General features: G+C 42.9%; 368 protein-coding genes, 3 tRNA genes, 2 pseudogenes and 1 riboswitch (2 of these 374 running past the window's edge). Of the genes and pseudogenes, 193 read left to right on the top strand and 180 right to left on the bottom strand.

The window, feature by feature from the left end; translation table 11 throughout:
• Positions 1 to 170 carry the beginning of an ABC-F family ATP-binding cassette domain-containing protein gene (locus ACK4EX_RS00250; protein WP_409768491.1) on the bottom strand. 1,774 nt of this gene lie to the left of the window's left edge, so 170 of the gene's 1,944 nt are visible here — the first part of the coding sequence; the start codon lies at positions 168 to 170; the stop codon falls past the left edge of the window.
• A gap of 210 nt (positions 171 to 380) precedes the next feature.
• On the opposite strand from ACK4EX_RS00250, the gene ACK4EX_RS00255 reads away from it, so the two are divergent.
• Entirely contained in the window at positions 381 to 1,235 is an 855-nt protein-coding gene (locus tag ACK4EX_RS00255; RefSeq protein ID WP_409768494.1) for a hypothetical protein, read from the top strand.
• A gap of 5 nt (positions 1,236 to 1,240) precedes the next feature.
• Here the strand turns inward: ACK4EX_RS00255 and ACK4EX_RS00260 are convergent, their stop codons facing one another.
• The 5 genes from ACK4EX_RS00260 to ACK4EX_RS00280 are packed head-to-tail and all read right to left on the bottom strand — an operon-like array spanning position 1,241 to position 6,065.
• A complete protein-coding gene (locus ACK4EX_RS00260; protein ID WP_409768497.1) occupies positions 1,241 to 2,395 on the bottom strand; it encodes an ABC transporter ATP-binding protein in 1,155 nt (384 codons plus the stop codon).
• On the bottom strand, positions 2,376 to 3,155 hold the full coding sequence (locus tag ACK4EX_RS00265) for a hypothetical protein (RefSeq protein ID WP_409768499.1): 780 nt from the start codon (positions 3,153 to 3,155) through the stop codon (positions 2,376 to 2,378). The genes ACK4EX_RS00260 and ACK4EX_RS00265 overlap by 20 nt, the downstream gene beginning before the upstream one ends.
• Positions 3,133 to 3,882, bottom strand: a complete 750-nt coding sequence (locus ACK4EX_RS00270) for a sulfotransferase domain-containing protein (RefSeq protein WP_409768502.1) — start codon at positions 3,880 to 3,882, stop codon at positions 3,133 to 3,135. The genes ACK4EX_RS00265 and ACK4EX_RS00270 overlap by 23 nt, the downstream gene beginning before the upstream one ends.
• The gene (glmM, locus tag ACK4EX_RS00275) at positions 3,883 to 5,268 is read right to left on the bottom strand and encodes a phosphoglucosamine mutase (RefSeq protein ID WP_409768505.1); all 1,386 of its coding nucleotides are present in this window, start codon (positions 5,266 to 5,268) and stop codon (positions 3,883 to 3,885) included.
• Positions 5,259 to 6,065: a T9SS type A sorting domain-containing protein gene (locus ACK4EX_RS00280; protein WP_409768507.1), complete on the bottom strand. Its 807-nt coding sequence runs from the start codon at positions 6,063 to 6,065 to the stop codon at positions 5,259 to 5,261. The genes glmM and ACK4EX_RS00280 overlap by 10 nt, the downstream gene beginning before the upstream one ends.
• A 215-nt stretch (positions 6,066 to 6,280) precedes the next feature.
• On the opposite strand from ACK4EX_RS00280, the gene ACK4EX_RS00285 reads away from it, so the two are divergent.
• A complete protein-coding gene (locus tag ACK4EX_RS00285) occupies positions 6,281 to 6,979 on the top strand; it encodes a LiaF transmembrane domain-containing protein (protein ID WP_409768510.1) in 699 nt (232 codons plus the stop codon).
• A 308-nt stretch (positions 6,980 to 7,287) separates the two neighbouring features.
• Positions 7,288 to 8,550 carry a methionine adenosyltransferase gene (gene metK / locus ACK4EX_RS00290; protein WP_409768513.1) on the top strand — a complete coding sequence of 421 codons (1,263 nt, stop codon included), beginning with the start codon at positions 7,288 to 7,290 and terminating at the stop codon, positions 8,548 to 8,550.
• 68 nt (positions 8,551 to 8,618) lie between these two features.
• Here metK and ACK4EX_RS00295 read toward each other — a convergent pair whose 3' ends face one another.
• The 4 genes from ACK4EX_RS00295 to ACK4EX_RS00310 form a co-directional block, all read right to left on the bottom strand.
• Positions 8,619 to 9,689, bottom strand: a complete 1,071-nt coding sequence (locus tag ACK4EX_RS00295) for a hypothetical protein (protein ID WP_409768516.1) — start codon at positions 9,687 to 9,689, stop codon at positions 8,619 to 8,621.
• A 60-nt stretch (positions 9,690 to 9,749) separates the two neighbouring features.
• Complete coding sequence (gene rsmG, locus ACK4EX_RS00300; protein ID WP_409768518.1) at positions 9,750 to 10,391, bottom strand: 16S rRNA (guanine(527)-N(7))-methyltransferase RsmG; 642 nt, start codon at positions 10,389 to 10,391, stop codon at positions 9,750 to 9,752.
• Entirely contained in the window at positions 10,388 to 10,735 is a 348-nt protein-coding gene (locus tag ACK4EX_RS00305) for an ArsC/Spx/MgsR family protein (protein WP_409768520.1), read from the bottom strand. The genes rsmG and ACK4EX_RS00305 overlap by 4 nt, the downstream gene beginning before the upstream one ends.
• Before the next feature lie 112 nt (positions 10,736 to 10,847).
• Positions 10,848 to 14,246 carry a hypothetical protein gene (locus ACK4EX_RS00310; RefSeq protein WP_409768522.1) on the bottom strand — a complete coding sequence of 1,133 codons (3,399 nt, stop codon included), beginning with the start codon at positions 14,244 to 14,246 and terminating at the stop codon, positions 10,848 to 10,850.
• An 88-nt stretch (positions 14,247 to 14,334) separates the two neighbouring features.
• Between ACK4EX_RS00310 and ACK4EX_RS00315 the strand changes: the two genes are divergently transcribed.
• The 5 genes from ACK4EX_RS00315 to ACK4EX_RS00335 all read left to right on the top strand — a co-directional run bounded on the left by ACK4EX_RS00315 (position 14,335) and on the right by ACK4EX_RS00335 (position 19,183).
• Positions 14,335 to 15,099 (top strand): exodeoxyribonuclease III, encoded by a 765-nt coding sequence (locus ACK4EX_RS00315; RefSeq protein ID WP_409768524.1) that lies wholly within the window; start codon positions 14,335 to 14,337, stop codon positions 15,097 to 15,099.
• Positions 15,100 to 15,116: 17 nt separating this feature from the next.
• A complete protein-coding gene (locus ACK4EX_RS00320; RefSeq protein WP_409768527.1) occupies positions 15,117 to 16,526 on the top strand; it encodes a hybrid sensor histidine kinase/response regulator in 1,410 nt (469 codons plus the stop codon).
• 20 nt (positions 16,527 to 16,546) lie between these two features.
• The gene (locus ACK4EX_RS00325; RefSeq protein WP_409768529.1) at positions 16,547 to 17,269 is read left to right on the top strand and encodes a hypothetical protein; all 723 of its coding nucleotides are present in this window, start codon (positions 16,547 to 16,549) and stop codon (positions 17,267 to 17,269) included.
• A 61-nt stretch (positions 17,270 to 17,330) separates the two neighbouring features.
• On the top strand, positions 17,331 to 18,023 hold the full coding sequence (locus ACK4EX_RS00330; protein ID WP_409769399.1) for a sensor histidine kinase: 693 nt from the start codon (positions 17,331 to 17,333) through the stop codon (positions 18,021 to 18,023).
• A 2-nt stretch (positions 18,024 to 18,025) separates the two neighbouring features.
• Positions 18,026 to 19,183: a 3-hydroxyacyl-CoA dehydrogenase NAD-binding domain-containing protein gene (locus tag ACK4EX_RS00335; RefSeq protein WP_409768532.1), complete on the top strand. Its 1,158-nt coding sequence runs from the start codon at positions 18,026 to 18,028 to the stop codon at positions 19,181 to 19,183.
• Positions 19,184 to 19,193: 10 nt separating this feature from the next.
• On the opposite strand, the gene gldA is transcribed toward ACK4EX_RS00335, so the two are convergent.
• The 12 genes from gldA to ACK4EX_RS00395 all read right to left on the bottom strand — a co-directional run bounded on the left by gldA (position 19,194) and on the right by ACK4EX_RS00395 (position 36,284).
• On the bottom strand, positions 19,194 to 20,108 hold the full coding sequence (gene gldA / locus ACK4EX_RS00340; RefSeq protein WP_409768534.1) for a gliding motility-associated ABC transporter ATP-binding subunit GldA: 915 nt from the start codon (positions 20,106 to 20,108) through the stop codon (positions 19,194 to 19,196).
• Positions 20,109 to 20,125: 17 nt separating this feature from the next.
• Positions 20,126 to 20,356, bottom strand: a complete 231-nt coding sequence (xseB, locus tag ACK4EX_RS00345) for an exodeoxyribonuclease VII small subunit (RefSeq protein WP_409768537.1) — start codon at positions 20,354 to 20,356, stop codon at positions 20,126 to 20,128.
• An 11-nt stretch (positions 20,357 to 20,367) separates the two neighbouring features.
• Positions 20,368 to 27,642 (bottom strand): cell surface protein SprA, encoded by a 7,275-nt coding sequence (gene sprA / locus ACK4EX_RS00350; RefSeq protein ID WP_409768540.1) that lies wholly within the window; start codon positions 27,640 to 27,642, stop codon positions 20,368 to 20,370.
• Between the two features lie 6 nt (positions 27,643 to 27,648).
• Complete coding sequence (gene ruvA / locus ACK4EX_RS00355; protein WP_409768543.1) at positions 27,649 to 28,233, bottom strand: Holliday junction branch migration protein RuvA; 585 nt, start codon at positions 28,231 to 28,233, stop codon at positions 27,649 to 27,651.
• Positions 28,234 to 28,334: 101 nt separating this feature from the next.
• Positions 28,335 to 29,069, bottom strand: coding sequence for a hypothetical protein (locus tag ACK4EX_RS00360; RefSeq protein WP_409768547.1), 735 nt, complete (start codon positions 29,067 to 29,069; stop codon positions 28,335 to 28,337).
• 8 nt (positions 29,070 to 29,077) lie between these two features.
• Positions 29,078 to 30,847 (bottom strand): BatD family protein, encoded by a 1,770-nt coding sequence (locus ACK4EX_RS00365; RefSeq protein WP_409768550.1) that lies wholly within the window; start codon positions 30,845 to 30,847, stop codon positions 29,078 to 29,080.
• Positions 30,831 to 31,514, bottom strand: a complete 684-nt coding sequence (locus ACK4EX_RS00370; RefSeq protein WP_409768553.1) for a tetratricopeptide repeat protein — start codon at positions 31,512 to 31,514, stop codon at positions 30,831 to 30,833. The genes ACK4EX_RS00365 and ACK4EX_RS00370 overlap by 17 nt, the downstream gene beginning before the upstream one ends.
• Positions 31,511 to 32,527: a vWA domain-containing protein gene (locus ACK4EX_RS00375; RefSeq protein WP_409768556.1), complete on the bottom strand. Its 1,017-nt coding sequence runs from the start codon at positions 32,525 to 32,527 to the stop codon at positions 31,511 to 31,513. The genes ACK4EX_RS00370 and ACK4EX_RS00375 overlap by 4 nt, the downstream gene beginning before the upstream one ends.
• Entirely contained in the window at positions 32,524 to 33,513 is a 990-nt protein-coding gene (locus ACK4EX_RS00380) for a VWA domain-containing protein (RefSeq protein ID WP_409768558.1), read from the bottom strand. Before ACK4EX_RS00380 ends, ACK4EX_RS00375 begins: the two co-directional genes overlap by 4 nt.
• Before the next feature lie 9 nt (positions 33,514 to 33,522).
• Positions 33,523 to 34,422 (bottom strand): hypothetical protein, encoded by a 900-nt coding sequence (locus tag ACK4EX_RS00385; RefSeq protein WP_409768561.1) that lies wholly within the window; start codon positions 34,420 to 34,422, stop codon positions 33,523 to 33,525.
• Positions 34,419 to 35,282 (bottom strand): DUF58 domain-containing protein, encoded by an 864-nt coding sequence (locus tag ACK4EX_RS00390; RefSeq protein WP_409768563.1) that lies wholly within the window; start codon positions 35,280 to 35,282, stop codon positions 34,419 to 34,421. The genes ACK4EX_RS00385 and ACK4EX_RS00390 overlap by 4 nt, the downstream gene beginning before the upstream one ends.
• Positions 35,283 to 36,284, bottom strand: a complete 1,002-nt coding sequence (locus ACK4EX_RS00395) for an AAA family ATPase (RefSeq protein ID WP_409768566.1) — start codon at positions 36,282 to 36,284, stop codon at positions 35,283 to 35,285.
• Positions 36,285 to 36,498: 214 nt separating this feature from the next.
• On the opposite strand from ACK4EX_RS00395, the gene ACK4EX_RS00400 reads away from it, so the two are divergent.
• A complete protein-coding gene (locus ACK4EX_RS00400) occupies positions 36,499 to 38,871 on the top strand; it encodes a response regulator (RefSeq protein ID WP_409768569.1) in 2,373 nt (790 codons plus the stop codon).
• Here the strand turns inward: ACK4EX_RS00400 and ACK4EX_RS00405 are convergent.
• The 3 genes from ACK4EX_RS00405 to ACK4EX_RS00415 all read right to left on the bottom strand — a co-directional run bounded on the left by ACK4EX_RS00405 (position 38,864) and on the right by ACK4EX_RS00415 (position 50,708).
• A complete protein-coding gene (locus ACK4EX_RS00405; protein WP_409768572.1) occupies positions 38,864 to 39,787 on the bottom strand; it encodes a glycosyltransferase family 2 protein in 924 nt (307 codons plus the stop codon). The two genes, ACK4EX_RS00400 and ACK4EX_RS00405, sit on opposite strands and share 8 nt — an antisense overlap.
• 40 nt (positions 39,788 to 39,827) lie before the next feature.
• The gene (locus ACK4EX_RS00410; RefSeq protein ID WP_409768575.1) at positions 39,828 to 47,522 is read right to left on the bottom strand and encodes a fibronectin type III domain-containing protein; all 7,695 of its coding nucleotides are present in this window, start codon (positions 47,520 to 47,522) and stop codon (positions 39,828 to 39,830) included.
• A gap of 105 nt (positions 47,523 to 47,627) precedes the next feature.
• Positions 47,628 to 50,708 carry a TIM-barrel domain-containing protein gene (locus ACK4EX_RS00415; RefSeq protein ID WP_409768578.1) on the bottom strand — a complete coding sequence of 1,027 codons (3,081 nt, stop codon included), beginning with the start codon at positions 50,706 to 50,708 and terminating at the stop codon, positions 47,628 to 47,630.
• Between the two features lie 140 nt (positions 50,709 to 50,848).
• Here ACK4EX_RS00415 and ACK4EX_RS00420 point away from each other — a divergent pair, with 140 nt between their 5' ends.
• The 3 genes from ACK4EX_RS00420 to ACK4EX_RS00430 all read left to right on the top strand — a co-directional run bounded on the left by ACK4EX_RS00420 (position 50,849) and on the right by ACK4EX_RS00430 (position 53,133).
• On the top strand, positions 50,849 to 52,024 hold the full coding sequence (locus ACK4EX_RS00420) for an acetyl-CoA C-acyltransferase (RefSeq protein ID WP_409768581.1): 1,176 nt from the start codon (positions 50,849 to 50,851) through the stop codon (positions 52,022 to 52,024).
• A gap of 90 nt (positions 52,025 to 52,114) precedes the next feature.
• Positions 52,115 to 52,507: a TraR/DksA family transcriptional regulator gene (locus ACK4EX_RS00425; protein WP_409768584.1), complete on the top strand. Its 393-nt coding sequence runs from the start codon at positions 52,115 to 52,117 to the stop codon at positions 52,505 to 52,507.
• Positions 52,504 to 53,133, top strand: a complete 630-nt coding sequence (locus tag ACK4EX_RS00430; protein WP_409768587.1) for a lipoprotein signal peptidase — start codon at positions 52,504 to 52,506, stop codon at positions 53,131 to 53,133. Before ACK4EX_RS00425 ends, ACK4EX_RS00430 begins: the two co-directional genes overlap by 4 nt.
• Here ACK4EX_RS00430 and ACK4EX_RS00435 read toward each other — a convergent pair.
• On the bottom strand, positions 53,126 to 53,578 hold the full coding sequence (locus ACK4EX_RS00435) for a hypothetical protein (RefSeq protein ID WP_409768590.1): 453 nt from the start codon (positions 53,576 to 53,578) through the stop codon (positions 53,126 to 53,128). The genes ACK4EX_RS00430 and ACK4EX_RS00435 overlap by 8 nt on opposite strands.
• Positions 53,579 to 53,698: 120 nt before the next feature.
• Between ACK4EX_RS00435 and miaB the strand changes: the two genes are divergently transcribed.
• Genes miaB through der form a run of 7 tightly spaced genes read left to right on the top strand, consistent with a single transcriptional unit; the run spans position 53,699 to position 60,870 of the window.
• Positions 53,699 to 55,135, top strand: a complete 1,437-nt coding sequence (miaB, locus tag ACK4EX_RS00440; protein ID WP_409768593.1) for a tRNA (N6-isopentenyl adenosine(37)-C2)-methylthiotransferase MiaB — start codon at positions 53,699 to 53,701, stop codon at positions 55,133 to 55,135.
• A 1-nt stretch (position 55,136) separates the two neighbouring features.
• Positions 55,137 to 55,553 carry a hypothetical protein gene (locus ACK4EX_RS00445; protein ID WP_409768596.1) on the top strand — a complete coding sequence of 139 codons (417 nt, stop codon included), beginning with the start codon at positions 55,137 to 55,139 and terminating at the stop codon, positions 55,551 to 55,553.
• Positions 55,550 to 56,842 (top strand): sigma-54 interaction domain-containing protein, encoded by a 1,293-nt coding sequence (locus ACK4EX_RS00450; RefSeq protein WP_409768599.1) that lies wholly within the window; start codon positions 55,550 to 55,552, stop codon positions 56,840 to 56,842. Before ACK4EX_RS00445 ends, ACK4EX_RS00450 begins: the two co-directional genes overlap by 4 nt.
• Positions 56,839 to 57,333, top strand: a complete 495-nt coding sequence (gene lptE, locus ACK4EX_RS00455) for an LPS assembly lipoprotein LptE (RefSeq protein WP_409768602.1) — start codon at positions 56,839 to 56,841, stop codon at positions 57,331 to 57,333. The genes ACK4EX_RS00450 and lptE overlap by 4 nt, the downstream gene beginning before the upstream one ends.
• Position 57,334: 1 nt before the next feature.
• Positions 57,335 to 59,182: a hypothetical protein gene (locus ACK4EX_RS00460; protein ID WP_409768605.1), complete on the top strand. Its 1,848-nt coding sequence runs from the start codon at positions 57,335 to 57,337 to the stop codon at positions 59,180 to 59,182.
• A 2-nt stretch (positions 59,183 to 59,184) separates the two neighbouring features.
• Positions 59,185 to 59,514, top strand: a complete 330-nt coding sequence (secG, locus tag ACK4EX_RS00465; protein WP_409768608.1) for a preprotein translocase subunit SecG — start codon at positions 59,185 to 59,187, stop codon at positions 59,512 to 59,514.
• A 42-nt stretch (positions 59,515 to 59,556) separates the two neighbouring features.
• Positions 59,557 to 60,870 (top strand): ribosome biogenesis GTPase Der, encoded by a 1,314-nt coding sequence (gene der / locus ACK4EX_RS00470; RefSeq protein ID WP_409768611.1) that lies wholly within the window; start codon positions 59,557 to 59,559, stop codon positions 60,868 to 60,870.
• Between the two features lie 7 nt (positions 60,871 to 60,877).
• Here der and ACK4EX_RS00475 read toward each other — a convergent pair whose 3' ends face one another.
• Positions 60,878 to 62,473 (bottom strand): NADP-dependent glyceraldehyde-3-phosphate dehydrogenase, encoded by a 1,596-nt coding sequence (locus ACK4EX_RS00475; protein ID WP_409768615.1) that lies wholly within the window; start codon positions 62,471 to 62,473, stop codon positions 60,878 to 60,880.
• Between the two features lie 127 nt (positions 62,474 to 62,600).
• Between ACK4EX_RS00475 and ACK4EX_RS00480 the strand changes: the two genes are divergently transcribed.
• From ACK4EX_RS00480 to ACK4EX_RS00535, 12 genes and pseudogenes are all read left to right on the top strand, one after another.
• Positions 62,601 to 66,989: a fibronectin type III domain-containing protein gene (locus ACK4EX_RS00480; protein WP_409768618.1), complete on the top strand. Its 4,389-nt coding sequence runs from the start codon at positions 62,601 to 62,603 to the stop codon at positions 66,987 to 66,989.
• Positions 66,990 to 67,294: 305 nt separating this feature from the next.
• The gene (locus ACK4EX_RS00485) at positions 67,295 to 68,668 is read left to right on the top strand and encodes a pyridoxal phosphate-dependent decarboxylase family protein (RefSeq protein ID WP_409768621.1); all 1,374 of its coding nucleotides are present in this window, start codon (positions 67,295 to 67,297) and stop codon (positions 68,666 to 68,668) included.
• A 7-nt stretch (positions 68,669 to 68,675) separates the two neighbouring features.
• Positions 68,676 to 69,806, top strand: coding sequence for an MFS transporter (locus ACK4EX_RS00490; RefSeq protein ID WP_409768624.1), 1,131 nt, complete (start codon positions 68,676 to 68,678; stop codon positions 69,804 to 69,806).
• A gap of 82 nt (positions 69,807 to 69,888) precedes the next feature.
• Positions 69,889 to 71,394: a bifunctional phosphoribosylaminoimidazolecarboxamide formyltransferase/IMP cyclohydrolase gene (purH, locus tag ACK4EX_RS00495; protein ID WP_409768627.1), complete on the top strand. Its 1,506-nt coding sequence runs from the start codon at positions 69,889 to 69,891 to the stop codon at positions 71,392 to 71,394.
• A 25-nt stretch (positions 71,395 to 71,419) separates the two neighbouring features.
• Complete coding sequence (locus tag ACK4EX_RS00500; protein WP_409768630.1) at positions 71,420 to 72,445, top strand: rod shape-determining protein; 1,026 nt, start codon at positions 71,420 to 71,422, stop codon at positions 72,443 to 72,445.
• A gap of 54 nt (positions 72,446 to 72,499) precedes the next feature.
• Positions 72,500 to 73,333, top strand: a complete 834-nt coding sequence (mreC, locus tag ACK4EX_RS00505; protein WP_409768633.1) for a rod shape-determining protein MreC — start codon at positions 72,500 to 72,502, stop codon at positions 73,331 to 73,333.
• Positions 73,320 to 73,841, top strand: a complete 522-nt coding sequence (locus tag ACK4EX_RS00510; protein WP_409768636.1) for a hypothetical protein — start codon at positions 73,320 to 73,322, stop codon at positions 73,839 to 73,841. Before mreC ends, ACK4EX_RS00510 begins: the two co-directional genes overlap by 14 nt.
• Positions 73,838 to 75,694 carry a penicillin-binding protein 2 gene (mrdA, locus tag ACK4EX_RS00515; protein WP_409768639.1) on the top strand — a complete coding sequence of 619 codons (1,857 nt, stop codon included), beginning with the start codon at positions 73,838 to 73,840 and terminating at the stop codon, positions 75,692 to 75,694. Before ACK4EX_RS00510 ends, mrdA begins: the two co-directional genes overlap by 4 nt.
• Complete coding sequence (gene rodA, locus ACK4EX_RS00520; RefSeq protein ID WP_409768643.1) at positions 75,691 to 76,947, top strand: rod shape-determining protein RodA; 1,257 nt, start codon at positions 75,691 to 75,693, stop codon at positions 76,945 to 76,947. Before mrdA ends, rodA begins: the two co-directional genes overlap by 4 nt.
• A gap of 432 nt (positions 76,948 to 77,379) precedes the next feature.
• A pseudogene (locus tag ACK4EX_RS00525) lies at positions 77,380 to 78,391 on the top strand (3-oxoacyl-ACP synthase III family protein).
• Between the two features lie 99 nt (positions 78,392 to 78,490).
• Positions 78,491 to 79,141 carry a carboxypeptidase-like regulatory domain-containing protein gene (locus ACK4EX_RS00530; RefSeq protein WP_409768645.1) on the top strand — a complete coding sequence of 217 codons (651 nt, stop codon included), beginning with the start codon at positions 78,491 to 78,493 and terminating at the stop codon, positions 79,139 to 79,141.
• Between the two features lie 9 nt (positions 79,142 to 79,150).
• Positions 79,151 to 81,649 carry a TonB-dependent receptor plug domain-containing protein gene (locus tag ACK4EX_RS00535; protein ID WP_409768648.1) on the top strand — a complete coding sequence of 833 codons (2,499 nt, stop codon included), beginning with the start codon at positions 79,151 to 79,153 and terminating at the stop codon, positions 81,647 to 81,649.
• Between the two features lie 16 nt (positions 81,650 to 81,665).
• Here ACK4EX_RS00535 and ACK4EX_RS00540 read toward each other — a convergent pair whose 3' ends face one another.
• The 5 genes from ACK4EX_RS00540 to ACK4EX_RS00560 all read right to left on the bottom strand — a co-directional run bounded on the left by ACK4EX_RS00540 (position 81,666) and on the right by ACK4EX_RS00560 (position 86,210).
• A complete protein-coding gene (locus tag ACK4EX_RS00540; protein ID WP_409768651.1) occupies positions 81,666 to 82,559 on the bottom strand; it encodes a hypothetical protein in 894 nt (297 codons plus the stop codon).
• Positions 82,556 to 83,878, bottom strand: coding sequence for a polysaccharide deacetylase family protein (locus ACK4EX_RS00545; protein ID WP_409768654.1), 1,323 nt, complete (start codon positions 83,876 to 83,878; stop codon positions 82,556 to 82,558). The genes ACK4EX_RS00540 and ACK4EX_RS00545 overlap by 4 nt, the downstream gene beginning before the upstream one ends.
• A complete protein-coding gene (locus ACK4EX_RS00550) occupies positions 83,871 to 84,644 on the bottom strand; it encodes an ABC transporter ATP-binding protein (protein ID WP_409768657.1) in 774 nt (257 codons plus the stop codon). Before ACK4EX_RS00550 ends, ACK4EX_RS00545 begins: the two co-directional genes overlap by 8 nt.
• Positions 84,644 to 85,393 (bottom strand): MlaE family ABC transporter permease, encoded by a 750-nt coding sequence (locus ACK4EX_RS00555; RefSeq protein ID WP_409768660.1) that lies wholly within the window; start codon positions 85,391 to 85,393, stop codon positions 84,644 to 84,646. Before ACK4EX_RS00555 ends, ACK4EX_RS00550 begins: the two co-directional genes overlap by 1 nt.
• Before the next feature lie 100 nt (positions 85,394 to 85,493).
• Positions 85,494 to 86,210 carry a YebC/PmpR family DNA-binding transcriptional regulator gene (locus tag ACK4EX_RS00560; protein WP_409768663.1) on the bottom strand — a complete coding sequence of 239 codons (717 nt, stop codon included), beginning with the start codon at positions 86,208 to 86,210 and terminating at the stop codon, positions 85,494 to 85,496.
• Between the two features lie 241 nt (positions 86,211 to 86,451).
• Between ACK4EX_RS00560 and ACK4EX_RS00565 the strand changes: the two genes are divergently transcribed.
• Positions 86,452 to 87,120, top strand: a complete 669-nt coding sequence (locus tag ACK4EX_RS00565; RefSeq protein ID WP_409768666.1) for an outer membrane beta-barrel protein — start codon at positions 86,452 to 86,454, stop codon at positions 87,118 to 87,120.
• Between the two features lie 49 nt (positions 87,121 to 87,169).
• Here the strand turns inward: ACK4EX_RS00565 and ACK4EX_RS00570 are convergent, their stop codons facing one another.
• The 4 genes from ACK4EX_RS00570 to ACK4EX_RS00585 all read right to left on the bottom strand — a co-directional run bounded on the left by ACK4EX_RS00570 (position 87,170) and on the right by ACK4EX_RS00585 (position 95,220).
• On the bottom strand, positions 87,170 to 88,420 hold the full coding sequence (locus ACK4EX_RS00570) for an ABC transporter permease (protein WP_409768669.1): 1,251 nt from the start codon (positions 88,418 to 88,420) through the stop codon (positions 87,170 to 87,172).
• Positions 88,413 to 89,570: an ABC transporter permease gene (locus ACK4EX_RS00575; RefSeq protein WP_409768672.1), complete on the bottom strand. Its 1,158-nt coding sequence runs from the start codon at positions 89,568 to 89,570 to the stop codon at positions 88,413 to 88,415. Before ACK4EX_RS00575 ends, ACK4EX_RS00570 begins: the two co-directional genes overlap by 8 nt.
• 104 nt (positions 89,571 to 89,674) lie before the next feature.
• Positions 89,675 to 90,451, bottom strand: a complete 777-nt coding sequence (locus ACK4EX_RS00580; protein ID WP_409768675.1) for an outer membrane lipoprotein-sorting protein — start codon at positions 90,449 to 90,451, stop codon at positions 89,675 to 89,677.
• A gap of 131 nt (positions 90,452 to 90,582) precedes the next feature.
• Complete coding sequence (locus ACK4EX_RS00585; RefSeq protein WP_409768679.1) at positions 90,583 to 95,220, bottom strand: fibronectin type III domain-containing protein; 4,638 nt, start codon at positions 95,218 to 95,220, stop codon at positions 90,583 to 90,585.
• A 99-nt stretch (positions 95,221 to 95,319) separates the two neighbouring features.
• Here ACK4EX_RS00585 and ACK4EX_RS00590 point away from each other — a divergent pair, with 99 nt between their 5' ends.
• Positions 95,320 to 96,927, top strand: a complete 1,608-nt coding sequence (locus ACK4EX_RS00590; RefSeq protein WP_409768682.1) for an Ig-like domain-containing protein — start codon at positions 95,320 to 95,322, stop codon at positions 96,925 to 96,927.
• On the opposite strand, the gene rsgA is transcribed toward ACK4EX_RS00590, so the two are convergent.
• Positions 96,921 to 97,856, bottom strand: coding sequence for a ribosome small subunit-dependent GTPase A (gene rsgA / locus ACK4EX_RS00595; protein ID WP_409768685.1), 936 nt, complete (start codon positions 97,854 to 97,856; stop codon positions 96,921 to 96,923). The genes ACK4EX_RS00590 and rsgA overlap by 7 nt on opposite strands.
• A gap of 90 nt (positions 97,857 to 97,946) precedes the next feature.
• On the opposite strand from rsgA, the gene ACK4EX_RS00600 reads away from it, so the two are divergent.
• The 8 genes from ACK4EX_RS00600 to ACK4EX_RS00635 all read left to right on the top strand — a co-directional run bounded on the left by ACK4EX_RS00600 (position 97,947) and on the right by ACK4EX_RS00635 (position 107,066).
• Complete coding sequence (locus ACK4EX_RS00600; RefSeq protein ID WP_409768688.1) at positions 97,947 to 99,068, top strand: FIST signal transduction protein; 1,122 nt, start codon at positions 97,947 to 97,949, stop codon at positions 99,066 to 99,068.
• A gap of 2 nt (positions 99,069 to 99,070) precedes the next feature.
• Entirely contained in the window at positions 99,071 to 101,134 is a 2,064-nt protein-coding gene (locus tag ACK4EX_RS00605; RefSeq protein WP_409768691.1) for a PAS domain S-box protein, read from the top strand.
• A 39-nt stretch (positions 101,135 to 101,173) separates the two neighbouring features.
• Positions 101,174 to 101,581 carry a response regulator gene (locus ACK4EX_RS00610; RefSeq protein ID WP_245966135.1) on the top strand — a complete coding sequence of 136 codons (408 nt, stop codon included), beginning with the start codon at positions 101,174 to 101,176 and terminating at the stop codon, positions 101,579 to 101,581.
• Between the two features lie 5 nt (positions 101,582 to 101,586).
• Entirely contained in the window at positions 101,587 to 103,572 is a 1,986-nt protein-coding gene (locus ACK4EX_RS00615) for a response regulator (RefSeq protein WP_409768694.1), read from the top strand.
• On the top strand, positions 103,572 to 104,705 hold the full coding sequence (locus ACK4EX_RS00620) for a serine hydrolase domain-containing protein (protein WP_409768697.1): 1,134 nt from the start codon (positions 103,572 to 103,574) through the stop codon (positions 104,703 to 104,705). The genes ACK4EX_RS00615 and ACK4EX_RS00620 overlap by 1 nt, the downstream gene beginning before the upstream one ends.
• A 64-nt stretch (positions 104,706 to 104,769) precedes the next feature.
• Complete coding sequence (locus ACK4EX_RS00625; protein WP_409768700.1) at positions 104,770 to 105,642, top strand: DMT family transporter; 873 nt, start codon at positions 104,770 to 104,772, stop codon at positions 105,640 to 105,642.
• A gap of 68 nt (positions 105,643 to 105,710) precedes the next feature.
• Positions 105,711 to 106,436 carry a DUF481 domain-containing protein gene (locus ACK4EX_RS00630; protein WP_409768703.1) on the top strand — a complete coding sequence of 242 codons (726 nt, stop codon included), beginning with the start codon at positions 105,711 to 105,713 and terminating at the stop codon, positions 106,434 to 106,436.
• Between the two features lie 15 nt (positions 106,437 to 106,451).
• On the top strand, positions 106,452 to 107,066 hold the full coding sequence (locus ACK4EX_RS00635; RefSeq protein ID WP_409768706.1) for a hypothetical protein: 615 nt from the start codon (positions 106,452 to 106,454) through the stop codon (positions 107,064 to 107,066).
• A gap of 56 nt (positions 107,067 to 107,122) precedes the next feature.
• Here the strand turns inward: ACK4EX_RS00635 and ACK4EX_RS00640 are convergent, their stop codons facing one another.
• The 6 genes from ACK4EX_RS00640 to ACK4EX_RS00665 all read right to left on the bottom strand — a co-directional run bounded on the left by ACK4EX_RS00640 (position 107,123) and on the right by ACK4EX_RS00665 (position 114,312).
• A complete protein-coding gene (locus ACK4EX_RS00640; RefSeq protein WP_409768709.1) occupies positions 107,123 to 107,734 on the bottom strand; it encodes a fumarylacetoacetate hydrolase family protein in 612 nt (203 codons plus the stop codon).
• Positions 107,735 to 107,884: 150 nt separating this feature from the next.
• Complete coding sequence (locus ACK4EX_RS00645; protein WP_409768712.1) at positions 107,885 to 108,655, bottom strand: exonuclease domain-containing protein; 771 nt, start codon at positions 108,653 to 108,655, stop codon at positions 107,885 to 107,887.
• A 17-nt stretch (positions 108,656 to 108,672) separates the two neighbouring features.
• Positions 108,673 to 110,022: a dihydrolipoamide acetyltransferase family protein gene (locus ACK4EX_RS00650; protein WP_409768716.1), complete on the bottom strand. Its 1,350-nt coding sequence runs from the start codon at positions 110,020 to 110,022 to the stop codon at positions 108,673 to 108,675.
• 119 nt (positions 110,023 to 110,141) lie between these two features.
• Complete coding sequence (locus ACK4EX_RS00655; RefSeq protein WP_409768719.1) at positions 110,142 to 110,651, bottom strand: dihydrofolate reductase; 510 nt, start codon at positions 110,649 to 110,651, stop codon at positions 110,142 to 110,144.
• Between the two features lie 75 nt (positions 110,652 to 110,726).
• The gene (locus ACK4EX_RS00660; RefSeq protein WP_409768722.1) at positions 110,727 to 113,276 is read right to left on the bottom strand and encodes a ribonucleoside-diphosphate reductase subunit alpha; all 2,550 of its coding nucleotides are present in this window, start codon (positions 113,274 to 113,276) and stop codon (positions 110,727 to 110,729) included.
• A 25-nt stretch (positions 113,277 to 113,301) separates the two neighbouring features.
• Complete coding sequence (locus ACK4EX_RS00665) at positions 113,302 to 114,312, bottom strand: ribonucleotide-diphosphate reductase subunit beta (protein WP_409768725.1); 1,011 nt, start codon at positions 114,310 to 114,312, stop codon at positions 113,302 to 113,304.
• A 369-nt stretch (positions 114,313 to 114,681) separates the two neighbouring features.
• Between ACK4EX_RS00665 and gcvH the strand changes: the two genes are divergently transcribed.
• Both gcvH and ACK4EX_RS00675 read left to right on the top strand, forming a co-directional pair.
• Positions 114,682 to 115,062, top strand: coding sequence for a glycine cleavage system protein GcvH (gene gcvH / locus ACK4EX_RS00670; RefSeq protein WP_409768728.1), 381 nt, complete (start codon positions 114,682 to 114,684; stop codon positions 115,060 to 115,062).
• Between the two features lie 54 nt (positions 115,063 to 115,116).
• Complete coding sequence (locus ACK4EX_RS00675; protein ID WP_409768731.1) at positions 115,117 to 115,503, top strand: VanZ family protein; 387 nt, start codon at positions 115,117 to 115,119, stop codon at positions 115,501 to 115,503.
• Positions 115,504 to 115,957: 454 nt separating this feature from the next.
• Here ACK4EX_RS00675 and ACK4EX_RS00680 read toward each other — a convergent pair whose 3' ends face one another.
• From ACK4EX_RS00680 to lnt, 14 genes are all read right to left on the bottom strand, one after another.
• Positions 115,958 to 116,167: a hypothetical protein gene (locus tag ACK4EX_RS00680; protein WP_409768734.1), complete on the bottom strand. Its 210-nt coding sequence runs from the start codon at positions 116,165 to 116,167 to the stop codon at positions 115,958 to 115,960.
• 337 nt (positions 116,168 to 116,504) lie between these two features.
• Positions 116,505 to 117,950, bottom strand: a complete 1,446-nt coding sequence (locus ACK4EX_RS00685; protein WP_409768736.1) for a hypothetical protein — start codon at positions 117,948 to 117,950, stop codon at positions 116,505 to 116,507.
• Positions 117,951 to 118,034: 84 nt separating this feature from the next.
• Positions 118,035 to 118,847, bottom strand: a complete 813-nt coding sequence (locus ACK4EX_RS00690; protein WP_409768739.1) for an enoyl-ACP reductase — start codon at positions 118,845 to 118,847, stop codon at positions 118,035 to 118,037.
• An 86-nt stretch (positions 118,848 to 118,933) separates the two neighbouring features.
• Positions 118,934 to 119,887, bottom strand: coding sequence for an SIS domain-containing protein (locus ACK4EX_RS00695; protein ID WP_409768742.1), 954 nt, complete (start codon positions 119,885 to 119,887; stop codon positions 118,934 to 118,936).
• Positions 119,888 to 120,661: a 3-deoxy-8-phosphooctulonate synthase gene (gene kdsA / locus ACK4EX_RS00700; protein ID WP_409768745.1), complete on the bottom strand. Its 774-nt coding sequence runs from the start codon at positions 120,659 to 120,661 to the stop codon at positions 119,888 to 119,890.
• Positions 120,662 to 121,198, bottom strand: coding sequence for a KdsC family phosphatase (locus ACK4EX_RS00705; protein WP_409768748.1), 537 nt, complete (start codon positions 121,196 to 121,198; stop codon positions 120,662 to 120,664).
• A gap of 6 nt (positions 121,199 to 121,204) precedes the next feature.
• Positions 121,205 to 122,338 carry a P-loop NTPase gene (locus tag ACK4EX_RS00710; protein WP_409768751.1) on the bottom strand — a complete coding sequence of 378 codons (1,134 nt, stop codon included), beginning with the start codon at positions 122,336 to 122,338 and terminating at the stop codon, positions 121,205 to 121,207.
• Positions 122,339 to 122,472: 134 nt separating this feature from the next.
• Complete coding sequence (locus ACK4EX_RS00715; RefSeq protein ID WP_409768754.1) at positions 122,473 to 122,994, bottom strand: hypothetical protein; 522 nt, start codon at positions 122,992 to 122,994, stop codon at positions 122,473 to 122,475.
• A 49-nt stretch (positions 122,995 to 123,043) separates the two neighbouring features.
• Positions 123,044 to 123,979 carry a UDP-3-O-(3-hydroxymyristoyl)glucosamine N-acyltransferase gene (locus ACK4EX_RS00720; protein ID WP_409768757.1) on the bottom strand — a complete coding sequence of 312 codons (936 nt, stop codon included), beginning with the start codon at positions 123,977 to 123,979 and terminating at the stop codon, positions 123,044 to 123,046.
• A complete protein-coding gene (leuS, locus tag ACK4EX_RS00725; RefSeq protein ID WP_409768760.1) occupies positions 123,979 to 126,762 on the bottom strand; it encodes a leucine--tRNA ligase in 2,784 nt (927 codons plus the stop codon). Before leuS ends, ACK4EX_RS00720 begins: the two co-directional genes overlap by 1 nt.
• A gap of 62 nt (positions 126,763 to 126,824) precedes the next feature.
• A complete protein-coding gene (locus ACK4EX_RS00730) occupies positions 126,825 to 127,415 on the bottom strand; it encodes an NnrU family protein (RefSeq protein WP_409768763.1) in 591 nt (196 codons plus the stop codon).
• A 6-nt stretch (positions 127,416 to 127,421) separates the two neighbouring features.
• On the bottom strand, positions 127,422 to 127,808 hold the full coding sequence (locus tag ACK4EX_RS00735; RefSeq protein WP_409768766.1) for an ApaG domain: 387 nt from the start codon (positions 127,806 to 127,808) through the stop codon (positions 127,422 to 127,424).
• Positions 127,809 to 127,842: 34 nt separating this feature from the next.
• Positions 127,843 to 128,436, bottom strand: coding sequence for an LON peptidase substrate-binding domain-containing protein (locus ACK4EX_RS00740; protein WP_409768769.1), 594 nt, complete (start codon positions 128,434 to 128,436; stop codon positions 127,843 to 127,845).
• A gap of 54 nt (positions 128,437 to 128,490) precedes the next feature.
• The gene (gene lnt / locus ACK4EX_RS00745; protein ID WP_409768772.1) at positions 128,491 to 130,113 is read right to left on the bottom strand and encodes an apolipoprotein N-acyltransferase; all 1,623 of its coding nucleotides are present in this window, start codon (positions 130,111 to 130,113) and stop codon (positions 128,491 to 128,493) included.
• 242 nt (positions 130,114 to 130,355) lie between these two features.
• Between lnt and ACK4EX_RS00750 the strand changes: the two genes are divergently transcribed.
• The 5 genes from ACK4EX_RS00750 to ACK4EX_RS00770 all read left to right on the top strand — a co-directional run bounded on the left by ACK4EX_RS00750 (position 130,356) and on the right by ACK4EX_RS00770 (position 136,338).
• On the top strand, positions 130,356 to 130,976 hold the full coding sequence (locus ACK4EX_RS00750; RefSeq protein WP_409768775.1) for a hypothetical protein: 621 nt from the start codon (positions 130,356 to 130,358) through the stop codon (positions 130,974 to 130,976).
• A gap of 375 nt (positions 130,977 to 131,351) precedes the next feature.
• The gene (locus ACK4EX_RS00755) at positions 131,352 to 132,653 is read left to right on the top strand and encodes an ammonium transporter (RefSeq protein ID WP_409768778.1); all 1,302 of its coding nucleotides are present in this window, start codon (positions 131,352 to 131,354) and stop codon (positions 132,651 to 132,653) included.
• A gap of 222 nt (positions 132,654 to 132,875) precedes the next feature.
• Complete coding sequence (locus tag ACK4EX_RS00760) at positions 132,876 to 133,844, top strand: tryptophan 2,3-dioxygenase family protein (protein ID WP_409768781.1); 969 nt, start codon at positions 132,876 to 132,878, stop codon at positions 133,842 to 133,844.
• A 26-nt stretch (positions 133,845 to 133,870) separates the two neighbouring features.
• Complete coding sequence (locus ACK4EX_RS00765; RefSeq protein ID WP_409768784.1) at positions 133,871 to 135,166, top strand: M23 family metallopeptidase; 1,296 nt, start codon at positions 133,871 to 133,873, stop codon at positions 135,164 to 135,166.
• 125 nt (positions 135,167 to 135,291) lie between these two features.
• Positions 135,292 to 136,338, top strand: a complete 1,047-nt coding sequence (locus ACK4EX_RS00770; protein ID WP_409768787.1) for a rhodanese-related sulfurtransferase — start codon at positions 135,292 to 135,294, stop codon at positions 136,336 to 136,338.
• A gap of 160 nt (positions 136,339 to 136,498) precedes the next feature.
• On the opposite strand, the gene ACK4EX_RS00775 is transcribed toward ACK4EX_RS00770, so the two are convergent.
• Positions 136,499 to 137,020 carry a shikimate kinase gene (locus ACK4EX_RS00775; RefSeq protein WP_409768790.1) on the bottom strand — a complete coding sequence of 174 codons (522 nt, stop codon included), beginning with the start codon at positions 137,018 to 137,020 and terminating at the stop codon, positions 136,499 to 136,501.
• A gap of 155 nt (positions 137,021 to 137,175) precedes the next feature.
• Between ACK4EX_RS00775 and ACK4EX_RS00780 the strand changes: the two genes are divergently transcribed.
• The 6 genes from ACK4EX_RS00780 to ACK4EX_RS00805 are packed head-to-tail and all read left to right on the top strand — an operon-like array spanning position 137,176 to position 143,878.
• The gene (locus ACK4EX_RS00780; protein ID WP_409768793.1) at positions 137,176 to 138,471 is read left to right on the top strand and encodes a protein kinase domain-containing protein; all 1,296 of its coding nucleotides are present in this window, start codon (positions 137,176 to 137,178) and stop codon (positions 138,469 to 138,471) included.
• Position 138,472: 1 nt separating this feature from the next.
• Entirely contained in the window at positions 138,473 to 139,438 is a 966-nt protein-coding gene (locus tag ACK4EX_RS00785) for a VWA domain-containing protein (RefSeq protein WP_409768796.1), read from the top strand.
• A 2-nt stretch (positions 139,439 to 139,440) separates the two neighbouring features.
• Positions 139,441 to 140,193, top strand: a complete 753-nt coding sequence (locus ACK4EX_RS00790; RefSeq protein ID WP_409768799.1) for a MotA/TolQ/ExbB proton channel family protein — start codon at positions 139,441 to 139,443, stop codon at positions 140,191 to 140,193.
• Between the two features lie 4 nt (positions 140,194 to 140,197).
• Entirely contained in the window at positions 140,198 to 141,724 is a 1,527-nt protein-coding gene (locus ACK4EX_RS00795) for an FHA domain-containing protein (protein WP_409768802.1), read from the top strand.
• A 14-nt stretch (positions 141,725 to 141,738) separates the two neighbouring features.
• Entirely contained in the window at positions 141,739 to 143,085 is a 1,347-nt protein-coding gene (locus tag ACK4EX_RS00800; protein ID WP_409768805.1) for a Stp1/IreP family PP2C-type Ser/Thr phosphatase, read from the top strand.
• A 43-nt stretch (positions 143,086 to 143,128) separates the two neighbouring features.
• Positions 143,129 to 143,878 (top strand): FHA domain-containing protein, encoded by a 750-nt coding sequence (locus ACK4EX_RS00805; protein WP_409768808.1) that lies wholly within the window; start codon positions 143,129 to 143,131, stop codon positions 143,876 to 143,878.
• A 127-nt stretch (positions 143,879 to 144,005) separates the two neighbouring features.
• Here ACK4EX_RS00805 and ACK4EX_RS00810 read toward each other — a convergent pair whose 3' ends face one another.
• The 5 genes from ACK4EX_RS00810 to ACK4EX_RS00830 all read right to left on the bottom strand — a co-directional run bounded on the left by ACK4EX_RS00810 (position 144,006) and on the right by ACK4EX_RS00830 (position 152,684).
• Positions 144,006 to 145,325 (bottom strand): SusD/RagB family nutrient-binding outer membrane lipoprotein, encoded by a 1,320-nt coding sequence (locus tag ACK4EX_RS00810; RefSeq protein ID WP_409768811.1) that lies wholly within the window; start codon positions 145,323 to 145,325, stop codon positions 144,006 to 144,008.
• A gap of 19 nt (positions 145,326 to 145,344) precedes the next feature.
• Positions 145,345 to 148,536 carry a SusC/RagA family TonB-linked outer membrane protein gene (locus ACK4EX_RS00815; protein WP_409768814.1) on the bottom strand — a complete coding sequence of 1,064 codons (3,192 nt, stop codon included), beginning with the start codon at positions 148,534 to 148,536 and terminating at the stop codon, positions 145,345 to 145,347.
• Between the two features lie 206 nt (positions 148,537 to 148,742).
• Complete coding sequence (locus tag ACK4EX_RS00820; protein WP_409768817.1) at positions 148,743 to 150,173, bottom strand: O-antigen ligase family protein; 1,431 nt, start codon at positions 150,171 to 150,173, stop codon at positions 148,743 to 148,745.
• The gene (locus ACK4EX_RS00825) at positions 150,170 to 151,201 is read right to left on the bottom strand and encodes a hypothetical protein (protein ID WP_409768819.1); all 1,032 of its coding nucleotides are present in this window, start codon (positions 151,199 to 151,201) and stop codon (positions 150,170 to 150,172) included. Before ACK4EX_RS00825 ends, ACK4EX_RS00820 begins: the two co-directional genes overlap by 4 nt.
• A 58-nt stretch (positions 151,202 to 151,259) precedes the next feature.
• A complete protein-coding gene (locus ACK4EX_RS00830) occupies positions 151,260 to 152,684 on the bottom strand; it encodes an oligosaccharide flippase family protein (RefSeq protein ID WP_409768821.1) in 1,425 nt (474 codons plus the stop codon).
• A 141-nt stretch (positions 152,685 to 152,825) separates the two neighbouring features.
• On the opposite strand from ACK4EX_RS00830, the gene ACK4EX_RS00835 reads away from it, so the two are divergent.
• Both ACK4EX_RS00835 and ACK4EX_RS00840 read left to right on the top strand, forming a co-directional pair.
• On the top strand, positions 152,826 to 153,293 hold the full coding sequence (locus ACK4EX_RS00835; RefSeq protein ID WP_409768823.1) for a Fur family transcriptional regulator: 468 nt from the start codon (positions 152,826 to 152,828) through the stop codon (positions 153,291 to 153,293).
• A 30-nt stretch (positions 153,294 to 153,323) separates the two neighbouring features.
• Complete coding sequence (locus tag ACK4EX_RS00840; RefSeq protein WP_409768825.1) at positions 153,324 to 154,592, top strand: adenylosuccinate synthase; 1,269 nt, start codon at positions 153,324 to 153,326, stop codon at positions 154,590 to 154,592.
• Here ACK4EX_RS00840 and ACK4EX_RS00845 read toward each other — a convergent pair whose 3' ends face one another.
• Positions 154,593 to 155,189, bottom strand: coding sequence for a hypothetical protein (locus ACK4EX_RS00845; protein WP_409768827.1), 597 nt, complete (start codon positions 155,187 to 155,189; stop codon positions 154,593 to 154,595).
• Positions 155,190 to 155,246: 57 nt separating this feature from the next.
• Here ACK4EX_RS00845 and ACK4EX_RS00850 point away from each other — a divergent pair, with 57 nt between their 5' ends.
• From ACK4EX_RS00850 to ACK4EX_RS00870, 5 genes are all read left to right on the top strand, one after another.
• Positions 155,247 to 156,008 (top strand): hypothetical protein, encoded by a 762-nt coding sequence (locus ACK4EX_RS00850; protein ID WP_409768829.1) that lies wholly within the window; start codon positions 155,247 to 155,249, stop codon positions 156,006 to 156,008.
• Positions 156,005 to 156,661 carry an NUDIX hydrolase gene (locus ACK4EX_RS00855; protein ID WP_409768831.1) on the top strand — a complete coding sequence of 219 codons (657 nt, stop codon included), beginning with the start codon at positions 156,005 to 156,007 and terminating at the stop codon, positions 156,659 to 156,661. Before ACK4EX_RS00850 ends, ACK4EX_RS00855 begins: the two co-directional genes overlap by 4 nt.
• A 31-nt stretch (positions 156,662 to 156,692) precedes the next feature.
• Positions 156,693 to 157,460 carry a lysophospholipid acyltransferase family protein gene (locus ACK4EX_RS00860; RefSeq protein WP_409768833.1) on the top strand — a complete coding sequence of 256 codons (768 nt, stop codon included), beginning with the start codon at positions 156,693 to 156,695 and terminating at the stop codon, positions 157,458 to 157,460.
• Between the two features lie 133 nt (positions 157,461 to 157,593).
• Complete coding sequence (locus tag ACK4EX_RS00865; protein ID WP_409768835.1) at positions 157,594 to 158,364, top strand: hypothetical protein; 771 nt, start codon at positions 157,594 to 157,596, stop codon at positions 158,362 to 158,364.
• Positions 158,361 to 159,125: an MbnP family protein gene (locus ACK4EX_RS00870; protein WP_409768837.1), complete on the top strand. Its 765-nt coding sequence runs from the start codon at positions 158,361 to 158,363 to the stop codon at positions 159,123 to 159,125. Before ACK4EX_RS00865 ends, ACK4EX_RS00870 begins: the two co-directional genes overlap by 4 nt.
• Before the next feature lie 175 nt (positions 159,126 to 159,300).
• Here ACK4EX_RS00870 and ACK4EX_RS00875 read toward each other — a convergent pair whose 3' ends face one another.
• From ACK4EX_RS00875 to ACK4EX_RS00885, 3 genes are all read right to left on the bottom strand, one after another.
• Complete coding sequence (locus ACK4EX_RS00875; protein WP_409768839.1) at positions 159,301 to 159,633, bottom strand: hypothetical protein; 333 nt, start codon at positions 159,631 to 159,633, stop codon at positions 159,301 to 159,303.
• Positions 159,634 to 159,751: 118 nt separating this feature from the next.
• On the bottom strand, positions 159,752 to 160,357 hold the full coding sequence (locus tag ACK4EX_RS00880; RefSeq protein ID WP_409768841.1) for a DUF3667 domain-containing protein: 606 nt from the start codon (positions 160,355 to 160,357) through the stop codon (positions 159,752 to 159,754).
• 455 nt (positions 160,358 to 160,812) lie between these two features.
• A complete protein-coding gene (locus tag ACK4EX_RS00885; protein ID WP_409768843.1) occupies positions 160,813 to 161,835 on the bottom strand; it encodes a threonine aldolase family protein in 1,023 nt (340 codons plus the stop codon).
• 111 nt (positions 161,836 to 161,946) lie between these two features.
• Here ACK4EX_RS00885 and ACK4EX_RS00890 point away from each other — a divergent pair, with 111 nt between their 5' ends.
• Positions 161,947 to 163,332, top strand: coding sequence for an alpha-amylase family glycosyl hydrolase (locus ACK4EX_RS00890; protein WP_409768845.1), 1,386 nt, complete (start codon positions 161,947 to 161,949; stop codon positions 163,330 to 163,332).
• Here the strand turns inward: ACK4EX_RS00890 and ACK4EX_RS00895 are convergent.
• Together ACK4EX_RS00895 and ACK4EX_RS00900 are read right to left on the bottom strand one after the other, a co-directional pair.
• Complete coding sequence (locus tag ACK4EX_RS00895; RefSeq protein WP_409768847.1) at positions 163,329 to 165,491, bottom strand: endonuclease MutS2; 2,163 nt, start codon at positions 165,489 to 165,491, stop codon at positions 163,329 to 163,331. The two genes, ACK4EX_RS00890 and ACK4EX_RS00895, sit on opposite strands and share 4 nt — an antisense overlap.
• Before the next feature lie 124 nt (positions 165,492 to 165,615).
• The gene (locus ACK4EX_RS00900; protein WP_409768849.1) at positions 165,616 to 165,888 is read right to left on the bottom strand and encodes a hypothetical protein; all 273 of its coding nucleotides are present in this window, start codon (positions 165,886 to 165,888) and stop codon (positions 165,616 to 165,618) included.
• A gap of 46 nt (positions 165,889 to 165,934) precedes the next feature.
• On the opposite strand from ACK4EX_RS00900, the gene ACK4EX_RS00905 reads away from it, so the two are divergent.
• The 5 genes and pseudogenes from ACK4EX_RS00905 to radA all read left to right on the top strand — a co-directional run bounded on the left by ACK4EX_RS00905 (position 165,935) and on the right by radA (position 172,319).
• Positions 165,935 to 166,078, top strand: coding sequence for a hypothetical protein (locus ACK4EX_RS00905; RefSeq protein WP_409768851.1), 144 nt, complete (start codon positions 165,935 to 165,937; stop codon positions 166,076 to 166,078).
• Between the two features lie 572 nt (positions 166,079 to 166,650).
• Positions 166,651 to 167,538, top strand: a pseudogene (locus tag ACK4EX_RS00910) (LruC domain-containing protein); the annotation flags it as partial.
• A 179-nt stretch (positions 167,539 to 167,717) separates the two neighbouring features.
• The gene (locus ACK4EX_RS00915; RefSeq protein WP_409768853.1) at positions 167,718 to 170,306 is read left to right on the top strand and encodes a T9SS-dependent M36 family metallopeptidase; all 2,589 of its coding nucleotides are present in this window, start codon (positions 167,718 to 167,720) and stop codon (positions 170,304 to 170,306) included.
• Positions 170,307 to 170,608: 302 nt separating this feature from the next.
• Positions 170,609 to 170,968 carry a hypothetical protein gene (locus ACK4EX_RS00920; protein ID WP_124398105.1) on the top strand — a complete coding sequence of 120 codons (360 nt, stop codon included), beginning with the start codon at positions 170,609 to 170,611 and terminating at the stop codon, positions 170,966 to 170,968.
• Complete coding sequence (gene radA, locus ACK4EX_RS00925) at positions 170,955 to 172,319, top strand: DNA repair protein RadA (protein WP_409768855.1); 1,365 nt, start codon at positions 170,955 to 170,957, stop codon at positions 172,317 to 172,319. Before ACK4EX_RS00920 ends, radA begins: the two co-directional genes overlap by 14 nt.
• Positions 172,320 to 172,448: 129 nt before the next feature.
• Here radA and ACK4EX_RS00930 read toward each other — a convergent pair whose 3' ends face one another.
• The 10 genes from ACK4EX_RS00930 to ACK4EX_RS00975 form a co-directional block, all read right to left on the bottom strand.
• Complete coding sequence (locus tag ACK4EX_RS00930; protein ID WP_409768857.1) at positions 172,449 to 172,610, bottom strand: DUF4295 domain-containing protein; 162 nt, start codon at positions 172,608 to 172,610, stop codon at positions 172,449 to 172,451.
• A 12-nt stretch (positions 172,611 to 172,622) separates the two neighbouring features.
• Positions 172,623 to 172,805: a 50S ribosomal protein L33 gene (gene rpmG, locus ACK4EX_RS00935; protein WP_124398102.1), complete on the bottom strand. Its 183-nt coding sequence runs from the start codon at positions 172,803 to 172,805 to the stop codon at positions 172,623 to 172,625.
• Between the two features lie 6 nt (positions 172,806 to 172,811).
• The gene (rpmB, locus tag ACK4EX_RS00940) at positions 172,812 to 173,051 is read right to left on the bottom strand and encodes a 50S ribosomal protein L28 (RefSeq protein WP_409768860.1); all 240 of its coding nucleotides are present in this window, start codon (positions 173,049 to 173,051) and stop codon (positions 172,812 to 172,814) included.
• A 127-nt stretch (positions 173,052 to 173,178) separates the two neighbouring features.
• On the bottom strand, positions 173,179 to 174,330 hold the full coding sequence (gene paaE / locus ACK4EX_RS00945; RefSeq protein WP_409768862.1) for a 1,2-phenylacetyl-CoA epoxidase subunit PaaE: 1,152 nt from the start codon (positions 174,328 to 174,330) through the stop codon (positions 173,179 to 173,181).
• Between the two features lie 132 nt (positions 174,331 to 174,462).
• The gene (locus tag ACK4EX_RS00950; protein ID WP_409768864.1) at positions 174,463 to 174,600 is read right to left on the bottom strand and encodes a hypothetical protein; all 138 of its coding nucleotides are present in this window, start codon (positions 174,598 to 174,600) and stop codon (positions 174,463 to 174,465) included.
• A 9-nt stretch (positions 174,601 to 174,609) separates the two neighbouring features.
• Entirely contained in the window at positions 174,610 to 174,942 is a 333-nt protein-coding gene (locus ACK4EX_RS00955; RefSeq protein ID WP_409768865.1) for a YbjQ family protein, read from the bottom strand.
• A 3-nt stretch (positions 174,943 to 174,945) separates the two neighbouring features.
• On the bottom strand, positions 174,946 to 175,401 hold the full coding sequence (locus ACK4EX_RS00960) for a hypothetical protein (RefSeq protein ID WP_409768867.1): 456 nt from the start codon (positions 175,399 to 175,401) through the stop codon (positions 174,946 to 174,948).
• 3 nt (positions 175,402 to 175,404) lie between these two features.
• Positions 175,405 to 176,100 (bottom strand): hypothetical protein, encoded by a 696-nt coding sequence (locus ACK4EX_RS00965; protein ID WP_409768869.1) that lies wholly within the window; start codon positions 176,098 to 176,100, stop codon positions 175,405 to 175,407.
• A 134-nt stretch (positions 176,101 to 176,234) separates the two neighbouring features.
• Positions 176,235 to 177,056, bottom strand: coding sequence for a hypothetical protein (locus ACK4EX_RS00970; protein WP_409768871.1), 822 nt, complete (start codon positions 177,054 to 177,056; stop codon positions 176,235 to 176,237).
• On the bottom strand, positions 177,053 to 178,069 hold the full coding sequence (locus ACK4EX_RS00975; protein WP_409768873.1) for an NAD(P)H-dependent glycerol-3-phosphate dehydrogenase: 1,017 nt from the start codon (positions 178,067 to 178,069) through the stop codon (positions 177,053 to 177,055). Before ACK4EX_RS00975 ends, ACK4EX_RS00970 begins: the two co-directional genes overlap by 4 nt.
• Before the next feature lie 221 nt (positions 178,070 to 178,290).
• Positions 178,291 to 178,411, top strand: a riboswitch (SAM riboswitch).
• A gap of 104 nt (positions 178,412 to 178,515) precedes the next feature.
• Between ACK4EX_RS00975 and metH the strand changes: the two genes are divergently transcribed.
• From metH to ACK4EX_RS00990, 3 genes are read left to right on the top strand one after another with little or no spacing between them, the layout of a single operon-like run.
• The gene (gene metH / locus ACK4EX_RS00980; protein ID WP_409768875.1) at positions 178,516 to 182,220 is read left to right on the top strand and encodes a methionine synthase; all 3,705 of its coding nucleotides are present in this window, start codon (positions 178,516 to 178,518) and stop codon (positions 182,218 to 182,220) included.
• Positions 182,221 to 182,240: 20 nt separating this feature from the next.
• Complete coding sequence (metF, locus tag ACK4EX_RS00985) at positions 182,241 to 183,194, top strand: methylenetetrahydrofolate reductase [NAD(P)H] (RefSeq protein ID WP_409768877.1); 954 nt, start codon at positions 182,241 to 182,243, stop codon at positions 183,192 to 183,194.
• An 18-nt stretch (positions 183,195 to 183,212) separates the two neighbouring features.
• Complete coding sequence (locus tag ACK4EX_RS00990) at positions 183,213 to 183,419, top strand: hypothetical protein (RefSeq protein WP_409768879.1); 207 nt, start codon at positions 183,213 to 183,215, stop codon at positions 183,417 to 183,419.
• Between the two features lie 336 nt (positions 183,420 to 183,755).
• Here the strand turns inward: ACK4EX_RS00990 and ACK4EX_RS00995 are convergent, their stop codons facing one another.
• The 4 genes from ACK4EX_RS00995 to aroC form a co-directional block, all read right to left on the bottom strand.
• Positions 183,756 to 186,080 carry a gliding motility-associated C-terminal domain-containing protein gene (locus ACK4EX_RS00995; RefSeq protein WP_409768881.1) on the bottom strand — a complete coding sequence of 775 codons (2,325 nt, stop codon included), beginning with the start codon at positions 186,078 to 186,080 and terminating at the stop codon, positions 183,756 to 183,758.
• A gap of 573 nt (positions 186,081 to 186,653) precedes the next feature.
• Positions 186,654 to 189,464 carry an AsmA-like C-terminal region-containing protein gene (locus ACK4EX_RS01000; RefSeq protein WP_409768883.1) on the bottom strand — a complete coding sequence of 937 codons (2,811 nt, stop codon included), beginning with the start codon at positions 189,462 to 189,464 and terminating at the stop codon, positions 186,654 to 186,656.
• 15 nt (positions 189,465 to 189,479) lie between these two features.
• Positions 189,480 to 190,895: a dicarboxylate/amino acid:cation symporter gene (locus tag ACK4EX_RS01005; protein ID WP_409768885.1), complete on the bottom strand. Its 1,416-nt coding sequence runs from the start codon at positions 190,893 to 190,895 to the stop codon at positions 189,480 to 189,482.
• Positions 190,892 to 191,956 (bottom strand): chorismate synthase, encoded by a 1,065-nt coding sequence (aroC, locus tag ACK4EX_RS01010; RefSeq protein ID WP_409768887.1) that lies wholly within the window; start codon positions 191,954 to 191,956, stop codon positions 190,892 to 190,894. The genes ACK4EX_RS01005 and aroC overlap by 4 nt, the downstream gene beginning before the upstream one ends.
• A 287-nt stretch (positions 191,957 to 192,243) precedes the next feature.
• Between aroC and ACK4EX_RS01015 the strand changes: the two genes are divergently transcribed.
• From ACK4EX_RS01015 to rlmB, 7 genes are all read left to right on the top strand, one after another.
• Positions 192,244 to 192,411: a hypothetical protein gene (locus tag ACK4EX_RS01015; RefSeq protein ID WP_409768889.1), complete on the top strand. Its 168-nt coding sequence runs from the start codon at positions 192,244 to 192,246 to the stop codon at positions 192,409 to 192,411.
• 399 nt (positions 192,412 to 192,810) lie between these two features.
• Positions 192,811 to 193,938, top strand: coding sequence for a hypothetical protein (locus ACK4EX_RS01020; protein WP_409768891.1), 1,128 nt, complete (start codon positions 192,811 to 192,813; stop codon positions 193,936 to 193,938).
• 958 nt (positions 193,939 to 194,896) lie between these two features.
• The gene (locus tag ACK4EX_RS01025) at positions 194,897 to 196,021 is read left to right on the top strand and encodes a hypothetical protein (protein ID WP_409768893.1); all 1,125 of its coding nucleotides are present in this window, start codon (positions 194,897 to 194,899) and stop codon (positions 196,019 to 196,021) included.
• 47 nt (positions 196,022 to 196,068) lie between these two features.
• Positions 196,069 to 196,446: a hypothetical protein gene (locus tag ACK4EX_RS01030; protein WP_409768895.1), complete on the top strand. Its 378-nt coding sequence runs from the start codon at positions 196,069 to 196,071 to the stop codon at positions 196,444 to 196,446.
• 126 nt (positions 196,447 to 196,572) lie between these two features.
• Positions 196,573 to 196,773 (top strand): membrane or secreted protein, encoded by a 201-nt coding sequence (locus ACK4EX_RS01035; RefSeq protein WP_409769401.1) that lies wholly within the window; start codon positions 196,573 to 196,575, stop codon positions 196,771 to 196,773.
• Positions 196,746 to 198,116, top strand: a complete 1,371-nt coding sequence (locus ACK4EX_RS01040) for a GWxTD domain-containing protein (RefSeq protein ID WP_409768897.1) — start codon at positions 196,746 to 196,748, stop codon at positions 198,114 to 198,116. Before ACK4EX_RS01035 ends, ACK4EX_RS01040 begins: the two co-directional genes overlap by 28 nt.
• Positions 198,064 to 198,822, top strand: a complete 759-nt coding sequence (gene rlmB, locus ACK4EX_RS01045; RefSeq protein WP_409768899.1) for a 23S rRNA (guanosine(2251)-2'-O)-methyltransferase RlmB — start codon at positions 198,064 to 198,066, stop codon at positions 198,820 to 198,822. The genes ACK4EX_RS01040 and rlmB overlap by 53 nt, the downstream gene beginning before the upstream one ends.
• On the opposite strand, the gene ACK4EX_RS01050 is transcribed toward rlmB, so the two are convergent.
• Complete coding sequence (locus tag ACK4EX_RS01050; protein WP_409768901.1) at positions 198,819 to 199,937, bottom strand: cysteine desulfurase family protein; 1,119 nt, start codon at positions 199,935 to 199,937, stop codon at positions 198,819 to 198,821. The genes rlmB and ACK4EX_RS01050 overlap by 4 nt on opposite strands.
• Before the next feature lie 21 nt (positions 199,938 to 199,958).
• Positions 199,959 to 201,518 carry an aminotransferase class V-fold PLP-dependent enzyme gene (locus tag ACK4EX_RS01055; RefSeq protein ID WP_409768903.1) on the bottom strand — a complete coding sequence of 520 codons (1,560 nt, stop codon included), beginning with the start codon at positions 201,516 to 201,518 and terminating at the stop codon, positions 199,959 to 199,961.
• A 180-nt stretch (positions 201,519 to 201,698) separates the two neighbouring features.
• Here ACK4EX_RS01055 and lpdA point away from each other — a divergent pair, with 180 nt between their 5' ends.
• On the top strand, positions 201,699 to 203,090 hold the full coding sequence (gene lpdA, locus ACK4EX_RS01060; RefSeq protein WP_409768905.1) for a dihydrolipoyl dehydrogenase: 1,392 nt from the start codon (positions 201,699 to 201,701) through the stop codon (positions 203,088 to 203,090).
• Between the two features lie 105 nt (positions 203,091 to 203,195).
• Here lpdA and ACK4EX_RS01065 read toward each other — a convergent pair.
• The 3 genes from ACK4EX_RS01065 to ACK4EX_RS01075 form a co-directional block, all read right to left on the bottom strand.
• Positions 203,196 to 203,266, bottom strand: a tRNA-Gln gene (locus ACK4EX_RS01065).
• A gap of 68 nt (positions 203,267 to 203,334) precedes the next feature.
• Positions 203,335 to 204,765 carry a TonB-dependent receptor gene (locus ACK4EX_RS01070; protein WP_409768907.1) on the bottom strand — a complete coding sequence of 477 codons (1,431 nt, stop codon included), beginning with the start codon at positions 204,763 to 204,765 and terminating at the stop codon, positions 203,335 to 203,337.
• Positions 204,766 to 204,814: 49 nt separating this feature from the next.
• Positions 204,815 to 205,525, bottom strand: a complete 711-nt coding sequence (locus ACK4EX_RS01075; RefSeq protein ID WP_409768909.1) for a DUF2461 domain-containing protein — start codon at positions 205,523 to 205,525, stop codon at positions 204,815 to 204,817.
• An 85-nt stretch (positions 205,526 to 205,610) separates the two neighbouring features.
• Here ACK4EX_RS01075 and ACK4EX_RS01080 point away from each other — a divergent pair, with 85 nt between their 5' ends.
• Together ACK4EX_RS01080 and ACK4EX_RS01085 are read left to right on the top strand one after the other, a co-directional pair.
• Entirely contained in the window at positions 205,611 to 205,760 is a 150-nt protein-coding gene (locus ACK4EX_RS01080; protein ID WP_409768911.1) for a hypothetical protein, read from the top strand.
• Between the two features lie 79 nt (positions 205,761 to 205,839).
• The gene (locus tag ACK4EX_RS01085; protein ID WP_409768913.1) at positions 205,840 to 206,916 is read left to right on the top strand and encodes a TerC/Alx family metal homeostasis membrane protein; all 1,077 of its coding nucleotides are present in this window, start codon (positions 205,840 to 205,842) and stop codon (positions 206,914 to 206,916) included.
• 805 nt (positions 206,917 to 207,721) lie between these two features.
• On the opposite strand, the gene ACK4EX_RS01090 is transcribed toward ACK4EX_RS01085, so the two are convergent.
• Positions 207,722 to 211,027 (bottom strand): T9SS type A sorting domain-containing protein, encoded by a 3,306-nt coding sequence (locus tag ACK4EX_RS01090; protein WP_409768915.1) that lies wholly within the window; start codon positions 211,025 to 211,027, stop codon positions 207,722 to 207,724.
• Between the two features lie 24 nt (positions 211,028 to 211,051).
• Positions 211,052 to 211,825, bottom strand: coding sequence for a hypothetical protein (locus ACK4EX_RS01095; RefSeq protein ID WP_409768917.1), 774 nt, complete (start codon positions 211,823 to 211,825; stop codon positions 211,052 to 211,054).
• A 597-nt stretch (positions 211,826 to 212,422) separates the two neighbouring features.
• Here ACK4EX_RS01095 and clpB point away from each other — a divergent pair.
• Complete coding sequence (gene clpB / locus ACK4EX_RS01100) at positions 212,423 to 215,032, top strand: ATP-dependent chaperone ClpB (protein WP_409768919.1); 2,610 nt, start codon at positions 212,423 to 212,425, stop codon at positions 215,030 to 215,032.
• 57 nt (positions 215,033 to 215,089) lie between these two features.
• Here the strand turns inward: clpB and ACK4EX_RS01105 are convergent, their stop codons facing one another.
• Together ACK4EX_RS01105 and ACK4EX_RS01110 are read right to left on the bottom strand one after the other, a co-directional pair.
• Positions 215,090 to 215,602 carry a hypothetical protein gene (locus ACK4EX_RS01105; protein ID WP_409768921.1) on the bottom strand — a complete coding sequence of 171 codons (513 nt, stop codon included), beginning with the start codon at positions 215,600 to 215,602 and terminating at the stop codon, positions 215,090 to 215,092.
• The gene (locus ACK4EX_RS01110) at positions 215,599 to 216,243 is read right to left on the bottom strand and encodes a polysaccharide deacetylase family protein (protein WP_409768923.1); all 645 of its coding nucleotides are present in this window, start codon (positions 216,241 to 216,243) and stop codon (positions 215,599 to 215,601) included. The genes ACK4EX_RS01105 and ACK4EX_RS01110 overlap by 4 nt, the downstream gene beginning before the upstream one ends.
• An 89-nt stretch (positions 216,244 to 216,332) precedes the next feature.
• Here ACK4EX_RS01110 and ACK4EX_RS01115 point away from each other — a divergent pair, with 89 nt between their 5' ends.
• Positions 216,333 to 217,067, top strand: a complete 735-nt coding sequence (locus tag ACK4EX_RS01115) for a YdcF family protein (RefSeq protein WP_409768925.1) — start codon at positions 216,333 to 216,335, stop codon at positions 217,065 to 217,067.
• 3 nt (positions 217,068 to 217,070) lie between these two features.
• The gene (locus tag ACK4EX_RS01120) at positions 217,071 to 218,582 is read left to right on the top strand and encodes a M20/M25/M40 family metallo-hydrolase (RefSeq protein WP_409768927.1); all 1,512 of its coding nucleotides are present in this window, start codon (positions 217,071 to 217,073) and stop codon (positions 218,580 to 218,582) included.
• A 309-nt stretch (positions 218,583 to 218,891) separates the two neighbouring features.
• Here the strand turns inward: ACK4EX_RS01120 and ACK4EX_RS01125 are convergent, their stop codons facing one another.
• Positions 218,892 to 219,062: a PID-CTERM protein-sorting domain-containing protein gene (locus ACK4EX_RS01125; protein ID WP_409768929.1), complete on the bottom strand. Its 171-nt coding sequence runs from the start codon at positions 219,060 to 219,062 to the stop codon at positions 218,892 to 218,894.
• Between the two features lie 18 nt (positions 219,063 to 219,080).
• On the bottom strand, positions 219,081 to 225,059 hold the full coding sequence (locus ACK4EX_RS01130; protein ID WP_409768931.1) for a beta strand repeat-containing protein: 5,979 nt from the start codon (positions 225,057 to 225,059) through the stop codon (positions 219,081 to 219,083).
• A gap of 597 nt (positions 225,060 to 225,656) precedes the next feature.
• On the opposite strand from ACK4EX_RS01130, the gene ACK4EX_RS01135 reads away from it, so the two are divergent.
• The gene (locus ACK4EX_RS01135) at positions 225,657 to 226,613 is read left to right on the top strand and encodes an acetyl-CoA carboxylase carboxyltransferase subunit alpha (protein ID WP_409768933.1); all 957 of its coding nucleotides are present in this window, start codon (positions 225,657 to 225,659) and stop codon (positions 226,611 to 226,613) included.
• 8 nt (positions 226,614 to 226,621) lie between these two features.
• On the opposite strand, the gene ACK4EX_RS01140 is transcribed toward ACK4EX_RS01135, so the two are convergent.
• The 4 genes from ACK4EX_RS01140 to ACK4EX_RS01155 all read right to left on the bottom strand — a co-directional run bounded on the left by ACK4EX_RS01140 (position 226,622) and on the right by ACK4EX_RS01155 (position 232,663).
• Entirely contained in the window at positions 226,622 to 228,313 is a 1,692-nt protein-coding gene (locus ACK4EX_RS01140) for a sodium:solute symporter (RefSeq protein ID WP_409768935.1), read from the bottom strand.
• Between the two features lie 242 nt (positions 228,314 to 228,555).
• A complete protein-coding gene (hemB, locus tag ACK4EX_RS01145; RefSeq protein WP_409768937.1) occupies positions 228,556 to 229,527 on the bottom strand; it encodes a porphobilinogen synthase in 972 nt (323 codons plus the stop codon).
• A 4-nt stretch (positions 229,528 to 229,531) separates the two neighbouring features.
• Positions 229,532 to 230,635, bottom strand: coding sequence for a DUF1972 domain-containing protein (locus ACK4EX_RS01150; RefSeq protein ID WP_409768939.1), 1,104 nt, complete (start codon positions 230,633 to 230,635; stop codon positions 229,532 to 229,534).
• Between the two features lie 3 nt (positions 230,636 to 230,638).
• Positions 230,639 to 232,663 carry a dipeptidyl-peptidase 3 family protein gene (locus tag ACK4EX_RS01155; protein ID WP_409769403.1) on the bottom strand — a complete coding sequence of 675 codons (2,025 nt, stop codon included), beginning with the start codon at positions 232,661 to 232,663 and terminating at the stop codon, positions 230,639 to 230,641.
• Between the two features lie 585 nt (positions 232,664 to 233,248).
• Here ACK4EX_RS01155 and ACK4EX_RS01160 point away from each other — a divergent pair.
• Together ACK4EX_RS01160 and ACK4EX_RS01165 are read left to right on the top strand one after the other, a co-directional pair.
• Entirely contained in the window at positions 233,249 to 234,244 is a 996-nt protein-coding gene (locus ACK4EX_RS01160; protein ID WP_409768940.1) for a polyprenyl synthetase family protein, read from the top strand.
• A 10-nt stretch (positions 234,245 to 234,254) separates the two neighbouring features.
• On the top strand, positions 234,255 to 234,854 hold the full coding sequence (locus ACK4EX_RS01165; RefSeq protein WP_409768942.1) for a riboflavin synthase: 600 nt from the start codon (positions 234,255 to 234,257) through the stop codon (positions 234,852 to 234,854).
• Between the two features lie 29 nt (positions 234,855 to 234,883).
• On the opposite strand, the gene accC (ACK4EX_RS01170) is transcribed toward ACK4EX_RS01165, so the two are convergent.
• From accC (ACK4EX_RS01170) to ACK4EX_RS01185, 4 genes are all read right to left on the bottom strand, one after another.
• Positions 234,884 to 236,221 (bottom strand): acetyl-CoA carboxylase biotin carboxylase subunit, encoded by a 1,338-nt coding sequence (gene accC, locus ACK4EX_RS01170; RefSeq protein ID WP_124397958.1) that lies wholly within the window; start codon positions 236,219 to 236,221, stop codon positions 234,884 to 234,886.
• 40 nt (positions 236,222 to 236,261) lie between these two features.
• Positions 236,262 to 236,750 carry an acetyl-CoA carboxylase biotin carboxyl carrier protein gene (accB, locus tag ACK4EX_RS01175; protein WP_409768945.1) on the bottom strand — a complete coding sequence of 163 codons (489 nt, stop codon included), beginning with the start codon at positions 236,748 to 236,750 and terminating at the stop codon, positions 236,262 to 236,264.
• Between the two features lie 43 nt (positions 236,751 to 236,793).
• Positions 236,794 to 237,819: a beta-ketoacyl-ACP synthase III gene (locus ACK4EX_RS01180; protein ID WP_409768947.1), complete on the bottom strand. Its 1,026-nt coding sequence runs from the start codon at positions 237,817 to 237,819 to the stop codon at positions 236,794 to 236,796.
• 156 nt (positions 237,820 to 237,975) lie between these two features.
• Positions 237,976 to 238,512 (bottom strand): fasciclin domain-containing protein, encoded by a 537-nt coding sequence (locus tag ACK4EX_RS01185; RefSeq protein ID WP_409768949.1) that lies wholly within the window; start codon positions 238,510 to 238,512, stop codon positions 237,976 to 237,978.
• Positions 238,513 to 238,702: 190 nt separating this feature from the next.
• Here ACK4EX_RS01185 and ACK4EX_RS01190 point away from each other — a divergent pair, with 190 nt between their 5' ends.
• From ACK4EX_RS01190 to ACK4EX_RS01225, 8 genes are all read left to right on the top strand, one after another.
• Positions 238,703 to 239,368 carry a TetR/AcrR family transcriptional regulator gene (locus ACK4EX_RS01190; RefSeq protein WP_409768951.1) on the top strand — a complete coding sequence of 222 codons (666 nt, stop codon included), beginning with the start codon at positions 238,703 to 238,705 and terminating at the stop codon, positions 239,366 to 239,368.
• Positions 239,365 to 240,720 (top strand): TolC family protein, encoded by a 1,356-nt coding sequence (locus ACK4EX_RS01195; protein ID WP_409768952.1) that lies wholly within the window; start codon positions 239,365 to 239,367, stop codon positions 240,718 to 240,720. The genes ACK4EX_RS01190 and ACK4EX_RS01195 overlap by 4 nt, the downstream gene beginning before the upstream one ends.
• A gap of 5 nt (positions 240,721 to 240,725) precedes the next feature.
• Positions 240,726 to 241,892, top strand: a complete 1,167-nt coding sequence (locus tag ACK4EX_RS01200) for an efflux RND transporter periplasmic adaptor subunit (RefSeq protein WP_409768954.1) — start codon at positions 240,726 to 240,728, stop codon at positions 241,890 to 241,892.
• A gap of 5 nt (positions 241,893 to 241,897) precedes the next feature.
• Positions 241,898 to 245,359 (top strand): efflux RND transporter permease subunit, encoded by a 3,462-nt coding sequence (locus ACK4EX_RS01205; protein WP_409768956.1) that lies wholly within the window; start codon positions 241,898 to 241,900, stop codon positions 245,357 to 245,359.
• A gap of 219 nt (positions 245,360 to 245,578) precedes the next feature.
• Positions 245,579 to 246,892 (top strand): exo-beta-N-acetylmuramidase NamZ domain-containing protein, encoded by a 1,314-nt coding sequence (locus ACK4EX_RS01210; RefSeq protein ID WP_409768958.1) that lies wholly within the window; start codon positions 245,579 to 245,581, stop codon positions 246,890 to 246,892.
• An 11-nt stretch (positions 246,893 to 246,903) separates the two neighbouring features.
• Positions 246,904 to 247,767: an aminotransferase class IV gene (locus ACK4EX_RS01215; RefSeq protein WP_409768960.1), complete on the top strand. Its 864-nt coding sequence runs from the start codon at positions 246,904 to 246,906 to the stop codon at positions 247,765 to 247,767.
• Positions 247,768 to 247,775: 8 nt separating this feature from the next.
• On the top strand, positions 247,776 to 248,879 hold the full coding sequence (locus ACK4EX_RS01220) for a M14 family zinc carboxypeptidase (RefSeq protein WP_409768962.1): 1,104 nt from the start codon (positions 247,776 to 247,778) through the stop codon (positions 248,877 to 248,879).
• A complete protein-coding gene (locus ACK4EX_RS01225; protein ID WP_409768963.1) occupies positions 248,852 to 250,246 on the top strand; it encodes an NAD-dependent succinate-semialdehyde dehydrogenase in 1,395 nt (464 codons plus the stop codon). Before ACK4EX_RS01220 ends, ACK4EX_RS01225 begins: the two co-directional genes overlap by 28 nt.
• Before the next feature lie 9 nt (positions 250,247 to 250,255).
• On the opposite strand, the gene ACK4EX_RS01230 is transcribed toward ACK4EX_RS01225, so the two are convergent.
• Genes ACK4EX_RS01230 through smpB form a run of 3 tightly spaced genes read right to left on the bottom strand, consistent with a single transcriptional unit; the run spans position 250,256 to position 251,865 of the window.
• On the bottom strand, positions 250,256 to 250,627 hold the full coding sequence (locus ACK4EX_RS01230) for a hypothetical protein (protein WP_409768965.1): 372 nt from the start codon (positions 250,625 to 250,627) through the stop codon (positions 250,256 to 250,258).
• A complete protein-coding gene (locus ACK4EX_RS01235; protein ID WP_409768967.1) occupies positions 250,628 to 251,407 on the bottom strand; it encodes a glycosyltransferase family 2 protein in 780 nt (259 codons plus the stop codon).
• Entirely contained in the window at positions 251,404 to 251,865 is a 462-nt protein-coding gene (gene smpB, locus ACK4EX_RS01240) for an SsrA-binding protein SmpB (RefSeq protein WP_409768969.1), read from the bottom strand. The genes ACK4EX_RS01235 and smpB overlap by 4 nt, the downstream gene beginning before the upstream one ends.
• Positions 251,866 to 251,937: 72 nt before the next feature.
• Between smpB and ACK4EX_RS01245 the strand changes: the two genes are divergently transcribed.
• The 3 genes from ACK4EX_RS01245 (at position 251,938) to ACK4EX_RS01255 (ending at position 256,613) form a co-directional block, all read left to right on the top strand.
• On the top strand, positions 251,938 to 252,654 hold the full coding sequence (locus ACK4EX_RS01245; RefSeq protein WP_409768971.1) for a tRNA1(Val) (adenine(37)-N6)-methyltransferase: 717 nt from the start codon (positions 251,938 to 251,940) through the stop codon (positions 252,652 to 252,654).
• 135 nt (positions 252,655 to 252,789) lie between these two features.
• On the top strand, positions 252,790 to 253,887 hold the full coding sequence (locus tag ACK4EX_RS01250) for a chorismate mutase (protein WP_409768973.1): 1,098 nt from the start codon (positions 252,790 to 252,792) through the stop codon (positions 253,885 to 253,887).
• An 89-nt stretch (positions 253,888 to 253,976) separates the two neighbouring features.
• Complete coding sequence (locus tag ACK4EX_RS01255; RefSeq protein WP_409768975.1) at positions 253,977 to 256,613, top strand: DUF3352 domain-containing protein; 2,637 nt, start codon at positions 253,977 to 253,979, stop codon at positions 256,611 to 256,613.
• A 1-nt stretch (position 256,614) separates the two neighbouring features.
• Here ACK4EX_RS01255 and ACK4EX_RS01260 read toward each other — a convergent pair whose 3' ends face one another.
• From ACK4EX_RS01260 to ACK4EX_RS01270, 3 genes are all read right to left on the bottom strand, one after another.
• Positions 256,615 to 256,845 (bottom strand): 4a-hydroxytetrahydrobiopterin dehydratase, encoded by a 231-nt coding sequence (locus ACK4EX_RS01260; RefSeq protein WP_409768977.1) that lies wholly within the window; start codon positions 256,843 to 256,845, stop codon positions 256,615 to 256,617.
• 53 nt (positions 256,846 to 256,898) lie between these two features.
• On the bottom strand, positions 256,899 to 258,098 hold the full coding sequence (locus ACK4EX_RS01265; RefSeq protein WP_409768979.1) for an NAD(P)/FAD-dependent oxidoreductase: 1,200 nt from the start codon (positions 258,096 to 258,098) through the stop codon (positions 256,899 to 256,901).
• Positions 258,099 to 258,374: 276 nt separating this feature from the next.
• On the bottom strand, positions 258,375 to 260,564 hold the full coding sequence (locus tag ACK4EX_RS01270) for a glutamine synthetase III (RefSeq protein ID WP_409769405.1): 2,190 nt from the start codon (positions 260,562 to 260,564) through the stop codon (positions 258,375 to 258,377).
• 705 nt (positions 260,565 to 261,269) lie between these two features.
• Between ACK4EX_RS01270 and ACK4EX_RS01275 the strand changes: the two genes are divergently transcribed.
• The 7 genes from ACK4EX_RS01275 (at position 261,270) to typA (ending at position 274,693) form a co-directional block, all read left to right on the top strand.
• On the top strand, positions 261,270 to 261,767 hold the full coding sequence (locus tag ACK4EX_RS01275) for a SixA phosphatase family protein (RefSeq protein ID WP_409768981.1): 498 nt from the start codon (positions 261,270 to 261,272) through the stop codon (positions 261,765 to 261,767).
• Positions 261,768 to 261,776: 9 nt separating this feature from the next.
• Complete coding sequence (gene ppk1 / locus ACK4EX_RS01280; protein ID WP_409768983.1) at positions 261,777 to 263,876, top strand: polyphosphate kinase 1; 2,100 nt, start codon at positions 261,777 to 261,779, stop codon at positions 263,874 to 263,876.
• Between the two features lie 350 nt (positions 263,877 to 264,226).
• Positions 264,227 to 265,681 (top strand): glyceraldehyde-3-phosphate dehydrogenase, encoded by a 1,455-nt coding sequence (locus ACK4EX_RS01285; RefSeq protein ID WP_409768985.1) that lies wholly within the window; start codon positions 264,227 to 264,229, stop codon positions 265,679 to 265,681.
• Between the two features lie 249 nt (positions 265,682 to 265,930).
• Positions 265,931 to 268,597 (top strand): DNA gyrase/topoisomerase IV subunit A, encoded by a 2,667-nt coding sequence (locus ACK4EX_RS01290; protein WP_409768987.1) that lies wholly within the window; start codon positions 265,931 to 265,933, stop codon positions 268,595 to 268,597.
• 51 nt (positions 268,598 to 268,648) lie between these two features.
• Entirely contained in the window at positions 268,649 to 269,869 is a 1,221-nt protein-coding gene (locus ACK4EX_RS01295) for a GTP-binding protein (protein WP_409768989.1), read from the top strand.
• A gap of 144 nt (positions 269,870 to 270,013) precedes the next feature.
• Positions 270,014 to 272,332 carry a TonB-dependent receptor gene (locus ACK4EX_RS01300; protein WP_409768991.1) on the top strand — a complete coding sequence of 773 codons (2,319 nt, stop codon included), beginning with the start codon at positions 270,014 to 270,016 and terminating at the stop codon, positions 272,330 to 272,332.
• Positions 272,333 to 272,878: 546 nt separating this feature from the next.
• Entirely contained in the window at positions 272,879 to 274,693 is a 1,815-nt protein-coding gene (typA, locus tag ACK4EX_RS01305; RefSeq protein ID WP_409768992.1) for a translational GTPase TypA, read from the top strand.
• Positions 274,694 to 274,757: 64 nt separating this feature from the next.
• Here typA and purD read toward each other — a convergent pair whose 3' ends face one another.
• Together purD and ACK4EX_RS01315 are read right to left on the bottom strand one after the other, a co-directional pair.
• Positions 274,758 to 276,029 carry a phosphoribosylamine--glycine ligase gene (gene purD / locus ACK4EX_RS01310; protein ID WP_409768994.1) on the bottom strand — a complete coding sequence of 424 codons (1,272 nt, stop codon included), beginning with the start codon at positions 276,027 to 276,029 and terminating at the stop codon, positions 274,758 to 274,760.
• Positions 276,030 to 276,041: 12 nt separating this feature from the next.
• Complete coding sequence (locus tag ACK4EX_RS01315) at positions 276,042 to 276,557, bottom strand: acyl-CoA thioesterase (protein WP_409768995.1); 516 nt, start codon at positions 276,555 to 276,557, stop codon at positions 276,042 to 276,044.
• A gap of 175 nt (positions 276,558 to 276,732) precedes the next feature.
• Between ACK4EX_RS01315 and ACK4EX_RS01320 the strand changes: the two genes are divergently transcribed.
• From ACK4EX_RS01320 to ACK4EX_RS01335, 4 genes are all read left to right on the top strand, one after another.
• Positions 276,733 to 277,119, top strand: coding sequence for a hypothetical protein (locus ACK4EX_RS01320; protein ID WP_409768997.1), 387 nt, complete (start codon positions 276,733 to 276,735; stop codon positions 277,117 to 277,119).
• Positions 277,106 to 277,378, top strand: coding sequence for a PD-(D/E)XK nuclease domain-containing protein (locus tag ACK4EX_RS01325; protein WP_409768999.1), 273 nt, complete (start codon positions 277,106 to 277,108; stop codon positions 277,376 to 277,378). Before ACK4EX_RS01320 ends, ACK4EX_RS01325 begins: the two co-directional genes overlap by 14 nt.
• A 235-nt stretch (positions 277,379 to 277,613) precedes the next feature.
• Complete coding sequence (locus tag ACK4EX_RS01330) at positions 277,614 to 279,056, top strand: NADP-dependent isocitrate dehydrogenase (protein WP_409769001.1); 1,443 nt, start codon at positions 277,614 to 277,616, stop codon at positions 279,054 to 279,056.
• 116 nt (positions 279,057 to 279,172) lie between these two features.
• Positions 279,173 to 280,084 (top strand): AEC family transporter, encoded by a 912-nt coding sequence (locus ACK4EX_RS01335; RefSeq protein WP_409769003.1) that lies wholly within the window; start codon positions 279,173 to 279,175, stop codon positions 280,082 to 280,084.
• A 202-nt stretch (positions 280,085 to 280,286) separates the two neighbouring features.
• Here ACK4EX_RS01335 and pyk read toward each other — a convergent pair whose 3' ends face one another.
• The 11 genes from pyk to ACK4EX_RS01390 form a co-directional block, all read right to left on the bottom strand.
• Positions 280,287 to 281,708, bottom strand: coding sequence for a pyruvate kinase (gene pyk, locus ACK4EX_RS01340; protein WP_409769004.1), 1,422 nt, complete (start codon positions 281,706 to 281,708; stop codon positions 280,287 to 280,289).
• A gap of 60 nt (positions 281,709 to 281,768) precedes the next feature.
• Positions 281,769 to 282,251: an IPExxxVDY family protein gene (locus ACK4EX_RS01345; RefSeq protein ID WP_409769006.1), complete on the bottom strand. Its 483-nt coding sequence runs from the start codon at positions 282,249 to 282,251 to the stop codon at positions 281,769 to 281,771.
• Positions 282,248 to 282,979 (bottom strand): ribonuclease III, encoded by a 732-nt coding sequence (gene rnc / locus ACK4EX_RS01350; protein ID WP_409769008.1) that lies wholly within the window; start codon positions 282,977 to 282,979, stop codon positions 282,248 to 282,250. Before rnc ends, ACK4EX_RS01345 begins: the two co-directional genes overlap by 4 nt.
• Positions 282,979 to 284,235, bottom strand: coding sequence for a beta-ketoacyl-ACP synthase II (gene fabF, locus ACK4EX_RS01355; protein WP_409769010.1), 1,257 nt, complete (start codon positions 284,233 to 284,235; stop codon positions 282,979 to 282,981). Before fabF ends, rnc begins: the two co-directional genes overlap by 1 nt.
• Before the next feature lie 33 nt (positions 284,236 to 284,268).
• A complete protein-coding gene (locus ACK4EX_RS01360) occupies positions 284,269 to 284,508 on the bottom strand; it encodes an acyl carrier protein (RefSeq protein WP_124397907.1) in 240 nt (79 codons plus the stop codon).
• 104 nt (positions 284,509 to 284,612) lie between these two features.
• Complete coding sequence (locus ACK4EX_RS01365; protein ID WP_409769013.1) at positions 284,613 to 285,827, bottom strand: aspartate aminotransferase family protein; 1,215 nt, start codon at positions 285,825 to 285,827, stop codon at positions 284,613 to 284,615.
• A 4-nt stretch (positions 285,828 to 285,831) separates the two neighbouring features.
• Positions 285,832 to 287,190, bottom strand: coding sequence for a saccharopine dehydrogenase C-terminal domain-containing protein (locus ACK4EX_RS01370; protein WP_409769015.1), 1,359 nt, complete (start codon positions 287,188 to 287,190; stop codon positions 285,832 to 285,834).
• Positions 287,187 to 288,113, bottom strand: a complete 927-nt coding sequence (locus ACK4EX_RS01375) for a CPBP family intramembrane glutamic endopeptidase (RefSeq protein WP_409769017.1) — start codon at positions 288,111 to 288,113, stop codon at positions 287,187 to 287,189. The genes ACK4EX_RS01370 and ACK4EX_RS01375 overlap by 4 nt, the downstream gene beginning before the upstream one ends.
• A gap of 3 nt (positions 288,114 to 288,116) precedes the next feature.
• Complete coding sequence (gene recO / locus ACK4EX_RS01380; protein ID WP_409769019.1) at positions 288,117 to 288,833, bottom strand: DNA repair protein RecO; 717 nt, start codon at positions 288,831 to 288,833, stop codon at positions 288,117 to 288,119.
• 924 nt (positions 288,834 to 289,757) lie between these two features.
• Positions 289,758 to 292,175, bottom strand: coding sequence for a TonB-dependent receptor domain-containing protein (locus ACK4EX_RS01385; RefSeq protein ID WP_409769021.1), 2,418 nt, complete (start codon positions 292,173 to 292,175; stop codon positions 289,758 to 289,760).
• 212 nt (positions 292,176 to 292,387) lie between these two features.
• A complete protein-coding gene (locus tag ACK4EX_RS01390) occupies positions 292,388 to 292,966 on the bottom strand; it encodes a hypothetical protein (protein WP_409769022.1) in 579 nt (192 codons plus the stop codon).
• 135 nt (positions 292,967 to 293,101) lie between these two features.
• Between ACK4EX_RS01390 and ACK4EX_RS01395 the strand changes: the two genes are divergently transcribed.
• Entirely contained in the window at positions 293,102 to 293,815 is a 714-nt protein-coding gene (locus ACK4EX_RS01395) for an energy transducer TonB (protein ID WP_409769024.1), read from the top strand.
• A 61-nt stretch (positions 293,816 to 293,876) separates the two neighbouring features.
• Here the strand turns inward: ACK4EX_RS01395 and rlmN are convergent, their stop codons facing one another.
• Together rlmN and asnB are read right to left on the bottom strand one after the other, a co-directional pair.
• Positions 293,877 to 294,953 (bottom strand): 23S rRNA (adenine(2503)-C(2))-methyltransferase RlmN, encoded by a 1,077-nt coding sequence (gene rlmN, locus ACK4EX_RS01400; RefSeq protein WP_409769025.1) that lies wholly within the window; start codon positions 294,951 to 294,953, stop codon positions 293,877 to 293,879.
• Between the two features lie 101 nt (positions 294,954 to 295,054).
• Positions 295,055 to 296,872, bottom strand: coding sequence for an asparagine synthase (glutamine-hydrolyzing) (asnB, locus tag ACK4EX_RS01405; protein WP_409769027.1), 1,818 nt, complete (start codon positions 296,870 to 296,872; stop codon positions 295,055 to 295,057).
• Positions 296,873 to 297,110: 238 nt separating this feature from the next.
• Between asnB and ACK4EX_RS01410 the strand changes: the two genes are divergently transcribed.
• The 4 genes from ACK4EX_RS01410 (at position 297,111) to ACK4EX_RS01425 (ending at position 301,426) form a co-directional block, all read left to right on the top strand.
• Positions 297,111 to 298,436 carry a glycosyltransferase family 4 protein gene (locus ACK4EX_RS01410; RefSeq protein WP_409769029.1) on the top strand — a complete coding sequence of 442 codons (1,326 nt, stop codon included), beginning with the start codon at positions 297,111 to 297,113 and terminating at the stop codon, positions 298,434 to 298,436.
• Positions 298,433 to 299,527 carry a non-hydrolyzing UDP-N-acetylglucosamine 2-epimerase gene (wecB, locus tag ACK4EX_RS01415; RefSeq protein ID WP_409769031.1) on the top strand — a complete coding sequence of 365 codons (1,095 nt, stop codon included), beginning with the start codon at positions 298,433 to 298,435 and terminating at the stop codon, positions 299,525 to 299,527. The genes ACK4EX_RS01410 and wecB overlap by 4 nt, the downstream gene beginning before the upstream one ends.
• A 164-nt stretch (positions 299,528 to 299,691) precedes the next feature.
• Complete coding sequence (gene fabG, locus ACK4EX_RS01420) at positions 299,692 to 300,432, top strand: 3-oxoacyl-ACP reductase FabG (protein ID WP_409769033.1); 741 nt, start codon at positions 299,692 to 299,694, stop codon at positions 300,430 to 300,432.
• A 4-nt stretch (positions 300,433 to 300,436) separates the two neighbouring features.
• A complete protein-coding gene (locus tag ACK4EX_RS01425; protein ID WP_409769035.1) occupies positions 300,437 to 301,426 on the top strand; it encodes a 3-oxoacyl-ACP synthase III family protein in 990 nt (329 codons plus the stop codon).
• A gap of 308 nt (positions 301,427 to 301,734) precedes the next feature.
• On the opposite strand, the gene ACK4EX_RS01430 is transcribed toward ACK4EX_RS01425, so the two are convergent.
• From ACK4EX_RS01430 to ACK4EX_RS01445, 4 genes are read right to left on the bottom strand one after another with little or no spacing between them, the layout of a single operon-like run.
• Complete coding sequence (locus ACK4EX_RS01430) at positions 301,735 to 303,153, bottom strand: peptidoglycan DD-metalloendopeptidase family protein (RefSeq protein ID WP_409769037.1); 1,419 nt, start codon at positions 303,151 to 303,153, stop codon at positions 301,735 to 301,737.
• A complete protein-coding gene (locus ACK4EX_RS01435) occupies positions 303,128 to 303,895 on the bottom strand; it encodes a DUF4292 domain-containing protein (protein ID WP_409769039.1) in 768 nt (255 codons plus the stop codon). The genes ACK4EX_RS01430 and ACK4EX_RS01435 overlap by 26 nt, the downstream gene beginning before the upstream one ends.
• Positions 303,892 to 305,625, bottom strand: a complete 1,734-nt coding sequence (locus tag ACK4EX_RS01440; protein ID WP_409769041.1) for a tetratricopeptide repeat protein — start codon at positions 305,623 to 305,625, stop codon at positions 303,892 to 303,894. The genes ACK4EX_RS01435 and ACK4EX_RS01440 overlap by 4 nt, the downstream gene beginning before the upstream one ends.
• Positions 305,626 to 305,627: 2 nt before the next feature.
• Positions 305,628 to 306,632 carry a sugar phosphate nucleotidyltransferase gene (locus ACK4EX_RS01445; protein WP_409769043.1) on the bottom strand — a complete coding sequence of 335 codons (1,005 nt, stop codon included), beginning with the start codon at positions 306,630 to 306,632 and terminating at the stop codon, positions 305,628 to 305,630.
• A gap of 139 nt (positions 306,633 to 306,771) precedes the next feature.
• Here ACK4EX_RS01445 and ACK4EX_RS01450 point away from each other — a divergent pair, with 139 nt between their 5' ends.
• The 5 genes from ACK4EX_RS01450 to ACK4EX_RS01470 all read left to right on the top strand — a co-directional run bounded on the left by ACK4EX_RS01450 (position 306,772) and on the right by ACK4EX_RS01470 (position 310,233).
• Positions 306,772 to 308,079: an exonuclease domain-containing protein gene (locus tag ACK4EX_RS01450; RefSeq protein WP_409769045.1), complete on the top strand. Its 1,308-nt coding sequence runs from the start codon at positions 306,772 to 306,774 to the stop codon at positions 308,077 to 308,079.
• A gap of 79 nt (positions 308,080 to 308,158) precedes the next feature.
• Positions 308,159 to 308,758, top strand: a complete 600-nt coding sequence (locus ACK4EX_RS01455) for a LemA family protein (protein ID WP_409769047.1) — start codon at positions 308,159 to 308,161, stop codon at positions 308,756 to 308,758.
• Positions 308,759 to 308,764: 6 nt separating this feature from the next.
• Positions 308,765 to 309,199 carry a TPM domain-containing protein gene (locus ACK4EX_RS01460; protein WP_409769049.1) on the top strand — a complete coding sequence of 145 codons (435 nt, stop codon included), beginning with the start codon at positions 308,765 to 308,767 and terminating at the stop codon, positions 309,197 to 309,199.
• On the top strand, positions 309,192 to 309,941 hold the full coding sequence (locus tag ACK4EX_RS01465; RefSeq protein ID WP_409769051.1) for a TPM domain-containing protein: 750 nt from the start codon (positions 309,192 to 309,194) through the stop codon (positions 309,939 to 309,941). Before ACK4EX_RS01460 ends, ACK4EX_RS01465 begins: the two co-directional genes overlap by 8 nt.
• A gap of 169 nt (positions 309,942 to 310,110) precedes the next feature.
• Positions 310,111 to 310,233, top strand: coding sequence for a hypothetical protein (locus ACK4EX_RS01470; RefSeq protein ID WP_409769053.1), 123 nt, complete (start codon positions 310,111 to 310,113; stop codon positions 310,231 to 310,233).
• A gap of 250 nt (positions 310,234 to 310,483) precedes the next feature.
• Here ACK4EX_RS01470 and ACK4EX_RS01475 read toward each other — a convergent pair whose 3' ends face one another.
• On the bottom strand, positions 310,484 to 311,848 hold the full coding sequence (locus ACK4EX_RS01475; protein ID WP_409769055.1) for a M28 family peptidase: 1,365 nt from the start codon (positions 311,846 to 311,848) through the stop codon (positions 310,484 to 310,486).
• A 23-nt stretch (positions 311,849 to 311,871) separates the two neighbouring features.
• Complete coding sequence (locus ACK4EX_RS01480) at positions 311,872 to 313,578, bottom strand: M23 family metallopeptidase (protein WP_409769057.1); 1,707 nt, start codon at positions 313,576 to 313,578, stop codon at positions 311,872 to 311,874.
• A 172-nt stretch (positions 313,579 to 313,750) separates the two neighbouring features.
• On the opposite strand from ACK4EX_RS01480, the gene ACK4EX_RS01485 reads away from it, so the two are divergent.
• Both ACK4EX_RS01485 and ACK4EX_RS01490 read left to right on the top strand, forming a co-directional pair.
• Positions 313,751 to 314,566, top strand: coding sequence for a 2,3,4,5-tetrahydropyridine-2,6-dicarboxylate N-succinyltransferase (locus tag ACK4EX_RS01485; protein WP_409769059.1), 816 nt, complete (start codon positions 313,751 to 313,753; stop codon positions 314,564 to 314,566).
• Between the two features lie 34 nt (positions 314,567 to 314,600).
• Positions 314,601 to 315,974, top strand: a complete 1,374-nt coding sequence (locus tag ACK4EX_RS01490; protein WP_409769407.1) for a hydroxymethylglutaryl-CoA reductase, degradative — start codon at positions 314,601 to 314,603, stop codon at positions 315,972 to 315,974.
• Between the two features lie 84 nt (positions 315,975 to 316,058).
• On the opposite strand, the gene ACK4EX_RS01495 is transcribed toward ACK4EX_RS01490, so the two are convergent.
• On the bottom strand, positions 316,059 to 316,718 hold the full coding sequence (locus ACK4EX_RS01495) for a class I SAM-dependent methyltransferase (RefSeq protein WP_409769061.1): 660 nt from the start codon (positions 316,716 to 316,718) through the stop codon (positions 316,059 to 316,061).
• A gap of 420 nt (positions 316,719 to 317,138) precedes the next feature.
• Here ACK4EX_RS01495 and ACK4EX_RS01500 point away from each other — a divergent pair, with 420 nt between their 5' ends.
• Genes ACK4EX_RS01500 through ACK4EX_RS01520 form a run of 5 tightly spaced genes read left to right on the top strand, consistent with a single transcriptional unit; the run spans position 317,139 to position 322,758 of the window.
• Positions 317,139 to 318,539 (top strand): hypothetical protein, encoded by a 1,401-nt coding sequence (locus tag ACK4EX_RS01500; RefSeq protein WP_409769063.1) that lies wholly within the window; start codon positions 317,139 to 317,141, stop codon positions 318,537 to 318,539.
• Positions 318,496 to 319,815: a GDSL-type esterase/lipase family protein gene (locus tag ACK4EX_RS01505; protein ID WP_409769065.1), complete on the top strand. Its 1,320-nt coding sequence runs from the start codon at positions 318,496 to 318,498 to the stop codon at positions 319,813 to 319,815. The genes ACK4EX_RS01500 and ACK4EX_RS01505 overlap by 44 nt, the downstream gene beginning before the upstream one ends.
• Positions 319,796 to 321,454, top strand: a complete 1,659-nt coding sequence (locus ACK4EX_RS01510) for an MBOAT family O-acyltransferase (protein WP_409769066.1) — start codon at positions 319,796 to 319,798, stop codon at positions 321,452 to 321,454. The genes ACK4EX_RS01505 and ACK4EX_RS01510 overlap by 20 nt, the downstream gene beginning before the upstream one ends.
• Positions 321,455 to 321,464: 10 nt before the next feature.
• A complete protein-coding gene (locus tag ACK4EX_RS01515; protein WP_409769068.1) occupies positions 321,465 to 322,223 on the top strand; it encodes a sulfotransferase in 759 nt (252 codons plus the stop codon).
• Positions 322,216 to 322,758, top strand: coding sequence for a hypothetical protein (locus ACK4EX_RS01520; RefSeq protein WP_409769070.1), 543 nt, complete (start codon positions 322,216 to 322,218; stop codon positions 322,756 to 322,758). The genes ACK4EX_RS01515 and ACK4EX_RS01520 overlap by 8 nt, the downstream gene beginning before the upstream one ends.
• Before the next feature lie 57 nt (positions 322,759 to 322,815).
• Here ACK4EX_RS01520 and ACK4EX_RS01525 read toward each other — a convergent pair whose 3' ends face one another.
• Positions 322,816 to 323,709 carry an HAEPLYID family protein gene (locus tag ACK4EX_RS01525; protein ID WP_409769072.1) on the bottom strand — a complete coding sequence of 298 codons (894 nt, stop codon included), beginning with the start codon at positions 323,707 to 323,709 and terminating at the stop codon, positions 322,816 to 322,818.
• A 148-nt stretch (positions 323,710 to 323,857) separates the two neighbouring features.
• Here ACK4EX_RS01525 and ccoS point away from each other — a divergent pair, with 148 nt between their 5' ends.
• Genes ccoS through ACK4EX_RS01545 form a run of 4 tightly spaced genes read left to right on the top strand, consistent with a single transcriptional unit; the run spans position 323,858 to position 327,354 of the window.
• On the top strand, positions 323,858 to 324,046 hold the full coding sequence (ccoS, locus tag ACK4EX_RS01530) for a cbb3-type cytochrome oxidase assembly protein CcoS (protein WP_409769074.1): 189 nt from the start codon (positions 323,858 to 323,860) through the stop codon (positions 324,044 to 324,046).
• Positions 324,047 to 324,065: 19 nt separating this feature from the next.
• On the top strand, positions 324,066 to 326,210 hold the full coding sequence (ccoN, locus tag ACK4EX_RS01535; protein WP_409769076.1) for a cytochrome-c oxidase, cbb3-type subunit I: 2,145 nt from the start codon (positions 324,066 to 324,068) through the stop codon (positions 326,208 to 326,210).
• 6 nt (positions 326,211 to 326,216) lie between these two features.
• Positions 326,217 to 326,408: a CcoQ/FixQ family Cbb3-type cytochrome c oxidase assembly chaperone gene (locus ACK4EX_RS01540; protein WP_409769078.1), complete on the top strand. Its 192-nt coding sequence runs from the start codon at positions 326,217 to 326,219 to the stop codon at positions 326,406 to 326,408.
• Between the two features lie 4 nt (positions 326,409 to 326,412).
• Entirely contained in the window at positions 326,413 to 327,354 is a 942-nt protein-coding gene (locus ACK4EX_RS01545; RefSeq protein WP_409769080.1) for a cbb3-type cytochrome c oxidase N-terminal domain-containing protein, read from the top strand.
• 269 nt (positions 327,355 to 327,623) lie between these two features.
• Here ACK4EX_RS01545 and ACK4EX_RS01550 read toward each other — a convergent pair whose 3' ends face one another.
• Both ACK4EX_RS01550 and ACK4EX_RS01555 read right to left on the bottom strand, forming a co-directional pair.
• Positions 327,624 to 329,273 carry a putative ABC exporter domain-containing protein gene (locus ACK4EX_RS01550; protein ID WP_409769082.1) on the bottom strand — a complete coding sequence of 550 codons (1,650 nt, stop codon included), beginning with the start codon at positions 329,271 to 329,273 and terminating at the stop codon, positions 327,624 to 327,626.
• The gene (locus ACK4EX_RS01555) at positions 329,260 to 329,994 is read right to left on the bottom strand and encodes an ABC transporter ATP-binding protein (protein ID WP_409769084.1); all 735 of its coding nucleotides are present in this window, start codon (positions 329,992 to 329,994) and stop codon (positions 329,260 to 329,262) included. The genes ACK4EX_RS01550 and ACK4EX_RS01555 overlap by 14 nt, the downstream gene beginning before the upstream one ends.
• 371 nt (positions 329,995 to 330,365) lie before the next feature.
• On the opposite strand from ACK4EX_RS01555, the gene ACK4EX_RS01560 reads away from it, so the two are divergent.
• From ACK4EX_RS01560 to ACK4EX_RS01585, 6 genes are all read left to right on the top strand, one after another.
• The gene (locus ACK4EX_RS01560; protein WP_409769086.1) at positions 330,366 to 331,235 is read left to right on the top strand and encodes a hypothetical protein; all 870 of its coding nucleotides are present in this window, start codon (positions 330,366 to 330,368) and stop codon (positions 331,233 to 331,235) included.
• Between the two features lie 302 nt (positions 331,236 to 331,537).
• A tRNA-Gly gene (locus ACK4EX_RS01565) sits at positions 331,538 to 331,610 on the top strand.
• Positions 331,611 to 331,649: 39 nt separating this feature from the next.
• A tRNA-Leu gene (locus ACK4EX_RS01570) sits at positions 331,650 to 331,735 on the top strand.
• Complete coding sequence (rnpA, locus tag ACK4EX_RS01575; RefSeq protein WP_409769088.1) at positions 331,705 to 332,130, top strand: ribonuclease P protein component; 426 nt, start codon at positions 331,705 to 331,707, stop codon at positions 332,128 to 332,130. The genes ACK4EX_RS01570 and rnpA overlap by 31 nt, the downstream gene beginning before the upstream one ends.
• Complete coding sequence (locus ACK4EX_RS01580) at positions 332,127 to 333,758, top strand: S41 family peptidase (RefSeq protein ID WP_409769090.1); 1,632 nt, start codon at positions 332,127 to 332,129, stop codon at positions 333,756 to 333,758. Before rnpA ends, ACK4EX_RS01580 begins: the two co-directional genes overlap by 4 nt.
• Positions 333,758 to 334,996: an O-antigen ligase family protein gene (locus tag ACK4EX_RS01585; protein WP_409769092.1), complete on the top strand. Its 1,239-nt coding sequence runs from the start codon at positions 333,758 to 333,760 to the stop codon at positions 334,994 to 334,996. The genes ACK4EX_RS01580 and ACK4EX_RS01585 overlap by 1 nt, the downstream gene beginning before the upstream one ends.
• Here ACK4EX_RS01585 and hemW read toward each other — a convergent pair.
• On the bottom strand, positions 334,993 to 336,114 hold the full coding sequence (gene hemW, locus ACK4EX_RS01590; protein WP_409769094.1) for a radical SAM family heme chaperone HemW: 1,122 nt from the start codon (positions 336,112 to 336,114) through the stop codon (positions 334,993 to 334,995). The two genes, ACK4EX_RS01585 and hemW, sit on opposite strands and share 4 nt — an antisense overlap.
• A gap of 12 nt (positions 336,115 to 336,126) precedes the next feature.
• On the bottom strand, positions 336,127 to 337,320 hold the full coding sequence (locus tag ACK4EX_RS01595; RefSeq protein ID WP_409769096.1) for a porin: 1,194 nt from the start codon (positions 337,318 to 337,320) through the stop codon (positions 336,127 to 336,129).
• Positions 337,321 to 337,421: 101 nt separating this feature from the next.
• Between ACK4EX_RS01595 and ACK4EX_RS01600 the strand changes: the two genes are divergently transcribed.
• Positions 337,422 to 338,276, top strand: coding sequence for a hypothetical protein (locus tag ACK4EX_RS01600; RefSeq protein ID WP_409769098.1), 855 nt, complete (start codon positions 337,422 to 337,424; stop codon positions 338,274 to 338,276).
• 4 nt (positions 338,277 to 338,280) lie between these two features.
• On the top strand, positions 338,281 to 339,555 hold the full coding sequence (locus ACK4EX_RS01605; protein ID WP_409769100.1) for a sensor histidine kinase: 1,275 nt from the start codon (positions 338,281 to 338,283) through the stop codon (positions 339,553 to 339,555).
• On the opposite strand, the gene menB is transcribed toward ACK4EX_RS01605, so the two are convergent.
• The 18 genes from menB to ACK4EX_RS01695 all read right to left on the bottom strand — a co-directional run bounded on the left by menB (position 339,530) and on the right by ACK4EX_RS01695 (position 360,059).
• A complete protein-coding gene (gene menB, locus ACK4EX_RS01610) occupies positions 339,530 to 340,348 on the bottom strand; it encodes a 1,4-dihydroxy-2-naphthoyl-CoA synthase (RefSeq protein ID WP_409769102.1) in 819 nt (272 codons plus the stop codon). The two genes, ACK4EX_RS01605 and menB, sit on opposite strands and share 26 nt — an antisense overlap.
• A 29-nt stretch (positions 340,349 to 340,377) precedes the next feature.
• Positions 340,378 to 341,388, bottom strand: a complete 1,011-nt coding sequence (fbp, locus tag ACK4EX_RS01615; RefSeq protein ID WP_409769104.1) for a class 1 fructose-bisphosphatase — start codon at positions 341,386 to 341,388, stop codon at positions 340,378 to 340,380.
• Between the two features lie 93 nt (positions 341,389 to 341,481).
• Positions 341,482 to 342,855 carry a pyridoxal-phosphate dependent enzyme gene (locus ACK4EX_RS01620; RefSeq protein WP_409769106.1) on the bottom strand — a complete coding sequence of 458 codons (1,374 nt, stop codon included), beginning with the start codon at positions 342,853 to 342,855 and terminating at the stop codon, positions 341,482 to 341,484.
• 140 nt (positions 342,856 to 342,995) lie between these two features.
• Positions 342,996 to 343,775: a lysophospholipid acyltransferase family protein gene (locus ACK4EX_RS01625; RefSeq protein ID WP_409769108.1), complete on the bottom strand. Its 780-nt coding sequence runs from the start codon at positions 343,773 to 343,775 to the stop codon at positions 342,996 to 342,998.
• On the bottom strand, positions 343,759 to 344,487 hold the full coding sequence (locus ACK4EX_RS01630) for a DUF4197 domain-containing protein (RefSeq protein ID WP_409769110.1): 729 nt from the start codon (positions 344,485 to 344,487) through the stop codon (positions 343,759 to 343,761). The genes ACK4EX_RS01625 and ACK4EX_RS01630 overlap by 17 nt, the downstream gene beginning before the upstream one ends.
• Positions 344,484 to 346,235 carry an aspartate--tRNA ligase gene (gene aspS, locus ACK4EX_RS01635; protein WP_409769112.1) on the bottom strand — a complete coding sequence of 584 codons (1,752 nt, stop codon included), beginning with the start codon at positions 346,233 to 346,235 and terminating at the stop codon, positions 344,484 to 344,486. Before aspS ends, ACK4EX_RS01630 begins: the two co-directional genes overlap by 4 nt.
• 779 nt (positions 346,236 to 347,014) lie before the next feature.
• Entirely contained in the window at positions 347,015 to 350,290 is a 3,276-nt protein-coding gene (locus ACK4EX_RS01640; protein WP_409769114.1) for a VPS10 domain-containing protein, read from the bottom strand.
• Positions 350,291 to 350,446: 156 nt separating this feature from the next.
• Complete coding sequence (locus ACK4EX_RS01645; RefSeq protein WP_409769116.1) at positions 350,447 to 351,277, bottom strand: flagellar motor protein MotB; 831 nt, start codon at positions 351,275 to 351,277, stop codon at positions 350,447 to 350,449.
• Positions 351,278 to 351,425: 148 nt separating this feature from the next.
• Positions 351,426 to 352,289: an ATP synthase F1 subunit gamma gene (atpG, locus tag ACK4EX_RS01650; RefSeq protein WP_409769118.1), complete on the bottom strand. Its 864-nt coding sequence runs from the start codon at positions 352,287 to 352,289 to the stop codon at positions 351,426 to 351,428.
• Between the two features lie 27 nt (positions 352,290 to 352,316).
• Complete coding sequence (gene atpA / locus ACK4EX_RS01655) at positions 352,317 to 353,891, bottom strand: F0F1 ATP synthase subunit alpha (protein WP_409769120.1); 1,575 nt, start codon at positions 353,889 to 353,891, stop codon at positions 352,317 to 352,319.
• A 17-nt stretch (positions 353,892 to 353,908) separates the two neighbouring features.
• Positions 353,909 to 354,463, bottom strand: a complete 555-nt coding sequence (gene atpH, locus ACK4EX_RS01660; RefSeq protein ID WP_409769122.1) for an ATP synthase F1 subunit delta — start codon at positions 354,461 to 354,463, stop codon at positions 353,909 to 353,911.
• A 16-nt stretch (positions 354,464 to 354,479) separates the two neighbouring features.
• A complete protein-coding gene (locus tag ACK4EX_RS01665; RefSeq protein WP_409769124.1) occupies positions 354,480 to 355,001 on the bottom strand; it encodes a F0F1 ATP synthase subunit B in 522 nt (173 codons plus the stop codon).
• 41 nt (positions 355,002 to 355,042) lie between these two features.
• Positions 355,043 to 355,258, bottom strand: a complete 216-nt coding sequence (gene atpE / locus ACK4EX_RS01670; RefSeq protein WP_037357443.1) for an ATP synthase F0 subunit C — start codon at positions 355,256 to 355,258, stop codon at positions 355,043 to 355,045.
• A 33-nt stretch (positions 355,259 to 355,291) separates the two neighbouring features.
• A complete protein-coding gene (atpB, locus tag ACK4EX_RS01675; RefSeq protein ID WP_409769126.1) occupies positions 355,292 to 356,428 on the bottom strand; it encodes a F0F1 ATP synthase subunit A in 1,137 nt (378 codons plus the stop codon).
• 91 nt (positions 356,429 to 356,519) lie between these two features.
• A complete protein-coding gene (locus ACK4EX_RS01680; protein WP_409769128.1) occupies positions 356,520 to 356,888 on the bottom strand; it encodes a hypothetical protein in 369 nt (122 codons plus the stop codon).
• Positions 356,885 to 357,076 carry an AtpZ/AtpI family protein gene (locus ACK4EX_RS01685; RefSeq protein ID WP_409769130.1) on the bottom strand — a complete coding sequence of 64 codons (192 nt, stop codon included), beginning with the start codon at positions 357,074 to 357,076 and terminating at the stop codon, positions 356,885 to 356,887. Before ACK4EX_RS01685 ends, ACK4EX_RS01680 begins: the two co-directional genes overlap by 4 nt.
• Positions 357,073 to 357,456, bottom strand: coding sequence for a polymer-forming cytoskeletal protein (locus tag ACK4EX_RS01690; RefSeq protein ID WP_409769132.1), 384 nt, complete (start codon positions 357,454 to 357,456; stop codon positions 357,073 to 357,075). The genes ACK4EX_RS01685 and ACK4EX_RS01690 overlap by 4 nt, the downstream gene beginning before the upstream one ends.
• The gene (locus ACK4EX_RS01695) at positions 357,456 to 360,059 is read right to left on the bottom strand and encodes a tetratricopeptide repeat protein (protein WP_409769134.1); all 2,604 of its coding nucleotides are present in this window, start codon (positions 360,057 to 360,059) and stop codon (positions 357,456 to 357,458) included. Before ACK4EX_RS01695 ends, ACK4EX_RS01690 begins: the two co-directional genes overlap by 1 nt.
• 202 nt (positions 360,060 to 360,261) lie before the next feature.
• Here ACK4EX_RS01695 and ACK4EX_RS01700 point away from each other — a divergent pair, with 202 nt between their 5' ends.
• A complete protein-coding gene (locus tag ACK4EX_RS01700; protein WP_409769136.1) occupies positions 360,262 to 361,296 on the top strand; it encodes a ligase-associated DNA damage response exonuclease in 1,035 nt (344 codons plus the stop codon).
• Here the strand turns inward: ACK4EX_RS01700 and ACK4EX_RS01705 are convergent.
• From ACK4EX_RS01705 to ACK4EX_RS01715, 3 genes are read right to left on the bottom strand one after another with little or no spacing between them, the layout of a single operon-like run.
• Positions 361,268 to 362,026: a hypothetical protein gene (locus ACK4EX_RS01705; RefSeq protein WP_409769138.1), complete on the bottom strand. Its 759-nt coding sequence runs from the start codon at positions 362,024 to 362,026 to the stop codon at positions 361,268 to 361,270. The genes ACK4EX_RS01700 and ACK4EX_RS01705 overlap by 29 nt on opposite strands.
• Positions 362,023 to 362,640, bottom strand: a complete 618-nt coding sequence (gene yihA / locus ACK4EX_RS01710) for a ribosome biogenesis GTP-binding protein YihA/YsxC (RefSeq protein WP_409769140.1) — start codon at positions 362,638 to 362,640, stop codon at positions 362,023 to 362,025. Before yihA ends, ACK4EX_RS01705 begins: the two co-directional genes overlap by 4 nt.
• Positions 362,627 to 363,406, bottom strand: coding sequence for an alpha/beta fold hydrolase (locus ACK4EX_RS01715; protein ID WP_409769142.1), 780 nt, complete (start codon positions 363,404 to 363,406; stop codon positions 362,627 to 362,629). The genes yihA and ACK4EX_RS01715 overlap by 14 nt, the downstream gene beginning before the upstream one ends.
• Positions 363,407 to 363,580: 174 nt before the next feature.
• Between ACK4EX_RS01715 and hemA the strand changes: the two genes are divergently transcribed.
• The 7 genes from hemA (at position 363,581) to ACK4EX_RS01750 (ending at position 371,334) form a co-directional block, all read left to right on the top strand.
• Positions 363,581 to 364,798, top strand: coding sequence for a glutamyl-tRNA reductase (gene hemA / locus ACK4EX_RS01720; protein ID WP_409769144.1), 1,218 nt, complete (start codon positions 363,581 to 363,583; stop codon positions 364,796 to 364,798).
• Between the two features lie 673 nt (positions 364,799 to 365,471).
• On the top strand, positions 365,472 to 367,127 hold the full coding sequence (pgi, locus tag ACK4EX_RS01725; RefSeq protein ID WP_409769146.1) for a glucose-6-phosphate isomerase: 1,656 nt from the start codon (positions 365,472 to 365,474) through the stop codon (positions 367,125 to 367,127).
• A 63-nt stretch (positions 367,128 to 367,190) separates the two neighbouring features.
• Positions 367,191 to 367,814 carry an OmpH family outer membrane protein gene (locus ACK4EX_RS01730; RefSeq protein WP_409769148.1) on the top strand — a complete coding sequence of 208 codons (624 nt, stop codon included), beginning with the start codon at positions 367,191 to 367,193 and terminating at the stop codon, positions 367,812 to 367,814.
• A gap of 34 nt (positions 367,815 to 367,848) precedes the next feature.
• Complete coding sequence (locus ACK4EX_RS01735) at positions 367,849 to 368,256, top strand: hypothetical protein (RefSeq protein WP_409769150.1); 408 nt, start codon at positions 367,849 to 367,851, stop codon at positions 368,254 to 368,256.
• A gap of 96 nt (positions 368,257 to 368,352) precedes the next feature.
• Entirely contained in the window at positions 368,353 to 369,588 is a 1,236-nt protein-coding gene (gene lysA / locus ACK4EX_RS01740) for a diaminopimelate decarboxylase (protein WP_409769151.1), read from the top strand.
• A gap of 13 nt (positions 369,589 to 369,601) precedes the next feature.
• Positions 369,602 to 370,078 carry an N-acetyltransferase family protein gene (locus ACK4EX_RS01745; RefSeq protein WP_409769153.1) on the top strand — a complete coding sequence of 159 codons (477 nt, stop codon included), beginning with the start codon at positions 369,602 to 369,604 and terminating at the stop codon, positions 370,076 to 370,078.
• Positions 370,075 to 371,334: an aspartate kinase gene (locus tag ACK4EX_RS01750; RefSeq protein ID WP_409769155.1), complete on the top strand. Its 1,260-nt coding sequence runs from the start codon at positions 370,075 to 370,077 to the stop codon at positions 371,332 to 371,334. The genes ACK4EX_RS01745 and ACK4EX_RS01750 overlap by 4 nt, the downstream gene beginning before the upstream one ends.
• A gap of 1 nt (position 371,335) precedes the next feature.
• Here the strand turns inward: ACK4EX_RS01750 and ACK4EX_RS01755 are convergent, their stop codons facing one another.
• Positions 371,336 to 371,842: a hypothetical protein gene (locus tag ACK4EX_RS01755; protein WP_409769157.1), complete on the bottom strand. Its 507-nt coding sequence runs from the start codon at positions 371,840 to 371,842 to the stop codon at positions 371,336 to 371,338.
• A 140-nt stretch (positions 371,843 to 371,982) separates the two neighbouring features.
• Between ACK4EX_RS01755 and ACK4EX_RS01760 the strand changes: the two genes are divergently transcribed.
• The 4 genes from ACK4EX_RS01760 to ACK4EX_RS01775 all read left to right on the top strand — a co-directional run bounded on the left by ACK4EX_RS01760 (position 371,983) and on the right by ACK4EX_RS01775 (position 377,839).
• On the top strand, positions 371,983 to 373,080 hold the full coding sequence (locus ACK4EX_RS01760) for a Nif3-like dinuclear metal center hexameric protein (RefSeq protein WP_409769159.1): 1,098 nt from the start codon (positions 371,983 to 371,985) through the stop codon (positions 373,078 to 373,080).
• 6 nt (positions 373,081 to 373,086) lie between these two features.
• Positions 373,087 to 373,863 (top strand): zinc ribbon domain-containing protein, encoded by a 777-nt coding sequence (locus ACK4EX_RS01765; protein ID WP_409769161.1) that lies wholly within the window; start codon positions 373,087 to 373,089, stop codon positions 373,861 to 373,863.
• Positions 373,864 to 373,927: 64 nt separating this feature from the next.
• Complete coding sequence (locus ACK4EX_RS01770) at positions 373,928 to 375,373, top strand: tetratricopeptide repeat protein (protein WP_409769163.1); 1,446 nt, start codon at positions 373,928 to 373,930, stop codon at positions 375,371 to 375,373.
• 459 nt (positions 375,374 to 375,832) lie between these two features.
• Positions 375,833 to 377,839, top strand: coding sequence for a thiamine pyrophosphate-dependent enzyme (locus ACK4EX_RS01775; protein WP_409769164.1), 2,007 nt, complete (start codon positions 375,833 to 375,835; stop codon positions 377,837 to 377,839).
• Here the strand turns inward: ACK4EX_RS01775 and ACK4EX_RS01780 are convergent.
• The 4 genes from ACK4EX_RS01780 to ACK4EX_RS01795 form a co-directional block, all read right to left on the bottom strand.
• Positions 377,836 to 379,338, bottom strand: a complete 1,503-nt coding sequence (locus ACK4EX_RS01780; protein WP_409769165.1) for a glycosyltransferase family 2 protein — start codon at positions 379,336 to 379,338, stop codon at positions 377,836 to 377,838. The genes ACK4EX_RS01775 and ACK4EX_RS01780 overlap by 4 nt on opposite strands.
• A complete protein-coding gene (locus ACK4EX_RS01785) occupies positions 379,325 to 380,332 on the bottom strand; it encodes a hypothetical protein (RefSeq protein WP_409769167.1) in 1,008 nt (335 codons plus the stop codon). The genes ACK4EX_RS01780 and ACK4EX_RS01785 overlap by 14 nt, the downstream gene beginning before the upstream one ends.
• A gap of 98 nt (positions 380,333 to 380,430) precedes the next feature.
• Entirely contained in the window at positions 380,431 to 381,672 is a 1,242-nt protein-coding gene (locus ACK4EX_RS01790) for a YaiO family outer membrane beta-barrel protein (protein WP_409769169.1), read from the bottom strand.
• A 7-nt stretch (positions 381,673 to 381,679) separates the two neighbouring features.
• Positions 381,680 to 382,048, bottom strand: coding sequence for a response regulator transcription factor (locus ACK4EX_RS01795; protein WP_124397737.1), 369 nt, complete (start codon positions 382,046 to 382,048; stop codon positions 381,680 to 381,682).
• A gap of 160 nt (positions 382,049 to 382,208) precedes the next feature.
• Between ACK4EX_RS01795 and ACK4EX_RS01800 the strand changes: the two genes are divergently transcribed.
• The 7 genes from ACK4EX_RS01800 to ACK4EX_RS01830 all read left to right on the top strand — a co-directional run bounded on the left by ACK4EX_RS01800 (position 382,209) and on the right by ACK4EX_RS01830 (position 390,420).
• A complete protein-coding gene (locus ACK4EX_RS01800; RefSeq protein WP_409769171.1) occupies positions 382,209 to 382,886 on the top strand; it encodes an SIR2 family NAD-dependent protein deacylase in 678 nt (225 codons plus the stop codon).
• 110 nt (positions 382,887 to 382,996) lie between these two features.
• A complete protein-coding gene (locus tag ACK4EX_RS01805; protein WP_409769173.1) occupies positions 382,997 to 383,461 on the top strand; it encodes a hypothetical protein in 465 nt (154 codons plus the stop codon).
• An 8-nt stretch (positions 383,462 to 383,469) separates the two neighbouring features.
• Entirely contained in the window at positions 383,470 to 384,705 is a 1,236-nt protein-coding gene (gene nusA, locus ACK4EX_RS01810) for a transcription termination factor NusA (RefSeq protein ID WP_409769175.1), read from the top strand.
• A gap of 33 nt (positions 384,706 to 384,738) precedes the next feature.
• On the top strand, positions 384,739 to 387,786 hold the full coding sequence (infB, locus tag ACK4EX_RS01815; protein WP_409769177.1) for a translation initiation factor IF-2: 3,048 nt from the start codon (positions 384,739 to 384,741) through the stop codon (positions 387,784 to 387,786).
• A 7-nt stretch (positions 387,787 to 387,793) separates the two neighbouring features.
• Positions 387,794 to 388,810 (top strand): NAD-dependent epimerase/dehydratase family protein, encoded by a 1,017-nt coding sequence (locus ACK4EX_RS01820; RefSeq protein ID WP_409769178.1) that lies wholly within the window; start codon positions 387,794 to 387,796, stop codon positions 388,808 to 388,810.
• 53 nt (positions 388,811 to 388,863) lie between these two features.
• A complete protein-coding gene (locus ACK4EX_RS01825; RefSeq protein WP_409769180.1) occupies positions 388,864 to 389,805 on the top strand; it encodes an NAD-dependent epimerase/dehydratase family protein in 942 nt (313 codons plus the stop codon).
• 171 nt (positions 389,806 to 389,976) lie between these two features.
• Entirely contained in the window at positions 389,977 to 390,420 is a 444-nt protein-coding gene (locus tag ACK4EX_RS01830) for an Hsp20/alpha crystallin family protein (RefSeq protein ID WP_409769182.1), read from the top strand.
• Positions 390,421 to 390,475: 55 nt separating this feature from the next.
• On the opposite strand, the gene ACK4EX_RS01835 is transcribed toward ACK4EX_RS01830, so the two are convergent.
• From ACK4EX_RS01835 to ACK4EX_RS01845, 3 genes are all read right to left on the bottom strand, one after another.
• Positions 390,476 to 391,879 carry an OmpA family protein gene (locus tag ACK4EX_RS01835; RefSeq protein WP_409769184.1) on the bottom strand — a complete coding sequence of 468 codons (1,404 nt, stop codon included), beginning with the start codon at positions 391,877 to 391,879 and terminating at the stop codon, positions 390,476 to 390,478.
• Positions 391,880 to 392,084: 205 nt separating this feature from the next.
• Positions 392,085 to 393,086 (bottom strand): agmatinase family protein, encoded by a 1,002-nt coding sequence (locus tag ACK4EX_RS01840; protein ID WP_409769186.1) that lies wholly within the window; start codon positions 393,084 to 393,086, stop codon positions 392,085 to 392,087.
• 7 nt (positions 393,087 to 393,093) lie between these two features.
• Positions 393,094 to 395,679, bottom strand: a complete 2,586-nt coding sequence (locus ACK4EX_RS01845; protein ID WP_409769188.1) for a lamin tail domain-containing protein — start codon at positions 395,677 to 395,679, stop codon at positions 393,094 to 393,096.
• A 68-nt stretch (positions 395,680 to 395,747) separates the two neighbouring features.
• On the opposite strand from ACK4EX_RS01845, the gene ACK4EX_RS01850 reads away from it, so the two are divergent.
• Genes ACK4EX_RS01850 through ACK4EX_RS01860 form a run of 3 tightly spaced genes read left to right on the top strand, consistent with a single transcriptional unit; the run spans position 395,748 to position 399,015 of the window.
• Positions 395,748 to 396,359 carry a 4'-phosphopantetheinyl transferase family protein gene (locus ACK4EX_RS01850; RefSeq protein ID WP_409769190.1) on the top strand — a complete coding sequence of 204 codons (612 nt, stop codon included), beginning with the start codon at positions 395,748 to 395,750 and terminating at the stop codon, positions 396,357 to 396,359.
• Positions 396,356 to 398,332 (top strand): TonB-dependent receptor plug domain-containing protein, encoded by a 1,977-nt coding sequence (locus ACK4EX_RS01855; protein WP_409769192.1) that lies wholly within the window; start codon positions 396,356 to 396,358, stop codon positions 398,330 to 398,332. Before ACK4EX_RS01850 ends, ACK4EX_RS01855 begins: the two co-directional genes overlap by 4 nt.
• Positions 398,333 to 398,352: 20 nt before the next feature.
• The gene (locus tag ACK4EX_RS01860) at positions 398,353 to 399,015 is read left to right on the top strand and encodes a uroporphyrinogen-III synthase (protein WP_409769194.1); all 663 of its coding nucleotides are present in this window, start codon (positions 398,353 to 398,355) and stop codon (positions 399,013 to 399,015) included.
• A gap of 22 nt (positions 399,016 to 399,037) precedes the next feature.
• Here the strand turns inward: ACK4EX_RS01860 and ACK4EX_RS01865 are convergent, their stop codons facing one another.
• From ACK4EX_RS01865 to ACK4EX_RS01875, 3 genes are read right to left on the bottom strand one after another with little or no spacing between them, the layout of a single operon-like run.
• Positions 399,038 to 399,376: a response regulator gene (locus ACK4EX_RS01865; RefSeq protein WP_409769196.1), complete on the bottom strand. Its 339-nt coding sequence runs from the start codon at positions 399,374 to 399,376 to the stop codon at positions 399,038 to 399,040.
• Positions 399,376 to 400,566 carry a PAS domain-containing protein gene (locus ACK4EX_RS01870; protein WP_409769198.1) on the bottom strand — a complete coding sequence of 397 codons (1,191 nt, stop codon included), beginning with the start codon at positions 400,564 to 400,566 and terminating at the stop codon, positions 399,376 to 399,378. Before ACK4EX_RS01870 ends, ACK4EX_RS01865 begins: the two co-directional genes overlap by 1 nt.
• An 11-nt stretch (positions 400,567 to 400,577) precedes the next feature.
• Positions 400,578 to 401,690, bottom strand: a complete 1,113-nt coding sequence (locus ACK4EX_RS01875) for a hypothetical protein (RefSeq protein WP_409769200.1) — start codon at positions 401,688 to 401,690, stop codon at positions 400,578 to 400,580.
• 99 nt (positions 401,691 to 401,789) lie between these two features.
• On the opposite strand from ACK4EX_RS01875, the gene ACK4EX_RS01880 reads away from it, so the two are divergent.
• From ACK4EX_RS01880 to ACK4EX_RS01935, 12 genes are all read left to right on the top strand, one after another.
• Positions 401,790 to 402,875, top strand: a complete 1,086-nt coding sequence (locus ACK4EX_RS01880) for an efflux RND transporter periplasmic adaptor subunit (protein WP_409769201.1) — start codon at positions 401,790 to 401,792, stop codon at positions 402,873 to 402,875.
• Between the two features lie 15 nt (positions 402,876 to 402,890).
• A complete protein-coding gene (locus ACK4EX_RS01885) occupies positions 402,891 to 406,013 on the top strand; it encodes an efflux RND transporter permease subunit (RefSeq protein ID WP_409769202.1) in 3,123 nt (1,040 codons plus the stop codon).
• Positions 406,014 to 406,017: 4 nt separating this feature from the next.
• Positions 406,018 to 407,784 carry an efflux transporter outer membrane subunit gene (locus ACK4EX_RS01890; RefSeq protein ID WP_409769204.1) on the top strand — a complete coding sequence of 589 codons (1,767 nt, stop codon included), beginning with the start codon at positions 406,018 to 406,020 and terminating at the stop codon, positions 407,782 to 407,784.
• Positions 407,785 to 407,846: 62 nt separating this feature from the next.
• Positions 407,847 to 409,961 (top strand): prolyl oligopeptidase family serine peptidase, encoded by a 2,115-nt coding sequence (locus ACK4EX_RS01895; RefSeq protein ID WP_409769206.1) that lies wholly within the window; start codon positions 407,847 to 407,849, stop codon positions 409,959 to 409,961.
• A gap of 83 nt (positions 409,962 to 410,044) precedes the next feature.
• On the top strand, positions 410,045 to 410,488 hold the full coding sequence (locus ACK4EX_RS01900; RefSeq protein WP_409769208.1) for a DUF1573 domain-containing protein: 444 nt from the start codon (positions 410,045 to 410,047) through the stop codon (positions 410,486 to 410,488).
• A gap of 280 nt (positions 410,489 to 410,768) precedes the next feature.
• Positions 410,769 to 411,965 carry a pyridoxal phosphate-dependent aminotransferase gene (locus tag ACK4EX_RS01905; protein WP_409769209.1) on the top strand — a complete coding sequence of 399 codons (1,197 nt, stop codon included), beginning with the start codon at positions 410,769 to 410,771 and terminating at the stop codon, positions 411,963 to 411,965.
• The gene (gene murB / locus ACK4EX_RS01910) at positions 411,965 to 412,999 is read left to right on the top strand and encodes a UDP-N-acetylmuramate dehydrogenase (RefSeq protein ID WP_409769210.1); all 1,035 of its coding nucleotides are present in this window, start codon (positions 411,965 to 411,967) and stop codon (positions 412,997 to 412,999) included. The genes ACK4EX_RS01905 and murB overlap by 1 nt, the downstream gene beginning before the upstream one ends.
• 173 nt (positions 413,000 to 413,172) lie before the next feature.
• Positions 413,173 to 413,919 (top strand): 3-oxoacyl-[acyl-carrier-protein] reductase, encoded by a 747-nt coding sequence (gene fabG, locus ACK4EX_RS01915; RefSeq protein ID WP_409769212.1) that lies wholly within the window; start codon positions 413,173 to 413,175, stop codon positions 413,917 to 413,919.
• 23 nt (positions 413,920 to 413,942) lie between these two features.
• Complete coding sequence (locus ACK4EX_RS01920) at positions 413,943 to 415,985, top strand: vWA domain-containing protein (RefSeq protein ID WP_409769214.1); 2,043 nt, start codon at positions 413,943 to 413,945, stop codon at positions 415,983 to 415,985.
• Between the two features lie 19 nt (positions 415,986 to 416,004).
• Positions 416,005 to 416,826 (top strand): prohibitin family protein, encoded by an 822-nt coding sequence (locus ACK4EX_RS01925; RefSeq protein ID WP_409769216.1) that lies wholly within the window; start codon positions 416,005 to 416,007, stop codon positions 416,824 to 416,826.
• 9 nt (positions 416,827 to 416,835) lie between these two features.
• Positions 416,836 to 418,335, top strand: coding sequence for an acetyl-CoA carboxylase biotin carboxylase subunit (accC, locus tag ACK4EX_RS01930; RefSeq protein ID WP_409769218.1), 1,500 nt, complete (start codon positions 416,836 to 416,838; stop codon positions 418,333 to 418,335).
• Positions 418,336 to 418,357: 22 nt separating this feature from the next.
• Positions 418,358 to 419,053, top strand: coding sequence for a DUF4294 domain-containing protein (locus ACK4EX_RS01935; protein WP_409769220.1), 696 nt, complete (start codon positions 418,358 to 418,360; stop codon positions 419,051 to 419,053).
• A gap of 9 nt (positions 419,054 to 419,062) precedes the next feature.
• Here the strand turns inward: ACK4EX_RS01935 and ACK4EX_RS01940 are convergent, their stop codons facing one another.
• Entirely contained in the window at positions 419,063 to 419,755 is a 693-nt protein-coding gene (locus ACK4EX_RS01940) for a response regulator transcription factor (RefSeq protein ID WP_409769222.1), read from the bottom strand.
• 84 nt (positions 419,756 to 419,839) lie between these two features.
• On the opposite strand from ACK4EX_RS01940, the gene ACK4EX_RS01945 reads away from it, so the two are divergent.
• Both ACK4EX_RS01945 and metG read left to right on the top strand, forming a co-directional pair.
• Positions 419,840 to 420,136 (top strand): hypothetical protein, encoded by a 297-nt coding sequence (locus ACK4EX_RS01945; protein WP_409769224.1) that lies wholly within the window; start codon positions 419,840 to 419,842, stop codon positions 420,134 to 420,136.
• Positions 420,137 to 420,252: 116 nt separating this feature from the next.
• The gene (gene metG / locus ACK4EX_RS01950; protein WP_409769226.1) at positions 420,253 to 422,295 is read left to right on the top strand and encodes a methionine--tRNA ligase; all 2,043 of its coding nucleotides are present in this window, start codon (positions 420,253 to 420,255) and stop codon (positions 422,293 to 422,295) included.
• Positions 422,296 to 422,323: 28 nt separating this feature from the next.
• Here metG and lon read toward each other — a convergent pair whose 3' ends face one another.
• The 4 genes from lon to porU form a co-directional block, all read right to left on the bottom strand.
• Positions 422,324 to 424,807 carry an endopeptidase La gene (lon, locus tag ACK4EX_RS01955; protein ID WP_409769228.1) on the bottom strand — a complete coding sequence of 828 codons (2,484 nt, stop codon included), beginning with the start codon at positions 424,805 to 424,807 and terminating at the stop codon, positions 422,324 to 422,326.
• Between the two features lie 56 nt (positions 424,808 to 424,863).
• Positions 424,864 to 426,033: a GlmU family protein gene (locus tag ACK4EX_RS01960; protein WP_409769230.1), complete on the bottom strand. Its 1,170-nt coding sequence runs from the start codon at positions 426,031 to 426,033 to the stop codon at positions 424,864 to 424,866.
• Between the two features lie 268 nt (positions 426,034 to 426,301).
• Positions 426,302 to 427,468 carry a type IX secretion system outer membrane channel protein PorV gene (porV, locus tag ACK4EX_RS01965; protein ID WP_409769233.1) on the bottom strand — a complete coding sequence of 389 codons (1,167 nt, stop codon included), beginning with the start codon at positions 427,466 to 427,468 and terminating at the stop codon, positions 426,302 to 426,304.
• A 27-nt stretch (positions 427,469 to 427,495) separates the two neighbouring features.
• Complete coding sequence (gene porU / locus ACK4EX_RS01970) at positions 427,496 to 431,323, bottom strand: type IX secretion system sortase PorU (protein ID WP_409769235.1); 3,828 nt, start codon at positions 431,321 to 431,323, stop codon at positions 427,496 to 427,498.
• A gap of 199 nt (positions 431,324 to 431,522) precedes the next feature.
• On the opposite strand from porU, the gene cyoE reads away from it, so the two are divergent.
• From cyoE to ACK4EX_RS02010, 8 genes are read left to right on the top strand one after another with little or no spacing between them, the layout of a single operon-like run.
• Positions 431,523 to 432,419, top strand: a complete 897-nt coding sequence (gene cyoE, locus ACK4EX_RS01975) for a heme o synthase (RefSeq protein ID WP_409769237.1) — start codon at positions 431,523 to 431,525, stop codon at positions 432,417 to 432,419.
• Positions 432,410 to 433,036 (top strand): heme-copper oxidase subunit III, encoded by a 627-nt coding sequence (locus ACK4EX_RS01980; protein WP_409769239.1) that lies wholly within the window; start codon positions 432,410 to 432,412, stop codon positions 433,034 to 433,036. The genes cyoE and ACK4EX_RS01980 overlap by 10 nt, the downstream gene beginning before the upstream one ends.
• 34 nt (positions 433,037 to 433,070) lie before the next feature.
• Positions 433,071 to 433,991, top strand: coding sequence for a cytochrome c oxidase subunit 3 (locus ACK4EX_RS01985; protein ID WP_409769241.1), 921 nt, complete (start codon positions 433,071 to 433,073; stop codon positions 433,989 to 433,991).
• A gap of 16 nt (positions 433,992 to 434,007) precedes the next feature.
• Positions 434,008 to 434,337 (top strand): cytochrome C oxidase subunit IV family protein, encoded by a 330-nt coding sequence (locus tag ACK4EX_RS01990; RefSeq protein WP_409769243.1) that lies wholly within the window; start codon positions 434,008 to 434,010, stop codon positions 434,335 to 434,337.
• Positions 434,338 to 434,389: 52 nt separating this feature from the next.
• Positions 434,390 to 435,148: an SCO family protein gene (locus tag ACK4EX_RS01995; protein WP_409769244.1), complete on the top strand. Its 759-nt coding sequence runs from the start codon at positions 434,390 to 434,392 to the stop codon at positions 435,146 to 435,148.
• Position 435,149: 1 nt separating this feature from the next.
• Positions 435,150 to 435,701, top strand: a complete 552-nt coding sequence (locus ACK4EX_RS02000) for a DUF420 domain-containing protein (protein ID WP_409769246.1) — start codon at positions 435,150 to 435,152, stop codon at positions 435,699 to 435,701.
• Positions 435,701 to 435,949 (top strand): hypothetical protein, encoded by a 249-nt coding sequence (locus tag ACK4EX_RS02005; RefSeq protein ID WP_409769248.1) that lies wholly within the window; start codon positions 435,701 to 435,703, stop codon positions 435,947 to 435,949. Before ACK4EX_RS02000 ends, ACK4EX_RS02005 begins: the two co-directional genes overlap by 1 nt.
• Positions 435,950 to 435,972: 23 nt before the next feature.
• The gene (locus tag ACK4EX_RS02010) at positions 435,973 to 436,605 is read left to right on the top strand and encodes a YqaA family protein (RefSeq protein WP_409769249.1); all 633 of its coding nucleotides are present in this window, start codon (positions 435,973 to 435,975) and stop codon (positions 436,603 to 436,605) included.
• Here ACK4EX_RS02010 and ACK4EX_RS02015 read toward each other — a convergent pair.
• A complete protein-coding gene (locus ACK4EX_RS02015) occupies positions 436,602 to 437,120 on the bottom strand; it encodes a DUF2892 domain-containing protein (protein WP_409769250.1) in 519 nt (172 codons plus the stop codon). The two genes, ACK4EX_RS02010 and ACK4EX_RS02015, sit on opposite strands and share 4 nt — an antisense overlap.
• A 74-nt stretch (positions 437,121 to 437,194) precedes the next feature.
• Between ACK4EX_RS02015 and ACK4EX_RS02020 the strand changes: the two genes are divergently transcribed.
• The gene (locus tag ACK4EX_RS02020; RefSeq protein ID WP_409769252.1) at positions 437,195 to 437,884 is read left to right on the top strand and encodes a TrmH family RNA methyltransferase; all 690 of its coding nucleotides are present in this window, start codon (positions 437,195 to 437,197) and stop codon (positions 437,882 to 437,884) included.
• On the opposite strand, the gene ACK4EX_RS02025 is transcribed toward ACK4EX_RS02020, so the two are convergent.
• Positions 437,881 to 439,482, bottom strand: coding sequence for a hypothetical protein (locus tag ACK4EX_RS02025; RefSeq protein WP_409769253.1), 1,602 nt, complete (start codon positions 439,480 to 439,482; stop codon positions 437,881 to 437,883). The two genes, ACK4EX_RS02020 and ACK4EX_RS02025, sit on opposite strands and share 4 nt — an antisense overlap.
• On the bottom strand, positions 439,470 to 440,129 hold the full coding sequence (gene ung, locus ACK4EX_RS02030) for a uracil-DNA glycosylase (RefSeq protein ID WP_409769408.1): 660 nt from the start codon (positions 440,127 to 440,129) through the stop codon (positions 439,470 to 439,472). The genes ACK4EX_RS02025 and ung overlap by 13 nt, the downstream gene beginning before the upstream one ends.
• Before the next feature lie 93 nt (positions 440,130 to 440,222).
• Here ung and ACK4EX_RS02035 point away from each other — a divergent pair, with 93 nt between their 5' ends.
• From ACK4EX_RS02035 to ACK4EX_RS02055, 5 genes are all read left to right on the top strand, one after another.
• Entirely contained in the window at positions 440,223 to 440,348 is a 126-nt protein-coding gene (locus tag ACK4EX_RS02035; protein WP_409769254.1) for a hypothetical protein, read from the top strand.
• Positions 440,345 to 441,094 (top strand): hypothetical protein, encoded by a 750-nt coding sequence (locus ACK4EX_RS02040; RefSeq protein WP_409769256.1) that lies wholly within the window; start codon positions 440,345 to 440,347, stop codon positions 441,092 to 441,094. The genes ACK4EX_RS02035 and ACK4EX_RS02040 overlap by 4 nt, the downstream gene beginning before the upstream one ends.
• Entirely contained in the window at positions 441,085 to 441,987 is a 903-nt protein-coding gene (gene lipA, locus ACK4EX_RS02045; protein WP_409769258.1) for a lipoyl synthase, read from the top strand. The genes ACK4EX_RS02040 and lipA overlap by 10 nt, the downstream gene beginning before the upstream one ends.
• 50 nt (positions 441,988 to 442,037) lie before the next feature.
• The gene (locus tag ACK4EX_RS02050) at positions 442,038 to 445,211 is read left to right on the top strand and encodes a T9SS type A sorting domain-containing protein (protein ID WP_409769260.1); all 3,174 of its coding nucleotides are present in this window, start codon (positions 442,038 to 442,040) and stop codon (positions 445,209 to 445,211) included.
• 65 nt (positions 445,212 to 445,276) lie between these two features.
• The gene (locus ACK4EX_RS02055; RefSeq protein ID WP_409769262.1) at positions 445,277 to 445,957 is read left to right on the top strand and encodes an SDR family NAD(P)-dependent oxidoreductase; all 681 of its coding nucleotides are present in this window, start codon (positions 445,277 to 445,279) and stop codon (positions 445,955 to 445,957) included.
• A 10-nt stretch (positions 445,958 to 445,967) separates the two neighbouring features.
• Here the strand turns inward: ACK4EX_RS02055 and ACK4EX_RS02060 are convergent, their stop codons facing one another.
• Genes ACK4EX_RS02060 through panC form a run of 3 tightly spaced genes read right to left on the bottom strand, consistent with a single transcriptional unit; the run spans position 445,968 to position 448,225 of the window.
• The gene (locus tag ACK4EX_RS02060) at positions 445,968 to 446,981 is read right to left on the bottom strand and encodes a lysylphosphatidylglycerol synthase transmembrane domain-containing protein (RefSeq protein WP_409769264.1); all 1,014 of its coding nucleotides are present in this window, start codon (positions 446,979 to 446,981) and stop codon (positions 445,968 to 445,970) included.
• An 18-nt stretch (positions 446,982 to 446,999) separates the two neighbouring features.
• Complete coding sequence (gene panD / locus ACK4EX_RS02065) at positions 447,000 to 447,350, bottom strand: aspartate 1-decarboxylase (protein WP_409769266.1); 351 nt, start codon at positions 447,348 to 447,350, stop codon at positions 447,000 to 447,002.
• An 11-nt stretch (positions 447,351 to 447,361) separates the two neighbouring features.
• Positions 447,362 to 448,225: a pantoate--beta-alanine ligase gene (panC, locus tag ACK4EX_RS02070; protein ID WP_409769268.1), complete on the bottom strand. Its 864-nt coding sequence runs from the start codon at positions 448,223 to 448,225 to the stop codon at positions 447,362 to 447,364.
• A gap of 122 nt (positions 448,226 to 448,347) precedes the next feature.
• Between panC and ACK4EX_RS02075 the strand changes: the two genes are divergently transcribed.
• The 5 genes from ACK4EX_RS02075 to ACK4EX_RS02095 all read left to right on the top strand — a co-directional run bounded on the left by ACK4EX_RS02075 (position 448,348) and on the right by ACK4EX_RS02095 (position 456,143).
• Entirely contained in the window at positions 448,348 to 449,175 is an 828-nt protein-coding gene (locus ACK4EX_RS02075) for a glycogen/starch synthase (protein WP_409769270.1), read from the top strand.
• Positions 449,176 to 449,201: 26 nt separating this feature from the next.
• Positions 449,202 to 450,491, top strand: a complete 1,290-nt coding sequence (locus tag ACK4EX_RS02080) for a DUF4270 family protein (protein WP_409769272.1) — start codon at positions 449,202 to 449,204, stop codon at positions 450,489 to 450,491.
• Between the two features lie 6 nt (positions 450,492 to 450,497).
• Positions 450,498 to 452,342: a glutamine--fructose-6-phosphate transaminase (isomerizing) gene (gene glmS, locus ACK4EX_RS02085; protein WP_409769274.1), complete on the top strand. Its 1,845-nt coding sequence runs from the start codon at positions 450,498 to 450,500 to the stop codon at positions 452,340 to 452,342.
• Between the two features lie 267 nt (positions 452,343 to 452,609).
• Complete coding sequence (locus tag ACK4EX_RS02090; protein ID WP_409769276.1) at positions 452,610 to 454,004, top strand: arginine decarboxylase; 1,395 nt, start codon at positions 452,610 to 452,612, stop codon at positions 454,002 to 454,004.
• Between the two features lie 111 nt (positions 454,005 to 454,115).
• Positions 454,116 to 456,143 (top strand): T9SS type A sorting domain-containing protein, encoded by a 2,028-nt coding sequence (locus ACK4EX_RS02095; RefSeq protein WP_409769278.1) that lies wholly within the window; start codon positions 454,116 to 454,118, stop codon positions 456,141 to 456,143.
• Positions 456,144 to 456,219: 76 nt separating this feature from the next.
• Here the strand turns inward: ACK4EX_RS02095 and ACK4EX_RS02100 are convergent, their stop codons facing one another.
• Positions 456,220 to 459,102, bottom strand: a complete 2,883-nt coding sequence (locus ACK4EX_RS02100) for an alpha-amylase family glycosyl hydrolase (RefSeq protein ID WP_409769280.1) — start codon at positions 459,100 to 459,102, stop codon at positions 456,220 to 456,222.
• Positions 459,103 to 459,224: 122 nt separating this feature from the next.
• On the opposite strand from ACK4EX_RS02100, the gene ACK4EX_RS02105 reads away from it, so the two are divergent.
• Entirely contained in the window at positions 459,225 to 460,694 is a 1,470-nt protein-coding gene (locus ACK4EX_RS02105) for a pyruvate kinase (RefSeq protein WP_409769282.1), read from the top strand.
• A 1-nt stretch (position 460,695) separates the two neighbouring features.
• On the opposite strand, the gene clpX is transcribed toward ACK4EX_RS02105, so the two are convergent.
• Positions 460,696 to 461,373 carry the 3' portion of an ATP-dependent Clp protease ATP-binding subunit ClpX gene (gene clpX, locus ACK4EX_RS02110; protein WP_409769285.1) on the bottom strand. The gene runs 588 nt beyond the window's last position, so 678 of the gene's 1,266 nt are visible here — the last part of the coding sequence; its start codon lies off the right edge, out of view; it ends in the stop codon at positions 460,696 to 460,698.

Here is a 461,373-nt window from a genome sequence, read left to right on the forward strand (position 1 = left end):
GTGCCTGAGTGTGGACTCATCTCGCCCGCAATGATTTTGAGCAAAGTAGATTTTCCGGCACCATTCCGACCTGCTAAACCAATTTTTTCACCCGGATTGACCAGAAAATTGATATCTTTAAAAAGTGTTTTCGATGGATATTCGACCGTGAGCTGCTGAACAGAAACCATGTTGCAAAGGTATTTAGTACATGGTAGGCATACATACAAATAAATCCGTAAATCGATTGATTGGTTTAAGAGATCTGTTTTCTGATTGAAATTTTAAAGAAAAATATTATTATTTGACTTCAGAAAAAGAATAGAATTTACAAAAAATTCAAATAATTAATTGCATTATCTTGTTTTGTCCAAATACATTTGAACAAAAATTTACACATAATGATAAGGTTCATTTTCGCCCTGATTATGGGGTTGTTTCTTGCCTCTTGTAACAGTGAACTAAAACAAGAAATTGAAACATTAAAAGCTGAGAAAGCTGAACTTGAACAGCGCGCCCGCGAGCAAGACAGCACTATTGAAAACTTCACCAATGCCATGCTCGAAATCCAGGAAAATCTCAATGTAATTCGCGAAAAAGAAGGCAGACTGAGAGTAGCCGAAAGCACAACAGGCGACCGTTTTGTTTCGATGAAAGACGCTGTAATCAAAGACATTCAGGATTTAAATAGCATCATTGAAGAATCCAAAGCAAAAATTTCACGCCTTAACCAACAACTCTCTGCCAGCAAAGCGCAAAATGCTCAACTCTCTAAACTCGTGGAATCGCTTAAAAAACAAATTGAAGAGCGCGAAGCCACCATCGCACAACTGACCAAAGCCATTGAGGAGCGCGACGAAACCATACGCCAACTCTCTCGCAAAGTGCAGATTATTACCGAAGAAAGTCAGCGCACCATCAGCGCTAAAGAAGCTGAACTGAATCGCTGCTACTACATCGTTGATACCCGCAGAAATCTGAAAGACAAGGGCATAATCGACAGCCAGGGTGGTTTTCTCGGCATAGGTCGCGTTAAAACGGTTTCCAGCTCAGCCGATCAATCCTTATTTACTGTGGGCGACATTCGCCAGCTAAGCCGAATCGATCTCGATGCCAAAGGTGTGAAAATCATCTCTGAACATCCACAAGGCAGCTATTCCATAGAGCGCGAAGGCAAACGCGTGACCGGCCTGGTCATCACCGATCCGAAAGCCTTCTGGAGCATTACCCGAGTGCTAGTGGTGATGGTAGAATAATTTGCTTACGATTCAGGATTAATTTTAAAGTAATGTTTCAAGTAAACGCCCGTGCGCAGTGTCGTATGGGCGTTTATCATTTTTAGCCAATCCTGATTTTTCACCTGAAAAAAAGCTGTGGCCATCTGCCTGTAGAGAAGTTGATCATTGGCATACATACTCACCCTACAGAAGTAATTGCCCGGAAAGAGCGTGAGCCGGGGAATATGTATTTGAATGGTATTTAAACCTTTTTTCAAACTCATCAGGGTATCTGATTCAAATCCTGCGTCCAAATGCGTGATGAATGTGGAGTTAGCATCGAAAAGATTGATGCGGATTTGGAGACCTGTGATGACCTGGGTCGTTTGTATTTTCAAAATCAGATTTGCCTCTTCTCCGGTAATGTAGGTAGCGGCCTCTCTGTCCCAAATGCACGATACATCGGTTATACAGCCATTTTTTATATATCCTGTTTTAGTTTGCTCTGATTGCAAATAGTTGGTTACAACATTATCAATAGGTCCCATTTCCACAACTTTGCCTTTAGAAAGCCAGATAGCCTGATCGCACAACTGCCCTAAGAGATTCATTTGATGACTTACAACTACCAAGGTTTTTTCGCCACCTGAACGTACGGCTCGCAGCCGTTCGATGCTGCGCTGCTGAAAGGCTGCGTCACCTACGGCCAGGATTTCATCGATGAGCAGAATGTCAAAAGGCATGTGAATGGCCGTAGCAAATGCCAGCCTGAGATACATGCCGTGGCTGTAATATTTCAGTGGTCTTTCTGTAAACTCCCCGATATCAGCAAATGCCTTAATTTCAGGCAACAGATTTCGGATTTCATCTTCAGAAAGCCCCTGGAGACGGCCATAGAAAAAAATGTTTTCGCGGCCTGTCAGTTCCGGGTGAAAACCCGCCCCAAGATCGAGCAGGGATGCCACACGCCCTCGTGTAATCACACGTCCTTCGGAAGGTTGGAGGATTCCTGCAATGAGCTTGAGCAACGTGGACTTTCCGCTGCCATTGCCCCCAATGAGCGCAGTGCTGCTTCCTTCAGGCAGAGTAAATGAAACATCGGAAAGAGCATCAAGCCGACTGCGGTCGTCAAATTCATAGAACTTTCTGACTCTCTCGGCCCGGATGACCCAATTTTTCTCAGATGCGCTCAAGTGCATTTTTTGATACTTTTACATAGGCAAATGCCGAGAACAGAAATAAAACAAGTGTACTCAGTGCGACCAGGACAGTTCCTTCAGAATCTTTGACAATTCGGATAAATGATACCGGCGGCAACCATTCTAACCAAGTTAATATTCCCAAATCTTCGCCTTTAAGTAAGTACAATACGACGATCAATAGCTGGCCCTGTATCAATACAGGTACTGCGTGCAGTACATCGCGCAGTCGGCCGCTGAGCGCACATAAAATTAAGCCTGCCGAAAATCCAAAAATTACGAACAGCTGTACAACAAGCCATTGCAAGAACACAAACTCAACCGATAAACCCGAATACATCCCCAAACCAATAAGGACAAAGGAGTACAACGCCCACTCGGGCAGGAGTACGATGAGTCGGCTCACCGGCAAAAAAAGCACCGGCAAACGGATTTTTAGCAAAAAATGTTTGTTGTTAATCCATAATGGCGCTAACTGCTGTATTAGCCCTGCGCTTAAAATATGACCGCTAAGCGCGGTGAGCCAAAGGGATAGATTTTCATGATTAATCCCAAACCGAATCTGAAGCATTAATGCGGGCAGTAGAAGGAGCAAAGCCGGAAGCAGCATCCAGCCCCAGCCCAGGAAGGTGTGCATGTACCGCACTTTTAAGTCGCGCCATCCAAAGGCCAATATGGCCCCTCGCATCTCCAGCACCTCTCGAAGGGCCTGAAGCAATCCGATGTTATCCGGGGTATTATGAAATTCTCCAGCTCTCAAAATCTCCGAAATCAGGGGTGATCAGGTGCTTCAGCTTCTGCACCTCTTTTGCAAATATGCTTGATATTTTGATTCTTAACTCATCAGAAATGATGTATCCTTCTCCTGTGTTGTACGAATATTTTGTTATTTCTCTGTCAGACAATTTGATACATAGAAATTTCTCCAAATTATCAAGTCCCTGATTCGGGTTGGCAAAAAAATGTTCATACACGGCTATAAACAACTGATTTCGAGAGAAGTACCTTAACCATCGGCTGATTTGTAGGGAATACAGACCCCGCTGTGCATAGCTGTAGTTCTGAAACCTTGACTCTGGCACATCAGCCGATGATGCCAGCATCCGCAGTTTTTCAAATCTTAGAGCCGCCTGAAATCCAAGCTTTTCAATGCCCCGGCGTACATTCATTCGGTACTGCGACCAAGCTCTGTCCACTGGATTCCGGAGCAGTACGATCAGCTTTGCATCGGAAAATTGCGCATGCATCCGTTTGGGTACATGAGGATGGAATAGATACATCGGACTTGCCTCCAGCAGGAGTGCTCCTTCCCGGTTTTCAAACCTACTGAGGTAATATTCTTTTCCTTTCTGATAGTGAAAATCAAAGTAGTGCAGCTCTTTTTCGATGGATGGCACGATGCCGTGTTGAGCGCGAAGCCACTCGTACAGCGTGGAGGTACCACTTTTCTGAGCGCCGATGATGACCACAAGTTGCCTATCATTCATTTATATCAAAGCTTTCAGCTCTGATACAAAGCGCTCAGCAAGAGCGTCCGCTTCATGTTGAGTTTTGGCCTCCGTGTAGATGCGTATGATGGGCTCTGTATTCGATCTGCGCAGATGCACCCAGCTGTCTGGCAAGTCAATCTTCACCCCATCGATGGTTGTCAGGCGTTCGCCCCGATATTTTTCTTCGATTTTTTTCAGCAGTACGGCTGTATCCATACCGGGCTGCAGCTCGATCTTGTTTTTACTCATGAAATAAGCCGGATATTTCGCCCGGAGTTGTGAGAGTTTAAGACCTGTTTTGGCTAAATGTGTCAATATTAAGGCTACACCTGCCAAAGCGTCGCGGCCATAGTGAAAGTCAGGCCAGATCACACCGCCGTTGCCCTCACCGCCAATACGAGCGCCTACGGCTTTCATCTTTTCGACCACATTTACTTCGCCCACAGCTGCTGCATGATATTCTGCATTGTATGAGCTGGTTACATCGGCTAATGCCCGTGACGAAGACAGGTTAGAAACCGTAGGCCCACTCTGCAGCGACAGCAGATAGTCGGCCACAGCCACCAGGGTGTACTCTTCGCCAAACATTTCGCCGTTTTCGTCGATCAGCGCCAGGCGGTCCACATCGGGGTCCACCACAATGCCAAGGTCACATTTCTCGGTTTTTACCAAGTTCATGATTTCACCCAGGTGCTCCTTCAGCGGCTCAGGATTGTGGGGAAACCATCCTGTAGGTTCGCAATAGAGCTTTTTTATACTTTTTACCCCTAAAGCATTTAGCAACAAAGGTATAGCTAAACCTCCTGTGCTATTTACGGCATCTACAGCTACGGTAAATCCCGCTTTAGAGATAGCTTCACGGTCGATTTCAGGTCTTTTGAGTAGCTCATCAATATGGTCTTCAATCGCATGAGGGTAATTCTGCACTTTTCCCAGCGAATGGACGTCAGCAAAGGCAAAATCACCTGCCTTGATCATGGCCAACAGTTCATTGCCATCGGCAGCGCTAATAAATTCGCCTTTGTAATTCAATAGTTTTAAGGCATTCCAAATTACAGGATTATGTGATGCGGTAATGATGATACCCCCATCTGCTTTGTGCTTTGGCACGGCCACCTCCACCGTGGGCGTGGTGCTTAGCCCGAGGTCAGTAACATTAATTCCGCTAGCTATCAGGGTATTGACAACCAATGCCGATACCATTTCGCCGGACGGCCGGGCATCACGCCCGATCACCACATGAGGAGAGCGACCATTGGTTTGACGTTTGAGCCATTGGCCATAGGCCGATGCAAACGCCACAATATCAACGGGTGTCAGGTTATCGCCGGGGCGACCTCCGATGGTGCCACGAACACCTGAGATGGATACAATCAATGCCATACCGGGGAATATTGTATTTTTCTGGTAACGTAAACGTTGTCTTTTTTAACCAACAGTAGATATACGCCTGTCGGCAGGTTCATCGGGATGCTGTGTTGTGTGCCGAAAAAGTACTCTGAGCGCAGTATTCGACCCTGAATATCGGTCAATTGCACCTCTACCCTACCCTGATTTTCAGGTAATCTCAGGTACACCATTCCGGAACTTTGCCAGATGACCAGGTCGCGCAAAGGATTTTCAGGAATGCTGAAAAAGCGATTTGTATTGATTGGCGCACTAGGGGTGAGATTCACAGCAAATTCTTTCAGAGTTACTGATTTGCCGTCGTTGCCTACATCTACTTTCGCCCAGCCGTAGTGTGTATTGCCATTTTTGCGCAAGGCAAAGCCTAAAAATTCGTCGGTAGCTCCGCCGTTCCAGGGGTCGTTAAAGAGAAACTGCCCGTTTCGCACAAACGACATTCCACCTTCAATTTCGGGATTTAAAAATGGAGTCTCTGGACCAATAAACTCATTGAATCCAAAACGGCTTGCATACGGGAATACTGTAGGAGTCGTACCCGCCACCCGATGCCCCTGCTGACCAAGAGGCGTCACGGAAATGACATCGTACACAGCGTTGTTTTCCATTCGGTTAAACTGTGTTCGAATGGCAAAGTCTGGTACAGTATCCTGGTCAAGGTCTATCAAAAGGAGCGTGTCGCGGTCGATTACATTTGGGGTAACTGTGGTGTGTAGAATTTGCGCCTGTAAGGAAGTGGAAATTATTAAAGATGAAAGTGCAAACAGTAGTCTCAATTTCGTCAAATTTTCGAACAAAGGTACACCGAACAGTTTTTAACAAACCAGTCGATGTGTTGAATTTCACCATGACTGACTCCGGATGATTGTACATCTCATCGAGTCACATTTCAATAGAGTATGTAGTGTAGATAACCTAAAATTATTTACTTCAAATTTCTTAGTATGAATACTAACTCATGCTATTACTTTTGAAACAAAATCAACACATTATGACTTCTTCGCGTTCGTTTTCAGGACTTTTCCCCGGACTTTTGATCATTGCCATAGGCATTGTATGGATGCTCAAAGTTTCAGGTATATACATACCATCCTGGCTTTTCAGTTGGCAGATGCTTCTTATCATTGTAGGTCTCTATATCGGGATTAAGTCCAATTTTATGGATTTAAATTATCTCATTCCTTTGGTGGTTGGTGTTATATTTATATTAAACGATTACACCACACTTAGCTTGGGGAAGTATCTGATTCCCGTTGTATTAATTGCTATTGGGGTCATCCTATTGCTAAAAACAATTTTCAAAAGGAAATCATCTACTGCATATAATGAGTTGGCCAATGCAATCGATGATGTATCTGCCGAAGGTGTGGTGAAAATTGACGCTATGCTCAGCGGAATCAAAAAATCTCTTGATCTCCAAACCTTCAAAGGTGGAGTTATCAATTGTATGCTGGCAAATGTTGATCTGAATCTCAGAAATTCGGTAATCGAAGGCACTGTTCTACTCGAGGTAAATTCACTGCTCGGTAGTGTTAAAATCATACTGCCGCATAATGTAAAGCTTGTTTCAGAGGTGCAGGCGATAATGGGCGATGTGGACGACAAGCGTTTCTACAGTACTACGCAACCATCCGCCACAATCTTATTAAAAGGAAGCGCACTTCTAGGAGGAATTGCGGTAAGAAACTGAAAAAGACGACACCTAAGTAAATGATTTGAAAAAGACAGATATCTAGTGATTATTTTGCAATATTTTCATACTAATACATAAATATTTGTTATTTTTTCGAAATCAGATGTGGCATTTTGAATTATCGAACAAAGCAAAATACTTTCGCCTCTGAAAATGTGGACAGATTTGAACTGATTGCAACCACACTAAAAAATGCTAAAACAGTACCCGGTCATCCAATCGAAGTTCTGTACAAGGCGTTTTAGGGGTTTAGACAGTTCAATCACCACGCAATCAAATGTTTAACCCCAAAAAATTCGTTAAAAATGCCTTATCTGTTTACCTCCGAATCCGTAAGTGAAGGACATCCCGACAAAGTAGCCGATCAGATTTCGGATGCGATCCTTGACCATTTTCTGGCCTTTGACCCCGACAGCAAAGTCGCTTGCGAAACCCTCGTTACTACCGGCCAGGTGATTGTAGCCGGCGAAGTGAAGACCAACACCTATATCGACATCCAGACCATCGTGCGCGACACCATCCGCCGGATTGGCTATACCAAGAGCGAGTACATGTTTGAGGCCAACTCCTGCGGCATCCTCACAGCTATACATGAGCAAAGCCCCGACATCAACCAGGGAGTGGAGCGCGGTACGCCCGAAGAGCAAGGGGCCGGCGACCAAGGAATGATGTTTGGCTATGCCACCAACGAAACAGCCAACTACATGCCTCTGGCACTCGACTTGAGCCATCGCCTGCTGATTGAGCTGGCTGCCATCCGTAAAGAAGGCCGTATGATGACGTACCTGCGTCCTGACGCCAAGAGCCAGGTGACCATCCAGTATAGCGACGACAACCGACCTGAAAAAATTCACACCATCGTCATCAGTACACAGCACGATGAGTTTGATTCTGAAGCTCGTATGCAGGAAGTAATCAGAAAAGACATCATCGAAATTCTCATTCCGCGTGTCAAAGCCCAGCTCACCTCTGAGCTTCAGAAACTCTTTACAAATGACATCATCTACCACATAAACCCGACGGGCAAATTCGTAATTGGAGGACCTCACGGCGATACCGGACTTACCGGTCGTAAGATCATCGTCGATACCTACGGCGGAAAGGGTGCTCACGGCGGTGGTGCTTTCAGTGGCAAAGACCCCTCAAAAGTGGACCGATCTGCTGCCTATGCCTGCCGCCACATTGCCAAAAACCTCGTAGCTGCCGGGGTAGCCGACGAAATCCTGGTACAGGTATCGTATGCTATCGGCATTGCCCGACCTGTGAACATTTTTGTGAATACATACGGCACGGCTAAGCATGGCCTCACTGACCAGAAAATCGCCGAAGGCGTAGAAGCCATCTTTGACATGCGCCCATACGAAATCGAAAAGCGGCTCGGATTGCGGTCACCCATCTACAGCGAAACAGCCGCCTACGGCCACATGGGACGACAGCCTCAGACTGTAATTAAAACGTTCCGTAAACCCGATCATAACGGCACATTAGAACTCAAAAAAGAGGTAAAACTCTTCACCTGGGAAGAGCTGAACTATGTAGATGCCATTAAAAAGTATTTCAAAATTTAATACCCTAATCAGCAACTTAACAAAACCCCTTGCTCTGCAAGGGGTTTTGTTTTTTTAAACGCACAAAGTCACTTTTTTAAAACTGAAAAACGCAAACTAAATATATGACTTAGTAAAGCACTTTCAAAGGATACAAGATTCGATAATGCATAATCGACTTTTACTCTTCCAAAAGCTAAGCCTAATCCTAAAGATGGGCTAAACATCCACTGTTGGCCACCGGCGAAGGTGGTTGTACGCTGCCAACGACCTGCACCTATTCGCAGAAAAATCCACCTCCTGTAGTCAGCCTCTACCCCTAAAGCCGGATTAATTGTCAATACATTTCCCAAATTAATCCCAGATAGTTGACCTGCTGATAATAACCCATTTATTTCGGGTAAAATTCCAAAATCATCGTTTATTTTTATATATCTGGCTACACCAAGCGTGAGCGAAGGAGGCGTAAGTTCAAAATTTTCTTCTGGAAGTTCATTACCTGTTTGCTCGAAAGCACCTGTTAAAAGATTATTGTCAAAAGTCCAGAAGTTAAATGTGGTAGTCACATCTTTTAGTATAGCTGAAAACATCCAATCGCCAGGCCTGTAGTGTATACCCACATCGAAGCCAAATCCGTAAGCATTTGCGAATGGGCCGATGTTTCTGTAAATCAGTTTTGTGTTAAAGCCCAAAAACATGTTATTAAAACGCTCGATGGGCAGAGCAAAGTGGCCAATCAACGCGTAATCAGAAGCTGAAAATCGCGTAATTCGGCTATAGTCCACCTGACCTTGATCATCTACCAGATTCAGTGTATTTTGAATATCATCGACAGCAAATCTTAAAAGCGATAGCCCTACTCGATACGGCGAGCCTTTCGCCTGATAGGCTAAAGCCAAGTAATCGTAATTCGCAATGGAAGCAAACCATGAGGCATGCATCAAGGCAGCGTCGTAGGTAAAATCGCCATGTACAAGACCAGCGGGATTCCAATAACCCGCCTCTACCCCTTCAACAGAAGCAATCACAGCTCCTGCCATACCTATAGCCCTTGCCCCTGCTCCGATGTTCAGAAATTCGTTGCTGTATTTTCGTATGACTTGAGCGTCTAAATTTCTAAACAAAAAAAGTAGAATTGCAATTGAAATAATTTTCTTCAAGAATCTTGTTTTTAGAATACTCAACGGCCAAAGATACTTTTTAGTGCCTATTGGCATTTGCTATACTTGAAAGACTACGAGCTTTTTCGTTTCAAAAAACGGTTCTTCAAACCATTCCGACACATTTTTAACCTCCAATACTTTAACCGGTGGTACTAATTCTGGGGATATATCACCTCCTTTTAAATACAGTACAGAAGGTGGCAACATGCCTGCAGGATTATTCTTCACCAATTTTCCCTTAACCCACTTAGCAAACTCTGGCAAAGAAGTAACCGCTCGACTCACGATGTAATTGAAGCTTTTCTTTACTCCTTCTGCTCGCGCTTGAGTAGCTACCACATTTTCTAAGCTAAGAGCACTTGCTACTTCCTGAACAACTCTAATCTTCTTGCCAATGGAATCTACTAAATGAAATTCGACCTCTGGAAATACAATTGCCAAAGGAATTCCAGGAAAACCGCCACCAGTTCCTACGTCCATTACCGAAGCTCCCTCGAAAAATGATGTGTATCGGGCAATGGCTAAACTATGAAGTACGTGATGGAGGTAAAAATTATCCATGTCTTTGCGCGAGATCACGTTGATGCGCGCATTCCAATCGACATAGAGCGCTTTAAGGTTTGCAAATTTTTGTATCTGTTCCTCTTTAAGTGAGGAAAAATATTTCAGAATACGCTCCAGTTCGTCGCGATCTTTCACAGTATTTCTTGAATCTTATCAGCCGGCCTGGCTATTACGGCTAAGTCTTTTTCAGGATTATATACAATTGGGCGCTGCATAAGAATTGGATCTTCGATGATGGCGTAGATCAGCTCATTGTCGTCGAGTTCCAACTCAGCATATTTCTTTTTCCAAACTTGCTCATTGGTGCGCATGATATCGATGGTGTGAAAGCCGGCAAGTTCTACCAGTTTCTCTACCTCCTCGAAGGTAAGCGGCTCATCGAGATAACGCTTGATTTGAAAGGGAATGTTTCGCTCTTCAAGCCATTTTATCGCTTCTCTGCTCTTTGCACAGCGCGGGTTGTGATAAACAATCAGCATTTTCAGTGTATTAACGCTTATTATGAAGTGCAAATGTAGGTTCAGCCATTTTACGCGATATCTTACTATATATTTTAGTCTGGTCAAGTATATCCCTATAAATAAGGGCTGATTAAAAAAAGGCTTTTAATTGAACTGCACCGTTTTGTATGAACGTCATTTGTTGTCCCCATCGGGCTTCATAGGTCAGACTAATCTGCAGACCTGTAGCGAGATTTCTTTGTATTTGAAGGTTTACAATTACATTGTCGCCTGCCTGTAGGCCCTCGAGCATTGAAAAACCAAGAGGTGAATTAGCCTCGCCCGTGAAGGCATTTCGCACCCATTGTACAGTAGAAGTAATGGCATAGGAAGAGGCTGAAGCTAAGTAATTTTCAGTTAAAAGGCGCCATGAACTGAGCATAGCTTGCTGCGAAGTTTTTAAGCTGCGCTCTATCCCGATGCTCAAGCGATACCGTTCATTGGGTTGAAATTCCAGTTTTGGATTGAATAATATTTCCCGGAAAGAAAAATTTCGATTGACAAAATTCTGAGAAATATTCTCCCGTTGGCCAATATTAAAGGTGAAGCGCGCAATAATTGGTGGCAGTACTCTCCAGCGAACGTTGAATGGATGCTCTGTTTTTCGTACTTCCTCAATGCCAAACGAAAGCAAATTCGCAGTTGAGTTGGTTAAATAAGAGATATCCCATCCAAATTTGTTTTTGCTTCGGTCAAAAAACAAGGTGTGTCGCTGCTGGTTAAAAGCACCTAAGACAGCAGTATCTGAAGCATTCAGAGCGGATAAGTAAAATAATTTGTTGACGTTGTTGTTCAGCTGCCTGCGACTGTCATATTGCAAGGTTGACTGTATGCTAAAACGCGTTAAATACCGGCCAATTCCTCCGGTCAATTTTTGTGAAAATACTGCAGGATTGAAAAGGATAGATTGAGATAACTTGTTGAATTCTACTCTTATAAAGTCTGATGACGGAGCAAATATGCGGAGGTAGCGAGCCTCTGCCGGAAACCGCGCCGGCTCAAATTCGTCTAATTCCTTTATACCATTTTCGTTGTAATCGATCCATGTGTGAGTACCTGTGCCTGCCGGCACCTCAATGTAACTGAAAATACGTCGGGGTTCTGTGCCGGTGCCACTTTCCAGAAAGGTATTAAGCAGCAAAGAAGATCGCAACCATCGCTGCTGCAGCCTAATACGTCCGGTGTACGCTGCAAAATCTTGTTGGTTTACAACTTCTTGAAAATCAATTTTTCTGTAAAGAAGTGAGGAATTCACTTGCACATTCGAACTCCAGCGCCAATCGGTGCGCACTCCGGCGCCATGCGATCGGGCGGCATTCAGGATTACCTGATTATATACAGTATCGTCCGTACGAACAATTGTAAAAAGCTCCAAATAATTCGCTCGTTTATCTGATATCCTTACATAAGGCTCAGCATAATAAAATTGATAGGAACCATCGACTAAAGCTGACTGAAAACTTCTCACATTTCGCTCCACATCTGTCCGTACACCCATTGCAAGTGCTTTTAACAGCAAAAAGCGCACATCCCCATTTTGCCGAAAAAAAGAACCTCGACTCTGATTTCCTGAAATAGAAAGCACTGAAATTCTGCTTGTAAAATTTAAAAATTTAGTTTTTGAACCAACTTCGGCCGACACTTTATTCCTCTGTTCACTGCCTTGGTTCAGGAGTGAATATTCTGCCTGCATTTGAAGAGTAGAATCCATTTCGAGGCCTATAGAAACAGCCATTAAAAACTGATTCTCAGACCCTGTAGCAGAAGTTAATGCCCAATCGCGCTGAAATTCCACTTGTCTTACGCGCTCAACAGTTGTAAAAGTTGACTGCATCCAGTCAACAAAGGCTTGAGACTTATAAAGAGTTTTACCAATTTTCTGATGAAACCCATGTTTGGCTCTTAGTGCAAGACCATATGTTTGAGACTCACTAAGGGAATAACGATTTACATCTTTCTGACTGGCAGCCAGCTGTAGTTCAATATTGCCCATTCTTTCGCCATCAAAAGTTGTTTTTAAAGACGATATCCTCAGCGCTTGAGGCGGAATGAGTTGTTTTACAGGCTCATAGCTTCCCTGAGGCTGTCCATTTACCGGAGCTATCCATTCGTACACTCTACCGTTGAGCGTTTTATTAGCTTGCACATAGTTGCCTTTGCCCTGACCAACGAAGCTAAACTGCACTCGATACAATTGCCTGGTAGAGTCGCGAGAATACACAAAAACATCCCCAAATCCAGGCATTGCCACTTTTTCATACAAGATTTCATCGCTTACGTAAGACACTGCAACTGCCGTTGGGATCTGCATTTGATTCAAATCAGTTCCTGCCTGTGCCAATATCATTTTTTCCTGGTCAGTAAGGTCTTGAAACAGAGTTTGATTTCGACTGTCCGACTCTTGGTAGTGAACTATCTCAGCCTTTAATCTTTTTTTCGAAATTCCAGCTTTAGCATAGCCTACTGTACGCAGATAGAGCAAAGTAGTGTACTGAAACTCAACCACAATTCTTCTGTCTCGAGTTATGGGGCGAAGCGCGGTGAAGGTGATCTCACCAGCGTTATAATCGATCACATAGTCATTCTCCTGACCACGTGTGAGCAAATGACCATCGATATAAACGCGCTCGCTACCTGATACGATGACGATAAAAAGCTCATTGTTGTTCCCAAAAAGCTTATAAGGCCCTTGATTGCCCTCTTGCCCCATAAACGAATTTCTGGCAAAAATTCCCCTGGATGCAGCACCATTGAGCTCACCAGAGAGCTGAAAGGAAGATTTATTTACACTCTGATGAGTTGAAATTCCAATCCCCGTCACACGACGATCAAAAGTCAGAAAGTAATGATCTGAATTGGCGATTGAGTAATCACCTGCCACCAGTTTACCTCTATTGGGATGAGACACTTCCATGTAAATCCGGTCGATGTCGCGCAACTGTTGTGAGTATCCATCTGGCTGAATGGGTACCCGATTATCCGCAATGGAGGCCTTAATTGTTGTACTATCAGGCAAGGTGCCCGATATCTGTAAATCGAGTGTCGAATTCAGCACAGCGCTTTGGTTAGATCCTACCCGAACAGCCCTACTTATAGCTCCTGTGCGAGAAATTCCCGCAAAGTCAGATTCAAAAAGTCTATTGGTAGATTTTACGACTATCGCTTCGCGTTCGTCAGCCCTATCCAGTGAAGCTTTGGACACAATTTTTTTGCGATCAAGCCCCTCTACCGATGCTAAAAACCTATCAGGCAATAGGTAATACGATATTTCAACTTCCAAAGCTTCACAACGGTTCCAATAAGCAAATCCCGAATCCAGCACCGCAAGACAACTATCTGAATAAGAACTTTTTACAGAAATTTGAAGGGAAGGAAGATAGGTTCTTTCTGGAAGTTTCAGTGTATCTTCTGCCGCTAACTTATAGACCTGAGAAACAAAACGAGGATTGATATTTTGAGCAGAAACCGTGACAAAAAGAACTTTTGTCACAACGAAACATGATAAAATCAATCCCCATCTATTCATTCAAAAGACTATCTTCGCTCGAATTTGTGTACTACAAACTAACGGATTTTGGATGAATATAATTACTTATAATGTAAATGGCATAAGAGCAGCGATCAACAAAGGCTTTTTAGACTGGCTAAAAAAGGAAAATCCCGATATTCTTTGTTTGCAGGAGATTAAAGCTGATGCCTCGCAAATTGACTTTTCACCCTTTGAACAACTCGGCTATAACATACAGTGGCATGAAGCTGAGAAGAAAGGCTACTCAGGAGTAGCCATTTTGTCAAAACCTCATCCTAAATCTACCATTAAAGGCTGTGGAATCGATTACATCGACAAAGAAGGCAGAATTTTACTCAATGAATACGATACTTTTACTCTTGTATCGATTTATATACCTTCAGGCAGCAGTGGCGACGAGCGCCAGGATGTTAAAATGAAATTTTTAGAAGATTTTTTAAAGTACACCGATACTTTAAAATCCAGATATGCCAACATCATTTTGGCTGGAGATTTTAACATTTGTCACAAACCAATAGACATTCACGATCCTATTCGCAATGCCAAAAGCAGCGGCTTTTTACCCGAGGAGAGAGAATGGTTCGATCGGTTTGTAGAACACGGATGGGTAGATTCCTTCCGAGTGCTTAATCAAGAACCACATCAGTATACCTGGTGGACTTATAGAGCAGGGGCACGGGCAAAAAACAAAGGATGGCGAATTGATTATCAAATGCTCACTCCTGCGTTGAAAGATCAGCTCGAAAGCGTAAAAATTTTATCTGATGTAAATCATAGCGATCACTGTCCCTATAAAATTGAGATTAATGTTTGAACGAAAAAAGTAAAACTATGAATACAGAACTCTTCAAACAGATAGTAGATAAAAGTCAGATTCCAACGCTAATCTGTTTAAAGAATGAACGTATTTATGAAAATCAATCCTTTAATAATCTGCTGAAAACTGCTAAGATAAATACTGATGAATTCATTAAAAAATATTTGCAAAGTGATAAACCTACTATAGAAATAAGTCTGAATGACAAGAACATTTACTTTCATATTTATAAACAAGCAATTAACACTTCACTTATTTCTTATCAGATAATCGACGTAACAGAAGAGCAAATTCATTTAAAGAATTTGGAAAATTCATTAAAAAGCCTACATGAAATCGATAAACAGAGAAAAGTATTTTTAGAAAATCTTTCGCATGAATTACGTACACCATTGACGGGCATTATAGGTTTTACGGATTTATTGAAATACACAGATTTAAGTGAAGAAGCACAAATGTATTTAGAGAGCTTATCAGAGTCAGCCAATAGGATGGTCGAAACTTTAAATAATATAAACGACTTCACATTACTTACTTCTGAAAATAACAGTGTTGAAATACAAGAAATTGATATTTATCACACACTTAAATCGCTGTGTGATGCCTCTTATTACAAAGCAAAAGCGAAACAATTGAAAATACACCTAACTGGTGAGGTAGCCCCTGAAATAAAATTTTTTACTGATATCAAAAAATTAGAGACTATAGTAAAACAATTGCTTTCGAATGCTATAAAATTTACAGATAAAGGTAAAATAGAAATATCGTATGAAGTGACAGAAGACTTATGTAGAATTTCAGTAAAAGATACTGGAATCGGGATACCTGAAGATAAAATAGATGAATGTTTTGATGACTTTAAACAGTTGAGTGAAGGTTATAACAGACATTACGAAGGCTCAGGTATCGGGTTAAGCATTGTAAGAAAATTAGTGAATTTACTTAAAGGCAATATTCGCGTAGAAAGTAGAGTAAATGAAGGGAGTACTTTTACGATAGAAATTCCCAACGCAAAAGTAAAATTTGAAAAGCCTGAAATTTCTATAACAAAAAAACAAGGAAACAACATTCTCTATGTAGAAGACAATTATCTAAATCAAAAATTACTTCAAATAAGCTTAGGTAAGAAATACAATATTACCTTAGCTGACAATGCCGAAGAAGGTTTAAAATGGATAAGGCAAAAAGATTTTGATCTGGTGCTAATGGATATTAATCTCGGAAAAGGTATGGACGGTATACAGGCAATGAAAGAAATCAAAAAATATCCCAAATACTCAAAAACGCCGGTCATTGCCCTTACCGCCTATGCATTAGCCAATGACGAAGAAAAATTTTTAAAAGAAGGATTTGATGATTACATACCTAAACCTTACACCAAAGACGAAATAACATCTAAAATTTCAAAGTTTATTCATGCATAAATTCATTTAAAAAGTTGAAGATGGATAAAATCCCAAATGTTACTTTAAAGTATAAAGTAAAACTTCTTAGAAATTCCGAGGGAAACATTGTAGACTTCATAGTCGAAGAATGGAATGACTCAAGTATTGAATTCATAAAAGAATTATCTTTATTCAATGGGCCTGTTTCATACAAAGCTCTCGAAAAGAATTTCGGATTTGATAAAAGTTTTTTTGAAATGTTTATATCAAACGTTGAAACGTCTCCTATTGGAGTTTTTTATTTTTCAGGAAAAAAATATCCTGAGATTATATTCAAATTAAGATATTCCAATTTTGGTGACTTATTAGATATAAGTCTGAATATTGAAAGAGAAATAACCTTACAAGAATTCGATGAAATCAATGAAATAAAATTTTTTTACGAGAACATCTTCCATCACTCAAGTGATGCCATCTTTATTGTGGAATACAAGAATAATCAATTTAGATATATTACAAACAATAAAAAACACAGACTTGAAACCAGAATCACCTTCGAAGCCATTCACAATAAAACTCCAGTTGATTTAGTAGGTCCTGAGCTGGGGAAAAAAATTGAGGAGAATTATTTAAAAGCGTTGAATTCCAATGAAGTCATTACATATGAAGAATATTTAGAATTGCCGGCTGGTGCTAAATATTGGTTAACCTCACTAAAAAAAAATTGTCATTGCAAAATCAGAAAGAACTATAATTATTGGCAGCTCAAGAGATATTACTGAACTTAAAATCAAAGAAATTAAAAATCAAAAACTCATTGAACAGTTAGAAGAAGCCAATTCTATAAAAAATAAATTTTTTACCATTATAGCCCACGACCTTAAAAATCCATTGCACAATAGTCTTTCTATAGCAGATTTATTATATGAAAGCATAGATTCACTTTCGTTGCAAGAATTGAAGGACTATCTCAAATTGCTTAATATTAGTTTAAAAAATGCCTCGGAATTGTTGAGCAATCTATTGGTATGGTCATCAAGTCAAATGAAGGGACTTTCAGTAGAATTCGAACCCATATATCTTAAAAAAATTATTGATAAAGTTTTACAGGGATTAGAACTTAACATCAATGAAAAGAAGATTACAGTAATTAAAGAAAATCTGGAAAACACTATTGTATATTGTGATAGCAATAGTTTGTACTTTATTCTTCGAAATTTGCTCTCTAATGCCATCAAATTTTCGCACATGAACGGAGAAATAATAATCGAATCAATAATTCTTCCAAATGATGAAATTCAAATCTCTATTCGAGACAATGGTATTGGTATCAGTGATGAAAACAAAGAAAAATTATTTACCTTTTTAACTAAGTCAACTTTAGGCACATTTGGCGAGAAAGGTTCAGGACTTGGTCTTGCCCTTGTAAAAGAATTTGTAGAAAAAAATAAGGGAAGAATTTTATTTGAAAGTGAATTGGGAAAAGGTACGACATTTCATGTAATTCTTCCAGCTTTTAAACCTCTGAAAAGATAAATATGAAAATAAATTCAATAGGTATAGCAGGTGCTGGTACAATGGGTATTGGCATCGCACAATTAGCCGCACAAAAAGGATATAATGTGCTCTTTTATGACATTCACCAAAGTAATTTAGATAAAGCGAAAAAAATCATTGAAGACAACTTAGTGAAATTGACTGAAAAGGGCAAACTAAATAATATTTCTTCCCTGGAAATAATCAAGAGAATTCATTACACTGATCAACTTAAAAATTTATCAGATAGCTCACTACTAATCGAAGCCATTGTAGAAAACTTTGAGGCAAAAAAGACGCTATTTAGTCAGATTGAAAAAGTTGTATCAGATACCTGCATTATAGCTTCCAATACCTCAAGTTTGAGCATAAATCGATTAAGCAGTGTATTTACACGTCCGGAAAGATTTATTGGGCTTCACTTTTTCAATCCTGCTACAATAATGAAGCTCGTGGAAATAATACCAGGTATCAACACCTCAATGACCATCGTTGATAGCTTAAAAGACCTGATGAAAAATTGGGGTAAAGTACCTGCTTTAGCTAAGGATACACCTGGATTTATTGTGAATCGAGTAGCTCGACCTTTTTATGGTGAGGCTCTTCGGATCGCTGAAGAAGGACTGGCTACACCGGCCGAGATCGATCACATCATGAAGACGCTGGGTGGCTTTCGGATGGGACCTTTCGAGCTGATGGACTTTATCGGTCTGGATGTGAATTTTTCGGTGAGCTATTCTGTGTTTGAGCAGCTCTATTATGACCCACGCTACAGACCCTCTCTGTTGCAACAGCGAATGATGGAATCAGGCCGCCTTGGTCGCAAGGTTGGGAAAGGGTTCTACGATTACAGCCTTCCAAATCCGTTTGAACTAAGTCAAGCTCCCGATGAATCAAAAAGTCATGCGATTTTCTTTCGCATACTGAGCATGCTTATCAATGAGGCAGTGGATGCTGTCTATTTGCAAATAGCCGATGCACAGGCTGTAGATGAAGCGATGATGTATGGAGCGAACTATCCCAAGGGCTTGATCGCCTGGGGAAAAGAGATTGGCTTTGAGAAAGTAAAAGCTGAAATCGACCGCTTGTTTGAATATTATAAAGACATGCGCTACAGGGCCTCCGCTGGGTTTTATGTGATTGACAGACTCTTAAATTAAATACAGTTATTTAAGCTTGAGGTTGTTTTTCGGACAGTGTTAGCAGTCTGAAAACATCCTCGAGTCTTACATCCTTATGTTGAATGCTGAGAATGGCATTTTCAGTAACCACAGCTTTTTCAAAAATGGCTTTTCTCAAATCCTTTTTGGCGTCTGTATCGATGTGCCAGTGATTTGCTTCGCGCTTCACCTTAAGCACACCGTCTATAGACTTAAACCAGGCAGCACTGACCTCTTTTTCGAGCTGAACGACCAGCGTCTGGCGACCAGTGGCTTGTTTAAGAGCTTCGGTGGTGGTATCGGCCACTATTTTTCCCTTGTTAATAATGATTACTCTGTCGCAGAGGATCTCTACCTCTTGCATGATATGTGTGGAGAGCATTACGGTCTTAGAGCGCCCCAGTTCTTTAATGAGTTGGCGAATTTCAACGATTTGGTTTGGATCGAGGCCTGTGGTTGGTTCGTCGAGGATCAAGACTTCAGGATCGTGTATGAGAGCATGTGCCAAACCAACGCGTTGGCGATACCCTTTTGAAAGTTGACCTATGCGCTTATGAGCTTCAGGAGTCAGGCCTGTCTTTTCGATCATTTCCTCTACACGGGTTTTAGATACTTTCTGAAGACTGGCCATAAAGTAGAGAAATTCGCGAACATACATGTCGAGGTACAGAGGATTGTGCTCAGGCAGATAGCCAATTTTTTTTCTTACTTCGATGCTGTGTTGATTTACGTCGAGCCCGTCGACAGCTGCATATCCCTCAGTAGCCGGAATAAAACCAGTGAGAATTTTCATCATGGTGCTTTTTCCTGCCCCATTTGGGCCTAAAAAGCCAACGATTTCTCCTTTTTTAACTTTAAAACTCACCTGATCAAGGGCACGCTGTGTGCCGTAAATCTTTGTAACCTTCTGTACTTCGAGCGACATCTTTCAAAATTTACGGATTAAAAGGGTAAGGTTTCCTGATCGGTATTCTGCAGTTTCGATAGTATTTCCTGAACGGTTTTTTCCGTTTCTGATAACTTTTTTTTACAAAAATTGACGAGAAATTCTGCTCTTTGTATAAGCTTTACCATTTTATCCGGGTCGATGTCTTCCTGTTCCAGCTGATCGGCTATGGTTTGCAATTCGTCTATTGCAGCGGTGTAGGTAAGCTCGTTTTCAGCATTTTCCATATTTCAGGGATTTATTGCGCCAAATTAACTCGGATTGAAATACCCACATTGGTATTAGAGGTAGGAAATGCGTTGGAAGTCTTGTACGTTGAAATAATCTGATCGTAAAAAACCTTAGCATTTACTCGTGCAGAAATGGCGTAGTCGGCTGATACTTTTATGGTAGTGATACGGCTACCGGCAGTTACCTGATCTACGCGCTCAACGATGCGCCTAATGATAACCTGATTGTCGCGCACTGACACATCGCAGCGCAGCTCGAGGTTAGATTGAGGTTTTCTACCAGTTTCGCCCAGACTTACAAATTGCAGCTTCACGTCTTTGACCACATAACCTGCACCGACCACTATTTCATTTCCTCTCGAATCGGTGAGTTGGTTATTGGCTAAACTTAGATTCTGAGTGCGGTCTTTTTTGTAGTCGATGCGTAGGGTTAATGAATTTTTCATGCGCAAGTTCACACCCAATAATGGCGACCATTGCTCTACAATGGTAGCCGATACGATTTGAAACTCCGGTAGAAAATCGCCATTTTCATTGATAGGTGGCTCTCCATCTTCGATGCGCTGCTGGCGAATAAGGTTTGTGTTAAAGTTACCAAGCGTGTAGGTGCCAGTGTAGCCGTGTCTAAGGGCAATATTCGAAAAGTGCTTGTTGAAGAAGGGGATTTTAGTTAATCCGTCGTAGGTGAGCTGCCAGTTTGGTAAGGGAATTGAACTTCTTCTATAACGGGGGTCAAGCGAAACAGATCTTGGATCAAGACCAGCAAAGGCCGAAATAAAAGCAGGTATTAGTACATCTTGCGATGCGTAGCTGTATCCCTGCCAACCGTAATTCGCTGAGTCAGGATTATTGTTAAAAGTTGGATTGTATGTTGGATCGATTTGTTTGCGTTGTTCCACCAGGCGCTCTGAAATCACCTCTCTGTTTTTGAGAAATTGCTCATACACATCACTTCTGAAGTCAGGACCTCGCAGGGTTTCAAACGATGTGCGAAATGCCCAGAAAGATGTGGTATATGTACCCATCTGAAAAAGGTTTTGAACCTGATAGTCAAAGGCTGTGGCATCGTAGCGGAAAAATCCGTTTTGATTAAATGTACTGTTTCTCTGCGAGGTAAGTTCGATTCTGAAGGTATTGATCGGTTCGATGGTAGCGCGGAGGTTAAGGTTCTCAGTGTGTGTTTGTGAAAATTGATTGTTGAGCAATGGCGATTTGGTAATCCACTCATTTTCAGCGGCTTTAGGCTTTATATCGCGCTGTGAACCAAAGGCAAAATCGTACCCTGGTGCTGAAGCATTTTGACCAAGTATTCCAGGCGTGGGCATGTAACCAGGTAAGAGAGTTCCTCGGGTAGTGGTATATCCTCCCCCTACACTGCGTAGGCTCATTAGGATGCGCGCCGACGATTTAGCTATTTTTCGAAATACCGATTCCTTCTCTTCTTCTTTTTTGTCGGTATTTTGGTTGGGTTGATTGGTATTTCCTCGTAAAGATGCCGGCACATTTGGTCGCTGCTGACCGGGTCTTTGTGGTGCCTTGCCTTGATTTGCTTCTTGAAGAAACTTGATTTTGTTATAGAAGTTAACAAGATTAGCCTGGCCATTGAATTGCCAGCTTTGGGAGTTTTGGATGGTATTTCCTAGGTTAAGCGAATCATTGTTTGTATTTAAAATAGCCAAAAGCGAGTTAGTGGTCCAGTCAAAATCAGCTGTATAGCGAACACTCGTGTTTATAAAGTTCAACAATGGAATTTTACTGAAGGGAACTTCGTAGTTTACATTCAGCGTATGGTGGTAGTTGGTCGGTCGTCCACCTGCCCGCAGATTTTCGCGAATGGCGTTTCGCACCGAATCTGCCGTTGCAGGTCCGTCCGGTTCATCAATGCGGGTAAACATTCGTGCTTGAAAATCGGCTCTTAAGGCACGTGTAAGATCCCAGCTAACGTCGTAGATGCGATTGAAGGTAAAAGCTTTTTGATATGTAGTAGGCAATCTAAACGTTGGGTTATCCGTATTGCGCATTTCGGCCTCGTTATAAATCCTCCACAGCTCCGCTCTGAAGGTGAAGCGCGAGGGCATGTAGTTGAAGTTGAAATCACGAATGAGAGCTAAATGCTTGTTTTGCAGAAACTTGATTTTTTTAAATGGCTCTACGGGTTTAACCTGAGCCTGGTAGTTGTAATTCAAAGAACCTTTGTAATCGCGACGAATGTCTGAAACGGTGTTGATGTTTCGAAAATAAATTTCGTTAAAAGAGTAGGATAATGCTATGTTCTCTATATCGTAAAACTGGGGTTTCCGACGTGTGTTCGTTCTCTCCTTGCGAACATTAGCAAAGTTAATTCCCCTACGCAACGTATAGGTTTGAGCGATTCTTCGCAGGGAGTCGCGTTCTTGTAGTGTTTCTATGTTTCGAAGTGCATCTTTGAATTCAATGTCCATATCCAGCGGGTTGAACATCGGATTGCGCCACTCTTCGGCATATCCCACAAACATGGGTATGCGCAATCGCACTTTATCGGAGAAGAATTTGCCGAGTTCAAAGTTGGATTGCAGGTCGTAGGCAATGATCTCTTCCTTTCGGCGGGCATTAACGTTCTGATCGATCGAGCCAAATCCCACAGTTGAGTAATTGCCAGAGAGAGTGATATTAGCAAAATCAGCCAGTTGAGCATTTACTCTACCGGCAGCAGCATATCCTCCGCGATTGTCAAATCCGCCAAGTCGAAGTTCATTTACCCAGATTTCTGCACACTTGGGCAATCCGTCGTCATTCGGGTCACCCAATTGTTTTTTGGGATTTCGAATACCGATCATAATGGTGCGCACGTTGCCCAAATTTGGCGCTCCCACAATGGTGATTTTTCTGTTGCCAAGGTCCACCGTAAATCTGCTCTGTAGTGGAAATCCAGCCTTATCGCGCTGAAGTTTGATTTGCCGGATTTCTTCCATATCGATGTCAAATTCATTTTCTATCGGCCATATCAATCGTGGGTCAACCTCGCCCCATTGAGTTACTTGTAAGGGAATTTCATATTCATAATAATTCTGATTAAAGTCGGCACCAAGACGTATGAAAGCAGTGAGATCGCCGTTTTTCAGCGGTTTGGTGGCATCGCGCTGTTCGGCATGTACAAACATTCTCAGTCGCTTATACAGACGCATGTCCATAGCGAGATTTCTAAATACAGCCCTTGCATCTCCATCTTTCAGATCGCATACCCGTATAGCAAGTGACTGTTCGTTCTGAGCTTGAATGGACGAAGTTGCAAAGAGCTCCTGACGTTCAATTCCAGGTGGCAATACATAATTAATCGGATTGCGCTGCCCATTTTCTTCCAGATTTACTACATTAACCTCGAAAAGGGTTCCGTCGCTATCGTCGGTGGCTAAGTCATCGCGAATGCCCGAAAGTGAAAACGGATAACGCCTCCACTCTCCACGCACCAGTTCTAAGGCTGCAAAGCGCAATACGATTGGATTTTCCCAATTGTGCAAAAACATTCGAATAAAACGTATAGAACGGAAATCGCTGATCGGGCCAATCACTTTATCCGGTGAGAAAATAGGCACTTTAAACTGATACCATATGACAGGCTTGCGACTACCGTCAGGCAGAACATCAGTGGTGGTTTGAAAGACATCTGTTATGTAATTTTTACCAATTTGTAAATCTTGAGGACGAATAGATACGCGATATTGGAAATAGGTTTCTGAACGCGCCAAAGTTTGATCAGAGTTTACGTCCTCCATGTCGGGTCGGTTGGTAGCTGTGTTCGGATAGCCATCCGGTTGAGTAATGTCACTGTTGCCTTGCGGATTGTTCCATCTTTTGTACCGCTCTAAAATAGAAGCTCCTTGATTGTCATAGTTATTTGATCTATAAAACTCGTAGTTATCTGCCGCCGGGTCATTGAAAATAGCATTATACACGGCTGATCCGGAACCAAACTGAGCTGCTACACGCTGTATAAAGGTCTGTCCATTGTGCGCAAACCACTGGCGTTCGAGCTCGTCATTTAGTCCATCCAGACCAACATCTTGTACCTCGCGCGCACCTGGTTCGTTGTTAAAAGCTTGAACTTGAGGTACAATTTTAGGCACAATTCCCCATGCAGTAGAGTCCACCTGATTTAAGTTGCCGTCGATCGGTATTCCTTGCTCAAAAGCCTGTCGACCATCTTTTAAAATATCTTCAGATATATTGCCCAGATTAAAATATAAGTCTCCACCCTTTAAGTTAGGATTTTCTAAAAATGGGTCAAGCAGCCAAAATTGAATAAACTCTATGTTCTGCTCTTCGAAATTGTTGGTGAGCAGTTCACGCATAATTCCACCCCAGCGGCTACGCGGGTTGTTGAGCTTTCCATCGGCATTTAAACCGGCAGAAATTCCCGGTTCACCTTCCACATCGAAATTGTAAGGACCTCTTTCATCGGGATAATATGCCAGGTCGAGCGTCGGAATGTTTCGCGGCATAGCCGGGTCGAGACGTCTGTTGGGGAAAACCTCCCTCACCAATATCTCGCGCATGTAATGATTCGAGCGCATTACACGGTCAGCCCTCACATTTGCTGGTGTTTGAGAATTGGCCTGGAAAAACAGCGGATCGATGGTGTACCAGGCAAGTCTAGCGCGGTTGAAGCCAATCCGAATATCGTTGTTGAATTCAGCTTCCGGAAAGAGTTCTGGTTGACCTGAGGGCACACTGGCCAGCTGCCAGCGCATGGGATTCCGGATGTCGATAAGGGTTTGAGAGCTTTCAAAATCGTCGATATAGGTTGTCTCTTCGCGATTGAGCTTTATTGCTCTTGGAGAACCGGGAATAAGCTGCGCAAATTCCCCTTGAGCATTGATGGTAGATGGTGCCTTGGTAGAAAGAAAGGGAATAGCATCGACCAACTTTGTCAAAAAGGGCGCCTGATTGCTGTACTGAGTATTTAATCCCCAAATGGTGTTAGCAATGGGTTCAAAGCCAAGATTTACCTTTTGGGTAAAAGGTCGTTCGCGAAGGTGCAGTAAGGTGCCTCCAATGTTCCAATGCTCACTCACGCGATGATCGACATTAATGCCCGCAAATGTTTTCACATTGGCTCCGAAGAGCGCATTGTTCTCAAAATCAACGCGAATGGGCAGACCGGAATTAATTATGCCCTCATCCAGAATCCTAACCCTACCTAGATTGTAGTCTACAGTATATTGTGTACCTTCTTGCAGTTTTACACCTCCGGCCGTTACTGAAACTGAACCTCTGGGAATGTTTATAGCATTCAGTTGAATTTCACTGCCTGTAGCCGATTTATACCTTCCTTTCAGAAAGAATTTGTTCAGCTTTGTCATTTCTTGAGCTCTGAAGCGCGTACTGTCGTACAACTGTTGGAATACGTATTTGGCCCTCAATTCGTCGTTGTCGAGCTTCGATGCCAGGTGGCGCCCAAATGGCTCTACCACAGGAAAATAGATCCGACCATTTTGGGGATTAATGGTTACATTAGGTACAAAATCAAAAAATCCGTCAGGATAGGGGTCGTTGTTATTGTTCAGCTTATCGAGCCCCATCACGCGCAGTAGCAGTTCGTTTCTCAGACTGCCCTCCGGCAGGAAAGGTATCGGCACTCCCGTCTCATCGTTCCAATACAACACATCGAGCCTGAAATCTTGTGGGTTGATTTGAAAGGCATTTAAAGAGTACACATTCTTCATCATCAGATGCCACATGGGCACCTTTACATTCAGCAAGGTAGCTTTTAAAAGTTTTAAAATCAATGTAGAAGGAGGAGATACCCCATCATTACTGAACTCACCGACCTGGTAGGTCTTGCCATTAGCCGTGTATTGATACGCTACTGCAAGTACCTCATCTTGATTGAGTGCCTGATTGAGAGAGATATATCCCAATTGTGGATGAAAGGTGTATTCATTCGGACTTAACAATCGGGCATTGGTAAGGTCTTCGAAATCGATGCCTGGCTCAAATCTGGCCTGGCTCAGCACCGCATTAGCAGTGGCAATATTGCGTATCCCGGCGTATTCATTTTGAATCGTTGAAGGATTGAGTTTATTCATTTGATTGTGTGGCAACTCTGGGTGCCGGCGATCCACAGTCCCGGAGAAAATATCTGGATCATTTAGTCCACTCTGTGAATGGCGATATGCCCATCCAGCTCTATCGGCCTCGCCCAAATCCATGAAGGCAACAATGTTGCGCACATTCTCTGTCACATTTCGGCGGTTCGTCACCCACACTTCTATTCGGGTAATCTGAATAGGTGAGGTGATTACCGGCATATTTGCCAAAAAGCGCTCGTAATTCTCACGGAAATAATGCGAGAGAAAATAATGTCTATTTGCCTCGTATTGATCAGCCTGGATAAAAAACTCCTGTACTGCTCCACCCCCTTGTAGATTGATGGATGACGTTTGACTTCTCTGCTCTGAAAAGATTGTAGTTACCGTTGTCTTCCCAAACTGCATCTGTGCTTTTACACCAAAAAGACTTTGCACACCTGTGATCAGCGAACTGTTTAAAGGCATGTTTACGTTACCAAACTCAAGTTTTTTTAGAATTTGGTCTTCTTCTCCGGTAAATTGTGTTTTAATTTGATTGTCAAATTGAAAGGTCGCCTGCGTATCATAGTTAAATCCCAAATTTAGCCGCGTCCCGATTTTACCGTTTACATTCATCTGGATGCGCTGATTGAAAACCAGGTTGAAGGTTCTTCGATTCCGAACCGGAATCATAGGGTTTTCAAGGCGCTGAAATCTGCCTCCAAGAGTGAGCGTTGCTGATCCTTGAGGCCTGATTTCTATGGTATTACTTCCAAAAATATTTTTAAAAGCTTCGCCCTTCACCTCAATCAACGGCAACAGTGCAGAACCCGACTCCCTGGGATCTGCTTGCTTATTTCGCTCCCGTAATCCACCGCCACTACCAGATTTATCTGACCAATATTTACTATCCTCCTGTGCAAATTGTATTCTGCGAAATTCTTCAGGTGTGTAGTACTGTGTGTCAATGACTGTGTTGCCAATAAATTTTCGAACTATGTATAGGTTACGAACCGGGTCATAGTCGAGCTCCGTCCTAAAATTAGCTGGGTCTTTCAAATTCAATGATGAAGGCTTACGCACATCGTACTTCGTAGAATCTTTGGTAGTATCGCTCTGTTCAATGAGAATTTTTGAAGTAGCCCCTCTCGAGGTAAATGAAGGTAAACGAAATGCACTTAGTGATAAAAAACCCAATAGTAAAACAACAATATGAGCTACCGTACGAATTCTCACCCCCTACTACAGATTCTTTAGAGCCAACTTAATGATCGATTCAACGTCTAAAACCGGATTTTCTTGAACTATTTTTTCTACCACTTTACTTGCCAAAGGACGTGGATATCCTAAAACTTCTAAAGCTGATAACGCATCCTTAGCTGCTTTAGTATTTGATGTGGCAGATTTAGTTGCGTAATTCTCGTTAATATGTGTGACCTTATCTCGCAGATCAATGATTAAACGCTCAGCCGTTTTAGTTCCGATACCTTTTACCGCTTTAAGCCTGCTAACATTTCCAGAAGCTATCACTTCTACTAGTTCATCTACCCTTAAATGGCTCAAAATCAATCTTGCCGTATTAGCTCCAACCCCCGAAACACTAATGAGCTGCTGAAAAATTTCTCTTTCGCCTTCGCTAAGAAAACCATATATAACATGAGCATCCTCTCGAACAATCAAATGTGTAAACAACCTGAACTTTTGACCTAAAACTAATTTTTCAAATGTAAATACGCTGATTTGCAGCTGCCAGCCAACTCCATTTACATTAAGTACGCATTGCGTAGGCTGTAAATACTCAACAGTTCCTTCTAAAAAATAATACATCACACTTATATACTCAGGATTGCACAAAATTATGTTGTGCAAAATTGAACTCAGGCTATTTAAGAATCACAAACAAATAAATCACAGATGTATCTTCAATACTATAAATGTAACAATGCATTTTGTCTAACCCAACCAGTTTTTCCATCAGGTAATTTAATTTTTACGTAATCACCGTCTGTTTCAAATAAAATAACTTTTGTACCCTCATTAAGTTTAAATAAATCGACTGATGATTCAAAAGGCTCATTCTTCGTTAAAACACTCTCAGCCACAATTGCATAACGATTTTTTTGCTCATCATTCAAGACAGTGAATAAAAAAGTACTTACAAAACTTAAGATAACATAAAGAATAGATTTTACAATATTTTCAGAAAGTCTATTATTCAAATATTGCCAGAATTTAATTATAAAAAGAACTAAAATCAAAAATGAAAAAAGGATAAAAATAAACTTCCAATTAGAAAATCTTAAGAAATTTTGAACCCTTTCAATTAATGATGGAATTCCGAAACCAAAATCTCCAGGAATTTTGCTGAGTAAAAAGTTTAAATTCGTTATTAAATCATTGTCAAAAGGCATATAATATAACGCCTTTTCATAATAATATCTTGAGTAGCCTAATTTATTAATTTTATAGTAAGTATTCCCTATATTATACAGCAATTCACCGGAAATTATATTAGTGTTAATCAAAGAATCATATAAAAACAAGGCTTCTTGATAATTACCCTCTTTGTAGAATGTATTCGCTTTAAAAAAAACAGAATCCACGGTGCCAAAAATAATCTTAGGATAAAATAATAAAAAAAATATAACAGAATTTTTCTTCATTTTTATTGTCAATTTATGTACTTTTTTAAGATTCGTATGTATTCTGAAATAATGGATGAAATTATTTCGTCATTCATACCGGAGTAAATCGCCTTTTCTGAGTCTGAAATAATCTTTAATAAGTTTTGGAAATCATTGGCAAAAATAGAATTTAACAATAAATCATTCAATGAAGTCTTATTAGTTTCCAAATTTTGAGAGCTTTCATAAATAATCTTCTTGAAATTTTTATTCAAGTAGTTAAGTTTTTCTTTTAGATTTACATCTGAATTTTCTACAAATCTTAAAATTTCCCTAAGTTTATTTTTTACTTCTTTTGTTTTTTGTAAAGAACCATAATAATCGATAAAAAACAATCGTAGAATTAATATAATAACAATAGACAGTAGCAAAACAAATACCCATGTAAGTAAAACAGTAGATGAACTGACTGAATAGAAAATTTTTCTTTGATTAAAAGAGTTTTTTATAAATAATATATCTTTTAAGCCTGTATTGCTTGTTAATTTATTATCTACCCTCGTTCTTGATTCAAAATTTTCTTCACTGTAATTTGAACCACCAGTTACATTTATATGCAAATTATCAATGACTATTTCTTCATATGAATTTTTGGAAGTGTTGAAATACAAAAATGAAATTTTAGGTAGTTTGTGATTTCCATTAAATTTAGGAACGAGTATATATTCTAAGGTTTTTAAACCTTGGTATCCTTTTGATGTAATAGAATATCTTTCATATATTTTGGGTTCATATTGATCAAATTGCTCTGAAAATGTTAATTCGGGTAGGGTAACCATTTTTATATTTCCCGAACCCTCCAATGAAATTTTTAATGAAATAGCTTCTCCTACTTTCACTTCCGATTTGCTTAAATCAGCCTTGAGTTTCATATTTCCAACTCCGCCAGAAAATGGAGTCTTATTTGAAATTAAAGCAGGAAGAGGCTTAACTGTTATAATGGGAACTTTATATATTGAAATTTGGTTAACAACTGTACCTGAATTAAAGAAAAGATTAAAATAATCACGTCTATTTGTAGGCACCTCAGTAGGAATACGAACTTCAAGAGAACCTAAGTCAAATTTCCCAACTTTTTGTCCAAATATCAAAAACCTTTTTAAAGGCACAACATTGTATAATTCTCCATTTAATTGTTCCTGAAATGGTTTAGCTTCTTCTTTTATTACTTCAGAGTAGAACCCATTGAAAGATGGTTCATTTAAAATCTCAACGTTAGAAATTGAAGTCCTGTAATACAATAAGTAATCAACTACCATCCCTTCACCAACATACAAATTATTTTTTGGAATTTTTACCTTTACAAAAGCGAGTTTTTTAGCAATAAACTTAGGATCATTAGGATCAGATATTTCATCTGTAGAGGCAGCAGTTACTTCAATTTCAATCGGTTTAGATTTAATAATTTTGCCTCCTACATTAATTGACGCTTCAGAAATTATAAATTTACCTACTTTTTTTGCAAGAATTATATAAGAAATCGATTGTTCAACTCTAAATCCTGTATTGTCATAAGTTGAAAATACTTTATTGTTTGGACCAGAAACGATTGTAAAATACTCCCTAAGATTTTTTGGTTCGCTAAAGTTGGTTCCTTGTCCATTAATAGTAAAGCTAATTTCAAATTCCTCATATTTATTAACTTTATATTTTGAAGCTCTCGAAATTAATTGATATTCTTGAGCTAGAATCATATGTGAATACTGAAGAAAAAGCGCAATCCATATAAAGGAAATGTATTTACCAATCTTTTTCATTTTTTCCTGTTTTATTTTTCTTTTTTTCTTTATTTCTAACCTTTTCCTGAATTGACTGATCCTTTGATTCGATATATTTTAAGATATTCTCTAATATTTTTTCATCCATCTCTATTTTATTATCCGAATTATTTCCTTCATTTGTACTTGTGTTTTGTTTTCTATTTTCTTCTTTTGATTCATTGGTATTTTGGGAATTATTATTATTATTATTTTGATTCTGACCAGTCATAATCATCGAATATGTTCTGGCATAATTATACTGTGTTTCAGCATCTTCCGGATTCAAAATAAGGGCATTTCTGTATGCTTCCAATGCATTTCTATAATCTTTCCTTTGGTAATATGAATTACCAAGATTATGAAATGCCCTTGAACGAATTTTTTTATCTTCGGTTGATTGTGCTAAGTTCTCAAAAATTGAAATAGCTTTATCAAAGTTGTTTAACTTATAGATAGAATTACCATAATTGTACTGAGCTTCATCAGCTGGCTTATCTTTTCGTTTAGAGATAGCTTCTCTATACATATTACTGGCCTCTTCATATCTTTTTTTGTCGAAGTATTCATTACCTTCATTTATTTTTCTTTTATACGGTGAAATTTGCCCTAGCACAATAGAAATATTTATTAAGTAAAAAATTACTATTTTTATAAAATCTTTCATTTCTTTAAGATAAAGTACAAATAATCAAATACTATTAAATCAATTAATAATAATATGCAAGCAACGAAAAGTGGAATATAGTATAAATTTGAATATCCACTTTGTATGTTTCTTTCCGTGTCAATACGTTTTGCCTTATCAATTTCTTGTAATAATACTGAAGATATTTGAGAAATAGATTTTGATTGAAGGTATAATCCATCTAATTTTTGAGCTAATTCTTTGAGTTGATTTTCATTTAGTTTAGAAATCACCACATTTCCAAGATTATCTCTCTTATAATCTTTTCCCAGATTATTAGAAATAGGAATCGGTCCTCCAACTACAGTACCCACACCTACAATCAATAATTTTATATTTAATTCTCTAAAGTTTTCAAGAATTCTTTTCATTTGGCCTTCATGTTCTTCACCATCGGTAAGAAGAATCAAAATTCTATCCGCAGAACTTGATGGATTGAACAAAGAAATAGAGCGCATCAGTGCCTCCTCAATATTGGTTCCTTGTGTTAAAATATAATCTGTATTAATGGACTTTACCATAGATATTACATTCTCTAAATCTGAGGTCATTGGTTGTAGAATGGCTGCTGTACCGGCATAAGCAACTAATCCAACCATATCATCTTCGATGTTCTTTAAAATATTTAGTAAAATTTGACGAGAGAATTCTAATCGATTAGGTGATATATCATCAGCTAACATACTATTGGAAATATCTAAACAAAATACTATTTCGCAACTCGATGATTGTTTTTTTCGAGTTGCAGTGTATTCTCTCGGATTTGCTACAGATAAAAACAAAAATATCAGAATAAAAAATTTTACAAAATATTTACTTATAATCCTTTTGTAATCAAAGTTTTTAAATATTCTTTCATAAAAAACATTTTCGACAATATCTCTAGATTTTTTTTTAAATTTAATAATTAAAATACCAGATATAAAAAATAATATTATAGAAAGGAAAACGCCGTAAATGAAGTAGTCAAAATATTGAAATTCGATGTTCATTCAATTAAATTTCTAAACAGAATTAATTTTAGTAGCCAATCCAACAAAAATAAAGCCAAACCGGAATATAAAAAGTGCATAAAATATTCGCGTTTTGTGTCATATTTTATCTCGGTTATTTTTGACCTTTCAAGTTTATTTATTTCATCGTAAATTTTTTTCAAAGCTTCACTATCTGTAGCTCTGTAATAGCTAGCACCTGTAATATTCGCAATCTTTTTAAGTAAATTTTCATCTATCGTTACCTGGCGATTTTCAAAGATTAAATTACCGGAAAAATCATATGCTACTGGCGTTAAGGCGTAACCTTTTGTACCCACACCTATAGTATAAACTCTAATTCCAAATTTTGCTGCCATTTCAGCGGCTGTGATAGGATCAATCTCTCCACTATTGTTTTCACCATCGCTCATTAAAATAATAACCTTACTTTTTGTTGGTGAGTTTTTAATTCGATTTACTGCAGTTGCCAAACCCATTCCTATAGCCGTACCATCATCCACTAAGCCATAAGAAATTTCATCAATCGCATTTACGAGTGCATTTTTATCACTTGTCAATGGAATTTTAGTAAAACTCTCTCCTGCATAAAGAACTATTCCAATTAAATCATCTGTTCTGTTTAGTACAAACTCAGTAGCCACTTTTTTTGTAGCACTAAGTCTATCAGGTTTAAAATCTCTTGCCAACATACTTGCTGATATATCGATGGCAAGTATTATTGAAATTCCCTGTCCATCTAAAGTTTTTCTGAATTCTTGTTTAACATATGGCCCCGATGCAGAAATTAGTAAAAGAATAATTGAGAAAGCTTTAAGCAGTTTTCCAATTATCTCAGGATTAATAAAACGACTATTAAATTGGATAAATGAATTATGGCTTACTATTAAATTGGGATAGAATTGCCTTTTTGTAACAAAATAATTAATTATGTATAGAATTGGGATGACTAAAAGTAATAATAAGTAAGGCCTCTCAAATAACATTTGAACCAACTAATTTTTCTGGGTTTGGATGATGAAAGGATTTTGTTTCTGACTTTGAATAAATAGAAGTAAATTTTGTATAGTTTCTTGGGTTTTTACTCTATTGTCGGACGCCTTTGCAAACTTTATCATCTCCGAATATTTAAAAAATTGTTTCAGCATTTCATTATAGTAAATACTTAATGGCAAAGAAGAGATTAATGAAAGGATTTCTGAAGTTGTAGATTCTAAAAAGGGTTGGTTGTATTTTTTTTCTAAATATTCGCGTATTAGACTATCAATCTTAAAAAAAAACTCGCTTGATTGCATTCCATTTTTCTCATATATATTCGAATATTCTTTTATACTTTTAATTATTTGGTCTTCCAGGCTTATCTGGGGCATTTCTTCTTTGTCAATTGTATTTTCTCTTTTCGGTAAATATTTTATTAAAATGAAAAGAAGTATCACAGTTACTACTATTAACGATATCCATAATATCCAACGATTGTCGTAAAAGGAAATATTTTCCTTTATATCATAAATTTCAACTTCATCATTGAGTGGCGGAATAAACACATGTACTGTTACAGGATCTGAAAAAAGCTTATTAGAATCTATCAGAAAAATAAGCGGCTGAAGGGTAAAAACCCCAGTATCAAATAATACAGCATTAAGTTTTGTAAAAATATTATTTGAGTCTATTAACAAAGTATCCCATTTAGAAAGAAAATAGAATCCACTTAAAGTATCACTAAACTCAGGATAAATTATACGCTCAGACTTTGGCAATTGAAAAATTAAATCAAAAGATTGACCAATAGCTATGCTGTTAGATTTTAGAATAACTTTCACTTTCTCAGATTGTGAAAAAACCTGAAAAGAAAAAAATAAAAGTATTACAAAACTCGCACTTAATCTTCGTTTCATCTTTCAGAAAAGTACTTTATTAATGACTTCAAATAATTGTCATTTGTAGTAAGGTCAATAAAACCAGCAGAAAATTTCTGAAACATCTTTTTCACATGCTCATTTTTTTTATTGCGATATTCAATATATGATTGAACATTCTTTTTATTAAGATTAATCCAATAGGATGTATTGGTTTCAATATCTGTTACTTTAATATAACCTAACGGTGGAAAATATATTTCAATAGGATCTTGTACTCGTATTGCTGTTACATCGTGATATGCACATAATTTTCTGAAATGTTTTTCATTGTAATCATCAATCATAAAGTCAGATATTAAAAAGATTATTGTTCTTTTTTTGAATACTTTATTTACATATTGAATTGCTTCGTTAATCGAAGAAGATGGTGAAATATTATTATTAAAAACTAGTTCTCTGATGATTTTGAGTGCATGAAATCTGCCCTTAGCGGGCTTTAGAACTTTTTCTACTTTATCGGTAAAAGTAATTAATCCTACCTTATCGTTGTTTTTAAGTGCAGATAGGGTTATTAATGCGGCTATTTCAGCTACGTAGTCCGATTTTTCGGCATTTTTTGTACCATATGACATCGATGTGCTGTGATCAACTAAAAGCAAAATGGTCAGCTCTCTTTCCTCCTCCATTATTTTCACATGTGGTTCAGAAAGACGAGCTGTAACCTTCCAATCGATGCGTCTAATGTCATCGCCATAGGTGTAAGGTCTTACTTCTGAAAAAGTTAGACCCTTGCCTTTGAAAGCAGAGTGATAACTTCCTGTAAGAATATCATTACTTTGCTTCTTGGTTTTAATCTCTATCTGTCTTACCTTTTTTAGCAGCTCTTTTGTATCCATTTAAGGTACCTGGATAGTTTCAATTAATTTGTCGATGATGTAATCAGTAGTCAACTCCTCAGCATCTGCCTCATAAGTAAGACCTATTCTGTGTCTAAAAACATCGTGTATTACACTTTTTACGTCGTCGGGCAGTACAAAAGGTCTACCCTGTAAAAACGCGTTAGCTTTAGCTGCTTTTGCTAAAGCCAACGTAGCCCTTGGTGACACCCCATAAGAAATAAGGGCTTTTAGTGGGGCCAAACCGTATAACTGCGGCTTACGAGTAGCAAATACCAGGTCAACGATGTATTTTTCAATTTTCTCGTCCATGTAAATAGACGAAACCAAACGTCGGCCATCCAACACCTGTGAAAGTGAGGCTACTTGTGATACATTTATATCATCAAGTTGATTGACATAATTCCTTAAAATTCTCAATTCATCCTCTTCATTGGGATAGGTAATAACTACCTTCATAAAAAATCGATCGAGCTGTGCCTCTGGCAATGGGTAAGTACCCTCCTGTTCAAGGGGGTTCTGTGTGGCTAGCACTAAAAACGGCTCCGGTATTTGAAAAGTTTCTTCGCCAATGGTCACTTGTTTTTCCTGCATAGCCTCGAGCAGAGCACTTTGTACTTTGGCAGGGGCCCTATTGATCTCGTCGGCTAATATAAAATTCCCAAAAATGGGACCTTTGCGAACAGTAAATTCATTTTTTTGTACATTATATATTTGGGTGCCTACAACATCAGAAGGCAATAAATCGGGCGTAAACTGTATTCTTGAAAATTTTGCATCAAAGCACGAAGCCAGAGATTTAATTGCCAGGGTTTTAGCTAATCCGGGTACCCCCTCAAGCAATATATGACCTGAAGAGAGTAACCCGATTAAAAGTCTGTCGACCATGTACTCCTGTCCGATCAAGACTTTCGAAAGTTCGTTTTTTATATCCTTTATAAATTGAGAGGATTTCTCTATTTCTTCCGCTATGATTTGCAATTCTTTATTAATTTCACTCATCTATATTTTATTTGTAAGCAAAAATATTAACCTATGTAAATTAAAGAGTTGTATAAAAATTGTCTAACATTAAAAGATTAATTAAAATTCCCAATCATGGAAATACTTTTCAATATTGGACAAATCAATTCATTGAAATAGAACGTAATGCCTGAATTTCAAAGTATTAAAACTGCATAAGCTAATGGAATAAATGTTGAACCAACAAATGATTATGTTCAGAATATTAAATTTAATTTTTGTTTTTCTTTTAATCACCTCTAAATCTGCAGGTCAAGTATTTGACTTGACTACTAAAAACTATTACAATGATTATCCCACAGTATTAAAAAGTGGATGGATTTACTTTCCAAATGAGTTTTACTCAAGCAAACAAATAAACTCGTTAAAAAATCTGAGAGGATATAGAATCAACGCTGACGAAACCTGGCACAAATTAAATAAAGCTGGAATTATTGAATCAAATACAGGCTATGGAACATACTATGCTCGTATAAAATTAGGTGAAGAAAACCCACGTCTTGCTTTAAAATTTCCAAAAATTTACTGTGCTTCAAAATTTTATGTTAATGGAGACCTTTATACTTCTGTAGGAGAAGTTTCAAAAGACAAAAGCAGTTATAAACCCGCACTAAAAACAGTTTTTATAGAATTAGACCCTCAGAAAAGCAAAACATTTGATATTGTAATTCACGTATCAAATTTTGATCATTTTGAAGGTGGAATTACATCACCACCTATTATTGGAGCACATAATTATTTGTTAAACATTAATAATAAAATTCTTATTACTGATGCGATAATATTAGGTTCATTTCTTGTTAGTGCAATTATCTTCTTTTTTATATACTTTATGGGAAAATTAAGTTACGAATTTATATCTTTCTCATTTTTCTCATTATTTTTTACTATTCAATATAGCATTTACAAAAGCGACATATTCAGTTCATTTTTTCAAGGTATAAATTATAATCTGTTTATTAAAATTGGCGTATTTTCAATGATGTTAACATTTAGCTCATTTATAATTTACATCTATTACAATTTTCCAAAGTATTTAAATAAAAACATAGCATTTGTATTAGGCTTTATATTGCTTTTATTTGGTGTAATAGGAATTATTATACCAACGTATTTTATTACTATGATCCTTCCAGCATTTTTTCTTGGGTTTGTTCCTGTAATTACATTATATCTTTTTTATGTTTTTTCAAAAACTGTAATTTTTAACGAGCGAAAGAAAATTTTAAGTTCGTTAGGTGCTTTTTCATTGCTTCTTTTAAGTTTTTACTTTTTAAATAATGAATTTCACCTCTTCACATCTAATGTACTTATTGATGGAATTATATTTTTCCTGTTTTTAGGAATACATGTTTTTCTCTTGATGTACAAATACAGCGTAAGAATCAAACAACTTTATTTAGCAGTAGAAGAATCAGCAAGAGCAAAAAATGAATTTATTTCAACGATGTCTCATGAGCTGAGAACTCCTTTGAATGGAATTATGGGAATGGCCTCGATGTTAAAAACAAATGAAACTGATCCAAATAGACTTAATAAGGTTGAAAGTATCATTCAAAATACTGAAAGATTGACCTCTATTATCGACGATATTTTAAATTTAAGTGACTTAGAGTCTGGTAAAATTCAATTAAAATACAACAAATTAAATATTAGAGAAATTATCAATAAAAGTGTAGAATTGACAAATCACTTTAGAAAAGATAAGAGTATAGATTTGGATATTTTAATAGATCCAACTATTGATGAAGTTCTCGTTGGAGACGAGTTGCGAATCAAACAAATATTTGTTCATTTTATAAGTAATGCATTTAAATTTACACAAAAAGGGAAAGTTGTAATATCAGGAAAGTTATTGAAAAATAATGATAATATTCAAGAAATAGAATTTTCAATTTCAGATACTGGTCAGGGAATTTCAAAGGAAAAATTAAATGATCTATTTAACAGCTTTAAACAGGCCGATGGATCACATGCGCGTAAGCACGGCGGAATAGGATTAGGCTTAGCATTAGCCCAACAGTTAATTAACTTAATGGGTGGATCAATAAGTGTAAAAAGTGAAATTAATAAAGGCAGCACATTCACCTTCAACATTTTACTGCGCAAAGCTGATAAAACAAGCATTGTAAAAGAAAATACAGTATTCAGAAAGATTGAACTTGATCCTTCTTTAAAATTGCTTGTAGCTGAGGATAATCCGGTGAACCAAAAGTTGATGTTAATGATGTTAAAAAATCTTGGATATACGGCTGACATAGCAGAAAATGGAAAAGTAGCAGTTGATAAGGCTTTATCAAATAGATATGACATCATTTTTATGGACATACAAATGCCCGAAATGGATGGATTAGAAGCCACTAAACAAATATTGAAAAATATTAGCGATAGACCCGTAATTATAGCAGTAACAGCTAACGCGACCGATAGGGATAGAGATGAATGTTTAGAAGTAGGAATGAATGATTTTGTATCAAAGCCCGTAAAGCCTCTTGAAATTAAAGAATGTATATTAAAGTGGCAAGGACTTAGAAGCTTTTTAAATGAGAATAAAATTGCTATTTGATAAGTTTAATAGGCCTATTTAATAATGCTTTAAAAGACTTAATAAAATACTTAATTTTAAAAAACAAATTTATTTGCGATTGATTTTTTTCTGTTTCAAAATCATCTCCAAGATTGAGAATATTGAAATAAAAATCTGAGGCAGTTATGCCCCATTTTAAAAGGAACAAATCTTTTCCATTATTTTTTTTTACTCTTTTTGTAGATTTTGTTCCAAAATGATATACTAAAGATTTACCACAGCCTATAAAATGGCGAACACCTATTAAGTAAAGTTTAAGAGAAAAATCGGGATCAGAGTAAAATCCAGGAGAGTATTCAATACCAAAACCACCGACGATATCCCAAACATCCTTGTGTACCACAAATGGAGGCCAGGAAGCTCCTTTCCAATTATTTTTAGAATATTTTTTTGCAAATAGAAGGGCTGCATTTTCATCAAAATTTTTACAATCTGAACCGAAATTTTGAACGATTACACAGGGATTATTTGTTTCATAAGGTTCAATCATCGTGGAAGAAATCATAAACAATTTTGAGTCGCTTTTTCGTACCTCTTCCATTAATGCCAAATCCCAACCAGGTAGTGGCACCATATCATCATTCATGTAAACAAGGTAATCAGATACTGCTAATGATCGAGCGGCATTAACAGCTATACACACTCCAACATTTTCCTTAAAATGCACGTAACTAATTTGCCGTTCATCCGCGAATTCTAATGTGCCATCATAGCCTTCATTTATAGCTAAAATGATTTGATGTTTAAGAGAAGAATATTTGATAATAGCATTTAAACATAACCGAAGATATTGAAAATTATTCCACGTGGGAATTAAAATTGAAAATCCGTCTATGGGATCAACAATAGAAAAAATTTTTTTTGATGTGAAAACCATATAAAAAAAACTGCCCAAAGCTAATGCTCTGGGCAGTTTACTTTATTGTTAAAGAATCTTATTTGTTTAATACAACGGGTTTGACAATCGTACCCTCGTTACTTGAAATTCTAATTTGATAAGAGCCTGCAGCAAATTTGCTTAGATCAAGGATTTCTTGAGAGACTCCATTATCCAGTTTTCTTTTCAGAACTAGCTTTCCGGATACATCAACAACAGAAATCTCAGCATAAGTTAGTATCTCAAGACCCTTAAGAGTTATTATTCCATTTGTTGGGTTAGGATACAAGGTTATTGCATTAAGGAGATTTTCGTTGAGATTTATGCCCTGGATAGTTACAGTGGAGGTCGTTGAGTCGCTACCGCAGGCATTGGTAACTACGAGTTTAACTGTATAAGTACCATTTGCAGTGTAAGTAGCCGTTGGATTTACACCAGTGCCCTGAGTGCCGTTACCAAAATCCCAGCTGTAGGATGTAGCGTTTTGTGAAGCTGATGCATTAAAGGTAACAGTAGCATTAGTAGCTGTAACTGTTGGAGTACCTACAGTAAACGCAGCTGTAGGTTTAGGATTGGTAGTGAAACCAACCTTAGGCGCAGGGCTACTCAAACCAGATGCGCAAGAGTCTGTCACAATCACTTCATAACCTGTACCAGGGGTTAAACCTGAGATTGTAAAGGTATTAGTAGTGATGCCAGAGACTACTGTACCAGATCCTGGAGTAAATCCAGTCGGACCATATTCAATTTTACTTGAAAGCTTACCATTACCAGATGTCCATGAAACTGTAGCAGAATTACATGCTGGAGTTACATTCACTGCTGATGGAGTAGTACAGGGTACAGCGCCAATTAAAGTGATATTGAACGGCTGATTGGCAAATCTACTTAGGGTACCAGAGGTTGCTTTAACAGTCCACTTCACATTGGCAGGTGTACCAGGAGGAACGTTGTTGGCAGCTAACAGCGCATTGATCTGAGCATTGGTCAGGATTAAAAATGTATCCAGACCATTGTTATTAGATGGGAATGTTGCTATTGGGTTTGTAAAATTACCAGTTGGAACATCTACCATCCATTGATAAGTAACTGCAGGAGCTGAACCAATTGCCCTCTGAGATTTCTGCCAAGTGATGGTTACTGATCCCGGACCTGCTGCGGTATAAGTTGAATTATTAGCAGGAGCAACCAGAGCAAACGGTGTAAGAGAGTCAGGTGCATTGAGGATTGCCTCAATCATTAACCTAAAATTATTAACTGTGGCCAAACCGCTACCGTTGAGTGCTGCTGAGTAGTAGGCATTGGGTCTGGTAGGATTCTCGCTTTGGAAAGCTAATGGAAAGTAACCTTGAGAACCCACTGTTTGTGCGATACCTACATAGAAATCTTCGTTTGTAAACGTAAATGGAGTTGGGAAGTTAAAGGTTTTGAAAGAAGAAGTATCAGCAGCAGTGATAACGTAGTTCGGACCTTGAGCCACTATTACAGTATCTTTTAAAAGTACTGGGTAGATTGTTTGACCAATTGCTGCAGCGTTGTTGCTCAATCTTACACGAACACCCGACACAGATCGTGTTCCATTTACTGAATATCTGGTGAGCAACAAGCCACTACCGGTATTGAAACCAACTCCACTAAGGCCTGTCACTGTAGTATCGGCGTAGCTGAAGCGATCGGTTGTCAAATCTTGTACATACGAACGCTGGTTATTTGATGGTACATCATCAGCGGGCACTGAAACAGTAAGCGTACTAAATCCTAAGTTGTTATTAGGATAGTTAAAGGACACTACCGTAGATTGCCCACTGAGAAGGTTAACGCCTGCAGTGATGGTAGCCGTGTTTGCACCAGATACGGTGAGGGTAACGTTTTTGTTCTGTGGTAGATAACCGTTATTAACGATTACCGCTTGAACAGTCTCTGGCTTACCCCAGGGAGTTGCGTTCTTTCCACGGGCCCAAATTGCACGTACTTCCAAGTCGTTTGCTTTTTTATCAACTGCCCAGCGTATTTCAGGTCTGAAAGCTGTAGCGCCTAATGTAGTAGGAGCAGGAGCAGCTGAAGCTTGTCCGGACACGAGTGAGTTAGGAATTGAATTGTTTGCTAAATAGGTAAAAGGTGTAGTTACGGGGGCTGAAATCATTTGCCAATCATATGCCAAATAAAGGTTTTGTCCGGTATATACAAAGTTGTTATTGCCGAACAATACGTTGAATAATGTTTGATTGGCTGGTATTACCAATGTATCGTCATACACTAGTGTCATACCGGTCAGAATACCCGTCCATGATGTTCCTTTATTATAGTTGACATCAGACGTATTTTGAACGTAAACTTTGAATAAACCAGTCACAGAACCGCTAGATGGTGTAGATAATGTGAAGCCCATACCGCGTAGTATAGTATTGGAATCTATTCCAGCGTTCAAAAACTCATTTTGGCGTATGATCATTGCTGCTCTTAAGAACGTATGAGTTGAAGTACCATTGGGAGCACGAACCTGAGTAGTAGATCCGTTATTCTGAGGTGCAGCTAAGAAATTGGGAGTAGCAACGCCAAGTCTTACAAGTCTGATAAAGAAGGGTTTAGTAGCAAATACAGTATCGTTTCCTGCTACTGCTCTTACTGTCCATTCAAGTTTAGCCGTATCACCTATGGCTACACCATTAGCTGCAAGCAGTGCATCTACCTGTCCAACTGTTAATGTCAAGGTAGTATCTGCACCATTGTTATTTGATAAAATGGAGGCAATCGGGTTGGCAAAAGAACCGGTTAGTGTTTTTAATAACCATCTGTAATTTGGATTGGTAAGGGATGCAGCTTTATTCCAGGTAATATTAATGGGTAATTGTGCCGGACCTGCAACTAACACAGTGGCACTGTCTGGCGGTGACAGGAGAGCAAAGCTCGCCGGAGCAGCTGGTTCGACTTTAAAATTATCGAGATAGAGATTATTTCCATAAGCAGAAATAGCTGTCAGGCGAATTCTGTTAGTACCAGCGGGTAGAGCAATGCTGTAAGTGCCCCACTGTGTAGCTGTAGGTGTAAATGGTGAGGTAGTAGGTGGCGCTGTAACCAAAGGTCCGTTTACACCACCAGCGAGTGTCACGAGAGTAGTGTAGGTTGCACCTCCGTTTGTTGAAATACTTATTCTTAAACTATCTACTTCATTGATAAAAGTAGCATAAGCATGGTCGAATTTGAGCTGGTAGTTGGCTGGTACAGGTTGGAATTGAGGTGAGGTAGCATCATAAGAGCCGCTGGATATACTGTAGAATGGAAACAATACTGATCTACCTGGTTGACCATAAGCTCCAACATTTACTAACTGATACTGTGATGCTGCTGTCCAACAGGAAATGCTTGCAGAATTTGTGTCAAATGTCTCGGTAAACGGAATATTTTGAACAGCACATAGAGTGGTAGCAGTAACCGGTCCTGTTTGAGTAGCTGAGGAATCAGTACCACAAAACGTTCTAACATAAAAGTCATATGTTGTTTGTGGTGAAAGACCTGAAATAACAGTACTTGTACCGGTTACAGTAGTTGTTTGTCCTGTACCTGGTGTGAAACCTGCTGTTCCATATTCTACTTTGTAAGAAGTAGCACCAGTAGCAGCATTCCAGCTCAATGCTACCGAGTTTGCAGTTACAGTGCCCACAGCCAAACCTGTAACAGGCGGACAAGTCGGTGCAGGTTGATAGTACACGATTAGTCTCCAGGAATTATTGGGCACAAACTGATAAATGGTGTCACAAGTTGCACTTCCAGTACCTGATCCACCCCATGTTCTAATCACATGCAGCTGGAATGTAACTGTTCCAGATGCACCATTTGCAAAATTCAGATTTGTGCGGTTATAAGTTTGGGTACCACCACTACTAACTGAAGGTCCTGAAACCATTGATTCTCCTGCATTCACAGTCGGGCTAAATAGTCTGCTTCTTTGTTCGCTTAACCAACCTCCTGATTGAGCTACCATGTTGTATTGAACATCAATACCTGATATCACATTACCTGCTGGAATTGTCACCTGCATTACTCCCGGACAAGCAGATGTATCGTTAGGACCAGGTGAGGCATTTAACATGGAACTGATTGCACCCGCCGTGTAAGTCTGACAAACCGCATTTGCTGGACATTGAAAGAGCGTGGTGAATGAAACAGGTCCAGTCCATGAACTTGTGTTTGTATCACACAGAGAACGTACATAAACTTGATATGTGGTGCTGGACAAAAGACCAGATATAGTAAACGGATTAGAACTTGTTGTTACGGTTGTACCAGTGCCTGGAGCTGAACCTGTAACTGTAACCATATCAAATCTCCAGGTGCCTGTCTGACCGTATGATGAAGATGAGGATGAAGCAGCGTAGGTATTACCTGAGCCGGCAAAGGCGGCTACTATCCTGAAACCTACATTTGGATTATTGTTCAAGGCAGCAACTGAAGAGAAGTTGACAGTCCGCTTATTAAACCATACATCACCTGTAGTTGCTACGAATGTAGCAAAATCAACCCAGGTTGGATTTGATGATGTAACATCTGTTGTATACTGAACAACAACAGTATTTGCAGAAGTATTGGAGTGGCGTTGGTCAAACTGCAGTACGATATTAGAGAGGCCAACGGTTGAAACATTTATCTGAATACCTGCAGTCTTATTGCCAGTGCCTTGAGCTGGGAAGTTTGTAACATTCCATCCGTAATTTGGTGGAGAAGTTGTAACCGGATCTGAACTGCCTCCTCCGACAATTCCTGAAGCAAATGTGGCAGTTGTTCCACCAATTAGTGAAATAGAACCGGTGCCCTGAGCGGTAGAAGGTGAATTAGTTCCTCCGGGAACGGTCGTAGTAGAAGAGCCATTAAAATTCCAGAGAGCAATGGTAGTCGGATTTGTTCCGGGAGTAAAACCAACAGGACCCCAGCTCACCTGGAATAAAGTATCGTTTGGAGTGTTGGCTCCGGGTGTCCAACCAACAGAAGCTGAGTTTGATGTGATATTTGAAACTGTAATATTTGATGGTGGGAAACAAGGCTGAGTTGGAGTAAATTCATAACAGCCAATATCAGGTGTAGCACTTCTGGGTGCACCAGTAATATCGGTTGTTACTGTTGCTATAGGAGTTGCGACATTATTCAGAGCCGGGTTGACCGGGATTAGGATTAAGTTGTTATTAAATAATGGATTGGCTGAAATAGAGTTGGAATCTTTATTACTAAAAGTCTGGAAATCAGTTAAAGTAGCGTAATTTCCAGTACCTGCAGTAGTTCCCACCTTAGCTACAAAACCATTGGTTGCCGGTGGAAAGAGGTTGTTGTGATTTGAAAGGAGATTTGCTCCGAAATTGTAACCTGATGGAAACCACATTGTCAGGAACTCTTTAGCTCCTGTAGCATTTGATGTGTGCTGATTAACGAAGTTGTTGTTTTTTACATCTACAACTGTAGTTGATGAAACTACAAGTAAACATGAACTTACTGCAGTAGTAAAATTGGTATTGTCATAATTACCGGTTAGATTTACTGAATTAAAATATACTTTATGATTCGTACCGACGTTAAAACGAATACCAAATGCATTGAATGTGGTGCTGATTGAATAGTTTATCGTTCTTACAGCTGCTACTTCATTGTTTATAATCTCATGATCATTACCAGCCTCACAGTTAATACCATATGCACCCCAGCCACCGGTGTTTAGATTTTGAATTGTTCTTACAGAGTTTCGGTAGATCCGACAATTTGTGGTACCTGTCCCAACAAATATTCCGGTAATATTGATACCAAGATAACTTATGATGTTGTTTACTTTATTATCAGCAATAAGAGGCGAAGTTGCATTCAAAACCCAAATTCCTCTAAAGCCTATTCTCCTATTTGAATCAATAGGGTTTTCAACTCCAATTGTATTTTCTAGAATTTCAAGGCCAGTAGATGGAGAAGTACCTGCAGATGGATTTATATTGACTCCAACATAGAAACCTTCAATTATGTTATTTCGAATAATTACATTATTTGCTCCAGGAAATGCAGCAGAAGTCTGCACCTGAATACCACTGGTACTTGTTGTAGTTCCTAATGTGGGTCCACCAATTAAATGACAGTTTCTTACTGTTACCTGATTCAAGCCGGCTGAAGAAGGTACTGCCACTAAAACCCCTGCTGAGGTTTGGGTACTGTTATTTCGAATAATCAAATTATTTCCAGCTCCATTAATTCGACCATCAATTGATACCCTGCTGGCAGTGATGATAATAACTCCTGTGTTGTTGATTGTACCTTCAATTGTGCGCACTCCACCGCTTGGAGAAATAGTTAAGGTATAATTACCAGCACCAATTTCAGTCCATTGGTTGATTTGAACAGGAGCTGTTAAAGTTTGATCCGAAATAAGGTTTAATGTAACGTTTCCTGACAATCCTACAGAGTTTACAGCTGTTATAGCATCAGCTAGTGTTGCAAATTGCCCTGATGTACCCACCGTGTAGGTGCCCGACAAAGGTGCTTGAATCACTCTGTTACCTGCTGGAGCAACTGGATTAGGCGTTTGTGGGTTACCACCCACTACCACAGATGAAATTTCCCCATCAATAACATTGTTTACTTGGGCAGTGGAGCTAACATCATATGTTAACCAGAAATAGTTAGGACCATGAAAGAGCTGAATAGGTGTAGATGGAGTAAACACCATATTAGTAGATGGTGTAGCTATGGTAGTACCTACTTGAAAAACTGTTGAAAAGTTAGGATTAGTTCCAGTGAAATAAATTCTTGCATTTGAAATATCGGAGAGGGAAGTAGTACCATTAGCAGAGGCAGTAATGCTTGAAACTGTTAACGGGTTGTTCAATCCATTAGTTGTGATAGTCAGTCTGATAACCGGCTGATTTGTTGCACCTTGAGCAACAGGGTTTGTAACCTGAGCATTGACCGCTGAAGTAAATGTTTGATTGACAAATGGAGCAGGAGAAAATAAATAAACCCTTCTTGTGGTCGGAGTACCCCCACCAGCCAATGCAGCAATAGGTCCAGGTGTACTGAATGCGTTATTGTGATTAGTAGTTGTCGAAGCAGTATGATCAGTGAAATTTACAACATAATAGTTGCCCGCAGTTGAATTATTAGAAAATCCTGATTTGGCAGCGGTTAAGGATCCTGCACCAAGCGAGATGGATCCGAGCACGAATTCCATAAGGTTTGAACCTTCATAAAATCGAGCCTGCCATGTACCATCCGCTGTGGTTGACGTATTATTTATAGTTACACCTGTCCATTGAATGACAAAGCATCTATTAGGCGCAGTTCCTACTACTTTTGAGGAGATTGACCCGGTAGAGTGCAACCCACCATTGCTTAATCCTGTCACGAAAGCACCCACCCGAATACCTGTACCACCACCGATGTTATTTCCAGTGGTAGCATTGAAATTTAAACCAATGATACCATTAGTACCCACAGAAAAATTGGTGATTGTAGTACCAAGAATTTCAAAAGGAATTGGAAAGGGTATTCCAATCACATTACTACCAGTGCCCGTGGCAGGAGCAGGACCAGCTATGTGCACGGTAGCACCAGTTGTCATATCTATTACATTGTTATTTCTATCTAAGCCAAGGTTACCAGAGGTGTTGGTCTGATAAAAATACCCAGCTGCAGTTGTTGGTGTTGTTTGTGCAAGTAATGAAACCGGCCAAACAACGACACTTATTAAAAATGCTAAAGCACTCTTAATCAAGTAATTTTTCGCCATAATTAAAATTTTTAGAGTTCTTACAAATATATTTAGGTTTTAAATAGCTAAAATGTTTTCAAAAAAATTTTTAAAGCTCTTGAAATTTTAAAGTGCAAACGACCTTTATTGAACAATCAATTTGCGGGTGATGGTGCTATTTCGATGAATAATTTTTATTATAAACATTTGACTTTTAGATATTTGATTGTTGTTTCTTAAAGAAACTGTAATTGTATTTTCGCTGCTTAACAGATTAACAACTTTTTCTGAAATCAAAATCCTTCCAAACAAATCGAAGATTTCAACTTTAGTATTCTCATCGTATTCATAAACAACCATCGAAAATTTTCCATCGCTTGGATTTGGATAAGGATTAGATGCAATTTCTGAAAGTGAATAATCTGATGTTGAGATGTTTCCGTGTAGTATTTTCAATATAGAAGTAGTATTTGAATACTGAACTTGTGCGTAGAGAATTTTTTGTGAATTGTCGTAAAAATAACCTGTTCCCGCATTTAGTAGCTGATTTAAAGATGTGTAAGGAGATAGGCTCGTATTATTCCACTGTACTGAAGTTGGTGCTTGCATGTAGCGCACAATCTCAAAGCGATACAATCGATTGGATGGCATACCTACATACCCATTTCCCGTAGTTGAACATGTGATATAATAATCTTGCCCTACTCTTTGGCTTTTAAAGTGAAGGAATGCGTGGTTGCCGCTAAATAATACATCAGGATTTTGTCCATCGTCGGTGTAAATTGAAGAACTATCGGAATTAACAAGCTCGTCGTGATAGTTCCTTATGAATAAAGTGTCAAATTTGTAAGAAGCTGTAGTGCGAATATTATCGGGTGCCATTGCGATGATGGAGCCTGAGCGTATAAAGAAGGGCAAACGGCTGATTTGCGCCGAAACGATAGCTTGTGAATTGCCATTGTATACAAAATTGGTATGAAAATCAACCCAACGACCGGAAGGAAAATAAACGGTTTTAGTAGAAGTGTTTGCGTCGAGCACCGGAGCTACTAAAATGTCTTTTCCCCAAAGAAACTGTTCATCTCTATCTGCAAGAAAAGAATTCCAAGGTTCAAAATAGTCTGTTGGTAAGGCCAATGGAGTGCCTTTAGTAGAATTTATATAAGCCAGTTGATAGTTGTACGGCAAGAAACGATACCTAAGACGGGCATATTCAAGACAAATATTTCTGTAAAACGGTGGGTAATTATATGGTTCGGGTGGAACACCTTCGCCATGTGCGCGCATTATTGGGCTAAAAGTACCCAACTGAAACCAGCGTGTGTAGAGTTCAGGGTCTTGCCCTCCTCCAGTAAATCCTCCGAGGTCAGAATGCATGTATCCAATACCACTCATGCTCATGCCCAGCATATTGGGAATTTGAATTTTTAACCCTCCCCACGATCGCTGAACATCACCCGACCACGGGAAGGTAGAATACCGCTGCATACCGGCAAATCCTGAACGAATCAGATTAAACAATCGCTGAGATGGATACTGTTGCCTGTAGCCTTCGTACAAGCGCTTAGCCCAGAGCATACTGTAGCTGTTGTGTATCTGGCGAGCTGTGCCTTTTTGGTGGATCATTCCTTCAGGGTGGTTCTCAGGTTCGCCCAGATCGCACCACCAACCTCCAACCCCTTCATTGATACGCGGTGGGTACAGACTCCACATGTAATCCAATGCACTGTCGTTGGTCAAATCAATTAATCCTGCGCTACCAGCCCAAAAACCTCCAATTATAAAAGGCTGGCCTTGCGCATTTTTTGCCAACCAGCCATTTTGAGCGAGAATCGGGAATTTTGTGCTTTGTTGGGTAAAATAAGGTTCAGTTATCAGAATGGTTTTAACACCAATATCATTAAAGTCGCTCATCATTTTTACCGGATTGGGAAATTTCGTGTAGTCCCATGTAAAATTTCCCATCGTAGCCGGAGAGCCAAACCAGTATAGGTCAAGCACCAGTGCATCTAATGGAAATCCTTGGTTTCGTAGTGTATTTACCACCTGACGAGCCTCCGTTTCAGATTGGTATCCATACCTAGACTGAATGTACCCAAGAGACCACCGAGGAGGCAGTGGTTGAAAGCCAGTTACAGCAGCATAGCCTCTTAGCACATCATCATACGATTGGCCACCTATAAAATAATAAGTCAATTCACCGCCTTCGAAAGAAAACCGCATTTCAGATGGATCAGTCTTCCCTAAGTCGAGCTTAGCCGGGGCGAAATTGTCGGCTAAAATGCCATACCCTTTTGAGCTGATAACGAATGGCATTGTGATGTTCATCGTTCGAGCTCCCGGACCGTAACCATATACTGCTGTATTATACACGTCGAGTTCTTCGCCTCTCCGATTCGCCTGTATGGCTCTAGAACCTGTGCCGTACAAACGCTCATTTGAATCAAGCCTGATACTTAAACCTTTTCGAGTGAACTGCTGCCAAGAGCCTCTTTTGTCTCTACAGAGTGTATCACCATTATATATATAAGTGAAACGAACTGGGTTACTTCGAATTAACACAGACACATTACCACCGCCGAAGAGCAATCCGTTTGGGGTTTGCACTGCTAATGCTGGCTTAGGCGTATCGCCTGCAGTTACTATTGAATTATAAGGTGGAAATTGATTGGTAGTCGAATAACGAATTTTTATCACATTGCCTTTTATGCGGGTGACTTGAATAGCTCCAGTATCACATAAAACCGTAAGAATATTTGAATTAAGGGAAAAAGAAGAAATAGATTGTGGAGATAAAAGGTTGATATCGTAAAAAATATCTTGGTTATTTGCATCTCTACCGACTATGGTACCATTGACATTTCTAAAGACAAATGCTAGACGTAGTACTTGAACATTCTGAGGAACGTTGTAGAAGCTTCGAATGTGATATTTGATGGAATACAGATTATTGCCCAGTGGAGTCATAAGACGAGCAGTATCGTAAGTACCCCAATTACCCTGGACGAAAAACCAATTATTAGGACCAGTACTTGCAGTGGTAATTAAACCAGTGTGAGCAAAAACAGGTCCGTTAAAATTAGCCAAAGCCCCATTTCCTTTTGTTGCATCATAAATAATAGTAACTGTATCGTCTGTAGTGGGATTTACGGGGGTAACCACTAATATCTGTCCATTGCTAAGCCAGGCAAAAAGGAAAAAAACACTAGAATAAAGAATTTTCATTGATAATCAATTTGCACAAAGGTAGTTAGTGTACTTTTTACACCATAAATTTTTTACATGTATTACCTTATTGTAAAGTAAACATTTTTTATGCTTGCATAATATTTTATGTATCTTTAGCCCACAAATTCGAATTTTACATGAATGCTTATATAGTCGCTGCCAAAAGAACTGCTGTAGGAAAGGCGCCGAGAGGCAAGTTGCGTTTTTTTAGACCAGACGATATGGCTGCCGTTGTTATTAAGAAGCTCTTGGAAGAGCTGCCAATGCTTGACAAAGAGCGCATTAACGATGTAATCGTTGGGAATGCCATGCCTGAGGCAGAGCAGGGTTTAAATGTGGGAAGACTGATATCGCTAATGGGATTAGATACAGTGAAAGTAGGCGGTATGACCGTAAACCGCTATTGTGCTTCAGGCTTAGAAACCATAGCTATAGCTGCCGCTAAAATACATGCCGGCATGGCTGAATGCATAATAGCCGGTGGTACCGAAAGCATGAGTTACATCCCGATGGGGGGTTGGAAGGTAACTCCAAATTATGAATTGGCCAAAGTTCATGCTGATTACTACAACAATATGGGACTCACGGCTGAAGCTGTAGCTGCTCAATACAAAGTGAGTCGCGAGGATCAAGATGCTTTTGCCTACAGATCGCATCAGCGAGCTCTGCAAGCCATCGAGAAGGGATATTTTGACAATGAAATCGTTCCTCTTGAAGTAAAAGAAATTTATCTCGACGAACGCGAGAAACGGCAAGAGCGAACATATACCTTTAAAACCGACGAAGGTCCTCGAGCTGATACGAGCTTAGAAGCTTTAGCTAAATTAAAACCAGTGTTTGCTGAAAAAGGTAGTGTAACAGCTGGGAATTCTTCTCAAACATCTGACGGCGCTGCTTTTGTAGTAGTGATGAGTGAAAAAATGGTGAATGAACTCAATCTGAAGCCTATAGCTCGATTAGTCACATACGATGTAGCCGGTGTGGAGCCGCGAATTATGGGTATAGGGCCGGTTTATGCTATTCCTAAAGCACTTAATAGAGCCGGTTTAAGTTTAAACGATATCGATCTAATAGAATTAAACGAGGCTTTCGCTGCGCAATCCATTGCGGTAATCAGAGAACTTGGATTAAATGAAGAAATAACTAACGTTAACGGAGGAGCCATTGCCCTCGGACATCCGCTTGGATGTTCCGGTGCAAAACTCAGCGTACAGCTCTTTAATGAAGCCAAACGCCGAAATGCCAAATACGGCATGGTGACCATGTGTGTAGGTACAGGTCAAGGTGCGGCAGGTATATTTGAGATTTTCTAACACATCGATACATTGCGAAATATCCTGAGCGCTGTATTTTTAGCGCCAAAACTTTATTTTGAATTTTAAATACAGTAAAAGAAGCGAGTAATGAATACAGAGCCAACCAGGTACAGCGACGAAGAATTAGAGTTTTTTAAACAATTGATTTTAAAAAAGATAGAAAAAGCTGAGCATGATCTTCAGGTTTTAAAGGAAGCCATTTCAAATGATTCAGGAAACGGAACAGACGATACCTCACCCACCTTTAAAGCCTTTGAAGAAGGCTCTGAAACAATGAGTAAGGAAGCCAATGCGCATTTGGCTGCTCGTCAAGAAAAATTCATCCGCGATTTGAAAAATGCCCTGTTGCGCATTGAAAATAAAACATATGGTATTTGCAGGGAAACTGGCCGTTTGATTCCAAAAGAAAGGCTGATGCTAGTGCCTCATGCCACCCTTTGCATTGAGGCTAAAGAAGGAAAACTAAACAAGGCTAAGTGAAAAGAAATCTCCTGATAGTTGGACTTTTGATTTTAGCAGATCAAGTCCTCAAAATATGGATTAAACTCAATTTATCGCTCGGTCAGGAAATTAAGATTGCTGATTGGTTCATCCTTCACTTCACCGAAAATCCTGGAATGGCTTTCGGTATCGAATGGGGAGGTAATTATGGCAAATACCTGTTGACCATTTTTAGGATTGTGGCTGTCATTTGGATCTTTACATGGCTCGTAAAATTGACGCGTCAAAAAAGCCATCCAACAGCCCAAATAAGTATATCTCTCGTTTTAGCTGGTGCTTTAGGTAATTTAATAGATAGTTTATTTTATGGCGTCATATTTTCAGATAGTTACAACCAAGTAGCTAATCTTCTACCTAAAGAGGGCGGATATGCTGCCTTCATGCTCGGGCATGTGGTCGATATGTTTTATTTTCCGCTATTTACAATACATCTTCCAGATTGGATACCATTCTGGGGAGGAGAGTCATTTATTTTTTTTCAGCCTGTTTTCAATATTGCTGATGCTTCCATTACTGCAGGTGTTATCTTAATGATTCTTTTTCAAAAACACCTCTTTCAGAAAGAAGCACATCTCTCGGATAAAAAGGAAACAATCGCTACTTGAAAACAACATTTACATCTCTGGCTTTCATTTGAAAGTTGTTATTATTGACTACATTACATAAGCATTCGTCGTTTTTTACCAAAAAGTTTTGAATTCCCGTTGCTTTTTTTCCAAAACAAGCAGTTATAGGATATACTCGATATTGACCAGCCATTTCAGGACGATCAATTCTGATAAAAAAATCATAAAAACCACCCAACTGCTCGCTACGCGCGGTTACATACATGCCAGAGATCTTTACTCCACTTATTGCGATATTTTCGTAATTTTTGAATGACTTTTCATCGAAAGCTTCTTTAGGAATCCCCGTGTGTAGCGACAAGAAAGACACTGCATTTTCGAAAGTGTAAGCACTTGACTCGCTTGACTTATTTTGTGCATTTAAAGATGAATAAATTGTTGTAAAGACATGTATAAAACCCAAAAGAAACAAGGTCTTTTTCATCACTTTATAAAGTTTTATTGATACAAATATATTCTGATTAACTAAAACATATCACAAAACAAGACTGACAATATGTCACTTTAAATATGGAATATCTATCTTTGCCATAAATTCTTTGGAATGTATCATCACGGAAATAAAGTTATAGATGAGCACAGACAGGGTGAAGCACTCATGCTCACTCATGAAGGCAAAAAGAAACTGTACATCGAAAGCTATGGCTGTCAAATGAACTTTTCGGACAGCGAAATAGTAGCCAGCATTCTTTCTAAAGAGGGATATGCTACGACAAAAAATCCAGAAGAAGCTGATTTAGTGCTCCTTAATACATGCTCTATTCGTGAGAAGGCAGAGCAGACTGTACGCAACCGCCTGTCGCATTTCCACGCTATCAAAAAACAAAATCCGGACGTAAAAATTGGAATACTTGGCTGTATGGCCGAGCGCATAAAAGAAAAGTTGCTCGAAGAGGAAAAGCTTGTGGACATCGTAGTAGGACCAGATGCATATCGCGACCTGCCAAACCTGATAAAAGAAGCTGAAGACGGCCGAAAAGCCGTGAACGTACTACTCTCAAAAGAAGAAACGTACGGCGACGTAAACCCGGTAAGGCTGGGAGGTAATGGAGTTACGGCCTTTATCTCCATTATGCGCGGATGTGACAATATGTGCACCTTTTGCGTGGTACCTTTTACACGCGGAAGAGAGCGCAGTCGCAATCCACAATCGATCATCGACGAAGCAAAGATGCTTCAAGATGCTGGTTACAAAGAAATTACCCTACTCGGACAGAATGTAGATTCATATCTGTGGTACGGTGGTGGACTGAAAAAAGACTTTGCAAAAGCCTCTGAAATTGCAAAAGCTTCGGCCGTACGCTTTGCCCAGCTCCTTCGCAGCGTAGCAGAGGCTGTTCCTGGAATGCGCATTCGCTTCAGTACCAGCAATCCACAAGACATGACCGAAGATGTACTGCATACGATCGCGGCTTATGACAACATTTGCAAATACATTCACCTGCCTGTACAGAGCGGATCATCGCGCATTTTAAAAGCCATGAATCGCGGCCACAACCGCGAGCAATACATCGAACTTGTAGACAAAATTCGAAAAATAATTCCCGATTGCGGTCTTTCACACGACATGATCACCGGCTTTCCGGGCGAAACCGAGGAAGATCACCAAGATACTTTATCGCTAATGGAATATGTGAAATATGACTTTGGCTACATGTTCAAATATTCTGAAAGACCAGGCACTTATGCGGCCAGACATTTTAAAGATGACGTACCTGATGAAGTAAAAACAAGAAGACTCACTGAAATTATCGACCTACAACAAAAGCACTCTCTTTACAGAAACCAACAACACATTGGAAAAATAGAAGAGGTACTGATTGAAGGTATATCGAAAAGATCGAATGAACATTGGTTTGGTAGAAATACCCAAAATACAGTTGTTGTATTTCCAAAAGAAAATGCGAAACCTGGAGATCTTGTAAAAGTCAAAATTTTAGAGTGTACATCTGCCACATTGTTGGGCCAAATCGTTCATTGAGATGAACCAAAAAAAGCTCTTCTATCTACTTGTATTTCTATCATGTTTCTTCTTGAAAAAAGTATATTCACAAACCTATGATAATGGAAGATGGATCGACGATAATTTAACGTTTAAAGTTGTGTATGAAAATATAAAAAAAACAGGAGAATTACATTTGTGTATTGCAGATAAAAACAACGATTTATGTATTGGAAATTTAATGGTTCCTTTTGAAGTTTTTATCTACGATAGAAAAGATTCATTGATTTGGTCATCGATATGGACTGGAAATAATATGCAGTTAAAATTTAAGCGCAAATTGCCTATGGCTTACAAGGTAAATGTGAGAGCAAAGGCTCCCTATGTGATCAATAAACTCACCACAACAAAAATTCATCAAAAGCAGCCCTTAGAACTCATATACATAATACAATGAGTCAGCTACAAGAAATAAAAATGCGATTTGGTATAATTGGGAACTCTCCCCTACTCGATCGCGCACTTGAAAAAGCTATACAAGTAGCTAACACGGACATATCCGTACTTGTAACAGGTGAAAGTGGTGTCGGAAAAGAAAATATTCCAAAAATTATTCATGCGCTTTCACATCGCAAGCATAAGCCCTATATAGCTGTAAACTGTGGAGCTATACCTGAAGGAACTATTGATTCAGAGCTTTTTGGACATGAAAAAGGTGCATTTACAGGAGCTCTTTCTACTCGAAAAGGCTACTTTGAAGAAGCAGATGGAGGAACTATTTTCCTCGATGAAGTTGCTGAACTTCCCCTACAAACACAGGTGCGATTATTGAGGGTATTAGAAACAGGTGAATTTATAAAAGTTGGCTCATCAAAAATTCAAAAAACTGACGTCCGAATCGTGGCTGCCACAAATGTTAACATGCTTGAAGCTGTAAGCAAACACAAATTTCGCGAAGATCTATATTATAGATTAAACACAGTCGAAATTCATTTGCCTCCTCTACGAGAAAGAAAGGAAGATATTCCATTGATTTTTAAAAAATTTTGCCTCGATTTTGCTGAAAAATACAGACAACCTCCACTTAAACTAACAAAAGAAGCGGAAGAACTTTTAAAAAACTACAGATGGCCAGGTAATATTCGTCAGTTAAGAAATTTAGCAGAACAAATATCCGTAGTAGAAACAAACAGAGAAATTACAGCAGAGGTATTAAAAAGTTATATGCCAGATATCGATAAAAGTACCCTACCAGCTTTACATACTTCTGCTAACTCATCCAATGCCGATTTTGCTAGCGAAAGAGAGATTTTATATAAAATTCTCTTCGACATGCGAAACGACTTGAACGATTTAAAAGCCATAACATTAGAACTCATAAAATCAGGCGGTATTAATTCAGGCAGATTTGCAGAAGAAAATTCCACTTTAATACAGAAAGTTTTTAGAACATCTGAACCATTTTCCTCGTCACCTATTGTAAATAATCCAGGAATCATTGTTAACGAGGGAATAAATGCACCTCATGTGAATCCCATCAACATAAACGGGGCTTCACAAGAAGACTTTGAAGAAGCTGAAGTAGAACCCATGGCAGAGGAAGTTCTTTCCCTTGAAAAAAGAGAAATCGAACTCATAAAAAAAGCCCTTGAAAAACACAATGGGAAACGAAAATTAGCCGCAGAAGAACTTGGTATTTCAGAAAGAACACTGTATAGAAAAATTAAACAATATAACCTGCAGTGAAAAAAACAATCGATGCTTTCTTGTTCTTCTTGATCTATGCGTGTAGTGGAGGTTACAGTTTCACTGGCGGCAATGTAGGTGAAGCAAAGACTTTTTCAGTGGACTTATTTCCAAATTACGCTCCGATAATAAATCCAAATCTTAGCTTACAATTTACTGAAAAATTAAAAGATATAATATTACAACAAACTCCTCTCAAATTAAAACCTGAAGATGGAGATTTACATTTTGAAGGATCAATTATTGAATACTCCTTCGTACCACTTGCACCTCAAGGTAATCAATCAGCTGCACAAACTCGATTTACGATTTCTGTAAAAGTAAAATTTACTAATAAATTGGATAGTTCCAAAAATTTTGAAGAAAAATTTTCACGATTTATCGACTTTCCTGCTGATGCAAATGTCGCATCTATTGAAAATCAATTGATAGAACAAATTAATAGAGAGTTAGCTGAAAATATTTTGAATAAAGCAATCGTTAATTGGTAACATGCAGCGATTAAAAGAATTAATAGAAAATTTTGATCAAATTGAGCTACAAGATGTAGACTTGCTCAAACAATACGCACATCAACATCCATATAGCTCTATTGTTCAATTAGCCTATGTGTATTTCCTAAAAAAGCAGGAAAATTACAACTTCAATACACAACTAAAACTTACTGCCGCTGCAATAAATAGTAGAACGAAATTGTTTAATATAATACATGGGTCAAACATTGCAAAAGTAGTAAAATATTACCAAGCTCCAGTTTATGTACAGGAATTTGATAAAATTGACGATTTAAGAAATGAAAAAAAACAAAATTTAGAGGAAGCAAATACTTCAAAGAATACATTGCATAATTCATTGGAACCTTCAATAGTAAGACCGGAAACTTCTTCGGATGAAAAGTTTGAAAAAAATTTATTAAATGACCCAAATACTCAGGATAATTCACAAATTCCAACCAATATTTCAGAAAGAAACAAAGAGGATTCTGCATCTGTTACACATCAATATAATCAACACTTCGAGGAAAATGAGATTAAATCAGTAAATACAGAAATACCAGAATCAAAAGAGAAAATTGAAAGTAATCTTAAATCAGAAGAAAAGGAAAAACAAAATATCAGTGAAAATAATCTGGATGCCATTCGAGAGAAAATAAGAGCAAAATTCGGTCAGCAAAATAGCAAAAATAATAACAAAAGTGATAATAAAAAAAATATATCAGATAACTTAAATCCAGTAAGTGAAAATTCCAATCAATTTTTATCTCCACCCAGTCTAAATAAAGAAGAGAAAAAAATTCCACCGATTGAAAATACAAATTCCAAGGAGGAAAAAGCCCAGAGTACAAAGAAAGATATAACAAAAGAAAGTTCTCTCGAAGATGTAAGTGACAATGAAAAACTAAAAGAGGTAAAAAATAGAGCTTCAAACATTTTAAAAAAATTAGAAGCTCTAAAATCAAAATACGCAACAATGGAATCTAAGCCAAATGAAGATAAAAGAGATAGCGATGAAACAGATAAGCCACTAGTAGAACAAAAATCTGTTGAGCCTACAAATGAAGAAAATCAAAATACTTCTCAAAACCTTGAAAATGAAATACAAGTAGTGTTTGACTTAACAGTTACAAAAATTGAAAGAAGTACTACTATTAATGATGACTCGAGTATTTCAGAGAGCGCTCATATAGTTGAAAACTTTAATGAGGATAATACTACTGTAGATAACACAAAAGAAAATCAAAATAATGTACAGAGCAAGAGCGATAATCATGCGCTAATTCATTCTATTGATGATACTGAAATATCAAATAACAATTCTATTACTACCTCAGAAATTAGCTTTGAAAATGAAAAGTTTTATTCTCATGAAGTAAAGGAAGAATTCATTGAAACGTCAATTGTAAATAAATCAGAAGAATTGAATGATGAGGAAGACATTTTTTCAAAATGGTTAAAAACCTTACACAGATTTGAAGAAAATTCTAGTAAAGAAAATGACCTTAAAGACCGATTATCACCTCAAAATTCAAGTGAAACAAATTCAAAAAACAATGCAAATAAAAAATTTGAAAAGCTCAAAATTATCGATAACTTTTTATCCGGAAATATTCAAATAAAACCAAAATCACCCAGCACAAAGGCAGTAGAAGAACAGAAAGATTTATCCATTAAATATACAGAAACTACACCTGACTTGATGACGGAAACCCTCGCCGAACTCTACATTGCCCAGGGTCATGTGGACAAGGCTATCCAGGCTTTAGAAATTTTAAAGTTGAAAAATCCGGAAAAAAGCAGTTATTTTGCACGCCGAATTCAAGAATTAAAAAAGAAAAAATAAGTATGCTTACTTTACTTGTTGTACTTACGGTGATTGTATGTCTGCTTCTTATCCTGGTGGTAATGGTGCAAAATCCAAAAGGTGGCGGCTTGTCATCAGCCTTTGGAAGCAGCACTACAAACCTATTTGGTGGCGTACAAAAATCCTCAGATTTTCTCGATAGAGCTACATGGACATTATCTATTTTGCTGGTTGTCTTAGTGCTGATCATCAACATAAGCACTGGTTCATCAGATACTGAATCAGAAACCAAGAGCCAGATAACTGAAGGAGTAGAAATACCAGCTTCCACTCCTCAAAATCAGAACACCACTACACAAGAACAGCCATAATTCACTTAAAAGAGGCACTTTAAGAAGTGTTCGCAGCGCATTATGGCAGGAATAGTATCGATTGTAGGCAGGCCAAACGTTGGCAAATCAACCCTTTTCAACCGTCTCACAGGCAGGCGAGAGGCTATAGTAGATGACACACCGGGGGTGACTCGTGATCGAATCTATGCCCCAGCGGAGTGGTTAAATCATTCTTTTACAATAGTTGATACTGGAGGTTATACAGAAGGCTCAGACGATAGTTTCGAGGCTGAAATACGCAAACAAGCTCGACTAGCTATTGAAGAAGCCCATGTGATCATCTTTGTGACTGATGGTCGTGAAGGACTCACCCCCCTCGATGAGGAAGTGGCCGAACTTATTCGAAAAAGTAAAAAGCCTCACATACTTGCAGTTAATAAAATTGACAGTCCGTCTGATGATTTTGCTATTTCTGAGTTTTTAAAATTAGGCTTTAAAGACACATTTCCTGTATCGGCCATTAATGGTCATGGCACTGGCGAATTGCTTGATAAAGTCATTAGCTATTTGCCCCAAGAAGCGGATAAGAGTATCGATTACACCGAAGAGCTGCCAAGAATTTGCGTAGTCGGTCGCCCAAACGTTGGAAAATCGAGTTTTTTAAACGCCCTTACCGGTCGCGATCAGCACATAGTATCTGAAGTAGCCGGCACTACACGCGATGCTGTACATACGCGCTATACTATGTTTGGTTTTGATTTTTATCTGGTAGATACTGCAGGTCTTCGTAAAAAAGGTAAAGTTACCGAGGATCTGGAATTTTACTCTGTAATGCGTGCCATTAAGGCGATTGAAAATTCAGATGTCTGTATTTTAATGCTTGATGCTTCAAGAGGTATTGAATCTCAGGACTTAAGCATTTTTCACTTAATAGAGAAAAACCATAAAGGAGTAGTAATAGCCGTTAACAAGTGGGATTTAACTGATAAATCGCATGAAACGGCTACCGCATTCAGAAATGCGATATTAGAAAAAATTAAACCCTTTGACGATGTGCCGATTTTATTTATATCGGCCACAGATAAAATTAGACTTTTGAAAACCTTAGAAGAAGCTCTTGAGGTATATAAGCGACGTAAAACAAGAATACCCACCAGACAACTTAACGAGTTGCTATTGCCCATTTTTGAAAATCAGCCACCCCCCGTGTATAAAGGCAAGAGCATTTCGATAAAATACATTACACAATTACCAACTCCGCGACCACAATTTGCGTTTTTTGCGAATTTACCTCAGTACATCAAGGATCCATATAAGAGGTTTGTGGAAAATACAATCAGAACGAACTTTGATTTCAAAGGCGTTCCTATAGATATTTTCTTCCGCAAGAAATAATTGTTTTTTAAAAGACAAATCGAGTTGAAATGAAGTGAGAGTGACCTTGATTCACAATCTCTCGAAGTAAGACTTTACTATGTTCATCCATTTTAGCTGCCACTACCGAACGGATGGAAAACGATCTAAGAGCATCGTACACCGATAATGTACCTTCTGCAGAATCTTTGCGACCGGTAAACGGCAAGATATCAGGGCCGCGCTGACATTGACTGTTGATGTTGACACGGCTTACCATGTTTACCAGTTGATCAGTGAGGAGGCCAATCTGTTGAGGAGAATTACCAAAAATACTGACCTGCTGGCCGTATTTAGAATTTTCGAGATAATCGAAAATTTCTTCAAGATCACTGTAAGGCACAACGGGCACTACTGGCCCAAATTGCTCTTCGTGGTAAATACGCATCGTATCGTTAACTGGATAAAGAACTGTAGGTGAGTAAAATGGATCCTTTCTGATACCTCCATATGCGTTTTGAATGGTAGCCCCTTTCTGAAGAGCGTCTTCTACGATTTCCTGAAGATACTTTGGCTTGTTTTCGTCGGCCAGTGGTGTAATGTTGACCTTTTCCTCCCAAGGCAAACCTACTTTCAACGCATCAGCTTTAGCTGAAAATTCTTTTAAAAATGCATCAGCTAAACTTCGATGAACAAAAATGATTTTAATGGCCGTGCATCGTTGACCATTGAATGAAAATGCACCTGTGATACACTCAGAGGTAGCTACTGAAATGTCAGCATCAGGAAGGATAATAGCCGGATTTTTGGCATCAAGACCTAAGATAGACTTGAGCCGATTGGACTTGGGATGCATTTTTTTTAGTGAGTCAGCTACGCGACTCGTTCCTATCATGGCTAGTACATTTACCCGGCCTGACTGCATAAGCGGTGGTACTACTACACTTCCCTTGCCATATACATAATTTATAACTCCTGGAGGAAAGGCCTCTTGAAAAGCTTTCTGTAGATAATAATGCATCAAAACACCAGGCCTTGGTGGTTTCATTACCACCGTATTTCCCATTATAAGGGCAGGAATAACTAAAGTGTACGTCTCATTAAAAGGATAGTTGTAAGGCCCCATGACAAGTACCACTCCAAGCGGAGTACGGCGAATCTGCCCGATAATTCCCTTCTCAATGACAAATCTCGACTGCGTGCGCTCAAGATTTTTGAGCTCATCGACAGTTAGATAAATGTACTCAATGGTGCGGTCGAATTCTTTTTCGGCATCCGTGCGCGATTTACCGATCTCCCACATAAGGAGTTGTACGATTTGTTCGCGTTGGGCATTGGCCAGTTTAGCAAATTTTTCAATTGCTGCAATCCGGTCTTCTACTGCCATTGTAGGCCAAAGTCCCCGACCGCGGTCATATGCCTTACAGGCTGCATTGAGAGCAGCCAAAGCAGCTACCTCGTCCATATCAGGGTATGAGCCTAAGTATTCATAAAAAGAATTCTCTGCAGGTTCGCTCTTGATGGGGGAATACACCTTGGTAAATGGGCCATTCCAAGGAACGATCTTTCCGTCTAAAAGATAATCATTAATTTCCAACACATTATGTTTAATAGATTTTGTCAATTGAAGCGCATCTTGACTCATTTTCAGCTAAAACGTTTAAAATTTTGCTAAAATTCATTTTTTAAAGCAAATAATTTGTAACCTCTGTAACATTTCTATACACTGTAGATTGATTCATTTAAATTTGTTATTTTAAAAATTCTAAATCATGAAAAGAATTACGTTTTTGCTTGGATGTATAGGATTACTCTTGTTTACTGCAAAAGGTCAAATCAATTCGTATATTTTTACGATCGATAGCCTTGGAACATATATTCCAATAACTGGTGGAGTAGTATTAGGTAACGCGTCTACTGACGACCAAAGATTTGTAGATCCCGCTCAGCCGCTTGGAGGTACTACAGAAACAGGTCCTGGATTTCCCATTGGTTTCAACTTTGTATATAATGGTGTGACATACGATCGCCTCGGTATTCGGGCCGATGGTCTGATTCGTCTCGGTATCTCAGCCGATGGAAATCAAGCTGTTAATATGACAGGGGCCGGATACACTGCCATTAGCAGTACCTCTACTGCTCCGGCCAACAAACAAGCGACTATTTGTGGCTTTAACCGCGACCTTCAGGCAAACGGTAATGCATCAGAGATCCGACTGCAAACCATAGGTACTGCTCCAAACAGGATTTGCATAGTACAGTGGACTAACTACAGGAGATTCGGCTCTGCCAATACCGCTGATACTATAAACTTTCAAATACGTCTGCACGAAACGACCAATTCCGTCAGTATCGTTTATGGCCGATTTGCAACACCTAATACAGGCACTAGCGTTACGGGTCAGGTTGGGCTCAGGGGCTTTTCAAATACCGACTTCAGAAATGTAACTACTACTTCTACATGGGCTAACGCTGTACCGGGTACAACAAATACAGCGGCCATGCCTTTTGTTTCAAACAATCTACCGGCTCAAGGCCTAACCTATAACTGGGCTGTACCTTCTTGCTTTGCTCCGGGCAGTGTTTCGTTTACCAACATTACACACAATTCAGCCACTGCAAACTGGGCTGCTCTGAACCCGTCCATCGGATATCAGTTACAATTTGGCCCTGCTCCACTTACGCTTGGACAAGGAACAACTGTTACCGTAACGACAGGAACTACGTACAATTTTACAGGTTTGACTTCAGGGGTACAAATGGCTGTATTCATTCGAAACATTTGTAGCTCCACAGATACTTCTGTATGGCAAGGACCGTTCACTTTTACACCTCAGTGTTCAGTTCCGACAGGATTTAGTGTCGTAAATGCAGACAGTACTCAAATTACACTTGGCTGGGCTCCGAATGCCAATGTGACATTTGAAATTGAATACGGTCCAGTTGGGTTTACAATAGGAACCGGGACGATTATTACTGGAATTACTGGTAGTCAGCATACCATAACAGGTCTCAATCAAAGTACTCAGTACCACTTTTATCTACGCTCGCGATGTGATTTGACGACTGTATCTAACTGGACGACGGCTCTTTTTGGAGCCACCACATGCGGTACATTTAATCTTCCTTTTTACGAAGATTTTCTGAGTTGGCCACCTTTATGTTTCAGCTTTTCTACTACAGGTACTGCTACACAAAACTGGTCTCACTTTACTACCGGGGGTGTTTCGCTGGCAAGGGCAAATTTCTGGAGCTGGACAAATGGAATTACTGCCAGAATGCAACTACCAAGAATTCAGCTGAATCAACCTTCATGGATAAAATATGCATGGTCACATCAGTACAATGCTACCTATCCGAATGACTCTTTATTTCTTGAGATAAAAATCGATACTTCGACTACTTGGACACGCTTACAATCACTAGGAGGTCCATCATTCAACACACCAGGTAGCGGCACTACTACTCCAGGACAATTTGCCCAGGAAAGCGTAGTAATACCTTCTTCTTTCATTGGCAAAAAAGTCGATATCAGACTCGTAGGCCGGTCCGGGTTTGGTCCTGATGTATTTATTGATTTCATTGAAGTAGAAGCTATACCGAGTTGTCTTCCTCCATCCGCCATTACAGTTACGAACGTAAGTATCAACGGAGCAACTGCTACTTTCACAAAAAACAATACTACATCTGCCACACAGTGGGAGGTGGGTACCGTAGGCTTTACGCCCGGTTCTGGTCTTCAAGTTGTATCAGGCTCTGTTACAGGCACCACAATAAACATCACCGGTTTACAGCCCAATACTCAATACCAACTTTATGTACGAGACAGCTGTAACTCAGCTTCTTACAGTGCATGGATTGGTCCTGTTTCGTTTACAACTCCATGTGCTGCTGTTTCTATGCCCTTTAATGAAACCTTTACCACCTGGCCTCCATCTTGTTTCACTTTCAGTACAACCGGATCTGCCACACAAAACTGGTCACACTTCACAACCGGTGGTGTCACTTTGGCAAGAGCTAATTTCTGGTCATGGAGCAATGGTATCAGAGCAGTGATGAACACTCCTTTTGTTCATATTTCACAAGCAGCACAGCTTAGGTTTTATTGGTCTCATTTATATAGTTCGGTCTATCCAAACGATTCCCTAATTGTGCTTTCCCGAAACGACAGTACGGGCATAGCTGATACCATTCTCAGACTGGGTGGTCCTACTTTCAATACCCCGGGCGCAGGCAATACAACCCCTGCACCGACTTTCGTAGAACAAATTGTAACGTTACCCACTTCATATGTTGGTAAAAATCAAAGATTTGAATTTCATGCCAGAAGTGGGTTTGGCCCTGATGTCTTTATCGATCAAATTATTGTGGAAAATATCCCGGCATGCCCTGCACCACAAAACTTTGTTTCAACAGGAAACACAGCTACTTCAGCCACTTTTAGCTGGACTCAGGCCGGAACCAATGCCGGTAACTGGGATATTGAATGGGGACCAGTTGGTTTTGTACCGGGCTCAGCTGTAGGAACTATAGTAAATGTAAATACCAATCCCGCTACTGTCACCGGGCTGCCTTCAGGTTCTTGTATGGACTTTTACATCCGCACTAAATGCCCATCTGTAAGCGACTCCAGTGCTTTTGTCGGACCCGTCACATTGTGTCTGCCCATTCAGTTCGATGTTCAGACTACTTCAGTACATAGTCCTTCGATACTCGCCTGTGGCAGTACAAGTACACCCGTGCGAATGATCATTAGAAACAACGGTTTTGACCCTGTAAGCAATATTCCGGTGGTTGTAATCCTCAGTGGTGACATTACCCAGACTCTAAATTCGACATACACGGGTACTCTGCAAAACGGCCAATCGGATACAGTGCTGCTGGGCACCATCAATACTGCAAATGGTGCTAACTTGCAGATAACAGCTTACACTAACCTTGCAACTGACCAGGACAAAAGCAACGACACAATAAAAATAAATTCCACACAGATACCCCTTGCTCCGAAAGCCGATACTGCCCTGGTATGTGCCGGTGTAGATACCATCACTCTTAAAGCTCAAAACTGGCCAGCCGTCTCATATCAATGGTTCTCATCGCCTACTGCTCAAACGCCACTGGCCACAGGTCCGACTTTCTTTGTGCCGTCCATAGCTGCACAAAATACTTACTACCTAGGCTATGGCTCTCTCAGCGGCTCGCAAACTTTCACCTACACAGCTGGCGACATACAGTCAGACCGAAACTTTACTGCCTTACCCGGCTCATCGGCTTGCCCGGGAGTAATGACCATCAATCTGCCGCTTGGTGTCACAGTCGATTCAATTCGCGTAGAGTACAACTTCACAGCTGTTGGATCTGGCTGGATGAGCGAACAGCGGTCACAACTTCGCTGCATCACCACTGGTCAGTCAGAAGCTCAGCTTTTCAGTGGTACAGGTACCACCACAGGTACTATGACCTATGTGCGTTCAGGCCTCACCATTGCTAATGGCGTGGTAACAGGTCCGCTTGTCTTCCAGCTTCATGCAGGCCGCACCTTCGGAGGCTCAGGTTGCGACGCTTCGTTCAATTTTATACCAAACAACACATGGAAGATCACTGTTTTTTACACCGGTGCACCATGCTCTAATGTACGCACCCCTGTCACCGTTGGCACACAGCCACAACCTACAGCTGCTTTCACTTACACAGCTACCAACTATGTGGTGAACTTCTCTGCCAACGTAACCAATGCCGACTCTGTACATTGGACCTTCGGTACTGCGGGCAGCAGCAGCCAGCTGAATCCCACATTTACCTTCCCGGGCAATGGTACTTATCCTGTCTGCCTGAAAGCCTTCAACAAATGCGGCAGCGCCACCACGTGTGATACCCTTAAGTTCAGCATCGGCCTTGCCGAAAACACCCTCGGCCATCTGCTGAAGCTCTATCCCAACCCCAGCGATGGTCGCTTTGAGCTTACCTTCAGCGACGATCTGAGCGAGCTTCCCATTCGCATTATCGACCTCACTGGCCGCACCGTTCACACTGCGCTTATCAATTCGGCCAATGGAATCTTTAGACACAGCTTCGATCTAAGAAAACTCCCGGCAGGAACTTACTTCGTACAAATCGAAAGCTCAGCCGGTACGCTCAGTAGAAGATTCATTGTACAATAAAAGCTTTTACAGCCAATCCCAAAAACCGCTCTTTTCACGCAAGAGCGGTTTTTTTTTGTGTGTACTTCCAGTCTTTCGTTTGCACTCAATAGTTCGGGTGTACCCAGAAAAGGCAATGTTAGTCGGCATTGGTTGTGGCTTTTTGCTCCTATCCTTCACGCAGGTAGCTGGTGCCAATCTTTGCATCGGCCATAGTCCATAACCCTCAAGTACCTATTGCAGAGTGCTTTTCATCCAATTTCTTCCTTTCTTAAACCACAATTTTTCTTTTAAACTTGTGGAACGAATTCAACGAATTGATTTATATGGCAATTGATAAATTTTCAGATAGGAGAAACCAAATTTTCCAGAACCTTCAGGCAATCGATGCGGCTGATACAGCGACCAACACGGGTCGACTGTTTGCCTATGCATACGATGCGGGCGACAGCCACATCAAAGAGCTAGCCCTCGACGCCTATCGCATGTTTGCAGATAAAAACGCTTTAGACTTCACAGTTTTTCGCAGTGCAGTTTTTTTTGAAAAAGAAATTTCCCGCAGATTAAAACAATGGATCAACGCTCCTGAATCAGCCACGGGAGTCTTCACAGCCGGCGGTACAGAGAGTGCAATGATAGCTGCACTGAGTGCTCGTGAGCACTTCAAAAAACAAGGGAAGGCAGGCACACCTGAGATTCTTGCTCCAGACACAATCCACCCCTCAATGAGCAAAGCTGCCTTCTATCTCGGAATGCACATCAGAAAAATTCCTGTCGATTCAGAAGGTAGAGTGCATGTGCACCAAATCCTACAGTCTATTACTGAAAGTACTGCTTTGATTGCACTTTCAGCTCCTAACTGGACCTACGGCACAATAGATCCAATATTCGAAATAGCCGATGTAGCAGCCATGAAAGATATACCCGTACATATTGATGCCTGCATGGGAGGCATGGTGCTGCCCTTCTTGTCCATGATTGGTCATGCAATTCCTGCTTTTGATTTTCAAATACCCGGAGTTCAATCCATTTCTGTTGATTTTCACAAATTTGGCTACGCTCCTAAAGGTGCCTCTATGGTACTCTTTCGCACGCCTGAGTATGCAGCAGGTTGTATGTACGTCGATGCACATTCGCCAGGATATGTCTTAGTTAACAGAGCTGTGCTCTCCACCCGCTCTGTTGGTCATATGGCTGCCACCTATGCCGTATTAGAATTTGTGACTGAAGATGGTTTTAAATATTACGCTAAGAATATCTCAGAGGCCAATTCACTTTTTAAAAAGACACTCGAAAAGCTCGGCTTTCGGATTACCACACCCTCCGTGCCAATTGTACTTACAGCGTATCACCCAAATGCAGACGTAGCCAATTTTGCCCTCAACATGAAAAAGAGGGGTTGGATTCTTCACGTACTCAAAAGTTATAGCAAAGACATAATACCTCCTTCCATTCATCTTACCATTAACCCTATACACACTCGTGTAATTGATGACTTTTCTCGCGATGCCATGCAGGCACTAAAAGAAGATTCGGGAATTAATATTTCAGAAATACAAAAAAATTCACAGCTGTATATTCAAAAGCTCATCTCAGGTGAGCTTGATGCCATGCTGATTCCCTTAGTCATAGATTACGTGCCTGCTAAAATGGCTACCGAACTCATAAAACAAAAAGTATCTGACTGGTTTAAATCTTAAAATTCTAATGCCTAAAAAGCTTTATTTTATCGGGTATCTGTTGTTAACTTTTTCTTCTCAAGCCATTTGGATCACATTTGCTCCAGTAGTCAGCCAGATTGCAGCTGAGGTGGGAACTACAGCCACCCATATCGGAATGTTAGCTGTTCTATATCCCATATTCTTTCTGCCTCTATCTCTCCCGGCCGGACGATTGATCGATTCAAACCTGAAAAAATATGTCTTGCTTGCAGTACTGCTTACAGCTTTGAGTGCCTTAGGTCGATTTATTAGCCAAGATTTAGTAACACTTTACTTTTGTCAGATTTTAGCAGCAGTGGCCCAGCCCTTTGTGCTCAATGGCTTTGTACCGGTGGCACACACTTTATTTCCAGCCCAAAGAAGTAGGGCTCTCTCTGCCCTCAGCGTTGCCATGTATTCAGGAATGGCTTTCTCACTTCTTACTGGAGTTTACCTCTACGAGCGTTTTGGTATGTACGGACTGCTATGGCCATCAGCTATCACTGGCCTCTCAGGATTGGTACTTATTGCATTAACTTATAAATCAATTGATTATAAACCTTTACATTCGAAGTTCCATTTTTCAGAGATAAAGACATTGATGAAGAGCAAGCCTGTTTTGCTACTTGGTTGTATCTTAGGATTGGGCGTAGGCACGTTTGACAATTTATCCACTTGGCTAGAACCCGCCCTGCAACATACGGAAGCCTCTACTTCAGCTGGAAGCGCTATGGGAATGGCCATTTTAGCTGGGATTTTTAGCGTAGGACCTGTCGTTGCCCTCGTGGCAAAGCGAGGCTGGCATACGCAGTACCTGCATTTTGCCACTCTGGCAGTATCAATGAGTATGTACCTGTTGTCTATGCATCATCCCGTATGGCTCATCAAAGGCATTTTGATCTTCGGAGGCTCAGCAATGTTTCCCGCTTATCCGATTATTCTCGAGTTAGTAGCTGAACGCCACTCAAATGTTGGCCTCGCTACAGGCGCTGTAGGCATGGTAAGCCGCGTGATCACAGTAACCCTGACTGTAGCAGCTGCACTTTTCATTGCTGGTCCCAAGATGTTTTTTACTTATCTGTCCATTCCCGTTTTAGTGGGATTTTTTTTGATATTTTTTTATGAAAAAACATCGTGATTACTTCGACTGATTAACCATAAGCTTAGTCAGGTGATGCCTGAATCAATGTAACTTTGCATGAATTTTAAAAAAAGCCGGAGTGTCCGTTAAAAAAATAAAAACTGCCTTAATATCAGTCTATTACAAAGAGGGTTTAGATCATTTAGTAAAAAAATTACACGAACACGGTGTGGAAATCTATTCCACTGGTGGTACGTTTAGGTTTATCGAAAGTTTAGGCATTCCCGTACTTTCTGTTGAGGAGCTCACTGAATTTCCTGAAATTCTTGGCGGAAGGGTTAAGACGCTGCACCCTGCCATATTCGGGGGTATTCTGAGGCGCGATTCTAACCCCCACGACTTACTTCAGATCTCTGAGCACGGCATAGTTCCCTTCGATTTAGTGGTAGTCGATCTATACCCATTCGAAGAGACGGTAAAAATGGGTAGTACAGAGCAAGAAATCATTGAAAAAATAGACATCGGCGGAATCAGCCTCATTCGGGCAGCTGCAAAAAATTTTACCGATGTCGCTATAGTTTCCTCCAGATTTCAATACTCCGACTTTTTAAACTATTACATCGCCTCAGAAGGCACCACTGATCTGACCTATCGAAAAAGCTTAGCCGCTGAGGCTTTCCGCATTACCAGCCATTATGATACAGCTATCATGCACTGGTTTAATGGTTGGCCGCTCTCTACCTCCGAAAAGCGCCCCTTGCGCTACGGTGAAAATCCACATCAACGGGGCTGGTTTGAGGGCAATCTCGACGAAATTTTCACCCAGCTCAGTGGTAAAGAGCTTAGCTACAACAATTTACTTGACATTGATGCTGCTCTCTCCTATCTGAACGAGTTTGATGACACTACGTGTGTCATTGTAAAACACAACAACGCCTGTGGCCTTGCGTCGAGACCTACCGCTTACCAAGCATGGACCGACGCCCTCAAAGCCGATCCTGTCTCTGCCTTCGGAGGCATCATCGCGCTCAACTGCCCGGTCGACGTACACACTGCTGAAGCAATTTCGAACATCTTTTTTGAAGTGCTGCTCGCTCCAGATTTTAATGATCAAGCCTTAAAAATACTTCTGGGAAAAAAGAATCGGATACTACTGAGGTATAAACCCTACACTCCGGGTAACATCCTCAAAAGATCAGCATTGAATGGTTACCTTTTACAGGACAGAGACCACCATACCGATTCAGTAGATGATCTGAAGTACGTAACTAACAGAAAACCAACAGATAAAGAAATTGCTGATATGTTGTTTGCTTCCAAAATCAGCAAACATACCCGCAGCAACACCATTGTGCTGGCCAAAGACGGCATGCTGCTGGCCGCCGGCACAGGCCAAACTTCAAGAGTTGATGCTCTGAAGCAAGCCATCCTAAAGGCACAGTCTTTCGGACTCAACCTTGAAGGTGCCTCCATGGCCAGCGATGCGTTCTTCCCCTTTCCCGACTGTGTTGAGATTGCCCATCAGGTAGGTATCTCGGCGGTTATTCAGCCGGGAGGGTCTATCAAAGATCAGCTGAGCATAGACTATTGCAATGCACATAACATGGCAATGGTCTTTACCGGCTATCGCCACTTTAAACATTGATAACAATCTTAAAGACTTTTGATACATGGGACTCTTTGATTTTCTGACCGAAGAAATAGCCATCGACCTCGGTACGGCCAATACGCTGATCATCCACAGAGATAAAGTGGTTGTAGATGCACCATCGATCGTGGCTATAGATCGAAACACCAACAAAATAATAGCCGTAGGCCACCAGGCCCGTATGATGCATGGCAAAACTCATGAGAATATTAAAACCATCCGACCGCTGAAGGATGGAGTAATTGCAGACTTTGAAGCCTCCGAGCACATGATCAGGGAAATGATCAGGAGTATCCCCGGCTTGCGCAATCGGTTTTTTACTCCATCACTGCGCATGGTCATTTGCATACCCTCAGGTATCACTGAGGTGGAGAAGCGCGCTGTGCGCGACAGTGCTGAGCATGCCGGAGCTAAAGAGGTGTATCTCATTCAGGAGCCTATGGCTGCAGCTATCGGTATAGGGGTAGATGTGCAGGAGCCCAAAGGAAATATGATCATAGACATCGGTGGTGGTACTACCGAGATTGCCGTAGTAGCCCTTGGTGGTATCGTATGCGACAAATCAATCAAAGTAGCCGGCGATATCTTTACCAACGATATAGCCTACTACATGCGCACCAAACACAACCTCTTTGTGGGCGATCGCACCGCTGAAGAAATAAAAATTCAGGTTGGTGCTGCCCTCGATGAACTCGATAACCCACCCGACGATATGGCCGTACAAGGCCGTGACTTGCTAACTGGTAAGCCAAAACAGGTAGTTGTAAACTACAAGGAAATAGCACGTGCGCTCGATAAATCTATCATCCGCATCGAAGACGCCATTATGGAAACGCTCTCCAACACACCCCCTGAATTGGCTGCTGATATCTACAACAGCGGTATTTATATGGCTGGAGGTGGCAGCATGCTCAGAGGGCTTGATAAGCGTATCTCAATGAAAACAGACTTGCCGGTGTATGTGGCCGAAGACCCCCTCAGAGCTGTAGTGAGAGGTACCGGAATGGCACTTAAAAACCTGGACAAATACAACTTTCTTAGCCGTTAATCTGGCTGAGAAAGTTCTTTACCCATACTACAGCTACCAACTCCGGCAACAGGCATGAATAAAGTTTGGCTCTTTTTTGAAAAAAACGCCTATCTACTATTCTTTCTCTTTCTTCAGTCCATCGCCCTATCCCGAGTTATTAAACACAACTATTTTCAAAGTTATTTGTGGTTCACTGCCAGCAACTATGCTGTGGGAAACCTTCATAAGATGGTTTTCGACATTAGGGAGTACCTCAGCTTAAAAAGTCAAAATCAAATCCTTCAGCGCGAAAATGCCACGCTTAGAAACGCTCTTAATACCGAGCCTTTAACCGAAGCGAACTATAGGGGATATGTAAACGACACGGTTCGCAAACAGGTGTACACCTATCAAGAGGCGAATGTGCTCTACAGCACCTACAACCTTCAAAACAACTACATGATCATAAACCGCGGCTCAGTGCACGGCATTAAGCCCGGTATGGCCATCATTACGCCTGTAGGAGTAGCTGGCATCACAAAAGACGTCGATTCCCACTACTCTACTGCCCTCACCGTGTTGCACAGCAAGTTTTCCATCAGCTGCCGGCCAATCAATAGTTACAACTTTGGTTCGCTCACTTGGAATGGCAAAAACTACCGATATGCCCAGCTCATTGACCTGCCGAAGCAGACCCGCATTCGAAACGGCGACACCGTAGTTACCGACGTCCGTAGTCTTATCTTTCCCGAAGGCATTCCGGTAGGCATTGTAAAGAGCTATAGACTGCGCGATCCGGGTGATTTCATCGAAGCTCAAGTTGAGCTCTTCACAGACTTCAGCAGCATCAATCAAGTATATGTGATCGACTTTCTTGAGAAAAAGGCTATAGAAAACCTGAAATTACTCATCAATGAAAACAAGTGACGTCGCTCTATGGCTTGTAGCAATCGTATTTGCCATCGTGCTTCAAATCGGAGTGCTTGATCAAGTGAAGCTTTCAGGCTACATCAATCCTCAGCTGCTACCTGCTATTGTGATAATGTCTAAACCTGTTTTCAATAAATATGCTCATCTGTTTATCGCTTTCCTAGCAGGTTTTGCCATTGATGTGTGGAATTCTACTGGTGGGCTTTACGCCTCTTCCCTCACCCTGCTTTCATACCTACCTCTTCAAAGAGTACTTGGATATGCAGCCTTACAAGAGGCAAAAAGCATCCGCATCGAAACCGTAAAACTCAACCGATTTTTACTCTATCTTACACTTTCGTATTTGCTGTTTTTTATATGGATGTATATGATTGATTCCTTTGAATTTGGAAATTTTCTAACCCTGCTTAAAAAGGTTATCTTGTCTTCCCTCGTGAGTCTTGCACTTATTGTACCTATCGAATACGTTTTGACCAAAGGAAAAGGCTTTAAAAGCGGCAGATGAAGCGAATTACCTTGTTTATCGTATTTCTGATCGGCACCTGGATCATCTTCATAGTCAGGCTTTTCTATATCCAGGTGGTCGATGACAGATGGAAACTTTCTGCCGAAAATAACGTAATCCGAACCCTCAAGATTTACGCCCCTCGAGGTGAAATCATGGACCGAAACGGAAAAGTGATTGTCGCCAATCAAGTAGCTTACGACCTGATGGTGATCCCCATGCAGGTTCAGACAATGGATACAGCAGAATTTTGCCGACTTTTTGCCATCTCAAAAGAGTTTTTCATAAAGCAGCTCGAAGCTGCCCGTGGCTATAGCCGGTATAAACCATCGGAATTTATCCGCTATATACAGGCAAAAGATTATGCCTACCTTCAGGAGAAGCTGTTTCTCTTCCCCGGCTTTTTTTTCCAAAAGCGTACCCTACGCACATACCCCTACTCTGCAGCAGCCAATGTGCTTGGATACATAGGCGAAGTGGATGAAAAAACCATAGAACGAAATCCGGAGTACACTCGGGGTGACTTTATCGGCGTAGCAGGTATCGAAAAGTCTTACGAAAAATACCTTAAGGGCAAACATGGGGTGCGACGTATTTTGGTAGATGTGCGCGGCCGCGAAAAAGGGCCTTATAAAGACGGTATATTCGACTCTCTTGCCATACCTGGCAGCGATCTGGTGGCTACCATCGACATCGAGCTGCAGATGTACGGCGAAGCTCTGATGAAAAACAAACGCGGTAGCATTGTAGCCATCGAACCATCAACCGGCGAAATTCTCATGCTCGTCACCAGCCCATCGTACGACCCCAATCTGCTTGTTGGTCGCGATAGAAATATAAACTACCGTAAGCTCTACAACGATTCCATCAATAAGCCGCTCTACGACCGTGCTCTACTGGCTGAATATCCTCCTGGCTCTCCTTTCAAAATCCTCCAAGCCCTTGTTGCATTGCAGGAGGGGGTTATTCAGCCCTCCACTACCTTCACCTGCGGTGGAGGCTTCAGAGCAGGTAGTCTATTTGTGCGCTGCAAGTGCGGCACTAATTACCCACTACCCCTGTTGGCCGGAATTTACAAGTCGTGCAACAACTACTTCTGCAATACCTACAAGCGCATTATTGACAAATATCCCAACGCCCCTACCGGAGTCGAAATCTGGAGCCGCCATATGAAAAGCTTTGGTCTCGGCACGTACTTCGATAACGATCTGCCCACCGGACGCAAAGGCTTAGTGCCCGACTCAGCTTATTTCAACCGCAGCTTCCGCACCAATAAATGGAAAACCCTCAACACCATCTCTCTCGGCATTGGTCAGGGTGAGATGCTAGTCACGCCAGTACAATTAGCCAATGCAGCAGCTGCCATTGCTAATCGCGGCTATTATTACACACCCCACCTCATCAAAAAAATTGATGGAAAACCTATTACTAACCCACACTATACCAAGCCCAAAAAAACCACGGTCGACAGCATACACTTTCCGACAGTGATTGAAGGCATGTTTCAAGTATTTGAGCAAGGTACCGCACGAGCCTCCCGAATTCCGGGAATAGAACTCTGCGGCAAAACCGGAACCGCCCAAAACCCCCACGGCCAGGACCATTCCATTTTCATGGCCTTTGGCCCGAAAGACAACCCCAAAATCGCGATTGCCATCTTTGTCGAAAACGGCTACTGGGGTTCACGCTGGGCTGCACCCATTGCCTCACTCATCATTGAAAAATACCTAACAGGCAAAGTTGAGCGCAAAGACCTCGAAAAGCGCATGATGGAAGGCTCTCTTAAAGAAGAATACGACCGACAGCTTATCAAAATCTTTGGCCAGAAGCTCCTAACCTATCAACACCCATGAGAAAGAGGGAATCGATTTTCGAGGGTATCGATCTATCTGTACTTTCGCTGTATTATATCCTTGTTTTTATTGGCTTTATCAGTGTACTGGCCGCTGTATACAATCCCGAAACGTTTTCGCTTACTAACCTCTCACTCAACTACAACAAGCAACTTATCTTCATTGTAGCCTCTACTATCATCGGACTTTTAATACTCAGCATCGAAGGCCGACTCATTGAGCCCTTGTCCTTTCCTTTTTATCTGCTCACTTTATTTCTACTGGTTGCAGTGCTGTTTTTCGGTGTCAAAATTTCCGGTGCCCGATCGTGGTTTCAGATAGGCGCCTTCAGCCTTCAGCCCGGCGAATTTGCCAAGCTTTCTACTGCCATGATGGTAGCCACCGTGCTGGGTTCAGCCACTAAAAAGAATTTCAATAAAAAGATTCTTCTCGCCACACTGATCGTTTCCATTCCAGCATTACTCATTCTCCCTCAACCCGACCTGGGCAGTACAGTAGTATTCAGCTCTTTCCTTCTTGTGTTCTATCGCGAGGGGTTATCCATTTACTTTGTCCTCATTGCCTTAGCTCTTGCCGTATTTTTCATCTTAGCATTGGTAATCGACCCTCTTATTCTATCGCTCGTTTTAGGCGGCTTTGGCCTATTTATAGCCATTCTCTGGCGTAAGAGCCGTTCCGTATGGCTAACAACCCTTGGTGTCACAGCATTTCTGGTGCTTTTCATTCAATCAGTCGATTATGCCTTTTATAACCTTCTTGAAGACAGACATCGCAATCGCATCAACATTATGCTCGGCAAGGCTCATGACCCAAAAGGCATCGGCTATAACACTCACCAGAGTATGATAGCCATCGGCTCAGGTGGTTTATGGGGAAAGGGCTTCCTCCAAGGCACACAGACTAAGTACGATTTTGTGCCTGAGCAACAGACCGATTTCATCTTCTGCACCATAGGCGAAGAGTGGGGTTTTGTCGGCTCCTTCATCTTCGTCACGATCTTTCTAATCTTCATTTACCGCATCCTAGTGCTGGCTGAGCGACAAAAGCTTGCCTTTGCGCGCATTTTTGCCTATTCGGTGGCCAGCATCCTCTTTTTCCATTTTGCCGTAAACATAGCTATGACTATTGGCCTCTTTCCTGTTATTGGTATACCCCTGCCTTTCATCAGCTCTGGAGGCTCATCTATGCTTGCTTTTTCTATGATGATTTTCATCGTCTTACGACTCGACTCTTACCGCACCGAAATTTTATAACACTTTTTTGTAATTTGGACATGTTCCTCGCTTCACTTGCTGCGCTCAGTCTTTTGGATTTATCCAGATAAGTTGTAAAAAGTATATTCACTTGGATCGCGATCGTACTGACAAGGCAGTTATTAATGACTTCGTCTGAATCAGCCAGCTGCTCACATGGGCCGTAACGTACCCGCTAAGGGCTCATATCTCCTCTTTCTCCTCAACAGGTCGCGGCTATAAGGCCGCGTCTCAGTCACACATTCTGAAAGCAAAATTTTTCATAACAACTTTCATTAAGATCGAATGTTAAAGTCATCCTTTCATCAATCCAGACATTGCCTAAGGAGCATACCCACCCAATAGTTTAGTGAATCCCAATATTAACTTATCGATTTTTTCCTTAATCAATTCATAACAAATTTTTTACCTTGCGCCACCTAATAGAGAAAAATGTATCGTTCGAAAATTACAGGCATAGGCCATTATGTGCCTGATCATGTAGTTACAAATCACGATCTGGCCAAGCTGATGAACCAGCGACGAGTGGATTGTAGAGCGCACCGGCATCAAAGAGCGCCGATTCGTGAAAAAGGGAGATGGCAACACCCCATCCACTATGGGCACAAAAGCTGCCCTCATGGCCATAGAACGCGCCGGCATCACTAAAGACGACATCGACTTCATCATTTTTGCCACACTTTCACCTGATTATTATTTTCCTGGCCCTGGAGTACTGGTGCAAGAGCAATTAGGCGTGCGCGAAATAGGTGCCCTCGATGTACGCAACCAGTGTAGCGGCTTCGTGTATGCTCTTAGCGTAGCCGACCAATACATCAAGACCGGCATGTACAAAAACATACTGGTAATAGGCTCTGAGCTTCACAGTGGAGGCTTAGACTTTACCGACAGAGGCCGCAACGTTAGCGTTATCTTCGGCGACGGTGCAGGCGCAGTAGTCGTATCACGTGCTGAAGAAGGCGAAGAGGGTGGTATCCTTTCCACCCATCTCCATTCAGAAGGCAAATACGCCAGAGAGCTCGCCCTCATAGCCCCAAATACCAGCAAATGGGTGCCCGAGTTGATTAAAGAAAACGATCCGGATGACACCTCTTATTACCCATACATGAACGGCAACTTCGTATTTAAACATGCCGTAGTTCGTTTTTCAGAAGTCATACAGGAGGCTTTAGATGCCAATGGATATAAACCTGAAGACATCGACCTGCTGATACCACACCAGGCAAACCTGCGCATCAGCCAGTACATTCAGCAGAAGATGGGCCTTGCAGAAGACAAAGTGTACAACAATATTCAGCGATACGGAAATACGACTGCTGCATCTATCCCCTTAGCCATGAGCGAGGCCTGGCAAGAGGGCAAAATCAAGCATGGCAACCTCATCTGTCTGGCAGCCTTCGGCAGCGGATTCACATGGGCTTCAGCACTCATTAAGTGGATATAACGTGCTGTTAAAGCCTGTAACTTCAATTGATTAATAAGTACTTTAAGACTTGGCGGGTACTATTTTTGTATTGAGTCAAAAGAAAAGACAAACATCTTCTTGAGCACATTCAGAATACTTCTTATAACGGTTTTTGCTCTGAGTTCCCTTGGCGGGTTGGCTCAAAAGGGAACTAAAGCTATCCAAATTTCGGGAGTCGTAGTTACCGACGACGATATACCTCAATTTATCCCAAACACACACGTGCTCATTCGCTCCCGCGGTCAAGGCACCGTAAGCAGCAGCGACGGATTTTTCTCTATTGCCGCCATGCCGGGCGATACCATTCTCTTTAGCTGCATCGGCTTTAAACGGGAGAAGTTTTACGTATCTCCTGAGCTGAAGGACGAGAAAGGCTATTTAATGACCATTACCCTCGTGCGCGATACCACCATGCTGCAAGAGGTAACCCTCTACCCCTGGCCATCACGCGACAGGCTCTACACTGAGCTTCTCGCTATGCGCCCTCAAACGACAGAACTCGATATAGCCCAGCGCAATCTGGCCCTCGAATCGCTCAAAGACCGCGCCCGTGCCATGGGCTTCGATGCTTCAGAGGCGGCAAGACATGTGATGCGACAACAAGAACAAGCCATCTATAACTACAATCGATACAACGGCTTAGCCAATGGTGGACAAGCAATGCTCCTACAGCTTTCCAACCCTTTTGCCTGGCTTGAACTATTCGAATCCTTGAAAAAGAAAAAGTAACGACCTAATTTGAGATCACCCTTCCTCTGGCGATCGAGCTTACTAACTCTTGTATTACTGGTAGGTAGCAGCATTCGGCTTTTTTCCCAAACGGCCCTCATCACCGGAACAGTTACTAATCAAGATGGACGACCTCTGGAGCGTGTAGAAGTCTATTGCCGCGGATTTATTACCTACACTTCGGCCGATGGAAAATACCGCCTTGAAGTGCCTGCCATGAAAAACTCCTGGATCTACTACTATCATTTTGGCTATAAAAAAGACAGTCTCAAGGTTGATCTGCAGTCAAACAAAGAGTACAGCTTTAAAACCGTCCTTAAACTACTTGCTGAAGAACTTGCTGAAGTTCAGATAATAGAAGAAAAAAGCCGCATCACCAACACTACCGTGATCGATGTAAAAGCACTTGACATGCTCGCCGGGCCAGTGAGCGGTGTAGAAGGCCTCATCAGGCTGCTGCCGGGCGTCACCTCTCGCAACGAAATGAGCTCGCAGTACAATGTGCGTGGTGGAAACTTCGACGAAAATCTCGTGTACGTCAATGGCATTGAGGTTTATCGCCCCTTTCTGGTGCGCAATGGCCAGCAAGAAGGTCTCAGCTTCATCAATCCCGACATGGTGGGCAATATTGAGTTTTCAGCCGGCGGATTCGATGCGCGCTATGGCGATCGCATGGCCTCAGTGCTCGATATCACTTATCGAAAGCCCGAAAAATTCGGCCTTCGCTCCGAAGCAAGCCTCATGGGTGGAAGCCTCACTGTTGATGCCATCGGCCTCAAAAACCGCTTCACAGCTCTGAGCAGCATCCGATACCGAACCAATGAACTACTACTAGGCTCCCTCGATACAGATGCTGACTTTCGGCCGCGATTTACTGATGCACAGGTATACCTCACCTATTCGCTTAACGACCGGTTAGAATTGAGCTTCCTTGGCAACTACTCTCGAAATATTTACAAAGTAATCCCCTCTGTACGAACCACCAATTTCGGTACTGTGCAGCAGTCGCTGCGGCTCACCGTCTTCTTTGACGGTATGGAAAATTATGACTTCACAACGCGTTTCTCAGCGCTAGCAGCTGACTTCAGGCCCAACAAAAAACTCACTATGCGCTGGGCAATATCGGCCTTTCAAACCACAGAACAAGAGTTTTTTGACATTGCCGGCGCCTATCGCCTGGCTGAGCTCGACAACAATCTCGGATCCGATCAATTCGGCGACATCCGCTTCATTCGCGGTGTGGGAGGATTTCAAAACTATGCCCGAAATTTACTCGATGCCATTGTAGTAAATGCTCAATACACCTCAACTTTTGTAAGCAAAGGTGGAACATGGGGCTGGGGCCTTCGCTGGCAAGCTGAAGACATCATCGACCGCTACAAAGAATGGGAAACCATCGACTCCGCCGGCTACAACCTGCCGCACCTCAGGCGATACATCTTCAGAGCCGATACACTTGGTAACGTATTTGTCGATACGGTTGAACCCAGAGGCCTTTTCTTATACGAAAGCTTCGACTCCAGAGCTTCAGTATATTCTCAACGATTCATGGGCTATGGCGAATACTCTTCAAACCGCAAGCTTCTCAATGGCGACCTTTATTACACAGCCGGTCTGAGGTTCAACTACTGGGATTTAAACGACCAACTCCTCATCATTCCGAGATTTACACTTAAATACAAACCCGCAGGACAAAAAAACCAGATATATCGCCTATCGCTGGGGTCATACCACCAGCCGGCCTTCTATCGCGAGATGCGCGATATCAGAGGCAATGTAAACACCCGCCTGCGTGCACAGGAGAGTTACCACCTGGTAGCTGGGCTCGATCAGGTAGTCACCCTTTGGGAGCGACCCTTTCGCATCGTTACAGAGTATTACTTTAAGTATCTCCGCAACCTTGTGACCTACGAACTCGAAAACGTACGCCTTCGCTACTCAGCGCGCAACAATGCCGATGGATTCGCCACTGGCCTCGATTTTCGCATCAATGGTCAGTTTGTCAAAGGCATCGAATCTTGGTTTAGTGCTTCCATAATGACCGTGCGCGAGCGGTTACGGGATAAACCCCAGCTCGGTTATCTGCCTCGACCTACTGATCAGCTTTTCAACGCAAGTATTTACTTTCAAGACTATTTACCCAAAGATCCCACCTGGCGCGTTGGACTTACTTTAAGCTTCGGGACAGGCATTCCGTTTAATCCTCCGCAATTTGAGCGCACTGCCACTACTTACAGAATTCCGCCCTATCGACGCGTAGATGTGGCTTTTTACAAAGTGCTAAAAGAAGAAGGAAAGCCCTCTAAATACCGTGCCTTCAATGCGTTGAAATCAGCGTGGGCAGGAGTTGAAGTTTTTAACTTGCTTGGCATAAGAAACACAATCAGTTATCTGTGGATCAAAGATATAAACGCTGCCAATCCTGATCTCACCACAGGCAGACAGTTCGGAGTACCGAATTATTTGACCAACAGATTGATAAACGTAAAAATGGTGTTGCGCATCTGAATTTCAGTAGCAACCATTAAAACCATTTTTTCCAGTTGTAATAGATTTCTTCTTGGGCACCAAAACCTTCGTAAAACCTCCGAAGACCCGGGATGTCAGAGCCCTCAAAGTCAAAAACATCTGCTAAGCCGGCCTTTTGCGTCAATACGTGGTCAATGAGAAGGGTGAGTGCATGTGTTTCTTTTCCGTATTCAGTCGTAGCACTGAAAAAGAGTATCACTCTACCTCTGTATTCAAGAAAGAACAGCCCGGCTATGGCAGTGTTATACTCATCATATAGCGTAATGAGATAACCCGTCTTTCGGTGAATGGCTACATACATGATTTGTCTGAGTGTGGCGTAGTGACGTTCCTTGAGGTGTGACAGCTCTTTACCTTTGTTGTTTTGGAAGATGCGAAGTAGCACATCAGGAGCATCGTTGTAAAAAAACTGATGCGGGTACTTTTCAGCTTTTGCCAGATTTCGTTTGGTGTTCTTCGAATACCGAGCCCTGATTTTTTCTGCATTCGACCCAATAAGGGGTATTATAAGGTTGGTTCTAGGTATTAAACTACCAGAGCGAATATTATCAATGGGATTTTGCGCGTTTAAACAAAGGTCTTTGTAGAGGTATTTAAATGGTATATTTTTTAAAAAGGCCCTTAAGAGTTCACTGGAAACTTTCTCTCTGGAAAATACCCCTAATTGCTGAGTGCCATATGGCCTGATAACCGAGGGAAGAAACTTTTTGTAGAGCTGGGATGTAAGGGGCATCACTGCCTTATAGTCGTCATACACCAGAGCATCCCAGCCGTAGGCTACAATGTCGAGATACCAGCTTAGGCCATAAATGAGTGCTTGTGGATCGAGATGTATCGTTAGGTCCCACTGCTTGACGTCAATATCTACATTTTTAACCAGGCGAATCATAAGAGCCTTTTGATGTATTCTAACATTTCGATGTGCAGTTGGTTCCAGCCTTTCCACTCGGGTTGGTGTTCGCTGAAGGTCCTGTTGTGCCACACGGTAATCAGGTGTCCATTTACCTTTTTTACCTGATCGATGATAGGAAAAATACTATGTGCAGCTTGCTCTGGTGTTAGCTTTAAGTAGTCAATAAAGGTAGTTTCCATCAACGGAAAGGGATGAATCATCAGGTCAGTCTGCATTTCTACTTCAAGGTCATAAAAAGGGTAGGGGGTACAAATACCTGCTCTAAAACCGGGCTGCTGAGCATAGCCCATCGAATACTCGTCAGTGATGCCTAACTCAATCAATTGTCGAAACGTAGTAGGCAGGGTAAAGCGCAGGTAATGCATGCGGCTTTTGGTGATTTGCCGGCGTATAGTAGCCTCCAAAGCTGAGATTTCGTGTTCCATTTCAGCAAAATCCAGACTTGCGCGGTATGAGGGGTGTGCCCCTACCTGAGCAAAATCGGCTACATACTTGATGTGTTCCTGATGGCTCGGGCTGTAAATCGGCAGATTTCTATCATATGGTCCATATTTCGAAAAAAGATAAAAATAAATGACTTCAAAACCATACTTTTCAAAAAGCCTGAGCTGGTAATCAATGGTGTCAAATGGATCATTAGCTCCTAAAAAAACAGTGCTGAAACGCTCTTTCATTTTTTTTAAGTTCAGAGCGCGTAGATCATTGATAAATCCGCCAAGTATGCGCAACAGCCCCTTGCCTTTGTAGGCGTAGGTATTATCTACGTCCACCGTAGCTGTGTACGAAAAGGAAGTAGGTTTAATGTTAAAACCAGGGTAGCGTTCAAGTATCTTGTCTTTGAGCTGAAGACACCAATAATTTACTACAGGTTTGTCTAAAAAACCATTTCGGCTTGCGATCGATTCAGTAGGTAAAAAGCGCCCATGCGTATCACTCAGGTGAGGCAGATACTCCTCATATCGCGACACCATGTAGAATACTGAGGCAAATACATCATAGCACACATCGCTACATACTTCGTGAAAGAGGTGAACCCCACACAAAGGATTTAAAGCACAGCGCACCTCCTGCTCGAAAATGTCAGTAGAAAAAAGCAAGCGCGAAGGATAAATCCAAATGCCATCTAAATCACGACAAAAACTATAGTTGATTTTTGGGCCTTGGTGGTTTAAAAATTCCTCCTGATTTTCAGTGATTCTATACTTACAAGGAATTACATGTTCGAAGATTACCCTTGCTGTGTAAAGCAGACGGGGAGTAATTTTTTCAGAGAAAATAAGCAGAGAATCATTCACGAGCAGAGGTCGTCTGATGCGATTGTTTTATGCGTTTAAAGAGCTGAGAGGTGAACACAAATTCGTTTACCTCTTCATTTTCTGTAGCGAGAATTTCCGATTTATTGCCTTGCCAGGCTTTGTAACCATCTTTTATCAAGATGATGTTGTCGCCGATTTCCATCACCGAATTCATATCGTGGGTGTTGATCACAGTAGTTATTCCAAATTCTTGAGTGATTTCGCGAATTAAGTTGTCGATTACGATCGATGTCTGTGGATCGAGGCCGGAATTAGGCTCGTCGCAAAAGAGGTATTTGGGGTTCATGGCAATGGCACGAGCTATTGCTACGCGCTTTTTCATTCCACCGCTCAGCTCTGCAGGATATTTTTTATTGGAATTCTCCAGATTGACTCTTTTGAGGCAAAAATTTACCCGATCCATCATTTCCGATGGACTCATTACAGAAAACATTTTGAGCGGGAAGATGACATTCTCTTCGACCGTGAGTGAGTCAAACAGCGCACTGCCTTGAAAGACCATTCCCATCTCGGTGCGCAGTGCTTTTCGACGCTTAAAGTCCATTTGCGATAGAGGCTCTCCACTGTAGTAAATCTCCCCTCCATCGATGTCAAATAGACCAAGGAGTGACTTCATAAAAACCGTTTTTCCGGAGCCCGATTTGCCAATGATCAGATTGACTTTACCGGGATAGAATTCAGCTGAAATACCTTTAATTACTTCTATATCGCCAAATTTTTTCCGAAGATTTTCAACCCGTATCATCAGCTCAAAATTATTTGTGTAAGAATGTAATTGGCTAAAATGATAATCAGGCTGCTAGCTACCACTGCTCGAGTGCTACTCTGACCTACCTCTACGGCTCCTCCTTTTACGTAATATCCGTAATACGCTGACACGGTAGTAATAATGAAGGCAAAAACCACAGTTTTAATCAATGCATACGTCACGTAAAAAGCTTTGAACTCTAGCAGAAGACCTTCAATAAAATCTTCAGGACCCACCATGCCGGTGAGCTGTCCAAATACATATCCGCCTAAAATGCCCAAGAACATCGACATGCTGATCAGTATAGGATTGAAAACCATAGCTGCAAGCACTTTAGGCAGGATGAGGTAAGAGGCAGAGTTAACTCCCATCACCTCTAATGCATCGATCTGCTCGCTCACACGCATCGTTCCGAGAGTAGAGGCGATGTTGCTACCCACTTTACCCGCCAATATGAGGCTGACCATCGTAGGCGAAAACTCGAGTATTATGCTCTCACGTGTGGCTATGGCTATGTAATACGGCGGAATGAGGGGGTTTTCGAGGTTTAAAGCTGTTTGAATGGTAACCACTGCTCCTACAAACAGTGAGATGATGGCTACTAGACCAACGGAATCGATTCCTAAATGCTCGATCTCCATCAGAAAGGCATCGAAATACATGCGCTTGTTTTCAGGCTTTCGAAAAACTCGCCCGAGCATCAGCACATATCGCCCAAAATCTTCCAAATACCTGTATAGGTTCAAAGTGATTAATTTATTTTACAAAGGTAGTATGATGTGAGGGGTAGCTTGGTTTTAGAATGTGGTAAAAATGTTTATAAGAGGGGCTTTTATGCCCCCTTAATCAAGCCATATTGTGATACACGTTTTGTACGTCGTCGTCTTCTTCGATTTTTTCAAGCAATTTCTCTACCTGAGCACGCACATCGTCAGGCACTTCGCGCGTTTCGTGAGGTATGCGCTCTAAGCCTGATGAAATCACTTCCAGGCCAAGTTCTTCAATGCCTTTTTGCAATTTGCCATAGTCTGAAAAATGGCCATATACCATCAGCGTGTTGTCGTCTTCATCTTCGAAGAACTCTTCGGCTCCGTAGTCGATGAGCTGTAGCTCGAGTTCTTCTATATCCATATTTTCCGGTTTGCGAATTTTAAACTGACACTTGTGGTCAAACATAAAATCGACCGAGCCGCTGGTACCGAGTGAGCCATTGTGCTTGTTAAAATAGCTGCGAATATTTGCCACGGTACGCGTAGGGTTGTCTGTAGCGGTTTCGATCAGTATGGCTATACCACCCGGACCATATCCTTCGTACACCACTTCTTTGTAATCGGCCATCTCCTTGTCGGTAGCGCGTTTAATGGCGCGCTCGATGTTTTCCTTAGGCATGTTTACTGCCTTGGCATTCTGTATGGCCGCTCTCAGTCGCGGATTGGTTTCGGGATTAGGACCGCCTTCTTTTACAGCTATTGAAATTTCTTTTCCGATACGTGTAAAGTTTTTGGCCATTGTAGCCCAGCGCTTAAACTTTCGCTCTTTGCGGTATTCAAAGGCTCTTCCCATAAAAATTTCCTGATTAGTGCACTTTTAGCCTGCAAAGGTATAGTAAACAGCCTTGGTATGTAGTTAGCAGTACCGTGAACCCTGAGTATGAATTTCGTTTTTCAGAATCCCCCACATCATGTTTTTAGAATTTTTGGTATGAAAATCTCATTTTCAGTGACAAAACTTACTTATTTAAGGATATTTACATTTAGAATTATTTAATTTAAAAGAAATTTTTGAAACATAATTGTTGCTTCTTATGAAAACACACCTGCTCGTATTGCTGCTATCAGTGGCAGCACTGTCTGCGAATGCTCAATTTAAAGCAGGAAGCAAGATCATTACCGGTGATTTAAACTTTGGGAACTCCTCTTCAAAGTTTGAGGACAGAAACAACAATGTAACAACAGAAACCGATGGACCTAAACAATCGGACTTTAGCATCTCAGCTGCCGGAGGCTATTTTGTAAGCGACAGGCTGGCAATAGGATTAGGAATTGGCTTTGCCGTTTCTACTGGAGAAGAGCAGTTAAATCCTAACACAACAGTAGAAACTCGCTCAAATTCGATAAGTTTTGTTCCTTTTGTTCGCTACTACATTCCATACAGTGAAAAATTTGCATTCTTTGGAGACTTCAGTGTGGGTTTAGGATTTGGAAGCTATGTAGAAAAACTGATAATAGGCAATTTGACCACTGAACAGAAAGGCACTTTAAATTCTCTGTTAACAGGTATTACTCCCGGATTCAACTACATGGTACACAAAAACATCGGTCTTGAAATTCGCTACGGATTTCTTGGCTATTCATCGTTTTCTTTTAAAGACGATGGTTCTAATCCTGGGGATTACAGCAAAGCTACAACCACTGGTATTGGGCTTGACTTTGGACTCAATAGCCTAAATTTCGGTATAGTTGTCTTTTTATAAAAAAAAACAATTTAATTCATTCGCTTGAAGGGGTGCAATGATCGCAAGGTCATTGCACCCTTACTGCATCTGCGGGGTTAATCTGTAGCGCCCTCCAGCTTGGGTAAAGACTTGCTAAAAAGGAGAAAACAAGGACAAGAGTGATGACATTTCGATAAAAATCAGGTCCGATAACGGGGTAAACCACCGTAGGAATGCCAAAGGCTGCTAAGGCGTCAGAAAGAAAGTTCAAATCAATTCCACCCATTAATGGCCATAAAATTAACCGACCAAGCAATAGACCTACCATTGTACCGAGCAGCGTCATCATCAGGGTTTCCATCTGTAGCATGATAAATGTTCTGGTTTTATTGAGGCCAATGGCCTTCAGCATACCGAGCTCATGTGTGCGCTCGTGTACGATCATGAGCATGGTATTGAGGATTCCAAAGCTGAGCCCTAACATGATGATGATTATAAAAATGTACAATACTCGGCTTCCTACATCCTGCAAATACACCAATTCCGGTGAAAGACGACGCCAGCTCTGCACCAGTAACTCAGGCAAAGCTTCAGCTAATTTTTGCTCGGCCTTCACCGCCTTGTTTTCGTCGGTAAAAAGTACTGCAACCTCATGAGCCTGTCCATTTGTACCCAGCAGGCGATTTAGGTCTGAGCGGAGTACAAAAACATTGCGCTCGTCAAATTGTGTACTCACACTCCGAAAAATGCCAGCCACTTTAAAGGCACTTGAAATCACATTATATTCACTATCGGTAAATGAAAGCACTATTCTGGACCCATAGCTTACATTCAGCTTATTTGCCAGCTGGCGGCCAATGAGCACCTGCATAGGCGCTTCCATACTGAGGTAAGAACCTTCCACTATCAACTCATCGAAAGCGGTCACTTGCTTTTCAGCTTCCGGATCAATTCCTCGTATCTGTACTGCCCCTGAGGAAGTAGGCGACTGTACGATGCCGGCAGCAATGGTGCGAAGACAGTGCCTCAGGTAGTTTGACTCTTTTTTCAAGGCAGATTCTACCTGCGAAATATCGGCAATGGTGTATTTTACCTCAAACTGCTCTGACCACTTTGGATGGTGTATCTGTAAATGGCTAAAATTTTTTTCAATAACGATTTTAAAGCGTTGGGCAATCATTCCTTGGCCCATACTGATAGCAATCATACCCCCAGCCAAACCAAGCGCTACGGCCGTCATTAGCGTAAGCGAACGACCCTTATTCCTCCAGATGTTGCGATAGGCTACAGCGAGCAGTAGCTTTAAATCAGAAAAAATATTTCGGACTTTATCAGTCACCTCTTGCAGCTTTTAAGAAGTTGAGTTTCATTACGAATCGGTAAGGATATATGGCAATAAGACTGCTGATGAGCAGTATGACCAGGCCTTGTACAAGAAAAATGACAGGCTTGATGGAGAAGTACAGCATGGGTTCAATGCCAAAGTCATCGGCTATAGCCTGTAAATCACCTCCGAGCGGAATAGGGTGAAAGTGCATATACAGAAGAATAGGGAACCCTACTGCCACACCAAGGAGAACGCCAGATAAGCCAAGCAAAAGAGTCTCAACTACGGTAGTAAGAGCAAGCAACTTTCGCTTCATGCCGATGCTGATAAGCATGCCAAACTCGCGAGTGCGCTCCAGCGTCATTGTGAGCACTGTGCCAAAAATGCCAAAGCCCACCACCACATACAGAATAGCCAGCAGTACGCGGTTTGAAATCGTATCGAAAGCCAAAGCCTGTAAGAGTTCGGGCAACATCTCCTCCCAAGTAAGAGCCGTAATGCCTTCGCTTTGAAATTTGGTGCGGATTGCACTTGCCAATTCTGGCGCTTGTTCTGGATTTTCCGGATTCACTAAAACCTGGGTTACAAGTCCGGGCATATCAAAAAGTCGTTGAGCCTCTTCAAGTGGAAGGAAAAAAGTGATTTTATTCAACTCTTTTACGCTGAGTTTTACTACGCCTGCCACGTGATACTTGCCACTCGCCAGAGTGCCTTGATACCCCTGACCTATGACCACAACAGTATCGCCCACTTGTACCTGGAGGTACTCTGCTAATTCGCGTCCGAGCACGGCGCCACCCTTCTGATCAAACAACGACCCCTTTATGATTTTGGAAGACAAGGCATTAAAATCGTTTTCTGCATCAGGTATTATTCCCTGAATCAACGCGCCTGAGGTCTTTCGAGGGCCGGCTGCCAATACAAAATTTTGAATCCTGGGAATGTAACCAGCCTTGAAAGGCAAAGTTGAAAGGCGCTCGTAGTACGATTCGTTCCAAGGTATAGCTAGGTCAAGCGAAGGGGTAGCGCGATAGCCAGTATCCATCATCTGCACATAGCCGGTAGAAAGCTTTACAGATGTCTCTATTAAGGCATCATGCGAGCCTTCATTGATGCTCTCGGCCACCAATGCAAGTAATACAGCAAAAAATACACTTGACACCGTAATGAGTGAACGTTTTCGCGATCGTAAAAGATTTCTGACGGCCAGTTGTACAATGAGTTTAATCGGTAGAGTTGACCTGTAGCTGGTAGGTTGCATTAGCCTCAGCGGATGTTTTTTAAATTTTGTAAGCTGAAAAAATCTTCTTTGATGGGCTTGTTAAAAACCGCATTTACGTATTCGATCACTGTCTTATGGCCAGGTTTTCCTTGAGGGATAATTTCGATGCGCGTTGGGATTTTTCGGCCTCCAACTTCTCGAATATTGCTGTTTTGAATTACTGAAACCAACTCTCCTTTATCTCCGTAATTTTCGCTTCGCCTGTGCAAATAGTCTTCTTTACCCACCCAAACTTTTACCTTACTGTAAACGATAGATGAGCCGTGTTTGGGATACATCTCGATGACCCAGCAGTCGGTACCATCTATTTTTTCTGAACCGACGAGTCGCTGTTCAAAATCGTCAATTATCGAGCTTTCGCGCACCAGGTCGTCGTTGGTAAAATCGCTGCCCATCCAGCTCTGTGACATCATGTTGGGAGGGAGCTTTATGGTGCGATCTACGTTAGGCACATAGTTCCAGATCTCTTTTTTTCGCTTTAGAAAAGCTGTGCCGCGGTCGCGAGCTGGCTCAGTAATTAGCACCAAACTGTAATCTTGACCCTTCGCCCAGGTTTTCATTTGCATTTCACGGGTGTAGCGGGGACGCACGATCTGCATGCGCATTTCGAGTTCGGCAGTTTCACCGCGCATGCGATCCTCCATTCTGCGTATAATTTCCTCCGCCGACTGGGCTCGAAGACTTATTACTCCTTGTAATGCGATTGCCACATATAAAAGTTTCCCTACGACTCTCGAGGTAAAATGAACCAAAGTTTTCATATTTGAATACAAAGGCGCAATGGCCTAAATTGTTTGTAAAAGTACGGTGCGCTGCACCTTAATTTTTTGCTAAAGAAAAAAGCCTCCTTCCGATTGAAAGAGGCTTTTTTTATTCGTGTGTTGTAGTCAGATTATTGAATCACAAGCCTTCTAGCCAAATCACCCGCTGAGGTGTTTACTTTAAGCATATACACACCCTTAGGCAGCCTGCTGAGGTCAAACGTGTGTGAAAACTGTCCGTTAGCCGAGGTGAGTGTTTGTTCAAAGATTTTTACACCCTTGATGTCGTAAATGCGTACGGGCAATTTATCGAGATCGTCACTGAAGGTCAGTTCAAATACACCATTGTTTGGATTCGGGTATAGTTTCAGTGTTTCAGCTAATAGAGATTCGTTGATGCCAATACTAAACTTCAGCGTATCACACTTGGTAGCTGATCCACAATTGTTAAAGGCTTTCAGGCAGACAGGGTAAACACCGTTCTGCGGGAAAGTAAAAGTTGGATTCAGCTGGCTGCTGCTGCCCGCAGTACCGAAGGTCCAATGTACGGAGTCGGCATTGGTTACATTGGCAGAGAAGTTAACCGTATAGTTGGTAGTGGTGTAGGTAAAATTAGCAGTGGGTGGTAAAGCAACGCCAACAGTCACCGGAGTTCGAATGTTTGAGCAGCCAGAGGTACCAAAATGGATGTATCCGTTCCAGTTTCTCGGCTGGAAGGTGCTGCCGAAGGGATACGCTTTACCTACGCCCTGAAGCACATCAAATTGAGCATTTGATGCCAAAATGCTACCTACAGCTGTTCCATTGGTGTAATTCACATTCACCCCACCAGTAGTGGTAATGTAAAAGGCATGAGTTCCTTGTGGCAATGTGATTGGAGTATTCATGGTGAGCTTCACTGTAGGGCCGGCCTGAAGAACATTTATGTTGGAGAAAGTTTGAAGCAGTGTCCATGCTGAAGCTGTGTTTTCAAAGCCGACGTGGGTACCTGATTTATAATAAATTTCAAAAGTGTATAAGCCGGTAGTTTGAGGTGAAACAGTGAACGCAGTAATTGTAACTGTTGGAACTTTAACCACTACGTTAAACATGTTTCCATTCTGAGCATTGCCACCAGCTGTAGTGGTGAGCAGAGAGTCAGCTTGTGATGCGTAGCCCAGGTAATACGTATTTTGGGCACTTACACTCGGTACAAAGAAGGTATTGCCTGTGCCTACCGGGGTAGTGGCAGTAGCTGTAGCAAACCAGTTGTAGCCAACGCCGGGAATGTTTTTCGCTTTTAAGGTAATGGTATCAACTCCTTGACACACAAAGGCGCTGTCAGCTTTTGGAGCAAGCGGTATAAGTACGGAAGTCCGCTTCAGAGTGTCGTTGCCTTTCTTCTGATCTACAGCGAGGTTTGAGTAGATGGTTGCTTGAATGTTACCACCGTTTGCGGAATTAAAGGAACCCAACACAATGGTATCCACCTTATTGAAGGTCATCGGACCCGGATAGGTGTAATTGATTGTCTGAGTGATATCACCGGTGATGTTAATGACAAATGGAATGTTGGATGCGGTTACAAAACCATTATTTTTCACAATAGCCGTAATTTGATGAGAAGTCATGCCGCATTGTTGAGCATTCAGTCCGATGATATTGAGCAACTCGATATCGTGTTCATAAGGCAGGCATACGTTCACCGGTCCTTTAAACGCGCTGGAATCTTGTACTGATGCGCACTTAGCTCGCACGTAGATGTCGATGCATGATCCGGCAGGTAAGCCTGTAATTGTGGCTGGTTTTGTAGTTACATTCACCAGGTTACCGAGGGCTGAACCTGGAGTGAAGCCGACGGGGCCCCATTCAATGTCCCAGCTGCTGGCATTGGAGCCGAGCTGTGTCCAGTTAAGAGTTGCCGATGTTGCCGTATTTGACACCAGTGTGATGTTCATTGGGTCAGGACAAGCAGGAAGAGCTTCGATCGTTACATCGTCAATGAAGAGATAGGGCCCCCAACCACTGCGTGCATGAAACTCTATTCGAGCCGTGTCGCCTGTAAAAGAAGCTGGCAGCGGAATGATGTTTTGGCTCAGGGTAGCAGCCGGGGCAAAGGTTGTGGCTCCCGGTGTATTAAATGCAGGACCTTGAAGCATGAGCAAAGTATCAGAAGCACCTGAGAGCTTTCTGGCCAGGACAACAAGTGTATCAGGCCAAGTAGCATTATACTCATGCGACCATTTAAATTTTAACTGAGCCGGCACATTCATTACCACGTAAGGCGTGTTCATTCTGGCTACATTGCCGGCATTATAACTCCAAAATTGAGCCACTGCCATACCAGCGGTGGCATCGTGCTGCCAGTTAAAGTTGCCATTGCTGCTGAAAGTGTAGCATTGTGGCGGCCAGGTGGTAAAGGTTTCTGTGGTAGGCATAGCAACGGCACCACAGGGAGTAGTTAATGCTAAAGGACCAATCCAAGGACTCACTGCATTCGGGCAGCTATCGCGTACATACACTTCATAGCTTGTATTAGGAGTAAGTCCGGTAATTGTGAAACTAAGTCCTGTAAAGGTGCCAGTACCTAAACTCAGACCTACCCCAGGTAAAAATCCCACAGTGCCATATTCATATCTCCTGGAAATACCTTGTCCTGCTGAACCAAGTGTAATTGTGGCACTGGTTGGACCTAAAGCAGTAACTGTTGGATTGATCGATGGCACACAGGCAGGTACATTTTCATAGTTAAAGTTGTCAATAAAAAACGTATTGAACGCGGCACCGGTAATCATAAATCCAATATATCTGGTAGTGCTTACTGTATCGTTGAAATAGATGATTTTTTCTTGATAGCTGTTTGTTAATCCAGTGATTGAATCCACTACGGTTAATCCGGTAAAACTTCCCTCTTGTTGTACCCTTACTACGGTGATTTTGCTGTTGTTGGTACTTGATGCAAAGCGGGCGCGAATCTGCTTGCCACCCTGACCCAGATCGGCAAACCTGGGAGTAATAATCAACAATGTATCTGCAAAAGACTGATTAATTACCAAATGATTGGGTGTACTAAATGGCTGAGTGGTTTGCCAAGATTGTCCTGCTTCAACTGTAAAAGTAGGCCCAAAACCTCCTTTTGAAGCCATGCTCCAGCACTCGGGACTCTGACCGGTGGTCATGTTGTCAAAATTCTCTTGATAGACAACGTTAAAGGGTGCACATTTTGTGCGGAAGGAAACTGGTGAAGACCACGAGCTCAAACCGTTGTTGTTGTTAGAGCAGTTGTTTTGAACAACCACCTGGTAATTAGTAGTAGGCTGCAAACCTGTGATTAGATAAGAGGTCGAAGTAGAAGTGGCCACCGTAGTGCCGGGCACAGTACCAGGCGCTCCCCATGAAATGTTAAACGAACTACCACCTACGGCCACCCAGGTTACCAGAGCTGAGGTATCTGTTATATTTGTTACCGTAACGCCAGTTGGGAATGGACAGGCTGGCACTTGCTCTACGATAATATTCTTCAAAAACAGATCAGGACCAAATCCAGAAATTGCTAAAAATCTGAATTCAACCACCTTTCCGGTAAATTTGGCAGAGTCGAGCAGCAGGATCTCTTCTATGTAATTTCCAGGCGCCACCGTACCGGCATTTGGAGAATTAAAAGAAGGGCCTTGATGGATTTTCAGGGTATCCCATGTAGTTGAAGTTGTTGCTTTAGCCATTACAATCAATCTATCGTCGGGGTAAGACGACATGTATTGATGTGACCAACGGTAACGAAGCCAAGCGTTTGAAGTAATATCTACGGAGCCGGTGGTCATCTGAAAGGTAGTGCCACTGACATAAGACCAAAAATTGGCTCGTGCTGAAGAGTCGCTTGAATAGTGCGTCCATGGTTGTTGGCCTTGGTTAACTGCAAAACAAACTGGTGGCCAAGTGGCAAAAGACGGAGCATATGGCAAAGCAAAAGGTACGCAAAGAGTAGTCACATTAGGACCTGAAGACCAAGGGCTATTTCCACTAGTACAAATAGCCTGAACATTGAATTTATAAGTAGTAGAAGGCTGAAGTCCAGTTACTGTGTAAGGTGGGGTCACGTTGTTAATGACAGTTCCGGTACCGGGGGTAAAATTCCCAATCCCATATTCTACATTGTAAGCAGTAGCGTTACCTGACCAGTTCAGCGTTACGGAATTTGAGGTAACTGATTGAGCTGTGATATTAGAGGGGGGCAAACATGATGGGGCCGGACTAACCTGAATGGTGTAATCGTGTGTTTCTCCGTAGCTAAAATTTGTACAAGATCCTGTAGAGGGTATTGCAGAATTCCAATGACCTCTGATTCTGAATCTAAAAACACCTGTTGGCGTTGTTAGAGGTATTGTGATTTGCTCAGAAAAAAGAGATGGAGTAGAACTTGATGAGCCAGTAGTCGAAGCCCAAATAAACTCTCCCGGATCGTTAAAATCACCGTCGTTGTTGGTATCAATCCATATTGCAAAAAACTGACCGGAATAATTGGATGATATGCTTAAGGTATACTGAAGCCCTTGATTTACTTTAATCGTATCAGATAAAAATGCCGAATACCCTGCATTGCCCGAAGGGCAGCCAGTGGCTGTTTGATTGATGTTAGCAAATGAAAAATTGTCGATATCATCCCCAAAGGAACAACCTGACGAATACAAGTTAGTTGTACAGTACGACTGAGACTTGGCGGCAGTCAATGCAGTTAGAAATAAAAATACGATGTAAAGACACTGCCCTTGCCACAGAGTAATTTTTTTCATACCTGAAAAATTTTTATTCAAACTTACATATTAATTTGCATGTGTTTAAAAAATTAAGTGAAACACAAAAATTTATTGGTGATTTTATCAGTACACAACATGAATTATATTTTAAAACTATTTGTAATTGTTTTATTTGTTACTTCTTGTGCCAATGTTGGAACTATTTCAGGCGGAGATGTCGATAAGATGCCTCCCAAAATAGAACGAGAAATTCCTGAGAATTTTACTACAAACTTTAAAGAAAAAAAAATTGTGCTTTTCTTTAATGAATTTTTAGCTAATACAAATCTTCATAAAGAAGTAAATATTAGTCCTAATCTTGTAAAAAAACCGAAGGTTCAGATCAGAGGAAAAAGTATTGAAATTATACTTGATGAAAAACTCGAAGAGAACACTACTTATGTAATAAATTTTGGAAGGGGTATAGCAGATCTGAATGAAAACAATGTATTAGAAGGATATCAATATGTCTATTCCACAGGCAATCATATAGACTCAAATTTCATTTCTGGTACTGTCTATGAGGCATTGACAAATAAGCCCGCTCTTAATTGTCTTGTAGGCATTTTTTCAGAAAGATATATTTCAATCGATTCGTTGATTTTTTTAAGACCTGAATATTATACCAAAACCGATTCAAATGGAAACTTTACAATCAATTATTTACCAAATAAAAAATTTTACATTTTGGCCTTTACAGATAAAAACAATGACTATATCTTTCAACCAGAATCTGAAGAAGCAGGCAGATATCCTTACCTTAAATCATCGACTGACAGTAGCCCTGTAAATCTTTACATATACCAACAAGATCCCAGGCCAAAAACAGTCGCTTTCAGACTTGTCAATCCATATTTATGTTTCATCACATATCAAGCCCCATTACACACATTTTCAATTAAAAATTTAAGTAATAACCAGATAATTCATACACGTAAAAGCGAGTCGCTCGATACGCTTTTTATCTATTTTGAAAAAGAAATTCAAGATTCCATCATACTATTTACTTCAACCGCTTATGGCAGCGATACCATTAAAATACAAAGAAGACCAGTTAACATTGAAAAAGTAAATATTTACAACATATCCAAACAATTTTTTTCAACCGAAAATCCTATTTACCTGAAATTAAATTATCCAATACAAAAAATAGATACTTCAAAGATTTTTATATACTCAAATGATTCAATAGATTCAAAAAAATTTCAAATATTTGAAATATCAAAAGATCTCTTTGAAATTAACTTCCAAAAGAAAGCTAAAACAAAATACAGCATACATGTGCTTCCAGAAGCTTTTTATTTCAACAAAAATATTTTTAATACCGATACATTCGAAATTCAAATAGAAATTAAAGATAAAGATGATTTTGGAGAGATAATTATTGAGGCAGAGGTTGATACCTTTTTAACGAATTTATACCTGGTTTTTTCTGATAAAAAGGGTAAAGAAATCCAACGTTTTAAATTCATGCAATCTAATGAAAAATTTCATTTAAAAAACCTCGTACCTGACACATACAATGTATCAATATTTTGGGATAGAAATGGAAATGAATGGTGGGATAAGGCAAGGCTCGAAATAAATCAACCAGCTGAAGTAAAAGTATTGTATCCCGAAGATATTTCTGTCAGAGCTAATTGGGAACTAGAACTTAGCTGGAAGGTGCCCCTGAGAGAAGCGTTAAGGCGCTTTGGCTACTGATAGTCATCAACTCGATAGGGGCCGGTTTTTTCTTCTTCCAGCATATTCAGGTAGCTGTGATAGCGTGTTTCGGGTACTGTACCCTCCTCTACCCCGGCACGCACAGCGCAATCAGGCTCATTGATGTGTAGACAGTTGTTAAATCGACAGTTTGCCTTTAGTCGAAGCATTTCGGGGAAGTAATCGCTAAGCTCTTCAGATGTCATATCCACCAATCCAAACCCTTTGATGCCTGGTGTATCAATAACGTATCCACCAAAACTAAGGCGATGCATCTCCGCAAAGGTGGTGGTATGAGTTCCTTTAAAGTGGTAATCGCTGATTTGCCCTGTTTTTAGATTTAGCCCTGGCGAAATAGCATTTACGAGTGAAGACTTTCCTACACCAGAATGACCACTCAGAAGAGAAATTTTGTCTTTTAGCAGCATTTTTAATTCTTCTAATCCAGTGCCCTCAATAGCTGAAGTGCGCAGGGTAGGATAGCCTACTTTGTGATAGATGTATTCGATACCTTCCAAAAGTTCAGAGAGTTCCCCTATAAAGAGATCTGCTTTATTAAGAATCAGATAAGCAGGGATGGAATACGCTTCGCAGGTTACTAAAAACCGATCGATAAAACCAAAACTTGTTTCGGGATAAACAGGTGTGACTATAAGAAGCGCCTGATCAATATTCGAAGCGATGATGTGTGTCTGTTTTGAAAGATTTACACTTCGGCGAATGAGGTAGTTTTTGCGTTCATAAACGCGCTCGATGAGGCACTCCCCCTTCTTGCCAAGTACCAGCTCCACCATATCGCCTACAGCTACCGGATTGGTATTTTTTTGGTCGAGCAGTCTGAGTTTTCCTTTTAGTTTGGCAGATACTACCTGATCTTCGATCTCTACAATGTAAAAGCTACCGGTAGATTTGAGAATTCTTCCTTTCAACTAAATCGTTTTGTCCGTTAACAAAGTTTTTACAAACACAAAAATAGGATGTAACATACTTCATATCTTAGTGCCAAATTTTGTGGACAGGTGAAAACCTTACAAAAAATTTTAACCCCCGATCAACCCATTCCGGCAGTTGAGTTCAATCCCGATTTGATTTTGATCTTCGGAAGCCGTGACTCTTTAGAAAAAATAAATCTACAACCTTTAAAAACCTCTTATCCACAAGCGATTGTCACGGGTTGTAGCACATCGGGTACTATCGCTCAGGGTCAGATTTATGAAGACGAAGTGGTAGTGAATTACATCGATTTTGAAAAAACGCCTTTAAAATACACCTACTGCTCATTAAAGCAAGTAAATTTTGACAGCTTAGAGGTAGGCAGGCATATCGCTAATGAACTGCTTACAGAAGATATCAAACATATTTTTCTACTCTCCGACGGACTGAATGTCAACGGTACTTCTTTGATTAAAGGCATGGCGGATAAGTGCAATGGCAGAGCTACCTCATCAGGTGGACTGGCCGGTGATGCTGATCGTTTCACAAAAACATTGGTCATACACCCAGAAACGCTGCAACCAACAGAACATCTGGTAGTAGCCGTCGGATTTTATGGCAAACATATACAGGTAGGTTACGGCTCTCGTGGCGGCTGGGAATCATTTGGCATCGATCGAAAGGTGACAAAAAGCAAAAACAATGTGGTGTATGAAATCGATGGCCAACCAGCCCTTCAATTGTATAAATCGTATTTAGGAGAAAAAGCCAAAGAACTGCCAGCCTCTGCCCTGCTCTTTCCGCTCAACATGGAAATCAGCGAACATCACACCTCTGTGGTGCGCACCATTCTATCGGTAAACGAAGAAGAGCAAAGCATGACCTTTGCCGGCGATATACCTGAGGGATCAACCGTCAGGCTCATGCGCTCAAACAGCGAAAAACTCATCAAAGGGGCTCTCCAAGCTGCCGACGATGCGCTATCGCTCTTACAAAATCCTGACTTTGCAATACTGGTGAGCTGCGTTGGCCGCAAACTGGTACTGCGTCAGCTGGCTGAAGAAGAAGTAGAAGCTGTACAACAGGAGCTGAATGCAGACGTGGTCACTGGATTTTACAGCTACGGAGAGCTGGCACCTACAGGCGAGATGCGTACCTGCGAGCTTCACAATCAAACCATGACCATTACTACCTTCAGAGAAGTGTGACTATGGAGGAGGATAAAAAACAACTTACTTTAGAGCTACATAAGCTTCTTCAAAGGCAGCTGAAAAAGGCGTTTGGAAATGATCTGCCTTCCGACGATCGATTTGTTCATTTCGTCGAAGCCATTAACCGTGCTTATAGCGATTATGAAAAAGACATTAAACAAATAGAACTGATACTTGAACAAAGTTCAAATGAACTTTTTAAAGCCAATAAAGAACTACAGCGCTTAGCACAAACTAATGCTGAGGAAGCAAATCAAGTTAGTAAGAGGTTGTCGAACATACTAGCAAACCTTACTGATGTAATTGTACAACTCGACAATCAAGGAAAAATCTTATACCTCAACAAAGCCTGGGAAAGTGTAACCGGTTACGGGATCGAAGAATCGCTAGGTGTACACTTTGGTGATGTCTTCCTCGGCCAGAAATGTCACGTACTCTTTCAACCGCTTATGCACGGCGAGTGCGACGATATGGCTCGTACTATTGAATTCACCTGCAGCGACGGAAAAGTCATTTGGGTTAATTTAAAAATGCATGCCCAGCGCAACGATCTGGGCATCATTCAGGGATTTATCGGTATAATGCGCGATGAAACAGACCGATACAACGTCCAAAAGGAAAATGAACAACTTGCCCTCGTCGTACAAAAAACAAAAAACTCCATCATTTTAGCTGATACCGAAGGCAAAATTCAGTGGGTAAATCAGTCATTTGAAAAACTGACCGGCTACACCCTCAGTGAAGTAAAGGGCAAGCGCCCGGGAAGTGTGCTTCAAGGTCCTGATACAGATAAAAATACTGTAAGCTACATACGCGAAAAAATCCAAAACAAAGAAGCAGTATACGCCACACTGCTCAATTACAACAAAGTAGGCAAACCCTACTGGATAGAACTGAACATTGAACCCCTTTTTGACAACCAGGGCGAACACACAGGCTACATAGCTATTCAAAACGATATAACCGAACGCAAAAAGATTCAAGACCGGATTAATCAATTAGTCTTCTTCCTCGATCAATCGAGCGAAGCAGTACAAATCTGCACAGAAGAGGGCTATCTGGAGTTTGTAAACAATGAAGCCTGCAAAAGGCTGCAAAGAACCAAAGAAGAACTGATCGGACTCCATATTAGCCAAATTGAAAAGGTGTTTGAGCCACCAGGTGCCTGGGAAAGACACGTAGCCGAGGTAAAAGCGGCTGGTAAACTTGTGGCCACAGGCGTTCACAAGCGACCGGACGGCAGCACATTTCCTGTAGAAGCAAGCGTATCTTACATTAAATCAGACAACAAAGGTTATATACTCGCTTTTATTCGCGACATTTCAGAGCGCGTACAAGCTGAAAGCCGCATCAAGGAGTACATGGCAAATCTGGAAAAAGTAAACAAAGAACTCGACCAGTTTGCCTACATCGTGAGCCACGACCTGAAAGCACCTCTGAGAGCCATTGCTAACCTAGCTACCTGGATAGAAGAGGACCTTGAAGGAAATATGAATCCCGAAATCAAAAAGCAATTTGAAATGCTAAAGAATCGGGTAAAAAGGATGGAAAATTTAATCAACGGAATCTTACAATACTCAAGAGTTGGCCGTTCTAAAAACAAGCTCGAAAAAGTGGTACTTAATGACCTCGTGAACGAGCTCTGTGAAGCGATAAAAACTGACAACACGTGCCAGTTTATCATCAAAAATGACCCCATAGAACTCTACACAGAAAAAATCGCCCTCGAACAAGTACTTCAAAACTTCATCTCGAATGCCATCAAATACAACGACAAAGACATAAAAATAGTGGAAATCGGATGGAGTGAATTACCCGAAGACAATAAACTTGAAATTTACGTGCGCGACAATGGCCCGGGCATAAGCCCTGAATACCATGAAAAAATCTTCATGATCTTTCAAACCCTGCAAAGCCGCGACGAAGTAGAAAGCACCGGCGTAGGTCTGGCCATTGTAAAAAAAATTGCTGATGAGAAAAAGTCAAAAATTCGAATCGAATCTGAAATGGGCAAAGGCACAACATTTTATTTCACCTGGCCGATCACTGAACGTGAGCAGTAATTTTGTAATCAAATTTTCACAACTCATATGGACAATCTTATGACTATACTTTTAGTAGAAGACGACGAAGTGGATGTGATGAACGTAAAGCGCGCATTTAAAAAAAATCACATCCAAAATCCTCTTTTGGTAGCAGGTAACGGGATAGAAGCTTTAGAGATACTAAGGTCAAAAAACCTCGACGTTCCACGTCCAAAAATCGTACTGCTGGATTTGAATATGCCTAAAATGGGCGGTATTGAGTTTCTTAAAGAACTGCGCAAAGATCCAGAGCTGGCCTCTACTTCTGTATTTGTAATGACCACCAGCAACGAAGATAGCGATAAGGTGGAAGCTTACAACTTAAATGTGGCTGGTTATATACTCAAGCCGCTTTCAATGGAACGTTTTATCGAAGCAGTTTCTACTTTGAAGAGCTATTGGATGCTCTGTGAATATCCCTCATAAACCGCATGACTACCAGTAATCAACTCGGCAAAATCAAGGTTCTGCTGGTCGAAGACGACGACATTGATACCATCGCTTTCAAAAGGGCAGTGAATCGATCAGGTGTCGATGTGGAAGAGGTTTATCGATTTAAATATGCTGAGGAAGCTCTAAAATCTTTAGATCAAATAAATCCACACTGCGTATTTATTGATTACCAACTACCCGGTATCGATGGACTGACTCTTCTCAAGGAAATAAAATCACGAAAGCCAAAACTGCCGGTTATTGTACTTACCTCTCAAGGCGACGAAAAGCTGGCTGTAGAAATGATGAAAGCCGGCGCTTTCGACTATTTCCAAAAGAGCGAGGTCAATACCGATAAAATTTCGAAAACCCTGCTCGGCGTAATCAGACTGCTCGAACTCGAGATCGAACAGGAAAATACACGCCGTCAACTCGAAGAAACTGAACAGTTTATTCAAAAAGTCACCCAGTCGTCTCCAAACATCATCTATGTAAACGACATAGAAGGCAACACCAACCTTTTTCACAACGATCAGCTACGCGAAATACTCGGATATACCCAAGAAGAAGTAAAAGAAATAGGGCCAAACATCTTTGCACGCATCATTGACTTTGAAGAATATCAGCGCATCCGACAGCACTACTTAAAACTTCGCCACGAGCTAAAAGACGGTGAAATAGCTGAAAACGAATTCAGATTAAAGCATAAAGATGGCCACGATGTGTGGCTCTTCACGCGCGAAATTGTCTTTAAGCGAAATAAAGATGGCAAGGTAAAAGAATTGTTGGGCACAGCTATCGACATCACTACACGCAAAAAACAAGAGCAGGAATTGCTCGAGGCTAAAAAAGCAGCTGAAGAAGCGGCTAAAGCCAAAGCAGAATTTCTCAGCACAATGAGCCATGAAATTCGCACCCCGATGAACGCCATCATCGGTCTGACCGAACTGCTTCTGAGAGATTACACCTTCGAACCTGATGTGACCAACAATCTGAAAGCCATAAAATTCGCAGCTGATAATCTTCTTATCATCATCAACGACATTCTCGACTTCTCAAAAATCGAAGCCGGAAAACTCACTTTTGAAAAGATAAATTTCTCGCTCAAAGAAAAATTTGACTTTTTACATAAAACTTTCAAAACCAAAGCACTAGAACAAGGCATCGGACTCTTCTTTCACTACGACGATAAAATTCCTGAGTTCCTTAACGGCGACCCCTATCGACTGAATCAGATTCTTGTAAATCTGATTGGCAATGCCATAAAATTCACCTTACAAGGAGAAGTAAATGTTTCGGCCACTCTTACCAAAAAGATGAAAAACAATGTGATTGTAAAATTGACCGTTTCAGATACTGGAATCGGAATTCCTCCCGATAAAATAGATACCATTTTCGAGAGCTTCTCACAGGCACATAGTAACAAAAAGAAGAACTTCGGCGGTACAGGTCTGGGCTTAGCCATAACTAAAAAACTGGTAGAACTTCAGGGTGGAAAAATCACGGTAGAGAGTGAGATTAACAAGGGTTCAACTTTTACAGTAGAACTAATGTATGGCATTGGTCAAAACCCGCAACTCACCGAAGAAGTAAAAACTGACACTTACGCTAACTTTAGAAACCTTAAAATCATAGTTGCTGAGGACAATCCGGTGAACCAAATTCTCATAAAACACATCCTGAACAAGTGGGGCTGTGAATATGTGGTGTGCAACAATGGTAGAGAGGTGCTCGAATGGCTTGACAAGGAAAACTTCAACCTGATCCTTATGGATATTCAGATGCCTGAAATGGATGGACTTGAGACCTTGCATCACATCCGTCATTCCAAGAGAAATTTTGCCAACATACCAATAATCGCCCTTACAGCAGATGCGTTTGCGCGCACCAATCCAGAATATACCAACGCCGGCTTCCAGGACTTTCTGACCAAGCCATTTAAAATGGAAGAACTTGAAAAAGTGATTACTAATCTGAATTTGTAATGACGAAAGCAAAAAACATATTAATCTATACTTTTCTCATCGCTCTCGTACTCGTAGGCTTGTTGTATGCTTTTAAGCTCGACTATTTGATCAAAGGCGTTAGAATTGTTTATCTTAATGGTTACAAATCATCGTTTATACACGATTATTTGTACTTCGACCGCGACACTGTACGGCCATCACAGCAGATTTCGGAACTAACGTATTCCAATGAACTCATTCAAATACCCAAACAACTCGATAGCTTGCTGGAGGCACTACACACTGCTTCTTTTTTAGTCGTTAAAGACGGAAAAATAGTTTTTGAAAAGTACTACCACGGCTTTAAAGCGGATACGGTGACCAATTCTTTCTCGATGGCTAAATCGGTAGTCACGCTTCTTACCCAAATGGCCATTCAAGATGGCATCATTCCCTCATGGAATACTCCCGTCAAAAAGTACTTACCTGAAATTCATGGTTTGTTTTCCAATCAAGTCACACTGTTCCACCTCAGCGCTATGTGCTCAGGCCTTGAGTGGGATGAGAATTACAAAAACCCCTTTGGTGTAACTGCTAAGGCCTATTACAGCAACCAGACCAATGACATTTGCCTAAATCAACCCTTCGACAATGAACCTGGCAAAAAATTCATTTACCAAAGCGGAAACACCCAACTGTTAGCTCTTGCACTAGAACGGGCTACCGGTAAACGCATCAGCGAACTGCTGGAAGAAAAGCTTTGGAAACCCCTTGGCATGGAACGCACTGCCTATTGGCACCTCGATAAAAAAAATGGCGACAATATAGCCTACTGCTGCATCAATGCATCAACACACGACTTCGCTCGCCTTGGACTATTGGTGCTTAACAACGGTAAATGGAATGGAAAGCAGCTCGTTGATTCAGCCTTCCTCTGGCGGGCGCGTCAACCCTACCTCGAGACTAAATATGGTCAATCCTTTTGGTTAGCTAACGAGCAATACGACGAACCCATAGCGTATTTCAGAGGACATACCGGCCAATATATCATCATGCTTCCCAAATCAAACGCAGTAATTGTTCGCACCGGCTATAAATCCTTGCCACAATCAGATGGCATGCATCACGATGAGTTTCATCACATCGTAAGAGGTGTTAAGTCTTTGTTCTAATTTCTAAATAAAAGGATACCCTACTTTCGCCGGGTTTTAACCAAAGAGGGTTCAAGTATTATTGATGCAGAAAAAGTGGGTGAGATGGTTTCTATTTGCCACACTTGCTATTGTGTGGGGCAGCTCCTTCTTGCTTATGAAAAAAGGGCTGCGCACTTACACCTACGACCAGATGGGAGCACTGCGCATCGTATTTGCCTGGCTACTAGCAGCTATTTTGTCAGTTAAGGATTTCAAAGAAATTAGAAAATCGGACTTTTGGCCACTGATGTGGGTAGGCCTATTGGGTAATGGTATTCCTTATTACTTGTTTCCTCTGGCTGTAAAGCACTTAGATAGCGGTTTGGTAGGGATTTTTAACAGCCTTGTGCCGCTTTTTACGCTTATTACAGGGTCGATATTTTTTGGTAGAAATTTTAAACCTATTCAAGTTTTAGGGGTAATTGTCGGATTTTCAGGAGCCCTGCTGCTTTTGTTTCCCAAACTAAACCTTGAGGTAAATCCAAACCTCATTTATGGCAGCCTGGCCATAGCGTCAACGATTTGCTATGCGCTCAGCATCAACACAATATCTTCAAAGCTCGAGCACATGCGCAGCATCGCCATCACAGGGCTATCACTATCAGTGGTTGGACCACCTAGCCTGGTCTACTTGCTTTCAACAGATTTTATCGATCGCCTAACAACACATCCGCTCGGATACACCAATCTGGGCATTGCCGCATTTCTCGGTATGGTCAATTCGGCTTTGGCCATCATTGTCTTTAATCAACTGATTAAAATGACCAGCCCACTTTTTTCGTCATCGGTCACATATTTCATACCTGTAGTGGCCCTGATGTGGGGTGCCTACGATGGTGAGCAACTCGGTTTTTTTCATCTATTAGGTGTATCAACGATTTTAATTGGGGTGTATTTGGTGAATAAAAGGAGATGAAAAACCATCAAAAAGTACTTTTTACGCTGTCTCTAATACTACAGTTGTATTCTTTGCAAGCACAAATAATGAATATTGAGAGACGTAGGCAGCAGTTTGATACGATTGGATGGTTTGGCAGCACTGAATGGCAGCTGATTGCTGAACAAAACAGCAAGCGATACTTCACCTTTCGCACATTAAACACCATCGAACGCCAAACCTACAAGCGAAATTTTTTGGTACTCAGCGAATTGCGCTTTGTAAGCGGTGAAGGGCAAACTTTTGCTAACTCCGGATTTGTCCATTTTCGATACACGTACAAAGTTGATGAAATTCCACTTGATTCAACTAGAAGCCTCAAGACTGGTCATTTTTTGAGATGGGAGTCGTTCATACAGCAGCAGTACAATGCCCTTTTGGGCGTGCGTTTTCGCAATTTGTTGGGTACAGGTCTTCGCTTTAAAATTGTTCAAAAGCGGGTACTATCGTTTTTTACAGGTATCACTCCACTGATGCATGAGTACGAAATAGAGCGCAACGGAAAAATAAACAACGACTTGCGGCTAAGCTCCTATGCCGCCCTCAATTACAGAGCAGACAACAATTTGACGCTCGTAATGGCGGTGTATTATCAGCCAATATGGTTTATGGCATATGATCACCGAATCAGCTGGGAAGCAAATGTTTTTACCAAACTTACCCGCCATTTTGACTTGATTATTAATCTTAATTACATGTACGATACCAATCCACCCGCGGGTATACGCAATCACGTGTACAACATTCTGAATGGCGTAAGGTATAATTTTTAAAAATCTCTGCTGATCTTGAAAAGTGCTTTTGTAAGCTGGAGTGGAGGCAAAGACAGCATGCTTGTACTGCACTATGCGCTCACTGCGCAGTGGTACGATGTGAAATTTCTGTTTGTCACCATTGATCGAGCAACTCAGGCGGTGCCGATACACCAGGTGCCTAAAGCTCTCATCACACGACAAGGCCTATCGCTGGGCATACATACGCGAAAGCTGTACCTCAACTGGCCCTTGAGCAACGATCTGTATGAACAGCTTGTGATAGCCGAATACAAGCTGATGAAAACTCGTGGAATTGACGTATGCGTGTTTGGCGACATACATTTAAAAGATGTGCGAGAGTATAAAGAAATGATTTGTCGCAAGGCGGGCATAGAAGCCGTCTTTCCTCTATGGGGCAGAAATTCGAATGATTTGGTCAACGAATTCCTCTCTTTGGGCTACCAAGCTCAGATCTGTGCTGTTGGCCATCCTGACTTGCCGACATCGCTTGTAGGCTCAGAGCTCAGCAAAGAGTTGATCGCCTCGCTGCCGGCACATATCGATCCAGCCGGCGAAAACGGTGAATACCACACCTTTGTGTGGAATGGACCACTCTTTAAAAGACCTGTAGAAAGGCTTTCAATTTAAAAAAATAAAAAAAAATAGCAATTCTTATCCCTTAAAGAAGGGAATGCCTTATTACTCTACGCTTTAATATGTAGATCCAGAACAGGTTTTAAGTCAAGAATGCCCTGTAAAGTCATGCCTGGATGCACAGGCCCTACGCCAGCCGGAGTGCCGGTGAAGATGAGATCACCCTTTTTAAGGGTAAAGAACTGGCTGATGTAGCTTATCAGGCGATCTACCGGGTAAAGCATGTGACTGGTGTGGCCATGCTGGCGCACCTGGCCATCGATCAAGAGCTGGAAGCCGAGCTGATCTATGGGTGGTAACTGATCTTTTGGTACAAATGTGCCGATTACTGCAGAGCCGTCGAAGCCCTTGGCCTTCTCCCAGGGTAAGCCTTTGGACTTGAGCTCATTCTGAAGATCGCGGGCCGTGAAGTCGATGCCTAGAGTGAGGTGTGAATAGTATGTGTGGGCATATTCAGGGGCGATGTGCTTCCCCACCCGATCGATGCGCACTACAAGCTCGCACTCGTAGTGCAATTCGCTCGTGATATGAGGTATGTAGTAATTTTTGTGAGGATAAATGGCGCTATCGGGCTTGATGAAAAGGACAGGCTCTTCGGGTATTTGATTTCCGAGCTCGCGGGCGTGATCGGCATAATTTCTTCCAACGCAAACGATTTTCATCGGTTTAAGGCTGAGTTTATCTGATCAAGATTGGTGACAAGAGCTGTAGGGCAGTTGTGCAAGAGGTGCACATACGAAAGTTTGAAAATCTTTATCCGGTGCACGCCCAAAAGGAAAAAGATTTATGATTATTAAAAAAATCAGAACATCTCATTTGGCAGTCATCTTGCTAAGGCGTACGGCTGTGAGGACCTTTTTTGTGTAGAGGGGAAAATCAGCATTGAGCATCCAGGAGTAATAGCCTGAGTCTTTTTCAAAGACCTCTTCAAGGGTAAGGCCCTTGTATTTTCCGAAGGTGAACACCTCTTTACCTTCAGCGTTGTAAGCGATAAATCCCGCCAAATCAGCGTTTTGGTTTCGGGTTGAAAATTCACTAAGAAATGCGACATCGTTTTTCAGCTCGGGGTAGCGGTCGAGCTGGGCTTTTAAGATTTCGTATGTGGCGGTAACATCGGCCTCTGCTGAGTGAGCATTTTCGAGCTCGCGCTGACAATAGAAACGGTAAGCAGCTGCGAGATTGCGAGGTTCCATCTTGTGAAAGATGTTTTGCACGTCTACAAACCGGCGCTTGCTCAGGTCGAAATCTACACCAGCGCGCAGCATCTCTTCGGCCAGCATTGGAATGTCGAATTTATTGGAATTATAACCGGCCAGATCAGCATTGCCGATGAAGGCGTTGATTTCACGGGCTACGTCTTTGAAGTAGGGCTTGTCAGCTACCATTTCATTTGTAATGCCATGAATAGCAGTAACTTCCGGAGGTATCGGTATACCGGGATTGACAAGCCAGGTGCGTATCTGTGTAGAATGATCAGGCAGGGCCTTTAGAATGCAAATCTCAACTATTCGATCGCGTGAGAAATGGGTACCTGTAGTCTCAATGTCGAAAAAAGCCAATGGCCGAGTGAGGTGAAGCTCCATATGTTAATGCGTGGGGATTAAAAATCCCGGTTAATATCAAATTGCTCAAGGTAGTCGGCTACACGACGAACAAAACTACCGCCAAGTGCGCCATCTACTACGCGATGATCGTATGAATGAGATAAGAACATCATGTGGCGTATGGCTATGACATCCCCTTGAGGAGTCTCGAGCACAGCAGGCTTCTTGCGGATAGCGCCAACAGCCATAATTGCTACCTGAGGTTGATTAATCACCGGTGTGCCAAGTACGTTGCCGAAAGTACCTACATTGCTAATAGTGTAAGTGCCGCCCTTTATATCGTCAGGTTTGAGTTGGTTGTTGCGGGCACGGTTGGCCAGGTCATTTACCATTTTGGTAAGGCCAACAAGGTTGTACTGATCAGCGTTTTTAATGACAGGTACAATGAGGTTGCCACTGGGCAATGCGGTGGCCATGCCGATATTGATGTCGCGGTGTTTGATGATATTATAGCCATCTACCGAAATGTTGATCATCGGAAAGTCTTTTATGGCTTTTACGATGGCTTCAATGAAGATAGGAGTGTACGTAAGTTTTTCACCGGTGCGTTTTTCGAAGTCTTTTTTCACGCGCTCGCGCCAAAGCACGATGTTGGTGACATCAGCTTCCACAAAGCTGGTGACGTGGGGCGACACATGCTTGCTCATCACCATATGATCTGCTATAAGACGGCGCATGCGATCCATTTCGATGATTTCGTCGCCCGGCATGGGTTCGATGGTGGGCGCCTTGATGTGGAGCGTTGCTGCAGGTTGGGGCTGCGAGGCTGCAGGAGCAGAGGCAGAAGCCGGCGCTGAAACAGCAGGAGCTGGAGCTGTTACTGCAGCAGGGGCAGCTTTGCGATTCTTTAGATAATTAAGGATGTCATTTTTGGTAACGCGTCCTTCGGATCCAGTGCCGGGAATGGAGTCAAGCTCGGCCTGAGAGATGCCTTCCTGGGCGGCTATGGAGCGCACCAACGGTGAGTAAAATCGTCCTGCGATTGATTTAATTTCAGTAGCTGGTTGCAAGGTTTCAACTGCTTTAGCCATCAATGATTCAGCCTGCGCAACAGCTTCGGCTGTGGCCGGTGCAGGAGCAGCTGCGGTGGCCGATGCGCCGTTGGCAGCTGTATCGATGAGAGCAATGGCTTGCCCCACTTTTACGACATCGTTTTCATTAAATAGTTTTTTTACCAAAATGCCTTCCACGGGTGAGGGCACTTCGCTGTCCACTTTGTCAGTGGCAATTTCGAGTACAGCTTCTTCGAGTTCGATGCGGTCGCCTTCGTTTTTAAGCCATTTGATAATGGTGGCTTCGGCCACACTTTCCCCCATTTTGGGCATGATGAGTTCGTACTGAGCCATTTTTCCCGTGGTTGATGTATTGATTAGGCCGCGAAAATACGATTAACAGTTGTTTCTGAGGTGTTAATGGTATGTTTAGCGGTGTGTAAGATTATGAGTTTTTGAAGTCTTCCAGTATTTCAGTTTTTCTCTTGCTTTTTAACACGTAACAGAGTAACAAAGGAGAGTGAGACGGGCTGGGTTCCATCGGTGTCGGTAGCCTGCGTTGTTTGAATAATCTCCCACTCTGAGGGATTCCACTCCGGAAAGGTAGTATCGCCTTCGTAATCGCGATGAACAATGGTGAGCTCCATCAAATCAGCCAGGGGAAGTGCCTGGCGATAAATGTCGGCTCCGCCGGCTATGTAAATGCGTTCAGAAGATGGAAAAGCCTCAAGAGCCTCTTTAAGGGAGTGATAAACTTGAACCCCTTCAGCTTGAAAGTGTGGGTTACGGGTAATCACTACGTTGGTACGCTTGGGCAATGGGCGACCAATGGATTCGAAGGTACGCCTGCCCATCACAACGATTTGCCCAAGAGTGAGCTGTCTGAAGTGGCGCAAGTCGGATGGAATGTGCCAGATGAGCTGATTGTTACGGCCAATCACGCGGTTTTGGGACATTGCAGCAATTAGAATGATTTGTGCCATGCAGTGGTTTTTTATGGTTAAAAAAGAAAAAGCCGGTGATAAATCCCGGCTTTTTTTGGCGTTAAAAAACTCGGACTATGAGCTACAAAATTCACAGGCATCGGGATTGTCGATGCTGCAGGCTATGGCCTGCTGTTCAGTAGATGCAGATACCTGGTCTTGCTGGCTGCTGAAGAGATCGGGCTGAGTTACACCTTCGCTTTTGTTGATGGGGCCAGCAGTGGTACGCTGCGAGAGCGCTTCGATGCGCTTTCGCGCTAGTTCTTCAGCGGCTCTCTTCTCTGCCTCGCGCTCAGCGTACGAAAATCTGTGAAGCGGATTGGGAGTAGCTTCAAGTTTTGGCTTTTCGAGATTTGAGTTTTTCGATACGGTAAACTTGATCGCGTCAGTAGCAGGCTTGGTACGGAGGTAGTACATGCCGGTTTTCAGGCCTTTCTTCCAGGCATAAAAGTGCATGCTGGTAAGCTTAGCTATGTTAGGCGATTCTACGAAGAGATTGAGCGATTGGCTTTGGTCGATGAAGATACCTCTGTCGGCAGCCATGTCGATGATATCGCGCATGCTGAGCTCCCAAACGGTTTTGTATATGTCGCGTATTTCCTGCGGGATGATATCGATGTGCTGAATAGAGCCGTTGGCTTTAATGATTTCGTTTTTCATCTCCTCGCTCCAGAGTCCGAGTGCCATTAAGTCTTGTAGTAAGTGTTTGTTTACCACGATAAACTCGCCGGAAAGCACACGTCGAGAGTAGATGTTTGAAGTATATGGCTCGAAGCACTCGTTGTTTCCAAGTATCTGAGATGTAGAGGCTGTGGGCATAGGAGCCAGGAGCAAAGAGTTGCGCACGCCGTGTTTTAAGATGCGTTCGCGCAGTTCAGCCCAATTCCAACGGCCACTGAGTTCTTTTTCATCTACACCCCAAAGGTTAAACTGAAACAGTCCTTTTGAAATGGGTGAGCCCGGATAGGTTTCATATGGCCCGTCGAAGATAGCCATGTCGCAAGAAGCGTTGAGGGCGGCAAAGTAGATGGTTTCGAAGATCTCTTTGTTGAGCTTCTTGGCCTCAGGACTGGTAAATGGCAGTCGAAGCTTGATGAAAGTGTCGGCCAAGCCCTGTACGCCCAACCCTATCGGACGGTGACGCTTGTTAGAGCGCTCTGCCTCAGGCACAGGATAGAAGTTGCGGTCGATTACCTTGTTGAGGTTTATAGTAACGCGGTAGGTGACGTCGTAAAGGAGCTGGTGGTTAAATTGATTGCCCTCCACAAACATCGGCAGTGCAAGGCTCGCTAGGTTGCACACGGCTACTTCGTCGGGCGAAGTGTACTCGATGATCTCTGTACAGAGGTTACTGGAGCGAATGGTGCCAAGGTTTTTCTGGTTGCTTTTTTCGTTGCAGGCATCTTTATAGAGCATGTAAGGCGTACCAGTTTCAATTTGTGACTCGATGATTTTCTGCCACAGCTCTCGGGCTTTTATAGTTTTGCGGCCACGGCCTTCACGTTCGTATTGTTCGTAGAGCTCTTCGAATTTCTTGCCATAGGTATCGTACAGGCCCGGACATTCATTAGGACACATGAGAGTCCAGTTGCCATCAGACTCTACACGTTTCATGAAGAGGTCGGGAATCCACAGTGCATAAAAGAGGTCGCGCGCTCTGAGCTCTTCTTTTCCGTGATTTTTCTTCAGATCCAGGAAGTCGAAAATATCGGCATGCCAAGGCTCGAGGTATATGGCAAAGGACCCTTTGCGCTTTCCACCTCCTTGATCTACATAACGCGCTGTATCGTTAAAGACACGAAGCATAGGGATGATTCCGTTGCTTGTGCCATTGGTGCCGCGTATGTACGAGCCTGTAGCTCGAATGTTGTGTATGCTCAAACCGATACCGCCGGCTGATTGCGAAATCTTTGCACACTGTTTCAGCGTGTCGTATATACCGTCGATGCTGTCGTCTTTCATCGTCAGAAGGAAGCACGACGACATCTGTGGTTTTGGGGTACCGGCGTTGAAAAGGGTAGGTGTGGCATGAGTAAAGTAGCGCTTGCTCATGAGATCGTAGGTCTCGAGCGCTGCATCAAGGTCGCGCTTATGGATGCCGATGGCTACACGCATGAGCATGTGCTGAGGGCGCTCGGCCACTTGGCCATTTATGCGAAGCAAGTATGAGCGCTCCAAGGTTTTGAAACCGAAGTAATCGTACCCAAAGTCGCGGTCGTAGATGATGGCGCTATCGAGCAAGTCAGCGTTTTCCATCACGATTTCGTATACGTCATCGGCAATCAGTGGTGCAGGCTCTCCGGTTTTCGGGTTGATGTAGTGAAATAAATCCCTAATAGTCTCTGAGAAGGATTTTTTGGTGTTTTTGTGCAGGTTGCTCACAGCTATGCGCGAGGCCAGCATGGCATAGTCGGGGTGGGTAGTGGTCATAGAGGCGGCCACCTCAGCTGCGAGGTTGTCGAGTTCGGTGGTTTTCACCCCATCGTAGATACCTTCAATTACTTTTAGTGCTACTGAAATTGGATTGACCAGAGGACTTAGGCCATAGCATAGTTTTTCGATACGCGAGGTCACCTTGTCAAACTTCACTGGTTCACGGCGACCATCTCTTTTGATTACAAACATCTTTAATGCTTTTTTTATGATTCAATTAAAATTCAGCATCAAAAGCGATTTCGTCAGTCGAAACCACGGAAGAAGCTTCAGGCTCATGCACTTTTACGCGTGCCTTGCGATATTCTGACACACGGCGTTCGAAGAAGTTTGTCTTGCCCTCGAGTGAGATGAGCTCCATAAAGTCAAAGGGATTGGTTGCATTGTAGAGTTTAGGACAACCCAGTTCTGTGAGTAGTCTATCGGTCACAAACTCGAGGTACTGAGTCATCTGTTCAGCATTCATCCCGATCAGGCGCACTGGCAAGCTCTCTGTAATGAATTTACGCTCGATGCTAAGCGCTTCGTCGAGAATTTGGGTGATGCGCTCCGGGCTGACTTTATTGACCAGGTGGTGGTTGTGTAAATGCACGGCAAAGTTGGCATGTAAGCCTTCATCTCTCGAAATGAGCTCATTGCTGAAGGTGAGGCCTGGCATCAAGCCGCGCTTTTTCAACCAGAAAATAGAACAAAATGCTCCTGAGAAGAATATTCCCTCAACGGCGGCAAAGGCTATAAGGCGCTCAGAAAAGGAAGGCGACTTGATCCAGCGCAGAGCCCAGTCAGCTTTTTCCTTTATAGCTGGAAAGTTTTCGATAGCGTGAAAGAGTCTGTCGCGCTCTTCAGGATCCTTAATATAGGTGTCGATGAGCAGCGAATATGTTTCGGAATGGATGTTTTCCATCATTATCTGGAAGCCGTAGAAAAATTTGGCCTCGGTGTACTGTACCTCGTTAACAAAGTTTTCGGCGAGATTTTCATTTACAATCCCATCGCTAGCAGCGAAAAAGGCCAGAATGTGCTTAATGAAGTGGCGCTCGTCGTCGTTCAGTTTATTATTCCAGTCAGAGAGGTCTTGCTGCAGATCTATTTCTTCAGCCGTCCAAAAGGACGCTTCTGCTTTTTTGTAAAACTCCCAAATGTCGTGATGCTGGATGGGGAAGAGCACAAAGCGATCTTTATTTTCTCTTAGCAAGGGTTCGGTTGACCTTTCAAATTCTGTAGCCATAGCCTTTTATTTTAATATTTTGTATATCAATTAATTACATAAACTATTGAAACTGAGTCAAGATGTTTTTTCGAAGACGCTTTCAAAGCTCAAAAGAAAAAATTGGAGTACCAAAAGTTAGTTTTTCACAAATTCTCTAAATTTTTAACAACACAGCATCGCCTTAGTTGTACAACCTACTGAAAATTCGCTGGGAGGATTGAAAGGTTGAGGATTTATTAAAACTTAACACAGAATTAATCCACACAAATTGTTAATAACTTGAAATAAGCACAACTATATGGGCAAAATACTTTTTGAATATGCAGAAACTTTGAAGTTCAATAAAATATCATCGATTTAATTTTGCCTCATTAATAAACGAGTAACATGAATATACCCTCAGAACTCTTGTACACGAAAGACCATGAATGGGTGCGCTTTGACGGTGAAGTGGCTACGGTAGGCATCACTGATTTTGCTCAAAGCGAGCTTGGTGATATCGTATTTGTGGAAATTGAAACCCTTGGTCAGACACTCGATCGCGAATCTGTATTCGGCAGTGTTGAAGCAGTTAAAACAGTATCTGATCTCTACTTACCCGTATCTGGTGAGATCATTGAAGTAAATGAGCAGATTAATTCCAATCCAGAATTGGTAAACAGCGACCCTTATGGCGCCGGCTGGATGATCAAAGTTCGCCTGAAAGATCCATCCGATCGCAGCGGGCTTCTCACCGCTGAGGAGTATAAAAATCTAATCGGAGCATAATGTGGTTTAAAGCTCATAACAAAGGGTAGAAGCAATTCTGCCCTTTTTCTTTTTATGAAAAAAAGTATTTACTGGATTCCTTTTTCAATTTACAGCCTTGTTTTGATGCGATTGCTGTTGTCACCCTCATATGAGCTTTCGTCATTTCTTGTAGAACAAGATGATAAATTACTTCACTCAATAGCATTTGCCGTTTTAATATTTCTTTACCTACTTGCAATCACCCATTTTTTTTGCAAATCAGAGCTGAAACCCCAACTATTATTGGTTGGATTTTTTATTTTAAGTATGACTGGTGGAATTCTTGAAATTCTACAAAAATTTGTTCCCGGCAGGAAAACTTCAATTTCCGATTTTTGGTTTAATAATCTTGGTTTAGCTACTGGGTTACTCCTTTTTTTGGCCTTGAAACATCTATTAAAGCTCTTTAAAAAACACTAATATTATAAAAGATAAGATGTACAAATTTTCTTTAGTCAATGACTTTTTTTCTTTTCAAAATCACAATGGACAAATCAAAAAAAGAAAAACCGGTTTTTCAACCGGTTTTTAATACATTTAGAATGGATGTGTTTTAAATTTTTGTACCTATAAGGGTAATACCCTCCATAATTTTTTTTGTATTTACATTCACATCGCCATTTTTAATGCTTATAACATCGCCCACCTTTACATTTCCCTTGCTCGATATATTAACACCTCCACCTTTTACTCCACCTTTACCTACGGAAAAAGTTTCTTCGAGGTTGCCGTAGCCTTCGCAATCTTGGCGGTTGTTTATAGAGATTACGATCCGATTTTTTTCGCTATCGTAAACAATGCAACCGATTTCAATATCGTATTGCCTATTTTCTGTTTTGGTATGGTGTAAACTGCTCCATCCTCTGTTTTAGTATCAAGCATTGCATAAAATCTGTTTTTTGGAAAAATTCCAGAAACCCAGATTTTTTTGAAGACTGCTGGTCACGAGTACCACTACATCCTCTTCACTGAATTTAAATCCTTTGGGGGCATTTGCAGTTTCTTGCTCGTACCTGCCAATGATTGATTGAGAAAAAACAGCATTTACCACTAAAAGAAAGCTAAACAAAAAGATATTTTTCATAGCATCATAATTTTTAATCTGTTCAAATTTTTTTTGATCCTATTTAGGATGATTGTGAGAAAATTTACTTATTTGTGAAACAGCATTTTTATTATTCAAAACGGATATTTTAACAAGCTAATACCTATGATTTTACTTTTTAGTTGGTAAAATTTTCTTGCTTGTATTTGAGATTAATTCTCTGTTAACTTGCTTTGAATAGTTTGATTAAAATTGTCTATCGGGATTTTTGATTTATAAACAGGAAAACTTTAAAAAAATGCTCATTTGAAATTTTTTCTATTTACGCGTAACAACATTTCAAAAAAATAGTTATAGTATAATTTCATTCGGCTCATTAAAAACTCCAGGTGGCCAGCAGAGCGAAGTTGTAGCCACTGGCATTCAGCAGATTACCTGTGGGTGCGAAGAAGAGTTGAGCCAGGAAATTGAGGTCAATGTTTTGCCAGACGCTGTAGGTGTAAGAGGGTCCGGCAAACCATATGCGCTCATCGGGAAGCCACATGGCGGAGAAATTGGCCGACTGCACCGGGCTGATAGGGTAAGCTGCCACGGCCAGCACCTGCCATTCTGAAAAGGCTACGTCGTCAGCCCGCCTGGGAATGATGGCAGTGAGCGGACTGAGGCCGCCGGCGAGTGGATTCTGGCGCTTATTGCGGGTGGCTTCGAGGGTGATGAAGAGGCCGCTGCCAAACCCGTAGTCGAGGCTGATGGTGGCGGTGTAATTGGAGGGTGGAAGAGCAGGCAGTGGCTCAAGGTCGCGGAAGTAGGAGAATTCGCCTTTGAAGCCGAGCTTCCAGAGGGCGCCGGCCCAGCCAAAGCCTGCGTGCCAGCGGTGGCGAAAGTAGCCGGCGGTAAACTGCAGATCGTAGCCCGATATGTTGAAGGAATACAGAGCAGCAGCTACAGAATTGCGCGGCTGCCACCAGCCAGGGTCTGAGCTCAGGCGTTTCCGCCCGGGGGCGAGGGCAATTTCGAAGCGGGATGTGGGTGAAAGAAAGCGCTGAAAGCGAAGGGCATCGGCGCCAGGGCGCTCCTGGTAGTCGAAGTCGAAGAAGGAATAGTTGTTAAACAGATCTTGGGGATTGGTGGCGGGATTGATGCCCCAGTTAATGCGCTGACGACCGATGGAGAGCTGCCAGTTGTCGGCTTTAAAGTCAAGGTAGAGGCGGTCGGTGATGGTGTGCAACAGGTAGTTGCTGTGCTGGAGGAGGACATAGCTGGCGTCGATGGGGCCGTTGAGGTCGGTCTCGAGAAAGGCTTTGAAGAAGGGGTTAGAGACGTTTGGGCCGGAAAAGAGGCGGGTGCGCTGGCCGGCATAGATGCTCAGGGATCGGTGATGGTAGGAGAGATTGAGTCGCTGATGCAGGGTGTGATTGAGAGGGGAGGTGCTGAGGTCGGTGCGATCGATTGTAAGGATGGGGAAGTAGCGCAGATAGCCCTGAGCTCGAAACTGGGCGTGGGTAGGGCTGGCAGTGAATACACATAGGGCTAGTGACAGCAGTCTGAGGCAATTCCAATGAAGGGAAAAGGGATAGCTAAGGCGAACGAAGTGAGCCGCGCGTGAGGGATAGTGGCGGGTATGAGCCGCAGCGAGCGGGCAGGCGGCACACAGGGCGAGGAGGCGACAGGTGAAGCCACCGCAGCCCGATGTGCCGCGCCAGCGTACAAGGCGAATATGAGCCACCAGCCCGACCCAGACAAGGCGCCAGTGGGCGCCTTCGTCTGGGACACGCCCTAATAAAAAGAACAAAATAATTTTTTTTAATAATGCTGTGTACACAAGGTAAGTGAATTTAGCTACATCGCAGATAACAAAAACACCGGCCTAAGGTGCCGGTGCTTTGGGATAAATTTTTGCAAAAAATTACTTGCCAAAATGCTCCATGATAAGCTGCGAGACGCCCATGCTGGAGAAACCACCGTCGTGATAGAGATTCTGCATGGTAACGCGTCGGGTGAGGTCGCTGAAAAGGGTGATGCAGTAATCGGCGCAATCGTCGGCAGTGGCATTGCCGAGAGGTGACATTTTTTCAGCATAGTCGATGAATGCGTCAAAGCCTTTAACTCCACTGCCGGCGGTGGTGCGGGTGGGTGATTGGGATATGGTATTGATTCTGACTTTCTTACGTATTCCGTAGTGATAGCCGAAAGAGCGTGCGATGGATTCGAGGTAGGCTTTGTTTTCGGCCATATCGTTGTAGTCAGGGAAGGTGCGCTGTGCGGCTATGTAGGTGAGAGCTACTACGCTGCCCCACTCAGCGATGGCGTCGAGCTTCCATGCAGTCTGGAGTACCTTGTGGAAAGAGACGGCTGAGACGTCCCAGCCTTTGGTGAGCCACTCGTAATTGAGATCTGTGTAGGGACGACCCTTGCGCACGTTTACTGACATGCCAATGGAATGGAGCACAAAATCAACGGGGCCACCGAGGATTTCCATGGATTGGGAGAAGAGTTTTTCGAGGTCGTCGAGCAAAGTGGCGTCGGCGGTTATGATTTGGGAATTAGTTTTTTCGGCGAGCTTTTGGATTTCGCCCATGCGCATGGCTACAGGGGCATTGGTGAGGGTGAAGGTGGCGCCTTCTTGGTGGGCGCGCTCAGCTACTTTCCAGGCGATGGAGTTGGAGTCAAGCGCTCCGAAGATGATTCCTTTTTTTCCTTTGAGTAAGTTGTATGCCATTGTATGTGCGGTTTGGGTCAAAAGTAGGGTATTTTTTCGGTTAGAAGATTGAGCAGTGGTACGGATGGGTGGATGAGCTAAAGTGTTTAAATGTCGTAAATCTGGATAACACCTGCAATGGTGCTAGTAGCATCGTCTTGAACGATAAGGGAGTTGATTTTGTGGGCTACCATAAGTTGTTCGGCGTCTTTTAGGCTGGCTTCTGGGGAGATGGTTTTGGGGTGTGGGGTCATGATTTGATGGGCGGTGAGGTCGAAGGCCTCTTTGCCACGGCGCTCGAGGAGGCGACGCAGGTCGCCGTCGGTGATGATGCCAACTGCGCGCTGATCGGCTGCCACAATGGCCAGACCAAGTCGGCCCTCGCTCATGGTTGATATGACAGAGGCTAATGGACTATCAGGTGAAATGACAGGTAGGCAATCGGTGCGCATGTAGTCTTTCACTCGATTGAGTAGGCGCTTGCCAAGACTGCCGCCGGGATGGAAGCGGGCGAAATTCTCTTCGCGAAAACCGCGAATTTTCATAAGGCTTACGGCGAGCGCATCACCTAGAGCCAGAGTGACAGTGGTGGAAGAGGTTGGAGCCAACTCAAGCGGACAGGCTTCGCGTGTGATGGCTATGAGCAGGTGAATATGCGCATTTCTCGCAAGAGTGCTGCCCTCATTGCCTGTGAGGGCTATGAGGGTGTTACCATTGTGGCGCAGGTAGGGTATAAGTTTGAGAATTTCGTCGGTTTCGCCTGAGTTGCTGATGGCTAATACGACATCGTCAGACCCCACCATGCCGAGGTCACCGTGATAGGCTTCGGCCGGATGCATGAAAAAGCTCGGTGTACCTGTGCTGGCCAATGTAGCTGAAATCTTGTGACCAATGTGCCCCGACTTGCCCATGCCGGTAACAATCACTTTACCGCGTGAGGCAGCAATAGCTTGTACGGCCTTAACGAAAGATGGACCCAGCAAAGAGGCAGTGCGCTGGAGCGATTGAATTTCTATGTCGAAGGTTTGGCGAGCAATGTGCAGGATTTCCTCTGAGCTCATCTATGCAAATAAAGTATCTAGAAGTTCTTCAAATTCGGATAAACGATACATGTTGGCGGCATCGCTAAGGCCTTTTTCGGGCTCAGGGTGAACTTCGAAGAAGTACCCATCAGCACCGAAGACTTTGGCTGCCAGTGCCATGGGCTTAACGAGGGCGCGATTGCCGCCGGTGACGCCACCACCCGGTTGCTGCACTGCGTGAGTACAGTCCATTATCACAGGGAAACCGTGCTGTCGCAAAGCGGGAATATTGCGAAAATCGACCACCAAATTGTTGTATCCCAGCATATTACCACGTTCAGTAAGCCAGATTTGTGAATTTCCGGTTGATAGAACTTTTTCGGCCGGATACTTCATGTCGGCAGCTGTAAGGAATTGGGCTTTTTTGATATTGACGATTTTACCCGTTTTTCCAGCTTCTACTACAAGGTCGGTTTGGCGACAAAGGAAGGCTGGTATTTGAACTACGTCAGCTACTTGGCCTACAGGAGCAGCCTGATGGCTCTCGTGTATGTCGGTGGTAACTTCTAAACCAAAAGTAGCTTTGATATCGGAAAGCCAGGTAAGACCTTTTTCGAGACCAGGCCCACGAAAAGAGTTGACGGAGGTGCGATTGGCTTTGTCAAAACTGGCTTTGAAGATGATTCGGAAACCTTTGCGGGCCTTGATGGCGGCAAGCGTTTGAGCCACCTCGGCCATGAGCTCATAACTCTCCATCACACATGGGCCTGCAACGATTACAGGGTTTGTTTTGGAATATTCAAAAAGCGTCATTCAGAGTTCGTTTTCGATGAATTCTTCGAGTTTGTCTTCGAGGCTTTGGGCTTCGACAATCATTGTGAATACCTCGCGCAGAACGCCTTCTCCTCCTTTTGCTTCGCATATGTAATCAACCGGGTGGTAGTGCTGTACCAATCCATCGGCCGGTGCAGCAGAGAAGCCTACTTTGCGAAGAATTTTGAGGTCGTTGATGTCGTCTCCGACAAAGGCTATTTGTTCGTCGGTAAGTTGATAAGTCTGTTTGAAAAGCTCATAGGCTTCGAGTTTTTTCTTTACGCCTGTTTTTACAAAATGTACTTTGAGCGCTTCCATTCGTGTGGAAAGGGATTGAGAATGACGGCCTGAAATGCATCCGAGAATGAATCCACAGTATCGCATGAAGGGGAAGAACTGCCCATCTTTTACGTGAAAAGCTTTTATTTCTTCGCCCTTAGAATCGATGATGATCTGGCCATTGGTAAGAACTCCGTCAGCATCAAAGAGAATAGCTTTGATGTTGTGAAGCTTGAGTTGAAGAAAGTCGTTTATCATACGTATTTACGATTTTTTAACGGCACTGCACCCTGCCATAGTGGTAATGCGGGTCACTTCGGTAGGCGGGAGCATTTCGTTGCGAATCATGAGCTCTTCGATCATCCGGCGAATGAGGTGCATGAATGCTTCAGCTACGGGCGTTCCGTCTTGAAGAACAGCCGGACGCCCTACGTCTCCACTTTCGCGAATGCTTTGTACAAGGGGAATCTGGCCAAGTAGGGGAACATTTAACTCTTCTGCTAAGTATTTTCCGCCGTCTTTGCCGAAGATGTAGTATCGATTTTCGGGTAATTCGGCAGGCGTAAACCAACTCATGTTTTCGACCAAACCGAGTACAGGTACATTGATTGACGGGATGCGAAACATAGCTACGCCCTTGCGCGCATCGGCAAGAGATACCGGCTGCGGTGTAGTGACGATAACTGCACCGGTAAGCGGCACGCTCTGTACGAGCGAAAGATGAATATCGCCTGTACCGGGTGGCAAATCGACAATCATAAAGTCGAGCTCGCCCCAATAGGAATCCCAGATGAGTTGGTTTAGGGCTTTACTGGCCATTGGGCCGCGCCACACTACAGCTTGATTTGACTGGGCAAAAAATCCAATGGACAGGATCTTAACTCCGTAGCTTTCAACGGGCTGCATCATACCCCGGCCATTCACCTGAATGGAGAGTGGGCGTGCCTGAGGCACATCAAACATGATGGGCATACTTGGCCCATAAATGTCAGCGTCTACCAGCCCTACTTCGAAGCCCATTTTGGCTAAACCAGCAGCGATATTAGCTGCTACGGTTGATTTACCCACTCCTCCTTTACCTGATGCAATGGCTATGATGTTTTTTACTCCGGGCAGTTCGCTGCCGCGAAGGCGTGGTGTTTCTTCTTTAGCTGACTCGGCTACGATTACATTTACTTTAACCTTTGCCTTAGGATAGGCGTGGTCGTGAATTGCCTTAAGGATATCTACTTCGAGTTTCTTTTTAATGTGTAATGCAGGTGATGGGCATTCGACATCTACAATCACCTCATCACCGAAGATTTGAAGATTGCGGAGGCGACCGCTTTCGAGAATGTTGGCATTATCGCCCTGAGCCGTAACATGACTCAGAGCTTCGCGGATCACATTTTTTTCCAAAGCTACATGGTATTATTTGTATTCGCAAAGGTACTCGTGAAGTAAGTACGAGTACTCAGGCAGCTTGTATTATAAGTTGCTAAATAAAAAAACCGCCCATGTAGAGGACGGTTTAGCTCTGTCTTCTGAAAGATTTACTTTCTGCGAACGTTTACTTTGAAGGTTGTTTTTACGACTTGACCGGTGGTTTCATCAGGGATATCTTCCACAAATTCCATTTCGATGGTGTTTTCGGTGTAGGCTTTTACGTTGATGTTGATAGTATCTTGTTCTGGACCAATTAGGCGAAGTTGTTGGTTGCTCAGAACGTTGTATTTGTAGAGGTCAAATACATTTTCAAAGCTTAGGGTATCAAAAGGAATTTCGGTACCACCGAGCACAATTTTTATACCTACAGTAGCACTGGCCGTAGAGCTGATTTCTTTTGGATTGGCCTTAAAAGTGGCAACGCCTGTGAAGTTTGATCCTGTTCCTACGATGTCGACTTGTTGTCCGAGAAAATTAGCTTTTGCCGAAATGTCCATTTTGGTAAGTTCCCAACCACCAACAATGATTTCAGAAAGTGATTTTTGTTGAGGTTGATTATTATCATCTCTCTTACAGGCTATAGCACTAATGAAGAGGGTCGACAGTAGTGCGATTGTGGTTTTTTTCATAGTAATTTGATTTTTTCTTAAGAACGGCAAATGTAAACAAAAGGTTATGCTAATCCATTTCTAAGCGCTCAATAATCTCTGGAAGTACCCGAATACTCGCTAATTCCCGGTATTTTTTGCGCGCATCCTCGGCAGGAGATCCGAAGTAGGTTTTTCCGCCTTCCAGGTCTTTGGTTACACCCGATTGTCCGAGGAGTACAGCTTTTGATCCGATTTTTAGACCTGAAGCTATACCTACCTGCCCCCAGAGGATGACTTCGTCGCCAATGTCCACACAGCCGGCAATGCCTACATGTGATGCGATGAGGCAGTTTTTTCCAATGATGGTGTCATGACCGATCTGTACCTGGTTGTCGATCTTAGTGCCTCGGCCAATAAGGGTAGTAGCAGTCACTCCTCGATCGATGGTACAGCCTGCACCTATCTCCACGTCGTCTTCAATGAGTACACCTCCACCGCTGAGCAATCGGTCGTAACCCTCGGGGCGTTTTTTATAGTAAAAAGCGTGAGAACCAATAACTGTATTTGGCTGAATAATCACATTGTCGCCAATAGTAGTGTCATTGAGTATGCGCACTCCGCTGTGGATGATGCAGTTTTTGCCTATGATCACCCGCTCACCTATTGTTACATAAGGCTCTATTACTGTGCCTTCGCCAATGCTGGCCTTTTCTGAAATAGGCACGGAGTTGTACGTGGTGGGGTTAAAGAAACGGGTGAGCTTGTTAAAATCCCGAAATGGGTCATCGGAGATTAGCAAGCCTTTGCCTTTAGGTACATCTACCTTTTTGTTTATCAGAATGACTGTAGCTGGGCTTTGAAGCGCTCTGACGTAATATTTCGGGTGGTCGACAAATACGATGTCGCCTGGCTCTACGCGGTGAATTTCGTTAAAGCCGGTAATTAGTTGGTCTTTATCGCCTTTGTATTCGCACTGAAGTAAGTTAGCGATTTCGGAGAGGGTATAGGGTCTAGGTAATTTCATCAGATTACAATATTAATAATTCGGCCTGGCACTACGATGATTTTTTTGGGCGTCTTGCCATCGAGGTATTTTGCAGTTTTTGGTTCAGTTAGCACAGCTTCTTCGATTTCTTTTGTTGAAAGTGATTTAGAAAGTACGATATTGAAGCGGGTTTTTCCATTGAAGCTCACAGGATATTCAAATGCGTCTTCCACAAGAATTTCTTCATCCCACTCAGGCCACGCTGCCAGTACGACTGACTCTCCAGGTTGCATTTTTTGATAGCACTCCTCTGCTAAGTGAGGAGCAAAAGGAGCAAGCAGTACAGCCAGTGGCACAAGAATCTGTTTTTTGTGGCACTTTAAAGCCGACAACTCGTTCACGCAAATCATAAATGCGGAAACGCAAGTGTTGTAGCTGAAGTTTTCAATGTCGTGTGTTACTTTTTTAATGGTCTTGTGCAAAACTTTTAATTCATCAGTTGTAGGATCTTCGTCTGATACAGTAAAGTTGCCTTTTGCATCGAAGTGCAGGCGCCAGTATTTTCTCAAAAAATTGTACACTCCCGTAATGCCGTCGGTATTCCAAGGTTTTGAAAGCTCAATAGGTCCGAGGAACATTTCGTACACCCGCAGGGTGTCGGCCCCATATTTTTCGACGATGTCGTCAGGATTAATTACGTTATACTTCGATTTCGACATTTTTTCAACCTCACGACCTACCTTGTAGGAGCCGTCGTCTTCAGTTATAAACTCATAATCAGCATATTCTGACCTCCACTGCTTGAAGGCTTCAATATTCAAGGTATTGTTTTCCACCAGCGATACATCGACGTGCAGTGCCTGGGTGTCGTACTGCTCTTTTTTGCTGTAAGTAACAAAGCGCTTTTCGCCCTTAATTCGGTACACGAAAGCACTCATGCCTTGAATCATTCCTTGATTGATGAGTTTTCGGAAGGGCTCCTGAGTGCTTACATAGCCAAGGTCGAATAGGAACTTATGCCAGAATCGAGCATAAAGCAAATGGCCAGTGGCATGCTCAGAGCCGCCCATGTAGAGATCTACATTCTGCCAATAGTTTTCAGCATCTTTAGAAAAAGGCGCGTGTACGTTGTGAGGGTCCATGTAGCGCAGGTAGTACCAGCTACTGCCAGCCCAGCCGGGCATTGTAGTGGTTTCAAGCGGCCAATGATTGCCTTTATCGTCAATGTAGTACCAGTTTTGGGCACGCGCTAATGGCGGTTCTCCCTCTTCCGTAGGCAGATATTTGTCAATCGGTGGCAATTCCAATGGGAGCTGATCGACGGGCAATGGGCAGGGAATTCCGTTTCTGTAATAAATCGGGATGGGCTCGCCCCAGTAGCGCTGGCGACCGAAGACGGCGTCGCGAAGTCGGTAGTTGACCTTGCGCTGGCCAATGCCGCGAGCTACCAATTCTTCGATCATGCGCTGTATGGCTTGTGGAACTTGTAAGCCAGAAATGAAATCGGAATTTACTGAGATTCCGACTTTTTCTTCGTATGCTTCTTTTGAAAAATCCCATTCAAAGCCTGGATCAATCACCTGGCGAATGGGCAATTGAAACTTCAAGGCAAAGCGATGATCGCGACCATCGTGGGCCGGCACAGCCATGATGGCTCCTGTACCATAGCCCGATAATACATACTCGGCAATGTAAACGGGAAGTTTCTCATCCGTAAACGGATGAATGGCATAACAACCGGTGAATTGACCAGTAACGGTTTTTACATCGGCCATGCGATCGCGCTCGCTGCGCGATTTTACGTACGATAGATAGGCCTCGACATCTGCTCTGTAAACATCAGTTGTGATTGCATTAACCAACTCATGCTCCGGAGCCAAAACCAAAAACGTAGAACCAAAGAGCGTATCTGGCCTAGTAGTAAAAACTGTGATAGTAGGTCCTTGATCAGTCGCAAATCGGATGAGTGCACCCTCACTACGGCCGATCCAGTTGCGCTGCGATTCTTTTAGTGCTTCGCTCCAGTCTATGGTGTCTAAACCGTCGAGTAATCGCTGGGCATAAGCCGAGATACGAAGGCTCCACTGCATCATCTTTTTTTGCTCTACCGGATGTCCACCCCTCTCAGAGAGGCCATCTTTTACTTCGTCGTTGGCAAGTACAGTTCCGAGTGCCGGGCACCAGTTTACCACGCTTTCTGAACGGTAGGCCAGGCGGTAGTTAAGGAGAATTTCTTGCTTTTTTTCTTCAGAAAAATTCGCCCAATCTTGAGCTGAAAACTCCAACGGTTCGGTGCAGGCTGCATTGATCCCTCGGGTGCCATTCTTTTCGAAATGCGCAATGAGCGACTGAATGGGCTCAGCTTTATCGGTGTCTTTGTTATACCACGAGTCGAAAAATTTAAGGAAGATCCACTGAGTCCACTTGTAATAGGCTGGATCGCTTGTGCGTACCTCGCGACTCCAGTCGTAGCTCAGTCCAAGCTGATCGAGCTGCTGACGGTAGCGCTGTATGTTGCGCTCAGTGGTGATGGCCGGATGCTGCCCCGTCTGTATAGCATATTGCTCAGCAGGAAGCCCAAAGCTGTCGTAGCCCATCGGGTGGAGTACGTTGTAGCCTCTATGGCGCTTATAGCGCGCGTAAATATCACTTGCTATGTAGCCTAGTGGGTGACCCACATGAAGCCCTGCTCCTGAAGGATAGGGAAACATGTCGAGTACATAGTATTTTGGTTTCGATGGATCTTCTTTGGTTTCATAAAGTCTATGTCGACGCCAGTACTCAGCCCAGCGCTTCTCAATGTCGCGATGATTGTATTCCATTACAACTTGTCGAATTCCTTCTTGTAAGCCGCAAAAGTAGCCTATACTTAAGATTAATGGGCTTAAGGGTTTCTTATCACAAAGCGCAAGAATCCAAAGGGATCGTTAGGCAGAAGCATGGGCGTTTGTCTGCGGTAGGCAACATATTTGTCGCCGAATTCCTGAATCAATCGACCCTCCTCCAGCATTGCACCTATAATGACATATGTAGATGTGATGGAGAGTAAAATGAGGTTTTTTTCTGATGGAACTGCTGCAAACAATCCCGCTAAAAGCGAAATGGTAGCAAAATACAATGGATGCCGGAGGTGACGGTATATGCCGGTTACGATCAATTGATTGTTTTCTGTCGGTTGCAAGCCTAAAAATTCAGAAAGGCGCACCCTGCGAAATGAAAGAACGAATACCCGATACGAAAGCAAAGCCAACGTCAATAATACCAATCGGCCGGCAATGCCCGTGTTTAAATAAATATTGGACGGACTATTAAGATAAAAAATCACTGGAATAGCTAACAGTATAACCGATGTGAGCGAATACAAAAGTCGGTAATTCTTTAAAGAAAGTCGGTGAGTTAAAAATTTCTTTACTGCCGGTGCTGCCAAAAGCGAATGCATGAAGTAGTAAAACACCAGACTCAGTGCCAACTTCATTCTTTATCAATTTAAGATATGACTGGCTATTAGTTGAAATTCAGGAAATTCAATTTTAAAGAGCCGGGAATCTTCCGAAGATATCAAGGTGTAGTATCCTTTAATTTTTCCAATGAAACTTCTGAAATGCAACAATGTAGAGTAGGAGAACGATGAATTTGGCAAGATTAAAGGCACCTGCCCTGTAAAACCCTCGCCGGATAGCTCGCTTGACTGCCAATAGAGATCCTTTATTTCCCAATGCCGATTGGTGAGCAATAAAGGAAAGTCATTGTAATTCCGGATCACAATTTTTTGATTAAAAACAAACACAGGCCCAAGATGCGTCTTAAGCCGAGCAACAAACTGAGCTGAATGCTGTATTTCGATGCCGTTTTGGATGTGAAGAAACACTTTAAGATATTTTAACAAACAGCTAATATACCAACTAATTTAAATAAATGGAGTGAAATGTGTTTTTTTCTTGAATTTCAATAAGCTTCAGATATTTTATAAAACTCTTCAAGTAAGAAACGCGCGAATCGAAGGTAGAGCATTTGACATATTCAATTTTTTCAGCTTCGCTCATCGGCAGTTTAAGGGCCAACTGGTGTAATGTGATGGTATCAACAAAGTGATATTGCTCATCTCGAATTTCTTTGTATTGCTCAAATTCAAATAGCAGAGACTTCGGACACAAGTAATCGTCAAAGAGCAGCTCCTCTACCAGCCCACCAGGATATAAGCTGTCAGCATCGTATGAAGAAATAAATTTTTTTAAGTAAAACAGTTCTTTACACTTCACGATGATGTCGGCTTCACCACTTGGATAGCGCTTTATAACATCGATGATTTCGACCAGACTTCCTAGATTTCTGGTATTGAGCGGGCTCGCCAGCACGATGCCAAAGTGTCGATCTCCTTTCAATGAATCTTTTAGCAGTTGTTTATAGCGCTCTTCATAAATGTGTAAATCGGCTGACTCGCCGGGCAGCAGAAATAGTCGAAGTGGAAAAAGTTTGATTCTTTGAAAATTAGACATTTGGATAAACGATAGTACTTTTTTTAAACCGAATAAACTTTCGACTGTTCGACATCAAGTTTCTATTTTTTTCTTTCTTAACGCAAAAGCCAAGGCATATAAGGCCAAAAAGCCGGAAAGAAACCACGATACACGCGAAATCACATCGCCTGTAGCCGTAAAGAAGGTCTGTTCAGTGAGCAAAGGAATGTCTGCAGCCAGAGCTCCAGCAGTTTTATAAGAAAGGGATTGCAGTATATCGCCTCGGGAGTTGATCACGGCTGATACTCCGGTGTTGGCACTTCGGGCTATCCAACGGCGATTTTCTACCGCCCGCAGGCGGGCGTAGTGCAGATGCTGTCGATGGCCGGTAGTGTTTCCCCACCAATCGTCATTGGTGATGATGGATATAAAATTCGCTCCGTTTTTAACGAAAAGGCTAACAAACTCTGGAAAAACAGATTCAAAGCAAATGACAGAAGATGTGCCTGAGCCATTGACCGAATGCAGAAATACCGTGCGCTCTTTCTGGATGCCATGCGTGCCGGTAGTGCCGCCAAAAGAGCCCACTGCATGCTCAAGCAATGGCTTGAGCACGGTGGAAAAAGGAAAGTGCTCTACACCTACCACGAGCTTCGACTTGTGGTAAAATTTCGGCTTATATACCTCACCAAAAAAGGCTGCAGCATTAAAGACGTCGTACCAAGCTTCGGCATTAGTGTATTTGCGAGCAGTTGGAGTAACCTTCGCCGGATCTGTATAACTCGCGTAGGTAGAAGCACCTAACAATAGATTAACTCGAGGATATTGCTCTTTAAAAGCATTAAGCAACTGATAATCGGGGTGATACATCGCGGCACTCTCTTCGACAGGCTCGGGCAGCATGGTCTCCGGACCGATTACCCATTCGGTGGAGCTGTCCATTTTAGATTGTGCCAACTCAATAAACCTCTGAATTTGAAACGTTTGAGGCAAATCAAATTTTTCGGTGTAAGCATCAAAATTTGGCTGAACGATCACCACACGCGTACTTCCGACCGGATTGTCAATATAGGTGTTGTATTTATAGAGGCTGTAAACAATCGGAAGACCTATCCAAAGCACAATGCTAATGTAGCTGAACGCCAACCGACGAAAAGGTACTGATTTGTTAAGAAACTGTTTTAACACCTTGTAAATGAGAATATTCACAATCCAGATCCAAAGAGTTCCGCCCGAAACACTGGTAATGTCGTACCACTGTACCCATTCAGGATGATGCGCAAATGCATTTCCAAGCGTGAGCCAGGGCCAGCTCATTTCCCAGTCCTGATGAAAATTTTCAAAAGCCAACCAAAACGCCACCAAAGCGATCCATCCCCTTTTTGGCCCAAGTACATGTCTTACTTTGTGAGCTGCCAAAAACACAAGCGCCATCAGTCCTGCATTGAAAGTGCATACTGCCACTACCCCACTCCAATGGGCATTCCATATCCAGCTGGTGACGAATAAGTTAAATAGAGCGAAAGCCACATACATCACAAACCAAACCCTAAAGGCCCTATATTTTTTAGACTCCGCATCCGAAATGTTTTCAAACAACCATAGTGAGGGTACAAATGCTACAAACATGAGCAGCGGAAAACCTTGATCAGGCCAGGATGCCCATAATAAAAGAGGAGTTATTAACGCCTGCCAATATTTTTTTAGTATTTTCATGAAAAAAGCATCTGCTGGGCTCAAAAGTAACTCGATGCTCCTATTCTGGTTTGTTAAGGAATATCAATAAGCAGAACTCTTAACAATACAGCATATGCAGTAGTAACTCCCATTGACTACACTCAGAAGTTTGTAAATATTCTTTCAAAAAAATGCTTCGGGTCCGTCTTTCGATTCTTGCATTATTTGCAAGTATCTTAGTATCAGGTCAAAAGCTTTTGGACTTTTACATTGGCTATAACATGCCAATACTTAAGGAAATTCCCGAACACTTTCAATCAGTGAACAGAGGCTATCAACAAACCTATCCTGGTCAAGGAGAATTTGCCCTATCTTCAGTAGGTACAGGTTATTTTTGGGGATTACGCATGAATTTCGGCGATGATTTTGGCAATGGAATACCGGTATCGATTGAATACAACTATTATCGCAAGCGCAACTACAGCAATGAGGCCTATTTTCCAGATCGAAATTTGATAGGTCAATACCGGATGCGGTACGGTTGCCACTCGGTGGGCTTCGTTTTTGGAGGAGTTGGATCTTTTCTGCGCTTCGGCATCCACTACAACTTTGGAAATGTACACTGGCAAAAAAAGTTTTACGCCAGAGATGAATTTGAAAATGGAAAATGGGTCGATTATGTTGAAACCATAGAGCTTTTGTATTGGAAAGGACCTATACACGATGGCTTGAATCTCAGCCTTATACTGCGCTGGCGATTCATTGAGATTCGACCTTATTACATGTTTACTTTCGAAAGGTTCAGATATCCAGATTACACCAACTGGCGCGATTATGTGCTACCCATGAGCAATTATGGTTTCACGGCCAGCATAGTTTTTACGCGGTTTAAAAAATCATAATTCGGAAATTTTCTTCTGCTCATTCGATTAAAATTTTATTTTCTTATTGGTAATCAATAACTTAAAAAATTCTACCTCAAATGTTTGGTTATCCTAACAGCTGCAAATTAAGTAGGGCCGACGGACGGTTATTTTCTTCCATCTATCAGCGCTCGACAAGTGAAATGAAGAAAGTTTTTCGATTCTTTTTTTTAAAACTCGAACTTCAATCAATACCTTTTTTTTCACATCACCCCCTATTTAATTGGGGGTATATCGTATTTTAAATGATATTTTTTGGTTATTTGCTGAATTTTTAAGGGGGTACTTGCATATTTTATTGCGTTAATTACAGATTGCTATTAATATTGCCATTGCAAGAAAGACCCCTTGACTATGTCAGAAAAAAGAAAACTTTTAGTTGTGCGCAGCATCGTGTTTCTCCTTTTCACCATTGCTGCATTGGCTGCCATACTCCCAACACCACATCCTGAGGGAGAATACACTGCCACTACAGGCGATTTGGCTTGGATGATCACTTCTGCAGGATTAGTTCTGCTAATGACTCCGGGACTTTCCTTCTTTTACGGCGGTATGGTAAGACCCAAAAACATCATTTCTACCCTACTGCAAAGTTTTATGGCTCTCGGTGTAATTACCTTTTTGTGGTACGCAGTAGGCTTTAGCCTGGCATTTGGCGATTCCATTGGAGGATTCATCGGCAATCCCTTTACCTACGCTTTCTTTAGAAATGTAGGCACCGAGCAGCATCCGGTGTTGGGCAGCGGATTGCCGTTTGTACTTTTTGCAGCCTTTCAAATGAAGTTTGCTATCATTACGCCAGCGCTAATCACAGGTAGCTTTGCTGAGCGCATTCGGTTCTGGGCGTATTTGGTCTTTATGATGCTGTTTTCACTGCTGGTGTATTGCCCTCTGGCACATTGGACCTGGCATCCCGACGGCTTTTTGGCAAAATGGGGAGTGCTCGATTTTGCCGGTGGCACAGTAGTACACATATCAGCGGGTGTTGCCGCATTAGCCGGCGCTATTCACATGGGACCCAGACGCGACACTACACCTGCACCTATCAACATTCCCTATGTAATTCTGGGCACGGGCTTGCTGTGGTTTGGCTGGTTCGGCTTCAATTCAGGCTCTGCCCTGGGCGCTAATGCTTTGGCAGTAGATGCATTTATAAACACACATCTTGCTAGCGCATCGGCATTGATAGGCTGGGTACTCACCGATGTTTACAGAGGTCGAAAAATCAGTGCTCTGGGCGCTTGTATCGGAGCAGTGGTAGGACTGGTAGCCATCACCCCAGCGGCTGGCTTTGTGGGTTACGGTGCATCGCTATTTATAGGTTTTACATCCGCCATCATTAGCAACTATGCCGTTCGGAGGCGAGAGCGCTCATCGCTCGACGATACGCTCGATGTTTTCCCTTGCCATGGTGTTGGTGGCATTTCGGGGATGATTTTCACTGCTGTTTTTGCTCGTGAAGGCGGGCTGATTACCGGATCTACAATGCTGTTTTTTGCACATTTAGCTTCACTTGTGGTGGTGATCGCTTTCGTTTTTGGAGTTTCTTGGCTGCTCTACAAGCTCACCGAACGCATCATACCTATGCGCGTAACTGAAGCTCAGGAAATAGACGGGCTCGACATTACCCAACACAGAGAATCTGTATTATTCTAGTAAAAGCATACTAAAAAAGTGCCTAATGCGCTGTTAGCTTGAAGCTTTCAGCGCATTTTTTATTTTAGTTATTGTAGATTAATTTTCACCAATATCCAATTGATTCTAAACGTTGAGTTAATTCATCAAATCCTTAAAAATGAGCTGTATTAACTGCCTTTTATCAGGATGTTTTCCAAGTGTGAAACCTACCTTTGCAGAAACTGAAGCCTGTTTGTTTCTATGGATTTTAGCCCTGAACTGGTCGAGCGCATCGAAAAGCTATCAGCCAAGTACAAAGCTAGTGGACAAGACCTCATAGCCTTTCTCGATGGTTTGCTCTATGCCGACTATCTCACCTACTGGAACTACATCCACCTCGATACGCTGCTGAGTCTCCAAAATCCACGGACCCCGCTACACGATGAGCCCATCTTCATCATGTACCACCAGATTACAGAGCTATATTTCAAACTTACTCTTCACGAAATTGATAAGTTAGCCAATACACCTGATGCTTCCTTAGCAGAAGTAAAAATGCGCCTCCAGCGCATGAATCGCTATTTCGATGCACTGACGCACTCATTCGAAATTATGAACGAAGGCATGGAGCGCGAGCAATTTTTAAAATTCCGCCTTTCATTAATTCCGGCCAGCGGCTTCCAAAGTGCTCAGTATCGGATGATCGAGATCGGGGCTACACACTTCATTCGCCTTGTGGATAAAGATTATCGAGAGCAATTGGCTTCAAAAAACGCCCCCATAGAAGAGATGTACGAACACATATATTGGAAAAAAGGAGCCATTGTAGAAGCCACCGGCGAAAAGACGCTTACCCTCCGCCAATTCGAAGATAAATACAGTTCTAAGCTCATCCGAATGGCTAAGTCCTTTGTGGGTCGTACCCTGTGGGATCACTATCTCCGCCTTCAGACTCTCGGTCACGCTGACGAGGAGCTAAAAAACCTCTACCGCACTTTTGACCTGAATGTAAATGTCAACTGGCCTCTTCAACACTTCAAATCAGCCGTGACCTACCTGGCCCGCCGACCCGATGACATAGCCGCAACTGGAGGCACCAACTGGCAGAAATACCTGCCGCCCCGCTTTCAAAAACGCATTTTTTATCCCGAACTTTGGTCGCAAACCGAAATCGAAGAATGGGGAAAATCGTGGGTGAAAAAACAATTCGCCACGCATCAAATCGATTAAATACCAAATAAAAACCACAACCTCCGTTGAATAAAAAAGTCCTTAAACAAACCGCTGTAATACTTCTTTTCTTATTCGCGCTGATCTCTTTTAAACTCATCATCAATAAAATCTCAACTTCTGAAGAAGCCGAAGTGGAAGAAATCGCTGAGGAACCAGAAATCTTTTTTCACGGCCTTTCACTTTCCGAATACGATACCGCTACTCTCATCATCCGTTCGGGCGACATATTGCCAAAGGCTCTTACCCGAGCTAACATCGATGAGGCCACAGCGCAGCGCGTATCAATGCTTGCCATGAAATACCTTCGACCGGCAGAAATCATTCCCGGTCAAGCCATTCGCGTTTTCGTTAGTAGAGCTGATAGCCTTCCCACGTATGCTGTGTATGAAGTGAATCCGGCTAAAAAAGTGGTAATGCGACTTACCGACAGCCTGTACGCCTACCAAGAGCTAAAACAGGTAGAAACTTCTCAACGCACCATAGGTGCCATCATTCAAAGCTCTCTGTATCAAGACCTTGTTGATCAAGGTGTACCTGCTACTGTGGTTGTGCGTTTAGCCGACCTTTACTCTTGGTCTATCGACTTCTTTAAAATTCAGCCCAACGACTCTATAAAGCTTATCTATGAGCAGCGTATGGTGGACGACAGCATTCCAATGGGTACCGGAAGAATCTTAGCCGCCGTACTCTACCACAAAAACAAGCCTCACTATGGCTTTTACTACCGCTCAGCCGATGGAGCCATTGACGGCTACTACAACGAACAAGCTGAAGCCCTCAGGAGCTTTTTCTTAAAAGCACCCCTCAATTTTTTTCGCATCACCTCTCGTTACAATCTCCGCCGATTTCACCCCGTACTCAAGACCACGCGTCCCCATTTAGGCACCGATTATGCTGCTCCACATGGCACACCTATCATGACCACCGCCGACGGTACAATTGAAGCAATGGGCTACACCGCCGGAAATGGCAACTACGTAAAAGTGAAGCACAATCAGACCTATTCTACCCAGTACCTACACATGAGCCGCTTTCAACCGGGCCTGCGCGTTGGCTCACGCGTAAAGCAAGGCGATGTCATAGGTTATGTGGGGAGTACAGGCCTGGCCACCGGCCCGCACGTATGCTATCGATTCTGGAAAAACGGCAAACAAGTCGATCCCCTCTCCATCGATCTGCCAGTAGCCAAGCCCATGGACGACAAGTATAAGGCTGAATATCTAAAAACTATCACCCGCCCCCGAAAGCAACTCGACTCCTACAATATAGCCCCGACAGCTGCTCAAAACGAATCAAAACCCCTTGCCAGCAATCAATAAAAACCAAAACTCAAACCTGTTTACTCAATAATTTAACTGTTTATAATTTCTGTTTATAATTGTCATAAAACCTTAGCCTTTTGAACCTATATTTTTGCAACCACTCTGTTGATAGCCATAAGAATATGGATCCCAACGCACACAAGAAAGCAAGACTTGTAAATCGCCTAAGCCGCGAGGAGCTCCTGAAAAAACTTGAGAGCGAAACCTTTCGTCGCATCACGCTCTCTTTTTACCGCTACGTAATCATCGACAATCCTGACCAGATGCGCGATCGACTCTTCGAAATGTGGAGCCGGCTCAACTGTCTAGGTCGCATCTACGTTGCCCGCGAAGGAATCAATGCTCAGATGAACGTGCCAGAGCATCACTTCGATCAGTTTAAACAAGAACTTTACGCCATACCCGAATTCGAAAACATTCCCTTCAAAATTGCAATAGAACACGACAACAAATCCTTTATCAAGCTCACCGTAAAAGTTCGCAAAAAAATAGTAGCCGATGGCCTGAACGAAAATGAATACGACGTGACCAACGTAGGCCGTCACCTCACCGCCCGAGAGTGGAATGAAATGATGAAGCTGCCCAATGTAAAAATTGTGGACATGCGCAATTTTTACGAGAGCGAAGTTGGCCATTTCGAAGGAGCACTCCTGCCACAGGCCGAAACCTTTCGCGAAGAGCTGCCGGAGGTACTCAATATGCTGCGCGGCTGTGAAGACGACCCTATATTGCTCTACTGCACCGGAGGCATTCGCTGCGAAAAGGCCTCAGCCTACCTCCGCCACCACGGCTTCAAAAACGTAAACCAGCTGCACGGCGGCATCATCGACTACTATCGCCAGGTAAAAGAAGAAGGCCTCGAAAACCGCTTCCTCGGCAAAAACTTCGTCTTCGACAATCGCCTGGGCGAGCACATCAGCCCCGACATTATAGCCACCTGCCACCAGTGCGGCAAACCTTGTGATACACATCGCAACTGTGCAAACAAGGCCTGCAACATCCTCTTCATTCAGTGCGAAGACTGCGCTCGCGAGTATGAAGGCACCTGCTCTCCTGCCTGCCAAGAGGTCATTCATCTTCCACTCGAAGAGCAGAAAAAACTCCTCCGCCAAGTGAAGCAACGCAAGACCTTCATGCGCTATCGCCGTTGGAAGCCCGAATGTTCTTAACTTTTTTAAATTTGAGCATGCTTCGGCAAAAAACCAATGGCGCTATTAGGTAGAAATTGCAAGAGATTTATATAGAGCCGACTCCCCGATTGAGGTGCTCTGTGTGACGCCCAAACAAAATACCTTTTATATGGGATATGAATAAGGTCTAATGCGATTATTATTGATAAACACTTAGCTTTTCAAGCAATTCGCTCACAATGGAGTTCATTTCTCTATTGGCATCAATGGTAATATGTGCCTTCTCGTAAAAAGGAGTGCGCTCAAATAGATGTTTCGCAATGTATTCAGGGAGAAATTTGTCTTCTATATCAGCAATTAAAGGGCGATTTTGCTTTTCTGGTAAGAGTCGCTGGCTTAGCGTAGTAGGCGAACACTGAAAGTATATGCTAGTAGAATGCGCGTTAATAACATCGATATTGTCGTAATAACAAGGAGTACCTCCTCCAGATGCAAGGATATAAGAGGGATTTTGCAGAACGACATTAAGCGCCTTTTGCTCGCACTCTCTAAAGAAGATTTCCCCTTTCTTCTGTATCATGTAAGGTACTGTCATACCAAACATCTGGCCGATGACCTCGTCCAGATCCCAAAAGGGAAGTCTTAACTCGTTAGCAAGGATTCGGCCGATGGTCGTCTTTCCTGAACCCATGTAACCAAGCAGAACGATTTTCTTCTGCATCCCCGAAAATTTCTGCAAATTTCTTATATAAAGGACTTTTTAACCAAATACGAGACAATGATTTAAGCTTCTGTTGTTTTTTTTTAAAAAATACGGCATTTGTATGAAGTAATGCGTGAAGGACTTTAAAAAGTTTTGTGTGCAAAGTACTCCGTATGACTATTGTGCCTGAAAAGGTGTTTATTTATGAAGGTGATCTCATCGACCGTTATCAGGTTGAAAAATTCCTGGGTGAAGGCACCTTTGGTATCGTAGTAAAAGCTCAAGACACACATTCAGGCACATCAATAGCCCTGAAAATCATGAAATTCTGGGAGCTGATGCCCGAAGAGCGTAAGACCTTCGGGCAACGGTTTGAGCGCGAATACACCTGTGGGCAGATTGACAGTCCGTACCTGGTCAGGTCGCTCGACAAAGGCGAACACCGTGGAAATCCGTATATGGTCATGGAGTTTTGCCCAGGTGGTTCACTTGAAAAAATTGTAGCAAACTACACATCGTACGACGAGGTGGACCACCTTGCCTTACAATGCCTAATGGGATTAAAAGCCTTGCACGAAAATGGTGTAATACACCGTGACTTAAAGCCGGTAAACATCCTGATGGATGCTGAAGGCAATGCCAAACTGACGGATTTTGGAATTGCCGGCTTTCAGAATGCACGTATGACACGCCGAAACTTTCTTGGTCACGCTGAAGCAGTCTTTGGCACCTATGCATATATGCCACCGGAGCAGCTCAATCAAAAGATTTCATTCAAAGCCATGAGCCCGGCAACGGATTTGTTTTCGTTCGGGGCGACGTTTTACGAAATCCTTACCGGCAGGCTGCCCTTTGGTCTGCTGGAGAGTGAAGACCACATCGGCCCTTATGTGCTTCGCGCCAACAAAGGCCAATGGGACGACGCCCGAAAGTACCTGCCTGATATCCCTGCGCACTGGATTGAAATTTTTGAAAAATCTCTTCATCATGATTATAAAAAGCGTGCTCAAAGCACCAACGAACTCCTCGAAATGCTGAATGCCTCAGACCATATACATGCTGAGCAGATTCACTTTGATCACCACATTGTGGGTCTGGAAGTTATGCACGGAGATGAACCCGGACGCATTTACAACCTGAGCCGCCAGGCTGATCTAACGGGAGATACCATCTATGTGGGATGGTATAATCCTGAATGGCCGAATGCTAACCACATCGGCATTGTGGAGCATCACACAAGCTACATCAGCAGATTTCACGCCACTATCTATCGGGATCGGGTGCGAAGGAAGTGGCTGATCAGCGATGGACAAACGCGTATGGACGTGACCAATGGTCAGTACCGACCCAGCACAAATGGGACTTTAGTAAACGGCATAGAAGCTGGCCAACAAGGTGTAGAGCTGCACATAGGCGACATCATCACCCTGGGTGATACCACGCTCAAAGTAATTGTGAAAAACCGCTGACATGGCCAAAAAGGAAATACAGGTGTTCTCGATATCCTTTCTGGACTTGCTCTCCGGTGCTCTGGCAGCAGTGATTATCCTCTTTGTGATCGTGCCAAAAATGGATATAAAGAGTAAAGATGCCGCCGATGCCCTTAAAGACCTGGGTCTTGAAGTGCAAGACCTGAAACAAAAGATGCAACAGCTCGAAAACTCCGTAGATAAAAAAGTACTTCAGCAGATCATGCAGCAGATGCAGAAAGTAGAGCAAGAGCTCCAACAAGCCGTGCAAAATACCCAGCAACTAAAAGAACAAGTCGAAAAACTCCAGGCGCAGGTAGAAGACTTGAAAAAGTACAAACAATGGATGGACAATTGCGGACTGACACTTCAGAGCACCTGCCCACCGAAAAAAATCCCAACCCGTGGTTTCAGCTTTCGCGGAAAGTCTATCGTTTTCGTCGTGGACGTATCGGGCAGTATGATCAGTAACAACTTCAACGAAGACCGACTTAGCCCTGTAAAAGCCGGCCTACGCATGCTTATTTCCACTATGGACGAATCCTACAATGTGGACGTCATGCGCTTTCCCTATCAGGGTGACTGTGACAATAAGGCAAACTTCGGTGCTCTTCAACCCATGACTGAAGCAAATAAGGAATCTCTGAGTCAGTTTATCCGCACCTTTAAGGCCAAAGGGGGTACACCCATCCGCGAAGCTCTTGAGTATGTGATGAACACCTATACCGGCCTGACCGACATAGTGCTGATGACCGACGGAGAGCCGGGCTGCCGGCAGGGCGACGACTCCAACAAACTTTCGGAAGAAATCCTCGCCTTCATGCGCCAGCGCAACCCCGGCAATATTCAGGTAAATGCCATTGGTGTTGGCAGAGACTTTTTCGACGACCCCAACGCGGTGAAAGTGAAATTTCTCGAACGCCTGACGCAGGAAAATGGAAATGGTTTCCTAATAAAATTCGATTAACAATGAACAACCGATTTACCCGCATCCTCATCTCAGCCGCAGCTGCGGTAGTGCTAATGATCATATTGGCACTGTTTTACACTACCACCGACGAAAGCACAGGAGCACGACGCATAGCCGTTTTGCTCGGTGGTGAATTGCCAGCCGGCATTGTGCAAGGTGTCACCTACTTCATCTTCTTTTTCGGCGTAATGGAACTATGGGCCATAAGCCGCGAGATAGATGAAGAGGAAAAAGCCTATGCCTTCCGACTTCTGCCTGAGAAAGAACAGTATGTGCTCTCACCAGCCGATGTTGCACAGATTAAGTTGGAAGCGATCGGTAAAGAAAAGAACCGCAAGTACTTTCTGACCGATATGATCAAAAAGGCCTGTACTAAGTTTCGTGCCAACAAATCCACTTCCGAAGCCCTTGAGATCGTCACCAGTCAGAGCAAAATCAACATGGCCGATGCCGAATCGCGCCAGAGCTATATCCGATACGCTGCATGGGCCATTCCGTCAGTGGGTTTCATCGGTACAATCATTGGAATCGCTCAGTCACTGGGATTTGCAAATGAGGCTATGACTCCCGAAGGCATCGCCAAGGTAACTTCAGCGCTCAATATTGCCTTTGATACCACGTTGGTGGCGCTCTTTTTAAGCCTGATACTTATGCTCTATATTCACAGTGTGCAGGAGCGGCTCGAACGCTTTCACATCCGATTGGAAGAATACGTAATCGAAAACCTTATTAACCGAATATATAAAGAATAAAACCATGGAAAGAGCTACACAAAACTTGACCGGAGCAGCCAAATTCCGCCAATCTATTGGTGCCGGCTTTAGCGCTTTGGGGGGAAGTACCAACTACTTCAGCCTCGAATTTTTGACATCTGACGATTTTCATAAAGCCGGCAGCAGAGAAGATGTAATAGTTAACTACATTGAAATCGGGCGTGACTCCTCCTGCGGTATCCGCATCAGTGACAAATATCCAACCGTTAGCCGTAAGCATGCTGCCATTCAGAAAGAAGGGAATCAATATATACTCATACACCTATCGAAAAGCAACCCAACATTACTCAACGGCCGTCCGGTACAACATCGTTGGTATCTGCAAAACGGCGACACGATACAGCTCAGCCTCGAAGGGCCAAAAATGACCTTTCTGATACCGAAGAACAACAAGGCCAACTCAATCAGCCTCACCCGACGTTTGTCGCTCTTTGGCAAGCAAGCCCTGCGACCGTATAAGACCGCCCTAGCAGTAATGTCCGTATTGTTGCTACTCACGCTGAGTGGAGGTGGCTACTACATATGGCAGGATAGTCTAAAAGACAAACAATTTCAGCAGGAGCTGGCTGATGCCATGAAACGTGCAGCTGAATTAGAAAAGCAAAGCAGGGAGCAGAACGATTCTTTGATGGCTGCACTGGGGTACTCGCAGGAGCAAATCAATAACCTGCGAAGACAGCTCACCAGCATTCCAAAAAATCCGATACCTCAACCGCCTGTTCAACTGCCGCCTGCTTCTCAATCGACATTCGACTCAAAGCGCATCAAAGCACTGGTAAATGAGGTTAAAAATGATGTTTTTTTCATGTACATGATCTATGAATCCAAGAGTCCCGACGGAAAGCCAATTAAATCCGGAGGCTCCTGCACGTGTTTTCTGACGGATGAAGGCAAATTAGTGACTGCAAAACATTGCATTGCATCTTTTTTATTCAATATCACTGATTTTGAGGATGTTATTTTTAATCGGGCGTTTAGCTTCGGTGACTTTGAGATAAAAATTTCTATTTACGTATTTTCTCCTGATGGCCGGAAGATGCAATTTGACGGAAAAGCCTTTACAATCGGCAGAGCTAAAGAAAAAATAATTAAACTCAATATTGGAAATGACCAGAATCCGCAGATCATCGAGTTAAAAGATGCTGACCTCAATGACGATGACTGGGCATATATTCAGACTCCAGAAAAAGGAATCATCAAGATGGATCGGGAACTTGCGCGAAGCCTTGAAATTGGTTCCGAGCTCATTGTTTTGGGATACCCGAAAGGGTTTGGTGCCGATATCGATAAAGGAAAAATAAATCCATTGTTCAGCATGTCGGTAGTAGCTCAGGATGGCCTTGATTCGAAAATTGGAACCATTCTGGCTACCACCACAGGTACAAGTCCCGGAAACTCCGGCGGGCCGGTATTTGCAATTAAAGACAATAAACTGGTTGCAGTTGGTATTTTATCCGGGGGCATTTCAGATCTGGAAACCTATGTACCCGTTTCCCAAATACCTCAATAAATATCCAACCTGCCATGAAATATCGCATCACGGCACGTACGCATCAAGGGCTGGTACGCGAGCATAACGAAGACAACTTTATACTAAATCCTGACCAGCGGTATCAGAATTGGTACTTCGATGCCCGTCGTTTGTATGACATCACCGACAGTACAGCTCTGTGGGTAGTGGCTGATGGGATGGGCGGAGCTAATGCCGGTGAAGTGGCTTCTGAAATGGCAGTGATGCATATGAAAGAGGCTTTTTCTCGCTTTGATCCTAAAACTTCAGAACCAGTTGATTTTCTAAAAAATGCGATCGTCGAAGCCAATAAAAAAATTTATGAAGCCGCTCAATTTGATTCAGGAAAAAGCGGAATGGGTACTACACTAGTGGCAGCACTAGCTTTGGGCGATCAGCTCTATGTATCCTGGGTGGGCGACAGCCGCGCATATCTCTTTCGAAATGGCACACTAATACCGATTACAAAAGATCACTCCTTTGTACAGCAATTGGTTGATGCCGGCAAGATTACCCCTGAAGAAGCCTTTTACCACCCACAGGGCAACATAATCCTCCAGTCCCTAGGTGGTGAACCTGGAAAGGTCAAACCAGACGTAACGTCTCTACAGCTGAAAGCTGGCGACCGGGTGCTACTCTGCACCGACGGACTTCACGGAATGCTGCAAGATGCTGTTATTCAAGATATTCTCACTCAATATTCCGACTTTGAAGACGCAGCCAACCATCTCATTGAAGCTGCGCTTACCGAAGGTGCTCATGACAACGTCACGCTCATTCTGGCTGAAATGGTGCAAGTACCGGCAGGTACCATGTATGACAAGCCTGCTGACTTCCGCCGAAACTCCCTACGCACCATTAAAAGCGAACAGGAATCGGATCATGCCAAGCCTGCTGAAACAAAAGAAAACAAACGTTTTTTAATTATTATACTGTTTGGCGTATTAGTCCTGGTATTTGCTGCAGGTATTTTAGTGCCTTGGAAGACAATTATTTCACCTTCTAACAATAGCGACTCCATAAAGGTCGATACACCAATGGTAATACATCCTGCAGATACACCACTAAAAAATAGGTCTGAAGAACAAGTAATTAAAAATCCTTCTTTACCCTCCCAACAAACCCTTCCAACACCCTCTCAACCTGAAAAACCACAGCAATCAGGACCAAACCAAATTCCTGTAGTTCGTCAAACTCCGGCCACTCCGGTAAACAAACCAGTACAGGATACTACAGCCGACGAAAAACCTGTATCAATACCTATTCAAAAAGACACTTTAACTACAAAACCCATAGATTCACCAAAAAGACCTATTCAGCCAGACTCTACTGCTATTTTTGAAAAGAAAACAAAACTCTGAAAATTATGGCAGTAGTTGATGGACCTGACAAAAAGCCAAAAGGATGCCCCAATTATGGATATACGAACGATGTAAAGGCTATGCGCTTAAGCGTTGCAACTTTTCAATTGAAGACAACTTAATTCCGCCAACCAAGTCCTTAAACCAATATGTAAATTTTACTCATATGACCGATAAACCTGTTCGCTGCCCTAATTGTGGGTATGCAAACGAGCCTCGCAATCACCGCTGCAAGCGTTGCAACTATCCCCTACGTGAAGAAGACACCTCCGCACAGTTACACACTCCTGCATCTTCGCCGGCCAATGCTACTGTCGTGGGAAGCGCAACCAACATCGACCCCTGGGATATGGACAACAGCCGTCCTGTAAGCCAACAGCCGCCTCCGAAAGCTCAGCCCATTCAAGCACCTGTTAATGTGGGTCAACCGGAAATTTCAGCACAAGGCCCAAAACCCAAAAAGCTCGAAGTTAATAAAACCATTGACCCATCACGTATTGCCCTTTTTGAAAGAAATGTCCTGAAACTCGTACGCATACCCAAAGAAGGCGAACAGGAGGCTACCCTAGAGTTTGAAGGGGAAAACATCGTCCTAAACCGCGACAATACTGACCCCGGAAATATGACCATCACTTCGCGTGAGCAAGCAGCCCTGGAATTCAAAGACGGTAAGTGGATGCTTTCAGATCGCAGTGCACTGCAAACCACCTACATACGCGTAAATCAGCCTACTGAACTCAAAAATGGAGATGTAATCTTACTAGGCAACAGAGCTTTCCGGGTGGAATTTTAATTTAAAATGTATATTCTTTAAAAATCAGGTCAGCTTAAGGCAAAAAATTTCTATATCGCATCAAGCCCACTATCTAATACAAATAAAAAAGCCGGCCCAGAGGCCGGCCTTTTTTTCTTAGTATACTTTATTCATCCCACCAATGACGCTTTAAGAAAGCATCGTTTCCGGTCAGATTGATAAAGTTGTCGTTGTACAATCTTTCAGACTCCGGATAAGGCAGACGACGAGGAATGGCAGGGAGGTTGGCACCAGATACTGGAGTAAGCGCTGGAAGGTCTGTTCTTCTCCAGTCAGTCCAGGCCTCAATGTGAGAGAACATGGCCACATACTTTTCATACATAATGTCTGCCAAAGTCGGGTTAGCAGGCAAGTTGTTGATGTATGTGGTTCTGTCAGCAGAAGCTACTCCAAGGTAAGTCATGTTAGCTTCCACTGCATCTACAAGATCCTGGCGAGTGAAAGTTCCGGCACGAAACTTAGCCTCAGCAATGATGAACTTAGTTTCGTGATTGGTGATGAAGGGAAGTGGAGATGTCTGACCACCGTAGAAAGGCATTGTGGCTGAATCAGCTGAACGATATAAAGGAATTCGCGGATCGTTCTTGGCCTTCATCATATTGTACATAGTACCAGTTTGTGTGATATAAGCTAAGCGCTGAGTGTTGAACTGAAACCAGGGATTTGTGTTGGGCGGTCCGGCAAAAACCATCTGAGCGTTATCAGCATTGGCTGAAATACCTTGATTTGCCAGTGAAATCACTGTTGAAGCATTGAATCCCGGCTTTTTGCTCAGATGCAATGTGTAACGGGCCTTTAATGAATAGGCAGTTTTTATCCAACGAGTCAGATTGCCACCGAAGACAAGGTCTTCAGTACCCGGTTTTAAGGGACTTACTGGATTCTGAAGCTCAGCAATTGCCTCATCAAGCAGCGTCTGGATGGTAGCATAGATCTGCTGCTGAGAGTCGTATCTTGGATTCAGGTTATCAGCACCTTTAAAGGCTTCTGAGTATGGAATATCGCCCCATACATCAGTAAATAATCCAAGATACATCGCCATCATTACCTTGGCAACACCAGAGTAGTTTGGCGAAGAGCCTTCTGTCTTTTCAATGATTATCGACAGATCTTTCATACCACCTGAGTATCCATTCGGACCCCATGTCTGATCGAAGTCTCCTTCACCAATCTGTGCATAGCGCTGGTGAGCAAGAGACTGTCTGTCAGTACCCGTCATTTGCTGAATAAACAAGCATGTCATACGAGGCAAGACATCCCCTTGTGCCATTGCATATGACACTTGTGCACTCGGAAGAAGCACACGTACTGATACATCTGAAGGACGAGTAGGATCTTCAGTGTAATCTTCTAACCACTTCTTGGAGCAGCTGACAGTAAGGCCTACTGCAAGGAGTGATGTTAGTAAAAGATTCAGTTTTTTCATATCGCTCAAATTTTTTGAATTAGAAATTAGCTTTTATACCCAAAATATAACCTCTGGTGTTGGGCATATTGAAGTAATCAGCACCCTGGCTGTTGGTAGCACCAGAAAGGTTGGTCTCCGGATCGATACCGGTATACTTGGTGAAGAGCAGTAGGTTTCTACCGGTAAAGTTCAAGCTAAGTCCTTTGATGAACTTGGAGCCCTCAAACACTTTGCTTGGGAAGGTGTAAGCAAGGGTCAATTGACGGAGACGAACCCATGAACCATCTTCAATGAAAGGACGGCTGGCACCTGTAAAACTAGAAAGTGGACCAACTGCATAAGAAAGGTGGTTATTTGGAATCGGGGTTGTATTAGGCTTGCCAGAAACATCTTCACCATTGATGATTGTTCCGGGAGCATAAACACCGCTATTGCCTTTTACTACATCATTGAACACAAAGGTGCCATTTCTGTCACCACCCACATCAGCATGGGTACCAAAGTAGTAGAGGGCACCACGTGTACCATTCCAGATGTCACCTCCCTGGCGAATATCCCACACCATATTAAGTGACCAGTTCTTGTAGTTCACACCTCCAGTGATACCCATCAACCAATCGGGGTTTGGATCTCCTACTTTTACTTCAGTTGGAGAATAAATAGGATAACCATTTGCATCGATCAAAACATTGCCGTTTTCATCTCTCTGCCAGTCATCGCCGAAGAGTGTACCGTAAGCTTCACCAACCATCAAACGCTGGTTAGCACCGAAGAATCCCCAAGGAAGGTTAATAACATCTACGCCTGGAGCGAGTTCAAGTACCTTATTGCGATACCAGGTATATACCACACCAAGGTCAGCTGACCAATCCTTGCTTTCAAATAAGCGATAGTTGGCTGAAATTTCCCAACCTCTGTTTCTCATTCGGCCAATGTTTTTAAACATTTGCTCAAAACCAGAGGTAGAAGCAACAGGAACTGCTACAATTAAGTCTGTTGAAAGCTTATCGTACCATGTAACATCTACGTTCAATTTGTTGTCTAACAGACCAAGGTCGATACCAAATTCTGTGGTAGTGGTAAATTCTGGTCCAAGCTGAGGATTACCCAAAGTGTTTCCAAGAGTAAATCCAGTTGCACCACGGAAGGGAAACTGAATACCATCGATCCAGCCAGAGAGAGCTGATGCGCGGCTATAGTAAGTTCTGTTTGAACCGAAAGATGGTTCCAGACCTACCCTTGCCCATGAAGCTCTGAATTTACCTCTGGATATCAGACCTTCATTCAGACCAAAGGTTTCACTAAACAACCAGGAATAGCTGGCAGATGGATAGAAGATTACCTTGCTTACATCACCGAAGGTAGATGCCTGGTCACCCCGGGCTGTAATTGTCACAAAGTGCTGATCATCCCAGGAAAGCTGTACTTCACCAAATAAGCCGGCAATTCTTCTGCGATCAATTCCCTGGGAAGCAATGATGGTAGAAGCATTGCTGAGATTGTAGAAATTTTCTACAGAAAGGTTATCTCCTTGAACAAATACGTTGTCTAGCAAACGCTGATTGATATTCCAGCCAACAAGGTATTGTGTTTTTAATCTTTCATAGCTCTTTCTGGCTGTGACAATCAGGTCGCTGTTCAATTCGTGATATTTATAGTTGTCCTCAATTAGTCTACCGTTTACAGCAGTTCTGGACTGACGTGCAAGTATCTGAGTACGACGATCCTGATAGAAATCAGTACCCAATCTCCACATTACACTCAACCACTCTACCGGCACATAATCAATCTGGAAATTTCCCTGCAGACGGTTTACATTATCAAAGAAGGGGTTTTTATTTATAGTCCAATAAGGGTTATCGTATCCTGTAAAGTATCTGCGCTGAGTACCATCTGGATTCAAAAAGGCCTTCTCATCTGTCGGATCTTTAGCTCCATTCGAGTTATCGAATGAAGGTGGAGTTCTCAACAGACCAAGCATCAAACCAGAAGTGTTTGAACCTTGCTGTATTCTGCGGCCTCCTGAATTAACATAATTCGCTGAAGCTGAAACCTTTAATGAGTTGGAAACTCGTGCTCCACCGGAAAGACGAACAGATGTGCGCTGAAAGTTATTTAAGGGAATCACACCGTTTTCGGTCAGGTTAGCAACTGATAATGAATAAGATGTGCGATCATTACCTCCTGACAGACTCACACTGTTGTTGATTCTGCTTCCTCTCTGGAAAAATACGTAGGGATCATATGCTTTTGCGGTACCTTTAGAACCAGGTACCATGAGAGAATCAATATCTGTAAGCTGACCATTAGGTAGAAAACCCAAATTGCTAATTTTTGGTCCCCAAGAAAACTGAGACTGAGGCTGACCAAACAAACGGAGCTGACCAGCAAATCCCTGAGCATATTCATTCTGAAGCTTTGGAAGCTTATTTACTTCCATGATTTCAAAAGATCCTGAATATTCGATTTGGAATGGTCTGTTGAAGGCACCTTTCTTTGTAGTAATGAGAATCACACCATTAGCTCCACGAGTACCATAAAGAGCTGCAGCAGCTCCACCCTTAAGTACAGTTACTGACTCGATATCCTCTGGATTAATGTCTATGGCGCGGTTTGAAAGTGCTACACCAGCTCTTAGGTCTTGAGTGAGCAGTTGAGAGTTATTGATGGGAACTCCGTCTACCACAAACAGAGGCTGGTTGTCATTCTGAGTAAAGGTAGACTGACCTCTCACACGTATGTAACTTGAAGCACCAGCGGCACCACTGGAGTTAATTACCTGGATACCAGCAGCCTTAGCAGAAAGGCCTGATACCATATTTGCCTCACCTGAAGCTGCCACGGCATTACCCTTTACCTCTTCGACCGAATAACCTACTGCCTTGCGCTCGCGCTCAATGCCGAGGGCTGATACTACTACCTCTTTAAGCTGTTGGGTCTGAGGCTGCAGATCAATCACCATGTTTGGCTGCGCAGCCACTTCTCTGGTTTGCATACCGAGCGAGCTTACCACCAAGATAGCTCCTTGCTTCACGCGGATCTCAAAGCGTCCGTCGAAGTTAGTGGCTGTAGCATTCTTGGTGCCTTTTTCTACTACGGTAGCACCTGGCAGCGTCTCACCGGTATTGGCTGCCCGCACTACACCACTTACTCTTATCTCCTGGGCAAAGGCAGTGGCCATCCCCAGTAATAAGAGAAGGGTAACGAGTAAACTTCTCTTTTTTCTCATTTGTGTAAATTTTGTGTTAAACGCAAGGGCGAAGATGAGAGAATTTCTTAAAAATTACAATGCTTGCATAAAATTTTTTTTAACTGAAAATTAATTTAAATCAATTCTTGTTACCAAACCTTTAATAAACATTTCGTGAGATTTGATCAAAAAAACGCCTTTTCTAACTTTCTTAAAATTTGGTGAAACGAGTAATAATTTGAAAATTAACTATTTTTCTTTTTTTCATTTAAGTAATAAACGTCGGCGCACACCAAAAGAGATATGAAAGAAAATACTGACACTGCTGATTTATCGATGTCTAAAAAATTGTTCAGTAAACCGTGGGAAAAGTATGTGATAAGGCCTAAAAATGCCGCGAGCACCAGAACTTTTGTTTCTTGATTTAGTTCAGAATTGTACATTTTATGGCCCAAAATGAATATCTGAAGCACAATGAGAAGCACCAATACCAGGCCCGGTACCCCCATTTCAGCCAATGGCCCGAGATACTCGCTGTGTGCATTGCCTAAGTCAGCATTGTTTGTGGAAATGATGGTTTTTTCATGCGGCTTTTGAAAAGGTGCATATTGAAACATGTAGGTACCGGGGCCCCAACCGACAACAGGTCGCTCCTTAAACATTCGTATAGCCGATTTCCAGCGATTGATTCGCTCCAGATTCGATACATCTGTGCTAATATTTGTAGCTGATGTTACGTGCTCGCCTAAGTCGTCACTCGATACTTTTTGATTTTTAGAGAGCACCATGTAGATATCCGTCCAATTGTAAAGGATTACTCCTATCACAAGGGAAAATGCCGCTACCACAGCGTACCATTTGATTCTTAATACCAAAATCAATAATACTCCTGTCGCTGCCAACACACTCAGCCAAGCTGCACGGGTAAATGAAAGAATTAGACCTGCCAGTAAGATGCCAGAAACCAGAAAATAAAGAATTCGTATCCAGAGCTTGTCCTTGATAAAAAAAGCAAAAGCAAAACTCACCGGGACATACATGGCAAGGGCTGCTCCATAGTTGGTATGCTCTCTGAAAAATGGAGTCATAACCCATGTACTGGCTTGCTTGGTGAGGCCAAATTCAATATGTCTGACCAAAGTGTAAATAACAACAACCGTTAATGGAGCCATGTAAAACCAATAGAAGGTTTTTAAATTTTCCCTCTTCTTCAATAACAATGAAAAAAGGAAATAAAAAACGACAACAAACCAAAGCCTGGCTAAAAAATATTTAAACGACACAAAAGGCATACTGCTGGTGAGCGAGGTGAAAAACATCCAAAAAAGATAAATCACCAGGGTAAGCGACATGGGGTGGGCTGAAAACTTTGGCTGGAATTTCCCTTCTACGAATATTTTAAGAATAAATAAGATAAGTAGCCCGGCCATAAAAGGCTCTCCCGGTACACCGATTGCAGATTTTAGATCTTCGAAATAAATCTCCACTGAAAATGGGGTGCTCAGCAGCAGAAACCACAAAACTTTGTCCATCGCAAGGAAAGTAAGTGCTGCCAAAGCCAATCCGAAGGGAATGACCATCAATAAATAATTCTCAGTGGCGGTAAATATGGCAACACAAATCAGGTAAAAAATACCTGCACCATATATAATTGTCTTTTTGGACAGATTTTTCAATCTTCCCTATTGTTTTGGCGAATGTTTTCAACCACGGCTAAAACAATCATTGTAAATACCAGCGAGCTCAAAAAGCTCAATAACACTATCAGGCTTCGCACAGGATACGTCTTGCGTTCAGCCGGATAGGCCATATTTACTTTGAAAGTAGCCGGCAGAAATTCGTTTACATCCACCTTGGCCTGATCGTATTTTGTTTTAAGTTTTACTAATTCCTCTTTCAGCAAAGACAATTCATCGCGCAGCGAAACATAAAGGCCACCATATTTTGCCAAGGTATCGAGCATATTTTGGATTTCACGAGCCTTTCGACTGCCAGGGCCCTCCTTTACAATGGCACTGCCGAGTTGCTCAGTCAGGGCAGCTACTTGCCGCTCGTAATCGTGCACACCTTTGAATCTGAGCTCTGTAAGCTGATGTTCTTTGTCTTCGATTTCCTTTTTTAGCGAAAGATATTCATTTTCGACGATGGCTAATGCTTTCACTGCACGCTCTTTTTGAATCTTGTTTTTCACCTCATCTAGCAGCTCTGCTATTCGATTGGCAATCAATGCTGCAGTGTCAGGCGATTCATCGAGCACCTTTATCTCAACTGACATGAACTCTGTACGGCGAAAGGAGATATTTTTGTTGTACTTCTTTTGAAGCTTTGTGTATTTATACTTCGCTTTCGGATTGATTCGATAATGACGCATCAAGTCAAATTCCTCAATAATTCTGTTTTTGATTTCATCCGAATTTAAAATTTGCAGGAGTTGTTCGGCTTGTTGCTCCTCACCAAACTGAAGCACGTCTTGATTTACGCCAAATTGCTGTGGAAGAAGTGCTTTAGAAACGGAGTAGGTGGTTGAAGGAAATAGTATTACAGTACTCTTGTATCTCGGATAAACGAATGGAGGTGAGGAAAAGATAAAAGATAAAACTGCAGCAGATAGTGATATGATAATCAGCGGCTTACGCCATTTCCAAGCAAATAAAATAATCCCGGTTGAGTCAAAAATATTTCGATGCTTCTTAGAATGTTTCATCAGAAATGAGAATTTTTGCCAAACCTACAAACGTAACAAGATATTTTATGCTTTTTTATCACTTTAATTTAAAAAAAGGCTTGTCCAAAACTGTTTTTGACAGCACTTTGCGCATCGTGTAAATCCAAACGGCTCCCCCCGATAAAAAGAAAACCATCAATACATTAAAACCCACCTTATTGTAAAAGAAAAATAATGAGACGGCCAACCCCAAAACGACTAACATTTGAATTTTTTTATAGATCATATTTTCAAGATTAAACTTTCGAAAGATCCAATAGAATTGAGCAAAAAATATAAACATATTTGTTAGAACCATCCCGACTGATGCACCATTTACATTATATAATTTTATGAGAAAATAATTGCCAAGTATCTGGAAGAAAGCAGCAATCACTGATATACGAATTAAATATCGGATTTGTCGATTAGCTGTTAAAAAGGAACCTAGGACAAAATTTGAAATAATGAAAGGATATGCCATTAGGTGTATTTGAAAAATTTCAGCGATAGTTCTTGTATCTTCATTGTACAAAATATGGATGAATTTAGTAGATATTAACATAAATAAAAAAGCTATTGCATATCCGGTATAAATCATGATAAAAATAATTGATTGTAGCAATCTTATTGATTCAGTTTGTTTAACTTTTAAACTGGAAAAAAGAGGCAGTAATATTACCGAAGACAAATACCCATATTGCGATAAAAAATCTATGAGTCTAAAACTGGCAGCATATATGCCTGCAAATCTTTTCTCTGTCAGTAGTTGAATCAAAGTGCTATCTATTCTTGTGTAAATTCCCATAACAAAAATGAGTAGAGTATACGGAAGTGCCTCTTTAAACCAGTATGTGTTTAAAGAAAAATTTCGAAAGGAAAAATTCAAATGTTTTTTCAATATTATAATCAAAAGCATGACACTAAAAAGTAGTGAAATAATTTGCACATATAAAAATGTTTCAATTGAAATGGTATTTGGATAAGAGAAATACAAAAGAATTCCAAGTATTATTGTCGAAATAATTTTATCGAATATTGAATAAAAAGAATCGTTTTTAAATTGCATATGAGATGACAAATATGTGCGCAAAAAAAGAATTAAATTTGTGAGAGCATGAAAGATCGAAGAAATGAATACTAAAAAGATAATTTTCTTATTATCGAAAATTATAACTGAAAAAATTGATGCTATAAGAACATAGATTAAAGAAAAAAGTAACTTTAATGGTAAAACGGATGCATATGAAAATTCTTTTTGAATCGATTTATCAGCCAGGTGAATATTATTAAAATGGTTTAAACCCATATCTGAAAATATAGAAAAAATAAAAGCAAAATTGAAAGCTGTGAAATACATGCCATATACATCGTGCCCCACTGCATTTTGCACCGGAATATCGATGAAAAAAACCCAAAAAGGCTTTATCAACACATTGAGCAACAGCAGAAAAGCAAAGTTTTTTAAAAAGTAGAAAATCATTTAGGTATCCTTTCGAAAACAGTCTATTGCGCTATATGGCCAAAAGTAAGCTTAAGCAGGTGCTAAGAAATGCAAATAAATGCTTTTCTTGTTTCTTCACTTAAGCAAACCATCGCGTACAATACAATATTTTTGCTCCGTATGCACAGCAAAGACATAAAAAAAGAACAATTCGAGACGGTAAAAAAGGTCTTTACCGAATATCTGGAGAAGAAAGGACAGCGCAAGACTCCTGAGCGCTATGCTATTTTAGAAGAAATCTATGTCAATACCGAGCACTTTGACATAGAAACGCTATACGTACGCATGAAAAACAAAAATTACCGGGTTAGTCGCGCCACGCTCTACAACACCATAGAACTGCTGCTCGAATGCAATCTGGTACGCAAGCATCAATTCGGTCAAAATCAAAGTTTTTACGAAAAATCATATTTTAATAAACAACACGACCATATCATTATCCAAGATACCGGCGAAATCATCGAATTTTGCGACCCGCGTATCCAATTGATTCGCAACACGGTAGAAGAAATTTTTGGCGTGAAGGTAATGAGCCACACGCTTTACTTCTACGCTCAAAAAACATCACCCGAAAAAACTGAAAAATAATCCATCAACACATCATCAATAAGACTAAACATGGCAATAGACGTACTACTCGGCCTTCAATGGGGCGATGAGGGCAAAGGAAAAATCGTGGATGTACTGACCAAAGGGTACGACATCATCGCGCGATTTCAAGGAGGTCCTAATGCTGGTCACACCCTTGAATTTGAAGGCATTAAACACGTGTTGCACACCATTCCATCAGGAGTCTTCCACACCAATGCTATAAATCTGGTTGGCAATGGCGTAGTCATCGATCCGGTGATCTTTTTAAAAGAACTCGAAACCCTTGAGAAAATTGACCCCACTGCCCGTCAGAGAATCTTAATATCTCGCAGAGCACATCTCATACTGCCAACACATCGCTTACTCGATGCCGCCTCTGAAGCTTCAAAAGGCAAAAACAAAATTGGCTCAACCCTCAAGGGTATTGGCCCTACCTATATGGACAAAACCGGTCGGAATGGCATACGAGTAGGCGACATTGAACTGCCTTACTTTACTGATAAGTACAACCAACTGGTAGCCAAGCACAAGCAACTACTAAACAATTACAACTACGATTACACCCATCTGCCACAGCTCGAAGAGGAATGGATGGAAGCCATCGAACGATTTAAAAAACTACAACTCATTGACAGTGAGCACTATCTTCATCGTGAACTGAAGGCAGGTAAATGCATCCTTGCAGAAGGCGCACAAGGTTCAATGCTTGATATAGACTTTGGCACTTATCCCTTTGTAACCTCTTCAAACACGACAGCCTCGGGAGCTTGCAATGGATTGGGCATACCACCCACAAAAATTCGAAAGGTGATCGGGATTTTCAAAGCCTATGCTACACGCGTGGGCAGTGGACCATTTCCCACAGAGCTTCATGACGAAACCGGAGAGCTCATTCGCCAACATGGTAAAGAATATGGCTCTACCACAGGTCGCCCCCGCCGTTGCGGTTGGCTCGACCTTCCCGCCCTTAAATACGCCATCGAAATCAATGGTGTTACGGAGATGATGATGATGAAAGCCGATGTGCTCAGCATTTTTGACACTATTAAGGTAGCCACTCATTACAAGTACAAAGGAGAAAAAATCGATTACTTGCCTTATCAGCCCGACGAGCAATTCCTAAAACCCGTATATGTGGAATTGCCCGGTTGGAAAACCGATATTACCAAACTTACTGATTATAAGGACGCGCCTAAAGAACTGAAACAATACGTCGAATTCATCGAGCAACAGACAGGAGTGAAAATCACCATTGTATCAGTAGGTCCCGACCGTGCCCAAACACTTAGGCTGTAATTACTTGCCTGAGGTTAGCTTTAAGTAGTCATAAATCATCTGTGCCAGGTATTTCCTGGCTTTTTTATGTGCATACATTGTATTGGTGTACATCTGACCATTTAAATACAGTTGAAAAGACTCACCCTCCTCAACAGCAGGTAGTAGTTTTATAAAGTTTTCCTTCATCTCAAAAGCATCCGCTGGAAAGAGTTGTATTGTATCTCCTGAAGTAATGATTTGAACGCTCTCAAGTTTCTGTTTGATCTGAGGAAATTCGGGATACAAAAAGGCCATCTGTTCCCGATGAGAGACGATCAATCGGATGTTCAGGTCTTTTTCACCGAGCGATGCAGTTAATTTTCGATGTTTGTAAATTTCAAAACCAGAGGCAGAGTCAATAGATTTGTTGTAATAATAAGAGCGAATATTTTTAAAATAGATCCAGGCCGATTGAGTAAAATGCACTTCATCAGGGGATATGCGAATATGTCTTTTGTTGTAAAAAATCAAATTAATAACTACTAAAAACAAAAGCCCAAACGCGCCTACTTTTGCAAGAGATTTTTTATCAACGTGATCATCTCTGTCAATTGACAACATATTTAAAGAATTCATTTGCGATTAAACAGATGATCTACGTTTCATTGTTTTGTATAAAAGAAATTTTTTAAAATGAAAAAATTTGTTACATCAACAGCCTTTGTGATTTCACTGCTTTCGTTTAAAAGCGATAACAGCTTATTGCTCAGGCTAAACGAAGGGCAAACCATTAAATATTCCAACCAGCTGCTTACTAATGGGTATTCGGATGAGGCTTTGACTACCGGTATTTTTAGAGGTGAGTTGCTTTTCAATCAAAGCGTTACCATCACAAAATCGACTAATGAAGGCTACGAAGCTGAAATAAAACTGCTTAGGATGAAGTTTAAACAAGAAAATCCGCGCTGGAGCATTGATTATGACAGCGATCGCAAGGATGCTATACCCGAAGGTAGAGGTGGAATGATGGCGATGTTTATGAGCTCTCTCTTACAGGAAACATACAAATTTGAGCTGACCAAGACCGGAAAGGTGACAAAAAGACCTAAAATTCAAACCCCAGACGGAAGCGATTTTGCAGCAGGATTTAGCAATATCTTTATTGAATTACCCGGAAAGCCTGTGCGCATAGGCGATAGTTGGATAAACGAAATCACTTTTAGAAACTCAAAGTTTCAAATCATGTACACAGTTGCCGGCGTAGTAAACGGTTTGCTGGAACTCGACACCGAAGTAGTTGGCGACGAAACTTCGCCTCCTGGTAAAACCTATATCGACCCTGCCTCCGGACTGTTGGTAAAGTCAGAATTTGAAACCCTTAACAAGCAATACAATCAAATGACTGGTACAGATGCCTTTGTAAAAACCAAAGTGGTCATTCAACTGCTCCCATGAGCAAATCGAATTGGCAAGATGCATTTCTTGAATTTCTAAAGACAAGACCCACCTTACCTGGCGAAGCAGCTCATGAGCTTGTTGCACTAAAAGGTCGTGTAAAAGCTTCAGAAATCAATAAGTTGCAAATACAGCCAAAAATTTCGGCAGTGGCTGTAGTATTCGAAAAAGTTTATTCGGGTGAGTATCGCATAGTGCTCATCAAAAGAAAGGAATATGCAGGAGTTCATTCTGCTCAAATAAGTTTTCCCGGCGGCAGAAGAGATGGAGGTGAGTCGCTGATTGAAACCAGCATTCGCGAACTGTATGAAGAAGTAGGCATTTCCGTCAACGAACGACAGCTGCTTACGCCCCTTACAGAGCTGTACATACCTCCGAGCAATTTTTTAATGTACCCCTTTGCTTACCGTTGTGATACAATCATGAAGTGCTATCCAGATCCAAATGAAGTAGCCGATATTGTGTACCTACCACTGTTACGTTTAGCACAAGAGCCTTGCTTCGAAATGCATTCGGTTGATGTTCGCGGTTTTAGTCTCAGAGTACCGGCAATAGAGCTTTCAGGTCACATCATCTGGGGAGCTACCGCTATGGTACTGGCTGAAATTCACGTACTCATTAAAAGTTTTATTCAAAATTTTGAAAAAATGTAGCTTTGCCCAAACGATTAAATCTCAATTAAATTTGAAATTCCGAGACCCATTTGGATATTCATACCTTATTAAGCGACTGGTGATTTTTGTCTTTGGCATTATCACACAATTTCGCTTCAATATCTTGTTTAAAAATAAAATTAAAGGCTCGCGAATATTAAAAGATTTGCCCGAAACAGGTGTGCTCTTTGTAAGTAACCATCAAACCTATTTTGCCGATGTAGCCTTTCTGTATAATGTTTTTAACTGTGCTAAATACGGTGTCTATGACCGTATCAACTTTCCTTGGTTTATTTTCAATCCTAAACTCAACATTTACTTTATAGCTGCCAAAGAAACCATGAAGGCTGGGCTGCTGCCCAAAATTTTTGAGTACGCCGGGTCGGTATCCATTAAGCGCACATGGCGGGAGGCCGGCAAAGAAATAAGCCGTGGTGTGGATCCACGCGACATTGAAAAAATTATGAAAGCACTAAAATCGGGCTGGGTAATTACCTTCCCACAAGGCACCACTAAGCCCTACGCTATCGGTCGTAGAGGGACAGCCCAAATTATTAAATTAGCCAAACCTATTGTGATACCTATTGTAATTGATGGTTTTAGAAGGGCTTTTGATAAAAAAGGACTTTTAATAAAAAAGAAAGGTGTGACGCTTAAGGTTACAATAAAGCCTCCATTGATCATAGACTACGACGACTCACCTGAAAACATCATGAAGCTCATTATGGATGCCATCGAACAGAGCGAATCCTTTCAACAGCCAAAAATCATAAGACCTGGAATACATTCAGCTGAATAAAAGATTTTACATGTTTTTATTGCAGGCATTTAGCTTTTAACCATTCGGTTTCATCTTTTAGTTGCTTAGTATTTCAAAAAGCATATTTTTCGATAGGTGATTTTGTACATTTGTGTTTCTACAAAATACATGCATGACCAGGAAAATCTTAGTGGCCCTCCTACTTAGTACTCTACTTATTGGCTGTAACAAAGACATTAAAGAAACTCTTGATTTTCAATACGAAAGAAGAAATATTTATGTGGGACCGGTGTTTTTCTATCGCGGTTCTATGGTTTCGCCTGATACTGTTTTTAAAACAGACTTCAATACTTATGTGCGCATCCAATCGGTTCATGTGCTGTTTTCAAACTTTTACGTCTCCACTTCTACTGATACCTTTTACACCGATACTTTATTGAGAAAGAGGCACTTTTTCACAGCCACATATGCCGGCATCACACCAGCCGGTTACATGCGTGCAGGCACTTACACCAATGGCGGATACGGATACTTCCTCGGCCTCGACAGCGTAATTAATTATGGTACCCGACCCGAGAATTACCCGGCAAACCATCCTCTGGCTAACACTTCTATTTGGGAAAAAGATGCAGGATATGACTTTTTTCAAATGGTTGGCACTGTGACAGATAGCTCTGTAGCCGACTCCGCTTCGAGAACCAAGCCTTTCAGCATCAGAGTACGTAACCTCCAAAACTTCAAGCCAGTTAACCTCTTCCAGCTCAAGAATTTCAACATAGACAATCAAAATCGGATTGTGTTTGAATGCTATATTGGCCTTGACAGCGTAATTAATCTTTATAACCTGTATCAACGCCCCATCATTGGCGGTACATCCTTCACCCTCTCGTCACAAGACAGTATGCGAAGCGTTTTTAACAAACTTTATATCGATCTTCAATGAAAAAATTTTTTACTCTTTCAATCTTTTTAATGATTGGGATGTGGTCCTGTAAAAAGGACAATCCGGACGAAAAACCACCTTTAGCCGAAGTAACCATTCAATTTAAACTCTATAACGGCACCTCTGAGGTAGCCATGAATACGGATTTCAAATTAGCAGATAATCGGACCATTAATATCCAAGAACTTAAATTTTACATAAGTCACGTAAGGTTTCTCAATCAAAACGGTGAAACTAGACATACTGATTCTGTACTGGCACTGATGCGCATGCTCGAGCCAGAGCATCACCATGTAAAGGTTCAGGTACAGCCGGGCACTTACAGCAGCCTTGAATTTTATCCAGGCCTCGACAGCATAGCAAATTCAAAAAACCCGGTGGACTTTCCGAGAGAGCATCCCTTGAGCGCTTTCTTCAATATGCATTGGAATTGGAACATGCAATATCGCTTCGTGCTCATGGAGCTCAGAGCTAAAGATTACAACCCTTCAATTCCTTGTTCATACCACCCTGGCACCAATACATTGCTGCGAATCAGTAAGATTTCATTTGACAAAAGTTATCAGTTTGAAGCTGGTAAAAAGTACAAAATCACCCTGTGGATGAATGTAAATACCATGTTTGACGGACCGAGCGGTTACATCAACTTTCTCACAGAAAATCAAGCACACGCCGAACCCGGAGACTTTGAATTGACCAGAAAATTTATGGAAAACTTTGCTGCGAGTTTTCAGTTTTCTTCCCTAGTAAAGCTGCATTAAACCCCTTTAAAAAAGTTTTCTATTGAATTATTTAACATTGAAATTTCATCGCTTTTTTAATAAAAAACGTAATATTAATAAGTAGTTATCACTGGAAATTTCGCAGACATCAAAATTTGATGTTTTTCTTTATTGATTAGCTTTTCAAAATCATTTGTAGAAAACCATCTGCATTTTATGGTTGAGGAAATAAACATGGGTTACAAATGACTTCAAAATAAACCGGTAGGAGATGGATACCTTTTTGAAGCCTGAATGAGGCATCAGGTGTAGCTCGCCAGCGATCGCAGGCTTCACTTGATAATTGAACATCAGTGAGGATTTTTTCAGGATGGAAGAGTTTAACTTCACCCTTTTTACCCTTTACTACCAGCAAATTCTCTTTGGATACTTTTACAGCTTTTGGTCGACGATTGTCTTTTGAAACATAAAATATATCACCCGTTTTAGTCAAAGTTTCGGCTGCAAGTGCTTGCCCAAATGCACCACCACATTCATGTTTAATCATTGTTATCTGAAGAAGTGTTTTAGATGAAGTACACGATGTTAATAAAAGTACGGCTAAGAGAGTTTTCACTTGCATAGTATGAAATTTTTTATAAATATAATAAATTAAACACAACAATTCATACAGCATGGATCGAGAAATATACAATCATAAAAATAATGTAAAAAAATACAAAACCAAGAATATATGCAATTAATACCTTGAAATAATTAATTTTTGCAATAGGTTTATAAAGAGATGCAATAGATATTGTCACATACGCCAACATAATAATTGTGATAGTGGTGTAAAGATCTAAACGCAGAAAAACTTTGGTGAGAGCAGCTATTGTATAAAATAACATTCCAACTCCCATAAAATAACATAAAATTGCAAATATTTCGAAGAAATTAAGCTCTTTTTTTCTAAATAAAAACCAAATAAAGAATGCAATCATAATACCCATTAGCAAATTCGCATATCCATAATTGTCCTGAATCCATTTAAGACTTTTATTCGTAAATTTTACGGAGCGGTCATCTTGACTGTTTATTTCCAAATCTAAAACAACTTTTTCCTCTACGTGATAATACTTGTTAATGAAAGAATAAATCAGAGATGTAACAAGTAGAAAAATGAGAGGGGAGACATATTTTCTTCTGTTTACAAAAAGATATGTATAAGCAGATCTTCCGGGATAAAAAATAAAGTCACGAATGGTGAGTAATAATCCTTTTTCAAGCATGAAAACTTTCATGATTTCTCCTATTAAATAAGAAAAATTGATTTTAGGAACCTTGTTTTACATTCCACAATTTGGACAGTAATTTCCTTCAAACAATTTCTGACAATTGGAACAAATATTCATGGAACCAATTACTTTTTAAAAAACATACAAAAATATATTAAAATGCATAGAATATTAAAGTAAATACTTCAGCATTAAATTAATTTTCATAAACCATCGATCAAAAATATTAATTAATTGTATTACATGATAATTAGAATTTTTTTGACTGAATATATTTTTTGAGCTAACATTTATAAAAAACAAATAAAATGGCATAAAAAAGTGATGAAAACCTTATAATCCTTTGATCAATTATCGAAAATATTTCACAAAATATTTAAAAAGAAAATCAGTTGTCAAAAATCATTTAATTATTAGAATATTTTTTTTCATTATTTATGCAAAATAATTCATTTTTCCATCGATCTGAAAATAGTTAGGCAATATTCGATATCGTCGTCAGAGATGTCGAGGTGTGTGACTAATCGAAGCCATCCCTGACACATATGAATAAGACGAATGCCATGCATTTCGAGTTTTTCAGCTACCTCTGACGGATTTTTCTTGGTTTTAAAAATGACTATGTTTGTCTGTGGGGATACGACCTCTGAAACCCAACTTGAAACTCTAAGTCCATCAGCCAATTTGCGTGCTCTTGCATGGTCGTCAGCAAGGCGATGGATATGGTTTTGAAGAGCATAAATCCCCGCAGCTGCTAAAAAACCGCTTTGGCGCATCCCTCCGCCCAATCGCTTGCGAATGCGCTTAGCTTTAACGATAAAATCGGCTGAACCAAGGAGCAAGCTCCCAACTGGACATCCCAAACCTTTCGACAAACAAATACTCATTGAATCGACCGAGCGATGGTAATCGGCAGGCTGTTCGTTGTTGTATATCAATGCATTGTAAATTCGAGCTCCATCGAGGTGAACTTTTAGGCCCAAGCGTTGACCTTCTTCAGCTAAGGTGCGTATTTGTGCTGCTGTGTAACAAGTGCCTCCTGCTTTATTCACTGTATTTTCAAGAGACAGCAAGGCCGAATGCGCGTGATGTTCATCTACAGAATTAATATTGTATGCAAGCGATTCAGGAGAGATTATACCATTTTCGCCATCCAACAGCCTAACACTACAAAGTGCATTAGCAGCGATTCCGCCTCCTTCGTACCAATAAATATGTGAAAGTCGATGACAGATCACCTCATCCCCGGGCTTAGTGTGAACCATAATGGCAATTTGATTGCACATAGTGCCCGAAGGACAGAACAAAGCAGCATCAAAACCCCAAATAGAGGCTGCCATCTCTTCGAGTTTTTGGGTTGTAGGATCTTTATCAATCACATCATCACCCACATCAGCTTTCATCATGGCCTGTAGCATGGAAGGGGTCGGACGTGTAACGGTATCACTGCGTAAGTCAACTTTTCTGATCATTCAGCTGATAAATTGTTACTGCAAAGAAATTTTGTAATTAGTTTGTGACGAGTTTTTAATATATGGCTTTTTTGAAACGTAATCTACTGATTTTTCTTAAACATATGTGCTATGAATTTTAAAAAAGCAATTTTTTATTTGCCGCTCATAAGCTTTCTGACCTTATCTACATTTTCTTGTAAGAATAAAAATACCCAAGAACAAGCGGATAATGGTTGTAAAAATCAGGGACTAGAGCTTCCGGAGTGGGCAAAGAGCGCCCCAATTTATCAGGTCAACATCAGGCAATATACCCCTGAAGGCACAATTAATGCCTTTAAAACCCACCTGCCTCGCCTCGCTGAAATGAATGTGAAAATATTATGGATTATGCCCATACAACCTATCGGAAAACTCCATCGAAAAGGCAAGTTGGGAAGCTATTATAGCATCGCCAATTACCGAGAAGTAAGCGAAGAATACGGCACACTTGACGACTTCAGAGCCATGGTGAATGAGGCACATCGCCTCGGAATGCGCGTTATACTCGACTGGGTAGCCAATCACACTGCCTGGGACCATCCATGGATCACCGAACATCCGGACTGGTACAAGCAGGACGAAAACGGTGTAATCCTGTCGCCGATACCCGACTGGAGCGATGTGGCACAATTGAACTACAGCAACCCGGCGCTGAGAGAAGCTATGAAAAATGAAATGAAGTTCTGGATTTTTGAAACGGATATTGATGGCTTCCGATGCGATGTGGCCGAGTTAGTTCCGGCTAATTTCTGGGCATCAGCTTTTAAAGAACTTCAGCAGATTAAACCTTTGTACCTACTCGCCGAGGCTGAAGGTATTGAATTGTATGAAAATTTTCATGCTACCTACGGCTGGACACTGCATCACATCATGAATCGGATAGCAGCCGGAGACTCAACTGCTGAATCAATTGACAACTACCTCGAAACACAGCAACGCGAAAGCTACCGAAAAAACATGCAGCGCATGTATTTTACCAGTAATCACGACGAAAACAGCTGGAACGGTACCGAATTCGAACGACTTGGAGAACTCCACAAAGCTATGTTTGTGACGATGGCTTTTCTGCCTAATGCGGTTCCTATGATTTATACAGGTCAAGAAGCAGCTTTGAAAAAGCGCCTAAACTTTTTTGACCGCGACCCGGTTTCATGGAACACTTATGAGCTTACAGATTTCTATAAAAAAGTATTTGGGCTATTTATCAGCCACCCGACCGTGGCAGCCGCTTGCCCCACGGGCGACTTTCTGCGGCTCGACAACGGCGATTATAAAAATCTCTACATTTATATGCGTACACTAAACGACAAAAAGATATTGGTAATCACTAATTTAGGGAAGGAATCAGCCATTGTACCCGATTTAGAAATTATTCACGGCGAATGGAATGACCTAATGACCGAACAAAAGCGCACAATTAAATCGGGTCAAACCATCGAACTACAGTCGGGAGATTTTATCGTCTTGTACACTTAAGTATTAGAAGCAGGGGTATCCTCTGACGACGTTTTCTGTTTCGCAGCTTTTTTCTTTTTGGTAATCAGCGGAATAAATTGATTCCGATCGAGTATGGCCACCATATTGCCAAGTCTGATATGGTATTTGTCTTTTTTCACATCAACGAGTTGACCGATGAGGTTGTTTTCGAGTAGCTTTACCTGATCTCCCACATTTACCGGGGTATTGAGTAGTCTTTTTAGATTTTTTGACTTAGTTTCAGCCTTTACAGTTGCCTCAGCTTCTCGTTTCTTAGCGTTCTCAGCAGCCTTTTCCTGCAGGAGTCGCCAGAATTTCTGGCTAATAATTTTTTTATTGGCCGATGTTGGATTTTGCTCCCACATATTTACCAATTGACTAAAACGACTGCCCCACATCAATTTTTCACTCTGCCGGCGGTTTATTTCGCTTTGTTTTTCGAGTTTTTCTTCCAGGCGTCGGATTTTCTTCTCTTGTGTTTCTTTTAGCTTTGAAAGCTCTTCGAGTCGTTTTTCCAATTGTTTGGTTTGTAACTCAAGGTTTTGCTTCTCTTGCTGAATACTCACCAAAAGGCGGTCAACCTCGACAGTCGAATTTTCGAGTTTCTCTTTAGCGCGATCAATAATTTCTCGAGGAATACCAACATTCTGAGCTACTTCGAAGGTGTAAGAACTGCCCGGTGCCCCAATGTGTAGCTGATAAAGCGGCTGAAGAGTTTCTCTGTCAAATTGCATGGAGGCATTTTGCACATTCGAAAGTTGAGCAGCTAAGGCCTTTATTTTGTTAAAGTGAGTAGTAATTACTCCTAAAGCACCTGATTTCTGAATTTCTTCCAAGAAAACCATTGCAATAGCTGATCCTAACTCGGGGTCGCTGCCGCTGCCAAATTCATCAATAAGGATGAGCGACTTTTTGCCCATCCTACGAAGTATGTGCTTCATTTTATTCAGGCGCGAGCTGTATGTAGAGAGTTCATTTTCAATGCTCTGTGCATCGCCTATATCGCCAAAGATACTATGTATCAAACCGAAACTACTTTCTGGAGCCACTGGTATTGGTATGCCACTCTGAAGCATGAGTACCAGCAGACCTACGGTTTTCATGGCTACCGATTTTCCACCGGCATTTGGTCCGGAAATTACCATTACCCGATGGTGGCGGTTGAGCTCAATGGTGAGAGGTATAGTAGGCTTATTTCGTTGTCTGTTGTGCAGCAAGAGAGCCGGGTTGTATCCGTTAACAATTTTTATTACAGAGGGTGACTCCATCACTTGAGGGACACATCCTCCTGTTTCGATGCCAAATGCAGCGCGGGCTTTCAAGGTATCTAAGTGAACCAGGATTTCCTCCATTTCCGAAAGAACCGGATAAAAGACAGAGAGTTGATAAGTGAGCTCCGTTAAAATCCGGAGAATTTCGCGCCTTTCGTCGTCAGCCAAGCGCGCTATTTCGTTGTTAATTTCAATCGTTTCAGGCGGCTCTACAAAAACGACCATATTTTTTCCGCTGCTGCCATGGAAGATGCCATTTACCTTATTCTTATGGCTGGCGAGTACAGCAAGAACACGCCTGTTCTCGTGCACCGATTCTTTGAAGTCAGCAAGTATGCCGCTTGACTCTAAGCGATGAACGATTTTATAAAATAATTTATCGCTTTGTTGTCTTTTTCGTTGTAGCTCTTCTCGTATGGAGGCTAGTAAAGAAGAGGCCGAAGATTTTATATTACCTCTGGGATCAAAGACCTTGTCAATCAATGCTATAATTTGTGGCTCTGGAGGACGTTTCTCTACCAGCTTCCAGAGCATTGGAGCTAATTCTCTGTTTTGAAATAAAAATTTAAACACATTGTCAAAAGCTTCACTCAGCTGGCGAATTGCCATGAAACCCTTTTCATCCACCGTTCCGCTACCGGTTTTCAAAATTTTGAAGGCCCTTGTACAATCTTCGTGGCCAAGTCCCGGAATACCGGAAGTGCGATTTGTGAGGAGCATTACTTCTTGAACGGCATTGAGCTCAGCATGTAGCTGTTGGTAATCTGTATTGGGTGTAATCTGTCGCAAGGCTTCAGCAGCCTTACTCAGTACACACTTATGGCTGATGTATTCAGCTATAGCCTTGTACTCGAGGATATCGGTTAAATTCTTCGGATAGATATACAATATGGTACGATTGAATTATTTAATTCCTGCAAAGGTGTATCAGGATAGAGAATAATTCAATTTTTCCAATTTTTGGAATTTTATATAATTTTTGGAGTTTTTCTATTGTGATAATTGTTATACTTTATTGAATATCAGCATTTTTATTTTTGGCATAATAATTTTTATGACGACTAAAAACAAAAATCATGAGAAAGGTTTTTTTGGTGTTAGGTTTAATATCATTCACCTTGATCAGTTGTAAAAAAGAAAAGGAAACACTTATTCCTCCTACTCCGACTGAGTTCAAGGATTTAACAGTATCGCCAAATTTCAAATGGAATACTTCTAAAGTTTTTACATTGGAATTTGTCGGTGTATCTACCATTGTTCCCGGATCAACAGGGGTTTTAGTCATAACGAGCCTACCCGACAACACCGAGTTACTGAAAGTAAGACACACGATGAAGGATAACAAAAACTTTCAGCTCAACCTGCCGGGACATGTAAAGCGGATACAGGTGCGCTATGGAATCGTAGAAAAAGAAATCAAAATTCAAGGAAATTCAGCTCAGTTTATACCAATTCCTGAACTATCCGAAGAATAAAATTATAAATCATGAAAGTCATGAAAAAGATATTTTTCATTTCCCTTTTTACCTCCCTATTTCAATGGTCGAATGCACAAGTAGTGCTAAATGCTGAGTCTGGTAACCGCAACATCGATGCTGCAAATTGTTGGACATTTGGAGGTGTAACTTATACAAACACGTCCATACGCATCAGCGGTAACTGGAGCATGCAATCGGGACAGGCCACATCAAATAGTCCAACTGCTTTCTGGATTAAATCTCCATGGGTGAGAAACCTTGGCTCCGAATTGTCCATTAAGTTGAGACTCAGTGCAGCCAATGGAACCACTCGTGGCATAATTGTGTCGTATATAAATGTAAATAATCAAAACACAAGCACATACGAGGGAAGTATTAATCCGTTTTTTACATATGCTTGGCCTACTATAAACACCAATATCGTTCAATTAACCATTCCAGTACCTTCAGAAATTCAAAACTCACAAGTTCCGATTAAAATCATGATCAGCTTTATTGGTCAGGGAGGAAGTTCTCGAATCATTTCTGATGACATTATAATCCCTGGAACATATGCAGCTGATCCAGCAATGGGATGTATACCAAACAACATCATAACCGATACTGATGGAGATGGTGTGGCAGATAACGACGATGCCTTTCCCAATGACCCCACACGTGCATTCAGAAATTTTAGCCCAGCAGCTAACACGTTCGGCACTTTTGCCTTCGAAGACCTTTGGCCCGCTCTGGGTGATTACGATTTCAACGACCTTGTGGTGGACTATCAAATGGAATATGCCACCAACGCTGAAAATCAGATGGTTGACCTCAAATTCAAACTTTATATTCGCGCTATTGGAGCTTCAATTCCATCCGGATTCGGAATTTCATTTGAAAACATACCTGCTAACCGCGTGGCTTCCGTTACTGGTATGAAACTTTTCGAAGGATATATCAACCTCGCTGCTAACGGTTTAGAGGCAGGCCACAGCAATGCAGTGATCATTCCTTTCGACAATGCCATTAAATGTGTTAACTGGGGAAGTCAGCCGACCTTTAACACAACTCCTGGCTATCAACCTGGGACATCAGACACAATCGTAATTACCATACTTTTCAATCAGCCCGTTCCTGTGGCACGTATCCAAATCGGTGGACAAGAACCCACTGTAACAACAAAATCTTTCGTAGGCCCACCCACTATTACCGTCAATCCTTTCCTTATAAAAGGAAAAATCCGCGGTCAGGAAATACACCTGCCTGGTATGCCACCCACAGTACTTGCTAATCCCCAACTCTTCGGAACCATCGACGACGATACAAAGCCTGCTCAAAGTAGATACTACGTAACAAAAAGCAATCTGCCCTGGGCAATTCACCTACCAGTTAAATTTGATTATCCGACCGAAAAAACCGATATTTTAAAAGCTTATAAAAAACTTGCAGATTGGGCACAAAGCAATGGTGAGCTGTTTACCGATTGGTATCTGAACCTCCCGGGATACCGAGACGCCCAACACCTTTTCTGATTCAAAAATCTTACTGTAAGTTTCAAAAAGCCGCTTTTTTTGAGCGGCTTTTTCTTTTTCTTGTAAGTTTAGTAATAATTATTTAACGTTTAAATTTCCTGCTATATTTGAAAAAATTAATTTGCATGAAAATGACTATTCGGTTTTTAAGTCTAATAGTTACAACTTGTTTTGGGCTGATAATCAATGCACAAAACAATGTTCCAAATGCCAGCACAGTAAGAGATTTTCTGATAAATCAGAAAATTCATACAGAAAAAGACCTGGAAGAACTGCGGATTTCATCATACCACAGCGACGCAAAAACGGGACTTACCTATGTGTATTGGGAGCAGATGTATCAAGGCATACCTATTTTTAATGGCGTAATATCTACTGCATATACCAAAGACGGGAAAATACGAGTAGCAAACTCAAATGCTGTTACCAACCTAAGCAAAAAAGTTAAACGTATTCATTCTCATCTAATTGCACCTGAAGCTGCCCTTCGTGCCGCCTTGGATCATTTGGGAATCGATAAACCCGCCCCATCCATTCTCTCAAGACAAGAAAAAAATCTGGTAATAGAATTTGATAATCAGGGAATTAGCCAGGAGAAGTTACTTGCCGAAAAGTATTGGCTCGATGCAGTCGACCAACTTATACCAGTTTGGAATATCGTAATACAGCCTAGTGGTTCATCTGACTGGTGGAACATCCGCATTAATGCTATTAATGGAAAATTCATTGAAAAAAACAACTGGACTGCCGAATGCCAGACGACTGAAACCTCCGATCGCATTCTTTCTTTTGGTTTTCAAAACATTAAACCCGTATTAAAAAGCTCGCCTAAAAAAGGAGCTCTTACAGGTGCAACGTATAATGTTTTTGGGTTGCCCTATGAAAGTCCTAATCACGGCCCTCGCACTCTCATTACAGATCCGCACGATAGTATGGCATCGCCTTACGGCTGGCATACGCGCAACACTACAAATCTTAAAGAGTTTACCATCACTCGAGGCAACAACGTACACGCCTATGAAGACCAAGCAAATGCCAATACGCCCGGGTTTAGCCCAAATGGTGGTGATAGCCTCTATTTCGACTTTCCTGTGAATTTTACAGCCCCTGCCATTCAAAGTATGCCTGCAGCGGTGACTAACCTGTTTTACATGAACAACATCGCTCACGACGTTTTTTATCAATACGGATTCACAGAAGCTGCAGGCAATTTTCAGGTCAACAATTACGGACGTGGAGGTATTGGCAATGACGATGTGCGCGCCGAAGCAATGGATGGTGGTGGCACGAGCAATGCCAACTTCTCTACTCCGCCCGACGGACAGCGCCCCAGAATGCAAATGTATCTCTGGCCACAGACTTCGCAGTCGTCTTCCGGTCTAAGAGTAGATTCACCAGTAGTGGCCAACTATCCACTCGTTCCTGCCAGCATCGGCCCGCAGCTTAGCACGAATCCTGTTTCAGGCCAGTTGGTGCTTATGAACGATGGCAGCGCCGATCCCACACTTGGCTGCCAAAACACCCAACAAAACCTGCAAGGAAAAATCGTACTTATCGATCGGGGTACCTGCACATTCGCAAACAAAATACTCAATGCTCAGCAGGCAGGAGCTATAGGTGTAATTGTCGCTAACAATGTATCCGGAAACCCTATTGCAATGGGTGGTACGGGAACAGGGATAAACATTCCTTCCGGAATGACAACACAAGGTGCCGGAAACATTCTGAAACAGTTGCTCACTCAATACCCGGCCGTGTATGTATCGCTACGCGACAGTTCTATATCATTTGACTCCTCATTCGACAATGGCGTCGTACTACACGAATACGGACACGGAATTTCCACACGCCTGACCGGTGGAGCTTCAAATAGCAACTGCCTTAGCAATCAAGAGCAAGCCGGCGAAGGATGGAGCGACCTGTTTGGTCTGTTTTTTACTACCACCAGCTCTAATACATCAACTCAGCGAAGAGGTATAAGTACATTCTTAATCGGTCAAAACACCAACGGTCAAGGCATTAGGCAAGCGCCCTACTCTACCTCAACATCACAAAACAACCTGACCTACGACAACATTAAAACCGCATCAATACCTCATGGTATAGGTACCGTATGGGCTACAATGGTCTGGGAAATGTTCTGGAATCTGGTAGATATACATGGCTTCGACAATGATTTATACTATGGCAATGGTGGTAACAATATCGCTTTCAGACTGGTGATGGAAGGTCTGAAACTGCAGAAGTGTAACCCTGGTTTTGTTGATTCACGCGACGCCATACTACAGGCCGATACGCTACTATACAACGGTCAGAACTCTTGCGCTATATGGGCTGCTTTTGCCAAGCGCGGTCTAGGTTTCAGTGCAAATCAAGGACAGGCAACAAGCCGTAGTGATGGCACTCAGGCTTTCGACACTCATCCCAATTGTTTGGTAAGTGTAAGTGAAAACACGCCTTCAAAGCCACAACCTGCCCTGTATCCAAACCCGGCTAAAGATTTCATCTTCATAGACTTGCCCGAGTTCGAAGGAAGAATAAAAGTGCGCATGATAGATTTAACCGGAAAATTGGTATTAGATGATCAAATTGACTTACAAGCAGGCAATCGCATCTTTGTACCTCTACATCAGTATCCCGTAGGAATTTATGTCTTGGAGGTTTCCGACGCCTTCGGTCATCAGTGGCATAGCAAGGTTACTATACGTCGATAACTTTTAAAAAGAAAAATATCCATATCCGGATTGAGAAAAGTATGCTCAATCCGGATTTTTTATTAGTAATCCAACGCATGTAAATAAATTAATTTGTATAGCTTGACAAAAAACAATTTATATTTCTATCTAATCCACAAATAAGTTTTTTTCGCCAAATCATTTAATATACGTAAATGCTTGATTTAAATTAATTTAGGAAAAAAGAGCTTCTTAATTCAATAAATTTTAATACAAACAGGTGTTTTTTTATTCGTTGAAAATCAATTAGAATTGCACCTAGAAAAGGATATTTTTTTGACATGAGTACCATCGACTTTTTATTTAATAAAATTTATACAGCCGAGGGATTGATCCGCACTGTTAACATTCAAACTTTCTTAGGCAATAAAGTAGCGTTGGTAAATGGTTTTCCGCATTCACCTACTTTCGAAAACATCATTCGCCTTGTTACACTTTCTGAAGACTGCGCTACACGAGTGCTTGTCTATCCCTTTGACTATTCAGAAGGTGAGCCTGTACCCGGATTTGCCCTTACGCTGGCAGCTCTATACCCGGTCGATGGTATAGCACTTATCAATGAATCTGACTGGGATGAGGTGATAAATCAACTTTCACCGAAGTGTAAAATGATTGACTTTGAGTCTGATGGCCAAGATTAAAACGGCTTTTGTATGCCAAAGCTGCGGCAGCGTGCATTCTAAGTGGATGGGCAAATGCACAGCTTGTGGTGAATGGAATACACTCGTAGAGGAAGTTTTACAGCCAGAAAAAAAAATGCCTGCATGGGGTGGAATTCGCCACACATCTACGATTCCCAATTCTGCGGTAGAACTAAAAAACATTGAACAAAGGGATGAGATTCGCTTGCCTTCGGGCGATGTTGAGCTCGATCGCGTATTAGGTGGCGGAATTGTTCCCGGCTCACTGGTACTGGTAGGCGGTGAACCTGGCATAGGCAAATCTACGCTAATGCTGCAAGTGGCACTCCGACAACGAGAAATCAAAGTGCTCTACGTGAGTGGCGAAGAGAGTCCTCATCAAATCAGGATGCGTGCCGAACGTATAGCTGGCGGCAGTGGAGAGTGTCTGATTTTATCAGAAACAGCTGTAGGCAGAATATTCGATGAAATACGTAGAATTCAACCTGATATTGTGGTTGTTGATTCCATTCAAACCCTCTACTCCGAAGCTCTGGATTCCGCACCTGGAAGTGTGAGTCAAATTAGGGAATCAGCTACCGAGTTTATGCGCTATGCTAAGAGCAATGATGTGCCGGTATTTCTGATAGGACACATTACCAAAGATGGACAAATTGCTGGTCCTAAAGTGCTCGAACACATGGTAGATGTGGTGCTCCAATTCGAAGGCGACAGAAATCACTTTTTCAGAATCCTTAGAGCCCAGAAAAATCGATTTGGTTCTACCTCTGAAATAGGCATCTACGAAATGAAATCGGGTGGGCTCGAAGCAGTGAACAATCCATCAGATGTGCTGCTCTCGGCCGATCGGGAATCGCTGAGTGGAAATACTGTATGTATGACTCTCGAAGGCGTAAGGCCTCTGCCCGTTGAAGTACAGGCATTGGTGAGCTCAGCCGTGTATGGCACTCCACAGCGCAGCGCAACAGGTTTTGATGTACGCCGGTTGAATATGCTGCTTGCTGTATTAGAAAAGCGTTGTGGCTTTAGACTCGGTCAAAAGGACGTGTTTCTCAACATTGCAGGAGGTATAAGGGTTGACGACCCTGCCCTCGATGCCAGTATAGTGGCCAGTATTCTCAGCTCTAACGAAGATGTAGCTTTATTGCCTACCCTCTGCTTTGCTGCTGAAGTGGGCCTTTCTGGCGAGGTGCGTCCGGTAAGTCGCATCGAAACGCGCATTGCTGAAGCCGAACGATTGGGTTTTACTGAAATGGTGGTTTCTAAATACAATAAAATTAGTACTCATCCAGAAAACATCAGGCTGATACCCGTTAGCCGTGTCGATGAATTGTACAGAAAACTCTTTTAAAATAAATCAAAGAGGTTTCAAACAAAAAAAGGTTACAGCGATACATTTTAGATCGCTTTTAAAAACAAAGAAGGCCGCTCCGACCGAAGTCTGAGCAGCCACTCTCTGCCATGAAAACAACTCTACTCTTTATATTTTACCTTTCAGGTAATCGTTCACAAGTTCTTTTTCCATTATCTTCTCTTCGAAGGTATAAGCACCTGTTTTTTCGCTTTTGATCATGCGAATCACTTTAGTATATGCTTTTGTAGCACCTTCTTTCTTAAGGGTAGCAACTACTTTCTTAGCCATTTTGCCTCAGTATTATTTGATTTCTTTGTGAACAGTTACTCTTTTCAAAATGGGATTGTACTTCTTGAGCTCCAGTCTGTCAGGAGTGTTTTTCTTATTTTTTGTAGTGATGTAGCGAGATGTACCGGGCAGTCCTGAATTTTTGTGTTCCGTACACTCCAATATTACTTGTACTCTGTTACCTTTCTTGGCCATGGTGGATTAAATTTTTAAATAACCTTTAGCTTCAGCTTCTTTTAAAACGGCAGAGATGCCTTTTTTATTGATGGTTTTCAAACCTTTAGCACTCACTTTTAGGGTAATCCAGCGATTTTCCTCCGGAATATAAAAGCGCTTAGTGGTAAGATTTACTTCAAACAATCTCTTGTTCTTCTTATTTGAGAAGGATACGTGATTACCTACACGTGCTTTTTTTCCAGTAACCTGACAAACGCGAGCCATTGAAATATGGTTTATAGAATTATATGCTTTCCAAAATTTGGGCTGCAAAGAAACGAAATTTTACTGAATTGTAGAAAGATAATTTTTTGCCTGATTACTTAAAAAACTGTTATAATCACCCCATCTGCTATTCGTCATAGCTCACCACTACTCGTTCAGTGATTGGATGACTTTGGCAAGTAAGCACATATCCCTGCTCTACTTCATCGTCGTCGAGAGCATAGTTCATTTCCATTACCACTTTACCTACTAAAACCTTTGCTCTACATGTACAACACACAGCACCTTTACATGCAAAAGGTACATCTGCCCCTGCATCGAGGGCCGCATCGAGAATGGAAATGCCTTTAGACGATACGTCGAAATGTGTTTCCTCTCCATCGAGGATCACTGTTACATGGCTGAGGATTTCACCTTTTGATGAGGAGGTATCAACCACCTTCTTCTCAGCTGAAGTAGTATTAGTTGTAAAAAGCTCGAAGTGCACTTTTTTATCGGATACACCCAACTCAGCGAGTGTATCTTTTACCTGATGAATCATTTCCTCAGGCCCGCAGATAAAGTAATGAGCAACGCCAGAAGGATTGAAAAATTTTTGGGCATACAGCCTCACTTTTTGAGCGTCGATACGACCCTTAAGCCAATCAGTACCTTGGTCTTCACGACTGAGAATATGGTGAATTTCCAATCTATTCAGGTAAGTGTTTTTTAAATCATCGAGTTCATCTTTAAAGATGATGGTGGAAACAGCTTTATTGCCATAAAACAGTATAACAGAGCTCTGCAGTTCAAACTGAAGAATGGTCTTTATTAAACTCATAATAGGAGTAATGCCCGAGCCGGCAGCAAACATTACATATTGAGCCACATTGTCTTTCTTAAACGGCACATTAAAATTGCCCTGCGGTGTCATTACTTCCAGTGTTTGGCCAACTGCCAACTTCTCATTGGCATATGTTGAAAACTTCCCTCCGTGGACTTTTTTCACTGCCACTCTCAACTCGCCGTCCAGCGGGCTTGAGCAGATGGAATAGGATCTGCGCACCTCTTCACCGTCGATGGTAGTCTTTAACGTCAGATACTGCCCGGCAACGAAGCGATAGTCATCGCGCAGCGAATCGGGAATTTCAAAAGCGATCGAAACGCACTCGTCTGTTTCGCGACGAATGTCACTTATTCTGAGAGGATGAAATTTTGGCCTGGGTTGTTTTTTTAAGTCATCTAACCAGAAGTTGTATTTATTGGCGGTCTTTTTTTTCTGCAGAAAGAAAGAGAGCATATGAATTTTTTTATTTAAATAATTGATTGTAATAAAATTTGTTTTGTTTTTAAACGCCGTGCAAAAGTACAGTTCTATGAAATGAACACACTTTAAAACTTCTCAAGATAAACTATTTCTACTAAACCTATTTCAATTATCCCGATGCTCGAAATCTTCTTTGCGCTTTTCGCGTATTCTGTTGATTATCAAATATATAATTAAAAGTCCAACGATTACTCCGGCCACCACATAAAAAAAGATTGCTGCTAATAAAGCAATAATTTCCATAATGCGCTTTTAAAGTTTACGCAAACGCACGGCAGTGCCATATGCGAGTATTTCAGCTGCACCCTGCATGATGGCAGATGTGGTAAAACGCACGTTTACTACTGCATCAGCACCCAATCGTGCAGCGTCATCGGTCATGCGCTTCAGAGCCTGTTCGCGGGCGTCGGCCATTAATTTGGTGTATTCTGATATTTCTCCGCCAACAATGTTCTTTAATCCGGCAAAAATGTCAGAAGCCACGTTTCGTGCTCTTACTGTTGAGCCGCGAGCTATACCTAAAATTTCTACTATTTCGTAGCCTGGCAGACTTTCAGTATTGGTAATCAAAATATTGTTGTACATATATTAATTATATTCAAAAGGTCTGGGATTGCTGATGAAAACAAGATTTCCATCGGCCACACTGCGTGCATATAAGCGATAAAAATAACGCACTTTGCCATTGCAAGGCATTGAGCGATGTTTAAATGTGAGTGTATCGGCATGAGCGATGTCATTGAATCGATAATAAAGCCCACCGGCTCTGTCTTCTTGAAAATCAAGGTCAAAAAAGTACAACTTGAGCTTTTGAAGTTCCGCTTGGTGTTGGGGGTCTATTTTGATTTTGAATTGATAGGTACAATTTAGCGTTCCCTCGGGCTCAAGATTTTCTAATTTGACCAAATTGAGTTTTAGACTGTCAAAAATACCGCTTGTATAAACAAAACTGTCGAGAAAATGCACCGAAAGATTGAAATTGTTCTGGTACTTTACACAAGCGACCGCTAACAGGGTCAAAAAGAATATATATACCTTCTTCATCGCTTAAAATGGAACAATAATTCGAATGCCTGGATACAACAAATCGTAGGTGAGGGGTTCGAGTCTCAGGTAATACTCAGGAAAGGGTACAGGAGGAATGCGAAAAGTGGGAACTTTTCGCTTTCGGTATCTCAGGTAACCTCGCACAGTAAAAGCCGAAGAAACACCGGCAATTGCAAGTGTAATGTAGTTCATAGTGCGATACCTTTTGTAATCTGCCTCATGGCGCAGAAATTCATCGAGGTATGCCTGTCGCTCATTTAAATTGGCTCCAAGCCATTTTTTGTAATACCAGGCAGCATTGTCGTAGCTCAAAGTGGCTCGGCTGTAGTAATAAAGGGCATAACCTGCGGCAAAAGTGGCCGTAATAAGGGGAATGCCGAGTTCGATGAAGTTGCGTTCTCGATAGTCTTTAAGCTGGCGTTGGTAGTGATCAAAATCGGCATTTACTCGAAATGAAGGTATCACTATCTGTCCATCGGGAGCATCTTCCACTATCAATAAAGTATCAATCAGTTCAAATTCAGGTGTGTAAATCTGTATGCGTTGCAGCCCTTGAGGCAGTTTTAAAATTTTTCGCGATTCATACAACCTATCATTTGTCTTAATGATAAAATAATAACTCGGTATGTAAAAACGCACAACAGTACTATCAACCTGTGCTTTTACAGGTTTACAGGTAACCAATATAAAAATCAATATATAAAAAATACTTTTAATTACCTGTAGAAACAATGCCTACTTAATTTCCGTAAATGTATTTAAAAGAATTGGCAAAGACAAATTGTTTTTAGATCCACCAAAAATCAAGAAAGTTTTAAAATGGGAGAATTTCAATAAATTAATGCTGTTGCTTCGTCAATAATTCTCTTTTGGCGCTGTGGATCCTTCACAAGATTGAATAACACTTCTGATGATCTTACCAAATCGCTTGTCGTAAAAATTGCATTTTCAAACAATACCTCAAGCTCAGAACGATGCAGCCAGCGTAAAACCGATATGGGATACACCTTATAGTGATCCAGCAAGTAATTCAAACTGTTGTGAACCGGATATTTCCAACTAATCATTTGAATACCAGCACATTGACCATACATAAGAGCATCGTCAGAAAATCGGGTGTTACAAGCGACGGAGTAAATCAACGTCTTATCGGGAAAAAGATGGCGCAGATCGTCAAATCTGGCTTTTACATATAAGGGCACTTTCACGTCGCTTTTCACATGGGGCTGGTTATGATATTTACATTCCATTAGCAACACAGTGTTGTCAGCTACTGCAATGACATCAACTTCGTGCTGCACACATCTGCCCTTCAACTGCTGTCCAACGCGAGTTTTAAATCCCTGTCTGGCAAGAACTTGCGCCATGAGATGCTCAAATGGATAACCGGTTGGACCAAGTTTCATCAGAGCATCTTTAAGCCGGTAACGACAAGCGACTTCCGGATGCTTACGGTAAAGCAAGGAGTGCGTACGACGTTTCAGATCTCGGGTGCTCTCATAAGGCTGTGTGCTTTTAAGCACATCGTCAGCCAGCTTTTGAGCGGCCTCTGTGGAAAGCCCCGATTTAATTAGCGAGTGAATAAACTTTTCTCGGTCAAAAGGCTGTGTGGAGCCATCCTGCTTTCGAATAAACTGTTCTTTGCGCTTCATGAAAATTTACGGGAGAGGCGTTCGATCACTTTAGCTGCCGGCTTGCCCTCGTAAAGTATTTTATATACAGCATTGGCAATTGGCATTTTTACGTCGTAGGCCTTTTTGATATTGCGAATTAGGCCAGTAGCATAATAACCTTCGGCCACCATACGCATTTCGAGCATAGCCGCTTGTACGGAATATCCCTTACCGACCATGGTGCCCAATGTGCGATTTCGGCTAAACTGGGAATAGGCCGTTACCAATAAGTCGCCCATGTAGGCTGATCCGGCAATGTCGCGCTTAATGGGATGGACTGCCTTGATGAACCGTTTCATTTCGCGCAAGGCATTGCTCACCAATACTGCCTGAAAATTGTCGCCATAGCCAAGCCCATGACAAATACCGGCAGCAATGGCATAAATGTTTTTGAGCACAGCGGCATATTCGGTGCCGTAAATGTCGTCGCTGATCTGGATGCGCATATATCTGCAGCTCAGGTGAGCGCCGAGCACATAGGCGTGTTCCATATCAATGCTAGCAAGCGTCAGGTAACTAAGTCGCTCAAGTGCTACTTCCTCAGCATGACATGGGCCCGCGATCACCCCAATGTTATCGAGTGGAATACCAAGTACAGAGTTTAAGTATTCGCCGACAATCATATTCACACCCGGCACTATTCCCTTGATGGAAGAGAAGATGATTTTCTCACTCAGATCAACGGTTGTTTTTTCAATTGCATCGCGCAAAAAGGCTGATGGAATGACCAATATAATGATATCGGCAGCAGCACAAATCTCATCGATGTCATTGCTCAATGTGATGTTTTCGGTATTGAGCTCAGCGTTGCTCAGATAGCGGGGGTTATGGCTAAATTTTCGGATGTGTTCAATGGCTTCTTTATTGCGCATCCACCAGAAAATCTGGTCGTTGTTTTCGCTCAGCACTTTGACTAAAGCTGTAGCCATACTGCCGCCCCCTAAAACGGCAATGCGCTTATTTTCAACGTTATAAAAATCTGATAAGACCAAGGCGGCAATTCTATGCGGGGCAAAAGTAGGGTTTCAAGCACTATTCGGTATAAAGAGGTGCACGTTCGAAGTGTGATTTGTACAGCTCAATGCTTTTTAACACAGAAATTCAGAAGATTATACCACAGCACACAAATTTTTTTCCCAGTTTTAAAAAGAGTTTTTTCAAATTGAATCATCCTTGGCTCTCAAAACATGACGTTTGATACATACATTTGCTACGCTTATCAAGAAAGACGGAGGGACCGGCCCTGTGATGTCTTAGCAACCCTGAACCCCCGTGGCAGCAGGGTGCTAATTCCGGTTCCGAAAGGCTCAAAAGCCTTCGGAAGCAGATGAGCGCCAGACCGATACTCTAAGGTCAAATGCAAATCTGAAATACTCACAAAAAGGCGGCAAGCCCCGGCTCTTGGTAGGCAGAAAACCAATGAAGACTGAAAGAGCCAATGACCACACAAACCCTCTCGACCCAAAGCCGCATCAAGCTCCTCTACGAAGCTATTTCCCAACGTATTCTGGTACTTGACGGTGCTATGGGCACCATGATTCAGCGATATGGCCTTGATGAAGCAGCCTATCGCGGAACGCGCTTTGCCGACTGGCCTTATCCGCTTAAGGGGAATAATGACCTTCTGGTGCTCACCCAGCCCCACATCATCGAAGAAATTCATCGTAAATACCTGGAGGCAGGCGCTGAAATCTTGGAAACTAATACCTTCAATAGCCAACGCATTTCTATGGCTGATTACCACATGGAAGAGCTCAGCTATGAGCTCAATGTGGAAGCTGCGCGCCTTGCTCGCCGGGTAGCCGATGAGTTTACAGCACTTACACCTGAAAAGCCTCGGTTCGTAGCAGGGTCCATAGGCCCTACCAACAAGACAGCATCGCTCTCTCCCGATGTGAATCAGCCAGGATATCGCGCCATTACCTTCGATGAGCTGGTAGACGCTTACTACGAACAAGTAGCTGGACTTGTGGAAGGCGGTGTGGACATCCTGCTGGTGGAAACCATTTTTGATACCCTGAATGCAAAGGCAGCTCTTTACGCCATTCGAAAATATTTTAAAACTACTGGCAGACCTCAGCTGCCCATCATGGTGAGCGGCACCATCACCGATAACAGTGGGCGCACCCTCTCTGGTCAAACGGTAGAGGCATTTCTGTACTCACTATCACATGTTCCACTTTTAAGCATTGGGCTGAACTGTGCCCTCGGAGCGCATCAGATGAAACCCTACCTGGCCGACCTCGCTCGACACACCGAATTTCACATCTCAGCACATCCCAATGCCGGACTGCCAAACGCCTTCGGCCAATACGACGAAACACCAGAGATGATGCGTGAGCAGATTCGCGAATTTCTAGAAGAAAACCTCGTAAACATCATCGGTGGATGCTGTGGAACTACACCTGACCACATCAAGCTCATAGCTGAAGAAGCCGCGAAGTACAAGCCCCGTCCATTGCCCAATCTCCCTCATTATATGAAGCTCAGCGGTCTGGAGCCCGTAGTCGTTCGACCTGGTTTAAACTTCATCAATATAGGCGAACGTACCAACGTAACTGGTTCCAGACAATTTGCACGCCTCATTCGAGAGGGTAACTATCAAAAGGCTTTGGAAATTGCCCGTCAGCAGGTAGAAAACGGTGCTCAGATAATCGACGTAAACATGGACGAGGGCATGCTCGACAGTGAAAAAGCTATGACCACCTTTTTAAATCTAATCGCGTCAGAGCCCGACATTTCGCGTGTGCCCATTATGATAGACTCCTCCAAGTGGTCAGTTATCGAAGCCGGACTGAAGTGCGTGCAAGGTAAAGCCATCGTCAACTCTATTTCGCTGAAAGAGGGAGAAGAAAAATTCATCGAATACGCTGAAAAAATCCGCGATTACGGAGCTGCCGTGGTAGTGATGGCCTTCGACGAACAAGGCCAGGCCGATACATACGAGCGCCGAATTGAAATCTGCAAACGCGCCTACGACATCTTGGTTAATAAAGTGGGTTTCCCACCTGAAGACATCATCTTCGATCCAAACATACTGACCGTTGCCACCGGCATACCCGAGCACAACAACTATGCAATCGACTTTATCAGAGCTACCAAGTGGATAAAAGAAAACCTGCCGGGAGCTAAAGTAAGCGGTGGTATTTCAAATATTTCGTTTTCCTTCCGCGGCAATGAACCCGTGCGCGAGGCTATGCACACGGCCTTTCTGTACCACGCCATTAAGGCTGGACTCGACATGGGAATTGTCAATGCAGGCCAAATCGGGGTGTACGAAGAAATAGAACCTGAATTGCGCGAACGGGTTGAAGACGTGCTCTTCAACCGCCGTCCCGACGCTACAGAACGCCTCATTGAACTTGCCGAGCGCTACAAGGGCACCGAAAAAGTAAAAACCCGCGACGACGAATGGCGCTCCTGGTCGGTTGAAGAGCGACTCAAACACGCCCTGATTAAGGGAATAGACGAATTCATCGAACAAGACACCGAAGAAGCCCGCCAGAAATATGGCCGACCACTCGATGTAATAGAAGGTCCATTGATGGCCGGTATGAACGTTGTAGGCGACCTCTTCGGCGAAGGCAAAATGTTTCTGCCTCAGGTGGTAAAGAGTGCACGCGTAATGAAGAAATCCGTAGCCTACCTCGAACCTTTCTTACAAGCCGAAAAACTTCAAAACCAATCAGAAGGTCAACGCACCGGCGCAGGCAAAATATTACTGGCCACCGTTAAAGGCGATGTGCACGACATCGGTAAAAACATCGTAGGGGTCGTACTTGCGTGCAACAACTTTGAAGTGATCGATTTGGGTGTAATGGTACCACTCGACAAAATCCTCGACACCGCCCAGCGCGAAGGGGTTGATATCATAGGCCTTTCAGGACTGATCACCCCATCACTCGACGAAATGGTTTATGTAGCCCGCGAAATGGAAAAGCGCAAAATGACCATTCCCCTTCTCATAGGCGGTGCCACCACGTCGCGCGCACATACCGCTGTAAAAATCGCTCCGGAATATTCTGGTCCTGTGGTACATGTGCTCGACGCTTCGCGCTCGGTACCGGTGGCTGCAGCCCTTATCAGTCCCGATCAACGTGAGGAATTCACCCACCAAATACGCGAAGAATACGAGCGCTTGCGCGAAGGCTACCTAAAAAAGCAAAGCGAAAAAGAACTCTTGCCCATCGACGAAGCCCGAAAAAGACGTCTGCAGCTCAACTGGCATTCTTACACCCCACCGAGACCACGCGTCGAAGGCATCCAGGTACTCGAAAACTTCCCGCTCGACACCCTGCGTCGCTATTTCGACTGGACGCCCTTCTTCCAGGCCTGGGAGTTGGCCGGTCGCTTCCCAAAAATCCTCCAAGACCCCGTAGTAGGTGCCGAAGCCACTAAGCTCTACGAAGACGCCAATCGCATGCTCGACGAAATCATTTCAGGGCAGAAACTAACAGCACGGGCCGTTTTCGGCATATTCCCGGCCAACACAGTGGACACCGACGACATGATCGTGTACCATAAGACCGATCAGGTTATTCGCTTTCACAGCTTACGACAGCAAACACCAAAACCAACCGGTCAACCCAATCTGGCCCTTGCCGATTACCTTGCCCCTCTTGATAGTGGCCTTACCGACTACCTAGGCGCTTTCGTGGTCTCCGTCTTCGGTGCCGACGAGTTGGCACGGCAGTATGAGAAAGAGCACGATGATTACCGGGCCATCCTCGTTAAGGCGCTGGCCGATCGCTTCGCTGAAGCTTTTGCCGAATGCCTGCATGAGCAAGTGCGCAAACACTACTGGGGCTATGCTACCGACGAACAGCTCGACAACGAAGCCCTCATTCGCGAGCAGTACCGCGGCATAAGACCAGCACCTGGCTACCCGGCGTGCCCCGACCACACCGAAAAACCTACCATCTGGCAACTTCTCGAGGTTGAAAAAAACATCGGCACCACCCTTACCGAAAGCCTCGCCATGTGGCCTGCGTCCTCAGTAAGCGGTTGGTACTTCGCACATCCCGAAGCACGCTATTTCGGCATCGGAAAAATCGACCGATCGCAACTGATCGACTACGCACGTCGCAAGGGCTGGGACATCGAAACCGCCACACGCTGGCTCCAACCCATTTTCAACTTCTAACCTTCATCCTCTCTTCACATATGAAAATTATTGACATCATCCGAAATACCAAAGAAACCCTTTTTTCCTTTGAAATTCTACCCCCTCTGAAAGGCGACAACATCTACGACGTGTACGCCAACATTGACCCACTCATGGAATTTAAACCCCCGTTCATCAACGTAACCTACCACCGCGAAGAGACCGTACTGCGACCGCTACCCAATGGACTGTACGAACAAAAAGTCGTGCGCAAACGCCCCGGCACTGTAGGGCTGTGTGCCGCCATCATGCACCGCTACAAAGTCGAAGCAGTTCCACACCTTTTGTGCGGTGGCTTCTCAAAAGAAGAAACCGAAAACGTCCTAATTGAACTCGACTTTCTCGGCATTCAAAACGTACTTGCCCTGCGCGGTGACTCCCAAAAAGGGCAGCGCTATTTCATCCCGGAGCCCGACGGCCACCACTATGCATATCAGCTCGTCGAACAAATCCAAAACCTCAACCGCGGCATCTACCTCGACGAGGAAATTGAAAACAACACCCCCACCAACTTTTGCATTGGCGTAGCCGGCTATCCAGAGAAGCACTTCGAAGCCCCAAACCTCTCCATAGACATTCAGAACCTAAAGCGCAAGGTGGACGCAGGTGCTGACTACATTGTCACCCAACTCTTCTTCGATAACCGCGTATACTTCGACTTCGTCGAAAAGTGCCGCCAGGCTGGCATCACAGTGCCTATCATTCCCGGAATCAAGCCCTTGGCAACCAAAAAGCAGCTCTCACTCATCCCCCATATGTTTCATGTGGACATTCCCGACGACCTGTCCATCGAAATCCTCAAGGCCAAAGACAATACCACTGTTCGCCAGATTGGCATAGAATGGGCCATTCAGCAGAGCCTCGAGCTCAAAAATGCCGGCGTACCGGTAATCCATTACTACTCTATGGGCAAGAGCGACAACATCTACAAGGTAGCAGCAGCTGTGTTTTAATTAGTTTTTATTTGTTTTTTGGGCGTGCCCCTCACTTCCTTCGCTTCGCTCAGTCGTTCGGGTCGGTGTGCTCCGGGGTACGCTTCGCTCCCGTGCTACGGCTTTGCTCCGCTTCGCCTTCGCACCGCGCTATCGCGCGCCCTGCGCATACCTCACGCGAGAGAAGAGATTGTGAGAAATAGTAATGTCTTCCTACTTGCCGCCATATCGAGCGTTGCTCATTGAATCGCCAATTAGCTCCCCAAACCTCTATACGCGCTCAGCTCATTAAACTCTTACACAAATCGAGGCAATTTCAAAACCTTATTCTTAGCGATATTCCGTACCTGAGCTTCTAGAAATCTTTTTCACCTGCAAAACTTCAATAATTCATCCCGCCTCTTTTGACCTCAAAAGATTGCACCATATTATAAAACATGCCAAGATCAATTTAAAATGCATGTAGCTGCATGGAGCAATAGCAATTCAAATTTTTCACAAACCGCTTTTTGTATTTAATGAAATAAAAAAGCGTCCGCAATTTTTTGGACGCCTTTTTTCTTATATCAAAAACCTCACAACTTACTTAAATACCGATATTGTTCCGTTTCGAGTCTCTATTTCATTGGTAATCATGTTCAAATATTGAAGCACATAGAAGTACACTCCATCAGCTACCGGCTGTCCGGTATTACGATGGTTTCCGTTCCAGGGAGTTGCGCTTTCGTAATTATTGCTTTCAAATACAATGTCACCCCATCTGTTCATGATGCGCAGTCGGGCGTTTCTGTGCTGTTCGATGTTTTTAATCACAAAGGCATCGTTCAACCCATCACCATTGGGCGTAATTACATTTGGGATTTCAATGGGCTCATATACTGGAGGGGGTGGTACGGGCTTCTCTTTGCACGAAAACTTTTCGTAGTTCGAAATGCTCTTATACTTCCAATTGATACCAGAAGTGTCATCAGCTACCACTCGTAGCCAGTAGTCCTGATTTTTTGAACCATCACAGGGTTTCTTGATCACAATGGTAGAGTCAAAGGTCGGATTTCCCGTCATTTCCACCTTTTGCCAGTTAATCTGTTGAGTAGCAGAATCTTCAACTCCCATTTCTATCGTGTACCGCGGATGCGGCCAGCCATCGTAATGATTCCACACAAGGGCAATTACAGAATCTGTTTGATACAAGGTATCAAGCAATATGCTTCTGATAGAGCGGGTGATGTAGAATGGCTGAGTCATAACCAACTGAACTTTGTAGTGATAAATTCCTGAATTGACTTCGGGCGTATTCAGCGTAATATCTCTCCAGAAGAAGTCGGTCGGCACATTCTGGAAAGCCAAAAAGTTAAAGGTCTGTCCGCTGTCGTCACTTCTATACACATTCCAACCATCTACATAGGCAAGGTTGACAGTAGGTGAATCGATCTCCCATTCCAGATAAGGATGTTGATTTTTTTCTATGGTAACATTTTTCAAGTCGTAAAGGGGATTAGGACAGTTGTTTACCCGAATTATAATGGCGTAGTATTCCGGCAGGGGAAATCCACACGAGTTCAACATCGTGTTTCCATCATTACCTTGCTTTATGTAGAGAATATAGTCACCATTAACAGTGAAAGGCTTGTGAAGGCGCAGTTGAATATGTTTAGTCTCAAGAGCCACATTGCAGTTTTTGTTCACTCCGATAACGGGTCTTAGAATAGAATCAGGGCCCACAATTCTAAATTCTGAACCTTCGTTTGTTATTGATTCACACTGAATGTTTACATCAAACTTCAAATCAACAAGGCTATCGAAGCAGTTGTACGGTACGATTGGTATGATTTTATTCCAGCCGGTTGGTGAATTTGGATTGGGCACGGAGTCGTTGCGAAGCGGATAGCCATAGTTCGACATAAAGCCGTGAACATACCCGCCACCTGGTTCACTGGTATTGGAAAAGCCCGGCTGATTAATGTCGATTTTCGGGCCGTTTTGAACTTCGGGCTTGCAGTTGTTTACGAAGTTTACCTGCATATCGCGCTGTGATGTTCCTACGAGCACCCAGGTGAGGAATATGGTGTCGTATTTGTATTCTTCAACTTCAACCTTGAGCACAAATAGGCCGGTGGTAGAACCAGTGGTAAACTTAAAACTTCCGTTGTTTTCAATCACGATTTGAGTACCAGGTGCAATCGGGAAGGGTTGATTCACAGAATATCCGGGCTGCCAGGCCATATTTACGCCGGGTCCGCAGTTATTTCCCTGTTGTGGATTGGCCCAACGATAGCGAATTGAATCCCCATTTGGTTCTATTGTGGCCTGCGACCATACGAAATAGTTGTTTGTACAGAATGATTTGGCTGCTGGTGTGATAAACTGAGGTGAAGTATTGTTGGCTACCATGCTGTTGAGCAGAGCCTCAACATATAATGTGGCGCTACCGGCATTTACCAGATTCTGGTTTGGATTGCGGCAGCAAACTACTGAGTGCGAAAAGCGCACATCCGAACAGTTCTGTGGTAGTGTTACCACACCTTGATACCAGTGGGTTTCTATAGCCTGAAAGCCAGCACCTGGCGCTGTAGATACACATTCGTCCTGACCGGGAGTCAGAAAACCTCCTGAACCAGGTCCACTCGTTATTGGAGTATATCCCAGTTGGGCGGGCGGGATTTTCGGAAGATTTACGTTCAGTGAGCTGAAACAGCTCGAACGAACGCAAAGAGATACAGAAGTAGCTAATGAAACGGGGGAAGACTGAAGCCTGTATAGTTTTACAATCACGAGATACTGCCTTGGTACATTGGTGCTATCGCCTATGTAGCGATACATAATTTCCGCTCCTGCTACGTGCGTGGCATGAAGGCGATAACCCCAGGAAAAAACTAGGATCGCGAGAATCTGTAATATTCTCCTCATTTCAGAAATTCTTTGTTTTTAATTTCACAAAATAAAAGCAACTAATTTTAATGTGCTAACATATTTTATTCTCGGAAGCCTTCCAATCAATTATTTGCTGGATATACAAATTAAAATAAGCAGAATTTGCCCTTAAAGAAAAATATTTTTCAGAAACTGTATTGCAGCCAGGTAATCAATCTTTTTAAATAATGTCATTCTAGTTTTTAGTTGTAAATCAAATTGCCTTAAACTGTGCTTTGCCGGCTAATTCACTTAACTCGGCGCTTAAGCTTTTTTTCGTGAGGCCTAAGTATGCTTAGACACACTACTAATTAAAAAACTCTGAAGTGAAATGTACATAGACAGGTAGGCAATTATCATTACAATGACAGAGCCTGCTGTTACTGTATTGTCAGGCAAATCAAATTTTCCGCTAAAACCTGCAAGTTAAATAAGGAAGGTAAGACACAAACAAAGTCAATAATCGTAGTCTTGTCTGATTTACCTAATCCAAGAAACTGCTCTATGGGGCAAACTGCGAAGTGCCAACCACAAAAAAAAAGAAGAATAATGCCAAAAATACCTCTCAAATCAGCGCACTTTGGCTTTGTTTTCGGCTTCGGTGAGGACTTGATTGGACTGGTCGCGTGCCTGCTGCATGAGCTGCTCGGCCCGGCGGTTGGCCTCGTCTTCGATACGGCGGGCGTTGTTTTCGGCTTCTTGCTCGACCCGGCGGGCTGCTTCGGCGGCTGCGCGCTCCTTGATGATGTTGCCTTTGGCCTCATCGCGGATGCGCTGGGCTTGTGTGCGGCCTTCGGCGCGTACGCGGTCGGCGGTGGCTTTGGCTTCGGCGCGTATGCGGTCGGCCTGCTGCTGGGCCTGGGCGAGAATCTGGTCGGCCTGGGCGCGTGCATTGGCCATGATGCGCTCGGCCTCGGCATTGACTTGCTGCTTGAGGTCTTCAACTTTTTGCTCTACTTTTTCGCGGACTTGCTCTTTGACCTGAGTGACGAGGTCGCCAACGAGGCTGCCGAGTGAGGTCGAGACTTTGGGATTGGTGTAGGTACCGGTGATTTTGACTTTGAGGTCGATGGTCTGTGGGGCGCGGCCGCCGAGGGAGGCCAGGAGCTGGTCGGCGCGGATGGCTGTGCCGGGTATTTTGAGGTCGAGGTCATAGTCGAGGGTCTGGTCGAGGCCGTTGGAGCCGGAGATGGTGCCGGTAAGATTGCCGGTACGCACCTGGAAGGGGGCTACGTGGATGCGGCCGTTTTCGATTTTGTAAGAGATGTTGGCATCGCGCAGGGCAAGGGTGGAGTAATCCTGATTGCGCAGGTAGGTGCCGATTTGCGCCAGAGCCTGTGAGCGGAGGAGTACGTCGAAGGTGCGTAGATTGCCTGAGCTGGAGATTTTAGTAAGGTCGGGCGTCATGTCGGGATTGAGCGGGCCGCTTATGGTGAGGGAGGTGCTGAAGGAGCCTTCGGAGTTTTCGGCAATGGGGGCAAGGGTTTGGATGGTGTTGAAGGTCTGGAAACTGGGGCGCAGGCCGAAGTTTTCGAGGCTCATAGAGAAGTTGAAGATAGGTGTCTGGGGCTTGGAGTCATAGAAGCCGTTGAGAAGCACGCGACCGCCAATGAGGGTCATTCGAATGTTGTCCATCAGGGCTTTTTGGTCAGAGAGGGCGATGGCGCCTGAGAAATCGCTGATGTCGAAATTACTGAACAGTACGCGCTGAGCCTGAGCAATGAGGCGGAAGTCGATTTTCTCCGGCAGGCGGATGTAGTCGGCTTCTGCGGTATCAGCGGTGGCTGTGGTGGTGGTGTCGGCTGAGAGATCGGCCAATTCGTTGAGATCAAAGAGAGTACTGGTCACATTGAAGCGTCCGTAGAGGGTAGTGTCTTTGAAGACGTAGGAGAGCAGATTGTCGAAGCGTCCGGAGGCGCTGATGTCGGTGCGGCCGATGGTCATGGCGAGGTTGTCGAGCTGGAAGTTTTCAGGGCGGATCAGGAGGGCGGCTGAGGATATTTTGACGGGAAGGGTAAGGGTAGCCGGGTCGCTGTAAACCAGATTGGCAATGGTGGCGCGGCCTTCGGCGGTGACCTGGTCGTATTTTTCGGATTCGATGGAGGAGAGTTTTGTCTTCAGGGCTATGGCTGCATCGATGAGGCCGGCCAGCTGCATGCCGGGTTCGAGGGGCACGAGGCGATTGATTTCGGCCAGGTCGAGCTTGCCATTGAGAGTAAAATCGATGTAGGGATCGCTGATGGGTGTAGATACCGTCAGGGAGGCGGTGATAGGATTGTTGGCCAGCTTCATGGCAAAGTTTGGGATGGATACAAGGGTATTGTCGAGGCTGCCACCGGTATTGGATACTCGAATGTCTGTATTGACGGCATCGACTGAGGAGGGTAGGTCAGGATATTTGAAGTAGCCATCGCGTATGCTGAGCAGGATATTGAATTTCGGGTAGATTTCCTTATCGCCGTTGTAGGTGCCTTGTACTTTGCCTTCGAGGCGTGCTGTGCCGCGGGCAGTGAGCTGGTTGAAGTCCTGGTAGTAAATAGCCGGTATGAGGGAGATGATGCTTTTGAAGGCGGTGTTTGGAGCGTCGAACTCAAGGTCGAGGTCGATGTCGTCTTCAGGCATGCGAATGAGGCCTTTGAAGTTGAGCCGGAGGTCGTTGAGGGATATAAAGTTGTCGCCGAGGGCGATTTCCATGGTCGATTGATTGAGCTTAACGTCGAAATCTGAGGCTACGCGTACTTTGCGCAGCATGGTAACGCCACCGGTACGAAAGTCAAAAGTGTCGATGGTGGTTTTGGTTTTAAGATCTACGATCTCTTGGGTAAAGTCGCCCCGGCCTTCGTGGTTCAGATTGCGAATAGCGGTATAGATGCCGCCGTAGCGGTCGTCATAGGTGAAATCCACATTGCGGAGGTAATATTTTTTGAGGGCCAAGCTGAAAGTCGCGGCAGTGGTGTCTTCTACGGCCGCAGTGTCTTCGTCAGCCGTTGGTACGATGAGGTAGTTGGCCAGATTGGTGTCGAGGGCGATGAGGTGAAAGCGGGCATCTTCGATGCCGATTTTGCGGATTTTGAGCTGATCGCCTTTGAATACAGAGAGAATGTCGAGCGAAAGATCGAATTCTCCGATGCGCGCCAGTTCAACTCCAGCGAAGGTATCGCGGCCGGTGATCACAAAGTCATGCACGCAGAAGTGCAGATTGGGAAAATCGCGTATCAGGCTGAGGCGAAAGTCGCCAAAATCCACATCGGCCAGCAGTTGTTTATTGACTTCCTCCTTAAACCGTCGGACAATTTCATCCTTGAAAATAAAGGGGGCGACGATGACGATGACCAGGAGCAGGGCTACAAGAATCAGAAAAATTTTACCGGCGCGTTTCATAGTTTGTTGAGTTTTTCAGGTGGTTTCGGAAGGGGATTCGGATTTGGCTACTAAGGTACAAACCATAGCATCACCTGTCACATTCACTACGGTGCGACACATGTCCAAAATGCGGTCAATGGGCAGGATGATGGCAATCCAAGCGGGATTGAGATGTACCGATGTGAGCACGATGATGAGCATGATCAGCCCGGCGCTGGGCACGGCTGCTGCACCTATGGAGGCCAGGGTAGCGGTCAGTACAATGGTGAGCTGCTGGGATAACGACAGGTCCACCCCATGCATCTGAGCGAGGAATACAACGGCTACGGCCTGATAGAGGCTGGTGCCGTCCATGTTCACGGTAGCTCCTATAGGGAGCACGAAGGAAGTGTACTTTTTGGGCACTTTCATGTTTTCTTCCATGCATTCGATGGTCACAGGCAGCGTGGCAGCACTGCTGGATGAGGAGAAGGCGAGCAACTGCGCCGGGCTGATGGCTTTGAGAAATTCGGAAAAACGGATTCCGGGGGCAAAAAAATGAATAACAGCGGGGTAAATGACAAAGGCCATTACAACAAGGCCTGCAACCACAGCGAAAGTGTATGAGCCAAGACTTTTGAAGACGGGCAATACCTTAGACACATCGTCGCCGGCTATCTGACTGATGGTACCGGCCAAAAGAGCAAAGACAAAAAACGGAGAGGCGCGCATGACAAAGTCAACCATCCGGAGAAATACATCGGTGACGGCCTGAAAAAAGTGGATGAGCAGCTGCTGCCGTTCACCGGGTATGTAGAGCAGGGCGATGCCGAAGAAGATGCCGAAGAAGATGACCTGAATCATGAGCTTGCTGTCGTTAAGGCTGGTGAAGATGTTGTCGGGTACCATATCCACCAGAAAAGCCAGCGGACCTTGATTCTGCGCCTGTTTAGCCTTTTCGATTTTTGAAGCGACCAGGTCTTCACTGCCGTTTCCATTCATTCGACTGCTGATCACTGCAGTTAATTCAGCGTTTTCAGGTTTACAGGTCACGCAGATGTCGTCGAGGTCTTCGGCACCCGACTGTTTTTTCCACAGCTCGTAGCGGATGCGGTTTTCAAGCAAGAGAGCGCTGTCGCGGCTTTGGCCCGGTTTGATCAGATTTACAATCAGCAATCCGAGACTTACAGCGATCACTGTGGTAGCCAGATAGATAGCCAGGGTTTTCAGCCCGAGGCGACCCAGGGACTCCGGAGAGCCCAGTCCGGCTATGCCGCTGATGATGCTAAACAAAACCAATGGTACAGCAATGAGCTTGAGCAAATTCATGAAAATAGTGCCAAACGGAGCGATAAAATCAGCTGTGAACCGCTGCCAACCGAATAATACCGATGCGATGGCATAGACGATGCCCAGCAGCATGCCGATTAAGATTTTCCAGTGTAATGGAAGATTTGTATATGCTTTCAATACAGTGTATGGATTCGGTTTAACAAATAAAAATCAGCCAGCACCAGCCATGTCATGGCTTCCACTACCGGCACTGCGCGAGGTACTACGCAAGGGTCGTGACGACCCCGCACGGCCAAATCTACTACATTCCCCTCAGCATCAAGTGCTTTTTGCTCTTTGGCAATGGATGCTGTGGGCTTGAAGGTCACTTCAAACGCGAGTTCGCGACCTGAGCTGATACCTCCAAGTACTCCACCGCTGTGGTTGGTAGCAAAGGTCTGTGAATCGGCCGGCATATCGTTGTGCTCACTTCCGCGCATAGAGGCTGCACGTGTGCCACTGCCGATTTCAAAAGCCCGGGTAGCATTGATGGTCATCATGGCATGTGCCAGGCGTGCGTGCAGCTTGTCGAAGATGGGCTCACCCAGGCCGGCCGGCAGTCCGATGACGCGCACCGCTACCTTACCACCCACGGAGTCGCCCTGTTCCTTCAGATCAGCAATCAGCTCTTCAGCCGATGATGAAGCTATGGGATGAGGCATCCGGGTAGGATACTTATCAATATCATCGGGTGAAAAGACGGCATCAGCCGGCAAGCGAATGTCGCCTATCTGGCAGGTGTAGGCCATCACCCGAACATCTGGCAGCAGATGCGCAGCCAATGCCCCGGCCAGCACCCAATTGGCCGTTTCGCGGGCAGAAGAGCGCCCACCCCCGCGGTGATCGCGGTGGCCATACTTAGCGGTGTAGGTTTCGTCAGCATGACCGGGTCTGAAGACCTGTCGAAGCTCATCGTAGTCAGTAGAGCGCTTATCTGCATTGCGAATCAGAAAAGCGATCGGTGCGCCGGTTGATTTACCTTCAAAAACTCCGGAGAGAAACTCAGGCTCATCCGCTTCAGTCCTCGCAGTTGTCACGGCTGATTGGCCGGGCCTTCTTCGGGCGAGTTGATGCCTTATGCGATTAAAGTCAATGCTAATATCGGCCGGAAAACCATCGAGCACCCCGCCAATGGCGGGGCCATGTGATTCGCCGAAGGTAGTAAGCCTCAGAATTCTGCCAAACGTATTGCTCATCAACGTGCAAACTTACTGGTGGCTGGACAATTGGAAATCTTGCTTTAATTTGCTTTATATAAAAAAAGTCATTGACTAAACGAATCTCTGCTTTCACTGATTAAAATGCCACTTTCGAAGAGAAAAATGAGAGATTCAAAAAAAAAAAAAAAAAAAATAATAAGAGTTTTCATTACGAAATTTGTTATCGTATAACCAAAAACTTGAAAACAATGAAAAAAGTAGCATTATTAATTGTTGCTTTCCTTCCGTGCAGCATGATGGCATAAGCCAGAATTGTTGTAATCAAAATGAATGGTGGTATTTTTGGTTACAGAGAAGTCATAGAAGAAGTGGACGGATGTGATGGGTACCTGACATGCTTAAATTCCGGATTTAGTCGGTGCAGATTTACCATACCACCCTGCAACAGCGGAAGTCAATTTGTAAACATCCTCATCGAAGAGGTAGAAAATTAGATTCGCAATGGCTTATTGTTTGGTTCATTTACCGAAAATGGATATCACGTGAGCTGGGTGTCTTCTCAAAACGGGGATGATGAATACGTTGAAATAACCATCGAAGAAATCGATTAAACGCCTATGATGAAACAAAAAAATTCTATTTGGGCATATCTTCTGGTGATATGCCCTTTTTTTGTGTTTTCACAAGTGCGTATTCCTCTTCATGAAAAAAAAATTTCTAACACTTATTCCAGAACATTCACTCAAGTAAGTAAAACTACAAACGATACTATTCAAATAATTTACGGGGATCTTTTTAGTGATAAATATGCAAAAATTATCTATATTCTAAATAACAAACTTAGTAAAAAAGATTCTGTAAGCCTTAAGAATTTTTCGTCCCGAAGAATATTATTGGAAAATAAAAATATAATTTATGGATTCAATATACCTAAAGTTAACAAATTTGAAATCGTTTTGTACGATCTGAAGAAAAAAACATACAAGAAAAAAGAAGTTCGATTTGGCCCAATCTATGTGGGACAGATAAATGATCGCGTTTATTATACCTGTGAATACAACGAACACCCCTATTCCATCCATCCCCCTGAGCTGCTCTGGTCGGTCTATTTGCCCGATGAAGACCGAACCATAGCCTTTCCGGTGGATTCCTTTCTGATCTACACCCATTTCAACAGCGAGAAGATCCGCTTCCTTGGGGAGCGCTACATTGTAGCTGCGCGCAATATGGCCCTCTCCTTTCACGTGTACGACACCCAAACCAATACTTTACACTACTACCGCGACCCCGACGAAGACAAATATCTCAACGACAGCATCAAAACCTATTTTTATCACCTTTCGCGCAACCCAGACATGGACATTCCTACCAATATGCGCATTGCCAAGCGCCAGCAGCCCATGTGGCGAATTAACAAGGTGCTGCCCTATGACGAAAAGGCATTTGTGATGAGTACCATCCTCAACGACACTCACCGGGTGTACTTCGTGCGTATAGAACCTGACTCGATGTGGATGCAGCGCACATTTCTGTACCAGGAGTACGGCGAGCCCTCGGCCTATGCCGAAAATCCCAACCGCTCACATATGGCCTATACACGAGGGGTAGAAGTGTATAAAGACAACTTCCTTCGCTTTCATTCCGACACAGCTTATAATCTCTATCTGGAAATCATGCCCATCAACCGCATCATGGGCCTTAGTCGCGAAGAGCACTATGTATTTATCGACCCCTTGTACTGCCAGAAGTGCGTGTTTCCCCGCAAGGATGCCCGATACTTTTTGCTCACCAACGGCAGCAAGCTGATGGAAGAGCGTTTTGTGAAGCAGCTGGGCATAGACCCCTCTCGGGTTGTGTGGATCAAGGGCCAGTTCCCCGAATGGATGTACAACGAGCCCCGCGAGCAGGTACTCAAGCCCCTGTTTACCAGTACGCCGGTCATAGTTGCCAACGAAAAGCGCTGGCAGCTCGGTGCTGAGGTGCTGCAACTGCTCAGGCAGTACGCGGGGGATGAGTTGTAATCTCTCTTTCACTGACCAAAATGCCAATTTCACTAAAAAAAATCAAGAATTCAAAAAAAAAAAAAAAAAAAAATAAGTAAGTGTTTTTTCTATTTTTGGGTAGTACTTAACCAAAATCTATTAAGCAATGAAAAAACTTTTTATTGTATCTTGTTTGCTATTAATGGCAAATGTTTATGCTCGTCCCAAAGTCACCATTATCATGAAAAACGGTGGAAAAAATGGGTTCGGATCTGTTATAGAACATCACAATGGGTGTGAGTCATCATCTTTAGAATGTGTGGGGCCGGGAAATTCACCCTGCAGATTCCAGATACCACCGTGCGGGTTTGCATATTATGCAAACATTGCAATTGAGTTTGTAGAAAATCAGATACGAATGGGTAGATTATAGGGCATAGAGCTTATGGATAATGCTGAGATAAGGTGGATTAGTGTTGATTCAGGTGATTCAGTTGACATCACAATTGACTTGATAGAATAAATTATAAAAAAATTTTTAATTAAGCACCAATTTCCTTAATTTAAGCCCTGAGGACACACAGCGTGTACTCAGGGTATTTTAAAATAAAATTAACGCACTCAAAACATAGAACATTAAGTTCAATTATATTTGAAGTCAATGAAAAATATATAATTAATCTGAGCATATTCTATGATTAAATCGAAGAAAATTTATTTTATAATATTACTTAAATATACTTTTTTTATTTACGCATTTTTTGTAACTCATTTCCTATCTAGCCAAGTAAAAATAGACTTAAATACAAAATATAGTTTTTATAAAAAGGAATTTTTCGATGTGAGAGAATTTTTTGTAGTTAATGATGATGTATTAATTCTCTTGGCAAGACTTCGCGACAATCATGTAAAATTTATGACATTAAACAACGGAAAATTAACGTCGATTTATGATAAAATATTTAAGCATGAATTCAATAAAAGAAACTTCATATATGTGAATAATACATTTTACTTTTTCCATGCAAAAGATGTGAATGTATTTGAATTTTACATTGTTGATTCAAAAGGAAAAATAAAAGAAAAAAAATTTAAGGATTTTACCCCACATTATGTAAGACTTTCAAAACAAGGTCGAGTATATTTTACCAATGAGTACAATGCACACCCCTATTCCATCCATCCCCCTGAGCTGCTCTGGTCGGTCTATTTGCCCGATGAAGACCGAACCATAGCCTTTCCGGTGGATTCCTTTCTGATCTACACCCATTTCAACAGCGAGAAGATCCGCTTCCTTGGGGAGCGCTACATCGTAGCTGCGCGCAATATGGCCCTCTCCTTTCACGTGTACGACACCCAAACCAATACTTTACACTACTACCGCGACCCCGACGAAGACAAATATCTCAACGACAGCATCAAAACCTATTTTTATCACCTTTCGCGCAACCCAGACATGGACATTCCTACCAATATGCGCATTGCCAAGCGCCAGCAGCCCATGTGGCGAATTAACAAGGTGCTGCCCTATGACGAAAAGGCATTTGTGATGAGTACCATCCTCAACGACACTCACCGGGTGTACTTCGTGCGTATAGAACCTGACTCGATGTGGATGCAGCGCACATTTCTGTACCAGGAGTACGGCGAGCCCTCGGCCTATGCCGAAAATCCCAACCGCTCACATATGGCCTATACACGAGGGGTAGAAGTGTATAAAGACAACTTCCTTCGCTTTCATTCCGACACAGCTTATAATCTCTATCTGGAAATCATGCCCATCAACCGCATCATGGGCCTTAGTCGCGAAGAGCACTATGTATTTATCGACCCCTTGTACTGCCAGAAGTGCGTGTTTCCCCGCAAGGATGCCCGATACTTTTTGCTCACCAACGGCAGCAAGCTGATGGAAGAGCGTTTTGTGAAGCAGCTGGGCATAGACCCCTCTCGGGTTGTGTGGATCAAGGGCCAGTTCCCCGAATGGATGTACAACGAGCCCCGCGAGCAGGTACTCAAGCCCCTGTTTACCAGTACGCCGGTCATAGTTGCCAACGAAAAGCGCTGGCAGCTCGGTGCTGAGGTGCTGCAACTGCTCAGGCAGTACGCGGGGGATGAGTTGTGAAAATTATGTCTGAAACACATTTATATTTGACTGGAAATACGTACCCGATGAGAATATTAGTTGCCATTTCGATCTTTTTATTTACTACCATATTAAAAGCCACAGAACCAAAAGTGGTCGTCCAATTGACAAAAGGAGGACCTTTTGGATACAAAGACGTACGCGAAAGCCACTCTGAGTGCTATTCGGACATATCCTGCGAAGGAAAGGGGTTTTCGGCATGTCGGTTTGAGCTATTGGCCCCTGGCTGTATGGACATACACGATGTAAACAGCATCATTGCACAGGTGGAGAAAGCCATCAAAAAGAGAAAACGCAGTGGCAGTCTCGAAGTAAGCGACATCAAAGCCGAATGGAAGTACGACCGAAAGACTAAAATTGCTACGATTACGATTACGCTTAAAACTTCATCTCTTCAAAATTAAGTCTTTTGGAAAGTTTTGAATCACAATATCCCTCGAGAGGTTAATGTCATGTAAAATCCAAATAATTAGCCTCACCGTCACCATTTTCCCGGTTACTTATTGCTATTTTTGTAAAAAATCTCAGTGATGAAATTGTTCTTGTTGGCATTTATTTTAATTGGACTTGGATTTGCCGGTATTGCAATAAAAATCTGGGCGAAAAAAGATGGTAAATTTGCTGGTACATGCGCATCCAATTCTCCATACCTCAACAAAGATGGCGAGCCGTGTGGCTTTTGTGGTGCAATGCCCGACCAGCAATGCAAAAAGCCAGAAACAGCTTCTTAAATATTTTTATACTTAAAATTATCCTAATAACTTTCTCATTTTCAAGCTGTGGAAGTAAAAAATCAACTTTATCAAACATCAACTTTGCTTATTTATATCAGCCATCTGAAGTATTAATACGACCTGATTTCTTTATCCAACTCATTAATGAGGATTCTTTGCTCGTACACTATCAACTTAATAAAGAGGAGTTTTTGTATGTTCGAAATTCTGAAAATCAACAATTTGAATCCCAAATTCTGATTAAATATGCTGTAATACCCAACTACGAACTACCTCAGATTGTAATCGACAGTGGCAGTTTTCGAATACGTGAGGTCAAAACAGAGAATTTTGGCAATATTGTAGGAAAAATTCCAATTACATTAAATAAAAAACCAGAATTTTCCACATTTCTGATCGTTTTAACCGTTCGTGATGAACACCGAAATTTAGAATATCCTTACTTTTTGTTGAGCGATAGAAAATCAAAGAATTCATACCACTATTATTTACCAGTTGATACTTTTGGAAATATCTATCTGAAATACACTGCATTTACTGGCGATATAATTTGTATTCATTACAATTCTGACACTACTAGACGAGTCTTTGTAAAACATTTTGACGGAACTTTCCCCATAGCCTTGCCACCTTTTTCTGCTGAACAGGAAATCATTTATACGAATGAATTTAAAATTGCAGGCACAACTAATAATTTATCAGGATGTTATCATTTTAAAAAACCGGGGTTCTACCTTTTCCAGACTGATACTTCATCCCTGGAGGGCTACTATTTAATAGTTCGTGATGATGACTATCCGCTGGTAAACAAACGACATCAATTGGTTGAGCCACTTCGATATCTTACTACTCAAAAGGAATTCTCCGATTTACAGGCCTCACATCCTGATTCTATCAAGTACATGGCTGATCAGTTTTGGCTGGCACGCGCCGGCAGTGTTGAGAGAGCTAAAAACCTGGTAAAAGCCTATTACAGCAGGGTTCAAAGAGCCAACGAACTCTTTACTTCCTTCAAAGAAGGATGGAAAACAGATAGAGGTATGATTTACATAATTTTTGGCCCACCAAATGTCGTGTATCGCTATGCCGACAGAGAAGTGTGGATTTATGGCGACGACTCCAGTGCTTTACAATATCGATTTACATTCACGCTAACAAAGTTGCCTTTTTCAGGCTTTTATTATGTTTTGGAACGCAATGAAAACTATCGCTTTATATGGGGGCAAGCTGTAGATGCCTGGCGCAACGGACGGGTGTATTCCATTAAAGACATCAAGCGGGAACAAGATGAAAGAGACCAACAACTCAGATACCAGCGATACCCTTATTTTTGGTTCTAGACCGGTACTCGAAGCCTTATTAGCTGGCAAGAGCATTGATAAAATCATTGTAAAAAAACAGCATGATCTTCCTATTGTAAAAGAAATAAAACTGCAAGCCAAGGCCAGAGGTATTTATGTGCAAGAAGTACCAGCTGAAAAATTTCATTTTTTAAAAAACAAAAACCACCAATACGTAGCAGCGTGGCTTGCTGAGGTGGAATTTACAAGCGTTGATATTCTGGTACCTCAGCTTCTTTCAGAGGGAATTCTACCAGTGTTAGTAATACTAGATCGTGTCACTGATGTGCGAAACTTCGGCTCAATAGTTCGCACAGCAGAGTGCCTAGGAGCCCATGCAGTAGTTATTCCAAAAAAAGGGAGTGCCTCTGTAAACAGCGATGCTATGAAGGCCTCAGCAGGTGCCTTAGCGCGCTTACCCATCTGCAGAGAAAACAACCTGCGCGATACCTTGCGCTTTCTGAACGAAAGCGGTTTTTCCACCATTGCTTGCACAGAAAAAGCCAATCAATCTTTGTACAATACGGAAGTGAAATTGCCCTTCGCCTTATTGATGGGAAATGAAGAAAACGGAATAGCTACCGATCTGCGCAAACTCTGCTCTGTAGAAGTAAAAATTCCCATGCAAGGGGCTACTGCTTCGCTGAATGTAGCGGTTGCGACAGGTATTGCTCTGTCTGCTCTTTTACAGCCTTATCAACATTAATGAGGAAGACAAGCTGTAAGAATCTGTACGAAACGCGAAATTTCTTCTTCCGTAGTATTTATGCCCAGTGAAATGCGCAGGTTTGCCATTGAAATCCGATCGGGGTACAGATGGCTAATTACATGCGAAGGCTTAAGACTTCCGCTATTGCAGGCGCTACCTGCTGAAACTGCTACTCCTTCCAAGTCAAGTGCAAAGAGCAATCGACCAGTATCTGATTCCTGAGGCAAACAGATATTCACAATGCCAGGGTAATGAGCCTCTGAGAGTGGTTTAGGTCCATTAAAAATGGGTTGAAGTGGCTCAAGCAATTCAATTAAATGAGAAGATAGTTTCACAAATCGAGCAAGCATTTCTTCAGCATAGCAATGGGTGTATTCGAGTGCTGCGGCCATAGCAGGAATGAGTACAGCAGCCTCTGTACCACCACGCAGGCTTCGCTCCTGACTTCCACCGGCCACCAAGGGCGATTTATTCTGAACTGATTTGTGGATAAACAAAAAGCCCGTGCCCTTAGGCCCATAAAACTTATGGGCAGAACCTGAAACAAAATCGGCCTGATGAAGATCGGTTGAATATTTTCCTATAGCTTGCACACCGTCGATGAAAAGCAATGCCTTATGCTTGCGACAGATATTTGAAACCTCCCCAACGAGTGCGATGTTGCCCAGCTCATTGTGCACCCAAAGCAGTGCAACCAAAGCCTGCCCTTTTATTTCAGAAAGCACTTCATCGAGATGGTTTAAATCATAATTTCCCTCGGGGGTTAGCCGAAAATGCCGAATGCTGGCACCTACGTGTAGCCAATGTGCAGCTGCCTCGAGTGTTGCTTTATGCTCAATTGGCGAAGTGACAAAGGTGTGTACACCGGCTTTATAAGCCATGGAAAACACCCAGTTGGCCGATTCAGTAGCTCCGGAAGTAAAGTACAATTCAGCTGGTAAAACATTGAGCACATTGGCCATTTGTCGCCGGGCGAGCTCCATTTGGGCCCTGGCTTTTCTTCCCAGGCTGTGCAAACTCGAGGGGTTTCCCCAATTTTCCATCGCTTGGACGATTGCCTCCTTTGCAGGCGTACACAGCGGTGTAGTCGATGCGTAATCGAGATAAATCAATTCAGAGGATTTTATACTCATTTATTTAAACCATCTGGCCGCTAAACGGTGCTCGGCACTTTCTTGCTCGCTTTTGTGGGTAAATGTATTTGAAGAGGGGTGATAAATGTACTCTTGCTGATATTTTCTAAAGTTAAGTGCCACATCTTCAATAGCATCAGCTATGTAGCGAAGCTCATCAGCCGTCATTACCGGATGTAGTGACAAGCGAATCCATCCGGGTTTTAAGGTAAGGTCTCCACGATCAATTAGGTCAGTAATCATCTTCGACTTTTCCTCATCTACACCGAGCAAGTAGTGCCCATAAGTACCAGCACAACTGCAACCTCCACGCACCTGAATGCCATACAAATCATTTAGCAGTTTTACACCAAGATTGTAGTGCAATCCATCGATGTAAAAAGAGATTGCTCCAAGTCTAACACGATTGTTGCCGGCTAGAATGTGTAGGCCTGGTACGCACTCAAGGCGGTCGAAGATGTATTCGACCATGGCATGTTCTCGCTCTCGAATTTTTGCGGGCTGTAGCTCTTCTTTCAGCTGAAAAGCTTTGGCTGCCTTGAGTAGTTGCAAAAATCCGGGTGTTCCGCCGTCTTCGCGCACTTCGATGTCGTCGTAGTAGCTGTGTCCACCCCAGGGATTCGTCCAAGTGACAGTACCACCACCAGGAATATCAGGTGATTTAAGTCGATAGTATTTTTTATTGAAGATTAAGATACCCGGAGTTCCTGGCCCTCCCAGGAATTTATGAGGACTCAGAAAGATGGCATCAAGCCAGGCTAAGGGGCGATCGGCCGGGTGCATGTCAATATCAACATACGGACCTGAACAGGCAAAGTCCACAAAACAGCAGCCACCGGCCCGGTGCATGCGCTCGGCAATATCGTAGTAAGGTGTTTCAATACCGGTCACATTGCTGCATCCGGTTACCGACGCGTATTTATATTTTCTGTGCTTGTGCTTTTCGAGCAATTCGTCAAGGTGATTGAGGTCAACCAAACCATCGGCATCGGCCTTGATGAGCTCTACATACGCAATAGTTTCGAGCCAAGAAGTCTGATTGCTATGGTGCTCCATGTGGGTGATGAAGACGACCGGACGTTCCTCATCGGGTATTGAAAAGTAATCTTTCAAACAATCCGGGTACTTCATCCCCAGGATGCGCTGAAACTTGTTGACAGCCGCCGTCATTCCAGTACCTACGGCTATGAGTACATCTTCAGGTCCGGCGTTTACACTGCGCTTGATGAGCTCGCGCGCCATATGATAAGCATGAGTCATCACAGCGCCTGTATAACTGGTCTCGGTGTGTGTATTGGCTACCATTGGCCCCACTTCATTCAGCAGCCATTCTTCGATGGGCCGGTACAATCGACCGCTGGCAATCCAATCAGCATATAAGAGGGGCTTTACACCAAAAGGTGTTTGCAGGGTTGTATTGTATCCTAATATATGCTTCCTGAAAGCCGAGAAATGCTCCTCGTGCGGAAGTTTTAGTTGGGAATCAATCTCGTGAGACGCTGCAGTAGAAGTGTGCATAACGAGTAAAATAGCAACTACAAAGGTACGGGTATCGAACATAGTTTGTTTCGATGAAATTCCCAACTTCCACTAAACTGTAAATAAACTATTTAATTAATTTCAAATTCTATTTTTTAAGCTATTATGCCCATTTTTCTCAACCGACTTAACCAACCGTTTAATAGCCTCACATGCGATTATAAATTACTTTCGCACGGTTAATTTATTAATTTGACAAAAATGAACTTTGACCTCATCGTATTAGGCACTGGACCAGGTGGCTATGTGGCTGCCATCAGAGCATCGCAGCTGGGCATGAAGGTAGCCGTAGTGGAAAAAGAATCGCTCGGCGGTATCTGTCTCAACTGGGGTTGTATTCCTACCAAAGCCTTGCTAAAAAGTGCCAACGTTTTCGAATACATAAAGCACGCAAAAGACTACGGTATTGAAATCCACGGCGAAGCGACGCCAAACTTCGAATCGGTAATCAAGCGCAGCCGTCAGGTAGCTGCCGGTATGAGCAACGGGGTAAACTTCCTCATGAAGAAAAACAAGATTACAGTAATCTCGGGCTACGGCAAGGTAAAACCAGGCAATAAACTGGAAGTAACCGATGCAGAAGGCAAAAAGTCTGAATATTCAGCCAAACACATCATCATAGCCACCGGTGGACGTAGCCGCGAATTGCCAAATCTGCCGCAAGATGGCAAAAAAATCATCGGTTACCGCGAAGCTATGAATTTGCCCTCACAGCCTAAGAAAATGGTTGTAGTGGGTTCAGGTGCCATCGGCGTTGAGTTTGCCTATTTTTATGCAGCTATGGGCACCGATGTAACGATCGTCGAATACATGCCTAACATCGTACCGCTGGAAGATGAAGAAATTTCTAAAGCTCTTGAGCGCTCTTTCAAAAAGATGGGCATCAGGATTCTCACTTCCTCTGAAGTTACTAAGGCCAACACATCAGGCGAAGGTGTACGTGTATCCGTAAAAACACCAAAAGGAGAAGAGATAATTGAATGCGACATCGTCCTCTCAGCCGTAGGCATCGTTGCCAACATCGAAAACATTGGTCTCGAAGAGGTTGGCATTAAAACCGAAAAAGGAAAAATCGTCGTTGACCAATTTTACCGAACTAATGTGCCTGGGTACTATGCCATAGGCGACTGCGTACCTGGACAGGCATTGGCTCATGTGGCCTCGGCTGAAGGCATAATCTGCGTAGAAAAAATTGCTGGCCACAATCCTGAACCACTGAATTACAACAACATACCAGGCTGTACCTACTGCTCACCTGAGATTGCAAGCGTAGGTTACACCGAAAAAGCTGCTCGCGAAGCTGGCTATGAAATCCGCGTAGGTAAGTTTCCCTTCTCAGCCAGCGGAAAAGCTTCGGCCGCAGGTCATAAAGATGGATTTGTGAAAGTAATATTCGACGCCAAATACGGCGAATTTCTCGGATGCCACATGATCGGTGCCAATGTAACTGAAATGATTGCTGAAGCAGTAGTGGCTCGCAAACTCGAGACTACAGGCCACGAGATCATTAAGTCAGTACACCCCCATCCCACTATGAGCGAGGCCATTATGGAAGCCACGGCAGATGCCTACGGTGAAGTAATCCATTTATAGAGTTACAATTTAATATTGTAAAATAAAGAAGCCCCGGTAAAAACCGGGGCTTTTTAATTTCTGTAAAAAAAAAAAATACCCACCAAAAAAGGTGGGTTATTAAGGTTGCCCGAGCTGGATTCGAACCAACACAGACGGAACCAAAATCCGTAGTCCTGCCATTAGACGATCGGGCAATTTTTCCTCAAATCGGGCTGCAAATATACGATTGATGCATTTTTGAGCAAGACATAAGTAAAAATTTTTAAACATTCTCAGCCGGAGCCTCAACTTCCTTATAACCAAATAGATGCTTAGAACGAATAATCTCCTCTACGCCTTCTGGGAGCATTTCACCCCATCCTGGTTCGCCTTTTTTAATCATCCTTAACACTCTTGGTGAAAAGATGTGCAGAATGTTTGGGTCATAGGTTTCTATGTCTTTTATGCGTCCATTAAATGTGAGGTATTCAAACAGAGGCCTGAGCCTTGGGTGTACCCACATGTTCTGAGTAGTTTCCAGGGGACTGTCTTCCGTCGGTTTTGAGGGGTATACGTAAATTTTTAAATCACGTGAAAACATGATTCCCATTGCTTCCAAAATTCCGCCGGGCAAAGAGCGGTAGTACTTTTCGTTAAATACGTCTTTTAAGCTCGACACTCCCAAAATTATGCCCATACGCGCCTTTGTAAATTCTGAGAAATAGTGCACGAGCTTGTAATACTCCTGAAAGTTGGAAATTAAAACCTTATATCCGAGCGAACACAATATCTCAGCTCTGTCTAGAAAGTCTTGTTCATCGATTTCGCCTTCAGCGCGCAGGTTGTTTAGGGTGATTTCGAAGAGCACTTCTACGTTATCTTTTTTCACCTTCGGATCGCGCAAGAAGTACTCATAGCCCTTTTTCATCATATCCATATTCACCTTTGTTACGGGGCGAAAACTTCCGCGCAATGCCAAGATATTCTTTTTGTACAACAAGCCGGCCGGCAAAAGATTGTTTCCATCTGGACCAAAAATTACTGCGTCAGTAAAGCCGTTTTTGATTAGCTGCAGCGAAAGCAAACGATTGTCCACACCTTCGAAATCAGGACCCGATACATTAATCATGTCGATCTCTACCTTGTCACGCGAAAGGTTGTCGTAGAGCGATTTCAGCAGTTCATTCGGGTCGTTTATGATGTGAAAGCATGCATATATGAGGTTAACTCCCATGATGCCGATGGTCTCTTGCTGCAGCACAGCCTCGTTTTCCTTTAGCCTTACATGGAAGATTACTTCATTTGGCGGACTGTCGGGGGTGAGTTGAAATTTACAGCCCATCCATCCATGGCCCTTGTAGCGTTTGGCAAAGTCAATGGTAGCTACCGTATTGGCATAGGTAAAGAAACACTTATCCGGGTTTTTAGACCGGTCGATACGCTCCTCCACGAGTCTGTATTCCTGAGCAAGCATTTTGCGAAGACGGCTTTCAGTTACATATCGACCGTCGGGCTCACGCCCGTAAATAGCATCGCTGAAATCTTTGTCGTAGGCGCTCATTGCTTTAGCAACGGTACCTGATGCTCCACCTGCTCTGAAAAAGTGCCTTACCACCTCCTGGCCCGCACCTATCTCAGCAAAAGTGCCGTAAATCTGACTGTTAAGATTTATTTTAAGGGCTTTCTGCTGGGTGGTGAGAATGTAACGTTCCATTCAAATAGGTTTTAACAAATTTACATTAGGACCAGGGAAACATGATGTTTCAGATTTTATAAAAAGGCTTTAAAATCACGTTTGGTTCGTCGTCAGAGCATATGGCGCGGTTGAGAAAATGGACGAAATCTTTCAGCGGCAGTAAATGCTCGATGAGCATTGGAAGCGTTTCAGAATCAGATAACTGGCTATAGTTAAGCGGATGTGTAACTGTAAAGGATTTTAACTTTAAATATTTGATGGCCGGATTGTTTTCTTCATATCCTTTTGGCGGTCGAGTGAGTGTCCACATCTCTTCAAAGTCGAGATCAGAATAAATAGCTTTAAATGCTGGATTGTTTAAAATGTCTGAAAATTCATCCCAATACAGGTCAATATCGTTGCGGATTTTCTTCAGCACCTCAGCCGGGGGCATATATACGCCTCCGCCTACGAAGCTCTCTTCCAAGTCGAAATGCACGTAGTAACCGGCAAGGTCACCTTTGCGACCATCGGGAGCAAATCCAAGCGAAACATGGGTTTTGTAGGGTCGCTTATCAGCAGAAAAACGAATGTCGCGATTTATTCTGAAAAGGCATTGAGAGGGCTTTGTATTTGCCAGTTCATGGTCGTTTGTTTTAAGAGCTTTCAGGATATATTCAGCGGCTGTGAGCAACTCTTTTCGATAGAGCTCATAGTCCTTGCGATGCTGAGAAAACCAATCTTTATGATTGTTCTCCCGCAATTTTTCCAAAAACACTAAACTTTCTTCAGAAAGCATAAAAAATACATTTAAACCGAGATTATTGAAATATTTGATACCAGTATCTCGTTATAGAACAAGTTAACAAATAAAATGTGCGCCTATGCAACAAACTATTACGCCTTCGCAAAAAAAATCACCTAATAATTCAAAAAAGCCCAAAAAATCCACCATTCAACGTCTTTTGAATTATTCAAAGTCAGTCGTTGTGGTTGAGTCAGATGCGCGTAAGTGGCTCATCAATCTGAATTAACGATTAATTATAAAGAAATCAAGGGATTGAGACAGCCTCATCAGGTGTGGGCATAAATACTTTTGCCTCAGGGTACTGTATGAGCGAACAGATTTTTTTTGCCGTATTTCTTGCGGTTATTTTCCTAATCCTTGCTTTCGATTTAGGTATATTCCAGCACGATAAGCATGAAGTTTCTTTTCGGGAGGCCCTTTTTTGGACGAGCGCATGGTTTGGCCTGTCGATGGGATTTTATTATTTTCTTAAATTCTATGGTCATTGGATTCATAATCCTGAGACTGTTGAAGAGATTATAGCCATCACCGAAAAATACCGACAGAGACTGGATGTGACAGGGCTAAGCTTCGAAGATGCTTTGCAGCGATACCGAAATCTCATTGCACTGGAGTATCTGACAGGTTACTTTATTGAATACAGCCTTTCGGCTGACAATCTCTTTGTGATTTTACTGATTTTCAGAAATTTTGGTGTCCGAAAAAGGGATTACAAGACCATATTGATCTGGGGTATTCTGGGGGCTGTAGTTTTTCGCTTTACGTTTATTTTCCTGGGTGCTGAGTTGATACAGCGGTTTCACTTTTTGCTTTATGTGTTTGGTGCATTTTTAATTTATTCAGGTTTTAAGGTGTTGACCAGCAAAAAAGAAGATGAAGATATTACCCCGGAAGGTCATCCTTTGGTAAAACTGGCAAGTAAACACCTTAACGTATTTCCAAGGAACGTAAAGTCGCTGCTCATGTTTCGCCATCCAGACCACAGAAAAACTTACGTAACACCCCTGTTCATTGTATTGCTGATGGTAGAATTCAGCGATATCATCTTTGCAGTGGACAGTGTGCCGGCCATATTTTCCATTACGTTAGATCCATATATTGTGTTCTTTTCCAATATTTTTGCTATCCTGGGGCTTAGGAGTTTGTTTTTTCTACTGGCCAAGGTGGTCGATCTGTTTCACTATCTCACTTACGGCCTTGGTATATTATTGATATTTATAGGTTTAAAATTGGTTTTCGAACACTACTTTGACCTTTTAGGCATACATGCGTTCGAGTCATTGATGGTCGTAGTGTCGATACTGGTCCTCTCGATAGTAGCCAGCCTAATCCGAAGCATGGTGCTTTGGCGGAGAAATGAAAAAACCCGGCATTCTCCTTAGGTAAGACTTAACCGGGTTTTTTAAAAAGAGACGTAGATCCGCTCTTTTAGAGATTCTAAAGTCTTAACATTATACCAACGTAATTTTTCCATCTTTTGTCACCGGAACCCAAATCGAGATTGAAGCGAACTCCGATCTCCCGCATTTTGTTTAAAGAATTAAGTGTTCTTAGTTACACTCCAGGGGTGAAAAACAAGCGAGGAGAAGTATTCTCTTTGATGACGATAGCTGTTCCTAATCCAGCATATACATTATAAAACACTTTTTCAGCAATTCTGTATGAATATCGAGGGTGGATATTAAATTGGGAAAAGAGATTTACATCTGTAGGACTATTCTGAAATGCGCCAAACATCAAGGAATTCTCAAAAGATAGAAGATTTCTGTTTCAGTCGTCCAAATAATTTGCGTGTAAAATTTCGTTTGGAAAAACCGTAAAAAAATTCTTGCTGCATCAAGAATTGGGAAGTGAAAAATAGTTGTTATAAAATTTTTAAATTTTTATGTCTGATTGAGGGATAATTAGTCCTCTCAAGAAAACCTGCATTTTAATTAGGAGAATTATAAGCCGTTATAACAATTGCATTATGTCTGATTCTTATCATAGAAATTTAGTCGATCAAACATAAGATATTGCAATCACCTTATCTGGAAGACGTCAATTATAATAGATTTTAGAATTTTTGATAGAATCAGTACGCCCCAATTTATTAGTGATATTTATTTCATGACAGACTTCTGAAATTGAGAATAGAAAAGCCCTCAGAAGTGAGGGCTTTATTGTGCAAATTTGATGGATTTTGGTTTACTTCTTAACCACCACTTTTCGAGTAAGCTGGCCAGCAGTGGAGTGGATGCGCAGCATATATGTGCCGGCCGGCAAGGTGTGCAACTCCAGTCGCTCGTGGAACTTACCTCCGGCACTCTTCCAGGTGGCGCGATATACAACCTTACCGGTAAGGTCAAGCAATTCTACCGGCAGCTCGGCTACATCATCGCTGAAGGTCACCTCAAATACTCCGGCATTCGGGTTGGGATAGACTTTCAGGCGGTTTAGCAGGGCGATCTCGTTGATACCAATGCTGAATTTCAACGTGTCGCACTTGGTGGCTGTACCGCAGGAGTTGAAGGCCGTGACGCAGACCGGATACACCCCGTTTTGCGGGAAGGTGAAGGTGGGATTCTGCTGGCTGCTGCTGCCTGCTGTGCCAAAAGTCCAATAGACCGAATCGGCATCGGTGAAGGTGCCGGTGAAGCTTACGGTGTAGTTGCTGATGGTGTAGGTGAAGGCAGCTGTGGGAGGATTCTGAATTGAAATGTTGACAGGTGTACGTGTGTCAGAGCACGCATCTGAGCCGAAATGGATGTAGCCATTGAAATTTCTCGGTGAAAACGTGGTGCCGAACGGATATGCTTTTCCGATGCCTTCTCGGATATCAATCCTTGGGTGCGAAGAAAGGATGTTTCCTACTGCTGTGCCGTTGGTATAATTGACAGAGCCGGTAGTGCGGGTTACGTAAAAAGCGTGTGTACCGGGCTGTAGAGTGACCGGATTGGTAAACATCAGCTTGGTATTCGGGCCGGCGACCGACACATTCACTGTAAAGGCTTGCAGCAATGTCCAACCGGTAGCTGAGTTTTCAAACCCTACGTGGGTACCAGGGCGATGATAAATTTCAAATGTCATACTTCCGGTACTATTGGGCGAAACTGTAAAACCGGTGATGTTTAGCGGCCCGCCTTTAATATTGACGTCAAACATATTTCCACTCTGTGAATTGCCTCCGGCTATGGTAGCCAACAGAGAGTCTTTAAAGTCCTGATACTTCAGATAGTAGGTAGCCGTGAAGTTAGTGACAGTAAGGGTGTCGTTCAATGAGATGGGCGTTCCGCCGGTAGGCACATTATACCATTCGTAGCCTACGCCCGGAAACGGTTTGGCAATAAGTTGTGCCGAAGAGGCATTGGCACATGCCTGAGCCGGCAAGGCTTGAGGAGCTAAGGGTATGATGACAGAACCAAACTGAATGGTGTCATTGCTGGTATTTTGATCTCCAGTGAGTTGCACAGAGCCTATGATCTGTACAATTCCCCCATTTACCGTATTTAAAGTAGCTACAGAGACGGTATCCGTAGCTCCAGATGCTATGCTGTTGGTGTAGGTACCACTTACCGTCTGGGTAAGGTCACCAGTAATCTGTAGGCTGTATGGAAGACTTGATATGGCAGTGAAGCCGTTGTTTCTGACGACAAAACGAACCTGTGTGTTGGAATTTCCGCAGAAAGAATTGGAAAATCCCAGAATTTGAAGTAGCTGGGCATCGGTTTGTATCGGGGTGCATACCTGTACCGGACCCATCCAGTTGCTGAAGGAATTACCACATACATCTCTCACATACACATGTAGACAGGTATTCATGGGCAAACCGGTGAGGGTATGAGATTTTGAAAAAATGTTTGAAACCAGCGTACCAACTGTAGAACCTGGTGTATAACCAACCGGTCCCCAATGAATCTGAAATGTGTCAGCCAATGATTGCCAGCTGAGCTTGGCTCCCGTAGGGAAGATGCTATCAACTGTGATCATAAAAGGACCAGAGCACGTAGCTGGGCCAAATTCATAGACCCCCGGATCAGGGATAAATGCTCTTATCACACTGTCAAAATCAAAGGGTACCAGATTGCCGAGATTGCGCCCTATGTTGTTTAACGAAGCTGCCGTGGGTCGGAAATTGTTGTTTATGTTCATAAACATAGGGTTGGCAAATACGCTGTTTGAATCCGCACCGGCCGCCTGAAAATCAGCCAGGGTATTGAATGCCGTACCTCTAAAGAAGGTTGGTAGCGTCATCCCGGCTGCAGGGTCTTTGAAGTATGCATTGTTACTGGTGCGAATCACTGCCGTGTTGCTCGTCAGATAAGTGAGGAAACGTTCACCTGTTCCTGGTCTGCTGAGATACAACAGATTGTTGCGGATTTCCACATTTTCGGTTGGAGTACCGGATACCCAGATAAGGCGTGTGGTACTACTGGATGTAGAAGTGGTATTTAGCACCACAGTATTGTGGTATATGTGTGTATGATTCGTCGTACCTGATAGGTATATTCCGTAGTAAATACCATTCGTCTGGATATCGTAAATCAGGTTGTTGGCTATAATGTTGGGGTTGGAAGCTGTGCCGGCCGCCGTACTGATCCAAATTGGATAGGCGGTAAATGTATTGGTGTAGGGTGCAGCACCATGCGCATTAAAAATTTCATTGTTATAAATTCTTACTCCGGAGCCACTGGTGCCGAGATACACACCATAAAATGTGCTGATGGTCGTGCGCGTCGGACGACTCATGGTATTGCCGAAAATCTGCCAGTTATCCTGATTAAGTCCATAAACAGCATAGAGGTAAAAGTCTCGCATTGTATTTCTCCGGATGATATTGCCCGTGGCACGCTGTGTAGAGGAGCCACCTACCATACTGATCGCGTAATACCCGCCGATGAATACATTGTGTTCGATCAGGTTGTTGTTTCCGTTATTACCGGCTGAAGTGGCAGATGTATTACTGTTGGAGAGTGCCAAGCCTGCATATACTGTACTGGTGGACGAGGTACTGGAAATTATGGAGCACCGCCTGATGATGTTCCAATCTGCCTGATTGCGCATCAGAATGCTGAATCCCTGAGCTCCCTGGTCACTTCGGATGGTCAGTGAGTCCAATATCATGTATTTTGTGCCGTCTAATTCTACTGTTACCCGGTCAGCGGATGCTGGACTTACGTAATTTATGGTATTGCCATTGCCGTTAATAGTGATTGTATTAGAGGCAGAAGTTCCGGAAATATTTCCAAAATAAACTTTTTCCAAATAGGGTCCTGAGTTAGGTGCCACATTTACCACTACAGGGCCACATACCCCCCTGGAATTTATAAAACTCGCAAAGGCTGAAAACGATTGAAAATTCGTTCCACCTGTGGCCTGAGAGCTGTTGATGGTAAAGGTGCCGGATACAGCTGGTGTGCGTACCACGGAAAGAGTATCGTTGGCATTGGCAGTATCTGCTACGTTGTTGGGATTACTTGTCCAGACTTTTATTGTGTAATTTGTATTGGCCAAAAAATTAAATGATCCCAACAATACCTACAGACTGCTGGCTCCCGAGCCTCCTAAAGTATCTATGGGTGTATTGACTGTTACAGGAGTCTGAAGCATTCCGTTGACGCTCCAATTGACCGTCACATTATTGATGACATTATTGCCGTAATTTGCAATTGTAGCCCGCACATTGCGAATTCCAGGACAGAATACCTGTGGGGAGTCAATAGATGCCACGCCTGCGTCATTAGGAGCTTTAGCCAACAAGCGGTACATAACCCCTCCGTTGAGCTGACGGGGATTGAAAAAGGAAGTTTGACCAGGATTAAAAGTAAATGCGCTTGAGGCATCTACGATGATGGTTACAGTGCCATCGGTGAAAGTTGGAATATTTGTATTAGTGGTAGAAAAAACATTTCCCGTCCAATGAATGGCAAATCCAAATGTATCGCCCGGTTGCATGATCACCCCCACCGATGCCGGTACCACCTGGGGAATGGGCTGTGTGGAAGAGGGGCTGATTCCATTAAAAGTCCCCGATTGACCTAACTGTATCCAACCGTTGGCAGCATTGATGCCCGCCGGTTGACCGTTGATCTTCTGAGGTCGGTACCAAATAGTTGCTACACCCGCCGAAGTGCTGAACGAACTCAGCAAACTGTCCACTATGATGGGCTTATTTGTGGTCAGATTAAAGCATATTCCGCCTAACGTATTACCACCGCCGGATAAGGGCGGTACTGTGACGAAGGTGTTGAATTGAGCATTAGCGTAAAAATGAAGCAGAAGAAATAATAAAAAGGATGCAATTTTTTTCACGTGTAATACCTTAATAATTTTCAAAGATAATCAGAAATAATAATTTAATTTACCTTTTGCCGTTTGAAAGCTGTCTTTAGAATTTTAATTCTTAAGAAATTAATTACATTACTTATCCTAATTTAATTTGCGGATGAATATATATTTACAAATTGTATTTCAGTTTTTTACATAATTTTTATTCACATTTAGTCAGGTATTTATACCTGTTGATTCAAACAAAATAATTAGGAGTTTTTAAAAAAATTAAAGGAGAAATTTTAAAAGATGCTTATTATCAGCTTCCATTTTTGAATTGTGCATTTTGTGAATAAATCAAATATCTTCTCCTTCAAAACACTTTTAGCTTCCTCAGATAATATCTGACTTCAAAAATCTTTCGAATTACATTTCATTATTACTTTAAAATTTAGGGCTAACTTCTGTTTGTCAGCTAAATTCAAATGACCAGAGAAAATAATTTCTTACAACAAATAAACTTTATTGAATGCCAAAATGACACACCATATTACTTTTTTTATAAAAAGAGCAGTCATTTTGGCGTATATTAAGCGTTGGATAATTTCTTGTTTAAACAATATCGAAAAATTTCAAATCATGAATCTCAGCAATTTTACCATAAAATCTCAGGAGGTGCTCCAGGAGGCACGAAACATAGCCTCTGAGCGCTCCCATCAGGCAATCGACAACATACACTTGCTTCAGGCCATGCTGGAGGAGGAGAGTGGCTTTACTAAGTCGCTGCTCGGCAAGATGAGTGTGCCTGTAGCTACCGTAGAACAGGCTGTTCGTCGTACTCTTGATAGCATACCCAAGGTGCAGGGTGGCGATGTGTACTTCAGCCGCTCCATTTCGGATGCATTAAATTATGCTACTAAGGCAGCCAAGGAAATGGGCGATGAATATGTGACCCTCGAACACCTGCTGCTTGGCATTGTAAAAAGCAACGATACTGCTGCTCGTATACTGAAAGATGCCGGTGTGACGGAAAAAGACCTTTTACGTACCATTCAGGCGGTACGCGGTGGTAGCAAAGCTACCTCAGCCAGTATCGAAGACACGCACAATGCCCTTAGCAAATACGCCAAAAACCTCAATGCATTGGCCCGCGAAAACAAGCTCGACCCGGTCATTGGCCGCGATGAGGAGATCCGGCGTGTGTTGCAAATCCTCTCCCGCCGGACAAAAAACAACCCCATCCTGATCGGTGAACCAGGCGTGGGTAAAACAGCCATTGTAGAGGGCATGGCTCACCGCATCATCAACGGTGACGTGCCTGAAAACCTGAAAGATAAAGTCATCTATGCCCTTGATATGGGGGCCCTAATTGCCGGCGCTAAGTACAAAGGGGAATTCGAAGAGCGCCTGAAGGCCGTTGTGAAAGAAGTGACCCAAAGTGAGGGTCAGATCGTGCTTTTTATTGACGAAATTCACACCCTCGTAGGTGCCGGCGGTGGCGAAGGAGCTATGGATGCTGCCAACATTTTGAAACCGGCCCTCGCCCGTGGTGAATTGCGCGCCATCGGTGCTACTACCTTAGGTGAATATCAGAAGTATTTCGAAAAAGACAAAGCTCTTGAGCGCAGGTTTCAGAAGGTGCTGGTCGATGAACCACAACCCGAAGATGCTATAGCCATCCTGCGCGGTATAAAAGACCGCTATGAAATGCACCACAAGGTGCGCATTAAGGACGAGGCTATCGTTGCAGCTGTGGAACTTTCAACACGCTACATCACCGACCGGTTTTTGCCCGACAAAGCCATCGACCTGATGGATGAGGCTGCTTCGCGCCTTCGCATGCAGATCAACAGCAAACCGGAAGAAATCGACGACCTCGACCGCAAAATCCGTCAGCTCGAAATCGAGCTGGAAGCTATGAAACGCGAAAACGATGAACGCCGAATTTCCCTGATCCGCGAAGAACTGGCCGAGCTCAACGAAAAGCGCTCAGCCCTCAATGCCGCCTGGATGCGCGAAAAAGAAGCCATCGAACACATGCAAGGTCTGAAAAAACAGCTCGAAGACCTCCGCATTCAGGCCGAAGCTGCTGAACGAGCCGGCGACTATGGCCGGGTAGCCGAAATCCGCTATGGCCGGATAAAGGAAGTAGAAAACCAACTCAGAGAAGCAGAGCGCAGACTCAATGAGCAAGGTAACCGATTCATCAAAGAAGAAGTCGATGCTCAGGAGATAGCAGAAGTGGTTTCGCGCTGGACCGGAATACCTGTTTCGAAGATGCTGGAGAGCGAACGAGAAAAACTCCTTCGTTTGGAAGAAGAACTCCACAAGCGCGTAGTGGGTCAGGACGAAGCCATCGCTGCCGTGGCCGATGCCATACGACGTAGCCGTGCCGGATTGCAAGATCCGCGCCGTCCGATCGGTTCATTTATCTTCCTCGGTACAACCGGAGTGGGTAAGACCGAGCTAGCCCGTGCCCTTGCCGAAATCCTCTTCAACGATGAAAAGGCCATGGTGCGGCTCGATATGAGCGAATACCAGGAGCGCCATACCGTTAGCCGACTGATCGGTGCGCCTCCGGGTTATGTAGGATACGATGAAGGTGGTCAGCTCACCGAGGCCGTACGCCATCGCCCTTACAGCATCGTACTGCTCGATGAGATCGAAAAGGCTCATCCCGATGTATTCAACATCCTGCTGCAGGTGCTAGACGACGGCCGTCTTACCGATTCAAAAGGTCGAACCGTAAACTTCAAAAACACCATCATCATCATGACCTCCAATATGGGCTCACACCTCATACAGGAGCGTATGGAAGATATGGCCCAAAGCAACCGGGAAATCATACTCGAGCAACTGCGCGATGAGGTCTTCGAACTCCTCAAACGCAACATTCGACCCGAATTCCTGAACCGCATTGACGAAGTCATCATGTTTGCACCGCTCAGCCGCGAACAAATGACCGACATCGTGCGCCTGCGGCTCAACGAGGTGAAAAAAGTACTTGAGCAGCAGCACATTACTCTGGAATATACCGATGCCGCTGTCAATTATCTGGCTGATGTGGGCTACGACCCGCAATTTGGTGCCAGACCTGTAAAACGCGTCATTCAGAAGCGCGTGCTCAATCAGCTCAGTAAGGAAATTCTGGCCGGCCGCGTCACACCCGAAAGCGTAATCCTGCTCGACCACGATGGTAGTGACTTTGTCTTTACCAACATAGAAGTGCCCGAAATCACTGAAGAATAAAATACCTGAAACTCTACTCAGCCAAAACCTGTCACCATTATTAGGTGACAGGTTTTTTTATCGGGCATTGCAAGCCTCTCTGTGAAAAAATTCCTTGACGCGTTTCAATGCTTCAAAAGCGGCTCTTCCTGCCTTCACATCACCGTAAAACATCATTGTGGAGCATTCCGGATGCAGCTCAATAAGTTCCTCGACCGAATTTTTTGATTCATAAAAATTATTTTCCATCCAGGGATCTCTGATGCAAGCCGATCTGCGGCATTTGATGTGAAAGAAAACCCGCTCATCACAAATATCGGCACACCCGGGCTCTTGAGGGCGTTCTTCAAGATCGAAATCAACATCTGTCAATCTGAAATAGCAATGGCCATCACCTCCTGTTCCACCTCCGAGGTACACATTTCCGTAGTCGTCGATGGACACATTTTGATCCTGGAAAAATTGGTTGAAAATCCTTTTGGCCTGCACCAGGTTGGTTATAGGCTCATTTCTTGACACGCTTGATTGCGGGAAGGATTGGATGGAGAATAATACCATAGAAACAACAAGAAGCACTCTTAGTAGGCTCATTTTTCATTTTTTTGAGCAAAAGTATTTTTCAATACATCAAAGGCAAACCCTTTATCATGCAGAATGCCAAGGACTTCAGGAAGGGATTTGGATAAATTTTTAAAAGCCTTTTCGGAGTCGTGAAAGACGATGATGGAACCGTTTTCGGCATTTAGCGATACATGCTCTACAATGCTTTTGGGGGTTACTGTCTTGTCAAAATCATAGGTCACCAGATGCCAGAGCACAATCTGATACTTTTTCGACAGAAATCGGTACTGGGAGGGTTTCAGTTTTCCGTAAGGTGGTCTGAAGATCGATGTGCCGACCATTCGGGCACATTTTTCTACATTTTCAAAATATTCTTTATTATTGGTTTTGAGTCCGTTGAGGTGATTGTATGTATGATGCCCTACGCTATGGCCTAATGATGTGTACCAATCAACGGACAGTGCGGGATATTTTTCCATGTTTTGCCCGATGAGGAAAAAAGTGCCCCCTGCCTTATAGCGGGCCAATTGCTCCATTACCCAAGGGGTGATCTCTGGATGAGGGCCATCGTCGAAGGTCAGATAGACCACTTTATTATCCTCCCGAGGTAGTTTGGTGATGGTTTGGCTTAGTAAAAAACTGACCAGCCGAGGCATACGTCTGAGTCGCATGAATTTTTGGTTTGCTCAAATATCCGGTTTGTCCGATGTATTACATCAAAAAATCTTTTACGTTTGTGATGGATTAAGCGCATTCACACATGTTTGTCAAAAAATTTATAAAAGCCTTTCTGATGCTTACCCCTCTTTTGGGGATTCTGCTGCTCATCTTCTCTGTTTTCAGCCTTCGCAACTTCAGAGGAGCACGCAAATGGGTTTTTTGGCTGGTTATGTTCTTTTGGCTGGTAAGTACGCGGCCGGGTGCGTGGCTGCTGATGAAGCCTTTAGAAAATCAGTATGAAACCTTCCAGGCACTGCCCGAAGACAAACAAGATGCCTACGTACTGGTGCTTGGTGGCGGCTGCAATACTTCAGGCCACAGCGAATACGAGCGACTCGACGAAAGCGCGTTGAGACGGGTGTTTGAAAGTATTCGCATTGCTCAGATGTACCCCAATACCACCATCGTACTTAGCGGAACCAGCTGGCGTGGCACTTGTGATGTGGCTGATTACGGAATGGCTATAGTAAAAGATTACTTCCCGAAAGACCGCATTAAAATTCAATACGAATCTATGGATACGCGGCAAGAGGCTGAAGTTTTTAAGCTTCAATTCGGCACAAAAAAGCCCGTAGTGCTGGTAACCAGTGCCTGGCATATGCCGCGCGCAGTGCGTAACTTCAGAAAACTCGGCATCGACGTGATACCTGCACCCACCGACTTTCGAATAAAACCCGGAAAATTCTGGGTTTCTGACATCCTGCCATCGGCCAACAACCTGCGCATTTCAGAAACGGCTTTACACGAATATTTAGGAATTTTGTACAGCTTGTAAGAAATGAAAAAGCTGCTGCTCATTCTTCTTCTTTTAGTCATTTTATTAGCAAGTGTAGTTTTCTGGCGCACCTTGCGCTTTCGCTCACCATTAGATGACATTGCTGCATCCACCGCCCCGGTGGAGTGGAAAATAGACGCTGAAGCAGCCATCAGTAAGCTCAGAGAAGCCCTCACCTACCCCACCATCAGCCACCGAAGAGAGATGATGGACCTCGATGCTTTTCAGGGATTCCTTACTTTTCTTGGCAAGAGCTTTCCAAGAATATTCAATGAGCTGAAGGTCGATACTGTCAACGATTTTACTTTACTCTTCACCTGGCAAGGAACCGATACCAACCTTGACCCCATTGTGTTGATGGGCCATTACGATGTCGTACCAGTAGAGGCCACAACGCTCGACCGATGGGATGCGCCTCCGTTTTCAGGCGATACCTTGAATGGCTACGTGTATGGACGCGGTGCTATTGACAACAAAACTCCCTGTATCGCCATACTTGAAACTGTGGAAAATTTGCTTGCCTACGGTATCCGTCCGAAACGAACGCTACTTATCTCTCTTGGCCACGACGAAGAAATCGGCGGTGACGACGGCGCAGTGCACGTGGTAAAACTGCTTGAGAAGCGCAACATTCGCCCTGCCCTGGTACTCGACGAAGGAGGCACGTTAGGTCAGGGGCTTGTTCCCGGAGTGGAAAAGACAACCGCGCTGATTGGCACAGCAGAAAAAGGCTATCTGAGCGTCGAACTCCTGGCAAAAGGTGCTGGTGGGCACTCATCTATGCCAGAGTGGAACAATACGCTCACTGTTTTAACAGAAGCCATGCATCGGATCAACGAACAACCGATGCCTTTTGAAATTTCAGACCCGGTAAAGGGATTTATCGAATGTATGGGGCCTTATATGCAGTTTCCGGCAAATATGGCCTTTGCAAACACGTGGCTTTTTAAGCCTTTGATTTTTAAGACGTTTTCAAAGTCAGCTCAGGGAGCGGCCATGCTTCGTACCACACAAGTACCTACCATCGTTAGCGGTGGGATGAAAGACAATGTAGTGCCCAACTTTGCGCGGGCAGTGTACAATTTCCGACTTTTGCCGGGCCATACAGACAGCATGATCATCAGCCGATTGCGCTCAATAGTAGCCGACAGCACCATATTCATCCGCCCTGTAAAAGATGCTCCATACACACCCGGCAGCAAGGCATCGCCCTACGATGATCTGGTTTTTCGTCAATTGGCAGGGGTAGTGAAAACAACTTTTACAGAGGCAATTGTGTCGCCTTATTTGGTACTGGGGGCTACGGATGCGCGTCATTTCACCAGAATAAGTTCGCATGTATATCGGTTCAATCCGATTTTGCTGCGCTCTGATGATTTATCGCGCATTCACGGCATCAATGAGCGGGTGAGCATAGCAGATTACTTGGCAGCTATACAGTTTTATGCCCAGTTTATCCAGCATTTTTGTATTGACGACGGACTTTCGAAAGAGCAAGTAAGAGGTAAAATCTGATATTGATATTTTCTCCAGATCTCGCAGATTGGCGCAGAAAAAAGTATTGGTTTTAGTTCAAGTGGATGTTTTAGTTTCGGTCCAACAATCCTTAACACATTTCTCCTGCAGAACTCGCTTAAAAGCGCAGAAAAAAGTTTTTTGTTTTAGTTACTGTCAAAGTTTAATCTCAATCCCCTAAAGTATTTCATAAAAAAATCCGGGATATTTTGTTGGGTAGATCCTCAAGTATCAACGGCAATAAAAAACCCACCCTTAGCCTTAGCCAAAGGTGGGATGATGGTAAAAGCTTATTCGTGTATTGTATGCTTAGTCTTGATTGCGACGACGGCGGGCATACTCGCTGATGCCATACGTCACTCCGGCGGCTATCAATATGCCTATGAGGCCATTAATAGGCGTCGGGTTGTTAGGCATACCGGGCTGAGCCATAAGAAGGGCGGGCATCAGAGCTACCAGAGCAAAAGCTAACTTTTTCATGACGTTCAATATTTTAGGTTAGTACACAAACTTCACGGTCGTCTGTCCTTCGCGGGTGATGAGCTGTACCATATACACGCCCGGCTTCAGGCCCGGTACATTCCAGCGGGTAAGTTCACCTGTGCTGATGGTCAGCACTTCTTCAGCTATGCGTTTGCCGCTTACGTCCACCAGGCGCGCTGTCACAGGGCCGTGGAAGCCCAGTGATTTCAGGTTGATTCGACCGTCGAAATACCAGGCCTGAAGGCCTTTGATGCCGCCACGAGAGGTAATCTCATCCTGGCCTACGTTAATCTGATTATAGTGCAGTATAAAGCGATCCTTACTCATCTGCGGGGTGTGGGTGAAGGCATATACGCTCTGGCTGCTCTGGAAGGTGAAGGTCGTATTGGTCTGCTTGTCTTCCAGGGTGATTTCGACATTCGGATCGATGTCGTCGCGGTTGATGCTAAAGGTGTAGCTGCCCGGCTGGTCGTTTTCAAACCACACAGGCACACTGGCCGAGCCGCTGAATGAGGGCAGATAGTTCATCGCCAGCGACATATTCTGGCTACGGCTGTACACATTGTGCATGCCGGCGTCGTTGCGCAGCTTATAACCGTCGAGCAGCCGGTCAAATCCGTTTGTTCCATTTGTGTGGAAGCTAATCACAGCACGATCGTCGTGGCCTGTAGCAGTATTGGTCACCTTTATGCGGGTGAGCAGTTCTTGTGCTGAAGGCTTTTCGATGACCTGGGTGCTGTTAGTGCTGCGCTGAGCAATGTCAAAGGTCAGGTTTTCAGAAGCAGTAGTTCTGATCCAGAAGCCCTGCATGGGCGGTATGTACCGGCGGTTTGATGTTTCGCTGGTATTCCAGGTTACCCATCCGGTATTGGCCGCGTTTCGCACATAAATGGCAGCACCTGTGTTGGGGCCGAGTGTCTGACCATTCCAGTCATAAGATGTCAGGTAGGGATTGGACAGAAGGTTCCAGCCGTCGGTGGGGCCGTCGATGGTGGGGAAGGTCGGAGCTGCCGTATATCCTAAAAGGCGGGTCAGGTTTGCTGCACTTCCGTAGTTTCCGGTCACGGTGATGTTGCCCGGCACCGGACGGATGAAGGTACTGCCTACAAATTCGCCAAAGAATGCCACATAGCCTCGGCCGCGCTCGAAGTTCATCGTCGGGCCGGTGGGCAATTCATAATCGCCCGTGCCGGCATTCCACAGTCGGAAGGGAGATTCGATAGCGTTGGTTACATTAAACTCACTGGTGCCGTCGTGCAGCTGATTGATCGGCACGGCAAAGGGTGAGCCGATGGTGTACCAGCGACCGTTGTTAGGTCCGCTTGAGGCATTCAGATACATACGTCGGCTGATGGTTCCGGAGCCGATCACATTGCCCTCGATGAGTGAGCCATAGCCTGAAGCGGAGGCATCAAGTGTAATATTTCCAAAGAGTCTGAGAGAGTCAGCAGTCAGTGCACCACCGTTACCTACTGTAAGAGTACAACCCGATGCAACTGCCAGCATTTCCGTATTTGTAACCGAAGTAGTAATCACCGGCTGTGTAACGGTAGAATTCAGTATGGCTACCAAAGTAGTAGCAGTCGGCACATTTCCGTCGGCCCAGTTGGTGCCACTGGTCCAGCTAGATGTTCCGCCGAGCCAAACACCGGGTACCGGACCTTCAAAAGCTCCCTTTGCCGGTGCCACGGTACTGCGTGTGGCTCCGGTGAAGTCCGTAGTGATACCGCTGACCGGCTGCGCAAAGTAGCCGTTGAAGTCGGTGGGCAGAAGGTTGGTAGCGGAGGTGAAGTTGGGATTTCGGCTGATGGAGAGCTGGTCCTGACCGGTAGCTGTGCGCCAGTCAGCCAGTGTAGCTCTGTTGGATGACAAAAATCCTACATTCTGTGTTGAAAAGTAATTATTAAAATTAATAGTCGAAAACGGATTGGTACTGGTATTTATATATACTGCCCAGCGGGATCCTGTTGTTTGAGTATTGGCAATGACATTATTAATTAAGGTGTTATTTGTCGTCGAAGTATTTGAGAAAATGGCATGAGAGTTTGCAGCTGTAGGCTGATTCAGATTCAGGTTGATGGAATTAAAGGCTATTGTGTAACCACCACCAGCCGAAATTCTTATACCAATACCGTTATCAGTTTGATTGCTAGGCCAACCTAAACCTCGGATATTCGTTATTACATTGTTTGCGATAATTAGGTTGGTGGATGAAGATGAAGAAGAGAGATGAATTCCGCTTGCGCCCCACTGACCTGTATTAAAATTATACACATTTCGTACAATATTGCGGCTAATTGCCCCACCTGAATGTGCTCCGGCCACTGTGATACCTGCCGGGTTGTTATTTCCGGCATTAGCCTCAATGGATACGATATCGTTTTCGGTGACAAGCACATTGTTTTGATTGGAGACAAAGATTCCAATAAATCCGATAGTATCCGCGGTGGTAGTTCCTCCGATGGTATTTTTGGAAATTACGTTGTTGTTATCTCCGGAAGTTGGACCAACAAATGCTACAGCATGTTGAAGTTTGCGGAAGGTATTTTCTGTGACGAGGTTGTTGGAGTTTTGTTCTGCACCAACTCCTCCCAAGGTAGGTCCGCTGGAAATGACTCCGGCAAGAGTACCTGTGGCAAAACCCCCTTCTACAATGCAGTTTCGAACCACATTGTTGGATGCACCATTTCCTGCGGTGGGTGAAATCATCCATATAACTGCTGCTGTTGAAGAATTGTTAGAATTAACAAACCGGAGAAACTGACCACTACCGCTGTAGCGTCCGTCGATGATCACACGGTCAGCACCGTTGAGGCGGATCAGTCCGTTGGCAAGGTTACCGGTTATGTTGCGAACTACGTTATTATCCGGTCTGATGGTAACTGTATAACCTCCGGGAGGAACTTCTCCAATGTTGTTTAAAGCAACCGTACCGGGTTCGGTAATATCTGAAAGTACCTCAGCAATGAGGTCTCCGTTGAGTGCTGAATTATTTATTGCCTCAAATAAACCTCCGGTGCCTGTAAGGGTCGGATATGTGCCTCCGGTACCAACTGTCACTGTACCAGAAAGCGGTGTAACAATGTTATAGGAATTGATGGTACCCGTAATCGGAAAATTAGCTGACACGAGCGCTACCGATGTAGGTGTGCTTGCAAACGTACCGGAATTGATGCCGACATTCGGTGTAGGAGCCAGGTCCTGCGCCACCACAAAGTACTGAATCACATCACCTACCGACACACTGCCGCCAAAGAGCCGAGTATAGTCGATGGTGAAGTCAAAGGGCGAAGAGGTATTGGAAGCCTCGGCGAATTTCCAGCCCTGGGTGGCAGAAGTATTGTCATTGAAGTCATTTACAGGATCTGTGGATTTTTTGTAGTAAATTCTCGGACGTGTACCTGCAGTAGTATTTACACCACTCACATCGGTGATGGTGGCAAAGCCAGTTAGTACTCTTGTAGAAGCGACTATACCGTTGGATATTAAAAAATAGGAAATAGATGGCGGAGTAAGATCAAGAAGTGTGTATGATCCTTCAAAAGCTCCGATATCTGGTGTGGTAGCACTGCGAGTAGCATCATTAAAATCGGTAGTGATGGCAAATGGTGAGGTAATCGGAGCCGCACCACTTTCTATCTGGGTGGGCACTGTCGCATCAATTGTTAGAAAATCTGTACTCGATCCTACAGTACTTACAAAGGTAACATCTTCTGTGACACTCAGATTATCTCGAGGTGCCACCGTACCAGCTGTAAAAACTCCAGACTTATATGCACTCAGAGTGGTGGCTGTACTGGTGCCGTCGGCATAAATTAGGTTATTCGGACCAGGTGTACCCGCATAAAATAGGTTATTATTTGATGTAGACGCGTAGTTGTTCAGCGTATTTGCCGTTCCTGCACTTCTTCTGAAGGCTACGGTAAGACCTGTACCATTAGGTGTGGATTTATTGACGATGATGTTGTTTCGCAGGTTTAATGTGGCCGTCGTCGCAGTTGCATTTGCAGCGTGGAAGATACCGGTAGTACCAAAAGTCGTTCCTGTAGAAGTGGCCTGAATAAATACGGTATTGTAGATTACGTTGTATGTGGTATTCGTAGAGGCAGATGTAATGCTGATCCCTCGGATAGCATCTGCTACGTTGGAGGCAGGGGCGAAGAGATTCCCGACCAGATTGTTGTACACATTTACATTAAATCCTCCGGAAATAAGAATACCATTTACTAAAGCGGAAGCACCAGAATTATTAACCGTAATGTCATAAATCTTATTTCGGTATGCATTTCTGACGCCGGACGTAGTTGTACCGCTTAGTGCTAAGGCCGTTACCGTTGCATTACCCGTGCTTGAGAGAGAGTGTATCGTGTTGAGAAAACAGTTGGTAGTACCAGCACCTGTTGTACCAAAAGAAATACCCGTTATAGCTCCTGAGCTTGTGACGGTATGAACCTGATTGTTGGAAACAGTGGTGGTACCTCCGTCGAAATTGATACTAATTAGGGTGATGGCAGATGAGCCGCCAGTGATGTTGGAGATTACGTTGTTGTTTACGTTTTTCGTAGGAGAGCCACCATTGGTGTTTTGAATACCCACAAATGTAGTGGCACCTGTAATGGAAATATTTGAAAAGGTATTACCATTCATGTTATTGGTAGTACCTGTAGGATCTACTGAATTATCAAAAATCAGAGTAACAGTACCCCCTGCACCAGTCTTATTAAAGCCAGTAACTATTGAGTTGTTATTGACATTTTTTGTACCACCACTCGGCAATGTGTTTGAATTAGAAATTAATGTAACGGAGCCTGTTGTTACTAATGTTTGGTTAGTAAAAGTATTGTCGCTGATGCTCTGGTTGAGGTGGGTACCTGCATTGATGATGTAAGTTACCGCACCGGAAGCTGTACCCGTGTGCCCAAAAAGAGAAGTAAAGTTGTTATTGTTTATGTTTAAAGTAGAAGTTGCTGTGGCAGTCGTAGCCTCACAATTTATTCCTTGTAAAATTGCAGCTCCGGTGCCTCGAACAGCAATGGAGTTGTTGTTAATGTTGTTTGTAAAAGTGCCGATAGGTGCAGATGAATTGGCCATTGCAAATATCCCACGTACCGTACCGGAAGATACGGCAGTAGAGCTTTCGATGCTGTTGTGGCTAATGGTGTAGCCATTGGTATTGCGCACGTGGATGCCATTCATCGTACCGCTTACCAGGTTAAAGGATGTGAGCTGAGCAGCAGTTCCATAGTTGTTTATGGTATTGCCATTTGCGGCAGACCCACCGATTACCATTCCGGTATTTTGGTCGGCAGCGGCTGTGGGGCCAATGACCACGATGCCTTGATTGACATTTGAAATTGTGTTTCCGATTATTGTCAGGTTATGGTTTCCACCGGTAGGTCCGGTAGCAGTGGCTGAAACTGTAACTGCCGTAGCTGAGTGGGTGGAGTTGGAATAAATACCGAAAGTATTCGTGTAAGTGCGGTTAAGGGAGATAGTATTGTTTTTTATTGTGATATTTTGACAGCCGTCGGTTGTAGTCACATAGAGAAGGGCTATACCCCACTCTGTCATATTGTTGCTAGTGGCTGGAGTGTTCACCGTGTTGGCAGAATTCTCCTGAAGAACAAAATTTTCGATGGTGACAAAGTCAGCACCAATTAACTTAAAAATAGCATCAGTAAGTGAACCGGTGGCTTGAGGGTTTGGAGCGGTGACGGTGTTTCCGAATCCATTGAAGATAATAGGATTCGATGCACTTGCTGTTGTTAATACCGCAGAACCTGAACCTCCGATTACGTACCCCCCGGCAGGAGCAGTCTGGTTGGCTGTGACATTAAAAGTTACACCACCAGTACCGACACCATTTGTATTTAGGTCGGCAATAGCAGCTGCTAAGTTGGCATAGTCTCCCGGTATGTTTTTTATGCCTGTGAGCTGCGCATGTAGTATCCATGAAAGTAGGGCCAGGAAGGCCGAAAGGTAAACTTTTTTCATGAGGAAAAATTTTGGCTCAATGTTACAAAATGATAAATAGTATTCCAATGGCAAACTTGTTAAAATCCTCGATTTTCTTTACGAACTTTTTTCTCTTTGAAATTTTTTCATTTTTATTACATACTGATTATTAGTTCCTACTTGCCTGAAGATTGCGGTTGATTTGGAATATATTTTTAAGTTTTTTCTTGTTAATTTATTTGAGTAAACCGAATTTAATTTTATTTACAATATTTTAAACTATCAGCAGTATAATGAATTACAATATTAAAATCGCATTAACAACAATGGAAATTCGATCAAGGAATTTTAAAAAAAAAATTCAATTGGGCCGTTGGGTATTCTGATCCTTCGAACTAAAAAATTGTGCTTAGTAAAACGAGCGCAAAACGATGTTTTGTTATTTAATCAATCAAGTGCACAATTTTTAATAAGAAGACAATCTAAATGTACTGTGATTCAAGTTTTTAAAGATTTTTTTATACAAATCGAAATTCCGACTGATTCGAGAATGCCTTATATAGAAAAACAAAGATTCAAAATGTGTACGGGTATTTTTTTACCTTTCGCCACTTTTTCAAATGACCCTAAATCGGTATGGATTATCTCGACTTCGAACAACCCGTAAAAGAAATAGAAGAGCAAATTGCGAAAACCTTGCAGCTACAGGAAGAGACCAAAGTGGATATGACAGCTACTATCGACGAACTGAAGCGAAGACTCATCGAAACCCGCAGACATATACACGAAAATCTGACGGCCTGGCAGCGCGTACAGCTCAGCCGACATCCAAACCGACCCTACACGCTGGCGTATATCAATTACCTGACGGGAGGCAGATTTCTGGAACTGCACGGCGACCGCGGAGTAAAAGACGACAAGGCAATGGTAGGAGGATGGGGCCTACTCGACGGGCGCGGAGTAATGTTTATCGGCCAGCAAAAGGGTATAAATACCAAAATGCGCCAGTACAGAAACTTCGGAATGGCAAATCCTGAAGGATACCGCAAAGCCCTGCGCCTGATGAAAATGGCTGAAAAATTTGGCAAACCGGTGGTTACCATCATCGATACTCCGGGCGCCTATCCGGGTGTAGAGGCCGAAGAACGGGGTCAAGGAGAGGCCATAGCGCGCAATCTGATGGAAATGAGCGTGCTCAGGGTGCCAATCATCTGTATTATTATTGGCGAAGGGGCATCGGGAGGTGCACTTGGCATCGGCGTGGGCGACCGCGTATATATGCTCGAAAACACCTGGTACTCCGTCATTTCGCCGGAAAGCTGTTCATCTATCCTCTGGAGGAGCTGGAACTTTAAGGAGAAGGCTGCAGAAGCCCTCAAACTCACGGCAAAGGATATGCTTGAACACAAGCTGATCGACGGCATCATACCAGAACCTCTCGGTGGGGCACATACCGATCAGGAGGCAACTTTTGAAACCGTAAAGCGCTACATAAAGGCAGCCATTGAAGAACTGGAAAAACTTTCCCCGGAGGAGCGCATTAACCAACGGATAGAAAAATTCACCTCAATGGGTGTATATGCCGAAGATTAAAAGGAGTTTCACTCCGATGTTTTACGGTCAGAGTTTCGTGCAGCTGAGGAATATGCTTTTAAAAGATTGGCAAGTAGAAGACACACCGCTGCGAGCAGATTATACCACAAATACTCAATCTGTAGCCAGGGCAAATGGTTTTTTGTAAAATGAATAGCTAATATGCCACTCTGAGTGACGATGGCTGAACCAAGCAAAAAGCCGGAGTTCGTGTTTCTAATAAAAAATGCGACGAGAAATATGCCCAGAATGGTACCATAAAACAAGGAACCTATTATATTGACCATTTCGATCAGATTGTCAAACAATGAGGCAGCAATTGAGAAGCCAATGGCCAGCAGACCCCAGAGCAGTGTGACCAATCGGGTGAGCGGCAGATTCCAGCGGCTGTCATGCCGCACCCATCCCAGGCGGCCTAAATAGTCTACCATAGTTGTAGTGGCCAGCGCATTGAGCTCGCCGGCTGTACTGCTCATTGCGGCTGACAGCACCATTACAATTACAAGGCCAATGAGGCCATGAGGTAGATGGTACACCACGAAGTGCAAGAAAATAAAATTTGTATCTTTCGGTGGTTCTTTGCCTGTACTCCATGTATAGGCCTGAAGGTACTGCTGACGGATCGAATGAAGTTCGCCAGCCAATAGGCTGACTTCGCCGGGAGATGTTTTAGAAGATTTTCTGCTGAGCAGTGACTTCAGAGAAGATTGGCAAGCATCAAATTCGCTGTGAAGCTGTTTAAATTTTGGATTACTGATCTGTGCAATTTCACTTCTCAAAGATGGATTAAAGACCAATGGCTGACCTTCAGAAAGAAAGTACATCCATACAACTACCCCTGTAAGTAGAATGAAAAGCTGCATTGGAATTTTTAGCAAGGCATTGAAATATAGTCCCCGGCGCGCTATCCGCACATCAGTGCCTGCCAGATAGCGCTGCACCTGGCTTTGATCTGTGCCAAAGTAACTGAGCGATAGAAAAAATCCCCCCAACAGACCGCTCCATACAGTATAACGGGTGCTGAGATCGAAGTGCCAGTCGAGCACATCGAGCCGACCTGTCAGGCGGGCAGCCATCCAGAGTGTACCGATATCAGCTTGCTGTGCTATGCGGTAAATGAGTATGCCGAAAACAATGAAAAGTGACAAAAATATCACCCCCATCTGCCAACGGTGGGTTACCGATACAGCCCTTGTTCCTCCCGAAACAGTGTAGGCGATCACCACCAGTCCGATTACGATGCAGGTAAAGGTCAAATCCCAGCCAAAGAGCACGCAGAGTACAATGGCAGGAGCATAGATGGTGATGCCAGCTGCCATGCCCCTCTGCAGTAAAAACAAAAAGGCTGTGAAAAGGCGCACCCTGAGATCAAAGATCCGCTCCAGGTATTCATAGGCAGTGATTACCCGACTTCTGTAATATTCATCAATGAAAAATCTGCTGATGAACCAGACAGCCAAAGGAAGCCCGAAATAAAACTGCGCGAATTTCAATCCGCTTTCATATCCGAGGCCAGGTGCCGAGAGAAAGGTAATGGCACTGGCCTGGGTGGCCATCACCGAAAGTCCGACACTCCACCAGCGATTGTCGCCACCTTTGAGAAATTCAGTTGCAGAACCTACCCTACGCGTATGCCAAATGCCATAACCAGCGATGAATCCAATGCTTGCGATGACTACGAGCCAGTCAATCCAGTTCATTAAATTGAACGAGAGAAATTTCTACAAAAGTTAAGTGTACAAACATAAGGGAATTTTGAAGGGGAGTTAGGATTTTTCTTTATTTCTACTTACCCAAAGACTCTATTTGTTTCCTTACTATCCTTTATCTCCTCGTTTAAATCCGCTAATCGAATTAAAGGTAGGGCAAGTTTTGATCGCTGAAATCGCATTTAGAAGCAGAAAAAGTTTTAATTTTTGTTAAAGTTCAAAAACCTTTAACCCTAAATCCACTCCACAATCTCCGGTGCGAAATAGCTGGCGATCAGGTCAGCACCGGCGCGCTTGATGGCAAGGGTAGCTTCGAGCACGGCAGAGCGGTAGTCGAGCCAGCCATTGGCTGCAGCGGCTTTGATCATGCTGTATTCACCACTTACATGGTAGGCGGCTACGGGCACAGACACAGAGTCTTTTACCTCGCGGATGATGTCAAGGTAGTGAATCGCGGGCTTTACCATCACGATGTCAGCACCCTCGGCTATGTCGTCCATCACTTCGCGCAGGGCTTCAATGCGGTTGGCCGGATTCATCTGGTAGGTCTTTTTGTCGCCAAAGCCGGGAGCACTGTCCAGAGCATCGCGGAAGGGGCCGTAGAAGCAGGATGCATATTTGGCTGAATAGGCCAGTATGCCGGTGTGGGTATGGCCGGCCCGTTCCAGCTCCTCGCGTATGGCACCGATGCGACCGTCCATCATATCGCTGGGCGCCACAAAGTCAGCCCCAGCTTCCGCATGTGAAACGGCCATTTGTGCCAACACTTCCACAGTGGCGTCGTTTACAATCTCGCCATGTTGCACGATTCCGTCATGCCCGTAGCTGCTGTAGGGATCCAGGGCTACATCGGTCATTACGACCAGCTCCGGTACGGCACTTTTAATGGCTCTGATGCTGCGCTGCATCAGTCCGTCAGGATTAAGTGCTTCGCGACCGGTATTGTCCTTGAGCTCGTCCGGACATTTGATGAAAAGCAATACAGAGCGCAGACCCATACGGTAGTATTCTTTCGCTTTTTCTACAGCCAGATCGAGGGTGAACCGGTAGTATCCGGGCATAGATGAAATTTCTTCCCTTGCATTATCACCTTCGATGATAAACATGGGCACGATGAAGTCTGATGGTCTCAGCACAGTTTCCTCCATCATGCTGCGGATGGCAGCACTACGGCGAAGGGTGCGGTTTCGGCGTTGTAAAAACATGTATTTAGCGTTTTTTCCAGGTGACAAAATTCTTACCCTTTGGATTACAACCGTGTTTACATTTTCCAAATAATCCCTCATACCTCCTGAACACCTCCTCCCATCTGTGCTCCAGGCGAAGATGTGGCTCATTGCCCTGGATTGGTTCCTGCTGAAGAAGGGCTGCCAGTGTATGGACGTCTTCAAACGACTTTAAATCATAGCATTCAGCCAGATATAAATTATACACATTGGCATGTACCAATACGCGCCTGTGGTGTGTGAGCACTTGGATCAGTGAAGGATTGGTGCCACCGGCCTTATGTCCGTGCAGATAGTAGCGGCAGTGCCGGCGCAGCCACAGGGCCTTTGCCTTGTCAAAGACTCCCCCCAGAAAGACAATTCCTTCGTATTGTCCGTACTTCCTGACCAATCTTCGGGCATATCCTGTGGTCAAGCTGCCGGCTATGGCCAAAGAGTGGGTCATCCGGGCAGCAAGCCATCCTTCAATGAGCATTTCGACCTGATTTTCAGGCTCCATACGGGCCATGATCAGGTCAAAGTGCTCATCTTCAAGACCCTCCACCGGTTTTTCAGCGGTTGATTCGTCCTCACCATAAGCGATGTAGGTCACCGTCTTCATAGGATACTTCCTGCAGAGATAATCCCTCACCACGGGATGATCAGCGATCAGCACATCCGCATGCCGAACAGCCATCTGTTCGCTCCAGCGCAAAAAGGCTTTTGCGATTTTATTGTATTTGTCGCGCTGCCATTCCATTCCGTCCATGTGCTGCAGTATGAGGGCTGACTTTGGCAGCAGAAATGACCATATGGCCGAACTCGTATAGCCCAGCAGCAAGACTACATCAGCCTTCCATCGGCGCACGCGCAGTATCGAAAACAGATCATACACAAACTGACCCGCAGCACCGATAGGTGGGTCATAGGATCGGATTAACCGGACTTTTCCTAACGATGCCTCGCGATATGGATGCTGTGACGACTGGCACACTGCCACCTGATGGCCGGCATCTGCCAGATGTGGGGCCAGTTTCTCGGCTAGCCATTCAAAGCCGCCGTAGGCATTCGGTATGCCTCTGCTGCCCACTATGGCGATGCGCGCCATATCTTAGTTAATCAATGGCAGGAAGCTGTACCGACGGCCGTAGTCGAGCATCTGCTGCTTAAAGGATGTCGGATACTCCACACGTATATCGATGATCTGACCGTCTTTTTCCACCGGTACCAGCTCGGGATTTACAAAACCTGCATATGGCGGAATCTTCAGGGCCTCAGTACGACGAAGCACCTCTGCGTGAAGGTCGGCATCTACCTTCACCCCATAGCCCTCCACCAGCCTGCGTGCAGCCTCATAGTCAGCTTCGCTCTTGATGCGCTGCACTTCGCGCAGCAGCTCTCCGAAGAGTGCACGGAGCTTGTCGTAGTCATTTATGATGTAGTACGTCTTGCCATTCACCACTTTTCTCTCGATCACATTGTCAGGCTTTCCCTTTTCATATACCCACTTTGCCACCAGCTGGCGGTTGCGCATGTGGTCTTCTTCGAGTTGTTCACCCGGTTTGAGCCGTCGCAATTGCAGCATCAGGCCATTGCGGATGTAGCTGTCGTATTCGGCTTTGCCCACTTCCTCGCTTTCCACCAGGCCTAGCTCCCGCAGATATGGATCAGTGATGAAGTACAGCGCTACCAGGTCGGCACGGGCCTCTTCAATGGTTGAGTAGTACTTCGACAGGCGCTCTTTGGCGTTGGTCACACCCTCTTTAGGTTTTCCTGAGGCATGCCCGATCACCTCATGCAGTGCAGTATGTAGTTTGGAGGCGACTCCCCCATACTTCAGGGCACGCTCCAGTTCGGCTGTCGTAAAACAGAATTCCTCCAATATAGGTCGCGCACCGGCCTTGTCGTAGGCATCTTCGATATTGCCTAAGCTTACCGATTTTGAGCCGTAGCGCACCCTGATCCAGTCAGCATTTGGCAGATTCACGCCAATGGGCGTCGCTGGCGAAGCATCACCGGCTTCACCGGCTACATTCACCACGCGGTACGATATGCCTACCACATTCTCCTTTTTGTATTCGGGCTGAATGGGCGACTGCCTTTCAAACCATCCGGCATGCTCTGCCAGCACTCGCATTCGACGGCTCGCCTCAAAATCATCGATCTGCACAATGGTTTCGTAGTTGGCCTTATATCCGATCGGATCGTTATACACCTCGATGAAGGAGTTGATGTAATCAATCACCCCTTCAGTAGCTTGCACCCAGGCAATGTTGTAGGCATCCCAAGTGCGCAGATCGCCGGTTCGGTAGTATTCGATGAGAAGCTTCAGGGCATCGGCTTGTTTCTGATTTTCGGCCACTTCCACAGCTTTTTCCAGCCAGTACACGATGCGCTCTATCGCAGGGCCGTACATGCCTCCGACTTTCCAGACCTTCTCTGCCAGTCTGCCGTCGGGCAGGCGCACCAGTTTGCTGTTCAGCCCGTAGGAGATCGGCGTTGAGTCGCCCGGCTTTCGCATGGCGTTGTAAAAGGCCTCTGCCTCAGCCGTCGTAATGCCTGGATCATAAAAATTGACCGCACTCTCCAGCACAGGGTCGCTGCCCTCGTCGCGCACTACCTTGCGGGCCTCGATCGCCGGATTAAACATAAACTCTATTACCTCCGCCGGCAGCGACTGTCCGGTCTTTTTCAGCAATCCTTCTAAGTACTCCCGGCTGAATCCCGGCTCAAATTTCTGATGCGAATAGTGGTGGTGTACCCCATTGGCAAACCAGAAGCGCTTCACGTATTCCTCGAAAGCATCCCACTCCAGACCTGTCTCACGCCCATCAAGCTCCGTCATAATCTTGTCAAAGCAGTGGCGCAGCGTCAGGTTGTAGCGGTGATTCTGGTCGTAGATAATGTCGCGCCCCGATAGGCCCGCCTGCACCAGGTAGTATACCAGCAGTTTCTGCTTTAAGCTAAGGCTATCAAAATCAGGAATCTGATAGCGCAATATCCGTATGTCGGCAAAGCGCTCCAGCTCCCACTGAAAATCGTCGTTCATACTCTCAGAGGTATTGGTATCCGTTTTACATTGCATCAGCTGTGCACTCAGAGTCACAGCCATCCCCAAGTGCAAAAATCGCTTCATATCCCAATGGTTTGGAATGCGAATGTAACCCTCTTCGCTAAGTTGCATTCTAAAAATCAGTGTTAATGTAGTTTTGATTTTTTCATTTTTGGGCGTGCCCCCTGACAAGGTGCTTGCAGCGCCTTCGTCAGGGGTCGGTCCCCTCTGGGGTACGCTTCGCTTCCGTGCTTCGGCAGCGAAGAGCGCTGCCTTCGCACCGCGCTTTCGCGCGCCCGCCGGGCACCTCACGCGGGCGCAGCCTACCGGCTGCTATTAAAAACTCTTACATTAACAAAAACTAAATCCATTTTTATGAAACACAAATCAAATGGACAATACCGATGATTTTTCCAGGATTTGCCTGCTTCGGAACACATCTACGCCCTCTTTGAATCTACAGGCTGCGGAGTGCGAGGCAAGCGCGTGAGTTAAGGATATTTTTTTCAAACCTGCTGTACTCACTATTTTTTTTTTTTTTTAAATCGTCAAACACACCCCAAAAAATCCAAAAATCCCATTAAAAAATCCTGTTTGCCCGGGTTACTTTTAACAAAATCCTCCACCGCACAGTTATGCATTTACATCAGTAATATTGCAACCAGTACATTGAGTGATTCTGTGCATGTGAAAATAGCTCTCGACGACATCAAAAGACCTGTGGCCAAAGAGTTAGAACTATTTGAAGAAAAGTTTCGACAGGCCATGAAGTCAAAAGTGCCCTTGCTCGACAGAATCACCTATTACATCATTCGTCGCAAAGGCAAACAACTCCGACCGATTCTCGTTTTCCTGAGCTCAGAGTACTTCGGAGGCATCACCGAGCAAACTTATCGGGGTGCTGCCTTAATCGAATTAATGCATACCGCCACACTTGTTCACGACGATGTAGTGGACGATGCCTACTACCGTCGCGGCTTTTTTTCCATCAATGCTCTTTGGAAAAACAAAATTGCCGTACTCATAGGCGACTATTTGCTCTCTAAAGTTTTGCTTCTCGCTGTAGAGCATGGCGATTTTGAAATGCTTCGCCTGGTTTCCACAGCCGTAAGAGAAATGAGCGAAGGAGAACTCCTTCAGATCGAAAAAGCCCGACGACTCGACATAGACGAATCGGTGTACTTTCAAATCATCCGACAAAAAACAGCCTCACTAATAGCTGCCTGCTGCGCCATAGGCGCTTATGCCGGCGGTGCCGACAGCGCTCAAATTGAGAAATTCACCCGCTATGGTGAATACCTCGGTATAGCTTTTCAGATAAAAGACGACCTCTTTGACCTCGACCCCGAAAGCAACAGCGGCAAGCCTTCAGGCATCGATATAAAAGAGCGCAAAATGACTCTACCGCTCATCTATGCTCTTAAAAACGCCGGTTGGCTCGAAAAACGCGAAATCACCTACCTCGTTAAAAATAAAAACAACGACCCTAAAGCCGTAAAAAAAGTCATAGAATTCATTCTTAGCAGCGGAGGTGTCGAATACTCAAAACAAAAGATGAACGAATACCACAACAAGGCCTTGCAAGTACTCGAAGAAGTAAAAACGGCACACTCCGACCAATTTCTTCGCAACCTCGCTTTGTACGTACTCCAACGCTCACATTAAAGAAATAAAAATGTTTACCGGAATCGTTGAAACGCTCGGTACCATTACACACATTGAGCATCAAGGTACCAACATACACTTCACCGTGCAGTCTGACATCAGTTCAGTCCTAAAAATAGATCAAAGCGTAGCCCACGACGGCGTATGCCTCACTGTTACGGAATTACCTGAACCCGGTTTTCACAAAGTCACTGCTATCGACGAAACACTGCGCAAAACCGCATTAAAAAACTGGAAAATAGGCACCAAAGTCAATCTGGAGAGAGCTATGGTAGCCGGTGCACGACTCGACGGTCACCTGGTGCAAGGCCATGTGGATACTACTGCTACACTTGTACATGTTGAAGATGTTCAAGGCTCATGGAATATGCACTTTCGACATCCCATAGCCCCCGAATTTATCACAGTACCTAAAGGCTCTATTTGCGTGAATGGCATTAGCCTCACTGTTGTAATTGCCCTTGACGATGGCTTCTCCGTATCCATCATTCCCTATACCTGGCAACACACCAATTTGCAATTTCTCAGCCCCGGCGACCCCGTAAACGTGGAATTCGACATCCTAGGTAAGTATATCGCTAAGCTCTTTGAGCGCTATAAATCCATATAATAAAAAAAACCGGCTGATTTGCCGGCTTTTTATTTGAGTTTAAAGTTTTCAAGAAACTTCGTCGTGTAATTTCCGCTTACATAGTCCGGATGCTCCATGAGTTGGCGGTGGAAGGGAATGGTCGTTTGGATACCCTCAATCACAAACTCATCTAAAGCGCGCTTCATTTTGTCGATGGCTTCTTCACGTGTTTGAGCAGTAGTGATGAGCTTGGCAATCATACTGTCGTAGTGTGGGGGTATCACGTAGCCAGCATACACATGGGTATCGAGGCGTACGCCATGCCCACCCGGCGCATGAAAGGTAGTAATGCGTCCCGGACTGGGTCTGAAGTCGTTGTAGGGATCCTCGGCATTAATGCGGCATTCGATTGAGTGCAACTTCGGGTAATAGTTTTTGCCTGAAATAGGTATGCCGTAGGCTACTTTTATTTGTTCGCGTATCAGGTCGTAATCGATCACCTGTTCGGTGATGGGGTGCTCTACCTGAATGCGTGTGTTCATTTCCATGAAGTAGAAATTTCTGTGCTTATCGACCAGAAATTCTACTGTTCCGGCACCTTCGTATTTGATGTATTCAGCAGCACGTACAGCGGCAGCACCCATAGCTTCACGCAGTTCGGGAGTCATAAAGGGCGAAGGAGTCTCTTCGGTGAGCTTCTGGTGACGTCGCTGAATAGAGCAGTCGCGCTCTGAGAGGTGGCACGCTTTTCCAGTTGAGTCACCCACAATTTGAATTTCGATGTGGCGGGGCTCTTCGATAAGCTTTTCCATGTACATCCCGTCGTTTCCAAAGGCGGCTAAGGCCTCTTGACGGGCTGTTTCCCAGGCTTTTTTGAGTTCCTCTTCACTGTACACGGCGCGCATGCCGCGGCCACCACCGCCGGCAGTAGCCTTCATCATCACGGGGTAGCCAATTTCACGTGCCACAGCAATGGCGTGGTCGAGCGATTCGAGCAGCCCGTCGCTGCCCGGAATGGTAGGCACACCTGCAGCCTTCATCGTGGCTTTAGCAGTTGCCTTATCGCCCATTTTTTCGATCATCTCAGGCGAGGCACCGATAAACTTGATGCCGTGCTCAGCACAGATTTTTGAAAACTTGGCATTTTCACTTAAAAAACCGTATCCCGGATGAATGGCGTCAGCGTTGGTAATCTCAGCCGCTGCGATGATTCTGGGAATATTAAGATATGATTCTTTACTGGGGGGAGGGCCGATACAGACAGCTTCATCAGCAAATCGCACGTGCAGACTGTCTTTATCGGCAGTTGAATAAACAGCCACGGTCTTAATGCCCATCTCTTTGCACGTGCGGATGATGCGCATGGCAATCTCACCCCTGTTGGCAATAAGTATTTTTTTAAACATATAAAATGTTTGATTTCAATCGGTTAGACGAAAACACCCCTTACAATGGCTCAACCAAGAAGAGTGGCTGATCGTATTCCACCGGTTTTTGGTCATCGACGAGCACTTTCACTATTCGGCCATCGACCTCTGACTCTATTTCGTTAAAGAGCTTCATGGCTTCGATGATGCAAACAACCTGACCTTTTTTGATCTCGCTACCTACTTCTACAAATGGCGGTTTATCAGGTGCCGGACGACGGTAGAAGGTACCAATCATAGGCGATTTGATGGTTATGTACTTCGACTCATCTACGGCTGGAGCAGCAGGTTTGGGTGGTTCAGCAGCTGGAGCTACAGGCACAGAGGGCACTTCTACCACTTGATGTACAGGAGCTGTATGTGCTACCACAGGCACTGATTCTACCGGATAGGGAACACCCGAATGGGTTTTTATTGTAATCTTGAAGTCTTCTGTTTCCAGACTCACCTCTGATGCACCTGACCTAGCAACAAATTTTATCAGATTTTGAATTTCCTTCAGATCCATAGGACGCTTTGTTTAAGATTAGCTATGTGTGATTTCTGATTTATTAATCTTCAAAAGGTTTTCCTTTCAGACTGCCATCGTAGGCCCACTTTACGTACACGGCTCCCCAGGTGAATCCACCGCCAAAGGCTGCCATTATTAGGTTATCACCTTTTTTCAGTTTGCTTTCGTAGTCCCAGAGGAGCAGTGGGATGGTTCCGTTGGTAGTATTTCCGTAACGATGTATGTTGAGCATTACTTTCGAATCGTCGAGATTCATTCTGCGAGCTGTGGCATCGATGATGCGTTTATTGGCTTGATGTGGCACGAGCCATGCTACATCATCAGGCGACAGGTTGTTGCGCTCCATGATTTGGGCAGCTACCTCGGCCATGTTCGTTACGGCAAATTTAAACACCGCTTGACCCTCCTGGTGTACATAGTGTTCGCGATTTTCCACTGTGCTTTTGGTAGGTGGGTACATACTTCCGCCAGCTTTGATATATAGAAACTCGCGACCTACACCATCGCTTCGCAGTATGTGATCGAGCACTCCGTAGCCTTCTGTATTTGGTTCCAGAAGCACGGCACCGCAACCGTCGCCAAAGATTACACATGTGGTGCGGTCGGTGTAATCGATGATCGACGACATTTTATCACCTCCTACAAGCAATACCTTTTTGTACCGTCCGGTTTCGATGAATTGTGCAGCTGTGGCTAAACCATACAAAAATCCCGAACAAGCCGCCTGAAGGTCAAAACCAAAGGCATTGGTAGCTCCGATTTCGCTGCACAGATAGGCAGCTGTTGAAGCCACTGGCATATCGGGCGTGGTGGTGCTCACAATTACCAGGTCGATTTCTTTGCCTTCTATGCCCCTTTTTTCGAGGCACTCCTTAATGGCTATTTTGGCCATGTACGATACCCCGAGTCCTTCACCCTGAAGTATTCTGCGCTCTTTAATACCAGTGCGGGTGGTGATCCACTCATCGGAGGTATCTACCATTGTTTCCAGTATTTCATTGGTCAGCCTGAATTCAGGCACATATCCACCTACGGAAGTGATGGCCGCTGTGATGTGGCGATCCATAATGCGATGTAATCAAATAAATTTTTGAAGGTGCAAATGAACGAAATTCGATTTACACAGATACAATAATTTGATTGCATGCATAATATTTCCGTAACCTGGAAATAAAAAAGGCAGCCATTCAAATGGCTGCCTCTGAATTTTTAAAGTTCCTGATTATAAATTTGGTAGTATGACCTTGTCAATGACGTGAATGACACCATTTGAAGCAACAATATCTGCCTGAGTTACATTGGCCACCCTGTTATTGGCGTCAGTGATGGTCACTCCAGCCTGAGTGTTTACAGTAAAAGTTCCTGAATTCAGTGTAGTAACTACTTGTCCATTGGTAAGCATATTGCTCCTGAAATTTCCGGCCACTACATGATAAGTAAGTACAGCTTCAAGAACTGGAGCAGGTATGTCGTTGAGTGAGTTTATACTAAGTTCAGTAAGCAATGCCTGAAATGCAGCATTGGTAGGAGCAAATACGGTAAATGGACCTGGGCCACTGAGCACTTCAACAAAATTGACGCTCAAATCTGAACGAGTAAGAGCCTGTACCAGAATGCTGAAGTCGGGTTTTGACTGAGCAATCTCTACAATATTTTTTGGTTGCTCTTCATTTTGCGGATTTTCATCCTTTTTGCAGCTCATCGTTACCAATGAAACCCCTAAAATCCAAGTGAATACATGCATTAATCCTTTTTTCATAACATTTAAGATTTAGAATTACAATTTGTTAAGACACTTTTTATTTAAATAAGTTTACAATTTGTTTCGTTTTAAGAATTTGTTATGTGAAAGTTTGGATATTAAATTTTGGTTAACAATGGAAACGAAATAAAACAAAAATGTTTCCTTGAGGCTTTTCAAATGAAACTTTGCACCTGTAAAACACCCGATGATCCAACTAGACTCCAACGGATTTTTTCCATCAGTAGAATTAATCGAAAAACTCACGCCTGAAAAGCAGATTCTGGCAGGTGCTGTAGTGCTATTCAGCCGATTGGGACTGCGCAGTGTGACCATGGATGACATCGCCCGCGAATTGGGCATTTCCAAAAAGACACTTTATAAATACTACAAAAACAAGGCTGAGATCGTAGAAAAAGGCGCTGAATTAGTCATAGATCATATCAGGGAATTCTGCGGATCGATCTGTCCCAACGTAGAAAATCCGATCGACGAACTCTTTATCCTCGACGAAGGCATGCGCAGTTTTAACAAGATGCAGCATCAGGGCATACAATTTCAATTGCGGAAATATTACCCGGAAACCTTTTTTAAAATTAAAGAGGCCCAGCGAAAAAACTTCATGGAAGTCACCACCCAGAATCTGGAAAAGGGAATTCGGCAGGGCTGGTACAGAGATGATTTCGATGTTCAGATAATAGCCAACCTCTACTACAGTCGAGTACTGATGATCATGGATGAACAATATTTTCCGGTAAACGAATTCGACTGGGAAAAACTCACGCGCGAAGCCATGCTGTACCACATACGGGGCATTGCTTCCAAAAAAGGCCTTGATTACCTGGAAACCAAATACGCTACCATCACAAAATGAAAGTCGCAAAAACCTTCACATTCTATTGTCTCAGCCTACTGGTGCTTTCCCAACCCATAGCGGCCCAAAAGACCTTTTCTCTCAAGCAAGCTCGCGAGTATGCCGTAGAGCACGCCTACTCTGTAAAAGACAAGCAGCTCGAGCTCGAAAAGGCTAAAAAAACCATTACCGAAACTGCAGCTATAGGCCTTCCACAGATTAAAGCGGAAGCCCGCCACCAGTACAATTCACAGATACCTCAAACACCACTGCCAGCCATCCTGCTTCCCAATCCACCTGAAGGTGTGGACTTTGTGCTCGTGCAGTTCGGGGTGCCCCATCAGAGCTCGTATGGAATTCAGGCTTCTCAACTGATCTTCGACGGTTCGTACATCATCGCCCTGATGGCTACACGAGTCTTCAAGGAAATTGCCCGAAACGATGTTCAGGTTTCTAAAGTTGATATCATCGACAACGTCACAAAATCGTATGGCGCGGCAGTAATGACTAAAGAACTTATTCGAATACTGGAAGAAAACCTCTCCGTGCTGCGAAAAGTATACAACGACAACCGCAAGCTTTACGAAGAGGGCTTCATCGAAGAGCAAGACGTCGATCAACTCGATATTCTCGTCAACACCGTATCAAATCAACTCGACAATACACGCCGTCAGTACGACATAGCCCTTATGCTGCTGAAACTGCAAATGGGCATCCCTATTGATGAAAACATCGCTTTAACGGACGGCATTGAAATTTTTGAATCCATTGATGATGAAGCCTTTCAGTTGCTTTCCAAACCTTTTGACCTGATGCAAGATTACCAATACAAAGGCATCTTACTCCAGGAGCAGGCTGCCGGTTTGCAACTGAAGCGCCACAAAATGTCCTATTTGCCATCCTTAGCCGCCTTTGCCTCGCATCAGCAGAATTCCTTTGGACAAACATTTAAAATGTTTGACTTCAATCAGTACTGGGTACCGGTTACCATCGTAGGGGCGAGCCTGAGCTGGAACATCTTTACCGGTTTAGACCGCTATGCCAAAACCTCAAAAGCCCGACTCGATTTGTTGCGCGTTCAAAACGCCAAAAAGCAAATCGAAGACGGAAAGCAGGTAGAATACAACCGCGCCCGCAGCGATTTTGAATTTGCCCTTAACAACCTGCGCGTACGTCGTAAAAACCTCGGTACAGCTGCCCGCGTGCGAGAAAAAACCCTTATCAAATACCGCGAAGGCCTTGCCGGCAGTTTTGACCTGACTCAGGCTGAAAATCAGCTCATCGAAGCTCAAAGCCAATACGTACAAGCGATGCTTCAACTAGTAAACGCTCATTCATCCCTCAATAAACTCCTTGGAAATTATAACAATTGATCACAATGAAAAAAACTCTTCTTTTTGCTCTAATCGCCATAGTTGCCGTTGCCTGCAGCAGCCGAAACCGATCTTCAGCCGTAGAAACTCCCCTGGCTGAACTCTACAGACAGCGCGACTCTCTGCTCAAACACATCGAAAAGAACAACCTACTCCTCACCGAAATCAACGAGCGCATCAATGAGCTGGACAGTACAGCGCGCTTTTATACCGTTACGACCTTTGAAGTAAAACCCGCGCTCTTCGAGCACTTTGTGGAAGTGTACGGCACCGTAGGGTCAGAAAAAAATACCTTGATTTTTCCCGAAACAGGTGGGGTTATCACATCTATCGCCGTAAAACCTGGCCAGAGGGTTACACGCGGTCAAACCCTTATGCAGCTCGACGCCTCTATCCTTCTCAGCAGCATCAACGAAGTAAAGACCCAGCTTGACCTCGCTACTTCCGTTTTCGAAAAACAAAAGAGACTCTGGGAGCAAAAAGTGGGCTCGGAAATTCAATACTTACAGGCGAAAAACAACAAAGAATCGCTTGAAAATCGCCTTAAAACCCTGCAAGCCCAGTACAACCAAACGATTGTAAAAGCTCCCTTTGACGGAGTAGTGGACGATATTTTTCCAAAAGTAGGGCAGCTCGTAGGCCCGCAGACTCAATTGCTTCGCCTTGTCAATCTCGACAACATCTACATTGAAGGCGAAATTTCTGAAAACTATGCTGGACTAATTAAACCTGGCTATATCGCTAAAGTGCGAGTGCCCGGAACTGATTCAGTATATGAAGCTAAAGTGACCTCTACAGCTCGCTTTATAAACCCTTCCAACAGAACCTTTAAAATCCGTCTCGAACTTGTCGATAAATCCGTGCGTCTGTTGCCCAACTCCCTGGTATCGATTATGGTAAAAGATTATGAGAATCCGGCAGCTCTTTCAGTACCAGTGCGCGTAGTACAGCAAGACCCTGCCGGCAACGACTTTGTGCTCATTTTGGAAAAAACTTCCACTACCCTCGGCATCGCTCGCAAGGTGTACATTAAAACAGGAAAATCATATCACAACCACGTAGAAGTGATCGAAGGCATTGCCCCTAACACATTAATCATTGACAAGGGCTCCAGAAATGTAAAAGACGGACAAAAAGTAAAACTGGTGACCGAAACCGACCAAAATGCTTAATGAAGATGGAGACCAAAGCTACCATTAAGAAAGAGTTTAAACTCAGCTCCTTTTCGGTGGACAATAAGACCACTGTCTTTGTGCTGACGTTTATTCTCTTTATAGCCGGTCTGGTAGCCTACAAAGGCATGCCTACCGAAACCTTTCCAGAGATCGTAAGCCCTGAGATCTATGTGGGTACCGCCTATCCGGGTTACTCTCCCATAGACATCGAAAAGCTTATCACTCGTCCACTTGAAAAAGAAATCAATGGCATCTCGGGCATCGAAGAGATCAATTCTACCTCTGTACAGGGCTATTCGACCATTCAAGTAAAGTTTGACTTCAAAGTAAAGCCCGATGAAGCCCTGCGAAAGGTAAAAGACAAAGTGGATCAGGCGCGCAGCAGCAAGGACTTTCCCAAAGACCTGCCGGCTGAACCCAACGTGTTTGAGCTCAATTTTGCCGAACTTATCCCTGTTCTTAACATCAACCTTAGTGGCGACTTCTCCTCAGACCAGCTCAAGCAATACGCCGAATACCTCGAAGATAAAATCGAAGCCCTGCCTGAGGTTTCGAAAGTCGAAATACGCGGTATGGACGACAAGGAGCTGCGCATCAGCCTCGACCAGCAAAAGCTCGAGTTGCTCAACCTTTCCTTTGACGACATCGCCAATGCTATCCGCAGCGAAAATATATCGGTGGCCGCGGGCGATTTCCTGGTAGACGGCTACCGTCGCAACATCCGTGTGATAGGCGAGTTCAAATATCCCTCTGAAGTAGGCCGCATCATCGTTAAGAATGAAAACGCTGAAGTCGTATATCTCGAAGACATAGCCGATATATCTTTCGGTGAGGTTGAAAAGGAGTCCTTCGCCCGCGAATTTGGCAAGCCCGTGGTAATGCTCGACGTGATGAAGCGAAGCGGTGAGAACCTCATCATCGTTTCTGACAAAATCAACAAAATCATTGAAGAGGCCCGTGCCAACTACTTTCCTGAGAATTTAAACCTCTCTATCACCAATGACCAGAGCGATCGCACGCGCAATCAGGTAGCTGAACTGGAGAATTCCATCATCTTCGGTGTAATTCTGGTGGTAGCTGTGCTCATGTTTTTCATGGGATTGCGCAATGCTCTCTTCGTAGGCATCGCTATTCCGCTCAGCATGCTCATCAGCTTTATGGTGCTCAATTCCCTTGGCGTAACCCTCAATACCATCGTGCTCTTTTCGCTTGTTCTTGCCCTTGGTATGCTGGTAGACAACGGTATCGTTGTCGTCGAAAACATCTATCGACTCCTTTCCGAAGGCAAACCACTCATCCGCGCGGCTAAGGAGGGCGTAGGCGAAGTAGCTGTGGCCATAATAGCCTCTACTGCTACTACCGTTGCAGCATTCATTCCTTTAGCGTTCTGGCCGGGCATCTTTGGCGAGTTTATGAAATACCTTCCCATTACGCTCATGATCGTGTTGGGCTCATCGCTTTTTGTGGCCCTGGTGATCAATCCCGTGCTTACCTCTGTGTATATGAAACTCAAAGAAGATGAGCCCAACATGAAACGCGTTTGGCGCATCACGGCCATTTTAATTTTTATTGGAACTCTCTTTTTGGCAGCTGGAGTCTACTGGTTTGGAAACCTATTGATTTTCTTTGGACTTATAGGTCCCTTCAACTACAAAGTACTAATGCCGCTCTCCGACTCCTTTCAGAATCACTTCCTCCCTCGCCTTGAAGAAAATTATGAAGCCCTCTTAAGATTTGCCCTGCGCGGTAAAAATCCTACCTACTTTTTTATAGGTACTATAGCTCTTCTTGTGCTAAGTTTTGTGTTGATTGCAATCTTCCCGCCAAAGGTGCAGTTCTTCCCCGTAAATGAACCCAATCGCGCTGAAATCTACATCGAGCTACCGATGGGTACCGATGTAAACACCACCAACCAGTTTACCCTCCAGATTGAGGAGCGCCTAAATTCCATCTACAATCGCTATCTCGTAAAGGAAAAAACTCCTGACGGCCGCGATACTACGTATAACTTCCTGATTTCTAGCATCATTTCCCAGGTAGGTAAGGGAGCCTCTGACCCCAATCAAGGACCCTCTCAAGCTTCAACTCCCCATAAAGCCAAAATCACGATTGCCTTTGTAGAGGCTAAGCAGCGCAGAGGTGTAAAAACTTCTGAAGTGCTCGAAGACATTCGCGAAGAGCTTCGCTTGTTTCCCGGCGCCCAAATCACTGTGAGTAAAGACCGCCAGGGACCACCGGCCGGTGCGCCCATAAGCATAGAACTCTCCGGCGATAACTACGAGCAACTCATCGCTGAAGCCGAGGCTATTAAAGTTTTTATCGACAATGCCAACATTTATGGCATCGAAGAGCTCAAGCTCGATGTGGACCGCGCCAAGCCTGAGTTGCCTATCATCATTGATCGCACGAAAGCCAAAACCCTGGGCATAAGCACCTACCAAATCGGCGATGCCCTCCGCACAGCCCTCTTCGGCCGCGAAGTATCTACCTTCAAAGATGGAAACGACGACTACCCTATCAATATACGCTTCAAAGACGAATATCGTTACGAGCTAGACAAGCTCATGGATACTCGCATCACCTTCAGGGACCAAGCAACAGGCAAAATCAAGCAAATACCCATCTCAGCCGTAGCTCATCCGGTTAAGTCGTCTACCTTCTCCTCTGTAAAGCGCCACAACCTAAAGCGCACCATTACTATCACTTCTAACGTACTTGAAGGCGTAAATGCTACAGCTACCGTCAACAAAATTAAGCGCCTGCTTACCAGCTACGAGTTGCCTGATGGTATCACACTGCGATTCACCGGTGAGCAAGAGAAGCAGTCAAAAGAGCTCGGCTTTCTTTCCAAAGCCCTTATGATCGCCGTATTCCTCATTTTTCTCATCCTCGTCGCCCAGTTCAATTCAGCCTCAACACCCCTCATTATTATGATCAGCGTGGTGTTTTCGCTCATTGGTGTGTTTCTGGGTCTGGTAATCTTCAGACAAGATTTTGTGATCATCCTCACCATGATAGGTATCATATCTCTCGCCGGCGTAGTGGTGAACAATGCGATAGTGCTGATCGACTACACTAACCTGCTTATGGCGCGACGAAAGAAAGCTCTTGGCATCAATCCCAATGATCGCCTCCCACTTACCGAAATCTACAATTCCATTGTAGAGGCCGGCAAAAAGCGCCTTCGCCCGGTGCTGCTCACCGCTATTACCACCATTCTCGGTTTATTACCCCTAGCCACCGGTATGAACATTGACTTCATCAAGCTCTTTACCGATTACAACCCCGACATCTACTTCGGTGGTGACAACGTAGCCTTCTGGGGCCCTATGAGCTGGACGGTCATCTATGGCCTCACTTTTGCTACCTTCCTTACACTTATCATTGTGCCCGTCATGGTGTTTTTGCTCAATGGTCTTAAGTACCGTCTAGGCTTGCGTATAGTCAAATCCAAACCCGCATAAACTCTACTTCCCACAACCGCTACCTCGACTCCCGCCCAATTATCCGGGCGGGTTTTTTTTTTTGTTTCATATTGACGCACCCAGTCTTAAGTTCGCTGGGCTTAGTCGTTCGCGTTTACCTGGTAATCTGGGGCTAACAGACTTTTTTAAGTCATGTCAAGATAAATTAGCCTAAGCTGATTACTTCTGCGAATATTTGCTCCCTTCCCTCACGCTGTCATGGAATTCGGTCGCGTTTTCTCCTTCAATCATACCCGTCCATCTCATTCCTCTTCTCATTTTGACATCATTACTTTTCACATTTTTGGTACAATCTGTGGTAAACTTGCCCACAATTTCCAAGTACTGACCATTTTTACGCATTCAATCATGTCGGTAGTTCAGATACGAAATATTCTATTAATCTTCTTAATGCTCAAAGCTAGCACATTAAGTGCGCAGCCGTATCCTGGCATCTATCAATCAGGCCAGTGGCTACCCCTTTTACACGGCAAGCGATTCGCCCTGGCCGTGCACCATGCCTCTATGCGCGATTCAGTACATCTGATCGACTTCGTTTTATCAAAAGGGCTTAAACCAACCGTCATTTTCACTCCCGAACATGGCCTCACAGGTATGGCCTCTGCCGGTGAAAAAGTTGGCCATTCGCAGTACAAAGGCATACCCGTCATTTCTCTGTATGGGGATCGCAAAAAGCCCACCCCCACCGATCTTCAAGGGGTTGATATTGTCCTATTTGACATGCAAGACATGGGTGTGCGATTTTTCACCTACATCTCTACTTTGAGCTACATCATGGAGGCCTGCGCCGAGCAGGGCAAAAAAATCATTGTACTTGACCGACCCAATCCACATGCCCATTACATCGATGGCCCGCTGTTGCGCAAGGGCTTCGAGTCTTTCGTAGGCCTGCATCCGGTGCCTATCGTGTATGGAATGACTATAGGCGAATACGCCCGCATGGTTAACGGCGAAGGTTGGTTAAAAAATGGCGTAAAAGCTGACCTGCTTGTCGTTAAGATAAAAGACTACGACCGTAAAAAGCGTTACTTTCCTCCGGTGCCACCCTCTCCTAATCTGCGCACGCGCGCAGCCATGCTGCTCTATCCATCACTTTGCCTCTTCGAGGGCACTCCCATTAGCGTAGGTCGAGGTACCGATCGGCCTTTTGAAATTATTGGTTCACCTACTTTCGCCGATGGAGATTTTTATTTCACTCCGGAGACACGACCGGGCGCCTCAAATCCGCCATATGCCGGCCAAAAATGCAGAGGATTCGATCTTCGTCACTTTGCTGAAAACTTTATGGCCGATGCAACGTTCCTATATCTCGACTGGCTGCTAGGATCCGTGGAGCTTGACCCAAACCCTTCAAAATTTTTCACCCCTTTCTTCGACAAACTGGCCGGGACAGACCAGTTGCGCAAGCAAATACTGGCCGGAATGAAAGCCGAAGACATTCGCAACAGCTGGGCTGAAGAGCTGGCTGCCTTTCAGCGCATTCGCTCTAAATATTTGCTTTATCCTGATTGAAACCATCCAAAATGATCTTTAACCACAACGGAAATATCACCGACGCCAACACCCTGCCCATCTCACTTACCAACCGGGCGCTACTCTACGGCGATGGGGTGTTTGAAACCATCAGATATGCTCACGGCAAGCTTCTTTTTTGGGAAGATCACTACTTTCGGTTGATGGCCTCCATGCGCATTCTGCGCATCCGCATACCCGATCACTGGACACCGGAGTTTCTTCAAAGTGAGATATCAGAGCTTATTGCTGCTCACCACTGGGAGAAGCAGGCTGTTCGGGTACGTCTCACCGTATGGCGCTCAGGTGGCGGATTGTACACACCTGAGCTCCACACCCCCGAATATCTCATCACCTGCGCTCAGCTTGAGACGCATGAATATCTCCTTCCTACGAAAACCATCCGCGTCGATGTTTACAAAGACGTGCCAAAACCGGCCAACTTGCTTTCCGGCCTAAAGCTCATTGGCAGCCAGCTGTATGTATTGGCCTCAATTTTTGCAGCTGAAAACGAACTCTATGACGCGCTGTTGATTAATGACGTTAAAAACATCGCAGAATCAGCTCGTTCAAATGTTTTTGCCATTTTTGGCAAGCAGCTTATCACCCCACCGCTGAATTCGGGAGCACTCCGCGGCATTATGCGTCAGCGAATACTAAAGGCCGCCAACAAAGCCGATCTTTCAGTCGAAGAGAAAGACCTTACCCCCTTCGATTTACTGAAGGCCGATGAACTCTGGCTTACTAATGTGATTCATGGTATAACACCCGTTACAAGCTATCGCACAAAAACGTATACTGCCGAACTGGCCGAAGTCATGATCGGGGTACTCAATGAAATTGCACATCAAGATACCTTTGACCTTGCATTTTAAACCTCTTGATGGAAAGGCTACAGTCACACATTCACTTACAGCCTGAGCGCTTGCATGCATGGATTCAAGATTTTTTGAAACATTCAACCCATTGGCGATACGAAGTCGCTTTTTCAGTAGAGGGCAGACCTATTTACACTTTACATGCCGGCTCTAAATCCGAAAGAATAGTCATCTGGTCGCAGATGCACGGAAACGAAGCCACTGGCACATACGCACTTACCGATCTGCTACTCAGTCTTGAGGAAGAAGTTGACCTTCTCAACTTCCTGTTGAATCGCTTTTCGTTGATTGTAGTGCCTATGCTCAATCCCGACGGTGCAGCTCGCTTCAGCCGTTACAATGCCATTGGCTCCGACCTCAACAGAGAAGGTCTTCGCACCTTTTCACCAGAGGCCGCATTACTTAAATCATTGCTGGAGGATAACGCCGTTTGGGCCTTCAATCTCCATGACCAGCGCACTTTATTCAGTGTTGGAAGTACCTCAGTACCCGCAACTCTTTCATTACTAGCGCCTTCCACCATCACCCAGAGAGGCGAACAGGCACGACTAAATGCCATAAAGCTGATTTCTAATACTTTAGAGATGTTTGAAATCAATGATCGCAAATACATCGCACGTTTTAGTGACGAGTACTATCCGCAAGCTATGGGCGAGTGGTGTACAGATCGCGGCATCTCTACCGTATTGGTTGAATGCGGGGGATACTACAATGATCCCCATCGCACAAAAGCCCGCCAGATGTGTTTTCACTTTTTGAAAAACGCTTTGAGCAAAATCTCCTATCCCGACGAAACCTTATCGACTTCTTATTTCTCTTTGCCTATTAATATGCAGAATCTGCGTGATGTGATACTACGCAATGTAAAAATGAACACTCCGGCCGGCACTATTTGCACCGACTTAAGCTTCTCGGCCGTATACCAGCCTTTAGAAAAAATTTGGAAATGGCAGCTCGAAGAGGTCGGCGACCTTCAACTCAAATCCGGATACTTAGATATCGACCTCTCATACGTAGATCCCGTTGACCAATATCAATGGAAACCTTTAACCCTCTATACACTCGATGATTTACCCAAAACATGGCATCCATGGTTTACCACGACCTAAATTCTTTTGAAAGCATCAATCCTTACACTGGCGAAAAATTTGCCCGATTTGAACTGCTCACTGACTCAGAACTCGATAAAACCTTAATCAAGTCGCAAGAAGCCTTTTTAAAGTGGCGAAAAACAAGCCTTAAGGAGCGCCTAGCGCTCATCAATGCACTGAGCAATCTGCTGAATGAAGAAGCAACGACCTATGGCCAAACAATTTCCCTAGAAATGGGAAAACCACTGCGAGAGGCTATAGCCGAAGTGAAAAAGTGCGCCGTAGCATGTAAATATTACGTAGAGCACGCTCCCAGTCATTTAAAACCTCGAAAAGTGCCTCTCGAAACCGGTCGAACTGGCGAGGTGCGTTACGAACCTCTCGGTGTAATTCTGGGCATCATGCCCTGGAATTTTCCCTTCTGGCAGGTCATACGCTTTGCCATTCCTACCCTGGCGGCTGGCAACGTGGTGATGGTAAAGCATGCTCCAAACACCCCGCGTTCTGCACTTATGCTACAGCAGCTCTTCGCCCGTGCAGGCTTTCCGGTGGGCATTTACACAAATTTGTTTATTTCCATCCCTCAGGTAAGCAGTCTTATTGCTCGCAGTGAAATTGCAGGAGTTTCGCTTACGGGTAGCACTCGAGCCGGAAGAGCAGTGGCAGCCTTAGCTGGTCAACATCTGAAGCCATCCGTTCTGGAACTCGGCGGCAGCAATTCGCTCATTGCTCTTCCTGATGCACCGGTTCAGAAGGTCGTTGAACATGCTGTAAATGCGCGCTTTATGAATGCCGGCCAGAGCTGCATCTCTGCCAAGCGCATCTTCGTGCCTAAGGATAAATACGAAACCTATATCAAGGAGCTCACCATTCGCATCAAGCGCCTAAAGATGGGAAACCCTCTGATGGATGATACACACATTGGCCCTGTTGCACGCCTCGACCTTGCTGAACAACTTGAAAAACAGGTAAATGCAAGTGTAGAGTTAGGAGCAAGGGTACATATTGGCGCACAGCGGAATGGTACCATTTTTACACCGACCCTCCTCACTCACGTAAAGCCAGGTATGCCGGCCTTCGACGAAGAGCTTTTCGGACCTGTAGCCGTGTTGATTGGTTATTCTTCTGATAAAGAAGTAGTACAGTTGGCTAACAACACGCCTTACGGTCTTGGAACTGCACTCTTTACTGAAGATGTAGAACACGCAAAAAAACTAATCCCAAAATTTCAGGACGGTGCTGTTTATATAAATGAATGGATCCACAGTGATCCGCGCTTGCCTTTCGGCGGTGTAAAAGACAGCGGTTATGGTCGCGAACTTTCAGAAGAAGGCATTCGCGCCTTTGTAAACGTTAAATCGGTGGTGGTAAATTCTGCTTTTTGAGCAAAGCGCTTAACTACCAAAACCCGATTTAGATATGTAGATGTATGATAGGAGCATCGCTATCAACGTGAGGTAGATGGCTATGTTCCATCGCTTTATGGTTTGCTTGACGTGGAGTATTTCACCATTGTCTTTTTCATCGATCTCTACCGGAAAAAGCAGAGGATACATCCACAGGGCTTCCAGCCTCAGCTTGCGTTCTTCGGCATTTTTCCAGTCAAAAATTAATAGATTCACAGGCTGTAGCTCTTTCGAGGTTTTGCCTTTCTTATTCTGTAATGTAAGCAACTTCAAATGCCAAAAAACTTTAATGTAGTAGAAAATAATTAGAGCAAAGGTGGTAATGATGAATATAAAAAATCCGAGAAACTGTGCTATCATCTACCGTGTAGTTTTTCGATACAATTCAGCTAATTTCAGATAGCGCTCTAATACACCCCATGCCTGGATGGCACTGATGGCCAAACCCGGCAATCCATCTCTGAATCCCTGTTGAAGAAAGTAGTGTTTCACAAATCGGAAAAAGGGTTTGAACACAAAATGCACAAAACCAGGTTTTTTACCTTTTTTGTAGAGTTCCTCACTTTGCCAGGTGGCATACCGATGCATTTTATTCAAATAGTGATCTAACCCTCTGTAAGTATAGTGCAGCAGTGGCTCATCGATGCGGCCCACCTTGCACCGGCACTCCATTTCTTCGTGAACAAGCACATCGGGATAGCGGCATGTACCGTCGTTGTAAATCAGTCGGATTACTTTATCGCCTTGCCAGCCACTGAAATAAATCCAACGGCCCATAAAGTTGTTCCTCCGGCGTATCCAATAGGCTTTATGGCCTTTGCTCGACTGTACGACCGCGTCAATCTCATGCTTCAGAGCATCAGTTACTTCTTCATCGGCATCGAGTATCAGCGTCCAGTGCGCACTCAATAGATCGAGCCCTCGATTTTTCTGGCGAGCAGGAGTGTCGTATGGGTGTTTGTGTATTCTAACACTTTGATATTCAGAAGCTATTTGAAGAGTTTTATCTGTGCTATAGCTGTCGAGCATCAGCAGTACATCGTCAGCCCAGCCTACGACCGAGTCAAGCACCCGGCGGATGTTTTCTTCTTCGTTTCCGGCAGTGATGAGTACCTGAAGCGGGGCTCTTCTAACTGTCATAGGCGCAAACGGTCCATTTCGCGTTTTTGATCGCGCTCTTTTATGCTTTCGCGCTTGTCGTAGAGCTTCTTGCCGCGCACTAAGGCAATTTCGAGTTTTGCGAGTCCTTTGTCATTTATAAAAAGGGAAAGAGGTACTATGGTAAGTCCTTGATTTTTAATGGCATCTTTCAGTCGCTTGAGCTCACGGCGGCTCAGAAGCAGCTTGCGTTCGCGCAAAGGGTCGTGATTCATTATGTTGCCATGCGAATACTCGGCTATGTGCATGTTTTTGACAAAGAGTTCGTCGCCTTTGAAGTAACAATAGCTGTCGGCAAGGTTTACCTTGCTCTGGCGGATAGACTTAATCTCTGTGCCCAACAGCACCATTCCGGCCACAAATTTGTCGAGCACTTCGTACTCAAAGCGCGCTCTGCGATTTTGGATAGAAACTTTTTTCTCAAGCTTCTCAGTTGCCATACGGCAAAGGTACGTTTAAGCCTTGCAGAGCGATGGTTGCACTTCGATTATTTTCGCCTTTCTATTTCCAACATGCCTTTAACTGACCAAAAACCATTTCAAATCTTTGGATTAAGGCTCTTCCACCACCTATCAAGCATTAAAATTGGTACTGATGCTGTACTATTGAGTGCTGCCATTCGCCGATATGCAGCAGCTGACCGAGTGCTCGACGTAGGCTGTGGATGCGGCATCATCGGTTTGTCTTTTGTAAAGAAGTTTTCAAATGCTTTTTTAACCGGTATTGATCTTCATCGTCCCTCGATTGAGCAAGCCACAGAAAACAGCCAGATAAACTTCTTAGAAAACCGCTCTAAATTTTTATGTGCTGATTATCAAACTTTCTCTACTAATGAAAAATTCGATTTGATCGTTTCAAATCCGCCCTTTTTTCAAAACCAGCTCAAGTCGCCTAAAGCAATTAAAAATGCTGCGCGGCATGGCGACGATAGCCTTCCTCATGATGTCTTAATCCATAAATCTGCTGAATTATTAGCAGGAACCTTAGCCCTTATTGTTCCTTACACCTACAGGAATTTGTTTTTACTACTGGCTGAGAATAAGAACTTACGCCCTTCACATGAAATAGTTATTCGTTCTAAACCCGATTCTGAAATTCCTATCCGTGTAATACTTTTTTTTAAAAAGCAAATACGCAGCCCATCATTTTTTGAATCACACGAACTTGTGATTCGCAGAAGTGATAATTCTTTTACGGATGACTATCTGGATTTTGTATATCAGAGCTAAACGAATTTGACGAAATTGAAAAAATAAACAACGCAGCGCATTGTGAAATAAAAATAAAAACCTATTTAAAACGATAAAATCCCAACAATATAATTACGAAATCGTTAAAAAAGTTGGATTTTTGCAGGTGGGATTATGAAAAATGTGACGGAAATACTGACCGGTAAGAGGAATGGTGCCCATGTTCCGCTCATTGCCGGTCCATGCAGCGCTGAGAGTTATGAGCAACTACGCTCCACTGTACTTGAGCTTCGGGAGATTCCGAATCTGATCGCTGTAAGAGCTGGCGTGTGGAAACCTAGAACTCGGCCTGGAAGTTTCGAGGGCATTGGCGAACACGCTCTTCAATGGATTCAAAAAATCAAAGAAGAAACAGGGCTAAAATTTGCCGTAGAGGTGGCTAACTCCTGGCAAACAGAAGCTGCCCTTAACGCCGGCATTGACATACTTTGGATCGGTGCGCGCACCACAGTTAATCCCTTTTACGTACAAGAAATCGCAGAGGTACTGCGCGGGGTAGATGTGCCCGTGATGGTAAAAAACCCCATCCACGCAGACTTAGGCCTGTGGATCGGTGGCGTAGAACGGCTTCGCAAGTCAGGTATTCGTCGCATCGTGGCCGTTCACCGGGGATTTTTTACTTCGGGCACCAGTGTTTTTCGCAACGACCCCAAGTGGGAAATACCTGTAGAATTTCGCACACACATGCCCGATGTACCCATCGTGTGCGACCCTAGCCACATATCGGGCAAGCGCGATTACATCTTCGAAATAAGCCAAGCCGCCCTCGACCTCGAAATGGACGGCCTTATGATCGAGTCGCATTACAGACCAGATCAGGCATTGAGTGACGCTGAGCAACAAGTGACGCCAGCTGAGCTCAAGCAAATCATGGCAAAACTCGTTCGAAGGGAAGAGCTGCCAGAAAATACTGAAGCCCTCGAACACCTCTACGCACTTCGTCATCAAATCGATGCACTTGACCATCAGATACTCAACCTATTGGAAAAACGCAAACATCTGGTCGAGAGCATTGGCGAGCTCAAAAAAGATCACAACATTACGATTCTACAGTTTCAGCGTTGGTTCGAAATCGTAAAAGACCGCAGCCAGCTGGCCAGATTATTGGGCTTAGAAGAAGATGTGATTTTGGAAATCTTCCAACTTATACATCGATCGAGTATTAAAATTCAGCAGCAAATTCTTCAAGGCAAAACCACCGACGTACAATAAGGTAAACTTTATCTTGTTAATATGTTTTTTGAGGTTTTCTAAAAAAATCAGGGAAGGGCGAAACAATAATTTTGTTTCAAATTTGAGGAATGAAAAAAGTTCGCCTATTAAAAGCCTCAAAAATCCTAGTAATTTTCGCCATATTCCTCCTTATTGCCTGCGGCAGAAAGGAAGTCGAACAATTATCTCCCTTTCAATTCATAACACCTGACGCCTCGGTAGTAGTGCTTTCTCATTCTCCGCAAAATTTCATTGCCGATGTTCAGAAAAATGCCTTTTTCAAAAGTCTTAAAGGGTCAAAGTGGCTTGATGAAATAAACAAAGATCTTGAGTTTTTTCGACTGTTGGCAGGCGATAGCACTTTTAGTGTTTTGACTAAAAATTCATTAACCGGAGCTCTGGTGCTATCAGGAGCCAAGAAATACGGTTGGCTGTTCATAGTTGAAAATCCCACAGGAAACTTTCAACCGGTAAAGGACACTGCGGTTTTTGTGATGAGCCCTTACACCTATGAGGGTATACGTGTATTAAAAGTCAAGGATGCCACTTCTCGACAATTTTTCATAGCCCAGGTGAAGAACAGTCTTCTCTTCAGCCGTGAGAAAACTTTAATCGAAGAGGCTGTGCGCACCTATGCCGGAAAGCATTCGTTGCATTATCATACGTCTTTTACGGATGCTCTAAAAAAAATCAATAAAAAAGAACCTATAAATCTCCTCATTAACACAAAAGAATTTGCCAGTGTAATCGATGTGCTGATGCCTGCTGATCCACAAAAATGGATTAGCAAAATGGGGATGTGGGCATCGTTTGATGCTCTTTTCTCTGAAAACACACTGCAAATCGATGGCCTTATTCAAGTGCCCGATTCCATGGGTTTGTATCTGTCCATATTATCACAGAATTACATAGCTGAAAAAAAACTTCAACACCTTCCTATCCCTGCACACGCTGAAGCTTTTGTGTACTATAATTTAGAGAATTATTCTACCTTTTACAGAAAATACCTGGAATATCTCGAACAGAATTCAAAACTTCAAAAACACCAGAAATTATGGGATTCAGAATTTAAAAATATCGACATTAAAAAACTACAGGAATGGCTAAAAGGAGATTTTGGAATGTATTATTTACCCGAAGAAAACGGAAGTTCAAAAGTATTTTTTTGCAGAACAAATAACACTCAAGAATTTTTTAATACATTAAACATTGAAATCAGTAAAAACCCTGCTTTTACTTACAGAGGTCATGATATCTTCCAATGGCCATCTTTAAGAATTTTAGACCTCTTATTCAGCAATCTTAGTCAATTTACATCCAATGTTTTTTACACGATTTATGGTGACTTTTTATTGTTTTCAGATTCCGAATCAGCACTGATCAGCTCAATTAATTCTTGGGAAGAAGCGCTTTTATTAACTAGAACTAAAGAATTTGAAAAAATACATTCAAAAGCGGGACAAATAGGACATTTTATTGCGTATTCAAGAAGAGGTTTTGTGCAAAAAAAATTAGGAAAAAACATTGGTAAAAAATATGTGATAGTCAAAGAAATTTTAGAACGATCAGCACTATTCAATCAAGCTATTGTACAAATTAGTCCATTTAACCAGAATGCGTACATTTCAGCATTGCTCACCAGCGAAACGACTGACGACCAACCCATTCGGCAACTCTGGACATTAAAAAATGCTGATCCCACATTTGGACCATACAAGGCTTTAAACCATCAGGATGGCAGCTTTGAAATTGTGTACCAGGATTCAAAAAATGTATTACATGTTCTGTCATTATCCGGGTCGCAACTGTGGGAGAGGCAGTTAGATGCTCCTATCATGTATGCTACCCAATGGGATATGTTTAACAACGGCCGCTTACAGCACGTGGTAATTACTCAGCGCAGTGCCTATGTAATAGATCGCAATGGCAAAGACGTTGCCCCCTGGCCAAAAAAATTCAGTGGCACAATTACGGCTGCTGCTCTAATGGACTACGACCGAAACAAAAACTATCGCCTGATGATCGGCGAAGGAACTACCTTACACAATTTTGACATAAAAGGCAACCCTGTAAAAGGTTGGCAATTGCAAAAACTACCTTCGCCACTGGCCTATACACCGGAGCTCTATCAGTGGCAAGGACGAGATTTTCTCCTCTTTCAATGTCAAGACGGAACCATTTACGTAACAGATCGCACGGGTACTTCGCGATTAACTGGAGCGTATCCATTTAAGACGACTTCAAAACTGAGGCTCGTATTTCAGGCTGATGCAAAACCTTGGTTTTTGGCATTCATCAAACCTAATGGACAACTTGTCAGTGCCTTTCAAAATGGCAAAGTGGACAGTGTACGCCTGCTCAATGCAGTGGAATACGGTATGGTAGAATACGATGGCAGCTACCTCGGATATGCAGGCGGCAATCGCGTGATGGTAAAAGACGGTGATGTGATTTTTGACAAAAAAGTGCCTTTCGTACTCTCTTCAGCACCGAAAAAGATACTTATAGAAAAGGGGCCGTTTTACTTACTTACCAGCGATCGCGATGAAAAGATTGCAATTATGCGAAAAGATGGCAATTTACTTTCAGGTTTCCCCGTTTATGGAATGGGTGAACCTCTTGTGCTGTATTCAGAGCGTTCCGATCAAGTACTGCTGGTTTGTCGATCAGCACAAGGTCATTTGATAGCGTACACCTTCGACAAAAAACTCCTGAGTAACAACTAATTCAGAATAGAGCGTCTATTGCTTTGGCTAAGGCGTGGTCCTTTTCAGTGACTACCCCTCCGGCATCATGTGTATTAAGTCTAATTTCAACCCGGTTGTATACATTGATCCAATAGGGATGGTGGTTCATTTTTTCGGCCAGTAAGGCCACTTTCGACATAAAGCCAAAAGCTTCGACAAAGTCTTTAAATTCAAAAGTTTTGATCAGGGTATTGTTTTCTTCACGCCACATAGGGAGATTTTTTTATGTAAAACACCTCCCTTATGCGAAAGTTTTATATCTAACTACGGCAAAAAAGAGTAGCCATTTCGAGTTTTCCAGAGGAAATACTTTTCAAAAAGCACCTTGTTGAAATCACCAAAAATGTTGGGCAGCATAATGGCAAAAGCTCTTGGCTTGAAAAGTTTGTTTCCGAAGATGATTACTTCCTTATTGCCGGCGTCCATTACGCAAATAGCAGGGATATCGCCCCATTTTTTAGCTTTGAGTCTTTTCTCTCCTCTCACAACTCGGGCAATGTTTTCAGCTACGATTTTACCAGTCTCATCGCTCGGAAATCCTGTTTTTGGACTGCTGAAAGGTACTTTGCCGGGCTTAAAAGGTGGAACCACATTGACAGCAATTCCTGCAGCCCAAATATTCGGATATTTCTTATGGCGGTAGGTATCGTCCACCTGAAGATATCCTGTGGGAGTAGACTCCAGTTCCTGAGAGTTTTTTATCAGATCAACTCCTACAAACGGAGGCATTACCATAGTAAAGACAGATGATATAACCTCACCGCTTTCCAGGATTACATCGGTGGGTGTCACCTCTTTAATGGCAGCCTCTGTACGAAAATCGACGTCGAACATTTTAAAGAAGCCTTTGAGCATAGCTTCGGCACCCGTCATGCCTTCGATGCCAAAGTGGCCAAGGTAGGGCTCAGGAGTTATCCAGGTGAGTTTTACGCGGTCGCGGATGTTGTTTTTTCTCAGCCAGTGGTCGAGGTTAAAGAGAAATTCATATCCTGCACCCATACAGCCGGCATATTGAGTAGCACCTACAACGATCGGACCCGGATTTTTTGCAAACTCTTCGAGTCGCTTGCGGATTTTCATAGCCCCTTCGTGTGAGCCCACGTAGTAGGCATTCTCGCGTACACCAGGTGCTACATCGAAGTCCACTTTCGGACCGGTAGCTATTACGAGTTGGTCGTAAGAGATTTCACCTTCGGTGGTAGATACAACTTGTCTTTTGGGGTCAATCTTCAGGGCTTCAGCTTGTAGAAAATCAATTCTTTTTTTATGGAGAATTTTTTTTCGATCGAGGGTTATATCTTTAATATCGCGTCTTTTGAAGGGTACCCAAATGAGGGATGGAATGAAGGTGAAAACAGGAGACTTGTCGATTACCAAAACATCTACTTGGTCCTTCAGTTTTCGCTTGAGCTCGAGGGCGGTGGTGAGACCGGCGAAATTCCCCCCGATTATTACGGTTTTCATTGTGATTGGAATTAGATTCAAATGTTCTTTAATAGATCTCTGAAAAACAAAGACATAGCTTAGCTTATAAGGTAATTTTTATCACACAACAAGGTACTGAAATCTATTTTGGATAGTGATGAGAGCCTCCAGTAGCAGTCTTTGATAAAGTGCTTAAAGCCAACCCATTTAATCAAAAGTTGGAATTAAAAACCGCAATAGCTGGCAACTCGCTACGAAATAAGAAAAAAGCCGTCTCAGAAGACTGAAACGGCTTGAGAATGATAAAATAAAAGATTATTTAGAGAATAGAAGTTCTCTATACTTCGGCAGAGGCCAAAGCTGATCGTCGATCATGAGCTCAAGCTTATCGACCTCGTAGCGTATCTTCTGGAAGAAGGGGAGCACTTTTTCGCAGTAGGCTATGGCGCGAGCCTCTGCATCTTCGATCTTATTGCACACCTTGCGAGTTTCAATCATTTCGTCTTTTAAAGCAATGATGGTAGATACGCGTTTTGAGATTTCCTTGATCATGTCGAGCTGCTCTTTTGCGACTACTTCAAACTCTTCAGGTGATAGTATTTCCTTAAGAGAGCGCACATTTTCGATCAAGGTATTTTGATACTTAATGGCCACGGGCACAATGTGGTTACCTGCCATATCGCCCAGTACACGGCTTTCAATCTGAATTTTTTTGAAATACATCTCCTGCATGATTTCGTAGCGGGCATGTACCTCACGCTCGTTCATAATACGGTGTTTTTCGAACAGTTCGATGGCCTTTTTATCGACGAAGGCTTTCAAGGCATGAGGTGTAGTTTTGATGTTGTTCAATCCGCGACGGGCAGCCTCCTGCACCCACTCTTCGCTGTAGCCATCACCTTCGAAGAGGATATTTTTAGAAGCGATGATGTAGTTTTTGAGCACGTTGAAGATGGCGTCGTCCTTTTTCATGCCACCTTCGATAAGGGCATCTACCTCGGTTTTGAACTTCGTGAGTTGCTCGGCCATGATGGAGTTGAGCACGGTCATGGGGCCGGCACAGTTGGCCGAAGAACCGACGGCGCGGAATTCGAACTTATTGCCTGTGAAGGCGAAAGGCGAAGTGCGGTTACGATCGGTATTGTCGAGCAAAATCTCAGGAATACGCCCTACTACGTTGAGTTTAAGCTCTGTTTTCTGCTCAGGGCTGAGTTTTCCGTCTTCAACCTTTTCGAGTTCATGAAGCACTGAGGTTAGAAAATCGCCGATAAAAACAGATATAATGGCAGGCGGAGCCTCGTTAGCACCTAAACGGTGATCGTTTTGAGCAGAGGCAATGGAAGCTCTTAGCAGGTCGGCGTAATCGTGTACAGCCTTGATAGTGTTGATGAAAAAAGTGAGGAACATTAAGTTGCTCTTTGGAGTGCGGCCCGGTGAGAGGAGATTTTTACCGGTGTTGGTCGCCATACTCCAGTTGTTGTGCTTGCCGCTGCCATTGATGCCGGCAAAGGGCTTTTCGTGTAGCAATACGCGGAAATTGTGACGACGGGCAACCTTGTCCATCAGATCCATCAAGAGGGTATTGTGATCAACGGCGATGTTGATCTCTTCGAAAATGGGTGCCAATTCGTACTGGCTGGGCGCAACTTCGTTGTGGCGGGTTTTAACGGGTATTCCTAATTTATAGCACTCGTATTCGAGCTCTTGCATAAACTTCATAACGCGCTCGGGAATGGATCCGAAGTAGTGATCTTCCAGCTGTTGTCCTTTGGCGGGGGCGTGGCCCAGGAGGGTTCGACCGGTCATAGCCAGGTCAGGACGGGCGTTGAAGAGAGCTGTGTCGATGAGGAAGTATTCTTGTTCCCAGCCTAGGGTAGAGTAAACTTTTGTGATGTTCTTGTCGAAGTACTGGCACACGGCAGTAGCAGCCTTGTCGAGGGCGTTCATCGACTTCAGAAGGGGAGTTTTGTAGTCGAGTGCTTCGCCGGTGTACGAAACAAATACGGTGGGAATACAGAGCGTGTTACCCATTACAAAAGCGGGAGAAGTAGGGTCCCAGGCCGTGTAACCGCGGGCTTCGAAGGTGTTTCGAATACCTCCGGAGGGAAATGATGAAGCGTCGGGTTCTTGCTGTACGAGTTGGCTGCCGTTAAACTTCTCGATGGCTCGGCCTTCGCCTGTAGGTTCAAAGAAGGAATCGTGTTTTTCAGCGGTAGCTCCTGTAAGGGGCTGAAACCAATGCGTGTAGTGAGTAGCTCCGAGGCTAGTAGCCCATGCCTTCATACCAGCAGCTATTTGGTCAGCCTTTTCGCGAGTGATTTGGCTTCCGTTTTCGATGGCATCGCGTACAGCCTGATAGGCCTCGGAGGTAAGGAATTCGCGCATAGCGCGGTCGTTGAATACATGGCTTCCGAATACGTCGCTAACCTTATTGGTTGGCAGCGAGAATTCAACAGGTTTTCGCTTAATGCTTTCAAAGAGTGCGGTGAAACGGATGGATGTCATCATATACGATTGAATTTTGCGTACAAAGCAACGAAGCTAAATGGTATCTGACAAAATTTTTTATTTATTTTTTGTGTAGGAGTATAAATTTTATAGGGGTATTAGTGGAAAAATAGCATATTTTAAAAGAGACCCCCTCTAAAAAATACCAAGCTTCTGGTAATTTTTATTAAATGTTGTAGAAAATTTTACTCACCCCCAAACTTTCCTTCCGACGAAAGCTCAAGGGAGCTTTGTCGGTAACTTTGGCATTCTGCTTCCTGCGGACGCAAAGAGGGAGGACGGTCTATCTCTAATTCAGCTTGCAGGATTTAAAGAGGAATTAAGGGTGAGTATAAATGATTCCATCAAAATTTGTATTTGTATATATCCGTGTTCTAAGTTTTAGTTTTCGTTAAGGTTAATGTTTTTACAAACGGCCGGAGGCCGCTGCAGAGCAAGGAATAATTCCCGCTTAATCTGCAGGCGAGTGTTCTAATGCTTTACAAAAACGAAGCTGACTGGCCAAAATGAAGGATTTTAAAGATCCCATACCTGAAATCAACTAAATAACTTTTCAAAATTTTTTTGCTAAAATTATTAGCGAAAGGAATGTTATTTAACCATTAATTTCTCGTAAAACTGTTTAGATTAATAGGATATAACAGACTTTTGTACAACAGATTATACAAACCCCACGTTAAGGTTTGAAATAAATACTGCAGCATGAAAACACTTTACTTAATTCGGCATGCCAAGTCGAGCTGGGACTTCGACAACATTCCTGACCTTGACCGGCCGTTGAATGGTCGCGGAGTGAACGATGCTTATGAATCGGCCAGGTATCTGAGAGAAAATGGCGAAGTTCCTGACCTTATCGTAAGTAGCCCTGCTACCAGAGCATTACATACTGCGCTCATCTTTGCCCGCTCTTTTGGTATTCCGTTTTCAAAAATTCAAATTGAAAGTCAGTTGTATGATGCCCCCGATTGGCAGATTCGCGAGGTGATTCGGCGCATACCGAATTCATGCAATAAAATCATGGTATTTGCTCATAATCCGGGTATTACTGATTTTGTTAATCACGCCATCAATCATCACATCGACAATGTTCCAACCACGGGAATTGCTTGCCTTGTATACAATACCGACGACTGGTCAAAAATCGACACAAAGGCTGAGCTTCGATTTTTTGATTATCCTAAAAAGCGCCGAAAATCTTAAGTGTACTAAATGAACAAAAAGAAGAAAAAGGAACTGCTACAAATAGACCGATATATACCGCGCGATGTTAGTTGGCTCGACTTCAATGCGCGAGTACTTCAGGAGGCTGCAGACCCGACAGTGCCACTTGTTGAAAGGTTAAGGTTCATCGGAATTTTCTCTAATAACCTCGATGAGTTTTTCAGGGTGCGGTATGCTACAATCAAACGCATGAGTATGTTTGGTAAAAAGGCAAGCCGTGAACTCGGGGGCTTTTCACCCGATAAATTGCTTCAAACGATAAGTCATATAGCCAACGAGCAGCAGCAGGAGGCTGAGGAGATTTATGAAGCACTTATCAGCGAACTCTACGCGAAGGGCATAGTAATCGTTGATGAAAAAAACCTGACTACAGGACAAAAGGAGTTTATTCGGCAGTTTTTCATCGACAAGGTTAGCCCTGCTGTTTTCACTTTGATATTAAATCCGAAGCGGCCTTTTCCGCAATTGACCGATAAATCTATTTATCTTGCAATAAAAGCTGAAAATCAGTTAGATGCATCAAAAAATTTCTATGCCCTCATAGAGCTGCCGACCGACTATGTGGGTCGCTTTGTAGAGCTGCCGAAGTACGGCAAGCGCTTTTTTATGTATTTAGATGATTTGATTCGATACAATCTAAATTATATTTTCTTCATATTCAACAATTACAAGTTTGAAGCTTACACAATTAAAATAACTCGCGATGCCGAACTTGACATCGAAAACGACATTTCTAAGAGCTTCATCGACAAGGTAAGTGAAAGTTTAGAAATGCGAAAGACAGGTGACCCGGTGCGCTTTGTGTACGACCGCGAAATACCAGCTGATTTGCTCTCTTACCTGATGAGCAGGATGCAGCTCGACAATTACGACAGTCTGGCCTCAGGCGGACGATACCACAATAAGAAGGACCTGATGAAGTTTCCTGCCATAGACGAATTTCCGTCGGTATATGAGCCGCTTCCGCCATTGAATCATCCTGATCTTGACCTTAACAAAAGCATCATGGATGTAGTGGCGCGGAAGGATGTTTTGCTCTTTCAGCCCTACCACTCCTTCTCATTCGTGATTCGCATGCTGCGCGAGGCAGCCATCGATCCAGATGTAACAAGTATTCAGATCACGCTCTATCGTCTGGCCGAAAAATCGCGGGTAATCTCAGCCATCAAAAATGCTGCCCGAAACGGTAAAAAGGTAGTAGTGGTAATCGAGCTTCAGGCCCGCTTCGACGAAGAGGCTAATATTAAATGGACTGAGGAGCTAAAAAATGAAGAGGTAGAGGTGATCTTCGGCGTGACTGGCTTGAAGGTACACTGCAAGCTGGTACACATTACTCGCTTGCGCAATGAGAAAGTTGAGCACTTCGCCATAGTTAGCACAGGTAATTTTAATGAAAGTACAGCGCGCATCTACACCGACTACGTGTTGTTGACTGCTGACCCCCGCATTACACGTGACATTGCCAAAATTTTTGAATTTTTCAAGACGAATTACAAAGTCTTTCAATACCAGCACTTGATCGTTTCTCCCCACTATCAACGTTTAAAAATCAACGAACTGATCGACAGCGAAATAAAAAATGCTAAGGCTGGTAAAGAGGCTTATATTTTCTGGAAACTGAATTCGCTATCAGATACAGGCATAATCGAAAAGCTCTATCAAGCCTCGCAGGCGGGTGTAAAAATTCGGTTGATTGTTCGAGGTATATGTTCGCTCATCCCCGGCAAACCCGGACTCAGCGAAAATATAGAGGCCATCAGCATTGTAGATCGCTTTTTAGAACACAGTCGCGTATATGTATTTGCCAACGGAGGAGAACCGAAGTATTACATTTCCTCAGCCGACATGATGACCCGAAACATCGAATACCGCGTGGAGGTGACCTGCCCTGTGTACGACCCTAAAATACAGCGCGAAATTCAAGACCACCTCGACATCCTTTGGAAAGACAATTGCAAAGCGCGCCTTCACGGCTGGGAGGTAAAAAATGCCTATCGCAAGACTCCGGGTCCGAAAATCAGAGCTCAGATAGAACTGTACGAATACGTAAAGCGACAACTCAAAAAAGCCGGAGGCCGACAACTTTAAAAACTTTATACTTGCTAAACATATCTACTAAATCCAAGGCACTTGACAGTTAAAAATGGGTTAAGAGCCTAAATATTTTTCACTCATACGCTAAAAAGAATTATACCAAATAATTGCTTATACAAACATCCATTTGCGATCAAAACTTTTATGAAAGCATGCTGAATTACCGGAAAAATTGTTTAGTTGAAAGAAGCGACATTATAAGAAATTTTTTTAAGGTAAGTGTAAAAAATACACACCAAAAAAACTGCATATAAAATTATTATTCAGCAAGTTAATATTTTCAACAACACTTTGTAACACATCCGCCTCTTTCTACTTTTGACACGTATTTCTACCTCATTTACATGATTCGATTAGAAGATTATCAACAAGCGGTAGAAAACCGCATCAAAAACGAAAAAAACGCTGTTTGCCTCATAAAAGCGATCAATGACCTCTGGTACGACAAAGGAGTAGAAACCGTTCTTTTTCGAAATCAACTCATCGATCGTCGTCCGGGCGAGATCCTTAATTTACACCATTACGCTGAGCAGGTGGTAGGTGTACCTCTGAAGGTAGAAGACACCCTGGCAATGGCACAAGCCCTGCTACAGGAAGACATTTGCCCTGCTCGAATGGACCTGGGAAGGCTTACAAAAGAATTTTTAGAAATTGGCCACCAGTTTTCCGATCGTTCGGCATTTATTCACCATCAATTGCGCGATTTCATAGGTCCCGAAAATCGCATTGCGATTCAGCCAAAAGACGTAGTACTTTATGGATTTGGACGAATTGGCCGATTAGTAGCCAGAGAATTGATTGCCCAGGAGGGCAGAGGCGAACAACTTCGCCTGCGTGCTATTGTGACTCGAGAAAACGACGACCTTTCCATCAAAAAGCGCGCATCGCTCCTACGCGTAGATTCTGTGCATGGGGCCTTTCCGGGCACTGTGATTGAAGACTACGAAAACAAAGCCCTTATCATCAATGGCCGAAAGATAGCCATGATAGCCGCCTCAAAGCCAGAAGAGGTAGATTATACTCAATATGGTATAAACGATGCCCTTGTGATTGACAATACAGGTGCCTATCGCGATCGGGCTGCCTTATCTCGTCACTTACAAAGCAAAGGTGTTTCAAAAGTACTCCTCACCGCGCCTGGCAAGGGCGTGCCTAACCTGGTACACGGCGTGAATCAGCGCAGTGTAAATCCTGACGAAGAAAGTATCTTCTCAGCAGCTTCATGTACTACAAACGCCATCGTGCCAGTGTTGAAAGTGATCAACGATGCTTATGGAATTGAAAAAGGTCATATCGAAACTATCCACGCCTATACCAATGACCAGAATCTGGTGGACAACATGCACCCGAAGTACCGCCGTGGCCGCGCTGCAGCGCTCAACATGGTGATTACCGAAACAGGTGCCGGCAGCGCAGTTGATAAGGCCATTCCCGGACTCGGACCAAAGCTAACCTCCAACGCCATTCGGGTACCTGTACCCGACGGATCATTGGCCATTTTACATCTTACGCTTTCAAAATCAACCTCGGTAGAAGATATCAATCAGACCATGCGCCGGGCCGCGCTGCAGGGAGATTTGGTGGAGCAGATCATGTATCACATTTCAGATGAGCTTGTGAGCTCTGACATTATTGGCAATCCATGTCCATCGGTGTTCGACAGCAAAGCCACTATTGTGCATCCCGATGGAAAGTCGGTAGTGCTGTATGTATGGTACGACAATGAATATGGATATACCCGTCAAGTAATACGCCTGAGTAAATACCTGGCTAAAGTGCGTAGAAAGAGCTACTACTAATAAGTTTCAACTGAAGTCAAGGGGAAAAAGCCGCCCTTCGAAGCCTTCGGGCAATAGTTGGGCGGTTTTTGTTTTTTGTGCCTGACAGCGATACAAAATTCATTTATTTACCCACTAAAAACTTATTTAACTATCAAAAGCTGTAAAATGTAACGGAAAATGAAAAGTTTTCGATTCAGCCTTCTGAGGTAAAAAACCGCTTTTCCTACCTTTACGGCTCGATTAAGTTCTAAGCAATCATTCGTATAAATGGCAGACGAAGAGGAACTCATCGGCGAGCCTGACCCCGTACCTGAAGGCATAGGTGAGGGTCATGTTGCCCATCTGAATAAGGTGTCGGGCATGTATCGCGAATATTTTTTGGATTACGCCTCCTATGTAATTCTGGAACGCGCTGTGCCTGCTATGTACGATGGCTTGAAGCCTGTGCAGCGACGCATACTGCACTCAATGTACGAGATGCACGACGGCCGCTATCACAAGGTGGCAAACATCATCGGAAATACGATGAAATACCACCCGCATGGCGATGCATCGATAGGCGACGCTTTAGTACAGCTCGGCCAAAAAGACCTGCTGATCGACTGCCAAGGAAACTGGGGAAACATCCTAACCGGCGATGGAGCAGCTGCTCCCCGATACATAGAAGCTCGTCTTACCAAGTTTGCCCTTGACGTAGTCTTTTCGCCAAAAATCACCCAATGGCAAGCCAGCTACGACGGACGGGCAAAAGAGCCGATCTTCTTTCCCGTAAAATTTCCGCTACTGCTTGCACAGGGGGTAGAAGGTATAGCAGTAGGTCTCAGTACCAAGATTTTACCACACAATTTCAACGAGCTTATCGATGGCTGCATTAATGTGCTCCATGGTAAGCAGGTGGGGATATATCCAGACTTCCCTACAGGCGGAGTAGCCGATGTAAGCAATTACAACGACGGCCAACGCGGAGGGCGTGTACGCGTACGCGCAAAAATTTCAGCGCTGGATAAAAAGACCCTTGTCATCACCGAAATACCCTACGGTACTACTACAGGCTCACTGATCGAAAGCATTCTGAAAGCCAATGAAAAAGGCAAAATCAAAATCCGCAAAATAGAAGACAACACCGCCGAAAACGTCGAAATTCTCATTCATCTTCACCCGGGCATTTCTCCCGATAAGACCATCGATGCGCTCTACGCTTTCACCGATTGCGAGGTGAGCATTTCGCCAATGGCATGCGTGATTTATGAAGACAAGCCTCTCTTTATGGGCGTAAGTGAGATGCTGCGCGAATCGGCTTTTCTAACCCGAAATCTTTTAAAAGCCGAACTCGAAGTAAAACTCAACGAGCTGCGCGAGGCCTGGCACTTCGCTTCGCTTGAACGCATATTTATTGAAAACAAAATTTACCGCGACATCGAAGAGGCTGAAACCTGGGAACAAGTAATCAGCTACATCCGAAAAGGGTTAGAACCTCACATCGGCCACCTGCTGCGACCTGTAACCGACGATGACATTGTGCGCCTAACAGAAATCAAAATAAAGCGCATTTCTAAATACGACGCCAATAAAGCCGACGACCACATAAAAGCTCTCGAAGGTGAAATCGCCGAAGTGGAATTCAACCTCACTCATCTGACCGAATACACCATCAAGTGGTTTCAATATCTTAAAGAAAAATATGGCAAAGGCCGTGAGCGCAAGACCGAATTGAGACTTTTCGATGAAATCCAGGCACAAACCGTCGCCATTGCCAACGAAAAGCTCTATGTAAATCGCGAAGAGGGTTTCGTAGGCATTGGAATGAAAAAAGACGAATATGTATGCGATTGCTCAGATTTAGACGATGTCATCGTTTTCCGTCGCGACGGCAAAATGCTTGTGGTAAAGGTGGACCAAAAAGTGTACGTCGGTAAAGACATCCTACATGTAGCCGTTTTTAAAAAAGGCGATAAGCGCACCATTTACAACGTCATTTATCGCGATGGCACCAAAGGACCGTCCTACATGAAGCGATTTTATGTAGATGGCGTAATTCGCGGCAATGAATACGACATAACACAAGGCAAACCAGGCAGCGAGATTCTGCATTTTTCGGCCAATCCGAATGGAGAAGCTGAAATTGTTTCAGTGTATTTAAAACCCATAAGCAACATCAAAAAATTGCGCTTTGATATCGATTTTGCCTCCCTTTCCATAAAAGGCCGAAGTGCACGGGGCAATCTGGTAACAAAATATCCGATCAAAAAAATAGAGCTGAAAGAAAAGGGCATTAGCACACTCGCTCCACGCAAAATCTGGCTTGATGAGAGTGTAATACGCCTTAATACTGACGGTCGCGGCCGACTTCTGGGCTATTTTGGAGGTGAGGATAAAATCATCGAAATCAGCAAAAACGGCAGCTATCGACTCACCGGCACTGACCTTAGCACACATTTCGACGACGACTACCTCTTTATCCGCAAGTTTAATCCAGAGGACGTCGTAACTTGCGTGTACTGGGATGCCGGCAAACAGCGGTACTTCGTTAAGCGCTTCCATCCCGAGAAGTCAGAGAAGCGCGAAACCTTCATCCCCGACGGAGATGGCAACTTTGCAGAGGTAATAACTTTTCAGAAAAATCCAATCATTCGCATCGACTTCGAAGAGGTAAAAGGTAAACAACGTCCTTCTGAAGAAGTCAATTTAGCAGAATTTATTACCATTAAAGGCATGAAAGCTCAGGGAAATCAGCTCACTACCTACCCAGTGAAGCAGATTGCTCTCATTAGCCCCGACGATGAAGAATCACCTGAAGAAGAGCCAAGTGAAAATCCCACGCTTGAAAGCGAAAAACCTTTTACTCTGGAATTTGAAATCGGCGACAAAACTGTGCGCCAAATCTCGATCTTCGATGAGTTGGAAAACGACAATCAACAACCATCAAATCCCTGAATATCCGTTGAATATGGCGAATGATTTCATAAATCCAACCAGGTAGAGGCATTGACCACCGAACATCTAAAAACTTTTAAAGTAGCCATAGCCGGTAGTACTGACGACGGCAAGAGTACTCTGCTTGGCCGTCTGCTCATTGACTCCGATAATGTACCGCACGATCAACTTGAGGCCATATCTGCTGAGAGCCAACGTCTCGGCCGACCTATGCCCGAAATTGCCTGGCTCACCGACGGCCTCAGCACTGAACAAGCCAAACTCATTACCATCGATGTAGCATATCGCACCATCCGTTGGAAAGGCTGGCGTATGCAGCTTATCGATACACCAGGCCATCTCGAATATCTCCAGAATACTGCCACCGGATTAAGTCAGGCAGACGCCTTGGTATTGCTGTTAGACGTTTCCCGGGACTTCACGGTTCAAACACTTCGCCACTTGCAGCTGGCTAAAATGTTTGCCATTTCACACATTGCCATAGTAGTCAATAAGATGGATACCGTTGATTACTCGTGTCAAAGTTTCGAGGTCTGTGTTTCCAGATTCCGAAATTTTGCCAGCTCTCTTATGCCTGACTCCGTTCTCATTATCCCGGTATCAGCACTTCATGGCCATAATGTGGTTAAAAATCATAATCTAACGCCTTGGTATAAAGGACCTACTTTATTAGAGTATTTACAGCACCTCGCCGATACAGGTGCTTCTTCTATTTTCAAAACGGAATCATCATCCCTTTCTATTGCCAAAATTTTCTGGGCTTCCCGATTCCCACCTCGGGCAGGTATTAAAGTCATCACCGGTAAGATCGAGACAGAAAATGACTATTACATCCCTAACAAAAACAACCAGAAAGTGAGGGTCAAAGAAATTCATTATATAGGCAATCCTGTAAAAACCCTGGGTCCGGGTCAGTCAGCAGTTTTAACTACTGAAGCACAGGTGTCGCTTAAGCCTGATTGGATATTAATTGACACACCACTTAAGCCTGCAGTGATCAGAGTGCAAACCGATGGGCTTCAGCTACTTCCTTTCACATCTCACCTGAAATATCATTGGATCACGCCCCTTGGAACTTATCCAATCCGAATCATTAAAACATCCATCAGTCAGCCTCAAAGCACTCAAGGTACTGAATACCCAAAATTTGTATCAGCTGTTTTAGAATTCACATTTTTCGATGAAGTTCCCTTTCAGCTGTTCCAAAGGGGCTTACTTGTTGATTCCGAAGGTAAATTGGTAGCCATCACAGGTTCAGTACACCTAATTTAAGTACTATTCGTAACAGATTCATGGTTTTAAAATGAGAATGGCGAGGCTTGTTTTTTGGCATTTTTCTAAATAATCTGTGAAATATTATGCGTTACAAATTCGACTTTTTATTCCCTTTACATTTGCTTTAAAAGTCATTAAAGCATGCGGTTGAGATTGTTAATTTTTGTGCTTTTTATTCCCTTTTTCGCATTTCCTCAAACGGCCACGCAGGGTCGTGTTCGCGGTTACGTATTCGATGCCCAAACCAAGGAACCCCTGCCTTTTGTAAACGTCGTTTTAGAAGGTGATAAAAAGGTCGGAGCCATTACAAATGAGGATGGATTCTTCGTATTGCCAAATGTAAATCCAGGAACATATACGCTGAAAGTGAGCTTAATTGGATACGAAACCTTCACAAAGCAAGTGACCGTGGTGGCCAATCGCGTTATTAATGAGCGCATCAGCTTGAAAACCTCTACGCAATTTTTGGGCGAGGTAGAGATCAACGCCCAGAAAATTGAAGCCCAAACCAAAATTCAAACTGGCGTAATATCTCTCAATCCTAAAAAAATTGAAAGCTTCTCGGCAGGTGGCGATGCCGACATTATGCGCGCCATTCAGGTTCTGCCAGGTGTAGTATCCACGGGCGACCAGGGCGGCCAGATTTTCATTCGAGGTGGTGCTCCCATTCAAAACCTCGTATTGCTCGACAATATGATTCTTTACAACCCTTTTCACAGCATAGGTTTTTACTCTGTATTCGACCCCGATATTATACGCTCGGCTGATATCTACACTGCCGGATTCGGCGCAACCTATGGCAGCCGCAATTCATCGGTGATGGATTTCAAAACACGAAACGGCAATAGCGACCGACTCACCGGAAAACTCTCTTTGAGTACCTTTACTTCTAAAGTACTACTTGAAGGCCCCATTTGGAGAAATCCTGAGTCTAACGAATCGGTCTCCTTCATACTTTCTGCTAAAAACAGCTTTTTGAATCGCACCGATCGACTCTTCTACCCATATATCGAGTCTCAATTCGGCGGCCTTCCCTTCGAGTTTAACGATTATTATGGCAAAGTTTCTTTTTCTACCGGTACAGGCGCCGGTTTTAATGCCTTTGGCTTTTCTTTTGACGACGCGGTAACCTTTGACCAAACCAGCACCATCAACTGGACTCAGACGGGTGGTGGAGCTGACTTTACCATCGTGCCGGAAGGCACCACTGTGATTATTGATGGAAATTTTGGCTATACCAACTACAACATCAACGCCGACTTTAGCGATGGACAGCCCCGTCGCAGCGAAGTAGGTGGTTTCAATGCAGGCATCAATTTCACCTACCTCATGCGCAAGAGCGACGAGCTCAAGTTTGGCGTTCAGGCCATCGGCTACCGCACTGAGCTATTGCTCACCAATCCTGTAGGCCAACGCATCTTTAGCGACGACAACTCAACAGAGCTTGCCGGTTATGTATCGTACCGGCTCAATACCGGTCGCTTCCTCATAGAGCCCGGCCTCCGACTTCACTACTACGCCAGCCTTAGTGACCTCTCCTTCGAGCCTCGCCTTGGTGCTAAGTATAACCTCAACGAAGACATGCGCATCAAAGCCTCTGCCGGCGTATATTCCCAAAACCTCGTAGCAGCCAACTCTGACCGCGACGTTGTAAACCTCTTCTATGGATTCCTCGGAGGGCCGACCAGTATACCCTCTACCTTCAAAGGCCGCAACTTCTTCCTCAGCTCGCAGACAGCCTACCACTACATCGCCGGCTTCGAATACGACATCACCCGCAAAACTACCCTGACTATCGAAGGCTACCTGAAAGATTTTGCCATCAACTACAATCTCAATCGCAATAAAATCTATGAAGAAGGCACTCCCGGCCAGCCTGATGAACTCTCAAAAGACTTCATCATAGAGACCGGTATGGCCTCAGGCATCGACTTCCTCCTCAAATACGAAGAAAAACGCCACTACCTCTGGCTTGCCTACTCACTGGCACGCATTACCCGTTTCGACGGCCAGATCGAATACTTTCCCGTTTTTGACCGTCGGCATAATCTCAACCTTGTGTATACCTACTCTGCCGGCAAAAACAAAGAATGGGAATTTAATGCCCGATACAACTTCGGCACCGGCTTCCCCTTTACCCCTACACAAGGCAACTTCGTGCAGCTCAACTTTACGAATCAATTCAACCAACCTTTTGCTAATTACAACTTCGTAAAAGAAAATGGTGTAATAGGTTACTACTACGGCGAGCTCAACTCTGCCCGCTTGCCCAACTATCATCGATTCGATATCAGCCTCAAGCGCACCTTCCAGATAGCCGAAAACCAAAGGCTAGATATCAGCGCCGGTGCCACAAATCTGCTCAATCGAAACAACATTTTCTACTACGACCGCCTTCGCGCCCGTCGGGTCGACCAATTACCTATTCTTCCCACCGTTTCTGTAAGCTACACATTCTAATAAATCTTCTTTTTTTCAAAAGCTGGCTTTCATTCCCGAAGGTTCATTATTCTGTCTTCGGGATTTTTTTTTATGCGTTTAAAACTCGAAGCGGTCTCCTCATGCGTTTGTAACTAAAAAACTAATAATTCTCTTATAAAACAGATTTATCCATGAATTTTCGCAGATTCATTTTTACACACCCTGATTCCCTCTTCATTGTTGCCAAATTCAACAGAGAGCCGAAGGTGCCGACAAAGCTCCTCTGAGCTTTTGCTGGTAGGCGTCAGAGAGTGAATAATTTATGGGTTAAGTTTTGGCTTTAAACTTTTACTGATACTAAAACCAAAATCTCTTCTTAGCCTATTTGCGAATTCTTCGGGAGAAGAAACATGTGGATTAAAGGTTAAGGGTTTGTGTTTGTCAATGCTTAAATGTAGACCGTTATCAACCAGCATATACCCTATTTATGTCATATTCACTTCATCTAAAGATTTAAATTCAACAATATTTAGCAGATTCAGCCCGCCCTCAAAGCCTATTTTTGCGCCCTGATTTACCTTCAGAATGCTCAATCACAGAAATATAGCCATCATCGCCCACGTCGATCACGGCAAAACAACCCTTGTGGACAAAATGCTAATCGCCGGCAAACTCTTTAAAGACCACGAACTGCCAGGCGAACTCATTCTCGACAACAACGACCTGGAGCGCGAGCGGGGTATCACGATCATTGCTAAGAACGTATCAGTACGATACAAAGACTACAAAATCAACATTATCGATACCCCGGGCCATGCAGACTTTGGCGGAGAGGTAGAGCGCGTTCTTAACATGGCCGATGGCGTGCTTCTTCTTGTCGATGCCTTTGAAGGCCCGATGCCACAAACGCGCTTTGTACTTCAAAAAGCCTTACAACTCAGACTAAAACCCATCGTCGTCATTAACAAAGTAGATAAGCCAAACTGCCGCCCTGAAGAAGTGTATGAGCAAGTGTTCGACCTAATGTTTTCGCTCGATGCCACCGAAGAGCAGCTCGACTTCCCGGTAGTATATGGCTCTGCCAAAAACGGCTGGATGGGCCCTGATTACAAAAATCCGACTTCCGATGTCACTTACCTATTCGACCAAATCATCGAACACATACCACCGCCAAAAGTAGAAGACGGAAGTTTGCAAATGCTCGTTACATCGCTCGATTACTCCAGCTATACGGGCCGCATCGCTATTGGTAGACTCCAACGCGGTAAATTGACGCCCAACACCCCCGTCAGCCTTATAAAGCGCGATGGTACGGTTCTAAAATCAAAGGTTAAAGAAGTATTTGTATTTGAGGGCTTTCAACGCGCTAAGGTTGAATCGGTAGATGCCGGCGAAATTGTGGCCGTTACGGGCATTGAAGGCTTTGAAATAGGTGATACCATCGCCGATGCCGAAAATCCGGAAGCACTGCCTGGTATAGCCATCGAAGAGCCTACCATGAGCATGCTCTTCACCATAAATGACTCACCCTTTTTTGGAAAAGAAGGCAAGTTTGTAACATCACAAAAAATAAAAGAAAGGCTCGACAAAGAACTTGAGCGCAACCTGGCACTGCGTGTTAAAGAGACCGGCTCATCAGACACCTTCATGGTCTTCGGCCGCGGAGTACTGCACCTTAGTATCCTCATTGAAAATATGCGACGCGAAGGCTTTGAGCTTCAGATCGGCCAGCCACAGGTGATCATAAAAGAGATCGACGGCAAGCGCTACGAACCAGTAGAAGAGCTCACAATCGACCTTCCGGAAGAGTTCTCCGGAAAAGCTGTAGAGGCTGTAACTCTTCGCAAAGGTGAGTTGTTAAAAATGGAACCTAAAGGCGATCGCATGCACCTGGAGTTTCTCATTCCATCACGTGGTCTCATAGGTTTGCGCAACTATATGCTCACAGCCACACAGGGCGAAGCTGTTATGGCGCACAGGTTTTTAGAATTCCAACCCTACAAAGGGCCAATTACCGGGCGCTCCAACGGAGCCATCATCTCTCTTGAAACCGGTACAGCCATTCCCTATTCAATAAATAACCTTCAAGACCGCGGAATATTCTTTATCGAACCCGGCGAAGAGGTATATGAGGGGCAAGTAATCGGCGAAAACAACCGTCCCGGAGACCTTGCCGTAAACGTAACTAAAACCAAGAAACTCACCAATATGCGCTCCAGTGGTGCCGATGAAAAAATGCGCATCGCACCGGCCAAGAAGCTAAGTCTGGAAGAAGCTTTAGAATACATTCAAGACGATGAGTATGTAGAGGTAACACCAAAATCTATAAGACTCCGTAAAATACACCTAAGAGCTTCAGATCGCGAGCGCTATAAGAAAGCTAAAGAAGCTGTTTCTTAATCCTCGTATTTACAATAAAGAAAAAAGGTCCCGGCTAAAACATTAAAAGTCCGGGACTTTGTTTTTACATGAACTCGTAACCGATGTCCCTTCTGAAATACATCTGTTGAAAGTGAATTTTTTCGATTGTATTATAACTTTTGTTTAGAGCCTCCTGAAGAGAATGATCGAAAGCAGTTACGCTAAGCACTCTTCCTCCGTTGGTCAAAATTTGATTGTCTTTTCTCAGTGTACCTGCATGGATTAAAAGGATATTTTCTTCCAAGACCTCGGGTAAGGTAATTGGGAATCCTTTAGCATAAGCTTCCGGATATCCACCGGAAACCAACATCACTGTAGCAGCGTGTTTTTGTAAAACGTGAGCTTGCCTATTTTCAACAATATTTCCTAAAGCTACATCAAAACACAACTGTAAAAAGTCTTCGTCCAATCGAGGTAGAATCACTTCCGTTTCAGGATCACCGAGACGACAATTGTATTCAATCACGTAAGGATTACCATCGACGTTCATTAGTCCAAAAAAGATAAACCCCCGATAGGTAACCCCTCTTTGTTTTAATCCGGCAAGCGTTGGCTCAATAATCCGTTGAATTACTTTCGTCCTTAACTCCTCATCAAAAAAAGGTACCGGGCTTACAGCACCCATGCCGCCAGTATTTAGTCCCGTATCTCCCTCGCCTACCCTTTTGTAGTCTTTTGCTTCAGGCAATAAAACATAGCGATCTCCATCAGTAGCAATGAATACGGAAAATTCGGTTCCCCTGAGAAATTGCTCAATAACTACTTGATTTCCAGCACTTCCAAATTTTTTTATTTTTATTACATCATCAAGTGCAGAAAAGGCTTCTTCTAGCGATTGACAAATGAGTACACCCTTACCAGCAGCTAAACCATCCGCTTTAATTACATAAGGTGGATCTATTTGTTTTAAAAATTCTTTAGCCTCGTCTATCTGATTGGCCGAAAAAGATCGGTATGCTGCGGTAGGGATTCCCGATTCGCTCATAAATTGTTTTGCATACACCTTACTACCCTCCAGTATAGCTCCGGCCTTATTTGGACCACATACAGGTACACCAATATGCGATAATTCATCAGCTAATCCATTTACAAGTGGTTCTTCAGGCCCTACGATGACTAAATCAATTTTTTCCGATGTTACAAAGTGGATAATAGACTCAAAATCGTTGTAACCAAATGGCAAGTTCTTTCCGTAAGCATCGGTTCCTCCGTTTCCTGGAGCGATAAATAAGTGATGTGGAATGAGGCTTTTTGAAATTTTCCACGCCATTGTGTATTCTCGACCTCCACTACCCAGCAGTAAAATTTTTTTCATAAAAACGCAATTTCAATCTTTTACAAATAGTGCTTTTAATTCAGTAGCTTCTTCAGGTTTCATTTTACCGCTGAGTATCAGAGCTAACTGACGCCGACGGAGTGCTCCTTCGTATCTTTTCTTCTCCAGCTCAGTGACAGGCTCTACTGGTGGCACCTGTATGGGGTTTCCCAATTGATCAACTGCAACAAATGTGTAAATGGCTTCATTTGCTTTAATGCGTTCACCACCTACTTTCTCCTCGATGTAAACATCCACAAAAACCTCCATAGAAGAGTAAAAAGAGCGACTTACCTTAGCCTCTAAGGTCACAATACTTCCTTCTGGTATAGGATGTTGAAATGAGACATGATTTACTGAGGCCGTAACTACAATGCGCCTGCAATGCCTATGTGCAGCTATGGCAGCACATCTATCCATCCAGCTCAGCAATTGCCCCCCGAAGAGATTTTTCAAATTATTTGTGTCGTTAGGAAGCACCATTTCAGTCATGATCGTTAGAGATTCGGATGGATTTTTTGGCTTCATTGTTTGAGATTTTGATCAGTGCAAATATCCGCAAAGCGGTATTTGGAATTTGGTGAAAATATGATTAATCCTTTGCTTAACTTTTAACCCTTTAAACTGAGAAACGATAAACTACCTTTTTCAAAGACCCTCCTGAAATGAACCTCGCCCTTTATCCAATCCGGTCATCAAAACGTTGCCAAAATCTGGCAACAAGGTATTGTATACATGGATAAAACGGAATTTATTTATTAGCTCGTTAACAGAGGAGGGTATTACTTCCACTCTGGTCTTCGTAGGTTTGGCAGGTCATTGCTGGTCAACACCAAGGTGTATTTCTATTGGGCAAAAGAGATCTATTCGAAGGCCTCTTCATCTGCGAAAAATAGGACATTCAGGAGTATCAGGGCACAAAATTCCCTTTGCCAACATTGGCTATCGCAAGATTTCGCTCTCAAAAGCACTGAACGACGAACTTGACCGCTTAGCTCTGAGCTTTGGTCATTCTCTTACTGGTCAGAGTCCATCGGTAAAGTTTGGCTATCTGATTAATCTTCTATACAATACCAGTGGAAAAAAATAAAGAGAAGTTTTATGCCTTGGTGCATTTGATCTTTACCCTTGCCGAAGTGTACTTTCTAAGCGAAGTACACACCAGTCGCGGCAGAGCTGACAGCGTCTTTATGCTGGGCGATAATGTGTACTGCCTTGAGCTTAAGCTCGAAGGCTTAGCCAAAGGAGCCCTCTTACAAATCGACCAAAGTGGCTACTTCGACCACTGGAAAAACTACGGCAAACACCTCCACAAAATCAGTATCAACTATTACTCCCAGACACGTTAGGTGGAAGTACCGCTGTGAGAGTAATTCTCAGTAAAAAATTCTTTAAGGAAATATATATAGGGGTATAACTACACCTATCACACCATCGATCAGATACCTTTTTAGCACCGACACCGTGTATTAAATACACCCAAAGTAATTGCCTGAGAATAAAATTTTTAGGTCATTTTTATGGTCAATAACTCCTTGGAAGTGATATTTGCCACATTAATAATCGTTTAAAACATCGATGGAAATGTCAAAAACACGAATAACAGTAGCCAAGGGCGACGGAATAGGCCCTGAGATAATGGATGCAACGCTCAGAATCATTCTTGCTGCCGGAGCACAAATTGAAATAGATGAGATCGAAGTCGGAGAAAAAGTTTATCTAGCAGGTAATACCGCAGGAATTTCAAAAGAAGCCTGGGATACCATAATCAAAAACAAAATATTTCTTAAAGCTCCCATTACCACCCCTCAAGGTGGAGGTTATAAGTCACTCAACGTAACCACTCGCAAGACCCTTGCTCTCTACGCCAATGTGCGTCCCTGCAGAAGCTTGCATCCTTTTGTAGAAACTAAACATCCAGTAATGGATGTGGTCATAATTCGCGAAAACGAAGAGGACCTCTATGCAGGTATCGAGCATCAGCAAACCGATGAAGTAGTACAGTGCCTCAAGCTCATCAGTCGTCCCGGAAGTGAAAAAATAATCCGCTATGCCTTTGAATACGCTCGTGCGTACAACAGAAAAAAGGTGACCTGTTTCACGAAAGACAACATTATGAAGCAGACGGACGGACTTTTTCACAAAATCTTTGATGAAATTGGCGCCGAATATCCCGACATTGAAAAGGAACATTGGATCGTCGATATCGGTGCTGCCAAACTCGCAGATACACCTGAAGCTTTTGACGTGATTGTGATGCCTAACCTCTATGGTGATGTACTCAGCGATGTAGCTGCACAAATCACTGGCTCTGTAGGTTTAGCAGGTTCAGCAAATATTGGAGATGAATATGCCATGTTTGAGGCCATACACGGTTCAGCACCTCGGCGGGCAGGTCAGAATTTAGCCAACCCTTCAGGCTTGTTGCAAGGAGCTATTCTCATGCTGATTCACATCGGACAGGGAGATGTAGCCGAACGCGTGCAAAATGCATGGCTAAAGACTCTGGAAGACGGCATCCACACCTACGACATTTACAAGGAGGGTGTGAGCAAGCAGAAAGTGGGCACTAGTGAATTTGCTGATGCCGTAATTGCTCGTCTCGGACAAGTACCAAAAACACTTAAACCTGTGAGCTTCAAAGCAGGTACTGCTTTTAAGCTTCCGAAATACGAGCGTAAAGCTCCGGCTAAAAAAGATCTGGTAGGAGTTGACCTCTTTGTGCACTGGTCAGGATTCAATCCGAATGAAATCGGCAAAATGATGGAAGCTCTCAACCACGACAACGTATATCTGGACATGATAACGAATCGTGGTGTAAAAGTTTATCCGGACGGATTCGAAGCCACCTTCTGTACAGATCACTGGCGCTGCCGTTTTAAAACCAACGACGGTAAAAATCTCACCAAGCAGCAAATCATTGATCTGCTTACAAAAGCCGAAGCTCACGGTATAGATGTAATAAAAACAGAAAACCTCTATTACTTCAACGGTGAGCGCGCCTTCTCACTCGGTCAAGGTCAGTAATTTTCTAAAATCCTTTGAAAAGTAAAACCGCTGCAATTGCACTGTAGCGGTTTTTTTTTCCTTTTCAAGTCTCTATCATTTCTAAAAATACTTTTGCGGCCTCATTTCGAAAGTGATTGGCTAACTTTATTCTCATACTTATTTGCTTATTAGCCGGGCAGCTACTGAGGAAAGTATCTCACTTTCCCAAAGATGGTCACAAGGCTTTAAACACTTTTATAATTTACATCTCACTACCGGCAGTTGCTTTTCGCTATGTGCCTCTAATTGAATGGAGTGCCTCAATAGTTTGGCCATTTTTGTCACAGTTTTTAGTGTTTGGAATCGCGCTCATTGCTGTTTGGATTTTTTCAAAAATTAAGACCATAGATACAACTACCCGAGGTGCGTTGCTGCTCACGATGGGACTGAGCAATACATCTTTTGTGGGTTTTCCATTGGTGGAGACCTGGTATGGATCTGACGCTATTAAAATTGCCTTGCTAAGCGACCAAGGGGCTTTTTTTGTATTGAGCATTTTGGGTATAGGATATGCCACGTGGTATGCTGAGGGGTATGTGAGTGCACGATATCTCATAAGGCGCATAGTCACCTTCCCTCCATTTATAGCTTTTTTAATAGCCATATCCATCTCGCGCATGCCATTGCCTGAATGGTGGAATTCATTGATGGAAAAACTCTCAGCTCCTCTGGTTCCACTTGCTCTTGTTTCTGTTTCGCTTCAAATTTCGTTTGGAGAGCCCTTTGACAGGTGGGGTGAACTGGCCTACGCCTTGATGGTGAAGCTCTTACTAGCGCCTGCTGTCATATTGATTTTTCTTAATCTACTAGCTAATCTGCCATCGATGTATTTCAAAATCACTGTATTTGAAGTGGCAATGGCTCCTATGGTTACTTCTTATGTGGTGGCTTCACAGTTTCGGCTGAACTCAGGCCTGGCAGGTTACATTGTAGGCATAGGAATCTTGCTTTCACTCATTACTTCGGCTGGTTGGTTTTGGGTAATGGAAACTATGATGACGAATTAACTACAATTAGTATTTTAAACATTAAAAACATCTTTGACCATCTCTGTCTTAATGAGCTCGCATCGGTAATTACAAGCTGTCTTGACGTCATTGAAATTTTTTCTTCTCAATCTTTTACGTAGAGAATAAAAAATGGGTCACATAATCGACCCATTTTTTCTCATATTCAATTGACTTTGATGGTAAGTTCGGAAGAGAAAATTTACACTTGAGTAATTTTCAGAGTATTTGTCATTCCCTTTTCATAAATAGGCATGCTGGCGATTTGAATAATGTAGTCACCGCGGTTGATCAATCCATTGTCGATACAGATCTGTGCAATATCAGCCAGCGATTCGTCGGTGGTTGTCATCTTGTCGTAGTAAAAAGCTTTGACCCCCCAAACTAAGCTGAGTTGGGTTAGAATGTTTTTATTGGCTGTGAAAACCAAAATGTAAGTATCAGGTCTGTGAGAAGAGATTTTATAAGCCGTGTAGCCTGAGTGCGTCATGGTGAGTATTCCCATTGCACCGATTTGATTGCTGATTTTTGATGCGTTGTAACAAATAGAATCAGTAATAAAGCGCTGGCTATGGTATACAGGAATGTTTTCGTCGAGTTGAGGTCTCAGGGTTGAATCCTCTACATGCTTAATGATTTTTGACATAGCCTGTACTACCTGAACGGGATATTTGCCCACTGACGTTTCACCACTGAGCATTACGGCGTCGGCTCCGTCGAGCACTGAGTTGGCCACATCGTTCACTTCGGCACGGGTGGGAGAGAGGCTATTCATCATCGACTCCATCATTTGCGTGGCGATGATTACAGGTTTGGCCTTAGCAAGGGCTTTTTTTACAATCAATTTTTGAATGAGAGGCACGCCTTGCATTGGTACCTCTACGCCAAGGTCTCCTCGAGCCACCATTAATGCATCGGTTTGATCGATGATGTTGTCAATATCGACAACAGCTTCAGGCTTTTCAATTTTTGAGACAATGCGCGCATGGCTCTTGTTGTGCTCGATGATTCGGCGCAATTCCATTACATCTGTAGCATTGCGTACAAAGGATAACCCAATCCAGTCCACGTGTTCTTCGAGTGCAACTTTAAGGTCTTCCAGGTCTTTTTCGGTGAGGCAAGGCAATGAAATTTTGGTACTTGGCAGATTTACTCCTTTTTTTGACTTTAATTGCCCCCCCTGTATTACGCGTGCTTGGACCTCATCGATGCTATTCGTACTGATTACCTCTAAGATAAGCTTTCCATCGTCGAGAAGCACCTTCTCGCCCACTTTTACATCTTGTGGAAACTGCTTATAGGTCATATATACGCGCTGCGCGTTGCCCACGCAGTAGTGATTAGTAAAGGTCAATACGTCTCCGGGTTTTAGTTCAACGCCTTCTTCTACTTCACCGATGCGGAGCTTTGGCCCTTGTAAATCGGCTAATGAAGCAACATAGAGGCGATAGCGTTCGTTCAGTTCCTTTACCAGGCGAATGTAGTTTCGGGTATCTTCTGGTTTTCCGTGTGAACAGTTAATTCTAAATACACTTACGCCGGCTTTTACCATTTCGTACATGGTTTCGATATTGGCTGAAGCCGGCCCGAGTGTTGCTACTATTTTGGTTTTGTTGTAATGCATAGGAAAAAAGTTACTTAGTGTATATTGTACGCAAAGGTAGTTGCTGCCCAAAGGTAGGTCTTAAAAGAGCAATAAATTAGACCAATATTTAGAGCTATGAATATCTATCTTCAAAATGGATGTGATGCCTGCTTGCATACGAAGTTTTTTAACTTCTTCTGACAGATCCAGCTCATCGCAATCGATTAAGAGCCAATAATCGATACTTTTGAAATCGGGTAACAGGCGCGTACGATGGATGATTTCCTCATTTTCAAAGAGTGCACTTTGATCTGGCTGAAGTGACGCCCCTATTTGGGGATGTGAAACATTGCTGATCAACGACCAAATCGCCATGCGACCTTCATCATCGTACACAAAAGCCGTAAAGCTGTAATCGACTCTGTCTTTGTAGCGCAATTTGTGGTCGGGAATGCGCTCTAAGCTGATGCTCAAGTGTGCATTGATGCAAAATGCCAATTCATAGTCTGCCAATTCAGATTGAATGGCAAAACACTGAAAACTTCGATGAGTCTCTTCAAGAGTAAGGATGTGCTTCTTCACGCCAGTTTAAGAATTTCGATTGCTTGCTTAGAAGCTTCTTCTTCTGCTGCTTTTTTGGTGTAACCGGTGGCAGAACTTATCAACTGGTCATTTATAAAACATCCGATTTCGAAGACGATATTATGACTGCTTCCCCAGGAGTCAATTACTCGGAATTGCAAAGATTTTTTATTTTTTTGTGCCCACTCGTGTAAAAATGCCTTATAGCTATAGATGCGATTCACCACCTCATCGAGCTGAACATGGGGCTGAATTATTTTTTTCAGGATAAATTTTTCTGCTTTTTTATATCCTTTGTCGAGATAAATCGCTCCTATCAAGGCTTCGAGTACATCTCCGTAAAAAGATTTTGGCAGGTTAGCACTGTCTTTCTTGTTTTTGATCAGTTGCGGGATCCCCAGCTTTTGAGAGATGGTGTGCAACTGAGAGCGATTCACAATTTTTGATCGCACTTCAGAAAGAAATCCTTCTTTCTGTTTAGGAAAAGTGGTGTAGAGATAACCTGCTACTACAGCTCCCAGAATGGCATCGCCCAGAAACTCAAGCCTTTCATAGTCTTCTACTGATTTATTGGCCTGAATAAAACTTCGATGATGTAAGGCGATTTTGTAGTGCGTAATGTTTTTGGGCGAAATACCGATAATTTTTTTCAGCGACTTGCGAAGTTTTTTTTCATCAGCTGAAATGGAAAAACTGGAAAGTTTTGATATCCAGTTTTTTAAAGTCATTATCGGTATTTTTTCAATAGTATGCTCGCATTGTGACCACCGAATCCAAAAGTATTGCTTATAGCCGCATTCACAGTGCGAAACTGTGCTTTATTAAATGTAAAGTTGATGTTCGGATCGAGTTCAGGATCGTCGGTGAAATGGTTGATTGTCGGCGGAATAAAGTCGTGGTAAATGGCAAACACTGTGGCGAGTGCCTCTACAGCACCAGCTCCTCCCAAGAGGTGACCTGTCATCGATTTTGTAGAGCTAATGTTGAGCTTGTAAACGTGATCACCAAAAACTTTTTGGATGGCTTTTACTTCAGCAATGTCGCCCAGTGGAGTGGATGTTCCATGTACGTTGATGTAATCGATGTCTTCAGGCTTCAGACCGGCTTCCTGTATGGCATAGCGCATTACATTAGCTGCTCCAAGGCCGTCGGGATGTGGGGCAGTAATGTGATGCGCATCGGCAGAAAGGCCAAAGCCTGCTACCTCGGCGTAAATTTTTGCACCTCTTGCAAGGGCGTGCTCTAACTCTTCGAGTATAAGGCATGCACCACCCTCGCCCATCACAAATCCATCTCGATCTTTATCGAATGGACGAGAGGCTGTCTCGGGCGAATCGTTTCGAGTTGAAAGGGCTTGCATGGCGTTAAAACCTCCGATGCCCGCTTCAGTAATGGCTGCTTCTGAACCTCCACTAATGATTACGTCGGCTTTGCCGAGTTTAATCATAATGTAGGCATCGATAAGTGCGTTGGTGGAAGAGGCACAAGCCGAAACCGTAGAAAAATTAGGCCCTCTGAAACCGTATTTGATTGAAATGTGGCCCGGGGCAATATCCGCTATCATCTTTGGGATGAAAAACGGATTAAAACGGGGGGTGCCATCGCCTTTCGCGTAATCGATTGATTCTTTTAAAAAGGTATCGAGTCCACCAATGCCCGAACCCCAAATTACACCTGCTCTGTCGGGATCTACGCTACCTTCTTTATCGAGGCCGGCGTCTTTCATTGCTTCATCAGCGCACACCAGAGCAAAGTGTGTAAATCGGTCCATACGACGGGCTTCTTTGCGGTCGATGAACTGATTTACGTCGAAATTTTTTACTTCACAGGCAAAACGTGTTTTGAATTTTTCGGTATCAAACGAAGTAATCATCGCTGCACCACTTTTCCCGTTTTTCAATCCTTCCAGATATTCCTGGGCAGTATTGCCAATGGGGGTAATGGCACCAACACCGGTAATTACTACACGCCTTGCCTGTGTCATAAATACTAAAAAGTTTGGGTGTTAAAGTAAAACTTAGGATTTTACAGCCTTCTCAATGTATTCGATGGCTTGGCCTACCGTTGAGATGTTTTCAGCCTGGTCGTCTGGAATCTGAATGTCGAATTCTTTTTCAAATTCCATGATGAGCTCTACGGTATCCAGTGAGTCAGCACCAAGGTCGTTGGTAAAGCTGGCTTCCATGGTTACTTCGTTTTCATCTACGCCCAGTTTGTCCACTATGATGGCCTTAACACGTGAAGCGATGTCTGACATTGTTTGAGTGATTTAGTGATTAGCGGGTGCAAATAAATAAACAATGCATCGATTGGACAAAATTTTGAGTCTTAAGGTGTTTTAAATGTTACAGTTATCTACTGTCATAGAGCAGTCTGCACAGTATCAAGGGCATGCAACAGTATTTCAGCTGCGCGCTTCATTTCGTCATCCTTCAGCGTAAGGGGGGGAGATATCCTTAAACTTCTGTTGTTAAACAAAAACCAATCGATTAATAGCCCTTCTTTCATACAAATATTAATGATCTTTAACACCGTATCAAAATCGCTGAGTTCAAGAGCAAGCATGGCACCAACTCCAGAAATTTTCTGTATCATGGGATGATGAAGCAGCGATCTAAAGGTCTTTTCGATGTGGAGCGCATTTTCCCACAGTCGATTCTCTACAACGACCTGTAGGGTGGCCAAGGCAGCTGCCGCCGATACCGGATGCCCACCAAATGTGGTGATGTGGCCTAAGATGGGATTTTCAGTGAGCGACATCATAAGCTTTCGACTTGCCATAAAAGCGCCAATTGGCATGCCACCTCCCATGCCTTTAGCCAAAACCAGGATATCGGGAACTATACCCACCTTTTGAAAGCCAAAAAGCGCTCCTGTACGACCAAATCCTGTCTGAATTTCATCTAACACTAATAAAGTACCTGTAAGATCACAGCGATTTCTTAATTCAGTGAGCCAGGCCACATCAGCCGGTACATACCCTGATTCACTTTGTACTATTTCGGTGATGATAGCTGCTGTTCTTTTTGTTATATGCTTTAAATCGTCAAAATTGTTAAATTCAATCATCCTACACCCGGGAATAAGTGGCCTAAAGGCTTGCTTAAATTCCTCTCCACCCATTATACTTAGGGCACCTTGGGTGCTGCCGTGGTACGAATGGCGACAATAGATGATTTCGGGCCGGCCAGTGTAGCGCTTAGCCAGTTTCATGGCACCTTCGATGGCTTCAGCCCCTGAATTCACTAGATAGGCCATCTCCAGAGAGGGATGTGTGGCCCGGTGTAGGTAATGTGCCAGATCTACCTGTGGATTTTGAATGTACTCCCCATAAACCATCGTGTGCATATAGGTCTCTGCCTGTTTCTTAACGGCTTCTACAACACGAGGGTGACAGTGGCCGATATTGCTAACGGATATACCGCTTATGAGATCAAGGTACCTTTTTCCCTCAGAATCAATCAAGTAATGCCCCTCAGCCTTGATAATGTGTAAAGCAACTGGAAATTGTGAAGTTTGTCCCAGATGTTTAAAAAATAAGCTTTTGACACTAGTTGAAGACCGAGCGTCTGACATGGGATCAATAATTTTTGTAGGGGATTTCTTTTTCTACAAAGTGTACCCCGTACTGATTGAGCTCTTCAAGCATGGGTAAGTAAATCTCGGGAGTAATAGGGATCTGAACCCCTCTGCTGGTAATTTTTCCTTCTAAAATCAATCGCGCTGCGATGGCTACCGGTATTCCCACTGTATGGGCCATAGCTGTGTTTCGGTGATCAACTCCTTTAAATATCATGTGCGAAGTACACATTTTCTTTTGGCCATCGAGCTCGTAGCCGAATTTATGCCACATCACAATCATGTCCCGGTCGCCGGGTTTCATTTGCCATTTTTCTTCTAAAATCGCTTGCAAAATGCGGGCTGGCGTGTGCTTACTGACGTTCTCCAGCGGCAGAGGTTCCTCGTCAAAAAGTCCGAGAAAAGAAAATTTTTCTAACAGATCGCTCTGATCCTGAGGAATATCCATATAGTGCATTAGCTTAAGTTCTACCGAATCAGTCGGATGGTATGCTAAAAAGGAATTGAAAAACTGCCTTTTGGTGAGCTTATGAGCATTTTCCATCTCATAGCTGTCGTCGGTCATGCCGAGTTTTACGAATATATCCCAGGCTCTGCAGAAACCCGGCCGGCGAAGGGTACCTCTATAAATGGTGGGTATGTTGTGTAAACCGTAGACCGATCTGTAGCGCAGGCTGTCGCGATTTGCATATCCTTCAAAACGACCATATCCCTCGATATCAATGAATTCCGTACGACGAAAGACCATGTGGTACGGAATGTATTTGTACTGACCCTCTTGAATAAATTTTACAGCCCCTCCTGCTCCAGCGAGTACCACGTTGCGCGGATTCCAGGAGAATTTGTAATGCCAAGGGTTGTCGTCGCTCTCGGGAGCAGGCAGCCCGCCGGTAAAGCTCTCGAATATCAGCATTTTGCCTCCCTTAGCATGGATTTCGTCGATTACTTTTTTAGCACTTATGTGGTCAATGCCCGGATCTACACCAACTTCATTCATCAGAATTACATCAGCCTCTACAGCCCTTTCGTGCAGCATTTGCATGCCTTCTGAAACGTATGAAGCTGTTACCAGATGCTTTCGAAGGGCTACGCAGTCAACTGCCACCGGCACGTGCATATCAGCCGGAAGCATGCTTATCACCAAATCAGCTTCTGAGATGGCACGTACCCGACTGATTTCGTCGGTTACATCCATTTTCATAGCCCGAGCGCGAGGATTACCGGCAATTTTTTCGGTTACCAAATGAAGGTCTTTATCGGCCACAACTACCATCCAATCACGTACATCGGCCAACTGAAGCATGTAGTTGATAAGGCTTAGCGTGGAACGGCCTGCTCCTATAATGAGAATTTTTTTCATTTGATATGTTCAGAATCAATAAGTTTTTGCAATAGAAATAGCATGTAAATACCTAATGCAGCGGTTAACAGAGAGATGGGCAATGAAAATTCCGGCGTAGTAATTTCATCGGTCCAACCAAAGTAATATACCAAAAAAAGAGATAAGGCATTGTTGATCAAATGCATAGCAATGGTGGTGAGCAGTGAACCAGTGAGGTAATACACATATCCGAGCAAAAGTGAAAGCGCTAACATAGGCAATATGTTATAAAATTGCCTATGTATTAGGGTAAAAGTCAAGGCAGTAAGAATAATACCTGGTTTCACACCAAATTTTCGAATCATTAAGTTTTGCAAGGCTCCTCTGAATACCAATTCTTCACCAATAGCCGGCAGGATAGCAATTGTAACCAATGTGTACGGCCATAAATTGGGATTATTTGGCTCAATCATGAGTTTGATTTGGTCCAAATTTGTTTTCTGTAAAAAGCGAAGATTAGCCTCGACTGCCGAAAGTGCATCGGGAAACACAATTTGATTGTTCAGCCATTGCAGCCACTCAGTAGCTGGAAGCAACATGACCATCGAACCCAATGCAAGCGATAACCACAGCGGTTTGGGCAATGATTTTACGTCTAAACCTATTTGGTGTATCGACCGCACCACTTTGGCCAGAAAAAACCAACCGCCACCCAAAAATCCCAATCCCGAAGTCCAGAACTGAATGTAGCGGAGTACACCTCCTGTTTTAGGATGTGAATGGCTACCCATCAATACGTCGGGGATTTGCTCAACCGGTATCTGAAATACCAATGGAATAGTGAATGAGGCAACTAAAGAGCCTACAATGATGCCCATAAAGACGCTTGCTGTAAGCGTCAGTAAATCAAGCCAAAGAGGCCGCACCGGCGGCAAAGTATTATCAAATTCTTCCTTTTGCATGATTTATTCAAAAAGTTCTTTTAAAACAGATAAAGTTTTAGGTGTGCCAAATTCGGGAATGTGCAGGCGAAGATACAGCAGCAATACATCGAGCAGTTCAGATTTTGCTGACTTACCAACACTGTCTGGATTATACATATCTGTCTGATTAAACAGCAAATAGAGCTGAGTAGCCAAATCAGGCCTCGCCTTTTGAGGATGGTGTGGCTCTTCGGCCACAGACTTTCCTTCGACTAAATCAAGCCAGTGATTCCCGGGTAAAAGATTGGGTTCGATACCTAGCATTTTAATTAAATGAGCTAAAAGCCAATGCACAATAAGTCCTGCAGAATGTTCTGACTCATCAAATGCCTCAATCCATCGAAAAACAAATTCAAACACTGCGGGCAATGGCTGATGCTCGTGAATACAGCGCAGTATCACCTCTGCTACAAAGAAGGAGATTGCTCGTTTTGTTGGTTGGGCCTCCAAAGATGATGGGATAAATAAAGGCTTTGCTTCGCGTATAAAGTGCAAATCTTTGTTTTGCCGATATTCAATCTGAAGTTCAAGAATATTTAAAGGCATTAAATAGGCGGGCTTAACAACGGCTTTTTTACTGTATATTCCCTTTGTGATAAAAGAAATTTTTCCATACACATCGGTAAGTGCAGTGATTATAACCGCTCCACCGGAAGCTGTAACGGACGATAGGATTATGGCTCTCAATTTTGTGTTCATACTGTTTTAACCTACCCAATACCAACTAAAAGAAAACGGCAAATAAGCTAACGACTTGTTAGACATTCTGTCACAAAACTCTGCATTTTCCTTGCATGGTTCAATACAATTTAATGTTTCCCACTTTTTAAATAGTAATCTGATATAGGCCAGACATTGAAGGAAATTTTTAAATGTAACGCTTCAGTAAAGTGCTAAAAAGTTTTGGTTTGTCTCAAAAAAAGATTTATACCTTTTCTAAATATCAAAAATCTAAAATTATAACTCCGTTTTCTTCGACTGAAAAAAGAAAAAACAGACGTAAAAATCTTCATATTTTATAAGCCTGAAAGTAAGCATTAACAAAGTCATTGGTGATTTCAAATAGATTTTCGGGAAACATCTGTTTTTCAAAATATGTATTTGATATAGTAAAAGTTTGAGCCAAAAAAGCCTCTGCCAGAATACTTACTAGCCCCTCTTCTAAACAGAGCCCTGACTACTTTTACCCGCACCTTCGGCTATTAAAATCTGTTAAATTATAAAAAAGTGGGTTTTTCCTCCGCAGAACTCACATATAAGCGCAGAAAAAAGTTTTGTTTTCTTTTACGCACCACTATATACCCCTCATTACATCCTGCTGACGTATGGACGGTTGGAGAAATCCCGGCTCTATATCCGCTTGCCGGATTTCAGAGAGGGATAAAGGGTAAGTAAAGATGAATCCGCGAAAATCCGTTGCTAAATCAGCGCAAATCTTTGTTCTCAGTTCAGTTACAGAATTCAGCCGAAACTTCATTGGCTGGAGGGAACTTGAGAGCATGCATTACACGGAGTTTTTGTGGCACTTTGCAAGGGACACGACTATCATCAAGAATAAAAAATAAAAAACCGCCCTTCTAGCTTAGAAGGGCGGCTTTATCAAATGTGAGGTAAATGGGTGTGCTAAAACGTAGCCCGGATGGCCATTACAAAATTCCGGCCGGGTGCTACGATGCCTGAGCTGTAAGGTCGGTAACGCTGATCGGTGATGTTTTCAAGCCCGAAGGTGAGGCCTACTTGACCAGTGAGCTGGTAGTAAGCCTTAGCATTGAGGGTGTACCAGCCGGGTGAGTACGGACGGCCAAGGGGGTCGAGGGCGTAGATTTCGGGCTTGCCACGCTCTTCAACATTGAGCATGTCGAAGGTAAAACCACCACTGTACATGGCATACACTTGAAAGTTCAGCCGATTCATGCGGTAAGTAAGGCGGGTGATGCCAAACCAGGGTGCAGCATGGCGCGCAGGGCTTAGGGTGCCATCGTCCATTTCTTCTTCGCCTTTTTGGTAGTTAGCCTGGGTAGAGGCGGAAAGGCCGTTGCCAAAGTCGTACTCCACCAATGCTTGGAGGCCAAAAACGTTAGCCTTTGCTGCATTTTGGATGGCTTGAACGCGGCTTAGCTGTCCATCGTACATGATGGAATCTTGACCGTTAAGTTGGAAGTTTCGGCGGACCAGTGCATTCTGTAAAAGTGTGTAATAGCCAGTAACACTTACCTTGAGCTGGTCGGCTATGGTTTTCATTACAGAGAGCTCCCCGTTGTATGCGTATTCGCTTTTGAGGTTGGGATTTGGAACGGTGACAGAGCCGGGCTCAGAGTCGAAGACCTTGCCAATGTCGTCGACATTTGGAGCACGGAAACCGGTACTCACGACAGCGCTAATCTTTGTATTGCGATCGGGAGTGTACGCAAGGCCAACGTTGCCCACTAGATTGGTGAAGTTCAGTTTTGCTTCTTCGAATGGAAAAGGGAAGAAGTCAAGATTCTGCCGGAAATCGGCTGTGGTATTGAAACTGGTGTAGCGGGAGCCGGCTTCGAGGAGTAATTTTTCGGATATACGCCACTGATATTTGGCATAGGCAGCATAGGTGCTCCAGTCAGCATTTGGGTAGCGCGAGCTGGCGCGCTCCACCATTCCGGTATTGATGCGCGTATCTGTACCTGTGGAGGTTACCTGATTCCACACGTATTCAAGACCGTAGTAAAGCGATGAGCTACGGCCGATGCTCTTTTGGAGATCGGCATTGAAGGAATGTGCCATTACACGCTCGATGCGTGTACGACGGCGATTCTGCCCGTAGCTGCGGTCGATGCGGCTTTCTTCAAAATATTGAGTAGCAAAACTTAGCGTCAGCTGATCGTAAACTGCATTTTGACCCTTGTGAATGGCGCTAAGGTGGTTCATCATCCAGATTTGGGGTCCATAATTCCACTCGGCGCTGGCAGGCAAGCCATTGCTGCGGTAGCGATGTAGGCGGTCGTAGCGGGCGTAAGGTGAAGTTTCGCTGTAGTGAAAGCCGTACTTGATGTCCCAATGGGCAGAGGGCTTATAGCGAAGCTTTTGGAGGATATTAAACTGATCATAGCCGCTTGGGATTTGCACACGTGGATCGGCATTGTAAAGAATGCGGTCGACCGAGTCGATGCGTGTAGCGTAGATTCGACGCAGATACTCCTCCGGACCATGGCTTCCCATACGCAGATCGTCGAATTTAAAGAAACTCACCGCAGTAAGTGAAGCAAACTTGCGCCCTCCTGCATTGAGAGCGAAATGCGCTGTGTTCTCGCGGTTGGCCGAACTGTAGCGCGCAATGGCTTTGCCGCTTATTAGTACCTGGTCGTTGAGGGAGAGCTCTGGATTTTGAATATGGAAGGTCATTACACCTCCAATAGCATCTGAGCCATAGATGATAGAGCCCGGACCAAAGATCACTTCGGCTTGCTCGATAACGAAAGGATCGATGTTGATGACGTTTTGAATGTTGCCCCCGCGAAAGATGGCAGTATTAAAGCGCACTCCATCGACGGTGTACATCAGTCGGTTTGTGGCAAAGCCACGAATCATCGGGCTGCCACCGGCTTGTTGGCTTTTCTGAATGAATACCTCACCAGTTTGACCCAGTAGGTCAGCGGCCGTTTGAGGTTGCAGGAGCATTACATCTTTTTGTGTGAGGCTCACGGTGCGCTGGGGTATATTTCGACTCTCTTCTGTATAGCGCGAAGCTGAGACCGTTACCTGGTCGAGGTTTATGTTGGTCTGACGCAGCCTCAGTTTGAAGTTAAGTTTAGACAACTGATCATAGGTCAGGTATTGGGTTTCATAACCAATGGAGCGAATTTCAATACTTGCGGTTGATTGAAAATCAGATATATCGGCCTGTCCGCGTGCATTGGTGTAAGTAAATAGTTTAGGTTCACGGCTAGTAATAGTAGCGCGCTCTATGGGCTCACCTGTCACCGCATCGGTGATGGTGAGGATCTGGCCGTAGATGAATGAGGTGCCAAATAGGCATAACGATACAAGAAAAATGAGTTTTTTCATCGCAAAACAATGTTTTGTAAAGTTTTGATGCTTTAGAATTATCGAATGAGAAGAATTACATGAATTGTTTCATTAAGCAATTCACATATAATAGCTTGATAGCCGTACATAGTATGAACTAATTGCAGATCGGCATTCCACTTGTCATGCACCTTGATGCAAAAACGAACTGCATAATGATACTATGAAATGCTAATTTGAAAAGTGAAATCTTAAAAAACTTCCGGCGGATGATAAATAACCCGTGAAAAGGATTGAATTTGATTGGGATAATACTGAAAATTTCGCACTTGAGTCGAGTTCATCAGATATATGAACGAAAAAGCACTTTTAAAAAAACCTTTAATGAACATTAAATATCCGATAAACTCTGCTGGCTTATCGCGTTTTTGAGTTAGTAAAATTGAAAGAGCAGTTTCTGTACGGAGTCTTTCAAGAGCTGACTCGGCATAATCTGGCCAGCAAAGTACAATGCTTCCACTGTCAGTGTCTTGCCATCTCACCACATCATAGTAGAAACCGTTTAGCACAAACTCCTGGTCATCTATCCAGCGAATTTGACTCGATAAAAGCACTTTTTTTGAAAAAACAACAAGTTCGTGGATCGATGAAGTTGAAAGAATCTGTTTTTTAACCTCTTGCCTAATTAATTTTTTTTGAAAGTGATATACAGCCATCGGACCAAACGTGGGGAACAGCAAGGCCAAGATGAACGCCCACGCAGTAAAACTCCTTAAAAATCCACTATGCCAAAAAGACATTACCAAAAGCTGAATTGTACTTTTTGTCATCAAAGGTAAAAGGTTTTCTTTTTTTGAAGTGCATAACCCTCGAGAGAAAATGCGGAACTCAGAATTCAATTAAATTTTTATTTCTTCAAAAAAACCAAAAAATCTTTTATTTTAGCCGCCATAAATGTTCACACGATGGAACTAAAAAAATCTCCCGAAGCAGACCTGGAAAACAAGAAGAGCACTTTCTTTTTGGCAGGTCTGTTTATTGCGCTCATTGTCGTGTACATCGCCATCGAGTGGAAGACATATGATCGCGTGATAGCCGACCTTGGTGAGCTTGAAACTGTTATTGACGAAGAAGAGGTAATAGTAACTCAACGCGAGCAAAAACCACCTCCCCCACCTCCGCCTCAGGACATCATCAACGTAGTGGAAGACAAAGTTGAGCTTAAGGAAGAGTTGGTGATGGAGTCTACAGAAACTTCGCAGAAAGAAGAGGTTAAGCCCATTGAGGTGGTAGAGGAGGAAGTAGAAGAAGTGTTCAGCTTTGCTATCGTTGAAAACAAACCTGTTTTCCCCGGTTGTGAAAAAGAAAAAGATGAAGAGGCCCGTTCACAGTGCTTTCAGCTGAAAATTCAGCAGCACATCGCCCGCAACTTTAAATATCCTGAAATCGCTCGCCAGCTCGGTATTCAAGGTAAGGTATACATCAGTTTTATCATTGACAAAGACGGTTCAGTATCGAATGTAACTGTGGCACGGGGAGTAGATCCCAACCTCGACCAGGCTGCTCTCGATGCTGTTAAGAGCTTAAATAATTTGAATCCCAAAATTCAACCTGCCAAACAAAGGGGTAAGCCTGTGCGCATGTCGTTCACAATTCCTGTAAACGCCAGATTACAGTAATAATAATTTTTGCATAGAAAAAAGCCGCTCGATGAGCGGCTTTTTTTATTATTAAAAATTCTTACAGGGTTTTTGGAAGTTCTTTTTTTGGAATCTCGGGAGCTACGTCATTTTTATTGGCCAGCTGGCCGCAGGCAGCATCTATGTCTTTGCCACGGCTTCTGCGTATTTTGGCCACTACCCCGATTCTTTCCAAAGCATGTTTGTAGGCTTCAATGCGTTCAGGGTCAGCCTGCTCGAAGTTGGGGTCGCCAATGGAGTTGTATTCGATCAGGTTGACTTTTGTCGGGATGCGCTTGCAGAGTTTTACTAAGGCACTGATGTCTTCATCTCGGTCGTTGATACCCTTCCATACTACGTACTCGAAGGTGATTCTGCTGCGGGTACGGGTATACCAATACTCTAGAGCTTCTGTGAGGGTAGCAATGTTATTGGTTTGATTGATGGGCATAATGCGTGAACGCACTTCGTCGATCGCTGAGTGCAGTGATACGGCCAGTTTCACTCCAGGATTGTCGTCTGCCAGCGTTTTGATCATTTTGGCGATGCCTACGGTGCTGAGGGTAATGCGCTTAGCTGACATGCCAAGGCCTGAGGGCGAAGTGATTTTTTCGATCGATCGCATCACGTTGGCATAGTTGAGCAGTGGCTCGCCCATACCCATATAGACGATGTTTGTCAATTTGCGACCGTAGTAATATTCCGCCTGTTCTCTGATGGCCACCACCTGGTCATAGATTTCCTGTGCATCGAGGTTTCGCATGCGCTTCAGTCGGGCAGTGGCGCAAAAGCGACAGTCAAGGCTGCAACCGACCTGGCTTGAGATGCAGGCGGTAATGCGCTTTTCTGTAGGTATTAACACGCTCTCAACCACCATTCCGTCGCGTAGGCGCACGGCATTCTTTATAGTGCCGTCGGCACTGCGCTGAATTTGATCTACCTTCACCGGGTGAATCTGAAAGTCAGCTGCTATGCGTTCTCGAAGCGACTTTGGAAGGTCGCTCATCTGGTCAAAGTCAGTGCAGCTCTTTTGCCAAAGCCACGTCTCTATCTGCTTGGCTCTGAAGGGCTTTTCACCCAGTGATGTAATGTATTGCACGAGCTTTTCATGACTGAGAGAGCGCAGATCAGGTTTCATGCTGCAAAGGTACCTATCTACGGTAGGATTTTCACTATCACTGAAGTCGTAAGGCTGAAAATCAGCATGAAATTCATTTTATGTAAATAGAAGATGGAATTCTATTTCAAATTTTTGTACCAATAATTCAACGACGCCACACGCCAAATCCAACGGGCATTTTTGTTGTCGCCTATCAGGAATTTCACTTTTTCGCGCTCCCAAATCGCGCGTTCAATGAGAGGTAGGTGCATATCTTCATCGAGCAACCAACGCAGTTGATTGCGCAACCAAAGGATTTCACCCGGCGTTACAAAGCCTTTTTTATCCACCCGCCAGGTTATGCCTTCGGGCATAATGTCTGCTAAGGCCTTACGCAATACGTACTTAGTGTAGCCTTTGTATATTTTCCAGTGAGGAGGTAGCGAATAGGTGTATTCGACTAAGTGGTGATCGAGGAATGGCACCCGAGCTTCGATGCTGAAGGCCATGGAGTTGCGGTCTTCGTGCAGCAGCAACGTTTGCAAAATAGACGTGTACAGCAGATGCCAGGAGAAATTTCGCAGAGGCTCGGCGTCGATGGTCTTGAAGAAGAAGTTGGTTTTTAACAGTCGGCCAAAGGCATTGGGATAAAAGTGATGATATTCTAATCTGTAAAGATGCTGCTCGGTCAATAAAGAACTGAGCATCGATTTCAGAAAAACATCAACCACCTTGCCCAATCCCCATTGCTGCATTTGGCTGAAGGTGGAAAGCTCTCTGATAAATGCCAAAAGCCTTCCCTGCCGAATATAGGTAGCAAAGAGTCTGTAGAGTGAATGGTGGTAGCCCATTAGATATTCATCGCTGCCTTGTCCGTCGAGCAGCACCTTGATGCCCTGCTCATTGGCCAGCTTCATTACAAAGTATTGGGAGAGGTACGAACTGCCCGACACTGGTATATCGAACTGCCTGGTGGCACGCACAAAGGCCTCAGATATTTCATTGGGGTTAGGTTGAAGGGTATGGGGCGTAATGACCGGATATTTTTTCCACACCTGCCGCGCGAAGGGTCGCTCGTCGGCACCTTCGTACCACACCGTGAAGGTCTGGAATTTCTCGGGAGAAAAGAGATGCTGCACCGCACTAACAACTGCTGAACTGTCGAGCCCCCCACTGAAGGTACTACCCACCTCTACATCCGCCCGCATGTGCAGACGGATGCTCTCAAAGAATCGAGCTCTGAACTCTTCCGCTGGCTGGCTCGTTGGGTCTAGGTGCACATATTCGAGACAGTAGTAGGGATAAATAAACGCCCATTGCCCGTCGAAAATCAAATTTTCTCCCGGTCTAAGTTGTTTGATTTCGTGGAAGTGCGTTTCGTTGGAGTACACCGACCACCCCAGCTGTACATCGCGCATCAGTTGAAAGCTGTTGAGTCGGCCCGAATAAAGCCGACTGTGCTTCAAAGCCTTAATTTCGCTTGCGAAATAAAAAGCCTCTCCCTTGTGGATGTAGTGAAAGGGTTTGATGCCAAAGCGATCGCGGCTGCAGAAAAGCCGATTTTTTTGTGCATCCCAAAGAGCAAATGCCCACATGCCGCGGAAGTGCTGCACACAATCAGCCCCCCAATGCTCATAGGCTTTTAAAATAACTTCTGTATCAGAATGACTTGTGAAGTGGTAACCGGCTTTTTCGAGCTCAGTGCGGATTTCGATGTAATTGTAGATTTCGCCATTGTAAGAAATTGTCAAATGCCCGCGCGCCATAGGCTGATGCCCGTCGGGCGTAAGATCGATGATAGCCAGTCGATTATGTCCAAGCCACACGCCCTCTGAAGGACTATCGATACCCTGATAATCAGGGCCTCTGTGCAGTTGACTGCCTACCATGCGCGCTATTATTGCCTGCGCATCATCCTTAGAAAGTGCTTTATCTACAAACCCTGAAATTCCGCACATTAATGAGGATTTTTTGGCAAATCAAACAAATTTTCTCTCGACTTACACATTTCAAAGCACTTAATTAATCCCCAAAAAACAAATTTTCTAGTCGTTGTTATTTACAGAAAAGCTAATTAAATGCCTATAACTTCTGTATTATCCAATCCTCATTCCAGCGAATTACCTATAAAGTATTTTGAGCGATGATTTTTAAAAAACAAGTATAAACGAATTTTAATAAACCAACCTTTTACATTTGCTGCATTTAGGAGTCAATTTGGAACAACAAAACAAAAAACTGCTCATCATCACCTATTACTGGCCGCCCTCTGGCGGAATTGCTGTGCAGCGCTGGCTGAAATTCACCAAACATCTCAAACAGTTAGGTTGGGAACCTATTGTGTACACCCCTTCAAATCCCGAACTTCAATACGAAGACCCAACCACCCTAAAGGAAATCCCCGAAGGAATTGAGATTATTAAAAAGCCCATTTTCGAACCCTATACTTTCTATCAATTTTTTACCGGAAATAGAAAAAAAGAGACGGGATTTGGTTTTGCCCAACAGAGTAAAAAAAAGTCATTTTTTCATGAACTTTTTGTGTGGATTCGGGGCAATTTTTTCATACCTGATGCCCGCATGTTTTGGATACGTCCTTCCGTTCGATTTTTAACAGAATATCTCAAGAAAAATCCTGTAAAAGCTGTAATCACTACCGGGCCTCCACATTCGATGCATTTGATAGGCTTGAAATTGAAAAATAACCTTGGACTGAGATGGATTGCTGATTTCAGAGATCCCTGGACCAACATTGATTTCTATCGGGAATTGAAACTGACAAAATGGGCTGATGATAGACACCATAGGTTAGAAAAGCGCGTGTTGCAGACGGCTGATGCCGTACTTGTAGTATCTACTGACATAAAAAAGGAATTTGAAGCAAAAACGACAAAGCCGGTCTATATAATTACCAATGGTTTTGACCCCGAAGAATTTGAAGAGATACACGTGGATATTGACGAAAAATTTGTTCTTACACATGTAGGCACTTTGCCACCTTCGCGCAATCCGATCGTGCTTTGGAAATGTTTACAACATCTATGTGAAAATATACCCAATTTTAGAAATGATTTAATCATACGATTGGTCGGCAAAGTTGATTCAGAAATTCTTAAAAGTGTTAAAGAATTTGGGTTGGAAAAACAGCTTGAGTTAATTTCTTTTGTCCCGAGAAAAGAGGCTTTAAAATTTCAAAAATCTACTCAAATCAATTTGCTCATTGTAAACAATACGCCCAATTCAGCCGGAATCATGACCGGTAAACTTTTCGAATATTTGGCTGCCGGCCGCTTTATCCTGGGAATTGGACCTGAAGACGGCGATATGAGCCGTGTGCTCAATGAAACCAAAGCCGGAATGACCATTGGCTTTGAAAATGTGGACAAAGGAATTGAAATATTGGCAGAGCTCTATAAAAGCTACAAAAACGGCAAAATCACCGTACAGACCGATTCTATTCAAAAATATTCTCGCTCCTTTCTCGCAAAAGAGATATCAGAAATTATTAATAAACTTTCATGAAAAATCACAAGATCCTAACTATCCTTGGTGCTAGGCCGCAATTCATAAAAGCAGCAGCTGTGAGCCGCGCTCTTCAGCGCACAGATTTGCAAGAAATCATCGTGCATACCGGCCAGCACTTTGATGAAAAGATGTCGGAAGTCTTCTTCCGCGAAATGGAAATACCTAAGCCGACGCACAGACTCGAGATTCATTCGCTACCACATGGAGCTATGACCGGCCGCATGATCGAGGGCATCGAAAACATCCTTTTTGCCGAAAAACCCTCCGCCGTCATGGTTTATGGCGACACCAATTCTACTCTCGCAGGTGCCCTGGCAGCCGTAAAGCAACACGTGCCAGTCATCCACGTTGAGGCCGGGCTTCGGTCCTTCAACATGCACATGCCCGAAGAGGTAAATCGCGTGCTCACAGACCGAGTATCCTCACTGCTCTTTTGCCCGACCGATACAGCTGTGCAAAACCTTAAAAACGAAGGCTTTGAACACTTCCCGATTAAAATCGTCCGCACCGGCGACGTGATGTACGACGCTGCCCTTTATTACTTCCAAAAAGCCAAACACCATTCAACCATTCTGCAAATACTCCGCCCCGAACCGGGAAAATTTGCCCTCGCCACGCTACATCGTCAGGAGAATACCGACAATCCCGAGCGCTTGAAAGGTATTGTCGAAGGGCTAAATCAGATTAACAAACACACACCCGTGGTGGTACCTCTGCATCCGCGCACCCGAAAAACGCTTGAAAACCTTAACTATACTGTCAATTTTCACATCATCGATCCAGTTGGATACTTTGATATGCTCATGCTGCTTGACAGCTGCAGTATAGTGCTGACCGACAGCGGTGGACTTCAGAAAGAAGCTTTCTTTTTCAAAAAACCCTGCATCACTCTGCGCGACGAAACAGAGTGGGTCGAACTGGTCGAAGGCGGCTACAACACCCTGGCCGGTTGGCAGCCACATAGAATTCAGGATGCTTTTGAAAAGAGCTTATTGTATAAGCCTGATTTTAACAAAAACCTCTACGGCCAGGGAGATGCTTCTGAAAAAATCGCCTCTTCCATACAAGAGTTTCTGCAAACAGCGTGAGTGGTCAAAAGTCAGAAAATTATTTTAAAATATACATAATTGATTTTCAAAGCCTTTAATTATTTTATAAAGCCTATTTCAAATAAGTCCAAAAGCCTTACATCATCCATCTCGGAGCGTTCGAGCGCTCGTTTGAGACTTTTGCTACAATAAAAAAGATCTTTATGAAAAGATTTGAAGGCAAAACCGTGGTCATCACTGGCGGTGCAGCCGGTATTGGATTTACTTCAGCAAAAGCCTTTGCCCATGAAGGCGCTACCGTAGTCATTTGGGACATCAACCAAGATAAGGGGCATAAAGCAATAGAAGAACTTTCAGTAATCTCACCTGCATATTTCCTCACTGTTAATACTGCCGACTCCACCGCCGTTAAAGACGCTCTGAGTAAAACGCTCGAGCGCGTCGGCAAAGTGGATGTACTCATAAACAATGCTGGCATCACGCGCGATGCCACATTGCTGAAGATGACCGACGAACAATGGCAACAGGTGCTCGATGTCAACCTAACCGGCGTATTTAACTGCGGCCGGGCTGTGGCAGCACACATGGCCGAGCGCGGCAGTGGGGTCATCATTAATACCTCATCAGTCGTAGCCCTGTATGGAAACTTTGGCCAAAGCAACTATGTAGCCACTAAAAGCGGCTTAATCGGTATGACGAAAGTGTGGGCCAAAGAACTCGGACGCAAGGGAATTCGCGTCAATGCCGTAGCTCCTGGCTTCATCGCCACCGAAATGATTACCACAGTACCTGAAAAAATCATTAACGCCCTGCTGGAACGCACACCCCTGCAGCGACTGGGCAAGCCCGAAGACATCGCAGCTGCCTACCTGTTTCTCGCCAGCGACGATGCCTCCTTCATCACTGGCACTTGTCTCAGCGTAGATGGTGGAATCACAATCTAGGCGCATGAGAAGAGCCATATTAGCAGGCACGGGCATAGGCCTCGCCAACAGAATTTTACCCAACTCTTATTTCAACGAAACCCTCGGCGAAGACGTAGATACCTGGCTGCGCCAAAACGTCGAAATCTACGAAAGGCGCTGGTGCGACCCTAACCAATCGACCGTGTCCCTGTGCCTTGATGCAGCCAAGATGGCCCTTAACAATGCCGACATCGGCCCTGAAGACCTCAACCTCATCATCATCGCCACTGATACGCCTGAATACATCTCTCCCTCCACAGCCTCGGTCGTTCAGTACAAGCTCGGCGCTGTGAATGCAGCCACTTTCGATGTCAATACGGCTTGTGCAGGCTTTGTATCGGCGCTCGATACAGCGGCTAAGTATATTGCTGCCGACCCGCAGTACCGCTACGTACTCGTAATAGGCGCCTACGCCATGAGCCGATACCTCAATCCTATAGACAAAAAAACCGTCACCCTTTTTGCCGATGGTGCCGGGGCAGCAGTTCTTAAGGCCGAAGAGCATTCAGACCGCGGCTATCTACACGGCATTCAGATCACACAAGGGCAATACTACGACTGGATGGGCATCTATGCCGGCGGTACTGCCCAGCCCGTTACACCCGAAGTAGTAGAACAGGGCGATCACTACCTGAAGTTTGTCCGAAAATTCCCTAAAGAGCTCAATCCCCAAATGTGGACCATGATGACGCACAAGGTTCTCAACCACATTGGCCGTACTCCCGAAGATGTCCGTATGTTTTTCATGACGCAGATCAACATCAACTCCCTGCGTGAAACGATGGACAACCTCTCCCTGCCGCACGATCGCGCCATTACCATCATGCACCATTACGGCTACACGGGCTCAGCCGCCATTCCCACTGCCCTACACCACGCCGTTACTGAAGGCAAGGTGAAAACCGGCGACCTCATCATGCTCATCGGCTCAGGTGGCGGTTTGGCCTTTGCTGCCTCAGCTATGATTCTTTAATTTTTTTGTTTTGGCATGCCCCCTTGCAGCTATGCCTTAAAGGGCATCTGCCTTCGCTTGTCGGGACAATTTAGCGACAGCTGGCTTCATCTGTCGCTATCCGGTCTTATCTATAAGTTGATATAACTTTATTCAAATTTTCAGTTACAAGCGAGCCATTTTTTCTTAACGTTAGTATGCACTTCTGAAGTTGTGATTCTAATACATAGATAAACTCCTGAGTTTATTGCAAAAGGTCACTCCCCATTTGATTTTGTAATGAAAAGAGATTAACTCCAAAAAAAATCAGACATAAGCCTCCCTTCCCTTCAGCGCTGTAACCACAGCAGAGGGTCCATGTGGCGCGAGCCTTCCCATACCTCGAAGTGCAAGATCGTCTTACCCTCTTTAAAATCTGTAAACACGGTTCCGATTTCCTGTTTGGTGCGTACGCGGTCACCGGCTTTTACCAGTATGTTGGTCATATTTGCATATACAGTGAAGAAGTTGCCATGCTTTATAAGTACTGCCATTGAGCCATCCGGCATTTGAAGCACTCCGCTCACTTCGCCATCGAATACAGCTCGCGCTTTAGCACCGCGCTCAGTTGCGATATTGATGCCCGGATTATCCACCACGACATATTTGGCCACCTCGTGCTGTTGCTTGCCGTAACGCTGCACGATGATGCCCTTTTCTACCGGCCAGGGCAGACGTGTGCGATTAGCAGCAAAATTGGCCGCCAGTTGGCGGGCTTCTGGGGTAGAACGCAGAGCATCGTCAGCAGCAGTGGGGGTTTCAGTGGGTTTTGTAGCCGTTGGAGTTTCAGGGCGTGGAGTAGATGATGCAGTTTGAGAAGCACGACGTGCAGCAGCATCGAGTTCCGCCTTTTTGCGCGCGATCAGGCGCTCGAGTTCAGCATTTGTGGTTTTGGAAGTATAATCTTTGTTTTTCGCCAGGCCTACTGTTGCTGCGCGCTCTTCGAGGGCTTTTCGCTCGGCAGCTTCGCGGGCTCGCTTTATTTCCAATGCAATGAGGCGTTGGATTTCGCGCTCTAAGTCACGACTTTGTTGTTGTTTTTCAGCTATTTGCCGTTCAAGTTGACGGCTTTGGATGTTCAGAGTCTGCACCAGCTCTTCGAGCATGCGCTTTTCAGCTGCGAGTTGGTTGCGCTCTTCGGTCTGATTGGCAAGTAAGTGCTGCTGATTTATCCTCTTGGCGTTCAGCTCGTTCAGATACTCTTGAAGCTGTTTTTCTTTTTCTTTGGTAAGTTCTACTTGCCTTCGCCGAGCCTTCGCCAGCTGATTGAGGTACTGCATACGCCGAACGGCCTGCCAAAGGTCTTGACTCGAAAGTATAAAGAGTAGGCGCATGTTTGGGCTACGGCTGTTGTAAGCTTTGCGGATCATCTGTGCATAGCGCTCACGTTGAAGCCTCACCTCCTCTTCCAGATTTTGAATCTCAGCGCTCGACTCATCGATTTCGCGCTGAATATATTCGAGCTCTGCTTGCAGATTGTCGATAAGCTGTTCACGGATGCGAATTTTTTGCGTCAGGGTTTCGATGATGGTCAAGCTGTTGGCGCGGTTGGTGCGATTTTCCTGCAGCAGATAGTTGGCAAGCTTGATTTCATCCATCAGCTTGACGCGCTGCTGCTGGAGTTTTTCGCGCTGTGAAACGGGCTGAGCTGTAAGATTCCAGCAAAGGAGTAATAGAAGGATTTTAGAAAGGAACCGGAGCATATCCATTAGGCACTTCCGGGATTTTAATGTCAAACGAATCCGTCTGAATGCGGTCGTTTACTAGCTGTAATTTTAGAAAATTGCCGTTAGCGGTCAGATGTAGCGCAATCTGTTTGGGAGCAAATGGGTCTGCTTCACCAGCATATTCATACTCTGCAATAAGGCGGTAGGGGATGTTGGAGAGAATTTGCTTGCGTATCTTGAAATCAAAACCCGTGATGTGCAGTTCTCCCGTTACGTTATCGAAAGCATTGATAGGAATAATAGAGTACAGATGAATCATGTCAGGCTCGCGTTGCTTACCTTCCCAAGGAGCATTCCAGCGCACGGGTAATGCCTTAAGCAGTCGGATGAGATCGTCAGTTTCTACTTCAAGACCCACAATCTGTTGCAGAGTCGAGCGGCCACCGGAAGCAAATTGTTTTTGCGCCCGATTGATGAAAACGATGGTATCCCTATCAGCATAGAGGCGTGCGATGCGCAATCCCAATATTGGATCTGATAATTCGACCACAATCCTGTCTTCGTTCTGTATGCGTATTTCGTATCTGAAGTTTTGACTTGATGAATTGTCTTGGTATTGCCCCTTGCCTCTCAATGTCAGATAAGGCTGTGAAGTGATGCGCGAAAGAATGCTTTCAGCTATTGATGGCTCAGGTGGTAGTGGGGGCATCGTGGCTATGGTTTTTTTACTCTTGCACCCCACAGAAAAGGTTAAGACTAATATGGCTGTGATGAAATATTTCAACGGTTAGGCGTATTTTGAATTTTTAACAGAAGTTGATTCTTGTCTTTGGCTGTTTCTAAAGCGGCAGAATAGGCCGCAAGAGCTTGAGAGTATAAACCCAACTTGTGAAGGATATCGCCATAGTGCTCTTGTATCACTGATACCTCAGAGCCACCACTCTCTATGGCTTTTTGAATTTTTTCAAGCGCATCAGTGTATTCCCCTCTTTTATAGTGCACCCATGCCCAAGTGTCGAGCAATGTGGGGTTGGATGGTTGAAGTTTATTCGCCCGAGCAATGAGCACGATTGCTTTTTCGAGTTTCTCACCCCTTTCTGCCAGATAGTAGGCATAATTGTTCAGGGCAGAGATGTTGTTGGGGTCAATGTTCAATGCTTTTTCAAAATATTCGTCGCTCACTGGATAGTTTCCGAGTTTGTGATAGCTTTCAGCCAATACATAGGTGAGTTGAAACTTCACAGGTTTATTTCCTATGGTTTTCGGAAGACCCGTTTCTGCCAATTCAATTGCTCTTGCAAAATCCAAAATTTGATAGGCTGACATAGCCCCAATCGCATATCCAAGCAGATTTTCCGGATACTTCTGTATGCACTCTTGGGCGTACTCCAGTGCTTCGGCATTTCTACCCTCTTCGCTCAGCAAGAGAATCAGCTGTTGATATACTGACTCTTTATCACCGCCGTTCCGAAGTGTTCTTTTATAGGCGTTGATGGCTTCAGTGCGGTTTCCCTCCTTGGCCAGCACATCGCCTAACAGGGCTTGTGGCTCAGGCGCATAAGGATGCTTTTTCGATATGAATATACTTAATTCCTTAATTTCATAGAAAGATATTAAATCATAGCGACTGCTCATAAAAAGCAAAATTTCAACCCGTTTGCGGGCATCGAGATTAGTTGCTCTAATGGCTTTTTTGTAGGCCTCAACGGCTTTGGTTGGTTGTTGCTTTTGTGCGTACAGATTCCCAAGTTCGATCCATACTTCTCCGTTGGTTGGATCAAATGCTGTCCATTCGAGCAGGAGCTTTTCTGTTTTTTTAACCTGTTTGAAGTATTTGTAGTGATTCAGCAGCGCACCGCGCAGCATGTCAGATTCAGGATTCTCTTCTTTCAATCGCTCGAGCAATTTTTCAGCTTTTTTGCGCTTGCCCATCTTAATGAGCACATTGTAGCGCCGGCGGGTAATGTCGTCGTCATAGCCCACTTTTTTCTCGAGCTGGTCGAGCACTTTCAAGGCATTTTTATACTCCATGCCTTGTATGTACAGATCAACAGCCTGAAGCTGAAGCCCTTCTGAACCTTTGGTTACAAGATTTGACGCCGACATAAGCGCATCTGCTGCTTGGCGGAAGTAGTTGTACTTTTCGTAAATCTCAGCCTGAGATACATAGTACCAGTGGTTCTGAGGGTTAAGCCGCACGGCCTCTCCGGCGTGAAAAATTGCCTCATCAGGTCGCTCAAGCTCTTTGTATGCTTTAGCCATCAAGTGATGAACGGAAGCTTCATTTGGCCTTAGGGATAGGCACTGACGCAAATAGCCAAGTGCTTCGGTATAATTGGCAATCATCATCGCCCTATTGGCCTCCATAAAATTGTTGTCAAACGGCAGAGATGCAGAATGGGCCGCAGCGAGATCTACGCCTTCGTCAGTTTGCTGAGCAGATCCAGGTTTTGGCCCTAATGCGATAAGCGCCAAAAACAGTGCAACAATGATATGACGAATGATGATTTTCAATGTTATTCCAATGTACTGTAATCTCCAATGCTTACCTCACGATAGTTTCCGTTGAAGAAAACCTTGTTTCCAATCATGGAGTTGGTGAGGTTCACGTTTTTAATAACGGTATTTTGGCCCACAATGGTTTGTGTGAGTTCGGAATTTTCAACGGTAGTTCCTTCTCCAACGGAAACATAAGGTCCTATTTTTGAATTCACTATTTTTGCTCCGGCACCAATAAAGCAAGGCTCTATAACGGTGCTATTTTCAATTGCCGAATCGGCACTGACCAATTGTTCCTCGTTTTTTACGAAGTCGAGGATTTTCATGTTGGTTTCGAGTACCACATTTTTGTTTCCGCAGTCCATCCATTCGATTACAGTGCCCGTTTTAAACTTTGAGCCTTTATTCTTCATGTTTTCCATTGCATTGGTGAGCTGGTACTCGCCTTTGTCTTTTATATCGTTATCAATCAAATATTGGAGTTCTTGTTTCAGATATTCTCCGTCTTTGAAGAAGTAAATACCAATGATGGCCTCGTCAGAGACAAAGTGTTCGGGTTTTTCGACAAATTCGGTAATAAATCCATTTTCATCTTTTTTTACCACCCCAAATTGGCGGGGATTCTCCACGCGCTTAGTCCATATCACCCCATCGAGGCTACTATCGAGTACGAAGTCAGCCCTGAAAAGAGTATCGGCAAACGCAATGACCACCGGCCCCGACAGCGATGGCGCAGCACAGAGTATGGCATGAGCCGTACCTAGTGGCTGATCTTGATAGTAAATACTTCCTTTGGCGCCAAGGCGTTCAGCTACATCAACGAGCATTTTTTCCACTTCTTTGCCGAAGTCGCCGATTACGTAAGCAATTTCTTCTACCTTCTGACCGCAAATTTTTACGATGTCTTCCATCAATCGCTGTACTACCGGCTTACCGGCAATTGGGATGAGGGGTTTGGGGGTAGTAAGTGTATGTGGGCGCAAGCGCGTGCCTCTGCCAGCCATCGGTACAATTATTTTCATAGGTATTCGAATTAGCGTGAGAAATATGGGCGAAATTACAGGCTATGTGATCTTTTTTCCTATATAAAATTCCTCAAATCCGATTTTTTTTCGGCTCTTTTGCCATGGATTTGTTCCAAAGGTCAGTTACTTTGTGGCGATGTATGCTGTGCTCGATATAGAAAGTTCCGGGGGCAAACGCGGACAAGAGAAGATTATCGAAATCGCTATTTTTCGTTTCGATGGAAGCGAAGTGGTAGATCAATTGATCAGCCTTGTAAATACTGATGGAGCTATTCATCCGTATGTGCAAAAGCTCACCGGTATTACACCCAATATGCTTAGGCGTGCTCCCAAATTTCACGAACTGGCCAAGCGCATTATTCAAATCACTGATGGAGCCGTTTTGGTTGGTCATAATGTTGCATTTGACTATCGAATGCTCGAACAGGAATTTGCCTCACTTGGTTACGATTACCGACGTGAAACACTCGATACCATCAAATTGACCCAAAAACTAATCCCAGGTTTAAAATCTTATGGGCTTGAAAATATCTCAAAAGAACTAAACATCTTCAATCCTCAGCGACATCGAGCCGCCGGCGATGCACGAGTTACACTCGAGCTTTTTAAAATATTGCTGGAAAAAGACCGGCAAAAAGACATATTAACACGCGTCAAGCCTCAAAATCAAGACTTAAATCGCTATCACGATGCCGGTAAACTGGCCCGTCTGCTCGATATGGTACAACCTGAAGCAGGAATTTATTACTTGCGCGATTCCGACGGAAAAATCTTAAAAACCGGATTTGCAAAAAATCTCTTTTCAGAGCTGAACAACATTTTTTTACTCGACTTTTCACTAAAAAATCAAGTTGTTGATATCCAAACAGAACTAACTGGAAATGACCTTATTTCTAAATTAAAACTCTACACCCAGTCACATGCAAATCCAGCGGAATTCCAAGTTGATCATTTATATATGTCGAATTGGCAAATAGTATGGAAAAATGGAAAATTTGCTCTAAAAGACAGCGACTTCCTTTTACCGGATAGTGTTGTGGCTTTCGAAAAAAGACACAAAGCCAATGTACTGCTCAGAAAACTGATGAAATTTCCCAGACCTGATACACATGAGGCTGCCGTTCAATTGGTAAAAAAAATCATGTATCCGGGCGAGAATTTTCTGCTTAAACTGCCTGGACGCACTTTAGATGAAACTGCTGTTATCGCCATTGAAAATTTCACTGTGCTCGGCTATGGATACTATCGACTCCATCACGAGCTCCAGCGATTCAAAGCCTTTCGAAAAACCCTTACGCCTCTGCCAAATGATGCCTTTGTGATCGGTCAGATAATCACATGGATACATAAGTATCCCAATTCGGTTGCTCCGTTTCCAGGCTCAGACGAGTCACTTACCTTAGGTGAATCACATTCAGTGGATCAACTCCCTAACGAAGATTAAAAAGCTTTTAATTCGAAACACTGAGCTCGTTAAAAAGGCTCTGACTCCTACCTTCGCAAGAAAATTTTTTAAAACTGTCATGAAAAAAGGAACTGTTATTCTGCTCTCGATTGTAGTAATCGTGCTGCTAATAGCTGCCAACGGCTGTAGTACATACAACACATTTGTAGATCTCAATGAAAATGCAGAAAAAGCATGGGCCAACGTTCAAACCCAGTACCAACGCAGATACGACCTTATCGGAAACCTGGTACAAACCGTTCAAGGTGCCGCTGACTTTGAAAAATCTACTTTGACCGAAATCGTAGAAGCTCGCTCGCGCGTAGGCAGCATTCAATTAAACGCCAATGAGCTGACTGAAGAAAAACTCGCCGAATTTCAAGCCGCTCAAGATCAAATGCGCTCAGCTCTGAGCCGACTGCTGGTGGTCGTAGAGCAATATCCTGAGCTAAAGGCAAACCAGAACTTCCTCGAACTACAAGCTCAACTCGAAGGTACCGAAAATCGAATAGCAACGGCGCGCAACGACTACAACGAAGTAGTAGCCGTATATAACAAGGCAGTCAAGCGTTTCCCCGGTAAAATCTGGGCATCTCTTTTTGATTTTGAGCCGAAAGCGATGTTCAAAAGCGAAGCTGGTGCTGAAAAAGCTCCGAATGTGCAGTTTGATTTCAAATAGTAAACTATGCTTTCTGATTTTCTCAGCCCCGAAGAGGTAGAGCGCATCGAAAAGGCCATAGAAGAGGCCGAGCGCGTAACCAGCGGTGAGATTCGCATACACATTACTTCAAAGCAAGACTATGACGAAATCCTGTTGGCAGCTGTTGATAAGTTTGCTGAACTCGGTATGGACAATACCCAGGAGCGCAACGGGGTTTTAATTTTCATATGTCCGGTTCGGAAAGAATTTGCCATCATTGGCGACGAAGGTATCAACCGCGTTGTGGGACAAGATTTTTGGGATGCTACGCGCGATGTGATGCTTGCTGAATTTAAAAAAGGCCGCTTTGCCGATGGAATCATTAGAGGAGTTAAACAAGCCGGTGAATCCCTGGCCAAGTTCTTCCCAGGCAAAAAGTCAGGCGTAAACGAGCTGCCAAATCACATTTCGTATGACTAATTGGCGAAAGTTTTGGATCGCTTCGCTTTTACTAATATTCAGTGCACTTTCGCTTTCGGCGAGTAAAAGACCTATACCGAAGTACAGAGCTCCGGTGAATGACTTTACCGGTGCCTTTCTCGCGCCTAAAGAAGCTCAGCGTCTTAGTCAGGAGCTAATAGCCTTTGAAGACAGTACCGGGATACAAATTGCCGTGTGTATCGAACCCTCACTCGAGGGAGAGAGCGCATTCGATCGCTCATTAGCTATAGCGCGCGCTTGGGGCCCTGGCAGCAAGGAAGCCAATAGTGGTATTCTCATTTACATTGCTCTAGAAGATAGAGCCATTTTTATTCAAACTGGCTATGGAGCTGAAGGATTTTTACCCGATGCCATTGCCAAACGCATCGTAGAGCAAATCATGAAGCCCTACTTCCAGCAAGGGCGCTTCTACGAGGGGCTCCGATTGGCCATCGAAGCCATAAAAACGCGAGGGGCCGAAGAAAACTTTCCTAAAATCGGCAACAAAAAAGGAGAAGACGAAATTCCTGGTTGGGTCATCATCTTGATAATCCTTGTGGTTTTGTACCTCGTAGCCAGAAATCCTGGCCGTGGAGGTGGCATCAGCGGTGGCGGTCCCGTAATTTTTCCACCTGTTGGTCGCGGAGGAGGTGGCTTCTCAGGCTGGGGTGGCAGCTCAGGTGGCTGGGGTGGATTCGGTGGCGGTGGCTTTGGCGGTGGTGGTGCCGGTGGGCGCTGGTAATGGTATCCTTGAGCAAAATTTTATTATTAATTCAAATCTGACCCTATAATACCTATTGGTCCACAATCCGCCACAGCTTGACGAATTGAACACATTACGCTTTGGATTTTTGGAAATAATCAGCTTTATATAACCCAAGGTACCTTCATTTTAAAATGTTTTAATAGCATTGCATTATCTGTTGACTAACGATGTATCGGCCAGCGACCAAAACAGAAAAAGAAATCGCTTTGAAAGAGAACGTTACTATGTTTTAGGAGGAATTTCTGTAAATGGATTAGGTAATATTTGATTTACAGGCTAGTCATTAAGCACTACTCACAAAGCTACCCCTGATTCTCATCTTCCAAATAATTCTGTAAATCCTCTTTGTTTAGCCAACTAATAGGGAATTATTGTTAAATTTATCTTTAATGGACTTCGAAAGTGGGGTACTTATTACGGCGGATTGGATATAGATGAAATCACCGACTGTTTACTTGATTTAGAAATATTCGCAAATGAAATTTAGGACGATTTCTTCCGTTCAGAAATCGTCCTTATTAAAAAATCAATTTATCGAAAAGCAAAACAAAAGCTGCCATTGCTGCAGAGCCCATTTCGAGTTCACGTGGATTGACTTCTTCAAAAACATCTCGACTTGTGTGATGTAAATCGAAATACCGATGCCCATCAACCCTAAGCCCAGCTAACACTGCGCCGGTTGATTTTAATTGATTTACATCTGCTCCTGAGCCACCCCTGCCCATCTCATACATTCCATAGGGATAAAACAATTCTCTGTAACTGCGAACTTTTTGAATTATTGAATCAGGAGCATCTAGGGTAAATCCGCGAGGCGACAGCCCTCCCCCATCGCTTTCTACAGCGAGGCGTATGATTTTAGTATCATGGTCTTTCACCCAACTTGCATATTGCTTGGCTCCGTCGAGGCCAAATTCCTCATTGGCAAAGAGCACAACGCGCACAGTGCGTCGGGTAGGTATGCCAAGTTGGCGCAAGTAAGCTGCAGCAGCTATGCTATGCACTACTCCTGCCCCATCGTCGTGAGCACCTTCACCGAGATCCCATGAGTCGAGATGCCCGCCTGCGATTAATACCTCATTCGGTCGATCTGTGCCATAAATTTCGCCGATTACATTATGAGAGGTGGTACGTCCCCTATCAAAGCTCTCAAGAGTTAAATCAATTGAAACAGTCTGATGCTGTCGCAGGATTTGTTCCAGTCTATCAGCCGCAACATAACTCAAGGCACCGGCTGGAATTTTCACATCGGCGCCTTCATAAGTCATCACACCGGTATGGGTATAGTCGTCGGCTCGAGTTGTGACCGAGCGAATTAGAACGGCCACTGCACCGTATTTTGAAGCTTCTACAGCTCCAGACCAGCGATACTTCACTGCATCACCATAACCGGCACCAGTAGATATATAGTCTTTTCGCATTCTGTAGTTGTAAAAAACGATCTTACCTCGAACGCGCTCACCGAGTTCTTTCAGATGGTCAAAGTCTCGTACCTCTATTACCTCTGCGCGAAGCGGTCTTTTTCCTGTAGATACGGATCCTCCAAGGGCAGTAACATTTAAGGGAATTTTTTTTCCACTTATCCTTACGATGGCTGACTCTCTGCCTCGCTCCCAGTGACGCACATTTACGGGCAAAGTATATACAGTGTCAAAGTTCAATTTTTTCATCAATGCCACACTCCATTCTACAGCCTTGCGATCGCCTGGCGAACCTGCCATTCGGGGGCCAACATCCTTACACAGGCTTCTGAGCCATTCATAACTTTGCTCAGTGGTAAGCGCGTGATAAAAGATTTTTTTAATATCCTCGGCCAACTCATCACTTTGCGCTTTAAGCATTGAGAACGAAAAGGCAAAAACAACAATCAGTGATTTTTTCATCCTTCCTTTTTCTGCTGAAATATTTATCTGAAAATAGTGGTTTTGTATTCGCTTGTATTGCCTACGGCATCTGTCACACGCACATTTATTTCGTGTTTTTTACCTGAAGCAGCATGTTCAAACGGGAAAAATAGCAATCCTGTTTTACCGTCAAACTCAGCCAAAACCCATTTGCCGTCGATTTCCATTCGATAGCTCTTAATACCGCTCAGGTCGTCAACAATTCGAAAGCGGATAACGGGCACTTTTTGCATATTACCGTTTGCCGGAATATTAACGGATGTAATACTTGGTGGAGTAATGTCGGGTTCTACCGAAAATCTGCCGAACGATCGAATTCTGGCTGTAAACCATTCTCCCTCGAGTGTGCCAGTGATGGCGCTGCGTTTACTGCCGACCACATTCACCAGTACAAATTTGGAAGCATTCGGATGATTTTTATCAACTCGAAGCTTAAGTGTAGCGAATTTGTGAAAAGGCACGCTTTCCATTCCAAAATTTACAACGGCCGATGAGGTACCAGGCATAAGTGGTACGGTGGAAAAAGAGATCTTTTGGGGGCGATAAAAAGTGCCACTCTCCGCCAAAAAGATAAAGCTCTCATCTCGAATCACAATGTCTTCGTTAAAACCAAAAAGGCCGGCACGGTCGCGCACACCCGCCGGCAAAACGCCTGCTGTTCCCTTAGCCCAAAAAGTGAGCTCAGAACTATTGCCAGCGATATCTTTTACTACAATACGAACCTTTATAATACTATCTTGAGGAATTTTTAGCAATCCACGATTAATTACCAACGGATAAGCATCCAATTGATTGCCCGGTAGCACAAAAAGCCTATGAACATTTTTTCCCTGACTATATTTCAATTCATAATCAATATGAGCGTTTAAATAGCGTGTTTGGTCAAAGCGAATGCCTTCAGCTACAAAACGATAGACGGGTACGTCTTCAATAAATTTTTCTAACCAGTACACCCCGTTTCTGAAGGAAGCAGCATCTTGATAATCAAATGCTTCAACTGCAAATCCAGTTTGGGGTGAAACAAGGATGGTATCACGATCGAGTTTATAAATACCTCCACCTAACTTTCGCACCGGATACACAGTTCTCTTAACCTCCAAAAAATCATCGTCAACAGCATATGCAAGTAGTTGGGTGATTTCAGGGTGCCGCGTGTCAGGCACCTGAAGTCCAAAGGATAATGGGTTCAAAGCCCTTTCACCGCCCTGGTCGCGAATCTCGAAGTGCAAATGAGGGCCACCGGAACTACCTGTGTTGCCAGATAGAGCAATTAATTCGCCTTTCTTAACTGTTAATACTCCAGGCTGAGGATAGATATCCACCTCAAATGACTCTCTTTTGTACTGCTCTTGTCGGACATATTGTTCGATTGCCGGACTAAATCGCTGCAAATGCGCGTACACGGTCATAAAACCATTGGGATGTTGTATGTACAATGCCTTACCGTATCCATAAGGGCTAATATTGATTCTGGCCACATATCCGTCGGCTGCGGCTAAAACGCGTTTGCCTTCTACTCCACCTGTTCTCAAATCGAGCCCGCCGTGAAAGTGGTTGGTTCTAAGTTCACCAAAGGAACCTGAAAGCTGAAGTGGAATATCGAGAGGGGGCCCGAAGTAATCTGGTAACTTAATTTCTACCTGGGCCTGAATTGTGAAAAAACAGTGAAAGGAAATAAAGCTGCTAAAGAGAGCTCTGAAAATTTTCATGGAAGCGAAAATCCTGAAAATATCAACACTTGATAACGGTATTGAGCAAAAATTATTCACATCAAATTAAAAGAATACGGATTTCAACAAAAGATTTCATAGGCATGTGCCTTTTTTCACGCCCCTTTAGATGAGTAAAGCCTACTTTTGCACCTTGTTTTAAGTTAAGTAAATGACTGAATTCCAACACATCATTGAAAAAGCCTGGGATGACCGTTCATTGTTAAATTCTTCAGAAACTGTAGCTGCTATCGAAGAGGTAATCGACCTTCTCGACAAAGGGAAACTGAGAGTAGCAGAACCACACGGCGAAAGCTGGAAGGTGAACGAATGGGTCAAAAAAGCTGTCATTCTTTACTTCCCCACCCGCTCGATGGAAACCCTTGAGGCCGGTCCTCTTGAATTTCACGATAAAATACCCTTAAAACGAAATTATAAAGAGCTCGGCGTACGTGTAGTACCCCACGCAGTAGCACGTTATGGTGCATATATAGCACCCGGCGTAATTCTCATGCCTTCGTATGTAAACATAGGCGCCTATGTAGACAGTGGCACTATGGTAGATACCTGGGCTACAGTTGGTTCCTGTGCCCAGATAGGCAGAGAAGTACACCTCTCAGGAGGAGTAGGCATTGGAGGAGTACTTGAGCCCGTACAAGCAAGTCCGGTAATTGTAGAAGATGGATGTTTCATCGGCTCGCGCTGCATCGTGGTAGAAGGGGTACGCGTTGGTAAAGAAGCTGTGCTCGGAGCCAACGTAGTGCTCACTGCAAGCACGCGTATAATCGATGTAACTGGTTCAACACCCGTGGAATATCGCGGATATGTACCTCCGCGCTCTGTAGTGATACCTGGCAGCATGCCGAAAGAATTTTCCGCCGGCACATATCACGTGCCGTGTGCCCTCATCATTGGACAGCGCAAACCGAGTACAGACCTTAAAACCTCTTTAAACGACGCCTTGCGCGAATACAACGTGGCCGTTTAAAACAATCTGACGCACTAATCGTTACAAAGTAATCATTCAAAAAAGCAACATGACTAAAGGAAGCGCCATCAAAGGATTTTCGAAACTCAGTAAAGAAGCTAAAATTCAATGGCTGGTGAACGAATACCTCAACGGTGACGAGTCGTATATCGACTTTCTGAACAGCTATCTTCACCCTGATCCAAAGGTGCAAAAGCTCCACGATGAGTTTATTGAAAACACCATAACCAATTATTATTTGCCCCTTGGCATAGCTCCTAACTTTCTTATCAACGGCCGAATCTATGCCTTGCCTATGGCCATCGAAGAAAGTTCGGTAGTAGCTGCGGCAGCTAAATCAGCGAACTTTTGGCTTGAACGCGGAGGATTTACAGCGACAGTAATTTCTACTGTTAAAATTGGTCATGTACACTTTATGTACTTTGGCGATGGGGAGAAGCTGGCTCGTTTTATCGAAAAAAACAAACAAAAATTTTACGAAGACACCCACCATATTACCGCCAATATGCAGGCCCGTGGAGGCGGCATTTTGAGCATTGAGTTGAAAAATAAAACCGATAAACTCGACGGCTACTATCAGCTCGAAGCGCGCTTTGAAACCTGTGATTCAATGGGTGCCAACTTCATCAATTCCTGCCTCGAACAAATGGCCAAAACCCTCACCATACTGATAGCTGAATCAGATGAATTCACTGAGTCTGAAAGGCAAATTCAGGTTGTGATGCGCATTCTTTCGAACTACACCCCTGAATGCATTGTGCGCGCTGAAGTGACTTGCCCTATCGATCAGCTTAATGCCGACGATGAAATCAGCCCACGAGAGTTTGCTGAAAAGTTTTACCGCGCTGTGCGCATAGCTGAGATTGAGCCATATCGTGCCACCACGCACAACAAAGGTATATTTAACGGCATTGATGCCGTGGTAATCGCTACTGGCAACGACTTCAGAGCCGTAGAAGCTGCAGGTCACACCTATGCTGCTCGCGATGGTCAATACCGTTCACTCACACACTGTGATATTTCAGATGGCACTTTCCGCTTCTGGATCGAGCTCCCTCTTGCACTTGGCGTAGTAGGTGGTTTGACTTCATTGCACCCAATGGTGCGCTTTTCACTCGCGCTGCTCGGCAAACCATCAGCCACCGAACTGATGGGCATCGTAGCAGCCTCAGGCCTTGCCCAGAATTTTGCAGCCCTCCGCGCTCTGGTAACTTCAGGCATTCAAAAAGGCCATATGAAAATGCACTTGCTCAATATTCTCAATCAGTTGGAAGCCACTGAAGAGGAAAAGAATTTCTTCATAAACTACTACAAAGACAAGGTAGTAACCTATGCCGAAACTGTGAGAAAATTCTGTGAACTGAGAGGCATCCCTGCCGACACATACGCACACATACACAAGAGATAAGTTTTAGTAAATCAACTTTAAAAAACCCTTGTCCCTTTCGTTTTTGGACAAGGGTTTTTTTGTTTTCTTTAATTTTAGAAAAAATTAAATCTCAGGAAGTTTTTGTCCTTTGTATTTCATAGCTACCTGAAAATAGTTATTCACAGCCCCAAGTAGTTCAAATTCTGTATAATAGGCTTTACAAAAATCGTCAAAAGCCTTAAACTCGTGTAGAGGAACATTAAATTCATCAAAGAAAAGAATATCACCAACCTTTAAATAGGGAAAAATCAGGGTAAGTACATACAAAGTCGAAGAATACAAGTCGGCATCGAGGTGTATCACCCTTCGATCATACGTAGAGATGTCGTGTTGTATAAGCCAACTTGCCAAAGTTTCCTGAAACAGGCCTTTTATGAGGTGTACTCGCGCATCCTCCGTTGAGATTTCTTTCATACCCGCGCTCATATCGCCTACCTTGTAGCTGCCCCATGCTTCAGGTAAGCCCTTAAAGGTATCAAAGCCGTATAAACGACTCTCTTCGTTTTTCAACCGCTCACTCCAATGTTTCAGACTAAAGCCCTTGGAAACGCCAAATTCAAGATATACGACTTTTTGCTTATCAAGCCTCTCAATATCAATGATATAATTGTACAACAGATATCGAGCCTCATATTTGCGGTAGGGATTAAAAAAGTCGTTAAAATCGGTTTTGCGGTGGGCGTAGGCGAATCGCCCGACATCAACCATATATGCTGTCCACAAAAAAGGATTTTTTAAAAACGAAAAAAACTTGTGAAATCTGAAAAGTAAAAATATGCCCTTTGTAAGATGAGGAAGATGAAATAACTTCAATGGAAGCATGTCTAAATTTCGATGCAAAATACACTAAAATTCCATCATGCACTTTTGAGAAAAAAATACAATTTAAGCTTACTGAAATTGGTAGTGACATAACCTGTTTATCTTCTGATTATAAATTCTGGAAAAAATTGATTTAGTATTTTTATCAATTTGAATCGTATGAATTTGTTTTAAAAAATCGGTTTATAAAAATTTTTTACCAAACATATTTTTAACTTTACCAAATTGTATTTTGCAGCTCTACTCCCGATGGACGCTGATGTAAAACCAAAAGACGTTTTTTTCTTTTTTTTAACTGCGGGTTTAGTTCTGTTTGTACTTATGATCCTCTTTCCAGCAGAGGGTTTTAAGTTTTTTGGAATTAAAGTACACTTCGCGCAGATATCTGATTTTTTACCCCAAAAGTCTACAAAGACAAAAGAAAACGTAGTACTTACAAACAATATCTCCGACTCATTATGGCTTCAAGATCGAGAGATGCCCAAATCCAGTGTATATCAAAAGAGAAAAATTCTTAACTACATAGGTGAAATAAGTCCCTTAGCTCCTTTTTACGATGCATTACATAGCAATAAAGAAGAAAAAATTCGAATTTTTCACTTTGGCGACTCACAAATAGAAAACGATCGCATCTCCTCTTTTCTACGCGAACGCTGGCAGGCAATGTACGGTGGTGGTGGAATGGGATATCTGCCAGCCAATGCATGGGTTCCACATCTATCAGCCGAACACCGTAATAGCCCGAACTGGATGAGGTACACGGCCTTTGGTACACCAAACGCCGAGATCACTCATCGCAGATTTGGTCCTTATCTTAGTTTCGCTCGCTTTACACCAGTTGATACTGCTGAATGCACCGAAGAGGTAAACGCATGGATAGAAGTGAGTGCTTCTAAAAAAGGCTTTTCAAGATCTCGCAAATATTCGCTACTTAAAATTCTGCTCGGAAACAATTACAGGCCCTTCGAATTGACAGTTTTGGAAAATGGGTCAGTTCTAAAAAAAGAAAAAATTCTTGCTCTGCCTGAAAAAGATACCTTACTCACAATAAAACTTCAGTCGACAGGCAGTCAAATCAGAATTGAATTTTTAGCACGGCATAGCCCAGATGTTTATGGCCTTAGTCTGGAGCAGGATGTGGGTATAGTGCTCGACAATGTGCCTATGCGCGGGGCCGATGGCACCACATTTAGCCGGTGTGATGCTTCTCAAATAAGCCGATACATGCAGCGAGAAAATACAGGTCTGATCATCATGCAGTTTGGAGGCAACGCTCTGCCCTACTTGCGCGATAACGAACATGCTGGAAAAGCTGCTCAAAACATCGCAAGACAAATACAATTGCTGAAAAGGCTCTCAGGAGATGCACCCGTTTTGTTCATTGGCCCAAGTGATATGGCTATCAAGGTAAAAGACCAATTTGTGACCCATCCATTGCTTTCAGACTTCAGAGACTCACTTCTGCACCATGTAACCCTCGCAGGTGCAGCCTACTACGATTTGCTTGAAGCTATGGGCGGAGAGGGGAGCATGGTAGAATGGGTACAGGCACAGCCTCCACTGGCCACAACCGATTACATACACTTTACACCGGCAGGCGCTCGTTTAGCTGCAGAACGACTGTTTGACGAACTTGAAAAAGACCTAAAAGCCCACCTCTATAAGCATCACCCCGCTCATGAGAAGAATCAAGAAAAAACACAAGCTTCGGCTTCACCTTAGTCTTTGGTTGTTCATCACATCTATCATTCTACCCTGGCATGTACTGACACAGCCCATCACTGAGATGTACAGCCAGGTGCAGAAAAATTCCCTTTTAGACGCCGAGAAGATACATCTGCATCTACCGGGCGGTGATGTTACTTTCAACGCCTTTATTCAAAAATTGGAGAAGCTCAGCCTTGGTAAAGTTGGAAAAATTAACGTCGTACACATTGGCGGTTCACACGTACAAGGCGGAACTCTTCCAAATACCATTAGAAACAACCTTGTACATCTTCATCCCCAATTTTTCGGAGAAAGGGGTTTACTTTTTCCTTACAAAATGGCCGGCACCAATAATCCGGCTGACTTTAAAACAACCTTTAGCGGTGAGTGGCACGGCCATCGGTCGTCGGTATCCAGCCATTATGCTGAATTTGGCATTTGTGGGATTACAGCAACTACGTATGATCCCGAGGCTACATTTTCCATTCAGCTCTACCCGCTTAACGGCAGAGAATACTACTACGACCGCGTCAGAATTTATCACCCATTCGGTCCAGAGTACATGAAACCCGTATGGACGGGACAGGAAGATGTTGTAATCACCTGGGAAAATCCCACAATCGGATATACAGAATTTGTACTCGAAAATGCCACAACTACAAACCAATTTGCATTGAGAAGCTACGTCGATTCTGCTCAAAAATTCGTTTTACAAGGCATACAATTTTTTTTAGATAAACCCTCACTCGTATATCATGCCATTGGAGTAAACGGTGCCAATACTTCTTCTTATTTGCGCGAACCTGAATTCGCTCGTCAGGTTCGACTATTACGCGCTGATGTGGTGATTTTTGGCATTGGTATCAACGATGCAAATGTTCCTTTTGGAAAATTTGACAAAGAACAGTTTAAGTCAAACTATGAGAAACTGATGGATGTATTCGGAAAAGGCAATAGAGATGTATTCTTCGTTTTCCTGACAAATACAGATAGTTATTATCAAAAAAAACATCCAAATAAAAATGCCCTTTTAGCTCGTGAGGCTGTTTTTGAACTGGCATTAAAACACAAAGCCGGAGTAATCGATGTATTTGAAATCATGGGCGGGTTAGGCTCGTCCACACGTTGGCGACAATCTGGGATGATGTCAGCCGATTTAGTGCATTTTACTCCCAAGGGGTATGAACTTCTTGGCCACGCTATAAGTGCGGCTATAATTGATGCAGTTGCCAATCATTTGCATCGTTCTACATCTTTTAATGTACTAAAAAATGTGGAGTTGGTTCATTGATATTTTTACTTACAAACCCGATCAACCACTCATCTTTTCGAGGTTCTTTTTTTGGGGATTTTATTTGGTAGTTTTAGGATTTTATTCCATTGTTTATCCGAAGCGATTATTGCGAAATGCATACTTGTTTTTTGTGTCTTTATTCTTTTATTACAAGTCATCAGGGCTGAGTATTCTTATCCTGATATTTTCTACTATTTCAGATTTTTTTATCGGCAAAAAAATCTATGAAACTAAGCATCCTATACTCAAAAAAGTGTGGGTAGGCTTAAGTGTATTTTTGAATCTTTTTGTTTTAGCTTATTTTAAATACGCATACTTTTTTACGGAAAATTTCAACGCATTATTTAATACCAAATATGAGGTTATTAATCACTTTGCTCAATTTAGTAATTCCGTTTTTGGTACAGGTTTTAGGGTAGATAAAATTCTATTGCCTGTAGGCATTTCTTTTTACACGTTTCAGACCATTAGTTACTCTGTAGATATTTATCGCAATCAAATCAGACCGGTAAAAAATTTATTGGATTTTGGCTTTTATGTAAGCTTCTTTCCACAGCTGGTGGCAGGCCCTATTGTGCGGGCTTCAGAATTTATCCCACAGCTTTACAAGCCCTACAACATCACTCGCGAGGAGTTTGGACTAGGAATTTTCTGGATCATCAACGGATTGGTGAAAAAAATTGTGTTGGCCGATTATATAGCCGTAAATTTTATTGACCGCGTATTTGCTGATCCTGAGCGATGGGGAGGTTTCGAAAATTTAATGGCGCTGTATGGATATACTCTTCAGGTATATGCCGACTTTTCTGGATATACCGATATCGCTATCGGAGTAGCGCTGCTAATGGGTTTTTATTTGCCGCAGAATTTCTGGTCGCCCTACAAGTCGCAGAACGTCGGAGAATTTTGGAAGCGCTGGCACATGAGCCTATCTAGTTGGCTGAAAGATTACCTGTACATTCCGATGGGGGGCAATCGCACAGGGTCGTTTTTCAGTTATTTTTCGATGTTTAGCATTTTGATCTTTATTAGCTTTTTGGCGAAAAGTCTGTGGGTCTTTGTAGGTTTTGCAGTGCTTGCACTCATAGTTTGGCTGATTGGCAAATTGTATCCACCTTTTAAAAAAGAAGTCGATACAAACATCAATCTAATGATGACCATGCTGCTTGGCGGCTTGTGGCATGGCGCCAGCTGGAACTTTGTGACATGGGGCGGTCTGAATGGATTGGGATTGGTCATCTTTAAACAGTGGAAAAAAATTCGACCGTGGAAAAACCCCAATCATCCCTTGGTGAAATTGCTGGGCATTTTTATCACTTTCCACTTCATCACCTTTACGCGCACCTGGTTTAGAGGCGAAGATTGGGATAAGGCCGTAACTATGCTCCGTCAAATCGCTTATCATTTCGATTTGGACGTGGCTCCACAAGTACTTACAGGCTACGCAAGTGTTTTTTGGTTTATGGGCATCGGATTTGTATTGCACTGGCTGCCAGAGCGTTGGAAGATTTCTTATCGCAAATGGTTTTGTCAAGCCCCCAAGCCTGTACAACTGAGCAGCTTTGTACTTACTGTATTAATTGTCTATCAGGCAGTTTCAGCCGAGCTTACGCCTTTTATTTACTTTGCTTTTTAGTAGCCACTTTATGTTACGTCAGATTGCTCGAGTGCTCGATCCTCTTCATCCGGAATTATACAAGCCTGTTATTATCATGGGTATGCATCGATCAGGCACGTCTTTTTTGGCTGAGGTCTTACACAGAGCAGGTATTCATATGGGGGTGAAGCGCGATCACAATTTTGAGGCATTTCACTTTTTAAGCATTAATCAGCGCGCGATGTGGCAGGCCGGTGGCGATTGGTATAAGCCTGTAGTGCCAGCATCTGAACACTTTGACAAATGGACTGCCGAGGAACTCTTTAAAATACATTTTGGTCTGAAAGGAAACGGCAAATACATACTTTACAAACTGATTAATAAGCGCTGGGGCTGGAAAGACCCCAGGAACACTTTTACTCTTCCCTTCTGGCTGAATCAGTTTCCACAAGCAAAGGTGATCCACCTAATTCGAAACGGATGGGATGTAGCACTCTCTTTACAAAAGCGCAATCAAAAGTTAGGTGAGGTTTATAAGGCTGAATTTGATAATCCTTTGGCAGGATTTAACCTTTGGAACATCTACATCACAAAAGCTTTTTCGTACGAATATTCAAATATTCACCATGTTAAGTACGAAGATCTGATGAAGAAAAATTCTGAAGAAATAAGCCGATTAGAAAATTTTCTAAAGGTCTTTTTAAAAAAATACATCGATCATTTGGCATCAAAACCAAATGTGAGGAGCGTACGTTTTCCTGAAGAGGTAAGGCAAAATGTTTGGATGAAAAAATTTTACGATGAATAAAGTGAGAAATTCTGAAGTACAAGATACAATACAAAGTATACAAAAGTGCCTTCGTTCAGCACAAAATTTTTTCTATTATCATGAAGAGAATCAATTGAAAAATACAGATCAAAGAGGATGGAATTCCGTAGAGTATATTGAGCACTTTAATTTGATTATCTATCATCAGATAGAAGTAATGAAATCTGTTGAAAATTCGTCGAAAGGAATTCTACTTCCAAAGATAATAAGAACCGCAGTGGATAAACTTTCCTACTCGTATTTACTGCGAAAAAAAGAAAAAGAAATATTTTTTAAAATATTTATACCGGTAAGTGTTTCAAATCCAGGAGTACAGCTCAACGCACAAAAGGTTTTTGAAGATTTAATCTACGGAGGAGAAGAAATTATACAACTGGCTTCGAATAAAAAAACACTTAATAAAATTGTCATAGATCCTAAAATTCCTGGTTTTATTACCTTACAGAAAAAATTGCAATTCATTGCTGATTATATGAATGAGATCATCGAACGATGCAAGGCATTAGTAAAGTGAGTTTTTGAGAGATTTTTAATAAAATATTTTGTTGAAATATGTAGAATTTAAAAAAGTTTAAATATGGCTTGGTTCCCAAATAATTCGAAAAAAAGTACTCAAATTTTGATTGGAATACGATATAGGAATTCCGGTGACAATTCCGATAAGAAAATTGTCTTTGATCTGTAGGCGCATTTGAGGCCTAAACACAGCAAAAAAATCGTTTCGCGAGGCGTATTTATTGATTTCAATACCTATAAAATTTCTTGTACCGGGCAGCATGTAATGAATGTTTGAATTCCATTCTAAACGAGTATGTGATGGCGAAGAGTCAAATGTTCTAAATATTTGTGGCCCGGCGTAGATCAGTGAATGCCAGTTATTCCCCCATCGTTTAGCCGCTACAAGGAAAGGATTAAATTTATTTTCAGCAAAAACGCGTCTTTTAAAAGAATTGGGAGGCGAGAGGAAGGTCTCATTTAAATATCCCAGAGCAAGTGAAGTGGAGGTCTCGGTGTTGACATAAAATGTCCATTGGGCAGCAAGTTTTAGGCTTTCGATTTGATTTTGAGGTCTTTCATTTGGGCTTGTTCCCAGATGAGGGGTAAAAAAGTTAACTGGTATTTCAATTTCCAGCCCCAAACGATCGATAACAGCCCATTCGTACTCAACAAAAAGAAGTATTTCGTCGTACTTCTTTTTATTAAAAAGTCCCAAACCCACATTCCATTCGGCCTCTCCTCTGCGGGCACCGAGGTCGCGGATCAAGTCTATAAAAAGTGGTTCAGCGTGCAATACTTTTGGCTTACCCTGAAATGATTCGTATTCGGCTATGTAGGTACTGTCGATGATGTGATCTTCAAGTTCGTCAAGATCAGGTTTTTCTTCGGTAACAACTTGTGCTGAAAGACTGCGGGCAAAAAAGATTACATAAATGATAAGCCAGTTGAGAGTTTTTATCCTTTTCATTTCGTAAAACTTCTTCAATTAACGTGCCTGTACATGTGAAATTCTGCAAAGATTGATGTGTATGACAAAAATCACTTTATGAATTGAGAGCTATCATAGATGGTAAGAAGTGCGGATTTCACTTTTGTCACCAAATCAAGAAGATTCTATGGAAATTATTTACTTGTTAATTTTTATAAGCGTACTAATCGCCTCGGGTTTTCTAATCGCCTTTGTGTGGAGTGTTAACTCTGGGCAGTACGACGACGACGTAACCCCGGCCATTCGAATGCTCTTTGACAATGAAGTGAAAACATTAGAAAACGCTGATCAAGAAAACAAGAAACCCCATCAATAAACCTAATACGTTCTAAACTATGGAAATGGAAAAGTTCAATTACGACAACCGGACGGTCAAGGACTTTATGCTTGCCGCCATTGTATTCGGTATCATTGGAATGCTGGTAGGCCTTACAGTGGCGCTTCAACTGGTTTTTCCTGCCCTGAATTTTGACACATCCTTCCTTACATTCGGTCGCATAAGGGCACTGCACACAAATGCAGTGATCTTTGCTTTTGTGGGAAATGCAATGTTTGCTGGTGTTTACTACTCCCTGCAACGGCTGCTTAAAACACGAATGGCCAGCGATTTTCTCAGCCGCTTTCACTTCTGGGGCTGGCAATTGATCATTTTAGCTGCTGCCATCACTCTGCCGCTTGGCTATACTTCGAGCAAGGAATATGCTGAGCTGGAGTGGCCAATCGACATTGCCATAGCCATCGTGTGGGTAGCTTTTGGTGTTAACATGATTTGGACTATTCTGATCCGCAGAGAACGCCATCTTTATGTAGCGATTTGGTTCTACATCGCCACATTCGTTACTGTAGCCCTTTTACACATCTTCAATAACCTTGAAATACCCGTACATGCCCTGAAGAGCTACTCTATTTATTCAGGTGTTCAGGATGCATTGGTGCAATGGTGGTATGGTCATAATGCTGTAGCGTTTTTCCTCACCACACCAATTTTGGGTTTGATGTACTATTTTATGCCGAAAGCGGCTAACCGCCCTGTGTATTCATACAAACTCTCAATCATTCACTTCTGGGCGCTAATCTTCATTTATATATGGGCTGGTCCGCACCACCTGCTCTACTCTGCTTTGCCCGACTGGGCTCAGTCACTAGGTACAGTATTCTCAGTGATGCTGATCGCACCTTCTTGGGGTGGTATGATCAACGGTCTGCTCACGCTGCGCGGAGCTTGGGATAAGGTACGCGAAAGTGCGGTACTGAAGTTCTTTGTAGTAGCTGTCACAGCTTATGGTATGGCTACCTTCGAAGGCCCGATGCTCTCAACTAAAAGTGTAAATGCCATAGCTCACTTCACTGACTGGGTACCAGCTCACGTACACATCGGCGCCCTCGGTTGGAACGGCTTCCTTGCCTTCGGTATGTTCTATTGGCTTACACCACGTATATATCAGACCAAGCTCTATTCTGATAAGTTAGCCAACATTCACTTTTGGATTGGCACCATAGGTATTCTCTTCTGGGCATTGCCTATGTATATCAGCGGCTTTACTCAGAGCTTGATGTGGAAACAGTTCAACCCCGATGGCACACTTGTATACGGCAACTTCCTCGAAACAGTGACACAAATTATCCCGATGTATGCACTGCGCGCCTTTGGTGGACTTCTATATGTGACAGGTATCATAATAATGACCTATAACCTCGCCAAAACAATGCTCAAGGGTAAACTCCTGGCCGAAGAACCAGCAGAAGCTCCGGCATTGGCTGCTCAAGGGGTTCATGGTCATGAATCCTTCCACCGAGCTCTTGAGAGAAAGCCCGTTCTCTTCACTGTACTAGTTTTCATCGCAGTTCTTATTGGTGGAGTTGTAGAGATTGTACCCACATTAATGGTGGACAGCAACATTCCAAAAATCGCTTCTGTAAAGCCCTACACACCACTGGAACTTGAAGGTCGCGATATTTACATCCGCGAAGGTTGCAACGCTTGTCACTCTCAACTGGTGCGTCCGTTCCGCAGCGAAATAGCCCGCTATGGCGAGTACTCTAAGGCCGGTGAGTATGTATATGACTTCCCGTTCTTATGGGGCAGCAAGCGCACCGGGCCCGACTTGCATCGTGTAGGTGGTAAATATCCGCACAGCTGGCACTACAACCACATGTGGGATCCTACTTCAATGAGCCCAGGCTCTATCATGCCGCGCTATCCATGGCTCTTTACTACCGATAAAAACGACGCTACCCTCAATACGGCTTACACCCAAAAGAAAATGAAGCAATTGGCCAAGCTGGGTGTGCCCTATACACAAGAGCAAATTGACAATGCTCTGATAGATCTGGAAGTTCAAGCCCAAATGATTGCTGACGAGCTGAATAAAGACCCCAACATCAGCGTAAAACCAAATGAGGAAATCATAGCGCTGATTGCATATCTGCAGCGTCTGGGCACCGACATTAAGGTTAAAAATCAAACAGCTCAAAAATAAGCAGCCATGCTAAAGTTTGTAAAACATCATCTGGCAACCATCGATAATGTGGATATCTATCCCATCATCTCTCTGATACTGTTTGGGTTGGTTTTTATTGCCATACTGATCAAAACATTCCTGGCCGATAAGAACACGATGAAACAGCTTAGCCAGATGCCTCTGAACGATGACCCAAATTCAAACCCTCAAAACTAATCGTATGAAAAAAGTATCAACCCTCCTATTTTCTATAGCCGGTGTTGCACTGATGGCTCAAGAACAGCAGCCGGCAGCTTCTACTGGCTTCGACTGGTATGGGCTTCTGAATGATGTTTTCTTCTGGATGTTTTTCGTCACCTTCGTTCTTCTGATCGTTACGCTTGTCACTGTAAATAAGGCGTTTAATGCCATCAAAGAACTGATGATCGCTCAGAAAAAGGCTGTAGCGGCACCTGCATCACCGGCAGTGGCAGCAGAAACAGAAGAAGCTGAAGAAGTTGTAAAACCCTCTCTATACCAGCGCATTATGCAAGCGCTTACCAAAGCCAAGCCGATCGAAAAAGAGGCCGACATCATGCTCGATCACGATTATGACGGGATCAAAGAGCTTGATAACTCCTTACCGCCTTGGTGGGTATGGGGCTTCTATATCACCATCATTTACTCTATCATTTACCTCATCCATTTCCACGTACTTGGCACTGGCCCGTCAAGTGTCGAAGAGCTTGAAAGAGAACTTGCCTTAGCTGAGAAACAGAAGGAAGAGTACCTCAAAACCGCTGCTAACCTCATCGACGAAAACACCGTACAATACCTCACTGCTGAGGCCAATCTGGCAGCCGGTAAAAAGATCTTCGAACAAAATTGCGCTTCGTGCCATGCACCCGACGGTGGTGGATTGGTAGGTCCAAATCTTACCGACAATTACTACATCCACGGCGGTAGCATACAAGACATTTTCAAAGTAATCAAGTACGGTGTACTCGAAAAAGGTATGCTCGCCTGGAAAGACATGCTGTCGCCCGCACAAATGCAGGATGTAGCAAGCTATGTGAAATCGCTCAGAGGAACTACACCCGCCAATCCGAAAGAACCACAGGGAACATTATATGAAGAGGCTGAAGCTTCGACCAACGAGCAAGCTAATCAGTCAGCTCAGTAACAAGTAGGTTTTTTTTCATAGCAGGTAGATGACCGGCATGCAGTACACACACACATGCCGGTTCTTCTTTTATTTGCCATTCAAATCACATTATCCTCCACTTTTAAAATATTCTGCCAACACAATATCAATTAATCAAACTGATTTTTCAATGCTTAAAATCGATTAAAAGAATTTGATGTTTTGACGTTTGCTTATGGTAATCCTTATCTTAAACTTTTGAATCCAAAAAAAATTTTTATTAACGAATGGCATATTTCAACAAGTACTCAATATTCCAACCGATCAATCTCTTCCATTGCAAAAATGTACAACAAAGCACTCCACACACCTATGTAAAAAGCAACAGTCATAAACGAAGCACCGTATGACTTAAAAAATCCGAATGCAGCAATCGCAAGGAAGACCGATGGCAACTGAGCAAAGAGCATGAGAACCAGAAAAGCAAGAGGCAAAAAGAGATAGCGATCAACTACATTCCTAATTCTCAATCGAGCATTTAATTGAAATAAAAAACCCAAAAGATAAAGGGCAATTGAAGCAATAACCGTTGTAGGAAGTAAGTCAAAATGATCACCATATGAAATTACAACAGGGGCATAAAACAATAGGGTATATGCCCCCACTTGTAAAAGATCGAGCAGAAGGAAATAAAACAATTTACGAGGAACTGTATCAGGGATTAAGGCAAATTGAGGGCGAGTTAAATCGCCAATGCGTACCCGCATATACCCAGCACTATACGACAAAAAAGCTAAAAACAAAAAACTTAAAACGATGATTCCATTGAAATCTTCACGGTCAAATGGGGTAAAGTGAATTGTTACACCTATAATAATACCGAGCAAAGCGGCAAAAAAAGAGCTTGGATCTAAAACAGGGATACCAGTTTGACGATATGCCATAACCCAGTTTTTCCAAAACAGCACTACAGCCCCTTTTCCAAAATTGGTATGCTCTCTAATTTTTTTTGTGTTGATGGCCCAACTGTATTCAACCTCGTCACTCAGCTGAGCTTCACTAGATCGAAACTGCTCTGCGCGCGTTTTTAATTCGGTAGATGCAAGAATGTCTTCGTAGTATTGATTTCCAAACCTATATACGCCCAATGGCAGAGCTACTATATAAAGTGCAACTAACGCGATTGCCCACCAAACCGCTTCACCTGACATTATACCCATTATGCTGGCATGAAACCATCCTATAACTGGAACTAACTGAAATGAGCCATTGTTAAAAACAGCTTTTAATACATTAATAAAACCATATTGTTGAAAGTTAAGCAAAAAAGAAATAAGTACAGCTGCCAAAATAAAGTTTCGCAAGTGACGAACGTGTTTAACACGCTCCTCACCATTACCCCTTGCTACGTAACTAAAAATTAGAAATTGTAGAGGTTTAAGGCTAAAAACAAAAAGCGTAAACGGAATAGCCACGAGAAAGACTTGTTTCGTCGAAAAAGAAATGCTCTCTGGACTAATAAACAAAAAGAAGTAGAAAATTAAAATCAGTGATGAAAAAAAAGATGGAATCAGACTCTTTCCCAACTGATACATAAGCAGTACCCTTGGATTAAAAGGCCCCGAAAACAGAAAATGGGTATCAGCATTGACAAAAAATGAGGTGTTGCGCTTTATAGCGCGGGTTATAATGATTATATAAACAGCGGAAATAATTAAACCTGTAAAAGCTGCAAAAAACACATGTACTTTTTCTTGTTCTTTAGCAATGATTATAGAAAATTCATCAGCTTCAGGATACACAGCTACTTCACCTGTAGTGATCGAGAAACGTCGATATACAAAAAAGGCAATAAAAGCAAGGATGAAAAGCCACCGCAAGGGTTTGCGAAGCGCCAAAAGAAAAATGTTTTTTAAGGACAAAAGATCTTTTAACAACAAGGCTCTAATTGCATGCATCGTCAGCTGACTTTTGAGTAAGATTGAAAAAAATATCTTCTAAGGTTTGAACCTCATCACCAAATTGCTTGCGCAAAGCCAGTGGAGAATGGTTCCAAATCAACTTACCAGCACGCATAATGAGAAGTCGATCTGCAAATCGCTCCACGGTATCAAGTATATGGGTAGAAATCAATAAAGTTTTGCCTTTTGCCTTTTCTTCCTCGATCAAAATTTTTACCTCGCGGATGGCTTTCGGATCAAGACCCATAAGGGGTTCATCGAGCATGATAAAATCCGGATCGTGCAAGAAGGCCGCACATATGCTCACCTTTTGCCGCATGCCTTTAGAGAGTTCTCGGCCGAGCTTATTACGATGTTCTGTCATTTCAAAGCGATCAAAAAGTTCTTCGGCACGCGATTTCCAATAGCGTAAACCATAAGCCTGAGCCACAAACTGCATATGTTCCCAGGCAGTGAGTAGCGGATATGGCTCGGGCATCTCTGGAACATAAGCCATTCGGCGCTTCGCCTCAATTGATGTATGAGGGTGGCCTGCGATCTTTATTTGACCAGAATCGAGCCTTAAAAGGCCGGCAATACACTTAATCGTAGTGCTCTTACCAGCGCCATTTGGGCCAATTAGCCCGGCAGTCTGCCCTGCTTCAAGCGTAAACGTGAGTTCTTTTATTGCAAATTCTCCTTTTTTAAAAGATTTAGTGACGTTAGTAAGTTCAATCATTTGACGGCTCAACAATGGTGACAAATCTACCTATCATTCAATCAGATATTTAATCATGATAAAAAAAGTAAGATATTTATCCTTCGTGGAAAAAATGAATTGTTCGAGGCAATTTTTGTAACTGTTTGAAAGTGTAACTTAAATCACAATCTTATTTAATAAAATCTTTGTGTTACAAATAATCACAACTCATGAGAACAACTTCAACCTCTTTAGCATTTGTTGTTACAATTCTTGCTTTTAATCTAAAAGCTCAACTGACCTGTCAATTTGCTGTTCAATCCGTGACACCCGTACCTGGTAACCCGCTTGAGTAAACAATTAATTTTACTCTGACCACCAATCAACCCCACAACGGATCGATCACTATAATGGCAGTGAACCCCAACGGCGGAAACATTACTTCATCACCACTTGCCACACCCATAAACGTAGGAGCGGGCACACATCAGCAGTCCATTAAAGTAGTGGCTACCTCACCCATTCCAGTCAACACCCCGATAAGCACCTCTTTTTCTGTAGGCGCCAGAGGATGTGCCAGTACGCTGTCTGTATCTTTCCCACAACCAATACCGGAGTGCTTCCGTCTGCGTACCAATGCCATGACATGCCAGCCCGGCGCAAAGCTTCGCATGTCACACTCTCTTGACGGAATTAGTGGAAATAGCGTAAACGGTACTTTAGTGATTACCGCTACCGGAGCCACCTTTTCAGCCCCCTCAGCAGGTGGCACACTCAACAATCCTAACCAACTCACATTTTCAGTCGGCAATCCGGCCGGAGGCACTTTTAACTTCGAATATGACCTTCAGCACAATCCAGCGAGTGGCACTCCACAACTAACCTTTGAATTCAAATCAGCCAATGGACAAACCCTGTGCGCAAGCCGTCAAGACATTAGACCCTACCCTTCGCTCTGCGGCAGCAGCAATCGATGCAATAAAGTGAACATTACCTTCTCAAACCCCGCCATTCCACAAGTTCCCGGTTTTGTGCTCTCAGGCATTGCTACTACAACTCCACTTAGTGAAACATTTTTTACTCAACTTACCATTTCTCTTGTAAATTTTGAAAGAAGAACTGAATGTCCCAATACCAATCCCACACCCTGGCAAAGCCTAATGCAAAATCCGCCGGTAATTCAACCTGCAGGTCTGACCAATGCCTGCGTAGAAGTCTCGAATTCGGCTAGTGTCGTGAATACTCCTATAGCCAATTCAATTCAATATACCACCCAATAGTCCGAAACAGCAGGCCAACAGCAGTGTTGAACATTATTTGCAGTTCAGGGGTGTGCCTGAGAAGCAATCCGGCACCTGTCAGGAGCGACTTCGTATTACGCTGCGCTACTACATGCGTAACAACAAGAGCTGTGAAGTAGAAATGTATCGGATAGCAGAGGTAGTAAGGTGATAACTTGTATAAAAACGCTTTAAAAACAAGTAATTATCAACAAATCAAAACAAAATTTAAAATCGGGTTGAAAAATTTATTTGCCCCCTTGTACAAACAAAGAAGGCATGTATATCTTTGCGGCCCGAATGCGAGAATAGCTCAGTTGGTAGAGCACGACCTTGCCAAGGTCGGGGTCGCGGGTTCGAGTCCCGTTTCTCGCTCTGAGTTTTCCCTCCGGTAATCGGAGGGTTTTTCATTTAGCCCGGGTGGTGGAATCGGTAGACACGCAGGACTTAAAATCCTGTCCGCAGAAATGTGGGTGCGGGTTCAAGTCCCGCCCCGGGTACTTTGGTAGATCCTACATACAACTCCGTGGCCGATTTTAGGCTTCCCAAATCTGAAATTCTCAAAAAAAAAGCGGTTTTTGATTCGCTTTTTACAAACGGCAAGTCTGTAGTTTTCTTTCCAATTAAAATTCTTTGGACTGAAAATCAATCGTTTGGTGTAGCTTTTATTGCCCCTCGAAAAGCTTTCAAAAAAGCTCATGACCGCAACCGCATCAAGCGACTTTTGCGCGAGGGCTATCGCTTACACAAAAATCTCTTGAACTTGCACAATAAGAATATTGCTGTGTTGTTTATTTACATTGGAAAAAAATTGCCTCGTTGGTCTGAAATAGACCAGGCTTTTAAAAAAATAGTTCAAGAATTACCTTCAAAAATCGAAGAAACACAGATATGAAAAAGTCTTTCAGCATAAAAATAGCTCTTGTCTCACTCCTGCTGATTTCAGCTACCACGCTCAACTACTTTGAGATCCACAAGCAGCTGGATATATTCTCTCATATTTTTAAGGAAATCAACCTGTATTATGTAGATGAGACCGATCCAACAAAGTTGATGGACAAAGCCATCAATTCTATGCTGAGTTCTTTAGATCCATACACTACTTACATCAAAGAATCAGAAATCGAAAACTTTCGAATACAGACAACAGGCCAATACGGCGGCATTGGAGCCAGTATCAGAAAGCGCGATGACTATGTAATGGTAGTGAGCGTGTACAAAGATGCACCAGCCGACAAGGCCGGCTTGCGACCCGGCGACCTTCTACTCGCTATCGACGGCAAATCGCTCAAGGGATTCAGCGACAGCGAAGTAAGTGCTCTATTGAAAGGCAGCCCTGGCACAAGCTTTACGCTCAAAGTCAAGCGTGGTGACCAAACTTTGGATCTGAAAATTGTGCGCGAAGAAATTCAACTAAAATCTGTGCCCTACTGCGGCTATGTTGCCCCGGGTATCGGATACATCAATCTCACAAACTTCACCGACAAAGCCTCAAAAGAAATCAAAGAAGCACTCACTGACCTTCAAAAAAATGCTGACCTTAAAGGTTTGATTCTCGACTTACGAGGAAATCCCGGTGGACTTCTGAGCGAAGCTGTAAATGTTTCAAACATCTTTCTCCCAAAAGGACAGGAAATCGTAAGTACACGGGGGAAAATAAAAGAATGGGAACGCTCGTATAAAACACTCGATAATCCCGTAACTACTGACTTACCAATTGTTGTATTAATCAACAGAGGTTCGGCCTCTGCATCAGAGATCGTATCAGGAGCCATACAAGACCTCGACAGAGGTGTCATCATAGGCCAGCGCTCTTTTGGAAAAGGTTTGGTACAGCAAACGCGCAAACTCTCCTATGGCGCACAGCTAAAGGTGACAGTGAGTAAATATTACACGCCTTCAGGCCGTTGCATTCAGGCTATCAATTACTCCCAGCGAAACGAAGATGGCTCCGTATCATCTATACCCGATTCGCTGCGTAGAAGCTTTACAACGCGTAATGGTCGCACAGTGTACGACGGGGGTGGAATCGACCCAGATATTGTAACTGAACCTCGCAAGTATAGTCCAGTACTTACTGCATTAATTCAGAACAATTTAATCTTCGATTGGGCCACCGAATATGTGGCAAAAAAAGGCAGAAACACCATCGACGTTAAGTTTCAACTGTCAGAGAGCGATTGGAATGCCTTTAAACTATGGCTAAAAGACAAGGACCTCAGCTACCAAACCCGCACCGAAAAGCTCCTACAGGAAATCATGGAAACCACCAAAGATGAACAATATTTCAGCGAAATTGAAAGCGAATTACTCAAGCTTAAAAAACGCTTCCAGCGCTCAAAAGAAGACGATATCGAAAACAATAAGGCTGAAATAAAGCGATACATAGAAGAAGAGATCGTGTCGCGCGTGGCTTATCAGGAGGGCCGCATTCAAAAATCGCTTACAGCCGATAACGAGGTAGCCGAAGCCATCAAAGTTTTATCAGATCCGGAGCAGTATAGAAAAATATTAAAACTCTGATGTCTTTCAGCAACGGATGGTATAGCACAAGCAAGTATTTGATTCAAGTTGGCTTGTGCTACTTCACTGCTCTTTTACCGTTCCAGCCCACTTTTCTTCCGGCATCGCTTGGCATTATGATAGCTGGTGTCGGTTGGCTTATGATGTTTCCCTTTCACCGTCATTTAATTACATTTAATAAGCATGCTGCATGGGTTGTGGCATTTTTAGTCTTTTACTATTTGCTGGGTATTGATTTCTCTTTAAAATCAAAACAAACATCTGAAATTCTATCCGTACAAATTCCCATGCTTTTTTGGGGGCTTCCATTTGTGCTGTATTACAAAGAACTTGAAAATTCTCTTTTTAAGCTTTTAGAAAAAATCTTTGTAGTCTCTAGTATATTTTCAGCACTATTTTTTTTAGTAAATTTTATTCAAATCGAAATAGAAAATATCCCATTAGAATATTCCAAAAGATCTCCCTACTTCTTTTTGCCTGTCCACTATTTAGGCATGTATTATAATGTAGCCTTAGCTTTTTTGTTATTTGGGAATACTTTTAAAAGTAGAATATTTGCCATTTTTTCATGTAGTATTTTGATTTTGTCTATTGTATTGCTCTCTGTACGCATGCAATGGATTATACTCACAATGCTTCTTTCGGCCTACACCTTTTTTCACATAAAGAAATCCGTGACAAAAAGCAAGTTTTTTTATTTAGCATTTGGAACTATTGCCTTTGTAGTAACTGTACTATTTTCATCTGAAGTGCACCGCCGAATTCAAGAAACCATCGACGAGTTCAGAAGTATAAAATCAAAAAAAAACGACAAACAAACCAACCATCGAGTTTTCATTTGGAAGGAAGCCATAAATACCTGCAGAAATCTTCCCATTACCGGATTTAAACCTGGAATTGCTGATTCTTTGCTTATGGCCAAACTTGAGCATGTGAATGCCGAGTTTTGGGACGGTGAAAAAGTATATTACCTTCGGGATGGCTCATACAATTATCACAATCAATTTTTACAAGCTTTAGCTGAGCGTGGAATAGGAATTATTTTACTCATAGGCACGTTAACGATAGTAATGGTTTTTTCATCTCATCCTGCTTCAAATTACATTGTATTAATTTTTGTATTCTCAATGTTTACTGAGTCGATTCTTCAGCGACAGGCAGGTGTTTTTCTGTTTTCATTTCTTATGCCATTTTTGGCTTTTTTTTCAAAAAAATCTGTTTCGAAACTTAATTCTTAAATCAGAAGTTGTAAAGCAAATGTATCGGAAATAAATAAGTATTCAGGATTTATAATTAAGTGATCAGCTTTGAGATTAAAAATTCCTTTTTTTACTAAATCTTCCACTTTTTTATACCAATCAGAAAATTCTTCGTCGTCTAAAAATTTTTTGCATTTTTCAATGGAAATACCTTTTGAAGTCCGAATTCCGGTAATAATGATTTCGTTGAAGCGATTTTTGTTCGTCAGTATTTCTTCTTCATACCATTTTTTGTTTAAAAAAAGAGTTTTTTCATATAGAGCATTGTTTGAAAAATTCCACCATCGTTTGTCGTGTGCATAGCTGTGCGCCGAAGGCCCTAAACCCAGATATAAATCACCAGACCAGTAACCGCTGTTGTGGCGAGCCTCATGGCCTGGCAAAGCATAATTTGAGACTTCGTAGTGCAAATAGCCTGCGTGAGTGAGACGCTCGCGCGCCAGATAAAACATATCTGAAACAAGGGATTCATTCACTTCATCGAGTATTCCCTTTTTGTATAATTGATCGTATGCTGTACCTTCTTCACGTGTAAGTGCATATACACTGATGTGTTCAGGACCGATTTCAAGCATTTTCTGAAGATCATCGTCCCACTGTTTCAGCGTTTGTCCGGGAAATCCAAAAATCAAATCCAAATTGAAATGGGAGAAGCCGGCACTTTTTGCTAAGTCAATGCATTGTCTGGCCTGAGCAGCTGTGTGGTTTCGATTGAATATTTTCAGCTGTGCATCGTTAAAAGTCTGTATGCCGATACTCAGTCTGTCGATGCCCATTTCAAGCCAGCCTTCGAGTTTTTCGGAAGAGATATCTTCAGGATTGGCTTCCAGAGTACTCTCAACCGAGTATATCACGTATAAATTCCGAAGTACAGAAAATAGTTCTGATAAATCACTAAGATCTAAGAGCGAAGGAGTACCTCCACCAAAGTATAAGGTAGTGAATGAAACGTCTTGAAATTTCTCAGCCTGTAGCTCAGCTTCCTTTCGAATGGCACCCAGCGTCCTGTGTATGGTTTTAAGATTGGTAGAGAAATGAAAGTTGCAATAGTGGCAAGCCTTGTGACAAAAAGGTATATGAACGTACAAACCGGGCATTCCACCAAGTATTTAAAAGCCAAATTCTACCTGAAAGGTAAGCAATGCATCTCTTTGTCGGCCAGAAGGCTGAAAACGGTCAGTGTACCCTACGTTCAATTGTGCTTTTATGCGATGGCCTCGCAGATATCGAGATACTCCAGTTAAATATTCATCGAAGCGTGTAGCTACAGCTTTAATGTCTTCATCAGGCACGGTAGTGGCCAAACGCAGTGCCACTTCCCAACCCGGTGAAAAAAATTTACTCAGCTGAGCAGCATAGCCAGAGCCATTGTACACAAAGGCAATTTGACCATCGGTGTTTTGTGTAATCGGGTTGATAGTGTGTCTTCGAAAATATTCCGCTTGCAAAGCCCACCCGTAATATTTCGCAATGCCATCGGCTATGAATGTTGAAAAATTTCTGTGTTCGAAGAGCTGTCCGCCGATCTGACCACCGGTACGACTCGCATTTTTATTAAAAGAGTAACCCGCGGCAAGTGAGAGCTTAAAATATTTTTCTATCTCCAAATCGCCTTCGGTAAAATCACCTGCATTTAAAAATTTGCCAAAAGGCAGCCACTCTATTCTACCCGTATAACATAGCCCTGCAGAGGTTATTTGAGCATTACGACCTTCTCCGGTAGTGATTGCGGCTTTTACATTAATTTTTTGTGTGCTAAAGTGTTCGTTATAATAGAAAAAAAATCCAAAGTCGCGGTCTAGATTAAAAGTTGCATTGGCCAGTGACCTATCAACAAACTGTAAACTACCTGATGAAATTACACGCTGTCGGTTACCTGGCAGCTTTGATTGGCCGAATCCCATGTAGAATTTATCTGAAAACACATAGTACAAAATGGCATCGCGAATGATTTGTGGCGTATTACTGCGGTCGAGCTCCTGATCAGCCTGTGAAAACGACAATTGTACGTAATACTGCACTCTGGGACTCAAAACATAACCATCCAAACGTAGTCTCAGCCTTCGGACGCGAGCATCAAATTCTGGGGTATTGGTTTGATCATTTAGGATTATTCCAAAGCGATTTTGAATTCTTAAGCGAAGGTTTAGGAGAAATAGAGTATCCCTTTGTAGGCTTATTCCGTCCTGAATTCTTACCAGGGCACGTTCATCTGTTTCATTCTGAGCATATAAATCACTGATTAATAGCAGTTTGACAAAAACAAAAAATATTACTTTTTTAACTTTTTTTAATTTAACCACAAATCGATGTTGTTTTGAAATTCTGATTTTTATTATTTTATTTGTTGCAAAAGTAGGCTGAATACCTGCGAAAAATAATACTGAAATCAGCCATAGTTGGTATGCCAGGAATACTGACAAAAATTATTCGATTACTGTTTTTGGGAATTTTCCTTTCAAATCTTGCCTGCAACAATGTAAAAAATAATACATTTTTTACATCATCAAAGTACTCAGTCAATGATTCCATTCTGTCCAATATATCAGAAGAAATTTATTTCAATAATTATTACAATGATTTGGATAAAATGCTCCAAATAGTTGATAGTGTAAAATCTGAATATCCAGAACACCCCATTTTTGAAGCATTAAAATATAAAATTTTCGGCCATCACCATTTTGTACAAGGACACTATGAAGAATCAGAAAAATATTTTGACAATGCTTTAGATATTGCGAGAATTTATAAAAAACAGTTTCCTTTATTTTATGAAACTGTATTAAATAATGTGTCTGAAATATCGCAAAAACTATACAAGTATGATGAGGCAACATCATACATATTTGAAATGATCTACTTTGCTGAACAGATAAAAGATACAAATCAATTTAAAAAAGCATCAAGAATTTATCAATTAGCAAATATTCTTTACAACAAAGGAGATTATATCGGAAGTATTGATTTTTTGAGGGAATCGTTTAGAATACTTCAAACATACAAGCCCAATACGAATGATGAATTATACGAAACTTTATTTCTTAAATTTCACATCAAAAAACTTCAGGCTAGTGCTTTATTCAATATCTGGCTTTATGATAAAGCTCTCAATACAATTAATTATGCATACCAATTGGAAGACTCAATATTGCAAATAGACAAAGAGAGTATTGAATTTACAAAGGCAGTAAGTGCAGAATTAAAATATTTGCATTCGTATATACTTCTTAAAAAAAAAGCAATTCCTACAGGCAGATAGTATCTTGAATATTTTGGTTAATCAACCATACAAATATGAAAAAGTAAAGAAAAATATTTATAAAGCTTCATATCTTCTGGCACTTTCAAATGCAAAGCAAGGGAAAATAAAACAAGCCTATCAACTGTTGGATAGTTTGCAGTCTATACAACAAATATATTTGCATAATGATAAATATAGTTCTGAAATATTCAGGATAATTTCCCGTATTTATGAATCATTGAATGACTTTAAAAATGCCTATTTATTTAGAAAAAAATCTGCTGAAATAAATGATAGCATTCAAGTAGTAACAATCTTATCAAATTCTGATAACATTACAAGGGAGTATCTGCATTTGAACAATAAAATATCGGAAGAAAGACTCCAAAAAAACATTCAGAAAAACAAGTTTTTATTCATTTTATTTTTGATCATATCTTTAACTCTGATTTTTATTGTAACAATATTGTATGTTAGATCCAATGAAAACAAAAAGCATTTAAAACACGAACGTTATTTGTCGAATGAGCTTAAGAAAATAAACGAAGAATTGAAGCGAACGAATAGCATGCTCTATCAATCAGAATTATACAACAAATTTCTTCTAAAATACCTCGCTCATGATTTGAGAAATCCACTATCAAGCATTAAGGGTTTAGTAGATATCATTCGCTTAGAAGATGACAATAAAGATTTGGACACTTATTTAAATTTAATAGAATCACAAGCTTCTACATCCCTTGAATTTATTACATATTTACTTCATTCATCCTCTACATCACTTCACAAAAAGAATAATTCACTCAATGAAGTGATTGAAAGTTCCATTCAAACTACTTCTCAATCAGCAAGAAAGAAAAATGTTTTCATTGCTAATAAAGTTAATGAACCCATCTTTTGTTATTTTGATTACTATAAGATTTGGAGTTTATTAAACAACTTGATAAGTAATGCCATAAAATTTAGTCCTAGGGATTCATCTGTTGTAATAAATGCAACAAAATCTGATAGTCATGTTTCCATCTCAATAAAAGACAATGGAATCGGTATGCCTCAATCGCTTATAGACAAAATTTTAAATGACGACCTGATCGAAGGCAGACAAGGAACAGAAGGCGAAGAATCGTTTGGCATTGGTCTAAAAATCTGTAAACAAATAGTGGACCTACATAACGGAAAGCTCAGGATACAATCAGAAGAAGGAAAAGGCAGCACGTTTATTATCGAGCTGCCATGTGAAGATAAGGATATCTTAGAAAAGTCTGATAATTCTATGGAAACTTTGGAAACTTCTTAAAATCAGGTTTCCGCTTTTCAAGAAAAGCTTTGCGGCCTTCTTGGGATTCTTCAGTAAAATAATAAAGCAGTGTGGCATTGCCTGCAAGCTCCTGAATGCCAGCTTGACCATCGAGTTCGGCATTCAATCCGGCTTTGATCATTCGCAGGGCAATCGGACTTTTTTCCATAATTTCTTCGCACCACTTTACAGTTTCATCTTCCAGCTGATCGAGTGGCACTACGCAATTAACAAGTCCCATTTCGAGGGCTTCCTTAGCTGAGTATTGACGGCAGAGGTACCAAATTTCACGGGCTTTTTTCTGTCCTACGATTCGAGCCAAATAAGAGGAGCCAAATCCACCGTCGAAACTACCTACTTTAGGTCCTGTTTGTCCGAAAATGGCATTTTCGCTGGCTATGGTAAGATCGCACACCACGTGAAGTACATGACCTCCACCAATGGCATAGCCATTTACCATTGCAATTACGGGTTTTGGAATGCTTCGAATGAGTTTTTGCAGGTCAAGCACATTGAGACGGGGCACGCCATGTTCATCCACATAGCCACCAATGCCTTTTACGTTCTGATCGCCACCGGCACAAAAAGCCTTATCGCCGGCTCCGGTTAATACTACTACGTAGATTTCTGGATTTTCGCGGCATATGTGCATGGCATCAATCATTTCCTTCACGGTTTTTGGGGTGAAGGCATTGCGATAACGAGGACGATTGATGGTAATACGAGCTATGCCGTTGTAGAAGTCAAAAAGGATTTCGTCGTACTCTTTAATTGTTTTCCATTCTCTTTTCAAGACGTCAGTGATTTTTTCTTTTTATACGTTTAATCCTTGTACATGTTCATAAATTCCATGGCTTTAGTGACCATGTCGGAGCTACCCACAAAGTAGGGAACGCGCTGATGTAATTCAGTGGGCTGAATGTCGAGTATTCTTCTATAACCGTCGGTGGCCATACCGCCGGCTTGCTCGGCCAGAAAGGCAAGGGGATTGCATTCGTAGAGCAAGCGAAGTTTTCCATTGGGCGCGTTGGTGCCCTGCGGATAGATATAAATGCCGCCTTTGAGCATATTGCGGTGGAAGTCGCTCACTAGCGAACCGATGTAGCGACTGGTATATGGACGCTTTGTAGCGGGATCGCTTTCTTGACAGTATTTGATGTATTTTTTAACACCTTCCGGAAATTTTACGTAGTTGCCCTCGTTGATGGAATATATCACTCCTGATTTGGGCATTTTAATATTTTCATGAGAAAGGAGAAATACGCCCAATGAAGGGTCGAGCGTAAATCCATTCACACCGTGACCTGTGGTGTACACCAGCATAGTAGAACTGCCATACACCACATATCCGGCTGCTACCTGCTTGTGGCCAGGCTGCAAAAAATCTTCAAGCGTCACTTTAGTGCCGGGTGCTGAAAGTCGGCGGTAAATGGAAAAGATTGTGCCGACAGAAACGTTCACATCAATGTTTGACGAGCCATCGAGCGGGTCAATAAGTACCACATACTTGCTGTCTTTGTGAAGCTCTTCATCGAATGCGATGAAGTCGTCGTTTTCTTCAGAGGCTAATCCGCATACCAAACCCCTGGCTTTCAATGCATTGGTAAATACTTCATTGGCATATACGTCGAGTTTCATTTGAGTTTCGCCTTGCACATTCTGATGACCTACTGAACCAAGAATATCAGCTAAACCTGCGCGATTGATCTCTCGGTTCACAATTTTAGACGCGAGACGAATGGAACTCAATAACTGCGTGAGCTCACCGGAAGCGTAAGGAAAATCTTTCTGCTTTTCGATGATAAACTCGCCGAGGGTAACTGGACGCGACATAGCCAATGGGTTTTGTTTTATGGCAAATGTAAACAGTGCCAAGCGACTGATAGGGAAGAAAAGTTGTAAATTCTTGTGACAAAAAATACAAGCCTAACTAAGCAAGGCTATCAGGTCGTTGCGTGTAATGATGTGATAGTCATTGCCCCCAAGGTGCACGAGTACTGCGCCATTGTCTTCGGTAAAATAGTGTCGAAACTCTTCTACAGGAGTAGTAGCTTCAACAATGGGAAATGGACCACGCATCAGTTCGCCGGCAAGTTTATTCACGGCTGCCGGATCTTCGATTACGGCATTGAAGAGCGTGCGTTCGTCAAGAGAACCAACGAATTGGCCATCCCGCGTTACGGGCAGCTGCGAGATGGAATGTTTGCGCATCAGGCGAATGGCATTGCTGACAGGCTCCCCTACTCCGATGTGCAAAAGCGGCAAACGACTGTGCTTGTCCACAAAGTCTTTTGCCACCTTGTTGTTTTGTGGCAAAAAGCCGCGCTCGCGCATCCAATCGTCGTTGTAAATCTTGCCCACATACCGGCTGCCGTGGTCGTGAAAGAGCACCACAACGAAATCAGTAGGCTTGAGCATGTGCCTGAGCTGGCGCACCACGCCAAAGGCGCTGCCGGCAGAGTATCCTAGAAAGAGCCCTTCTTTCTTGGCCAATTCGCGTGCGATGAGCGCACCGTCTTTGTCGGTTACTTTTTCAAAGCGATCGATTAGAGAAAAATCCACATTGGCGGGCAGAATGTCTTCGCCAATGCCTTCGGTGATATAGGAGTAAATTTCGTTTTCGTCGAAGATGCCTGTTTCGTGGTATTTTTTGAAAACTGATCCGTATGTATCAGCCCCCCAGATTTGGATGTTGGGATTTTTTTCCTTCAAATAACGCGCTACGCCTGAAATAGTACCACCGGTACCCACTCCTACTACGAAGTGGGTAATCCGCCCTTCGGTCTGCTCCCAGATTTCGGGGCCGGTGGTTTCGTAGTGGGCCTGACGGTTTGAAAGGTTATCGTATTGATTGGGAAAAAAGGAGTTTGGAATTTCTTGATTTAATCGGCGGGCTACGGAGTAGTAAGAATCCGGATGGTCTGGTGCAACATTGGTAGGGCATACATACACCTCTGCTCCCATAGCGCGGAGGATGTCCATCTTCTCCTTGCTTTGCTTGTCGTTCATTGTGCAGATGAGCTTGTAGCCCTTTACAGCGGCAGCGAGTGCCAGGCCCATCCCTGTATTACCACTGGTACACTCGATGATGGTGCCTCCTGGTTTTAAACGACCATCGCGCTCCGCATCTTCAATCATTTTAAGCGCCATACGGTCTTTTGTGCTATGGCCAGGATTGAAATATTCTACTTTTGCATATACTGGGCAAGGGATGTCCTGAGCTATGCGATTAAGGCGAATCAAGGGCGTATTGCCTATAGCTTCGATTATACTGTTATAAACTCTTTTTTCGCGGGTCATAAGGAAAATTTGTTCTGCAAAGTAAACGAGCATTCGGTTGTAGGGCTTGTTAAAAGCAATGAGTGTACTAAGAGAAATTGATGTTGATATTTGGATTTAGAGCATTAAAAAAAAATTTTTCCTTTTTTTCAAAAAACAAATCACGATTTGCTTTGCAGGCCGGAGAGGATGATTTGATAGGTTTTATCGCGCAATTCGGTTTCTTCCACGTGTCGAAGTTTTGATACTTCGATGGGCGGATGTATAATGGCCGTAAGAACACCCGGACGACCTTTGAAAACGCTATAAGGAAACTGTTTCTTTGTGCGAGGAAAACTAATCGGTAAAATGTCCGTAGAAGTTTCAACGGCGAGTTTAAATGCGCCCATTTTAAAAGGTGCGAGCTCAATGGACTCCTTGGGCACACCCCCTTCGGGATAAATACAGACCGAATACCCTTGCGCGATTTTTTCAGCAGCTTTCCAATACACATTTTTTTTGCTGCTCAAGCTTTGGCGATCGACTAAAATATTGGTGCGACGGTAGTAATATCCAAAAAGGGGATATTTTGCCAATTCTTTTTTTCCAATAAACAAAAATGTATTAGGTACAGCTATCAGGGTCATCATGATGTCCATCATGCTGGTATGGTTTGCCGTGATAATGTACTGCTTTTTGCGATCGATCAGATGTCTGTTTTTTACGACTGGAATAAATCCTGTGAGAATCGTAACCACATATGCCCAGATGCGCTCAAACCGAAAGAAATACTTATACCACTCCGGTTTTAGTGAAAATATTGTAATAAAAGGAAACACTAAAATAATAGCAATAAAAATGCTGATGTAAAACCATGCCCGCCATAAAAGGCGAAAGGGAAGCCAAAACCACTTCCATCCATTATAAGGCGGCTTTTTTGAAGAATTATTGTTTTTTCTCATTATCGAGCCAGCCAAAGACGCGCTTCAGAATGTCGTTGACACGAGCGGCAGGGTCGCGACGAATAGCAGCCTCTTCGCGAGCCACCATTGTAAACAAGCCTTCGAGTGCGCGATCGGTGATGAAGTTTTCGAGATTTGGATTAACAGGAGTTACAAAAGGAATGTTGTTGTAAGCTTTGGCTAAGGGATTCCAAAGCGCTGTGAGTTCCACCTTGTCGATTGCTTCTTTAATAACCGGAGTAAAAGCTTGGCGAAGCTGATCGGATGTAGTGCGCTGCAGATATTGTGTAGCAGCCGTACTATCGCCTCTCCAAATATTCACTACGTCTGTAAAAGTCATTTGGCGAATAGCATTAACGAAAATTGGGGTTGCTTTTTTAGAGGCTTCTTCAGCTGCTGCATTCATGGTGCGCACAAACTGATCGACTTGAGCACCCAGACCCATGTCGCGCAAGGTGCGTTCCATACGAGCTGCTTCAGGCGGAAAAGGAATTCGAATCAAGCTGTTATTGAAAAAACCGCCATTTTCTGAAGTGAGCTTCACGGCATTGGTTATGCCTACTTCAAGAGCACTTTTAAGACCTGAAGTTACTTCAGCTTCACTTGGAGGTAGGGGATTGATTCCCGGAAGACCACCTACCTGTGTGAGCACATCACATCCATTTAGAATAAGAAAAGCGGGCAATAAAAAGAAAAACTTTTTTATTTTCATACATGTGGGTTTACAGTTGCAATATGCAATTCCTGGAGCTGCTCAGCATCGATGGGTGAAGGTGCATCTATCATGAGGTCGCGTCCGGCATTATTTTTCGGAAAAGCAATAAAATCCCGTATAGTTTCCTGGCCACCCAAAAGTGCAACAAGTCTGTCAAATCCGAAGGCAATACCTCCGTGTGGTGGTGCGCCGTATTCGAAGGCATTCATCAGAAAACCAAACTGTTCCTGGGCTTTCTCATCGGTAAAGCCAAGGAGCTGAAACATTTTTTTCTGTAGGGCGCGATCAAAGATTCGGATCGAGCCACCACCGATTTCATTTCCATTGAGCACCATATCGTATGCATTAGCACGGACACTGCCAGGATCGGTTTCAAGCAAATGAATGTCTTCAGGCTTTGGCGAAGTGAATGGATGATGCATGGCATGCCAGCGACCGGTCTCTTCATCCCACTCGAGCAATGGAAAATCGATTATCCAAAGGGGAGCAAACTCGTTGGGCTTGCGCAGGCCGAGCTTTTCGCCTAAGTACATGCGCAGCTCGTGTAAGGCCTTGCGCGTTTTCGCCTCTACACCGGCGAGGATAAGCAAAAGATCACCATTGGCTACCTTAGCTTTTTCTGCAATGGCCTCGAGTTGTGAGGGGGTATAAAACTTATCAAACGATGACTTCAGGCCGTTTTCATCTCTCTTCATCCACGCAAGGCCACCGGCACCGATCTGCGGACGTCGGACGTACTCCGTGAGTTCTTCGATCTGTTTACGGCTGTAGTGGGCACAGCCCTGGGCATTGATGGCAACGACCAATTCAGCCTCATCAAAAACTTTAAATCCAAAACCCTTTGCCACGTCATTTAATTCGACGAACTGCATGCCAAAGCGGATGTCGGGCTTGTCGCAGCCATAGAGACGCATAGCATCGGAATAGCTCATTCTATGAAAGGGACCTACTTCGATGCCCTTGATTTCTTTAAGCAATTGACGCACAAGGCCTTCGAAGGTCTGGAGTATGTCTTCTTGCTCCACAAAGGCCATTTCGCAGTCGATCTGAGTAAACTCCGGCTGGCGGTCGGCGCGGAGGTCTTCGTCGCGGAAGCAGCGAACAATTTGATAATAGCGGTCGAAGCCAGCTACCATCAGGAGTTGTTTGAAAGTTTGTGGACTTTGTGGTAGGGCGTAAAAGTGACCGGGATGGATGCGCGAGGGCACCACAAAGTCGCGGGCACCTTCAGGGGTTGATTTGATGAGAAAAGGAGTCTCTATATCGATAAAACCGAGTGAATCGAGATATCTGCGCACTTCCATACCGATGCGGTAGCGCAGCAGGAGGTTGTTTTTCAGTGGATTGCGACGCAGGTCGAGGTATCTGTACTTCATGCGCAGCTCGTCGCCACCGTCGGTTTCGTCTTCTATCGTAAAGGGTGGTATTTTACTGGCATTGAGTACCCTAAGGGTATGAGGGACTACTTCAATGTCGCCTGTCGGCAGGTTTGGATTCTTGCTGTCGCGCTCACGCACTATGCCAGTGACTTGTATGACGTATTCCCGGCCCAACTCATTGGCTTTATCGAAATTTTCTTTATTTGAATCTTCGTAGAAGGCAAGCTGTGTAATGCCATAGCGATCGCGAACATCTACAAAGGTGATGGCCCCGAGCTTGCGGATGCGTTGTACCCAACCGGCCAATGTTACTTGCAGGCCTTTATCGTCTAAACGCAGCTCTCCACAGGTGTGTGTTCTATACATGTAATAATTTTAAGACGAGCAAAAGTAGAAAAATCTGGTAGGCTGAATTGAGAGATAGAACATGAGAGACAAAAAGATTTGGTTAAAATTGGGTTTTGACTTGATACGATGGAAAAGAGAGTAGGAGTACCTGCAGATTAAAAATTAAGTTAATTCACAATGCGATTTGAAAGAGTTTTAATTGAACCTATTACAGTTAATTTTGTGAGGTTTTGTTTTTTATTAATATTAAAATTTTAGAGCCCTTTTTGCTTATCCCTTCACATAATTCTCACACAGAGCTCATAGATAGGCTCAGAAAAGGTTTGGTAAAAGTTTTTGTTATAGTTAAAATCCATGAATCTTAACTCATAAAAACACACACCTCCTGAGCCTTAAAGACGAAAACTCTGACAAGCTTTGTCGGCACCTACAGTGCTCTCTTCCATTCGACGACAAGGAGTGGAAGAGGAAAGTTTCTCTTAAAATCCGGTCTTTATAAAAAGGATTAGGGTAAATAAAATGAATCCTCGAAAATCTGTAGCTAATTCAACGTAAATCTGTATTTTCAATTTTCGATATAGTAAAAGTTTTTAAACAAAAGCGGCCGCTGGCCGCTTTCGTGTATATATAAAGAAGTTGCATTTAAGCTCGTTTGGTAGGCAGCGCTTTGCGATTCTGGAGCAGTGAGCTAAGCGCATATTAAAGTAAACTTTCAGCTTTATCAGCAATTTTCGACCCCATCAGAGTTATCCAATTGAATAGACAGAGAATAATAGTATATTGCTGAATTTGAGTAATTATCTCTGATTTTCAGGCAATCGAGTTTTCCAGTAGGGTCCTCCAATATCGATGAGGTAAGTGGTCAGGAATTCAATTCGCTGACGTGCTTCGCGCAACTGACGAATTATGGTAGGCAACTGGTCTGCAACGATGTCGAGCTGTCGAAGGGCTGTACCGGTTGGTTCACCGGAGTAGTAATAAAGTGCGTATATAGCGGTATTAAGGCGATCGGCGAGAGGGGTGGGCATGGGTATTTCGTCGTTGCCGAGGATTTTATTGCCGCGCAGAGCGATGGAAATATCGCCGAGCAGTCGCTCGATGTCAGTTGCATCCTTTAGACGCTGAGGATCGGAACCCGGAAAGATGCGCAGAGCATTCTTGACGGAGCGGACTTCAGCAGTAAGCTCGTCGAGCTGATTGCCGGCAGCAGTGAGTTGACGTCGAAGGTCTTCTGTGCGCCGACGTTGGGCTAAAAGAATGCTATTGTCCTTGGCGGGGAATACTTCGGCATCGAGTGTCATGAGTTCAAAGGAGTGATTGCTGACAAGGGTTTGGAGTGTATCGCGGGTGTGTAAAAAGACAGAAAGACTATAGCTACCGGCAGGAGCCTTGTGGGCAGAGGCTTTTAGTTCGGTGTGTTGGCCGGTAGGAAAGGTGTGGCGCGCGGTGTAGCGACCGTCCCAAGTAACACGGCGTAAGCCTGCAGAGGCATCTGTGGTAAAACGCGCAATTTCCTGGCCTGATTGGTCGGAAATGGCAAAGATGAGATAGGGTTTTTCTTCTTCTTTTTCGGCTCTCAGCTCAGCGAGGGTGGGATTTGGAAGCGGATCGGTGATCGGATTGGCTTTCTTTTCTTTCTCTTTTCGAAGGTCCCGCAAGGTTTTTGGGGCTTCTTTTAAATAAAACGTAAAAGTTTTACCTACAGGCGGATTGTCGGCCATAAAGAAACCATCGCCTAAAAATCCGGCACGGCTGTAGCCGTATTTATTGGCTTCTTGATAGAGAAGACCCGGACGATCGGAGGCAATGGCAAATGGCAGTTGGCTCCAGTCACGACGAACCATATCACGAAGCACAGAATAGTCGTCGAGTATGTAGAATCCGCGACCAAAGGTGGCAATGACAAGGTCGTGATGAGTGGCTTGAATGGCAATATCGCGCACAGGTATAGTAGGTAGGCCTCCGTTGAGGGGTTGCCATTTTTGACCGCCATTTAGGCTGGTATAAATAGAAAACTCGGTGCCGGTGAAGAGGAGATTGGGTTCTACAGGGTCCTCTGCAATACACCATACCGAGCCGCGATCGGGCAGGCCTGTGGTGATTGCTTGCCATGTACGACCGGCATCGGTCGACCGAAATAGGTAGGGACGAAAGTCGCCGTCCTGATGATTGTTGGCAGCAGCGTAGAGGGTGTTTTCACTATGTGATGACCATTGGAGGGCACTGATAAAGGCGCGTTCAGGCACGCCAGGCAGAGCTGCCGCCTGTCGCCAGGTGCGGCCGTCGTCGTCAGTAATGTGGATGAGGCCATCGTCGGTACCTGCTGCCAGCCTCCCAGCTTTTAACGGTGATTCAGTGAGCTGAAGAACATTTCCATAAGGAGTTGTGCTTCGGTGACGGGCAATTGCGTCGACGCCCCAGTAACGGTCCATCACCTTGAGGGTGTTGCGGTCGATTTGGCGGCTTAGGTCGGGGCTGATCTCTTTCCAAGTACTACCGTAATCGGTAGATTTAAGCACCTTTTGTGCGGCAAAGTATAAGGTACCGGGCTGGTGATGAGATAGAATTAGTGGGGCGTCCCAATTGAAGCGATAGGCAGGGCTATCCGGCTCTTCGATTGGGCGTATCATCACACGCTCGCCAGTGGCTCGGTCATAACGAGCTAATCCGCCATATTGATATTGGGCATATACGATGTTGGGATTCTGTGGGTCGATTTGGGTCTTAAAGCCGTCACCACCCTGGGTTACGAACCAGTCTGCATTGGTGATGCCTTGTACAAAGCGGGTGCGGGAGGGGCCACCTACTGAGCTATTATCTTGAGTGCCACCGTACACATTGTAAAAGGGGCCTTCGTTATCGACGCTTACGCGATAGAGCTGAAGTATCGGTAGATTATCAATAAAGCGCCATGATTGACCGCCGTCGTAGGTTTCGTATAGTCCCCCGTCGTTGCCGTTAAGCATGTGGTGGGGATTTTTTGGATTGATCCAGAGGGCGTGGTTGTCCACGTGTTTTTTGTCTTCGGTCCAGCGCACCCAGGTCTTGCCACCATCGCGAGTAATGTGGGTGTAGGTATCCATGCTGAAGCACACAAGTTCATCGGTGGGATGTGCGATGAGTTTTACATAATAGTTGCCCGAAGTGTAGTAATCATTGGTTTTTTGGAAGGAATTTCCCCGGTCGGTAGAAACATAAATTCCGTGGCCTTCAACCATCAGATAGATACGCTGTGGATTGGCCGGACTTTGAGCTAATGAAATGCGACCGAGGTCGGCATCTTTAGGCAAGCCGTTGGTCACTTTATCCCATGTGCGACCTGCGTCGTTGCTTACATAGAGAGCGCTTTCAGGGCCGCCTGATATATAAGTAAAGGTGTGCCTACGACGCTGATGTGCAGTAGCATAGAGCCGATCGGGATTTGTGCGATCGATGTGAATTTCGCTAAAACCTGTATGATCGCTCACATGTAGCAGTCGTTGCCAGGTTTGGCCGCCGTCAGTCGTTTTATAAATGCCTCGCTCACCGCCCTTTGACCATAGGGGGCCATATGCAGCCACATACACATGGTCGCTGTTGCGGGGGTCAATGGCAATCATGCCAATGTGTTCGCTTGTCTTTAGGCCCAGATTTCGCCAGGTGCGGCCACCGTCGTCAGAGCGATACACTCCATCGCCGTAGCCTACGGAGCGCTGGTTGTTGTTTTCGCCAGAGCCGGCCCAGACGGTTTTTGGATTTTTCGGATCAATAGCCAAACAGCCGATGGAATAAGAGGCCTGATTTTCGAAGATGGGTGTAAATGTAACCCCGCCATTGGTCGTTTTAAAAATTCCGCCCGAAGCGATGGCCAAGTAGTATTCCTTAAAGTCACCAGGATTGACAGCAATATCTGCAATGCGTCCGCCAAATGTAGCCGGGCCGATGGAGCGCCATTTTAATCCAGATAGCGCAATGGTTTTCTCTTTATTATCAGCGTTAGTTGGCTTGTTTTGCTTTGAGTTTTTCTGACTGTGGCCAGAGAAGCCGACCACCATCATACAAGCAAAAAGTGCAAAGCGCAAATTCATATTCATCTCTAAGCAACCTTAAAGTTAATACTGCAATATTCGGCCAGCTTTTGGAATTTCCCTGACAACTTGTAAGGATTAAATGCGACTTTTGAGTAATATGAAATAATAAAAAAAACCGCTTGTTTAACAAGCGGTTCATAATTCATTAATGTTTTTAAATTATTTCAAAGCTTTCATTCCTTCTTCGATCATGTTGTAGAACTGATCAATTTTCGGAAGGAGGATAATGCGTGTACGACGGTTAGCAGCACGGCCTTCAGCAGTTTCGTTTGTTGCAACCGGAATATATTCACCACGGCCGGCAGCTGTAATACGAGCTGGATTTATGCCATGTTCGTTCTGAAGTACCCGTACAATTTCGGTTGCGCGTTTTACTGAGAGATCCCAGTTGTCAAGCAGCAAACCTCTTCTGAAGGGAACGTTGTCGGTATGACCTTCTACCATGAGCTCGAGCTCTTGACGTGCATTTGCAATTTTAGCCACTTTCGCTAATACTTCCTTCGCCTTTTGGTTAAGCTCATAGGATCCGCTCTTGAAAAGGAAACGATCAGAAATAGAAATAAATACAACGCCTTTTTCTACATTTACCTGGATGTCTTCGTCGTCCATATTGCCAAGAGCACCTTTAACGGAAGTAACCAAAGCGAGAAGTACACTGTCTTTCTTATTGAGAGCCTCGCGCAAAGTACGGATTTGCAGATCGCGTTCTTTAAGGGATTCGAGCGAACGCTCCAGATTTTCTGCTTCCTTTTTAGTAAGCACACTCAAGTCACCAATATTATTGAGAAGCTTGTAGTTAACGCTTCTAAGGTATTCTACTTCGCTTGAGGTTTTCTTGCGCTCATCGAGACATGCAGCTAGTTCAAGACGTGTTTTTCCAAGTTCATTGTCGAGCTTATTGTATTTTTCCAGAAGTTCAGCATATTTTTTCTTCGAACCACAAGCTGCACCTATCAATATCAGGCTCACAAATAAAAGTGTACGTTTCATGACTTTTTTAAATTTTTTGGCAAAATTATACAGGTGTATTTCTCTAAAAAAAATAAAAATTAACATAATTTGTTAATCGAAACTAAAAAAACCGGCTTTATTGTTGAAGCCGGTTTTTTTCAAAGATTTCAAACAGAAAAATGGAAGACTATCCATTCAGTGCAGCAGCACCAGATACAATTTCAAGTATTTCATTTGTAATAGAAGCCTGACGAGCTTTATTGTATTCCAATTTAAGGGTGCGCTGAAGTTCTTTTGCATTATCAGTAGCTTTGTGCATGGCCGTCATTCGAGCACCGTGTTCACTGGCATTAGAGTCAAGAACGGCTTTGTAGATTTGAATTTTAAGAGATTTTGGAATAAGAAGTTGCACAAGTTCTTCTTTTTGAGGTTCGTAAATGTAATCGATTGACGAAGCCTCTTTAAACTCTGGTTTTTGAACAGGCAGAAATTGCTCGACAATGCTGTATTGAACTGCAGCGTTTTTAAACTGATTGTATATCAGATGGATTTCGTCATATTCGCCGTTTCGGAATTGGTCCATAAGGCGCTCGGCAAGTGCCTCAACAGTAGCATATTTTATTTGATCAAAAATATGCCCTTCATTGCCAACGATCAGATAATCAAGTCGCTTGAAATAATCGTATGCTTTTTTGCCTACACAAAGAACAGAAACCTTTTTTCCTGCAGCTGCAAATTCATCAGCAGTTTTGCGGGCAAGTTTGTTGATGTTGGAATTAAATGCTCCGCACAAACCTCTGTTGGAAGAAAACACGACGAGCAGAACATTTTTTACCTCTGCTCTTGCAGTATATGCGCCCTCACTTCTCTCTAAGGTAGCATTCAGATTTTGCAGTATCTCCTTGAGTTTATTGGCGTATGGGCGCATCTGAACGATGCTGTCCTGAGCCTTTTTAAGTTTGGCGGCAGATACCATCTTCATAGCAGAGGTAATCTGCATGGTGCTCGATACTGACTGAATGCGTTTTCTGAGTTCTTTCAGGTTTGCCATTGCTCCTGATGCTTGAGTGGTTTGAAATTAGTACTTGGCTGCCAATTCGAGGGCTACCTTCTCGAGTACTGAAGTAATTTCATCGGTAAGTTGTCCGGCCTTCAGTTTGTCGAGCACATCTCTGTGCTTATTGTCTAGGTAGTCAAGATATTCCGCTTCAAATTCTTTTACTTTTTCTACCGGCACCTTAGCTAAGAGGTTTCTTGTACCGGCGTAGATGATAGCAATTTGCTTTTCTACCGGTACAGGGCTGTTTACATTTTGCTTCAGAATTTCAACGTTTCTACGGCCCTTGTTGATTACTGCCATGGTTGCAGCATCGAGATCAGAACCAAACTTGGCAAAGGCTTCGAGCTCGCGGTACTGAGCTTGGTCGAGCTTTAGGGTTCCGGCTACCTTTTTCATAGATTTGATCTGGGCGTTACCCCCCACGCGCGATACAGAAATACCTACGTTGATAGCCGGGCGCACTCCAGAGTTGAAAAGATCTGCTTCGAGGAAGATTTGGCCGTCGGTAATTGAAATTACGTTTGTAGGAATGTATGCTGATACGTCACCCGCTTGTGTTTCGATAATGGGAAGAGCTGTGAGTGAGCCTCCACCCTTTACTCTGCCTTTAAGTGATTCGGGGAGGTCGTTCATTTGAGCTGCTACATTGTCGTCGTTGATGATTTTAGCAGCGCGCTCCAGTAAGCGAGAGTGCAGGTAAAAGATATCACCGGGATATGCTTCGCGGCCGGGAGGACGGCGGAGCAGAAGCGATACCTCGCGATATGCAACAGCCTGCTTTGAGAGGTCGTCGTAAATGATCAACGCCGGGCGACCGGTGTCTCTGAAGTATTCTCCGATGGCTGCACCGGCAAATGGCGCGTAGAATTGCATGGGAGCTGGATCAGAGGCATTAGCCGCTACAACGATGGAGTATTGCATAGCGCCACGGTCTTCGAGAGTTTTAACGATTTGCGCTACAGTACTACCTTTCTGACCAATAGCTACATAGATACAGTAAACCGGGTTGCCGGCGTCGAAGTATTCTTTTTGGTTGATAATAGTATCGATTGCTACGGATGTTTTACCAGTCTGACGGTCGCCAATGATTAGCTCACGCTGACCGCGACCGATGGGAATCATGGCGTCGATTGCCTTAATACCTGTTTGCAAAGGCTCATTTACAGGCTGACGATAAATAACACCCGGAGCCTTACGCTCGAGCGGCATTTCATAGAGTTCACCGGTGATCGGGCCTTTTCCATCGATGGGTTCACCGAGTGTATTAACTACACGGCCAAGCATGCCTTCGCCTACCTTAATAGATGCAATACGGCGAGTTCTTTTTACACTGGAGCCTTCCTTAATCTTTGTGGAGGCACCCAGCAACACAATACCCACATTGTCTTCTTCGAGGTTGAGCACGATGCCCTTTATGCCGTTTTCAAATTCCACAAGCTCACCCGCCTGAACACCTGTGAGCCCATAGGCACGGGCAATACCATCACCTACTTGTATTACAGTACCTACTTCCTGAAGCTCAGCTTCGGTACTTACGCCGGCAAGCTGTTGTCTTAATATTGCTGTTACTTCAGATGGTTTAATATCTGCCATTTTGAAAAAGTTTTAAATTAAAAAGAGGGTTTGTAAAGATTGGTAGCAAAAGACTTTTTGAATTCGTTGAGTTGATTTTTGACAGAGGCATTAAATTCTTTATCGTTGATTCGGATGATTAGACCTCCGATCAGATCGGGAGACACCACCTCTTCCAATTCGATTATGCCTCCTATATGAGATTTCAATTTTTTAATTAAGTTCTCCTTAAGCGTAGGTGACAGAGGGTGAGCAGAAATAACCTGTATGAGATGAATCCCTTTAAAAATACGGTACTGTTGAAGAAACTGAAATGCAATTTCCTGGATGCTGCTCTCTCTGCGATGATGAATTAACAAGCGAACAAATGAAGCAGTAATTTCATGCAAGTGCTTCCCGATCTCATCCATCACCTTTTTTTTCTGATCAGTCTTGATCACCGGACTTTTTAGTAGAATCTGCAGCTCAGTAGTATTGGTGATGGTATCGAGTAAAAATTTCATATCATCGCGTACCTGCTCTACGGCATTTCGCTCATGCGCCAGCTCAAGCAGTGCCTTTGCATATCTATTGGCTAATTTGGGGATCTTCATCAGGTGGATACTTAGTTTAGTTCAGCATCACTTTTTCAATGACACGTGCAGCGTACTCTTCGTGTTTTTTTGAATCTTCCAGTTCTTTCTGCAAGATTTTTTCAGCAATTTCGATAGATAGCGATGCAACTTGATTTTTTAACTCGTTTAAGGCAGCCATTTTTTCATTTTCTATCTGTAAGCGTGCATCCGCGATGATTTTTTCACCTTGAACTTTAGCCGATTCACGTGCTTCTGATAGAATTTTTTCCTTAAGTTCCCGTGCTTCTTTTAAAATTGCATCTCTTTCAGCTCGAGCCTCTTTAAGAATTCTTTCATTCTCTGAAGTAAGGTTTTTAAGCTCTTCTTTTGCTCTCTCAGCAGCTTTCAGAGATTCTTCGATGTTTTTCTCCCTTTCTTTTACACTGTTTAATATGGGTTTCCAGGCAAATTTGCCAAGTATATAAACCAGTAGCAGGAAAGTAATGAGCGTCCAGAAAAACAAACCTAAACCCGGAGTAACTAGTTCCATATGTTTAAATTTATAAATTAAAATCACAAGATAAAGGACCAAACCCACCGTTTGGTCCTTTTTTCTTTTTACTTGGGATTGTTGCCAAGGATTGCAGCTACTATACCAAACAGACCAACACCCTCAATGAATGCGGCTGCAATAAGCATAGCTGTCTGAATCTTACCTGAAGCTTCAGGCTGACGAGCAATGGCCTCCATAGCAGAGCCACCAATGCGGCCAATACCTAAACCAACTCCCAAAACGGCCAGTCCGGCCCCGATAGCAGCGATACTACCTACCATAGTGTATAGAGATTAAAAATTAAACATTTCTGATTAGTGGTGATCATCATGTTCATGAGTAGCCATTGTCTGACCGATGAACAAAGCCGACAATAGAGTAAAAATGTAAGCCTGTAGAAGTGATATAAAAACTTTAATTAAATATATAAACAGCGTAAGCAGAATTGATGCTGGTGCTACAGCCACTGACTTAAAAATGAATATTAAACCAATAAGGCTCAGGATTACAATATGACCTGCAGTCATATTAGCAAAAAGACGTATCATGAGCGCAAAGGGCTTCGTGAAAATTCCAATCAATTCAATGGGAGCCAGGAGCAGTTTCATAGGCACAGGTACACCTGGCATCCAGAAAGTGTGCTTCCAGAAGTCTTTAGAGGCATTCGCGATCATGAGGATAAGCGTAAGCACTGCCAACGCCATTGTGAATGCGATATTCCCGCTAAGATTGGCCCCTCCCGGAAATACAGGCACCAGTCCAAGCATATTGGCGATCCAGATGAAAAAGAATAAGGTAATCAGGTAGGGCACAAAACGCTGATAGTATTTATCGCCAATGTTTGGCAGAGCAATTTCATCGCGAATAAATAAAATTATCGGCTCAATGAATGAAGCTAAACCTTTGGGGGCAGTGCTGCCTGATTTGTAGAAGGAAGAGGTTTTAAAACCTATGAAAATCAATAATAAAGCGGATAGAAATAAGGAGAAAACGTTTTTAGTGATGCTAAAGTCCAAAGGCTTTATATTGAGCACTTCACCATTTTCACCTACTGTTACGTATCGCCCCTGTTCATCAGCCTCGTCATTGGCATAATAAATTTTTCCGTGATAACGTGTAAATGCCTGTCCTCCTGCTTCCACTTTTACATGCCCGTGATCGTCATGATGAAAGGCTGACGACATGAAAGTGACCAATCCGTTATCACTATAAAGGATAACCGGTAAAGGAATTGAAACGGGATGACCTTTCCAATCTAAAATGTGAAAATCATGCGCATCAAAGATGTGATGCATAATAACGTCGTTCAGATTTTCCTCTTGCTCATCTACTGAATGATGCTCATGAGTTTCATGCTCTTGTTGAGGGTCTGAAGCATGCAGAGTAGAAATACAAGAAATACTTAAAATAGAGGAAATCAGAAAATTGCGAAAAGTGGTTTCAACTTTCATCGGAAGGTCGGAGATGATGTGCTAATCAACTTTTTTGGTCGGGCAAAAGTAGGCACAAAAGTTTTTTAAAGAAGTTGTAAAATCAAAAAATTCACCGCAAAATTCGAATCATTAACAAGGAAGTAATAGCCAACATTAAAAAATAAGGAACAAAAAAGTGCACCATTACTGCACCAGTAGGTATCCAACCTTTGCTGATAGCAAAAAATATCCATAAGATGCTTATAAGCATTTTTAACAGTGACATGCCAAGCACTACATAAGGTACAGTGTTAGAATAGGTTGTATTGCGCACTCTCAATGAGAGTATTTCAAAAAAAGATATGGAATAAATCAACAAATAAGAAAACGTCAAAAATTTCGGATAAGTACTGTTAAAGGCATAAGACAAAGCGAAGTGAATAAATAGTAACGATGCTGTAAAAGCTGATAGATACAACAGAGCACTTCGTTCTTTCATTTTAAATTTTTTAGCTCCTTAAAAACGAAGTAAAAGGAAATACCGATTCCGAGTAGAGCTCCGATGATGGTGAAAAGATTGTATGGATTTTCAAATCGCTTATCGAGCTTTACTCCTGTATAGGTCAAAAGACCAATGATGGCTGCCATCTGAAACGCAAGCGTCGAAAATTTCAGGTAAGTATTCACACAGATACATTTTCAGATTCTTTGGAGCTGCTAACTTTCTCGTTTGTCATAAAACAGCTACCGTTAAAAACACCACCTTCATCCACAACCAATCGACGTGTGTGTATATTGCCTTCTACAAAACACTGTGATAGCAGATGTACTGCCTCGTCAGCCTCAATATCGCCAATTAATCTGCCTTCGATTTTGGCTGAAGCGCATTTGATGTTGCCAACTATTTTGCCATCGGCCCCGATCACCATTTTTCCTTTTATAGTAATGTCGCCCAGAATTTCTCCATCTATTCTTAGGTCGCCTTCCGATTCGATAGTGCCCCTTACAACAGTACCTTGCAGAATTCTGTTACTGATGGTGATAGGTTGTGATTCTTTCTTAAACATCACTTTTTCTCGGGATTTGATGGCAAATTAATGTATTTTTCGTAAAATGCGATGTATTCTTTCAACAATTGTTTTTGGTAAAATTTCCTAAAGTTGTCGGATGTTATTACTACCTGATGATTGGGCTTGGGTATATAGGCGATAAAGTCCATGTCTTTATTGATCTCTTTAAGATACTGCATTGCTTCAGCCTGGTTGTTAAATCCTGATACCAATATGAGTTGATACTCACGCCCCATCAGAATGTTTCGTAGCTGTAAGCGGCTGTTGGGATATTTTGAGATGTTGAAGTTACTGATTGTACTTCTTATGGTGTTAAGGTCAATTCCTTTATTTTCAAGCACAAGCATGTATTGATGAGGTGCTGATTTTACGTCTGTAAATTCAGCTGCCGCAGCGGATGTGCCAGATGCGGCAGGACCCTCACCAGATAGATGTTTCAAAATGTTTTGGGCTTCAGTAGCTTCCGGGCTTTGGGGATATGTAGTTACGATTCTTTCTAATTTGGCTTTTAATGTGTCTTTAGAGGCCGTTTTGGCAGTAACCAAAGCATCGAGCAACCACCATTTAGGGGTCATTTCAGAATTCGGGTATTTTTTGAGAGCATCCTTAACGAGCTGAGCTGCGGAAGAATATTTTGATGTTTTAAAAGCTTGATAGGCTGCTTTATACTCCTGAAGTTCCAGTGCGTTGGCTTTTTGGGTTGATAGGGTATCCTGGCCTTTTCCAGTAAGTAAAGCTGCAAACGATGATTCAGGAAATTTTTTGATTAGCCCATCGCAATAGGCTTCTTTTTTTAAGGTAAGACTTTGATTTTGTGCTATTAAACAAAGTGTGTAGTACACACGAGGTGTACAGTCGCAATCAGGATAGCGCTTTAGCAGATTCTCAAGCATTTTGATTGCCTCTTTCGGGTCGTTCAGCACATCTTTGTAGATGCGTGCAGCAGCCTCATGCGCATTTTTGATGCGCTTGTGAGCAGCTTCTACCGAATCAGGTGTGCCTGGTATCCGGGCATAGTAATACGCTCGCGTGTATTTAGGGTTATCGCTACCTCTATTTGACTCAGCTTCCTGGGTGTTCTTATCGGTATCTCCTTCACTTGTAGATGATGACTGACCTATGGCAGTTATTTCCTTATTTTTCCTGCGCCAATTGTCTTCGAGTTTTCGATTGCCCCAACGATTTGTGAATTCTGTAAAACCTTGATTTACAAGAGCTTGATTGTAAAAATAAAAAGCAGGAGGAGCCCCCGGTGCGTTTAATCCCATCATACCACCCGCAGCTGGTGCAGGTGTAACAGGAGGAGAATTTCTTGCGGCCGTAATAGGCTGATCGCGATCTTCTTGGCGCTCTCGCTGAGCTTCTTCATCTGCTTTCTTCGCCTGCTGAATGATGCGGTCAATGACTTTGTCGAGCTCTTTTTTATCCAATGCAGCAAGCCTGAGTACTGAATCTTCATAGGCTATTACATTTAGGTGTTGCACTAACTCAGTCAGGCTTTTTTTCTTTTTTTCAATAGCTGAATAGCGAAAATGTGTCTTAGGCAAGACGGTCAACGCGCTGTCGTAATTAGCTTCAGCCGGCACGTATTCGCGGAAGTCGAAGTGCAAATCACCCCTTTTGATGTAGCTCAAACCTTTCTGAAGGTTGTTTTCAGTACTATAATTTATGGATTTTTGAAGGGCTTCAAAAGCTTTGTCAAAATTTTCGTCTTTTATATAGATGTCAGCAATTTGATAATAGATTGCATCGAGGTAGTCGCGGTTTTTGTCTCTTTTAGTGAGCTTGTACAAGTCAGAGAGTATTTCGGCCGATTGCATTAGGTTAGGATCGTAGTTGGCGGCCATTCGCAGATGGGCGTTGATTTGGTAGATATAAGGAGGGTTGCCTTTGATAATCTTTCGAAAAATTTTGTTTGCTTCATAGTAATTGCCTTCTAATTCATAGAGCTGAGCTATCAGGTACATCAGGTTGACGCGATCTGTTTTCGACGGTTTAAACATGAGTGCCTCTTGCACATATCGTCGGGCTAGTTCGAATTTTTTCTCAGGAATTTCATTGGCAGCCATTGCCTTGAGCAGCTCGATTTGTTGCTTTTTTTTCAGGTTTTTCGATTTGTAGTATTTGTTGGCTATTTCTCGAGCTGCATAGTAGTTGCCCAATTGGGTTTGTGATTTAATAGAATAAATTTCAGCATCAATGGCTAAAGGATGATCAGCGTATTCGCGAGCAATGAAGTTGAAAATTTCTATAGCCTTATAAAAATCTCTCGAAACGTAATACGCTTCTCCCAGAACAAAGTAGGCATTTTTAATGGTTTTATTTTTTTGTTTACCAGCTATTACCATTGTGTGTTCTCGGATGGTTTTGGTTGCTTTTTCATTTGCGCGTTTAATATCCGCATCTATTACCGCCACCATCTGCTCGGGTGTAACCAAATAGAGAGGCACAAGGGTATCAAACGATAGTTTGCTTTGTTGCTTTACCGTTGTTTTAGCTTTTAGCAGTGCCTGTTCGGCGTTAAAAAGCGGATTGTATTTTGCCGTAATTTGATGGTAGGTTCTGCTTGCCCAAGTATCGCGCGTGCGGCTGCATGCCACCAGAAGCGCAATACTGCTGACTAAAAAAAGGAGATAATTCGCTCTGACTTTGCCCAACTAAAAATTTTTGCCAAAAATAGGTTGATGACCCGGTAATGAAACGTTTGAACCTGTTGCTGTAGTATCACAGCTAGCGCATGGCAGTTGCAACAATTAAATTTTTATTCTGTTTTCATTTACATCTAATCCTTTTCTCTCTAATTTGGAAAAGAGCTTATTGCAATTCACCCCAAAAGGCATATACTGTCCTGAGGGCGACTTCTACATCGATCCTTGGTGGCCGGTTGATAAAGCCATTATCACTCACGCGCACAGCGACCATGCACGCCGAGGTATGACCAGCTACATCAGCACACCTATCACCGCTGCGCTGATGCGCGCGCGTATTTCTGCTGATATTAATGTACATCCCTTGGAATATGGAGAATCTATATTAATCAATGGTTTACGAGTAAGCCTACATCCTGCAGGGCACATACCAGGCAGTGCCCAGGTGCGAATCGAGAAAAATGGTTATGTAGCTGTAGCAAGTGGCGATTATAAAGTGCAGGCTGACGGCATCTCTACGCCTCTTGAGCCTATTCGATGTCATGAATTTGTAACGGAGAGTACTTTTGGTTTGCCAAGTTTTCGGTGGGCAGCTCAAGATGAAGTGCTTACTGACATTATAAAATGGTGGCAAGCCAATGCTGAGGTTGAAAAAAACAGTGTGCTTATTGCCTATGCTCTTGGAAAAGCACAGCGACTTATAAAACCCCTTTCAGAAAATGGCAGAATCATTGTTCACGGAGCGGTGTATTCAATGAACCAAGCCCTGAGTAACGCAGGTGTTCAGGTGCCGCTTGGTGAACGCATTTCGGAAGTCACCAATAAAAAAGATTTTAAAGGCATGCTGGTAGTAGCACCGCCCTCTGCTATCGGCACTCCATGGTTAAAGAGATTTCAGCCCTATTCATTAGGTATTGCTTCGGGTTGGATGGCCATAAGAGGCATACGGCGACGAAGAGCAGCCGATGTAGGTTTTGTGCTTTCGGATCACGCTGATTGGTCCGGCCTTTTAAGTACCATACAAGAAACCGGAGCGCATCGAATCTATGTCACACATGGCTACTCCGACATTTTCGCACGCTTCTTGTGCGAACAGGGCTACGATGCTCGCCAAGTAGAAACACGCTTTACGGGCGAAGCAGAAGAAATTGATTTACCCGTTATTCAGGAAGATACTCAAAGCGATTAACAGTAATGCTATATCGATCGTCAGCAGATCTTAATATTGGTTCCTGACCTTTAAAAAGCCATAAATTAATATGAAGCTGAAAGTAATCGGGCTGATGAGTGATGTTTGAAAAGCGCTGAAATGCACGTGCTTGCTGAATTGCAGGAATTTTTCCTGAAAATTTTCTGTCTAGATAGTAAAATGCAACCTCACCTCGGCTCTTGTGTATGATGAAGGTATGCACGCGGCTTGTTTCTGACAGTTCAAATCGATGTACTTCAGGCTCTTCATTTACAGCGTAATGCGCAAATTGGGCATTTAGATTCGACACATCTCCCCAACGCGAAATTTCTACGTCCGATTCATTGTAGTGATGATTGCGCTTTTCATTGTAAGTAAACATACCTGCTACCAGTTGGGGATGGAGATTGCGCACACTTCCCTCTAGTTCAAAGAGATAGAGCCCATTTCTTAACATTTGAGTAGTGTAGAGCTCTGCACAGCTCCAGGAATCAGATACAGGCATTACTGTCAGTTTTAAAGCATTCGATTTGGTAATTAAAACATTTTCAACACTTAGTCCGAAATAATTGGGCCCAGGTCCAGCCGGTTGCTCTTTTACTTTGACTTGCCATTCATACCCTGCCCAATTTATCAAAAGACCTGATTGAAATTTTTTAACCAAAACCGGTTTAGCCCCCTGAGCCAACAGCAGCAAATAGATTGTTGCTATTGCGGCTCTGATACTCATTTCTGACTTTTATAAAGCTGGTTATATTGGGCAATCTGCGACAGTATTTCCTCACGCCCCCTACCGCTGACCGATGATGTAATTACCTGAGGAGGCATTGATTCCCAGAAGGCCAACATGGCTGTGCGGTATTGGATGAGGTTAGCCGTGAGCTCATTGTTGCTGAGTTTATCGGTTTTGGTAAAGACCATCGTAAATGGCAAGTTATTTATGGCCATCCACTCCATAAATTCAAGGTCGATCTTCTGCGGTTTTAATCTTGAATCGATCAAGACAAACGTATTGACCAACGATTCGCGCTTGAGCAGATACTCACGGACAAAGTCAGAAAATTTCTCCCTCATCGAAAACGATACCCTTGCATAGCCGTATCCAGGCAGATCGACAAGGTACCAGCTATCGTTAATAAGAAAGTGGTTGATTAAGCGTGTTTTTCCTGGAGTAGCAGAGGTTTTTGCCAGGTTCTTGCGCTGGCACAAGGTATTGATGAGCGATGATTTACCCACATTGCTGCGGCCAATGAAGGCATATTCGGGCTTATCCGGCTTGGGGAGTTGTTTGAGGCTTTCGCTGCTTTTTACAAATACAGCCGATGTGATTTTAGTGGTTTCCATCTTTTTTTACGACCTTCTGAAGCCAGCCGTCGAGTATTTTATTAAATTCGGCAGGGCGCTCCATCATAGCCGCGTGTCCGCACTCAGGAATCCAATAGAGTTCGCTGTTTGGCAGGAGCTCGTGAAATTTACGGGCTACATCGGGCGGTGTTACCTGGTCGTTTTCGCCCCAAATAATACACACCGGCAGATGCATGTGCTCGAGGTCCTTAGCCATGTTGTGGCGGATAGCAGATTTGGAGATGGAAAGCGTTCTTAATACCTTATTTCTGTCATTAACGATGGCAAAGACCTCGTCGATGAGCTCTTTAGTGGCTACTTCTTTATTATAAAATACGTCACGAGTTTTGTTGGCCACGTATTCGTAATCGCCTCTTCGAGGAAAAGTATCGCCCATAGCATTTTCATACAGGCCCGAACTACCGGTAAGTACTAATGAGTGCACGAGCTCTGGATGATTTTTAGTAATAATCAAACTGATGTGTCCGCCTAGTGAATTGCCGATTAAAGTAGCCGGTCCTATGCCAATTTTCTTGATAAACTTTATAACGTGCTCGGCTAAAGAAGTAACATTCGTTGAAATAAGCGGAAGTGAATAAAGAGGTAGTTTGGGTATTAAGACTCTATATCCTTTTTTGCTGAAATAATTAAAAACTTCATCAAAGTTACTCAGACCACCCATTAGTCCGTGAAGCAGCACGAGCGGGTGACCTTCGCCACCTTCAGCATATTCAAATTTACCTAGTGTCTTAAGTGCTACAGACATTTTGAGCTATAAATTTTTAAGCCTGCAAAAATAGACGACTGTACATCAAAAAATGTAGTGCAAGTAATAAGCATTAATTAGAATAATTTTAAATAACATAATTCATCAATTTTTGTGATAAATGTTAGAAAATTAAAAAATGGAAGGCTTTTAGCTTTGCCGCGTTAAATATCAATGAAACCTGATTGGAGCATGAAGTATCTGGCCGAAGAGAAGGAATGTCAGGGTTTAAACGATTTCTTTGTTTTTGGCATAAACTACAATAAAGCTTCTGCAGAGATAAGAGGGCAATATGCCATAGATGCAACAACGGCTGAAACAATTTTAAGTGCCGGCTTTACCTTAGATGCTACAGACCTCATCATTCTAAGTACCTGTAACCGCACTGAGGTGTATGGACTTGGAAACATGGAGGCTGTTATTCAAAAAGTATCAGAAATAATCGGTCAGCCTGCTTATTCATTTGACAAATATGGATACAAGCTCAAGGCTAAAGCAGCAGTCTTTCACCTCTTTAAAGTAGCTGCAGGACTTGACTCACAAATTCTTGGCGACTTCGAAATCGCTGGTCAGCTGAAACAAGCCGCCAAATTTTCTAAAAAGTACGGTAGGCTCAGTAACCTGACCGAACGCCTTGTAAACTTCGCTTTGCAAGCGTCTAAGGAAGTCAAATCTAAAACTCAACTCTCAAAGGGTACCGTATCGGCATCCTATGCTGCAATTGAATTGATTCAAGAGATTTTCCCGCAGGCATATGGAATTAAGATATTGCTCATCGGGTTAGGGTCATTTGGGGAGAATGTAGGCAAAAACATTCGCCACTACTTGCCAAATGCCCGACTTACGGTGGCTAATCGCACACTGATGAAGGCTGAAATGTTTGCACACCACCACCGCTGCTCATTCCTTTCTTTTGAAAAAGTGGCCAGCATCGTAAACGACTATGATGTGGTAATAAATACAGCCGCCATAGAGGCTCCTTTTATCAAACCCGAGCACGTGCAGAGAGATTGTATTGCCTTTCTCGACATGAGTGTGCCAGGTGGCATAGCACCTGAAGTGCAACAGCTCGGTTGCACGTATTACAACATAGATCACATTTCAGCTATACTCAATAAAACTCTTGAAGCCCGGCAAGCTGAAGTGCCAAAGGCCTTGGAAATCATCCAGTACCACATCAAAGAATTCGTAGAGTGGCACAAGGTGTATCTACAGCGTTGGTTGATTTACAGAGTAAAAGACCTTTTATACGAGTTGGATTGTGCTGAATCGACTGTGCCAAAAGAGAAAAAGGTGCAGAATGCACTTAATCATTTGGTAGTAAATATCAAAAAAGACCCTTACAAAGGGTGCCATGTACTCGGCGCCATCAATGAGTATTTGAAGAATTAATCCGATTGTGATGCAAAAGGCTGGAGCGCATTGTGAAGTACAGCTTCGGCTTGTTGTTTTTTGTTAAAAATCAATTGAGTTTTTACCCTCATTTAAATAAAGTATGACCTTCCCCCATCCTTTCCATTATAGGCTTTTTTTATAGTCACTCCCAATATTCGCTTCTAAACCCACTAGACTTAAAACAGAGTGTATTGTTCCCGCTGAAATTACAGATTGTTGCAGTGAAGGTTTCGGTTTGAGTTTTAGTCTATTTCTTATGTTTGTCAATACTTTCGGATCTCTACCTAAAGTGGACACAAAAAGGGGGAGAAAGTCCCTCTTTAAAACCGCCCCTTAGATTTAGAGAGGGAATCAGGGTGTAGTAAAAGTTTCCGTTAAGAAAAGGTTCTTTGCCGCATATTGCGTAAGGTAAAAAAACAGATATTCAAAAACGAAATCAGATAGGGGTTATTTCTTTAAAGCTCAGGCAAATGTGTTTCTTCAGCCCCCTTAAGTAGGTAAATCCGAACAACTGAGCAAAGCGAAGGAAGTGAGGGATACTCACAAAAAGAAAAAATATACACCAAAAACAGTGCGTTTGAGATTTTGTAAAAATGGATGGGCTGATGAATGGTTGAGTATTTCTTTGCGGGAGAATTTAATAGGAAGATAATCGAAAAAATATACTTGAATGAAAAATATTAATCCTACCACTACGCAAGCATGGAAAGCGCTTGAACAGCATGTGAAAGATGCTAAAAAGTGGCACCTTCGGAAACTCTTTGAGGAGGATGCGAAACGGTTTGAACGATTTAGCATTCGATGGAATGGCTGGTTGTTTGATTTTTCCAAAAATTTAATCACAGATACTACGTTAGGCCTACTTGAGCAGCTCTTCGAAGAAGTGGGATGGAAAGATGCCATAAATGCGCAATTCAGCGGAGAGCTGATCAATCGCACGGAGAAACGGGCGGTATTTCACACAGCGCTCAGAAATCATTGGGGTGATCGGCCTTCGTTGACTGGTGGTAAGGACGTGCGGGCGGATGTACGGGCAGTGCTCGAACGTATGAAAACTTTTACCGAAGAGGTGCGCTCAGGCCAGTGGAAGGGTTTTTCGGGTTTGGAGATTACTGATGTGGTAAACATTGGCATTGGCGGTTCTGACCTTGGGCCGCTTATGGTAACGGAGGCACTAAAGGCATACAGACATGAGCGCTTGCGTTTCCACTTTGTATCGAATGTCGATGGGGCTCATATTTGGGAAACGATTAAAGAATTAAATGCCGAAACAACGCTTTTCATTATTGCTTCAAAGACTTTTACAACTCAGGAGACCATGGCCAATGCGCTGACTGCACGGCAATGGTTTTACAGCCAAGGTGGCACGCCTGCCGATGTGGCCAAGCACTTCGTAGCTGTATCGACCAATGCCAAGAAGGTGGCAGAGTTTGGCATCGATACATCAAACATGTTTGAATTCTGGGATTGGGTGGGTGGTCGCTTTTCTGTATGGAGTGCTATAGGCCTGCCCGTGATGATGAGCATTGGTTACGAAGGTTTTATGGATTTTTTACACGGAGCATGGCTAATGGATGAACACCTGCTACAAGCCCCGTTTCGCGAAAACATTCCGGCGCTGATGGCTGCCATAGGTATTTGGTATGTGAACTTTTTAGGAGCCGAAACCGAAGCTATACTGCCATACGACCAATATTTATATCGACTGCCGGCCTACTTTCAGCAAGGAAATATGGAAAGCAACGGCAAATCGGTTGACAGAAACGGACAGCGCGTCACCTACCACACAGGGCCCATCATCTGGGGAGAGCCCGGCACCAATGGTCAGCACGCCTTCTATCAGCTCATACATCAGGGTACGAGATTGATTCCCTGCGATTTTCTTGCAAGCATCCAACCTCTGGCTCCCTTTCCCGACCATCACTTGAAATTGCTTTCCAACTTCTTTGCTCAGACGGAAGCACTTATGAAGGGCAAGACTAAAGAGGAAGCTCTCGAAGAATTGATAAAAGATGGTATGCCAAAAGAAGAAGCTGAGCAACTCGCACCTTATAAAGTGTTTGAAGGAAATAAACCGACCACAAGTATTTTGTATCCCAGGCTGACTCCAAGAGCGTTAGGCAGCCTGATAGCTGTTTACGAGCATAAAATCTTCTTGCAAGGGGTGGTGTGGAACATTTACTCTTACGACCAATGGGGAGTAGAGCTTGGCAAACAACTAGCCAGTAAAATTTTGCCTGAACTTGAAACCGGAAAAATCACGCAACCGCACGATAGTTCAACGCTTGGACTCATACATTTTTATCTGTCACACCGAAAAAGCTAAAATTTTTGGAAAAATCCAAAGCGAAATGTAGTAGGTTTGCGCCCCACCGAAAAATTGGAAACGATGGACAACGTGTTTAAAGGAATCAGCGTCCTTGCTCTGGCAGGCGTTATACTGCTCTTTGCGCTCAGAGGTAACCAATCAGCAGCGAAAACTTCAGAAAAAACCGATAACTCAGGTGCCATTCTTCAGAAAGATGGAGATGGTACAACGAGCAGTGGGCTGAAAATTGCCTACGTACGCATGGATTCACTTGTAGCCAACTACGAACACCACAAAGAGCTGAAAAAGCAACTCGAACAGAAGTACAAATCGATGGAAGCCGATATGGCCCGTCGCACCAAAATATTCGAAGAAAACTACCGAGAGCTGGAAAAAGAAGCTAAAAATCTGAGCCCAAGAGAATTGCAGGCTGCTGAGGCCGAACTGATGGCTAAACAGCAAGAGCTGGTGCGCTATCGCGATAGCCGCGCTCAAGAACTGCTGGCTGAAGAGGCTAAGTTGAATGCCATAATTAAGAAAGACTTAGACGAAGTAATTGACGATTTAGCCAAAGAATTCGGCCTCGACCTGGTGTTCACCTACGATGCAGCTGGCACCATTTTGTACGGAAAAGCCGATTATGACATTACAGCTGAAGTTGTGAAAAGGTTAAATGATCGTTACGCTGCCAGCCGTAAAAAGTAGTTTTATACCTTTGCAATACGCAAGTCGAATCTAAATGAGGAGGGTCAGTTACGTACTCTTGGGAGCACTGCTGATTGCAACTGTGTACAGTTGCGAACCTGACGATTTTAACGTAAACGATCCTCGACTCAACTACGTCGGCACCTGGGATGTAACTGAAAAGACTGGAGACTTTGCTCCGCAATCGTACACCGTTTCAATCGACCTTGGCGAATTGGCTTCAAACCTCACTATTAGAGGATTGTATGCACAAGGACCTACATTCATAACCACTGCTATAGCCAATGGCCGAAATCTGGAAATACCCGTTCAAACGCGTACCGGCCTGACCATAAGCGGCAGCGGCACTGCCAATGCAGATTATACAATGATTAATCTTCAGTTTAGTGTAAACGACGGAAGCTCAATAGACAACGTGACCGCTGAACTGAAGAAACGCTAGAGCCCCGACGAAGAACGGGGCAAAAGCCGGACATTCCTGATGGGAATTTCCGGCTTTTTTATTGTGTTTTCATTAAATTAAATTAACTAACAGAAAATGAGTAGATTAACTTTAGAATCGACCGCCACTGAACATCTTCTACAACTGGCTGAAAAATACGGTACGCCCGTATTTGTGTACGACACCGCTGTGATGGAGCAGCAATATCGCCGACTTACAAGGGCTTTTGAAGGGCAGCGCGTTAAGTTTAATTACGCATGCAAAGCTCTTTGCAATCCCAACGTCCTTCGGTTTTTCAAGTCGCTCGGCACAGGGCTCGACACTGTCTCGATCGAAGAGGTACAAATCGGACTTATGTCTGGATTTCAGCCTGAAGACATCCTTTTTACACCCAATTGCGTGGATTTAAACGAAATCATTCAGGCAGTACAATTAGGTGTAAAAGTAAATATTGACAATCTATCAATTCTCGAGCAATTTGGGAATCGCTACGGAAGCTCAGTACCTGTGTGTATACGCATCAATCCACACATACTGGCTGGCGGGCATCACAAGATTTCGACCGGACATATCGATTCAAAGTTTGGAATTTCTATTCACCAAAGCCGCCACTTGCAGCGCATTGTAAAACACTACGGAATTAAAGTGAACGGGCTACACATGCACACAGGTAGCGACATTTTAGATGTTGACGTCTTTCTGCGCGGAGCGCAGGTACTGCTCGATCTGGCCTTTGACTTTCCCGATTTGGAATACGTCGACTTTGGAAGCGGTTTTAAAGTTCCATACAAACCAGGTGAAAAGGGAACAAATGTGGAAGAACTTGGAGAGAAAATGGGTGAAATGTTTTCCGGATTCTGTAAGAATTATGGGCGTGAACTATCTCTCGTATTTGAGCCTGGCAAATGGCTGGTGAGTGAAGCAGGGTACTTTTTAGTGCGGGTTAATGTGGTAAAACAAACCACGGCTACTGTATTTGCCGGGGTGAATTCAGGTTTCAATCACTTTATTCGGCCTATGCTTTACGATGCATATCACCACATCCTGAACCTGAGCAATCCTAATGGAATAGAACGCATCTACACAGTAGTGGGGTATATCTGCGAAACTGATACTTTTGCCTGGGATAGACCCTTACCCGAAGTACGCGAAGGGGATATTCTTTGCTTTTTAAATGCCGGGGCTTATCTCTACAGCATGTCGAGCAATTACAATGCTCGGTTAAGACCTGCTGAAGTTCTCCTGCACCATGGCCAGGATTACCTCATCAGCCGGCGACAAACCCTGGATGATCTACTGGCGGCAGTAGTGATAAGCGATGTGGAATTTTGAAGCGAAAATTAAAATGGCTGATAATAAAGACATTACTGTAAGGATGGCCAATGAGGGCGACTTAGCAGATATATATGAGCTAATCGCGGAACTGGCTGAATACGAACGTGCTGCTGATGAAGTTATCAATACTCCCCATCAGCTACAAAAAGATTGGCAAGACGGCTGCTTTAAAGCCTGGGTGGCTCAGCTAAATGGCCAGACCATTGGAATGGCGCTTTGCTATGACCGCTACAGCACCTGGAAAGGGCGCTGTCTATATTTAGAAGACATCGTAGTAAAACAATCACATCGCCGTATTGGAGCCGGCAGTGCCCTAATGAAAGCCCTTGTAGATTATGCAAAGAAACATCAGTACTACAGCATCAACTGGCAAGTTCTTACCTGGAACGAGCCTGCGTTGAACTTCTATCAAAAGTGGAATGCAGAAATCGACAAAGAATGGTGGAACGGTAAATTAATCGTGAATCAAAATCAAACAGATCAATGAAAGTTTTCAAATTTGGAGGAGCATCGGTAAAAGACGCTCAAGGCGTAAAAAACATAGCTCGCATTATACAGCTATTTGAAAACGATGGGTTAATCATTGTGGTATCAGCAATGGGAAAAACCACCAACGCCTTAGAGGAAGTAGTTAGATCCCATTACTACGGTCAAGGCGATTGGCAAACAAAGCTCGATGAAATCAGGGCTTATCATCTGTCCATTATGCACGATCTTTTTCCAAATCCTCAACACATCGTTTACGAAGAGGTAGAGCATACTTTCTACCAACTGCGCCTTATCTGTCAGACAAAGCCTGAATCCGATTACAACCTTGTTTACGACAGAATCGTAAGTTATGGTGAGATTATCAGCACGCGTATCGTAAGTGCATATTTAAGCGATGTAGGGGTAGAAAACACATGGCTCGATGCCCGTAAGCTCATTAAAACCGATCAAAACTACCGATTTGCTCGAGTAAACTGGAATTTCACTGAAATTTTACTTCGCCAGGCCATCCGCAACCCTGAGGGCAGATATGTGATTCAAGGGTTTATTGGCAGCGACGACAACTATCACGCCACCACACTCGGTCGCGAGGGCAGCGACTACACTGCAGCCATAGTAGCCTACTGCCTCGATGCTGAAAGCGTAACCATTTGGAAAGACGTTCCCGGCGTGCTCAATGGCGACCCTAAAGTTTTTGATAACACCGTGCTGCTAAACAAGATTAGCTTCTCTGAGGCTATAGAATTAGCCTACTACGGTGCCTCGGTCATTCACCCTAAAACCATTCAGCCCCTAAAGCAAAAGGGAATTTCTTTAATGGTAAAGTCTTTTGTCGATCCACAATCGCAAGGTACCGTGATAGAAAATGGCAGCCCGCTTGTTCCGATGGTGCCTTGTTATATCCGAAAGGCAAATCAGGCGCTGCTAAATGTACGTACTACTGACTTAGCCTTCATTGTTGAAGAGCATTTAAGTCAAATCTACGCAATGTTTCACCGATATGGCATTAGAGTAAATTTGGCTCAAAACACAGCCACGAGCTCAACCTTTATAATTAATCACGACCCTGTAAACGTACCCTTACTGCTCGACTCCCTCAGAAAATCCTTTGAGATCGATTATTCAGAAGGTCTTGTTCTCTACACAATAAGGCATTACTCTGATTCGGATATCAAAAATTTTCTCAAGAATAAGGAACCTCTTCTTCAGCAAACTACACCCATGGTCTATCAGCTGGCAGTGCGAGATGTGTAAATCATTTCACCATCTTGCGCAGCTCGCTAGCGAAGCGGTAAATAAGTAAAACCAATGGAAAAAGTAAAACTACCAGAACAATCGGCAGCATGAATTTCGAAAGTATAAAATTGTCCTGAAGGGGATTGTAAATGGTTTGATACGTAATCAGAAAACCCGACAGGTTAATGATAAATTTAACAAGTATTAAAAATCGAATGCTAACTCGTAGCACCTCTTCACTGTTTCTCTTTTCGTCTTTTTTTAAAAGAGAAACCAAATGCTCCGGATTTTTTTGTAATGCAGAAAGAAGAAAATATAAAATAGCGCTAATGGAAGGCAAAAAGAATAAATTTAACTTATGACCTTCTTTTTCCAGCGATCCCGCAAAACCGAAGTTTAGGTTAATAGAAGCAGGCAATTTTGAATAAGAAAGGGCAACAATGAAGAACGACATGATCAGAAAAGCAAGAGCCAGACTTTCGAACACATATTCAAAAAGGATAGATTTGCTTTTCTTGATGATCATGTTATTTATTTTTATGCTACAAAATAAATTCTTTAAAAAGATTTCTGCAACTTTCGCAAAATTTTTTATTTGTTAAGCATGAAAAATAATGATCAGTAACACGAAATAATATAATGACTTTGAAATAAAACAGGCAAAATATGGAAACTTTAGAAAATATAGCAAAATACCTCGAAACTCTTGCCTCTAATCACCTGAGTGAAGAATACGATAATACAGGCCTTTTAATAGGTGATCCCTCTCAGGAGGTAAAAAATGCATTGATAGCTTTTGAAATTACTGATGAGGTAATTCAAGAGGCAATAAACAATGATTGTCAACTGATTATTACACACCATCCACTCATCTTCAAGCCATTAAAAAAGATAAGCAGACAAGTAGCTGATCAGCGATTGGTGGCCGACCTCATTCGCCATGGAATTTCTCACATTGCGCTGCATACCAATGCCGACAACATTGTTAACGGAGTAAATAAGCAATTGGCAAAAAAATTAGGACTACAAGATTTTAAAATTTTAAAACCAGGTAAAGATCGCCTGTACAGCGTGGTGGTTTTTATTCCTGATGATGCCTTTGAGCGCGTAGAAGCAGCCATGTTTGAAGCCGGCGCCGGAAACATCGGCAACTACTCTCATTGCGGATATTCCCTATCGGGTACGGGTAGCTTTTTGCCATTAGAAAACGCTAAGCCGGCCATAGGCGAAAAACACCGCCTCGAGCGCGTTAACGAAAGGCGTTTAGAAGTAATTGTGCCAGGCCGAAGGCTCAAACAGGTAATAACATCCATGCTCGAAGCTCATCCGTATGAAGAAGTCGCTCATTTTATTATTCCCCTTCAAAATGTTGACCCCGAATCTGGTGCCGGAGGCATCGGACTATTGCCAGAGCCAATGGAGTATGAGGCCTTTGTATATTTTGTAAAACATGCCTTAGGGCTGAACTTCATCCGTTCGTCGAAGCAGCACCCCCCAGTTGTAAAAAAAGTGGCTTTTTGCGGAGGATCAGGTGCTTTTCTCATACCTGATGCTCGAAAGATCGGTGCAGATGTATTTATAACCGGCGATGTAAAATACCACGATTTCTTTTTAGCCGATGGCTCATTTGGCATCCTTGACGCCGGACACTATGAGACGGAATTAATGATAATCAATGAATTTGCAGAATTTTTAAAGAAAAAATTCAATACATTCGCAGTCCGAATTTCAAATGTTAAAACAAATCCTATAATCACCCTATAAGACGCTATGAGCCAAGAAGTTACAGTTGAAATGAAGCTTCGCGCACTGTATGATTTACAACTGATTGATTCAAGAATTGACAAGATTAAAGCCATACGTGGAGATCTACCCCTCGAAGTACAAGACCTGGAAGATGAAATCGAAGGACTCAACACACGTGTAGAAAAGTTGAATCAAGAAATTGCAGAGCTCGAAAACGATATAAAGTCTAAAAAGATTTTCATTAAAAGCTGTCTTGACAAAATCAACAAATACAAAGAGCAGCAAAAAAACGTGCGCAACAACCGCGAGTTCGAAGCACTATCAAAAGAAATCGAATATCAGGAACTTGACATCAAACTAGCTGAAAAGCGCATGAATGAGGCTAAAGCCCGTATCGAAAGTAAAAACACTCAAATACAAGCTGCTCAGGAAAAAATAGCTGAGCTCACTTCACACCTCGAATACAAAAAACAAGAGCTCGAGTCAATTTTAGAAGAAACATCCAAGGAAGAAGATATTCTCCTTAAAAAATCAGAAGAATTTGCTCAGATGATTGAGCCTCGTTTGCTGGCTGCTTACAAGCGCATTCGCGAGCGCATGAAAAACGGCCTTGCTGTAGTACCAGTGGAGCGTGGTGCTTCAATGGGGTCATTCTTCACTATCCCCCCCCAGCGCCAGCTCGAAATTCAGTCGCGTAAAAAAATCATCATCGATGAGCACAGCGGGCGAATTTTAGTGGATTCTGAATTAGCTCGAGAAGAAGAAGAAAAAATCAACAAATTGATTGAATCAATTCGATAATATCTTAAACAAAATGATTTTTGAAAACAGGGATTTCGCGTTGAAATCCCTGTTTTCTTTACTGTTGTCACTACATATCAGTATTTCGAAGGCAAGTTTTGACTTTACTCCTCAAGTACTCACTGCCCAGCAACAGACGTACAATTTGTTTTTGCGAGATGCTAGGAGAATACTGGACGAAGAAGCTGTTTCTGCACCAGGTAATCGAGCGATTTATTCCGCGAGAGCTGCTCTGTTTTTCGCCGAAGCTACGGCAGCAGATGTGGACGAAATAACACGAAAGAATATCGGTCATCTGAAAAAGCTGCTTAAAGACATCGAATCTGATCGCGAGCAATCTGTACATCATCTTCTTGCGCGAATAGAGATCTACATTTATTCCGGAATGCTGCAAGTGCGATTAGACAATCGGTTAAGAGCAGCTTCCGACTTTCTTTCAGCTTACAACCTCGCTAAAACAGCTTACAACCAGCACCCAAAAGACGCTGTAGTTCGCTTAGTTTGGGGCAATATGATGGCCACCATTGGCAGTTTACCACCTGAGTTGCGCAGGTATCTATCCATTATTGGCTATACAGGCGATGTGCATAAAGGCCTTCAACTTATGAAATCGGCTCATCGCACCATAGTGCAACAACGAGAATATAAACCTTACCTCACTAAAGCAAATCTCCTCTACCTGATTACAGCTAAACAACTGGTTGATAATGAGGAAGTTTTACCTCAAACCGAAGGCATTTATCTTAATGAGAACTTTTGTACAGCAGTGGTATGCGCTAAAGTACTCATGGAACAAGGCTATAACGAAGCCGCTTTAACCCTGCTCGAGACCAATAAGCCTAAACCAGGACAAGCAAAATTGCATTATTACCATTTTCTGCTCGGCAAAGCACGACTTGCTGCCGGTAGGAACGATGCAGAGCAAAGTTTTGTCACCTATTTAAAAGACTATCGAGGAAAACATCATATTAAGGCTACATACAAATTGTTGGCCTGGTACTATTTGCTCAAAGATGAAGCAGAAAAAGCCGATTCGCTTATGCAACTAATACCTCAGGTGGGTCAGGCAGTAATAGGCCCTGATCAGCAGGCTGAACGCGAGGCGAAAGACCCGCTCAATAAGACACTTATAAAAGCAAGAGTGCTCTTTGACGGTGGATATCTGTCGGAAGCACTCGAGGTGCTGCAGGCTGATACAGCATTAGATTGCTGTCAGACAGATGCTGAAAAAGCAGAGTACTTTTACAGATTAGGCAGGATCTATCAAAAGCAAGGCTTGATCTATCTTGCCATTGATGCCTTTGAAAAAGCTGTAGAAGCCAACTCAGCTACTAGCTTTAACAGAGCAAATGCAGCCTTACAAGCGGCACTGCTTTACGAAAAAATCGGACGACGAGACAAGGCCAAGATGAACTTTCAGAAATGCTTGGCTATGAAAAACTTTCCGTATCAAGAGGGGCTTCATCAGAAAGCCAAAGCTGGGCTTGACAGAGTGGACAGCTTAAAATGACAAACAAGTATTTTACCAATATTCACTTCTTTCAGAGTTGAGGCTATCTAATTGTTTATAAAATACTTTCCTGAGAATAAAAAAGAATTCTTTTCAATATCTAACTCACAATATCTACTCCCTTAAAGTTAAGGAAGTGAAAGCTTTGGATTATTAGAACATTAGTAAATTTTAAACCATTTGGATCTCAATAAATAGAGAGTCTGATTTAAATTTTAAATAATCAGTCAAATACTCCAGATAAAGCTTCATTTATAGCAAAATTAAAATTATCAAGAACAATAAAACAAAAAGCGCTTCTACCAAATTGTTGAGAGGATGTCTATTTTTTAGCTACAAATCATTTAAAATGAAAATTAAATAAAATCAAGCAATATACACGTCGGATATTTGTTGCCGAAGTGAGCAACCACAATCATGAGTCTTACGAAAAAAGTTTTGCTAAATGCCTACAAAATCATGGCCACTGCAAGAGCCATGAGCGATCTGTTTGAAGAGAAGCGCGACATTACAAGCAAATATGTACACGCTACAAGCCGTGGGCACGAGGCAGCCCAGATAGCACTCGGTATGCACTTGCTGCCAAAAGATTATTTAAGCCTCTATTATCGCGACGATAGCGTGCTGCTCACCATTGGGATGTCGCCATACGAATTAATGTTGCAATTACTCGCTAAAAAAGATGACCCCTTCTCCGGAGGGCGCACTTATTACAGCCATCCGAGCCTTAAAGATCCGGATAAACCCAAAATACCCCACCAAAGCTCGGCTACAGGTATGCAGGCCATTCCCATCACTGGCTGCGCTATGGGACTGCACTACAAAGAAGTAACGGGAATTTTGACCGATGAAGAAAGAGGTGCAATAGCCGTATGTAGCATTGGCGATGCAGCAATGACGGAAGGTGAGGTGAGTGAAGCCCTACAAATGGCTGTTTTAAAAAAGCTGCCAATCCTCTACTTTGTGCAGGACAACGGCTGGGATATCTCAGCAAACGCGGCCGAAACACGCGCACAAAATGCCTTTGAATACGCACAAGGCTTCAAAGGCCTTGAGCGCATTACTGCTGACGGTAGTAAGTTTGATGAAATTTATGCTGCCGTGGAGCACGCTGTATACATCGTGCGAAACGAACGCCGGCCCGTTTTACTGCATACAGATGTGCCTCTACTTGGCCATCATACCTCCGGAGTTCGCCGTGAAATGTATCGAGACGACCTACACCTCCATCAGCAGAGAGATCCTCTGCCCTATTTGCGAAACTTCCTCATGGCTTCAGGAATTACTGAGCAAGAAATTGCTGACATTGACTCTAAAGCCAATAGAATTGTCAGAGAGTCCTTTGAAATGGCACTACGGGCCGAAGAACCCAATCCAGAAGATTTGCACAAACACTATTATGCTCCTACGCCCATTACAAAAGAGGAAGGTGAACGCACACCAGCTGGTAAAGAGAGAGTAGTGATGGTTGACAGTGCACTCTATGCCGTGAGAGAACTGCTGGCAAAACATCCCGAAGCTCTGCTCTACGGACAAGACGTGGGAAGGCGACTTGGCGGTGTGTTTCGTGAGGCTGCCACATTAGCGCAGCAATTTGGTGATGAGCGCGTGTTTAATACGCCTATTCAAGAGGCATTTATCATCGGAAGCACTGTAGGCATGTCTGCCGTGGGGCTAAAGCCAATTGTAGAAGTTCAGTTTGCCGATTACATATGGCCAGGATTAAATCAGCTCTTTACTGAGCTATCGAGGTCGTACTTTTTAAGTAACGGCAAATGGCCGGTTAGTGCGGTCATTCGAGTGCCCATTGGAGCATATGGCAGTGGTGGTCCATATCACAGCTCTTCGGTCGAGAGCGTTTTAGCCAACATCAGAGGTATTAAGGTCGTTTATCCATCTACAGGAGCTGATTTAAAGGGACTGCTGAAATCAGCTTTTTACGATCCTAACCCGGTAGTAGTACTCGAACACAAAGGCTTGTACTGGAGCAAAGTAAAAGGTACCGAAGATGCCAAAACAGTAGAACCGGACGAACACTACGTCATTCCCATCGGACAGGGCCGAATGGTAAATACAGTAGAACCCACTATTGACGCACCTACCTGCGTAGTTGTAACTTACGGAATGGGCGTGTACTGGAGCAAAGAAGCAGCTAAAGCCTTTCCTGGTCAGGTGGAAATTTTAGATCTAAGAAGCATAGTACCAGTAGATTTTGAATTAATTCGCGAAAGGGTACAGCTCCACGGCCGTTGTTTGATTGTAACTGAAGAGGCTGTAAACAACTCTTTTGCCCAAGCTTTGGCAGGGCGAGTTTCTGAGAAATGCTTTGAATACCTCGATGCCCCCGTGCAAGTAGTAGGCAGCATAGAAACTCCCGCTATTCCTCTAAACTCTGAACTAGAAGCCTATGTGCTGCCTAATGCAAACAAAGTAAGGGCAGCATTAGAGAAACTGCTGAAGTACTAATTTACGGGTGTCAATCGTCCAGTAGTGCCTGATACTCTGATCTGCTTTTCGCGGGTGGGTGCGTCATCGAAGCCCTTGCGCACTTGCTTACCCCAGGTAACCTTGCCCTCTATAAAGTAGTCCCAGTTGCCTTTAAAAGCAGACCAAACTACAAGAAAGTGAAAGGACAATGGCTCGAGAATACCCGTAAGAATCAATCGCCTTAGGCCTTTTGCGTCCTTATATTGGAAATAAGTAGTTTCCTCTACGTATATAGTAATGATGGTGAAAACAATTGCAAAGCCTATTACCGTACTGAGAAACAAAAACAAATAATTAGCCGGGAATAGTCCTAATATCGCCAATAGCAAAAGGGTTGTCAATCCAAAAAATTCAACCAAAGGTGCCAACCATTCATAGAATACCCAATACGGATAAGCTATCATACCCAAAGACTTGTATTTTGGATTTAAAAAAAGCTTTCTGTGGGCGAGAATAGTTTCGATGCTTCCTCTAGTCCAGCGGTTGCGCTGCCTCAGAAATTGTCCAATCTTTTCAGGTACTTCAGTCCATACAAGGGGCTCAGGCACGAAGTACACTTTGTACTTAATTCCATTTTCGCGACAGTACCGACGCATGCGCACGGCTACTTCCATGTCTTCACCCACCGTTTTAGTAGAATAGCCCCCCGCAGCTATCATGATTTTTTTGTTAAAAATTCCGAGGGCGCCTGATATCAAAAGTAAGCCGTCGAGCTTTTGCCATGCAATGCGGCCAAGTAGAAATGCACGCAGATATTCAACCGTCTGAAAGCGGGCTAACCAGTTTCTCGGCACGTTTACCTTTTTGATCACGCCTTTGTCGATCACACAATCATTTGCGATGCGCACCACCCCACCCGATGCTATGGCGAAGTTCTCCGGGTCGTCAAGGATTGGATGAATCATTTTCAACAAGCAGTCGCGCTCCAAGATACAATCAACATCGATGTTCATAATGTACTCTCCTGAAGCACAGTTAATACCAGCATTTAGAGCGTCAGCCTTCCCACCGTTTTCTTTGTCGATTACCAACAAATTTTTTAGTACAGGATTTCTAGAACGGTATATTGCCCGAATAGGCTGAGTCTTAAGTGTATCAGGACTAGAAAATCGCACAGGCTCAAGGTCGTACGTTTCTATTACGCGCTGCAGCGTGTTGTCGGTTGAACCGTCATTAACAATAATTACTTCGTAATCGCGGTATTCGAGTGAAAGCAATGAACGAATGTTTTGCACAATGGTGCGCTCTTCGTTAAAGGCAGGTGCTACGATGCTAATCATTGGAGCCTCAGGCGACTGCAATATAGAGAGATAATTTATGCTTTTTGAAGATTTCAAATGCCGGAATGCATAACGTATCGACAAAAAAGCAATAATCAAATACGAAAGCATAACCGATATGGTAAACAGATAAATTAGGATATTAAAAATACCCAGAAGTATGTCGAGCGTACTTAGTGCTGTATCAAATTCTTTCATCTAAAGAGTGTTCTATAATTTCACGTTGATAATCGGGAAAAGAATCCTTAATTTGATATAAAAGATTTTTTTGCCCGATTTTAATAAGAGCATTCGACGCTTCTTTTACGATAAAATAATCATCAGACATCAGACAATCGATTAAAAACAATTGGTCTGACTCATCGCCAAGCTCACCAATTGTCTTTAGCACTTCTACCTTCAGCTCAGTCGGATAGTTTGGATAGTGCATTTTCACCACATCCAGCTCGCTTTTTAAGCCAAGGTGACTAATGGTTTTAAGCGCTTTTTTTACTATTTCAGTATTGCTGTGATCAAGCAATTTTGTTACGTGGTCTTTGTCTTGAAATTGCATAAAGTTTTGTGTCACTTTCAGGCCAAAAAGAACTACGCTATCGTTGGGCGATTTAAGCCATTTTTCGGTCTGAGAAAAATAGCTATATTGCATTTTAAGCAGCTGGTTGAGCAACTGAATTTGCTGCCATTCTGACAACTGTGTTTTTAATGTATCTAAAAATTGTAAACCCCTTAAACCACCTAATTTCAATACGACCACCTGTGCTTTATTGCGCACCAACTCATTTTCATAATCGGTGTATTTCAGTACTTCGAAGAGAAGCTCTTTCAGTTGTACATTTCCAATTTCTTCAATCACAGCGGCTTTAGTATCCCAATCGCCTTCGTGAAGTTGTTTTACCAATAAGTCCTTAAGATTTGTTTCTCTATAGATTTGAGTAACCACTGCCAGGGAATCGCCGTCGAGCTGCAGAGCCATTGAGTTAAGCATCTCGCGAGTAGCATCGCGTGTTATTGTGGTTTTAGGATTGTCAATTAGCTTTTTTAATCCACTAATTTGTTCACTTCGCTTTTCTCGATCGGTTTGAAAAAGAATATCCAAAATAATATTCTCAAGAGTAGCCTTTATGCGTTTGTAACGTCTCTCTTGTAAATCGCGTTCGGTTCGCGTTTTTATTACAACAAATAATAAAATCAAAGCGATGATAACTAAAAAGAAAAGTGCCAACAATAAAAATTTATATTTTAAAGGCTGATAATTATAAAGGCGAACAAAAAAATTAAATAAACCATCCATTACAATAAAATCAATAAACTTCCTATAAATCCATAAACATCAAAGGGTGTACGCGGAGAGGGATTTACTCTCTCATAATAGCCATTTACCCGTATCAGAAGAGCATTTTCAAGCCAAAATTGATAACCTGCCGAAAGTCGTAGTGCCCTTGTGAAAATTGTACCTGCCAGATTAAAGTCGAGGTATTCGCTTTCAGGCGATACCCCATATCCCACCTTAAGATCGATAAAGTGAAGTGGATTATTTAAAAAATATTTATAAGAAACCACCCCGGAAATATTTGCTCCAACATTTCTGAAGGGAGTATAAATAAGCCGAGCACTTGCATAGTTGTTTCCCCAGTATCGACCGGCCGAACCGGTAATGCTATGTAACTTCAATGAACCAAAATCCACATATCTCCAGCCTAAAGATAGTTCAATGTTTTGTGGATTTACAAAAAATGGTTCAGCCGCTATGCGCCAGTAAGGGAAAAGCACTCCATCCGAAAAGCTTACCAATCCATAGAAGTAATTGTTTCTTCCGAATTTTGGATAAAACTCCACCTCGCCCATCCATGAGCGAATGCCAAAGCGTGATGCCAAATGAGCTCGGGGTATAACAATTCCGAAATCAGACTTTGACTGATATTCCAGATAAAACTGATGTCTCGGCCAGGTTGGGTCTGCTCCGATCCAGAAATACATGTAGCCAATCCCAGCAAGTTTGTAATTGTCAGTGATTTTATAGTGAAATTTAATTTCGTTCAATAACGTAGAATCGGCGTTAGGCATCTTAAGCGCTGAGTCAGCCATCTCAACACTGGCCTTGTAACGTCTTTTTTCGTATAGAAATTTGGCCGTATTCGTGATGAGCGATGTAGCACTATCTGGAAATTGTTTGATTGCTAACGCATTGTAATAATTATAACACGTACTGTCTATAGCGTAACAGGTGTTTATACCTATTTTATACAATTGATATTCTTTGGGATATTTTGTAAGAAGTGTATCGAGCATCCTGAAAGTGGAATCAGCCTCCCCATCCCAATACAAGTAATTCAAAAAAGCAAACTGGAGATCTACATAATTTGGGTATTTTAATACCTCCTCTCTGATAAGATTTCGAGCAGCTTTAAAATTTCTGAGTCTCGCTTCTGTGGCTGATTCCTTTAATAGCGAATCAGGGTCAACTTTCTTGACCTGTGCTGAAGAGTATGTGTATATTATGAATGCCATAAAGAGAATCAGCCTTTTTTTCATTCATTTACTATTTCTTGTCCAATAATTTTTTGATGCGCATTATCAGCTCGTTTGGGCTGAAGGGTTTGGTCAAATAATCATCGGCTCCAAGATCAAAAGCTTTTACTACGGCATTTTCTGAATTCAACGCTGTAAGCATTAAGATGGGTGCTTCCGAACCTTTTTCTTTTAATATTTTAAGAAGCTCAAATCCGCTTATATAAGGCATCATAATATCAGAGATTATAATATCAAATTTTTCGTTTTCTATCATGCTCAAGGCACTTTCTCCGTCGTTAGCTACTTTTACGGTGTAGCCTTCTTTCTCCAGTTTAAAGGAGATTGCCTGGCGTATCAAATGATCATCATCTACTACAAGTATTTTAGCTTTCGACATTGTACTTTTTTTAGCTAAATTAAGGTTTAACAAAAAAAAGTCCATAGAAATATTTGTGTAGCTCGCTAATTATATTTGCTTGAATATCAGAATGTAATTAGAAATCGTTTCAAAACCCAAAAAGTTCTTTTTTGGGAATTTATTCTAAAAATAGGAAAAAATGAACATAGTAGTCTTCACTGGAGCGGGCATAAGTGCTGAAGCAGGCATCAGTACTTTTAGGGGTTCTGACGGACTGTGGGATAAATATCGCATTGAAGATGTAGCTACGCCCCATGCTTGGAAAAAAAATCCCAAATTAGTACTCGACTTTTACAATCAACGGCGTAAACAAGTAATCGAAACAACACCCACAGAAGCGCATTTCCTGTTAGCAGAACTACAGAAATTATATCCCTCCACTTCCGTAATAACCCAAAACATCGACGACCTACATGAACGAGCGGGAAGCAAGGTGATACACTTACACGGCGAAATTCGAAAAGCCCGCAGCACTGCCAACGATTCTTTGATTATTGCTATTGAAGGCTGGAGGCTCGACCTTGGCGATCTATGTCCATTGGGTTCACAACTGCGACCACACGTGGTTTGGTTTGGCGAAGAGGTCCCAATGATGAACAAGGCGATCAAATTAGCAAGTGAAGCCGATGTTTTTTTGGTTATTGGTACCTCCCTTCTAGTGTATCCAGCAGCCAGTTTGCTGCATTATGTCCCCGCACATGCTGATAAATGGATTATTGACCCAAATGCTGAAAACATGCATGTACCAGGATTTAAAAAAATATCTCAAAGTGCATCTGCAGGTTTAAAAACTTGGAGAAGTCTTATGAAACTATAAAAAGCACTTCATCTGTCGTAAAGCGATAGAATTTTTGATATAGAGGCAAATATTCCTATATTTGCAAAGCAATTTGAGGGGGAGGATATATCCCCCTATTTTATTATAAAATGTCTGAACTAGAACAAATAAATAAAATAGCTGAAGACGCTGCAGCATCTGTCGATGGCTTTCTTGTATCAGTAAAAATTACTGATAATGAAGCCATAGAGGTATTAGTAGATACTGATAAAGGCATAAGCTTAGATCAAATTGTGCAAGTAACACGCTATATAGAGCAACAACTGCCATCAGATATTTCTGAAAAATTGAGCCTTATGGTTTCATCGCCGGGAGTCGGTGAACCTCTGCAAGTCCATCGCCAATATAAAAAGAATATTGGTAGATTAGCTCAAATCACCTTAAAAGATGGTAAATCTCTGACCGCACGTATAATCGATGTAAACGAAACGCACCTCATTGTAGAAGAGGTTTTAAAAAATACTAAAAAAGGTACAAAACCTAAAACAACAGCACCAAGTTCCATACCCTTTATCAACATATCACAAACGAAAATCAAAGTAGAATTCAAATAATGAAGTCTATGGAAAATATTAATATCATCGAATCTTTAACCGAGTTTAAAGACGAAAAGAATATCGATCGCTCAACCTTAGCAGGTATTATTGAGGAAGCTTTTAAAGCCCAGTTAAAAAAGAAATTCGGTACTGATCAAAACTATAAAATTATTGTAAACCCTGAAAAAGGCGATTTAGAAATTTGGAAAACACGAATAATCGTAGCTGACGACGAGGTACAGGACCCTAATTTAGAAATTGCCCTTTCGGAAGCACTTAAGGTACAGCCGGACTTTGAAATTGGAGAATCACTAACTGAAGCAGTAAGACTTCAAGACCTTGGTCGCCGGTTTGTTTTGGCGTTTAAACAAACATTGGCATCCAAAATCATGGAACACGAAAGTTCACAGATTTTTAAAAAATATAAAGACCTTATTGGAGAAATTGTAACCGGCGAAGTACATCACGTGCGCCCTAAAGCTGTTATCGCGCTTGACGACGATGGAAACGAGCTCATTTTACCAAAAGAACATCAAATTCCCAGCGATTATTTTCGCAAGGGTGATACTGTTAGAGCAGTAGTGCATTCAGTAGTAGTAAAAGGCAACAAGCCTCACATAACCATTTCGCGTACAGATCCGCGCTTTCTTGAGAAACTCTTTGAGCAAGAAGTACCCGAAGTATTTGACGGCTTAATTCTCATCAAAAAAGTAGTGCGCCTACCAGGCGAAAAGGCCAAAGTAGCCGTAGAATCACTTGACGACCGCATCGATCCCGTTGGAGCCTGTGTCGGAATGAAAGGCAGCCGCATCCATGGTATTGTAAAAGAACTCGGCAATGAAAACATCGATGTAATCAATTACACACAAAATACTCAGCTGCTGATAAGCCGTGCCTTAGCTCCTGCGAAAATTAGTTACATGAACATCGACGAAGAGAATAAGCGCGTGGAGGTTTTCCTCAAGCCCGATCAAGTATCTCTGGCTATAGGAAAAAATGGTCAAAACATAAAATTAGCAAGTCAGCTTGTTGGTTATGAAATAGATGTGTATCGAGAATCAGATGAAGATGACGAAGACGTAGAACTTGATGAATTTACTGATGAAATTGAACCCTGGATTATTGAGGAATTCAAGAAAATAGGCTGTGATACTGCTAAGAGCGTATTGGCCCTCAGCGTAGAAGACTTGGTAAACAGAACAGACCTCGAAGAAGAAACCATAATCGAAGTAAGAAAAATACTCTCTGCCGAATTTGAATAAATTCATTATATTTTTGTCACCGATTAAAAACACATGAGTAGTACTAAGCGAAGATTATCAACAGTTTTAGATGAAATTAACATTGGATTTGCCAGAGTAGCAGAGTTTCTGGCTACAAAAGATATTCATGTCGATAACCCAAATGCTAAAATTACAGAAGAGGTATATCAATTACTTATCTCTAAGTTTAGTCAAGATTTATCTCAAAAGAAAAAATCAGAGTCAAAAGTTCAGCAGTTAAAAGAAGATATTGAAGCCATGCGCCTCGAGCGCGAATCACATTTACAAAAGCAACAGACTTCTGATGCAACAACTCACAAAATTAAGACTGAAGTTCCAAAAATCGAGGGTCCAAAAACCATTGGAAAAATTGAACTTGCTACAGAAAAATCTAAAAAAGCTGAGCCTGTAAAAGTAAAAGTAGAATCAGAACCAGAAACTGATGTAAAACACAGAGAAAATACAGCAGTAGAAAGTACACAAATACCAGCAGAAAAAGTTGAAACACTTACACCATCTGTTGTAGAAAAGCCTACTGAAGTTAGTTCTATCATCAGCTCAACAGAATCTGAAGCACAAATCATAAAAGAAAAACAAGAATTAGTCGAAAAAGAAACACCGAAAATTAAAATAACTATTGTAGGAAAATTAGAGGATGTAGATAATGTAGAGAAAGAATCAACTGAGAAAAAAATTAGTCAACCTGAAGAGCGTATTGAAGAAATAAGCCAATCAAAGAAAACTTCGACTTTAGAATCTAAGACAGTAGTAGAAAAAATTAATAAAGAGGAAGAAGAAACAACTTCTTCGGCAGAAAGTAAACCATCAGATACTACAGTAACACATAAGATAGAAACGAAATTTGAAAAGATTGAAGGCCCAAAGCTTACAGGCGAAAAAATCGACCTCTCTAAATTTGAGAAGAAAAAGGAAAAAGATAAGCCAAAAAAAGTAATAGCTACCAATCCACAAGGTCAGATAATTGATAAAGAAGACAAAAAAACAAAAAAGAGAAAACGCATTGTAAAAGATAAAGTAGATCAAGATAAAATTTCTACTCAGAGCACACAAACAGGTCAACCCCAATCTGACAAGAAAAAATTCGATAAACAGGTTGATAGAAAAGATAAAAATCTCAAATTCCAGAAAAAAGAGCCCGTTGAATCCGTAGAGCTGAGCGATGAAGAAATTTCAAAGCAAATAAAGGAAACACTCGAGAAGCTTACGAGCAACAAAAAGGCTAAACTCAATAAGATTAAAAAACTTAAGCGAGATGAGCGCCGTGAAATGATGGCTCTCAACGAACTTCAAGCTGAAGAAGAAAGTAGAACTCTTAAGGTTACAGAATTCGTCACTGTGGGTGAAGTGGCAAACATGATGAACGTTCCAGTTACGAAAGTGATTGCCACCTGTATGTCGCTTGGATTAATGGTTACAATGAATCAACGACTCGATGCAGAAACGTTAAGCATCGTTGCCGACGAATTTGGATACAAAGTGCAGTTTGTCGATGCAGAGATGAGCACCGAAGAGCTCATCGAAGATGAAGAAGACGATGAAGCAGATCTTGTTAAGCGGCCTCCTATCGTAACAGTAATGGGTCACGTGGACCACGGTAAAACATCGCTGCTCGACTACATCCGAAAAACAAACGTAATTGCTGGTGAAGCAGGAGGTATAACTCAGCATATCGGAGCCTACTCAGTAGAAATGCCTGATGGGCAACACATTACCTTCCTCGACACCCCTGGTCACGAAGCATTTACTGCAATGAGAGCGCGCGGTGCTAAAATTACAGATGTAGCTATCATTGTAATTGCTGCCGATGACAATGTGATGCCACAAACCAAAGAAGCCATAGCACACGCACAAGCCGCAGGAGTTCCCATCGTTTTTGCTATCAATAAAATTGATAAACCCAACGCCAACCCTGAAAAAATCAAAGAACAACTGGCCAATATGAATCTTTTGGTCGAAGATTGGGGTGGTAAAATTCAAAGCCAAGAAATCTCTGCTAAAACCGGCCAGGGCGTTAACGAGTTGCTCGAAAAAGTATTGCTTGAAGCTGAATTACTCGACTTGAAAGCTAATCCGAATCGAAGAGCAACTGGTACGGTAATAGAAGCCTCTCTTGATAAAGGAAGAGGCTATGTAAGCACAGTATTAGTACAAAACGGTACGCTCAAAGTGGGAGACATAGTACTTGCCGGTCAGTATGCTGGTAAAGTGCGCGCCCTGCTCGATGAAAGAGGCAAAAACATTAAATCTGCAGGCCCTTCAATGCCAGCCGCTATGCTCGGACTCGATGGCGCACCAGCCGCTGGCGACAAGTTTGTAGTAATGGCTGATGAAAAAGAGGCAAAACAACTTGCTAACAAGCGCCAGCAGCTTCAAAGAGAGCTTTCAGCTCGTGCTCACAGAAAGATCACTCTCGAAGAAATCGGAAGACGCCTTGCGCTCGGCGACTTTAAGGAATTGAACATCATTCTCAAGTGCGACGTTGATGGCTCTGTAGAAGCTCTCTCTGATGCGCTCTCAAAACTTTCTACAGAAAAAATCCAGGTGCGCATACTTCACAAAGGTGTCGGACAGATAACAGAATCAGACGTACTTCTTGCAGCTGCCTCCGATGCCATCGTAATCGGCTTCAACGTACGTCCATCAGCCAATGCTCGTAAAATCGCCGAAAGAGATCAGGTGGAGATTCGCCACTACTCCATCATTTATGACGCAATTGACGATGTTAAAGCTGCAATGGAGGGTATGCTTGCCCCTGAAACGAAAGAAATGATCATTGCTAACGCCGAGGTGCGTGAGACATTCAAAATTTCAAAAGTAGGCACCATTGCAGGTTGTATGGTATTAGACGGAACCATCAAGCGAGGTTGCAAAGTACGTGTCATAAGAGATGGAGTGGTAGTTTACACAGGCGAACTTGCTTCTCTGAAGAGATTTAAAGACGATGTTAAAGAAGTTTCAAAAGGCTACGAATGTGGTCTTAGCATTAAGAATTTCAACGACATAAAAGTAGGAGACATCCTTGAAGCTTACGAAGAAACGCTCGTAAAACAAAAGATTTAATCAAACAGTGAAAGCGCTCGTGACAGGTGGTACAGGACTTGTCGGTTCCCACCTGTGTTTTCATTTGCTTCAAAAAGGTTATAAAGTTAAAGCGCTCTATAGACGAGAAGAAAGAAAAGCTCTAACCAATAAAGTTTTTACTTATTATGACTCCACAAACACTCTTTTTTCGGATATTGAATGGGTAAAAGGAGATTTACTTTACACTCATGATGTTGAAGAAGCCATTAGAGGTGTTAACATAGTGTTTCACACAGCGGCTATGGTCTCTTTTGATCCCGATGATGCCGAAAAAATTATTCGTTACAATGAAGATATTACCAATAATCTCGTAAACGTATTAAAAGAAAAACTCGAGCAAGTATCCTTAATCCATTGCAGTTCAATAGCAGCATTAGGAAAGCCAACAAATTATACTGGACTCATCAATGAAAACATTCAATGGACCGACAGTCCTAACAATTCACCTTATGCCATAAGTAAGTTTTTATCGGAATTGGTTGTGTGGAGGGCTGTGGAAGAAGGGCTCAACATAGGTATTGTAAATCCGGGCATCATCATTGGTCCTGGCTTTTGGACTGAAGGAAGCGGTAAACTTTTTACCACATATCTAAAAGGTTTCCCCTTCTACACCGAAGGAGTAAATGGTTTTGTCGATGTAAATGACGTGGCAAAAGCTATGATATTAATCGCTGAAAATACATTATTCAGCGAAAGATTTATTTTGGTGGAAAATAATTATTCGTACAAAGAAATATTTAATCTTATTTGTGACGCATTAAGCAAGAAAAGACCTAACATTAAAATTGGAGAAATTGCCTCAGAAATTTTCTGGCGCTTTGAATTTTTAAGAAGTAAAATCACTGGAGCCAAACCACTTATTACGAAGGAAACTGCTAAAAGTGCTGTGAATCGAACATTATACGATGGTACAAAAATTCTGAAAAAAACTAACTTCCAATACACTCCGTTAGCACAGAGCATACCTATTTATGCCAAACTCTTGAAAAAGGAAGTGAGCTAACTACACATATGAGCGTATATGTGTAGGTTTGCATGCGGGAAAACAACAAGCCAATGGAAAAAATTTTGATCTTAGGTGCAGCTGGTCAGGTTGGTATTGACTTAACTGAAAAATTAGTTGAAATATTTGGACCTGAAAATGTAATTGCCTCAGACATTAAAATACCTGAAAATCCAAAATGTAAATTCTTGCAGCTTGATGCTTTAGATAAAAAAGCCATTAAAGAAGTAATCACAAAAGAAAAAATTACCACTGTTTATCATCTTGTTGCTATGCTTTCTGCCACAGGCGAAAAAAATCCACTACTTGCCTGGAAGCTCAATATGGATACTCTTTTTACAATTTTGGAATTCGCAAAAGAGGGTCACATTAAAAAGATTTTTTGGCCGAGCAGCATTGCAGTATTTGGCCCGACAACACCAAAAATCAATACGCCCCAATCGACTATAATTGAACCTACTACAATTTATGGCATTAGCAAGTATGCAGGGGAGTTATTGTGCCAATGGTATTATCAAAAGCATAATATTGATGTTCGATCTGTCCGATATCCTGGCTTGATAAGCTGGAAAGCTGAACCAGGCGGGGGCACCACGGATTATGCGGTAGAAATCTTTTATGAAGCTTTAAAAAACAAGTCTTACACCTGTTTTCTTAAAGAAGACACCCGCTTGCCCATGATGTACATGGACGACGCAATTGAAGCGACCATTCAACTAATGTCAGCTGATGCTGAAACGATCAAAACCCGAACATCATACAATGTTTCTGCTTTCGATTTTACACCTTCTGAATTAGCCGCTTTAATAAAAAAACATATACCAGATTTTCAAATTCATTATTTACCAGATTTCAGACAGAATATTGCCGATAGCTGGCCCCATTCTATTGACGATACTCAAGCACGACAAGACTGGAACTGGAAACCCCGTTTTACCTTAGAAAACATGGTTTCAGAAATGCTGTCTAAATTATCCATTAAACTGAAGGTATAATTCTACTTAAATCGGAATATTTGACAGAATAACCCGAAAAACAACACATAAAGTAGGTCATTTTTTCAGTTTTTTCAATAAAATTTAATATAAAACTGGCAAAAATTCATAAAAACAGCTCAGGTATAAAGATTGGAAAGTAAAGTATAGTCTAACTAAAACCTCAAAGCCATGAGCACACTGATGAAAAGACCAGCAATGGGATTTGGAATGATCCCTTCAATTCTGGATGAAATCTTCAACGACGATTTCTTCAGAATTCCTGTAGCTTTTCCGAAAGCTCCCGCTTATCCTGCGGTTAATATTAAAGAAAGCGATACAGATTACAAAGTAGAGATGGCTGTTCCTGGCCTTAAAAAAGAAGATATAAAAGTAAATCTTGAAAAAGGTGTTCTTACTATTAGTTTTGAAAAGAAAGAAGAACACGAAGAAAAGGATAAATACACTCGCAGAGAGTTCGTATATCAATCTTTCAGCAGATCTTTCACTATACCTGAAGACGAAATCGATGTAGAAAAGATTAGAGGTGATTATAAGGATGGTATCTTAAACATCACTTTGCCTAAAAAAGCAAAAGCCGAAGTTTCAACATCCAGAATGATTGAAATTAAATAAGGGATTCAATAATAAAAAAGCCGGCCAATGGCCGGCTTTATTTTTATCCTTATTTTTATTGAATAATGAATTCAACTCTTCTATTGATATTTAAGAGTCTTGGTGATAGAGGTTGAGATTTTCCTGCTGATTCAGCTGATAAGCGAGATCTATCGATGCCAAAATTCTTTACAAGATACTCAATAGCAGCTTCAGCTCTTCTCTGTCCAAGACGTCTGTTATACTCCTCCCCACCAGTTTTATCGGTGTGACCTACAACTGTTAGTTTCATATTCGGATTTGCATTCAACAGTCTAGCAATGACTGCCATTCTATCGGCATTAGCAGAAGTAACTACCGCTGAATTTGTAGCAAAGTAAATCTGAGGTATAAAAGCATTACTTATGCTACCTCCAATACCAACACTGATAGCTCGACCTCTCACATCTACTAAGGATCCTTTGGGTGTATTAGGTTCAAGATCACGAGAATCGGGTACCCCATCACCGTCTGAATCAAGTTCACGACCTCTGCTATCTACTTTAGCTCCTTTTGGAGTAAATGGATCCTCATCTAAATGATCAGGAATTCCGTCACCATCAATGTCAAGAGCTCGTCCCGCACCATCAACCACAGCCCCTTTAGCAGTATTAGGTTCTTTATCAAACATATTGGGTACTCCGTCACCATCGTCATCTTTTGTAATCTTATCCATATCTCTGCGCACTGATGCAGCAAAATCATATATGTCAGACATCGCGGAGCGATACACTACAGATTCTTTCTTACCAGCCTTAGTTCCAAAATTGTATGTAGCGCCTACTGAGGTGAATATTACTTGATCATTGGTTGATCCATATACAGTACCGTCGATTAGGTCTGAATTAAAGAAAAAACCTTTAACCCCTGCATCAAAATCCCAAGTATTAGAAAGTTTGTACTTGTAGATAAAACCTACAGGTACTGCTACAGCTTGTCTCCAATTAAAACCGGATGTGTATTTAAATGGTTGGTTGTTTTTGAATACATCGAAGTCATAAATAGTAAAACCATAACCAACAGAACCTATAAATGCGTGTCTTGTCGGACGAACCTCACCCATTCTGAAAGCATTCACAAAATTTATAGAAGCATTGATTTCAGGTATAATTACGGAGCCAATAAAGTGAAGTCCTGGTACATTCCCTGATTGAGAACCAGGAGTTCCAGTAATTCTACCAGCGGTTAATGCTGCTTGGATACCAAAAAAAGGATTAATAAATTTTGTGATATGACCATAACCAGCAGCAGTAAATCCTCCACGAGCATTGGACCTAGTATATTGATCACGACCTTGTTGAAAGCTTTTTAAATCACCCAACATATATGTGTGACCTATTCCACCTCCTATTGACCATGTTCTGTACTCATCCAAATAATTCGATTGACTGAAAACATGTAAGGTAAGTAGAGTGAAGCCAAGGAGTGAAACTTTTTTCATACTATATTTATTTATGTGGCAAATTTATAGATACATTTATTAATTAAAGCATAAAAGGAAAATTTTTAAATCATTAAATTTCAGTTTAAATTATTTATCTTTTTGTCTTCCAATACTTTACAAAATTTATTAATTCTTACAACTTACTGAATTGCTTAAAAAATTATCTAAAAGTTACCACATTTTTTTTAAAAAATAGGACATTTTACAAAATAGTGTTACAGAGCATATAAAGTGTCCGAGCTCCTACGTTTTGATTCCAATCGGTTGTGTAATGCACTCCGACTTCATTTAGATCAGCTCCAATGATGTTTTTACCTGAATTTTTTATGTTTTCTAATAAATATTGAACTTCTTCGAATTCTAATCCGCCTGGAACAGGAGTACCGGTATTTGGACACAGTTTAGGATCTAATCCATCGATGTCAAATGAAATATATACCTTTTCTGGTAAACTGTCAATAATTGAATGACTGATCGCATCCCAACTCTCACCTCTGTATTTTCTCTTTTGCATTTCGAAACTAAAGAATATTTCCGCTCTTGTACCAAGACTCTTAGCGAATTCTAATTCTTCATCACAATAGTCCCGAATCCCCACCTGAACGACCTTTGAAACCTGTGAAAGCTGCATAAAATTATAGCTGATAGACGCATGTGAATACGTAAATCCTTCGTATGCCTTTCGAAAATCCATATGGGCATCTATCTGAAGCACACCAAAGGACTCATGCTTTTTTGCTAATGCTCGAAGATATCCCAATGGTGTGCTGTGATCGCCACCAAGAAGAATTACCTTTTTACCCAGTTCTAAAAAATGAGTTGCCTGATCTTGTACCCACTTATTCATTTCTTCACAAGCAGCATCTACAGCTTTGAAAAAGGCATGGTCGGGCGTTTCGTAAGCAATATTTTCGAGATAGTTTACCACTTTCTCTCGCCAAAAGGAGCTTTTTTCATAGATTTCAATTGAGGGCTCTGGCATATAAATTCCTTTTCTCCATGCTCCCGGATTCAATGGATGGTACAGATCAACCTGTTTTGATGCCTCTTTTATTGCAGCGGGTGCATCAGCTGTACCTTCGCCGTAACTTACCGTTACTTGCCATGGAACCGGTAAAATGATGAGCTCAGCATCTTGTTCATCAAAAGGAAGCCCGAAAATGCCGTCGTGAAGAGCAGGCCCGTTGGGATCGAATTCTACCATTTTAGTATTAATAAGTTACTCCTACAGATGATTTTAAAATTCTTCTACCTTTTTCAGGATGGAACAGGTCAAAGATTACAACATAAATGCCTAATGATACCCTTCTGCCCTTTTCATCCGTGCCATCCCAAACGAAAAATCCTCTATCAGAAAGCAATTCAGAAGTTGCTACCGTTTTAATTAGATTTCCATTTACATCTGAAATCTGTAAAGTTCCAATGTAATTATTGTCGTCTAATTGATAATGTATCTGCACAAAATCGTTGTATCCATCATTGTTTGGTGAAAACGTTTTTGGAACAACTTCTAGATCTTGATCCGTACTACTATCGACCACTTGCTGTGAATTTTTATAGCCTGGAGTTGCAAAGCCTACTTGTTGTGAGGCTGATTTCCAGTATCTACTGTCATTCTTAGGAGCAGAGTATGAAATTCTTTCTAAAGAAACACCTTTTGGATTTCGAACCAAAGGCGAATGCATTTTTTCATCGTACTCAAAATGATCAAGTACTTCTAAATCAGCATTTAATAGGGCAATACTGCCAGACCCAATGTTCATCGTTGGTAGCGAGGATTGAATAAAACACGTTCGACATTTTGTTGTGTAAAAATTTAGAACACCAGATATTGAATTAGTAACCACTAAATATGCACCTGGAAGAAATAAAATAGATTCTGCTGTTATATCTCGTACATTTTGAATTTGACCTCCCACTAAATTGGCTAATTTGATTTTTGAAAGGTCTAAAACTTTTGAAGAAATATTTACAATTTCAATAAACTTGGCTCCATTGGTAGGCTGATTAAATAACAATTCGTTTAATATAACATCACCTGGCTTAGGGGAAAGTGGTAATCCAAAATAATAAACTTCGGAAATTGCCGGCATCGATTGACAATCTGTTGGTCTTACTATTGCCTCCAATTCATATAAAGTACCTTCTACTAGCGGTTCAATTAATTCAATTATCAAAGAATTATCGGCTGTTGAATCGTACGTAACCGATAAAATACCAGGATCTGGCCTAATAGTGAAATCCGGTAATACAGGAGGTGAAGGGTGTAAAGATTTATTGAAATTCAGCTTGATTCGAGTAGAGGTTGGTATTGAAATGTTTAAAATCCGAAAGGGAAGGGTATCCGGATTGGCCGAGTAAACAGAATTTTTTCGCCCTGGAGTTCCTCCAGATGGATGCGTGGACTCACGCCAATTTCGCTCCTGACCACAAAAGTTAGTTGGATCTACTTGTTCTAAAGACCATCCACCCTCTCTTTTTGCTGATGAAGCATACCACTGATCGGAATATGTGACCGAATGGATGAGTTCACTGTTTGAATTAAGCAGCCGAAGTCGAGCACCGGAGTTAGTTAGTTGAGTGCTCGACATATTTACTCCAATTGTATTAATGTCAGTGGGAAACATAGCCACTGCCTGATTACGAGTAATTACAGCATAAGAATCTGCAGGTATTACGCCGTTTAAAGCAATCGAGGTGTTGTTTACCATTAATCGCCAGCCAGAAAGAGATACTGGCACATTTAATCGGTTATAAAGCTCAATGTATTCCGCGTCAGGAAGCCCCACCACCGGCGTTGGATCAGCAAGAATTTCATTAATGACTACATCAAAAGTTTTTACAACTGTGTAGGCTAATGGTAAAATAACCTTGACCATTTCATTTCCAGCCAAATCTGTAACCTCTTCAATGGTTATAGAATACGACTTATTAACTTGTAAAGGAGAACTAAGCGATAAGAGAACTTCTTTAGAGCTTCCAGGTAAAAATTGAACCGAAATGGGTACCCCTATACCATCAGAAATGAAATAATTTCCGGGAAAAACTGCAGTATTTGAAACTGGTTCACTATATCGAATCATTACCTGCGTAGGCGAAGTGGCGACTACCGATGTTACCGAGGGGGGTATTGTGTCTTTGAATTCTTCAGCTTGCACCACAAAGTCGTCGAAAAACATTTTGTCGAAGCGGGTAGAAGTGAAACGACACAGCACACCAAAAAAAGACGATCGCCTGAATGTCGTATCAAAGGCAGTACCTGCAACGATATAATTTGGAGTAGTTGCCGTTGAAGTATCATACAGTAACGTCCAAACTCCATTGTTGTTTTCAACCCGAATCCGGGCATTTACCACATTTGTATTTACAACATTGTCTACAGATTCTATCAGAATAGTATTTGTAGTGCCATTTCGACGAATGAGACTAATTCTTCTATTTGTAGTACCCCCAATGCGCACGAAGTAGCCATTCACCGCTTCAGATAAAGCAGGCACATTTGATACAATAAACACCTGCGCAAAATTTTGAGTAGAGGGGTTGAACTCGAGCCGAACTTTAAACTGCCAAAAACCATTAAATGCTGCTGTACTTGCTGTAGATAGCCAGGATGAACCGCTTAATGTAGTATCATAAAGCTGTAATTCGCCATTGTGTACTCTGAAATGAGCAGTCATTCCTTGCCATGGAGGATTCGCAGTGAAATTGCCATCCGAAAAATCGTCTTGCCAAATTGGTTGAGGATGAACGGCAATCCATAGTTGACACAAAATAACCGTGAGAATAAGCGACTTCATATCACTATGGCAAAAATATACATGTAACATCCAGGCCTACCTTTGGACTTATAAAATTACAATACTTCATGGAATTTGTGTTTTCTCTTGTTACCGATCAACTTAATGTAAAAATTTGTCAAATTCAGCCTAATGAAAGTTTTTATCTAGAAAAATATCCTTTAAATACCATAGATCGAGAGAGATTATTATTCTTTTCTAACAAAGAAAAGAAACTTGAATTTTTAGCCGGTAGAGCATGTGCATGGGAGGTAACAGAGTATAAAGTTGAATTTGAATGTTTTGAAAATACCCCCCCCAAAGCTGAATGTGGTTTTTTAAGTTTAGCACACACAAATGGATATGCAGCTGCAGCATACCATAAGACAAAAAAAATAGGCATTGATATCGAACGACAAAACAGAAACATTAGAAACAATATCTTAAAAAGATTTGCTAACTACGATGAACTTTCAAATATAAAAACAAATAAAGATAAACTTAAGCTCTGGTGCGCTAAAGAAGCTGTTTATAAGGCAGGACATACTAAGGGATTAGAATTTAAAACGAATGTTAAAATTCGCTGGTTAAAAACAGGACATGGCGTGGGAACTATTGAATACTTAAAAAATTTGCAGTCCTTTCATTTAACCTATTTTGAAAGAGAAGAAATTGTATGTGTAATAGCTATAGAAATATGAAAAAAATTAGCATACTATTTTTAACTATAAATTGTCTTCATGCTTACTCCCAAAAAGATACATCTATCATCCTAAAAGAAGTAGTGGTAAAAGCAAGCCGACAAACTTATACTCTTAAGGAAGCTCCAAAAAACATACACATAGTCTCTTCTGAAGAAATCAAGACATCTACAGCGCGCTCAATAGCTGACATACTGTACCTCGTACCAGGAATAGATGTTCGAAGTAGAGGACCTTTTGGAATACAAACAGATATCGGAATCAGAGGAGGAACTTTTGATCAAACACTTATAATGATTGACGGGATAAAAATGATAGATCCACAAACAGGACATCATGCCATGAATTTACCCATACAGCCTCAAGACATCGAACGTATAGAAATACTACCTGGAGGAGCCTCAAGAATATTTGGTCAGGGAGCTTTTTCAGGTGCTATTAATATAGTAACTAAAACACAAAACGAAAAACAAAAACAAGTAGGTGTTATTGCTGGTCAATATAGGTTGTTAGAGGGTAATTTTAAATTAAATAATACAATAAATGATAATTGGATATTTTATAATTCCATTAATTTTCTAAGACATGATGGGTATAATTATAACACAGACGCTGAAAGATTTTCCCTAAATTTAAAAGCTTCTAAATCATCTAAAAAATATAGTATATCACTTTTTACAGGCATAAATACAAGCAGATTTGGAGCTCAAAATTTTTATTCTTTTTTGTATCCAGAACAGCATGAATCTATTAAACATCTTTTGACAGCTTTTACTTATACATATTATGGTGATTTGTGGACGCATAAATTGAATGTATATTACAGAGAGCATCACGATCGTTTTGAACTATTTAGAGAAGACAGAAACTTTTACAGCCGATCATCTGAAAATTACTTCATAAAGGATAATGAGGATACTGCAAAATTTTTAAACGGTACGTACTATCGTGGACACAATTTCCACCTTACTCGCACCAGTACCATTGATTGGAACAGCACACTTGATATGGGATTTTTCGGAAATTTAAATCTTGGATACGAATTCAGAAGCGAATGGATATGGAGTAACAGACTGGGCTTTAATCTTTTGGAATCAGTTAAAATGCCTTTTGAAGAAAATATATTGCTAACGCGCTATCACAATAGAATAAATAATTCTCTTAGTATTGATCACTATCTTCCCATCACCGAAAAGGTGTCGATTAATTATGGTATTTGGAGAAATATTAATAGCTTTTTTGGATCAAATACCATGTACGGTTTAGATGTTTTGTGGAAAAAAAACCAAAACCAATCTTTTTTTATTGGATTTAATAAGTCTTTTAGAATGCCTACATACACAGATTTGTTTTACAATGTAGGAGGCGCAATTGGCAGTATAAATCTCAGGCCTGAAATTTCCTTTAACTACGAAGCAGGGATGCGAAAATTTAATCAATCTTCGGGCAGTAGTATTTCATTTTTTGTAAGAGATTCTAAGCAATTAATTGATTGGATTCGTTATCCAGACTCAAATCAAGTATATGCAGCCAATATTACTCATGTATTATTTTACGGATTGGAGGGTTATTATAAAAAACTCTTTAATATAAATCCTCTGAGAATTAATTGGATACAACTGAATGCATCTTACACAGATTTTACGCGCATTAATCAAAATTTTACTTCTCTTTACGCTTTAGATATTCTTAAATACAAGGTTGCACTATCAGCAGCGCATCGATTGAAAAAAAATCTCGACTTATCTTATCAAATTATTTACTTGAATCGGAAAGGATCCTACAGAGATTTTAATAATACTAATAATGCATATCCTGAAACTATTTTAGTAAATTTCAAAACTACTTATTCTGTATATAAAAACACAATTTTTCTCGAAATATCTAATTTACTCGATCAGGTACACATGGACAGAGGTGGAATACTTTTGCCGGGCAGATGGATTAGAATGGGTTGGTCGCATGATTTTTAATTATGATTAGAGTTATATCTTTGAAAGAACTTAATGCAGATGATTTGAGCATTTTTTCTTCCTATCCCGATGTTATTTTCCAAACTATTTCACCTTTCGAAATAGAGTTTTTAGAAGTAAATTATTCATTTAATCCAAGTAATGAAATTTATATTTTCACCAGTCAAAACGCTATTCTTTCGGTAGAAGATAATTTAAAGTTTTTTGAAAATGTAAATTGTATTTGCATAGATGGTAAAACAAAAAAATTAGCTGAAGAAAACGGATATCGAATTCTTTTTACAGGCTATACTTCGGAAGAATTAATACAGAAACTTCAAAAGTTCAACACCTCTAAAAAGTTTGTTCATATTTGTGCCAATGATCGGATGAAGCATATTTCAAATTTTTTTCAAAAAAATAATCATATAAAATTTGTTGAACTGATTACGTACAAAAAATTACTCAAAAAAATAGAAAATATTGAACAGCCTGACTTTTTATTAGCCTTTAGTCCGTCAGGATTACAAACAATTCATAATTTAGTACTTGATAAAAAAGTTATTATCATTTGTATAGGAAATACTACTGCCCAAAAATGCGAAGAATTAGGTTTTAAAAATTATATTGTTGCAGCAAAACCCGATAAAAAAGAAATTTTATTACTGCTCAAGCAACGACTTGACCTTTTGAAAAAAACTTGACAGTTGATTCCTGTTTAAGGGTTTAATAAAAAAAATCGATCACTTTTTGATAGTTTTTTGCCTTCTCCTGGTCGCGACTGTCGATAGAAGAAGTAACCAAAGCCACATATGCCTTAAGACCGTGTATATACTCTATTCGATCTAAAAAATCCCATCCACTTATACCAGGCATATTGATGTCTAATAAGATTATATAGCAGTTTTCAGGTGAAAAAGTAGCACTTTGTAGGTACTCTAATGCGCTTTCACCACTTATAAAATTTTCTACCTCATTACAAAACCCTGTAGCCTTAACAAGCATCTTATGAAGCATTAACGTCACGTCATCATCGTCTACGTTTAGTACAACAATTCTACTCATTAGTCGAGATTCTCTGTTTTTTTAATAATGAGGTGTATGGTAGCATCTAACTCCTTTGCTGAATCATAAATAAGCTTGCGCAAAGAAACATCATCGTATTCAGATTCGCGCAATAAATCATACATTTCAATTAACCCCATCAGTCTGGCTAATGGTGCACGCACCACATGAGATTGCGTCCACGCAATTTCTCGAAGTTTTAGGTTTTGTAAGGTCAGTTTCCTTAGAGCATCTTTTTCTTTGGAAATATCATGTATGGCACCAATGATTCTTATTGGCTTGCCATCTTGATAAATTATCACAGCTTTATTTAAAACATCCTTGTAGGCTCCCGTTGAATCACGCAATCGATATTCTTCTTGCCAAAATTCGTGCTTGTGATTAATTGCATTATTAATGCTGTTTATTACGCGATCGATGTCGTCCGGGTGGCAAAATTCCTTCCATCCATTCAAATCTTTTGGTATATTTTTTAATTTATGTCCAAAAAATATCTCAAAATTTTCAGTCCAAGAAAATGAACCGGTTTCATAATTCCAGTCCCATATAGCATCGGTAGTTGCCTTAGCCGCGTATCTGAATTGTAAGTTTGCATTTTCTAATTCCTCAAGATATTTCTTTTTTTCATGAATGTCTTTGATTAAAAGTAAAATCTTTTCCAAATCATCATCTGTAATCTTATAAATTGAAATTTCAACCCAAGTTGGTATATTTTTTTCTTTTAGAAATTGTATTTCAAAAGTAATTTTATCGCTTGATTTGTATTCCTTATTATTATATAGTACTTGAATTTTCTCTTTAATTTTTATCAAATCTTTTTCATTAAAATATCCCTCAAAAAAAGTATTTTTTGCATTATAATAATCCTCTTTTTGCATATATCTCAAAGCTGTAGAATTGATATACTCAATTTTATCATTGACAAAGTCATATAATACAAGTATTTCATCTGTAAATTCAGATAAGAGATTTAGATAAAAGGTCTTTTGTTTTAAATTTATAGCTGTGATAATTTCATTTGTAATATCAACAAGTACACCTTGATATTTAATATATTTACCTTTTCGGATATTAACTACTTTCTGTAAAATATGTTTTACATTTCCGTCAGGGAATTTAAAGCGTATAGTACCATCTTTTAATTCTTTTCCATCCAAAATATTTTTATAGTTCTCATGCACAAAAGGCATATCCTCTGGAACTATATATTCAAAAAGTTTTTTGCATCTTCTAAAGATTCAATTGTAAGGCCAAATATTGTTGAAATTCTCGGAGAGATAAATTTCTTATTATCCTCTGTATCGAAAGACCAATAGGCAAAATTTAATATCCTTTCGGCGTTCTGTAGCTGCTGAAGGTAAATTTCTTTCTCTCTGTTTGTTTCATATTGCTCAGTGATATTTCGAACAATAATCATTGTATTATCACTATCATAATCTACAAATCTAGCTTCATAATGCTCAGATTTATCGTGCATAGGTAAGGCATAAACAAAAGGAATCTTTTTATATTCAACATCTTGAATTTTTTTTACTATTTCATTCGCAATAAACGAAGGAACAAAATACCTTATATCCTTCCCAAGCAAATATTCTTTTTTTACTAAAATATCTGATTCATCTTTATAATAAAAAAACTTTACAATATAAGTTTTGTTATCTACAAGAATCAAAATATCAGGTAAACTACGAATTACAGAATCTAGAAGTTTTTTCTGATGTTCTATTTCCTCAAGATATTTTTTATACTTAGTAATATTATTGGAGTGAGCAATTATGTAAGATTCCTTATTAAGTATGATATGTTTTAAAAAATATATTTTGTAATGTTTTATATCATTATCTACCTGAATTTTGTACTCATATTCAAAAGTATCGATCTTATTTCTTCTTAAATCTTCTATGACATCTTGTATAAAAGTAAAATCGGTATATTTATGATAGATTTTTTTTATTTCATTTATATCTAATACAACATTATTTTTTGAGAGAAAAGGTGTATGGCCATAAATAAAAACTTCACCTGTTTTCAAATTGAAAATCCAAGAAAAAGACTGAGAGTTGTTTAAGATCATTTCTTGAATCCTAGAAAGTATTTTTACTTTTTCTATATTTAAAATCTCTCTTTTGTAAAAAGTATAAGTAGCTATCAAAACTACAATTGTAGAAAGAGACACAAATAATATCCCCTTGTAGGTCTGAAACCGAGAATAATCCGAAAAACCGAAATAAGTATGATCAATAATATCTGTAATAAATATCCAAAGAGAGCTAAAAGTCAGATATATTAATGAAATTAAAATAATTTTTTTCACCCCCTGTGAATAATGTTCAAAAGTAACATTTATAATTAACCATGCGATAAGAAATTTAATAACCTCCCAAAAAAATATTTTTGTGTAAAAATTAAAGTGTTGAAGAGAATACTATTTTGGCTTTTATCGGCCGTTATAATGGCAGTAACAAGCAGTTGTAAAGATAGGGAAAAGAAAGCTGAGAATCCTGAATTTGTAGAAGTTATTAAACTTAATGCAATTGACACTTTGTTGAAAGAAGATTTTATTGCAGAAATTAGAGCACTCCAAAATGTAGAAATTAGAAGCCGTCTAAAAGGTTATCTGGAGGATCTCTATGTAGATGAAGGGAAATCGGTAACCAAAGGTCAAGTGCTTTTTAAAATCAACGATGAGGAATATCGCCTTAATCTGAGTAAAGCGCGAGCCAAGGTAAAAAATGCCATTGCTGCCGAAAAAAATGCATTAGTAGAGCTCGAGCGCACCAAAAAACTTTCGGAAAACAACATCGTTTCGCCCGGCGAGCTCGAGCTTGCCCAAAGTCGCCTAAATGCTGCCCGAGCAAATGTAGAAGAGGCCGAGGCCGAAGAAAATATGGCTATGGTTCAGCTCAATTACACATTGGTCAGAGCACCTTTCTCCGGATCTATCGACCGCATTTTGCAGCGCAGAGGCAGCCTTGTTGATGAAGGTACCCTGCTCACTACCATAAGTGAACTCGACAATGTGTATGCATACTTTAACCTCTCAGAACGCGAATACCTTGAGCTGAAAAAAGAATTTAATGACAACACTTTTATAGGTCAGGAAGTGAGTTTACAGCTGGTAGATGGCTCTACCTATCCGGAAAAAGGTGTAATCGAAACAATGGAAAGCGAGTTTGAATCATCAACTGGTAACATTTCGATACGCGCGAAATTTCCGAATAAGAAAAAAATACTCAAACATGGCTCTTCCGGAAGAATTATTTTCAATCGGAAGGTAAATGACGGAATTTTTGTGCCTCATAAGGCTGTGATTGAACTTCAAGATAAATACTATGTCTTCAAAGTGGATTCAAACAACAGAGCTAAAATGATTCCCATCGTTCCCAAGAAGAGGCTGACGAATGTGTACTGGATTCAGAGTGGATTAAATGCCGGTGATATTATCGTAATTGAAGGCATTCAGAAGATCAAAAACAACACCCTGGTTACCTACAAATAACATACTCCGTACACCATGTTGGACATCTTTATCAAACGACCCATTCTCTCGGCGGTCATCAACATATTCATTATACTGCTTGGAGTTTTGGCGATTTTTACCCTGCCTATTACGCAATTTCCTGACATTGTGCCACCTTCAGTAGTAATCACTGCAAAATACACCGGTGCAAACGCTGAAGTGTGTGCCAAGGCAGTGGCCAATCCTATAGAACGGGCTGTGAACGGTGTGCCGGGCATGACCTACATGAACACGGTGACAGCAAATAACGGCACCACCCTTATTCAAGTATTTTTTAAAGTAGGTACTGATCCAGATGTGGCTGCGGTTAACGTGCAAAACCGGGTGACTACCGTGCTCGATGAGTTGCCTGAAGAAGTTGTTAAAGCCGGCGTAACCTCTGAAAAAGAGGTAAATACCATCCTGATGTTTCTCAATGTATTTAGCACCGACAGCACGATGGATGAGGAATTTGTGTACAACTTCGCCGGCATCAACCTCATCCGCGAGCTTAAGCGCATTGACGGTGTAGGATTTTGCGAAATTCTTGGAAACCGAAACTACTCCATGCGCATCTGGCTGAAACCCGAAAAGCTGGCGAATTACAAAATTTCTACCGACGAACTGATCTCTATCATTCGCGCGCAAAATATTGAAGCTGCACCGGGTAAAACCGGCCAATCGCTCGGCAAGCTTCCACAGCAGCAAGAGTATGTGCTAAAATATACCGGTAAGTTTAATCAGCCTGAGCAATTCGAAAATCTCGTTATTCGAGCCATGCCTGATGGCTCCATACTTCGGCTTAAAGATCTGGCCGACATCCAATTCGGTGCCTTCGACTATGGCCTCATCTCGCGCACTGACGGCCGTCCGTCAGCCACCATTATGATCAAGCAGCGTCCCGGCTCTAACGCTCGCCAGGTGATTACAGACGTGAAAAAGCGCATGGCAGAGCTCAGTGCTGAAACCTTCCCCGAGGGTATGCAATACAACATCGCTTATGATGTAAGCCGATTTCTTGATGCCTCTATCGCAGAGGTGATCAAGACGCTCATCGAAGCTTTCGTGCTGGTATCATTGGTCGTTTTCATTTTTTTACAAGACTTCCGCTCTACTCTTATTCCCGCATTGGCTGTACCCGTTTCACTAATCGGCACATTTGCCTTCATGTCTATCCTGGGCTTTTCGATCAATTTGCTTACCCTCTTTGCCCTTGTGCTGGCTATAGGTATCGTGGTTGACAATGCCATAGTAGTAGTCGAGGCCGTTCACTCGTATATGGAAGTCAAAAAGATTGACGCTCGCCAGGCCACTTTCGAAGCTATGCGCGATATACGCGGGGCACTTATATCGATCACCATTGTAATGACGGCCGTATTTGTGCCGGTTGCCTTTTTATCAGGCCCGGTCGGCATCTTTTATCGGCAGTTCTCTGTTACGCTAGCCATTTCGATCATCATTTCGGGGATTAATGCTGTTACCCTTACACCTGCCTTATGTGCCATACTGTTGAAACCACATGCTCATGCAGGCCATTCTTTGCCAAAAGGCCCTCTTGGTCGCTTCTTCTTCCTCTTTAATCGCTTTTACAATCGCCTTGCAGAGCGCTACAGACTGCTTTTGCGTATTATAGCCGGTCGCAGAGTTATTACACTTGGAGTACTTGCAGCCTCTTTCATCGCTACGTGGGGATTCAACTCCATTCTTCCCACTGGCTTCATTCCCACAGAAGACCAAGGTATGATATACGTAAACGTCACAACCCCGCCGGGCGCTACCATCGATCGTACTCAGGCTGTACTCCAAGAGCTATCTGAAATCGTTAAGAAATACCCAGAAGTCGAAAACTTTTCTACCCTGGCCGGATATTCCGTGATCACGGAATCCAATGCTGCCTCCTTCGGCATGGGTACCATCAACCTCGTACCTTGGGACAAGCGCAAGAAAGATATCTTTCAGCTCATTTCCGAGCTCGAAGAAGACGTTGACCAAATTACCGATGCACGTATTGAATTTCTACCTCCTCCATCAGTACCGGGCTTTGGAAATGCTGCTGGATTTGAGTTCAGACTTGTAGAAAAAGCTGGCGAGGAAGATCTAATGGTCATCAAAGCCGTAGTAGATTCCTTCCTAATTGCACTAAAACAACGGCCGGAAATCGGCTCCATTTTTACTGGCTTCGACCCCACTTTCCCGCAATATCTCCTGGTAGTCGATCAGGAGCTTGCCGCTAAAAATGGGGTAACCATCGACAACGCCATGAGTACCCTACAAACACTCGTAGGCTCTTATTACACATCAAACTTTATTCGCTTTGGTATGACGTACAAAGTTATGCTCCAGGCAGCACCCGAGTACATTACAACCCCCGAAGATGTACTACGCCACTATGTGAAAAACGAACGCGGTGAAATGGTACAACTAAACACCTTCATCAAGGCACAGAAAGTCTTCGGTCCCGAACAGCTTACTCGCTATAACATGTACACCGCAGCTATGTTTAATGGTGAAGCTGCTAAGGGCTACTCCTCAGGCGATGCCATACGCGCCATTCAGGAGGAAGCTAAACGTGTACTGCCAAAAGGTTACGCAATAGAATGGGCTGGCATAACACGCGAAGAAATCTTGGCTGGCAATCAAACCCTTTTCATCTATATGCTTGTGGTCGTCTTTGTGTATTTATTGCTCTCTGCTCAGTACGAGAGTTTTCTATTGCCACTGCCTGTACTGCTATCGCTGCCGGCTGGTATTTTCGGATCGTTCATGTTCCTTAAGATTGCAGGACTTGAAAACAATATATACGCCCAGGTTTCTATCGTTATGCTCATTGGTCTGCTGGGCAAGAATGCCATCCTTATTGTTGAGTTCGCCAACCAGGCCGTCAAAAGCGGCAAGAAGCCCTTGCAAGCTGCTATTGAAGGGGCAGTAGCACGTCTTCGCCCAATTCTGATGACCTCATTTGCCTTTGTAGCAGGTCTTATACCTCTGGCTCTTGCTACCGGAGCAGGTGCTATTGGTAACCGCACCATTGGCACCACTGCCGCCGGCGGGATGATCACCGGTACCCTCATCGGTATTTTGCTCATTCCAGGACTATTTGTCCTCTTTTCAAAACCCAAAAAATCTCCCAATCCATAGTAGGATGATGTCAAAAAGGCTTACTGAAATTTTATTCTTTTTATTTGGGCGTGGCCATCACATCCTTAGCAACGATCCGTCTATTGGACAAGAGCAGGCAAAGAACAATAATAGCTTCACTTTGACTTGTCAAGACAAGATGCAAGCAGCATCTTCGTCCGTCCCTGTTAAGACAAGGCAGCACAAGCTGGTTTTGTCTGAAAGGTTATACACAAGAGCACGCTTATCTGCAGTACTTAAGGTTTCGTTGCTCTACACCTATCTCACCGCGCTTAAGAGCGTCTTCCGTATGTCTCACGCGATGGAGAGCCAATCTAATACATCATTTGCAAATGCATTATCGTGGCTGCTCTTTGGTGGATTAGTGCTAATCACTTCGTGCAGCTCCCCAGAAACTCTTATTAAGCACAAGACTCCCCAACTGCCCAATCAGTTTTCAGCCAATTATCCAATAGATACTCTTCAACACACCGGCAAGGTAAGTTGGAAGGACTTTTTCCTCGATCCTGTACTGATCCGCCATATCGAAGATGCTCTGCGCGTCAATGCCGACGTTATGCAAGCCAGTGCTCGCATCCGACAGGTTAAAGCTGCCTATACTGCTGCCGGTGGAGCACTCTTGCCCTCCCTACAAGTGCGCGGTCGCGCTGGTGGTGATCGCTTTGGCCGCTATACTATGACTGGCGTAGGCAACTTCGACACCAACCTTTCAGACCGTATTAACGACAAGCAACGCGTCGATGAAAACTTTACTCCCGAATACTATCTCGCCCTGGAGAGCTCATGGGAAATCGATGTGTGGGGACGCCTACGGCAGCAGCGCAAGGGCCGTAGGCTTGAGTATCTCGCCTCCGAAGAAGCCTACAAGCTCGCCACCACGATGGTCGTCACTACCATGGCCGAGCTCTATTTCACACTCCAGGCACTCGACGACGAGCGCGAAATCATTGAAAAAGAGCTTCAACTTCAGCGCGAAGGCCTCGAAAAAACCCTCATTTTAAAAGAAACAGGCCGCACTTCCGAATTAGCCGTTAAGCAGTTTGAATCACAAGTGCTCAATACAGAAGCAATGCTTCGTGGAATACTTATCGAGATAAATGCTGTCGAAAACGCTATCAACGCTCTGAAAATGCAGGTAAATCAAGCAGTAGAGCGTTCGTCTGACTTTTTCATGCCATCGATGGACAGTATTATAGTACTCACTACACCAGCAAACTTACTTTTTTCGAGACCCGACATCCGCCGGGCTGAATTAATGATGAATGCTGCCGGTGCCGATGTGATGGCCGCTCGATATGCCTACTTTCCCCAGTTAATGGTAAATCCTTACATAGGCCTCAACGCCTTTAAATCGAGCCTCTTTCTCGATCCGGCTTCACTTGCCTTCGGCGTGATGGGGCATATGGTAGCCCCCATCTTCCAGCAGAATCAGCTGAAAGCCGGTCTTCGCCTGCAAAAAGCCCGTTACGAAGAAGCCCAACTCGAATACAATAAGACCATAATAAACGCTATGACTGAGATCAATACTCACCTTGTCGCCTTCGACGAATTTCTGAAAATATCGCGCCTAAAAGAAAACGAAGCCCGTACGCTAAAAGTGGCTGAATCCGTAGCCACACAGCTCTTTCTGAACGGATATGCTTCTTACCTCGATCTGCTCACCGTTCGTCGTGAGGTATTGCGCACGCAGCTCGACTTTGTAGAAGCTACCTTACAGCGCAAGGTAGCACGCCTTAAACTCTATAAAGCGCTTGGCGGTGGGTGGTTTTAACACTAAGTTTGTGTAAATCACCCCGATATTCTTTTAATATTTGCTGAAAATTCATCGAATGTATGGGAAAATACTACTTTTTTGTCGTAATGGTAGGCATTACCATCATGGGGTGTGAGCAAAAAAACAACCTCAAGGTAACTTACCCGGTCACCGAAACTGTAGATGTAGTTGACGAGTATTTTGGCGTGAAGGTACCCGATCCCTATCGCTGGCTCGAAGATGACCTGAGTGAAAAAACTGCCCAATGGGTAAAAGCTCAGAACGAAGTAACGCAGGAGTTCCTTAACCGAATTTCATTTAGGGAAAAAATTTTTAAAAGGCTCGAAGAGCTCTGGAACTATGAAAAAGTAAGTGCGCCCTTTACTGAAGGAGATTACACCTATTTCTACAAAAACGATGGCCTTCAAAATCAATCTGTGCTCTACCGCACCGATAAGTCAGGAAATACAGAAGTCTTCTTGGATCCCAATACCTTTTCGCCCGATGGCACCACATCACTGGCCGGTATCTCCTTTACCGACGATGGTAAGTTAGCCGTATATCAAATTTCTGAAGGAGGGTCTGACTGGCGCAAAGTGATCGTGATCAATGCAGTAACCAAAGAAATTATAGAAGACACTCTGCGCGACGTTAAATTCTCAGGCCTGAGCTGGTATAAAAACGAGGGCTTCTTCTATTCAAGCTACGATAAACCAATAGAAGGCAGCCAACTCTCAGCTAAAACTGACCAGCACAAGCTCTACTACCACAAGCTTGGCACACCACAATCAGCAGACGTTCCTGTGTTTGGCACTGACATTAAGCGCAGATATGTGGGCGGCTATGTGACTGAAGACAACAGCCTGCTGATAATCACAGCAGCCAACACCACCACAGGCAACGAACTATATTTCAAAGACCTAAGAAATCCCAAATCGCCTCTTGTCGCAATAGTCAACAACTTTGACAATTCCCACTCGCCCGTACATTTCGAAAACGACACACTATATATCCTTACCAACTTGAATGCGCCCAACCGACGGCTGGTGAAAGTTTCCATTAAAAACCCAACGCCTGAAAACTGGGTGGACGTAATACCAGAACGCGATATGCCCTTGAACATATCGACTGGTGCAGGGTACATCTTTGCCTCCTACCTGAAGGATGCTACCTCACTCATCGAACAGTATGACCTCAGAGGCAATAAAATTAGAAGCATTGATCTACCTGCGCTGGGTACTGCCTCCGGCTTTTCGGCTAAGTGGGAAGATACCGTAATCTATTACACCTTTACCAACTACGTATATCCGCCGACCATCTTTCGCTTGCATCCAAAAACAGGTGTATCAGAGCTCTACCGCAAACCGGATGTAAAGTTTAATCCCGAAGATTACGAATCAAAGCAGATTTTTTACACCTCAAAAGACGGTACGCGCATACCGATGATCATCACCCATAAAAAAGGCCTAAAGCTCAACGGTAATAATCCGACAATTCTGTATGGCTATGGTGGATTCAACATCAGCCTAACACCTTCCTTTAGCGTGACCAATCTTGTATGGATGGAAATGGGCGGTGTGTATGCAGTGCCCAACTTGCGAGGTGGAGGTGAATATGGCAAAAAATGGCATGATGCCGGTCGCCAATTCAATAAACAAAATGTATTTGACGACTTCATCGCTGCAGCTGAATGGCTTATTGGAAACAAGTACACCTCACCCGACTTTCTAGCCATATCCGGAGGTTCTAACGGAGGATTGCTCGTAGGCGCTACAATGACGCAACGCCCGGAGCTTTTCAAAGTGGCTCTGCCGGCTGTAGGTGTACTTGACATGCTGCGCTACCATAAGTTTACAGCGGGTGCAGGCTGGGCCTATGACTACGGCACTGCTGATGACAGCAAAGAAATGTTTGAGTACCTTAAAAGCTACTCACCCTATCACAATCTGCGCAAGGGCATGAACTATCCCGCTACACTCATTACTACAGCCGACCACGACGACCGCGTAGTGCCTGCACACTCCTTCAAGTTTGCCGCAATGCTTCAGGCTGTAAACGACGGTCCGAACCCGACCCTCATACGCATTGAGACCAATGCAGGTCACGGAGCAGGTAAGCCAACACGCATGGTGCTTCAGGAAGCTACTGACAGGCTTGCCTTTACCTTATATTGCATGGGTAAAAAAGAAATTTGATGCTGAGACAAATCAACCCACGTCACATACAATCGGCATTGTATTTGTAATTTTGTAGGTAAAATGCAATAAAACAAGAGATCATGAAAAAAATCCTCTCTACCCTTGCACTGGTTTTCATTGCAGGATTAGCCTTCGGGCAAAAGCAAAATGGCCCCGTCATTACCTTCGAAAAACCGGAACTCGACTACGGAAAAATTCAGCAAAACAGCGAGCGCGTTCGCGAATTTGTAATCGTGAACACCGGCAATGAGCCGCTCATTATCCAAAATGCAGTGGGCAGCTGCGGCTGTACCGTACCTGAGTGGCCAAAAGAGCCTATAATGCCCAAGAAGAAAGCTGTACTTAGAATCAACTACGACACTTCGAGAATAGGACCGTTTAGCAAAACTGTAAAAATCTATTCTAACGCTATCAATAATGGACCGGATGGCACTGTGTCCTTTACTGTAAAAGGCGATGTACAGGCGCCCCAAGCTCAATCAGCTCCGATAAATCAGGAAACCAGTCCGATAATGAACCGCTAAACAGCTTTTACATCGTATTTTCGCCCGCCCTCAGAGGCGGGCTTTTTTTTAGCAAAAAGCCGGTCATTGAGTAAATATTAATATGGTTTATTGCTTTATGCAGCATCGGCAGCACCTAAAAGCTGATTCTCATTCAGCCTTTTAATTAACAGAGGAGAAGCGAGCCTCGCCCTAAGGTGCCCGGCGTGCATGAGCCAACGTGATGCAAAGGCTAAGATGCAGCAAGACATTTTGCCTTGATCACGTCAAAAAGAAACAAAAAATAAAAAAAAAGCATACAATGCCTTCAATTTCAAAGAAAGGGATGCAGATGCCCGAATCTCCTATTAGAAAGCTGGTGCCCTTTGCTGAAGCTGCAAAGCGCAAAGGGGTGAAGGTGTACCACCTGAACATCGGGCAGCCTGATATCCATACGCCTGATGTGGCGCTTCAGGCCATTCGAAACTTTGACCACAAGGTGATCGAGTACAGCCACTCTGCCGGTAATGAGTCGTATCGTCGAAAACTGGCTGACTACTATGCCGTACGCGGTATTGGGATAGAGTACACCGACCTGATGATTACTACGGGAGGATCGGAGGCAATCACCTTTGCGCTGAATTCCATCTGCGATTTGGGCGATGAGGTGATCGTACCAGAACCCTTTTACGCGAATTACAATGGCTTTGCCATATCGGCCGGGGTCAAAGTAGTGCCGGTATTCAGCAGCATTGAAACAGGCTTTGCACTGCCTGACATCGAAGAATTTGAGAGCTGGATAACGCCCCGCACCCGCGCGATTATCATTTGCAATCCGGGCAATCCGACCGGATACCTTTACAGCCGCGAAGAATTAAATAAGTTGCGCGACCTCTGCCTGAAGCACGACCTCTTTCTGATAGCTGATGAGGTATACCGCGAGTTTGCCTACGACGGGGCAAAACCGATGTCAATTTTGAATCTGGATGGCATGGATGAGCATGCCATTGTGATCGATTCGGTATCGAAGCGGTATTCAATGTGTGGAGTGCGTATTGGTGCACTCATCAGCCGAAACAAAAAGCTGATGACTACAGCTCTGAAATTTGCTCAGGCGCGCCTGAGTCCACCCACACTCGGACAGGTGGCCGCAGAGGCCGCTCTGGATACTCCACAGAGCTATTTCGATCAGGTAATCGCTGAATACACCGAACGACGCAACATACTGGTAGATGGGTTGAACAGTATTGAGGGAGTGTATTGTCCGAAACCAAAAGGAGCCTTTTATTGTGTAGCTCGCCTGCCTGTACGAAACGCTGAAGATTTCGCGCGATGGCTACTGGCAGAATTTTCACACGAAGGACATACTGTGATGGTTGCCCCGGCTAATGGATTTTATGCCACGCCTCACAAGGGCGAAAACGAAGTACGTCTGGCCTATGTATTGAAAGCCGATGATCTGCACCATTCGGTTGAAATTCTGCGCAAAGCATTGAGCGTGTATCCGGGTAGGGCGTGATGGAAGAGATAAAGCCTGTACTCAATTTTTCACTTCGAGGGCTTAACACTTTTGGGCTAGACGTGCGCTGTAAAGCGTATTATCGCGTAACATCGGAAGCTCAGCTGGAATCATTGGTGGCACAGGGCGTGTTTTCATCAGGCAAAAAATTTTTACTGCTTGGCGGAGGCAGCAATCTGCTATTTGTCAAAAATTTTTTTGATGGTGCAGTGGTGCACCTCGACCTCAAAGGGCGAGAAGTACTCTATATAAACGAAGACTATGCCCGGCTCATCGCAGCTGCCGGCGAAAACTGGCATCAAACTGTACTGTATGCATTGGAACAAAACCTTGGCGGCATTGAAAATCTTAGCCTGATACCCGGAAATACAGGTACAGCGCCGGTACAAAACATAGGAGCCTATGGAGTGGAAATCTGTGAAGTGCTCTACCATGTACAAGGTATTGATTTAATGACCGGTGCAAAAAAGGTTTTAACGACAGATGCGTGTGCCTTCGGCTACAGAGATTCGGTATTTAAACATGAATTAAAAGGCCGCTTTGCCATTACTGCCATAGCCTTGCGCCTCACGCGCAGAAATCACAATTTGCGCACCCATTATGGCACTATAGCCGAAGAATTGCAAAAAGCTGGTATCTCCCACCCAACTATACATGACATCAGCCGGGCAGTGATAGCTATTCGAAGCAGCAAACTACCGGATCCGGCCGTACTGGGCAATTGCGGCAGTTTTTTTAAAAATCCGGTGGTAACTAATGATGTAGCCTCAGAGTTAAAAGAGCGCTATCCGGAAATGCCCTCCTATCCGTCAGAAGAGGGGGTGAAAATACCCGCCGGGTGGCTAATCGAAAAAGCCGGTTGGAAAGGCAAGCGAATTGGAAATGTGGGGATGCATGAGCGACAGGCCTTAGTGCTTGTGAATTACGGCGGTGCCACCGGCACAGAATTATGGGCGCATGCTCTCAGAGTAATGCACGATGTAAGAGAGAAGTTTGGCATCGAGCTTCAGCCGGAGGTGAATGTAGTGGATTAGATTCAGGAATTTGATACTGTTCAATTTTTTAGAACAAAAAAAGCAGAAAATTCTCCTGATTAAAAGCAAAGTAAAGTCTGTAAGTTGAATCTAGAGCCTTTAATTAAATCCTGAATGCAGCCAGATTGCTCCTATATTTGGCGCATTAAAGTGTACGTAATTCAAAGATCAATATGAAACTTCTTAATAATAAAGTAGCTATCATCACCGGCGCGTCAAAGGGCATCGGCCGTGGAATCGCAGAAGTGTTTGTAAAAAATGGTTGTCAAGTAGCATTTACATATCTATCGTCAGTAGAAAAAGGCCAAGCTCTGGAGGCAGAACTCAGTCAACATGGCGTAAAAGTAAAAGGGTATCGCAGCGATGCTTCTGACTTCGCACAGGCTGAAAAGCTTGTTAACGATGTGCTCGCTGAGTTTGGAAAAATAGATATTCTGGTGAACAATGCCGGAATCACAAAAGACAACCTGCTCTTGCGAATGAGTGAAGAAGACTTTAATCAAGTGATTAGAGTGAATCTCAACTCAGTTTTTAATCTGACCAAAGCTGTGATTAAACCCATGATGAAAGCGCGAATCGGATCAATAATCAACATCAGCAGCGTAGTAGGTGTAAAAGGCAATGCCGGTCAGGCAAATTATGCCGCATCTAAAGCCGGTGTTATTGGATTTACTAAATCTGTGGCACTCGAACTTGGCTCGCGCAACATTCGCTGCAACGCCATCGCACCTGGATTTATCGAAACAGAAATGACAGCAGTGCTCGACGAAAAAACAGTTCAAGGATGGCGCGACAGCATACCTCTGAAACGCGGTGGTACACCAGAAGATGTGGCTAATGCTTGTCTCTTTTTAGCCAGTGACTTATCAGCATACATCACCGGACAGACGCTCAACGTGTGTGGTGGTATGTTGACTTAATCGGCTGATTACGGACTTTGCGGATGCTTGAGTTTACCACAGAATTTTCGATGCTCTGGTGGGTGATTGCTGTTTTAGCAGTTGCCTGGTTTGTAATGTGGATTTACAAAAGTCAGCAATCCGTATTCGGAAGGAAGGGTACAGAAATACTGAGAGTTCTGCGTATTGTATCGTTAGCACTGCTTCTCTTTCTACTCCTTAAGCCCGAATTATATATCAAAAAGCTGGAAGAAAAACCCAGAACACTGGTTTGGGCCGTTGATCACTCCCGAAGCATGGTGATGTCGAAAGACTCAACAGATGTAGGGAAATTACCTACATTCCTCCAAACAATAGCAGACAGAGTAAAAGGCAATCTCGAAGTAGATGTAATTTCTTTTGGTTCAAAAGTATCTGAAAATCCGGATTTTAACTTTAATCAACCCTTTACTGACGGATACGCCTGGATCAAGCATTTACAAGATACGCGCTTTGACAATGAGATAGCTGCTGTAGTCTTGGTTTCCGACGGCATTTTCAATTTCGGCTATTCACCCGAGTATTTTGTACATGAATTAAAAGTGCCCATACATGTGGTTGCTGTGGGCGACACCACTCAGTTTCCCGATGCCTCGATTTATTCGGTAGTGTATCCGAAAAAGGTCTTGCCAAATACTGAATTTGAAATCGAAATCATCGCCAAAGCTCTGTATTTGGAAAATATTCCTTTAAAAATCCGCCTAAAAGGTGAGGGAACTAATAGAGAAATAGCTACATTCAGACCCACTTCATCGTCAGAATCCCGTTCTTTTAAAACTTTTATCAAATCCATCAAACCCGGAATTCATCGATATTCTGTTACCATTGATCCTGTTTCGAAAGAAAAAAACACGCGTAACAACACGTATGTCTTTTATGTAGAAGTAATCGACGAACGCAGTAAAGTGCTGATCATCGAGGAAATGAAGCACCCCGATATGGGTGTACTGCGAGAATATTTTTCAAAGAACACTCAATGCGAACTTATAAGCGTAAAGCCAGACAGCCTTCGATTTTTGAACTCGAATTTTGATTATGTCATCGTTCACAGCCCTGCACATCCACAAACGTTTGCCTTTTTGCAAAAAAATAATGCACTTCCTGTATTGCTTATCAGTGGTTTTGGAACTGATCCCGGCGGACTATCTAAACTTATCGGAAGAGATGTGACTCGATTTAGCAGAGAAGATAAGGCCTACCCTATTGCTAACGATAACTTTTACAAAATTTCTTCGGTCAATTTTTTGTCCATCTATCCACTCCCGCCTTTGGATGTGTTTTACTATATACCTAATGTGAAGGCAGAAGATGTTCTGTGTTATCAAAAAATCAACGGAATAAATACCACTAAGCCTTTAATTTCATTACTTGAGACAGATCGGAAAATCGCATTATTCCACGGCGAAGGCCTTTGGAAATGGAAAAACAAGCTGCAAATGGAGGGCGATTCCAATAGCCTTGACCTGTTTTTTTTGAAAGTAACGCGCTGGCTCATTCAATCAGAAAAGAAAAAGCCATTAGAAATCGTCTTACCCGAAAAAATTCAACCCGAAGACAAACTTTTGGTAAGAGCCTACGTATTCGATCAAACGAATCTACCCGTATCAAATGCCAAGGTTTCCATTATTTTTACAGATTCTGCCGGTAAGAAGTTCGAATATTCTTTTGCAAGAGAAGGCTCTGTGTACACTGCTTCTGCTCATAACTTCACTCCAGGTACCTACCGTTGGAAAGCAGAAGCCGAATTGGCCGGCGAGAAACAGACAGAAAGCGGAATTCTGATCGTTGAGGAGAATGACCTGGAAATTTCTGACCTGGTAGCTAATCACGATAAATTGAGAAAAATTGCAAAAAACACCGAAGGTAAGTTTTATTTAATCTCTAAAATGGATGAGCTTGAAAAAGATTTACTTGCACAAAATTATTTGCCTCTCCTCAGAGAAAAGACGCAAAAAATACGACTGATCGAATGGTGGCCTTTCTTCGCCATTGTACTAATCTTACTGACCGCCGAATGGTTCCTTAGACGATATTTGGGCAGTTATTAACGCCAAAATTTAAATTCCCATGAATCGCAGTTTGCCCTTTTTGTTAGTTACTGGTTTTTTAGTGGTCTTGCTGATCGTGCTCCTTTGGGGGTCGATGACTACAACGATCGATTTCGGCCAAAAAGGCGTTATTTTCCGAACTTTTGGAGGCGGTGTTGATAAGAAAAAAATTTTCAATCAAGGATTTCACTTTATAGCACCTTGGAATAAGATCTTCAAGTATGACGTGAAAATTCAGGAAAACAATACCACAATGGAAGTTCTGTCGAAAAACGGATTGACCATAAAAGTAGATGTTTCTTATTGGTACAAACCACAAGAAGACAGACTGCCCTTGTTGCACGACGAGGTGGGACCTAATTATCACGAAAAAATTGTCAATCCGGCCATTCGTTCAGCTACGCGCGAAGTAATCGGCAAATACCTCCCCGAAGAGCTGTACTCCACAAAACGCGAGGTAATTGAAGACGAAATCATGAATCGCACGCGCAAGTCTATTGCAGACAAACACATACTGCTCGACGACGTTTTGATACGCGATGTCACCTTACCTCCTTCACTTCAAGAGGCTATAGAAAAAAAACTAAAACAAGAACAGGTTGCTCTCGAATACGAATTTAGACTCGAGGCTGCACAAAAAGAGGCCGAACGACTGCGCATCGAAGCCCGAGGTAAAGCCGAAGCCTATGACATCATTAACCGCTCTCTGACTGACAAAATCCTTCAGGAAAAAGGCATAGAGGCTACGCTCAAATTGGCAGAAAGTCCTAATTCAAAAATTGTAATCATCGGAAATTCAAAAAATGGATTGCCGATCATTTTGGGCGATAACAAACAATAGACAATCGTAATGAAAAAAATACTGGTTGCCAATCGCGGTGAGATCGCTCTCCGCATTATGAAAACCGCAAGAGATATGGGCATAAGCACAGTAGCTATCTACAGTGAAGCCGATGCCGATAGCCCACACGTACACTATGCCGACGAGGCAGTTTGTATTGGTCAGGCCCCCTCGGCGCAGAGCTATCTGCGAGGTCAGGCGATCGTAGATGCTGCCCTTACTACTGGAGCTGATGCCATTCATCCTGGATATGGGTTTTTAAGTGAAAACGCAGCCTTCGCTCGCCTGGTGGAGGCCAGCGGGCTCATTTTTATAGGTCCATCAGCCGATGCCATGGAAATTATGGGAGATAAGCTCTCCGCAAAAAACGCTGTAAAAAAATTTAACGTACCTCTGGTACCAGGCACCGATGGTGCAGTAAGCGATTTCGCTATGGCCATCGAGGTTGCCAAATCCATTGGCTTGCCTGTCATCATCAAAGCATCAGCCGGCGGTGGTGGTAAGGGTATGCGCCTGGTAGAAGACATCCACCTGCTCGAAGAGCAAATGCAAATGGCCATTAACGAAGCCACCTCAGCCTTTGGCAACGGTGCTGTATTCATCGAAAAATTTGTGGACAAGCCGCGCCATATCGAAATTCAAATATTGGCCGACAAGTATGGCAACATCGTTTACCTCTTCGAGCGCGAATGCAGCATTCAGCGCCGGCACCAAAAGGTGATCGAAGAAGCTCCCAGCGCTATCGTGACACCCGAAATGCGCCGTGCCATGGGCGAAGCTGCTGTTAACGTAGCCCGTTCCTGCGGATATGTGGGTGCAGGCACGGTAGAATTTCTCGTTGACGCCAATAGGAATTTCTACTTTCTCGAGATGAACACACGCCTTCAGGTAGAGCATCCGGTTACAGAACTGATCACCGGTCTCGACCTGGTGCGCGAACAGATACGCATCGCTCGTGGCGAACCATTAGGTTACACTCAAAAAGACCTCAGCATACACGGGCATGCCATCGAAGCCCGAGTCTATGCTGAAAATCCGTGGGAAAATTTTTCACCAGATATCGGAAAGTTAGTCGTTTACAACCGCCCCACCGGACCAGGTGTGCGAGTTGACGATGGCTATCGCCAGGGAATGGACATCCCCATCTATTACGACCCGATGATTGCCAAGCTCATCACTTATGGCCATACCCGCGACGAAGCCATACAGCGCATGATTCGCGCCTGTCGCGACTATGAAATCGGCGGTGTTCACACTACCCTGCCCTTCGTAGAATTCGTCATGCAGCACCCTGCCTTCGTAAGTGGCGACTTCGACACCAACTTTGTCAAACAACACTTTAAACCCGAATACCTGCCAGGCCCCTCAGCTGATGAAGTGGAAGCAGCAGCACTCGCAGCCGCAGCTCTCATGCAAGAAAAAAGACTAAACGACCTTTTTTACCCTAATGGCCAACCCTCCCAGCAAAGTGACATTTCTCTCTGGAAAATTCGCCGTCAGGTCTATTAAAATCCTGTTATTAGCACTGTTCATGTCCTCCTATACTGCCTGGGCGCAGAATGACCATAAACAGACGCAAGACAGCATACTCAATTACATTTACCAAAACAAAGACAAGCGCCAGCACGCCCTCATCATCGATGGCGATACTGTACCGGTGTGGATACTCGACGAGGTACTCTTCATCAGCACACCAGCCTTCGACAGCGAAGAGGCGCGCCGTCGCTACTACATCCTCAGGCGAAAGGTGTACAAAGTCTATCCCTACGCCGTAATTGCCGGCGATAAGCTCGACTCCCTCGAATTCCGCCTCTCCCTCCTGAAGCGCGATCGCGACAAAAAGCGCTTCATCAAGGATTTTCAAGACTACCTGGAAAGCGAATTTGAAGAAGAACTCAAAAGACTCACCCGCTCAGAGGGCCAAATCCTTTGCAAACTCATATACCGCGAAACAGGCATGACTGCCTATGACCTCATCACCAAATACCGTGGCGGCCTGCGCGCATTTATGTACAACGTAACGGCCAACTTCTACGAAATCAGCCTAAAAAAACAATACGATCCCACCAACGACCCCGAAGACAAATTCATCGAAAACATCCTCCAAAAAGCCTTTGCCGAAGGTATTCTCCAGCAACGACAAAAGAAAACATTCAATCCGGCCGATTTTGATGATGCAGGCGAAGTCATCACCAAACCCAAAAGGCGCTGGTGGCAGATTTTCTAGTTACCTTAATTAAGACTCTGTCGAAAGAATGAAGCCTACACCCGGCCGCGTATGAATCAACTTTTGATCAAAATCCCTGTCCACCTTCTTTCTCAGATATGCAATATATACATCGATAAAGTTGGTTCCTGTATCAAATCGCGTATTCCACACCTTCTCAGCAATTTCACCGCGCGAGAGTACACGCTCAGGGTTGCGTAGCATGTATTCCAGCAAATTAAATTCCTTAGGCGTTAGTTGTAGAGGTTTATTGGCTCGCATTACCTTCTTCGTGCGTACATTCATCTCAAGGTCAGCATACTTAAGAACTTCACTTACCCCCACATGAGCTCTGCTTCGTTTTAAAAGTGCTTTGATGCGAGCCACAAGTTCGCGAATCTCAAACGGCTTGACAAGATAGTCATCAGCCCCCGCGTCAAAACCCTCTAATTTATCATCCGTAGTGCCCAATGCCGTCAGCATCAGAATTGGCACCGCCGGACTCATCTGTCGGATCGCTCTACTCACTTCGATACCGCTTAAGCGCGGTAGCATCACATCCGTGATTACCAGGTCGAAATTCGACTGCTGGAACAACTTCACAGCCGATTGCCCGTCGTATGCCATTGCTACCTCAAAGTCGTACTCCCTCAGGTGCTTAGCCAGTACCTGCATCAGGCGATCGTCGTCTTCTACAATAAGTATCAGCGGTTTAAGGTTCATTCTTAGCTCTTAGTAGTGTTCCCTTTACTTCAGCCATCACATATCAATTACTCAGGTAAAGGTACTTCACCAATTCGGGGGAGAATGTTTTGTTTTTATTTTTTATCATTAGGGCGTGCCCCAGCCAATGGCGCCATTGGCGCCTTGGCTGGGTCGGGCTACTTTGGGGTACGCTTCGCTCCCGTGCTTCGGCTCGCTACGCTTTGCCTTCGCACCGCGCTGCCGCGCGCCCGCCGTATCCCTCACGCGCACTTGTGCCACCCAATTCTTTTCATAGCCAATGCAACCAGCAATTTCAATCCCTCAACACAGATTTTTTCACTATCAGCTGATTCACCATTTGAGCAATACAAAAATTTTAAAGGCGTTAAATCGTTATAACCCCCCTTAATTGCAACACGGAAAAGTACAAATACACCAAAACTTTATCACTTGCTTCAAAAGAGCAAGCCCTTTAAGCTATCTACCTTTGCAACTTCTTAAAGCCATTAATAACCTTGAAACAAACAAAACGCTATCTCGTCACTGCTGCACTTCCTTATGCCAACGGCCCTGTGCATATAGGCCATCTGGCAGGGTGCTATTTGCCGGCTGATATTTATGTACGCTACCTGCGCCTGGCGGGCGAAGAAGTAAAATTCATCTGCGGCTCCGACGAACACGGAGTTCCTATCACCATAAAAGCTCGCAAAGAAGGCATTACACCACAGGAAGTGGTCGATAAGTATCACGCTCTCATGAAAAATGCCTTTGCCGATTTTGGTATTTCCTTCGATATTTATTCACGTACTTCCTCTCCACATCACTACGCTACAGCCTCCGAATTTTTTAAAACGCTTTACGACAAAGGCGTTTTTATTGAAGAGGAAACTGAGCAGTACTACGACGAGCAAACAGGTCAGTTTCTTGCTGATCGCTACATAATAGGCACCTGTCCTAAATGTGGATTTGCCAATGCCTACGGCGACCAGTGTGAGAACTGTGGATCATCGCTCAATCCTACAGATCTGATTAAGCCGCGCTCAGCTTTATCAGGCGCTGAGCCTGTACTGCGCAAAACAAAAAACTGGTATCTGCCTCTCGACAAATATCAGTCTGCCATCGAGGCATATACAGAATCACTCAGAGACGTCCTCAAACCAAATGTGTACGGCCAGGTAAAATCGTGGCTTCAGCAAGGCCTTGCTCCAAGAGCCATGACCCGCGATCTCGAATGGGGTGTGCCTGTGCCTGTAGAAGGGGCTAAAGGCAAAGTGCTCTACGTGTGGTTTGATGCACCTATTGGCTACATATCTGCCACCAAGGAACTCTTGCCGGACACCTGGCAAACCTACTGGCAAAGCGATGAAACTGCACTAATCCACTTCATTGGCAAAGACAACATCGTATTTCATTGCATCATCTTTCCTGCAATGCTCATGGCCCACGGCGGATATGTTTTACCTGCTAACGTCCCGGCCAATGAGTTTCTCAATCTCGAAGGTGATAAAATCTCCACCTCGCGCAACTGGGCCATCTGGTTGCACGAGTACTTAGCCGAAATGCCCGACCGCGAAAGCGAACTGCGCTATGTGCTCACCTCTATCGCCCCTGAAACCTCCGACTCTGAATTCACTTGGCGAGACTACCAGGCGCGCATCAACAACGAGCTGGTAGCTATACCTGGCAACTTAGCAAACCGCATCTTAACACTCATTCAGAAGTACTTCAACGGCAAACTACCTAGCGAAGTCAGTGGTTTTTCAGATGCTCCTGTACTCGAAAAAGCTACAGAAGAAGCTTATGCCACCATCGACGAAGCCATACGCCACTTCAAGTTCAGAAATGCCCTTCAGGCCTGGATGGATCTGGCACGCGCAGGCAATAAATACTTAACCGATTCTGAACCCTGGAAATTACACAAATCTAAGCCCGAAGAAACCTTAAAAATTCTCAACAATGGTCTTTTTCTACTTGGCCATCTGGCAAAACTCATGATGCCCTTTATGCCTAAATCGGCCAATAAACTCCTTTACATGCTGGGCAATAAAAAGATTACAAATCTTAAAGACAGCATCCACTGGCAAGCCGGTGAACAACTGCCCAGACCCGATTTGCTTTTCCGAAAAATGGAAGACACCGAACTCGAACCTCAAATCCAAAAACTCGCAGCCATTCGCCAGCAATCAGCCCAGCAAACTCTGCTTAATAATACCACAGCCGCTCCTATGAAAGATACCATTACCTTCGACGACTTTCAAAAACTTGACCTTCGCATAGCCACAGTAATAGCTGCTGAGCGCGTGCCAAATGCAGACAAGCTGCTTCAACTGACCCTTGATACCGGGATTGATCGTCGCACAGTGGTATCGGGCGTAGCTAAGCATTACAATCCAGAAGATTTAATTGGTAAACAAATATTGCTGTTAGCCAATTTGGCTCCGCGAAAAATCCGTGGAGTGGAAAGCCATGGAATGATCCTATTCGCAGAAAACAGCGACGGTAGTTTGGTAACCATGGAGCCATCTAAACCGGTAGAAAACGGCAGCTCAGTAGCGTAGTGCTACTGAGCTGATGCCTTTCTTAAGCTTAAACTTTCACTTCCGATTCCATTACTTCGGAGAAATCAATAGGCTCATCTACGTACTCATCTGTCAGTGCTATCGAGAGCACTTCTGCCATGGTAGTTACGTAGTGAAAAGTAAGACCTTGGATGTATTCATCTTCGATTTCGTTGATGTCCTTCTGATTGTCTTTACAAAGAATGACATCGCTGATGCCCGAGCGCTTGGCTGCCAGAATCTTCTCTTTTATACCGCCCACGGGCAAAACTTTTCCTCTTAAGGTGATTTCGCCTGTCATAGCGAGCTTTTTGCGCACCTTGCGCTGGGTAAGCAGCGATGTAAGCGCTGTAAGCATCGTCACACCGGCCGATGGGCCGTCTTTTGGAGTAGCTCCCTCAGGCACATGGATGTGAATGTCGTATTTTGAGAAGATTCGATAATCGATGCCATATTTTCGAGCATTGGCCTTAATCCACGCCAGTGCAATTGTGGCTGACTCCTTCATCACCTCGCCCAAATTACCGGTTACTGTTAATTTTCCGGAACCAGGATAGATGGTCGACTCGATGAAGAGGATGTCACCACCCACCGGTGTCCAAGCCAGCCCGGTAACCACGCCGGCTACGCTGTTGTCTTCAGCCATATCGCGGTCATAGCGCGTTGGGCCTAAAATTTCTTGAACAGTTTCCCAACTCATGCGCACGTCGTAGGGCTGTTGATCGGCTTTTTTACGCGCCACATTGCGCACAATTTTGGCAATGGTTTTTTCCAAATTGCGTACACCTGATTCGCGGGTGTACGAGTCGATGATTTTTTCAATTACCTGTTTTGAAAGTTTCAGGTCGTTTTTCTCAAGTCCGTGTTCTTTTAGTTGTTTGGGAATGAGGTGTCGATGAGCTATTTCGTATTTCTCTTCGAGGGTATATCCATTCAGCTCTATGATCTCCATACGATCGCGCAAGGCTGGCTGAATGGTCGAGAGATCGTTAGCCGTGGCTATGAAGAGTACTTTCGACAAGTCATAGCCCAGCTCGAGGTAATTGTCGTAGAATTCTTTATTCTGTTCGGGGTCAAGTACCTCGAGCATAGCCGATGATGGGTCGCCCTGCATGCCGAAAGAGAGCTTATCAATCTCATCGAGCACAAAGACAGGATTGTCATACCCGGCTTTTTTTAAGTTTTGGATAATGCGGCCAGGCATGGCTCCGATATACGTTTTGCGATGCCCTCTGATTTCTGCCTCATCTCGCAATCCACCCAATGAAATTCGGCTGTATTTACGCCCAAGAGCCTCAGCTATGCTTCGGCCAAGGGAGGTTTTACCTACACCTGGAGGCCCGTAGAAGCAAAGGATTGGCGCTTTCAAGTCACCTTTAAGCTTTAGTACAGCTAAGTATTCAATGATTCTGTCTTTTACCTTATTCAGGCCATAGTGGTCGCGATCCAGAATTCTTCTCGCTCTTTTTAGGTCGAAGTTGTCTTTCGACACTTCACCCCAGGGCAAATCGAGCAGGAGCTCGATGTAGTTGCGCTGCACGCTGTATTCAGGCATTTGCGGATTGGCGCGTTGTAGCTTGGTAAGCTCTTTTTCAAAGTGTTTAGCTACTTCTTCAGTCCATTTCTTTTTTTGAGCGCGAGCTTTAAATTCTTCTATTTCTTTTTCAGAGGTCACTCCGCCGAGCTCTTCCTGTATGGTCTTCATCTGTTGGTAGAGGAAGTACTCGCGCTGCTGCTGGTCGAATTCGGTTTTAACCTTGTTTTGGATCTGATTCTTCATCTCCAGCATCTGCTGCTCGTTGATCAGATGCTTCAACACGATGTTGGCCCGCTTTGAAAGGTCCACTTCTTCAAGGATGTCCTGCTTTTGAGCAGCATCGATGTTGAGGTTTGAAGAGATGAAGTTTACCAAAAACGTTTCGCTTTCAATGTTTTTTACAGCAAAAGCAGCCTCAGAAGGCAGGTTGGGCGACTCCTGAATAATTTTAATGGCTGTTTCCTTTATGCTGTCGATCAAGGCTCTAAAGCGCTGAGTAGTCTTTTTGGGCAGCACCTCTTCTTTAGCGATTACGCGGGCTTTCAGGTAAGGTTCAGTTTCAAGCCATTCGCTTACCTCAAAGCGCTTTTTACCTTGAATGATGATGGTGATGTTACCATCCGGCATTTTAAACATTCTAATGATGCGAGCCACAGTACCCACCTTGTACAAGTCATTGGGTTTTGGGTCTTCAATGTGGCTATCTTTTTGGGCAATTACGCCTATGGTTTTAGAGCCGTTGTAGGCATCGTTTATAAGACGTATAGATTTATCTCTACCGGCTGTAATCGGAATAACAACGCCGGGAAATAGTACCGTATTTCGAAGCGGTAAAATTGGCAGGTCTTCAGGCACCTGTTCAGCTGATAACTCTTGCTCGTCTTCAGGAGTCATCAGTGGGATGAATTCTGCCTCATCTCCCCCAAACGAGCTAAGGTTCAAGGGATTATCAAATCTAAAATCTTCTACAAACATGCCTGTCAGCTTCAGTGCGTTTTAAGGGGTATTAAGAGGGCAAGAAATACGCCAAATTACCTGTATTCCTTAGTGAGCTCGTAAACACGTGTCAAAATGTCGGTCTCTATTCCATCGAGTTCTTTTTTGCGCCGGGCCATCACCCTCGAAGCAGTTTCAAGAGCTTTTTCCAGCTTATATTCGGTCATTCCCTGTGCCCCGCCCCATGAAAAGGAAGGAATGAAATTTCTTGGAAATCCTGAACCAAAAATGTTAGCACTCACCCCTACCACTGTGCCGGTATTAAACATGGTATTGATACCGCATTTGGAATGATCACCCATAAAAAGGCCGCAAAACTGTAGGCCAGTGCGCTCAAAACTTCCAAGAGCGTAGTTCCATAGCTTTACTTCGTCGTAGTTGTTTTTCAAATTGCTATTGTTGGTATCGGCGCCTATGTTGCACCACTCGCCTAAAACACTGTTACCTAAAAAGCCTTCGTGTCCTTTGTTAGAATATCCAAAAAGTACCGAATTATTGACTTCTCCTCCCACCTTGCAGTAGGGTCCTAATGTTGTAGGTCCATAAATTTTGGCGCCCATGTTCAGTTGTGAGTGCTCACCCATTGCGAGAGCACCTCGCACGAGCACGCCCTCCATTACAGTTACATCTTTGCCTAAATAGATCGGCCCTGTGGTGGTATTAAATACCGCGCACTCAGCCCATACACCTTCTTCTACAAAGATTTTATCCCCTATAATTTTGTTGGTACTACTTAGTCCTGCAGAAGTTCGTCCGCGCGTCAAGAGTTCGAAATCGTTGTTTAGTTCGGTTCCGTTAAACTGGAAAATATGCCAAAGCCGGTTTATCTGTGTGAGAGAAACTTTGAATTCAAAGGTCTCTTTAACAGATTCTTCGAAATTGGATATGTTCTGATCAGCAGTGATGCAGCCAGCGACAAGACTTCCGTGTATGGTTATTCCCTGGCCGGGTTTGAGGTTTGAAAGTGCATCAACGAAGATATCTGTAGGGCATATGGATGCATCTACTACTACATTTACATCCTTTATCACCATAGGATATTTCACGGATAGGTACTCTTGCGTGTACCAAGATACTTCCAGGCCACGCCTGGAATATTTTTCAGAAATGGTCAGTATGCCTATCCGAATTTCACTTACAGGTCTTGTAAATGTGAAGGGTTTGAGGTGTTCATAAGCATTGCCATCGCGTAAAATGATGTTCATAGTACTGATATATTCAGATTTCGAGTCGGCAAAGAAAGAGCGGAAGTTTGTATTATATCACACATCTTGTTTGGTTAAAAGCCGACGGTTTATAAATAAATGTTTGTGAATCTTGAACGTATTCCAGTATCCGAAAAAGTATAGCTTTTTATAAATTTATTTGATCACGAAGATGATTATTACATAACTGGATATATACATTAAGATTAGAAAGAGTTTTAAAACCGATTGTTAAAAAAACAAAGACTTGTTGTATAGGCTTAATTGATTATTTTTTTGATTTAAAATTGAATCCGAGTGAAAATCTGAGCGTATTTTCAAGTGGACTACGCACTATGGCTGATTGAGGAATCAAATAAGAAAAGTCAAAAGACAACATTGAATAGCGCAGTCCAAAGCCCACTGTGAAGTATTTACGACCACCCTTAGATTCGTGCTCAAACTGGTAACCGGCCCTCAGGGCAAATGTGTTGTCATACAGAAATTCAACTCCAGTGTTAATAAGAAACTCTCTTAGCTCTTCATTAAATCCTCCTGGTGCATCGTTGAATGACTGGAAAATGCCTCGAATTACGTTTACATCGTCGTCCTTGCCCGCAATTATGCTATCGTTCTGATCACGCTGAGGTGGAGTGGGCACCAGCAATTTGTTTAATTCTAAATGGAATCGCAGTTGATTGTATTGATCTAAACCCCATAAAAATCCACCGCCTATTCGCAAATTGGTAGGTATAAAGTCAGCACGTCCTGTTTCTGTGTAGCGTATTTTATTCCCTATGTTTGAGATGTTGGCGCCTGCAGTAAAACGACCCGTTTGTCCGCCTTCCATTGGAAATTCATTTCCCATGTAATAAACAGCTATATCAGCCGCAAAGGCCTGACCCGGCTGAGTTTGAATTCCATTTACTAGCTGTTGACCTTGTGTGAGATTTGAATATATGTAGCGGAGAGCTATTGCACCTGAGAGATTTTCACTGAACTTCAGCGAATATCCAGCATCAATTGCAAATTCATTAGGTTCTGCCAGAAAGAGGTTTTGATTATTTTCATCAGTAAACTGTATTTCTCCAAGCGTGAAGTATCTGAAACCCACACCGAATGCTTGATTATTGCTAAGCTTCTGATTGTATGTCACATAGGTCATATTAATATCTGGCACCAGGCGACTTAGTAGGGGATTGTACGAGATGCTTAGGATTTGATCACCATCGTCGAGAAAGGCAAGCTTTGCTGGATTCCAATACATCGAAAATGCATCCACTGTAGTAGAAACACCCACATCGCCCATTGCACCACTTCGCGAATCCGGTGAAATGGCTAAAAAAGGCACACTAGTAGTCACTACATTTCTGTCAAATCCTCTTGGTCTGGGCTGCTGAGCATTAACTGCTCCTGCGAATGAGAAAAATAAAACAAAGGCAAAAAAATGTTTCATTTTTAATTGATTGTTTCACAACTAATCTTAACGAAGAATTACAAGTTTTTCGTATTGCTCAGCTTTCGAATCATCAAGAGCTGAACGCACCTTGAGGCGGTAAATATAGACACCTTTGCCGATTTTATCCCCAAAATCATCTAGACCGTCCCAATATATATCTGTAACCCGCGATCCAGGTGATTGAACAAACTGATGAATAGTTTTTACCAACCGACCCGTTACTGTAAATATTTGTATTGTTATTTCAAGGGGCTGATTTGGTCTGTTGTGTTCAAACTGAAATTTAGTTTGAGTAGTAAAAGGGTTTGGGTAATTCAACAAATGACGGATCACCAGATCGCTGCTGGATGTAACTATGAATTCGGTAAAGGCAGTATTAGGATTGTTGTAGGTATCCCATGCCCGCACGGCGAGTGTGTAATTTCCTTCTTTGAGATTGAAAAGAGGATATCTTACTATTCCACTTTTAAAGGTATTTAAGTCAGCCTTGTAGTATTCGTTTAGAATTAAGGGTTGATCCTCCCGGTTGTTGAGTATTGCCACGATATCGCGACCAATGCTGTTGCCCAAAGCGTTTATACCTGAAGAATCAGATAACTTAACAATCAAAAGAGGATTAGGTCCAGTGATTCCACCCATTACAAAGTTTTCATCGTTTAGGTAGATTGTTATTTGAGGCCCGACCCGATCTTCAGGAGCATTTTCATTTAACCCTCCAACAGTCACCTGATCGTTATATCCGATGGCCTCTACATCTTGATTAAAAGCATATAGGCTAAATCTGCCTTTTCCAAAGCTGAGATTGATATCTTTTGGTATAATAAATTCGGCGGTGTAAAGTCCGCCTGTTACAGAAGCCCTACCGCGGTAGATTAAGGCATTTTGGGTTTCGAATTCGAAGGGGAGCCCCGCACCATCGTTGAGCAAAGTCACTCGTTTCACAGGCTTATCAAATACGCGTATTTCAGATTCTCCTGTAAAATCAGAAATCAACTGATTATCTGGTTTAGTGACTTTCGCTTGAATTTTTACGCGATCTAAAGCTTTGAGCGTATCGGTAAATTGAGAAACTGAAATCGAGTTTATATGGGTAATTGTAGTATTGTTAACGGGTATCGGCAGTCGCAGGGCCGGATCGCCTATGTAAGAAAATCTCAGGCGATCGCTGCTACCGGTTCCATTTTTAGCGTATTTGGTTACAATTCCCAGTGGCAAATATCCACTTGCGTCTTTGGTAAAAATGGTATCGAAAATCAACTCATTCAGCTGCATACCTGTGAAAGCTCCAACAGCCCGAGTAGTAGAAATAAGTGCTATGCCTGCACCTTTTGGATTGGTCAACACTTTCTCTCCGGCTGATACTCGCCATACTTCGTCGAAACGGGTAAACTCGCAGGTGATTGTGACAAAGAGGGGCATGTTGTCCAAATTATTCCATGCCTCAATGTCTTCGATGCGCAGATACTGTTCATAGCCCCAGCCAACTTCACCTCCGTGGCCTATGTAATTGGTAATGAGGTTGCCGCGTTGTACACTTCTGAAAATATCTTCTCTGGCCTCGGGATAAAGCTGAGTACCACTTGTTGATACCTGTACATAGGCATCGGCATACACTTTCTGGTGATTAAAGAACGGATAACGTGCCTTTACGTCGCCGGATATTTGTTCTGAGGCTTCCATAAAAGAGCGCTCCCAGGCAGCATCTACGTCGTCAGTGACCCAGAGTAGATTGCTTCGCCAACTGCCTTTTGCGCTTTGAGAGGTTTCGTAGTGAATTACTTTGTTAACGACTGCCATGGCTTCGGCTGGCGTACGTACAGTAAATCGGCCGATGGCTATGTCTAAATCACCAGCCATCAGATTGCCCCCTTCGCCGGCATCGAGCTGCGCATAAAAATCGTCTGTAACAAAAGAGGTATAAAGATTAAAAGAAGGAACGGATTGATATGCCGGAACAAAATTGGTGTTACCTATTAGTACGTCTCTGTAGTCATAAGAGGCCGTACCCATTAGAGCTACATATTTCAATCCCTGACCTGCAGGAGCTTTGAGGTACTGATGTCTTAAAAAGTCGCGTATGGCTGCAATGTCCTGAATGCCTGAGCTGTACTCGTTGTAAATCTGCTCAGTGGTGACTACAAGTGTTTTATATCCATTCTTTTGGGCGCGGTATTCAGCTAATTTGTTTGATGCCGCTAAAAATGAAGGATGTGTAACGATAATGTAGTCAGCTGGTTGCTCGGCGTGTAAGTTCTGATTAGGCACCTGACCAATGAAGGTGGGTGTAGGAAAATTAGAACCTGAAATTGCAACAAATTCTCTAAGCGTATCGGTATGTTGCAGCGATTGCCAGACATTTCCCGAAAGTGTACCAGTCAATGCATGGTAATTAGCTGGATGAGATACATCCCAAACCATCAGGCCAGGTGTAGCATTTTGAATCTGAAAGCGCGTGACGTAGCCTGATCCCACTGTTCTTAGATCTCTGAATATCAATTGATTGCCAGGCATTGAAAGCTGACGTCGACCGGCAATCCGTATCCAATCGAGCCAGGCTGTTGCCCCAGGGTTAGCAGAGTTGTTGAATACCAAATTGATGGATATGGCACCATTGCCCGGATTCAGGTTGCCAGATTGTATTACTGCAGTGTATCTATCCGAAAAATCCCCCTGAGCAACTGCCGGAAAATTGAGCTGCACAATCGGGGTTGTACCACTGCGCGCTTCCATAAAAGTACCAGAGATAGTCGAGCGCGCTATAGCTCTTACAGTAAGTGTATAAGGCTCACCTGGTACAGGGTTCGGAAAATTAAAGGAATATAAATACGACAATCTGAAGTCAAACACATCACCAAACCACTGACGACCAGTGCGAAGCAGATTAAACTTGCTTTCTTCTACAAAAGCGTAATCGTCAAACGACGTGCACAGATGTGTTTGGGTACCTGTAGCTTCCGGACGCATAGTGATTCGCAGTGCGTCAGGTTTATCGACCCGAATAAAATAAACCCCGCGATCAGCATACCAGTGGTATACGTGCTGAAAAGTGCCTGTAGATGCATTGTAATCCCATCGATGAGCTGTTTTTGCGAAGAAAAGTATGTAGTCGTTTCCATTAAAAATACCGTCATTGTTTGCATCTACAGCCAAAACTGCATTTTCGATCAAGTCGTCTGTCTTGCGAGCACCCGCAGTTTCAGGCAACAATCCTTCTGCATTGCCATATACTGCTATTTCATTGATGCGTATTTCACCAGTCACACCATTTGACGAAAGAAACTGCGGTGTGATTTTGTAGATGCCGTCCTTATCGACCGACACTTTGAGCCATCTTCCTGTACTTAAAACGGATGTATTGGCAAACTGGGCAGTTCGTTTGCGCTGTGCAAGTGCTGCAGTGGATTGGGTAATTACCTCAATTCGGCCAGATTCAAGTAGAAAGATTTTTCCATTTGATAGTTTGAACAGCGGCATAGTCACCACTAGCTCAGATGTGCCATTTTTTTGAATCAGGTAAGAGGCTGTACGCGATAGCCCGGCATCCGGAACATTTTCAGCTATTAGAGGCTCTCTCCATTCGACCCACACATCGCCAGTGAGTATAACAGTGTCAACTACAGCTGCAGAATTATTAAGGGAAAATTTGTAAAAAGGCAATCTTTGCTCACTGAAATAAACATTTTTTTCTGTAGTAGTCGGTAGCATAGCAGTTATCTCACTGCCAAATCGCTCTTGTTTAAAAATCCACTCGATGTTTATGTCTTTTGTAAATCTGGTTTGGCTGTTAGCCGCAATGCCAGTAAATGCAAAGAGTAAAATCTTTATCCAATGACGGTCTCTAACAGTATTCATCAGATCTTCAACGTACATTCAATAACAAAAAGTATAAATCGCTTATAAACAAAGGTACTGAACGAACAAATGCAAAAATGGTTAAGCAAAAATTAAGGTCTTAAACGATTCCAAAAATCTCCAAAAATCTGAGTTTCAAGCAACCAACATCCAGCTTAATACGTCTTACCTTTGTGCACTTTTTTCAGAGAACTGGTTGATGTCAGCACTTTTACAGAGTTATCTCACGCTATCTAAGTGGAAAGACCTGTTGCTTTTGGGTAAAATCCGCCTATCGTTCAGTGTAGTATTTTCAGCGGGAGCGGGTTATTTGGTAGCAACCTCAGTTTTTGAATGGAAGACTTTCCTGAGCTTAGTACTGGGCGGTTTGCTGATAACTATGGCTGCCAATGCTTTCAATCAAATTATTGAAAAAGACATAGACGCACAAATGGCGCGCACCAGCAATCGGCCTCTGCCAGCAGGACGACTGACATTGGCTGAAGCTTATTTGGCTGCCATTTTTCTGACGATGGCAGGAGTATATTACCTACTAAAGGTCAACATTCTGACAGCCACTTTTGGTGTAGCTTCATTGTTGCTATATGTTTTTGCATACACTCCTTTGAAGGGCATTACTCCTTTTGCCGTTTTTGTAGGAGCCATACCCGGCGCCATGCCCTTTATGCTTGGCTGGGTAGCTGCCACCGGCCGGTTTGGAATTGAGCCAGGCACCTTATTCGCTATTCAATTTTTGTGGCAGTTTGCACATTTCTGGGCCATTGCGTGGATTTTGCATGACGACTATCTGAAAGTGAAGTACATCCTTTTGCCTAGCGGCAATCCGGATGTGAGGAGTTCTTTTCAAATACTCATGTATTCGATCGCAGCCGTACTTGCAAGTGTTTTACCCGTCTTTCATTTTACTGGCAAACTACATCTATCTTTTTATTCCACAGTTGGAATACTCATAGTTGGCTTTTATTTTATTCGGTCAGCTTTTGAGCTTCATAAAAAGCCCTCTAAATACAATGCCCGCAAGGTGATGCGAACAAGCATTATCTATCTCACATTAATGCAAGTGATTTATGTAATAGACAAATACATATGGCAGTAAAACAATATAACAATTCTGGCACACAAGGTATGCAAGACGATAAGCTTTTACTTAAACAACAGCGCAAACGTGCGGCAAAACCCCTTCTTTGGGTATCGATGGGAAGCATTTTTATGGCTTTTGCCGGTTTAGTAAGTGGTTACATCGTGAGCCGGGGGTTTCTGCTGGAGAAGGGTCAGTGGGTAGAGTTTAAATTGCCTAACCAGTTTATTTTTAGCACCATTATAATCATAGTTTCCTCCATTGTATTGTTTATTGGCCAAGCGCAAGCTAAGAAAAACATCGAAAGAGCAGGCTGGTACATGGTGGCCACGTTGGTTCTAGGTGCACTTTTCTGTTACTTTCAAATCGCTGCCTATCAAAATCTGATTAGCCGAAATATTTACTTTACAGGACCAGGTTCATTTACTTCGGGCAGCTGGATTTATGCTATATCTTTTCTGCATTTACTTCACATCTTTGGTGGTTTAATAGCCCTTTCAGTTGCTTCAGTTAAGGCAGCACGCCACAGCTACTCAGAAGATGACCATTTGGGCTACACCCTAGCTTCTACTTTTTGGCACTTTCTGGGCTTTGTGTGGATTTTTTTGTACACCTTTTTAACTTTTTATCGCTAAAATTGCAGCCAAAATTTTTAAACAGTTTACCTTCATGGCAACGCACAGTGTGACTACAGAAAACAACGAAAATGTTTGGGGCGGTGGAAATGAGCCATTTGCAGCCAGCTATGGCAAGCTAATGATGTGGTTCTTTCTGCTTTCCGATGCACTTACTTTTACAGGATTTCTGACCGCTTATGGTTTAATAAGATTTCGGTTTTCTGATACATGGCCAGTACCCGAAAGTGTTTTTACTCACTTTCCTTACTTAGAAGGCGATCACCCTCTTCTCTATGTGGCCCTGATGACCTTCATACTTATTATGAGTTCTGTTACAATGGTTTTAGCGGTGAACGCTGGCCATCAAAAAAACAAGGACAAGGTAGCTCTCTGGTTGTTTCTTACCATAGTAGGTGGTTTGATTTTCCTGGGTTCGCAGGCATGGGAGTGGTATCACTTCATTATGGGTGAGCATGGCTCAGTGAAGGTTGAAAACACTGTGTATTACATCGCTGACGACAAAGGCAACAGAATTTCGCTGGCTGAACTTGTTCATGGTAAAGAACATAATGCACATGGCGAACACCACGAAAAATTTACTGCTGAACAGGTGCGAACAGGTTTCTTGGCAAATAAAGAAGCTCGCCTGATGGATCCGGGAAAAGTTGGTAAAATCTACTCTCGCTCTGAATCTGAATCGATGATCAAAAAGGCAGAAGTGGTACAAGGTGCCAATATGAAACAAAATGAATACGGGAATACCTTGTTTGCCAACTTTTTCTTCTTCATTACCGGTTTTCACGGCTTCCACGTATTTTCAGGTGTAGTTTTAAACATTGTGATTTTCGCAAATGTGCTCCTTGGCACTTATGAACGCAGAGGGCACTACGAGATGGTAGAAAAAGTTGGTTTGTACTGGCACTTTGTTGACCTAGTCTGGGTATTTGTTTTCACATTCTTCTATCTTGTATAATAAACTTAAAGTTAAAATGGCACACAAACACGACAGCAAAAAAATGGTCCGCACAATCTGGATTGTGTTTTTCATCCTTCTGATCGTCACCGCAGTCGAAGTAGCTTTAGGTATCATTCATCCCGAGCCTCTGATGGTAGAAGTGATGGGAACACGCTTGCTCAACCACATCTTCATCATACTTACCCTGCTGAAGGCATATTACATCGTAGCCTACTTCATGCACGTGAAGTATGAAAAGAAAAATCTGGTGTGGACTTTAGCATTGCCCACCTTTATTTTAATACCATATATTACCTTTATTGTACTCACAGAAGGTTCTTACATGTACAAAATAGGTTTTTAAACCATTTTGCGTAAAGGTCTGTTCTTTTTTTAGTGCAAAAGGTTAGAAGCTGATGAAAGGATTTTATAAACGGGCATTATTGGTATCGATACTGATAGTGCCCGTTTTGCTTTACCTAGTTTTTGTCTATTCAGCGCGTGAAGTCTTTTTTCAAACGCTCGGTTACTTCGGTCCATCAGAAGTAGTTACTAAAACCGATGAAAAGGGAAACATCGTCTATGATACGATTCGATACACGGTGCCTTATTTTAGCGGTATAACTCATAAAGGGGAAATAATTACTACTGACTCGCTGAAGGGAAAAATTACAGCCATAAACTTCTTTTTCACCACTTGCCCAAGTATTTGCGGTCCGATGAACTTCCACATAAAGGAACGCATTTACGACCGTTTTAAAGGTTTTGATAATTTTCAAATTCTATCATTTACCGTCGACCCTATGCACGACACCAAAGAGGTGCTCGAAGCCTATGCACGACAAATTGGCGCTGCAGATGTAAATGGCCGGGCGGTGTGGAAATTTGTGACTGGTAATAAAGACAGCATTTACGACCTGGCTAAGGCTGTATTTCTCAACGCTATGGAAGACGAAACAGCACCGGGCGGATTTTTACACTCAGAGCTTATTGTACTTGCCGACTGGGAGGGTCGCCTGCGCTCAAGACGCGATGACCAAGGAAACATCATCGGTGCGTATAGCAGTTTAGACCAGATGGCGCTGAAAGAGATTCAGGAAGACATTTCTGTATTGATAGCTGAATACGAAAAATTGGAATCACTTAAACGTAAAAAACAAAAAAAATCGAAGTAATATGCCGATTACACTTCAAAAAAACGACCGAATTATCATTCCTCTTATTACAGCTTTGTCAATTATAATACCCATTGCTGTAGCACTTTTAATGATCTATCCGGAATTATTTAGCATTCAAAATACCCTTCCTCAGGCAAAAAAATTGCCCGCTTTTCATGCTATTCTCAATGGTACTACTGCCATATTGCTCATTCTCGGGGGTATTTTCATTTCGAGAAAAAACATTCAGCTCCACAGAGCTGTAATGATGGGTGCATTTGTGCTTTCTGCGCTATTCTTAGTTTCATATGTGATTTCAAAACTGTCAAACCCACCGACACCATACGGAGGAGAAGGTTGGATGAGGCCACTTTATTTTTTCATCTTGATTAGTCACATTACCCTATCTGTACCCGTACTACCTTTAGCTATGCTTTCCATTTACAGAGGTAGTACCATGGAAATAACCAAACATAAGGCACTGGTGAAGTACACCTACCCCATTTGGCTGTATGTAGCCATTACGGGAGTTTTAGTGTATATATTTATGTCACCATATTATCCAGCATGATGAAGCGAAAAGCTGTTTTACAATTGGTATTTTTTTCCATCAGCTTACTTCTGTTTATGGTGGAAATACATGCCCAATGTGCCATGTGCAAGGCTGTGGCAGAATCGTCAAGCGGAAATGTAGCAGCTAAAAACCTGAATTTTGGAATACTTTTTCTGATGTCAATTCCATATCTGCTGGTATCTGTCATAGCTTATGCCATGTACCACCACTATAAATCGTCGAGGAAATCTGCACAAGGACAGTGACAAAAGGCAATTCGACAAATTCTTTGAAAAGTAGAAAGCGAAATCTATCCAAGTACCTCGAACTGCTTCATTATGTAAACAAAAAAAAAGGCTTTTACACTTTTCTTAGCCAAAACATTTGGAAACTGATTATCACGATCGCCATTTTTATGGCCATCTTTTGGGTGCTTACGCATTTTGTATTTGATTTCAATCACTTTGTTTGCACCCATCTCAATCAATACCCTGCCTGGCTTATTATGGGAATTCTGTTTTTATCAGAATGTTTTACCGGTATTTTATCGCCTGATGTCTTCATCGTATGGGCTAAGAGTTTTGAGCATCCATACAGAATTGTCTTTATCCTCGCATCACTTAGTTACATAGGAGGCGTGATTAGCTATAGCTATGGAAGGCTACTTTACAACATTCCGATGGTAAAGTACTGGATCGATGAAAAATTTCAACAGCAATTTCGGCTTCTCAAAAAATTTGGCGGTGTACTCATTGTAATTTCAGCCTTAGCACCTTTGCCATTTTCGCCTACGAGTGTAGTTACCGGTGCAGTGCGATATCCTTTTAAAAGTTACTTATTACTAGCTACTACTCGCTATCTTCGATTTTATGGATACGCCTGGTTTTTGTTTTTGGTAGTGAAACACTCCGGTCCCTGTTAAATTTTATTTAGTAAAGTCTTTACTTGTTTGATTTGTTCAGCAAGTAATTTTTTTTCATCGAGTTGCTTAGCCTTGTTAAGCCACATAGTTGCTTCCGTCTTACGACGACGCGCTAAGGCAATACCTGCCATCTGAAGACATGCCATAGCTTCATCGGTCTTCATTCTCAAGCCCAAAGCCATAGCGCGCTTGATGTTTTTCTCAGCTTCGTTGATGTTTTGTTCCTGTCCACTTACAAGCCCCTGAAGAAGATAGTAATATGCAGCCTGCGACTTTATAAGCGATTTTTCAGGATTCTTTATTCTAGAAAGCCACTTTTTCACTTTGTCAAATTGCTGGGAGCGCAAATACCAAAGCGCCATGATCATATTTTCATTTCTGAAGTACGACAACAGCACAATTCCGCTCAGCAACAGTAAAAAAATGCCATTCCCAATATTAACTAAAACGAACTGCCAGATACCTGCGGCAAATAACAAAATAGTTAAGGAAATTCGCACAATTTTATTCCACATAAATAGACCTTCTAAATTTGCGCGCTAAAATAGCCGAAAGATTTTTCTAACACATTGTTAATACATTTGCGTAAATGCAAGAGATCGAAGGAATAGAATTCTTTGACCGTCTGTACGATTTACTAACCGATCACAAAAAGCAACTATTCTCTAAACTCGTAAAAGATAGAACTAGACATATTGCTTGGTTAGCTGACAATCTCTATCACGAGCAAAATGCCAGTGCCATAATTCGCACAGCTGATTGCTTTGGATTTTGTGAGATTTACGTTTTGGAAGACAAATACCGCTATAAAGTGAATGAAGAAATCGCAATGGGTGCTCAGAAGTGGGTTTGCCCAAAAGCTCTTCACGTCGAAAACGGGAAATACGAAAGCGCTCTAAATATCATTAAATCAAAAGGCTACCGACTAATCGCGGCCAGTCCACATGCCAGTGGTAACACTTTAGAAGATCTCGATCTGTCGGCACCCCTTTGCATTGCTCTTGGCTCCGAACGGCATGGACTTCACCCAGAAATCATGCAACAGGCTGATGGATTTGTAATGATTCCAATGGTTGGTTTTACAGAAAGTCTTAATGTGTCAGTGACTGCAGGAATATTGATGTACAGACTCAGAAAACGACTTACTGAAGAAAACATACCATGGCAACTCACCCCTGAACAAGAAAAGGAACAACTTTTCGAATGGGCAGTAAAGACGATACCAAATGCTCATAAAATGATAAAGCGATGGCTTGAGGAAAAAACTAAAAATACTTAATCAAAACCGGCCCTTAGTCCAATGTGAAGACGTGTATTTCGCAAATCAATAGGTAATTCAGGAAATTTTCCCACAGCCACATCGACGTGAAACATGCCTACCGACACTGGTAGCGCCAACCCGGCACCAAAACCTTGATAGTAGCCTTTGCTTCCACCAGTGACTGATTGCCAACCTGCATCATAAAACACTTTGAAAAATGCTTTTGAATCTAAATAAAACCTGTGTTCTAAAGTACCGATGGCTGCAGAAGTAACAAAAAAAGACCATTCATTAAAACCCCTAATGCTTCCCATACCCCCCGTGCGGTAAGATTCGTTGAGCAGCACATTAGGTCCATTAATGCCTTTAAATACCAAGGATGCGAAAAGTTTTTGGTATTTTGATACTGGAATATCAACATCAGCCTCTATCTGCAGTCGAAGGCGGTTTTCTTGAATTTCATTTTTTCTAATCGTACCAACCCCTATCTCCAGCGCATTTCGAAGCCCTCTTTTTTTTAGGCCTTTGCTACTTTTATTGTTGTACTGTACATGAAGAAATTGATAAGAAGATAAATAGGGCAAAAAACCAACATCAACCATTACTACTGAAGAAGAACTCTCTCGGAACCAGCCAAGACCAGCGCTCATTGCAGGTGAAAAATGATATGTACCTCCAATACGTGAGCTAAAACGGGCAAACGTTGAATCTTGCCTAAATACCTGAAAATCTATACTTGTTCCGATCGGCGTATTAAATAAAAAGGGAAAATCCCCGCGGAGGTGTAGAAACTGCTGAAGAGTAGCAGGTGCTCGCCATAGAACGGAGAGTTTTTCTGCACTTCCAAATAAATTATTGAGTGCTAGCTGAGCTTCGCCTGTTAAAAAAGTACGTCGTTGATTATCAGAATTCAAACCAATAATCAGATCGCCGAATACAGACTGTTTTTGTTTTGTATATAAATAAAGAATACTTCCCTCCTTCGTGAAAAGAACCGATAAAGGTGCGGTAAATTCCAGAAAGCCAGTTGTGGTGATTCGTTCTAGTCCTTCATTTAATTTTTTTTGATTGTACACCATCGGAAAGCGCAATCCTGAAATTCTTTTTAAGATAGTAATGTTTATCGATTTTTCAGCTTTTACAACTAGACTGTCAATCGCAATGCGAGGTCCTGAATCAACTTCAATTTTTATTACCGGGATATTTCTGTGGTAATACAAAATACTCGGAACTACACGTGCAAATGGATACCCCACATTACTACATTTTTGTATGACTTCTTGTGACTTACTTTTAAACTGTGCAATTGAAATTATCTCATTGGGAACAAACAACCGGCTTTCTTGTACTATTACTGTATCGCTTAAGCGGATACCTGAACTTAGATAAAATACAGCACAAGTATCCAATTTAACTTCTTTTAATATATAAAAAGGATAGTCGTAATGCGTAAAAAGTGAGTCAACTTTTGAGCAAAATAAAGCTCTGTTGGAAAATTCAGTGCCGCTTATTTTTTTAAACACCTGGTAAGCAATCGGATCACTCGCCCAAACAAGGCAACATGAGTCGGCAAGCAAAATTCGAAACAGCATGAAAGCTCCAATCAGAGACTCCAATCAATGGGAATTTTTCCTTTTTCCGATAATAACGCATTAATTCTCGAAAAGTATTTACCGCCGAAAAATCCTTGATAAGCACTTAATGGCGAAGGATGTGCGCCCGTAATTACGAAATGATGCGCTGGGTCAATCAGAGCTAGTTTCTTTTTGGCATATGCACCCCAGAGTACGAAAATCACATTCTTTGTATTTCGTTGTACTGTTTTAATAACATGATCGGTGAAGATTTCCCAACCTCTATTAGCATGGCTACCTGGTTGACCTTGACGCACTGTCAATACGGCATTGAGCAGCATCACTCCTTGCTGCGCCCAGCCGGTTAAATCACCATTATTACCCCGATCAATTCCCAGATCATCTTTTAACTCTTTAAAAATATTGATTAAAGATGGAGGAAGTGGCACTCTTTTAGGCACAGAAAAACAGTAACCATGCGCTTGACCGGGAGCATGATAAGGGTCTTGTCCGAGAATTACAACCTTGACCTCTGTGGGTGGCAATTTCAGTGCATTGAATACGTTTTTCTTCTCTGGATAAATAGTGTATTTCTTCCGCTCTTCGGCCACAAATTCAGCAAGTTTCTGGAAATATTCAGCTTGTATTACCTCATCGGTGAAATAGTCAGGATACAACTCTTGTAAGATCTGTAAAGACGGGTTATTCACTTTCTGTTTGATGATTGCAAACAAAAGTACTATGTTTGTAGGTTGATTTAAGTAAGTAAATATTCGAATCACATGAAGCGCCACTTAGCCACTCTGATCGTAGTTTCAGCAGTACTTGTGCTCCTCTCCTCTTGCAGATCGAAAGAAAAATGTCCGGCATATTCACAAGTTACATTTAAATCAGAAGCCAACGTGTGAAATTACTCCGATGTACATCAGTCATTTTACTTGTATGGACAAGTATTACATCCGTCGCTCAGCAACCCAATAGTGCTGACTACAAGAGATTGGTGTACGACAATGATTTTACAGTAGGTATTCAATTACACACACGAGGATATGGTATAAGTTTCAGGAGAAGTTTTTACCCCACGAATTTCAGAAAATATGGTTTTGAAGCCGATTTGGTTAATCTTCGACACGAGAAAGAGGTAAAATCTTTCGGCATTTTACCAGGTAATTCCAGGGGCTTCGTTCTGAATAAGATCAATAGTTTCTACGCACTGAGAGCAGGCTACTTTCACGAAAAAATTCTCTACGACCGATACGATCAAAATGGAATAATCGTATCATGGCTTATAGCCGGAGGTGCTTCAATTGGCTTTTTAAAACCAGTGTACATCGAGGTAGAAAATCCTGAAACTACTTTCGGGCCGGATAAGATTTTAATCAGGCGCTACAATCCTGTCGAACCTCAGCAAAATATCTTAGGACAAGCGAGCTTTTTTCAAGGCATTGGCGAAACGGCAATAGAACCTGGAATTTACCTTAAGTCATCCTTTATATTTGATTACTTCGGCACTGATGAAGTAATAAAAGCCATCGAAATCGGTATAATAGCTGATGTATTTCGGCGTCAGATACCAATTTTTTACGACTACATAAACCCCTCATTCTTTTTTCAGTTATTTTTTAACGTTAATTTCGGTAAAAGATGGAATTGATAGAGGTTAGTGAATCTACCGCAACAGTTGATCAGAGTACAAGTAATGAAAAGATTCACAAGCCAAAATGGTTGCGCGTAAAGCTTCCCACTGGCGACCAATACAAAAAGGTCCGAAAACTGGTTGATAATTATAAACTTCACACCATTTGTGAAAGCGGAAACTGTCCGAACATGGGAGAGTGCTGGGGCGCCGGTACTGCAACATTCATGATTCTCGGAAATGTGTGTACAAGATCATGCGGATTCTGTGCAGTAGCTACCGGCAGACCCGAACCAGTAGATTGGGATGAACCTGAGAGAGTAGCTCGCTCGGTGAAGCTCATGAGAGTAAAACACGCCGTAATTACATCAGTAGATCGCGACGATCTACCAGATGGCGGTAGTATTATTTGGGCTGAAACCATTAGAGCCATCAGGCGAATAAGCCCCGGAACCACAATGGAAACCCTAATACCAGATTTTAAAGGAGAAAAACGCAATATAGACCGCGTGATCGAAGCCGCACCCGAAATAATAAGCCATAACATGGAGACCGTGCGTAGACTAACTCGAAAAGTTCGCATTCAAGCCCAGTACGATAGAAGCCTCGAAGTCTTAAGATACATCAAAGAGCAAGGCCAGAGAAGAACAAAATCGGGCATTATGCTAGGGTTAGGTGAAACTATAGAAGAAGTATTGGAAACCATGCGCGACTTAAAGTCAGCCAATGTAGATGTAATCACCCTTGGCCAGTACCTACAACCGACCAAAAAACACCTTCCGGTAGTTCGATTTGTGACCCCGGAAGAATTCGGTTTTCTGAAAGAAGAAGGCCTTAAAATGGGCTTTAGATATGTTGAAAGCGGCCCATTGGTACGCTCATCGTATCACGCTGAAAAACATTTAGTATAAAACTTCTTAAAACGAAAAATTTTAATATTTTTGAAAATCAATTTGTGAATATGGAAAAAAACAACAGGGATATGAATAGAAGAATGTGGTTTGGTGCTCTTGTTGGAGCATTAATGATGGGTGGAATATTGATTATCAACGTGTATCATGATGCCGAAACGACCATCAAGTACCAGCCAAGAGTAAAAACTACAAGTTTTGACAATGCTTTGGGCGCTGCTCAATGGCTCCATCAGATTCGTGCTAACCAGATTACCGGTGAGGTAAATCCGGCCGATGAAATTCAAGCCATGCTTGAGCATCAAAAGTTTATGCAGCGTTCTACCTCTTTGGGCCTTACCTGGGTTGATATGGGCCCTGATAACATTGGTGGACGTACACGAGCCTTTTTGCAAGATAAAGATAACGCAAGCCTCATGTTTGCCGGGGGTGTGAGTGGAGGTCTCTATCGATCAACTAATGCAGGTGTTAGCTGGACTCCCGTCAACATTATGCAAGAAAATCTTGCCGTTGTATCTATATGCCAAACTGAAAACGGAAACATTTATTACGGTACCGGTGAGAGTATGTATTACTCACCCTTTGGTACAGGAGCCGGTGGTATTCTTGGTCAGGGGATTTTTAAATCCACAGATCGAGGACTTACTTTTACACAGCTGCCATCGACTGTACCTACACCCAATAGTACCGGAGCTGACTGGGTTGCCGTGGGAGCAATGGTCCCCCTGAAAGGTTATCCCGATGGAATATTAGTAGGAACAAACAGAGGGTTGAGATATTCAACCGATGGAGGCCAAACCTGGACAAATCCTATCTCAGGACCAACTGGAACAATTCGTTGCACCGACTTATCGCAAGACAAAGATGGAGGAGTTTGGGCCAGCATCGGAATGCGGACTTTCTATTCACCTGACGGTATTAACAACTGGACTGAGATCTCAAAGCCCGCTAATCAAGCTGGCCCAAACGATCTCCCCGTAGATAATGGTGAGAGATCTATCGTAGCTGTATCTCCACAAGACCCAAACTATGTATATGTCATCACTTGTGACGCCCAGCGCAATTTTCAGAGAGCGTACCGAAGCACAAATAAGGGACAAACCTGGACAGTTATTGGTCAACGGTCTACTACATTTAATCCCATTGATCAGGGTCAATTTGCAATGATGCTCTCTGTGTCACCTGTTAATAGAGACAAAATTTTTGTAGGTGGCTTGCATTTGTGGGAGTGGTCTCTCACAGGCGGATGGGCTCAAATCTCTTCATCATTTAAGTCACCCAACAATCCTTATTACGTACACGTTGATCAACACAGACTGGTGGGTAATCGTCTGAACGGAACAATCGTTTATGCTACCAATGACGGTGGTATCTTCCGCTCAACTAATGATGGCTTAACCTGGACAGAAGTAAATATTGGTTATATTACCACTCAATTCTACTCTGTTTCTTACTCATTTGACGGCGAAGTAATGGGTGGTACACAAGATAATGGCACTATATACGTAAACTTAGAGGGAAACACACCTAAGTCAGGATTTAGAACTACAAGCATCGAATTCCGTGGTTCTAACCGCGATGGAGATGGCGGTTACACCGAGATTTCACAACTCGATAAACGCGTACAGTTTAAAGCAATGCAATATGGTATTCTGGGTCGTTCAAACACTGGTGGTCTGACCTTCTTTGAATTCTATGATTTCCCGAAAATGGACCCCAATAATCAAAGTTCGACCTTAAGTCCATCCTTTGCTCCATTCGTAACTCCGTTTATGCTCTGGGAGAGTAGAAATGATCCTTTCAGCAGAGACTCTGTTTGGTTTGTAGCTAATCCTTCTGTGCTCTCATTAGGATTTGGACAAAACAAAAGAGACTTTTCAGGAGTACTTCCTAGACCGCAAGCATCGGCCATTTTTGTAGCAAATACCTTTAAGATCATAGTTGCCTTCGACACAATAAAGTCTAACGCTCAAGGCGTGCTCTCGAGCCCTTTAATCGAAAATGGAAACTTCAATGCACAAACAGGTGAGTTTACCGTACGCTTTAAGCAGGGCGTAACGCCTGAAGTTGTAGCCATGTGCAATGTACGCTACAACAATGGTTCAAAGCTTCAGATAGAATCAAAGACATTACAACAAAAGTTCACCTACACATTAACTCAGAATCTCGAGCCACTGGATTCGGTAAGAATTCAGGATCCAGTACAGTCGATGTTCTTTGTAGGATTGAATTCACAAGCTAACCTTGTAGGCGGATTGTTTATGACACGTGGTGCTCTCGATTTTACAAAAACTCCTAATTGGGTGCGCCTTGCACACTTAGGAACTGGCACTCAGGTTTCAGCCTTAGCGGTTTCTAATGATGGGGATGTGCTTTTTGTAGGTACTAACAACGGCCAACTTATAAGATTCACAAATCTCAAAAATGCTCGCGACAGTGCATCTGCCGACTTCGCTAATCCAAACCGAGTACTTGAGCAAACTACAATTCGCACCTTCCCCGGAAGATTCATTACTTCAATCGCTATTAACCCAAATAATCCAAATAGAGTAATTGTAACCCTTGGAAACTATGGGAACCAGGATTACATCTTCTACTCAAACAATGCACTATCTGCATCGCCTACTTTCGTAGCCAAAGGTGGAAACATGCCTAAGTTTCCGGTGTATGCCAGTGTAATAAACTTCCAAAACCCGAATCAGGTAATTGTGGGTACAGAATACGGTGTGTATTCAACTGCGGATATTACTGCTACTAGCGTTGTTTGGACCCGTGAAAACGAAGGTATGGGTAATGTACCTGTATTTATGCTTCGTCAGCAGCAGGTGGGTATCGACAAGAAAACAGGAAATTGGCTCTCTGGTCGTATCTATGCAGGTACCCATGGCCGTGGTATGATGCGCACAGATATCTTAGCTACAATAAGTGTAAAAGAACCAAATGAAGAATCAGTTAACCAACAAAAACAGTCACTATCGCTCTATCCCAACCCCGCGAACGGATATACCACTGTTGACTTAACTCTTCAACAGCCCACAACTGTGGAAATTTTGGCTAGAGACTTAACAGGTAAAACGGTGAAGAAGATACGCTTCGATCAAGTAAATCCTGAAGTTAAGTCGCTCAAAATTGACGTATCAGATCTTAAAGCTGGGACATACATTGTTGAGCTCTACGCAAATGCCAAACTAAACGGCAGCTCGAAACTCGTAATTGTGAAATAACCTTATAAACAAAAACTTCAGAGCCGCTCCTACTTTTGGGGCGGCTTTTTTATTTATACAGCGTAATGAAAACAATAGTTGTAACTGGCGGATCGAGAGGAATTGGGTTTGAAACCATCCGTTACTTACTCAGTCATGGACATCGAGTACTCAATATTTCAAGAAATACTCCTGACTTCGATGAAGATTACTATAAGAAAGGCGTTTTTTTTCATCTACCCTTTGATTTAAAAAATCCAGATACATTGGCTCTTGAGCGCACTTTTGATACATTAGGTACAATCGATGTAATCTTTAACAATGCCGGCTATTTGGTAAACAAACCTTTTTTATTGCTTACCAAAGAAGACTTTTTGAATGTGTTTCAAATCAATGTTTTTTCGTTAGTACAAATTCTTCAAACGGCATTGAAATACTTAACACCAAATGCTCATATTGTGAATGTTAGTAGCATAGGAGGACTACATGGAAGCCAGAAATTTCCCGGTCTATCAGCATATTCATCGAGTAAAGGTGCCGTAACTGTCTTAACAGAATGTCTTCAGGCAGAATTTCAGGAAGGTGGTTTTACCTTTAACGGGCTTGCCTTTGGCGCTGTACAGACAGAGATGCTCAGCGAAGCTTTTCCTGGATATAAAGCACCTATAACAGCTGCTCAAATGGCTGAGTTTGTGAGTTGGTTTTTGCTGAACGGACAAAAGTATTTCAAAGGAAAAATCTTACCGGTAAGTCTTTCGAATCCTTGATGCTATCTTCTTAAAATTCTGTAACAACGGATCTTTTGCCTCTCCAAACATACATTCCAATCAGACTAATAAATCCTGCCGCAAGAGTCATAATAAATTGACCTGTATGCACTAAAGTAGCAAAAGCCATTCCTGTATCAGCAGCTATACCGAGAATTCCCATACCTGTAACCACAGCGTAATGATAGGATCCTATACCTGCAGGAGCAGGAACCAGCATGCCAAGGCCAGCTACAATCATTATGAAAAGTGAATCAGAGAGAGATAAATGCTCAGTAGCCGGTAAAGCATATACTACAATATGCACCATCAAATAATAGCAAAACCAGATAAAAACCGTATGTAAAATAAATGGAATTTGTTTTGGGGTATTCATTACTGAGAAAATGCCTTCCCTAAACCCTGCCCAGAGTTCTCTAATTTTACTCATTACAGGCAGCGCTTTAAGTCTATTTCTAAAGGCAAAAACGATCATTAAAACTATAATTAAACTTCCTAATACAATCCATTTGGGACTAAGCGAAGCTTCCTTTGGTGAAGCATCCGTCTTAAAAGTCTGATTGTAGAAAGCAACTATTTTTCCAACATTAAATAACAAAGAAAGTAACAAACTCAATAAAAGCATTAACATATCGACCACGCGCTCAGCTACTACAGTGCCCACAAGGCGATTTATTGGAACTTTAGTGGCCTGATGCAAAGCTGTACATCGAATTACTTCACCAGCACGAGGCATGGCTGCATTCGCTAAATATCCAATCGAAATGGAATGAATTGATTTCCAAACGGGCACACGATATCCCATCGGTTCGAGCAAGTAATTCCAACGGATTCCGCGTGATATAAAAGCGAAATAGCCTAAAATCATGCTTATAATCACGTATTCATATCTGGCACTCAGCAGGTCATACCAAAGCTTTGTCAGATCGATATTTTTTAGAGCAAGAAACAGGAGGAATCCACCGATAGAGGCAAAAAGAAGAACCCTTAACGTTTGTTTGAAAATAGATAGAATTCGGTTCACAACGATCAAAATACTTTGTTATCGGAGTCTGTTTGTCGTCTCGTCAGGGAAAATTATAACAGGCTTAAATTTTTTTGCTTCTTCAAAATCCATGATCCCATAAGAAATGATAATAATGATATCGTCTTTCTGAACCTTACGAGCTGCAGGTCCATTCAGCGTAACCTCACCACTTCCAGGCACACCCTTAATTACATACGTTTCTAATCGTTCTCCATTATTGATGTTTACGATTGATACTTTTTCGCCCTCAATGATATTGGCAGCCTTCATGAGTTCTTCGTCAATGGTAATGCTGCCAATGTAATTGAGATCTGCACCTGTAACGCGTACCCTATGTATCTTTGATTTAACTACTTGTATTTGCATGGTGCAAAGTTCTAAAACAATTTCAAATTGTCAATTAATCGAATGTTATTAGCATAAACAGCGGCAAAAGCTCTGAGTTCTTCTTTTGGTGTAGTGGGTGATGCAATAGAGAGATCACGCTGGTCTGCTATCAAAAAGTATTCAATTTTTAAGAGGGGAGCACGCGCATGTAAGTAATTTTCAAAAATTTTAAAACAACTTTCTTGACTCCATGAATGATTGTCACAGAGGAATTCCCTGACCTTTAAAAAGCCTTTATAAATTTGAGAAGCTTGATTGCGAGACTGTTCATCCAGTCGCAAATTTCTGGAGCTTAAAGCAAGTCCATCTGGCAGTCTTACAGTATCTACAGGCTGTATAGTGGTTTTAGGAAAATATTTTTTTGCCAGTTCAGTAACAATTAACAGCTGCTGATAGTCTTTTTCTCCAAAAAATGCCACATCGGGCTGTACAATGGAGAACAATCTATACACTACCGATACTACACCCTCAAAATGCCCCGGACGATATGCCGCTTCCATCACTTTTCCGAGATTTCCGAGTGATAATTCGACTATAGAATGTTGGAAGCCGTCCGGATAAATTTCTGATTCATCGGGCATAAACAACACATCGCAACCTGAAGTTTTACAAATCATTACATCAGCATCTACCGTGCGAGGATAATTCTGAAGATCTTCTGGGTTATTGAACTGCGTTGGATTTACGAAAACACTCACAACTACAACATCAGTAGTTTTCCTTGCTTTGTCAATCAATGAAACGTGACCCTGATGAAGTGCTCCCATCGTGGGTACGAATCCAATTTTTAACCCCTTATTTCTTCCTGCGCTCAGTGCCTCCTTAAGCTGCTCTGAGGTATGTGCTAAGATCATTCAAACAAATTGAAAATGCGGAACAAATCTACGCGTTCGTTTTTTTATGTAACCTATTATTCGTACCTTTGCACAATCTATGTTATACAGTACTTTTCTTTCAAACTTCCAATGTACTTTGTATGAGTAAAAAGCGCATCTTGTACATTTCACAAGAGATCACTCCTTTTTTACCCGAAAATCCTCTCTCTAAGCTTTCGCTCAGCCTCCCAAAAAAAATGATAGATGCCGGAAATGAAGTGCGAATATTTATGCCGCGTTTTGGGGTTATCAACGAGAGAAAGCACCAATTGCACGAAGTCATCCGGCTTAGTGGAATCAACATCGTGGTAAATGATATGGACATGCCCCTTATTATAAAGGTGGCGAGTGTGCCAAATGCGCGTATGCAAGTGTACTTTATTGATAATGATGAATTTTTCAAAAGAAAATACACATTTTTTAACGAGGAAGGTCAACCTTTTGACGACAACGACGAGCGCTATGTTTTCTTCTGCAAAGGAGTACTTGAAACGGTAAAAAAACTTGCTTGGTCTCCAGACATCATTCACATTTCTGGTTGGTTGCCTGCGCTCGTCCCTATGTATATTAAAAAGTATTACAATAACGAACCCCTTTTTGCAGAAAGTAAAATCGTTTATACACGATATACTTTCCCCTACCAGCAAGTGCTGAAAACTCCGAATCAGCTCCCTGAAATTTTATCTTTTGACGGTCTTTCGCTCGATTTTCCGGCAAATGAACCGATCGATGTAGAAAAGTTCTATGCCACGGCTGCACCTTATTGCGATACATATACTTATCTTAACCCACCTCCTCCAGGTTTAGAGCACAAAGACCGCATCAATCCGGAAGCTAATGTGTACGAATTGTACAACCTGACTGACCTTGAGTCTTTTTTTACAGAACATTATGATCAAATACACAAATTAGAAAGTGTAGAGAGTTGATGAAAAAAATTCCGAAAGCAAGATTGATGCAAAGGACACTCCTCATCATGTGTCCTTTTTTATTTTTAAACTGTGAAAAAGACCTCGGGTCTCTGGGGTTAAATCAGATCCAAGACCAAAAGTCTGATTTTCTGTTTACTGACTCAATTCCTTTTATTACTTACACAGGTTTTGACGATTCCATACCTACTTCTCTAACCGGCAGATTGCTACTTGGTCGATTGTACAGTCCAGAATTTGGAGAATCAAAAAGTGCATTTGCTACGAATTTCCTCCTTGAACAGATCAACCCTACCTTCCCAGATAATGCAGTATTGGACTCCGTAGAGCTTACACTTCGATATTTAGGCCATTATGGCGATACTACTGTTCCAATGCACATTAGGGTCTATAAACTGGAAGATCGCCTATACTTAGACTCCACCTATTATTCTAATCAATCCTTTACCAAAGGTCAGCTCTTAGGAGAAGCTACCGTGCTGCCTCGACCGAATACGCGTGTACCGAGAGGTAACGACACCATCAGTCCACTCCTGATTATCAAGCTGGATAGAGACTTCTTCAAAACTGCCATCATTGACCATTCCAGAACGAATGCTTCTGACTTTGCAAACCAGGATGCCTTTATGAATTACTTTAAAGGCATTTACGTTGAAGCCCTGAGTGGCAATTCGATATTGTATTTTAACCCCTTTCAAATAGCCACTGCTATACGACTTTATTTCAGAGACAGTGATACCAATACTATCTTCAGGACCTTTAGGTTACAAGGCGACAATTCACCGGTGCCCATCAATGCAGTAGTTAATGTATTTAGCAACGATTATTCAGGTAGTCAGGTAAAGCTAAATCAAGACACAATAAACGGTGAATCCACCACATTTATAGCAGCAATGAATGGGCCTTACACCGTTGTGAAATTCACAGATTTCTCAAAGCTCAGGCAACCTGGAGTAGTACTCAATAAATTTGAAATCATTCTTCCGATTAAGCCCGGAATAGAAGGTAACCACATATCTCCACCCAGAGTTTCAGCATTGGTAATCGATAGTACGGGTAAACAAAACGTCATCAAAGACGAGTCGTTTACTTCACCTGAATTTTCAGGAGTTTTAACAAGAGGGCGATTCAGATATGCATCTTACACCATTACTTTGACTCGACAAGTATCTGAAGCCATTCTGAAAAACAATTCAACCTTGAAAATCGCTATCAAAGCTCAAAACGGCATTTCGACTGCAAATCGAACTGCCATTGTGGGCAATGCTAACCCTGACATCAAACCTCAAATCAAAGTGTATTACACAAAATTTTAAAGACCTATGTGTGGAATAGTTGGATACCTGGGATATCGAGACGCTTATCCCATTCTTATAAAAGGTCTCAAAAGATTGGAATATCGCGGGTATGATTCTGCTGGTATTGCCATCCACAATGGCGAAGAAATTCATTATTACAAGAAAAAAGGTAAAGTATCGGATCTCGAGAGCATATCGGAATCTGCGCCCCACGATGGCAAAATGGGAATAGCTCATACCCGTTGGGCAACACACGGCGAACCCAGCGACACAAATTCCCATCCTCACACTTCTCAGTCAGGAAATCTTTTTTTAATCCACAACGGCATTATCGAAAATTTTCACTCCATAAAAGAGGCATTAATAAGCCGTGGATTCAAATTTTACAGTGAAACTGATACGGAAGTACTCGTTAATCTTATTGAAGACATACAACAAGGCGAAAACTGCTCCTTAGAAATGGCCGTGCGCCAAGCTTTAAATCAAGTGATTGGCGCCTATGCTATTTGTGTCTTCGACAAAAGGAATCCCAATGAAATTGTAGTAGCCAAAATGGGAAGCCCTCTTGTAATAGGGCTTTCACCGGATGAATACTTCATTGCCAGCGATGCCACACCATTTTTAGAATACACCAAAAAGGTGGTGTATTTACAAGATGGAGAAATGGCTTTGATTAAAAAAGGCGCACCGCTGGTGATTAAAGAAATTTCTACCAACCTTCCGATCAATCCTTATATCCAACAACTTCAAATGGATATCGAACAGATTGAAAAAGGAGGGTTTGAACATTTTATGCTCAAAGAGATCTATGAGCAGCCTCGCTCCATCCGCGATACCCTAAGAGGCCGCCTCTTGGCCGAGCAGGGCCTAATTAACATGCGCGGTATTGACGAATACAAAGAAAAGTTTCTAAATGCCAATCGCATTATTATTGTCGGCTGCGGAACATCCTGGCATGCGGGCCTTGTTGGCGAGTACATGATCGAAGATTTGGTGCGAATACCCGTAGAGGTAGAATATGCTTCCGAATTCAGATATCGCAACCCGCTCATCAATGAAAAGGATGTAGTGATTGCGATCAGTCAAAGCGGTGAGACGGCCGATACCCTCGCAGCTGTGAAGCTTGCTAAGTCAATGGGAGCCACCATTTTTGGAATATGCAACGTAGTAGGTTCATCTATCGCCCGTGAAACTCACGCTGGCGCCTACACGCATGCAGGTCCGGAGATTGGAGTGGCTTCTACAAAAGCATTTACTGCACAAATAACCGTGCTAGCCCTCATGGCACTGAAGCTCGGCTATATGAAAGGTACTTTGAGCGAATCGCGTTATATGCGTTTATTGATAGAGCTCAACTCAATTCCTGAAAAGGTAGAGGAAACACTTAAGTGCGATCCGATTACAAAGTATCTTGCCGAAAGATATAAAGATTCAAACAACGCTCTTTATTTAGGCCGTGGTTACAACTTCCCTGTGGCGCTCGAAGGAGCACTTAAGCTCAAAGAAATCTCCTACATACATGCAGAAGGTTATCCGGCTGCAGAGATGAAGCATGGCCCCATCGCATTGATCGATGAAAACATGCCAGTAATTGTCATTGCGCCTAAGAGCGATCAGTACGATAAAATCTTTTCAAACGTTCAGGAAGTAAAGGCGCGCAAAGGAAAAATTCTGGCCATCGTAAATCATGACGATGAAGATATCGCTTCCATCGCTGATCATATCATTGAGGTACCCGAAACAGAAAACATCTTTTCTCCCATCATCAATACAATTCCATTGCAACTTTTGTCTTACCACATTGCCTTGCTGAGAGGTTGTAACGTAGATCAACCAAGAAATCTGGCTAAGTCTGTTACAGTGGAATAATTCGGATTAGATTACGTTTAGTGGATTTAAAACCTGGCTATGAAAGCCAGGTTTTTTTATTACCTGTATTATAGCATTTTAGCCTACCTGAAAAAAGCCCGTATGCTGTTTTAAACCTAAAAAATAGTAGGCTAAAACGACTTATGTAAATAAATCCATCTCACTTAAATTGAATTTTTTTGAATTATCTAACTAACTTACTTTTAAATTTAATATTGAAACTAAAATCTCTATTTTTACCTTTGTGCCGCAGTTAATCAAAGAGCAATGAAAAACAAATATATTGATCTGATTGAGCAGACTTTCGATTGGCCTCAGGAAGAATTTAAACTCGAAGACGATACATTGCTTTGGCACAATATCAATTTGATGGACATTATCAAGCAATACGGAACACCTCTAAAAATTAGCTATCTGCCCAAAATTTCGCAGCAGATCCAAAAGGCCAAAATGCTTTTCAATGTGGCTATGGCTAAAGTAGATTATAAAGGGAAGTACAACTTCTGCTATTGCACTAAGTCAAGCCACTTCTCTTTTGTGCTAGATGAAGTACTGAAAAACGATGTTCATCTTGAAACTTCTTCAGCTTTCGATATCAACATAATCGACGCCCTATACCAAGACGGAAAAATCGACAAAGAGATCTACATCATCTGCAATGGATATAAAAAGGATGTATATGTCGAAAATATTGCCCGCCTGATCAACAATGGCTTTGAGAATACCATACCAGTATTTGACAACATGAAAGAAGTAGATCAGCTCGATGCGTTGCTTGAAGTACCTTGTAAGATAGGCATTCGCATTGCAGCCGAAGAAGAACCAAAATTTGAATTTTACACCAGCCGATTGGGTATTGGATACAAAGACATTGTGCCTTTTTATCTTGAAAAGATTAAAGACAATCCTAAGTTTGAGCTCAAGATGCTCCACTTCTTCATTAATACAGGCATCAATGACAATGCCTACTACTGGAGCGAATTACTTAAGTGCGTAAACGTGTATATCGAACTTAAGAAGCATTGTGAAACCCTCGATTCACTCAATATAGGCGGTGGATTTCCAATTAAGAATTCACTCAATTTTCATTACGATTATGCCTACATGGCAGAAGAGATCATTGCTCAAATCAAGCAAGCTTGCAACTCTGCAGGCGTTCGTGAGCCACATATTTTTACAGAATTTGGTTCCTTCACCGTAGGTGAAAGTGGGGCAGTTCTCTTCTCTATTATGGGTCAAAAAAAGCAAAATGATCGCGAAGCATGGAATATGATCGATGGATCATTCATGACTACCCTACCCGACTCATGGGCCATAAATAAGCGCTTTATCTTGCTTGCCATCAATAACTGGTTTGAGGAATACGAGCGTGTGCTCCTGGGCGGCCTTACCTGCGACAGCGACGATTATTACAACTCAGAACAGCATTCTAACGCCATCTATTTGCCTAAATACAAAGAAGACCGGCCTCAGTACATTGGTTTCTTCCACACCGGAGCATACCAAGACAGCCTCGCAGGCTATGGAGGAATCCAACATTGCCTCTTACCAGCTCCTAAACATGTGGTAATAGATTTGGATGAAGATGGCGAAATCCGCACAAGGCTCTTCGCTAAAGAACAAAGCTACAAGAGCATGATGAAGATTTTAGGGTATATGTAATAAAATAAATCATTTAAGTTTAAGTAAAAAGCCGGCTTTTGCCGGTTTTTTCATTGTTAAAAATTTTTTAATGTAAAAACAAACAATTTATGTTTGTAAAAAATAAACCAGATGAAAAAGAGCTACTTACTACCAGCTATGCTTGCTATAGCAAGTACACTCCACGGCCAGTATTATTATATTATCGGTCTACAAAAAGGAAATCCTGGAAACCTAAACCCGGATTTAGAATATCCGGTGGGTGGCGGACTCACCACAGGATGGACCGTAATTCATGACGGCAATGCTGTCTCTGGGCCACAGTGGAGTTCTGTTCGAAGCATTCCTTTCAGCTTTTCCTTTAACGGAAATCCAGTGACACATTACAAAGTGAGCACATCGGGCATTCTGACATTCGATACTGCAGCCACATCACTACCGCCATACGGTCGACTTACACTGCCAAACTCAGGCGTGCCCAACAACTCGGTGTGCATTACCGGAATTAGTTCATTGGAAGCAAACGATAAAATCGTAACAAAGACTTTTGGTACAGCTCCAAATCGCCAACATTGGATCTTCTTTACTTCTTACAGCAGTAATAATTCAGCGAGTTGTTTTACTTACTGGAGCATCGTTTTAGAGGAGACTACAAACAGAATACACGTGGTTGATCAACGAAATGCATGTGCGAACTCACTCTTTTCAGTGGGTTTACAAATCAACAGCACTACCGCCATAATGGTAGCTCCTTCGCCTAACCTGACATCAAAAGCGCAAACCAATCCTGCACCAGACGACAACGAATATTACACCTTTATATTTGGTACTCAACCACAGAGAGATGCCGCTGGAGCATCTATCACCACAGCAAGTATTCTGGCACTTACACAAGCACCCTTTACTATCAGCGGTACTTTCGGAAATTTAGGATCAGCAACTATTACCAAAGCAACTGTAAACTACAGCATCAACAACGGTCCTGCGGTATCAGCCACACTTTCTAATTTAAATTTTCAACCCCTTACAATTGCTACATTCAATCATCCTACAACGTGGAATCCAGGCACATCTGCAAACTATACTATAAAAATGTGGCTAAGCGGTATTAATGATCAGAACGATCAGAATAACGATAACGACACTGTCGTAAAGGTGATCAATGTAGTACCGGCACTCACACAGAGAAGACCTCTGATGGAAGTATTCTCTTCATCTACATGTGCACCATGCGCTCCTGCAAACGCTTCCTTCAAGGCTCTAATGGATCAACAGCCACCTGATCACTTCACTGTAATCAAATATCAAATGAGCTGGCCTGGTACCGGAGATCCCTATTACACGCCAGAAGGAGGCGACAGACGCACTTTTTACGGAGTAAACAGTGTGCCCAATATGCAAATTGACGGTGGATGGAATCAGCACGCCGGCCAAGCTACACAAGCAATCATTGATCAATTTAGAGCCGTACCATCATTTGTAAACATAAATGCCACAAGCACTCGCAACGGCCAAACCATCAATGCGCAAATCACCGTTTCGCCTGTTGCCAACTTAACCGGAAACATTCGACTCTTTGCCGCTATTAAAGAGACGCAAACTACTCAAAATGTAAAGACCAACGGAGAGACTGTGTTTTACGACATCTTCAAAAAATTTATGACACCCTCCACTGGCCAGGTAGTAACTAATTTAAATGCCGGCACCCATCAAACGTTTAATTTAACCTACACCTTCAACGGCACATACATCCTGCCGCCTAATGCTACACAACCCGTCAACCATGCTACCAATCATACGGTTGAAAACTTCAACAACCTCCGGGTAGTAGTTTGGCTCCAAGATATGTCCACCAAACAAGTGCTCCAGAGTACCCAGGCCACAATGTCGATGGTGGGCATCGATGAATTAGAAAGTAGAGGTATAAGGATTTATCCAAATCCCACAAAAGACCAACTAAACATTGATTTGCAATCACTTTCTGACTTCAACAACATACAGTGGAAAGTCTTCAATGTAAATGGTCAGATGCTAATGGGTGGCAGCGAAACCGCTGATGCCAAATTGACTTTGGATGTAAGATCACTTCCAACAGGTCTTTATATCCTTGAAATAGGAAATGGATCGCAAGTAGTTCGATCAAAATTTCAAAGATTGTAATGTAAAGTTTGGTTTGCACCTAAAAATGAAAAAGGGTCGGCTCAAAAGCCGACCCTTTTATTTACTATAAAAGGAATTAATGTATTTTATTCAATCTAAAAGTAGAAGAATGCAGCTTGCCAGTGAGCTTAAGAATATACATACCCGCCTTAACTTCATTTCCGTTGGAATCTTTTCCATTCCACCAATGTAGATGTACTCCGCTACCGAGTTTTTCTTTATCAAGTAGTGTGATCACTTTTCTGCCACTTAGATCAAAAATTTCGATGCTTACTTCATCTAATGAATGCAAATAAAAGTCAATGGATGTGCCGGTAGCAGGTACGGGATTGGGATACACGCGTAAACCCGGATCCAATACATGAGCAGATGAAGGCACTTCGTCGGTCGAAAGAGGAATGATCGGACTCAAATCAGGAGCTGGTAATTGGGATGTAGTGTAAATGCGATACTCCCCTGGCTGAAGGGTAATTTGAGCATTCAGATCAGTCACATTTATACTTGAATTGGTAAAATATTCATACCAGGTGCCTGTTTTGTTAAAACCTGGAACAAAAGAGATAGGTTGCACGTGAATATTTCCAAGTATTACCACATCCATCGATGGATGATAAAGAAAAATTCGCTTGATCAATCCACCCACATCGAGGTTAAAATTATTGGTCGAAAAAGCTGGGTATTGCGTTTTTAAGCGTGCCAAAGCAGCATACACTTTATATAGTCTGGCGCGATTGGTTACTTGTATATAATCCCAGCGAATGGGCTTTTTATCGGTACGGCAAGAGGAACTTATGGTTCCATTCGGGCAGTAGTTAATTGAGTACGGATAGCCAAGCTCATCAAACTGCCACCACATTTTAGGGCCAGGTATAGGTATAAGCATAGTCGCAACCATTTCAGAACGTTTCAATGCCACATTTAATTCGCGCACGTTGTGACTTGGGTTTGATGTATTTCCGAAATTCAAAGCTTCATACATCAGGCGTTCTTCGTCGTGACTTACGGCATATCCGATCAAATGAGGAGAGTTCCAACCACGTGTCTGGTGAGATACCCAAGAGAAGTTGCTATTTGATTGAAATCCAAGAATGCACTGCTTATACGCTTCGTGAATCATTCCCCAGAGCATCATTCCGTTATTGGCTAATACAGTTTCTTCGTCGTTGTTGGCAAAATGCTCGAGAATTACGTAAGCAGTGGGATCTACACTCCAAATGTGGGATGAATAGTCGAGCCATATGTTGATGCGGCTTTGGTCGTACTGATTCCAGAGAGCGATGTTGCCTAAAGAATAGGTTTGAGTAAAGCCTTTTGAAAGGTCAAATCGAAATCCATCGATTTTAAATTCCTTTAGCCAGTACTCCATAACGCGCTTTGAAAACTGGCGAGTATGCGGGCTCTCGTGATTGTAATCGTATCCGACACCAAAGGGATGGCGATCCGTTTCGTTAAACCAAGGATTATCAGGCGTAGGCTGACCGTACTGACCGGCATTGGGATTAAAGTACATTCTGACCTGAGGATTTTGCCCAAATGAGTGATTTAGAGCAATGTCGAGTATTACCGCTATTCCATTTCGATGGCACTCTTCTACAAATCGCTTAAAGTCGTTCTTTGTGCCATAGTATTTGTCAACAGCAAAGTAAAACATTGGATTGTAGCCCCAGCTTTCATTGCCTTCAAATTCCATGATGGGCATAATCTTAACGGCATTAATGCCTAAATTTTTTAAGTAAGACAAAGTGTCTTTAAGTGATTTAAAATTGTGTGAATGTATAAAGTCTCTCAACAGCAATTCATAAATCACAAGTCGCTCTTTTGGTGGGCGTTGATACTGAATGGTGGTATCCCAAGGATAAGGATCTTCGCCAGGTTGAAGCACAGAAACTACATGTGAAGTTTTGCCGTGTGGATAAGGAATGAGATTCGGATACACTGACGGAGGAATGTATTGATCGTTCCAAGGATCAAGTTGCAGATCGGCATACACATCACCTACCTGAAGCAAGGTAGAGTCGATCCAGTATTGATATCTGTATTGTTGTTTTGGCGTTAAACCATTGATTTGTACCCACCATACATCGCCGTTTTGATTGCGCTTCATAAAATATTTCGGATCGAGTTCCCAATTGCTCCAGTCGCCAACGGCATACACAAACTGCTTAAAAGGCGCATGTAGGCAAAGTATGAGTGAAGAATCGTTCAGATAGTTAATGCCGTATTTCACGTTGGCCGGAGGATTTTGTACGGTTACAGGGGGTTGTACGATAAAGTAGGTAGAATCATAAACCGTGGTTGTACCGTTCGTAGCTTCAAGCGTTATATAGTGTTTTCCAAATCCCAAGAGGTTTGTATTTATGGTTCCGGTAATTGTTTTGGTATTGTTTTGCTGCGAAATGGTAGTGCCATTTACTTTAATTCTAAGCGTACCAAAATCACTGGATGCCCCTTCGATTTGAATGACTTGATTAATCTGGCGGATCAGATGTTTTCCGAAAGGCTTTACAAGCTTTGCTGCAAATTGACCTGGCTGATAAACATCTACGAAAATATCACTGCCGTCAGCATTTCGACCTACACGTGTGCCTGCAGCATTCCGAAATACAAAGGCCATTTTGTACACAATCGTTCCTGGTGGCAGATTGTAATAAGTAGGTATGTGATACTTGATCTGATGAAGATTATTTCCTAGAGGAGTCATTAGCACCTTCGGATCGGCCGTGCCCCAAGTGCCTTGAACATGCATCCATGAGGTAGGTGTAGGGCTCGTGTTTGTTATTACGCCAGTATGAGCATAAATAGGGACAAATCCGGCCAATTGACCGTTGCCCTGCGATGCATCGTATATGATGGTAACAGTGTCGTTTTGCGTGGGAAAAATTGGAATCGTGGTGATTACCTGAGAATGGGCAAGCACACATACTATCCATCCCAACAGAGCGAATATTTTTCTTTTCATAATCAAAATAAATCTGTTGGCTAATATAGTGTAATTTTTACACTAACCAAAAAATTGACTATTGTCATACACTTAACAAAAATGATTCATGACCTTGCTGTGCTATAGACAAAAGAGAAAACATGAAGAGCACCAAAGACTTAGTCGAATTTATAATACACCTTGAAAAAAAATTTACGCAATCAGAAATTAAAATACAGGAATTGCAACTGCATCTTAATTATGAAGTCTCAGCTAAGAACCTGGCAAAATATCTGATTTTGAGAAGTCACGAACTTCGCCCTATCCAAAATCAACTGCATCATTTAGGGTTATCTTCTCTGGCTGCATCTGAAAGTCACACACATTATCAATTACTCAATGTGCTTAAATGGCTTGCTCCAGAATACAAAGGGAAAGAGTGTACGCTCTCTGATGACGTAGGAAGAGATATTATAAGCCAAAGAACTAAAAAACTCTTTGGCGATAAACGCGCAGATCACAACATTCCATATCTGATGGTAACCATCGACGAACGCAAAGCCGACGATGTGAAATATTTTGAGAAGTTGCTCTTCAACGGGATGAATATCGCTCGTATCAACTTTGCTCATGCAGACGAATTCATGGTCTCTCAGATAGCAAACTCGCTTCAGACAGCTATTATGAACACAGGTGTACCTTGTAAAATCCATATGGATCTGGCAGGTCCTAAACTCCGTACCATCATACCTAACAAGAAGAAAAAAATTGAACTGCAGCTCAACGATGTCATCTATTTACAAGCAGCTACAGCGAATGAAAGCTTCCCGAAAAAAACAGTTTTGGTTTCTGAAACATGCATTTTTGAAACTTTACAGTCAGGTCACAGAATTTACTTCGACGACGGAAAATTTCACGGGATCATTGAGGAAGTAAAAAATCAAACAGCTGCAATTCGCATCGTCAGAACTCCACTAGATAATGCCGTTTTAAAACAGGATAAAGGCATTAATTTGCCTGATACGCATCTGAATACCCACTCTCTCACTACTGATGACATAAAAAACCTAAGACTAGTAGCATTATATGCCGACCTTATAGGCTATTCTTTCGTTCGCAAAACAGAAGACATTCAACTTTTGAGGACATATTTAAAGGAATTTGGCATTCATAAGCCAGTGATTTACAAAATTGAAACATCAGAAGCGGTTGACAATTTTGTCGAATTGCTCTATGAGGCAATGAAAGATCCCCTTTTTGGCATTATGATCGCCAGAGGCGATTTAGCTATTGAAATTGGCTTCGAGCGATTAGCCGAGATTCAAGAAGAACTGCTTTGGCTGTGTGAAGCAGCTCATAGCCCTGTCATTTGGGCAACTCAGGTTCTCGAGAGCCTGAATAAAACAGGCTTAATCACACGCAGTGAAATTTCAGATGCCGTAATGGCCTCTATGTCAGAGTGCGTTATGCTGAACAAAGGCAAAAACATCGTTCAGACGATGCAAACGCTTAAGGACATCTTGAAAAGAGAATCGTCTCATCGCGAAAAGAAACGATTCACGATGAGACCCCTCGGAATTGTCAAAAAATTTGTATCAGAACGTTTAAATAATGGTCATAGTGACCAGTGAATTAAGAAACTGCCTTTAGGTGTGTAAGTATATCCGACTTTTCAACCTGCATAGCAGCGTATTCGGGAGTTAGTTCGAAGACATTGTCTTTTATTTCCATTGAAGGCAGCTCAAACATAGCTTCTGTTAGGATGGTTTCACAAATAGAACGCAGACCTCTGGCCCCAAGTTTATAGGTGATCGCCTTGTTTACGATGTAATCAATTGTCTCATCAGGCACAATAAGCTCAATTCCGTCGAGAGCAAAAAGTTTTTTGTACTGTTTAATAAGGGCATTTTTTGGCTCTGTAAGTACTCGACGAAGGGCGGATGCATCAAGGGGCATCAGATGGCATACAACGGGCAATCGGCCGAGCAGTTCAGGTATCAGGCCAAAAGTACGCAAGTCTGAATGGTCAATAAACTCGAGCAGTTGGTCTTTTTCGAGTGTGCGCTTTTTGTTTGAATGGTATCCTACAGTAGATGTATTAAGCCTTCGGGCTATAATCTTGTCAATGCCCTCAAAAGCACCACCAGCGATAAAAAGGATGTTTTTTGTGTCTACCTCGATAAACTTTTGCTCGGGATGCTTTCGACCTCCTTGTGGCGGTACATTTACCTTGCTACCCTCTAGGAGTTTTAGCAACGCTTGTTGAACACCTTCGCCCGAAACATCACGCGTGATGGAAGGATTATCGCC

It is taken from the genome of Thermaurantimonas sp., from assembly GCF_046299575.1.
GTDB lineage: Bacteria > Bacteroidota > Bacteroidia > Flavobacteriales > Schleiferiaceae > Thermaurantimonas.

What these genes read in the sequence shown, in the direction of transcription:
- wecB (WP_409769031.1), top strand. Translation starts at nt 298,433, where the DNA reads ATGAAAAATCACAAGATCCTAACTATCCTTGGTGCTAGGCCGCAATTC.
- ACK4EX_RS00370 (WP_409768553.1), bottom strand. Translation starts at nt 31,514, where the DNA reads ATGAAAGATTTTATAAAAATAGTAATTTTTTACTTAATAAATATTTCT.
- ACK4EX_RS00890 (WP_409768845.1), top strand. Translation starts at nt 161,947, where the DNA reads ATGAATTTTAAAAAAGCAATTTTTTATTTGCCGCTCATAAGCTTTCTG.
- ACK4EX_RS01015 (WP_409768889.1), top strand. Translation starts at nt 192,244, where the DNA reads ATGAATGGTGGTATTTTTGGTTACAGAGAAGTCATAGAAGAAGTGGAC.
- ACK4EX_RS01600 (WP_409769098.1), top strand. Translation starts at nt 337,422, where the DNA reads ATGCCAGGAATACTGACAAAAATTATTCGATTACTGTTTTTGGGAATT.
- ACK4EX_RS00760 (WP_409768781.1), top strand. Translation starts at nt 132,876, where the DNA reads ATGGATTTTAGCCCTGAACTGGTCGAGCGCATCGAAAAGCTATCAGCC.
- atpB (WP_409769126.1), bottom strand. Translation starts at nt 356,428, where the DNA reads ATGAAAGTTGAAACCACTTTTCGCAATTTTCTGATTTCCTCTATTTTA.
- lysA (WP_409769151.1), top strand. Translation starts at nt 368,353, where the DNA reads ATGAGTAGATTAACTTTAGAATCGACCGCCACTGAACATCTTCTACAA.
- ACK4EX_RS01230 (WP_409768965.1), bottom strand. Translation starts at nt 250,627, where the DNA reads ATGATAGCACAGTTTCTCGGATTTTTTATATTCATCATTACCACCTTT.
- ACK4EX_RS01115 (WP_409768925.1), top strand. Translation starts at nt 216,333, where the DNA reads ATGTTTGTCAAAAAATTTATAAAAGCCTTTCTGATGCTTACCCCTCTT.
- ACK4EX_RS01155 (WP_409769403.1), bottom strand. Translation starts at nt 232,663, where the DNA reads ATGAAGCGATTTTTGCACTTGGGGATGGCTGTGACTCTGAGTGCACAG.
- ACK4EX_RS00835 (WP_409768823.1), top strand. Translation starts at nt 152,826, where the DNA reads ATGCACAGCAAAGACATAAAAAAAGAACAATTCGAGACGGTAAAAAAG.
- fabG (WP_409769033.1), top strand. Translation starts at nt 299,692, where the DNA reads ATGAAAAGATTTGAAGGCAAAACCGTGGTCATCACTGGCGGTGCAGCC.
- fbp (WP_409769104.1), bottom strand. Translation starts at nt 341,388, where the DNA reads ATGTCGCGTCCAGTTACCCTCGGCGAGTTTATCATCGAAAAGCAGAAA.
- ACK4EX_RS02035 (WP_409769254.1), top strand. Translation starts at nt 440,223, where the DNA reads ATGAAGCGCCACTTAGCCACTCTGATCGTAGTTTCAGCAGTACTTGTG.
- hemW (WP_409769094.1), bottom strand. Translation starts at nt 336,114, where the DNA reads ATGCCCGGTTTGTACGTTCATATACCTTTTTGTCACAAGGCTTGCCAC.
- ACK4EX_RS01205 (WP_409768956.1), top strand. Translation starts at nt 241,898, where the DNA reads ATGGAGACCAAAGCTACCATTAAGAAAGAGTTTAAACTCAGCTCCTTT.
- ACK4EX_RS01365 (WP_409769013.1), bottom strand. Translation starts at nt 285,827, where the DNA reads ATGTCAGACGCTCGGTCTTCAACTAGTGTCAAAAGCTTATTTTTTAAA.
- ACK4EX_RS00580 (WP_409768675.1), bottom strand. Translation starts at nt 90,451, where the DNA reads ATGAAAACTTTGGTTCATTTTACCTCGAGAGTCGTAGGGAAACTTTTA.
- ACK4EX_RS01940 (WP_409769222.1), bottom strand. Translation starts at nt 419,755, where the DNA reads ATGAACCTTAAACCGCTGATACTTATTGTAGAAGACGACGATCGCCTG.
- ACK4EX_RS01510 (WP_409769066.1), top strand. Translation starts at nt 319,796, where the DNA reads ATGTGGAGTTGGTTCATTGATATTTTTACTTACAAACCCGATCAACCA.
- ACK4EX_RS02005 (WP_409769248.1), top strand. Translation starts at nt 435,701, where the DNA reads ATGAAGCGAAAAGCTGTTTTACAATTGGTATTTTTTTCCATCAGCTTA.
- ACK4EX_RS01290 (WP_409768987.1), top strand. Translation starts at nt 265,931, where the DNA reads ATGGCAGACGAAGAGGAACTCATCGGCGAGCCTGACCCCGTACCTGAA.
- ACK4EX_RS02000 (WP_409769246.1), top strand. Translation starts at nt 435,150, where the DNA reads ATGCCGATTACACTTCAAAAAAACGACCGAATTATCATTCCTCTTATT.
- ACK4EX_RS00740 (WP_409768769.1), bottom strand. Translation starts at nt 128,436, where the DNA reads ATGTCTAATTTTCAAAGAATCAAACTTTTTCCACTTCGACTATTTCTG.
- ACK4EX_RS00365 (WP_409768550.1), bottom strand. Translation starts at nt 30,847, where the DNA reads ATGAAAAAGATTGGTAAATACATTTCCTTTATATGGATTGCGCTTTTT.
- ACK4EX_RS01755 (WP_409769157.1), bottom strand. Translation starts at nt 371,842, where the DNA reads ATGATCATCAAGAAAAGCAAATCTATCCTTTTTGAATATGTGTTCGAA.
- lon (WP_409769228.1), bottom strand. Translation starts at nt 424,807, where the DNA reads ATGTTTGTAGAAGATTTTAGATTTGATAATCCCTTGAACCTTAGCTCG.
- ACK4EX_RS01585 (WP_409769092.1), top strand. Translation starts at nt 333,758, where the DNA reads ATGTCTTTCAGCAACGGATGGTATAGCACAAGCAAGTATTTGATTCAA.
- ACK4EX_RS00705 (WP_409768748.1), bottom strand. Translation starts at nt 121,198, where the DNA reads ATGATAAACGACTTTCTTCAACTCAAGCTTCACAACATCAAAGCTATT.
- ACK4EX_RS01745 (WP_409769153.1), top strand. Translation starts at nt 369,602, where the DNA reads ATGGCTGATAATAAAGACATTACTGTAAGGATGGCCAATGAGGGCGAC.
- ACK4EX_RS00795 (WP_409768802.1), top strand. Translation starts at nt 140,198, where the DNA reads ATGGAAAGAGCTACACAAAACTTGACCGGAGCAGCCAAATTCCGCCAA.
- paaE (WP_409768862.1), bottom strand. Translation starts at nt 174,330, where the DNA reads ATGCTCTCTTTCTTTCTGCAGAAAAAAAAGACCGCCAATAAATACAAC.
- ACK4EX_RS00870 (WP_409768837.1), top strand. Translation starts at nt 158,361, where the DNA reads ATGAAAAAATTTTTTACTCTTTCAATCTTTTTAATGATTGGGATGTGG.
- ACK4EX_RS01270 (WP_409769405.1), bottom strand. Translation starts at nt 260,564, where the DNA reads ATGACATCCATCCGTTTCACCGCACTCTTTGAAAGCATTAAGCGAAAA.
- typA (WP_409768992.1), top strand. Translation starts at nt 272,879, where the DNA reads ATGCTCAATCACAGAAATATAGCCATCATCGCCCACGTCGATCACGGC.
- ACK4EX_RS00605 (WP_409768691.1), top strand. Translation starts at nt 99,071, where the DNA reads ATGGAGGAGGATAAAAAACAACTTACTTTAGAGCTACATAAGCTTCTT.
- panC (WP_409769268.1), bottom strand. Translation starts at nt 448,225, where the DNA reads ATGATCTTAGCACATACCTCAGAGCAGCTTAAGGAGGCACTGAGCGCA.
- ACK4EX_RS01110 (WP_409768923.1), bottom strand. Translation starts at nt 216,243, where the DNA reads ATGCGACTCAGACGTATGCCTCGGCTGGTCAGTTTTTTACTAAGCCAA.
- ACK4EX_RS01480 (WP_409769057.1), bottom strand. Translation starts at nt 313,578, where the DNA reads ATGAAAATTTTCAGAGCTCTCTTTAGCAGCTTTATTTCCTTTCACTGT.
- metK (WP_409768513.1), top strand. Translation starts at nt 7,288, where the DNA reads ATGCCTTATCTGTTTACCTCCGAATCCGTAAGTGAAGGACATCCCGAC.
- ACK4EX_RS01790 (WP_409769169.1), bottom strand. Translation starts at nt 381,672, where the DNA reads ATGAAAAAAAGGCTGATTCTCTTTATGGCATTCATAATATACACATAC.
- ACK4EX_RS00690 (WP_409768739.1), bottom strand. Translation starts at nt 118,847, where the DNA reads ATGGCATACAACTTACTCAAAGGAAAAAAAGGAATCATCTTCGGAGCG.
- ACK4EX_RS00410 (WP_409768575.1), bottom strand. Translation starts at nt 47,522, where the DNA reads ATGGCGAAAAATTACTTGATTAAGAGTGCTTTAGCATTTTTAATAAGT.
- ACK4EX_RS01190 (WP_409768951.1), top strand. Translation starts at nt 238,703, where the DNA reads ATGATCCAACTAGACTCCAACGGATTTTTTCCATCAGTAGAATTAATC.
- recO (WP_409769019.1), bottom strand. Translation starts at nt 288,833, where the DNA reads ATGAACACAAAATTGAGAGCCATAATCCTATCGTCCGTTACAGCTTCC.
- ACK4EX_RS01945 (WP_409769224.1), top strand. Translation starts at nt 419,840, where the DNA reads ATGTTTTGTTTTTATTTTTTATCATTAGGGCGTGCCCCAGCCAATGGC.
- ACK4EX_RS01550 (WP_409769082.1), bottom strand. Translation starts at nt 329,273, where the DNA reads ATGCATGCAATTAGAGCCTTGTTGTTAAAAGATCTTTTGTCCTTAAAA.
- ACK4EX_RS01825 (WP_409769180.1), top strand. Translation starts at nt 388,864, where the DNA reads ATGGAAAAAATTTTGATCTTAGGTGCAGCTGGTCAGGTTGGTATTGAC.
- pyk (WP_409769004.1), bottom strand. Translation starts at nt 281,708, where the DNA reads ATGCATTACAACAAAACCAAAATAGTAGCAACACTCGGGCCGGCTTCA.
- ACK4EX_RS00325 (WP_409768529.1), top strand. Translation starts at nt 16,547, where the DNA reads ATGGATAAAATCCCAAATGTTACTTTAAAGTATAAAGTAAAACTTCTT.
- hemA (WP_409769144.1), top strand. Translation starts at nt 363,581, where the DNA reads ATGAAACCTGATTGGAGCATGAAGTATCTGGCCGAAGAGAAGGAATGT.
- ACK4EX_RS01200 (WP_409768954.1), top strand. Translation starts at nt 240,726, where the DNA reads ATGAAAAAAACTCTTCTTTTTGCTCTAATCGCCATAGTTGCCGTTGCC.
- ACK4EX_RS00640 (WP_409768709.1), bottom strand. Translation starts at nt 107,734, where the DNA reads ATGAAAATCGTTTGCGTTGGAAGAAATTATGCCGATCACGCCCGCGAG.
- ACK4EX_RS02050 (WP_409769260.1), top strand. Translation starts at nt 442,038, where the DNA reads ATGGAAAAAAACAACAGGGATATGAATAGAAGAATGTGGTTTGGTGCT.
- gldA (WP_409768534.1), bottom strand. Translation starts at nt 20,108, where the DNA reads ATGTCGCTCGAAGTACAGAAGGTTACAAAGATTTACGGCACACAGCGT.
- ACK4EX_RS01260 (WP_409768977.1), bottom strand. Translation starts at nt 256,845, where the DNA reads ATGTGGCGTGAAGAAAACAATACCCTGATCAAAACTTTTGAATTTAAA.
- ACK4EX_RS01690 (WP_409769132.1), bottom strand. Translation starts at nt 357,456, where the DNA reads ATGTTTAAGAAAGAATCACAACCTATCACCATCAGTAACAGAATTCTG.
- ACK4EX_RS01375 (WP_409769017.1), bottom strand. Translation starts at nt 288,113, where the DNA reads ATGCAAAAGGAAGAATTTGATAATACTTTGCCGCCGGTGCGGCCTCTT.
- ACK4EX_RS01760 (WP_409769159.1), top strand. Translation starts at nt 371,983, where the DNA reads ATGGAAACTTTAGAAAATATAGCAAAATACCTCGAAACTCTTGCCTCT.
- smpB (WP_409768969.1), bottom strand. Translation starts at nt 251,865, where the DNA reads ATGGCAACTGAGAAGCTTGAGAAAAAAGTTTCTATCCAAAATCGCAGA.
- ACK4EX_RS01430 (WP_409769037.1), bottom strand. Translation starts at nt 303,153, where the DNA reads ATGGATATGCTCCGGTTCCTTTCTAAAATCCTTCTATTACTCCTTTGC.
- ACK4EX_RS01850 (WP_409769190.1), top strand. Translation starts at nt 395,748, where the DNA reads ATGGAATTTGTGTTTTCTCTTGTTACCGATCAACTTAATGTAAAAATT.
- ACK4EX_RS00615 (WP_409768694.1), top strand. Translation starts at nt 101,587, where the DNA reads ATGACTACCAGTAATCAACTCGGCAAAATCAAGGTTCTGCTGGTCGAA.
- ACK4EX_RS01545 (WP_409769080.1), top strand. Translation starts at nt 326,413, where the DNA reads ATGAAAAAAGTATCAACCCTCCTATTTTCTATAGCCGGTGTTGCACTG.
- ACK4EX_RS00845 (WP_409768827.1), bottom strand. Translation starts at nt 155,189, where the DNA reads ATGAATTCTTTAAATATGTTGTCAATTGACAGAGATGATCACGTTGAT.
- cyoE (WP_409769237.1), top strand. Translation starts at nt 431,523, where the DNA reads ATGTCAGCACTTTTACAGAGTTATCTCACGCTATCTAAGTGGAAAGAC.
- ACK4EX_RS01730 (WP_409769148.1), top strand. Translation starts at nt 367,191, where the DNA reads ATGGACAACGTGTTTAAAGGAATCAGCGTCCTTGCTCTGGCAGGCGTT.
- ACK4EX_RS01750 (WP_409769155.1), top strand. Translation starts at nt 370,075, where the DNA reads ATGAAAGTTTTCAAATTTGGAGGAGCATCGGTAAAAGACGCTCAAGGC.
- ACK4EX_RS00730 (WP_409768763.1), bottom strand. Translation starts at nt 127,415, where the DNA reads ATGAAGTTGGCACTGAGTCTGGTGTTTTACTACTTCATGCATTCGCTT.
- ACK4EX_RS01245 (WP_409768971.1), top strand. Translation starts at nt 251,938, where the DNA reads ATGCCTTTAACTGACCAAAAACCATTTCAAATCTTTGGATTAAGGCTC.
- ACK4EX_RS00560 (WP_409768663.1), bottom strand. Translation starts at nt 86,210, where the DNA reads ATGGGAAGAGCCTTTGAATACCGCAAAGAGCGAAAGTTTAAGCGCTGG.
- ACK4EX_RS01805 (WP_409769173.1), top strand. Translation starts at nt 382,997, where the DNA reads ATGTCTGAACTAGAACAAATAAATAAAATAGCTGAAGACGCTGCAGCA.
- asnB (WP_409769027.1), bottom strand. Translation starts at nt 296,872, where the DNA reads ATGTGCGGAATTTCAGGGTTTGTAGATAAAGCACTTTCTAAGGATGAT.
- ACK4EX_RS00905 (WP_409768851.1), top strand. Translation starts at nt 165,935, where the DNA reads ATGAAGGATAACAAAAACTTTCAGCTCAACCTGCCGGGACATGTAAAG.
- ACK4EX_RS00395 (WP_409768566.1), bottom strand. Translation starts at nt 36,284, where the DNA reads ATGAGTGAAATTAATAAAGAATTGCAAATCATAGCGGAAGAAATAGAG.
- murB (WP_409769210.1), top strand. Translation starts at nt 411,965, where the DNA reads ATGGAAGAGATAAAGCCTGTACTCAATTTTTCACTTCGAGGGCTTAAC.
- ACK4EX_RS00435 (WP_409768590.1), bottom strand. Translation starts at nt 53,578, where the DNA reads ATGAAAAAGACCTTGTTTCTTTTGGGTTTTATACATGTCTTTACAACA.
- hemB (WP_409768937.1), bottom strand. Translation starts at nt 229,527, where the DNA reads ATGTTTTTACAACGCCGAAACCGCACCCTTCGCCGTAGTGCTGCCATC.
- ACK4EX_RS01500 (WP_409769063.1), top strand. Translation starts at nt 317,139, where the DNA reads ATGATCCTCTTTCCAGCAGAGGGTTTTAAGTTTTTTGGAATTAAAGTA.
- ACK4EX_RS00660 (WP_409768722.1), bottom strand. Translation starts at nt 113,276, where the DNA reads ATGTTTGTAATCAAAAGAGATGGTCGCCGTGAACCAGTGAAGTTTGAC.
- ACK4EX_RS01995 (WP_409769244.1), top strand. Translation starts at nt 434,390, where the DNA reads ATGAAAGGATTTTATAAACGGGCATTATTGGTATCGATACTGATAGTG.
- ACK4EX_RS00750 (WP_409768775.1), top strand. Translation starts at nt 130,356, where the DNA reads ATGCCAATACTTAAGGAAATTCCCGAACACTTTCAATCAGTGAACAGA.
- ACK4EX_RS00305 (WP_409768520.1), bottom strand. Translation starts at nt 10,735, where the DNA reads ATGCTGATTGTTTATCACAACCCGCGCTGTGCAAAGAGCAGAGAAGCG.
- ACK4EX_RS00565 (WP_409768666.1), top strand. Translation starts at nt 86,452, where the DNA reads ATGAAAACACACCTGCTCGTATTGCTGCTATCAGTGGCAGCACTGTCT.
- ACK4EX_RS00620 (WP_409768697.1), top strand. Translation starts at nt 103,572, where the DNA reads ATGACGAAAGCAAAAAACATATTAATCTATACTTTTCTCATCGCTCTC.
- ACK4EX_RS02020 (WP_409769252.1), top strand. Translation starts at nt 437,195, where the DNA reads ATGCAAGAGATCGAAGGAATAGAATTCTTTGACCGTCTGTACGATTTA.
- ACK4EX_RS00960 (WP_409768867.1), bottom strand. Translation starts at nt 175,401, where the DNA reads ATGAAGAAGGTATATATATTCTTTTTGACCCTGTTAGCGGTCGCTTGT.
- ACK4EX_RS00485 (WP_409768621.1), top strand. Translation starts at nt 67,295, where the DNA reads ATGGCAATTGATAAATTTTCAGATAGGAGAAACCAAATTTTCCAGAAC.
- ACK4EX_RS00675 (WP_409768731.1), top strand. Translation starts at nt 115,117, where the DNA reads ATGAAAAAAAGTATTTACTGGATTCCTTTTTCAATTTACAGCCTTGTT.
- ACK4EX_RS01735 (WP_409769150.1), top strand. Translation starts at nt 367,849, where the DNA reads ATGAGGAGGGTCAGTTACGTACTCTTGGGAGCACTGCTGATTGCAACT.
- ACK4EX_RS00755 (WP_409768778.1), top strand. Translation starts at nt 131,352, where the DNA reads ATGTCAGAAAAAAGAAAACTTTTAGTTGTGCGCAGCATCGTGTTTCTC.
- rlmN (WP_409769025.1), bottom strand. Translation starts at nt 294,953, where the DNA reads ATGAAACCTGATCTGCGCTCTCTCAGTCATGAAAAGCTCGTGCAATAC.
- ACK4EX_RS01055 (WP_409768903.1), bottom strand. Translation starts at nt 201,518, where the DNA reads ATGTTCGATACCCGTACCTTTGTAGTTGCTATTTTACTCGTTATGCAC.
- atpE (WP_037357443.1), bottom strand. Translation starts at nt 355,258, where the DNA reads ATGGTAGGTAGTATCGCTGCTATCGGGGCCGGACTGGCCGTTTTGGGA.
- ACK4EX_RS02090 (WP_409769276.1), top strand. Translation starts at nt 452,610, where the DNA reads ATGAAAAACAAATATATTGATCTGATTGAGCAGACTTTCGATTGGCCT.
- ACK4EX_RS00420 (WP_409768581.1), top strand. Translation starts at nt 50,849, where the DNA reads ATGAATGCTTATATAGTCGCTGCCAAAAGAACTGCTGTAGGAAAGGCG.
- ACK4EX_RS01150 (WP_409768939.1), bottom strand. Translation starts at nt 230,635, where the DNA reads ATGGCGCGCATCGCCATAGTGGGCAGCAGAGGCATACCGAATGCCTAC.
- ACK4EX_RS01070 (WP_409768907.1), bottom strand. Translation starts at nt 204,765, where the DNA reads ATGGAACGTTACATTCTCACCACCCAGCAGAAAGCCCTTAAAATAAAT.
- ACK4EX_RS01830 (WP_409769182.1), top strand. Translation starts at nt 389,977, where the DNA reads ATGAGCACACTGATGAAAAGACCAGCAATGGGATTTGGAATGATCCCT.
- ACK4EX_RS01460 (WP_409769049.1), top strand. Translation starts at nt 308,765, where the DNA reads ATGCTTTCTGATTTTCTCAGCCCCGAAGAGGTAGAGCGCATCGAAAAG.
- ACK4EX_RS00400 (WP_409768569.1), top strand. Translation starts at nt 36,499, where the DNA reads ATGTTCAGAATATTAAATTTAATTTTTGTTTTTCTTTTAATCACCTCT.
- ACK4EX_RS00920 (WP_124398105.1), top strand. Translation starts at nt 170,609, where the DNA reads ATGAGTACCATCGACTTTTTATTTAATAAAATTTATACAGCCGAGGGA.
- ACK4EX_RS00880 (WP_409768841.1), bottom strand. Translation starts at nt 160,357, where the DNA reads ATGCTTGAAAAAGGATTATTACTCACCATTCGTGACTTTATTTTTTAT.
- ACK4EX_RS01130 (WP_409768931.1), bottom strand. Translation starts at nt 225,059, where the DNA reads ATGAAAAAAGTTTACCTTTCGGCCTTCCTGGCCCTACTTTCATGGATA.
- ACK4EX_RS01075 (WP_409768909.1), bottom strand. Translation starts at nt 205,525, where the DNA reads ATGCTTTCTGAAGAAAGTTTAGTGTTTTTGGAAAAATTGCGGGAGAAC.
- atpG (WP_409769118.1), bottom strand. Translation starts at nt 352,289, where the DNA reads ATGGCAAACCTGAAAGAACTCAGAAAACGCATTCAGTCAGTATCGAGC.
- ACK4EX_RS00510 (WP_409768636.1), top strand. Translation starts at nt 73,320, where the DNA reads ATGAAAACAAGTGACGTCGCTCTATGGCTTGTAGCAATCGTATTTGCC.
- ACK4EX_RS01450 (WP_409769045.1), top strand. Translation starts at nt 306,772, where the DNA reads ATGTATGCTGTGCTCGATATAGAAAGTTCCGGGGGCAAACGCGGACAA.
- ACK4EX_RS00480 (WP_409768618.1), top strand. Translation starts at nt 62,601, where the DNA reads ATGAAAAGAATTACGTTTTTGCTTGGATGTATAGGATTACTCTTGTTT.
- ACK4EX_RS01640 (WP_409769114.1), bottom strand. Translation starts at nt 350,290, where the DNA reads ATGAATATGAATTTGCGCTTTGCACTTTTTGCTTGTATGATGGTGGTC.
- ACK4EX_RS00970 (WP_409768871.1), bottom strand. Translation starts at nt 177,056, where the DNA reads ATGAAGCGCAAAGAACAGTTTATTCGAAAGCAGGATGGCTCCACACAG.
- ACK4EX_RS01845 (WP_409769188.1), bottom strand. Translation starts at nt 395,679, where the DNA reads ATGAAGTCGCTTATTCTCACGGTTATTTTGTGTCAACTATGGATTGCC.
- glmS (WP_409769274.1), top strand. Translation starts at nt 450,498, where the DNA reads ATGTGTGGAATAGTTGGATACCTGGGATATCGAGACGCTTATCCCATT.
- ACK4EX_RS01285 (WP_409768985.1), top strand. Translation starts at nt 264,227, where the DNA reads ATGATTCGATTAGAAGATTATCAACAAGCGGTAGAAAACCGCATCAAA.
- ACK4EX_RS01185 (WP_409768949.1), bottom strand. Translation starts at nt 238,512, where the DNA reads ATGAAAAAAGGATTAATGCATGTATTCACTTGGATTTTAGGGGTTTCA.
- ACK4EX_RS01705 (WP_409769138.1), bottom strand. Translation starts at nt 362,026, where the DNA reads ATGAGTATCAGAGCCGCAATAGCAACAATCTATTTGCTGCTGTTGGCT.
- ACK4EX_RS01645 (WP_409769116.1), bottom strand. Translation starts at nt 351,277, where the DNA reads ATGAAACGTACACTTTTATTTGTGAGCCTGATATTGATAGGTGCAGCT.
- ACK4EX_RS01120 (WP_409768927.1), top strand. Translation starts at nt 217,071, where the DNA reads ATGAAAAAGCTGCTGCTCATTCTTCTTCTTTTAGTCATTTTATTAGCA.
- atpA (WP_409769120.1), bottom strand. Translation starts at nt 353,891, where the DNA reads ATGGCAGATATTAAACCATCTGAAGTAACAGCAATATTAAGACAACAG.
- ACK4EX_RS00590 (WP_409768682.1), top strand. Translation starts at nt 95,320, where the DNA reads ATGAATTATATTTTAAAACTATTTGTAATTGTTTTATTTGTTACTTCT.
- ACK4EX_RS00840 (WP_409768825.1), top strand. Translation starts at nt 153,324, where the DNA reads ATGGCAATAGACGTACTACTCGGCCTTCAATGGGGCGATGAGGGCAAA.
- ACK4EX_RS00780 (WP_409768793.1), top strand. Translation starts at nt 137,176, where the DNA reads ATGACTATTGTGCCTGAAAAGGTGTTTATTTATGAAGGTGATCTCATC.
- ACK4EX_RS01250 (WP_409768973.1), top strand. Translation starts at nt 252,790, where the DNA reads ATGAAAAATGTGACGGAAATACTGACCGGTAAGAGGAATGGTGCCCAT.
- secG (WP_409768608.1), top strand. Translation starts at nt 59,185, where the DNA reads ATGCTTACTTTACTTGTTGTACTTACGGTGATTGTATGTCTGCTTCTT.
- lpdA (WP_409768905.1), top strand. Translation starts at nt 201,699, where the DNA reads ATGAACTTTGACCTCATCGTATTAGGCACTGGACCAGGTGGCTATGTG.
- ACK4EX_RS02095 (WP_409769278.1), top strand. Translation starts at nt 454,116, where the DNA reads ATGAAAAAGAGCTACTTACTACCAGCTATGCTTGCTATAGCAAGTACA.
- atpH (WP_409769122.1), bottom strand. Translation starts at nt 354,463, where the DNA reads ATGAAGATCCCCAAATTAGCCAATAGATATGCAAAGGCACTGCTTGAG.
- ACK4EX_RS01035 (WP_409769401.1), top strand. Translation starts at nt 196,573, where the DNA reads ATGAAATTGTTCTTGTTGGCATTTATTTTAATTGGACTTGGATTTGCC.
- mrdA (WP_409768639.1), top strand. Translation starts at nt 73,838, where the DNA reads ATGAAGCGAATTACCTTGTTTATCGTATTTCTGATCGGCACCTGGATC.
- ACK4EX_RS01900 (WP_409769208.1), top strand. Translation starts at nt 410,045, where the DNA reads ATGAAAAAAATCCTCTCTACCCTTGCACTGGTTTTCATTGCAGGATTA.
- ACK4EX_RS01080 (WP_409768911.1), top strand. Translation starts at nt 205,611, where the DNA reads ATGCAACAAACTATTACGCCTTCGCAAAAAAAATCACCTAATAATTCA.
- ACK4EX_RS00850 (WP_409768829.1), top strand. Translation starts at nt 155,247, where the DNA reads ATGAAAAAATTTGTTACATCAACAGCCTTTGTGATTTCACTGCTTTCG.
- ppk1 (WP_409768983.1), top strand. Translation starts at nt 261,777, where the DNA reads ATGAACAAAAAGAAGAAAAAGGAACTGCTACAAATAGACCGATATATA.
- ACK4EX_RS01465 (WP_409769051.1), top strand. Translation starts at nt 309,192, where the DNA reads ATGACTAATTGGCGAAAGTTTTGGATCGCTTCGCTTTTACTAATATTC.
- pgi (WP_409769146.1), top strand. Translation starts at nt 365,472, where the DNA reads ATGAAAAATATTAATCCTACCACTACGCAAGCATGGAAAGCGCTTGAA.
- ACK4EX_RS00380 (WP_409768558.1), bottom strand. Translation starts at nt 33,513, where the DNA reads ATGTTATTTGAGAGGCCTTACTTATTATTACTTTTAGTCATCCCAATT.
- ACK4EX_RS00955 (WP_409768865.1), bottom strand. Translation starts at nt 174,942, where the DNA reads ATGTACAACAATATTTTGATTACCAATACTGAAAGTCTGCCAGGCTAC.
- ACK4EX_RS00915 (WP_409768853.1), top strand. Translation starts at nt 167,718, where the DNA reads ATGAAAATGACTATTCGGTTTTTAAGTCTAATAGTTACAACTTGTTTT.
- accB (WP_409768945.1), bottom strand. Translation starts at nt 236,750, where the DNA reads ATGGATCTGAAGGAAATTCAAAATCTGATAAAATTTGTTGCTAGGTCA.
- ACK4EX_RS01680 (WP_409769128.1), bottom strand. Translation starts at nt 356,888, where the DNA reads ATGAAAGAACGAAGTGCTCTGTTGTATCTATCAGCTTTTACAGCATCG.
- ACK4EX_RS01300 (WP_409768991.1), top strand. Translation starts at nt 270,014, where the DNA reads ATGCGGTTGAGATTGTTAATTTTTGTGCTTTTTATTCCCTTTTTCGCA.
- ACK4EX_RS01925 (WP_409769216.1), top strand. Translation starts at nt 416,005, where the DNA reads ATGAATCGCAGTTTGCCCTTTTTGTTAGTTACTGGTTTTTTAGTGGTC.
- ACK4EX_RS00695 (WP_409768742.1), bottom strand. Translation starts at nt 119,887, where the DNA reads ATGAGCTCAGAGGAAATCCTGCACATTGCTCGCCAAACCTTCGACATA.
- ACK4EX_RS01855 (WP_409769192.1), top strand. Translation starts at nt 396,356, where the DNA reads ATGAAAAAAATTAGCATACTATTTTTAACTATAAATTGTCTTCATGCT.
- ACK4EX_RS00720 (WP_409768757.1), bottom strand. Translation starts at nt 123,979, where the DNA reads ATGAAATTACCTAGACCCTATACCCTCTCCGAAATCGCTAACTTACTT.
- ACK4EX_RS01525 (WP_409769072.1), bottom strand. Translation starts at nt 323,709, where the DNA reads ATGAAAAGGATAAAAACTCTCAACTGGCTTATCATTTATGTAATCTTT.
- xseB (WP_409768537.1), bottom strand. Translation starts at nt 20,356, where the DNA reads ATGGAAAATGCTGAAAACGAGCTTACCTACACCGCTGCAATAGACGAA.
- ACK4EX_RS01835 (WP_409769184.1), bottom strand. Translation starts at nt 391,879, where the DNA reads ATGAAAAAAGTTTCACTCCTTGGCTTCACTCTACTTACCTTACATGTT.
- ACK4EX_RS00540 (WP_409768651.1), bottom strand. Translation starts at nt 82,559, where the DNA reads ATGATTCGCCTGGTTAAAAATGTAGATATTGACGTCAAGCAGTGGGAC.
- ACK4EX_RS00715 (WP_409768754.1), bottom strand. Translation starts at nt 122,994, where the DNA reads ATGAAAAAAACCACAATCGCACTACTGTCGACCCTCTTCATTAGTGCT.
- ACK4EX_RS01135 (WP_409768933.1), top strand. Translation starts at nt 225,657, where the DNA reads ATGGATTATCTCGACTTCGAACAACCCGTAAAAGAAATAGAAGAGCAA.
- ACK4EX_RS00320 (WP_409768527.1), top strand. Translation starts at nt 15,117, where the DNA reads ATGAATACAGAACTCTTCAAACAGATAGTAGATAAAAGTCAGATTCCA.
- ACK4EX_RS00665 (WP_409768725.1), bottom strand. Translation starts at nt 114,312, where the DNA reads ATGGCTACAGAATTTGAAAGGTCAACCGAACCCTTGCTAAGAGAAAAT.
- nusA (WP_409769175.1), top strand. Translation starts at nt 383,470, where the DNA reads ATGGAAAATATTAATATCATCGAATCTTTAACCGAGTTTAAAGACGAA.
- ACK4EX_RS00950 (WP_409768864.1), bottom strand. Translation starts at nt 174,600, where the DNA reads ATGGAAATTATTGCTTTATTAGCAGCAATCTTTTTTTATGTGGTGGCC.
- rpmB (WP_409768860.1), bottom strand. Translation starts at nt 173,051, where the DNA reads ATGGCTCGCGTTTGTCAGGTTACTGGAAAAAAAGCACGTGTAGGTAAT.
- ACK4EX_RS01840 (WP_409769186.1), bottom strand. Translation starts at nt 393,086, where the DNA reads ATGGTAGAATTCGATCCCAACGGGCCTGCTCTTCACGACGGCATTTTC.
- ACK4EX_RS01555 (WP_409769084.1), bottom strand. Translation starts at nt 329,994, where the DNA reads ATGATTGAACTTACTAACGTCACTAAATCTTTTAAAAAAGGAGAATTT.
- ACK4EX_RS00930 (WP_409768857.1), bottom strand. Translation starts at nt 172,610, where the DNA reads ATGGCTAAGAAAGTAGTTGCTACCCTTAAGAAAGAAGGTGCTACAAAA.
- metF (WP_409768877.1), top strand. Translation starts at nt 182,241, where the DNA reads ATGAAAATTATTGACATCATCCGAAATACCAAAGAAACCCTTTTTTCC.
- der (WP_409768611.1), top strand. Translation starts at nt 59,557, where the DNA reads ATGGCAGGAATAGTATCGATTGTAGGCAGGCCAAACGTTGGCAAATCA.
- ACK4EX_RS00360 (WP_409768547.1), bottom strand. Translation starts at nt 29,069, where the DNA reads ATGAAGAAAAATTCTGTTATATTTTTTTTATTATTTTATCCTAAGATT.
- ACK4EX_RS00270 (WP_409768502.1), bottom strand. Translation starts at nt 3,882, where the DNA reads ATGAATGATAGGCAACTTGTGGTCATCATCGGCGCTCAGAAAAGTGGT.
- ACK4EX_RS01085 (WP_409768913.1), top strand. Translation starts at nt 205,840, where the DNA reads ATGAGCGAACAGATTTTTTTTGCCGTATTTCTTGCGGTTATTTTCCTA.
- ruvA (WP_409768543.1), bottom strand. Translation starts at nt 28,233, where the DNA reads ATGTATTATTTTTTAGAAGGAACTGTTGAGTATTTACAGCCTACGCAA.
- ccoN (WP_409769076.1), top strand. Translation starts at nt 324,066, where the DNA reads ATGGAAATGGAAAAGTTCAATTACGACAACCGGACGGTCAAGGACTTT.
- ACK4EX_RS00475 (WP_409768615.1), bottom strand. Translation starts at nt 62,473, where the DNA reads ATGAGTCAAGATGCGCTTCAATTGACAAAATCTATTAAACATAATGTG.
- ACK4EX_RS00610 (WP_245966135.1), top strand. Translation starts at nt 101,174, where the DNA reads ATGACTATACTTTTAGTAGAAGACGACGAAGTGGATGTGATGAACGTA.
- ACK4EX_RS01385 (WP_409769021.1), bottom strand. Translation starts at nt 292,175, where the DNA reads ATGAAAAAACTCATTTTTCTTGTATCGTTATGCCTATTTGGCACCTCA.
- ACK4EX_RS01485 (WP_409769059.1), top strand. Translation starts at nt 313,751, where the DNA reads ATGACTGAATTCCAACACATCATTGAAAAAGCCTGGGATGACCGTTCA.
- ACK4EX_RS01040 (WP_409768897.1), top strand. Translation starts at nt 196,746, where the DNA reads ATGCAAAAAGCCAGAAACAGCTTCTTAAATATTTTTATACTTAAAATT.
- ACK4EX_RS02075 (WP_409769270.1), top strand. Translation starts at nt 448,348, where the DNA reads ATGAGTAAAAAGCGCATCTTGTACATTTCACAAGAGATCACTCCTTTT.
- ACK4EX_RS01885 (WP_409769202.1), top strand. Translation starts at nt 402,891, where the DNA reads ATGTTGGACATCTTTATCAAACGACCCATTCTCTCGGCGGTCATCAAC.
- ACK4EX_RS01625 (WP_409769108.1), bottom strand. Translation starts at nt 343,775, where the DNA reads ATGAGAAAAAACAATAATTCTTCAAAAAAGCCGCCTTATAATGGATGG.
- ACK4EX_RS01330 (WP_409769001.1), top strand. Translation starts at nt 277,614, where the DNA reads ATGTCAAAAACACGAATAACAGTAGCCAAGGGCGACGGAATAGGCCCT.
- ACK4EX_RS00375 (WP_409768556.1), bottom strand. Translation starts at nt 32,527, where the DNA reads ATGAACATCGAATTTCAATATTTTGACTACTTCATTTACGGCGTTTTC.
- ACK4EX_RS00415 (WP_409768578.1), bottom strand. Translation starts at nt 50,708, where the DNA reads ATGAAAATTCTTTATTCTAGTGTTTTTTTCCTTTTTGCCTGGCTTAGC.
- ACK4EX_RS02105 (WP_409769282.1), top strand. Translation starts at nt 459,225, where the DNA reads ATGAAGAGCACCAAAGACTTAGTCGAATTTATAATACACCTTGAAAAA.
- miaB (WP_409768593.1), top strand. Translation starts at nt 53,699, where the DNA reads ATGTATCATCACGGAAATAAAGTTATAGATGAGCACAGACAGGGTGAA.
- clpB (WP_409768919.1), top strand. Translation starts at nt 212,423, where the DNA reads ATGAATCTCAGCAATTTTACCATAAAATCTCAGGAGGTGCTCCAGGAG.
- glmM (WP_409768505.1), bottom strand. Translation starts at nt 5,268, where the DNA reads ATGGCATTGATTGTATCCATCTCAGGTGTTCGTGGCACCATCGGAGGT.
- ACK4EX_RS00625 (WP_409768700.1), top strand. Translation starts at nt 104,770, where the DNA reads ATGCAGAAAAAGTGGGTGAGATGGTTTCTATTTGCCACACTTGCTATT.
- ACK4EX_RS00995 (WP_409768881.1), bottom strand. Translation starts at nt 186,080, where the DNA reads ATGAGGAGAATATTACAGATTCTCGCGATCCTAGTTTTTTCCTGGGGT.
- ACK4EX_RS01220 (WP_409768962.1), top strand. Translation starts at nt 247,776, where the DNA reads ATGGAAAGGCTACAGTCACACATTCACTTACAGCCTGAGCGCTTGCAT.
- rnc (WP_409769008.1), bottom strand. Translation starts at nt 282,979, where the DNA reads ATGACTTTAAAAAACTGGATATCAAAACTTTCCAGTTTTTCCATTTCA.
- ACK4EX_RS00500 (WP_409768630.1), top strand. Translation starts at nt 71,420, where the DNA reads ATGGGACTCTTTGATTTTCTGACCGAAGAAATAGCCATCGACCTCGGT.
- ACK4EX_RS00680 (WP_409768734.1), bottom strand. Translation starts at nt 116,167, where the DNA reads ATGAAAAATATCTTTTTGTTTAGCTTTCTTTTAGTGGTAAATGCTGTT.
- lnt (WP_409768772.1), bottom strand. Translation starts at nt 130,113, where the DNA reads ATGAAAATACTAAAAAAATATTGGCAGGCGTTAATAACTCCTCTTTTA.
- ACK4EX_RS00885 (WP_409768843.1), bottom strand. Translation starts at nt 161,835, where the DNA reads ATGATCAGAAAAGTTGACTTACGCAGTGATACCGTTACACGTCCGACC.
- ACK4EX_RS01265 (WP_409768979.1), bottom strand. Translation starts at nt 258,098, where the DNA reads ATGAAAACCGTAATAATCGGGGGGAATTTCGCCGGTCTCACCACCGCC.
- ACK4EX_RS01445 (WP_409769043.1), bottom strand. Translation starts at nt 306,632, where the DNA reads ATGAAAATAATTGTACCGATGGCTGGCAGAGGCACGCGCTTGCGCCCA.
- ACK4EX_RS01390 (WP_409769022.1), bottom strand. Translation starts at nt 292,966, where the DNA reads ATGACAAAAAGTACAATTCAGCTTTTGGTAATGTCTTTTTGGCATAGT.
- ACK4EX_RS01715 (WP_409769142.1), bottom strand. Translation starts at nt 363,406, where the DNA reads ATGTCTGTAGCACTTAAGACACTAGGTAAATTTGAATATGCTGAAGGT.
- ACK4EX_RS01905 (WP_409769209.1), top strand. Translation starts at nt 410,769, where the DNA reads ATGCCTTCAATTTCAAAGAAAGGGATGCAGATGCCCGAATCTCCTATT.
- gcvH (WP_409768728.1), top strand. Translation starts at nt 114,682, where the DNA reads ATGAATATACCCTCAGAACTCTTGTACACGAAAGACCATGAATGGGTG.
- kdsA (WP_409768745.1), bottom strand. Translation starts at nt 120,661, where the DNA reads ATGACGCTTTTTGAATATTCCAAAACAAACCCTGTAATCGTTGCAGGC.
- ACK4EX_RS01960 (WP_409769230.1), bottom strand. Translation starts at nt 426,033, where the DNA reads ATGAACATCATTTTACGCGATGGCAATGCTTATGAACACCTCAAACCC.
- ACK4EX_RS00810 (WP_409768811.1), bottom strand. Translation starts at nt 145,325, where the DNA reads ATGAAAAAACTGAATCTTTTACTAACATCACTCCTTGCAGTAGGCCTT.
- ACK4EX_RS02080 (WP_409769272.1), top strand. Translation starts at nt 449,202, where the DNA reads ATGCAAAGGACACTCCTCATCATGTGTCCTTTTTTATTTTTAAACTGT.
- ACK4EX_RS00875 (WP_409768839.1), bottom strand. Translation starts at nt 159,633, where the DNA reads ATGATTAAACATGAATGTGGTGGTGCATTTGGGCAAGCACTTGCAGCC.
- panD (WP_409769266.1), bottom strand. Translation starts at nt 447,350, where the DNA reads ATGCAAATACAAGTAGTTAAATCAAAGATACATAGGGTACGCGTTACA.
- ACK4EX_RS00315 (WP_409768524.1), top strand. Translation starts at nt 14,335, where the DNA reads ATGAATATAATTACTTATAATGTAAATGGCATAAGAGCAGCGATCAAC.
- purD (WP_409768994.1), bottom strand. Translation starts at nt 276,029, where the DNA reads ATGAAAAAAATTTTACTGCTGGGTAGTGGAGGTCGAGAATACACAATG.
- ACK4EX_RS00855 (WP_409768831.1), top strand. Translation starts at nt 156,005, where the DNA reads ATGAGCAAATCGAATTGGCAAGATGCATTTCTTGAATTTCTAAAGACA.
- ACK4EX_RS00785 (WP_409768796.1), top strand. Translation starts at nt 138,473, where the DNA reads ATGGCCAAAAAGGAAATACAGGTGTTCTCGATATCCTTTCTGGACTTG.
- accC (WP_124397958.1), bottom strand. Translation starts at nt 236,221, where the DNA reads ATGTTTAAAAAAATACTTATTGCCAACAGGGGTGAGATTGCCATGCGC.
- ACK4EX_RS01455 (WP_409769047.1), top strand. Translation starts at nt 308,159, where the DNA reads ATGAAAAAAGGAACTGTTATTCTGCTCTCGATTGTAGTAATCGTGCTG.
- ACK4EX_RS01620 (WP_409769106.1), bottom strand. Translation starts at nt 342,855, where the DNA reads ATGACCCGCGAAAAAAGAGTTTATAACAGTATAATCGAAGCTATAGGC.
- ACK4EX_RS01195 (WP_409768952.1), top strand. Translation starts at nt 239,365, where the DNA reads ATGAAAGTCGCAAAAACCTTCACATTCTATTGTCTCAGCCTACTGGTG.
- ACK4EX_RS00790 (WP_409768799.1), top strand. Translation starts at nt 139,441, where the DNA reads ATGAACAACCGATTTACCCGCATCCTCATCTCAGCCGCAGCTGCGGTA.
- ACK4EX_RS01125 (WP_409768929.1), bottom strand. Translation starts at nt 219,062, where the DNA reads ATGAAAAAGTTAGCTTTTGCTCTGGTAGCTCTGATGCCCGCCCTTCTT.
- ACK4EX_RS01865 (WP_409769196.1), bottom strand. Translation starts at nt 399,376, where the DNA reads ATGAGTAGAATTGTTGTACTAAACGTAGACGATGATGACGTGACGTTA.
- ACK4EX_RS00630 (WP_409768703.1), top strand. Translation starts at nt 105,711, where the DNA reads ATGAATATTGAGAGACGTAGGCAGCAGTTTGATACGATTGGATGGTTT.
- ACK4EX_RS00865 (WP_409768835.1), top strand. Translation starts at nt 157,594, where the DNA reads ATGACCAGGAAAATCTTAGTGGCCCTCCTACTTAGTACTCTACTTATT.
- ACK4EX_RS01235 (WP_409768967.1), bottom strand. Translation starts at nt 251,407, where the DNA reads ATGACAGTTAGAAGAGCCCCGCTTCAGGTACTCATCACTGCCGGAAAC.
- ACK4EX_RS01800 (WP_409769171.1), top strand. Translation starts at nt 382,209, where the DNA reads ATGAACATAGTAGTCTTCACTGGAGCGGGCATAAGTGCTGAAGCAGGC.
- ACK4EX_RS01370 (WP_409769015.1), bottom strand. Translation starts at nt 287,190, where the DNA reads ATGAAAAAAATTCTCATTATAGGAGCAGGCCGTTCCACGCTAAGCCTT.
- ACK4EX_RS00775 (WP_409768790.1), bottom strand. Translation starts at nt 137,020, where the DNA reads ATGCAGAAGAAAATCGTTCTGCTTGGTTACATGGGTTCAGGAAAGACG.
- ACK4EX_RS00335 (WP_409768532.1), top strand. Translation starts at nt 18,026, where the DNA reads ATGAAAATAAATTCAATAGGTATAGCAGGTGCTGGTACAATGGGTATT.
- aspS (WP_409769112.1), bottom strand. Translation starts at nt 346,235, where the DNA reads ATGTATAGAACACACACCTGTGGAGAGCTGCGTTTAGACGATAAAGGC.
- ACK4EX_RS00585 (WP_409768679.1), bottom strand. Translation starts at nt 95,220, where the DNA reads ATGAAAAAAATTACTCTGTGGCAAGGGCAGTGTCTTTACATCGTATTT.
- ACK4EX_RS00815 (WP_409768814.1), bottom strand. Translation starts at nt 148,536, where the DNA reads ATGAGAAAAAAGAGAAGTTTACTCGTTACCCTTCTCTTATTACTGGGG.
- ACK4EX_RS01165 (WP_409768942.1), top strand. Translation starts at nt 234,255, where the DNA reads ATGTTTACCGGAATCGTTGAAACGCTCGGTACCATTACACACATTGAG.
- ACK4EX_RS00255 (WP_409768494.1), top strand. Translation starts at nt 381, where the DNA reads ATGATAAGGTTCATTTTCGCCCTGATTATGGGGTTGTTTCTTGCCTCT.
- ACK4EX_RS01765 (WP_409769161.1), top strand. Translation starts at nt 373,087, where the DNA reads ATGAGCCAAGAAGTTACAGTTGAAATGAAGCTTCGCGCACTGTATGAT.
- yihA (WP_409769140.1), bottom strand. Translation starts at nt 362,640, where the DNA reads ATGGAAACCACTAAAATCACATCGGCTGTATTTGTAAAAAGCAGCGAA.
- ACK4EX_RS01000 (WP_409768883.1), bottom strand. Translation starts at nt 189,464, where the DNA reads ATGAAACGCGCCGGTAAAATTTTTCTGATTCTTGTAGCCCTGCTCCTG.
- ACK4EX_RS01030 (WP_409768895.1), top strand. Translation starts at nt 196,069, where the DNA reads ATGAGAATATTAGTTGCCATTTCGATCTTTTTATTTACTACCATATTA.
- ACK4EX_RS01775 (WP_409769164.1), top strand. Translation starts at nt 375,833, where the DNA reads ATGGCCACTGCAAGAGCCATGAGCGATCTGTTTGAAGAGAAGCGCGAC.
- ACK4EX_RS00550 (WP_409768657.1), bottom strand. Translation starts at nt 84,644, where the DNA reads ATGATACGGGTTGAAAATCTTCGGAAAAAATTTGGCGATATAGAAGTA.
- ACK4EX_RS01990 (WP_409769243.1), top strand. Translation starts at nt 434,008, where the DNA reads ATGGCACACAAACACGACAGCAAAAAAATGGTCCGCACAATCTGGATT.
- ACK4EX_RS01425 (WP_409769035.1), top strand. Translation starts at nt 300,437, where the DNA reads ATGAGAAGAGCCATATTAGCAGGCACGGGCATAGGCCTCGCCAACAGA.
- ACK4EX_RS01105 (WP_409768921.1), bottom strand. Translation starts at nt 215,602, where the DNA reads ATGAGCCTACTAAGAGTGCTTCTTGTTGTTTCTATGGTATTATTCTCC.
- leuS (WP_409768760.1), bottom strand. Translation starts at nt 126,762, where the DNA reads ATGGAATACAATCATCGCGACATTGAGAAGCGCTGGGCTGAGTACTGG.
- fabG (WP_409769212.1), top strand. Translation starts at nt 413,173, where the DNA reads ATGAAACTTCTTAATAATAAAGTAGCTATCATCACCGGCGCGTCAAAG.
- ACK4EX_RS02015 (WP_409769250.1), bottom strand. Translation starts at nt 437,120, where the DNA reads ATGTGGAATAAAATTGTGCGAATTTCCTTAACTATTTTGTTATTTGCC.
- porV (WP_409769233.1), bottom strand. Translation starts at nt 427,468, where the DNA reads ATGAAACATTTTTTTGCCTTTGTTTTATTTTTCTCATTCGCAGGAGCA.
- rpmG (WP_124398102.1), bottom strand. Translation starts at nt 172,805, where the DNA reads ATGGCCAAGAAAGGTAACAGAGTACAAGTAATATTGGAGTGTACGGAA.
- ACK4EX_RS01985 (WP_409769241.1), top strand. Translation starts at nt 433,071, where the DNA reads ATGGCAACGCACAGTGTGACTACAGAAAACAACGAAAATGTTTGGGGC.
- ACK4EX_RS00460 (WP_409768605.1), top strand. Translation starts at nt 57,335, where the DNA reads ATGCAGCGATTAAAAGAATTAATAGAAAATTTTGATCAAATTGAGCTA.
- ACK4EX_RS00770 (WP_409768787.1), top strand. Translation starts at nt 135,292, where the DNA reads ATGGATCCCAACGCACACAAGAAAGCAAGACTTGTAAATCGCCTAAGC.
- mreC (WP_409768633.1), top strand. Translation starts at nt 72,500, where the DNA reads ATGAATAAAGTTTGGCTCTTTTTTGAAAAAAACGCCTATCTACTATTC.
- ACK4EX_RS00645 (WP_409768712.1), bottom strand. Translation starts at nt 108,655, where the DNA reads ATGGAGCTTCACCTCACTCGGCCATTGGCTTTTTTCGACATTGAGACT.
- ACK4EX_RS01520 (WP_409769070.1), top strand. Translation starts at nt 322,216, where the DNA reads ATGAATAAAGTGAGAAATTCTGAAGTACAAGATACAATACAAAGTATA.
- ACK4EX_RS00285 (WP_409768510.1), top strand. Translation starts at nt 6,281, where the DNA reads ATGACTTCTTCGCGTTCGTTTTCAGGACTTTTCCCCGGACTTTTGATC.
- lipA (WP_409769258.1), top strand. Translation starts at nt 441,085, where the DNA reads ATGGAATTGATAGAGGTTAGTGAATCTACCGCAACAGTTGATCAGAGT.
- radA (WP_409768855.1), top strand. Translation starts at nt 170,955, where the DNA reads ATGGCCAAGATTAAAACGGCTTTTGTATGCCAAAGCTGCGGCAGCGTG.
- ACK4EX_RS00390 (WP_409768563.1), bottom strand. Translation starts at nt 35,282, where the DNA reads ATGGATACAAAAGAGCTGCTAAAAAAGGTAAGACAGATAGAGATTAAA.
- ACK4EX_RS01255 (WP_409768975.1), top strand. Translation starts at nt 253,977, where the DNA reads ATGAAAAAAGTTCGCCTATTAAAAGCCTCAAAAATCCTAGTAATTTTC.
- ACK4EX_RS00830 (WP_409768821.1), bottom strand. Translation starts at nt 152,684, where the DNA reads ATGATTTTCTACTTTTTAAAAAACTTTGCTTTTCTGCTGTTGCTCAAT.
- ACK4EX_RS01215 (WP_409768960.1), top strand. Translation starts at nt 246,904, where the DNA reads ATGATCTTTAACCACAACGGAAATATCACCGACGCCAACACCCTGCCC.
- ACK4EX_RS00385 (WP_409768561.1), bottom strand. Translation starts at nt 34,422, where the DNA reads ATGAAACGAAGATTAAGTGCGAGTTTTGTAATACTTTTATTTTTTTCT.
- ACK4EX_RS02055 (WP_409769262.1), top strand. Translation starts at nt 445,277, where the DNA reads ATGAAAACAATAGTTGTAACTGGCGGATCGAGAGGAATTGGGTTTGAA.
- ACK4EX_RS01560 (WP_409769086.1), top strand. Translation starts at nt 330,366, where the DNA reads ATGGCAGTGAACCCCAACGGCGGAAACATTACTTCATCACCACTTGCC.
- ACK4EX_RS00825 (WP_409768819.1), bottom strand. Translation starts at nt 151,201, where the DNA reads ATGAAACATTCTAAGAAGCATCGAAATATTTTTGACTCAACCGGGATT.
- fabF (WP_409769010.1), bottom strand. Translation starts at nt 284,235, where the DNA reads ATGACACAGGCAAGGCGTGTAGTAATTACCGGTGTTGGTGCCATTACC.
- ACK4EX_RS01140 (WP_409768935.1), bottom strand. Translation starts at nt 228,313, where the DNA reads ATGAACTGGATTGACTGGCTCGTAGTCATCGCAAGCATTGGATTCATC.
- ACK4EX_RS01795 (WP_124397737.1), bottom strand. Translation starts at nt 382,048, where the DNA reads ATGTCGAAAGCTAAAATACTTGTAGTAGATGATGATCATTTGATACGC.
- ACK4EX_RS00445 (WP_409768596.1), top strand. Translation starts at nt 55,137, where the DNA reads ATGAACCAAAAAAAGCTCTTCTATCTACTTGTATTTCTATCATGTTTC.
- ACK4EX_RS00655 (WP_409768719.1), bottom strand. Translation starts at nt 110,651, where the DNA reads ATGGCACAAATCATTCTAATTGCTGCAATGTCCCAAAACCGCGTGATT.
- ACK4EX_RS01315 (WP_409768995.1), bottom strand. Translation starts at nt 276,557, where the DNA reads ATGAAGCCAAAAAATCCATCCGAATCTCTAACGATCATGACTGAAATG.
- metH (WP_409768875.1), top strand. Translation starts at nt 178,516, where the DNA reads ATGACCACACAAACCCTCTCGACCCAAAGCCGCATCAAGCTCCTCTAC.
- ACK4EX_RS01225 (WP_409768963.1), top strand. Translation starts at nt 248,852, where the DNA reads ATGGCATCCATGGTTTACCACGACCTAAATTCTTTTGAAAGCATCAAT.
- rodA (WP_409768643.1), top strand. Translation starts at nt 75,691, where the DNA reads ATGAGAAAGAGGGAATCGATTTTCGAGGGTATCGATCTATCTGTACTT.
- ACK4EX_RS00800 (WP_409768805.1), top strand. Translation starts at nt 141,739, where the DNA reads ATGAAATATCGCATCACGGCACGTACGCATCAAGGGCTGGTACGCGAG.
- porU (WP_409769235.1), bottom strand. Translation starts at nt 431,323, where the DNA reads ATGAATACTGTTAGAGACCGTCATTGGATAAAGATTTTACTCTTTGCA.
- ACK4EX_RS00650 (WP_409768716.1), bottom strand. Translation starts at nt 110,022, where the DNA reads ATGGCTCAGTACGAACTCATCATGCCCAAAATGGGGGAAAGTGTGGCC.
- ACK4EX_RS01580 (WP_409769090.1), top strand. Translation starts at nt 332,127, where the DNA reads ATGAAAAAGTCTTTCAGCATAAAAATAGCTCTTGTCTCACTCCTGCTG.
- ACK4EX_RS01475 (WP_409769055.1), bottom strand. Translation starts at nt 311,848, where the DNA reads ATGAAAAAATCACTGATTGTTGTTTTTGCCTTTTCGTTCTCAATGCTT.
- ACK4EX_RS01895 (WP_409769206.1), top strand. Translation starts at nt 407,847, where the DNA reads ATGGGAAAATACTACTTTTTTGTCGTAATGGTAGGCATTACCATCATG.
- ACK4EX_RS01180 (WP_409768947.1), bottom strand. Translation starts at nt 237,819, where the DNA reads ATGGATCGCCACATCACAGCGGCCATCACTTCCGTAGGTGGATATGTG.
- rlmB (WP_409768899.1), top strand. Translation starts at nt 198,064, where the DNA reads ATGAAAGAGACCAACAACTCAGATACCAGCGATACCCTTATTTTTGGT.
- ACK4EX_RS01360 (WP_124397907.1), bottom strand. Translation starts at nt 284,508, where the DNA reads ATGTCAGACATCGCTTCACGTGTTAAGGCCATCATAGTGGACAAACTG.
- ACK4EX_RS00260 (WP_409768497.1), bottom strand. Translation starts at nt 2,395, where the DNA reads ATGCACTTGAGCGCATCTGAGAAAAATTGGGTCATCCGGGCCGAGAGA.
- ACK4EX_RS01630 (WP_409769110.1), bottom strand. Translation starts at nt 344,487, where the DNA reads ATGAAAATAAAAAAGTTTTTCTTTTTATTGCCCGCTTTTCTTATTCTA.
- ACK4EX_RS00900 (WP_409768849.1), bottom strand. Translation starts at nt 165,888, where the DNA reads ATGACTAAAACCCCTGTTGATCCGGGAACAATGGTAGATACACCGACA.
- ACK4EX_RS01890 (WP_409769204.1), top strand. Translation starts at nt 406,018, where the DNA reads ATGATGTCAAAAAGGCTTACTGAAATTTTATTCTTTTTATTTGGGCGT.
- ACK4EX_RS01395 (WP_409769024.1), top strand. Translation starts at nt 293,102, where the DNA reads ATGGAACTAAAAAAATCTCCCGAAGCAGACCTGGAAAACAAGAAGAGC.
- ACK4EX_RS01870 (WP_409769198.1), bottom strand. Translation starts at nt 400,566, where the DNA reads ATGCCTTTTGTGCATGAGAACTATAAAAATATTTTGGATGGAAAAGAA.
- accC (WP_409769218.1), top strand. Translation starts at nt 416,836, where the DNA reads ATGAAAAAAATACTGGTTGCCAATCGCGGTGAGATCGCTCTCCGCATT.
- ACK4EX_RS01210 (WP_409768958.1), top strand. Translation starts at nt 245,579, where the DNA reads ATGGAATTCGGTCGCGTTTTCTCCTTCAATCATACCCGTCCATCTCAT.
- ACK4EX_RS01515 (WP_409769068.1), top strand. Translation starts at nt 321,465, where the DNA reads ATGTTACGTCAGATTGCTCGAGTGCTCGATCCTCTTCATCCGGAATTA.
- ACK4EX_RS01540 (WP_409769078.1), top strand. Translation starts at nt 326,217, where the DNA reads ATGCTAAAGTTTGTAAAACATCATCTGGCAACCATCGATAATGTGGAT.
- ACK4EX_RS02100 (WP_409769280.1), bottom strand. Translation starts at nt 459,102, where the DNA reads ATGAAAAGAAAAATATTCGCTCTGTTGGGATGGATAGTATGTGTGCTT.
- ACK4EX_RS01275 (WP_409768981.1), top strand. Translation starts at nt 261,270, where the DNA reads ATGAAAACACTTTACTTAATTCGGCATGCCAAGTCGAGCTGGGACTTC.
- ACK4EX_RS01780 (WP_409769165.1), bottom strand. Translation starts at nt 379,338, where the DNA reads ATGAAAGAATTTGATACAGCACTAAGTACGCTCGACATACTTCTGGGT.
- ACK4EX_RS00450 (WP_409768599.1), top strand. Translation starts at nt 55,550, where the DNA reads ATGAGTCAGCTACAAGAAATAAAAATGCGATTTGGTATAATTGGGAAC.
- ACK4EX_RS01935 (WP_409769220.1), top strand. Translation starts at nt 418,358, where the DNA reads ATGTCCTCCTATACTGCCTGGGCGCAGAATGACCATAAACAGACGCAA.
- ACK4EX_RS01920 (WP_409769214.1), top strand. Translation starts at nt 413,943, where the DNA reads ATGCTTGAGTTTACCACAGAATTTTCGATGCTCTGGTGGGTGATTGCT.
- ACK4EX_RS00425 (WP_409768584.1), top strand. Translation starts at nt 52,115, where the DNA reads ATGAATACAGAGCCAACCAGGTACAGCGACGAAGAATTAGAGTTTTTT.
- ACK4EX_RS01980 (WP_409769239.1), top strand. Translation starts at nt 432,410, where the DNA reads ATGGCAGTAAAACAATATAACAATTCTGGCACACAAGGTATGCAAGAC.
- ccoS (WP_409769074.1), top strand. Translation starts at nt 323,858, where the DNA reads ATGGAAATTATTTACTTGTTAATTTTTATAAGCGTACTAATCGCCTCG.
- infB (WP_409769177.1), top strand. Translation starts at nt 384,739, where the DNA reads ATGAGTAGTACTAAGCGAAGATTATCAACAGTTTTAGATGAAATTAAC.
- ACK4EX_RS00490 (WP_409768624.1), top strand. Translation starts at nt 68,676, where the DNA reads ATGCCTAAAAAGCTTTATTTTATCGGGTATCTGTTGTTAACTTTTTCT.
- ACK4EX_RS01505 (WP_409769065.1), top strand. Translation starts at nt 318,496, where the DNA reads ATGAGAAGAATCAAGAAAAAACACAAGCTTCGGCTTCACCTTAGTCTT.
- ACK4EX_RS00805 (WP_409768808.1), top strand. Translation starts at nt 143,129, where the DNA reads ATGCCCCAATTATGGATATACGAACGATGTAAAGGCTATGCGCTTAAG.